The following is a 369,988-nucleotide window of genomic DNA, read 5'->3' as shown; positions in this document are numbered from 1 at the left end:
GTTGAGATGGAGACCGCCCACTACTGTCAACACCCAGCCCAGCAACCCGCTGAGCTGTCACACCCGTAAGTCTCCGGACTCACCGGGGGGATTCACTGCTGCTGGGCCGGCGGACCAGTGAGTGGTTCGCGGACCGGATGACAGCGCGCGATGTAGCGGAAGGCCGCGTGAGCCCCGAGTGGGCGAACAGAGTGCGAAGCCTCCCCAAGTACGTCGTGTCGTCGACTCTGGAAGGTCCTCAATGGAGCAACGTCACCGTCCTGGGCGGCGATGTGGCGCAAGAGGTTTCGGAGCTGAAGCGGAAAGTGGACGGGGAAATCCTGGTCTACGGCAGCTATCAGCTAGTGCGGACGCTGATAGAACAAAACCTGGCCGATGAACTGCGGCTGGTGATTTTCCCGGTCGTACTGGGATCAGGCCTGCGTATCTTCGACGAGCCCGGCCCCAAGAAGCCACTGCACCTGGTCGAAACCCGCAAGTTGGGCAACAGCCTGATGTTCTACAACTACGAATTCGCGCAAGGTTCATAGAAATCCGCACTCGGTCTCGGGAGCACTCGCTCTGGGGCCCTATAGCGAGTCCCGAGTGGCGGTGCGGATTCGGCGTAGCAGGATCCGCACCGCGGAGGTGGGCGCGTGGTTGGGTTCGCCGATCTCTCACCGTCGAGTTCTGTCTGTGTTCACCACGAGAACGGGAAGCTTCGTTTGGTACTTACGTACCGAAATACATCCGGTACGCAGCCGTGTACCACGCGACCGCGTAGTCGGTCCTCGATACCTGTTTCACTCACCGGACCAGCGCAAACACTCGGGTAAACGGCTACGCACGCCTCGGCGGATATACCAGGCGACTGTTATCCATCGAGTCGCCGACCAGGGGGGCTCCTGACGAAGGAGGGAAGTCGTGGCAGATATCGAGGGACTTGGCGCGCTGCAGAAAGCGTTGCTGTCCGCAGTAGATCAGGTGGGGGCGGTAGTTTCGGAAGCCCTGCAAAATAATCCCGGAACGGTGTTTCTGTATCAAAAGCCCGGTCTCACCGTCGATCCGCGGCGATACCTGAATCCGTGGACGCCGGAGGGCGACATCTACGCGCTGATGGACGATTCAGGGCACATCGAAACGGGCACCGGCGCCACCCCCGGCAAACCGGGAACACCGGACCCGAGACTGGCGGCGTCATACGCCGCCGCCGCGGCCACCGCGGAGCTGGTCGATGACCATCTCGCGCTCGGCTCGACCTTCGCGGCGAAATCGCTCGGCAAGGCCTCCGACGCTTGGAAGATCGTGCAGCAGGCCATCACTGGCGATATGCCGACGCCGCCGTCGAAGGAGGTCCAGGACAAGATCAATCAGGCAAAGCAGCTGCTGTACGTGAGCGGCATCTACGGCAAATACACCCCTGGCTATCAGGGCTACCTGAATGCGGTGAGCGCGCTGCGGGCCGCACGCCGGAACAAGGCCGACGCGTTCTATAAAGCCATGGCCGACCCGGCTCTCGGTCAGGCGTGGGCCGTCGACGGCGGCTCCTTCGACGATGCGATCCATCAGGCCGAAACCGATGTCGCCGGTGCGGACCACACAGATGCCGGGATGGCGTATTCGGAGGCGAGCGACTTCCTGTACTCGCAGGGCACAAGCATCATCGACGCCGCGGTCACCGGCGTCAAAGACCGCTGGGCCACCTACGGCGAGCTCTCCCTCCCGATCGGCAAATTCCCGCTGACCGTCCTGGACCCGCCGTCGTGGTGCGACGTGACCGACGACAGTTTCGGCGCACTGGAGATATCGGTCAGCAACGACAGCTACGACAGCGCCTCGGCCAGTGGGTTCACCAACTCCTCGACGTCGTACTACAACGACTCCGGATCCTCCAACGGTGGGGGCGTCGGCTTGGTGTGGGGTCCGTTCAGCGCGACCGGCGGCCTCGACAGCACGAGCGCAAACTACTTCAACTCACAGTCGGCCGCGAGCGCGTCCAGCGACGGGCGCTGGGACCACTCGCAGTCCGCATCGATTACCGGTGAGTACTTCGTGGTGAATGTCCAGCGACCGTGGATGTTCGAGGAGATCTTCCGGATCAAGAGCGGCTGGTCCGTCAAGGACAAGCCGGTGAACTACATCAGCGACGGCACCAACACCGTGGCCAACAACGACAACTGGCTGCCCTCGGTGGTGGTCCAGATGCTGGTGGCCCGCAATCTCGTTGTCTACTGCGACGATTGGGGCGACGCCGGTACCCACTTCGCCAACTATGCGGAGTCGTCGAGCAACAGCAGTCACACGGATTCGACGAGCTTCGGCGGTTCGGTCGGCATCTTCGGCCTCGGCGGCACCTACCACCACAACGACTGGCATGCCGACGGCCAGTTCTTCGCCAACGACGACGGCCATCAGAGCTGGGGTTACCACAAGGACGAAAAGGGCGGCCGCCTCGTCATGCACGGCACCCAGATCATCGGCTGGCTGGTGCGCGTGGTTCCGGCCTCCCCGCCCAAAGCGAGCAGCTGATGGGCCACAGCATCAACGAAATCGGCCAGTTGCTGGTGTCGGATCTGGCCACGGCGTATGGCATCGCCGCGGCACCCGATAAGGCTATGGCTTTCTTCCAGGGCGTTCCGGTGGACGACAAGATCGTCCAGAACGGCAAACTCAACCAGTTACGGTTGGGGTTGTGGTTGGCCGGATTCGATACAACGCTGATCCTGACCCCGGCGACGGCCGCCATCACGCCGCCGCCGGGCGGCGCGAGCGCCACCGGCTGGTATCGGGCGATCGTCGCCGACGCGCAACCGGTCGACGCGAACAGTCTTGCGGGCCAGCAGTTATCGAAAAGGCTGAACAATGATCGCTCACTGCTCGCAGAGGCGAACATCGATCAGCCGCTGACCTGTGAGCCGCCGGACTGGCCGATACCGGATGCGCCCTACTGGCAGAGCTGGAGTTCCGCATCGCACACCGCGTCGACGACAGCGGCACCGAACAAGGCGCTGGTTGCCGGTAACGATTGGGCGATCCACACCGCGGCCGAGTCCACCGCGAGCGGGGGACCGGGCGATAACAGTGCGATGCTCATGTTCCGCCCGATCGACGGCACCCCGATCATCCCGCCCGAGTGGGGCGGTCGAGGCGACGACGAGCGGTGGGATCTTCAGAATGTCGATAGCGGAACCGACACCACCACAACGACATCCACTGATATCACGATCCGGTTCGACTACACGCTGGTCTACCTGACTCGGCGTGCGGCGGGCACCGAGTGGTGGGACGACGTGCTGCTGAACGATCCCGCCTGGTATTTGCCCGGTTATGAGGCAGGCACCTTGCTGGGCCGGGGGTCGGGCGGCGCCGTACCCGTCCTGCCCTATGCCCTGGTGCTCGCCAAGAACGCCGTCGTGACCGGTACCTGGGACAACCAGCAGAACACCACCCGCGTTGGGCCACTGCGGGTCTCGGCCACCGGAGGCGGCGATTCGGTCGCGATCGGCTGGCAGGGCATGCAGGCGATCGCGCTGCTCGCCGACGTGCTACCCGACCTGCCGCCCGAGGACGACCCGGCGGCATAACGAAATCCATTGCTATCCAACAGATAAGGAGGTACTGGTGATGACTGTCGAATTCGGCGACCACGCCTGGTACTGGAACGACATGGTCTCGATGAACAAGAAAATCCCTCGGGCGGAATGGTTTCCGGGCAGCAACCCGAGCGATCCGACCGACTATCAAGACCACGGCAGCGAGATCTACAACTACGTGTTCTACGACAACGATGTAATCCTGCGCGGACAGCCGCACCTGCGTCGTGGTGCGGGCAGCTACGCCTGGCTGAACAACAACCCGGGCAACCTGACCGGGGTGGTGGGCGGCACCGATTACGGTCAGTATCCGGGAAAGTTCAACTGGCACAACTTCTTGATCTTCCCGGACTACGACACTGGATTCCTGGCCATCGGCCTGTTCCTGCAGGGGCCTGCGTACGTGAATCTGTCCATCCAGGCGGCCTTCCGCAAGTACGCCCCCGCCTCGGACGGCAACGACCCGGACACCTATGCCGATGATGTCGCCACGGCGGCGGGCGTCGACGTGTCCACGCCGATCAGCGAGCTCACCGCGGAGCAGATGTCGTTGATGCAGAACAAGATCGCCCAAATCGAGGGCGCGGTACCGGGCGACAGCTTCTCCTACGGCTCAGACGATCTGCCCGACGCGATCAAACAGCTGATCGCCTGAGCGGCACCCGCGCTGTGGCGACTCCCGATTCGCCACAGCGCGGGGACCCGCTCCCCTCCTGCGCGGTCGAAGATTTGATCAGGAATGCGCTGAATGCGCGCCGGTGTGCACTGCGCCACCGTCAGCCTTCGCTACCAGCCCGTACTCGATCGCCGTCGCATCCGGTGTGGCCGAAAAACCCTGCGCCGATGCCGGTTCGGTGGCCCGCGCTTCCATGTGGATCACGCCGTTGTCGGCGGCAGCCGGTCCCGCCGCGATCACGACTCCTGCCGCGATCGCCCCGGCGAACACCGCGCCCGCGATTATTTGTTTCATGGTTTCTCCCGTGGTCGAACACTCCCTCGTAACACGTTCCTGGCATGATCCGGGTTCAATCGACCTGGTATGACCTGGAATTGGGCGGCCCGTTGGTCAGTGCCGCGGGTTAGTGATGTTGAACATCCAGCTGATCCCGAATCGGTCGACCAGCGATCCCGCTTCGTCGCCCCACACTTGCTTTGCCAGGGGCAGCGTTACGGTGCCGCCGACCGACAGCTGCTCGAAGTAGTCGCGGAGTTCGTGGTCGTCACCACCGAGGAAGACCGCGACGTTGTTGCCCGGCCGGTACGCCGGGTGACCCGGCCGGTCATCCGGAAAGTCCCATGCCATCAGCGTGTACCCGGCGGCCGTATCGAGCCGAGCGTGCATGACCTTGTCATCGTCGGCCGAGCCCGGTGCGCCGAAGTCCGCGACAGTTCCCACCTCAAGATCGCCACCGAACACCTCTCGGTAGAACTCCATCGCCTGCCGCGCGTTGCCCTTGAACGTGATGCACGGGTTGGCGTGAGATCCCATCAGAATGCTCCTCTGTTAGCGCGACCATCGGCCTGCCCGATGGTCGCTCCGGTCACCCTTCCAAATAATCACGACACCTTGTGTCGTGATTATCGGGAAGACCTTCTTTATGTCTATGGTGCGCAGAGGGATTCGTGGAGTGCACGGTCTGGTCGTCTGCGCGTAAGGACTTTTGCGCGACTTCGCCGAGCCGTCGAGTCAGAACTCGAGCTCAGGCGAGAAGAGCATCGAGACCGAGCACGACTGACGTCGCGATCGAGAACGCGAGAAAGGCCACGGCTCCCAGCATGTTCCGGTCCCCCGCTGCGGATGTGGGCGACGATCGCGCCGCCCAAGTAGAGCACCAGCCCGATCGCGGCAGCGATCGCGAACGCAGGCGCACGGAGAAGCACTCGTCGACTTCCAAGAATCGACAGCCGCCAACCCGACGCCCTAGATTCCCGACACCCCACACACCCCGCCGCTGTCGGTCGCCGGGTTGAACGGCTGGTCGTTTAGGGTGGCGTTCGGGCCGTCCCCTCCTAGCGGCCCGAACGCCGTGGATCGGCATCGTTGCCGTCCGTCACCACGTCGTTGTGGCGGTGGGCCGGGGAGATGGGGTAGCTGGTCCGCCTCTGGCGAGTCGGTCGGCTACCTCGATGACTGCGGCCGCGCCCTTTCGGGTTGAGCGGTCCGCGGCAATCGCGAAATCTCCTGTGGCACCGATCCGGTCGACCGCGCCCCAGACATTCATTACGAATCTCCATCGGACTGCGGTGTTCAGCCGGTGCGGCCCGATATAAAGCTAGCTGCGGCGACGGCTGTCGAGCGAGCTGCCTGCCGCGCCAGGAGAGCGGAAGACGCTGGTAGAGCGGCCTTTCGAGGTTATCCGGTCCGGCGGCCTGTCACGTTTGATGACGCGGCGCGTGCTCTGCGATGTTGCCTGTTGAGCGCTGTTCTTGTCCGCACCGGACGGCCTGACCGCATATTTCGGCGGGAGCACGGGACAGGGTGCGTTCGTCGGCGCGGAATGGGTGGTTTCGGCTGATCGGGTGTCTGTAGGCCGGTCTGCCTCGCGCCCAAATGTCTTGTGATGCTCGCTCATTGGGAATGCCCATCCCGTCTTCGGAGCCGCCTCGGGCGTTCGCCGCATATCCTGTCCGGTCCGGACGAGAATATGCACTGAACTGGGCCGATACCGAAAACCTCACGGCGAGTAGATAACCGGGCCGAACGGGCGGCCGAACCGTCTCGCGCAACGTTGCCGCCGGACCGGACAACTCACCGCGGCCCCGCTACCAGTGGTTTCGCAGTAGCTCAACGAGCAAGGAACTCGGCTGACCATAGGGCGCCGTCCTACGTTTCTGCCGGGTCGAAAACGTCCCGAGAGACACCGCGGTCGTCAGCGATTCGTTCGACAGCGCGGAGCACGAAAAGTTCGGGAGGAACGTATGAAAATCGTATCGGCACTCGCTACCGCCGTCACCATCGCCGGGATCGGCCTGGCGGCCGCACCGTTTGCCAACGCGGGCCCGATGGCGCCGCACGAGAAGACCTATAACGGCCCGGAAGGGGTCGAATTCACTGTCGGTCATAGTGATGAGGCGTTCAATCCGATCGCGCCGCAGAACGGCATGCCGACCAACCGGGAGGTCTTCGTCGACGACACCTTCTATGGCCGGGTCGACTCGCGCTCGGCGGGCACACTGAAGGCGGGCTACCTCGTCTCCTGCGCGGTCGATGTGACTGCCGGCGTCAAACTCGAGGGTACGGCCGGTCTCGACGCCTCGATCAAGGTAGGGGTCAGCGGTAGCGGCGATTCCAGCTCACCGTCCGCGAGCGCGAGTATCGGGCCGAGCTTCCACGTCGGAGCAAGCGTCACCCTTGCGATCGCACCCGGCGAGATCAAGGACATCCCGGCAGGCACGAAGGACATCGCACCGGGGCACACCGGATATCTGATCAGTCGCGACTTCCATGTCCTTGTCAAGAATTGCGGCGGCCCGCTGACCATCGTGTCCTACTCGATCATCGAGGCGAAATCGGCCGAGGTCACCGGCACCCAAGCGGTTTACGGAGACCCGATTTTCTTGTAGGCCAGCAACATTCGGGCAGCGATGCGGTGCGACACCGCATCGCTGCCCGGATTAACGTTCCAAACTCCTTCGGCACCCGCAGAACGTGGCTTACGGGCGTCGGTGAAGCGCCGGAGTCACTGCGGCGAAAGTTGGTATTGCAGTAAGAAATCGATTGTCTGGCGAGCGGCTCCTGTTGCGTTGCCGATGAGTTCGTGGCCGCCGCCCTCGATGGTGAGCAGCTGCACCTGCGCGGTGCCGAATTGATAGGCCTCGAGAGTGCGCCCATCGGTGAATTCGTTGTCGGGGTCGGCATTCTGGTGCTGGATCGATATCGGGTGGGGTGGTGATGGGGTGTTGTCGAGGGCGAGTTGGTCGGTGCCGAGCCATTGTCCGAGTGCCAATCTGCCGATCAGGGGGGAACTTTTCGGATCGGTGGCGTCTTCGACGAGGAATACCGGCAGCGGGCGGGCGCGCGGGCCCATCTCCTGGAAGGCGGCCTGGCCGGTGAGGTCGGTGCCGAAGCGGTAGGCGCCGCCGCACCATGGGCTGATCGCGGCATAGAGATCGGGGTAGGCCGCCCCCATAGTTGTGGTCATGAGCGCGCCGGCGGAGTGTCCGGCAAGGTAGGTGCGGTGCGGATCCAAGGTGAACTGGGCGCGCACAGCCTCGGTGATCCCGGCGATGATGGCGGGTTCACCGGAGTCGCGGTGCTGATCGGCGTCGTTCATGAAGTTCCAGCAGCCGAGGGGATTCGCCGATGGCGCCTGGATGGGAAACACCATCACCAACTTTTGCTCCCGTGCCAGTGCGATGAGATGGTCATCGGCGGGATCGGGGCGCAGTGCGGCCACCTGCTCTTCGTCGGTGACGCCGTAGCGCATGCAGCCGTGCAGCCACACCAGCAACGGTCGCCCGGCGATATCACCGGGCGGGGTGTAGACGTAGTAGTGGCGGGTGCCCGCGGCGCTGCTGTACTCGGCCTCGGTGACGGTGCCCTGCTCGTCGGCGTGTGCGGGAGTTCCGCCGAGCAGTGTCGCCGCAACGAAGGCGGCGACCGTGGCTGTGCGCACTCGTCGCGTCAGGCGAGCGGCCCGGTTCGGGCCGGGAGTTCGTTGCGCCGCTCCGGGCTGCCGCGCGCCCGGTGTGATCATGCTGCGCGATTCCGCTTGCGGGACAGCGTAATGATCCGATGCTGATCCGTGAGCCACGTGCTGGTAAAGGCGTGGACGACGAGCGCGGCCGCTTTCGGACTGTGCACGCGGACCATCGTGTGGATACGGCTGGTCTGCGTCCGGCAGATGCGGGCGCCGATTTTCTTGTGGCATCAAGTTCCCCTCCGATTACTTCATCAGCTGTCATTCCGAGCACGACAGGGTTGCTTCCAAAGCTGGGAAATTCACATCCCGGCGCGCCCCCGACCTGGATCCAGCAGCGGCACCAGCTCGGGGGCGAACCTGCGGTGTCCGTTGTGGTTTGCTTTTCAATCGTCGGCGGCGATTGGCGTGGTGAACCACCGCCCGCACCACCATCGGGCGTGAAAACGCTTGTCAGGCAAGCGCGCAAACATTCCTGACCGGATGGAAGTCAGGTGTGACGCGTACGTCCTCGTCGTATGAGTGGTGTCGCCGAGCGCGCGACTCGCCCGGATCTGCTGACGCGCAGGGGATTCCAGCCAAGGCAGTGATCATCGGCGCCGGCCGAGGGTATCGTCGAAGTGGTTGTACTGCAGGGGAAGTGGTTGTGCCGCAGCGGAACAAGCCAGGGGAGTGGTGACGTTGATAGCCGGAAATCGCCTATGGTGCAGGCAAAGCCGATGTGCGGCCGATGGTTGAGCCGTCAGGGGATCGGGAAGCCGGTAGTTCACCCCGCAAGGTATTCACCCGGCAGTTCAACAGCCTATGGGAACGCGCGGGAAATCCCGTCCTCGATCGGGTGGCGCGCACGGCCAACCAGCGTGAGGAAGCAGCCAAGGGGCACGCGGGGACGGTCACCGCCCAGCGGCTCAGCGATTGGCGCGCCGGCGCCATCCCGGCCCGGTGGGATGTGCTTCGACCGGCGCTGCTGACGCTGATCGACCTGGCGAAACAGGCCCGAAGGCAGCCTCCCGCAGGACTTCTCACGCTGCGGGATTGGCAACGCCTGTGGTCGGCCGCCAATGGGTGGAAACCCCCGGAGGACGCCGATTGCCCGTATCAAGGCCTGGCACCGTACCTATCCCGTGACGCCGAGCGGTTTTTCGGCCGCGAACGCGCGACCAACGACCTGGCGGCGCTGGTCCGATCGACCGACCGGGACGGTGGCGGGATCGTCGTCGTGTTCGGCGCCTCCGGCGCGGGCAAGTCGTCGCTACTCGCCGCGGGGCTGACCCCCGCTCTCGGACCGGAGTGGACGACCACCACCAGTACTCCGGGCTCGAACCCCGACGTACTCGAGATCCCGTCAGATCAGGGCGGTCGGCGCTTGATGATCATCGACCAGTTCGAGGAGCTGTTCACCGCGGCAATCGATGACGACGCCCGCAGAACGTTCATCGACCAGTTGCCGCGCTGCACGGATCGGGGTGCCACGGTGGTGGTCGCGGTGCGCGCCGACTTTTTCGCGCCCTGCCTGGACTATCCAGTGCTGGCCGACGCCATCACGCAGCGCCCGTTCCTACTGTCCGCGATGAGCAGCGATGAACTGACCGATGCGATCACCCAACCGGCGGCCAGGGCGGAATTCAAGCTGGAACCGAGCCTGGTGGAGCTGATCCTGACCGAATTCAACAGCCTCGGTGGCGTCGCCGATGGTGACAGTTCGGGTGCGCTGCCGCTGCTGTCTCACGTCATGGAGGCAGTGTGGCATCGGCGCAAGGGACGCAAGCTGTCCGTCGCCGGATACCGGGCCGCGGGCGGTGTCGCCGGGTCGGTGGCTCGCACCGCCGACACCGCCTGGCGGAAACTGGATGACGCCCAGCAGGCAGCGGCCAAAGACATGCTGCTACAGATGGTTACCGTCGGCCATGACACCCGCGATACCCGGCGCCGGGTTGCCCGCGCTGATCTGCTCGCACATACCAGCGACCCCGACGCCGCGGCGACGGCGCTGGAAACCCTTGCCAGGGCACGGCTGATCACTCTCGACACCGATACCGCGATCCTCACCCACGAGGTGGTGATCGACGCTTGGCCGGAGTTGCGGAAATGGATCGAGGCCGATCGCGAAGGCCATCTGGTCCGTCAGCGGGTCGCCGCCGACGCCGCGGAATGGACCGCCGCGCAACGCAACCGAGCCCTGCTGTACCGCAGCACCCGACTGGCGCAGGCCCGCGAACATCTACCGAGAATGACCGGGCAGACCGGCGAATTCCTCATCGCGGGCATCCGGCAACACCGCAGGCGCATCGCCGCGCAGGCCGGGCTCGCCGCCGCGGTGGTCGTGCTGCTGATCGCCGCGCTGACCAGCGTTGTCCGCGCCGACGTCACCAGCAGAGAGCGCGACGAGGTCTTCTTCACCACCGTGCTGAGCGAGGCCGACCGCCTGCAGAACAGCGAACCGACGCTGTCCGCCGAGCTCGACCTGCTCGCACAGCGACTGCGCCCCGGCAATCCTGATGTCGCCGCACGACTGATCGCGAGCCAGAACCTGCCCGTCGCACACACTTTCACCGACCACGACGGAGACGTCACCAAACTTCGCTACCTGGACAACGGCCTGCTGGTCACCGCGGGCGACGATCACTCCATCCGTATCTGGAACGTGCGCGACCCGGCCACCACCGCCCTGACGGCAACGATCACCGACCACACCAGCCAACTCAGCGCTCTCCAAGGGCGAGGATCGACGCTGATCACGGGCAGCGCGGACCACACCGCGCGAATCTACGACCTGTCCACCCCCGACCAGCCCCGCTTGCTGAGCGTCGTCGACACCGGGAACCCGATTACCGGCCTGGCGCTTTCGCATAACGGCCGCACTGTCGCCGTCGGCCAGGACGACCAGGTCATGCTGTGGGATATCACCGACCCGCACGCAGCGAAACCACTCTTGCCCGCTATCAGCGTCGGTGAAACCGTCGTCGCGGCGGAATTCGGCGGTAGCGACACCACGCTGGTGACGGCAAGCAACATCGTGCAGGGCTCGTTCGGCAATACGCTCACCGCCCGGATGTGGGACCTCGACTCACCACCGAGCGCCCGTACCGGAACACAAGTCGTGCAAGTCGTCGACGGACCACTGTTCGTGGACCTTTCGGCCAGCACGCCGCTGCTGGCCGCCGCGGGCCGGTGGCCGTCGCAGCCACCCGGCAGCGACGCTGAAATTCAGTTCCTGAACGTTGCGGACCCCCACCATCCGAACCCGGTTGCCGCAGGCTTCTCGGTCCCGTCCGCCTACGACCTGCTCGGCATCTTTCTCAGCCCCGACAGCCGGACCCTCGCGACCGTCACGTCCTTCGGAACCACGCTGTGGAATCTCGCCGACCTCGCTCACCCGTCCCCTTTAGGACCACCGCTGACCGCTGGGGCAACCTGTCGCGGCGCATCGAGCGACCGGCGCTGCTCCAGCATGCCGGCGGCCGCGACCTTCAGCCCCGACGGACGCTACTTCACGATCGCCACCGTCGGCGGCACGGTGCAGCAATGGTCGCTGCCGAGCACTGCGCTGGCGGGGCAAGCCGGACAGATCCAGCCGCCTGCGGTCAGCGCCGACGGTACCCGGATGATCACCACTGCCCACGGCGCCGCCGCTTGCATCTGGGATATCCACGACCCGGCGGCACCGCGACTACTCGGCACCGTCGACGGTGTCACCGCAATTACCGGCGCGTCCGGCACCAGCTATCCCGTCCTGAGTTTCGACGGCCGGTTCGCGGCATTGACGATCAACGGGGTGATCACGCTCCTCGACATCGCCGACCCGGGCAGACCCCGCGCGACACACCGTTTCCCGGAAGCGACCGGCGTCGTGTTCGCCCTCGACCAGCCGGTATTGGTCACCCTCTCCCGAGGGCCGGTCGCGGAGTTGATCGTCTGGGATTATGTCGATCCTGACCGGCCGGTGCAGCGCAGTGCGGCGATCGTCGTGCCGTCATCGGGTCGACTGGTGCGCACGGGATTTCAAGTCGCCGCCAGCCGCGACGGCAAGGTCGGTGCCACGCTCGCCGACAAACTCAACATATGGGACACGCCGGTGTCGCTGGAGCACTCCTCGGGGCCGGTCGGCACCACCGTCGCCGACTGGCTGGGCCGAGGCGGTGGGCTCGCGGTCAGTCCCGATCACCGCACCGTCGTCGCCGGATGGGACGCTGGGACAGTCCGCGTCTTCGACATCACCGACCCGAGAACCATTCGGCCGGTGGGAGATCCGCTCGCGGCCAGCAGAAGCGCGGTCTCCTCGGTGGACATCAGTCCCGATGGCCGCCGCCTGGCCACGGCTGGCACCGACTCCAGCGTCAGGCTTTGGACCTTCACCGACCGCACGCACCCCGGCCCCTACGGCCCGTCGCTCACCCCGCCGGGCTCGGGCCGATGGCATGTCGCCTTTCACCCGAAGGCCGACTACCTCATCGGCACCGGTGGTCAAGGTGCACTACGACTCTGGGATCTCGACCCCGATCACGCCGCACGCCGCATCTGCGGCCTCACCGCCAATACCATCGCCGCCGACCTCGGCGCCTACCTGCCGGGACGGAAGCTGCCGCCGCTATGTCCGTGATCGCTGGTTCCATGCTTGTATCAGCCTCGCGGCACCGGGCCGAGGCGCGGTCAGCGAATGGTTCGCGCCCAGTCCGGCAAGGCCGTCGCGGGCTTGGCCGCGACGGCTTCAGAGCTCTGTGAAAGGTGCAGTCACATGCGACGATTCACCCGGCGAACCGCATTCGGTCTCGCGGTGGCAAGTCTCACCGATACCGTCCTCGGACGGCCCGCACCTGCTGCCGGCCGGCCCGCGCCGCCTGTCGATCTGCCGCAACTGGGTCGCGAATTCCTTTGGGGAGTCGCAGGTTCGGGATTTCAGACCGAAGGTCATACGCCCGACAGCCACCAGCGGCGGCTGTTCACCGAACACACCGCACTCGCCCAATTCCCCGATTGCGTGGACTTCTACACGCGGTACCCAGCTGATATCGCGCTGGCCGCGGATCTCGGGGTCGGGGTGTATGGCATCAGCATCGAGTGGGCGCGGGTGCAGCCCAGGCCCGGCGAATGGGACGAAGCCGGTTTCGGATTCTACGACCGTGTGCTGGATGCTATGGCCGCCAACGGTATTCGCCCGATGCTCACCCTCGACCACTGGGTGTATCCGGTGTGGATCGCCGAGCGTGGCGGCTGGGACGATCCTGGCATCGTCGAGGCGTGGCTGAGCAATGCCCGCACAGTGGTGGACCGCTACGCACCCCGGGACCCGCTGTGGATAACGGTGTCCAACCCCGGCGGATACATAAAGTTCGAGTCGCGAGACACAGTGCCGGCCAACGACATTCCGGCGATGGCAGGGCGGCTGGTCGACGCGCACAACGCCATCTATGACCACATCCACCAGGTCCAACCAGGTGCGCAGGTGACGATGTCGATCAACGTCGCGACAGGCACGATCGAGGATGCCACCGAAAGCCTGATCCTGGATCGGATCATCGACCGCTTGGATTTCGTCGGTCTCGGTACCTACCTCAGCTTCTCGCTGGACACGCTGCCGGAGCTGGCAGAGCACGCGATTATCGCCCCGCAAGATCTGAGCAACCCGCTGACGCACGCGCTTGCGCCGGAGTCGACGTATTACGCGCTGCACTATTGCGCGCACAGATTCCCCGGCAAACCGGTATATGTGGTGGAAAACGGAATGGTGACGCGGAACGGCTGGCGAGAAGACGGATGCAGCCGCGCCGACCACCTGCGCGACACCGTCTACTGGTTGCAGCGCGCCAAGGCCGACGGTCTCAACGTGATCGGCTACACCTATTGGACACTCACCGACAGCTTCGCGTGGGGCAGCTACGCACTGCGTTTCGGCCTCTACACCGTCGATGTCGTCACCGACCCCACCCTCACCCGCCACCCCACCGACGCAGTCGCCGCCTACCGCACCATCACCACGTCCGGCGGACTACCGTCCGACTATCGCCCCACCCGCCCCCCAGCCATCTGCTCATTCGTCGACCTCCCCGACAGCTGCACCGACCCAGTGACCGTGCCGCGCTGATCCCGCCCCAAGTCGGGCCCTGAGATGGGCTGAAATGAGCTCATTTGCGCCGCCCCCAGCGCCGGTGGCCGAATCCTCGACGGCGAGCAGGCGGATTGGCATCGGGATCTTTTGCAGCCGTGCGTGTTTCCTGCCATGAAGTCCGTGAGCTTCGGCGGGACGAAATCCAGCTCCTCCGCACTTCGCTCACTCCGGTGCGAGTCGACTTCAGCCGAAAGGTGTGACCAGCAATGGGATTCGGCGTAGGTCGTCGAGGGTGTGGTGGATGCCTGCGAGTGCGCTGATCGCGCGCAGGGCGATGGCGAAATCCGCCTCGCCCGGGTCGAGGTAGTCGTGGTCGACGGTGCCGGCCGCTTCGCACGCCGCGCGCAGTTCGTCGGGTAGGTCGGCCAGGTCGGTGTCGAGTTCGAGGTCGTCGACGTTGATCCAGGCGATTTCGTTTCCGTCGGCGTAGTAGGTCAGGCTCGCGTCGGCATTGATGGAGAAGTAGCTCGTCGCGGCTACCCGACCGTCAGCCGATAGGGCGGCCGAGTCCTCGGTAGCGCCGAAATCGTCGTAGATGAAGGTCCATTCGCCGATCTGCCCCGCCAGCAGCGTCGCGGCATCGCCTCGCTCGGCGCCGAGCGCCGCCGCGGGCAGGGAGGTCCACTCGTCCGGTTTGTCTGCTGGAAGTTCGCACGGCCGGAACAGGCGTGCCTTGGCTCCCAGTGCTTCGAGTGCCGCAGCGGGTTCGAGTCCGCGGACCACGTGCACGCTGTGATTGGGATCGTCGCTCGCCAGTCCGCTGATCCACAGCGGAAAGCCTTCGGAGTCAAGGGTATTCGGCGGAAACCCGGGTGTAGCCATGCTGTCCTCGCCTAGTCGGTAACTATGTTCTTGTTCATCATCGCCCACGTCACCGCCCGGCGTGCGGGCGGGATTCAGCATCGAGCGGGCGACGATGGGGGAGAAGGATATATCGGCTGCGTAGGAGGACAACGGTAGGAGCACGAGCGCGCGGGGCGGGTTCGGCCGTGCGGAGACGGTAGCTGGCCTGGAGCAGCGACCCCACGTTGACATCGCTGGAGGTGCGCTCATCCGCACCGTGCGATTTCATGGCAGTGATCGGGCGTGGCGAGTCAGGGACTTCCCTGATGTACCAGGGGGTGGGTGTTGGCTAGCGTGGTCATCGCGGGGGCTACTAGAGCATGATCGGATATGGACGGGGGCAGCATCGATGAAACACACCTGGTATCGCGCCGCGGTCGTAGCCGCTGCGGCGCTGGTCGTGCTGGCGGCTCCGGCATTAGCCGGCGGCGGGTTGAACACCGCCGCGCTCGATTCGGCGGTGCAGATCATCGACGGCGACAACGCCGCCGGAGATCTCGCGCTGGTCGCGGGCGACGGGCAGATCTGGCAGGGTGCGGACGGGGACAGGATCACCGGGCAGCCGGTGTCCCGCGACTCGCACTACCGGATCGGCAGTGTCTCAAAGGTTTTCGAGTCGATCGTCGTACTGCAACTGGCCGAGGAAGGGCGTCTCGACCTGCACGCGCGGGTGCGTCAGTACCTGTCCGAGGCGCTGCCCGCCGCGTTCGACACCGTTACCGTCCAGGAACTGCTGAATCACACCAGCGGACTGCCCGCTGAGGACGAGGGCGCGCCCCCGCTGACGCCGGACCAGCTGATCGCGAGTCGATTCGACTACCGGACCTTCGCCCAGGACGTCCACGACACGCTGTTCCCCGACCCTGCCGTCAGGATCGCACCGGGACCGCACTTCGTGGCCGGCACCAAGCAGGAGTACAGCAGTTTCGCCTACCGGGTGGCAGGGCTGCTGATCGAGCAGGTCACCGGGAACTCGTTCGCGAAGGAGGTCGGGGATCGGATCACTGGGCCGCTGGGACTGCGCGAGACCTCGGTTCCCGAACGCGACCCGCGCATCCCGGCGCCCTATCTGCACGGCTACTACACCGGGAGCAGTGGCTCGGTAGTCGATGTGAGCGAGCAGGCCGGACTTCCCTCGACGATCATCTCGACCCCGACCGACATCGACCGCTTCCTCGTCGCCGTGCTCAACGGCGACCTGCTGCCACCGGCCCAGCAGCAGATGCTCTTCACCATTCCAGTGGGCCCCGATGGCGCACCGTTGTGCGATATCTCCACCGGTCCGCGCGTCCAGTGCTTCAGCGATGGCGGGCTGATGAGCACTCGGATGCCCGACGGCACGGTCCTATGGGGCAAGACCGGACACGACATCGGCTACGCGAGCGGTGTATTCGCCACCCGTGACCTGTCGCGGCACGGCGTGTACGCGGTCGCCCGGATCGCCGACGACAATGGCGACGCACCCGCGCTGGCACAGCGGATCGGTGCGGCTGCCTTCGCGAAGCAGGGCGGCTGACGTACTCTGGCCTGCTCGCGCGTGCCGGCGGCCGGTTCGATTCCGTGCCGCAGGTCGTCTACGGCTCGGCGGCCAGAATGCTCCGGTGCGCCGGATTACCTTTGTTCGCATATCTGCTCGAGCCTCGCATACCTGTCAGCAGGCTGAGGGATATGTGAAGCCCAAAGTACCTGTGCGAAGCGGGCATCACTGTGTCAGCCCGCTTGTCGGCGACCACACTCAACAGCTTCGGCCGACGCGAATTTTCAGAACGCTCTGTGTCCGGCCAGCCGAGATAGCCTCCGCCAGTTGATTTTCTGGCAACCATGCTGTCAGCTTCGGACCGTGGGCAGCGGCAATACGGTGGATTCCCCGGATCGACTACCTACCACCACCACTTGTGGCGGATTCACGGGTGCATTGGCCCCTGCGGGTTTCGCGTCGTTTCCGGTCACGGTGCTCTGTTCCTCGAAAATCTGCTGGGCAATCAGTGAATCGTGTTGCGGGGCCGGAGGGTTCGTCGGATGATCAGGTGGTGACAATAGAGGGGGAGGCCGCCGCGCTGGCGGACCTGTCGTGGCTGCGGCGACCGCGCAGCGTGATCTTCGTGGCGCAACTGCTGGTCAGTCTCCCGCTGGTGGTGGTGACGGTACTGCTGCTCGGGTGGCTCGACCGAAAGTTGGGGTGGCCGCAGTGGATCCTTCCGGCGGCCTGGCTGATCTGGTGCGTCACCGTCCGATACCGGCCCGTCCGGGTCCGGCTCGTATCGCGGATGCGCTCACCGACCTCCGACGAAGCCGCGCTGCTCGTTCCGGCATGGGCGGCGGTCGCACGCGCGGCCGGGGTCGACAGCGCGAAGTATCCGTTGGTGGTGCAGGACAAACCGTTGAGAACGGGTCTGATTTTCCGCCCTCGGGCGATGATCGTGGTGAACAGTGCGGGCTGGACCGAAGCGACGCAGCGTGACCTGTCCGCCCAGTGCGCCTGGGGACTCGGCCTGCACCTGATCGGCCCGTCGTACGCCCGTCGGCTGACAGCCCTGTATCGCAGACCCGCCTTGCTCGCGACGGGGATCGCCGCGGCGGTGCTCACGGTGGTGATGATCGTGGGCACCGCCGTGTTCATGACAGCGCGCGGCAAGACCGACTTCAAGGGTGAGATGTCCAACTTCGTCTATGTGGGCGCGCAGATCGTGGCGTACGGGACCACCGCCGGGGTGCTACTGCCGGTGCTCGGTCTGCCGGGTGCCGTGGTGGTCACGGTGGCGTGCGCCCTGGACTCCTACGGAAAGGAGTTTTTGGGGCTGTACAGCGCGACTGTCGCCGATCACGTCGCGGTCTGCCTCGGTTACGGCCGAGAACTACGCGACTACCTGGCCGCGCATCCTGACCGGGACCGCTTCCGGCGGTCCTTGCCGTGGAGCCGCGGACGCCTCTGGTACCTGGAGCGGCGAATATCAACTGGGACAGTCGGATAGCGCATTTGCGTCAGGTGGATGGCCGAAGCTGCTCACTTACCCCGCCCACTCGGCCGATCGCTCCGGCGGTCGACGACCGCCGGAGCGGCGGCATAGCCGGCTTGAATGGTGTGGTGCGGGTTTCATTGGGGGGCAACGGCGATACCCGCGATTCCGCACAGGACGATTACCGCTCCTACGAGGCGGCGCACCGGATTCGGCTCACCGAGGATGCGCCAGGCGACCAGTCCGCCGATCACGATGCTCAATTCGCGGACCGGAGCTACCACGCTCACCGGCGTCGTCTGCATCGCGAACAACACTAAGAGATAGCCCAGCGGTGAGAGCACCGCGACGATCAGTATCTCGCGGCGGTGATCGCGCCACAGGCAAGCGATGTCGCGCCTGTGGGCAAGCGCGTGCGGAGTAAGCATCGCACTCTGCGCCAGGCAACCGGCCGTGAAATACGGAATCGGTGGCATTCCTAAAGCGTTGACCGCGTGGGCGTCCCATAACGTATATCCCGCAATGGCCACACCCGTCAGCAGGCCGTAGGCCACGCTGGCGATTCTGGGCTTGCCATCGACCGCCGGACCGGCGCTGATCACGCCCACACCGACAACCACTGCGACAGCTCCTATCAGCCCGACCGGCCCTGGATGCTCGCCGAACAGCAGGACGGCCACGAGCACTGACAGCAGCGGCCCGGTACCTCTCGCCAACGGATACACCACCGACATGTCGCCCACGGCATAGCCGCGTTGCAGAACAACGCCGTATCCGACATGTAGTACTGCGGTGCCGACCGAGGCAACGGCCCACCACCACTGCGGCCGCACGCTTTCGACCAGTAGATCACCGATTGCGACAGGCACACACAGTACCGCCGAGATCGTGTAGTAGCACCAGACGAATACCGCGCCGCCGGCGCCGACCCGCTTGGCCGCGAAATTCCAGCCAGCATGGACGATAGCGGCGATCACCAGCATCGCAAGCGAGACAGCGTGCACGACAACCTTTCCGGTAACGACTGAGTCCCCTCAGCGTGTCAACCACGCCCAGACAGGTGCCAACAGGGATGCCAGCGGTCCGCAGTCCGTAGAAAGTCAAGTCGGTAGCTCGATCCGACCAGTCGATAGGGCCGGCTCCTGTGATCCAACAACACTTTCCGTTGTCGACGCAGCCTCGAGCGCCGGGGCGATTACGAGCCTCGCCTCACAGACCGAGCCACCGCGCTAGTCGTCGCGGAGGCCCGATCTCGTCTGCACATGACTGCCACGAGCAGTCGACTTGCTCACCTTACGGTCGTCGATATCCCCATGCTGCAATCGCTCTCGCGAATCTGCCCCGAACCCCGCCATGCCCTCAACATCGCCGCCGAGGCCACAGAAGCCCGCAGCCGGTGATCGACCGCCGCGCTCGCGGCCAGCGGGTTCACATTGATCGTGTGCCTGGGGCTCGAACGACGCTATCCTCGACTCGAGATTTGAGTAAGTTCGCTGGTTCGCGCGGGTCGGACGATCGCTCGGGTCCCGTCTGGGAGTGGTTGAGCGTGTGCACAATTGGCAAGCCCGGCGCGTGCGAGCGCGCCTGGCTAGCGACCGGTGCGACATAATGCAGCAAGTTGGAGGAAGTGACGATGTCCGTGGCCAGCCATCAGACGTTGCGGGTGCTCGAGGGTTCTTATGTTCTCGAACGCGCGGCCGACGGCACCGACGGTGTTCCGCGCGCGGACGTCCTCGCCATGGTGTTCGGTCCGGACGGGTCTACCGTGATGCGGCGCAACGACACTGGTGCGGATCGATGGTCGGCACTGTGGAACGGTGACGAGGCGCACGACGTGCAGGCGACTGGGATGTTGAGCGCGATCGTGGCACCGCTGGCGGCCGGTGGCCTGCCGGTCTGGGTGGTTTCGAGCTACGACGGCGACATCGTCCTCGTACCGGCCGATCGCTTGGATGAGGCTTGCGAGGTACTGGAAGCCGCTGGCCACCAGATCCGCCGGTAACCTACTCGGCTTCCAGTCACGAACACCAGGACTGCGACGCCATCACGCACCCGGGCGTGAGGTGCCCTCAACGGACTGATGACCCGAGCATCGAGGTGAGTCGAATGGTGGCTAGTTGATCTCTAACAGCGACCTTTTGACTCACTTCGATTCCGAGGCGAACATTCGGATGGCGGTCAAGTGGTGAGTTCGACCGTAGTGGTGCCCTTCTTGCCGGCCAGCGAACTGCGGCCAGTTCGCTCAGCGGGATCCGCGGCTTGGTTGAGCGGGTACGTGCCTCGGTGCCGACGAATAGCATGGAAGCGTGGACGGGACTTGTTTATGACTGTTCAGCCGGGTGAGGTCCCGCACGGTAATCGGGAGCCGCGCAAGGACCTCGTGGAGCGTTCGGCTCCCTTCCTGCCCGCGGACAGCCAGATCCGGCAGGCGTTCATCTGTCAGGCCGCGCCGAGCTTCCTCTTCTTCGTATTCGCATATCTCACCGGCCTCACCGTGTTCTGGATCGAATACCGCTGCGTAGCAGTCACTTCGGACGCCGTCTACGTGCTGGAGAGCAGCAAACTGTCCGGCGGTGCCAAGCCGCGGCGCTTGCTGGGCACGATGCCCCGCAATACCCGGCTCGGCCCGGTCTCCGGACGGTGGGGGCAATTGAGTCTGCTCGGCGAGCGGCACTGGGTTCACCGACGTTTCTTCGACCAAATCGCGGATGCCGACCATGCGGCGGGCCTCGGTTGATCGAAACCGATCGCATCCGCGCCGCGTAGTTCACGAACACCGCTTCCGGACCTGCGTAGTGCCGAAAGCGTTGTGCTGCAACGATGCTGCCGGTTAGTGGACTTGGCCGACGGGCCGGATAACCACCGAGTTGATCTCGATTCCCGCAGGCTGGCACAGCGCGAATTCGATCGACTCCGCGACATTTTCCGGCGTCAGGATCGGACCGGCGGGGATGCCGTTTTCCCGCGAGTCCCAGAACGAGGTCTCCACCCGTCCGGGCGCGACCAGGGTGACGCCCACTCCTGAGCCGGTGGCCAGGACGCGCGCGTTCTCCGCCAACGCCGACACCGCCCATTTGGAGACGGAATACATATTCCCCGGAGTGTTCTTTACCCCGGCGGTGCTGCCTACCAAGATGATTCGTCCCCGGGTTGCGCTCAGGGCGGGCAGGGCCGCTTTGATGAGGACGGCGGGCCCGAGCACATTGGTCAGCAGCATCTCTCGCCACTGTTCCGGATCGCCGTCAACCAGGTCGTCGTGCGTGGAAAGCCCCGCATTGGCCACGACGTTGTCCAGCCGCCCGAACTCCTCGATCGTTGCCTCGACCGCGGCCCGCACGGATTCGTAGTCGGCGGCATCTCCTACCACCGTCAATAGTTCTGGCCCCGCGCCGGTTTCGGTCGCCACCTGCTCGAGCCGTTCCTTGCGCCGTCCGGTGATCGCCACCCGATGCCCACGCGCCAGCAACCGCCGCGTGGTGGTGGCCCCGATCCCGGTTCCGCCGCCGGTGATCAAGGTGACCGGTGCATCCGTTTTCTCGCTATCCATTTCGTGGACGCTATCCGACGAACACCGGTTCGCCAATCGATCACGGTGTCGAAACCACGGCGCCGATGGATCAGCACGGAGGCCGAGTCGCTGAAAAGCGTTGGGCCCTTTGGCCGGTTTCCGGACAGGATGGCTTGTCATAGATTATTGGGAGGTCTGCCGGTGGAGGTGTTTCTGGAGACAGAACGGCTCATTCTGCGTCGGTTCACCGCCGCCGACGTCGACGATCTGGTCTGGTTGGACAGCGATCCCGCGGTGCTGCGATACCTGACCGGTGCGCCGACACCGCGATGCGAGATCGAGAACGAGGTGCTGCCCAAGATCCTGCACGACTATCAATTGGGTTCGGTCGGGCGGTTTGCCGCCATCGAGCGATCCACCTCAGCGTTCGTGGGCTGGCTGGCCCTGCAGCCACCGCAGGACGGCAGCGCCACCGACGTGGAACTCGGCTACCGGCTCGCCGCGTCGGCCTGGGGCCGCGGATACGCCACCGAGGCGGCGCGGGCGTTGATCCGCAAGGGATTCACTGAACTCGGTGTCGAGCGGGTGTGGGCCGAGACGATGGCGGTCAACATCGCCTCTCGCCGCGTGCTGAAAAAGTCTGGCCTCACCTATGTTCGGACCTTCCACCTGCACTTCGATGACCCGCTCCCCGGCACCGAGCACGGCGAGGTCGAATACGAGCTACACCGAGCCGACTGGATGAAGTCAGAAATATCGGGAGATATGACCTAGGAGAATGCCTCCTGAATCGTGGAGGCGACCGCATCGATGGCGGCGTCGGTGGTGGTCGCGTGCACCGACAGGCGCACTGCGCTGGCGTGAACGGTGGCGGTGACGCCCGCCGCGGCCAGCCGTTTGCCCAGTTGGGCCGGCTGGAGATCGGGCAAGGCGAAAGAGAGGATGCCGGCACGGTCAACGCGGTCGAGTGGGGAGCGGATCATCGGGTCGAGGGGGAGCAGCGCTTCGTGTAGCGCGTCGAGGCGTTCGCCGATTCGGTGCGCGATCCAGCCGGTGCCGACGGATTCGACCAGCTCGAGCGCGGCAGCGAATGCGGCATGATCGACGGGGCTGAGATTAGTGATGGAAAATCGCCCGGCACCATGCGCATGCGGGTGGATCAGCCCGTCATAGTGTGTGGGATCCACTGCGCCGGTCCATCCTGACAACAATGGATCAACTCGTTCCAATGCCCGATCCGAGAGCGCGAGAAATCCGGTACCCCATCCAGCGCGCAACCATTTCTGTCCACCGACCACGAGCATGTCGCACACATCCCACGGCTGGGTTGTCACCCCGAAGCCCTGGATTCCGTCGACGATCAGTAGCCGCTCGCCGATCACGTCCCGAATGCCGGCGAGGTCGGCTCGATAGCCGGTGGCGAAGTCGACGGCGCTGACCGACACCGCCGTGGTGCCGGGGCGCAATTCCTCGGCGATGAATTCCGGCGTCATCCGGCCGCCGGGTGGGGTGAGCACGCGCAGCCGGATCCGGTCGGCCTGGGCGGCGCGTGCCAAGGGGTAGTGGTTGGCCGGAAAGTCGTTGCCGCTCACCAGAACTTCTCCGGGCGGGATGGCGAAGGCGGCCTGGAACAGCCCGGTCGAGGTGTTCGGAATCAGCACCACTGACGATGTCGCGAAGCCGGACAACCGCGCAACGGCACGGATCGCTCGGTCGGTCGCGCCCATCAGATCATCGACCGTTCCCGGGCCTGCCGTCGCACTCGAATGCATCGCCGCGGCACTCGCGGCAACCACGTCCCGCGACGGGGGACCGTACCGCGCGAAATCGAGATAGCCGGTGGTTTCGGAGAATTGGGCCAGGTACGCGGCTTTGATGTCGGACTGCGGCTGGGTCATTGATGAACCCTCGCCAGGAATTGGCGGGTCCGGCTGTGCGTCGGATTGCCGATGACCTGTTCCGGCGGGCCCATCTCGACGACGACGCCGTCGTCTATGAACACCACCTGGTCGGCCACCTCCCGTGCGAAGGACATCTCGTGGGTCACCACGATCATGGTCATGCCCGCGCAGGCGAGTTCGGTCATCACATTGAGCACCTCACCGACAAGTTCTGGATCGAGCGCGCTCGTCGGCTCGTCGAAGAGGATCAGCTTGGGTTGCATGGCCAATGCCCTGGCGATCGCCACCCGCTGCTGCTGTCCACCGGAAAGCCGGCCGGGGTATTCGTCGACTTTGTCGGCGAGTCCCACTCGGTCGAGCAGTTCCTGGCCCTGTTGCCGCGCCTGCGCTATCGGCGTGCCCTTGACCTTGACGGGCCCCTCGATCACGTTCTGTAGCACCGTGCGATTCGGGAACAGGTTGAAACGTTGGAACACCATGGCGATCTGGGCGCGTTGCTTGGCGATCGCGCGCTCGCGTAGTTCGTGCAGCCTGCCGTCGCGTAATCGAAACCCGATCGGGTCGTCGTCGACCCAGATCTCGCCGGAGTCCACCGACTCCAGATGGTTGATGCAGCGCAGAAAGGTGCTCTTGCCCGCCCCGGAAGGGCCCAGCAGCACAACGACCTGACCTCGGCGGACGGTGAGATCGAGGCCTTTGAGCACGTCGATGTTGCCGAACCGCTTGTGCACAGACACTGCTCTGACCAAAACGTCGGGATCCCGCGTGGCCGCGTATGTTGTTCGCTCGCTCATGATTTGGTCCTGACCATCGGAGGAGTGCCGAGGGATCGCCCGATCAGCCGCCACGGTGTTCGGATTCCACCCGTTCGGTCCGAAGCCGAGTACCTGCGTTCGAGGAAGTACTGGCCGACGCTTGCCACGCTGACCACCACCATGTACCAGATCGCGACCGTCAACAGCGTCTCCATCGGATTCAAGCTGTGCGAGGTCAGGTTTTGGGCTGCCTTGATCAGTTCCACGTATCCGATGACCGATGCCATCGAGGTTCCCTTGAGCATGTTGATGAAGTCGTTGCCGGTCGGCGGGATGATCACGCGCATCGCCTGCGGCAGAATCACCCGGCGCAGCACCAAGGTTGGCGGCATACCTATCGACTGGGCCGCCTCGACCTGTCCCTTGTCGACGCTGTTCAGCCCGGCGCGCACGATCTCGGCCATGTACGCGCTTTCGTTCAACCCGAGCCCGAGCAGTGCGGCGACAAATACCGTCATCAGAACATTGGCGGACTGGTCGAGCACGGTGACGTCGATGAACGGGATCATGATCGTGATGCGGGGAAAGATGAAGGCGAGATTGAACCAGAGCAGGATCTGCAACAGCACCGGCAAACCGCGGAACAACCAGATATAGCCGCTGGCAAACCAGCGCGCGACCGGATTGCGCGACGCCCGCATCAGCGCCACAGCCACGCCGAGAACGATCGCCCCGGCCTGCGCGACGACGGCCAAGAGAATCGTATTGACCAGGCCCTCCAGGATGATGGGCTCGGTCAGCAGCGCGGGTATGGACGGGTAGTCGATCTGACCTTGCGACATCGCGTAGCCGAGCGCGCCGAGAAGGACAAGGATCAGCACGCCGGATACCCATCGGCCCCAATGCCGCAGGGGGACTTTGGGTAGCAGGATGACAGCGGGCGCTTCGTCCTGGACCGTGTCAGCCTGCATTGACGGTTACCTGCTGGAGTGCGCCCGAGGTGATCTGCCAGGAGTCGAGGATTTTGGTGTAAGTCCCGTCATCGACGAGGGACTGCAGTGCTTTCTGCAGTGCCTGTGTCAGCGCCCTGTTGTCCTTGGACAGGCCTATCCCATACGGACCGCCGTTGAGCGGCGCCTGATCGACGGTCTCGAAAAACTTTCCGTCACCGGCGGTCCGGGAGATGTACGCCGCGGACGGCAGGTCGTTGAGGATCACCGCGATTCGGCCGGAACGCAATTGCTGCTGGTTCTGTGCATCGCTGCTGGTGTCGGTGATGGCGAGGGCCGGTTTGCCCGCCGCCGTACATTTCGCACTCTGCGACTTGGCGAACTCCTGTTGGCTGGTTCCGGTCACCACCGCGATGGCCTTGCCGCACAAATCATCCACGCTGTGGATCTTCTCGGGATTGCCTTTGGCCACCATCATGGTGATGCCCGAGGTGAAGTAGTCCACGAAGTCGATCTTCTGCTGGCGTTCCTTCGTATCGTTCATGCCCGCGATGGTCGCGTCGATGCGTCCGGTCTGCAGACTGGTGATCAGCGAATCGAAGGACATGTCGCTGTAGGCGACGCCGAGACCGAGCTTCTTCGCGACGGCCGTGATGAGGTCGACCTCGAACCCGACCGCTTTCTTGCCATCCGCGCCGTAGAAGTTGTTCGGTGGCGACTGCACATTCGAGCCGATCGACAACGTGCCCTTGCCCTTGATCGCCGCGGGCACCTCGCCGACCAGTGCCTGATCGCTCAGCACAGCATTCACGATCGCGGCGTTGTCGGGGATCGCCGATCCGTCCCGATCCGATCCCGCGGTGGACTCGCCGCCGCGGCAGCCCGCGACCAGCAGCATGCCTGCGAGCACGACGAGAGTTGAATAGCGGCGCACGCGCGCCGTTGGGTGGGTCACGGGATCTCCTTTGATCTGTGTTCGACGATGAAGGTGCGGTATTCGCCGCTCAGCCGGGCGGTTCATCGCCTGATGTGCCCTGACTCCCTGACGATCAGGCGAGTCGGGACGACAACGTGTCGTGGACTGTCGGTCCGCCCGCCGATGCGGTCGAAGAGCATCTCGGCCGCGCGCGCACCCATGTGCTCGGCGTCCTGGGCGACCGTGGTGACGGCGGGGCTCAGCAGATCGGCAAGGTCGAAATCGTCGAATCCGACATAGGCGACCGACAATTCGGGAGCGCACCGCAGATGACGGATGAGAGCCAGGGTGGCACGGTTGTTTCCGGTGACCACGGCCGTGACCGGGTCGGGCCCGCTGGCCCACCGCCGCCAGATCTCGGCCTGGCTGTCCGGTTTGTGTAAACCCATTCCAACGAGGCCCGTCGCGTCCAAGCCGTGCTTTTGGCTTGCGGCGAGGAAACCGTCTCGACGACGGCCCGCCGTCCAAAAATGCTCGTCGTCGCCGAGGTAGCCGATCCTGCGATGGCCCAGTGCGACCAAATGCGCAACGGCCAGACCCACGCCGCCTTCGTTGTCGCTGACCACCGAATCGAACTTCGCACTCGAACTCGGCCGGTCGACAAAGACACACTTGGTTTCCGGGCCCAGCTCGGATTCGAGCGCCACCTCACCGGCGAGACTGGCCGCGACGATCAGTCCGTCCACTCGGCGGGCGAGGAACGCGCTGGTGAGTTTCGCCGCGCGCGCGGAGTCACCCTGCGCCGACCCGGCCAGCAACAAATAGTCTCGTTCCCGTGCCACCTGCTCGACGGCGGCCATGACGGTGCTGTAGAGGGGCCCGGTCAGGTCCTCCATCACCAGGCCGATGCTCGCGGTAGCGTTGCCCTGCCGCAGAATTCGCGCGCCGTCATTACGACGGAAGCCCAGCTCATCGATGGCCGACCGAACCCGTTGCGCGGTCTCCTCCCGGACCCCGGGCTCGCCGTTCACCACGCGCGACACGGTCATCAGTGAGGCGCCGGAGCGCCGAGCCACATCCGCCATTGTCGGCCACCGACGCCGCTCACCCGGCGGCTCCGGGCTTGGTAACGTTACCATCGACCAAAGGTGACGTGCCGACAGTCCTTTGTCAACCCCTTCGAGCACAATGGAAATCCTCGAACTCTCACGCTGAGCCGCCGAGACGAGAACGATTTCGCTTGCGGCGCGACGGTTTTGAGCTCATCCACGGGAATTGGGGCAGCGGCGAATAAGGCTGGCTCGGTAGCTCTTAAGCGAAGACGACCACTCCGCTGATCAGGACGGCCGACGTGCGATCGGCAGGTGACTACTCGGCTGTCGGCGACGTACGATCGGCGCGGAGTTGCAGGGTCGACGGAATGCAGGTCGACGAATCGAAGGGCTGCGAGAATTGACGGACGCTGCCGGTCGGGGCAAGACGGGTCTGGTTGTCGCCGTTGTCGCCGGAATGGTGGTGGCGTTGGGTGCCGGGGTGGTGATCGGGATCAGCATCGCCGGTGATGACAGCGGCACGCGGTCGGCAGCTGTCGCGGCACCCTCCAGTGCCCTTGCGACGCAATCCACTACTGCGACAACCTCTGCCCGCCCCGAGCCTGCGCCGGGCAGTTATGCGATGAACGGGATCAGCGATGCGTGTGACCTGGTCGATCCGGCCGCAGTGCAGAAGTGGTCGTCCACACCGGACAAGCCGCCTGCTCATTACGAAAATCCGCCGAGCACCTACGATCCCGGCAGCCTGTCCTGCCAATTCAGCTACAAGAGTCCGTCGAGCGATGGCGTGCATTGGAATCAAGCAGCCATAGACCTCAAAGTCGAGTTCACGGCCGCCGGCGCCGCGCCTGCCTATGACGGCTGGAAACGTAAGGACACCACCAGCAGTGCCGGAGCGGATTCCGGCGACGTCACCGGAATCGGCACCCAGGGTTACTGGCATACCGTGGTGTCGGATTCCAGTTACACCACTGGAATGGATTACGTTGTGGGCGTACAGGACAGCAACGTCTCGCTGCGCGTGCGAATCCCTGTCCTGCGCCAGCACGGCGAGCCACCGATCCGCCTGGAGGAGCTCGCCACGATCGCCAGAAACCAAGCCGCGCAGGCGCTGGATCGCCTGCAGAAAAAATAACGGGACCGGCGGGTTGTGGCGTAACCCGAACACACCAGAACGGTGCGCGTCGGTCGATACCCTCCGGGTCGGCCGACGCGCACCGGTTCGAGAACCTACGCGGTGACCATCACATAGAAGCGGGTCGCGCCGTAGACGCTGTTGTTCGACTCCTCCTTGGTGATCATGTCGAATGCGTAGACGTCGCCGGGCTTTTCGCCGTCGTATGGCGCGACGGTCAACGGCACCCGGATCTTCTCGCCCGGCTGCAGGCAGATGCCCAATTCATGGCTCGGGTCACCGTGGTCATCGATCGTCACCCCTTCCATCGGGTCCTTGTGCGGCGGGCAATGGTGGTCGTTCAAGCCCAGACTTGTTGCCAGCCCGGCCAATTGCGGTTCGCCCTGCTGCAGTTCGACAGCCTTGAGCGCGACCTCGCCCTCCAGTGGGCAGCGGTCGCTTGCGGGCACGGCTACCAGCACATTGCGGGTCTCGGTGGCGCCGACCTTCCGCACCACGATGTTGAGATTGCGCTGCCCGTGCCGCCGGTCGCAAAACGGCAGGATGTACGCACCGGACTGGCCGCCGTCTGGTTCCGAGGCAAGCAGCTGCCGCTCACCGCCGCTGTATCCCTCGTCCCACACATTGGCGACCAGGCAGACATGGCCGTTGTTGTATTTCAGCTGACTCTCCCTCGGTCGCCATATCTCCTTACCGACGAGAACGGCCATCTTGCTCGGATCATCAGGATTCGCGGGATCGTACGACGGCACTTCACTATTGCCGTGCAGCAGGTCGAGCGTGAAACTTACCTTCTTCTTGTTGGTGGTACTTTCCGGATCCTGGAGGATCGCGTAATCCATCCCCGGCGCTGAGGCGTTCAGGTCCGAAACACACGCCTCCATCTTGAGGTTGAAGCGCGAGGAGTTGACGTCGGTGTTGCGCACGCGCAGCACGAGTCGATAGTCGGTCAGGGTATCTACCTGCTGGGTAGTCAGATCTTTGTTGTTCCAGTACGAGGCTTTGAGCCACTTGTCCGGGACCTCTTTGCCGGTCGCCGGGTCGATGATCTCGTTCGCCGGGACGAGCCGCATGTTCGGGCTGATCCAGAACGCGTAGGTCAAATTTCCATCGGGGTTCTTCGCGATGGGACGGTCGCCATTGTCGACGGCATCCACATTGAGGCCGATGTGCAAGCCCTTCGAGGTACCGCTACCACCCGCTGGTGTGCATTCCATTGTATTCTTCCTTCTCTCTGGATATTTCAGGCAGCCGCACAGGCGATCTGCAGGGCGTAGATATGGATGACGTCGGTGGTCGTATCGCTTTGCGCGCTGACCTCGAAGAAGTACGACGACGTCGGATCGATGCGGTGACCGTTCGCGCTCTGCGTGACGGTGAACGGCGCGTCGGCTGGCTTACCGGGCACCTTCACAGTGGAAATCTGGCTCTTGACGCCCCGAGTGTCGACGCGATAGAGCGTCACCTGCACAGCACCGGTTCCGACGCAGCGACCGCCGACCGTGAACGAGCTGACCACCCCGGCCGGCGGCATCGGCACCTGTACCCAACCGAGGGCCTTACCGTTCGCCGGTGGTTTGCGCGCCGAACCGACGGTGCTGAGATCCCACGCATCATCGCCGGTCGTCACGAGTACCGGTGATACCGAGATCACCCGGTCCGCCCCGCCACCTGCGGCCACCGTGTTCAGCGCGGCGCTGACCTGAACGAACCGATCGTGCAGCGCATCGAGGTCGGCCTCCAATGCCTTGAATCGAACATTGAATCCGTTTTCCCCGTCGGCGGTGACCCGGTCACGCGAGTCGGTCCAAGGCTGGTGTTTGAAGGTCCTGGTGAAGCTGATGTTGAACGGCATGGTTCAGTCCTTTCGAACAGGGCGTGCGAGGTGCTGACCACGCAGGCGGTAGGTGGGGTAGGTGTAGGCGGGGAACAAGAATTCCAGCTGGCCCGCTTTGAGTTCCGGTACGCGTTTTCGGATCACGCCGGTGTCGAATTCCACGCCGATCGGGTGTAATTCGTTGAGCACATTCATGATTCGCTCGTATTGGTCGCGGCGAATCACCACCGGTCTTGTCGGTTCCCCGTCCAGCAACCGTTGATCGAGGCCGATCTGAACGGTGTAGGGCGGATTTCCCGGCGGATTCCCCGGCACCGAGCCGCGGACCCGGACCTGCACGGCACCGGGGTTGTCGGCGGTCAGTTCGGCGCGTTCGCCGGTGGATCCGTCGAAGTGAGCCGCTGCCGTATCGGCGGCCAGCACCGACCACGCCAGCCGCCTGCCACCCGCCGGAGCTAGCGGCCACAGTGCCGTGACTGTCCACTGCTGCCCGAACGCCAGGGTGGCGATCGCATCGGCGGCCCGAGCGCGTAGCGCACCGGAGAGCACCGCGAAAACCGAAGTGCCGGAGGGAATCATCGCCACCGGCAGACCGGGAGTGGCGACGACGCCTACGACGTCGCCCGCCAGGTTGTAGCGATAGACCGTCCCCAGACCCCACCAGCCGCCGAGGTAGAGGTATCCGGCCGCCTCGTCCAGACTCAGCCTGCCCGGCAAGAAGTCGGTGTTCTCGACCGTTCTCGTTACCGCGCCGGTCACCGCATCGCGCACGGAAAGGCGGCGATCGGCGGTTGTCGCATAGACCTTCGTGCTGCCTGCCGCCAGGGCGAACGGCGTGTCCGTCAGTGCGGGCGCGGCGATCCAAGCGCCGTTGTCGGTGTCGATCCGCACGGCACGCAGCGATTTGTCCTCGCAGGCGACCCAGGCGGTGGTCCCGGATGGGTTGAGCGCCAGCACTTTTCCGCTGGCAGCATCCGGTATGGTCCACTGCTTGACTATCGCCAGTGTTGCGGTGTCGACGGTGACCACCTGAGTCGGTAGCAGTATCACCAGCAGCGGCTTGTTCGGGTGCGCGGCAATGGCTCTCGGCGCCGCGGGTAGCGCCGCGCTGGTAACTATCCCTTTACCGGGCTCCGCGACGGTGAGCGCGGTGATCGTCCGGTCGGCGCCACTGGCGGTGTACACCGTCTTGCGATCCGCGGTGGCAGCGATACCGACCGGTGCCCCGCCGACGGGGACGGTGTCCAGCAAGGCGCCGGTTGTACTGTCCGAGAACATGACCGTCGACCTATCGCGAATGGCCGTGCACAGCACCTTGCCCGCCAGCACCGCGTCGACGGGGTTGTCGTGGCGGGGGATCGAGAACGAGGCAACGCTGCCCGCGTTCATCTCGTCCGGTCCGCCGAGCTCGATGTGCTCACCTGCCCGCTGCATGACCCGCACCACGGTGCCGGTGTTCTCGACATAGTCGAACCCGGACCCGTGTGCCATCGCGGCGAGCTCCGGCAGCGTCAGTGCCGAACCGGTGGCCGGTGCGAGGGAGAGCGCGCGGCCGACACCGTAGAGTCCGGCGCCATTGGCGGTCCAGCCCTCGACCAGCCGGAGCTGCGCCGCCACCGATGAGATGGCATGGGACAGTAGCGCTCCGAGCCGCTCCGCCACGTTCGCCTGCATCCGGTTGGTACCGGGCACGGCCACTTCGAGTGACGGACTGTCAACGGTGACAAGGTATTCCGGCGAGAAGGCGCCATCGGCCGGGGTGCCCGCTACCGATTCGGCGACACCGATGGTGCCGTCCGCCCCGATAGACATGCCAGCGGCAAGCCGCTGCAGCCCGATGGTGAATCGCTGTGTCGCCGAGAAGGTCTTGCCATCGAGGCGGGCCTCCAGCTTCACCGTCACCTCGCCGGCCCGCAGTCCGCGCAGCGTGATCTGATTGCCGGTGGTCGCGCCGACGATCTCGGCTCGCCCCGGCCCAGCCTGCAAGAGCGACCAGCGCAGGATGCTGTCCGTTGGCGGCAGCGGTGCCGCGACGACCGGAATCGTACTGTCGGTTACCAGGTCCTTGCCGGACCAGATCCCGCTCCCGCCAGGTATTTCCACCGACGAGATGTCGGCGATCGAGGCGTACACATCGGCGCTGCCCGCCCGGTATTGCACCCAGGAGAATCCGGCCCGGTGCGCGAGCGCCGCCAGGGTGCCCGGCGCGATCTCCGGATGCCGAAGGACCACAGCACGTCCGACGGCACGCAGGTCGTCGGACGACGGGTCGTACAGCGCCACGTACAGCACTCGATCGTTCGGAATATCTTGTGGCATAACGAGATAGACCAGCGCGTCCAGGCAGCGCCGGATCGACTGGCGGATCCGGTGCTCATCGCCGACGTAGCGGAAGCGAGGTTCGTTGTGGGCGGTCAACCACCGCGGATCGAATTGATCATCCGCGATCGTCCCGCAGACTTCGGCTTCGGTGGTGTCTTTGCGCCCGCGCGCATCGATCGTCTCCCCGGGCCGCAGCTCGACCGGGCGGATCGTCACGGTGCGCGAACCCACCGGCGACCGCACGAAAGCGTCGGAGACCGTGATCGGACGCTCGACATCGTTGATCCGGCCGGCGATGCCGTTCAGCGCGTCGGCGATATTCGCAGGCGTCGGCAGGTTCCACCGCCGGAACAGGCCGAGCCGCTGCCGATAACTCGTGTCGCCCTCGCCGAGCACGGGATCGAACGAGGTCAGCGCGCGCCGAGAGATTCTGACCTCATCCAGGGTGCCGTAGAAGCTGTGGCCGGCCGTGGTGTCATCGAACCCGAGGCGCACCGGCGCGTTGTTCGTGAGCGCACCAAGGTTCTTCCGCTGGCTGGCCTTCAGAACACCGTCGACGAACAGGCCCGCCAGCCCGCGGCCGCGATCGAGCACCGCGGCCAGGTGATGGAAACGGTCGGTGTCGAGCGAGACATCGGCGAACAACTCGATCTTCGTCGCACCGTCGGTGAGCAGCAGTCGGACATTGCGGTCGAGCCCGCGGAAGGGACCGACCTGCAGACCCCAGCCCGGCTTGGTCTCGTCGTTCAGGTCGGCGTGCTTGGATAATGGCGCACCCTGCCAGGTACCGGCGGCCGGCCGCACGAAGCATTCGGCGGTGCAGCTCGCGGTCGCGGGCAGCGCGAAGTCGGTGTGATCCGCGATCTCGACGACGGAGTGGTCCGGCAGGAATCCCATTCCGTACCCGAACCGGCCATCCACGCCCGGCGTGGCATTGCGGCGGACGCCGGGATGACCCGCACCGTTGCTGTACAGCGTCATCGCATCGAATACCGCGGCGGTGTCGGCCTTGTCCTCCAGGTGATAGAGCGCGATAGTGTCGGCGGCGAAGCCATAGGGCCGCGGCGGGAACCGGGGGATACTCAGATCCGAGCCGATCAGATCCAGCGACAGCCCGGTGGCATGCTCGACGGTGTGCTGGAGGCGCACCCGATTGAGCTGGGCGGCAAGCAGATCCCGTTCCCCGCCGAGCACCCACAGCAGCGCGGCGAGGTCGCCGAGCAACACCGTGAATCTGAAGGTGCCGAGTACTCCCGGCCCGGGCTCACCCTGCGGCGGCCGCACGGAGACACTCTTCAGCACGGCGGATCTGGCCTCCGCGCCGAGTGGAATCACCATCGAGGCACCCGCCAGCGTGCCGGCCGGAATGATAAAGCTGCTGGTCTTCGAAATATTCTGGGCCACATAGCGAATCGTCATCGTGATGTCGGTGCGCAGGTCGTCCAGTACGGTGACGAGATATCTGGGCCGCGGCTCGGCGTCGAATCGCGCCCGGTGCTCCACGAAGTCGTAGCTCGCGAAGTCGGCGTCGGGGAGCGGGGTCGTGGTGGCCAGGGTCAGTTCGACGCGGTCCGCGCCGGCCGCGAACGGCGTGGTGAGGGTGCCCGCCATCCGGTCGACGGCGGCTGGATAGTTGGTCATCGGCCGACCACCTGCAGGTCGATGAGGAGACTGTCCTGTCGGAACTGGGCGATCTCGGTCGCGCCGAGCGCCAGGTTCTCGCCGAAGCCGACCTCGATCGGTTCGGACTGGAAAAGCTCTGAGCCGAAGGTGATTCGACCGAACGCGGGCGGGAAGCGACGCAAGCGCAGTTCGCGGACGTCCAGCACGCCGGGTTGGTCCACCAGCAGGCCCATCACCTGGGAGAAGACCACGTCACTGCCGAGCCGTAGCGCGCCGACGCTGCGGGACAGGCGGTCGAGTAGGGCGGCGCGCAGCGAATTGGGTTCCAATCCTGGCTCGATGATCACGGTGGCGCGCAGGCCGATCTCGATGTGGTTGGCCTCGATGATGTTCGGGTAGATGCCGACCGGGCGGACCCGGTCCACCTCGGCCCGCACTTGTTCATAGATGCCGGTGACCGAGCCGGTCGTACGCCACGGCCTCGCGAATTCGTGCGCGACCACGACGTCGAAGAAATAGGGCTCGCCGAACTTCCGTTCGCCGCTGAAAGCCCGCTCGCCGAAGTTGAACTCGTCGAAAATGCTCTTCGTGACGTCGGCGCCGCCGAGCGTGTCCGACAGCAGGGTGTCGACCACGCCGCGGACCCGCAGCACCGCCGCGCGCACGCTCTGCAGCGTCCACATATCGCGGGGAAAACCGAGTTGTCTTGCGCGATAGGCCGTGTCGTCCTCGGTCTGCTCACCGCCGGTGAGCGCGCCGGGGTTGACGGCCTTGATCTGCACCGTTTCCGGAAAATGGAGTTGGGTCAGCAGATAGTCGGGGTCGACCTGTTTCAGTTGCTGCGGGCCGATATTCGATTGCGCGCCTGCTACGAAGGCTCGGACGAGCACGGTCGCGGTCGGCGCATCCTTGGTGAGGGTCAGTGGCGCAGTGAGGAAGTAGGTGTTCGTAGCGGGAGCGGCACGGCCGTCGAGCACCACCGTGCCTTCCGGCAGCACGTAGCTACGGCCGGGTTCGGCACCGGCAATCGTCAGTTCGGCCGGACCCTGCGCAAACAGGTAGTTGCGGTCGACCCCGATGTCCTTGCCGATCAGGTCGAGGTCGATATCCGATGCGGTAGAGGCGAATTGGCTGTAGTAGACGTCTTCCAGCCGTTGCCACAGCATGGCGTCCTCATCGGAGGTCGCCTGCAGCAGTTTCGTCAGCACACTGGTGCCTGCCAGATCGATATCGGGTCCGAAGACCTCGATTGCCCTGCGCTGTGCGGATTTCAGGATTTCGGAGAAACCCTTGAGGACGAATCCGTCCTCGGTTACGCCGTATTGCGTCATGCCGGTGCTCCTACAGTCGTCGTCAGCACCGCCGGGGTGCCGTCGCTGGTGATGATCGACACCGCGACATTCCATACCCGGTGGTGCGCGTCGAGTCCCGGATCGACGATCTCGATGTCGCGGATCTCCGCGACCCGCGGATCGGTGATCAATGTGCGGACAATGTTGAGGCGCAGCAGGTCTCGCATCTCGTGCGCGTTGGCGGGCGCGGTGAAGACGGCGCGGTAGTCCAGTCCGTAGCGGGTGTCGTAGCGGTCCTCGCCGAGCGGTGTCAGCAGTCGGATCTGCAAATCCTGCGCCAGCCCGGGCATGCCGTCGAGCGGCGCGATCCGGCCGCGATCCAGCACGATATCGCCGTGCGCCAACCGAATTCCGGTGGTGTTGTTCCTTGTCATGATTGCTCCCCCTTACTTCGCGTCGAGAATGGTTTGGCCGGGGCTGGTGACTACCAAATCCCCTTTGGGGGCTATCAGCGCCTTGGCCGACGCCAGCATCACCGGTTGCCCGTTGACCTTCAGCACCGTCGACACGCCTGCCGTGAACGCGGCGAACGCGTTGCAGGGTCCGGGCGGTGTCGAATTCGCACAGGCGAACTTCGCGGTGGCGAAATCGCCTTGGAGCAGCACCGGATTACCCGAAACATGCAGCGCGGCACTGGAACTGACGGCGATCTTGCCGTGCCCGCAATTCAGCACCGCATCGGTGGTCAGCACTTGTGCCATCACCCCACCTCCACCGAGGAGGCCGCGAGCTTGATGGTGTCCGCGGTCAGCGTGATCTGGCCGCCGCTGATCGTGATCGACGCCGCGCCGTTGCCGAACGTCACGTCTTTGTTGTCGGTGGTGATATCCACGGAACCGTCCTCGGCGACGGTAATCGTGGTGCCCTTGCCGTGCTTGATGATCAGCGTCTGCCCGGTCGGCGGCTCCGGTCGCTCGCCGACCTCGGGCAGCACCTCGGCGCCGACCTGGATGTCGAGCCCGGCCGCCTGGATGATGCGGTGTCCGCTCGCATCGGTGAGATCGTTGACCCCTTTACCCGCGGGCCGTCCGCCGGCCACCTCGGTCGGCAGGCACAGCCAGTAGTCACCCGGCTCATTCTTCGGCGGTTGATGATTCGCGTGCCGCGACCAGAGGAATCCGGTGCCGATCGCGTCGTTGACCTGGGCGCCGTTGTGTACCAGCACCGCTCGCATGCCCGGGTACACCGGCACCATCAATCCCGTACGGTCCCAAGCGAATACCGAGGACATCGGTTTGTCATGCAGCACCAGACGGTTGTCCACCGGATCGTCCACGCTGGACGCCGATCGCTGGCGGCCGTAATCGAAGGTGGTCCGGTGCCCGCCGTTTTCGCCGTCGCCCGCCTTGTTGTACGAGGCGACATCGCCGATATCGACAGTGGGATGGTCCGCCAGTACCGAGCGGGTCAGCGAATGCAGGTCGTCGGCGACCGCGTGCACTCCGTCCACCGCCTCCGGCCGCTTCGCCGACTGGACGTCGAGCAGCGCGACCTCGCAGGTGTACCCGGCACGCAGGCTGAAGACATGCTCGACCGATTCCACTCGTAAATCGGCCGATCCGCTGTCTTCCAGGTCGACCTTCGCGCCGATCTGCAGTGCCGGATCACCGAGCACCTTCAGCTGGTACCGGGTGGTGGTACCCGGTCCGCCCTGCGGGTCCGGTGATCCGCTGTCGCGGCGACGTCGGCTGACGATGTTGTGCTCGGCCCGGAACCGGATCGGTGGCACGGAGTCACCCGCGGTGCCGAGCACGGCCTGCCCGGCGCGCACGGCCAACGGGACACCGGCGCGACCGGCCAGCTCACCGAGCGCGCTGAGCGCCGTGCCCTTGTCCAGGGTCCGGTCTTGGTCCTCGCCCTGCACACCGATGTGCCGGATCGGCACCGTAGTGTCCGCCTGCACCTTCTTGAAGATCTCGTCGAAAGTCGATCGCCCAGGCTTGTCGTACTGGAAGGGATTGAGCCGCAACTGATAACCGGCCCACTCCATCCCCATGATCTGGGTCAGCAGGGTGCCGTCGTCGGCGACGTCGGTGCGGATCTCGTTGATCGCGCCCAACATGACGGAGGTTCGCTGGGTCGACGGTTGATCGAAATAGCCGAGGGCGATATCGACCAGCAGCGGATTCTTCGTGCCGACCCGGGCGCGCGACTGTTCGGCGAGCCCCTTGGCCTCGTCCAATGGCAAGTCCCACAACGTGATCTCGAACGTCGACGGGTGCGGTCCCAGCGTGGCCTTGGTGGTCACCGCGGTGTCGAGCACCAGCCCGCCCTGCAGCACATCATTGGAGACCCGCAGCAGCGGCGGTGGTTGCCTGCCGGTGCGGAATTCGAGTCGATACCAGATTACGAAGCCCATCGCAGCGCCACCCCTCCCACCACCGACGAGTCGTACGCGCCGGTCCCGTTGAGATTGCGCGGGTGCACCGCCAATTCGGTGAATACCAGCGCCAATTCGTCCGCGAAATACTCCAGATCGGGTACGAGCTTGCGGCGAAACAGTATTCGGGTTCCTTCGGCCTCCTCGGTGGAGACTTCCAGTGCCAGGAACGCTCCCGCGCGCGGCAGTTGCAGCGGATCCGGCTCCCGCAGTAGGGCCTCGTCGGTCACATTGACGTACATCGACAGCACGTAGATGCGCTCGCCGAGAGAGATCCGCACGGCCTGCGGGAAGCCCTGGTCGGCATCGATCGGGAGGCGCAGGTACGGATAATGCAGAGTCGTGGTCATCGAGGTTGCCTCACAGAGTGATTCGTGACTGGATGGCGGCTCACAGCGGCACCGAGGGGACCGCGGGCACCGCCGACGGCGCGGCCGGACCCCCGACGATCGCGGTGCCCGCGGCGAGTGCGAGATCGGCGATCTCGCCGATCAACGCCGTCGTATTGCTGCGCGGCACATGCTCGAGGCTGATCGAGACGTCGAGCGCGTCCCGCTTCTGCACGCTCTGGCTGAAGCGCAGATCGGTGATCTGCATATCCAGGCTGATCGTCAACCCGCACACCACCGGAATACCGGTCACCGCAAGGGTTCTCGCCGCCGTGGCGACCAACAGCCGCGAGGACAGGGCGAGCGCCTCCAGCGACTTCTTCAGCACCAGTCGCTCCGGGCCGAGCAGCGTCGCCTCGACGGCGATCGCCTTGCGGGTCGGCGCGATGGCCTGCGAGAACCGGCTGTCGGAGATCCGCTGGATCTGATAGCCCTCGGTCATCGAAATGCTCTGCACATACAGCAGCGGTACCGGGCCGATCAAAACTGGTTGTGCCGTCATTTCTCCGGCTCCTTCTCCCATGGTCTGTTCGAGTACGGGTGCCTGCGGTCGGCGAGAACGACCGGAATCGACTGGGGCATCGACGAATCGGGGCTCATGGCGGTGGCTCCCGATACGGCGGGTCGTCGAACAACCGGACGTTGGACGTGCCGAGGTGCTTGATCGCCAGATCGAGCACATTCTGGGGCGTATCGCGCGTGAAGAAGGCGACCGCCTCGACACCGCGCTCCGCTGCCGCTCTCTTGAGATCCACGACCCGTTGGATCGTTTTGCCCACGTTCCAGCCCTTCGCCGGGCCACCGACGAGGCCGAGTTCCCCGTTCGGGCCGAGCAAATCGACATCGATCGAACCGGAAGGTCCGCCGGGAGCGCCGTACCGAAGCTTCAGATCCTCCAGCTGGCCCTCCGGGGCGATACGCCCGGAGCGCGCCAGTCGCCAGCCGTCGTTGGTCCGTGCGACGTGGAGTTCGCGTTGATTTCCGCGGTAGTCGGCCACCCTGCCCGGCGGGAGCGGTGGCGGCGGCACCAGTCCCGCGAACGGTGGGATCTCGTCCTTGATCGCGCCGGTCCGGGGTGTGCCGATGCGCGGCGGCCCATACGCGGCGCCCGCGCGGGGGACCACCAGATTGTCCGAGGCACTACCGCGCTGGACACCACCGAGGGCGAGGAACAACCCCCACAGCAGTTCGTTTGCCTGCGCATCGATCTCGGCTTCCCGCCGCGCCCGCAGGCCACGGACAATCCGGTTCGCTTCGCGCTCGGTCACCCCCCACACCATGCCGTTGCCATAATCGATGGCCCAGTCCCGAACCGGGACATCCTGTGGCGCAAGCTGAGTCGAGGTGAAAATGCGGTCGAGCTCGGTGACGTCCTCGGCGGTCAAACCCGCGCCGATCAACCGCTCCTTATCGATTCGGTAACTGAGAGAACGGGTTTCGTCCCGCGAGCCGATGTAGAGACCGGACACCCACTTGGCCGTCGTCAGCAGGGTCGCCGGTTCGGCTTCGCCTTCGGACACGATGCGCTGCAACAGCTCGGCGAACGGCCGCCACCGATACCGCGGATTCAGCACCGTGTCCGGCCCGTTGACGCGACGCTGTTCCTCGTCCAGCCATTGCGCGTGTTTGCCTGCCCCGGCCGGACCGAGCACCGGCGACAGCTTCGGATCGTCGCCGGCAGCCTGCTTCCGGTCGGCCTCATTCGCCTGAACCGTCGCAAGCAACCCGCTCATGTGCTCGGCGCTCGGCGCGGTGATCCTGGCGTCATGGTCGGCCGAGCCTTTCGCCTCGTGCGTGCCTGCCCGTTCCGTTAGGCGCGGAGTCGTCGGATCGGCGAGGCGGCGCTCGATGGTCTGCCCGTGCCAGTCGGCCGGTGCGTCCGCGGCAGCGGCGCCGTAGAGGCGAACCCCCTCGACCGTGGAAACGATGAACGGGTTGTTCACACCATCGGTGACGAAGGTGGCACCACTCGCAGGTGCGCTGGCCGCCTTACCCTGATCATCGCCCGGCTGAGTACTGATCGCCGGTATGAAGCCACCGAAGTCCTTGGCGTGCAGGGGCGTTACGAACGGACGAACCTGCAACCGTCCCGGCGTGCGCGGATCGGCCAGCACGACGAAGCCACGTTCGCCGAACAACGAGGCACCCCATTGCACCGCGCGCACCGGATCATCGGTTTCGATCTCGAACTGCCCACCGGCCTCGACCCGCGCCGAGCTACGCCGACCCAGGTCGAGCACCGCCGTCGTCGGCGTCGGGCCGATACGGAGAATGTCGCCGAGGACCGACAGCTCCTGCCGGTGCGGCACCGGCGCGGGCCGACGCAGATCCGGACGCTGCTCGCGCGCGAATTCCGTTACGGCCTGGTGGATTCCACGCCGAATGGCCTCCTCGACGCTGCGTGGGTTCGCCGGTGTCAGCGATCCGGTGAAGGCCACCGAAATCGACTGTGCGCGAGGCAAGGCCTGCGGCTGTAGTTCGAAACTGTTGGGCGCCATAGGTATCTACGCCCCTCCGGTGGTCAGCATCGAGTCGACGGCGCTGTCGCTGACCGCCGGGTCGATGATCCTGTTGATATCGGGCGGCGTGAATCCACTCGGCGCGTCACCCACGGCCTCGACAACCCAACGGCCATCGGGTGCCTTCTTGTAGGTCACGGAGATATTCAGGGTGCGCGGCAATGCGCTGTTGCGGTCCGGCTTCTGCCAGTTGAAGTCCAGCGTCTCCCCGACCCGCTTGGCGTCGGCCTTTTTTCGGAGGTTCGCCCGGAAGACCGGGACATCAGCCGGTTCCGGGGTAGTCGAGCTCGACTCGAACAGGTCGCCGCGGAAGAAACTGCCCAGCCGGATATACCAAGGTTCCGCGGCGTACGCTGCACCACCGACCGGCGCGTAGCCCTCTTCCTGTTGCTGATCCGCTTGCCGGTTCGCGCGCCCGAGTGCCCCTGCCACGCCGAATCCGACCCCGGTGAGGCCGGTTACCGTGTTCGAGGACAGCTTGGGCCAGTTGAAGCGGACGGTGACGCCTCGCTGCTGAGCGGCCGCCGCGAACTCGGCAAGCTCGGTGAGCTGCGCCGGCGACGGGTCCTCGAATAGTTCGACATGGAGGACTTTTTCATCGGCGTTGCCACTGTGCTCGGCGCGAAACACCTCCGCGCCCCGAGTTTCACTCCGCGAGAGTCCGCGCTCGAACTTGTCGAACTTGTCGAGACCTTTCGTCAACTCGTCAGCGATCGACCCGGGTTCGGTGTACTTACCGGGACCGTTGTCCAGCGTTTTGACTTGAATCAAGCGCCCGCCGTCGGCACGGAAACTTTCGCTGGACAGCGGCAGTTTCCCCGCCTTGACCCGCACGGTTCCGGTCAGCGGCGTCCGCGTCCCGCCTTCGAGAAAGTCCGCCGCCGGAAAATTGCGCGGCAGTTCGGTAGCTTCCGGGTAATACCTACTGCCCACAAGTCTTTCGCCGGTCAAACCGCGAGTCTGCAAACCCGCGGACCAGTCGATCGGCAGGAACTGCGGCTGTGGGATCAGCAACGGTGCGTGCTGCGCGAGCAGTTGGGCGACGGCAAGTTCGCCGACGATCCTGCGTTCATCGTCCGCCAACTCGGTAAGGGCCGCCGGTGAACGGACACCGATGCCAGTCGACTGAGCCTTCCGGTTTTGCTCGAGTTGCGCGGCGAGAAGGGCGGCGAGTTCTGTTGTGAGGCGCTGCTTTTCCGTGTTCAGCTCGGCCAGTGCCGCTGGTGAACGGACGCCGATTCCGGTACCGAGATCGTGCTCGACTCGCGCGAGGTGCTGGCGGATCGCCTGTTCGGCCGGTACCGAGTGCTGCGGACGAATCCGACGGGCGGGCACCGCACCTCGCGCCGCGCGCAGCTGCCTGAGGACCCCGCGTGCCACCGCCTGTGTCAGCTTGTCCAGGTGCGCGCCGGAAGGAGTCCCGGTCAAACGTACATTGACCGGTAATACGATCTTGCCCGCACCGCTGGCGGTCGCCGGCAGCGGATTCTTGGGCCGTGTCTGCGTTGACATACGTTGTCCTCCTTTCGGTTTCGCGGGCCTGGGCAGGCTGCGCCGCGGTCAGCCGCGGGTGCGCAGGGTCGTGTGCAGTTGGTCGAAGACGTAGGTCGCGACCTGGCGCAGATGCTCTTCGCCCAGTTCGCCGACGACTTCGACTTCCACCGGGAAGTGGTAGGTGGGTTGGGGTTCGTCCGCCCATTCGCCGGGCCGGTGGGATTCGGTGGGCACGGCTAGGCCTCGATTCCGGGCTGCAGGCACATGCAGGTGAAGGTCGCCTGGGGGACACCGTCGATGACGACGTTGCTCGGGTTGGCGGAGGTGATCATGCACCTGGCGAACTTGAGCGACTTGAAAGACCAGTCGGTGCCGGCCTTTTCGGCGACGGCGATCTCGAATTCCTTGCCGTTCACGGCAAGCTGGGTCAGCTCGGCGACCACCGCGGCGAATGCCTGGACGGTCATGGTGAAGGTGAAGGTCTGTGGTTGCCGGATGTAGCCGAGGTTTTCGGCTTCGACGCTGTGCACCACCGTGTGCGGCACGTTGAAGGTGGGAGTGAACTGGGAGATCGGGCTGATCACCGTGCTGCCCAGTCGAACTTCGAGTCGGGTGTTCCAGTTGGCCATTGCTCTGTCCTCGGATCCGCGGACCAGCCGCTAGTTGAACTTCAGGTTGATGTGGATGCGGTGCATCGCGCCCGCGTACTCGACGCTGGCCAGCACCTGCGCTACCCGGTCGGTGTGCGCGCGTTTGACCGCCTCGACTTGCGAGTCGGTGAGCGTCGCCGGATCCGCGTCGAGCAGATTCAGCACGGGAACGGTGAGCTGGTAGCCCTCCAGCACCCCGCCCGCGACCAAAGGATTGAGTACCGCCTCCATTTGCAGGATCAAGGCGCGCAATCCCGAACGACTGATCCGCAGATTGCCGATCGAGCCGATGAGGCGGGCCTTGAGCCGGAAGGTGACATCGTCGAGGGTGCGCTGCACGTCGATGAACTTCAGCTTCTGCCGATTGCCGGTGTAGCCCTCACCGAGGTAGACGCCCCCGCCGGGCAGGAGTGCCGGCGATGTCAGCCAGACCACGCCCTGACCTTCGATCGCCGAAGGCACCGTCGGTTCCTCCGACTCTTGACCGTTGATGGTGTCGATCTGCGCATCGGTGAACGAAACGTTCGTGATCGCAACCTGTTTGAGGATCATCGAGGTGGACGGCGGATATCCGGCGATGGTGCCCGCCACCGCGCTCGCGGCGTCGTCATCACTCTGGTGGGCCACGTACACCATCCGATCCGAGACCAGCGTTCCGCTCACCAGGGCCGGGCTGGCGACCCCTTTCGTCAGCATCGCGACGCCCATGCGCTCCTTGCCGTCGCCGGCGGCGGACACGGTGACGACGTGATTGCGCAGCGCCTCGATGGCGCCGCCCGCCGCGCCGGAGGTCGCGGTCAGCGGAGTATTGGCGAGCACGACGAACTGGACATTGAGCGCGGCGGCGGCGGTGAGCGCGCCGGCCGGGTCGGGGACCGGGGTGGGGGACCCGGCGGTCCCCACTTTGATTCCCCAGAGCCGACTCGGGCTCGGGTCCTGCGACATGGCGGTGATCAACGACTTACTCAGCGCGGACGGCGCTGTGGCGCTGGAGCTGAACTTGCTGACCGCCTCGGCCGTCGAGGTCACCTCAACGGCCTCGTTCGCGGTTCCCGCTGTGGCATCACCGATCACGACCATATTTCCGGTCGGCCGGACTGCGGGTGAGAAATTGTCGAAGGCGGGGAACACCCGCACGTAGTGGAGTGACATCAGGATCTTCTCCTAGTAGGGAGTGAATTGAATTCGAGTCGACGCACGCTTGTCACGGCTCGTGGTATTTGGACCGCAGCTTTGCGCGATAGTCCTCGATTTCCGCGCGCGACATGATGTTTGGCGAATCCGGAGCGAGCGGCTGCTGCTCGACCGGTTCGTCGTCCGGGTCCTTGGCCCGAGTTCGGCTCTGTGCCATTTCTGCTCCTTGAATGTGTTCCGACAATCGGCTCAGATGAAAATTGCGAGCGTGCGCTGGCCGGCGAAGAAGGCGGCGATCTGTTCCTGCGTGAATCCACTGCCGGTCACCGCCGAGGCGGGGAATATCACCAAAGGTGCTATATGGGAAGAGATTTCGGCGAAATCCCGGTCTCGGTGCTCGTCGACGACGGGCTCCTGCGCGGCCAGCATCTGCCGTACCTCCCGCAGCGCGGCGGTGAGGTCGATGTCGTCGCGGATCAGCACTCCGATCCGCACCGTCAGCCTGCGACTGGTCGCGGGATCGGCGGGGTCGAACGGCGGCGCGGGCTTCAATTTCGCCTCGGCCAGCAGGTAGTGGAACGCGCCGCGCAAATCCTCGACCGTGGTCAGCCGGTTCGCCCGCATGAACGCTTCCAGATCGAGATAGCGGAACTTCGCACGGAACTCCGCCAGCGTCGCGAAGTCACCGATATCGTTGATACGCAACGAATCCAGTTCACCCGGATCGATCTCGAGCAGCACCGCCGCGGACAGGTCGGCCACCACGTCGATCCACCGCGGTGCGGTGCCGTCGCTGCCGACGATGTCGACATCGGTGCGTATATGCGCGGGCATGGTCTGGGTCCAGTTCCCGGTCCGGCGCACCACCGGGAACAACGGCCGTGCACATTCCACCGACACCACATCTACCGCGGTGACATCGCGGACGATCGCGAACGGCAGTTGATAGACCGCGGAAAGCAGCGTCCGGATGCGGGTGCGCCCGGTATCCGAGGACGGAAAAACAATGTCGTGGACACCAGTCGAGTTGCCGATCTGCAGCAGCACCGTATCGACATGATCGCCCATGTGCACACCTCCCTATTCGCCGCTTCGCATCGCCGAAGTAATTGACGTATCCGCCTATTGAGCCCCCGAGAGCCGGCCCCAGGCCTGCTCGATAGCACCGATCATGCAGGCAGGCTTGATCATTCGGCAGCGCCGAGTTCTGTCAGCGAACCCGCCGGACCGGTGAACGGACCGAGTCAGGGTAAATACGCATGTGGCATGCGAAATGCCCCCGGAATTAGTGGCACGACCACCAGATGCGGAACTTACCGCTGTGCGCTGGGACAGGTTGAGTCAGAATCACAATGGCGGGCTTGTGCCGCGGGCTGAGTGATCCATTACGGAGCGTCGAAACTCCGGTCTGGCATAGGAACAAGACTTGCCGCTGGGCGACAGGAGCGAGGTTTCTCCTGTGCTGGGGTGCGGCCGAGACCGCACCCCACGGGTCAGGCGGTGTACTCGGCTGCGACGTCGACGATCCAGGTGACGCCGAAGCGGTCGGCCAGCATCCCGAAGGCGGGCGCCCACTGGGCGGGGCCGAACGGTTCGATCACGGTCGCGTCCTTGGCGAGGCCCTCCCACATCGGGGCGACCTCCTCGACGCTCCCGCCGCGGACGGAGAGGAAGAACGGTTCCTCGGTGATCGTGCTGCCGTTCTCGCGGCGGGTGGTTGGCGTGGCTGTCCTGGGCGGTGCGTCGGGGCCGGGCACGTCGTAGGCCATCACGCGGAAGCCGTTGTCGGCGACGACCTGGCCGAACACGACGTTCGTCGCGCCGGGCAGTTCGGCGGGCATCCCGAAGTCGGCGTAGGTGGCGATGGTGAGTTGCCCGCTGAACACCGACCGGTAGAACTCGAGGGCTTCGCGGGCCTGGCCGTGGAAGTTCAGGTGAGCAACAGCGTTGAGCGACATGGTGTTCCAGTCCTTCACGAGTGGGTTCGCCGCCGGACTTCCGGCGACAGAACGGACGATGTCACCAGTACCGGACAGGGAATGTCCGCTACTTGTGGCAGTCTGCGGACATGCCACTCGCTTCCTCGGCAACGACCTCCAGCAGGCTCCTGTCGCTGCTGTCCCTGCTCCAGGCCCGGCGCGACTGGCCGGGAGGCCTGCTGGCCCGACGCCTGGGCGTCAGCGACCGGACGGTGCGCCGCGATGTGGACCGGTTGCGCGAGCTCGGTTACCCCGTCCATGCGGTCAAAGGACCCGATGGTGGCTACCGGCTCGAAGCGGGACATCAGTTGCCGCCGTTGCTGTTCGACGAGGACCAAGCGGTCGCGCTCGCGGTGGCGCTGCGGATCGCCGTCGGGACGGGCGCGGGCATCGAGGAGGCGGCCGCGCGGGCACTTGCTACCGTGCGTCAGGTCCTGCCGTCGCGGTTGCGGCAGCGCGTCGACGCGCTGGAGATCAGCGCGGCTGGGCGCGATCCCCAGGTCGACACCGACGTGCTGCTCACGCTGAGCGCCGCCGTCCGCGCCGGCGAGGAGCTACGGTTCGACTACCGTTCGCCGGGACGCCCCGAAGACGCCGAGCCGCGACCGCCCCGCCGGGTGCAGCCACACCACCTCGTGGTCCGGAATGGACGCTGGTACCTGGTCGGCTGGGATCCTGAGCGCGCGGATTGGCGAATCTACCGCGCGGACCGGATGACACCGCGTGTCCCGAACGGACCGCGATTCCCGCCCCGCGAGGTGCCGGGCGGTGACGTGGCCGCTTTCCTATCGACCCAGTTCAAGGGTTCTGCGAGCGCGGACGCCTGGCCCTGCCGCGGTGCGGTGATCCTCGACCTGCCCGCAGCCGAGGTGGCCCCGTTCGCAGGCGACGGCATCGTCGAGGAACTCGGCACCGCCCGGACCAGGCTGACAACGGGGTCCTGGTCCTGGGCCGCGCTCGCCGCGGCATTGGCCCGCTTCGACACGGAGATCGAGGTGATCGGTCCGCCCGAACTGCGTGCGGCCTTCGCCGACCTGTCCCGTCGTGCCGGGCGCGCCGCGGGAACCGAATAGGGCGGACCGATCACTGGATGTGATCGGAGTAACTTTGACGGTTACATAGTTAGGTGCCATATTACATTCATGACGACGGACCCGGCCGCCCCCGAAACCCCCACCCTGGGGCAGGCGCGGACACAGCTGCGCCGCTATGGCCTGGAATCCGAGATCGATCCGCAGGCCGTACTCGTCGCGGTGCGACTGCTGGCCGTTGGGGCGCGGCTCGGGCAGGCGACCGAGACGCACTTCGCGCGATTCGGGCTGTCCACCGGACGGTATCGATTGCTGGCCGATCTCGAGGACGCGGATGGCGAGAAGTCGCCTTCGCAGCTGGCGACGAGTCTCGGGGTTACGCGCGCAACGGTTACCGGGCTGATCGACGGCTTGGCGCAGCAGGGCCTGGTATGCAGGCGCGCTTCGGCTGAGGACGGTCGTGCCGTGGTGGTTGTGCTCACCGCCCGCGGTGCGCAGCAGCTGCGCGATATGGCCGCCGAACATTTCGGACGCTTGCAGTCGATGGTCGGCGGATTGACCCGCGCGGAACGCGCGGTATTCCTCGACCTGCTCGAGCGCGTCGGCAACGGCATGGGCGCACTCACGGCGGACTGACCGCCGATCATCAAACGTCGGGCTCAGCATGTCCATATAGTTAGGGACCTAATTAGACGAATCAAACAGCCGCATCTCCTCGATTCGTATTGTGGCAAGAGGTGCTGTTCGCCTATCTGGCACCCGCGCTGTGTGCGGGCGCAGGGGGATTGGCTACTGGGCAGATGGATCTACTGCGTGCCGCAGTGACGTCGATCGCCGGGACATCCGCGCTGGTCGCCCTTCTGCTGGGAATGTGGCTGCGGTACAGCGGATTCCGCCGCTCTCGGTGGCGACGAGCGGCGCCCGTCGCCGCCGCGGCGGCATTCGGCCTCGGTGCCGCCGCGTTGGCGGCGTTGACTGCCCAAATTTTCACCACCGCAACGTCGTTCCCTGATCGCATTCGCATCGACTTCCCGATCGCCGCCGCAGTGGCCGCCACGATCATCACGTGGCGCTGGTGCGCGGTCCAACGAAAGGCGCACACATGATCGTCGTCATGGGAGCCACCGGCGCGACCGGCAACGCGCTGCTGACCCGCCTGCTCGACCTCGGAGTGCCCTGCCGGGCATTGAGCCGGAATCCAGATCGCCTGCGCGCCATGGAATATCCGCCGGGAGCCGAAATCCGGTACGCCGACGCCACGAACCCTGCCGCACTGCGATCGGCGTTCCACGGCGCAACGCAACTCTTCCTCACCATGACCAACAGCCCCGCCCAGGTCGAACTCGAAACGCGCACAATCGAAACCGCCGCGGCGTGCGGTATCGAACACATCGTCAAACTGTCGGCGCCCGCGGTCGCTTCGAACTCGCCGGTGTCCGTCGCACGCTGGCACTACGCCATCGAGGAGGTGCTACGCGCCACCGGCCTGACCCACACGATCCTGCGCCCCTACGCGTTCATGCAGAAACTGCTTCTCCTCGGCACCCAGGTGGCGACGCAGGGCACCATCTTCGGAATTATGGGCGAGTCCACTTGCAACTTCATCGACTGCCGCGACATCGCCGATGTCGCGGCGGCAGCTCTCACTCAGGCCGAGATCGCCGGTGGCGCATACCTTCTCACCGGCTCACACACCTACAGCTACCCGCGACTGGCAGCCAGGCTGAGTTCCATGCTCGACACTCCGATCCGCTACACCGACCTGTCCTGCACCGACTTCCGCCAACACCTCACCGAACAATCCGGCCTACCAACCTGGCTGGCCGACCACATCATCGAGATCCAGCAGCTGGCCATCGCGCAACCGGAACATCCCACCGATACCGTCGCCCAGATCCTCGGCAAACCCCCGCGCACCCTCGAGTCGTTCCTGACCGAAAACCTCGACACCTTTCGCATAACCCAGCAGCCACATCCGTGAATCAAGGCTAAACGCCTGGCGCGGTATCGATTTGTGGACAATCGATACCGCACTTCATCTGGCCGCGATTTCTACTGCGTCTGGCCTAGGCCGAGGTTGGGGAGCAGCGTGAAGTCGCCGGGCGCGCTCGGTTCGGCGGGCTGGGGGGCCTGCGTCGCGTTGCCGGTGCCGATGACGGTCGTGGTGAAGATCGGTGCTGGGGATGGGTAGCACGACACGGGGACGTTCACCGGGAAAGGACCGGCTTGAGCGTTGACGACCATGGTCAAGCCCGGATCGGCGTAGCTGGTGCCGGCCAGGGTTGTCGTGATCGAGCCGGACTTGCCGGCCGTCACATTCACGGTGAGTGTGGGCAATGTGAATGTCGAACCGCCGGGAAGCCGGTCGGTTACCTTGATTGCGGCTTTGCCGCCGCTGGTGTCTATCGTCGCTTTGACGGTTCCGCCGGACAGGGACGACGACACGTAGGCGGAGTTGGTCGGGAACGGGGCAATCAGTTTCAGGTCACGGACGTAATTAATCTTGTATCCTCCTTGCTCGCTTGGAATCTGGCCCTGGCCCGAAGTCAATGTAATGGCTACCGCGGCACCGGGAGTCGTTGTAGCCGGTGCCGAGCCGGTGACCTGCATGGTCATCGTGGATTCTTGCGGGGCGCCGATCGGCGGCTTGGCCTGACACTTGAAATTGACGGTCACCGGGTCCGCCGAAGCAGGCCCCGCCAATAGCGCGGGCGCGAGTGTCAGTGTGGCAAGAGCCGCGATTGTGGATATGCGAACAAATTTGGCCGAATGCGTTTTCATCGCTGTACCTCGTGAATATTTCGGGCGCACGAACGACCGCAATGTGCCGGACGTGGCAGCGAGCAGTGAATAACAAACCGAACATCCGAAATTTAGATGCTTCTGATTTGGTACAACGATTATGTGCAGACTGCATGGTGCAGAAGAAGTAAGCGGACTGGGGATCTGACTGGGGAATGCGTTGACTCCCAGCTCTTTTCGATCAAAGTGTGCGCAGTCGGCCTCGGGAACCGCGCTACCCGGCCGGAGCGTGCTGATCGCGACGGCGATCGCAGGTGATCCGCGTTTGATCATCGCCGACGAGCCGACCACCGCCCTCGATGTCACTGTGCAGCAACAGATTCTGGAGCTGCTTCGACAGCGCAAGGCCGCCGGTAACGCACTACTGCTGATTAGCCACGATCTCGCGGTGGTCGCCGAGCTGGCCGATCGAGTGCTGGTCATGAAGGACGGCACGGTCGTCGAACAGGGGAGTACCCGCGATGTGCTGACTCGACCGGCGCACGTCTACACGAAACGATTGCTCGCCGCCGTTCCGTCGGCCGACTCACGCGGTACGACGCTGTCGATTCCCGACGATCCGTCGGCCGATATCGACGTCCGCCACCGCCGACCACTGCCGCCTCGCACGGTGGACGAGACCCGAATCGTGTTGTCGGTGCAAGGACTTCGCAAGGTCTACGGCACCGGCCCGGCCGCCCGTACGGTCGTCGACGACGTCGACTTCGACCTGTTCGCCGGTGAGACACTCGGCATCGTCGGCGAGTCGGGCTCCGGGAAGACGACCACGGCGCGGCTCGCGTTGCGCCTCATCGCACCGACCTCCGGCCGCGTCGTCGTCGACGGCGAACCGTGGAGCGAATATTCCGAAAAAGAACTACGCCGCCACCGCGGCACCGCTCAGTTGATCGCCCAAGACCCGCTGAGCTCCTTCGACCCCCGCTACACCGTCGAACGCATCATCGGCGAAAGCCTGGACACGGTAGGTATTCGAGGCCGCGACCGAGCGAACCGCGTACGAGAAGTACTCGACGCCGTCCAACTCGACCGCACTTTCCTCGATCGCCACCCCCGCACCCTCTCCGGCGGACAACGACAACGCGTAGCCATCGCCCGCGCCATCGCCCCCCGCCCGGCCCTGATCGTCGCCGACGAACCGGTATCCGCCCTCGACGTCTCGGTCCAAGCCCAGATCCTCGACCTACTCGCCGTCCTCCAAGCCCAATCCGGCACCGCCCTACTACTCATCTCCCACGACCTCGGCGTAATCCACCACGCCGCAGACCGCGTGGTCGTCATGAAAGACGGCCGCATAGTCGAATCCGGCAGCGCCGACACAGTATTCGACTCCCCCCAACACACCTACACTCGCCGCCTCCTCGCCTCAGTCCCGCAACTCCCCGTGACATGAATCTTGGCACATCGCATCTATTACACCTACCGGGTGACCGCACATAACCATGCGCATCACGCCCCGCCCTGCACCTAGGCGGGGCGGCTCCCGATTCATCTTCGCCATTCCGCTCAAAGTGTCAACGGTGGCTGTGGGTAGGACCGGCTATCGATCGCCCGAGAATTTCGTCGTCAGCTCCGTCAGGAATTGAACGGATTTGCGTTTGTCGTCGTCGGTCAGATGGAGGTCGCCTGCAGCAGTCCGTGTTTCGACGTCCCGGATCTCGAGAATCGCGTTCCAGTCCTTGATGCGGGTCGCGAAACGTACTGTGTTCGAAGGGTTTCCTTCATCTGTTCGCAGGTCGTAAACCCATACTGCCTCGCCCAGTTCCGGCTTCTTCACATATCCACGACGTCCCTGGGTTGGGTCCACATCGCTCGGTGCGTTCCGTACCTGATAACTCCCGACGGGGTTCTGCCCCTGGGCAAGCTCGCATACTCCGCCGACCTTGAGGACTGCGTCTGTCGAGACGTTTGGGACGGCCCGCACTTCGACGGCGTGCAACTCGGTCGTCAGGAAGTTCTTCAGAACGTCGCACAACTCTCCCTGGGTCATCGCCGGACGAGCCTGAGACGACACGGGTGTTTCAGTGGGCTGCGACGATGAGCATCCGGTCATCAAGACCACTGCGGCGGTGGCGACCATGGTTGGGAAGCCAGTCCTCATTGAGGCACCGTCCAATCCGACTTGTCGCCGTCCTTTGTCGATGCGTCGCCGATCGCTTCCCGAATCCCTTCGATGCCGGCCCCATAGGAAGATTTTGCGCCGCTGGGCCATTTATTATCAGGCAGCCCCTTTTGGATGCCGACGATCTGCGATATTTTGTTGCCTTCAATTATATTGGTCTTGGCGGAATCGCCCATGCTCTTGATGATGCCGATGATGAAGGTCCTCGCAGCTTCGACCACCTTTACCAACTCTTGGGCGGCAGAAAGTGCGCCCGTGAACGATATGGAAAGCCAACTCTTGACGGAGTTGAAAAATCCGTCCTCGACCTTCGATATCAACTCTTGTACTTTTATGGCGATCTCGCCATAGAGGGTCAACTCCGCCCCTGCTATGGTCTCCAGGCTGAGTGCAATCTTATCGAATTCCAGCGGCAAGTTGTCCAATGCCGGCTGTTGCCTGGTGGTGCGCATTTCTTCGTACCTGGTAGCGGCATCGCCCGACCATTCGGAGAGCTTGGTGTCAATGAAATCTCCGCTAGCGGCGATGAGATTATTTCTGAGGTTGCGCCAATCGTTTGCGACATCGATGAATTTGACTGGCACATCCAGATCGGCTTCGAGTATCTTGAGCTTTTTCCAGGTTTCACGAATGGCCGCATTTGCCTTGTCGCGTTCAGCCCAAATCTCATCTACGGAATCTTCGACCTGCCCGGTAACCACTGCTACCGGGTTGCTGATCACGCCAGCATACCCATTTGCTCGGACCAGCTCGACAAGGTGCCCACATGCGGAGTCCACCTTCGCCGGCAGATCTCCCACCTCAATTACCTTCGCCCGAAGGTACGCTGACTTTTCGAGCAAGCTTCGCTTGTCATCTGCGACCGTCATATATCTCCCTCGAGCTTTGCCAGCTTTCCTTTGCTGGCGAGATCTTCCGCTTCATATGTATCGGCTGCCGATTTGAGGACTTTTCCGATATCCTCGAAGACGGTGACACCCTCATTCAACCTGTCTCGAAAATAACCAGGAGCTGGTTGGTACTTCGACAGGGCTTCCGCGAAGGTACCTGCTTCCGACGCAGTGATTTCAAGTTTCTTGGTTGTCTCCACCCCGGCCTTCAGGTTGTTGGCAGCTTCGCCCCAGCTGGCGGCAGCCAATCTCATCGCTCGGAGGTTAAGTGTCAGCTTATCTGCCATTGCTCATCCGTTCTTCCAGGAGCCGCAACCGATGGTGGTCCAACTGATATTCCAGGTCATCGTCCGCATAACGTGAGTAATCTCCACGTACGATCCGCTTTGGGCGCATGGAACGGATCTGATCGGCACACCACAGGACTTCGTCCACGATCCGGTCGGGCTGTGTGATTGCTGCCCAATCATTTTGTACTTCGATCGACAGCAGGCGGGAAACATCAGCGGTAAGCCTGACGGAATGTTCTCCGCGAAAAACAACTTGACTCGACGCGTGGAAATTACCGCTGTTGATCATGCTGCTCGACACGGAGCTGTATTCGTCCCAGGTCCGAGTCTCCAGCAAAAGTGTCAGAATTGTTCGGTGATCCGGGATAGCTGCCTCTGAAATTTCTCGGGGAGTCGGCCGGCGGCCAGCTGCGTACAACTGCTCTAGACGCATCTCCATTGCGGCTCTGTACGCCGCCATAAGTTCGTCGCCTACCTCGTGCGGAGCAACATAACGGCTCCACTGCGGACGAATCAGAATGTGGAATGGAAGGCATCCGCCGTCGAGTTCGATTGAGGCGAAGGACGATCCGATACGGGTTGCACTTGGCGCGGTGTCGGCCGCAAAGTGACCCTCGGCCTGCGGCGGCGGGTCGGTGACGACCGCTGATGGTTTCGGCTCGACAGGAGGTGGCACTGAACCAGGCTGGGCGGCGTTGGGCCTTGCCGGCACCAGCGGCTCGTCGTCCCAGTACTCATCGGGGTCGTCGTAGTGGTTGAAGTATCCCCCGCCGGCCATCACATCACCTCATGGCCTTCTGACCACTGCGCGCGACAGTATCCTTTTATGGTTGGAATTGGCATCGAACCCCTCCTGTAGCTGGCCGCGCCTACGGCGCGACTGCCTGCTACCTTCTCGGTCGTCGTCCGGTTTGTCAAGCCGACGATGCTCTTATAACTCGTCGAAACTGTCTGGCCACCAGCAGGATTGCGACAGCACTTCTGTACGCGCCAGATAGCTATCGTTGGCGATGCTGTCGGCAAACGATTCATGACGCAATTCCATTCGGGCATAGTGTGTTCCGTTCGTAGCACGTGAGATCGCGGGCCGTCGGCGAGGTTTTTGCGCTATGACGCCAGATTCGGCTGGAAAGGGCCGCGTGAGCGCGGTGCGACTTGTGCAGAACAGCTCATATATGACTACGCCGCCGTTCGTCGGGCGGGTTATCGGCACGGTGCTGCACTGTCCGGCGACTGGAATGGTTCTCCATGAGATTTTGCCGGATGGCATCCCCTCCGCAGCCCCGACCTTATTTCGTGTGTGGCGAGGCTGGTTGAGCCTGAGTCGCCCCCCGATCGGCAGACCCGAACGCCCGGTCGTCCCTGATCGCACCGCGACGACGTCGATAGCACTGCCCACCGGCGGCGAACAGCAAACCACCCATGAATTAGGGTAGGCAAACCGTATTGATCACGATCGAAGGTTGCCGACACAGATGGATCGCGCCCGCGCCAGGACGCTCCCGCTTGGGATGGGGCTGGTGCTGCTATTGGCAGTGCTTGCGTTCGCGGTGCTGCTGAGCATCGCAGTCGGCTCGCGTGAGTTGACGTTCACTACCGTGATTGATGCCTTGCTCCGGTACAACCCTGCCAATGTCGATCATGCTGTGGTGCGTGATCTGCGGTTGCCGCGCACGCTGATCGGAGTGCTGGTCGGTGTTGCGCTGGGACTGGCGGGATCGATCATTCAGGGCGCGACTCGGAACCCGCTCGCCGATCCCGGGCTGCTCGGTGTCAACGCGGGTGCGGCGCTGTTCGTCGTGCTCGGCATCAGTGTGCTCGGGCTGAGCTCGGTGACCGGTTATGTGTGGTTCGGCTTCGCGGGTGCGGCGGTTGCGGGCGGGGTGGTGTACTTCGTCAGTTCGCTGGGTCGCGACGGGGCCACGCCGATGAAGCTCGCGCTCGCCGGAGCCGCGGTGACCGCCGCACTGCAGTCGGTGACCAGCGGGCTACTGCTCACCGACACCACCACTTTCGACCAGTACCGGTTCTGGCAAGTCGGGTCACTCGCCGAGCGCGACCTGCCGACCGTCGGGCAGGCAGTGCCGTTCCTCGCGGTCGGCATCCTGCTCGCGGTGCTGTCGGCGCGCATGTTGAACGCGCTCGCACTCGGCCCGGACGTGGCCCGCGCACTGGGCCAGAATGTGCCGGTCGCCCGCGGTGTCGCCGCGCTCGCGGTGGTCATCCTGTGCGGCGCGGCAACGGCCATCGCCGGACCCATCGCGTTCGTCGGCCTGATGGTTCCGCACGCGGCCCGGCTGATCACCGGCCCCGACCATCGTTGGCTGCTGCCGTACGCGGCGGTGATCGCCTCGATCCTGCTGCTGGTCGCGGATGTGGTCGGTCGCGTCATCGCGCGACCCGCCGAGGTGCAGGTCGGCGTCTTGACGGCCATTATCGGCGGGCCATTGCTTGTCGTGCTGGTGCGCCGTCGAAAGCTGGTGCAGGCATGAGCGAGCGAACGTCGAACACAGCCGCCCAGGTTGTGGCGGCACCGAGCGCTAGCGGCACAGGCATGACCGGCGCGCTGGCCGCGGTCGTCCACGCCCGCCGCGGTGGCATCTCCCGCGCACGGCTGGTGACGCTCGCATTGTTCCTGACGCTGCTGCTGGTCCTCGCGCTGACGCTCACCGTCGGCTCGTATTCGGTTCCGCTGAGCGAAGTTCCGGGCATCCTGTTCGGTGGCGGCGCCGGGCAGGACGCGTTCGTGGTCAGGCAGCTGCGGTTGCCGCGAGCGGTCGCGGCCATCCTGGTCGGTATCGCGTTCGGCCTCGGCGGCACGCTGTTTCAGCGACTGCTGCGAAACCCGCTGGCCAGTCCGGATGTGATCGGGATTTCCCAGGGCGCGAGCGCGGCCGCCGTCGCCGGGCTGATCGTCTTCGGGCTGTCCGGCACGGCGTTGTCGCTGGCGGCTTTCGTCGGCGCGGTCGCCACGGGCGCGGTGATCTACGGTCTCGCACGGCGCGGCGGGGTCAACGGTTTTCGCCTTGTGCTCGTCGGTGTCGGTGTCGGCGCGGTGCTCACCAGCGTGGTGTCGTACCTGATGACGTGGGCCGATGTCGCCCTTGCCCAGCAGGCGCTGGTCTGGATGATCGGCAATCTCAACGGCCGGAGCTGGCACCACGTGCTGCCGCTGGCGATCGCGCTCGCCGTGCTGGTGCCCGCCGCCGCACTGCTCGCCCCCGCGCTCAACGGACTGCAACTCGGTGACGATGTCGCGGCCGGCCTCGGCCTGCGGGTGGAGTACACGCGGCTGCTGTTGCTGCTGATCGCCACCGCCAGTGTGGCTTTCGCGACGGCGGTGGCCGGTCCGATCGCGTTCGTCGCGTTCGTCGCGAACCCCATCGCCGCCCGGCTGACCGGCGGCGGTCGTACCGCACTGGTACCGGCCGCGCTCACCGGTGCGCTGGTCACACTGATCGCCGATTTCGTCGCACAGCATCTGCTCGGAACCACGCTGCCCGTTGGGGTGGTCACCGGCGCGGTCGGCGCGCCGTATCTGCTGTGGCTGCTCGCCGCGGCCAACCGCGCCGGGCGAGTCTGAGCATGTCTGAAAGGGATAGCGTGACACCAACTCTGCACACCGAGCAGCTGCGGCTCGGCTACGGGCCGGTGACGATCGTCAACGACCTCACCGTGCGCATCCCCGAGGGTCTGGTGACGATGATCGTCGGCACCAACGCGTGCGGGAAATCGACCTTGCTGCGCGGCTTGGCGCGGCTGCTCGCGCCCACGCACGGCGGGGTCTATCTCGGCGGCGAGCCGATCTCCTCGTTGCGTAGCAAGGATGTCGCGCGGGTACTTGGACTGTTGCCGCAGTCCCCGGTCGCGCCCGAGGGCATCACGGTCGCGGATCTGGTCGGTCGCGGTCGCTATCCGCATCAGGGCATGTTTCGCCGATGGACGCCAGAGGACGACGCGGCGGTGGCACGCGCATTGCAGGTCACCGACACCGTCGAACTGGCGTCCCGCTCGGTCGACGAACTCTCCGGCGGCCAGCGGCAGCGGGTGTGGATCGCGATGGCGCTGGCCCAGCACACCCCGATCATGCTGCTGGACGAGCCGACCACCTTCCTCGATATCGCCCATCAGGTGGAGGTGCTCGACCTGCTCGCGGATCTCAACAAGGTCGACGGCACCACGGTGGTGATCGTGATGCACGACCTCAATCTCGCCGCCCGCTACGGCGATCACCTCATCGCCATGAAAAGCGGCGAAATCGCTTGCGAGGGCGCCCCTTCGGACATTCTCACCGCGGCATTGGTCGAGGACGTCTTCGGCATGCAGGCACAGATCATCCCGGATCCCGTGTCCGGCACCCCGATGGTCGTTCCGATCGGACGGCATCGCTCCGGCCGGCCCGTCGCGCCCGCCACTCGATCCTAGAAAGGAATCACACAATGTTTCGATGGACGAAGGCGGTGGTGGCGGTTGCCGCCATCGCGCTGCTCACCGCATGCGCGGCCGATCCCGCCACCACCCCGGCGAGCGCGGGCGATACCGGTCACGGCGATAAGAATGTCGCCACCGGCGGGGCGCAGTTCGCCACCGCCGATACCGAGACCGCCAAACTCAAAGCCGATGTCGGGCCCGGGGTGTTTCCGCGCACGATCACCCAGGCCATGGGCCAGACTCGAATCGAGAAGAAGCCGACGCGGGTAGTCGTTCTCGACTCCGGTGAGCTGGATGACGTTCTCGCGCTGGGCGTTACGCCGGTCGGCATGGCGACCACCGCCGGCCAGCAAGGGGTGCCGTCGTATCTGGCCGACCGGGTGCGCGACATCGCGACGGTCGGTCCGACCAACACCCTGGACCTCGAGAAGATCGCCGCCTTGAAACCGGATCTGATCCTGGGCAGCAAGTTACGCGTCAACGACCTGTATCCCCAGCTGTCGGCCATCGCGCCGACCGTGTTCTCCATCCGGCCCGGCTTCCCGTGGAAAGAGAACTTCCTGCTGGTCGGTGCCGCACTCGGCGCGGAGGAGCAGGCCACCAAGCTGCTCAACGATTATCAAGCCAAGGCGAATCAGGTGAAAGCCAAACTGCCTGGCGCACCAACGATTTCGCTGGTGCGCTTCTTGAGCGGCAACATTCGCCTGTACGGCAACAAATCCTTCATCGGCGTCATCCTCGCCGATGTCGGCCTGCCGAGGCCGGCGAACCAGAACGTCGACGAACTGGCCGTGCAGGTCTCCAAGGAGAACATCGACCAGGCCGCCGGCGACTGGATCTTCTACTCGAGTTACGGCGCGGACGTCTCACCGGACCAGAAGGCGGTGACCGAAGGCCCGATCTGGCGGAACTCGGCCGCGGTCAAGGCCGGGCATGCGATCGCGGTCGACGACGAGGTGTGGTTCCTCGGACTCGGTCCGATCGGCGCGATGCGGGTGCTCGACGACCTCGGCAAGTTCCTCGCCTGAGCGGAGCTCAATCGGCCGGTTGGTAGTCGAGCGGGTCGGCCGCGAAGGTCTTCAGCATCTTTCGCGAGATCCATTCCCCGGCGGTGGTCGCGCCGTAATGCTGCGGCGCGTCCAGGTCGGCGAAGGACCCGATCGGGTCGATGGTCGCATCGTGATTGGGCAGGTAGAAGAACGGAATCGACAGGCGGGACGAGCTGTTGCCGCGTTCGGGGTTGATCACTCGATGCATGGTCGAGACCCATCGACCCCCGGTCCACAGTGACATCAGATCGCCGATATTGACGATGAAACCGCCGGGAATGGTGGGGACATCCCGCCATTCGCCGGCACCGTGGCGGACCTGGAGGCCGCCGATGTCGGTGTCCTGATAGAGGATGGTCAGGCTGCCCCAGTCGGTGTGTTCGCCGCGGCGCAACTGGCCGGGCAGCGGCGTCTCTTGTTGCGGGAAGTAATAGTTGACGGCCACCGAGGAAACGTGATGGTCGAAAATATCGTCGAAGAAGTTCTCGTCGAGTTCCAATGCCAGCGCGAACAGCCGCATCAGGTCGCCCGCCAAACCCGAGAGCGTCGCCATGTATTCGTGCCAGGTGTCCGCGAAGTTCGCGGGCGCGCTCGGCCAGACGTTGGCCAATTTCCATGAGGCCCAATAGTCGCCGAGGGCCGCGCGTTCCGGATCACTGAGATCGCCGGTCACGTGTGCCGAAAAGACTTCGCACAGATCGGGCGGTGTCTTCTTGTCCAGGCTGTGTGCGGTGGATCCCGCCATCCGCCGGAATCCGGAGACGCCGGGCCGATGTGCGACAGCGTCTTTCGCCGCATCGGGCAGGACGAAGAACTCCCGGTTCGTCGCGCACATCCGGTCGATGAGTTCGGTCGGCACGCCATGTCCGACGATGGTGAAGAAGCCCGAACTGGCGCAGGCGGCACCGATCGCCGCGGCGATCGTCCGGCGTCCCGTGGCGCTGTGCCTGGACGACAGGTCGATCACCGGAATGAACCCCTCGACGACGGTCACGTCGTTCTGAGTACTCAATGTTGTTGTCCTCTCACGAAATACGGGTAAGCAGGCATTGAGTATCGGAAGCGTTACGACGAACAGTCGTCCGAAGACCGAGCCGTCGAAAGATTCCGCCATGGCAGGACGTCGACGCGCGCAGAAGCTCTATTTCGGGGCGCGCCGAATACGCAGAACGTGCACGGGGTGGTGAGCGATGCTGAATGCGGCTCGGCATCCCGCGAGCCCTACTCCCGATGAACCGAACGCAGTGCGGGGATCACCGAACGCCCCAGTTCCGCAAGGGCCGCAAGGGGATCGGGACCAAGCGGGGGACCGAACGAAATGTGCCGGGCGCCGAGCGCCTGCAACTGGAGGCAACCCTCGATCACCTCATCGGGTGACCCGACGACAGCCAGGCCCATCATGCGGTTATCGATGAATTCGACGGCCTTGCCGAGATCCCCTGCGCGAGCGTATTTTCCGGCCGCACAGAAGTCCGAAGGTCGCAGACCCGCCGCGGCCAGGTGATCCGGTGAGAAGGACTGTCCGTAATAGGCGATTTTCTCGGCCAGCGCCCGCCGCGCGGCATCGCGCTCCCCGACAGACACCCAGATGCACGCCGGTAGATCGAAGGTTGCGGCCTCGCGCCCGGCCTCGCGCAGTCCGGCGTGCACATCGTCGCTGATCTTGCCGTAGAGGTCCGGACGGGGGAGTAGCGGCAGCGCTCCGTCGGCAACCCGACCGGCCAGCCGCCGCATCTGTGGTCCCGTCGCCCCGACATACACGGGTACCGGCCTGGACAGCGGAAAGCGCAGCGAGCTCGACTCTCCCCACCATTCCGGCAGATCATCCTCGGCAATATCGGAGTGCCCCAGCAGGGCCCGCAGGGCCGTAACCGATTGCCGCACAGTCGTCATCGGCTTGCTCCGCCGCAGACCGGCCCAGGCGAGAAAGTCGGTCGCCCCGGCGCTCACCCCCAGGGCGAACCTGCCGCCGGAGACCTCCTGAGCGGTGGCCGCCACCATCGCGATCTCGGTGGTGTGCGCCGTGTAGGGATTCATGATGCCGATGCCGAGTTGGATGCGTTCGGTACGCGCGGCGAGGGCACCGATCAGCACGGGAGCCGAGCGCAGCAGCAGATCATGCGATATCCAGAGTTGGTCCACGCCTGCCGCTTCGGCGGCCGACGCCAGCCGCAGGAGTTCGTCGTAGGACAGGTCGTTGTTGACACGGATCGAGGTCTTCATTTCTCACCTGTGCTTCCAGAGGTTATGTAAGGCAAAGGGTTCCGGCTTTCTCGCGCACCGCGGGCGCGCCGGACGAGGTATGCGGCTCCGGCACAGCCCAGCGCGGCGATGATCAGCGCACGGAAGAAGCCGGTCGTCGATGGGCCTGCCATCGCGCCGAGCACGGCAACGCCGATCACGCTGCCGATCTGCCGGGCCATGGTCAGCAGCGCCGACGCCGCCCCAGCGCGACCGGCGGCGGCAACACGGAGCATGTCCGCGGTCGCCGACGTGATCGCGATGTCGATACCGAGACCGACGAAGAACGCCGCCCCGACTGTCACCCCGAGCGTCGCATCCGCCGGTGAATGCCGCTCAGGTTGGTGTCGGTCACTGCTGGTAGCGTCCGCTTCGCCACATCGAATTGGACGGGACGCGCGGTAAGCAACGGCGTTCCATCGGGAGGTCTGCGGAGTCCACATGGTCACAGCATTCGAACCGTTCCCGCGCCGATGACCGACGAACTCGACGACAGGCTGCACCGGATCGGCCAGCACCATTTCCGCGCGAAGTTCCGGCTACGCGGACGAGACCGTGCGGTGGTCGACCTGCGCGGCATCGCGACCGTCCGCAAGCACGCAGCGGACCTGATCACCCGCAGGCTGGCCCCGGCCGAACCGTCCAACGACGGCAGGCAAACGCCCTATCGCGGACATCCCGTCTTCGTCGCCCAGCACGCCACCGCCACGTGCTGCCGCACCTGTCTCGCACGCTGGCACGACATTCCCGCCGGGCACCCGCTCAGCGACGCCGAGCGGGCTTACGTCGTGGAAGCGATCTGCCGGTGGATCGAGAAGCAGTACGCCCCTAGCCAGCCACCTCCGTGACGGGCGGCGGAACAGCCCGCTGACCATGCTCTGAAAGCTGTTGCGCGCCTGCGTGTGTCCGGCTGCGGTATTGCCTTGACATCGGTGACAAGGTTTACCGTTGCCGCATCAGTCTCGAGAGGAGGTCACATGCTGATCGGAGAGCTAGCCGACCAGGGAGGGTTCTCGTAATGCGGTTCGCGACCAGCTACAGCACGGCGTTCAGCGGCACCGATCCTGAGCGCCTCGTAGCGTTCGCCCGGCACGCGGAAAACCTCGGATTCGAGGCACTGTATGTCCAGGACCATATCGCGCTATATCCCGGCGCCGACTACGGTGCGGGCGAGCTGCCGCCGACGTTGCCGTATTTCGATCCGCTGGATTGCCTGAGCTTCGTCGCCGCGGCCACCCATCGGATTCTGCTCGGTACCGGCGTGCTGCTGCTGCCATATCGGCATCCGGTGGTCCTGGCCAAGCGACTGGCCACCGTCGACGTGCTGTCCCGAGGCAGGATGCGGCTGCTCACCGTCGGCCTCGGCGCCTTGCCCGGGGAAGCCCACGCGATGGGCGTCGATTTCCGCAGCCGTGGTCGCCGCGCGGACGAGGCCATCGATGTGCTGCGCCTGCTGTGGGCGGGCGGCGCGGACGGCGTCAGCCACCATGGCGAGTTCTTCGCCTTCGACAACCTGTGTAGCTATCCCAAACCGCACGAAACAACCGAGCTACCCATCCATATCGGGGGCTCCAGCGCGGCGGCAGCCCAGCGTGCCGGACGACGCGGTGACGGCTATTTCGCCGGCGGCATGCTGACCGAACCCGAACGTGACCGGCAGATCGAACTGGCCCGCAAAACCGCCGCCGACGCAGGCCGAGATCCTGCCGAAATCGAGTACACCCGCTGGGGGCCGGCCGACATGTCCCTTGAACGCGTCGAGGAACTCGCCGAGCACGGTGTGAACCGGATCGTCGTCGCCTTCGCAGGTGTCGACCCCGCACAGCAACACGACCAGATGTCGGAATTCGCCGAACGATTCGCTCTCTCACCCTGAGATTCCGCGATCGACAACGGCGGGACTGCACCTTTGAAAGTCAGGAGATCGTTATGCCGCTCACCAGAATCACGCTCCGCGAGGACACCCCCCAAGTCACCCAGCGGGCTATCGCGGACGGCATCCACCGCGCCATGGTGACCGCCATCGGCATCCCGCCAGACGATCGATTCCAGATCATCGAACCGCGCCGAGCCGACGAGCTGATCTTCGATAGCGGTTACCTCGGCATCGACCGGCGCAATGTCGTCTACGTGCAGATCGCGATGGTTCGCGGCCGGCCCGCCGAACGCAAACAGGAGCTCTACCGGGAGATCGCCAACGAACTGCGCGCGGTGGGTGTGCGGGCAGCGGACATCGTGATCACGGTGACCGAAAACGACCGCGCGGACTGGTCCATCGGCAACGGGCAAGCACAGTTGCTCGACGCGGAACTGCTGGCGCGTCATGGAATCTCGCCCATCACGCCCGGCACCGAGCCGGTGTAGTAGACGCGACCCACACTGCGACCAGTGGGCAGGCTGATCTCGGAACGGTCCGCCCGATGGTCGGTGTCCAGCCCCTGAGTTTGAGGGCACGGGCAGCGATAACGCTGTCCGGACGCGGGACGACAAACGGGTATGAGTCTGAAACGTGTTTCCCTACAACAGTTTATGTTCCGCACGGGGGTGATCGCCGCGGCGACGGCGGCCGCGTTGAGCGGGTTCGCCGGGACTGCCGGTGCCAACCCCGCCGATCCGGTCGCCCAGTTCAGCCCGACCCTCACTCGGGTGCCGGGTCCCAATTGTGCGGCGATCATCAACGCCGAGACGGTGCCGCAGCCGCAGTCCGGTGCATTCGGTGTTCGGGTGAAGATCACGCAGACCGGGGAGTTCTGCGGGGCCTACTACCTCACCGTGCACTGGCGCAACGTCGACACCGGCCTGAGCAGCGGACAGTCGCAACGCCTGGAAGGAACCGGGGTGGTCGGCCTGCCGGACAACGTGATCACCGGTATAGGCATGGGGCCGGGCGCCGGAAAGGTGGAGGCGTGGATCGACACGTACTCCGAGGTCTATCCGCAGAATGTGGACCTGGAGCACATGGCGGGCCGGACAACGTTCACGCTCGGCTGAGCCCCGCACGGCGGTCCACCGTAGTGGATGGACGTGCCCTCGCCGGAAAACCAACGGCCCGAGATCATCTCGGGCCGTTGGTAAGCGATGGTCAGACGGGAATAGTTTGTTTTATAAGGAGGGTGCCTGATTGCCGAGCCGCCGTCACCGGGCCACCCGTGTACAGCGCCACCGGGGTGCCGGAGCTGTCCACGGCCATAATCGCCGCGGGCGCAACCGTTCCACCGCTGACAACGAGCGTGGGCACTCCGTCCACGTATCGGAGGCTCAGCATGGCCACATTCTCGGGCTTGATCTCGATCTCGGTCGCCGGAATCTCGCTCGATTCGGTGTTCTCAGGGGTGACTTGCTCGTCGGACATGGGGCGTAGCCTCCTCCTGGCCGGGCGGGTGCCGACCGATACACATGGTCCCATGCCCGAGCTCGAAAAGACTCGAGATCGATTGTGTTCCACCATCAACCGCGCTCGAAGAGCAAACATGACGAACAAAATCTATGCACGACGGTACGGGCGAGTCGCCGCGGTGACGGTCAGCACGATCGTCGTGGTGGTGGGACTGTGCGGCAACGCCCAGGCTGCCGCCGGCAACTTCCTGTATACGAGCCCCGACGGCATAGTTCGTGCCCTCGTCGATCCGCCCAGCAGCAAGTGCATCTCGCTGGCGCCCGGCACCCGCGCGGTAACCAACAAAACCGACGCTCCGGCCCACCTGTTCTGCTCCGCAGACTGCGCCAAGCAGGTCGCGGCAATCTTGCCGGGTGAAAGCTCAACGGCCTTAGCCCAAGCCGTAGTTCTCGCCTAGAACCAAAGCGGCCCGAGCGGCTTCCCGAGACGGAACAGGATTCCGAAGCACCTACGCCCCCGGCACCTTTCGGGTGTCGGGGCGCGCTGCTCATCGCTGCTGCCGTGACAGAGATGTCCTAGAAAGAATCAACGTCCGCTGCTGCCGCGACCTGCGCGTCCAGCCCGGCCGGAACCGTTGGGCGGCAGTCGATCTCGCGAACATCCGAATCTGCCTATGCGTTGTCGGCGCACGCGTAGAAGCCGTCGCTGAGCTCGTAGCTGTCGTTTGGATTGCAGCACAGCTCGGGGTCGGGTGAGATCGATCCCGAGCCGTAGCAGCACACCCGGGCGGCAGGGCGGCCAGACCGTGCTGGCTTGCGTGACTGGCATTTCGCGTCGCCGCAGCAATCGGACTTGCTTTTGCAGCTTCGGTCGTTATCTTCTGGATGCTTGCATTTGGCGGCGTGCGCGGGACTGCTTGTGAGAGCGGTGGCGCCGATGCCAGCGAGCAAGCTTCCGCCGAGCAGTCGCAGGAACCGGCGGCGTTCTCGGCCGTCGTGGTCAATGGCGCTGGAGAAATCACGCATGTGCTACCTCCTCGGAATAGGACGGTGATGTGACCGGCGTGCCCCCTGAGCGCGCCGCCTCGGCAAGCGCCCCGAGTTGGTGCACGGCGTTGACGTGCTGGATCGGAGTCGCGACTCGCCGGTGAGCGTCGATCGCTATGGCTGCCGGAGTAGCGAAAACCCCGAATAGTTGGCTGATGCGCTGGTCAGGATCGACCACGACCCGAGCATTCCCGACTTTGTCGGCGAGCTGGCTCGGATCAGGAGTGATTACCACCAGTTCAATGCCCTTCAACAGACTCCACTGATCTGTGAGCCCAGACAGCAGAGTCAGGCAATGGCGACAGCGCGGGCTGACGAACAGCAGAACGCACGGGCCACCGCACAACGTCTCGGAGCTGACTGTGGCCCCTTCGGCGGTGACGGCCACGAATGGCGGGATGTGCTGGCCCACTGCTGGACTCGTCGTTTCCCGATCCGAAGGTAGTTTCGCTTCGACGGCTTCCAGAACCGACCCGATTCGGCGGAGCAAACCCAAAACGATCAGACCGAGAATGATCAACACAATCCCTTGTGCCACAACGAGAACGATCCAAGGCAAGCTCATCTGCTCTCCCGTTGGTTCGTAGGCAAATGCAAGTAAGCGATAAGAGAGCGCAGTTGCAGAGCGCGCCGCACCAGCGCTAGACCCAGCAAGCCGATGCAGGTTATCAGGACCACCGCAACTTCCACGCCACCGACACCGGACGGCACGGCGATCACCATCTGCATCCCCGTAACGTCGGCGCGCAGGGCGTCAGCCACGAGCAACCCAGCCACCACGGCAAGAAGCAGGTTACGTCCGACGAGCAGCCAACTGACCCGAAGGGATGAGCTTGCAGAGCAGCCACATTCGATGCGCCGTCCACGAATCAGATTCAGCGCCATCGCAATCGCGAACGCGATCATGCACACGGCGACGAACAGAGCCCCTGCCGCCGTAGCGATCCCAGCCGCCAACAACGCCGCCGCCGCTATCTCGGCAACCGGCAGCCACCTGCCCAGGATGATCGCCATACCAACTGGCACTACTCGATATTCCATGATGGCCTCGGTAAAACGTAGCCGGTCGCCGATCTTGCTTACTCCGGCGCCACCAATCGTCACCATAAGAAACACTCGGCCGATCAACACAACCATGTCCATGAGCCATCGCCCTTACCTGATGGAGAGCAAGCGTCGTACCGTGACAGCGGAGGATCATAGCTTGTGGGTATCACCGAACGGGAGCCGGTTATCCCGCCAAGCCGACCGGCGTGGCTCACCCTTCGCGTCCGGATCGGTTCGCGCGCGGACGAATTCACCGTGCCCGGCCAACGCGGGCTCATCAGGCATAGACAGTACGTTTGCCTGGTCGAGTTTGGTCGTGGCCAATACCGTTCGCGCGATGTCGGTCGGGGCTGTTTGACCGCCTTCATGGGTTGGTCATGCTGTTCGAGATCGGACAACTGCCTTGTTGGTAGTGACCAGACGCGTCAGTCTCCGAGGCTGAATTCGAGGGGGCCTCGGGTCTGTAGGCCCGCGGCCAACTGGGCACGTACCGCGGCGACGGTTTCCGGGGACTCGAGCAATTCCCTGAACTCCGCGACGTCCTGCAGGAAATCCTCCAGGGCGGGCAGGTATCGGCGGTCGACGGCGGCTTTGGCCAGCTCCGAAGGGGTGGAATCGAATTCGGCGATCCGCGCCGCCAGGGTGTCGACGAAATCGTCGAGTTCGGCGTCGGGGATGGCCCGGTTGATCACGCCGTACCGTTCGGCGGTGGCGGCGTCGATGTCGCGTCCGCTGAGAATCATTTCCAGGGCCCGTGCGCGCCCGATCAACGCAGGTAGCATCTGCATCGCGCCGCCTCCGGGGAACAGGCGCCCTTTGATTTCGGGCTGTCCCATGATCGCGGTTTCGGCGCAAGCGAAGCGCATGTCACACGCCAGGGTGAGCTCGTGTCCGCCGCCACGAGCGCGGCCGCGGATCTTGGCGATGCTCACCAAGCGCGGTGACCGCAGCGCGGCCAAGATCTTCGAATACGCCTGTTGGGCAGCAGCGTTCTGTTCCTGGGTAAGGGCGACGTCGAAGTGCGCCGCGAAGAACTCGGGATCGGCCGATTCCAGCACGACGACCCGCATCTCGGGGTCGGCCTCGAACCGCTCAAGGGCGGCGGCCAGTTCGCCGTACACGCGATCATCGAGCAAATTCACCGGCGGGTTGTCGATCCGCAGCGTGGCCCAACGGCCTCGGTGTTCCGCGATCGTCACGGTTCGGGTTTCGCTGGTGGTCATCGAAGACTCCTTCGGTCAGCGACCGGATCTCTCGCTCTCCGTGTCGGGATCTGTCATTTGCCTTTCTGGACCTACAGGTTCAATATAGGCTAATATTCAGTTATGGCAAGGACGAAAAGTTTCGACACCGATACCGTGGTGCTCCGGGCGATGGACGCTTTCTGGTCCCACGGCTACGCCAATACCTCGCCTGCGCAGCTGGTCGACGCTACCGGGCTGAACAAAAGCAGCCTGTACAACACCTTTGGCAGCAAACGGGAACTGTTCGACCAGGCGTTGGCTCGCTATCGGCAGGCAGTGGTCGAACTCGCCGACAAGTTCCTGCACGGTCCTGGCACCACCGGGGAGTGCATCGGTGCGCTTTTCCGCTACCTCGTCGACAACGATCTGGCGCGGCCGTATCCCCGCGGCTGTCTGATGGTCAACACCATCACCGAATTCGACGGGACCGACGCCGAGATGACCCGCACACTGCACACGATGCAGGAGCACTCGATCGCGATGCTGGCCGAACGGATCGACCAGGGCCGCCGTGACGGTGACGTCCGTGCCGGCATCGATCCGCGAGCCACCGCGGAGTTCCTGGTCAACACCCTCAACGGCCTGCGCGTCACGACCAAGACCCACGACGCCGCGACCCTGCATCGCGTCATCGACACCGCAGTGGCCATGCTCTGACCAATGCGACTGCGCATCAGCGACGGAACCCCCGACCAGGGCGGCGTCGAGCGGTCGCGGTGCTGATCGAACAGGCCACGCGGCTCGCTGGAATATCAACGGGCAGAGATCATCTCGGCCCGTCGAACGTGCGTAATGCCGAGTTGAGTGGGTTCTGCTGACCCCTGACTCATCGAGCCTGCGGTTGTTTCGAAAGCAGCATTATCGCCAAAAGCCCTGCCAGACAAGACAGCATCCCGGTCCACTACTCGGTCGTGATCGGTTTCGGCGCTGCGCGGACGTGTACGCGCTCTCCTTGTCTACCGACGAGGCTGAGGAACTCGACGGGCCCTGAGCTGGTGGCGCCGAACCAGTGCGGTGTGCGGGTGTCGAATTCCGCGGCCTGCCCGGGCGTGAGGGTGAGGTCGTGCTCGCCGAGGACCAGGCGCAGTGTCCCGTTGAGCACGTAGACCCAGTCGTAACCCTCGTGTGTGCGCAGGTCGGGTTCCTTGTCGTCGTTGCCGGTGGGCAGGACGAACTTGTAGGCCTGAATGCCTCCCGGCCTGCGGGTCAGGGGCAGGATCGTCGAGCCATCCTGGCAGGTGAGCGGACGTAGGTTGAGGCGCGGGTCGCCCGTGGATGGCGCGTCGACGAGTTCGTCGAGAGTGACCCCGTAGGCACGCGCGAGGGGTAGGAGCTGTTCGAGCGTCGGGCGGCGCAGGCCCGCCTCGAGTCTGGACAGTGTGCTGGCCGAGATGCCGGTTTGCTCGGCGAGCAAGGTGAGCGTGGTCTCGCGCTGCAGTCGGAGGCGTTTGAGCCTGGGTCCGACGGCGTCGAGTGCTCGATCGATCGTTGCGTCCATCCCAGTATTTTGCCATTCGGCAAGAAGCTTTGCCGATGTGCCTGGTCGTGGGGCACGGTGGCTTCTCGACATGAACGGATCGGAAGGACACTCGTGACCGAGCAGACAGCAATACCGGATCACCCGGGCACCACTACGGTGACGATCGACGACCCGCGCCGACGACGCGCGATCCTGATCGCGGTGTGCGTCGCCCTCATGGCGGTGATCGCCTCGGTCTCGGGGTTGAACGTCGCCCAATCGGAGGTCGCGATCGAGTTCGGCGCATCGCAGGGCACCGTCTTGTGGATCATCAACATCTACACCGTGAGCCTGGCGGCGTTGCTGCTGCCGCTCGGTGCGGTCGGTGATCGGTGGGGTCGCAAACCGGTACTGCTCACCGGCTTGGCCCTTTTCGGGATGGCTAACCTCGCGGCGAGTCTCGCTCCGTCCGCCGAGATCTTGCTGGTGGCACGGCTCGTAAGTGGTGTGGGTGCGGCGATGATCATGCCGGTGACCCTGGCCGTCATTACCTCGACCTTTCCGGATGAGGAACGCTCACGAGCGATCGGCGTGTGGACCGGTGTCGCCGGCGGCGGCGGCATCCTGGGGATGTTCCTGTCCGCGGTGCTGGTCGACCTGGCGAGTTGGCGGTGGCTGTTCGTCCTGCCGATCGTGCTCGTCGTAGTAGCCGTGGTCGTGACAGTGCGGTCGGTGCCCAACTCCCGCGAGCAGTCACCGCACGGTTTCGACGCCGCCGGTTCGCTCTGGTCCATGGTCGCCGTCGTCGGGCTCATCCTGGTCCTCGACGAAGGGCCGGAACGAGGGTGGACCACGCCGTTGACCCTGTTGAGCCTGCTCGCCGGTGTCGTCGGCCTCATCGGTTTCGTCGGATGGGAGTTGCGCCGACGAGCTCCGCTGCTGGACGTCCGCCTCTTTCGCGCGCGCGGCCTGGCCAGCGGAACGGTGACGTTGCTGGTGGTCTTCGGCGTGCAGGCGGGAATTCTCGTGGTCGTTTTCCCCTATTTTCAGGCGGTGCTCGGCTGGTCCGGTCTGCGCGCCACCCTGGCGCTCGTGCCGATGATGGTGCTGATGATGGTCGCGTCCGGTCTCGCCCCGCGGGTGGCCGCCAGCGTCGGAGGCCGCGTCACGATGGCGACAGGGATCGTCCTCGGCGCCGCGGGCCTGGCCCTGATGGCCGGGCTGGTTTCAGTCGAAGGCGGCTACCTCTCGGTACTGCCCGGGATGCTGGCCATGGGACTGGGCATGGGTTTGGCGATGACGCCCGCCACCGAGGCCATCACCAGCTCGCTGCCTCGGGAACGTCAGGGCGTGGCGTCCGCGTTGAACGACGTCACCAGGGAACTGGGCACCGCGCTCGGCGTCGCGTTGCTCGCAGCGGTGCTGGCCGCGGGTTACCGCGGCGCCATCGACTCCCGTCTCGACGGGGTTCCGGCCGATGTCGCGGACACCGCACGCCGGGGCATCGCCAACGCCGTCGGTGCCGCCGGCTCCCGGTCACAGGCCGTTATCCACGCCGCTCAGCAGTCCTTCGTCGACGGCTGGCAGCAGGCGATGTGGGCCGGCACCGGTCTGCTGGCGGCCGCGGTCGTTTATGTCTTCGCGCGAGGTCCCGAACGCACTGCGCCACACGCCATGTCGACGGATTCCAAGGAGTTCTGATGAGTGCAGACCAGGAGAATAACGCCACTGGAAACGACGCCGCCACCGAATACGAATCCTGGCGCAGGCTCAGGTGGGAAGAAATGGCCGGGCCTCGGGGGAAGGCGAAAGTCGTTGCAAAGGGCATGATCTCCGGACCCGAACCCCAGATCGTGGCCGACGTTCCAGGGCGATGGAGCAATACCGAAGCGGGCGGTTTGACAGTGACAGCAACCCTCGCCGACGGAGTATTTGTCGAGGGAAAGGCCGTGGACGGGACAGCGGATGTCGGTCCTGGCAGCCGTCTCCAGTTCCCTTCCGGGCGAACAGGTTCGGTATCGGGGGCGAACGGAACCTACGCCCTCGTCATCATGGACGACTCCGCCGTCGCGCGGTCGGGCCTCAGCGAAATCGTGGCCTACCCATACGATCCGGCGTGGGTTCTCGCAGGCCGGTACCGGGCGGCGCCGCCCGGTCGCGTCATCGAAGTCGAACGACTGACGGTTCCGCGGACCACCGATGCTCTCCCGGCGCCGGTCGATCTCGTGGTCACCATCGGCGGCGAGGAGTACGTGCTCGCCGTGCTGGAAGATCTGCCGGGCCGCCGCCTGCTGATCTTCACCGACGACACCAACGGAAACGGTACGCCGCAGATCGGCCGGTGGTTACTGCTGCCGCCGCGCACACCCGGCAGCACCGTACCGGTCGATTTCAACCGGACAACCCTGTCCCAGCACCACTTCTCGCCGTCGGTATTCACTTGCCCGCTCTCACCCCCGGGCAACCACCTGCCGATCCGCATCGAGGCGGGAGAACGCGCGTTGACCTACGACAAGCAACCAGAAGAAGAGACAACACCGTGAGCCAACCATCGACGCCGAGCCGAGACAACAGAGACAAGACAATCGAGTATCTTCGCAACCTGGAAAACGGGGACTTCGCCAGTGCGCGGTCGATGTGTTCCGCCACCGCGACTGTCTGGCACAACGACGGCAAAGGCGCGCAGACCATCGACGAGAATATGGAAAGCATGCGCAGGCAGATCCACACCATCGAGTCGATGCATTACGAGGTCATCCGTCAGATCTCCGACCAGGATGCCGTCTTTCAGCAGCACGTGGTGCACGTGGCAACCAAGAACGGCATGCGCGGTGAACTGCACGCCGCGGTGTACTTCCGCTTCGACGACGGCCTCATAGCCCGGATCGAGGAATACGCCAACTTCGTGCCGAACGACCAAGCCAGCAGCGGCATCTCACCTGAGGGCAACAAGACCCGGCCGAGCTAGCGGCACATCCGCACATGCCGTCATCGACTATCCGGCGCAGGACGCGGGGCGGCAATCCGGCGAGGTCCGCAATTCTCGATCAGCGGCAAGGCGGCGAATCTCCCTGCTGCTGATCGAGTCCCGGCACACCAAGTTCATCGGCGTGACCTTCTCCGGCGGTACCGGATCCGACTGTCCGTGGCCGCCCGCCGTCAGCTGCGCGGTCGGGCTATGCGCTGTATCGGCACGATCACTCGCGGCTCAACTCCTGCCGGACCACTCCGGCGACTGAACCGGCAGGTGCTGACGGACCGTTCGCCCTGCCTGTCGGACGCTCCGGCCGTCTGACTCGAATTCGGTTGCGCCCGAACGGCGTTCCGACGATCTCGATCGGGCACGATGTTGTCTAGCTGGTCGCCACTAGACCGGCGCCGACGCGGTCCACCATCGTGCGGTTCTGATTCTGAATGTTGCCCGACCACCGTATACCCGGACCGGCCAGCCGTGGATTATGTTCGAGAGGAAACCAATTGCACTGTGGCGGTGGAGTTTTCCGCCGCGCGGTGCCGAGTGCGGGCAAGGACCATGGTCGCCAGCGAGACGACGACGATGCCCGCGCCGAAGAGCTGGATAGTTGGCGCGGCGCCGAGGCTGCGAGCCGTGTATCCGGCGCCGATGGCCGGGAGCGAGATGGCCGCGTAGGCGATGATGTAGAACGCCGCCATCACCTGGGCTCGTCGGTCCGGCGGGGCCGCGGCGCCGATCGTGCGCAAGGAACCGAACATCGCACTGCCCATACCGAATCCGATGACGACGCTGGCGGCGAGGAAACCTACTGCGGTGCCGTCGCCGGTCACCGACGCGGCCAGCCCGAGGATGCCTGCCGACTGGATCGCCATGCCGCGGGCGATCTGGGTCGCCGGTGCCGTCTTCTGGGTGAGCACCGAGGCCAGCGCGCCCGCACAACCCATCGCCAAGATGGAGCCACCGGCGGGCAGGTAACTGCTGGTGTGCAGCAGGGCCGGGACGATCGCCCCGACCAGGCCGAGGAACAGGCCGACGATCGACCACGCGCACGCGACCGCCAGACCCGCCAGCACGAACGGTGCGAGGATCGCCCGCGGCACCCCGGGCGCGGTGATCCGGAATCCGGTGCGCGACACCACGGTTTCCGGCATCAGCACGGTGCCGGCCAGCAGGAGCGTCGCCAATACCGCGAGCAGAACATAAGGCGTCATAAGTGGATTGGCCACGTATTGCACAAGCAGTGACCCCGCCATGCCACCCGATCCGACCCCGAGCGTGCTCGCGACGACGTTGTACAGACCGATTTTGGCGGGATTGTCGTGTCGGTACAGCTCCAGCAACGCCGCGCCGGCCGCGCTGATGGCGACGCCGGTCGACAACCCCTGCACGGCGCGGGCGGCGAAGAGCCAGATCACGTCAGACGCGTAGCCGTACAACACCATCGACGCGAGTAGCCCGGCCAGCCCGGCCGCGATGACCGGACGACGGCCGACGCTGTCGGATATGCGCCCGACCGCCAGCAGGGTCGTCAAGACGCCGAAGCAATAGGTGGCGTAGATCAGCGTCACGGTAGAGGTGTCCAAATGCCAGGTCGCGGCGTAGAGCTTGTAGAGCGGCGAGGGCATGGCGGAGGCCGCCAGGCAGAACCCGATCACCGCCGCGGCCAGGCCGAACGCCGTCTCATGGCGCAGCCGGGGTAGGTGCGAAACATCAGTCGTAGTCACAAGATTCAGCCTCGTCGTGGGAGCGGTCGCCGACGAGTGGCAGAAATGACTAACTTGACGAAAATTCTGCCAGTAGTCTGGTGTCATGGGTAACCCGGGAGTCGTCGCGGTCGCCGTCATCGATGGCATGCCGATGTTCGAGCTGGCCATTGCCACGCAGGTGTTCGGCATCGACCGGCGCGATATCGCCGATCCGTGGTACGAGCTGCGAATGTGCGCCGCCGATCCCGGCAAGACGCGTGTCGCGCACGGCTTCGTCCTGGACACTCCGCACGATCTCGGCGCGCTCGAAAGCGCGGACACGGTGATCGTGCCCGGGCTCGACCCCGCCGACGTATCCGCAGGCATCGTGGATCCGCGATTGACGGCCGCCATCCTGTCCGCGCACGCGCGTGGCGCCCGTGTCGTCTCGTTCTGCACCGGCGCGTTCGCCTTGGCCGCGGCCGGGCTACTGAACGGGCGGCGGGCCACCACGCACTGGCGCTATGCCGAACTCATGCGCACCCGGTATCCGGACGTCCGGCTCGACCCGGCGGTGCTCTATGTCGACGAAGGTGACGTGCTGACCAGCGCGGGCGTCAGCGCCGGTATCGACCTGTGCTTGCATCTCATCCGCACCGATCTCGGCGCGGATGTCGCCAATCAGGTGGCGCGCCGCATGGTGGTCCAAGCCCACCGCGCGGGCGGGCAGGCGCAATACATCGAGAAGCCGATGCCCCGATCCGACGGCGATGGACTCGGACCGGTATTGCAATGGGCCAGCAAGAATCTCGATCAGCAACTCACCGTCACGCAACTGGCCCGCACCGCCGGGCTCAGCACCCGCACCCTGGCCCGCCGCTTCGCCGAAGCCACCGGCACGACGCCGCTGCGCTGGCTGCACACCGAACGCCTGGCCCGAGCCCGCCAACTGCTCGAAACCACGGATCTGCCGGTGGACCGCATCAGCCAACTCTGCGGCATGGGCACCGCAGGCAACCTCCGACACCATTTCACCCGCGAGGTCGGCACTACCCCGATGCTCTACCGGCGGTCGTTCCAGCGCTGACGAGCTTGGTACAAACGGACTCTAGAACGTCCTGACTACCGACGTAACCCGTCAACTGGATGAACGCCCCCGCCGACTGGATGGCGGAGGCAGCCACCGCGCCACGGTGGGCCTGATGCGCTTGCAATGCTGACGAGCGCGCGGTCATGCTCGTTGCAGTACCGTCGATTCGGCGCCCGTACTGCCCGGTGGCGCGCCACGACGGGTAGGCCGCCGTCGTTCCGGTTGATCGTGACAAGAAGGATCGAATCAGATGGCCGACCCGAATGACCTTGACCTGCCTGACAATTGGGGCAGGTGGGGATCCGACGACGAACTCGGAACGCTCAACCTCATCGACGACGAAGTGCGCGCGAGGGCCGCCCCGGAGGTGCGCACCGGCCGGTGGGCCTCGTTGGCGCAACCAATTACGCCCAATCCGATGATCAGCAGTCCGTTCGCACCCACGACGGTAGATGTTTCTCCCGTGCAGCAGATGATGTCCCACACCGGGATTGGCGTGGCGGCCGATCTGATGCTGGTCACGAACCATCACGCCAAATCGACGCACATCGATGCGCTGGCGCACTGGTCGACCGGCAGCGAGGTCTACCCAGGTCGTCCGAGGGATCAGGTCGTGACGGCCGCGGGCATCACCTTCGCCTCGACAACGGCCTTCGCCGCCGGCATCGTGACCCGAGGAGTCCTGCTCGATCTGGCAGTCGGAGAACCGCTTCCATCCGGCCACGCGGTGACGTCGAGCGACCTCGAAGACGCCGAGCAACGGCAAGGCGTCGAGATACAGTCGGGTGACGCGCTGGCGGTGCGGTTCGGCTGGCCGGCAGACCCGCTGATTCCTGGCCGGCCGGCTCCCGGCATCAGTCTCGACGCGGTGCGCTGGATGCACCGTCGCGGGGTCGCCCTCTATACGGGTGACCGGGGCGACGCCTACCCGCCACTGGACGCTGATGGACCGTCCCCACTGCACGGCGTCGCGCTGGGCCGGATGGCGATGCCGCTTATCGACGGCGCACAGCTCGACGACCTTGCGACGCTGTGCGCGGAACTCGAGCGCTACAGCTTCCTGCTCGCGGTCGGCCCGCCGCGCATCCATGGCTTAACCGGCGTCACGGTCAACCCTCTCGCGATTTTCTGATCCCGCGACGTCGTCGATCAGCGCTGAAGGGCGTGGTCTCGTACTTGGGTGAGTGGCCAACCGCTGGATCGGTTGGCCGCCAAGCACTTCCCGTCAGGCCCTAACGTGTTCGCGAAGGAACGCGGTCAGTGGTGTGCGGACCGCTTGGGGGTCGTCGATGAACGGCCAGTGCCCCAAACCATCGAGAAGGTGAACCTCGCTGTCGGGGAAGAAGTTTCGCTGCCGTTCGGCGAAACGCACCGGGTTGTACGGGTCGCCCGCGCCCCAGATCACGCAGACCGGAACATGCGCCGCGGCGCCGAAATCCCTTTCCGGGAACCAGGACAGCGGTTCGGGCGTATCGCGGTAGAGCCGCAACACCGCCCGCTTGTGCGCCCAATCCGCATAGCGGCCAACACGATCGACATAGGCTCGCGGCATCGGCCTGGGATTGACGCGGTCGAGCCCCTTCTTCATGGTCCGCGGGGTACTCGCCAGTTGGAACAGCTCGCCCACGATCGGTGTCTGCCAGATCCTGGCCAACCGGTGCCAGCGGTAGCCGTCGTCGAGCACGCCGGTGCTGATCAGCGTCAGGCTCGCCAGCCGCTGCGGATGCTCGAGCGCCCATCGCAGTCCCCACAGCCCGCCGAAGTCGTGCAGCACCAGATGCGCCCGCTCGATTGCCAGCCGATCCATCAGCAGCCCGAGGAACCGCGCGTAGCCTTTCACGCTGTAGTCGAACGACTTCGGATGTTGCGATCGCCCGTAACCCGGCATATCCATCGCGATGACGCGTGCGAACGCGGCGATCTCGGGCGCCAATTCCGCCCAGTCGTCCATGGGGCCCGGGACACCGTGGACGAACACCACCGCTTCCCCGCGATCGTCCGGAGCGCTGTCGTAGACCGCGCAGCGCACGCCATCGATCAGGTGGTCTGTGGTGTCGAGCATCGAATCGGTGACAGCCATCGCCTGCATCCTCCTCGATCGGGGCACCGGGAAACTCTGTGATAGTAGCTGAAAGTTCGCTCGCTTCTAGTAAAGCAGTCAGCGACGGAGGTGCTGTCGCGCGACGGTTTCCTCGGCGGTCATGACGCGGACTCTCTCATTGGACCCGCGCCCGGACTTCTGCGTCATTCGCTGTTCTGCTCGTCTCATCCGTCGATGATCGGCAGCGAGCAGCCGGACTACCAGGCTCCGCGACTCCTGGTATCGGGGCACCTACCCGCCGGTTCACGAAGCAACCAACTCGGCGGGCGAGCTCCGATCGCGACAAGCGGTCATCGCAACCGTTGGGCAGCAAGCGATTCAGCAATATCCACAACCGCCGCATACCGTTCTGCTGGAGCCTGGGCTGGCCGAATGCACGTGCCTGTGCTCAGGCTGCCGGCGCCAAGTGGGTGCACACGAGTGCTTGGGAGCCGGGCCTGTTCGACAACGATCGTGCCGCCGAATACCCAGACCTGTGGCGCTGCCTGTCGGCTAGTCGTCGGGGGAGGCGCGGCGGTTGCGTTTGGTGACGCCGCGCCGCTTCTTCGCGGAGATGCGACGTTCTTTTGCTCCGCGCGAGGGCTTGGTTGCGCGGCGAACCGGTGGCGGGGCGGCAGCGGCGTCACGCAGTAACGAGGCCAGCCGTTCGCGCGCGGCCGCGCGGTTCTGCAACTGTGCACGTTGCTCCGACGCGGCGATTGTGAGTACCCCGTTGACCAGTCGGGTAGCCAGGCGATCGAGCATCCGGGTACGCAGCCACTCCGGCACCGAGGGTGAGTTGGCGAGGTCGAACGACAGCTCTACCCGACTGTCGGTGGTGTTGACGTGCTGCCCTCCCGGGCCGGACGACCGCGAGAACCGCTCACGCAACTCGGACCCGGGTATCACCAGCCCCCGAGTCACGGTCAGGTCCTCTGCCATGATCCGACGCCGCTCTTTCCGATCCACGAATCGACCAGGCCACGCCGGTCTGGTCGCGACTCAATGGTGACCTTGTCGTTCACGATAGCGACGACCTTGTCGACGTGTAACGAGCAGCCCGTCCGAACACGCCGTGACCCGCGCCGGTCGAGCAGGCCTGGCGAACGTACGCAAATATCCGAATAGCGTGTGTCCCCCAGAGTCGATGCCCGGCGCGCCCTTCGCTTATTTCAGGAGTTCGGTCACGGGCGCGAACGCTTCCATGTCTGGTTCCATCATCGTGAAGTAGGTGTCCCCGCGGTCGCGGCATTCACGCACACGGTCGGCGATCTGCTGCGGCGTACCGACCAAAACACCGGGCGCGGTGCGGATTCCGTCCCAAGTGGCACGCGAGCCGGGCAGAGCCATCGTGACGCAGAAACGGAACTCGCTGATCATGATGTCGAACGTAGCAAGCGGCGACAACCGACGTAATTGGTCGGCTGTCCGCCGATTAACTTGGGGGAGCGGCCAATTGGGGGACTGGATCCTCGAAAGGGTCGTCTCCCCGAATGTCCGGAATCGCCGAGTATTGGGTGCCCATGGCGGCGCCCTGCGATTGCGTGATCAGGCGCGTCGGTCGGCGAGGAAGGGCAGCAGGAGGCTGAGCAGTTCCCGGGGCCGGTCCAACGGGATGATGTGGCCGCAATCCGAAATGACGTGTCCGGTGAGGTTTTCGGCGAACGGGCGTAGCTGCCGTTCCAGCGCGTCGCCGACCGGATGGGCGCCGATCGCCAGAGTGGGTGCGGTGAGCCGACCGGCCGTCACGGCGTGGTTGATCTGGTCGGCACTGGCCGGGAGTGCGCGGTAATAGGAAAAGGCGCAGCGTAGCGCGTCATCTCCGGTGTAGGCGTCGATGAACGCGTCGTGGATATCGGTGCGCACGCCCCGGCCACGGGTGCCAGTGGTGAGAAACCATTCGATATACCGCGCCTCCTGGCCGATCAAGACTGTTTCGGCGAGGCCGGGGACGGCATGGAATCCGAACCACCACGGCGGACCCGCGGCGAGGAAGTCCTCGGCGCCGGGGAGTGTGCCAAGCAGTGCTTCCATGACGACCAGTTGTCGTACCCGGTCGGGGTGCAGCAAGGCGAGCAGGACCGCGACCGGGGTGCCTGCGTCGATCGCGACCACGGCCGCGGTGGGTTCGCCGAGGGCATCGAGGATCCCGGCTACATCGGTGGCCAGCGTGCCTGCGTCGTAGCCGTCCGCCGCACGGCTGGTAGCGCCGAATCCGCGTAGGTCGGTGGCGATGACCCGGTATTGCGCGGACAACGGGCCGATGATCTCGCTCCACACTCGCCAGGTGTGCGGAAAGCCGTGCAGCAGAACGACAGCGGGGCCAGTGCCGGTGATCGCGACATTGGCGCAGATGCCGTTGGTCTCGATCTGGCGCAGCTCGATCGGCTCGGCATGCGGTGGCGTGCAGGACATAGAACCTCCTGGGCAGTTACCATTGGTTACCAGGGAACGTTAGGTAATCTCGGTTGTGCTGCCAAGACGGCACTATGACTACAGGTGGTGAGGTCCAGGTGACTACTCGATCAGCGCACGCGAAGACCGCGGATCGCGGTGATCTGTTCGATTGCCAGTGCCCCACCCGTCAGTTGCTCGATCGCATCGGTACAAAGTGGACGTCGATGGCGGTCAAGGTCCTCGCCCAGGCTGCCCCGGGCGAGGTACGGTTCGCCGAGCTGCGGCGGCGAATGCCGGGTGTGTCTCAGAAAATGCTGTCAGTGACCTTGCAGAACCTGGCCCGGGACGGTCTGGTCACCCGCCGGGTGGAGCCGACAGTGCCTCCACGCGTGCATTATCGGCTCACCGAACTGGGCCTGTCCCTGGAGATCCCTTTGGCGGCATTGCGCACCTGGGCGGAGGACCACATGGCCGAGATCGACCACGCAAACGCCGTCAACAACACCCGAGCCGACCACGCCGTCGTCGAATAACGCTGCTCGGGATCGACGTCGTCAAGATTCCGGTGGCAGGAGACCCGTGGTGATTGCCAGGATTCGGCTGCGCAGACGATCTGTGTCGACCGGAGTGTGCCCCTCGGTCAGTTCGCTGAGGAGCAGCCCTTCCAGCACCGCGATGATGAGTCCGGCCAAGTCGGGGTCGGCTAGTTCGCGAGCCGCCACCGTGTGAAAGCCGGCGGTGATGGCGGTGGCGGATTGTGCGGCCAGCTGGCGGCTTGGCGTGTCGAGCATGAGCAGCAGCCGGGCGCGACTGCGGCCGCGCGCCGGCCCGAGCCAGTGGGCGAGTAGGCCGGTGGTTCTGGTGACTATCTCATCGGCTGGCAGGTCCGTCAGTCGCTGACCCGCTAACGCGGTCTCGATGTCGGTCATTTCCAGCGCGCCGATTCGTTCGAGCACGGCCGATAACAGGGCCTGGCGGGTGGGGAAGTGATAACTGCAGGTGCCGGAGGGGAGTCCGGCCGCGTCGTCGACTGCCCGATGGGTCAGGCCCCGAAGACCTTGATCCGCAATGACTTTGATCGCGCCGTCGGCTAGTAGCTCCTTGCGGCTGGGCTGTATCGCACTCACGGAACAGATGCTACATTTGTAGTAATTGCTACAAGTGTAGTGGCCGTGCGAGTTGGAGGTCTCCGTGTCAACGAATCTTGCTTACCGCATCGGCGCTTGGTGCTGGATAACGACCGGAGCCGTGCACACCGTCCTGGACGTCATCCTGGACATGCTCCCAAAGTCGTTTTCGGAGAACGAAATACAGGACGCGATGCGGTCGCACACGTTCGATCTTCCTGGACTGAAGCGCAGCTACAATGACTTGCTCAACGGCTTCAGTCTCGGCATCGGCATCCTGCTGATCCTGGTCGGCGTGCTGTTCCTGATGCTCGGCCGGGCCGCCGGGCAAGCCCGAGCCGCGGCACTGACCGGCCTGCTCGGCTCGGTGGTACTGCTGATAAACGCGGCCGCACTGCTTCCGCTTCCGCCGATCATCATGTTCTCGGTCGCGAGCGTCGCTTTCGGGATGGCACTTTGGGCGCCTGGCCGAAATCGCGCCCAACCGGCCCACCGACGTGCGTGCCTGAACGAACCGCGCGGAACTGTTCTCGGGGTCGAAGGAGTCAACAGATAACGGTCAGGCCTATTGATCCAGTCGTCGTTCGATCGGGACGGATCGATCACCGCGCAGCCCGCATCGGACGGCGACTAGCTGGCTCGCTGCCGCGCTCTACCGCCTCGTCGCCAAGAACCGGCATCGTCTACCAGGCGGTACGCCCGCCTGTGCCCTCCAGTCGCAGCCAGATCTCCGCTGCGCAACATTGGTCGGATGATCAGGAGGAAACTGTGCTGGCATCGGCCGAGAGGCCAACGACATCAGTTCCCCCTGATCGGTTGTCCAGCAGCATATCTCGGACGCTACCTGCCAGGTGCGGGCAGCGGCACTTACTACCGCGACCCGCGCGGCTCAGCGCTGGCTTAGAACAATCGATCACCCGAAGGCTCCGGCTCAGCCGTTGTCCGCATGTGTACGCGCTCGTCGTCGACGACGTCCTGGATCGCGTCGATCTGATCCTGAACCACCTCGGCGCGCGTCACCAACTCGACCCGGTCTGGTTCGGTGAGGCTCTCGGCACCGAGCTTCTCGAAAACGCACGAGAGCACTGACCGTAGGTCCTCCAGTTTGCTGTCAGACTCCATGAGCCCTCACCCTACGTCCGAACCCAATGAACATCCGCTCATCGGCCCACCGATGTGTGTGCCTGTACGAACCGCGCGGACCTGTTCTCGGGTCGAAGGAGTCGACGGATAGTGGCCAGGCCTATTGATCCAGTCGTCGTTTGATCGGAGCGGGTCGATCGCCGCGCAGCCCGCATCGGACGGCGACTAGCTCGTGCGGGCGGCCGACTGTCCAGGCGTCGCACCATAGTTCGTGCGGGGCACCTGTGCCATAAGCGCGGACGGCGGCGACGGTGGCGTCGGCCATGACTGGGCCGACGGACTTCGTGGGAGGGTAGTTTCGAGTCCGTACCGTCCCATCCACGAGAATGGACGATCCACAGCTGATCGCGGAAAACCAGCCGTGCGCGATGACATCGGAGGCATCCACGCCTACCGCCCAGCCGATTTCGACGATGTTAGGAAGAAGGCGCAGATCGTCGGCGAGCGAGGTGAACAGCAGCGACAGATTGAGGTTGAGCTCTGAAAAACTGTCGGCGCACCACGCGGGCTCTGCCAAATTCCCGATGTAACGCTTTAGTCCGCGCCTCACGTCGAGCTGTAGATGCCACCGCTCAGGCGGCTCCGGGTCGATCCCGCCATCGTATTCCGTCGCATTCACGGACCGATCTTCCAGCCAGTTCTGGGTGGGCTCGGTCGGCGAAAGGCTCAGTTTGATCGCCATCAGGTCCGTCTTGGCACCCCACCACACGTTCCCTCGGTAGCGGCGCGTCAGTCTCGCCGTGACGGCGTCATCGATCCACGTGGTGACCAGTTCGGTACCGCCAGCGATCAGATCCGGAGCGCCTAGCGATGACCGGCATGCCTCGAACGCCGCCCGGTACAAATTGTCGCCCGCGGACCCTGAAGTCGGCAGCTCCAGCTCGAGTTCGCGAACCTCGCCATAGCCGTACGGCTTGTACAGATCGCCCGGATCATCCCTGATATTCAGCGATAAGCCGTCCCCGAGCGAGAGTTCGAGCGCTCGATGGGGCGCGTCGTCGGAGAGTAGTTCGAGCCCGGTTAGCACGGATTCGATCGCGTCACGTGACCATGCGCCGGGGTCGAACCGCACGAGCCCGCCGGCCAGCCGGACGAAGCGAACCTCGTTGTCGGTCAGTTGTTTTCCCGCATTCGCCCACCCATCGGTGTGCCGGTGGCGGCGGTCTGCCCAATTCCGCTGAGTGAGCTGGTTCGTCAGTATCAGATCGATGGTGACGCCGTGTGACACGCCGACCACGAGGTCCTCGATGACCCAACTCGGGCCATTGCGACCACAAATCCACTCTCCAGTCGGGTCGCCCCACGCGTCACAGAACGCTGCGACCGCCTCGGCGAACGTGGCCGCGCCGGGCGCCCCGCTCCCACACCCTTCGGCGGTGATCGGAAGGATGATGGTGTCGAGCCGATCTCCGTGCAGCTGGAACGTCGCGACCGCATCCTCGACAGCGAGCCAGGACCGCGCCCACCACAGCGTGTCGTCGTGCTCGGCTGGAGTTGGCTCGTCCCAGCCCAGATGGGTGCATAAGCCTTCGACATCACCTGCCCGCCAAGTCCAGTCGAAGTCAACCGCAGCGCGCACGACCTCGACCGCACCGGCGAGATCCACCCGAAAATCATCTGACACACAACGACTCTAGCCGCCTGGCGAGGAGCCGCCGCCGGAGCCCACAGTGCGGTGTTGATGGCGAATGTTTGTGCCGCCCATACGGTTATGCTCAGGCGTGACAGACTCCGCCCATCGACAGGGCGTGCTGTGATTCCGCGAGCGATCTCCGAACCTGATGGGCGAGGATATCTATGCCGAACCGGACTCGGCCTTGAATTCGGTCGGGTGGGAACAGGTTGCCGTAGCCGCGGGGAGGGTGCCGGGGGTTAGCCTGGTTCGTCCGGGGGGACGCCTCGGATGCCTGTTGCTGCTTGTTCGGGGAGCCCCATGTCGAATCTTGTACCGGTTTCCGCTCGTTGGACGCGCCTGTCCGATGGGCTCGATGTGTATGCGGCCGTGCCGTCGGAGGGGGCTTCCGCGGCGACCGTGGTGGTCGGCATGGAACTGTTCGGCGTCACTGCCTGGGTGCGGAAGGTGTGCGAGCGGCTTGCGGCAGCCGGCTACGCGGCGATTGCTCCCGATTTCTACTGGCGTACGGCCCGCCACGCCGACCTCGGCTACGACGATGCCGGACGCAAGGAGGGATTCCGACTGCTGGGTCACCTGACGCGTGAGGGAGTTAGTGCCGATACCGAAGCGGCCTTTGCCGCGGGTAAAGAATTGGGGGCCGGGCCCGCTCGCGCGTTCACCGGGTTCTCCCTCGGCGGCCACTTGGGCGTCCTCGCCGCCACCCGCTTGCCGCTCGACACTGTCATCAGCTGCTACGGCGGTTGGACTCTGGACGGTGGCATCCCGCTGGCCGAGCCCGAACCGCCCCTGACGCCCGCGGGCGCGGCGGCTCTTGCCGAGCATGACACGCTGCTGGTCGGGCTCGTTGGCGGACAGGACTTCTTGATCACCGCAGACGAGTGGCAGCGCTTGGGCCAGCGCCTCCAGCAAGGGGGAGTGCGGCATGAACTGACCGTCTATCCCCAGGCCGAGCACGGCTTCCTGTGCGAAGACCGCCCCGCGAGCTACGACGCGAGCGCGTCCGATGACGCCTGGCAGCGGATTCTCGAGGTCCTCGCCCAACTGCCCGGACGAAGCTCGGTCGGTAGACAGGAGCCCGCATCCCCATCGTCACACTGACCTTGGCGCACCGAGCGTCGAATTCGCGCGCCCGGTAGGAAGATTCGCGATAGTCAGCGCACCACCGGCTCGTGGCGGACCGGGAAGTTGACCGAGTTGGCGATGAAACACAACTTGTGCGCCTGCTCGTGCAACGCCATCGCCTGCTCGCGCATACCCGGATCGGCGACCGTCACCTCCGGCCGCAGCACCACCTCGGTGAAGCGGCCCCCGCCACCGAGGTCCTCCCGCATCACGCCGCTGGCCGAGTCGGCGTAGCCGGTGACCAGGACGCCCGCGCGGGAGCACAGGGCGAGATAGGTGAGCATGTGGCACTGCGACAGCGCGGCGACCAGCAGCTCTTCGGGGTTCCACCGGTCCGCGGTGCCCAGGAAAGCCTGGTCGGCAGTGGCTTTCACCGGATCCTTGCCCTCGGCGAGGATGTCGTGATCGCGGCTGTAGTCGCGGTAGCCGGAGGTGCCGGTTCCCGCGTTCCCGGTCCACCGCACTGTCACCTGGTAACTGTGTTCCTTGCTCAACTGGTCGCTCCCTGCTCGGGTTCGGCCACGACGGACATCGTGGCCAAGACGTGGTCGCGGGCTTGTGCGGCAGTCGCGTTCGGGTCGCCCGCGGTGATCGCGGCGATAAGGTGGCGGTGCTGATCGTCCACGCGCGCGGGTCTCGGTGGCGCGTTCAGCGATGTGCGAGTGGACACGATGATCCGATCCCAGATCCGGTCCAGTACCTCCAACGCCAGTGGGATATCGGCGAGTTCGGCGATGTGGCGATGGAAGGCCCGATTGTGCTCGACACCGGCGGCGAGATCGCCCGCGCGGGTTGCCGCGTCAGCCAGATCGGCGTGTTCGGTGAGCTTGCGCAGCGACGCAGGGGACAGCTCACCCGCCCGCTGACGCTGTGCGGCCAGTTCCGCGGTGAGTGCCTCCAAGCTGGCCCGCATCAGGTACGCGTCACGCAGTGCCTTGCGATCCAGGTCGACCACCGTGACACCCCGGCGCGCGGCACGCACCAAACCGTCACTTTCCAAGCGCCGCAACGCTTCCCGCACCGGTGTGCGACTGACACCGAGCCGATCGCACAACTCCTGCTCCCCGACCGCCTGCCCCGCGGCAAACACCCCGACCACGATCAGCTCACGTATGTCCTCGTAAACCACACCACACCCTTCGCATCCGTTGTATACAAAGGATACGGTACCAGCCCAGTCAAGCCGATGGCGTACCAACGGCGGTCCGGTTCGCCGTTGGTGGACCGATAGATACTGCTGAGTGTGGGGCGGCAATCTTTGTGGCGTACCAACTTTCATTGCATCGAGAAACGGGAACACCATGACTGCCAGTCTCACCACCTTCCGTAAAGTGGCCTTCGCCATGGTTACGATCGCGGCGGCGTTCTTCGCCGTCTCCGCGGGCGCCAGCGTTGCCAGTGCCAGCGGCGTCTACACCGAGATCAAGTTCGCGCCGAATACCGACCATGGCACCGTGACCGGCTACATCAACCGCGGCTACACCGACGTCTGGGTGCTCGACGCGCGCGCCGGTCAGCAGATGACCACCGACCTCATCTCGCATTACACCTCCGCGTCCGGCACGGCGCGCTTCGACATCGCGGCACCCGACGGCCAGGTGATCTGCCGGGACAACACCTGGAGCCAGCTCCGGCTCCCGCAGACGGGCAAGTACCACGTGACGCTCACGTCGCCGCAGGACGACGCCTCCTACACGATGAACGTCGAAATCATCTGAGGCACAGTTGATTCGACCACGGTCCGCCCCCTTGTCAGCGGAAGTTCAGGATGAAGTCGAACGTCCCTTCCTCCCCCGCGGGCACGGCGCGGACCGTCATCAGCAACCGACGGTCGAAGATGGAATCGGTGTTGTTGCGGGGCTCACCGGGGAAATAGAGCTGAGTGGTGAGCACCCGCTGGTTGGGTGCCTGCACCTTGACATGGATATGCCGGGTGCGACCCGGGTACAGACCCGGCACGATGGTCGACAGGCTGAATCGGCCACTCGCGTCGGTGTACTGATGTCCACGCCAGTCGAATCCCGAATTGTCATAGGCGCCAGCATCATCGGCCTGCCAGAAGTCGAGCAGCGCCTTGTCCACCGGTCGGCAGGAGCGAGTGAACACGTAGCCGCTGACCGTCAGCCGAGTGCCCGGCGCGCCGGGGATCACCAGATCGCTGCGCAGCGGCGAGTCCGGCTTGAAGTAGGGGCCTTCGGTCTGCGCGACGGTGGCCGCGTCCCCGTCGTGGCAGGCGGGGGTCGGCTGCAGATCGTCCGGCAGGGCCCGCGGGGCTTCGCCGGGGTTACCGCTGCTGGTCGCCGCACCGGCGGTCAGTGCCGCGGCGGCGGGTACCGCCAGTAAACCGAGTTGCAGCAGGCGTTTTCGGGTAATCGCCTGGGGGAGCTCGGCGTCGTTATCCGGAGACTGGTGGATGGTCATGATCTGGATCTCCTCGTGGGAAACAGGGTGAGCCGGGGTGTGCGGGGTTCGCGCCGTGTGCCGGTGGGCAGCGGACGGCGTGCTAGAAAGGCTTCGCCGCAGACGGGCCGCCGACGCTCGGCGTCACGCGACACCGCGTGAAACACAGTGCCAGCGAAGACATTTCGAGCTTTGAAGTAACAAAGACGATAGGCCGCGGTTGGTGACCAGGCAAGGGGCCGGGCCTGCGCGCCCGGCTGGCGCGATGCCAGGTAGGCGGGATCCTTTGTGTCATAAGGAAACTGGCGATGATAGCGCTCCTCGCGGCCTGGCGCCGGTGGCTCCCCAGTTGTCGGGTAGAGCTCGGTAGCCCGCTGAGGCTGGTCCTTATGGAGAATCAATCCTGCGATTCGATGCGAATTTGATATGCGTGACGATTTACTCACTGGACATCATGGAGCCTGAAATCCATTGGAACATCGCGAATTGTGAAATATCTGCGCTAATTATTCGCTCCATCGCCTACGGAATTGCGCCGACGTCTCGACAACGATCGGATAACAGCAGTCACGACACGCCATCGGGTAGCGGGACTATGACGTCGACGTGTGCTTCGCGACCAAATCGCCGATTCTGACTCTTGCAGTGGCCGCCGATCGCGGCTTTCCGCGGTCGGCACATTCCTCGACCCATCCGCGACACTCGCGGCGACGAACTAGGAGGAACACTCGACCACTGCCGTTGCGCCTCACTAGGAAAGGAGCGCAGTGACACGCATCAGTCCGATACGTCCAACTGTCCCACCGTGCCGCTGACGCAACGCTTTCCGAGACTTTCAAGACAACTGACCAGTGCCAGAAGCAGTCGCTTGGTGATGAAGATGCGGACCCTCGCGCCAGAGTTCTGATGTCCGAGTCCTTCTACGGCGTGGGAACTTCGAGCGACGCTCGGTCGATCGGATCTGTGCGAGGATGTGCTGCGCGCGGAGCGTCTCCGCACCCGCAAGGGTGTTTTCCGCAGGCCTGAATGTCGTTCGTCCGGTGTGGCTATTGCTGACTTGGGAGGTCGAAGGTCGATGAGTTACGAACACATATCGCAGCGTCCGTCGACTCTGGCGGACATCTTGGTGCGTCGCGCTATCGAACAACCCACGCGAGTCGGCTATACCTTTCTGGACGGTCGCGGTAATCGCGAAGTCGAGGATTACGCACTTCTATTGGACCGAGTGATCGGCTTGGCGACCAGGTTGCGGGAAGTCAGTGCGCCGGGCGATCGAATCCTGCTGCTCTGCCCGCCGAGTCTCGACATGGTGCACGCGTTTTTCGCCTGCCTGCTGATCCGGCGCGTCGCCGTGCCGCTGTATGTGCCGACCTCGCAACGACATTCCGAGACCGTGGCGGCGATCGCGCGCGACAGTGGCGCCGTTGCCGTCATCGCGCCGCAGTCGGCCACGTCGGTGGCCCGTGACCTGCTCGGTTGGCCCGACGAGAAGATCATCGACAGCGCGGCCACCCCGGGCAATAGCTCCCGGCAACTGCTCGACACGCCGCCGCCCTCGGCAGACGACGTGACGCACCTGCAGTACACCTCGGGTTCCACCGGCAGCCCGAAGGGGGTGGTGGTGCGCCACCGCAACCTCATGCACAACCTCGAGTGCCAACGGCGCGCCTTCGGGCACACCGAGGCCAGCTCGGCCGTGCACTGGCTGCCGCCGTCGCACGACATGGGCATGATTTTGGGCATTCTTTCGCCACTTTTCGCCGGGTACCCCGCGACGCTCATGTCACCGCTGACGTTTCTGCGTAATCCGCTCAGCTGGTTGAATGAGATAGCGGAAAACACGAATACCACTGCGGGCGGGCCGAATCTGGCCTACGGAATCTGCGCCGAGCGAGTATCGCCCACCGAGGCTGAGCAGCTGGATCTGTCGCAGTGGGACGTTGCCTTCGTCGGAGCCGAGCCGGTCAATCCGATCGTGCTGCGAAAGTTCGCCGATAAATTCGCCGTGAGCGGATTTCGCAGGCAGAGTTTCTTCCCCGGCTACGGCCTCGCCGAGGCGACGTTGTATGTGAGCGGTGGACCGGTCGGCTCGGGGCTGCGCACGCGTTCGTTCGCGAGCGACGAACTGGAAAAGGGTGTCGTCGTGGAAAAGCCGAACGGCCGAGAACTGGTCGATCTGGGGCCGGTTGGGGCGGGCACCGTGGCGCTGATCGATCCCGAGACCCTTCGGCGTCCGGAGACGGGGCGGGTCGGCGAAATCTGGCTGTGCGGCGAGAGTGTTACTTCGGGCTACTGGAACAAACCCGAGGAGAGCGAGCAATCATTCTCGGCAGAGATCGCCGATGAGGGCGGAACACCTTATCTGCGTACCGGCGATCTCGGATTCGTGGTCGATGAGCATCTCTTTGTGTGTGGGCGGCTCAAAGAGGTCATGATCATCAACGGACGCAATCTGTTCCCGCAGGATATCGAATGGAGTATCGAATCCACGCATCCGGGACTGCGCCGTGGTGGCTGCGCCGCGTTGTCGACCGAGATAAACGGCGAGGAGCGGCTCATCGTCGTGCAGGAGCTCGATGACGACATCGCGGACGACGGCGTCGCCGCGCTGGAGGCGTCGATCAGATCCGCGGTCAGTCGCGACCACGCCGTAGCGCTGCATCGAGTGATCTTCGTGGACAAGGGCAAGGTGCTGAAAACGACCAGCGGCAAGATCCGCCGAGCGCACTTACGTCACTTGTACGCCAACGAGTCCGAATCGAGGGCCATATGAGCGAGCGCAGCGATACCGCGACGTTTTTCCTGGATTGGGCGAAGCAGCGCCTCGGCCTCGAATCCGTCGACCCCCGGACACCGCTCACCGCGCTTGGCCTGGATTCGGTCAAGGCCGCCGAGCTGTTGACGATCCTCGAGGACCGATTCGGCATCGAGATGTCCGCCGAGGACATCTACGCCGACCTGTGCGTCGCCGATTTGGTCGACGAGGTTGCCAAACACCGTGATCCGAGCGCCGGTGTCGTCGACGCGCCGAGCCGCTCGATCGCGCGGTCCTGCCCGATCGGCTCGGGTGTCGAGTTCGGCCTGTTCTTCTTCGCCAGCGACGCAGAGCGTTCCGGTGCGCAGCGCTACCGGCTGTTGTTCGACAGCGCCCGCTTCGCCGATGCGCACGGCTTCACCTCGATCTGGTTGCCGGAGCGGCATTTCCACAAGTTCGGCGGCCTGTACCCGAATCCGGCCGTCCTCGGCGCGGCACTGGCGGCGATCACCGAGCGGGTGCGGATCAGGGCGGGCAGTGTGGTGCTGCCGCTGCACAACCCGGTGCGGGTCGCCGAGGACTGGTCGGTGGTCGACAATCTGTCGGACGGCCGGGTCGATGTCGCGTTCGCCACCGGCTGGAATCCCGACGATTTCGTGCTGGCGCAACACAATTACCGCGCCAGGGTCGACGTCACACGCGCCGGTATGCGCAGCGTCCAGCAGCTGTGGCGCGGCGAGTCGATCGCGTTGCCGAACGGCGTGGGCGAATCGCGATCGGTGCGCATCTTTCCCACGCCGATCCAGCAGGACCTCGCCGCCTGGGTGACCTGTAGCGGGGGAGTCGAGCGCTTCGAGATGGCGGGTGAACTCGGCGCTAACGTGTTGACCGCCTTGCTCTTTCAAAGCGTCGACGAACTGGCGGACAAGATCACCGCCTATCGCAAGGCGCGAGCCAGGCACGGCCACGACGCCGATGGCGGCAAGGTCACGGTCATGCTGCACACCTTCGTCGGTGACGACGACGCCGCGGTGCGGCAGACGGTGCAGGGACCGTTCAGGAGTTACCTTGCCGATTCTGTCGATTTGTGGCGCCGTGGCGCAGAGGCGCTCGACGCATTGGACGACAGGTCGCGAAACAAGGTGCTGGACTTCGCCTTCGAGCGCTACTACCGAACCAATGGACTGTTCGGCACCCCTGATTCGGCGTTGCCGATGGTCGAAAGCCTGCACCGAGCGGGCGCGAACGAGATCGCCTGCCTCATCGACTTCGGCGTGGCCGAGTCGACCGTGCTCGACGGTCTCGCGTCGCTGGCCACCCTCGCGAACAAAGCACGTTCTCTTTGAGCTTCGGATCTTCAGGAGGCGGGATGCCCGACCAACGTTCACCCCTGCATGCCCGCGACAGCCACCCGCCCTCCTATCCGCTGACCGCGGCACAGCGGGCGATTCGGTTGCTGCAGCAGTTGGCCGGCGCCACGCCGGTGTCGAACGCGTTATACGTCGAGCTCGCCGGTGAGCTCGACACCGCGCTGCTGACCGCGTCGTTCGCGCAGGCGCTCGACGAGTTCGAGGTCAGTCGCGTGCGTGTGGTCGAGGTGGACGGACAGCCGCGGCAAGTGGTGGACGACACCGCCAATAGCGCAGTGCAGCAACTGGATTGCACCTCGGCGCCCGATCCTGTTGCCGCGGCGCTGGACTGGATGCACGGCGACTACCGCGCACCCATCGACCTGCCGCATGGCCCGGTGGTGATGGGCGCGATAGTAAGGGTCGCCGAGCGCCGGTGGTTCTGGTACTTGCGCGCCCATCACATCGTGCTGGACGGAATCGCCGCACTGAACATCCTCACTCGAAGCGCGCTGCTCTACACGGCTGCGCTGGACAACACGGAGCCTGGGGGCCAGGCGATTCGATCGCTCGGCGAGATCGTCGCCGCGGACGCGCAGTATCGTGCCTCGCAACGCTTCGACGACGATCGGGTGTTCTGGTCGAAGTATGTGGCAGAGCTGCCCGAGCCGGTGACCCTCACCGATCGGGTCGCGCTCGCCGACGAGCATCCCCTGTCGGTGAGCGCTGTGCTGTGCGCCGAAACCGACAGCGCGCTCCGTACCGCCGTCACGACCCGATCGGTCGGACCGGCCGTATTCATCCTCGCCGCGTTCGGTTTGTACCTGGCGCGGATGACCGGCTCCGACGATGTGGTGCTGAGCTTGCCGGTGTCCGCGCGGGTGACGGCGGCGATGAGCCGCTCCGGCGGGATGACCGCCAACATCGTGCCGTTCCGGATCACCGTGACCCCCGAACGCACCATCGGCTCGCTCCTCGCGGCGACACAGCGCACGCTGATGGATGTCCTTCGCGCGCAACGCTACCGGCACGAGGACATGCTCGAAGACGCGGAATCGGTGGCCGCCCGCCATCTTCCGCAGGCGGCGGGGCCGATGGTCGACCTGATGATCCTCGATACGAAGATCGTCCTCGGCGACATCACCGGCCGGTTGCGGGTATTGACCCCGGGCCTGGTGCCGGATCTCTCGGTGAATGTCTATCCGGCCGTCGGCGGCGAGAGCACCAGGGTCGATTTCTTCGCCAACCCCAGCGCGTACACATCCGACCAGGTCGCCTACCACCACCGGCGGTTCGCGCGGTTCCTCGACAGCTTCTTGCGCAGCGTGCTCACGGACACCGGGATCTCGGTGCGCTCCGTGGCATTGCTCGAGCCCGACGAGCAGCGGTTGTTGCGGGAGTCGGGTGCCGGTGGTTCGGGTCCCGCGCAAGTCACGTTGCCCGACATGTTGTCTCGGGCCGCGGCGGCGCACGCGGATCGGCTCGCGCTGCGCGACACCGGGCGCGCGTGGACGTACCGAGAGCTGGATGAGTGGTCGAATCGGTGCGCGCGGACATTGATCGACTGCGGTGCGGGGCCGGAAACCGCGGTGGCGGTTGCCATTGCGCGCTCGGCGGCATGGGTGCGTGCGGTATGGGCGATCGCCAAGACCGGGGCCGCGTTCGTGACCGTGGATCCCGCCCATCCGGTCGAACGGAACCGGTTCATCCTCGCCGATTGCCCGGCGGCGATCCTGCTCACCTGCAGCGAAACCAGCTCGGAGACAATCGGATCGGACGGGATCCGAGTCGTCGATATCGACCGGCTCGACCTGGAGGAGTGCAGCGCTGCCCCGATCGTCCAGGCGGATCGACGCGCTGCGGTGCGAATCGGCAACACCGCCTACATCGTGTACACCTCGGGTTCGACGGGCACACCGAAAGGTGTTGCCGTCACCCATACGGGACTGACCGGAGTCTCGGGCACCCTGGGCCGACAGTATCGGCTCGACAGCGACTCTCGGGTATTGGCCGTTGCCGCCCGCACTTTCGACGCGGCGGTGTTCGAGCTGCTGTCGGTGCTATCGGTCGGTGCGGCGCTGATCGTCGCTCCCAGTGATGTTTTCGCCGGAGCGCCGCTGACGGAGTTGATGCGTGCCGAGGGTGCGACACATGCGTGTTTGACTCCGGCCGTCGCGGCCACACTCGATGCGACGCAACTCGATGATTTGCGAGTACTCATGGTGGCAGGCGACGCGTGCCCGCCCGCGCTGGCGCGGCAATGGTCGGGGAGCGACACCGCCGGTATTCGTCTGTTGTACAACCTGTATGGGCCGAGCGAGACCACGATCTGGGTCACCAGTGCGGCGCTGCGTCCAGGCGATGCGGTGTCGCTGGGTGCGCCGATACCGGGAGTCCGGCTTGCGGTGCTGGACGCGTGGCTGCGGCCGACGCCACCCGGTGTGGCGGGGGAGTTGTATGTGGCCGGTCCCGGTGTGGCCCGCGGCTACCTCGGCCGGGTCGGGTTGAGCGCGGCATCGTTCGTAGCCGATCCGGACGGTCCGGCGGGTGCGCGGATGTACCGCACCGGAGACGTGGTGCGCTGGGAGCTGAGCGGTACCGATGGCGCGGCACTGGTTTTCGTCGGCCGCGCGGACGCGCAGATCAAGATTCGCGGCCAGCGCGTCGAACTCGGCGAGATCGAGGTCGCGCTGTCCGGGCTGGACGAGGTGCGGCACGCCATCGTCGCCGCCGTCGGCGGGCAGACCGAAACGGCTTGGGTCGCGGCCTATCTCACCGCCGCGCCGGGACGCGCCATTGATGTGGACACGGTCCGGCAGGCACTGGCGCGACGGCTGCCGCCGTACATGGTCCCCGAGACCATCACGGTTCTCGACGCATTGCCGATGACCTCGAGCGGGAAGGTGGATCGCCGCGCGTTGCCTGCACCGCGGCGACTGGTTGCGACTTACCGCGCGGCATCGTCACCCTTCGAGGAGATTGTCGCCGCCGCGTTCGCCGAAGCGCTCGGGGTAGACCGCGTCGGTGTCGACGACGATTTCTTCGCGCGTGGTGGGCATTCGATCTCGGCGACGCGGGTCGCGGCCCGACTGGCGGAGGTGACCGGCCGTGCGGTCGGTGTGCGAGACATCTTCGACGCGCCAACACCCGCCGCGGTGGCTCGGGTGCTCACCGCACGCGAGACCGGTCCGGTGCGGTCGAAGCTGGTTGCCCGCGCGCGGCCGGCGCGAATTCCGTTGTCGTTCGCGCAGTTACGCATGTGGTTCATCAACCGGTTCGATCCCGCTTCGCCGACCTACAACATCCCGTTGGTATTCCGTCTGATCGGCTCGCTGCATACCGACGCGTTGACGGCGGCGCTCGGTGCGGTGGTCGCGCGCCATGAAGCGCTGCGGACCCGCTATCCCGAGCTGGACGGGGTGCCATGTCAGGAGGTGGTGGCGAGCGCGCCGGTGCTCGAGGTGACCGCGGTGGATCCGGGCGGCCTGGCCGACGCGGTGGCCGAGCGGGTTCGGCGCGGATTCGACCTGCGGGTAGATATGCCCCTGCGGGCCACTGTGTTTCGGTGCGGTGATGCCGAGCACGTCATGGTGTTGGTGGTGCATCACATCGCCGCGGACGGCTTGTCGATGGCGCCGTTGCTGCGGGATCTGTCGATGGCCTATACGGCACGGCGGGCGGGACAGGAGCCGGGATGGAGCCCGCTGCCGGTGCAATACCCGGATTACGCATTGTGGCAACGCGAACTCCTGGATTCGGAGTCCGCCGCGGAGAGTGCGCTCGCGGCTCAATACCGTTACTGGGAAACGGAATTGGCCGACGCGCCCCAACCGGTGTCGCTGCCGACCGATCGGCCGCGCCCGCCGGTGCTGAGCAACCGCGGTGACGTCGTCGAATTCACCGTCGACGCACCGCTGCGCGAGGCGCTGTCCCGGCTCGCTCGTGAGCGCAGGGTCAGCGCGTCGATGGTGTTGCAGGCGGCGCTCGCGGTGCTGTTGTCGCGGCTCGGCGCCGGAGCGGATATCTCGATCGGCGGTCCGGTTGCCGGGCGTACCGAGGAGACGCTGCGGGAGTTGGTCGGGTTCTTCGTCAATACGTGGGTGCTGCGGGTGGATCTGTCCGGTAACCCGCGTTTCGAGGAGGTGCTCGACCAGGTCCGTCGTAAGGCGTTGACCGCCTACGAGAATCAGGACGCGCCTTTCGAGCGGCTGGTGGAACTGCTCAATCCGGCCCGGTCGACGGCCTACAACCCGCTGTTCCAGGTGTCGCTCGAGCTGCAGAACGATGGCCTGCCCGCCCTCGAGCTGCCCGACCTGGTTGCCGAATTCCTCCCTGTCTCCACCGGAAGCGCCAAGGTCGACCTGCATTTCGACCTGCTCGAAATCTCCAGCAGTACAGCGACTCCCGCGGTGCTGATCGGCCGGATCGAATACGCCACCGACCTGTTCGACCGCGCAACGGTGACCGGCATCGCCGACAGCTACCTCAGGGTGCTGCGCGCGGTGAGCGCTGATCCGTCGGAAGCGATTGCCGATATCGATCTCCTGGCCGATGCCGAACGCGAACTGCTGCTGACGCAGTGGAACTCGCGGTCCGAGAGCACGGTGACGGAGACCACGATCGTGGCGGCGTTCCGCGCGCGCGTCGAATCGGCACCGGCCGCGGTCGCACTGCGGTTCGGCGACGAGGCGCTGACCTACGCGGAATTGGCTGTGCGGGTGGATGTTTTGGCGCGGGTGTTGGTGGGCCGGGGTGTGGTTCGGGGTTCGGTGGTGGCGGTGGCGTTGCCGCGGTCGGTGGATTTGGTGACCGCTGTGTTGGCGGTTGTGGTGGCGGGTGGTGCGTATTTGCCGATTGATCCGGAGTATCCGGCTGCCCGTATCGAGTTCATTGTGGGTGATGCTGATCCGTCGCTGGTGTTGACGACGGCCGCTGTGGGTGCGGGCTTGCCGTTGGGTGGGCGGGCGTCGTTGTGCCTGGATGTTGTGGATCTCGAGGATGAGTCGTTCGGATTGCCGGTGTTGTCGCCTGCTGATGCGGCGTACGTGATCTATACGTCGGGTTCGACGGGGCGTCCGAAGGGTGTGGTTGTCGAGCATCGCGGTGTGGTGAATATGGCGGTGTATGGGTGGCCTGGTGGTCCGGGTGAGCGGGTGTTGTTGCATTCGTCGATGGCGTTCGATGCGTCGGCGTATGAGTTGTGGCCCGCGTTGCTGGCGGGGTCCACCCTCGTCATCGCACCGCCTGGCCGATCGGATATCGCCGAGCTGAACCGGGCCATATCCCGGCATCGCGTGACCGCGCTGTACGTGACGACCCCGCTGTTCGAGATAGTGGCGAGCTCAGGTCCGGAACTGACGCTCGACTCGGTAAGCCGAGTGGTCACCGCGGGTGACGCGTTGCGACCCGTCGCGGTCGCGCGCTTCCGTGACAGGTGGCCGGGGATCGATGTGGTCAATGCCTATGGGCCGACCGAGAATACGGTGTGCGTATCGACCTATGAGATCCCCGATTCGCCGGAGTTGGCGAGTGGGGCCAGCGTGCCGATCGGCGCACCCGTGGGGAATATGCGGGTATACGTGCTGGATTCGCGGTTGCGGCCGGCGCCGGTGGGTGTCGCGGGCGAATTGTATGTCGCCGGAGTGCAACTGGCGCGTGGGTATCGGCATCGTCCGGGCCTGACCGCGGAGCGCTTCTCGGCTTGTCCGTTCGGCGTCGGTGAGCGCATGTACCGGACTGGTGACGTGGTCCGGTGGACCCGAGCGGGTGTGCTCGAATTCGTTACTCGTGCCGATGAACAGGTGAAGGTGCGCGGGTACCGGATCGAGCCCGGTGAGATCGAGATGGCGTTGACCGCACACCCTTTGGTGTCGCAGTCGGTGGTGATCGCGCGTGCGATCGATGCCGCGGATTCGGTGAGCGTCATGGACAAGCGGCTGGTCGGGTACGTCGTGCTCGATCGAGCGGACGCGGCGCGGCAAGAAGCCGTTCGCACCGACGATATTCGACGCTTCGTCGCGGATCGGCTGCCGGAGTACATGGTCCCGTCGGCGATCGTCGTACTCGACAGCCTTCCGTTGACGCCTAACGGCAAGGTGGATCGTCGCGCGTTGCCCGCGCCGACCTTCGCCGTCGCGGACCATCGCGCCGCGTCGACGCCGGCCGAGGAGATCGTCGTCACCGTGTTCGCCGAGGTGCTCGGGGTGGACCGCGTCGGGGCCGATGCCGATTTCTTTGCGCTGGGCGGACATTCGTTGTCGGCGATGCGGGTGGCCGCGCGGATGAGCGCGGTGCTCGGTATCGAGGTGGGCGTGCGGGATGTGTTCGAGGCCCCCACCCCCGCTCGGCTGGCGCAGGCGCTTGCCGAACGCAGGGCCGACCTCGACCCGGCACGACCGGCGTTGGTGGTGCGAGAGCGTCCGGAGCGGATGCCGTTGTCGTTCGCCCAATCCCGGCTGTGGTTCATCAATCGATTCGAACTGGACTCACCGGCCTACAACATTCCGATGGTGTTGCGATTGCGCGGGCCGTTCGATCAGGCGGCGTTGGCCGCGGCGTTGACGGATGTGGTGGCGCGGCACGAGAGCCTGCGCACCGTGTTCCCGGATGCGGACGGGGTGCCGTTCCAGCGGATTCTGCCGGTCGAGCTGGCCGCGCCGAGGATCGAGACGAGTACGGTCGAGCCCTGTGAGCTCGAGCCGACCCTGGCCGGCCTGGTGCGGCGCGGATTCGATGTCTCGTCGGCGACACCGTTGCGAGTTACGTTGTTGCGCAACGGGTTCGATGATCACATCGTGGTGTTGGTGCTGCATCACATCGCCGCGGACGGTTGGTCGATCGCGCCGTTCGTGCGGGACCTTTCTGCCGCGTACACCGCGCGTCGACAGGAACAGGCACCGCGGTGGGCGCCACTGCCGGTGCAGTACGCGGACTTCGCGCTGTGGCAGCGGGCGACGCTGGGCGCGGAGTCCGATCCGGGCAGTGTATTGGCGACGCAATTGCGCTATTGGGCAACTGAACTGGCGTACGCCCCGCAGCCGATAACGCTGCCGACGGACCGCCCGCGCCCGCCGATCGCCAGCAACCGCGGCGATGTGATCGAGTTCGCCTTCGAGCCAGCATTGTGCGCGGCGCTGTATCGACTCGCCCACGATCGCCAAGTGACAGTGTCGATGCTGTTGCAGTCGACGCTTGCGGTGTTGTTGTCGCAGGTCGGCGCGGGCGAGGACATCTGTATCGGCGGTCCCGTCGCGGGACGCACCCAAGAGGCGACGCACGACTTGATCGGCTTCTTCGTCAATACGTGGGTGTTGCGGGTTGACCTTTCCGGTAACCCTCGTTTCGAGCAGGTGCTCGACCAGGTCCGCCGAAAGGCCCTGACCGCCTACGAGAATCAGGACGCGCCCTTCGAGCGGCTGGTCGAATTGCTGCAACCAACGCGTTCTCCCGCGTACCACGCACTGTTTCAGGTGTCGTTCGCCTTGCAGAACAACCTGTTGCCCGAGCTGCGGCTGCCGGAGCTGGATGTCGAGATCATTCCGGCGACAACCGGCACCGCGAAATTCGACTTGCACGTCGATGTGGTCGAACGGGTGAATCCCGCTGACAACGCGGCCCCGGCGCTGTCGGGCCGGATCGAATACGCCACCGACCTGTTCGATCGCGATTCCGTGGTGGACCTCGCCGCGCGTTACCTGCGGCTCCTGGGCACTGTCACCGCAGACCCAGGAATCCGCCTCGGTCAGATAGATATTCTCGCGCCCGACGAACGCGGTCGGTTGCTGCGGACCTGGAACGACACCGCGGCGCCGTTGCCGGCGGCGACCTCCGTTGCGCGCCTGTTCGATCGACAGGTAGCGGCCACGCCGGACGCGGTCGCTGTCGCGCATGCCGACGGCCACCTCACGTATCGCGAATTGGCCGGGCGGGTAGATGTTTTGGCGCGGGTGCTGGTAGGCCGGGGTGTGGTCCGGGGTTCGGTGGTGGCGGTGGCGTTGCCGCGGTCGGTGGATTTGGTGACCGCTGTGCTGGCCGTGGTGGTCGCGGGTGGTGCGTATTTGCCGATTGATCCGGAGTATCCGGCCGGTCGTATCGAATTCATTCTCGATGACGCGGATCCGTTGCTTGTGCTGACGACGGTTTCCGCGAAAGCGGAGCTGCCGTTGGGTCGGCGAGCGTCGATGTGTCTGGATGACGTTGATTGTGTTGCGGAGGAATCATCAGGCGGTGGTCTGCCGATGTTGTCGCTTGATGATGCGGCGTATGTGATTTATACGTCGGGTTCGTCGGGGCGTCCGAAGGGTGTGGTTGTCGAGCATCGCGGTGTGGTGAATATGGCGGTGTATGGGTGGCCTGGTGGTCCGGGTGAGCGGGTGTTGTTGCATTCGTCGATGGCGTTCGATGCGTCGGCGTATGAGTTGTGGCCTGCGTTGCTGGCGGGGTCGACCCTCGTCATCGCACCACCCGATCGGCTCGACCTTTCCGCGCTGATGCGCACGGTATCCCGCCATCGCGTCACGACAATGTTCGTGGCGACCGCGCTCTTCGAACTGCTCGCGACCGCGGGTGCCGAGCTCGACGCCGCACCGGTGCGTCAGGTCGTCACCGGTGGCGACGCCCTGAGTTCGGCCGCGGTAGCGCGCTTCCGGGATCGCTGGCCCGGTGTCGATGTCGCCAATGCCTATGGGCCGACCGAGAACACGGTCTGCGTGTCGACCCAGGAGATCCTCGGTTCGCACCAGTGGTCTGCCGATGAACGGATATCGATCGGCACGCCGGTGGCGAATGTGCGGGTGTTCGTGCTGGATTCGCGGTTGCGCCCGGTTTTGGTTGGCGTGGCGGGCGAATTGTACGTAGCCGGAGCGCAATTGGCGCGGGGTTACGCCGGGCGGCTCGGGTTGACCGCGCAGCGGTTCGTGGCGTGCCCCTTCGGCGCGGCCGAGCGGATGTACCGGACCGGCGACGTGGTGCGGTGGACCCGCGGCGGCGTCCTCGAATTCGCGGGCCGGGCCGACGATCAGGTCAAGGTGCGCGGATATCGGATCGAGCCCGGCGAGGTCGAGGCGGCCTTGGTTGCGCATCCGGCGGTGTCGCGCGCGGTGGTCGTCGCCCGCGCTCTCGCCTCCGCCGACACTACCGCTGTGATCGACAAGCAGTTAGTCGCCTACGTTGTTCGCGATCGCGAAACGACGGTCGTCGCCGACAGCGACCGGGCGGCCGAGCTGGTCGGCCATTGGCGACAGGTCTACGACAACCTGTACGCGGGCAAGGAAAGCTACCTCGGCGACGGCCGTGAATTCGCCGAGCCGATGGCGTTGGACGCCGATTTCGGCGGCTGGAACAGTAGTTACACCGGAGAACCGATTCCCGTTGCACAGATGCGGGAGTGGCGGGACGCGGTAGTCGAACGGGTTCTCGGCCTGCGGCCGGTGCGGGTGCTGGAAATCGGTGTCGGATCGGGATTGCTGATGTCGCGACTGGCAGCGCGGTGCGCCGAGTACTGGTGCACCGATTTCTCCGAAGCGACCATCGGAAATCTCCGATCACGGCTGAACGAATCGGCGGTGGACTGGGCCGATCGGGTGCGTCTGCGAGTGCAGTCCGCCGACGACATCTCAGGCCTGCCGCAGGACCGATTCGATGTGGTGGTGCTGAACTCGGTCGCACAGTACTTCCCGAACGCCGCCTACCTGATGGACGTGATCGACAAGGCAGTGGGGCTGTTGCTGCCCGGCGGTGCCATGTTCATCGGCGACGTCCGCAACCTGACCTTGCTGCGGGAGTTCGCCACCGGCACACAGCTGCCCGGCGGCGGGGACGCCGACACCGTGGCGGCGGTGCGGGAGCGCGCGCGGCGCGCGCTGACGGCCGAGCAGGAATTGCTGGTCGCCCCCGAGTTCTTCCTCGCGTTGCGGGACAAGGTCTTCGGCGCAGCCGCGGTGGGTATCGAGTTGAAGTACGCGCCGGTCGACAACGAGTTGACGCGCTACCGCTACGACGTGGTCCTGCACAAGGCCCCCGCGCAGGTTTGTTCGCTTGCCGGACTGCCACAGCGTCCCTGGTCCGAATTCGGTGACCTGCGAGGACTGCGCGCACAGCTGGTCGCCGAGCGGCCCTGCAGCCTGCGAATCACCGGAATACCGCAGACCGGAACGATTCTGGACGTTGCGGCCACCCGAAGCGTCGATACCGCGGCCGAGCACGTGCGGGTGGCCGATCTCGACCTGGGCAGCACCACCACGACGGCGCTGCCGCACGAAATCCGTTCGCTCGGCACGGAATTGGGCTTCACGGTCGCTGTCACCTGGGCGGCGCAGGCAGGCCGGATGGACGCGGTCCTCGTCCGCGACGCGGACGAGGCCGCGGTGTTCGACGACATCTATCTGAGCGCGGGTCCGCTGGATTCGCCGGGCGCCTACGTCAACGATCCCGGTATCGCAGATCTGGTCGCCGAGATCCGGCAGTTCACGGCAGATCGGTTGCCGGAGTTCATGATTCCGGCCGCCATCGTCATCCTCGATGAGCTGCCGCTGATGCCCAACGGTAAGGTAGACCGTCGCGCCCTGCCCGCCCCGCAGTTGATCACCTCGACCTATCGGGCCCCGTCGACACCGTTGGAAGAGATCGTCGTCTCGGTCTTCGCGGACGTACTCGGCGCCGACCGGGTCGGCGCCGACGACAATTTCTTCGAGTTGGGCGGGCATTCCCTGTCGGCGACGCGGGTGGCGTCACGCGTGGCGACGGCCACGGGCATCGCGGTCGAAGTGCGCGACGTGTTCGACGCGCCCACCGCCGCCCGATTGGCCGGAACGTTGGCGGTGCGGGCCGAGACCGCGGCAGAGCCGAGCGTGGTGTTGGCACCGCGCGACCGGCCGGACCGAATCCCGTTGTCGTTCGCGCAGTCTCGGATGTGGTTCATCAACCGGTTCGAGCCGGACTCACCCGCGTACAACATTGCCATGGTGCTGCGTTTGCGCGGGCAACTGGATGCGGCGGCGTTGTCCGCGGCCATAGGTGATGTGGTGGCACGGCACGAGAGCCTGCGCACGGTATTTCCCGACGAGAAGGGGATACCGTGCCAGCGGATCGTGCCGATCGATGGTGCTGCGGCGGTCGCGCTGGATACTGTCGATTCGACCGAGCTCACCCACCGGGTTACCAGTATTGTGCGGCAGGGATTCGACGTGTCCGCGCGGCCGCCGTGGCGAGTCACGTTGCTGTGCAGTGGATCCGATGACCATCTGCTCGTCGTCGTGCTGCATCATATTGTCGCCGACGGATGGTCGATAGCACCGTTGGTGCGTGATCTGTCGCTGGCCTACACCGCCCGTCGGGCGGGGCGGACGCCCCAGTGGGTGCCGTTGCCCGTGCAGTACGCCGACTACACGTTGTGGCAGCGTGAGGTGCTGGGCGCGGAGTCCGATCCGGAAAGTTTGGCCGCGCGCCAGATTACTTATTGGACAGAGCATTTGGCGGGTTTGCCGGATCGATTGGAGTTGCCTGCCGATCGGCCGCGGCCGGTGGTCGCCTCGCAGCGTGGCGGTGCATATTCGTTCACCCTGGATGCCGCGACGGTGGCCGGGTTGGGCGCGGTGGCGCGCACCCATCAGGTGACGGTGTTCATGGTGGTACACGCGGCGGTGGCGGTGCTGCTGTCGCGGTTGTCGGGCAGCGCCGACATCGCGGTGGGTACGCCGATCGCGGGTCGCGGCGCGTCGGCGTTGGACGGGGTGATCGGCATGTTCGTCAACACGCTCGTGTTGCGAACCCGGGTCGACGCGGGCGGTTCGTTCACCGACCTGCTCGACCAGTGCCGCCGGGTGGACTTGGCCGCGTTCGCACACGCCGACATTCCCTTCGAACGAGTCGTCGAGGCCATCGACCCACCCCGTAGCCAGGCGCACCATCCGTTGTTCCAGGTGCTGCTGGCCTTCCAGAATCTCGACCTGGACCCGGCGTTGGCACAGCTGCCCGGACTCGAGGTCGAGCCGCTGCGGAGCCTGGACATCGGGGTCGAACGATTCGATCTCACCATTACCGTCGCCGACATTCCGGACAGCACCACCGCCGACGTGCCGATCACCCTCAGCTTCGCGCTGGACCTGTTCGATCGGTCGACGATCGTCGCGTTCGCTCGCCGCTTGCAGCACCTTATGCGCGCGGTGGTGACAGATCCGGCGATCGGCTTGCGTGCGCTGAATCTGCTCACGCCGGACGAGCGAATGGTGTTGCGCCAGTGGGGCGACGGCGGCGCGGGCCCGCAGCTGCGGCTGTTGCCCGAGCTGCTCGCCAGCGCCGCGGCGGAATTCGCGGCGCGGCCCGCGGTCATGGACGCGGGGCAGCAGTGGACGTATCGGGATGTCGACGAGTGGTCGAATCGGTGTGCGCGGGCGCTGATCGAGCTCATGGTCGGCACGGAAACCGTTGTGGCGATCGCTATTCCCCGGTCAATGGCCTGGATGCGTGCGGTGTGGGCGGTCGCGAAGACCGGGGCCGCATTCGTCTCCATCGATCCGGCGCAGCCGCTGGCGCGCAATCGCGGCATCCTCGCCGATTGCGCGGCTGCCGTGCTGCTCACCGTGGCAGGCGAATGGGAAGTGCCCGGGATTGTCGTGTTCGATCTGGACGGCTTCGACCTGTCCGCATGGAATGCCGCCCCGATCGAGGACAGTGATCGGCTCAGCTCGATCCGGCCGGACAATACCGCGTACGTCGTCTACACCTCGGGGTCCACCGGTACACCGAAAGGCGTGGCACTCACCCATGCCGGGCTCGCCGCGATCGCCACGGCTCAGCACCGAGACCTTCGGTCGACCACCGAGTCGCGCGTATTGGCCGTCGCCGCACGCACTTTCGATGCGGCGATCTTCGAGCTGCTGCTCGCCGTACCCGTCGGCGCCGCGCTGATCGTCGCTCCCAATGATGTTTTCGCCGGTCCACCATTGACGGAGTTGATGCGCGCCGAGGGTGTGACACATGCGTGTTTGACTCCGGCCGTCGCGGCCACGCTCGACGCGCGGCAGCTCGATGATTTGCGAGTGCTCATGACGGTCGGCGAAGCGTGTCCGCCCGCGTTGGTTCAGCAATGGTCGGGCGGCGACGCCCGGACAGTGCACAACCTGTACGGGCCCAGCGAGGCCACGATCTGGGTGACCGGCGCGGAACTGGTTGCCGGAGTACCGGTGTCGATTGGCAAGCCGATTCCCGGTATCCGTTCGCTGGTATTGGATGCCTGGCTGAATGTGGTGCCGCCGGGTGTGGTCGGTGAGCTGTACGTAGCCGGTCCTGGCGTAGCACGCGGATACCTCAACCGCGTCGGCACGACCTCGGCGGCGTTCGTAGCCGATCCGTTCGGGCCCGCCGGGTCCCGCATGTACCGCACCGGAGATCTGGTGCGCTGGCTGCCGGACGGCGCCGGGATGATCGTCGTCGGCCGCGCCGATTCCCAGATCAAGATTCGCGGCCAACGCCTGGAACTCGGCGAAATCGAAACCGTACTGGCCGAACTCGACGAAGTGTTGCGTGCCGTCGTCATCCCCGTCGCCGACGGTGCGACCGCGCGACTGGCCGCCTATCTCACCCCGGCTCCTGGCCAGCGCCCTGATCCGGTCGCCATCCGGGCGGCCGCGGCGCGGCGATTGCCGTCGTACATGGTCCCCGACACCGTCACTGTCCTGGACGAGCTGCCGCTGACCACGAGCGGGAAAGTGGACCGGCGAGCGCTGCCGGAGCCGGAGTGGGCGACCACGACGTACCGGGCCCCCGCCACCGCCACCGAAAAGGTTGTGGCCGAGGTATTCGCACAGGTCCTCGGGCTCGACCAGGTCGGAGCCGACGACGACTTCTTCGCCTTGGGCGGCGACAGCATCGTGTCGATTCAGCTGGTAGCCCGGGCGAAGGACCGCGGTGTGGTGTTCACGCCGCGGCAGGTGTTCGAGGCGCGGACGGTGGCCGGGTTGGCGCGGGTGGCCGAATCGGTGGAGCAGGCAACGGTTTTGGCGGAGCTGCCCGGCGGTGGTGTCGGCGCGCTGCCGCTGACGCCGATCGCTCGGTGGATGGTGGAGCACGGCGGGTTCCGGCGGTTGAATCAGACCCTGGTGCTCACGGCGCCGGTCGGATTGGACTGCGCGGGCTTGACGGCCATCATGACAGCGTTGATCGACCGGCACGACATGCTGCGGGCCCGGCTGTGGCACGACGGCCGAGACTGGCAGCTCGAGACGCGGCCGAGCGGGACGGTAGACGTCGAGTCGCTGGTGCGCCCGATCGTGATCGCGCCGGACGTCGATTCCAAGGGCCGCCGCCAGCTCGTGGCGGCGGAGGTCGATGCCGCGCTGAATAGACTGGCTCCGGCTAATGGCGTTGTGCTGCAGGTGCTTTGGGTTGTTCCCACCGACCCGGCACAGGCCGGTCAGCTCATTGTCCTCGCGCATCACCTTGTGGTGGATGGAGTTTCGTGGCGAATCATGCTGCCCGACCTGATGTCGGCGTGGCAGCAGTATCGCGCAGGCGGCGCGGTGTCGATGCCGCCGACGGGGACGTCGATGCGGCGCTGGGCCCACGGCATGATCGAGGAGGCACGGTCACCGCGTCGGGTGGCGGAACTGCCGCTGTGGCAACGGATCGTCGACGGGCCGGACCCGTTGCTCGGGTCGCGGGCCGTCGACCCCGCTCGCGATGCGGGCGCGATACGCATACGGCGCGTTCAGGTTTCGCCGGAGATCACCGAGGCATTGCTGACTCGGGTGCCTGCGGCTTTCCACGGTGACGTGCAAGACGCGCTGGTAGCCGCGCTGGCGGTGGCCGTGCAGCGCTGGCGGGCCGGTCGCGGCGTGCGGGAGTCGTCGACGCTGTTGCGGTTGGAGGCGCACGGGCGCGAAGAGCAGGTCCTCGCGGGTGCGGACCTGACCGCGACGGTCGGTTGGTTCACGACGGTGTATCCGGTTCGGATCCCGTTGACGGGAATCGATCTCGACGACGCCTACGCCGGTGGACCGGCGATCGAGACGGCGGTCAAGAGCGCGAAAGAGGAGCTGCGCGCGATCCCGGACCACGGCATCGGCTACGGACTGCTGCGCTACCTCAACCCGGAGACGGCGCAGGCCTTGCCCGCCGCGCCGCCCGCGCAGGTCGCCTTCAACTATCTCGGCCAACTGTCTCCGAACCGATCATCGAGCGGCACAACCACTTCCGAGTTCGCTGTCACCGACGAACTCGGCGCACCGATAGCCGACGAGGACCTGCATGTCCTGGTGACGGCGGTCGTCGACATCACGGCGGTGGTCACCGATGGGCGCTTGTCGGCCACCTTCGGCTACCTCGAAGCCGTGCTCGACGAGGCCGAGGTCGATGAGTTGGCCCAGTGGTGGGTCGACGCCCTGGGCGCCATCGTCGGCAGGCTGCGCCATCCGCGTGCAGGCGGACATACTCCCTCCGACTTTCCGCTGGTGCGGGCGACACAATCCGATATCGTGACGTGGGAGGCGCGCTACCCGAGCCTGGCCGACGTATGGCCGTTGTCGCCGTTGCAATCCGGTCTGCTGTTCCACGCCCGACTGGCCGAGTCGATGGTGGACGTATACGCGGTGCAGCTCGCCATCACGCTGTCCGGCGCGGTGGACGCCGACCGGCTGCGGCACGCGGTCGGCGCCCTGCTGCGGCGGTATTCGAATTTGCGGGTGGCGTTCGGTACCACCGCCGAAGGCGACGGCGTGCAGATCGTTGACGATGACGTGGTGTTGCCGTGGCGCGAGGTCGACCTTCGTGCGGAGCCCGAATCCGCGCTGGCGGAGGTGCTGGAGCGGGACAAGGCTGAGCCGTTCGACATCGAGACGGCGCCGCTGATGCGTTGCACGCTGGTCGCGGTGTCCGAGGATCGGTACACGCTGTTGCTCTCGTATCACCACGTGCTGTTCGACGGTTGGTCGATGCCGTCGCTGCTGCAGACGCTGCTTGCGGTGTACGCGGCGCCGAACGGCGCGATCGCCGAGCCGATGGGTTCGTATCGGTCCTACCTCGACTGGCTCAGCCGACAGGATCCAGCGGCCTCCCTTGACGTTTGGCGGCAGGCACTCGAGGGCGCCGAGGCGACGCTGTTGGCGCCGCACGCCGCGGCTGCCGGATCGGCAGCGCGAATGAGCTCTGTCGCAGTGGATTTCGGCCACGAGCTCGCCGACCGGCTGATCGCCGCTGCGTCGTCGGCCGGGGTCACGGTGAACACCATGTTCCAAGTGGCGTGGGCGATGGTCGCGGGGTATCTGACCGGGCGCGACGATGTCGTGTTCGGTGCGACGGTGTCCGGGCGGCCCGCGGAGCTGCCGGGCATCGAGACCGCGGTCGGACTGTTCATCAACACCATCCCGGTGCGGGTCCGCTACCAGCCGGGCGAGCCGATCGCCGCGGTGCTGAACCGAGTACAGGCAGAACAGTCGGGCTTGCTCGGACATCATCACATCGGCCTGGCCGATATCCATGCCGCACTAGATGTTTCGGCGATCTTCGACACCGTCGTGGTGTTCGAGTCCTATCCCGTCGACGAGGCCGCCCTCGCGGCACAGGCCGCGGCGATCGATGGCATGAGCGTCGAAGAACTGCGGTCGAACGATTCCGCGCACTATCCGCTCGCGTTGGTAGTCGTCAAGGGACAGTCGTTCCGGGCGCAATTGCAGTACCAGCCTGAGGTATTCGCTCGTGAGTGGGTTCAGGCCGGTGCCGATCGGCTCGCGCGAGTGCTGGATGCGATGACCATCGATTCGTCGGTCTTGGTGAAGTCGATCGATATGTTGTCCGCGGCCGAGCGGGCTCGGCTGGTGCCGGTCCGTGGCCGCCCGGCGCGGCCGCCACGGCTGCTGGCGGATCTGCTGGTCGCGGGAGCCGCCCTCGACCCGGCCGCACCCGCGGTGATATCGGGTGCGGTGACGCTGAGCTTCGGTGAGCTGGACAGCTATTCGAACCGGTTGGCGCGCTTACTGATCAGCCGCGGCATCGGACCGGGCGACGCGGTAGCGCTGGTGATGCCCCGGGGTATCGAGTTCCTCGCCGGATTGTGGGCGGTGACCAAGGCCGGTGCGGCCTTCGTGCCGATCGACCCGCGCCATCCGCTGGACCGGGTCGTCGGCATGATCGCCGATTCCGAGGTGCGCCTTGCCTTGTCGGTGACGGACACGGTGGCCTCGGTGCCGGGCACGATCGATCGGGTGCTGCTCGACGGGCCGGATCTGCCCGCGCTCGTCGAGGAGTTTTCCGGGGCCGCGGTGATCGACGCGGTCCGGGTTCGCCCGCTCCGGCCGGGACACGCGGCTTACGTGATCTATACCTCCGGCTCGACAGGCACCCCGAAGGGCGTCGTGGTCAGCCATGAGGGCTTGGCGAACTTCACTGCCGAGCAGCGCGAGCGTTACGGCGTGGACGCGGACGCGCGGGTATTGGCGGTATCGGCACCGGGTTTCGATGCGGTGATGATGGAGCTGCTGATGGCGCACCCGAACGGGGCCGCGTTGGTGGTGTCGCCACCGGACATCTTCGGTGGCGCGTCCCTCGCGGAAATCATTCGGCAGCACAGGGTTTCGCATGCCTTCGTGACGACGAGTGTGCTGGCGACCATGTCGCCCGCCGGGTTGGCGTCGCTGCGGGTGCTCGTCACCGGTGGCGAGCGGGTACCCGCGGAGCTGGTGGCGGCTTGGGCGCCGGGGCGGGAGCTGTACGTCGCGTACGGGCCGACCGAGACGGTCATTGTCACCACGATCAGCGATCCGATGGATCCCGCCGCGCCGGTGACCCTCGGCGGGCCGATCCGCGGCATCGAGGCGGTCGTCCTTGACGCGTCGCTGCGCCCGGTGCCGGTCGGTGTGCGCGGCGAGCTGTATCTCGGCGGCATCCAGCAGGCGCGCGGGTACTCGAACCGGCCAGGGCTGACGGCCGCGTCCTTCGTCGCGAATCCGTTCGGTCGCAGCGGCTCCCGGCTGTACCGAACCGGCGACCTGGTCTGCTGGAACGCGCGGGGTGACTTGGAGTTCTTGGGACGCAACGACTTCCAGGTCAAGGTTCGTGGACAGCGGGTCGAGCTCGGTGAGATCGAGGCAGTGCTCGCCGAGCAGCCGGGGGTGCATCGAGCGATCGTGGTGCGGCACGCGACATCCGATCGACTCATCGGCTATCTCGTCGGCGTCGATCTCGACCCGCAGCAGGTGCTGGCCGCTGCCAGGCATCGGCTGCCCGCGCACATGGTGCCCGACGCGTGCATGGTGCTGCCCGAGTTGCCGCTCACCGTGAGCGGCAAAGTGGATCGTGCCGCTTTGCCGGAGCCGGAACAGCTCAGCCTGGCCTACCGCGCGCCGTCGACGCCGGCCGAGCAGCTGGTGGCGGACGCATTCGCGGATGTGCTCGGGCTCGACCGGGTCGGCGCGGACGACGATTTCTTTGCGCTGGGCGGGCATTCGCTGTCGGCGATGCGGTTGACGTCGCGGGTGGCCGCGGTAGCGGGTGTGCGTATCGGCGTGCGCGATGTGTTCGAGGCGCCGACTCCCGCCCGGTTGGCGCGGGTATTGGCGGCCGGTGCCGGTGATTCGGCCGAGCCCGCGTTGGTGGTTCGGGAGCGACCCGAGCGGGTGCCGTTGTCGTTCGCGCAACTGCGCATGTGGTTCATCAACCGATTCCACGGAGCGTCGGGGTCGTACACCATTCCGTTGGTGCTGCGGTTGACCGGTGCGTTGGACACCGATGCCTTGATCGCCGCGATCGGTGACGTGGTGGCGCGGCACGAGAGCCTGCGCACGGTCTTCCCCGACGAGCAAGGGATACCGTTCCAGCGGGTGCTCCCCGCCGACCAGGCCGTGGTCACCGTCGAGGTTCGGTCGGTGGATCCAGCACAGCTCGACGCTGCCGTCACGGCGTCGACTCGGCATGGGTTCGACTTGTCGACTGCGCTTCCGGTGCGAGTTACCCTGCTGGACAGCGGTTCCGGTGAGTACGTGCTGGCGATGGTGATCCATCACATTGCCGCCGACGGGTGGTCGATCGCGCCACTGGCGCGGGACTTGTCGACCGCGTACGTGGCGCGCCGGTCGGGACAGTCCCCGCAATGGGTTCCGTTGCCGGTCCAGTACGCGGACTACACGCTGTGGCAGCGTGCGACTTTGGGTGCGGAGTCCGATCCGGAATCGACCTTGACGCGTCAGCTCGCCTATTGGACAACGCATTTGGCGGGATTGCCGGATCGGCTGGAATTGCCCGCCGATCGTTCGCGGCCGGTGCTCGCCTCGCACGACGGCGCGAGCTATTCGTTCGTGCTGGACGCCGGATTGTTCGCCAGGATCGGCGAGCTGGCGAATGCCCATGGGGTGACGGTCTTCATGGTCGTCCACTCGTCGGTGGCGCTGCTACTGTCGCGGTTGTCCGGTGCCGGGGACATCGCGATCGGCACGCCGATCGCGGGGCGAGGTGCGGCGGCGTTGGACGAATTGGTCGGGATGTTCGTCAACACGTTGGTGTTGCGGACGCGGATCGACGAGGCCGGTTCGTTCACGGACTTGCTCGGTCAGGTTCGACAGGTGGATCTCGATGCCTTTGCCAACGCGGACATTCCGTTCGAGCGCGTGGTGGAAGCCATCGATCTGCCCCGGACCCAGGCGCATCATCCGCTGTTCCAGGTGATGCTGGCCTTCCAGAATCTCGACCTGGATCCTGCCTCCGCACAACTGCCGGGAATTCAGGTCACGCCGATGAATCTCGGTGCGAGTGTCGAACGATTCGATCTGTCCGTCACCGTCGCCGACATACCGAACCCGAACGGCGATATCCCGGTGACCATCGGTTACGCCACAGAACTGTTCGATCGAACGACCGTCGCGCAGATGGCTCGTCGGCTGCAGCGCATCCTGCACGCGGTAGTGACGGATCCCGCTGTCGGATTGCGTGATCTGGATGTTCTCGATTCGGGCGAACGGGAGTTGTTGCGGGAGTGGGGTGACGGCGGTGCCGGACCTGCTGCGAGCACGCTGAACGAGATGCTCTCCCGCGTGGCCGCGCAGTTCCCGGAACAGCTCGCGGTTGTCGACGCGCGGAATCGCCTGACCTATCGGGAACTGGATCGTTGGTCGAATCGATGCGCGCGAATGCTGATCGAGCAGGGCGCCGGTCCGGAAACCGTAGTGGCGATCGCCCTTCCGCGCTCGACGTCCTGGGTGCGGGCGGTATGGGCGGTCGCGAAGACCGGTGCCGCCTTCGTGTCCGTCGATCCGGCGCACCTGTGGGAGCGGAACCGCTTCGTGCTCACCGACGCTGCCGCGACGGTCGTGCTTGCCGAGGCTGGAAGTGCCACCGAGACACCCGGATTGGACACGGCGGAGTTGAACGAGGCCGGGATTCCGGTGATCGATCCGGACCGGCTGGATCTGCTCGGATACAGTGACGCGCCGTTGGTCGAGGCAGAACGACGCGGTGCTGCGCGGTCGAGCAATACCGCTTACGTCGTGTACACCTCAGGGACGACCGGTAGACCGAAGGGTGTCGCCGTCACCAACGCGGGGTTGGCCGCTGTCACGGCGGCGCAGTGCCAGCTGTTCGGCCTCAGCGTCGATTCGCGTGTATTGGTGGTCGCCGCAAGAACTTTCGACGCGGCAGTGTTCGAATTGTTGTCGGTGGTTTCGGTCGGTGCGGCGTTGGTTGTCACTGCCGGTGACGTTTTCGCCGGTGCGCCGTTGGCCGAGTTGATCGATGCCGAGGGTGTCACGCATGCGTGTTTGACTCCGGCTGTGGCGGCCACGTTGGCTGCCGAACAGCTGGACGGTTTGCGGGTGCTCATGGTCGCCGGTGAAGCGTGTCCGCCAGCGCTGGTACGGCAATGGTCGGGTACCGACGCCGCCGGAGTCCGTGAGCTGTTCAACCTGTACGGGCCGAGCGAGTCCACGATTTGGGTCACCGCGGCCGAATTGCGGCCGGACGAACCGGTGTCGTTGGGTGGGCCGATTCCAGGAGTCCGGGTGGCGGTGCTGGACGCGTGGCTGCGTCCGGTACCGGCGGGCGTGGTGGGGGAGTTGTATATCGCGGGTCCCGGTGTGGCGCGCGGATATCTCGATCGGGCGGGGTTGACGGCCGGATCGTTTGTCGCCGATCCCTTCGGGCCCGCCGGGTCGAGGATGTATCGCACGGGCGATCTGGTGCGGTGGACGCCGGCGGGGGAGCGTCGGACGTTGATGTTCGCCGGACGCGCCGACCGTCAGGTCAAGATCCGTGCCCAGCGCCTCGAACTCGGCGAAATCGAAACCGCGTTGGCTCAGCTGGACGAGGTACGGGATGCGGTGGTCAGCACGCACACCGACGAGCCGAGCGGGACAATACGATTGGCCGCCTACGTCACCGCGGCACCCGGTCACCTACTCGACTCTGTCGCGGTCCGGCGGACAGTCGCGCAACGACTGCCGTCGTTCATGGTCCCCGACACCGTCACCGTGCTGGCGGAACTGCCGCTGACCTCGAGTGGCAAGGTGGACCGGCGCGCGTTGCCCGCCCCGGAGCGGGTGCTGGTGACGTATCGGGAGCCTTCGACGCCGTTCGAGGAGATCGTGGTGTCGGTGTTCGCGGAGGTGCTCGGCGTGGACCGGGTCGGGATCGACGATGATTTCTTCGCACTCGGCGGGCATTCGTTGTCGGCCACCCGGGTGGCGTCCCGGGTGGCCGCGACGACAGGCACCGAGGTGGGCGTGCGAGATGTATTCGATGCGCCGACCGCGGCCGGGCTGGCACAGATGCTCACCGAGCGCTCGACCGAAGACCCGGTGTGGTCGGCGTTGGTGGTCCGCGAGCGACCCGAATACCTGCCGCTGTCGTCCGCGCAGTGGCGGATGTGGTTCATCAACCGACTCGAACCGGACTCACCGGCCTACAACATTCCCCTCGTGCTGCGGTTGACCGGTGAGCTGGATATCGAGGCACTGATCGCTGCCATCGGTGATCTGGTGGCGCGCCACGAAACCCTGCGCACGGTGTTCCCGGACCGGGACGGGAGCCCGTACCAGCGGATCCTGCCGGTCGCCGAGGCCGCCGCGGCGGTCGAGGTGCGGGCCGTCGACGCGGCCGAGATCAAGGATGTGGTGCTGCCGCTGATGCGGCGCGGCTTCGATCTGCCGAGCACGCCGCCATTGCGGGTTACCTTGCTGGACAACGGTTCCGGCGAGTATGTACTGGTGCTGGTCATCCATCACATCGCGGCGGATGGTTGGTCCTTGGCGCCGTTGTCGCAGGATCTGTCGCGGGCATATGCGGCGCGTCGGGCGGGGCAGGATCCGGAGTTGGCCCCGTTGGCGGTGCAGTACGCGGACTACACCCTCTGGCAGCGTGCGGTTTTGGGGACGGAGTCCGATCCGGATAGCGTGTCGGCGCGTCAGATCGGGTATTGGACCGGGCAGTTGGCGGGTTTGCCCGATCGGCTGGAGTTGCCTGCCGACCGGCCGCGCCCCGCGGTGGCCTCGCAGCGCGGTGCTACGTATTCGTTTGCGGTGGACGCGGATACGGCGGCCGGGCTGCGACGAGTCGCGCACGCACAGCACGCGACGGTGTTCATGGTGCTGCACGCGGCGTTGGCGGTGGTGCTGTCGCGGTTGTCGGGCAGTGGCGATATCGCGGTCGGTACGCCGATCGCGGGGCGAGGTGCCGCGGCGTTGGATGGGCTGGTCGGCATGTTCGTCAACACGCTGGTGTTGCGGACCCGGGTCGACGAAGCCGCCTCGTTCGGCGACCTGCTCGAGGAGTGCCGCCGGGTCGATCTGGCAGCGTTCGCGCACGCCGATATTCCGTTCGAGCGGGTGGTGGAAGCGGTGGAGCCGCCACGAACCCAGGCGCATCATCCGCTGTTCCAGGTGATGCTGGCCTTCCAGCACCTCGACTTCGATCCGGCGGGCGCGCAACTGCCGGGAATTCGTTGCACGCCAATGGAGCTCGGCATCGGGGTCGAACGATTCGATCTCACCGTCACCATTTCCGATAGTCCTGATACCCATGGTGGCCTGACGGTCGGGGTGAGCTATGCCCTCGACCTTTTCGATCGGGCGACGATTGCCGCATTGACGCGGCGGCTGCGGCGCGTCATCGATGCGGTGGTCGCAGATCCCACGGTGGGTCTGCGTGACATCGACATGCTCGATCCGAGTGAGCGAACGTTGTTGTCGCAGTGGGGTGATGGTGGCGACGGCCCGGAGCGGGTCGCCTTGACCGAAATTCTGGATCGAGCTGCCGTCGAGCACGCGGATCGGCTAGCGGTCATCGAGTCCGGGTGCGAGTCGACCTATCGGGAACTGGATGAGTGGTCGAATCAGTGCGCGCGGCTGCTGATCGAGTCGGGTATCGGACCGGAATCCGTTGTCGCGGTGTCGATTGAGCGATCAGCGGCGTGGGTGCGTGCGATGTGGGCTGTGGTCAAGACCGGCGCCGCGTTCGTATCTATCGATCCCACCCATCCGGCCGAGCGGAATCGGTTCATCCTCACCGATTGTGCTGCCGCCCTTGTGCTTACCAGCGGCGACAACGCAATCGGGTCGGACGCCGCTGGGTCGGACACCGCCGGAATTCGGGTGCTCGACCTGCACCGGCTGGACCTTTCCCGGTGCAGCGCCGCGCCAGTCACCGATATCGACCGAGGCGCGACGGTACGATCGGCCAATACCGCCTATGTCGTCTACACCTCCGGGTCGACCGGTACGCCGAAGGGTGTGGCCGTCACCCATGCGGGATTGGCGGCCGTCGCCGCCGCCCAGTCGACGCGCTATCAGCCGAATGGTGAATCCCGCGTATTAGCTGTCGCCGCAAGAACTTTCGACGCCGCGATGCTGGAGATGCTGTTGGCGGTATCGGCCGGTGCGGCATTGGTGGTCGCTCCGGGCGATGTCTTCGCCGGAGAACCGCTGGCGGAGTTGATGAGCCGCGCGCGCGTCACGCACGCCTTCCTGTCGCCGGCGGTCGGCCTCTCGATCGATCCCAGCGGGCTCGATGATCTGCGGGTGTTACTGACCGGTGCCGAGGCATGTCCGCCGGAGTTGGTGCGGCGGTGGTCGGGCACGGACGCCGCGGGTGTCCGCAGGCTGTACAACCTGTACGGGCCGACCGAATGCACGATCTGGATGACCGGCACCCAGGTGGACGTCGGTGATCCGGTGTCGGTGGGTGGTCCGATTCCGGGAGTTCGGTTGGTGGTGCTTGATTCGTCATTACGGCCGGTACCGCCGGGTGCGGTCGGCGAGCTGTATGTGGCCGGTCCCGGTGTGGCGCGCGGATATCTGCACCGGGCGGGGCTGTCCGCGACGTCGTTCGTGGCCGACCCCTACGGGTCGTCGGGGTCGCGGATGTACCGCACCGGAGATCTGGTGCGGTGGCTGTCCACCGGCGACGACGACGCGGTATTGATGTTCATGGGTCGCGCCGATTTCCAGGTCAAGATTCGCGGCCAACGGCTGGAACTCGGCGAAATCGAAGCCGCGCTGGCCGGTTTGGACGAGGTACAGCAGGCGGTCGTCACCGTCCACACCCCGGGTGTCGGCGGCGCACGACTGGCCGCCTACGTTGCGGCTTCACCCGGGTGCACCCTCGATGCGGCGGCCATCCGGCAGGCGGTGGCGCGACGGTTGCCGTCGTTCATGGTCCCCGACACCGTCACGGTGCTCGACGCGTGGCCGCTGACCGCGCACGGGAAGGTCGATCGGCGTGCGCTGCCCGCGCCGGACTGGGTGGGTGCGACCTATCGGGCGCCCTCGACGCCGCTCGAGGAAATCGTGGCGTCGGTGTTCGCCGAAGTGCTGGGAGTAGAACGGGTTGGCGTCGACGACGACTTCTTCACACTCGGCGGCACCTCGATGGTCGCCATGAAGTTGGTGTCCCACCTTCGTGCCCGCACCGGGACGGCCGTTCCCTATCGGCTGCTCTTCGCCGATTCGACACCGGCGTCCCTCGCGCGGTATTTGGCGCAGCCGCAATCCGAGATGGGTGTATCACTCGGCGTGCTGTCGCCGCTGCGTTCGACAGGCGGCAAACCGCCGTTGTTCTGTGTCCATCCAGGCGGTGGTCTCGCATGGGTGTACGGCGCGCTCGCGGGCCACCTGGACCCGGATCGACCCGTGTACGGCCTGCAAGATCCTTACATCGTCGAAAGCGGTCCCCGCCTCGAATCGGTGGACGCGTACGCCGAGCGTTACGTAGAGGAGATTCTGAAATCCTTCCCCGACACCACCTTTCACCTGCTCGGTTGGTCGCTCGGCGGAAAGATCGCGCACGCCATGGCCGCACGACTGCGGCAGCTCGGCCACCCCGTCGGACTTCTCGCCCTCGTCGACACCGGTATCGCGGAGAATCTCGAACAGCTGCCCGCAACCGAGCCCGACGACGTCCGGGCCCACCGGGCGTTGGTCGAATTCCTCCGCGGCTGGCGCGAATTCCTCGGTATGCCAGACGATCAACAGCTCGACGACCCCGCAGCTCTGCTTCCGCTACTCGCCGAGCGACTCAGCAGCGAAGGCATCCTGACCCCACAACAGGTCGAGCGAGTAACCGAAAGCTTCATGGCGCCGGTATCGCACACACCGGACTGTTACGAAGGCGACGCCGTGCTGTTCGTCGCCACGCGCGAGCCGTACCGAGACCAGATCGCCCGTACCTGGCACGGGCACATCACCGGAGCCATCCACGAGATCCCGATCGACGAATGGCACACCGGCATGATGAACCCGGCGGCCGCCGGAGAAATCGGCCCGATCCTGAACACCCTGCTCCGAGAAAGCGACTCGACTATGTGACAGGCGAGGTCCGACCGGTCAGCGTGCTCGTTTCGGCCTGCTGCGCAGCGGGCGGCGAGTACGCTTGCAGGCATTTAGTTCAAAGCCTGAATTAACTCGAGGATCGATATGGTCGCGCCGACTCCCGCAGACAAGTTCTCATTCGGATTGTGGACAGTGGGGTGGCGAGGGAGAGATCCGTTCGGCGATGCCACGCGGCCGGAACTGGACGCGGTCGAGGCGGTGCGTCGGCTCGCGGAGCTCGGGGCATACGGCCTCAGCTTCCACGATGACGATCTGATCCCGTTCGGCGCGCCCGCCGCCGAACGAGAGCGCCGCATCGAGCGACTGCGGGCCGCGCTGGACGAGACCGGGCTGGTGGTGCCGATGATGACCACCAATCTGTTCACCCATCCGGTGTTCAAAGACGGCGGGTTCACCAGCAACGATCGGGACGTGCGCCGCTTCGCGATGCGCAAGGTGCTGCGGAACGTGGAGCTGGCGGCGGAATTGGGCGCGCGGACCTATGTCCTGTGGGGCGGACGCGAGGGCGCGGAGTACGACAGCGCCAAGGATGTGCGCGCGGCCTTGGACCGCTACCGCGAAAGTCTGGACGTGCTCACCGGATTCGTGCGCGACCGCGGATATGATCTGCGGTTCGCGATCGAGCCCAAGCCCAACGAACCGCGTGGTGACATCCTGTTGCCGACCGTCGGGCATGCGCTGGCGTTCATCACCACCCTCGCGGACTCGGACATGGTCGGGGTCAATCCCGAAGTGGGGCATGAACAGATGGCCGGATTGAACTTCGCGCACGGCATCGCGCAAGCGCTGTGGCACGGCAAACTGTTCCATCTCGACCTCAACGGCCAGCGCGGCATCAAATACGACCAGGACCTGGTCTTCGGACACGGCGACCTGATGAACGCCTTCGCCCTGGTCGACCTGCTGGAGAACGGCGGCCAGGACGGCACGCCCGCCTATGATGGGCCGCGGCATTTCGACTACAAGCCGTCGCGGACCGAAGATATTGCCGGAGTGTGGGATTCGGCCGCCGCTAACATGCGGACCTATCTGCTGTTGCGCGAGCGGGCCCGCGCCTTCCGCGCGGATCCCGAGGTGCGCGCGGCACTGGCGAGCGCAGGTGTCGATGAGCTGGGCACGCCGACACTGGCGGCGGGCGAGACCTACGCCGAACTCCTGTCCGATGCCGAGTCGGCGACCTTCGACGCCGACCGCGCGGGCGAGCGCGGATACGGCTTCGTCCGGCTGAATCAGCTGGCGCTCGAACATCTGCTCGGCGCACGGTGACCGGATGGAGCTGATCGCTGCGCGGTCGCCCGGCCCCGTGCACCTGCGACAGGTTCGGACCGGGAATCTCCAGGCGTTGCTGGTCGCCATGCTGGACGGCCCGGCGTCGCGGACCGAGCTCGCCAAGCGCACCGGCCTCACCAAGGCCACCATCGCCAGCCTCGTGGAACCGCTACTGCGGCAACAAATCCTCGCCGAGGGCGCCGTGCTCAACAGTGGGCGTGGCCGACCCTCCCGGCCACTACACTTTGCCGCTGCCGGGCCCGTTGCGATCGGTGCGGAAGTCAACGTCGGTCATCTGGCCGTTGCGGTGCGGCGGCTGGACGGCTCGACCGAATTCGAACGGCGCATCGAGGTGGACAACCGCGGTGCTGCCGCGGGCGACATCGTGACGAGGCTGGCCGGTCTGGTTCGCGCCGCGACCATCGAATGCGGCAGGGGCACGCTCGGAATCGGGCTCGCGGTGCCTGGCATCGTGCAGGACGGGATGGTCGTGCATGCACCAAATGTGCCAGGCCTCAACGGAATCCGGTTAGGAGATCAGCTCGCTGCCGAGCTCGGGCTACCGGCGTCGGAGGTGGCGGTGGACAACGAAGCCAACCTCGCCGCCCTCGCCCATGTGTGGCCGCACCGGTTGGTCGGCGACGACTTCGTCTATGTCTCCGGCGATGTCGGCATCGGCGCCGGAATCGTGATCGGCGCGGCGATGTTTCGCGGCCGGAGCGGATTCGCCGGCGAACTCGGGCATGTCGCCATCGAGCGCGCCGGTCGCGCCTGCCCCTGCGGCAATCACGGATGCGTCGAGCAATACGCCGGACTCGTCGCCATTCTGCGGGCCGCGGGCGTGCGCGACCTGGACGCGCTCCTGCGCGCACTCGACCACGGGAACGTCCGTGCCCGTACCGCCGTCGAGCGCGCGGGCGCTGCCCTCGGCGCGGCCCTCGCCGCCCTGGTCAACCTCTGCGACGTCCCGGCGGTTGTCCTCGGCGGCAGCTACGCCGCGTTGTACGACAGCATCGCACCCGGTGTGCGTAACGCGCTCGGCATCGGCGTGCTTGCCGCCGCCCGCCGCCCGATCCAGCTCACCGCCTCCGCCCTGGGCAGCGGCGCTGCCATCCATGGTGCGGCCGCCCTCATCACCCGCCGCTGCTGCCTCGATCCGGAACTCTTGCGGTGTCGGTGATCTGAGCGAGTTGGCAGTGGCGTTGTGCTCGTTGCTGCGGAAACCTCAGTCGGATAACGTGTTCGGACTCTTCGGCGTGCTCAGTGCCCGGCGGACTGCGTTGCGGAGCCAGTGGTGGGCGCCGTCGGCGGTGTGCCGGGGGTGCCAGGCCATGCTCATGGTCAACGTTGGTAGTGCCAGGGGGATGTCGAGGAGGTGCAGTCCGAGGGCGGTCGCGTCGTCGGTGAGGGGCGACGGGGCGGCGCCGGGGAGCGCGGCGGGGACGAGGCAGACGAAGTCGCTGCGGGCGGCGAGGGTCATGGCGGCCAGGTGGCTTGGCAGCACGATGCTGACCCGTCGTCGCAGGTTGTGCTCGGCCAGTGCGGTGTCGAGCGGGCCGGTGAACCGGCCACGGCGGCTGACCGCGACGTGCTTGGCGGCCGCGAATCGGGCTGGGGTCAAGGCTTGTTCGGTCAGTGGGTGGCCGCGCCGGACGGCCGCCACCATGCGCAGATCGGCCAGTTCTTCGACTCGGGTTTCCGGATCTACATGGTCGATGGATCCGACCTCTAAATCGATTCGGCCGTCGCGGAGTGCCGATCCGGCCTCCAGCTCTTCAGCGCGCAGCCGGAACGCGACACCCGGCGCCTCCTGCTGGGCCAGTTGCAGCAGTCGAGGGACCAGTGCCGCGCCGACCAGGTCGGCGGCCTCGAGGGTAAAGGTGCTGTTCAGCTCGGCGGGGTCGACGCCGGTGCCGGGACTGAGCAGCGCGCCGAGGCTGCGGACCACCGCGGCCGCTTCGTCGCGCAGCGCCTCGGCGCGCGGCGTGGGCACCATCGTCTGCCCGGCCCGGACCAGCAGCGGGTCTTGCAGGATGCGGCGCAGGCGGGCGAGGGTGCGGCTCATCGCGGCGGGCGAAGTGTGCAGGCGCTCGGCGGCGCGGGTGACGCTGTGCTCGGCCAGCAGGGCGTCCAGCGCGAGGGCGAGATTGGCGTCGATCACCGGTTTCGGGCTGTTCACCAGCATCATTCCATTTCAGTCAATAATTCAGTGCCGAAGTTCCCATTGTGGCAATGCTGGATTCTTCGCAGGATGACGGGTGTACCGATTCACTACGACTGCGAGGCTTTCATGATCGTTATTACTGCTCCGACCGGGAACATCGGCCGTTCCCTGCTCGCCACGCTCCTGGAGTCCGCGGCCGAGGACCTGCGGGTGATCGTGCGTGATCCCGCGCGGCTCCCGGCCGCGGCGCGCGACCGCGTCGACGTGATCACCGGCTCACACGGTGACGCCGACGTCCTCGATCGCGCCTTCGAGGGCGCGGACGCCGTCTTCTGGCTCGTCCCCCCGGACGCCTCCCTGACCCCGCACGCCGGCTACAGCGGTTTCACCGGCCCGGCCGCGAAGGCCTTCGCCGCGCACGGCGTCGGACATGTCGTCGGGGTGTCCGCGCTCGGCCGCGGCACCCCGGTCGCCGACCGGGCCGGCCTGGTCACCGCCACCCTCGCCATGGACGACCTCATCGCCGACACCGGCGTCGCTTACCGGGCGTTGGCCAACCCGTCCTTCTTCGAGAACTTCCTGGAGGACGCCGACTCGATCCGCGACGAAGGCGTGTTCGTCGATGTCGTCGACGCCGACCGTAAAGCGCCGCTCGTCGCTGTCGCCGACATCGCGGCGGTCGCCGCCGGCCTGCTGCTGGACCGGTCGTGGACCGGCTTCGACAGCGTTCCCGTCCTCGGACCGCAAGACCTGTCGCCGAATGACCTGGCGCGCATCATGACCGAACAACTCGGCCGTCCCGTCCGCTATGCACGCCAGCCGTTCGAGGAACTGCGCGCCACCCTCGTCGGCTATGGCCTCAACGAGGAGTTCGCCCAGGCTGTAGTCGACATGAAGCGGGCCAAGGACGACGGCCTCGACGCCGGAGTCGTCCGCACCCCGGACACCGCTTCCCCCACCAGCTTCGAGCAGTGGTGCGCCGAGACCCTCGCGCCCGCTGTTCGCGGCTGAATCCCCAAAACCACCTACACCGTTGGAGGCACTCCTGATGCCCGCTGCAACAACCGAACCGCCGGTCACGGCGTTCATCCTCGTCAAGACCACGCCCGAGTGGCTCGCGCTGACCATCCAAGAACGGGTGGACGCCTTCACCACCCAGGTGCTGCCCGCCATCGAGGCCAAGACCACCGGCGTCCGGTCCCGCTTCTACGACACCGAGTTCTACTCCGCCCGCGTCACCGACGTCTGGGTATGGGAAGCCGACGACCATCAGGCCTACCAGCTCCTTATCGAGGCATTGCGCGAAACCCCGTTCTGGGACCGCTATTTCGAGATCGTCGACCTGCTGGTCGGGACCGAGAACGGTTACGCACGAAACTACGGTCTCGACACCATGGCCACCATCACCACCTGACCGCACGGGCCTGGGCCGATGTCCACCGAGCGGAGGGCATCGGTCGCTGACTCAGGTAGCATCGGCCCTCATCTATGCATCCTCATCAGGTTTTCTGTTTCAGATACTTGCACTCGCATGGTGAGAGTACTAAAACAAATATGTGCCAGTTGGCATAGATTATCTGACTCGATGAAGAATGGAGTGTGTGGAGGTGGCGACCATGCTGATGCGTACCGATCCGTTCCGTGATCTGGACCGTCTCACGCAGCAGGTGTTCGGCACGGCGGCTCGTCCCGCGGTGATGCCGATGGACGCCTGGCGCGAGGGCGATGAGTTCCTGGTGGAGTTCGACCTGCCGGGGATCGACCCGCAATCGCTGGATCTGGACATCGAGCGCAACGTGGTGACCGTGAAAGCGGCACGCCCAGAGCTGGATTCGGGGCGGTCGATGATCGCCGCGGAACGCTCGCGTGGGGTGTTCAGCCGCCAGCTGTTCCTCGGTGAGGGCCTCGATACCGACCATATTCGCGCCGATTACACCGATGGTGTACTGCGCCTTGCCATCCCGGTCGCGGAGAAGGCCAAGCCGCGCAAGATCGAGATCGAACACACCGATCGGCGGCAGGCGATCAACGCCTGATCGGACTCCTGGAAAGCTATCGAAAACCGCAGCGCTCTTCCTCCGGGCGGGCCCGGCAACGGGCCCGCCCATCAGCGCATTCCGGTGGCCTTCAATCTGCGGATGCCCCGGCTCAGTAATGCGTTGTCCCACAGGCTCGGTGGGGCGTGTTCGGGATCCATCAGTTCGTTCTCCGCGAGCGGGCTGTCCTCGTTCTCGACGGTCCCCGGCTCGAACCGCATGAGGGTTCGGCCGTTGCCGCGCAAGGTCTCGACCGTGCGCAGCAATGAGGAGGTCTCGGCGAGGGTGGCGTCGAACGTCGCGGATTCGGCATCGAGATGCTCACAGATCAGCTGGCGCCGGATGTCGAGAATGGTTTCCCGCAGCAGATCACCATTCGCGGTGGCGGGCGTAACCTCCACGGCCAGATCGCATTCGGTGTCGAAGCCCATCGAACGGTTGTTGAGGTTCGACGAGCCGACGCGCAGCAGCCGATCGTCCATCACCAGGACCTTGGCGTGCACGTAGATCGGCGCACCGGCCGCGGTGACGGGATAGTAGACGGCGAACCGGTTCTCGGTGTCGGCCTGCCACAACAGATGCAGTAGGCGACGACGGGCCCCGTCCATCGCCTGTTGCTCGAGCCACCCGTCGGCATGCCGAGGCAGCACCAGCACGATCTCCGGGCCGTTCGGTTCGCGCAGGCGCGCGGCGATCGCCTCGGCGAGGGTGCGCGAGGCCAGATATTGGCTCTCGATATACAACGACCGCTTGGCGCCCGCGATCGCCGCGAGATACAGCGCCTCGACCTCCCGGACTTCGGTGCGGTCGGCGAGTTGGGGGAAGGTCCGCGCGATACCGACGTTTACCGACCGCATCGTCGGTGCCAGCCCCTCTGGCCACGGTGTGTCCCCGGCGATCTCGTCGACCGGGGCCAATTGTTGTCCCGTCGCCGCTTTCCATCGGGCCCTTGCCAATTCGCCGATCGCCTTCGCCGCGTCGCCGTCGACGGCCGTGGTCGCGTCGTGCCACGGTCCGTACCGGTTGCCGTTCGGCTCGGTGCGGTAGTGGTTGTCGTCGCGATGGTCGCTGGTGTCCCAGCGGTCGACGGTCATGTCGATGCCACCGCAGAACGCGAGCGCGTCGTCGATCACCACGATCTTCTGATGGTGCGCCGAACCGAACGGGTGCGCGCCATCCATTTCGAAATGCAACCGTCGATCGGTCAGCCAATTGGCGATGAAGATCGGTGTCATGCCACGGCTGATCGCCGCGAACGCGCCGACATTCCATTTCAACAGGTAGATGTCGAGATCCGGCCGCTGTTTCGGCAGCCAGGACAGGAACTTACCCAGCCGGTTGGGCCCGTCGAGGGTCTTGTCCTGCGGTTCGAACTTGATCCGGGTATCGAAGTCCCAGCCGATCAGCACGATGCGTTTGCGAGCCTGCAACATCGCGGACTTGGCGTGGCGGAAATAGTCCGCCGCGTCCACAATGCACGCCAGCCGGTCGGCGCCGGCGATCTGCCAGCAGGTTTCGCCGGGGGTGAGGATTTGCCGCTCGTCGCTCATGTGTAGTTCAGTTCTCCCGTCCGGCCTGACACCCGTCCCCGCAGGTGAACGAATCCACCTTACTGAAGGTGGTTCGCCGGCCCCGCTTCTCGGCAACCGGTTTGACAGGCCCCGGTGGGACCGCTATTCATAGGCCGGCACCGCCGGTGACATCGATCGTGGCGCCGGTGATCCAGCGGGCGTCCTCGGAGGCCAGGAAGGCCACCGCGTCGGCGATATCGGGGACTTGGCCGATCCGGCCGAGGGCGGTCAGGCCGATAGATTCCCCACTCCCCATGCGCATTCAGTTCAGCATCCAGACCGTTCGCGAGAGCCTCTACATCGCCGGGAACGCCCAACTCGGCACCCACGATGAACGCCCGACCACCGGCCTCGGCGATGGCCGCTGCGGTCTGCCGCGCCGCTGCTTCGTTACTGCCGTAGTGCACCGCGACCAAAGCGCCGTCGCGGGCCAAGCGTTCGGCGATGCCGCGCCCGATGCCGCGGCTGCCGCCGGTGACCAGCGCGACCTTTCCCTCGAGGTTTCCCATGGTCACTTGCCGTCCAGCCAGGCGTGACCCGATTCGAGGATGGTGCGCTCCCGGTCGCTGAAGCGGGTCGGATACGTGCCGGTCACCGGGACCCCGCTGCGTTCGAGCAGGTAGGCCAGTGCCGCGTATTCGCGGGGGTGGCGACGGCTGAGGGCCTCGGCGTCGATGTGCTCCGCGCCGTCGACGCCGAAGGGGTAGGTGAATCCGCCCAGGTCGTAGACGGAGTCGCGATGTGCGATGCGCCAGACGCCGTCGTCGCGGCGCACGCGATCGAGGAAGCGGTTGTGGATCGTCGCGCCGAGACCGGAGTCGAGGTGGTCGGCCAGCAGGATCACGTTGGTCTCGACGAACGCGCGATCGCCCGCGAATTCGATGGCCGGGGAGCCGATGAAGTGCTTATTGCGCAACGGGCCGCCGCTGAGGCGACGGGAGCCGTCGATGAAGTCGCGGGCGCTGCCGGAGAACCACAGGATGGTCAGTGTCGCGTCCTCGTGGAACAGCCCGGCCAGTTCGTCCCACTGCTGCCGGTCGCGATGGATCCAGCCCGACATCAGCTCGCCGATCGCCAGACGGTCGGCGATTCGATTTTCGATCATGTCCGAAACCTCCTTGTGCACAAAGTGATTGAGTTCTGGCCTGTTACGCACTCCGGCGGGTGCGCACGGCGAAAGCAGCGAGCGCGGCCACGACCATGAACGCGGCCAGCGTGAGATAGGAGGCGGTGAAGCCCGCCGGGGTGAGTAGTCCGTCGCGCCGATGGCCCGCGATCAGGGCCGCGGTGACCTGGGTGCCGATCGCGCCGCCGAGCATGCGGACGACGGTGTTCATGCCGGTCGTCTCCGCGACGTTCGCGACGGGAACCGAATGCACGATCACGGTCATGAGGGTGGGGAAGGCGACGCCGAAGCCGAGCCCCATGAGTCCGAGGCTGATCATCATGTCGTAGGGGTGTGCGCTCCACACGGCCATGTAGCCGAATCCCGCCGCGGTGATCAGGGTTCCGATGGTGAGGGCGGTCGTCGCGCCGATCCTGGCGGCCAGCCGCCCGGCGTACGGGCTGACGATGATCGTCGGGATCGACATCGGCAGGCAGTACAGCCCGCACGCCAGAATGCCTGCGTGATAACCGAATCCGGCTACCGGCGGGAGTTGGGCGAAGATCGGGTAGACGGCGAAGGCACCGTACATGCCCGCGCCGAACAGTAGGGCGACGACGTTGGTGGTCCACACCCCGCGCAGCCGCATCAAGCTCATGTTGATCAGTGGCCTGCTGCCGAGCGTCTCGGCGGCGATCCAGATACCGCACACTGCCACACCGCCGATAATGACCCCGAGGGTGCGGCCCGCCGCCCAACCCCAGTGGCCCCCTTCGCTGATCCCCAGCACCACGGCCGTGACACCGATGACCATCAACGCCGCGTTGAGCCAGTTGACCCGCCCGCCAGGGCGCACCGGGGACTCGCGCACCAGTATCAAGGTGCCGACCGCGGCGATCAGCGTGATGAGCATCGGAATCCAGAACAGCCAGTGCCAGTTCAGGTACGGCAGGATGAGGCCGGGCAGGATGATCCCGACCGCGCCGACGCCGATCATCGCGGTCACCGCACCGATACCCGCCGCGACGCGCTCGTGCGGGAATTCGTCGCGAATGATGCCGAACGCCAGCGGGAACAACCCACCCGCGAGTCCCTGCATCGCGCGTCCGGCGATTTCCGGGGCGAGCGAATTCGACACGGCGCAGACGAGTCCGCCCGCGGCCATGACGGCCAGGACGAGTAGCAGCATCCGCCGCTTGCCGAACATATCGCCGAGTCGGCCGATCACCGCGGTCGCCGCGGCGGCGGCGAGGAAGTAGGCCGTCAATAACCAGGTGACGCCGTTCTCGCTGGTGTGCAGGTCTCGCTGCAGCAGGGGGAGCACCGGGACGACGACCGACCCCAGGACGCCATATGCCAACGCGCCCAACATCAGTGGCGCCAGGACCCGGCCCACGTCCACATCGGACTCGGGTGGCCGCGTCCGAGTTCCGGTTACCGCAATCGACATCTCGATCTCCTTGATTAGGTGTCCCTAACCAATGTCGTCCTCGATGGGCGTTGCCTGCTACCGCTATGCGGACAGCGGATTCCGGATTTCCGCCAAGATCAGTGTCACCATGGGTTGTGCCCCAACACCGCCAGATCCCGTGGTTCGGCTACGACGACATCCAGGGCCGCTGGGCGCTGACGCACGGCGAGGGCATCGCACCGCATTCCCATGAGCAGGGTCAGCTGCTGTACGCGGCCAGCGGGGTGCTGGCCACCACCACCGTGGGTGGCACCTGGGTATCGCCTGCGAACCGAATCTCCTGGACCCCGCCGCATTTCGAGCACTATCACCGCGCCTACGGCGACACCGAGATCAGCATCCTCGAGGTGCCAGAAGCATTGTGTGCCGCACTTCCCGCGCATCCGAGCGTGTTCGCGGTGTCCGGGCTGCTGCGCGAGGCGGTGTTGAAGCTCACCGGCGGCAGCACGCTGCGGCCGACCGTCGCAGACCGGCTGCTGCGGGTGATCGTCGACGAGCTGACCGAACTGCCCGAGCAGTCGCTGCATTTGCCCGAACCGGTCGACGACCGACTGCGCGCCGTGACCGACCGGCTGCACGCCGATCCGGCCTCCCCGGCCACGCTCGAGGAACTGGGACGAGCCGTTGGCGCGAGCGAGCGAACCCTCAGCCGCCTCTTCCGGACCGAGCTGGACATGAGCTTCAACCAGTGGCGCACACTACTGCGCGTGCAGCATGCCCTGGTGCATCTCGTGCACGGCCACTCGGTCACCGAGATCGCGGTCCGCTGCGGCTGGTCCAACCCCACCAGCTTCATAGAAGCCTTCACCGCAATCATCGGCCAGACCCCGGGCCGCTATCAGGCCGATCTGCGGCACTCACGGGATATCGGCAGCCAAACGCCCTAGCCGCCTACGAGGCGGGCCGCGGGACGAGAGCTGTAGCGGCGCAGCACATCCGCAACTAGCCGATGTGCGTTGGAGTGGGTGGTGCTGTCCGGTCGGCACCGCGGCAATTCACGCGTCGCGCGGCAGGCATTACCATCGCGGCATTGGTACTCGCCGGAGCGAGCACCGTCGCAATCGACATGATGGGGGCGAGCCCACAGGCATTCGCCGTGGTCCGCAACGACGACGGATCAGTCACGTTGCAGACCAGCGCCGCCCCGCCGGGGTACCTCATGCTGTTGGGCCTCGCGGGGATGCCGGGCGGAAAAGGCATCGGATTGTCGTTCACCGCAGGTGCGGGGCGTCCTCGATTCTGCCTGCCGCGATGAGTTCGCCCACGAACAGCGACTGGATGGCGCGGCGTAGTGCTTTTCGGTCGACCTGCTGGGATTCCTCGCCGACCGCCCTGCGCTGTGCCGGGTGACGGCCTGCGTGCAGCATCGCCTCGATCATGGCCGTGGTCTGCGTGCGGTCCGCGGCTACGGCGTCCGCGAAAAGTGTTGGCATGTCGGTGCTGTCGTGGTCGGTGGCGGTGAGCGCGTCGTTGAGGGCGGTCAGCGCCCGCACCCGTTCGGCGATGAATACCCGCAACGCCTCGGTGGGTGACACCGGCCATGCCCTGCTCGGCCACCACCTCGACGGTGGCCCGGATCAGCGCGTCACGGCGCGCCACGCCCGCGGCGCGATGACGCCGGGGTGCTCGTTTCCGCTGCTTCGGTCATTGCCGTTGCCTTTGCGAAAGCTAAAGCGGCCCAGCCATTTCCGTAGTCATGACCACGGCTCCCTCCTGTGCTGTCGGCAGCGGTCGGGCGCCTCGGGCGTCCATCAACAGGATAGTAGCCGTGTGCAACAGTTGCTATGCGCAATAGTATGCGAGAGTGGCCGCGTGTCCCGCGACGTGCGGACGCGGTCGATTCCGGCGGTCGATGTGACATACGTGTAGCGCCGAACTCGACCACGGTCGTGGAGTAGAGTTTTCGGCGGCGAATTCGCCTTGTTGACCATCCCATAGCCGCGTAGTATTGCCGTAAATCGGCAATGATGATTTTCTCGCACACGTTGAAGGTAGTGATCACGGTGGAGCCGTTCAGTATTCGTATACCAGTCCGTGACTACGAGATCGATGCCCAAGGGCACGTGAGCGCGGTTGTCTATCAGCAGTGGGCACACTATTCGAGTATGGAATGTATTCGGAACGCGGGCGCTCGGGTCGACGAACTCGTCGAGAAAGGTTTCGGGCCCATTGATCTGGAGGTCACCACCCGGTTCCATCGTGAGTTGCGACTGGGCGAAGAGGTGGACGTGACCTGTGAGTTCGAGTGGAATTCAGGCCGGACCTACCGGATCAAACAGGAGGTCCGCAAGGTGGACGGCAGTCTGGCGGCCGAGGTCATCACCCTCGGCGCGGTGCTGGACCTGGCGCGGCGACGGATGGTTCCGCATCCCGCCGAGCAGATCGTTGCCGTGACCGAACACCCGGAACGACTAGGCATTTCGCCGAACGTGTCGGTGGGCGGCGAGCAGTCCTGACGAAGGGGGTGCCGCGCATGTCCGAGCGGTCTGCGGCAATGGACCCGGCGTCGGCGGACCTGAGTCGCCGTCGACGGCACCTGTACGATTCCACGGCCGGGCTGTATACGGCCACCTTTCATCTGATTTGGCGATTCGGCTTTCCCGGCCTGCACACCTGGCTGTCGGATTCCGTCCGCGACCGCGCGGCGGTTCTCGATGCGGGTGCGGCCGCGGGCTATTGGTCGCGATTTATCGCCCGCACCGAGACCCGCCCGCGCGTCGTCGCTATGGACTTCTCTCAGGCCTATGTACTTCGGGCCAAACAATACCTTGCCGAAGAATGCGGTGTTCTTGTCCTGCAAGGGGATATCACCGCGGCACCGTTTCGGAGCGGTTCATTCGACGCCGTGCTGTGTAGCGGAGTGCTCGACACCATGCCCGACCCGGTACCCGCATTGGCCGAACTTCGCAGACTACTGCGTCCTGATGGAAAACTGCTGCTCATTCTTCGCGGTCCTGGTTCGCGATTGTCACCATTGATCGAGCGCGTTTTCCGTGTTTCGATATCCGTCGTCAAATCGGTGACACGGAGTCGCGGCGAAGGCCTCGACCCGGAGCTGTGGAGCAGGACGCCCATCGGCAGCCGGCTCGTGGACCTCGCCACGGCGGCAGGCTTGGCCGTCGAAGATGTGCGCTACGGCCGAATCCTGACCAGGGCAACGCTTGTTGCGTCCGAAACCGACGGTCCCGCAACATAACTGGAGTCTGGTTCAAGATGCCACCGCGAGCCCGAACACCAGGACGTTCATGCAGCTGAACGTGACGATGGCGCCGATATGCAGGAACCGCCCATCTTCCTTGCGATAGCGGGTGTGGATACGACGGACGTGCCGCAGTGCCGCCGCCAGCCAGACGATCAAGACGCCGGTGCCGAGCACGGCCCCGATCACCGGCATGCCGGATACGTAGACGTGCCACAGCCAAGGCGCGAGCGAGAGCGCGAAGGCGAGCCACGCCCAGGTGGTCGCGCGTTCGACACCGAAATGGACGACCGTGGTGATACGCCCGCCCGCAGCGTCGTTGTCGACATCGCGGATGTCTTGACATAGTCCTTCGCCGAGACCCATGAACACGGCCACGAACGTGAGATAGGCCAGACCGTGCTGCCAGCCGCGGAAATCGATGGCCGCCGCACAGTACAGGTACATGAGCACCCAGGTCACCGGCCAGAAGACCGGCGTCGCCAGCGGCCGTCCGGACAGCCCGACGGGTTTGAAGTTGTAGGCGAGCGTCAGCGGCAGCGCGACGAGGAATAACAGCTGGTTGATGGGGGCGAGCAGCACGGAAAGCAGGCCCGCGGCCGCGACAAGCAGCCAACCGCCCACGAGCAGCTCACGCCGGGACAGCGCGCCGCGAACGAAAGCGCGGCGCTGCCGGGACCGCTCGGAGCTCGCCTGATCCACCGCGATATCGGCGACGTCATTGAACAACGTTTGCCCACCGTGGAACAGCACCACCGCCGAGATGGCGAGACACGATGGTGCCCAAGGCAAATCGCGGCCCACCTGCACCGCGATCATCGCCAACGGCGCGAGGATGTCGTACCACACCCGGGTGGTGGGTCGAAGCGAACGCGTGAGCAATCCGAGGTGCGCCGCGACGAGACGCAGGCGCCTGGTGGCGTCCATCGAACTGAGGTCATAGGTATTCATGCCGACACCAAAACGAAGAGGGAGAGTGCGACTACCATGCCTGTCGCGTTGGCGAGTGCGTTGACGACTTCGTTGTCGACCCAGCGAATTCCGGTGGCCTGCGCGGTTTGCACGCCGCAGTGCCTGCGGTCCTCGACCGGCCGGTGACAGGACGGGCAACGGAACCGCCCCTGAACGGTCGCGCCGAGCACCGAGTCCGCCAGTGAACCGGCGATCCCCGCCGCGAGCCCGACGACGATGAGTGCCGGATTTTCCACCAGCGCGCCGACGACGCCGATCGCCGCGCCGCCCAGCGATGTCGCGGCGAAGCCGAGCGTGGACACCGCGCCGGAGGTGCCGGGTGGCACCCGCGTCCGGGTCCGCAGCGACACCGGTGGGCGCGGGGAGAAGCGGCCGATTTCCGACGCCCAGGTGTCGGCATTGGACGCCGCGATCCCGCCGACGTAGACGAAGAACCACACCGGGCTTTTCGTCAGTGCGTAACCGACGACCGGAAGTAGCACGGGGGCAACGCCGTTCACCATGACCTGCGGCAGTCCGCGCATGCTCGCGCCGTGCTCGTCTCGGTGCAACGCGGTGATGATGCTCGACAGCACAAAGAAGGCGGCAACCGGGGCCAGCCAGGTCCACCCGCCCAGGCCGATCGCGGCGGCGGTGACGAGGGCGGCGGCGATGGCTCCCGGCAGATCGAGCCACCGCAGCCGCACCAGCACCGGCGTGGCCGCGTAGGCGATGACGGCCGCGATAAGCCATCGTAATGCGGTGCCGGAGTCCAGGTTTCGGCCGAGGTCCAGCAGCAGCGCGACCCACGGCGTGATCAAGAGATTGTCCGCGGCTGGCGGAACGAGCAGTTCGATCGATGCGGTCGTCACGCCGACGAATACCGCGACGGCAAGGGCGACCGGCAGCGACGCGTGGTATCCGAGCAGCATGAAGGCGAAGGCGATCGGAGCCGCGATCGTCGCGAAGGTCACCGAGCCCTCCAATGAGCGCTGCACCCCGCCCGCGGTGACCCGATGGCGGCCGAATCGGCTACCGACCAGTGCCGCACCGGAATCGGCCAGGCCGAGGGTCAGCGCGCCGCAGGCGATCGCGTGCCGGTCCGGCCAGAACAAGGCGGCCGCGACTACCAGCCCGAGTGCGAAGCCGACGTATCCGTAGTCCCGAATGCGGCTGCCGTCGAGGATGTCCGGAATGAGGTGGCGTTCCACCGCGACAACCAGCACGACCGCCGTGCTCGCCAGCACGGCGATGGCGACGGCCAGGCTGGTCAGCTGATAGGTGGCGACGGCGATGACGACGCCGCAGAGCCCGTGCGCGATCTTTCGCGGTACGTCGCGTGCCGTGCGCATCTTGGCCGAGGCGCGCCCGAACCCGGCAAGCAGCACGGCGACGGCCACCATCGCGCCGACGGCGATCAGCAGGTCATGTCCGATGGAGTTCATCTCGTCAGATATCCGGTCAGCAGAACCACATTGACGACGCAGAACACCAGCGCCGACCCGCGATGCAGCCGTCGTGCCACCGACTTGTCGAAGTGCTGACCGAGCAAGCGGGCGGTGTTGACCGACCAAGCCACCCAGCCCAGCAACAGCACCGCCGCCACCAGCAGCCAGCCCGTGGCGACGCCGGGCGGAGCGCAGGCGGTGAACCACAGCCAGCAACCGGTGGCGACGGCGTAGGCGACGGCGGCGGCCGCGGTGGCCGTGGCCGGCCCGTATTTCACCGCGGTGGTGAGCTTTCCGCCCGCGGCGTCGTTGTCCGCGTCGCGGACGTCCTTGGCGAGCATCTCGCCGATACCGAGGTAGACGACGGTGAACAGCAGGTACGGCCAGGCCTGCGCGCGGGGGGCCGCGCCGACCGCGAGCACGATCGCGGCGACGATACCGGCGAGCCCGATGAGCCCGGCCAGCTGAGAGATGATGGGGCGGCTCTGAGTTCGGATCGGCGGCAACTCGTGCTGTGCGATGAGCACGGCGAGCGCTGCCGCGGCGACCGTCAGTTGCCATCGGGCGAAGACCGTGACCACCACCCCGATCAGCACGCAGATGACGGCCTCGATGAGCGCGTGGCGCGGCGCGATCACGCCGGTGGCGATGGGGCGGGTGCGGCGCAGGATCTCGGTCGAACCACCGTCTGTGTCGCGGTCCTTCACGTCGTTGAGCAGCGTCGCGCCGATATGGATGAAGTTCATCGCCAGCACCGCGACGATGGCGGTGCGCCAAGGTATTTCACCCTCGGTGAGCACCGCGATCACCGCCACCGGCATGATCGTGTCGAGCCAAAGCCGGGTGCTCGGGCGCACGCTTCGGATATGTGCCGCAACAACATCGAGCAGCGTGCCGCTGCCCGTTCCCCAGCAGGCGTACCAGTGTTCGACGATGCCGCCGATAGTCGGCTGCCCCTCGGGCCGTTCGGTTCGCAGCTCGCTCATACCTCGCTCACCTCGATCGCGGGCCGCGGTGTCGCGATGACCGAATCGGTGGTGCGCCAGAGGATCAGCCCGATCGCCCCGAGCCAGACGATGCCCGCCAGCAGGCCGACGACGATGCTGACATCGATCACCGGCACCGACTGGACCGACTCACCGATCATGAAGGCCACGTGCGCGGTGCCGACGACCATCCCGAGCAGCGCCAGCGGCCGGGAGATCCGACCGTCTCTCAGCATCGTGATGTTCGCCGCGATCAGCCACACGCCCACCGCGCCGAAGGCGAACCAGCCGTAATAGTCGAGCGTGAGCCGGGTCGCGCCGATCGCCGCACGGGTCGAGGCGTCGCCGTCGACCCAGGTTTGCGCGCGCAGCTTGTGCAGCACGCCGCCGCGCAGCGAGTCGAGCGACATGATCAGATAGCCGAAGGTGGCGAGGATCGAGGTGTAGCGGATCCACCATTCGGCTGCGTCGCGGCGCGCGAACTCGCTCACCGCCAGCACCACCGCGACGCCGAAGAAGCCGAGCACGCCGGTCTCCCAGTCGAGCAGCAACGCCGCCGTGGGATGGCGCAGCAGACCCGGATAGTAGACGGCCGGATCGCCGGTGCCGACGACCTTGAGATCGTGCGGGAGAAACGCGTAGGTCGCCACGATGACTATGTACAGACCGGCCATCACCATGGCGAAGGAGCCGCCGACTCGGAAGAAGCCGGTAGGGCGGTGCGAGGTGGTCATAGTGACCTCCCATCCAGGAATCCGCTGTTTTCGAAAGCGGTGAAGTAGGTTCCGAGCAGCGTGTCGTCGATCGGTGGGCAGATGCGGCCTGACGAAGCGAGGACGGCAACGGTCCGCGCGCACTCGTGGGCGGCGGTGGTCAGGTGCGCGGGGGAGGCGTGCCGCAGATGGTCCGCGAGGGGGTGCAGTGCGCCGGGCTTCGCCGCGGCGAGCCCGGCCTGCCATTGCGAAAACGGCACGGTGCCGACGTCGTATCCGCGGGCGCGGACCCAGTCGATGAAGGCGGCGAACGGCATCGGTTCCGGGTTGTTGAGGTGGAACACCTGTCCGCTGGTATCGGCCAGCTCCGCGAGGTCGACCAGCGCACCGGCGACATAGTCGACCGGCGCGACGTCGATCACTCCGCCTAGCCGCGGTGCGATGCCGATCTCCAAGCAGCCCTTGATCATTCGTTCGAAATAGGAGTCAGGATTGAACAGGCCGGTGCGGCTGTGCCCGGAGATGAGTGGCGGCCGGTAGATGGCCAACGGCAGCCCGCGCCGGGCGGCCTCGGCGACGACCGCCTCGCCGACCCATTTCGCCTGGGCGTAGCCGCCGAGCAGCCGCCCGCCGTGGTCGAGATCGTGCGTCTCGCTCATCGGTGTGCCGTCGAAAGGGAAGACGGCCAGCGAGGAAACGTAGTGCACCGGTGTGGGGACCTGATGGACGGCCGCCCGCAACACCTCGCGCGTCCCCTCGACCTCGGCGGACTCGAGCTCGGCGTAGGATTTCGTCCAGTTCACCTGTGCCGCACAGTGATAGATGGCGCTCACCGAAGCGGTCAGTTCGTCGTACTGCGCGCGGGTCAGCCCGAGCAGCGGGCGAGAGATATCGCCGGGCAGCGCCACCAGCGTGCATCGGCGCAGATTCCGGCCGATGCCGAGCCGATCGGCGTTGCGCTGCAATCGGTTCAGCGCGGCGTCCGGGTCGGTCGCTCGTACCAGGCAGGTGACGTGTCGCCCGCGAGCCAGCAGCTCGTGCAAGACGAAGCCGCCGAGGAATCCGGTGGCACCGGTGAGCAGCACCTGTGGCGGCTGGGTGCCGGAGCGTATCGGTGGCGGCTCGGCGGGGCGGATGCCTGGGTCGAGTGTTGCTTGTGCCCTGAGTAATTCGACGCTGACCTCGCTTGCCGGTCGGGTGAGGTCGCCGGTGTGGGACGCCTCGGCCGCCCGGTCCGCTGTGCGAGCGATCGAGTCCTCGCCGGGTCGGGCGATGCCCCCGCCGAGCAGCGAGTGCACCAGGACATGCCGGTCATCGAGCGCGAACTGCGATGCGACCCTGGAAAAGTCGAGGTCGCCGATCTGGCAGAGCCCGAGTCCGCAAGTGGTGGCGGCCATTTCCAGCAGCTGGGTCATCAGGCCTGCCTCGACCGTGGCGAAGTGGACGCTGCGATCGCCGTACAGCGGCTCGATCGCGTCGAGCGCCGCGACGAGGTACACGGAGAATGCCGCTCGATCGAACGGTTCTCGGTTCCAGCGCCAGTGCAGCTCGCGGGTGCAGCCTTCGGCGTTGGGACCCAAGCAGATGAGCGCATGCTCGCGGGGATCGTAGTAATAGGTGCCCGCGGGCACGTCGGTGACGCGGTTCGCCTTGATGTGCAGGTAGGTCTGCACCGCATAGCTGCCGCCGCCGGAGCCGTACGCGTAGCGCGGCGCCGACTCCGAGGTACCGGCATCGCGAAGCACGCCGAGCAGTCCGGTGAGCGCCGCCATCGGGATCGGCGCGGGCGAGAACGACCGCTGCGTCGGCCGCCGGAAGACCTCGGGGCGTCGCGAATCATCGACCGGCAGCGCGATGACGGCCCGGCCGGTGCGCAGCTCGCGGCGCAGGCCGTTGCGTTGAGCGCGGAAGGCGAGACGGCTGTCTGGGTCCTCGATCATCGGTCCTTGTGGGGCGGAAACCGCTGCCGGGCCTGGTGTCTCCGCTCCGTAATACCTCGCCAGGGCCTCGACGGTCGACAGCGTGAACAGGCGGTCGATGTCCGGGCGGAACCCGAAGGCATGCTCGAGCTCATTGGCGATGCGCACCATGTCCAGCGAGCCGACACCGATGTCGGCGAGGTCGCGGTCTCGCGGAATCCCCGTGCGCCCGAGCACCTTTTCGACGACGTCGGCGACCGTATCGGCGGTGTCGCCGCCGGACCTTGCTGGCGGCTTCGGTTCCTGCCGTGACCCGTCCATCAGTGCTTGCCGATCCGTTTTACCGTTGGCGGACAACGGGATCGAGTCGACCAAGCGCAGGCGGCCGGGAATCATGTGTGGCGGCAGCTGTTCGCGAAGGTGTGTGTCGAGCGCGGCGGGTGCGTCCGCGCGCTCGACATCCGCGGCCGCCACGACATGGGCGACCAACCGGTTGCGGCCGTGGCCGTGTTCGTCATGGGTGACCGCGCAGGAATGGACCCATGGGTGCCGGGCCAGCACCGTTTCGATCTCGCGAAGTTCGATCCGGCGACCGTCCAGTTGGATCTGGCCGTCGTGCCTGCCGAGCATCTCGATGGTGCCATCCGGCAACCAGCGCCCGAAATCTCCGGTCCGGCACAGCATTTCGCCGGTGGCTGGGTGTTCGACGAACTTGGCCTCGGTGCGCTCGGGATCGTTCAGATAGCCGGGGGAGGTACCCGGCCCTGCGCTGCACAGCTCGCCGGGGACAAAGTCGGGGCGGTCGCGCAGTGCCGCGTCGAGGACGTAGTAGTGCGTATTGGCGATCGGCGTGCCGTAAGGAATGCTCACCCAGTCCGGTGCGATCGCGCCGATGCGGTACCAGATGTTCCACAGCGTTGTTTCGGTCGGCCCGCCGACGCTGACGATATCGGCGGCCGGCGCGCGGTCCCGGATGCGATCGATCAGCTCGAGCGGGATCCAGTCGCCGCCGAGCAAGACCAGCCGCAGGCTTGGGCAGAGCGGCACATCGTTGGCCTCGACGTGTTCGATCAGCATTGTCATGGTGGCGGGCACGGAGTTCCAGAGGGTGACCCGGTGGCGCTCGATGAGTGCCAGCCAGGTAGCGGGATCGCGCCTGCGTTGCGGCGGCACGACCACCACCGCGCCGCCAACGGCCAACGGTCCGAAAAGATCGAACGCCGACATGTCGTGATGCAGGTCGGTGATCGCCAGTGCCCGGTCGGCGGGCCCGATGTCGAATGTTCGATTGGTGTCGAGGATCGCGTTCACCATTCCGCGATGGCATACCTCGACGCCCTTGGGGGTGCCGGTCGATCCCGAGGTATAGAAGACACAGCAGCGATCCGCGGGCGAGGTGCAGGTGGGGGGTGTGAACGCGCTTGCCTCGGTGCTGCCCAGCGCATCGACGGGAACCGCCCGGATCGTGTTCGGCCAGGCGACCTTTCGTTGCAATCTGGTCTGGGTGAGGACGACCGTGGCACCGGCTTGATCCAGAACACCCGCCAATCTGGCCGCGGGCAGATCCGGCGCCAGCGGCAGATACGCGGCCCCGCAGAGCAGTGTCGCCAGCACGGCGACAACCTGCTCCCAGCCCTTCTCAGTGACCACAGCGACGAGGGCCCCGGGACCGATTTCCTGGGCTTGTAGCCATCCCGCCAGGTCGGTCGCCGCGGCGCGCAACTCTTGGTAAGTGAAGGAGCGCGTCGGGCAGAGCAGCGCCGGCGCGTCCGGGGTGCGCTCGCACTGCCGGAGGAACAACTCGTCGAGCCGTACCGCGGGGAAAGGCACCGAAGTCGCGTTGACCCGTGTCCGCCGCTGTCGTTGCGCCTCCGGCAGCAGATCGATGCCGGTTGTCCACGCCGAGGCGCCGGAGGCCAGGTGCTCGAGCAGCCGCGAATAGGCCTCGACCATGTCTTCGGCAACGCCGGGCGGAAAGAGCTGATCGACAGCGTCCCAATGGAATTGGAGGCCGCCATCGCGCAGGAACACTTGATTGTCCAGGTACACCTGTGGAGTCTGCGAGCTCCCGTAGACCTGCTCACCGAGCCAGTCGAACGCCGAGAGGTCGCGAAGGACGGGCGTGAACACCACCGGCATCGCCGCGCGGCTGCGCGGAAGTCCCTGCGCGTGAGCGAGTTCGCGGAGTATCCGCACGCCGCCGATCTCGCGGTGATCGAGATCGTCGAGCAGCCGGTCCCGTAACCGCACCGCCCGCTCGGCGAACGATCCACTCGGCGACCAGTCGATGCCGGTCGGCAGGAAGTCGGCGAACGGACCGACCGTCGGCCCCACGCCGATGGGCCGGTGCCGCATGGTCACGCTGACGGTGAAACGCGGATCCTCACTCCAGTTAGCCAGGACCTCGGCGTAGGCGGCCAGCAATGCCACGGTCGGCGTAAGGCCGAGGTCGGCGGCATGTTTGGTGAGCGACTGCCATTGCCGCGGTGGCAAAGCGCCGGGATGCCGGACGAACCCCGGCCGCACCCGGGTTGCCTCATGCGACCGCAGCGGGAGGCGGGGAGCGGGCGGCAGTGCCGGGACAACCCGCTGCCAATGCGACAGGGACCGGTGGTAACCGTCGGACTCGCGCAGCGCGGCCTGCGCCTCGATGATCGGGCGGTACGTGCCGTCGGAGCTGAGCCGGGTGATGGCGGCGCGATACAGCTCACCCCATTCCCGCACGATGATCATCAACGACGCCGCATCCAAGGTCAGCAGGGCCGCGCTCAGGTGCACGCGCCACCGATCGTCATCGAGCCGCTGTACGCGGATGTCGAACAGCGGCCAGCTGTCGAGCGGGAATCGCTGGTGCGACATCTGCTCGCGTAGGTCTGCCGCGCTCTCGGGTTGCTGCCCGCGCAGGTCGTCCATCGATAGCCGCCACGGCGGGCAGTGCTCGAGCACATGCTGAGTTCCGTTGGCCGAGACCACTGTTCGCAGCGCTTCGTAATGGTCGACAACGTGCAGCCACGCCTGCTCCAAACGTGCGGGGTCGAGGTCGGTGGTTTCGTATTCGCCGTAGACGTGCGCGTCCACGTCGCCGAGTTCGAAATCCGCGCTTCGGCCGGTGCAGTAGGCCTGCTGCAGCTCGTTAAGACCGAATTCCGGCTGCTCCAGGCGTTCCGTTCGCGCGGTGGGGTCGGCGGGCGAACGGCGGTCTACTTGCCTGGTGCCCGCGCTGGCCGAAAGCCGTTCGGCCAGCTGCCGTATGGTCGATTCGCCGAAGAATTCGCGCAGCGCGAGGTCGGCGCCGAGCCGGCTCGCCAGTGCGTCTCTGATGTCGATAGCGCGCAGGGAATCGAGCCCGAGCCGGTTGACCGGCAGGTCGAGGTCGAGGCGGTCCGGCGTTTGGTCGACGGCCGAGGCGACGAGCCGCCGCAGCGTGCCGAGGATCGGTTGCTCGGCGTCCATTTCCGGTGCCCGCGTGGCGATATCGGACGTGGCGGGCGCGTCCGACGACCAGACGATCGGCAGTTCATTCGCCAGATACATGCTCCGGCAGCGGCCGTGCTGAACCTTGCCGCTCGACGTCTTCGGAATGGTGCGTCCTGGAATGAGGACCAGTCGGATCGCGTGGCCGGAATGCGCTGCCACGCCGCGGCATACGGCAGCGCCGACCTCATCCCAGTCTGCGGACCTGGTGTGATCGATCTCGTTGACGAGCACCACCGACACGTCGTCGTCGGCTCCCACCGTGAACGCGGCACCGCACCCTGGTCGTAGCCTACGGTCGGTGGACTGTGCGGCCCATTCGATATCGGTCGGATACAGGTTGCGTCCGTGCACGATGAGCAGGTCTTTGAGGCGGCCGGTTACGTAGAGCTCATCGTGCCGGACGAAGCCGAGGTCTCCGGTGCGCAGAAACGGGCCGGTGCCATCGGAAAGCATTGCCCGGAAGGTGGATTCGGTCTCTTGCTCGCGCCCCCAATAGCCGCTGGTGACGTTCGGCCCGTGCACCCATATCTCGCCGACCTCGCCAGGATCGCGTTCGATGGCGGTGTCCGGGTCGACGATGGCGACTCGCTCCTCCGGCCGCGCGGTCCCGCACGAGACCAGCGGTTCGGCGTCGGCGTCGTCAGCGGTGGTCACCGCACGGCCGCGCTGCAGCTCCGCTCGCGACACGCGCAGAACCGCGGGTGCGGTACGGGCGATCGCCCCGGTGACCATGAGTGTCGTCTCGGCCAGGCCATAGCAGGGGTAAAACGCTTCTTGCCGAAACCCGCACCGCGCGAACGTCTTCGCGAACTGCCGCAGGCCCGTGGCCCGGATCGGCTCCGCCGTCACACACGCCATGTCCCACTCGCGCAGGTCGAGCCCGTCGAGTTCGGCCTCGGTGATTTTCCTGGCGCAGAGCTCATACCCGAACGGGGGAGACCCGGTGGCCGAGGCGTGGTACTTCGAGATCGCCGCCACCCACCGGGACGGTTTGGCCAGAAAGTCGAGCGGCGACATGATCACGCAATCGCCGCCGTTGTAGAGCGTCTGGAACAGGCTGCCGATCAGGCCCATGTCGTGATAGATCGGCAGCCAGCTGACGACAGTCGGCCGCTCGGGAACGGCCATGCCGACTCTGAGCCACTCGAGGTTCGACATGAGGTTGGCATGCGTCACCATCACCCCGCGCGGTTCTCGCGTCGATCCAGAGGTGTACTGCAGCATCGCGATTCGCTGTGGATCGACGGATGTCGCCCGCCAGTCGGCAGGGTCGGCGTCGGTGCCGTCGTCGGTAGCCAGGATCGGCGGCAGGGTCGCGGGCAGCAGCCGCAGCGCGGGCAATTGGGCCGGCGTCTGCACCAGCGCGTCGCGAAACATGGTGGTGGTGAGCACACAGGCGGGTTCCGCGTCGCGCAGCACGCCCGCGAGCCGCGTCGCCGTCGCGGTATCGAGCGGCGGTGCGACCGGGACAGCGATCAATCCGGCGTAAAGGCAGCCGAAAAACGCGACGAGAAAATCGACACCCGGTGGATACACCAGGACCGCCCGATCCAGCGGGTCGGCCACGGTAGTGAGCCGGACCGCGAGCGCACGAGCTTTGCGATCGAGTTGCTCGTAACTCAGCCGGTCCTGCTCGGACTCGCCGTCGGCCAGCACGGTCAGGCAGGTGTTGCCGCCCAGCTGGTCCGCGCGAACTCGCAGCAGTTCGACGAGCGTTGCCACTCGAGATCCGGTGTGGACGACGGTCATCCCGCACTCCCCTGGTTGCCCCAAACGCAGATCGTTGAATTGCGCCTCGCCGGAATCTGGTGCGGCGGAATGGGAACGCATCAACGCTGCAGTGAGCAGTCTTGATCACCAAGAAATGCTTGTCAATACCGTCAGCTACGTCAAGAGGTCTGGATTGCAGTCAATAGGTCCTCGTATTACCTTTGGGCACAGTGTGTTTCAAAAAGTCGTTTGCGTGTTGATATTTGTTGCGTAAGCGCAAGATTAAGATCATTGATTGCGTACTGATAACAATTGCTGTGGATGCAAGATCAATTTCTGGGCCAGATCATGGTGAGCGCCCGGCGCTCGTCCGGCTCGCCCGCGGTCGCGGCGAACAGGTCGAGCGCGGCGGCGACCTGGTCACGCTCGGCGCTGGACAGCTTCTTCAAAATCCGCTCGATCGCGAGCCGCCGGTGGGTGGTGACTCGGTCGACCAGCTCCTCGCCGGCGGGTGTCAGGGTGAGCTCGACATGGCGTCTGTCGGTTGCGGATTCGTGGCGCTGCAGCAGCCGGGCCGCGATCAGTCGATCGCAGGTGCGGCTCGCATTGGAGGGATTTACCTCCAGACCTGCGGCAACGGTGGCGAGGTTGAGTGTCCCGTGGGTGTGGACCATGACGAGCACGCGCAGTTGCGGTACCGAGACGATGGTGTCGACCTCGGCGATGGAAGCGGCCGCGATGCCGACGAGGGCTCGGGATGTGCGTAGCACCGCGTCGACTTGCTTAGCGAGTTTTCCACGGCGAGGATTGCGAATTTGTCCGGCGTTCACGCAGGAATCATGCAGCAGAGCGGTATTCGGGTCCACTCGACGCGCCATGATCGTCTCCGGAAAATATCGCGCAACACCGCAATCATTGCTTAGCGCAATGATTGCGGCCCTGTACAGATCCGCGTCGGCTGCCGTAGACTCTGCTCCCGAGGTCTCGAACCTTTCTCGGCTCCGGTACGTGGGTCGGGCTGCTGCACAGTGAATGCACCTGTGGCACAGAGTTTCTCAAAGGGGCGCGGAATGGAAACAATCACCATCGACGAGATCGCTGCGTTGATCAGGCATGCGATTCGTGGCAAACAGGCCGACAAGATCATTATCGAGGAAACCACTGAACTGCGCGATCTGGGCCTGTCCAGCCTACAGATCGCGGAAGTGGTCTTCACCCTCGAAGAACGCCGAGGCGTCGAGCTCGATCCCGTCCTCGCCTCGGATGCGAAGACGATCGGGGATGTCATCGCGCTCGGCAACGCCGCGCTGGCACAACGAATGGCGTCGTGAGGGGCTGAATCGACATGGACGGACGTGAACACTACGGCTTTATCCTGGCGTCGTCGATCCTGCCGTTGCTCGGTGTGCTCGCGGCGGCGGTGCTGCTGTGGAACCGCCTGGTAGGACCGTCGGACGTGGTGGCCTTCCTGGTCATGTATCTCATCGGCGGGCTCGGCGTTTCGACCGGATACCACCGGTTGCTCGCGCACCGGTCGTTCCAGACCTCGCGGCCACTGAAGATATTCTTCGCGGCCGCGGGTGCGATGGAAGGCCAAGGGCCACCGCTGATCTGGACGGCCCATCATCGCCGCCATCACCGCGTCGCCGACAAGCCGGGCGACCCGCACAGTCCATACCTGGAGCACGGCCCCGGTCTGCGTGGGGCGCTGAGCGGTTTGTGGCACGCGCACCTCGGCTGGCTGTTCGACAGCGAGTTGTCCTCGGATCCCATTCGGTACTGTCCGGATCTCGCGCGGGACAAGGACATTCGCTTCATCTCCCGCTACTTCCTGCTGTTCGTGCTCGCTGGGATCGTGTTGCCAGGGCTGATCGGCTTCGCGCTGACCAGGTCATGGCAGGGCTTCGCGACCGGGGCACTGTGGGGTGGTCTTGTCCGCTTCTTCGTCGGCAATCACGCGACCTACGCGGTGAACTCGATCGGCCACTACTTCGGCCGTCGCCGCTTCGACACTCCCGACGAGTCGCGCAACGTCGCCTGGCTGGCGCTGGTCTCGTTCGGCGAGTCCTGGCACAACAACCATCACGCCTTCCCCAAGTCGGCCTTCCACGGATTGCGCTGGTGGGAATTCGATCTCAGTGCCTTGACGATCCGGGCATTGGAAGCGGTCGGGCTGGTCTGGGATGTAGTGCGCATACCGCAGGACCGGATCGAGCAGCGCGCGGAAGGACTCCGGCGCACCGGTGGCGGCCGCGCCGCACCCGCGCAACCGCCACGGCCGCTGGCCGAGCGCGGGAACGCCGCAGCCGGGGTTTCAGATGTCGAATGAGGCACTGGGACTAGGACTTTGGGATAAGTTTACGCGCTCCGGGCAGTACCGCTCAGCGCTGCACTGCTGGGTCGGTGGCCGGTACGACGCGACGCCGTGGGACCGGGTGCTGCAGGAGTGCGAGCGGACGACGGCGGGGCTGCGCAACCTCGGTGTCGGTCCAGGCACTCGGGTCGCGGCGATCCTGACCAACACGTCCGCGGCAGTACGCGGCCTGGTCGGCGTCTGGTTGGCAGGGGGAGCGGTGGCCTCCCTGCCGGTGCCCGCCCGCGGCATGGACGCGACGGAATACGCCGATCAGCTGCTCGCCATCGGCGCGCAACTCGACCCGGTCGTCTTCCTGCTCGACGAGCCGCTGCTCGCCGTGATTCCGGAGTCACTGCATGCGCGCTTCCGGTTCCGATCGTGGGAATCGGTGGCCGACAGCGGCCGCGTCGCGCCGGACCCGCCCGGCGCGGACAGCTTGGCCTTCATCCAGTACTCGTCGGGCAGCACCCGCGCGCCGAAGGGCTGCATGCTGACCCCCCGCGCCATCGCGGCGCAACTGGACATGATCGCGACCATGATCGATGCGCGGCCCGGCCACGATGTCGGGCTGTCGTGGATGCCGCTGTCGCACGACATGGGCCTGTTCGGCTGCCTGCTCACCACGTGGTTGAACGATATCGAATACTTCATGTCGACCCCCGAACGGTTCATGGTCGCGCCCGGCACCTGGTTCGCCGAGATGGCGGCCTACGGCGGCACGCTCAGCGCGGGCACCAACACCAGCCTGTTCCTCGCGGCCAGAGCGGCCCGACGGTCGACAACCATCGCGGCGGGCGGCCTCGGCCAGGTCCGAAACTGCATCATCGCCGCCGAGCGGGTGGAGTGGTCAACGGTGCGATTCGCGTTGGATGCCCTCGGCCGGTACGGATTTCGGCCACCGGCCCTCATGCCCGCCTACGGGATGGCGGAGGCGACGCTCGCGGTGACCTCGGTGCCCTCGGACGAGGAACCGCGCGGGCTGATCGTCGACTCCACCGCCCTGGCCGACGGCGCGGTCACCGAGACCGCGGCCGACGATCCGACGGGAACGGCCATGGTCAGCGCGGGCAGGCCATGTGCCGGCGTCTCGTTACCCGGGCTGTCCGCCGATCGGCTGACCGAAATCACCGTGCGCTCACCGAGTCTGGCGCTGGGGTACTGGGCAGACGAGGCGGGCACCGAGCGGCAGTTCGCCGATGGCGGCCTGCGATCGGGGGACCTCGGCTTCGTCCGGGACGGCGAGTTGTATCCGGTCGGGCGGATGGATGACGTGGTCTCGGTCGCCGGGCGGAAGGTATACGCGCGGGAGGTCGAGAACGCGGTCGACCGCATCGACGGGGTGCGCCGCGGCTGCTCGACGCTGGTCGCGCGTTCCGAAGGAGCCGCACAGCGCCTGTCGTTGTTCGTCGAATTACGTTCTACCGCAGCCGAATACCGCTACATCGCGGACGCGGCGGCGGCGGTGGCGCTGGCCAAGGCGGGAATCGCACTGGACGAGTGCGTGATTCTCGATCGCGATTGCCTGCCCAAGACACCTAGCGGAAAGATCCAGCGTCATCGCTGCCGATCGCTGTACGAGGCGGGTTCCCTGCAGCCGCTGGCGACCGTCCGCTTCGGCGGCGCCGCTGCCGGTCGCCCGGCCCGATCCGGAGAAGAGTGACTATGACGAAAACGTCGACGTATCAAGGGGCTTCGCCCGAAGCGATCCAACACCACTACGACGTCGGTAACGAATTCTTCGCACTGTGGCTCGATCCGACGCTGTCCTACTCCAGCGCGTTGTGGGCAGGCGCCGCCGATGTTCTTGTCGCGGCGCAGAAACGCAAACTGGACCACATGGCCACCGCGACCAGGGCAGTCGAGGCCCGGCGGGTGCTCGACATCGGATGTGGCTGGGGCTGTATGGTCCATCGCCTCACCGAGATGCACGGCGTCGACCGGGCGGTCGGGCTCACCCTGAGCGAAGCGCAGGCCGACCATATTCGCCGATGCGGAAATCCGCAGGTGGCGGTTCGCGTGGAGAACTGGCTGGACCACCAGCCCGAGAGCGGCTACGACGCGATCGTATCCTTCGGCGCCTTCGAGCATTTCGCCGATATGGGCATGACGCGCGACGAGCGGGTCGCGGCCTATCGGGAGTTCTTCGCGCGGTGTGCACAATGGCTGCCGATCGGCGGCAGGCTGGGACTGGAGACGATCATCAAGGGAAACAACACCAAGATGAGCAGGCGCACCGTGCGCGACCTACTGTTCATCATCGACACCGTCTTTCCGGAGTCGGAGCTGCCCTGGCTCTCCGAGATCATGGAAGCCAGCGAGCGGTTGTTCGACCCACTCGCGGTCGACAATCGGCCCGACGACTACGCCCGCACCTGTCGTGAGTGGCGCGATCGCCTTGTCGCACAGCATGATCGGGCGGTGGCGCTGGCCGGGGCGCCGACGGTGACCGCCTACGAACGCTACCTCGACGCGTCGGTCGATGTTTTCGACAACCGGCACGCCGGTCTCGCACGCGTCATCTTCGAGCGGGTATAAGCGGGGGTCAGGAGATGTCGGAGAACACCTCGACCGCCGCGACCGCCACCGAGCCACTACACGAGATCTATTGGCGGGAAACAGAACCGGTCACCCCCGGGCCGCCGCTGATCGAGGACATCGACTGCGATGTGTGCCTGGTCGGGGGCGGTTACACGGCGTTGTGGACCGCGCACTTCTTGAAGCTGGCCGAACCGGGCCTCGACATTCATATCGTCGAGGCCGATTATGCCGGGGCGGGCGCCTCGGGACACAACGACGGCTTCGTCACGCCGACGATCGGCCACAACCTGTCGACGCTGGTGCGGCGGTTCGGCGTCGACCGGGCCAAGCTCGCCTACACCTTGGTCGGCCGATCGATCCTCGAACTCGCGCACTTCTGCCGTAAATACGAGATCGACGCCGATTTCGAGACGCGCGGTTACTACCAGGTCGCGACCGATCAGGCTCAAATAGCGCTATTGCGAAAGGATCTCGCGATCGCCGAGCGGATAGGCGCGGCGTCCGGGCTTGCGCTGCTCGGCCGCGACCAGATGCGGGAGCGGATCGGCTCGCCGGCGATCCGGGCCGCGGTCAAGGTCGGCGGCGCGACCGTCAATCCGCATCGCCTGGTGCGCGGGCTGGCCGCCGTGGTGCGCGGGCAAGGGGTGCACATTCACGAGCAGACGTCGGCGACCGGCGTCGAGGCGCACGGCGGCGGCTATACGATCAGCACGCCGCGAGCCAGGATCACCGCGCGCAAGCTGGTGCTCGCGACCAACGCCTATCAACATCGGTTCCAGGAATTTCGCCGTGCGGTGATCCCGGTATGGAGTTATGCGGCGGTGACCGAACCGCTATCGGACGAGCGGCTCGCGCAGCTGCACTGGCCAGATCGTGAGGGCTTCGTCGAAGCGGGGAACTTCATCGTTTTCGCTCGGCTCACGGCGCAACATCGACTCCTGGTCGGCGGCGGGCCGGTGCGATACGCCATGGGCCGCGACATGAGCGAGCGGCGCCACATCGACAACCCGGCGGCGACGCGGGTGCTGCGGGAGGTGCTCGCGCGGTATTTTCCCTGCTGGCATGACGTGCCGTTCACCCACTCCTACGGCGGCTGCGTGGCGATCACCAGGGAATTCGTGCCACACGTCGGCGCGGTCGGCGACAACCTGTTCTATGGATACGGCTACTGCGGCAACGGGATCGCCGTCACGCACACCAGCGGCAAGGTACTGCGCGATCTCATCCTCGGCCGCGAATCCTCTTATACCGGCCTGTTATTCGTGAACCGGACCGAACAGCGGTTTCCGCCGGAGCCGTTCACCTTCGTCGCGGCCAAGGCCATGTCGTCGTTGCTGGCACTGCAGGACCGATACCCGAAGGTGGGCAAGAGATGAAATACCGAGTGGTGCAATGGAGTACGGGCAATGTCGGGCGCTGGGCGCTGCGCTCGATCCTGGCCAGGCCCGAGCTCGATCTCGTCGGCGTGTGGGTCTCCAGCGCGGCGAAGTCGGGCAGGGACGCCGGTGAACTCGCCGGTCTGCAGCAGGAGGTCGGCATCGCGGCGACCACCGACGCCGACGCGCTGCTCGCGCTGAAACCGGACTGCATCGTCTACACGGCGATGGCCGACGATCGTCTCATGGAGGCGGTCGCGGATCTGCGTCGTTTCCTGCGCGCGGGCATCAACGTCGTGTCGAGCGGCCCGATCTTCCTGCAGTATCCGCACGGAACCCTGCCTGCCGACGCCGTGGACGAATTGGTCGCGGACGCCATCGCGGGGCGAGCCTCGTTGTGGGTCAATGGGATCGACCCGGGTTGGGCGAACGACTGGTTGCCACTGTTGCTGACAAGCGCCTGCACCCGGGTCGACCGGATCACCTGTTCGGAGGTGATGGACTACTCGACGATCGAGGACTCGAAGATCATCTTCGAGGTGATGGGCTTCGGCGGCGCACTCGACGAACTGCCGATGCTGCTGCAGCCGGGCATCCTGACCCTGGCCTGGGGCCCGGTGGTGCGCCAACTCGCCGACGCGCTCGACGTGCGACTCGATAGCGTGGATCAGCGGTTCGAGCGCATCGCGGCACCGGAGACATTCGACGTCGGCGGGCATACCATCAGAGCAGGAACCGCGGCGGCATTGCGCTTTCAGGTGACGGGCATGCGGGACGGTCGTTCGTTGATCGTCGTCGACCATGTCATGCGATTACGATCCGACCTGGCACCGGACTGGCCGCAGCCGACAGGGAAGGGGTGCTACCGCGTGCAGCTGGAGGGCGTTCCGAACTACACACTCGATCTGGGGCTCGACTGCGACGGCGATCCAGGAGCGGCATTGCTGGCAGGCACCGCCGCCCGGCTGGTCAGCGCGATAGGCGCGGTGGTCGAGGCCGCTCCCGGCCTGCTGACTCCGCTGGACCTGCCGCTGACGACCGGCCGCGGGATCGTCGGATGAGCCGTGCCGCACGGACCGAATCCACGAAATCGCCGGACCCGTCGGGTGATCGCACGCCACCGGCGCTGCGGCTGGCCGGTGTCGGCAAATCCTATGGTGCGGGTGTCGCGCGCGTCGTCGCGCTCCGCGACGTCGAGCTCGAGGTGGCGCAGGGCGAATTCGTGGTGCTGCTCGGCCCGTCCGGGTCGGGCAAGACCACCCTGCTCAACCTCATCGGCGGACTCGACCAGCCCTCCGAGGGGACCATCGAGGTCCTCGGGCACGATGTCGCGGCGCTGCGCGGCAAGCAGCGGACCGAATACCGCCGCGACCGTATCGGTTTCGTCTTCCAGTTCTTCAATCTGGTGCCGACGCTCACCGCGCGCGAGAACGTCGAGGTGCTCGCCGAGCTGACCGGCACCGACGCCGCGACGCGCAGCGGTGAGGCATTGCGCCGCGTCGGCGTCGGCGAAGTGGCCGACCGGTTTCCCGGACAGCTTTCGGGCGGGCAGCAGCAGCGGGTGGCCATCGCGCGCGCGATCGTGAAGCGACCGCCGCTGCTGCTGGCCGACGAGCCGACCGGCAGCCTCGACCTGGACACCGGGCGGCAAGTCCTCGGCGTTCTGCGGGAGCTGGCCCGCACCGGCGACCACACCATCGTTGTCGTGACGCACAATTCGGAGATCGCGCGGATGGCCGACCGCGTACTCCGCCTGCACTCGGGGGCGATCAGCGAGTCGGCGGTGGTCGAGCGGCCGGTCGAGGCGGCGGAGCTGCGATGGTGACCGGTGTCCTCGGCCAGAAATTGCGGCGGGACCTGTGGCAGCAGCGGTGGCGGTTCGGTGCGATCGCCGTCGTGGTCGCCATCGGCGTCGCCGTCTTCGTCGCCGCGACCGACGGGTATCGCAATCTTGAGCAGTCCTTCAGCCATGCCTATGCGGCACAACGATTGCCGGACGCGGTGGTGTCCGGGCCGGGAGCCGCCCGGCTCGCCGACGCTGTCGCGGCACTGCCGGGACAACCGGTGACGCAGCCGCGGCACCAGGCCGACATCGGCATCCGTATCCACGGCCACACCCTGTTCGGACGCGTTGTGGGAGAACCGGATTCGGCGCAGCCCGCGGTCTCCCTGCTCGACGTGCAGTCCGGCACGCTGCCGCACGGCGCACAGGTGACAGTGGAACAGCATCTCGCCGACCACTACGGCCTTCGCCCCGGCGACACGGTCGAGGTGCGCGGTCCGGATGGTTGGCAGTCGCGTACCGTCGCCGGATCGGCGCTGTCCACGGAATACCTCTGGCCGGCCCGGTCGAGCCAGGAGATCCTCACCACCCCTGAACAATTCGGAGTTGTCTTCGCCACCGACGACGAAGTGGGGCGGATGACATCGGCGCCCACCGAACAGCTGGCGGTATACGCGCGCGATCGCGCGCAAGCCGACGAGTTGGTCTCCGCCACAGCCGCTTTGGCGCATCAGGCTGGGTTGACCAGCCTCAGTCGCGAGGACATCGGCTCATACCACACGCTGCGCGACGACGTCGCCCAATTCGGCACCCTCGCCAAGGTGCTGCCCTGGCTGTTCCTCGCGGCGGTCGTGCTCGGCATCTACGTGCTGCTGTCGCGGATCGTCTCCGCGCAGCGGGCCGTCATCGGAACCCTGATCGCCAACGGCTTGTCGCCGAGTGCGGTGCGTGGTCATTACGTCGGCTACGGGGTCGCGTCGGCGCTGCTCGGCATCGTGCCCGGCCTGATCGGCGGATACCTGCTCGGCGGTTGGATCACGACCAAGTACACCGACGCGATCGCGCTGCCGCTGCACGTCGCGTCGGCGCATCCGATCACCTACCTGCTCGCCGCCATGGCGACCTTCGCCGCCGCCCTGGTCGCGGCCTTGGCGCCCGCGGTGGCCGCCGCGCGGATGCAGCCGGTGGAGGCGTTGCGGATCGCACCACCGGCGTATCGAGGCGGCCGCAGCATCATCGAACGGCTGCTTCCGCCGCTGCGCTACCTGCCCGCGCGCTGGCGGATGACGCTGCGGGCCGTGTTCCGCAGCCCGCGCCGCACCGTGTTCACGGCGGTCGGTGTCGGGGTCGCGGTGGTGCTGGTGATGGTGTTCGCGGGCATGCGCGACACGCTTCCCGGCATGGTCGATCGGCAATTCGGCCAGATCGCGCGGCAGGACGGATCGGTAGTCGTCGCGGGATCGGCGGATACCGTGGCGCAGCGGCTTCGCGACGACCCGGACGTGGCCGAGGCCGAAACCTACAGCCTCAACGATGTCACCCTCGCGACCGGCCTGCATCGGTACCAGACGTTGATGATCGGACTGCGGCCACAGACCGATATGCACAGCTTCCGTGCCGCCTCGGGCTCGGACCGGCTCGGCGACGACGGGGTGCTGCTCGGTGTCGGCCTGCGCGATCTGCTGTCGGTGTCGCTGGGGGACACCGTCGATATCTCGCCACCGGGAGCCGCGCATCCGATCACCCAGCAGGTGGTTGGATTCGTCGACGAGCCGTTTTCGCCGGTCGTCTACGTCTCGCTCGATCACCTTCGGGCGCTGACGGGTACGACTCCCAACGGGGTGCTGGTGAAGCTGCACGGCCAGGTGGCCGACGAGCGCGCCGTCGGCGATCGGCTCGCCACGGTTCCCGGCGTCGTCGCCTATCTCTCGACGAGGTCGTTGGCCGATTCGATGCGTGCCGCGTTCAGCCTGTACAACACGCTGGTCGGCATCATGCTCGTGTTCGCCGCGATCATGGCCGCCGCGATGCTGTTCAACGCGATGTCGGCGAACGTATCCGAGCGCCTCACCGAACTCAGCGCGCTACGCGCCGAAGGCATGGACGCCGGGATGCTTGCCCGGCTCATCTCGGCGGAGAACCTGGCCGTTGCCGTTGTCGCGATTCCGTTCGGCGTCGGCTTCGGCGTGCTGCTCGCCGACCGATTACTGTCCACATATCAGACGCTCGGGTATCACCTGCGGCTCGAATTGCGCCCGGGCACAGCGGTGGTGGTGGCGGTAGCGATGCTGGTGGCGGCCGCGGTGATTCAACTTCCCTCGCTGCGCCGGATCTACGACATCGATGTCGCACGGGTGGTGCGGGAGCGGGCGCTGTGATGGTTGCGCTCTATTTATCGGGGTGCGAGGCGGACTGGCTCTGCCGATAGCGTCGTTCGATGGTGTTCCGTAGCGCGGTGTCGGAGCGTTGCACCGCGAGCTGGACGAAGGGTTCAATGGTGCGTCCCAGCACTTTTCCCGCGAACCCGCCTGGCAGTGAATAGTCGATGTCGACGGTCACCTCGGTCTTGTGCTCGCCGAGCGAGCGGAATCGCCAGGTCGATCGCGAAGGGACTGCGGACACCGACGTCACACAGACGTGCGAATTCGGCACCCACTCGGTCACCCGGACCGTCGAACGGGTGGTGATCGGGCCGAGGGTCAGGTTACCGGTGTAAACCGCCCCGACGCCGATCGGCGTGTCACTGGCCAGATCGACCCGGCTGACACCGAACACCCATTCGGCCGCATTGCGCAGATCGGCACCGTATTCGAACGCGAAATCGATGGGTACGGCGATGATTCCGCGGCAATCCAGATGGGCCATCGTGCTCTCCTGTTCCGAAGGCACCGGTGGCGCCCGCGGGCGGCTGTGCTCACCCCATCAACCATGCAATGAGCAACTGTTGCGTATCGCAATTGTATGTGGCGGCCGCGGGCGGCGCACCGATCGAGGAGTTGTCCCGGCTTACCAGGCGATCATTCGACCAGGTCGAGGAATTCCCAGTGCGCGGTGGGTGGTGCGCCGCTGAGCTACGTCAGCTGGGCTGCCAGCCGCTTGGCGTTCATGTAGGCGATCGCCTCGATGGAGATCATCGGGTTGACGCCGGACGCGGTGGGAAAGCAGGAGCCATCGGCGACAACGATATTGGCGACTTCCCAGGTCGCGCCGTCGGGGTTGGTTGCCGAGAGCTGCGGGGAACCGCCCATCCGGGCCGAGCCCATGATGTGCAGGGCGCCCATCGCACAGTGTCCAGGACCGTAGCCCGCAGCGCGGCAGGAGGCGGTGAACTCGGCGTGCGAGCCGCGGCGGCCGGGTTCGTAGTCCACGCCTGCTTGATGGCCGGAGAAGATGCGTTGTGCCCCGGCTGCCTCGAGAATGCTTGCGGCGCCCTCGATTCCGGTGTGCAGGTGGGCCGCGTCGTAGGCGGACAGGCGGTAGTTGACGATCGGCTCGCCGGTTTTGTCGACGGTGACGGTGCCCGAGTCGCGGTCGCGGGTGATGATGCCGATGGGAGTGGTGCGGGCGAAGTCGAGCATGGTCCGGCGGTGCGCGTCCGCACCGCGCCAGCCCATGAAACCGAGGGCCAGGCCTGGATGGACGGGGCCCGTCTCGTAGACGACGCCGTAGCCGTTGCCGTCGAGATCCGCGTGCTCACGGCAGATCCGCCCCTGCAGCGCGCCCTCCCAGCCCCGCAGTTCCTCATCGAAGACGCCGAAAACCGCGGCGGCCGGATGTAGGCGCAGATGGCGTCCGATGTTCTCGTTGCGCAAACCGGAGCGGCGCAGCAGCGCGGGCGTCTGCACCGCACCCGCCGCGACGATGACGGCGCCGGCCCGCACCTCGAGCTGTGCGCCGGATGCGGTTATTGCTGAAATGCCTTCGGCACGGCCATTTTTGATGTGAATGCGGCGGACGTTCGCGTCGACGACCAGCCGGGCACCGGCCGCGGCGGCATCGGCGAGCCACGTCTTGGCCGCGGACTGTTTGGCGCCGACGCGGCAGCCGTAACCGCAGGAGCCGCATTCGATTCCGGCGTCGCAGGCGTCGGTGACGTTGCGCGGCAACGCGCCAACGTCCCATCCCAATGCCTGCGCGCCGCGTTCCAGAACCCCGTCGCGTGCCGAGAGGGTGGAGCGGGTGTCGGTGACGGCGAGGCGGCGTCGCACCGCCGCGATGGCCTCGTCGAACTCGGCCTCGGTGAATTGCGCCGCACCCAGTTCGGCCCATTCCGCGCGAACGGCGTCAGGGGTGGGCAGTGAGGTGGTCCAGTTGACGACGGTTCCGCCGCCGAGGCAGGTGCCGGCGACCAGGGTGATCTGCCCCTCGGCGGAGCTGGCGCCGGGAGCGTAGAGCTGTTCCAGGGCGGCGAGTTCGCCTGCGCCGAAATCCCGGTCGTCGTAGTAGTTTCCGCGCTCCAGCACGATCACGTCGAGGCCTGCGCCTGCCAGCACGGCCGCCGCGGTACCGCCGCCCGCGCCAGATCCGACGATGACCACATCGCAAGTGAGCGAGGTGTTCTCGGTGCACCGCAGCGGCGTCAGCGCGGGTTGCGGGGCGGTACTGAGCGGTCCGGTCGGCCCGGGGTAGCCGATCTCCTTCCACAACGGGTTGGTGCCCGTTGGTCCCGGAGTCACGTTGTAGGCCAACAGCGCTGCCTGTTTGAGCGCCTGGAAGATCGCGCGCACCGGCCCCAACCGCGAATCGCCGAGCCGGAGCAGCGCCCGCTCGCGCTCCTGCTGCGACAGCGTGGAAAACCGACGCGGTCCCGCACCGAGCAGGACTCCGGTCGACCGAGAATCCCACCACCCCAACAGCATTGCCAGCTGCTTGCGGTCGGCCTCGCGGGGACTGCGGCTCAACAGTCGCAGCACGGTGTCGACCGCACCGAGCTCGCTCGCCGGCGGCAAGGTCAACCCGTCCCCGGGAACGAACGTATCGCAGATCATGCTCAGCGCTGCCCGCTGCTCGACCATAAGCTCCATCTGAAACTCCCCTTCGCCTATCTTGGGTCGAGTTAATCACGTCCGCCGCCGATTGGCGTCAAGATCCAGGTAGCGGCGCTGTGGCAGCGGAATGTGCATTCACTTACTTGCTGTCGTCGATGCCCGCCAGCGCTCAGGACCGCGCGGGCAGTTGGACCGTAACGCGCAGTCCGCCGGTGGGGCGGGGGACGAGGGTGAGGGTTCCGGCGTGGGCTCGGGTGATGCTGTTGACGATGGCCAGGCCGAGGCCGACGCCCGCGTGGTGGGTGCGGACCCGTTCGGTGCCGCGCCGAAACGGCTCGACCAGAGTGGAAACCGATGGGGGAGCGAGCGTTTCGCCGGTGTTCTCGACAGTGAGCAGCACACTGTTCGGCGCAAAGCTGGTCGTGACCGCGACGGTGCCTTGCTCCGGCACGTTGTGGACGATCGCATTGTGTACGAGATTCATCGTCAGATGCAGCAGCAGCGCGGGTGACCCGATGGTGGGGGTGATGTCGCCGGACACATAGAGGGTGACGCCGAGCCTTTCCGCCAGGGGGAGAAGGGTTTCGGCGGCTTCTTCGACGAGCAGGGACAGGTCGACGGGTTCGCGGGTGAAGGACCGTTGGTCGGCGCGGCTGAGCACCAGCAATGCTTCGGTGAGGTCGATCGCTCGCGCGTTGACGGCGTGCAGGCGGTCGGCGAGGGCGCCGGGGTCTTGGGTCGGATCGTTGTGGGCCACGTCGAGAAGCGCCTGCGTGATCGCCAGCGGAGTGCGCAGTTCGTGCGAGGCATTGGCGGCGAACCGCTGCTGTTCGCCGACGTGTGCCTCGAGCCGGGTGAGCATCGTGTCGAAGGCGTCGGCGAGCTCGCGGAACTCGTCGGCGCGGCCAGGTAGCCGGATGCGGTGCGCGAGTGACCCGTTCGCGGCCATCCGGGTGGCGGCCGTGATGCGGGTCAACGGTGCGAGCATCCAGCCGGCCAGAAACCAACCGCCTACCAGGCCGAAGGCAAGCAGAAATATCATCACGACGGTCACGAACGGAATGAAGGAGCGCAGCAGGACGGAGCGGTCGACCCACAGGGTGCCGGTGGCGTAGATCGCACCGGTGTCGCCTAGGAATTGCGTATAGAAGACGCATACGGCGACGAACAGCAAGGCACCTACGACCACGATGAAGCAGGCGTAGCTGAGGGTGAGTTTGAGGCGAACACTCAACCCGGCCTGCCTATGCACGGTCTCCATCCTTGTTCGCGGTGTCGATGCGGTATCCGACGCCGGTGACGGTGGCGATGATCCACGGCTCGCCGAGCCGTTTGCGCAAGGCCGACACGGTGATCCGCACCGCGTTGGTGAACGGGTCCGCGTTCTCATCCCACGCCCGTTCCAGGAGTTCTTCGGCGCTGACCACGCCGCCTTCCGCGCCGACCAGGACTTCGAGCACAGCGAACTGTTTCCGGGTGAGCGCGACGTAGCGGCCGTCGCGGTAGACCTCGCGGCGAAACGGATCCAGCCGCAGCCCGCCGATCTCCCGCACCGGTGGTCTGGTGTTGGTGCGTCGTCGGTCGAGTGCCCTGAGCCTGAGCACGAGTTCTCGGAGGTCGAACGGCTTGGTGAGGTAGTCGTCGGCACCGAGCCCGAACCCGGACGCCTTGTCGTCGAGGCGGTCGGCGGCGGTGAGCATCAGGATCGGCATGCCGCTGCCGGTGGCGACGATGTGTTCGGCGATCTCGTCGCCGGAGGGGCCGGGGATGTCGCGGTCCAGGACGGCGATGTCGTAAACGTTGATGCTCAACAGTTCCAGCGCGGTGTCGCCGTCACCGGCTATGTCGGCGGCGATCGCGTCCAGGCGCAGGCCATCGCGGATGGCCTCGGCCAAAAAGGGTTCGTCCTCGACGATCAACACGCGCATAGACCCTCGATTCTCTCAGCCCAGGCATATCGTCGGCGTATCGAAAATCGCATACGTGCTGGCAACGTCGCATTGCCTTGACTGAAGGCATGAATCGCAGTGAACCAGCACTGGCCCGCGTAACGGTCTTCGATGACGGCGTTCCGTCCGTGGCCAACCTCGACCCCGATTTGCTCGATGCCCTGCGCCGAGCTGCCACGGATGCTTCGGATGACGGGCGCGAGTTCGTCCACGGCTGCCCGGCTCGGTATGCCGACCCCACCAAGGATCCGATGATGCAGCAGTGATCGGCACCGTCGAGACCACATCGGTCGACCGGAACACTTTGGCGCAGATAGCGTTCCGATTCTGCTTCGTCTATCTCGGTCTGTTCTGCCTGCTCCTCACCTGCATCCCGTTCGCGCTGCTCGGCATCTTCGGACGCTGGGTCCGCAAATACGTCGGGCCGTGGGATATGTCCCTGACGGACCCCGTCACCGGTTGGGTGGGCCGCACGTTCTTCGGGGTGGACGCGGTGCTGCACGATGACTCCGGAGCGGGCGACCAGGCGGCCGTCTGGGTGCTGGTGCTCTGCCTCCTGGTCGTCGCAGTGGTGGCCACCGCGGTGTGGACGGCCCTCGACCGTCGTACCTCTTATCCGCGGCTGCTGGCCTGGTTCACGCTGTTCCTTCGGCTGTGTCTGGGTGGGATGATGCTGTCGTTCGGGTTCGCCAAACTGTTCCCCACCCAAATGCCCGGCCCCACACTGGCGCAGCTGTTACAACCGTACGGCGATTTCAGCCCGGCCTCGGTGTTGTGGTTGCAGATCGGCAGCTCTTATCCGTACGAGATGACGCTCGGCGCGGTGGAAGTCGTGGCAGGCCTGCTGCTGTTCGTGCCGCGGACGGTGGTACTCGGCGCCGCGGTGAGTTTGCTGAGCATGGCTCAAGTCCTCCTGACGAACATGACGTTCGACATTCCGGAGAAACTGCTCTCCCTGCATCTGCTGCTGATGAGCCTGGTCCTGCTCGCCCCCTACCTGCGGCAACTGGTGAATGTGTTTGTGCGACAACGCGCGTGCGAGCCCCTGGCTCAACCCGCACTGTTCACCGACAACAGAAAGAACCGAATCGCGCTGTGGATTCAGGTGGCCTTCGGCCTTTGGGTCGCGCTGGGTTGCGGCTATGACCGCTGGATCGTCTGGCAAGACCAGTACGGAGCGGGCAGCTCCAAGTCCGAGCTGTACGGCATCTGGGCCGTGCGCGACTTCACCTTCGACGGCCAGCCGATTCCACCGCTGACCACCGACGAAACGCGTTGGCAACGCCTCGTTTTCGACGACCCAGGGGCCGCAACCTACCAACGAATGAATGGCGAACTGGTCCCGGTCCGCGCCGACTTCCTCCCCACCGGACAACTAGAACTCACCACAACAGACACCACCAGCGCCCAACCACCATTCGCAACACTGTCCACCGACCGCCCCACCCCAAACCAGCTGCTACTAAGCGGAAAACTACGTGACCACCCCGTCACCATCACCCTGGACCGCGTAAACCTGAACACCTTCACCCTGCGTAACCGCGGATTCCACTGGGTCCAAAACTACCCATACTTCCGCTAACCAACCCCACCTGACCAATACCGTCACGCGGGGCCTGTGGCAAGGGGCGTCGATCGGTATACAGTTGCTACAAAGTCATTGCGGGGTGGTGGTCCAGGGGCTCTGCCAGTGCGTATCCAGGAAACCAGTGCGCATATCGCGACCACCCCGCAGGAATTGGCGGACCAGCTGCGGCAGGCACTGCCCACCAACGGCAGACGGCTCCGGCAACTCGAAAGGCGCCGCATGACAACAACTGCCGAGAACGAGACGACGACGATCGGGTTTCTGCTAGGTGCGTTCGAAGAGCGCTCGGCACAGGTCGCGCTCACCTTCGCGGGCGGGGAGTGGACCTATGGCCAGCTGCTCGACCGCACGAATCGGATGGCGCGCGTTCTCGCTGGCCAGGGGTTGAAGCGAGGTGACGTGGTTGCGTTGGCGACCGGAGCGGACCCGCACACGTTCGCCCTGAAATTCGCGGCGAACGCACTCGGATGCGCTGTCTGCATCCTCTATGATGACCTCGGGCCGTCGCTGCTCGGCGACATACTGCGGTATATCGAACCGGCCGCGGTGGTAGTCATTCCGGGTCGTGACGATGATCGCGTGATCGCTGCCGCCGAGCAGGTGCCCGGCGCGACCGTGCTGGCATTGGGCAACGCCGTCGCGGTGGATCTCGCTCAGTTGGCAGACGCCGAATCCGGCGCGCCGATCACTGTTCAGGCACGTCCGGCGGATTTGTCCGCGATCCGGCTGACCGGCGGTAGCACCGGGGTGCCCAAGGGGATTCCGCACGACTCGGCACTGCCCGATTACTACTCGCCGACCGCGTTGCGCATGTGGCAGACGACGCAGCTGCTGTGCACCGCGATCGGACATCTCGGCGGATCGCTGGCCGAGGCGGTTCTCGCCGCGGGCGGCCGGGTGGTCTTGCAGGAGGGCAACCAGTTCGATCCCGGCCGCGTCCTGGAAGCCATTGCCCGCGAACAGGTTCGGTTCCTGTGGATGCAGCCCGCCATGCTGCATCAACTGCTCGACCATCCCGGACTCGACACCGCCGATACGTCGAGCCTGCGCTTCATGGCGGTCACCGGCGGGCCGACCACACCGGAGCGAATTGCCCAGGCGGTCCAACGATTCGGGCCGATCATCTCGACCGGCTACGGAACCTACGAGATCGGCCAGATCGCGCTACTCGGTCCGGCCGAGCATCAACGCCCCGAACTGCTCACCACCGTCGGCCGACCGGTGCCGGGCGTGCGAGTGTCCATCCGCGGTACCGACGCCGAGGAACTGAAGCCAGGGGAGACCGGTGAGATCTGGGTTCGCGGGCCAGGATTGACGACCGGCTACTACAAGCTCCCCGAGCTCACCGCCGACGCGATCCGAGACGGCTGGTTCCGCACCGGCGACCTCGGTTTCCTCGACGCCGACGGCTACCTCAGCGTCGTCGGCCGCACCAAGGACGCCATCATCGGCGTCAAGGAGACGGTATACCCCGCTCAGATCGAACAGGTGCTGCACCGGCACCCCGCCATTGCGCACGCCGTCGTTTTCGGCGTCACCGACGGCTTGGTCCGCGACGAAAAGATCGCTGCCGCAGTGGTTCTCAGGCCACCGCTGCGCCTGTCGGAGGCCGAGGTGACCGCCTGGATCCGCACCGAGATGGGCGGCGCCTACGCACCGGAATTGGTGCTGATTCTCGCGGAACTACCGACGACAGGCAGCAACAAACCCGACCGGGCCCAGTTACGCGACCTCGCCGCCGACCGACTGAAGAATGCGGCCACCTAGCCCCGGGGTAGCGATGGCAGAGTGCGGTTGACGTGCGACGGCGATAAAGTTCGCTGAGGTGGACTGCTGTCGCACAGATTTCGGTAGGGGCCTGCTGGGCCCTCAGTCGCGCCCAGGGCCGAGGACGCAGAAGTCGTTGCCTTCGGGGTCGGCGAGGACTGTCCACGAGACGTCGCCCTGGCCGAGGTCTCTGTCGGTGGCGCCCAGCGCACGCAGCCGGGACACTTCCGCCGCTTGATCGTCACGGGCGTAGGGCAGGAGGTCGAGATGGATGCGCGTCCAGACGGTCGCCGGGCCGGGCTTGCGGAGAAATTCCAGATAGGGGCCGACGCCCTTGGCGGAACGCAACGTCGCGTGATCGTCGGTCACCTCGTGCACGGTCCAGTCCGATGCCTCGCCCCAGAATCGGGCCATGGCACGCGGATCGGCGCAGTCGACCACCACCGCGGCGATAGGTCCGGTGTCGCGGTAGATATCCCGGGGCTCCAGCACGCAGAACACATTGCCTTCGGGGTCGGCGAGGACTGTCCAGGGGACGTCACCCTGACCGACGTCGGCGGGGGTCGCACCGAGATCCTGGAGGTGGGCGACCAACTCCGCTTGATGGGCCGGGGAGGTGGTGGCGAGGTCGACGTGTACCCGGTACTTCACGGTTTCGGGGTCAGGGACGGTGACGACGTCGATGTAGAGCGCGGTCGGGTCCGGCCACGTAAGGCCAACGGGCTCAACGTTGGTCACGCCCGGCCCCTCGCTGGAAACGCCCCAGCCGAGCGCGTCCGCCCAGAACTGTCCGAGCGCCGAGTCGTCCCGGGCCTTGATGTTGATCTGCACCAGCCGTGTCCCCATGACGGCGATCCTATGCTGCCACCGATGGGGTCAGGCCCGCTATCGATTGATGGTCCGGGTATGCTCCCGCAACTAGAGGTTGCTCCTCCGTTTACGGGCTTCTATTGATCTTCCATCCCTACCGCGCGGTAGGGGGAGAGAGGACGTCCGGTGGAGCTGTTCGCATGCGTAGCGGGCCGCGAAGGTGCTGTATACGGGCCCTGAACCAGCACTATCCGGTTACCTCCAGGAGAACCTATTCGTGTCCGTATACCTGTATCGGTGGGGCAGATTCGCCTTCCGCCGCAAGTGGATCGTGCTGCCGCTGTGGCTCGTCTTCCTCGGAATGCTCGGCACCGCAGGCAGTTTGCTGAGTAAACCGATGAGCACCGAGTTCAGCATGCCGTCGCTGCCGTCGGAGCGCGCCACCGAAATCCTGGACCGGCAGTTCCCCGGCATGTCCGGTCAGTTCAGTATCGGTGCCGTCAGCGGTGCTTACGTGATCAAGGCGCCCGAGGGCACGAAGCTGACCGACAAGAGCAACAGCGCCGCCATCGACGCGCTGATCGACGACCTGAAGGCGCTCTCGGTCGAGGATGGCAAGCGCCGGCTCGTCACCGAAAAGGCCGCTGCCGCACTCAAGAACCCGGTCGAGGTGACCAAGGCGATGGGCTGCCTGGCCGCCGTCGACCCGGCCGTGTGCTCCGGCGCGCCGCTCAATGTGCTGAGCAAGGACGCCCCGGCCACCGTCGCCGTGCTCTCGGTGCCGTTCGACATCGCCTCGTCGATGGACATCACCGACGAGGAGCGCCGCGCCGCCTACGACGTGGCCGCGCCCGCGCGTGCGCAGGGACTGACCGTCGAGCTCGGCGGGGCCATCGAGCAGAAGATGGAGCAGCCGAGCGGTCACGCCGAAATGATCGGCATGAGCGTGGCATTGGTCGTCATGGTGATCGCCTTCGGCGCCATCGTGGCGGCTTTCGTGCCGATCGTCACCGCCGTCGTCGGCCTCGGTGCCGCGATGATGACAATTTCGCTGAGCACCTCGATCATCGAGATCCCGAGCTTCACGACGTTCCTGGCGTCGATGATCGGCATCGCGCTGTCCATCGACTACGCGCTGTTCATCGTCTCCCGCTACAAGCACGAACTACATGTCGCGGAGAGTCCCGAAGAGGCCGCGGGCATTTCGGTCGGCACCGCAGGATCCGCCGTGGTGTTCGCCGGACTCACCGTCATCGTCGCGCTGAGCGCGCTGAGCATCGTCGGGGTGAACTTCCTGACCTTCATGGGCCTGGGTGGCGCGGTCGCGGCCTTCTTCGCGGTACTCACCGCGATCACGCTGATGCCCGCCCTGCTCGGCGCGTTCGGCCGCTTCCTGTTCAAGCCGAAGCTGCCGCTGGTCGCCCGGCACGATCCGGAGGACGACACCTCCGTCACCAACGGCATGCGGATGGGCCGTCTGATCGGCAAGCGGCCATGGTTCGCGTTGGTGCTCGCCGTTGCGGCACTGGGGGTTCTGGCTACTCCCGCGCTCGATCTGCAGTTGGGTCTGCCTGGGGAGGACAGCTTTCCGACCGATTCGACGGTCCGGCAGGCCTATGACATCCGGACGGCGGGCTTCGGCGAAGGCAGCAACGGCGTCCTGACGGTGGCGGCCGATCTCGCGAACGTGCCGGAAGGCGAGCGCGCCGCCGCGGTCACCGCGCTGCGCGATCGGCTCGCCGCCTTCTCGGAGATGGATTACGTCACCAAGGCGCAGGTCAGTGCGAACGGGCTCGGCGTGATGCTCAATGGTGTCCCGCGATCCGGGCCGAACAATCAGGCCACCAAGGACCTGGTGCGCGACGCCCGCGCTGTCGAAGGTGAACTGACCCAGCGGTTCGGCATCGAATACGGCATCACCGGCACCACCGCCATCTACGCCGATATGGACCACGTCCTGCTCGGCAAGATCGTCCCTTACCTCGCGATCGTGGCCGGTGCGGCCTTCGTGCTGTTGATACTGGTGTTCCGGTCCATCCTGGTTCCGTTCACCGCCGCACTCGGCTTCCTGCTCTCGATGGCGGCGACCTTCGGCGCCACCGTGCTGATCTTCCAGGAAGGCACTTTCGGCCTGATCGCCGATCCGCATCCGATCATCAGCTTCCTGCCGATCATGTTGATCGGCTTGGTATTCGGTCTCGCGATGGACTATCAGGTGTTCCTGGTGACCCGCATGCGCGAGGAATACGTGCACGGCAAGTCGCCGAGGGACGCGATGATCGCCGGCTACCACCACGGTGCCAGGGTGGTCACCTCGGCGGCGATCATCATGATCTCGGTGTTCGGCTCGTTCCTGCTGGAATCCGACGCCACCGCCAAGTCCATGGGCTTCGCGCTGGCCTGCGGCGTCGCCATCGACGCCTTCGTGGTGCGGATGGTGCTGGTACCGGCGCTGCTGGCGATCATGGGTAAGGGGGCGTGGTGGATGCCGAAGTGGCTCGACCGCATCCTGCCGGACATCGATGTCGAAGGCTCGAAGTTGCGACGGCTTCGGCAGTCCGAGCTCGAACTCGTCCTCGCCGAACCGGAGCCGATGTTCGCGGATGATCTCTCGGAGACGAATAGTATTGGGGTGCAACCTATTGCAGAAGAGTCGACCGGGCAGGCCGTAGCCTCGGCGGGTACCCGGACGATCGGCGGCTGGATTCGCCGTGACGACGGACGCCCGGTGCTGGACGCGGTGTTGACGCTGATCGACCAACGCGGACATCAGGTTTCGCGTGCGACCGGCGGCGGCGACGGTTCCTACACCATCGAGCCGCCCGCCGCGGGAAACTATGTCCTGATCGTCTCGGCGAACGGGCATCAACCGGAAGCGGTGAACGTCACCGCCGCGGCCTGCGCGCAGCATGTCGACGTCACGCTGCAGGGCTCCGGCGAATTGTCGGGTGTGGTGCGCTCGGCCGCCCGCGAGCCGGTGGCCGGTGCCACCGTCACCGTGACCGACCTGCGTGGTGAGGTGGTCGGCGCCGCGGTGACGGCGGCGGATGGCGTCTACACCTGCAAGGGTGTGCTGGCGGGAACCTACACGCTGGTGACGGTGGCCGCCCGGATGCGCCCGGCCGCAACGACATTGACCGTGCCGGACAGCGGCCGGTTCCGTTTCGACATCGAGCTGGCGCCGATGGCGATGCTGTGGGGCACCGTGCGCGCCGACGGTCACGCGGTGCACGACGCGCTGGTCACCGTGCTCGACTGGTCCGGCGCGGCCGTCGGCACCGCCCGCACCGACGAGAACGGCCGCTACCTGGTGACCGACCTGCCGGAGGGGGAGTACACCGTCGTCGCTCGCGGCTATCCGCTGGTGACCGGCCAGGTGACCATCACCGGCAGCCAGGTCGATCACGACATCCGGCTCGGCTTCGACGCCGACGAATTCGCCGAGCTGTCATGATCTTTCACTCCGGCAGGAGCTCGACGTATCCGTCCGTGCCGTGCACCCGAATGCGCTGCCCGTCCCGGATCAGCTCGGTGGCATGCTCCACGCCGACGACGGCGGGCAGGCCGTACTCGCGGGCGATCACCGCGCCGTGCGTCATCAGGCCGCCGACTTCGGTCACCAGACCGGTGATCGCGACGAACAGCGGGGTCCAGCTCGGATCGGTGTAGGCGGTGACCAGGATGTCGCCCGCCTCGAGATCGGCCCGCGCGATGTCGGACACGACGCGGGCGCGCCCCTCGATCGTCCCGCCCGACACCGCCATGCCGGGCAGCGCACCCGCAGGCAGGTCCTCGCGTCGATACGCGCCGGTGAGCGCCTCGCCGTCGGAGGTGAGTACCCGCGGCGCGGTGAGTGCCTGATACGTGCGGAACGCGTCCTTGCGTTCGTCGATGAGTTCCGCGCTGGCGCTTTGTGTTCGGACCACCTCGCTGAGCTCGTCGAACCTCAGGTAGAAGATGTCTTCGGGCTCGCGAAGAACGCCCGCCGCCACCAGACGTTCGGCCTCACGCAGCAGTGCCTGCTTGTAGACGAAGTAGCGGCTCACCATGCGGTACTTCGGATACTCCCGATAGCCGGAGAAGGTGCGGACACGGTCGATCATCCGCGCGGTCTCCTCGGCCTTCTGCTCGCCGTCCGGCAGTGCGCGCAAGCGTTGCAGGAGTTGCGCTTTCGTCTGTTCGGCGGCGCGCAGGCCGTCCTCGAAGCGCCGCTCGCCCGCGCCCGGCCCGAAGTTCTTGATATTGCCGAGGATGGTCGGCACCAGCGTGATGGGGCTTTCGCTCCAGCGCGGCCTGGTGATGTCGATTTCGCCCGCGCAGCGCATGCCGTACTTGTCGAGGAAGTCCTCGATCGCGGCCCGTGCCTCGCGGCCGCCGGGATATTCGGCCAGATCGTGTAGGAAGTCGTCGTCCGCCGCCTGCTCGACCTGCTGCAGGTAGGCCACGACCGCCGGGTAGGGGCGGATGGCATCGGCGACGTCAAGCAGTGCCAGGCCCATCTCCGAGGTCACGTTCCCGGGAACGGATTGGGTGAGCGCGTCGGCGGCGTTCTTCTCGCCCAGCCATTCCAACAGTCGATCGTTGAGCCAGAACGAGGCGTCCATTCCGGCGTTGATCACCTGTAAACCCTTAGGGGTGAACAGGACTCGTCGCAGCTCCTCGATATCGGCCCGGATGAAGTCGAGCAGATCCGGTCCGGACTTGGTTCGGATGTCGCGTGTCAAGGCGGCGAAGGAGTCCTCGCTCGCCGCGATCAGCTCGGTGACGATAGCGGGGTCGGTCTCGATCGGCGCGGGCGCGGCGGGCGGTGTGCCGACCGAATCCTGTTCCGGCACTTGGGGAACGAAGCCGCGGTCGAGCACGGCTCGCAGCGCGTCCCCGATCAGGGGGTCGGACTTGCCGAGGGCTTCGACCAGGCCCACGCCGTTTTTCGGCGACGACAGTGCCTTGGTGACATCGACGAACAAGCGGCCGCCCGCGTCGCGCATTGGCGCGCGGCTGGTGAGTTGCCACATCGAGATGCCGAGTGGCTTCATCGCGTCGGTCATCATCTGCTGGTGGCCGACCGACACGTAGACGTGGTTTTCCTCGTCGGCGGCAACGGGAATCGGGAACAGTGTGGTGATCGGCCTGCTCTGCACGATGTGCAGATGATCGCCGTCGAGGCACCATTCGATGTCTTGCGGGCTGCCGAAATGCGCTTCGATGCGGCGGCCGAGCTCGGCGAGCCGGAGCACCTCGGCATCGGCGAGCACCGGCTCGTTGCGCCGCTCCTTGGCGATCTCCCGCACCTCTGTTCCGCCTGCCGGGTTCGGCTCGACGGCGAGTTTCTTGGTGGCGATCGCCCTGCTGGTGATGCTGCCATCGCGAACCTGGTAGACGTCGGCGTTCACGAGACCGGAAACGAGGGCTTCGCCGAGACCGAAGCCCGCGTCGATGGACACCACCGTCCGGTCGGAAGTGAGGGGGTCGGCGGTTACCAGGATGCCGGAGGCGCGCGGGAACACCATCCGCTGTACGACCACCGCCATCTGAATAGCCTTGTGGCCGAACCCGTTTCGCTGCCGGTAGGTGACCGCCCGCTCGGTGAACAGTGAACCCCAGCACCGGCGGACATGTTCGAGGATCGCCGCGGCTCCCACGACGTTCAGATAGGTATCCTGCTGGCCGGCGAAGGACGCGGTCGGCAGATCCTCGGCGGTCGCACTGGATCGCACCGCGTAGGCGCCCGCCACGCCGAGCCGGGCGTGCGCCTCGATGATCTCGACCGCGACCTCATCGGGCATGGCGAATTCTTCTATCGCACTACGGATCTGCGCACTCAGCACGCGGATCGCCGCGCGATCGCCCTGCTCGAGGCGCGACAACTCGTCGAGCCGATCCTCGATCGATGGCGCACCGGCCAAGGTCCGCGCGAACGCATCGGTCGTCACACAGAACCCATCCGGCACCTCGACCCCGTCGACGCGCGACAGCTCACCGAGGTTCGCACCCTTGCCGCCGACGATCGCGACCTGCGTCCGGTCGATCTCCCCGAAGCCGAGCACATAAGCCATCCCGCAACTCCTCACCTGGTGTTTCCACATTTCGGGAGCGATTATGGACCAAAAATCGGCGCATCATGAGGACCTGGAATCGTGTATAAAATAGAACGGGAAGGGAGCAGCACCGCACAGGGTGCCACCCGCCGGCAGGTAAATCTCCAAGGCGCATCCGATTCGCCGAGATAGTCGCCGGTCACCCCTGTCCTGGTCCCTTGTGCACCGCCCGTCGCGCGGGCCGATTCGCGACCGTATCCCAAAGCCGTTGGTGGCGCACAGCCGCAGGCCTTGTGCAGCCACTATTCAGTGTTACTATCTACTAGTAGTTAGTGACATTGAGTAGTGCGAGGAGGTGGTCCATGGGCAAGCAGATAACGGAGATGCTCAAAGGCACGCTGGAGGGCATCGTGCTGGCGATCCTGGCCGCGCGGTCCGCGTATGGCTACGAGATCACCGCGTGGCTGCGTGAGCAGGGGTTCTCCGACATCGCCGAGGGCACCATCTACGCCTTGCTGGTCCGGCTCGAGAAGCGAGACCTGGTCGACGTGGCGAAGGTGCCGTCGGAGAAGGGCCCGCCGCGCAAGGTGTATTCGCTGAACGCGAAGGGGCGGGAATACCTCGACGAGTTCTGGAGCACCTGGAGCTTCCTCGCCGAACGACTCGAACAACTTCATGAGGGAGGCATTTGACCATGTTCATCGAAAAGGTGATCGGCGATCTCGGCGAGAAGCGGCGCTGGTGGCAATACAAGGCGCGCGCGAAACAGCTTCCGGCGCCTTATCGTACGGCGATCGATGCTTTCGAGCGGTACGTGAACTATTTCGGATCGGGAAGTGGCATTTCGCTTTTCGAGGATCTGCTCGATCTTTTCGAGCAGAGCGCGGCGGACGGAACCGCGATCCGTGAGGTCGTCGGGCAGGACCCGGTGGAGTTCATCGAGGCGTTCGCCCGAAATTATCGACAGGATTCGTGGATCGACCGCGAACATCGGCGACTGATCGCCGCCATCGACCGGGCTGCCGCCGAGCAGTAGGTCCCGGCGCGGCTGGGCATCGCGCCGCTGACCAGTAACGCAGTTTGCTCTTGCGTATGCGTATAGCTATACCTATAGTCTATACGTATACATCTACATATACAGACCGACATCGAGTACAAACCCACAGGAAGGGCCGTTCGATGACGACACGGCAACCGTCTCCGATCCGCGTGCAGGGGTTGGAGAAGTCGTACAAGGACCTGCACGTGCTACGCGGCGTGGACTTCGAGGTGGAGCGGGGCAGCATTTTCGCCTTGCTCGGCTCGAACGGCGCGGGCAAGACCACGGTCGTGCGCATTCTGTGCACGCTGCTGAAGGCCGACGCGGGGACGGCCATCGTCAACGGGTTCGATGTCGCGACGGAAGCGCCGGACGTGCGCGAATCCTTCAGCCTCACCGGCCAATTCGCCGCCGTCGACGAAATTCTCAGCGGCCGTGAGAATCTGGTGCTCGTCGCCAAGTTGCGGCACCTGGACAACCCGCGCGCGATCGCGGACGACCTGCTCGCCCGCTTCTCGCTGACCGACGCGGCCACCCGGAAGGTATCGACGTATTCGGGCGGCATGCGCCGTCGCCTCGATATCGCGATGAGCCTCATCGGGAATCCGCTGATCATCTTCCTGGACGAACCGACCACCGGACTCGATCCCCAGGCGCGCCTCGAGGTGTGGCGTGCGGTGAAGGAACTCGCCGGGCACGGCACCACGGTGTTGCTCACGACGCAATATCTGGACGAGGCAGAACAACTCGCCGACCGGATCGCGATCCTGCACCAGGGCCGAATCATCGTGAACGGCACCCTCGCCGAGCTCAAAAAACTGCTACCACCCGCCAAGGTCGAATACGTCGAGAAGCAACCGACACTAGAGGACGTCTTCCTCGCCCTCGTCGGTGCTGACGAGTTGACGAGTAAGGAATGACAATGACAACGCACTTTTTCGGCGACACCGCCACCTTGCTCGGCCGATCGCTGCGCCACATCGCGCGCAGCATGGACACCATCATCACCACCACGATCATGCCGATCGCCTTCATGCTGCTGTTCGTCTATGTGCTCGGCGGCGCGATCAACACGGGATCGCCGTCCTATGTGAGCTACCTGCTGCCCGGGATTTTGATCATCACGGTCGCTTCTGGCATCTCCTACACCGCATTTCGTCTGTTCCTGGATATGAAGAGCGGCATCTTCGAGCGATTCCAGTCCATGCCGATCGCGCGCTCGTCGGTGCTATGGGCGCACGTGCTCACGTCGCTGGTCGCCAATCTGATCTCGATCGTTGTCGTCGTGCTTGTCGCCCTGCTGATGGGCTTCCGGTCGGGCGCGGGCGTGCTGGCGTGGCTGGCGGTCGCGGGCATCCTGATCCTGTTCACCCTCGCGTTGACCTGGATCGCGGTAATCCCTGGACTTTCCGCGAAGACCATCGACGGCGCGAGCGCGTTCTCCTACCCGCTGATCTTCCTGCCGTTCATCAGCTCGGCCTTCGTGCCCACCGACCCGATGCCTGCCCCGGTGCGCGCCTTCGCGGAAAACCAGCCGGTGACCCACGTCGTCAACGTTATTCGCGACCTGTTCACCGAGCAGCCGGTCGGCAGCGACCTCTGGATCGCCCTCGGCTGGTGCGTCGCCATTCTGGTGGTCGCGTACTTCTTCGCCATGATGACGTACCGCCGCAAGATCTCCTGAGGCGGCGATAACGGCTACTGTCGGGGCCGGAATTGGTGTTGCTCGAAAGATGGTGTGCGTGAACAGCGTTATGGGTTCGGGGCGTCGATGAGTGATTTGGGTCGGCGGCGGTTCATGTTCGGGGTATCGGGCGCGGCGGGGGTGCTGGCCGTCGGGCTCGGGGGAGCCGGGTCCGCCGGGTCGCGGTCGCCCGAGCCCGAGCACGGCAGCGTCGAAACACCCAGTACGCCTGATGCTCCCGCCGCCGAGCTGAGTACGTTCTTCGCCACCGCGTCGGTGGGTAACGCGCTCGAGGTCGACAGCGAGAGCGACGGGGACCTGTGGGTGACCTGCTGGGCGGATGACGACAACCTGTACTCGGTCAACGGGGACGGCAGCGGATTCGGGGACGGGCCGCGGCACGACATCGCGGTGAATCGGATCAGCGGGGACCCGAAGGGCGGGTTCACCGGCGAGGTGCTGGCCGTTTCCGGCGCGGTCGGCGCGGTGTGGGGCGATCCCGAGCGGTACAACCGGAAGCCGACCGGGATCGTCTGCGTGGACGGGCGGCTCTATCTCGCGATTCAGGACTTGCGGGCCGGTCCAGGCGATATCGCGTTCAATGATGCGCCCAATGCCAGTGTTTCGTGGTCGGACGATCACGGCCGGACCTGGCACAAGACGCAGCAGCCGATGTTCACCGGGGGAGTCTTCACCACCGTCTTCTTCCTCGACTTCGGCCGGGACTCGGGCGATACCGCGGCGGCGTTGGGGGCGGACGCCGCGCGCTATGTCTATGCCTATGGCCTGGACGGTAATTGGCGCGGATCCTTCACCGCGACGGTGGCCGACCCGTTCGACCTTTACCTGGCCCGGGCGCCGAAAGACGCTGTCGAGCACCGGAACCGCTGGGAGTTCTTCGCCGGACTCGATGGTGATCAGCCGCGCTGGAGCAAACACCTAGAGGAACGGCGGACGGTGCTTCGCGACACCCGGCGCCAGTACACGACGCTGCGTAACTATCGTGAGTGCCCGCACAACCTTTCGGTGATCTCGCAGGGCGGCGTGGTCTACGTCAAAGCGCTGAAGCGGTACCTGTACACGTCGTGGACGGAGTACACGTTCGAGTTCTATGAGGCGCCAACGCCGTGGGGCCCATGGAAACTGTTTCTTACCAAGGACTTCGGCGGCTATCCGTGGTTCGGCCGCGGGTCCGGCTGTCCGGGCCCGAAGAACGGCGGCTATGCCACCACGATCCCGTCCAAGTTCATCTCGCCGGACGGCACCTCGATGTGGGTGCAGTCGAACTGGTGGGTTGGCAGTGCGGGCGGCGACACCGCGTACAGCTTCAACCTGCGAAAACTGGCGCTGCAACCGTTCAGTGCGCAGTCACCGGCGAACCAGCCGGACCCGACGGACAACCTCGCCTACAGCGGCGCCTCGGTTACGCCCATCGAGAAGTCCGCGCACTACGGTCACACCGAGTACTACAACGACGGCGATTTCACCAAGAGCGAGAACAGCTTCGACCAGGAGAACAAGGATCTGGACTACTGGGGCTTCACCTGGGTGAAGCCGTATCTGATGAACCAGGTCGTCTACACCACCGGCGAAATGTTCGACGACGGAGGCTGGTTCGCGGCCGGGTTGCGTGTACAGGTGCGGCAGAATTTCCGGTGGGTCGATGCGCAGAATGCGAAAGTCGAGCCCCGGTATCCGTATACGTCCGCGGCCGGAGCGTTCAAGACCTACACCTTCAACTTCGCCACCTTATCCGGCGATGGGCTGCGCATTGTCGGAAAGCCAGGCGGCAGTTCATATTTCACGTCGATCGCGGAACTCGAGGTCTACTACCGGTAGCGCGCGCGATTACGGCAAGTCCTGCAACGCGGTGCGAATGACATCGAGAAACCATGTCTGCGCGGCGCTGCGCCCAGGGGTGCGGCGAGTGTAGACGGCGATCTCGGCGGGCTCGATGGTCCATGGCAGCGCGAAGGTGCGGACCCGATGCGTCTCGGCCATGGCGTGCGCGATGCGGTTCGGCACGATGGCGACGTGCTGGGTGTCCTGCACGACGTAGGGCAGGGTGGCGAAGCGGGTGACCCGGACCGCGATCTTTGCTTCCAGCCCGTGGGTGCGTAAGGCGTGCCGCGGTGCGGGGTGACCGGTGGTGCCCTCGACGACGATGTGCTGTTCACCGCGGAGTTCGGCGTCGGTGACGGAAGCGCCGCGCAGCCGAGGGTGGTCGGTCGCGACCATCCCGGAGTAGCCCTCGGTGAACAGCGGAATTCGGCTGAGCCGCACCGAATCCAGCACCGGGCTGGCCACGATCGCGTCGACCCGGCCGCGAGTGAGCTGGTCCTCGGCGGTGTCGATGTCGAACGCGTGCACCTGCAGCGTTGCGGTGGGCGCGCGAGCGCAGAGTTCCGCGATCACCAGCGGCAGCGAGTTGACCTCGCCGAGGTCGGTCAGCCCGATCGAGAAGCCGACCGGGCCGGCCGGGTCGAATTGGGTTGCCGCGCCGATGGTTACGTCGAGCTGCTCGATGGCGGTGCGCAGCGCGGGATAGAGCCGCTCGGCCTCGGAGCTGGGGACCAGGCCGCCGGGGCCGCGCACGAAAAGGTCGTCGCCGAGCCGCCTGCGCAGCTTGCCCAACCCGTAGCTGACGGTGGGCTGGGTGACCGCGAGGACGTCGGCCGTCGCCGTCACACTCCTGGTCTCGTAGAGCAGGACGAAGGTCCGGATCAGGTTGAGATCGAACTCCGCGCCCATAGATCACCTCGATATAGCCAGGCACAAACATCTACCGAGTTTGTGACGTTGCCGATCGTAGCCCAGGTCGGCTATCTCCCGGTTTATCGGAGGGTGGCGACGTGGTCGAGGATGGTTGTGCGGGCGGCGTCCCATGCGGGTGAGGTCGCGTCGGCGAACTCGCCGTGACCGACACCGTCGAGGATCCGCAAATCCGCGGTCTCACCTGCCCGTTGGGCAGCGGCAACGTAGCGGCGGCTCTGCTCGGGCGAGACGACATGGTCCCTGCTGCCGTGCAGGGCGCTGATCCGGATCCCGGTGGGCAGGTGGGCGATCGGCGACGCCATCTGATAGCGGTCGGGGACGTCGGCGGGTCGTCCGCCGAGTAGGTTGCGCACGAACGCATCTCGTCCGTTGTTCACCGCGAACACCAGATCGAGCACCCCGGCCAGCAGCGTGACACTCCGGATGCGCACCGCGGTCGCCGTTCGCTTCGCATCGGTGGACCCGGTCTGCCGCCCAGCCACCCACGCCGCGAGCTGCCCGCCCGCCGAGTGCCCGGCCAGATGCACCCGTCGCAGATCGAGTTGGTTGCCGGATCGCAGGCTCACGACGGTGGCGAGGGCCCGCACGGCGTCGTCGACGTCGGTGAGCGTGACCGGCCAGTCACCGGTGCCGTTGACCCGCCGGTACTCGATATTCCACACGGCTACGCCCGCATGGACCAGTGACGCTGCCAGCGGCCCGAAGTGGTCGAGCGTGCGATTCTGGGACCATCCGCCGCCGTGGATCAGCACGACCACGGGGTACGGCCCGGCTCCGGTGGTGGGGAGATACAGGTCGCCGACGGTGTCGGGGGAAGTGCCGTAGTTGATTCGCAGCGGGATGCCCGGCACGGCCGGTGCGGCATCGACGGTGATCGCGGCGGTGAAAGCCCGTTCGGCCGTGGTGTTTCCGACGACGACGGCGACAATCGCGAGTGCCGTTGCCACCGCGAGCATCTGGGTTCGACGAAGGGCGCCTCGAGATTTCACAGCAATGATCCGGGGCCTACCACCAGCCGAGCAAGGGCTGCAATTGACGGCCGAGCTCGTCGGCCAGCGAGCGCGAGTAACTTGCCGTCAGATGATGTTCGTCGTGGTAGACGAGAATATTGCCATTGGCGACCGGGCACACCGCATCATCGCAGAGCGCGTCGGTGAGATCGATCGGATAGACGTTGGGGAACGACCAGGTCGGCGCCAGCTCCGGGTCGATCGGGTCGAGCGCGTCGGTGCGTTTCATCCCACAGCTGACGCGATCGCCGCCCTTGGCCAAGCAGTCGATGGCCTTGTAGCGAACGCCGTTGCCGCGTAGCCACGGGGTGTCTCGGATCGCGATGACATTGAGGCCGCGGTCGCCGAGTGCAGACCAGACGTCGAGGTATTCGGGTGGTGTTTCGTCGCCGGTGTCGTCGCGCGGCCGGGTGCCGGTGGTGAACACCCAATCCGGTCGGTCGGTGCCGAGCCGCTCGATCACCTGCTGGGACCACTCGCGGCAATCGGGGATCAGTTCGCCCTTGTACGTCGCGTCCTCGGCCAGGGTGAGTGGACAGCCCATCTTCAGATAGACCTGGATGCGGAAGGGATGTCGCTGCGCCAGCACCTGCAGCGCCGGGATCCAGTGCTCGGCGTGCGAGCTGCCGACCACGGCGAGGGTGCGCTCGGCGTTCGGGTCGCCGTAGGTGCAGGTGATGAGCTCGGCGTTGTCCCAGTCGGCGATGCATCCGTCGCCGGTGGGCGGCGGCGCGTCGGCGGGCGCTTCGAAAACCGTTGGGCGCATTCGCGCGTGCGGCGTCGGCACGCCGGATATCAGGGCTTCCGCCCCGGGATACAGCGCCGGATTCAACGCGCCGACCGGCTGCGGCGGGCTGACCCCCACCGCGGTCTGCCACAGGGTGGTCGCGGCGAGCATCGGGACGGCCGCCACCGCCACCGCCACGGTGGCGAAGCGCTTACCCGGCACCGAACCGTCCGTGACGGCACCGCGCTGCGAGCGGATTCGCAACGGCTCTTCGACCAATCGATGGGTAGCCCAGGCCAGCACCACCGAGACGGCGATGATGCCGAGGCCATCGAGCAGCCCGGCACTGGGGTGGCCGCGTTCGGCGAGGTAGAAGATGAGGATCGGCCAGTGCCACAGGTACAGGGGATAGGCGATGTCACCGAGCCAGCGGACCCGCGGGGTAGACAAGAGCCGATTGAACAGTGGCCGCTGATCGGCGGCGAGGTTATTGCCCGAGACGATCAGCGCCGCCGCGGCACCGACCGGAAGCAAGGCGTAAGGGCCGGGGAATCGGTTGGCGCCGTCGAGGATCAACCAGCCGCACAGCACGACTCCGGCGAGACCGAGCCCCGCCAAGGCGACCCGAAGCCTGTGCGGCAGTCGCACATAGGGGGACGCGATGGCAAGGCCCGCCCCGACGAGCATCTCCCATGCTCTGGCGAAACTGTCGTAGTAGTTCCAGCCCTGATGGGTAGCCGTTCCGGTCGTCGCGATACCGAACGACACGACAGCCGCCACCACGATCAGCGCGCCGAGCACGGACCGCAGCTGTGTTGTTCGTCCGGTGCGCCGGCACGCCCAGGCGGTCGCGGCGACCACGGCGATCGCGACGAGATAGAACTGGCCCTGCACCGACATCGACCACAGGTGCTGCAAGGGACTCACCGACGGGTCTGCGGCCAGGTAGTCCGACCAGGTCAGCGCGAGTTGCCAGTTCTGGTAGTAGAACAGCGAAGCCAACGTCTGGGCGGCGACATCCGACCATTGGGTATAGGGACGCAGGAGCACCGTCGCGGCCACGATCGCGGCCAGCACGACCACCATGGCCGGAACGAGCCTGCGTGCCGTGCGCCGCAGCGTCGGAACTACGCCCACCGATCCGGTCGACTCGGCCCGGCGCACCAGCAATCCGGTGAAGAAGAAGCCGGACAACACCAGGAAAACGTCCACGCCGCCGGACACCCGGCCGAACCACACGTGGAACACCACGACCAACGCGATCGCCAGCCCGCGGAGTCCATCCAGGTCAGCGCGATAGGCGACGGACACGGACTGGTCCGACGGCTTGCCGCGCGCATCGGCCGGAAGAGTCCGTGGTTGGCGGGGGTTGGACACCGTAGAAAGGGTACTTCGCCGCCGGTCTCGTTGGCTAATCCACCGCTATCTGACTCGTGGCAGGTCAGCCGTTGATGACCTGGGGCGCGGCCACGGATTTGAGGCCTTCGACAACGGAACCGGAGTCGGGAATGAAGCAGCGGCGGCGATAGGTTGACCACCGCTGACAGACACTCCTCTCCGGGAAGAAGGCCATGACGTCCTCGCCGACCACTATGCGCGCCGTCCAGCTCTCCGGTCCCGGCCCCATCGAGAATTTGCGGCTGACCACGCTGCCGCTTCCGCCCGAGCGGGACGGTTGGGTGCGCATCCGCGTCGAAGCGTTCGGCCTCAACCGCTCGGAGCTGAAGCTTCGGCTGGGTGTGAGTATCGGCGTGAGTTTTCCGCGGGTGCCGGGTATCGAGGTGGTCGGCACCGTCGATGCGGCTCCGGTCGGTAGCGGGCTGGCTGTCGGGCAGAAGGTGGTCGCCATGATGGGGGACATGGGGCGCACTTACGACGGTGGGTATGCCGAATACACTTCGGTGCCGTTGGCACAGGTCATCCCCGTCGACACCGACCTGCCGTGGGAGGTGCTCGGTGCGCTGCCGGAGATGGTGCAGACCGCCTACGGCTCGCTCACCGTCGGCCTGGACTTGCGGCCCGGTCAGTCCGTGTTGATCCGCGGCGGCACCTCCTCGGTGGGCCTGGCCGCCGCGGCGCTGGCCAGCTGGCGCGGTGCCACGGTGCTGTCCACCACCAGGCAGGCCGATCGTCTCGCCTCGTTGAAGGCGCACGGCATCGACCATCCGCTGCTCGACACCGGCGAGGTCGCGCCCGCGGTGCGCGCGCTGTACCCCGACGGCGTCGACGCCGCCCTCGATCTCGTCGGCACGCCGACCCTGCCCGACACCTTGCGCGCGGTGCGCGTGCACGGTACGGCCTGCTTCAGCGGCAGCCTGTCGAATCAGTGGACAGTGCGCGACTTCTCACCCAACGAGTACCTGCCCAGGGGTGTGCGTTTGGCGGGCTATTTCGGCGACGCCGCCGACCTGCCGCGGGAAGCCTTCCAGGAGATCCTCGACGCGGTCGCGCGCGGCGAGCTGGTCTTTCCCTTGGATCGCGTCTATGACGGTCTGGCGCAGGTGCCGCAGGCCCACGACGACATGGAGCACAACCGCGCCACCGGCAAACTCGTTGTCCGCGTCCGGCATTAGGGCCGCCTGCACCTGGCCCGCACCGGCACCATCGGCAGCCTCTTCTCCGGCGATTTGTTCCCGGCCTTCAGTACCGCGGGAGATCGCCCCTCCGACACCGGTTTCCCGCGCGCGCCCACCGACGCCGATCTCGTGACCGCCGCCCGGCTGCCGTGAAACCGCATGAATTCCGCCTTGCTGGTCGATTGAATATCGGGTGCATGCTGTATAACGAGAAACAGACTGCGTTCGAAACGGTAGGTTCGCTGGCCAGGAAGGTTTCTACGACAACCTCGACGGGCTGGTGCTTTCGACCGATTGGGAGAGGCGGGGGCTGACCGAAGGGAAGCAGGTTGAACGTTCTCGGCGGCGCGATAATGGTCAATGTCCCTGATCCGGACGCCTCGGCGGATTTTCTGGTGCAGCACGTCGGTTTCACCGACGCGATTTCCGACGATGGTCTTGCCGTGGTTTTCTCGGCCGAATCCGGTTTGCACATAGCGTTTTTGCGCGTGGGCCTGCCGGATTTCCGGCCGGAATCGGTGGCGGGTGCGCTGCACAAGGGGATGATCATCGTGCTGGTCGTCGACGATGTCGAGACCGAGTATGCGCGAGTACAGCAAGCGGGTGTCGAGATCGCGACGCCACTCGCATACTCGAAATGGGGCGGGACTTCGGGCGAGCGGTACTTTCAGATGCGGGATCCGAACGGGCTTATTGTCCGCCTCACCGAGTGGACGTGATCGGCGGGCTCAGCCGAGGACGCAAGGATTCGGCAGGTTTGGTGGCGACGCACAGCATTGGACTGGACCATCGCCACCATCGGCCTGTGGCGACTTCAGATTCGAATAATCGGTGCCGCATCGAGGTCGTCGGCCTCGTCGGCGGCGCCGCGATGTCCACGGCATGCGGCGAGGGGATCGAAATCCGGCCCCCAGGAGGCGATTCGAGTCGGATCGGCGAGCACCGCACCGGCGCGCACCTCGGCGAACAGGTCGCGGTCGAGAATGGCCGATGCCGCCTGCACGCCGCTGAGCATCGCGCCCTCGGTAGCGGGTCCCGACACGGTACTGGTGCCGGCGAGGAACAGCCCGCGGATCGGGGTTCGCGCGCCGGGACGCAGCGGCCCGAGTTGGGTGATGCGCGGTTCCAGGCCGTAGGAGGTGCCGTTGGTGGTGCGGGTGTAGCGTTCCTGCGTGGCGGGGGTGGCTAGCTCGCTCCACTGGACCTTCGCTGCCGCGCCGGGGAAGGCCTGATCCACCCGGTCGAGCAGTCCCGCCGCGATGATCTCCTTGATATCGCGGTACGTGCTGTTGCTCCGATAGCTATGCGTGGCAACCTCATTCGCGCTCAGACCCCACAGCGCGGGATTCCATGGCGCCAAAGTCTGCGCCTCAATGGCGGCGTGGCCGGGCGGGGCGCTGAATCGGTTCGACGGATCGCGGCGGGTCGACGACTGCACGTAGGCAGGCTGACGCAGCGCGAAGTCCTCGGCCCACCGTTGTGGATCGCGTCCCGCGCCACCGCTCAGCAGTCGCGATGTCGTCCGCTGCAGCGATCGCAGCGAATCGGCGGCTTTCCAGGTCGCGGCCGGGATGGTGTAGTAGTTCGTATTGGGCGTCCCGGCGAGGTCGATCTCGACCCCGAAGTAGCTGTTGATCAGGGGGAGGGCCATCTTGTAGTGCTCGTTGCGCATGACCGTCCAGCGCGGCAGATTCTCGTAGCCGACCAAATCGCGATAGGTGCGTTTGAGGTCGGCCGCGGACACGACCACCGGCGCGGCGAGCACCTCGCCGTCGCTCAACCGCACCCCGGTGACACTGCCCGACTCGACGAGGATGCGGTCGACCTCGGTGCGGGTGCGGATCTGGCCGCCGTGGCTACGAATCACCTCGACGAAACCGGCCGCGAGCACCTGGCCGCCGCCACGCGGGAACCAGGCTCCTCTGCCGACGAAGTTCTCCAGGAAAGCCGCGGCGACGGCGACCGGCGCGGTTTGCGGTGGCGTCGCGGCCGCGCCGTCTTGGACCGACAACGCCAAGATGGTCCGCGGCTTCAGCCGACAGGCCGCCAGCAGGGCGGCGTGTGGGACCGGTGCCCAGGCCGCGGCGATACCCGCTTTCATGACGGCGCGCCGCAAGTCGTCGACAGACATCGCCGTGCGATCGAGCGATTGGCCGATGGCGCGCACGATCCCGACGTAGCGTCGCAACCCGCGTTCCTCACCGGGGAACGCCTGAATCAGGCTCTCCAGATAGTTGTCCCAGCCGACCGGGATGCGCAGCTCGAAATCGGGCGCGACGATGGTGTCGAAGCCGTCGGTATCCAGCGGCAGCCACTGCACTCGATCGTCGAGACCGAGGCCGCGCAGCAGCGTGGGCACGTTTCCCTCGGGCCCGCAGTCGCCGATGTAGTGCACCCCGACATCGAACTCCCACTTGCGTTTACGACGGAACACATGCGAGCTGCCACCCAGTACCGAGTACTGCTCGAGAAGTGCGACCCGTAGACCCGTCGCCGACAGATAGGCCGCCGCCGACAGCCCGCCGAGGCCGCCGCCGATCACGATCGCGTCCAAGGAAGAACCGTTCACACCAGACGTCATGTCATCTCCGATCCGAGATCCAGCTGCCCTAGGGGCTCGTCTTCGAGTTTCTATAACTGCCAGTAACGTTTACATACCTTAGTAGTATGATCGGTCTACTTCAAGCAAATGCGGCAAAAATGCCGTTGACCAGCGGGGAGTCGACAGGAGTATGGTCGTTCTACTTTCCGTCGACGGCAGGTTCAGGAGGTTCCGCAGTGACGAGTCGTCCGCGCGAGCGGCTGATCGCAGGCGCTATCGACTTGGTCCGGCGGCGTGGTGTCGCGGGTACCGGGATCACCGAGTTGGTGACGCACAGCAATACCGCGCGCCGATCGGTCTATCAGAACTTTCCGCGCGGCAAACAGGAGCTGATCGAGGAAGCCACCCGTACGGCCGGACAGGTCATGGCCGCGGGCATCGTCGCGACCGAGGGGGCGGGTCCCGCCGCGGCGCGCCTCGCCGCGTTCGTCGGGATGTGGAAGGAGACGCTGACCGCGTCCGAATTCACCGCGGGCTGCCCGATTGTCGCTGCGGCGCTTGCCGGTTCGGAGGTGCCAGCGGCGCCGGCCATCGCCGCCGAGTCGTTCGCCGAATGGGAGGCGTTGATCGCCGCGCAGCTGACCGCCGACGGGATCGCCGCCGACACCGCCGCGTCCATGGCGACCATGGCGGTCGCCGCGATCGAGGGCGCGGTGGTCATGTCGATCGCCGCGCGGTCGGTGACGCCGTTGGATCGCGTCGCCTTTCACCTCGACCAACTACTCGCCCGCCAGCTCGACGAAAGTAGCTAGGCGGCCGCTTCTTTCCGACTCGATGTCACACTTGCCTGCTGCGTTTCGTCATAGATGCGGCAACGAATTAGGCAACATCGAGTGAGGACGCAAGCACATGGGTATCGAGGAACTACGCAGCGCGATCCGCGCCAGCGTGCTGCTGCCGGGCGACGCCGGATTCGAGCAGGCGGCGCGGCCGTGGAATGTGGCTGTGGCGCAATCGGTCGCGGCCGTCGTCGAGGTCGCCGATGCGCAGGACGTCGCTGACGTGCTGCAGTACGCAGGTCGAGCGGGTCGTCAGGTGGTGACGCAGCCGACCGGGCACGGCGCGACCGGCGATATCGACAACGCGATCCTGGTTCGTACCGGCGCACTGAACCACCTCGAGATCGATGCCGAGCGACGAGTGGCGCGAGTCGGCACCGGCGTGCAGTGGGGTGCGGTACAGACCGCGGCGGCCGCGCACGGGTTGACCGGGCTAGCCGGTAGCAATCCGGTGGTCGGCGTGACCGGCTACACCCTCGGCGGCGGATTCGGCTGGTTCGCCCGCAAGTACGGCTGGGCCGCAAACGCGGTGCGCGCCTTCGAGATCGTCGACGCCACCGGACGGCGGGGCCGTGTCACCTCCGATACCGATCCGGAGTTGTTCTGGGCGCTGCGCGGTGGCGGTGGGGACTTCGCGATCGTCACCGAGATCGAGTTCGACCTGTTCCCGCTGCCGCAGCTGTACGGCGGCCGGGTGATGTGGTCCGCCGAACGCACCCGCGAGGCGTTCGACCTGTTCACCGAACTCACCACCGATGCGCCGCCCGAGCTGTCGGTGTGGTTGCAGCGCTACCAGATTCCCGGCCTCGCGCCGACCGTCGCCCTCGACTTCGCCTACCTCGGTGATCCGAGCGAAGGCCGCGAGCTGACCCGTAGTCTCGACACCATCGACGGTGTCCTCGCCGACACCCGAGGCGCGCTGACCCCGGCGGAGATCGGCAAGATCACCGCCGAGCCCACCGACCCGAGCCCGTCGCTCTCGCGTGGCGAACTGCTCAGCGATCTCGGTGACGCGGTGGTGAAGACGCTCATCGACGCACCGACGGCTCCGCTGCTGAACATCCAAATCCGCGGTCTCGGTGGGGCTCTCGCGCAAACCCGACCGGGCGATGGCGCTCGCGGTGCGGTCAGCGAACCGTACGCGCTCTACCTGCTCGGCCTGCCGGACCCGGGCAACGCGGTCCGGGCCCGATTCGGCCAGATCATCGACGCGCTCGGCCCGCACACCACCGGAGCCAAGCCCTACACCTTCCTCGCCCCCGGCGAGTCGGCCGCCGCCGCCTTCGATCCGGAAACCCTTGCGCGGCTAAGGAATATCAAGCAGGACCGGGACCCGCACGGCGTCATCCGCGCCAACTTCCCGGTGCAGGGCTGAGCGATCGGCGGGCCGCTGTGGACACGGCGGCCTGCCGATCACAGCGCCCTGAGCTCGGCGCAGAGACGCCGATAGCAAGTGAGTACCGACGGCGCGTCGGAAACTCCAGTGGGCGAACCGGATTCGATCCATTCGGTGAAGGTGGCGAACAGGACCGTGCTGGCGACGGCGAGCATGAACCGTATCCGTGAGCGTTCCGTGGCGGGAATCGTCGCGAGCAATCCATCGGTTCGTGCGTTGGTCGCGGCGGTCGCCGCCGCCATCAGCTGTGGTGACGACGTGATCGTCTCGTACATGCGCACCGTGGCAACGACATCCGGGTCCTCGTCAACTTTGGCCAGCACGCTGCCGAACGCCTGCTCGACATCGCGCATGCGCACGTCGTGCGGATCCATCCGCGCGAACATCTCTTCGACGGCGTTGGTGAATCCCCACCGGTCGTAGACGAGCGCACTGTCCCGGGTGGCGAAGTATCGGAAGAACGTGCGCGCCGAAACACCGGCACGCGCGGCGATGTCATCGACGGTGACGTGGTCCGCGCCGCGCTCGGCGGCCAGCGTCACCGCGGCCAGATTGATCTCCAGCTCCGTCTGTTGCCGTCGGCGCTCCCGCAGATCCGGGCCGCGGCGCTCCTTGGAAGCGTCTGTGTGCTGCATCACTCCAGCCTAACAAAGTGGCAGAAATTACCAGGATGGCGGACGTTGCCACTATGGCAGAGTCTGCCATTTGTGCTTAGCCTGTGGGTAGCCGACCTCCCCTACCAGTGCTGTTAAGGGCCGGTTTCGGGCTTCTCTACCCACGGTGAAGTCGAAGGAGCCAAGTCATGACGTCATCACAACTGCTGGTTCGCCCGCTCGCGCCGAGTGAGGTGATGCATTTCCGATTCGGGCTCTACGTGGGGTATGCCACGCAGGTTCGCGGCAAGCTCGATTCGGCCGCGCTGGTGCAAGCGTTCGCGATTCTGCGCCAGATCTACCCGATCCTGTCCGCCCGGCTGGTGCTCGATGACACGAGTCAGCCGACCATCGAAGCCGCCCCGGAACTCGCCGCCGTGATCGATGAGGTGTCCGGTGCCACCGACAACCCCTTGTTCGGGCTGCCCGAGTTGGCTGACCGCGCCGCGGCGATTCACACGGTGCGCGGGAGCGACGACACCGCCACGGTCACCCTGCTGACCCATCACTCCATCGCCGATGGTCACCACTCGCTGCACCTGCTCGCCGAACTGTGGGACCTCTATACCGCCTGTGTCGGCGATGTGCCGATCGCGCCGCGCCGCCACGACTACCCGCATTCACTCGAGCACCTGCTCGATCAGCGCGGTATCGGCCCGGGGTCGCACGCGCTGCCGGGCGACGAGTTGTTCGGCGCCTTGGCCGACGTCGAAATCTCGCCGAGCCCGCTGCCGGGCGTTCGAATTCGCCTGTCCGCCAACGATACCGCTGCGCTGCGCGCTACCGGTCGTAGCGAAGGGACGACGATCAACGGGCTGGTCTCCGCCGCGCTGCTGGCCGCCACCGCGCAAAGTCGCGGCGTCGACATCGAGACTTTGCACTACGCGTACCCCGTCGACCTGCGCGCCAGACTCACCCCGCGGGTCGGATACCCGGAGGGGACCAATGTGCTGGGGATGGCCCATTTTGTGGCCGGCCCGCACGCCGAAAACGACCTCCTCGCACTGGCCCGTGCAATCACCGGCCAGCTTCGGGAAGGAATCGCCACCGGTGCGGTGTTCGCCGGGAGTGCCGAGTTCATGCCGACCGCCGATCAAGCAACTGCCGCCACCTTCGAAGCGCTGCTGTCGACGCTGCTGATCTCGACGAACTGGGGAATCATCCCGTCCTTGTCGACCCCCGCCGACCTCGTCATCGAAGACTTCCGTCCGGTCATGCCGAGCAACCCCATGACATCCATTGCCCCCTATGTCATTACGACCTATGACGGCCAGCTCACCATCGACACCTCGGCGCAGTCGTCCGAGGCGAGCCGACTCGTTGCGGACTATCTCCACTCCATGGCGCAGCTCGCGCAGTAAGGATCGGGAAAGGGTCGTCGAGCGCACGTGCTCGGCGACCTATCCATTGACATCGTTGATCGCGATTGAGTTGATCGCAAATCATCGCTTTTTATGATGATGCGGCTGGCCTAGCGTGACATTCATGAACCTTTCCAACGGCGAGCAGCTCGTCAAGATCGACGATGTCGAGCTGTGTGTCGAGACCTTCGGCAATCCCGCGAACCCGGCGATCCTGTTCATCGATGGCGCTACTGCCTCGATGCTGTGGTGGGAAACCGAGCTGTGCGAACAGATCGCGCGCGGCGACCGATTCGTGATCCGCTACGACAACCGGGACACCGGCAGATCCACCAGCTACCCGCCCGGCCGGCCGGGCTATGCCTTGACCGACCTGGCCGGGGACGCGCTCGCCATCCTGGATGCCTTGAATGTCGAACGCGCACATATTGTTTGCCGGTCCATGGCCGGTGGAATCGGGCTTCTCATCGGGGTGGACCATCCCGACCGGGTGGCGTCGCTGACGTTCGTCTCCACCTCCACGGGCGAGGCGGGACTGCCGCCGTCGTCCAGTGAGCTTGCCAGCAGTATCCCCGCCGAACCGGACCTCGCCGACTACGGTGCGGTAGTGGAATACATTGTCGCGTCGGTAAAGGCGTGTTCGGGCGGCTCGCCCTACTTCGATGAAACCGCAACGCGCACACTGGTCGAGCGGGATGTGGCCCGCGCTCGCGATATCGCGGCCACCCTCGGCAACCACTACGCGATGAGCTTCGACGGGGCGGCCCGCGACTTCGCCGCGGTCAAGGCGCCGACACTGGTCGTGCACGGCGACCATGACCCGCTTTTGCCACTCGCACACGGACATTCGGTGCGCGACGCGATTCCCGGCGCGAGGCTACTGATCCTGGAGGGCGCCGGGCATGACCTGCCGAAGCCGCTATGGGACGTGTTCGTCCCGGCGCTGCTCCAGCACACCGCGGGCGGCCGATCATGACCCGGCTACAGTCGGCGCTCTGGCTGCCGATCTTCGACGAGCTCGCCGACCCCGCGCTGGTCGCACGTCTGGCCGCCGAGGCCGAAGCGGCAGGCTGGCACGGCGTTTTCGTCTGGGACCACCTGCGCTGGCGCGCGCCGGTCCGGGAGGTGGCCGACCCGTGGATCACCCTCGCCGCGGTCGCCACCGCCACCGAACGCCTCCGGTTCGGCCCCATGGTCACACCGTTGCCCCGGCGCCGACCTGCCAAGGTGGCCAAGGAAACCGCGACGCTGGACCGGCTCAGCAACGGCCGGCTCACGCTCGGGGTCGGTCTCGGCAGCGATCGTTTCGCCGGCGAGTTGCATGCGACCTGTGAGGAACTCGATGATCGGCGGCGCGGGCAGATGCTCGACGAGTCGCTGGAGATCCTCACTGCCGCGTGGTCCGGTGAGCCGGTGCAGCATCACGGTGAGCACTACACCGTGGACGGAATCTCCTTCCTGCCCAGGCCGATTCAGCGTCCTGGCGTGCCGGTGTGGATCGCGGGGTTTCCCGGCAATGTCAAACCGGTGCGCCGTGCCGCGCGCCATGACGGCTTCGTTCCGGTCAATCTCGATCACCCGGATCAGCTCGCGGAAATCGTCACCACCATTGCTGGTCTGCGCCAGGGGCAGACGGCCCCGTACGACATCGCCGCCACCGGCGCGCCCGGCACCGATCCGGTGCCCTACGTGCAGGCGGGCGCCACCTGGTGGCTTGTGGAGTTCGCACCGGAAACGGTCTCGCTGGATCAGGTCCGGGGTGTCCTGCGCGACGGTCCGGTAGCGCGGTGAGTCTGGTCCTGCCACCGCGTCCGGTGGCAGGCATAACCGCTCGCGTGCCGGAGGAATTGAGGGCATGCGCGGCAGTGTTGCGCAGGAAGTACAACCGTATTCTGTAGCTATACCGGGAGCGAGCACGAGACTCCCAACCGGCCATCGGGGAGGTGGGCCGTGCAGATCACCGAGTTCAGTGTCTTCGGGCTGCGGTCGTCGGTCATCGATCTCCGAGTACGCGGAAACCCGTTGACCTTCCGGCTCTTTCCGATGGTCCACATCGGTCAGCGCCGGTACTACCAGGAGGTGGCCGACCGCCTGCGTGAATGCGACCTGATCGTCTCCGAAGGTACGGACACGCCCAGCTCGACCGGCCTCGCTGTCGTCCTCGCGATGCGACTGACCTTTCAGCGTTCGGCGCGAGACCTGGTGCATCAGGACATCGACCACGCGTCGCTGGGTGTACCGGTCGTGTGGCCGGACGCGCTTTCGCGCCACAATCGCAGAAGGCGGGCGGCGGTGCTGTCGTTGCTCGACGTAATGCTGCTCACCCCGTTCTATGTGGTGGTGATGGCCTTCGGCGGCCGTAACTGGTTGTTGCGCACGCGATTCGAGGTGTACGACAACTCCGAGGTGCGGCTCCGGTTCATGAACAAAACCCTCCTTCGGGACCGGGACAAGGCTTTGGTGTCGGCTCTTGCGGGGATCCACCAGGAGCGTCAGGGCCGTCGCGAGGTGGTGGGGATCGTCTACGGCGCGGCGCATATGCCCGCAGTGATCGAGGCGTTGAGTACCCAATTCGGCTATCGGGCGGTCGGCGCGGACTGGTTGGCGGTTTTCGATGAGGCCTCGCTCTTTCGTCCTATATAGGTGTCGCACAGCGTTGTTCGGTCGTCCGCCGGTGATGGATCAGCAGGGATCTGTCCACTTCGGCGGCCGGACCGGGGCGGGTCGAGAGATTCGTGCTCGGGTTGCTCGGTGACCTGCTCCAGTCCGGCCGGGGTTCGATGCCGGCGACATCAGGCGGGGGACCCGCGATGCGTGGGCGTCAAGCGGAGGCCAAGGCCGCGGCACTCAGGGGAGCGAGCACCGCGGCGAGGGGGCCGAGTGCCGCGCTCCCGGTTCCGGCGATCGAGCTACCACCATCGAGGCCGGCGCTGCCCGAGCCGAGTGCCGCGCTGCCGGGGCCGAGGACCGAACTGCCGGACTCCAATCCCTGTGCCAGTGCCGCGCCCACTTCGAGTGCGTTGCTGATGATTGTCAACACCGAAGTGAGATCAGTTGCTGGAGTAGCCATTTGGACATTGCTGGCGGGTGCGCTCGCGGGACCCGTGGCGTCGGCACCGTCGCCTTCGGTGCTGCTCGGCGCGGCGGATTTGCTCGTCTCGGTGTTGCGGGCGGCGCTGCCGGTCTCCAGGCTTTTGGCGAATGCCGCGCCCGCATTCAGCGCGGTGCTGATGTTGGTCAGGAGCGCGGTGAGATCGACTGGCGGAAGGGCGATTTGGGCACCAGGACGGGCGCTTGCCGGATCGCTCTGATGGTGCGGTCGTGGCGTGTTCGTCCGGCCGGGCACCGGCGTCTTGGGTTCGAACGGCGTGAGCGGCAGGCCGAGTCCGGTGGGACCCACCTTGTCGCCGGACAGCTGATCGAGTGTGTCCGCGTCGATGGATGGACGTATCGGCCACCCGGCTCGGCTGACCGGCCGTTGTGTGTCGGTTGCCGTGCCCGCGGGCTCGGCGACCGGCGCCTGCGGGGGTAGTTCGGTGATGGTGGCCGTCAGAATCGCGGCTTGGTTCTCGGGCGAGGGCCCGTGCTCGGTGGCGATTCCGGTGGCGATCAGTGCGGTCATCGAGAGCATGGCCAACCGCATCGAACCGAGAGGGTTTCGCCTTGCGTTGTGTTTGCCCATCAGTTGTTGTCCTTAGTAACGAATCGACCGATTCAGTTGTGCCCGCACGTCGGTGCCACCGGGGGCGACGGACGTGGCGCTGCGATATTTGCGCACGTCCGCCCATGGGAGAGCATGGGGTGAGGCGAAGATCGAACGCGTCCGGTGTCCTGAGGCGCGGCCATTTTGGATGCCACGCATCGTATCGGACGGTTCGTCATCCCCGCTACGTTATGAAGTCGAATCCGGCACGATTGCCGCTGGGCCGCTAGATGCTAGCCATGGTGCTGCTCGGATCTTGCCGGAGTACCGAGTGAGATGTTACCGTTATTTAAACGTAATACGAACCGTGGAGTCTGAATTATGCGTCTTTCTCCCGCTCTGATCCGTTCCTCGCTTACGTGTCTTGTCATATCAACTTTTTCCGCCTGCCTAGTCGCCTTGGCTCCGTCGGCCCTGGCGGCACCCCAGGCCCAGTCCGTCGCCGCCGACGTCGTCGGTCTCACCAACGCGGAACGCGCGAAGGCCGGATGCCCCGCCCTGACAGCCGAAAGTCACCTAACCCGGGCCGCGCAAGCGCATACCGAAGACATGGCGGCCCGCGGCGTCCTGGCGCACGACTCGGCCAAGGGCAGTCCGGGTGACCGGATCAGGGCGGCGGGCTACCGGGCAAGCAGCTGGGCCGAAAATATCGCCTCGGGGCAATCGGGTGCCGCAGCCGTGGTCGGTGCGTGGATGCGCAGCGCTGGCCACCGCGCCAACATTCTCAATTGCGGCCTTCGTGATATAGGCGTCGGATTTGCCACGGGTCGAAATGGTACTCCTTTTTGGACACAGGACTTCGGTACATCCAGTGCGCAGGGCTCGAATCAATCCGCTGGGCGAGTACTTCGTTGAGATTCCGGGTAACTGACATTGAAGTGATCGGAAATTCGTGCGGGGATGCCGAATTTCCGGAACGATAATTTGGTTTGCCCACAGCTGACAACGCATGGAACTGTAACTCGCTGGTAGCGATAGGTCGCCCGGTTGCCGACCTATCGCTACCAGCGATGTCGCGTCCGAGCGCGCACACCGCACTGTGCGACGGAACGCAAGTAGGCCGGGCCAGCGGGACGAACTCGAGTAGTCCTACGGTGTCGCCATCAAGGTGGGTCACCGACGCTGAATCGGTGCAGAAATATTGGGGATTGTTCTGGGCCGCGACCGCACTGGTGATCGCGGTTGCCGCACTGGCGATGTGGGCCGATCTGGCGGCGTCGACGGTGATCGGTGCCGGGCTGGGATTTGTTGCGTTCTTTTGGTTCGTCGCGGTGTTGACCGTGCCGTAGAATCTGTATTTCGCTGCGAGGCAGGTGGCGCACCGGCTCGAGACGGCGCGCGGGCGCGCGATCGCGCTGCCGGAGGGGCGGGCTCGGGAAGTCGGCACCTTGGCCGAGCGGCTGCTGCTGGTGGCAATCGGGTCGCACGTGGTGTCGGCGATCATCACCGCGGTGGTCGCCGTGTTCACCGGCTACGAGATCGGCTACTACGTGGCCGGGTTCTTCCTCGCGGCGGTGCTGATCCGGCCTGCGGCAGCGTATTTCGCGTACCTGCGGGCACGGATCGCGGTGTTCTCCGAGGAGGCGGCCTATCCGCCGGACGACGTACGGACCCTGCGCGACAGGTGCGATTCCTGACCGAGCGGCTCAACGCCAGCCAATCGACCGCTCTCTCGCGAGCCGACTCCGATGCCCGTCAGATCGATGAGCTACGCGATGAGGTGCGGCGCCTCGATCAGCGCGCCCGTGACGAACAGCGCGGCATGCGCGATGTCGTCGCCCGCGACCACGCCGAGGTTGTCGAGCGGGTCAGCGCCGTCGATCAGCGCGTCACCACGATGGCGGCCCGCTTCGACGCCGCCCGCGACGGCATCACCGATCAGCAGGAGATCCTCGCAGGCCTGCGCGCATTCGCCCGCCTGATGCGCGAAGCGCCCCGGTGAGCGTTTTGCGGCAGACTGTGGCAATGCGGATTCTGTTGCTGGCCAGCCGTTTGTCGGCGGTGTGTGCTCATGAGCGATGACCTCGAGCGGCTCGATGACGAGCGGCGTGCGGCGGGAGAGCTGAGCGACGTCGGCTGCCAACCAGAACCGGTGGAGTCGGTTCTGGTGCGCGTCGGCGCCCCGAGCGACAGCCCGACACGCTCGGCGGACCGCCACATCCGGGTTGTCGCATCCGCGGACGACGATCTGTCCGATGTCGCCGACATCTTGCGCGCGACCGGCCGTCCCGCCGTCGAGCGGGAGATCGAGCAGCTGCGTAAGCAGCTCCTCGACTCCGAGATATCCCTCCACATCGCCTACCTCGGTGACGTCCCGGCCTCCTGCGGTCGCCTGCACTATGGCGCGACATCAGGCTTCGCGGAGCTGGCGGGTGGGCGAAGCCAACCCGAATTTCGTCGTCGTGGTCTCTACACGGATTTGGTGAATTCCCGCCTGGCCGAAGCTTTCTCGGCGTCTCGATCGCACGTCTATGTCGACGCCTTGCCCACGTCCGAGCCGATCCTGCGCCGCCTGAACTTCCGCTTCGTCAGCCGAACCCATCCCTTCAGCTACCCGCCGTCGAACTGAGAACGCGGCACACGGTTACTGTGCGGGCCCGGCACCGAGTCCCTGGGCCCAGCTGCGCTGCTGGCCGCGGCGGGAAATCCGCCAGCCCTTCGCTGTCCGGATGTACTCGTCCAGGTACCACATGCCGAGCTGCGCGATCGGCGGCTCGCCGTTCTGGGCCGGCATAGCAATCGAGTTGAAACACATGATGCGCCCCGTTGCCCGGTCACCGTCGATGCGGATCTCCGAGTTGGCCATCAGATGCTGGAATCCGGGAAACTGCGGCAGAGTCTGCGCGAGCCATTCCTTGATTTCGCCGAGCTTGCCCGCGATACCGCCGAACGCGGTCAAGTCGATCGCGGCATCCTCGACGAAGACCTCGTCCAGGGCATCGAAATCCAGGCTGTCGACCGCCGTCGCGTACGCCACCAGCAAATCCTGAATCTCCAACCGATCCGAAATCTCCTGAATCGTGAGCACCAAACCTCCTAGAACACCGAAACGAAAACCGAACGCTATCGGCCGTGCGGAATCCACCCCAGCCCCCAACCGGCTGATCTTGCCGTCTGATCGGCTGAACCCTGCGGATCCCAGAAGCGCTGTCTCGCAGGAGCATCCGGTGCGCGTCGCGCGACGGCAGGTCAGTCGGCGGGGTCGGGTGGGACCTGGGGGAGACCCTCGCTGGCGCGCAGCTTTTCGGCCATGGCGGTGAGCAGGTTTTGCGACTCTTCGGACAGGTCGAAGGCGCGGCTGGACAGGCGGCGCAGTTTGTAGCCCTGGACCTGGGACAGCAGAGCCAGGTCGTGGTCGATCTTGGCGGCGTAGGCGTCATTGGTGAAGTAGTCGGGTTTCACCTTGAAGAACTTGGCCAGCGCGGCGGCGGTCTCGGCCGAGGGTTTGCTGCGGCGCCCCGAGCGTAGTTGCGACAGATAGGGTTTGGAGAGCGGATGACCGGCAGTCGTCAGCGCCTCGGCGACCTCGGCATTCGTGTGCGGGGGCCGTCCAGGTGGATGCACGGTGGCGAACAGTTTGTTCAAACGCTCCGCGAAATCGGCCACTGAAGTCCCCCTGTCCTTCCGCACGTCATGCCGCCACAGCCGAACTTGCTGGTTCAACGATCCGCGATGTCAGATTAAACGACAACGATCGTTTGCGTTAGCTTTTCGTGATCGATCTACTGTTGGCCGGTTCGCTCTGCTGGCAGCGGAACCTGCCGCGTGCTCGGCCGACCGGCCGCCGCTTACTGGGCGTAGCGGCCGGAACCGCAGTGGCGCAGTGGAACTGGGCTCAGCGGGTGCCGGTCAACCCGTTGATGCCTGCGATCATTTGGGCCGCGGAGGTGCCGTCGCCTAGATGTTCGACCACGATGAGTCCGGGCAGCAAAGTTGTCAACAGGGTGGCGACAGCATCGGTGTCGGCGGTGGCGGCGATATGGCCGTCGGCCCGCCACCGCCGGGCGAGTTCGGCGAAGTTCGCCTGGGTCGCGCGGTAGTAGTCGCGGACCAGGTCGCGTAGGTGCGGGCGGCGCAGGGCTTCGGTCCAGGCCTGCATGGCGAGCTGGGACAGGTCGTAGTCTTCCTGCGCGCCCCGCCGGTGCAGGACGGCGACCAGCGCGGTGACGGTCTGGTCGGGAGTCGGTGTCGGCTCGGCGGCCAGCAACTCGACGAAAAGGCCGCTGATGAGGGCGAGCGCCTCGTCCGCGGTGGCGTCGATCAGTTCGTCTTTGCTGGCGAAATACCGATAGACGGCGCTGGTGGACAGTCCGGTCGCCGCGACGATCTGGTCCATCGAGGTCGCGTGAAAACCGTTGCGCGCGAAACAAGTCCATGCACTGGTCAGCACATGGCGGCGCCGCTGCGCCCGTAGTTCCTCGCTGATCCGCGGCATGGTCGCAGTTTAAACAAGAACGTTCGTTTCACCTAGCGAGTCGTAGCGCGGTGTGAGCCGCGAACGAAGCCTTCGCCGCGCAGGCCGGTCGCCGCAACGGCTACCCTGACCTGGGGTTCGATTCCTTCCGCGCGATGTCACGGTCGTAATGGGCGACGGTTCCGCTCAGCGAACCGATCCTGACAAGGAGCGAGCGCATGGCGAACAAACTGTCGGCACCGAGCCATGAGCGGTTCGCCGCGGAGACCGAGCGCTTCCGGCGAGAGTTGTTCGCGCACTGCTACCGGATGGTCGGCTCGGCGCAGGACGCCGAGGATCTGGTGCAGGAGACATACCTGCGAGCGTGGCGGTCCTACGCCGGATTCGAGGGCCGGGCGTCGATTCGGTCCTGGCTCTACCGGATCGCCACCAACGTCTGCCTGACAGCGCTGCGGCCGCGGCGGATTCGGGTGCTGCCCTCGGGGTTGGCGGGGCCGTACGACGGTCCCGATCGGCCGCCGAGTCTTGTTGCGCGGGGCGATGTTTCGTGGCTGGAACCGCTGCCGGACGCGCTGATCGCCCCGGCCGACGACGATCCGGCGGCGGTGGTGGTCGCCCGTGAGTCGGTGCGGCTGGCGCTCATCGCGAGCCTGCAGCACCTGCCCGCACGGCAGCGCGCGATCCTCATCCTGCGCGAGGTGCTTGCGTTCACCGCGGCCGAGACCGCGGCGATCCTCGGCACCACCACCGCAGCGGTGAAAAGCGGCCTGCAGCGGGCCCGCGCCCGGCTGGACGAACTCGAACCGAACGCCGCGGAACTCCTCGAACCGACCGACGACCGGGCGCGGGCGCTGCTGGATGGGTATATCGCGGCGTTCGAGCGGTCCGATGCCGGTCTGCTGGAACAGGTGCTGCGCACGGACGCCACGTTGGAGGCGACACCGTTCCTCGACTGGCAGGCCGGCCGGACGACGTGCATTCGCATGCTCGACGAGTACGTGCTCGGCGCGCCCGGCGACTGGCGGATGTTCGCCACCACCGCCAACGGTCATCCCGCCGCGGTTGTCTATCGCCGGGGCGCGGATGGCAAGCTCGGGGCGTACGGCGCGGTGGTGCTGGAGCCCACCGTTACCGGTGTGTCCCGCGTGATCGCGTTCCATCATTCGGCGTTGGTCACCACCACTTTCGGCTTCCCGGACTCGCTCGCGGACTGATTGCGGGGTTCGTCGCCCGCGAGCCGGTCACCGACGCACACTCACGGCAGCAGGGCAAGTTTGCCGACGGTCGCTCTGCTCTCCAGTTCCGCGAGTGCTTTTGCGCCGTCGGCCAATTCGTAGGTGGTCGGCTCTCCAGGGGAGAGCACACCGGCGGCGATGAGCGCGAACAGCTCGCCCATGAGCTCGCCGAAGATCCGCGGTGCCGCCTGAATCAGCACCCCGATATTGAGGCCGATGAGGTGGACTTGATGCTCATACACCAACTCCCAGTTGGTAATCGAGGCCTCGCCACCCGCCAGGCCGAAGACGACGACTCGACCGCTGACCCGCTTGGCCGCTGCCACACTCGCACCGAAGGTGGCCCCGCCCACCGACTCCAGCACCACATCGGCACCAGCACCGGCGGTCAGCCACAGTACCTCGGCAGCGAGATCAGCACTGCGAGAGTCCACCACATGATCGGCCCCCAGGGACCGCACAGTCTCATGCTTATCGGGCGAGGCGGTAGCGATGACCGTCGCGCCGTAGTGCTTGGCGATCTGCACGGCGGCCTGGCCCGTCCCGCCCGCCGCCGCATGAATCAGCACGGTCTCCCCGGCGTCTAGCTGCCCGAGTGGCCTGAGCGCGGCCAGCGCGGTCGGCCAGTTCACGACCAGTCCCAGCGCCTGCTGCGCCGTCCAGCCGTCAGGCACTGGCACCGCGGCAACCGCGGACAACACCATGTACTCGGCGAAAGCACCGTAGCCGACGCCGATTACGCGGGCACCGACTTCCAGCCCGGTCACTCCCGCGCCCAACGCGACGATCTCACCGGCGGCTTCGAACCCAGCCAGATATGGAGCCTGCGGACCGTCCGACGATAAACCGCGACTCTGCGAGATATCACGAAAGTTCACACCAGCAGCGGTAACCCGGATCAGGATCTCATCCGCTCCGGGCGCAGGCACCGCCACATCGCTGATCAACCGCATATCGTGCGGACCATCCAAGGACATCTGCCGCAGGGCACGCATAGTGACGGGGAGACTCAAGGCAATCAACTCTCTTCTCGGCTCACGCGTTCGAGGCCGCCTTCCGCTGGCCGCCTCTTCACCAGGTAGACCTGAGTCACGACAGAAAGGAATCGAGCCATAGAGTGGGTGAAATGCGCGAGGCGGTAGACCAATCGGGGCGAGTGGTGTCACCTGCGCTGATGCGCGCTAACACGGCGACGTTGCAGCGATTGGGGCCGAGGCAGTTCAGCCTTACCGCGGTTGCCGAGGCGGCCGGTGTGTCCCGCGGCACCGTGTACAACGCACTGGGTAATCGGGATGCCGCGATCAAAGCGGCGCTGGACTATGCGGCGTCGGTGTTCATCGAAACGCTGGCCACCGAGGTGAGCCGGCACGAGACGCTCGCCGATCAGGTGGCCGCTGCCGCGGTGCTGATCTGTGCGCACCGGCAACGCTCCGATGCGATCGCCGCTGCCTCGATCAACGAATCGGTGCTGCTGTTGCTGCTGCGTAATAGCGGTGATGCCCTGATGACGCGATCGCTCGAGCTGTGGGAACCACTGGTGCGCGCGGCCGAACAGCGCGGCGAGGTCCGCGCGGGCGTGACCGCGGCCGGGGCCGGCGAGTGGATCGTGCGGATGCTACTGAGTTTCGAACTGGTGCCGCCCATGCGGGTGAATCTGGACAACCCCCGCGCGGTCCGTCGATTCGTCGCGGAGCACATTGTCGCGGGCCTCGCCGAGTAATCCGTAGCTGGTCAGTCTGCCCCGCCGCAGAGCTTCTCGGAGACTTCCCACAACGCTGCCGCATGCTCTTCGTCGACGGCGTAAGGCGCAGTGTCGCTGCGGATTCCGCAGTTCGCGAGATACACCGAGCCCACATCGGCGAGCTCAGGACTGACCGCCGCCCACACCTGGGTGGCGGCCCCCTGATCGGGAGTCGCGATCTTCGGGCCCGCGGGTTGGTCGATGCGCTTGGCCCGCCGCGGCAGGTAACCGCGCAGAGTGGTGATGTCCTCGGGGGTCATAATGATGCGCACAGCGGCGATCCACGCACTCGACCCGGCCGCGACCTCGCGACATACCCGGATCGGGAGCCGCTACGGTCGAGAGATGCGACAAGTAGCGGCAGGGAAGTACTGATGGCCGCAGTGGGCCCGTCGACGCAATCCGCGGCCGGAACTCGCCTCAATCGACGGGGCCTGCAGACCCGGCAGCGACTGCTCGACATCGCCATCACCTGTCTTGCGGAGGGATCCGGCGAGCCGCTGTCGGCGAATCGGGTGGCCCGCGCGGCCGGGGTCAGCTGGGGCACGCTGAAGCATCAGTTCGGCGACATCGACGGCCTATGGGCCGCCGTCGTGACCGAGTTGACCGAACGCAGCGGCGCGAACAGTCCCGAGATATGGCCCGAGTTCAGCGGTTCGATCCGTGAGCGGATAGGGGAAATGGTCGACGCCATCTGGACCATCCTCGGCACGCCGGAAGGCCGAGCGGTCGAGACACTGCGCGCCGGACTGCCGAACGATCACGCGGAACGTCTTTCGGTCTTCCCGCGAACCACCGCGGCCATGGCCGGGTACGAAGACGCCTGGCTCCGTGCCTTCGAGTACTCCCTGGCGGACCTGCCGCTCGATCCGGACAAGGTGCACCGGATTCGCTGCCTGATTCCGCCCGCGATCCGCGGCATCAACAGCGAGCGCCGCCTCACGCCCGCCGCCGAGATCGCCAGCGCGCGCCTGGGTTTGGTCGACGCGATCGCGGCCTATCTGCCATAACTCCCATTCATTGAGAACCCTCGTTGACAATTGCGGCGCGGTGGGTCGATGGTTACCCGCAGCTTTCGCCATCGTGTCAGGAGTGACCATGTCTCAACCTCGGGCTGAAAACGACATGCGGCTGCGGCGCAGCAGCCGCGACACCAGCACGCTGATCCCGCGCCTCACCGCATGGCTGGCCACGCAACTGCCGGAGGACGCGGACCCGAGCGTCGCCCTGCGGGCCGGTATCGACAGCAACGGCATGTCCGCGGAGACCCTGGTGCTGAGCGCGACCTGGACCGAGGCGGGAGCGCCTCAGGTCACCGACTTGATCGCCCGGATGGTGCCTGCCCCAGGCGATTTCCCCATCTTGGCGGACTACAACCTGCCGGATCAGTTCGACGCCATGCGCATCGTCGCGGAATCGAGCAGCGTCCCGTCCCACGGGCTCGGTTCATCGAGCCGACCGGCGAGGTGCTCGGCACGCCCTTCCTCCTGATGGACCGCGTCGACGGCTTGGTCCCGCCCGACGTCATGCCCTACACCTTCGGCGACAACTGGCTCTTCGACGCCAGTCCTGAGCAACAAAACCGGTTGCAGCACAGCACCATCGAGGCACTCGCCGCTCTGCACGCCATCCCGGACGCGCCGACTACGTTCGCCTTTCTCGATCCGCGGCAGCCGGGTTCGAGCCCGCTCGAGCGAACACTGAACCGGGCAAGGGCATGGTACGAATTCGCGGCCCGAGATAGCGGTGCGTCGCCGCTGGTGGAGCGAATCCTGGTGTGGCTCACCGCGAATCTGCCCGAGACGTCGGCCGGCGAGACCGTCCTGTCGTGGGGCGACGCGCGCATCGGGAACTGCATGTACCGGGACTTCATCCCGGTGGCGGTACTCGATTGGGAACTGGCGACGATCGGCCCCCGCGAACTCGATGTGGCCTGGCTTGTGTTCGCGCACCGCGTCTTCCAGACGATCGCCGCCACCTTCGGCCGCCCCGGGATGCCGGACTTCTTGCGCATGGCGGACGTGAAGGCGACCTACGCCGAGTGCGCCGGTGTGCAGCTCGGCGATCTCACCTGGTACACGCTGTACGCCGCCCTCAACTACTGCGTCGTCTTCATGCGCGCTGGTGGTCGTCAGGTCCACTTCGGTGAGATGGCGCGTCCCGACGACGTCGAGGTGCTCTTCCACCACAAGTCGCTCGTCGAAGAACTCCTCGCCGAGATCGGCGCCTAGTATCCGTCCATCGATCGAAAACTGCTTGGGGAAAACAACTCTCGTGACCGAACAACTGAACGAACTGGCCTACTACTGCATCACCCGCCACCCCGCCGATGCTCGTGTCCTGCTCCCGGAGGCGCGCACCGCGGAGGAGATCGGCCTCGGCTCGTGCATGATCGGTGAACGCATGACCGTCAAGGACTCCGCGGTACTATCCGGTGGCCTCGCCGGATGCACGACCGAACTGGGGATCGCGGCGGCCGCCACCAACCACCACACCCGCCACCCGATGGTCACCGCGACGATGGGGTCGACGATGCAGGCGCTCACCGAGGGCCGATACGCCATGGCGTTCGGCCGCGGCATGGCGGCGAACTGGAAGGCGATCGGCCTACCCGCGGTCACCGAGGCCCAACTCCGCGACTTCGTCGGCATCCTGCGCCGCCTCTGGGCCGGTGAGACCATCGTCGGTCACGACGGACCCGCCGGTTCATGGCCCGTCCTGTATCACCAGAACGGCCTCGACGATTCGCCGCCGATCGGCTTCGTCGCCGTCGGCCCGAAGACACTCGAGCTCGCCGGTGAGATCGGTGACTTCGTGGTACTGCACACCTTCTTCTCCGACGAGGCCACCGCGAAATCGGTTGCGGCGGTACGCCGTGGTGCCGAACGGGCAGGCAAGGACCCGGACAGCGTGCGCATCTGGTCGTGCCTGGCCACCGCGAGCGACGCGCTATCCGAAGAGGATCAGCTGCGCAGGCGGACCGGCCGCCTGGTGACCTACCTGCAGGCATACGCCGACATCCTGATCGCCGCCAACGGCTGGGACCCCCAGGTCTGGGAGCGGATCCGCGGCACCCAGCTGTTCCTCGATGCCGCGGCGGCCGGACCCATCGATGCGTCCGCCTCCGTCGACGTGCTCGAGCAATTCGACGCGATGATCCCCGGCGAATGGCTCGCCTCGGCCGCGTACGGCACGCCGGAGCAGTGCGTGCGGAAGATCTCGCGCGAGTACGACCTCGGCTGTCACTCGGTGATCATGCACGGCGCGAGCCCACACGAACTGTCCTCGGTGGTCGCCGCCTACCGGGCCGATCGACCCCAGTTGCGTCGGGCGGTGGCCGCCAACCCCGGAAAGTTCTTGTGACGCCATGATGGGGTGATGACGCGAAACGATGATCAGGTGGGTTCGCCAGAGGTCGCCGCCCCGGTGCGGGAGATTCGAGTGCTCGCGTTGAACACGTGGCACAGCGGCAGCAAGGTCTCGGACGGGACGCGGCTGATCGCCGATCTCATCGTCTCGACCCGGGCTTCGATCGTGCTGCTTTCGGAAGCGACCACCGCGACCGCCGCCGTCGCGACCGAATTGGCCGGGCGGGGCCACGAATTCAACACCGTCGCGTCGCACGACACCGGAATTCTCACCGTGTTTCCGGTCGAGGACCACGCGGACCTGCAATGGCTGGTCAAGGCGCGGTTGAACATCGACGGCAAGCTCGTTACCGCGTACTCCGCGCATCTCGAGTTCCGCTGGTACGCCTCCAATTTGCCCCGCGGCTACGGGCCCGGTGTCCCCGCGCCTGGCGAGTTCGCCGAGGACAACTTCGAGAAGTTGCCGGGCGGCCCGGTGACCGACCCCGCCGCGATCCAGCGCGTCAACGCGGCCTCGGGGCGTCCCGAGGTCATGAGCGCCTTCCTCGCCGACGCGAAAACCGAGATCGCCCAGGGATCTTCGGTCATCATGGGTGGCGATCTGAACGAACCATCCGTGCTTGATTGGACTGCCGCCACCGCGGACATGTTCGACCACCACGGTGTGACGGTGCCGTGGGAGTCCACTCGCCGCCTGCACCAGGCCGGTTTCCGCGATGCCTACCGAACGATGTATCCCGATCCGGCCACCCATCCCGGGCTCACCTGGCCCTCGGACAACGTCGAAGTGGATGTCGCCGAACTCGCCTGGGCTCCGGAGGCCGACGAACGCGACCGCGTCGACTACATCTTCGCCAACGGCCTGACGCTGTCCACTGTCGGCATCGTCGGTCCGCGCGGATCCATCGTGCGCGGCACCCGTCAGCAGGAAACCACCGACGACAATTTCGCCGCCACACCGCCCCGGTGGTGTAGCGACCACAAAGGCATCCTCGCGACATACCAACTGACCGGCGCGTCCTGAGCCGTCATCCAGTGTGCTGGAACGTTTCCAGCGCACCGGATTCGGTCCGGTACAGCGGGCTTGTCACATCGAGGCGAGGCTGATCGCGCCGAGCATGGCCAGGCCGAAAGCGGACAGGACGGTAAGTATCAGCGCGCGACCCAGGCTCGGTGCGAGGGCTCGCGCGAGGAGGTAGCCGACGACGGCACCGAGTGCGGCCAGGACGAATCCTTCGCCTTTGATCAGGTAGAACACCGAGGCCATGGCCGCATTGCCGACCTCTTCGACGCCGCGTGCGTCGTCACCGAACGGGATCGGAAACCGGTAGACGATCCCGACCAAGGCTGCCGCGACCGGCGCGGCCAGTACGGCGATGATCAGACCCCACAGTGCCACCGCCACCAGTGCGGGTGTGCTCGTGCGACCGTCCTCGATCTCCATGCATGCCCACTCTCTACTCCGCGTAGTTGAATCGTAGGGTTGCCGATATTTCGCGGGGTGATCGACACGGCGGCTTTATTCGACGCGACCGTCGCGGCGCCGCTGCGACACTGTCGAAAGTGCTCGGGCACAAGTAAAATGGGGGCAATCCACGGGGGCGCAAGGAGGGGTCATGTCACCCGATCCGCGATTTTCGAAGCACGGCCGTCGTCGAGCCGCCCGGGCAGTCCGAGCCGCGACTGTGCTCGCGGTGCTCAGCACTCTCACCTTGATTCCCCCCCAAGCCTCCGCGCAGCCGTATCCGATCTACGGCGCGATCCGGGTCGAATACGACGAGGCCGGTGGGGCGGCCTTCTTCGGCAACGCGCTGAACCCGGAGTCCGATGCCGCTCGCGGCGGTCGCTGGCAAGAGTTCGAGAAGAACAGTTCGATCTATTGGCATCCACTGGTATCCGACGGTCACGCCAATCAGATCGGCGGCGCGATCCGCGCCAAATGGGGCGACCTCGGCTGGGAGAACGGCGCGCTGCGCTACCCGACCAGCAGGGAGATGCCGACCCGGAAGCCGGGTCGCTTCAACCAGTTCGAGGGCGGCACGATCCACTGGTCACCCGCGACCGGCGCGCACAACACCTGGGGCGCGATCCGCGACAAGTGGGCCACCCTCTCCTGGGAGGACGGACCGCTCGGCTTCCCGGCCGTCGACGAGTTCCACGCCAAGAACAACGGGGCCGGACAGCATTTCCAGGGTGGTTCGATCTACTGGTCGGCCGATACCGGGGCGCGCGTGGTATCCGGGGCGATCAGAGACACCTGGGCGAGCCAGAACTGGGAGAACGGCCGCTACGGCTACCCGATCAGCGACGAATACGACTACAACGGCGGCCGCGCCCAGGACTTCCAGGGCGGCCGCATCGAATGGCAGCCGCGCTGACCCGGTTGGCAGGTCGAGGCACTGCGGCCCATATCGACCCATTTATGCAGCTCGTGCATAAGTTTGTGCGGCGAGGGTAGGCGGTCAGGAGCAGTTACTTCGACAAATGGAGGCTCTGATGACCGTCGACGACAACGTTTCCGCGGACCGCGGACCGGCGCTCAGAATTCCGCGCAGTCGGGGAGCCCTCGGCGGGCTCGCGGTGTTCCTGCTGGGAATCTGGGGCGCACTGATCCCGTTTGTTGGGCCATACTTCCATTTCGCGTTCACGCCGGATGACTCCTGGGTGTGGACATCGGCGCGTGGCTGGCTCGAGGTGCTGCCCGGCGCCGTCGCGGTCGTCGGCGGGTGGCTGATGTTGACCAGCCGCAACCGACTGGTGGCCGGCTTCGGTGGTTGGCTGGCAGCGGCGGCGGGCCTGTGGTTCATCATCGGACCATTCCTGGCGGATCTGCTGAACATCGGCGCCGTCGGCGAGCCGGTCGCGGGCTCCGACCTGAAACGCGCTGTCCTGCAACTGACCTTCTTCTACGGTCTCGGCGCACTGATCCTGTTCTTCGCCGCGTCCTCGCTCGGCCGGTTGTCGGTGCGTACCGCACGTGATATCGCCTTCGCGCGACGCGAGGTCGATGCCAGGGCCATTCGGACGGACAAGCGGGACGCGATAGTGGCGGAACCGGTGGACACCACCGCCCGGCCTACCTTCGGCACCCAGCCGCAGTTGCACAAGCCGGGACTGGGCGGCGGGCACGCCTGATCCGCCAGCGTTTGGTCAGCGTTCGAGGTCTCGACTACGGATGCGCTGGCCGAGGAAATGTGCCGCGCGATCCAGAGCTTCGTCGGCTTCGTCGAGGGCGCCGGTGAAGGATTGGTACACGTGCGGCAGATCGGCGGTGATGTCCAGGATGACGTCCACCCCGGCTGCTCGCGCGCGGGCAGCCAAGCGGGTGGCGTCGTCGAGGATCATGTCGTTGGTGCCCGCCTGCAGCAGCATCGGCGGGAAGCCGCTGAGGTCGGCAAGTGTTGCCGGGCTCAGCAGCGGCTGGTGCGGGTCGTGTCCGTCCAGGTACATGGCACCGGTGTGCTCCAGGCTCGCGCGGGTGAACAGTGGGTCGGTGTCCGCTTTGGTGTCCATGCTTTCGCCCGTGCGGGTCATATCCAGGCCGGGGGAGAACGCCACGATCGCGGCGGGCATGGGCAGGCCGGCGTCGCGGGCGGTGAGGCAGGTGGTGACGGTCAGGCCGCCGCCCGCGGAGTCGCCTGCGAACGCGATGGTCGACGGGTGTTCGCCACTGTCGAGTAGGGCTCGGTAAGCGCTGAGTGCGTCGTCGATCGCGGCCGGGAACGGGTGTTCGGGCGCGAGCCGGTAGTCGACCGAGTAGGCGCGAAATCCGGTGCGGGTCACCAGGTTCGCGGTCAGCGGCATGGCCGTCTCGGGTGAACCGTAGACGAAACCGCCGCCGTGGAAATACAGGATCGTTCCGGCGCGGGCGGTGTCCACCGGTTCTACCAGTACGGCTGGACGGTCGCCGAGCGTCGTGGTCCGGGTGCGTATCTCGGACGGCACGTTCATCTGGGCCATCAGCGCTCGGAATCCTGCGCGGATCTCCGCGACCGAACCGTTCCCCGCGGGTCGCGGCTGCCGTAGCAGCGCGTCGATCGTCGCGCGTTGTTGCATGCTCATATGCACCTTCCCTGGCAGTATCTTCCAGTACAGTATATGCCATGGAATATACATCGAAGGGCGATGCTGTCGACCTGCCGGGCTTGTTCGCCGATCTGGTGCGGTGTGAGACGCGGCTGTACAACGCGCTGAACGATCGTCTTCGGGAGCTGCACGGGATCGTCACCTCGCAGTTCGAGTCGCTGCGCTTCCTACGCGATCATCCGGGGGCTCGGGTGGCGGACCTCGCGACCGAGTTCGCCGCGGGCGTCGGCGCGATGAGTAAGGGTGTCGATCGGTTGGAGAAGCAGGGATGGATTGTGCGGCAACCGAATCCGTCGGATCGCCGGTCGTCGCTCCTGGCACTGACCGAGGACGGTGTGCACCTGGTCGAGGCGGCGGAGGAAACCTTCGCCGAGCAGTTGACCCAATTGCTGGGTGCCACGCTCGCCCAGTCTTCGTTGCCTGTTGTCGCGCAGGCCCTTTCGCAACTGCGGGGTGCGCTCGAGCGTGACCAGGTCGGCCTGCCCGCGGGCTGATTCTCCGCTTATATTTAACTGGACTTAAGTGGAACTAACGGCTGTTTCCAGAATCGGACTTCTGTCCGGCACGTCCGTATTGATACTGATACGGTTCGTTCGCCAAGGAAAGGAGATTCGGTGCCCCTTTATTCCATTATGCGGTCGAGCGGTCGTCGGGGTCTGTCGCAAAGCAATCGCGGGGCAGGCAGCATACTGGCCGCGGTGCTGGTCGCCGGATTTATTATGACGAGTCCGGCCGCGATTGCCGCGCCGAATCATTGTGATACGAACGCCTGGGAGTCGATAAACTCGACCATCCCGGAGGCCAGGCTGACCGATCAGATGCGAGAAAAGATCCGCAAGGGCCCGGACGTTCCCTCACCATGGGACCTTACCTCGACTGACGGCCTGCTCATCTGGGCAATGGCACCCAGACTCGGCGGCCCCGCGCTGCTGCCGAAGGAGATTTCCGGGGGTGCCCTGCCGCTGGCGAGTTATGGCTTCGCCACCAGGTATTCGCAGACTCCGGTCGGTCCGTACAACGAAATTTCCGGCCTGCTGACCTACGCCCGCGCGCAGAACCCCGGCATGTTCGCGCATTCCCCGTTCATGGTGGTGGACAGCCCGGAGACCGCGAAGAACGGGCGCAACAATTGGGGCTTCCCCAAATCGCTCGCCGACTTCACGGGTACCCCGCGCATCGGCGAAACGCTCACCGCCACCGGCCCGGGTTGGTCGGTTACCGTGTCGTCGCGTCCATTGCTTTTCGATGTTCCGATGAGCCTGCCTAATTTCCTCGGATATGTGCAAATGCCAGAGCAACTAACCTTCGAACAACCCTCGCCCGAGTGCGGCATCAAGAAAATGCGCAGTTTACGTCTCGGTGGCACATCGGCGACGGTGAAACTCGCCCTCATCACGGTAAAGACAGAAGGCAGCGATGAGCTGCGCGCGATGCTACCCAGTGGCATATTCCCGGGCGGATACATCACGTTCAACAATCTCGGCTTCGACAAGCCGGGCATGAATTAGCGCCCGATGCACCGATCGTCAGTGAACCGTCGCACGGTGCTGGTGCGCGGAGCGGCGCTGGCCGCCGCGGCGTGCAGTGCGCCGCTGTTGCTCCCGGCGCGGGCGCGCGCGGAGACCCGGACGCACCATCAGGCGATCGTGATCGGCAGCGGGTTCGGTGGGGCGATCGCCGCATACCGGCTGGCCGCGGCGGGAGTCGATGTTCGCACCCTCGAGCGTGGTCGTGGATGGAGTCAAACCGACGACGCGATTGTGTTCGACTCCGCGCTGGATTATCGCGACCCCCAATGGCTTTGGGAGCCGACGGTGACCAGGACGCCGGGTCTGGTGCAGCCGTATATCGCTGGCACGGTCGGTGTTGCGACCGCGGCCTGTGTCGGCGGCGGGTCCATCGTTTACGCGGGCGCCACCGTGCCGCCGGTGCGCCGGTATTTCGAGAAGATATTTCCGGCGGCGCTGAGCTACGACGAGCTGAAATCGGTGTATTGGCCGCGGGTCATCGCGCGATTGGCTGCGACACAGGTCCCGGATGACCTCCTTGCCCGCGCACCCTTCGCGCACCTGCGGTTGGCCGATGCCCAGATGGCTCGCGCCGGGATGGCGACCGCGCCGGTGTTGTCCACTTTCGACTGGGACATCGTGCGAAAAGTATTCGACCGCACGGGTGGCGCACCGACCGCTATCGACCCGGCGTTGTCCTGGAATCGGGATACCGCCAAGAAATCCGTTACCCGAAGCTACCTCCGCTGGGCAGCTGGGTTCCCCAACTGGGGACTGTTGCCGTTGCGCGACGTCCAGAATATCGCCAACGAAAACGGCAAATTCGTCATCGACGTCGAAGTGATGAACGAGGCAGGCGGCACCGAAACCTACACCTGCGACCGGCTTTTCCTCGCGGCCGGAGCCATCGGAACTACTCGGCTCCTGCTGCGATCGCGGGCCCGCGGCGGCCTGCCCGACCTCAACGAGCACGTCGGCACCAACGTCGGCGACAACGGCGATCAGATGACCTGGCGATTCGCCGACACCCTGGATATCCCCGGCCCGCAGGCAAGCGCGATCGTCAGCTCGTCCGTTGTCGACGACGAACCCGACTATCCGCCGATCCGGGTCGAAGCCGTGAGCCTGCCGGGACCACCCGGCGAGCCGCCGATCCTTGCCCAATTGTCGACCACCGCGGACTGGGAAAATCGCACTTCCTGGACGGTTGAGGGCACCGAGCCGCGGCTGTCGTTCGCGCAGGCCGGTTGGCGGGATTCGCTGTCGGCCGCGCTTCGGGTACACGAACGGGCAGGCGGATCGGCGAACACACCGGCACGCGGATTTCCCTTCGCCCCGGGAATGTCCTTCACCGCCCATCCACTCGGCGGCGTCCCGATCGGTCTCGCGGCCGACCTCGATGGCCGGGTAATCGGCTACCCGAATTTGTATGTCGTCGACGGCTCACTGATTCCGGGAAACTGCGCGGCCGCCAACCCCTCACTGACTATCGCGGGGATAGCGGAACGAATATTGGATCGTGTAATCGCCGACTAGCCGACGCCATCAGCGGACATTCGCGCAGACCGCTTTGTCGATCGGCGTTGTGCCGGTATCGAGTTCGAGAATCTGCCTGCCGATGCGGGGTTCGTGGAGTAGTTCGGCGAGGGTGGCGGCGACGTCATCGCGGGTGATCTCGCCGTGGAACTCCGCGGGGCCGAGGGAGACGGTGCCTGTTCCTTCGCCGTCGAGAAGCAGTGCGGGACGCAGGATCAGCCAGTTCAGCTCGCTGCGACTGAGCGCGATGTCGGCTTCTTTCTTGACGGTGAAGTAGTACTCGGTATACCTCATGACTGAACAGCTGAGCACGCTCACGCCCCGTCCGCTCGCCCGAGCGGCCGGGCACAGCGCGGGCTGGATAATCGCTACCGAGCTGGCCGAACTCGCGGCGGAACTGATCGGCGGGTTGGTCTATCTCTCTGTCCTCACCCCGCAGCTGAGTCGGGGCACACCCCGACCGGAGGACGCGCGCGTCCGATCGGCCGCCGCGATGATGCGCGAGCGACTCGCCGATCCGATCACCCTGGCCGACATCGCCGCCGAGGTACACCTGAGCGTCTACCACCTCGTCCGGGTGTTCAAAAAGGAGACCGGGGAGACGCCCTACCGGTGCCTCACCCGCCTGCGGATCGAGGAGGCGAAACAGTTGCTGCGCCATACCGGCCTGACCGTCGGCCAGGTAGCGGGCCGGTGCGGTTTCGCCAGCGCGGGCGCGCTGTCGACCGCATTCTTACGGCACACCGGCACCCGTCCGTCGGTTTATCGCAATTCCTCCCAAAGTTCGTACTTTGCGTCCAAATCAGCGGAGTGCGGATATATTCGTTGAACGCGTGCAGCGGCTGATGACTCGAATCCGGTTGTCGTGCTCGATGTGGCATAGGCCGCCACGGTAGAGCCGCCGTTCAGCTGCATGGCGCACGGTGAGAGGACGTCAGATGGGCTCGGGAAACAGGGGCGGTCCGGCGGTTTCGTTCAGCAGGCCGTCTTCGGCGCGGGTGTATGGGTGGATGCTCGGTGGGAAGGATATCTATCCGGCCGACCAGGACATCCTGCTCTATATGCTCGGCCGCTTTCCGGAGTGCGTCGACATCGCTCGGCAGAATCGCCAATTCCTTTATCGCGCAGTTCGATATCTCGTGCAAGAAGCGGGCATCAGCCAGTTTCTCGACATGGGATGCGGGCTGCCGACCGACAACAACGTCCATCAGGTCGCCCAGCGATTCAACCCGGAAGCGCGCGTCGCCTATGTCGATGCCGACCCCATCGTGCTGGCACACGGCCGCGCACTGCTGGCCGACGCCAAGGCGAGCACCACTGTCGTCACCGCCGACATGCGCCTGCCGGAATTGATTCTCGCCGATCCCGATGTCGAGGGCCTGATCGACTTCACTCAGCCGATCGCCGTGCTGTACCTGTCGGTCGGTCATCACCTCAAGGACGTCGACAAGGTCGGTCAGGGTGCGCGGCATGTGTTGCGGCACATTATCGATACTGTCGCGGTGCCGGGCAGCCACCTCGTCTTCTCCCAGGTCGTCAGCGACGACGCCGCGCTCGGGGCGACGTTTGCCTCGAAGATCGACGGTTCCGGAATACCGTGGCAGAGCCGGACTCCCGCGCAGGTGAACGCGCTCTTCGACGGCCTCGAACCGGTCGATCCCGGACTCGTCAATCTCGTCGACTGGCGTCCCGACCCGGCCCAGCCGCCGTTGGAAGCGGTGCCCGAGCCGTTGCTCAAATACGTCGGGGCCACCGAACGTCGCAACAACGTCTACGAATACGGCGGAATTCTGCGTAAACCCTGAACCTCGGGACGCCGCAGGTGTGTTCGTTATCCGGCTGTCTCGCTGCGGGTCTCGCGTAAAGCGTTATTGTCGCCGCGCAGCCGGTCGTTGTCGGTGTGCAGGGTGGCGTTGGCGTCTTCGAGGTCGAGGATGCGGGCGATGCCCGCGAGGTTGACTCCGGTGGCGGCCAGCGTGGCGATGCGTCGCAGGCGGGCGATGTCGTCGCCGCTGTATCGGCGGGTGCCGCCGTCGCTGCGTGCGGGGGTGAGCAGGCCGTGGCGTTCGTAGAGTCGCAGCGTCTGCACGCCGATCCCGGCCAAGTCGGCGGCCACCGAGATCCCGTAGACCGCTTGGCCTGGGTCGGGTAGATGTGATCCGTGCTGGGTCTCCGGTGGCATCGCTCTCCTCATCTATGGGGCACAGCAGGTTTTCTATTCTAGGCACTTGCGCTCACATGTCTAGAATGCTAGAACAAATCTGTTCCAGATGGCATAGGTTATCTGATCTGACGACGGAGATGGTGATGCCGATGGATGCTTGGCCTGCAGAACTCCACGCAACAGGCAGTAAGACCGCTACGGCGGTAACGCGATGAGCGCCGAGTCTCGCGCGCTGCATGTCCACCTCGACGGGGACGGCTCGGCCGCGGTGCTGACCGTCGATGGCGAGGTCGACGCGGCGTCGGCGCCACAGCTGCAATCGGGTATCGAGGACGCGCTCGGCAAAAAACCGGCGCTGCTCGTGGTCGACCTGTCCAGCGTGCGGTTCTTCGGTTCCGCGGGGCTCAGTGTGCTGCTGTCGGCGGCAGAGGCGTCCGCGAAGGGTGGATTCCGGGTGGTCGCCTCGGCACAGGTTCGGCGTCCGATCGAGGTTACCGGGCTCGACAAGGTGCTCGAGGTCTTCGGCAACTTACGCGACGCGCTGACCCCGGGTGATACGCCGAACGTTGCTTGAGTTCGCCACTGCCACAACGCGTTACCGCGCAATTCAGCGCGACCTGTGCACCCGCGTCTCGTCCCAGACCGGTGGGTCGCGCTCGTAGACGGCCCCGTCGGAACCGAACACCAGGAAGCGGTCGAACTCGCGGGCGAACCAGCGGTCGTGGGTGACGGCGATGACCGTGCCCGCGAACTCGGCGACGCCCTGCTCGAGTGCGTCGGCCGAGTGCAGGTCCAGGTTGTCGGTCGGCTCGTCGAGCAGCAGCATGGTGACCCCGGACAGTTCGAGCAGCAGGATCTGCAGCCGAGCCTGCTGACCACCGGAAAGATCGTCGTAGCGCTGTTCGGCGGCGCGGGCGAGCCCGTAGCGGTCCAGCACCCGGCTCGCGGCCTCGCGACCCATCCCGTCCCGGTGTTCGTTGCCGAGATGCAGAATCTCCACCAGCGTTCGGCCGGATAGATCAGGCCGGGAATGGGTCTGCGCGAAATAGCCGGGACGGACCCGGGCGCCGAGCGCGGCGGTGCCGGTATGCGGCACGGGCGCGAGGTCGATGTCCTGCACGGGCCGGTGCTCTTTATCGGGATCGGAGCCGCCGGCCGCAAGCAACCGCAGGAAGTGGGACTTGCCGGATCCGTTGGCGCCCAATACCGCAACGCGATCGCCGTACCAGATCTCGGTGTCGAACGGCCGCATCAATCCGGTGAGCTCGAGTTGGCTGCACACCAGCGATCGCCGTCCGGTCCGGCCGCCACGCAACCGCACGGAAACGTTCTGCCGCAACGGAACCGACTCGGGTGGCCCCGCGGCTTCGAACTTGGCCAACCTGGTCTGCGCGGCGTGATAGCGGGCCGCGATACCGTCGTTGAACTTGGCCTTCTCGCGCAGCCGCAGGACAAGCGCACGCAACTTGGCATGGTCTTCGTCCCAGCGCCTGCGCAGTTCGGCCAGGCGGGAATTGCGGTAGCAGCAACTCGTCCGGTTCCGCGAACAACGCCTCCAGGACCACCCGTTTCTGCTCACCGCCGCTGAGGGTGCGCACGGCGCGCCACTTGGCCCGATCGAACGGGACGCCGAGGGCGGCGATGGTCACCCGGTCCCAGAACGTCTCGGTCTCGTATCCGCCGACATCGACCCAATCCGTGAGCGCGTGCGCATAGGGGCAACTGTCGCCCATCGGGGAGAAAGTAGTCGAGATCCGCGATATCTATGTGCGCCATGGGACTGCCAGCCAACCCCACCGGCGCGGGGCCGCGCGACTCGGTTTCGGTACGTCGGCACGGTCGCGAACTAGATTCCGATGTCGAGGACGGTCAGGTAGGGGCCGATATCGTGCTTGACGGCAGCGCGCAGATCGTCGAATTCGGCAGTCAGGGTCTGCTGCGCCGAGATCTGTCCGCACAGTCTGGACGACTGTCGCAGCATGGATCCCGAGGGGGCGCGGTCGGTCTTCAGGGTCGGTCCGTTCGGCCCGCTGTCGAACAGGTCACCGGCGACCATGCCGAAAACCGTTGCCGGAAGGGCGTCGCTGTGGTCGAGCCACTCGCTCAGGGCGGCATCGATGGGATGTCCAGCGGCGTCGGTGATCTGGTGTCGGATCGCGTTGGCGGCCTGACCGGCCCGGTAGACGGCGGCTGCCACGACGCTGCTGTCTGCAATGCACGCGGCGTACAGGCGGTCGAGATCTATCTGCAACTCGATGGTCAATGATGCTGCGCCGGTGTCGAATTGCTCGATGAGGGTGTTGGTCACCGAGAGTGGCGGCGCTGACGCGTCGCGCAGGCTTCGCACGATCTCCTCGGTCGCCGCCGCGTCGCACGAGACGAGAAAGGTGTTGTGGCCGTGGATTTCGATACTTCCCGCCGCACTGTATTGGGCGGTGAGCGTTATGTCGCGGGAGGATGCTCGGGTGTGTGCGGCCGTGCACGACACGGTATTGCGAGTGATCGGTACTGGGACCACGTCTGGGGTCGGTGCGGTTGGCCGGTAGTTGAACAGGTGCGCGATGCGTGCGGGTGGGTCGGGGTGGTCGTGGCGAATGATCTTGTCGAGGACGTCGGTCGGCACGGACTCGGGCAGGGCGAGGGTGGTGGCGAAAGTGCAGGTGCCGCCGAGGTATTCGACCGCGGGGGCGCCGGGGCGAGGTCGCTTGGCGAGAGCGTTCATCGAGAAGTCGAGCTCGGGTCCGCCGTCGCGATGGGCGAGGAAGACCGTGACGGCCTGGAAGTAGTACCGGGTCGGTTGCTCGGCGGCCGCGAGTTCGGCATTGCGCGCGTCCGGAAAGACGCGGACATCGAAAGTAGGCGCACCGGAGGAGAGTACGAGGGCATCCGGTCCGAAGAGCGGCCCGGCGGGATCTGGCATGGCGGCGTCCTTGGTCAAGCGAGCGTGTTGCCGGTGACGACGAAGATCGGTTCGTCGACGAAATCGTGGCCGCGGCGCACCGCGCGCGTCCCGGCGGTGGTGGTGAGGGTGAACACGACGGTGCAGTCCAGGCCGGTGACGGCGGAGCCGAGCGGAATCAAGACATGGACGAAATCGATCGGATGCGCCGGGCTCAAGCTGAGTGCGGGTATCGCGATCCGAGGATCGTCGTCGACCGAGATCTGAATGTCCATGCGGGTGATGCCGGTGGCGTCGAAGTTCAGTCCCGCCGCGTTGATGGTGAGCGGATGCTGCACCTGCTGGATGACGGTGGTATTGAAGGTGACGTAGTTGCGTAGGGCCGACTTCGGCAGTGGCACTGGAATATCGAGCGTCCGTGACACGACCGCGCCGGTCGCTTGCGAGGCATCACCGGGCAGCGTGCTCGATTGTCCGGCGGGCAGCGCCCGGTCGGCCAGCCCGATGACGGTCGGCTGGGCCTGACCGAGCAGGCCCAATCGGTGCAGCACGAGATCGAGCGGCCCGCGGTTGGTGACCTGGACTACCGGCGAGACGATCGCGGCGGTCAGGTCATCGGAGTCCGCCGTCTGGTGCAGATTGAACGTCGCTTGCGTCCGCACCAGCCCGGCGAACGCATCGTCGAGCCGGACCGCGAGCGCGGCGAACAACGGCGCGGGGCCCCTGGTGGCGAGCTGCTGGAGGAACAGGTTGACAGTGGTGGTGGCCGGAGTGGACCGGTCATCGGTGATGTCGACACCGGCCTGCACCGTGTGCGCCGCCACGCCGTCGGCGAAAACCGCTGTCGCGGCAGGGAAGCCGTCCAGGGTGCCGGGATGGTGTGGATCGAGCCCGACCGGCAGGGTGAGCCGCAACTGACGGCCGGCGGCCTCGGGAATGCTGGGCAGGTCGGCGGCCAACTGCGCGAGCTCGATCGGATCGGCCAGCGGCGCGAGCAGGAAGGTGAAGTGGAAGCGGCAGCCGGTGCGGCTGCCGGGGGAGTCGTCGACGATGGAATCGCAGACCGAGGCAAGGCCTTTGGCGCCCCGGACAATGCCGTAGGCCGCGGGCACCGCGACCACCGTCCCGCTGACCTGGCCGAAGTAGAGTCTGCGCAGCGTCGGGTAGCGGTCGGACACGTTGCCGAGCGAGGTCAGCTCGCGGTATTCCGAACGGACGCCTGCGAATTCGCTGAGATCAGTACTGTCGATGATGGGCCTAGTCGTGCCGTCGGCGGTGATCGTGAACCGGTTCCGGTAGGTATCGGTCGAGAACGTGAGCCCGAGCGCGGCCGATCGGTGGAAAACCGCGGTCACCGGCATGAATCGATACCCTCCCAGAACCGGCTGCTCGGGTTCGCCCACTCCGCTTTCACCGTCGCCGAAGACCTGGAACTGGTAGCCGTCGAAGATCGGCCCGTGTATCGGGAACCCGACGTCGGGGGCACTGACCAGGGCTGTCTTGTAGACGCTGTAAGCCGCGGAGATCTCCAGTACCGCATTGCCACTTCGAGTCAGGTGCGCATAGGCGGCCTCGACCGCGTCGCCGATGAGATCGAAAGTCGCGCTGACGGTTCCGTCCTCGTTCTCGCTCGGGTCGCTGGTCGCGGTGAGCGTCTGCGGATTCCCATCGGAGTCGGTCACCGGTAGGGACAGCGTGAACTGCAGCACGCCGAAATCAGCGACCAATCGTGGGGGCAGGCCCGGGTCTCCGCGGTAGAGCGCGGCGATGTTGTCCGGCATCTGCACGCTTACCGAGAACGTCAGTCGTGCACGGTTGAACGGATCGCCGTGCGGATCGACACCGGACTGGACCGCGGCGAAGTCGAACGTCGGATCGTCGGCGACCACCGCGAAAACGGGCAGATACCAACTCGGCCCCGAGGTACTGTCCAGCAGACCGGGTGTGCCGCTCTCCCAGCGCAAGCACGGAATATCCAAGCCGTTCTGTGGGCATGGCATCGGGTATTGCCAGTTGTCGTCGATGCCGGGGCCGATCCTGGCGAGCAGCCAAGGTGTCGCCCCGGTCGCTATGAATTCGTCGAAGGCATTGTCTATCGAGGGGCCGGGGTCGCTGGGGATGACGGGCTCGATTATGGCGGAGGGCATCATATACTCCGTGGGATCTGTTGTGCCGCAAGAGATCAGGCGCTGGCGACAGCCCTGTTGACGTAGTCCCGGATGGTGGCGACCTTGTCGGGTGGCGCCGCGGGCAGCGGCGCGTCCAGCAGCGGCACATACTTGATACGCCCCAGCGGCAGTGGAACTTTCACCGGTGTAGCGGTGGAGTAGATGATGGTCTCGTCGAGGAAGTCCGCACCGTCGACGACCACCTTCATGGTGTAGCTGAATTCGCTCTCGGCGTCGTACTTGTCGGTGAACACCTCCCACAGCGCGTTGGTCTGGTTCCCCTGGTGCACCGAGATCGGCGGGTAGGTATCCGCGCCGATCGTCGGCGTGATCGACACCGTGATGTTCGGTGGCAATTTCGCCGGATGCAGGTAGAAACGCACGAAGATATAGCCGACGGCGGCGGCCGTGAGAATCTGGCTGTGACTGGTGGTCAGCTCCTCGATCTCGGCGATCGCGGGATCGTGCGGTGCCATCGCGGACGAGAGATTCACCCGGGGGTCGCGACCGTCGAAGACCAGCTTGCGACGCAGCTTGACTTGGTCGGTCGGCCAGCCCGGCACCGGATTGTCCAGGCGCAGAAAGGAAACGTTGACGTAGTCGGCCTCGTTGGCGTCGGTCCAGATGGCAGGCCGCACCGGCCCGCTCGGGGCGAGCTGGCCCGGAATATAGTGCTGGCCCTGCCCCAGCATCCGGAGATTGGGTTGACCGTCTTCGACCGGGCGGGAGTAGTCGGGGTAGCCGACCTCGAGCTGCACGGCCCGCAGCGGATCGCGCATCTCGGATTGCGCGTTGAAATCGACCTGGCAGGCGGCGGCCACCTGAATCTTCTTGAAGAACTCGCCGATGTCGATGATGAACAGGTACTTGTTGAGGTCGGCGCGCACCGCGGGCAGCAGATCGTTGAGATCGCCGCTGACGGTCTGGCTCACCGCGATGGTCTCGTCCAGGATGAGTGTTTGGTTGAAATGGATGGATCGTCGCTCGTACGTCGACTTCAGCGACACCGAGGTGCCCCCGAAGACCTGGCTGAACCAGCCCCGGTTCGCCGCCGCCTTGCTGTCGGTCTTGCTCGGATCCCAGTCGAAGATTTCCTGCTTGACCAGATCCATCGCGGTTTTCTTCATTATGTCGACGTTCTCGGTGACCCATTTCTTGGTCTGCTCGTCGAGGATCGCGCCGTTCTCGGTGATGTGAGTCGTGACCCCGCCCGAGGTGACGCAGGAACTGTAGGCGTATTCCGCCTCGAGATCGGTGATCCCGAACAGCGAACCCGAGGACACCGCGGCCGAGAACGAGTCGTACACCTTGTCCACGTCGATATTCACCACGACCGTTACGCCGTTGATGTAGAACGCTTCCTGCAAGGTGTTGGCGACGGTGAACGGCGGTGAGGTGCCCGCTTTGAGCGCGCTGGCGATCGCGCCGGCCGCGACCAGGTTGCAACTGATCAGGAACGTGGAGATACCGTGCTGCTCGATGCTGCCTTTACCGCTGTACTGGGCCGTCATCGTGAGCAGATGGCCGACCGCGGCGGGGTCGGGCACCGCGCACACCACGGCACTGTCGGTGATCGGGACGATGCCGAGAACAGGGGACGGGTCGTTGTCCTGATAGTTGAAGTACTGCGCGAGGCGCGGGCCTGGCATACCGTGCTCGTGCTGCTTCAGTTTCTGCAGCACGCCCTCGATCACGCTGTCCGGAATCGCGAATGTGGTGGAGAACGTGCAGAATCCGCCGCCGATCTCGGTTACCGCATCGCGCAGTTCCTCCGGGGTGACGCTCGATTCCTCGTCGAGCAGACCCTTGAACAATGTCATCTGGAAGTCGTACTCGTCGGGCGTATCGTGCTTGCGCGCCAAGTACACTCGGGAAGGCTGGAAGTAGTATTGGGTGGGCTGTCCGGCCTGTCGTAATTCGGGATTGTGCGCGTCGGGGTAGACCTGCACATCATATCTTTTCCCGGTCTCGTCGTTCACCGTCACAACGACGAAGTCCGGACCGAAGAGCGGTCCGACTCCGGAGACGAAGTCTGCCATGTCGAAATTCCTGCCGTGGTATTGCGTGTGGTTCCGCACGGCCCCGATGTCCGGTGCGAGATTGTCGAATCAGCGTGGTCCTGATCGGGTGGACTATCGCGAGTAGCGACTACTCGCTTTTCGGGCGAAACGGGCACTGCCAATCCGGGGCCACCGCGCGACCGGAATACTGCCTGGCCTGGGATCCCGATGCGGCATCGAGCAACATGGGGTTCACCGAGCCTTGTACAGCCATGTCACGGGACCGGATGCGGCGTTTGAACGAATCGAGCAGCCCCTGCTCGCGCAGCCGCGCGAATTGGGTGTGCGGATTGAAGACGAGAGTGGGCCAAGGGAATTGGCGGGCCATCCGGGAAGCGAGTGGATGCATGCCGACCACGTAGTAGGCATGCCCGCCGATGCTGAACGAGAACCACGGATCCATCGGATCGGGGCTCGTTTCCGAATCCCAAGGGAAAGAACGGATATCGAAGTCGTGCATGTGCTGCAGGTGCCGCCACAGTAGGTCTTCGAAGTGCGCCTCGGAGGCCACCGGCGGACCGGTGAACGCCGCGACGAACGCGGCGAACCCGGCCTCGGGCAGATCACGTGCGAAATCGGCCAGGTCGCCGCAGCCCGCGCGAGCGCTGTGCACCTCGCCCAGTTCGTCGTAGACGCGAATCCGGCAGAGCCCACGGCGAACCGAGGACCTCGCGCCGACGCACGGAAAGCCTTCGCGCAGTATCGCTTCCCGAAACAGCGCCGAGATCGAGGACTGTCGATCCGCCGTCATGGTCGCGGTCAGAACCGTCCGGCTGGCGCCGCCGCGGGAACGGTCAGGGTGCCGGTCAGTGCCGCCGCCTGATACTGCGGGGCCGCGTCACCGCCCGCCTCCGGGTTGGCTGTCACCACGGCGCCGGTCGCGGCCAATTCCACTGCCGCGGAGCCGGGTTCGGGAGCGTCCGGCAGGAAAACGGTGAGCCGTGCGGTGCGCACGATCGGGCCGCCGCGCCCGACGCTGCGGTGCTCGATGGTGCCGGTGAGCACGATGCCGGTGCCCGGCTCATGGTCGGCCGGTGTGCTTTGCAGCCGGTGGGTGTCGTTGAACGGCGAAAACGAGTCGCCGAGCGTGATCTCCAGGCTGCCGGACTCGGCGGCGTAGGTCAGTTGCAGATCGGTTCCGGTCAGGGTGTAGGTGGCGTTGGTTGTCATAGCGATTCCTTGATTGAACTGGGTTGTTTCCCGGACGCTAGGCCCGAGTCGCGGCCGGTACACGGGTAGCCGGCTACTCGTCCACCTGCTCAGGGCAGTGGACCGTCGATGGCCCGGTCGACCGCGGCTTTGGCGTCGACGATTCCGTTGCCGTATACGGCGTTCGGCCAGGTCCAGCCGGGGTCGGCGACGGTGTGGCTGGCCGTTTGCTCGATGATCTGCTTCACCTGACGCGGGGTGATATTGACATTGCAGGAGTAGAGCAGGCCCGCTATGCCGGACACGAAGGCGGCCGCCGGGGAGGTGCCGGTGGCCTCCGTGTACTGGGGCGAGCCCCAGGTCGAATACAGGTCGAGGGTCTTGATCTTCGAGCCCGGCGCGCTGACACTCATATGATTTCCGGTGTTCGACCCGCTGTTCGGACCGGCGACCCACTGGTATCGGAGTTTGTTGACCGCGCCGACGGCGATGACGCCGTCGTAGGCGGCGGGATAGCGCAGAATATTGGAATTGTCGTTGCCCATGGCGGCGACCACGGTCGTATTCGCTTGCAGCGCATAGTTGACCGCGTTTCTGAGGTGCTTCGTGTCGCCGATCAGGCTGATCAGGCTGACGTTGGCCACCTGCGAGTACTCGCCCGCCCATTGGATCGCCTTCGCCAGCTCGTCGGTATTGCAGCCGCTGCCGACGCCGCCGGTCGAAGTGGCGGTGCGGCAGACGACCCTGGCCGCGAGCAGCCGGCAGCCCCACGTCACCCCGGCGATGCCGATGCCGTTGTCGGTGGCGGCGCCGATGATGCCTGCCATCGATGTGCCGTGCCCGATCTCGTCCTGGGGGTCGTCGTCCGGCGAGGTGAAGTCGCCGACCCGCTGCTGACCGGGGCCGACGGTGGGGTTCTCGCAGAAGTCCCAGCCCTTGCCGCGCGTCGACGTGCCGAGTCGCGGTGCGAGATCCGGGTGATTGCTATCGCAGCCGGAGTCGATGATCGTGATTTTGACTGTGTCCGAACCCTTTTGGCGGTCCCAGGCGAGCGGCGCGTTGATCATGTCCAAGCCCCACTGGTCCCCGTAACTCGGGTCGTTGGGAATGGCCGCGAGGTCACAGAGACCTGCGGGCTCGGCGTAGGAGATCTCGTCCAGCTCGATGAGCGTGTCGATGGTGGCGTCGATGTCGGTGTCCTCGGACAGCCGGATCACGTAGGTGGCGAGCATGCTGCTCAGCAGGTCGGGAACGACCTCGTAGGGCTCCACCTCGGCATAGAGCCGGGTGATCGATTCCACGGGCAGCGAGGCCAGGACGCCGTCGACCGTTTCGATCCCGAAACTGACATAGGCTCCCCCCTCGACGGTGTCGGTAATGAGCTCTGAGACAAGAGCATTCGCATCCGTGCTGAGCTCTACGACCACCTTTCCCGGTGCGTATTCGTCGGACATTTCGATCCACCTATCTGGTCTTGCGATATCGAGAAGCGTGCGATCACGCCTCGGCGAGCCGAGTTCTCGTTCACGACCGTAGGTAGTACGAAGAGCCGGAAATAGCGTAGGCAGGTACTCGATTTTCGCAATCGCATCAGGATTTCTCGAACAACTCGTGGTGGTCGACTCAGGCCTGGAATAACCGGGGGTGGGCGAAAGTGATTGTGCCAGAAGTACTACGAGGCGTAGTATTGGTAGACCTACTGGGGAGAGGTTCGCCATGGAAACGATCACCGTCGAACGCATCATCGCGGCGCCGGCCAAGGACGTCTTCGAGTGGCTCGCCGACGCGAGCAACTACCCACGCGCGACGTGGGTCGTCTTGCGTCAACAACTTGCCGTGCCGGGGGAAGGCGCGCCTTACGGCCGCAACGCGGTGCGTCGGCTGCTCTGGGTGGTTGGCTGGTTCCGGGAGCGAATCACCACCTACGACCCGCCGCATGAGTTCGGCTACCTGGTCGAACGCAGCTTTCCGCCGTCGCGTCACGAAGGCGGGAAGCTGACGTTCACCGAGGTGCCCGGGGGGACGCGGGTGGTGTGGACGACGAGCGCGGAGGTGCGGCTGCCATTCGCGGCGACGCTGAGCCGGGTTCTGGTGAAGCCGGGGGTGGCGTACATCTTCGGGAAGGTGCTCGCCGCCGCGGATGCCGACCTGACGAAGGGTTCGGGGTGAGTACGACCGCGGGCAGCGGCGCGAAATAGTCAGTGGCTGCCCGGCCGAACGGCCGGGTGGCTTTGTCGCGCCCGGTGTGTGACACTTTGTTCAGAACTGGACACTTTGTTAAGGAGTCATCGGGATGGTTGCGGCGCACTTGCTGGTGGCGGCACGGCGGGGCATCTTCGGGGCGGGCGAGAAATGAGCACCGCGGACGCGGTGTTCGGCGCGCTGCGGCCCTTGGTCGATGGCATCGCCGCCACCTTCGGGCGCAGTTGCGAGGTGGTGCTGCACGACTATCGCGACCCGGAACGGTCGGTGGCCGCCGTCGCCGGTTCGGTCACCGGCCGCGAGGTCGGCGATGCTATGAGCGAGATCGGGTTGCGGGTGCTTGCCGCGGGCACGGAGGCGCGCAACGAGGTCGGCTACCTCACCCGCGCCCAGGACGGGCGGCTGCTGAAATGCACCACACTGCCGCTGCACGACGTCGACGGGACGCTGATCGGCGCCTTGTGCATCAACATCGACGTCTCGGCGATCAACCGGGCCACCGGTGTGCTTTCGGATCTGCTCGGGCTGTCCGTGGTCGCCGAAACACCCGTGCCGACAACGGATTTCTCCGGTGAGCTCGACCAAGTGCTCGAGTCGCTGATCGAGCGGGCCGAACGGATCAACGCGGTCCCCGCCTCGGCGCTGGGACGCGACCAACGGCTGGAACTCGTCCGTTCGCTGAACGACGCGGGCGTGTTCGCGCTGCGCGGCGCGCCCGCGCGGGTGGCCAAGCGCCTCGGGATCTCCCGGACCGGCCTCTACAACGACCTGGCCACTGTGAAGAAGGACAGCGAACAGCCATGACCGACACCGTCTTTCGGGCAAACCGCCCACCCGCCGCCGCTCCGGTGTTGCTCACCGAGTCCGAGTCGGCGTCCTTGATCGACGAGGAACTCGCCTTGCTTGCTGCGCGCGAGGCATTCCTGGCAAGCACGACGGGGACGGCGTTTCCCGTGGTGATCGGGCAGGTTTCGGCCAACCGTTTCACCCTGAAATCCGGTACGGCGGGCGACCTGGTCGGCGTCAAGGTCGGGAGCTTCTGGCCCGGCAACGACAAGATCGGGGCACCGCGCCACAACTCGACCATCGTGCTGCTCGACCCAGCGACCGGCCGCCTTGCCGCCGTGGTCGAGGCCGGGACCGCCAACGCTTATCGCACCGCTGCCGCGGACGCGCTCGCCGTCGACACGCTCGCTCGACCCGACGCACGCACCTTGACCGTCGTCGGCACGGGCAACCAGGCGCTGTATGAGGTGCGTGCCGTCACCCGGGTGCGACCGATCGAGCAGGTGTTCGTGGTCGGCCGCCGCGCCGCCGCCGCCCGCGACCTGACCCGAGATATCAACGCCTACACGGGTTTACCCGCCGAACCTGCCGAGACACGCGTCGCGGTCGCCGCCGCCGACATCGTCGTCACCGCGACCACCGCCCGCGGTCCGCTGTTCGACGCCGGGTGGATCGCACCGGGCACGCACATTTCCGCGATGGGTGCCGACGGTCCCGGCAAGCAGGAACTGCCGCCGGAGCTGTACGACCGTGCGCGTTTGTTCTGCGATCTGTCGGACCAGTCCCGCACCATCGGCGAATTCCAGCACGCGGGCCCGGTCGTGCCGACCCCACTGGGCGCCGTGCTCACCGGCGCCGCCGAGGGCCGACGTTTACCCGGCGACATCACGGTGTTCGACAGCTCGGGTTTCGCTCTGCAAGACCTCACCCTCGCCGCCGCATTGCTGCGCAGGCACAACACGCAGGAATTCTTGTGATCACGCTGAATACTCCCGACACCCCCTTCGCCGTCGTCGACACCAACCGACTCGACCGCAATATCCAACGGCTGCATAAACACTTGGACACACTCGGCGTACCGCTGCGCCTCCATGTGAAGACCAGTAAGTCCATCGACGTGGCGCGTCGCGTGCACCTCGCCGGACCAGGGCCGATCACCGTTTCTACGCTGAGCGAGGCCGAGTATTTCGCCGATGGGGGCTACGACGACATCCTTTATGCCGTGGGTATCGACCCGCACAAACTGCCCCGCGTCGCCGCACTCATTCGCCGTGGCGTCGCCCTCACCGTCCTGCTCGACAGCCCGGCCCAAGCGCAGGCCGTCACGGAGTTCGCCAACGAACACGGTATTCGGATTCCCGCCTTGATCGAAATCGATTGCGACGGTCACCGTGGCGGTGTCTTGCCCACCGACACCGCCTTGGTCGAGATCGGCCGGATCCTCGTCGGCAATCTCGCCGGCGTACTCGGTCACGCGGGCGAGTCCTACTTCGCTTATACGCCTGACGCTTTGGCGAAATCCACCGACAACGAACGCGATGCCACGGTCGCCGCCGCGAGCGCTCTGCGCGCCGCCGGACTTTCCTGTCCGATTGTCAGCGTCGGATCGACTCCCACCGCGCACGGCGCCACCGACCTCGCCGGGATAACGGAGGTCCGAGCCGGAAATTACGTCTTCTTCGACCTCGTCATGGCGGGCATCGGCGTCTGCACCCCCGAGGATCTCGCCCTGTCGGTGGTCGTCACCGTGATCGGACATCAACCCGGCAAGGACTGGATCATCACCGACGGCGGCTGGATGGCCACCTCGCGCGACCGCGGCACCCAGCGCCAGCCGATCGACCAGGGCTATGGACTCGTCACCGACCTTGCGGGCCAACAGATTCCGGACCTGCTGATGACCGGAGCCAGCCAGGAACACGGCATCCTGTCCCGCAGCCCCGGCGGCACCGGCGACCTCCCGGACCTCCCGATCGGCACTCGCCTGCGCATCCTGCCCAACCATGCCTGCGCCACCGCTGCCCAGCATCACCTCTATCACGTGATCAACAGCGCGACGAGTACATCCACCCCTCCCGCAATTGACGCAGTGTGGATTCGCCACAACGGTTGGTGAAATCCTCGGTTTATGGGCTTGCACAACAAGGGGTTTCACCAAACGACCACGAGGCCGACGATAGCGGGTAGGTCGGTATTTTTTGTGGCGGATTTGTGGAGATTTCGAGCAGCGCTGGTGTGCATTTCGCGGCGATCCGGCAGGCCCATGAAACAGGGGTATTGAAGGTGTGAAATTGCTGTGCGACAGTTCTGGGTTCCCTCGAATTCGGGGAAATCCGTTGTTGCAGAAGGGGTTTATCGTGCATTATTCGAACAGACCGGTCGCCACCGTCGCGGCGCTCGGTGCACTGGCCGCGGTCGTCGCGTTCGCCGCGCCGCAGGCCGGGGCCACCGTCACGAGCCTCGGGGTCGACACCGGGCAGAGCTTCGGTAGCTCGGCGGGGCCCACGGGCACCAGCTGCTCGTACGCGGTCGTCGCGAAGACGGATCCGGGCCAGGAGGTGGTCTTCCTCGACGAGGTCGACGCGCAGGTATCCCACGGGGTCTTCCGGCCCGCCGTCGTGACCGCGGACGCCGCGGGCGTGGCACGCAGCACGTGGATCCCCAGGCAGAAGGGACAGCACAACATCTGGGTGGTCGAATACCGGTCGGACGACGATTACGACGCCTACTCCCATGATGATCCCATCACGGTCGGTACCGGTATCAACATCGGGCCCGCGTGCGTCGTACTGCCGTAACGGGTTTCGGTCCGCGGGGCGTATGCGCGTACACCTCGAAATGAGTTGTGCACCTGCATGTTCGGACCAGGTGTAAGTCAAACCGCCTGGGCGGCAACGGGCATCGACCCACCGAGCTGCCTGCCGACCGCAAGCACTGGATCGGCAGGCAGTCGGGGAGGGTCAGAGCAGCCCGAGGCGGCGTATTTGCCCACCAGCGCGTCGTCGAGGTGCGAGATCGTGCGGCTCACCGCGGCCGCAACGGAGTAATCAGCCCAGCGGCTTGTGGAAGATGAGGAAGTCGCACGGGGTGGCGAGGAGTGGCACCAGGTGCGGATAGTCCTGCTCCAGTTCACCCTTGCGCTCGAGCACGTAGCCGAGGCGTAGGTACCAGGTGCGCAGGGACTCTTTGACCGGGTGCGCCCACCCGCGTGGAACGAGCAGTTCGAGCTGAACGGTCTCGGCACCCTGTGCGGCGCACCAGTGTTCGGCGTAATCCACCAGCGCCCGGCCGAGTCCGTTACCTCGCTGTGCGGGCGCGCATGCCAGCATGCCGAATTCGCCTACGCCAGCGCCAAGTTGCTGCACTCGCACGGCCCCGGCGATCCGGCCCTCGGTGTCGCGAGCCGCAACGATCTCACCCTTCCGGTGCGGTCTCGGCCGGGTGGCCGCACCCCCCGCCGGAACTTGCCGACGAGCTACGGGACTGATTCGGGGCACCGCGGGTGGCCAACTGCGGTAAGCGGTTCAGGTATCCAGCAGGTCGGGGGCGATGATCTCCTCGACCCTCCAGCGGCGTGCCGACAGCCCCTGCTCATGGTGATAGCCGAGGAAGGTGTCCAGGGCCTGCCAGTTCGCGGACATGCCGTAGGGCCACCAGTCCGCGCCGAACAGCCGGTCGTTCTGCTCGAGCAGCGCGTTGATCCACGGCACCATCAGCGGCGCTTGGTAGAGCCTGCGGAACCGTCGGTAATGCTCGGCGCCAGCCTGTTTCGCTTCGAGGAAGGCGGTGTAGACGGCGCGCGCCAGGCCCGGGTGCTGGTCGAGCAGTTCCCGTCGCGCCACGACGGTGTGCATGATCGGGAAGTTCCCCGTCCGCCGGTAGTAGTCGCGTTCGATCGGCTCGTAGTCGGGAAACAGCCGGACGATGTGCGGTGAGCCGTCCAGGAACGGTTGCGGCACATTGGCGGTGAACAGTGCGTCGATCTCGCCGGAATCGAGCATGCCCGACAGTGTCTTGCCCGCCGGTGTCGCGGTGATGTCGAGGTCGTCGGGGTGCGGGTGGCTGGTGAAGGTGAACGGCGGCGCGGGATGCTCCAGCCCGCCGATCACCCAGCGGTTGCGTTCGGGCCGAAAACCGTACTCGTCGGCGAGAATTCCCTTGATCCACACGCCGGGATCTTGACCGTACACACCGAATTCGCCGATCGTCTTGCCGACCAGGTCGGCGGGCCCGGTGATACCGCTGTCGGCATTGACGAAGACCGCCGAGTGCCGGAACATCCGCACGGGAAAGGCCGGAATGGCCACCAGCGGCACACCCTGGTCGAGCGCTCGTAGCAGGAACGTCAGGCCGAATTCCGACACATCGACCTCGTCGTGCACCACCCGCTGGAATATCTCGGGCAGGGTCGCCGCGGTCGACATCGTGGTGCTGCGGGCGCCCCGCACCGTGACCGATCCGTCGAACAGGGCCGCGGTCGTGTCGTATCGGAAGCACCCGATACTCAGGTCCAGATCCTTCATGTGCTGCTCTTTCCCTTGGCTGACTTGCCCTTTCGATCCTCGTGCCGACCCGAGTGCGCGGCCAGCACCGTTGTGGTTCGCTCGATACCGGATCGGTATGGTGAGGCCGTGGACTTGCGTGGCCTTCGGTACTTCGTCGCCGTCGCCGAGGAACGACACATCGGCAGGGCCGCCGCTCGGCTCCGGATGACCCAGCCACCACTGAGCCGGGCCATGCACCACCTCGAGGCCGACCTCGGCGTTGCCCTGTTCGCCCGCACCCCGACCGGGGTCGAGCTGACCGAAGCGGGCCAGCTCCTCTACACGGACGCGCGGCCGCTGTTGCAGCAGGCCGAGCGCATGGCGGCCCGCGTGCGCGCCACCGCGGGACGCGCCACCCTGACCGTGGGATCCTTGGCCGACACCGCGGAACTCGTGGGCGGACGGATCGCCTCGGCGTTCCGGGAACGCCACCCGACCGTGTCGGTGCGTATCCACGAGGCCGACCTAGGCGATCCAAGCGCCGGCCTGCGGGCCGGGCTGGTCGATGTCGCGCTGACCCGATTGCCGTTCGAGGACAACGGCTTACGCAGTCATGCCCTACACGCGGAACCGATCGGCATCGTCGTCCGCGCCGACGACCCGCTCGCCGGAAAACCCGCGGTGCGCCTGGCCGACCTGCGCGAGCGGCGATGGGTGCAACTGCCGCCCGATACCGATCAGATGTGGCGCGCGTACTGGACCGGCGCACCGGCTGACTCCGGCACCCCGATGCGCACCATCCAGGAGTGCCTCCAGGCGGTGCTGTGGAACGGTATGTCCGCCCTCGCCCCGCTGGATCAGGTGATACCCGCCGGGCTGGTCACCGTTCCCGTGCTGGACCGGCCACCGAGCACCTTGGTGCTCGCGTGGCCGGCCCTGCGCCCAGCTCCGCTGGTCCGCTCGTTCGTGCGGATCGCCGCCGAGGTCTACCGCGGCACGGACAGACGACGCGACTGAGCACGGACGGTCAGCACCGCAACGCAGCCAGACCGTGTTGCGGCGTGCGCCCTGATGCCGGGGGAGCGCCGCGTATTACGGACTGTCCGAAGTGGTTCCGGCAGTGGCCGACTCGGGTGGGCAGCATCCTGGTGCGCAGCACGCACCCGCTGGTTCCGCTGATCCGGTCGAGTCGGGGACGGGCTTGGTAGCTTTGATGATCGCGGAGTGCATCCCTTCCGCGACGGGGTGAGTGGAACTGATCTCGATGTCGGTGAATCCGGCGATGCTGAGGTGGTCTCGGTATTCGGTGAACGACAACGCACCGGCGATGCAGCCGACGTAGTCGCCGCGTTCGGCGCGCTGATCCGAGGTCAGGTCGTCGTCGGCGACGACGTCTGCGATGCCGATGCGGCCACCAGGGCTGAGGACTCGGGCCATTTCCGCGAAAACGGCGGGTTTGTCGACCGACAGATTGATCACGCAATTGGAGATCACGACGTCGATAGTGTTGGCGGGCAACGGGATCGCCTCGATGTTTCCCTTGAGGAACTCGACGTTACGCACGCCGGCCGCTGCGCTGTTCGCCAATGCCAGCGCCAGCATTTCCTCGGTCATATCGAGGCCGTACGCCTTGCCGGTGGGTCCGACGCGGCGCGCGGACAGCAGCACGTCGATCCCGCCACCGGAGCCGAGGTCAAGGACCCGTTCGCCCGCACGTAGTTCGGCGACCGCGGTCGGGTTGCCGCAGCCCAATGATGCCGCGGCGGCTTGGATCGGGAGCTGGTCGCGGTCGTCCGCGCCGTACAGACTGGCGCCGAAAGTTTGATCCACGGCGATGGGGTCGGTCCCGCAACAATCCTCGGCGACCCCGCCCGCGGTCACCGTTCGCGCTGCCTGCGCGTATCGGGTGCGGACGGTTTCGCGGAGTTCGATCTGCTGCTGGTCTGTCATGACATCACGTCCCTGACTTGCTGGAATATCGGACACCCACCGATACGACCTGCTTGTATCGATGAATGTCGATACAGCTTGCGCCATTGGATCGAGGTCTGTCAATATAGATGTGTGTCTAAACAGGATCTGCCGCTGCTCGCCTCGACCGACTGCTGCGACAACACCCTCGCCGCGCCGCTCGGTGTCGAGGCGGCCGTGCAGTTGGCGGGGGCGTTCAAGGCGTTGGCCGATCCCGTGCGGCTGCGGTTGCTGTCGTTGATCGTCTCCCGCCCCGGCGAGCAGATCTGCGTCTGCGAGCTGACCCCGCAGTTCGAGCTGTCCCAGCCCACCATCTCGCATCACCTCAAAGTGCTTCGCGAAGCCGGCCTGATCGACTGCGAGCGCCGCGGCACCTGGGTCTACTACTGGGCGATTCCCACTGCACTACACCGACTTTCCGATGTCCTGACCGTCACGACCGCATCACCGGCATGAGCGAATGAACGGCGGGTTCGACATGCGCATCGGTAGCATTCGGCTGTGACTGATATCGCGGACTTCGCTCGGCTGTGTGCCGGTGATCATGGGCTCTGTGTCGTCTCGACCTCGCGGGCCGATGGCACCGTGCAGTCCTCGCTCGTCAATGCGGGTGTGCTGGCGCACCCAGAGACGGGCGAGGACGTGGTGGGCATGGTGATTCGCGGTGGGACGCGGAAGCTGGACAACCTGCGGATTCGGGGCCGGATGACGGTGGTGGCGCGCGCGGGGTGGGCGTGGGCGGCCGTCGAGGGTTCGGTGTGGATCGTGGGTCCCGACGACGAGGTGCCCGGCATCGACGGCGAACGGATGCGGCTGTTGCTGCGAGAGGTGTTCACCGCGGCTGGTGGCACGCACGACGATTGGGACGAGTACGACCGGGTGATGGCCGCCGATCGGCGTGCGGTCGTTCTCGTTGTCCCGGAACGTATTTACGGCAACGGATAGCTATCCGCTGCCGCCTCGGTAGATGGTCGGCATGGAGCCGAGGTCGGCGAAGCAGAGCGGGTTCTGCCCGTCGGTGCCGAACCAGGCGACATAGGTCATCCCGTTGATGGTCGCGACCGCGGGTGGCCACGGGCTGGTATCGGCGAATTTCCACCGCTGCGACTGGTTTTCGTTCAAATTGTCGATATCGAACAGCAGGTAGATATTGGTGTTCTTGCCGGTGTAGCCCGCCACATAGCGACCGCCGAGGGTGAACAGATTCGGGCCGCCGATGAGCCGGTCGCTGAAGGTGGCTCGACCGGGGGGAACGTTGATTCCGATGTAGCGCGCGTTCAGATTGTTCGCGCTGTCCATACCGGTCCATGCCAGCAGCACACCCTTGGCGGGATGAATGACCAGCCCGGGAGTGTCGATACTGTACTCGGCGGGCTCTGGCGACCTACCGTAGGAACTGAACGGTGGATTCTGCGATTGCACCGCGCTGAGCATCAGGTTGTTCTGCGCGGTGTAGCTCAACCACATCGAGACATTGTCGGACTGCATCGCGGGGCCGCCGATCGGCGGCTGCAGCCATTCCCGTCGATCCTGATAGTCGACGCCGTTGTTCGACCACGCGAGCCACATCTGGCCGTCGGTGCGGGTATAGCCGAGGTAGAGCAGCCCGGTTTGGGCGTGCGAAGCCAATGCCGGGCGCTGCAGACTGAAATCTGACGGCAATGGTTTCGCATTGACAACCCCGTCGGCCTCCATTCCCGATGCGACATACATGGTGCCGTCCTGCGTCGACCACACCAACACCAGCCTGTTGTTGTACACCGTCAATGCGGGCGCGGCGATCGGCTGGTGTGATGGCCAAAATGTACGTCCGGTGAACATAGATTTGCCCCCAATACATTCTCGGAGTTCGAGCCCTATTGGGGAGCGTAGGTAGGGCGGCGCGCGAAGTCAGGAGTTCGTGTCGGCCAGCGGACCGGCGCCGCTCAGACCCGATCCGAGTCGATGGCGCCTAATGCCTGGGGATCGCCGGAGGGTAGCGCGATATCGGTGTCCAGCGATAGCGGCTGGCCGAAAGCCGGGGTGCCGTCGGCATTCCAGGTGAACTTCTGCGCCCGCGTGGTCCGCCCGCCGTAGGTGTACACACTGGTGTCTTTGGCGTGATACACGAGCCAGTCCTCGCTGCCGTCCGGACTCTGGAAGAACCCGTTGGAACCCGGCCCGAAGACGTCGGCCGGGTCGTTGCGGGTGAACACCGCGGCCGGGTGCTGGTACCAGTTGGCGGGCACCAGGGGGTCCGCCCCCGGCGGGAGCGAATGCATCCACAGCTGATAGTCCGGTTTGCCGGTGTCGCAGGTGGAGTAGACCAGGTAGGTGGTGCCGTCGCGCTGGATTATCGCGGGCGCCTCGCGAACCTCGGTACATCCGCCTGCCGACGGCAGGAACACCGCGCGTCCCGATACGGTGACCGGGTCACTCATCGGCGCGATGTGCAGTAGGTTGTTCGGACCGCTCCAGAGCAAGTAGTACTGATCGGCGAGCCGCAGCAGTTCCGGATCGATCGCCCACGCGTCCGGCGCGCCGAGCTGGCCCGCGAAGGTGTACGGGCCCAACGGATCCGAGTCCACCGACCGCAAAACGTAGAGCCTATTCCCGTCTTTGCTACCGTCGCTTGCGGTGTAATAGAAGTACCACTGCTCGTCGATCAGATGAAAAGACGGCGCCCACATATCCTGATTGCGCGCGGGGTCCTGCTCGACCCACACCGTATTCGGTTGCGCGGCAGCCAGATCGGCCAGTGACGACGCTTGCCAGATCCGCAAGCTGTCGTTCTGACTGGTCGAAAGGTAGTAGTTCCCCGCGTAATAGGTCAGGAACGGATCGGGCCCCGAATTCAACGGATTGCGAAACGTGCCCCCGCAGTCGGCTGTCAGGGGGTATCCAATGCGGTGGCGGGGACGCCGTAGGGCAGGAACCGGACACGGCGGCGTTCGTCGGTATTGTCGCGATGCGCACGCAGGGCCTCGAGCTCGCTCGGGAAGACCTGCTCGATCCTGGCCTCGCCCGCGTCGTCGATGCTGTAGATGACCCACACCCCGCTGCCGGTTTCGCCGGTGGTCTCGGCCTCCGGTTTCGGCGGGCGCGTGCGCTGCGGCTGCTGAACGAACTGACCGAGCAGCGAGGCCAGCGTATTCGCGCCGGTGCGGTCGATGTACCCGCTGGCCTTCCCGATGAGGTCACGCAGATCGATCCCCGCATCCCGCAACGCGCGCTCGAAGTCTTCCGGATCGATGCCAAAGGGTCTATCGGCTGCCATCACACTGCTCCTGGGGGACGAGTTCGGCTACGCCTTCAGTGTCCTCGCGTAATCCCGGCTTCGCCACGACCAGCAATGATCACCGCTCGAGGGCGGCGAGTTCAGCCCGCGCGAGCGAACGCGATGACGAGCTCGGCCAGCGGCGGGCGGCGTGGCGGTTTTTGCGGTTGGCGGCTCTTTTCAGGTCACCGCGTTCCCTTTTGGCGGCGCGGCCGTTGGGGCCGGAGCAGCAGGTGGTGCCGAATTGGGGGAGTCCCCACTGGCAGTGGGTGTTCGGGGTCTCACGGGTGAGATGCGGCGGGAGATCGCAGGGGCCGTGACGGTGGTCATGAAGCGGTCGGGGGTGGTGTTCGGCGAAGCGGACCCACAGTGGTTTGGTCTTGTCGGTACGGGACATTTCGTTCCTTGGGAACCCGCCGCCGATTCCCGGGCTCTCCGGGATGGGCGGCTAGATTTGCCAAGTCATGACGGCTCCTTTCCCAAGAGCTGTTCGGTTCGGTCCCATAGTTCGCGGGCCAGGTCCGTGTCGTGCGCCTGTCGGTTCATTCGCCTGGCGGGCCTGCGCGCCTCGTAATAGTTGCCGGATTGCCAGTCGACGCCCGGTTGCCCCTCCGCGAGCCAGACCAGTTGGTCGGCCCCTTTGTCCGGGGTGCTCAGCATGGCACGGGTGACGCGGTTGGTGGTGAGGAATTTATGCACCGGGCTGGCGGAATGGGCGCCGAAGCTGGTCGCGACGTTGCCGGGGTGGAACGCGGCCGCGGCGATGCCCTGCGCGTGGTATCGCGCATGCAATTCCCTGGTGAACAGGATATTTTCGAGTTTGGACGCGTTGTACGTCCGGATCGGACCGAAATTCCGGTCGTGGTCGAGGTCGCCGAGGTCAAGCCGACCGGCCAGGCGGGCGCCCATGCTCGAGGTCTGGATCACCGAGGTCCTGGAGGTGGTCAGCTTGTCGATCAGCAGCCGGGTGAGCAGGAACGGCGCCAAATGGTTGACCTGGAAGGTCTTTTCGAACCCGTCGACCGTCTTGGCGGGATCACCGAAGACACCGCCGGCATTGTTGGCGAGTACGTCGATGCGCGGGTAACCGGTGTTCAATTCGTCCGCGAGCTTACGAACGTCGTCGAGGCGGGCGAAGTCGGCGTGGTAGTGGTCCGCGCCGATCTCACGGGCGAGCGCCCCGGTCTTCTGCGGGGAGCGGCCGACGATGACGACGCGGTGCCCATTGCGGTGCAGCCTGCGGGCCGCCGCCGCGCCTATCCCATCGCTGGCACCGGTGATGACGACGATTTTGGAACGATTCATAAGGATTGCTCCCCCTATCGATGACCCCTGGCCCGATTCCCCCCTCGAACCTAGAATGTCTTTCCCGCCAGGGGAACCGGCCGCTCGGATGAATATTTCCGCCTGCTGGCTGGCCGACGTGGCGACTGGTCGGCTACGGCGGGAATAGCCGATCGGCTGCTATTGAGAAGCTGGTCGGCCCCCGCACACCGGACTTTTGGAGGTCGTGGCGTGCCTCGGTCGTACGTAGCGTCGACACCGTGAATCCATATCGTAAGATTTGGTTGTTCGCCGGTATTGCTTCTTTGGTACTGGCCGGTTGTTCGGCAAAGGCCGAGGACGGAATCGTCGCGGATATTCGTGCCGATAGCAATCGGGATGGTGTCGTCGACGGTAATGATGTCGGATCAGGCATCGAAAAAGGTAGCTGGACAGCCCAATACGGCGCGATTGTGCTACCGAATATCGGGGATGTGGCACGGCGCTGCCCGTCGAGTCGAAGCCAAGTGTCCGACGCCGAGCTCGCCGCCTGCCACGACGCCGCCGACGACGTGGCGCGCGCACCCGAATACCTGGCACCGCTGCTGACCAGGCCGGCCGGGCGGGTCGGCGACGGAGCGACCGGCCGAGTGCAACCGGTTGGGCTCGGCGCCGACAAGATCCGGATATTCGTCAAACGTCAAGATGCCTGGGTGCGGCTGCGGCCGGCGGCGACGCTGACCGAAACCGAGCTGCGCCACGGTGCCACACTGGGCATCGACTCGCGAGATGTCGTGCGCGACAAGGCTATCTGGGATGGCTCCGTTACCGTCCGCTTCACCGTCCACGACGGCAATCGAACGGTGTCCGACGATATCGCCCTCCGAGTGGCTCCCGTGCTGCTGCACAGCCACAACCAGAGCGCGGAGGCGTTGGTGGTTCCCGAGAGCGGCGGCGACCCGGAGTATGAGCGCTTCGTCGGCGACCTGACCTCGGCCGCCCAGGCCAGCGGATTGAACGCACCGCTGATCACGGTGAACACCACCGACACCTGGGCACAGGACTTCGTAGAGTTCGGCTATGTATCGATGCCAGGCCCTGGCGGCCGAAATGTCTCGCTGCGCATCGCGATCCGTTCACCGCAACCCGAACGCGAAGGCGGCCGAGCCGTTTTCGATCTCAAAGGACCCGGTATGGGAGCGATTCAACTCGGCGGTGCCGGTGATCGTCACGTGGACTCGTTCGGAAATGTCGAGACGATACCGCCGTATACCCATAACGGGAAGGAGTTTCCGGCAGGACGGGTAGTCATCGGCACCGGGAATCGGAACGACGCCGCCGTGTCGAGTGTCGAACTGCAGAAATTCTTTGCCGCCCAACGGGTTCAGCCGCCACTGATCCTGGACACCACCTGGCTGGTGGTCGGCCACGTCGATGAATTCATCCAGTTTCTCCCGGCATCCTCCGGGCGAGGGTGGCGCCCTGCCGTGACCGATCCCCGGCGCGGTCTGGAGATCCTGCGCGAGCAGCAACGATCCGGTCATGGCGGCGAACGCGCGTTTTCCCGGCCCGACGCGCCCGACCGGACCATCGACGCCGTCCTCGCAGACCAGAAATTCATCGCCGACAACGAACTCGCGGCACGGAAGATCGACGAGAACGTCGAGCGGATGTTCCAGGAGACCGGGACGAAACCCGAAGAGTTCGTGCGCATCCCAGGCCTCTACGAGCTGTCCGCCGGCATAGACGACGAACCGGACGCGCTGGTCAGCTTCTACCCCGGCGCGATCAACGGAGTCCTGATCAACGCGACGAACTACATCGCACCGCGGCAGTGGGGCCCGATGGTCGGTGGGCGTGACGTCTTCGAGGCCGCGGTGACCGAGGCGTATCGATCGGCCGGAGTCGCGGTGCGCTACGTGGACGAATGGGAAACCCTGCACGTGGCGGGTGGCGAGATACATTGCGGCACCAACGTGCTGCGCCAGACCGGGAACCTCCCGATCGCCGAGACCGAATAGGCGAAAACTACCGATGCGATTAGTCCGTGCCACCGCCAGGCTGGCGGCATGGGAATCGAGGATCGAGCAGTGGCGTGCAGCGTCGACCGAGCCGCCACGCTCAGATGTGCGCCGGTCGATCGGATGACGATCCCCGCCGACCGGCTGGAACTTCCGCGCCGGGCGGCCGGTATCGCCGGTCCCCGCTACCCGCGCGGGGCGGCCTTGATGAGAGTGTGCTCATGATTCGCGTGGCCATAGTGGACGATGAGGCGCTGGTGCGATCGGGTTTCACACTGATTCTCGGCGCCGCGGCGGACATCGAGGTCGTCGTCACCAGCGATGGCATGGGTGCCTTGGCGGCGATCCGCGCTGCGGATCCCGAAGTTGTGTTGCTCGATATCCGCATGCCGAATGTTGACGGCCTGCAGATTCTGTCGAAGTTACTGGAAGCGCCGCAACCGCCGACCGTGGCGATGCTGACGACGTTTGCCGCCGACGAGTACATAGCCGACGCCTTGCGCAGGGGCGCTTCCGGTTTCATCCTCAAGGACACCGAGCCGCAGCACCTCGCCGCCATCGTGCGGGCACTCGCGGGCGGCGCGGTGGTGCTGTCACCCAAGGTGACGAAGGCGGTGGTCGAAGGCTATCTGGATACGGTCGACACCGAGGCGCCCGAGCTGGTGCGGCTACTCACGGATCGAGAACGGGATATCGTCGTCCTCATCGCCGAGGGTCTGTCCAACGCGGACATCGGCGTGCGGCTGCACCTGAGCATGGGGACGGTAAAAGACTCGGTCAGCAGCATCTTCACCAAATTGCGCATCGGCACCCGCGTGCAGGCCGCCTTGATCGCGGAGCGTGCCGGAATCCTCACCGCCGACCTGCCATGAGCGACCGCTACTTTCGACCGGCTGTCGCTGTCGACCTGCTGGTCGCCGTGATCGGCGCGTTCGATGTGTGGTTCACCCGCGATCTGCCGTTCGCGCCGTGGGAGGTCGGTGTCGCGGTGCTCACCGGCGCGGTATTGCTCGTCCGCAGGCACGCACCGATCGTCACCTTCGTGCTCACCTTGCCCGCGGTGCTGGTGATCGGGGCACTGTTGGCGCCGATGGCCGCGCTGTACTCGGTGGCTCGCAGTTCGGCGAAGCGGTGGGTCGTCGTGGTGTTCGCGATCGTGCTCGGGTTGTCCTGCCTGTTCACTTCCCCCGATGACGATTTGGGGCTGGACGACCTCGAATTCTTGCTCCACCAAATAATTTTCGCCATTCTGGCCGGTGCTGGACCGGCCGCCCTCGGCTGGCTGGTGGCCACCCGGCAGCGGCTGGCGGGGCAGATGTCCGAGATCGACCGCGTCTACGCACACGAACGCGAACTACAGGTCGCCGCCGCGCGTGAGCGCGAACGCGCGGAACTCGCCAGCGAAATGCACGACGTGGTTTCGCATCAGGTGAGTCTGATCGCCGTGCAGGCCGGGGCTTTACAGGTGGTGAGTGCCGACCAGGACGCGCGCGCGGCCGCGGCGGTCATTCGCAAGCTCAGTGTCGATACCCTCGATGAGCTGCGGCACATGGTGAAGGTCCTGCGCGCCCCGGCGGCGACCTCCGGGATCAGTCCGCAACCGACCATCGAGCATCTGCCTGCCTTGCTGACGGCAAGCGCGCTACCCGTCGACCTGATCGGCCCCCTGCCTGCGAACCTGGCACCGGCCGGTGAACGCGCGGTCTATCGGACGGTGCAGGAGGCGTTGACCAACGTCCGCAAACACGCGCCGGGCGCGGCCGTGACGATCTCCTCCGCATGCACGGATCGCATTGTGTCAGTGTCGATTACCAACGTCGCCTCGGCGCAACCGCCAATAGCGCTGCCCAGCGCGGGATCCGGCCTCCGTGGCCTCCGGCAACGCGCACAGCTGCTCGGCGGAACCGTGACCGCGCAGGCGCTATCGGACGGCGGCTGGACAGTACGAATCGAGTTGCCCCGCAACTGATCGCGGGAATGGTCTGCCGGTCTCGCAAACCAGGGAGCAGGGGTGAAGGCCCCTGGCGGTGCGGAGCGAGACCGGCAGACCGGGCGATCGACCAGCGAGGCGGGACCGGGAGAGCCCGACGAACCCGTCGGTCCGGCGGCTGGTGGGTCAGACGATCACCGCCTTCGACGGTAGCCGCGCCGGACCGTGCCCGAAGCCCCCACCCAGCTGGGATACACCCGCCACTCGGCTGAATCAGACGGTCATGTCCAGCGCGGGTCGCTGGATCCGCGGGGGACCAGGATTGGGTCGTTCCATTGCGGTGGTGTCTTGCTGAAGGTGACCGGCGGGGCGAGGGTGTGTAGAGCGCCGAGTGGGGTGTCGGCGTCGTATGCGGTCGGCTCCCGAAGTCGGTGCTGCTCATCGCTGTTGGCCTCACCGGGGTCGACTGGGCCCAGTGTTTGGTACCACATGGCGGTGCGGGTGAGGTTGACCGTGACGTGCCAGCTGCCGCCCTCGGTGGCACGCCGCAGCAGCGCGGCGGTGGCCCCGGCGGCGCCCAGGTAGCCGGTGATGAAGTCGTTGATCATGCCGGTCGGTGGCAACTTGGGCTGCTCGGGGGTGCCTTCCAGAGCCATCAAACCTGAAGCGGCGGAACCGTTCATGTCGAATCCGCCGCGGTCGGCCCATCGGCCGGTCGATCCGTAGCAGGTCACCGACACGACGATGATGCCCGGGTATTTTTCGGCGAGCTCGTGCGGGTCGAGGCCGAGCTTGTCGAGTTTGCCGCCGCGATGGTTGTTGACCACGATGTCGGCGTCGGTGAGCAACGACTCCGCGCGCGCCTTGCCGCGTTCGGTGCTCATGTCGAGGTATGCGCTGCGCGACCCGATATTGGCTTCGTCGTAGATGAAGTCGTGCTCGTAGTCGTTGGGGCGGGTCGCGCACAGGACGTCCGCGCCTTGCTCTGCGAGAGTCCTGCCGACGACGGGGCCCGCGATGGCATGGGTGAACGACAGCACTCGCACCCCGCCCAGCGGTCGATCCGACGGGTCGAATCGGCGCGGCGGGCCGTCGCCGATCCTGGTCAAGCCGATCACCGGCTGGTCGGCCAGCAACGCGCCTTGCGGGTGGGCGAGCCATTCCCGCGGCGTGCGTGCCACGCACAACGGGAGTCCGGCGGCGTTCGCGGCTTCCTCCAGGTCGAAGGCGTCCCACTGCTCGATGGCCGCGGCGACTTTGCCGGGATCCGGTGGCACGTCCAGGAATCGGCACCAACGGGCGGCCAAGTGCGGGTAGACGCCCGATGCCATGACCATTCGCCCGTCGCGGGTGCGGTAGGAATCGAGCAGGAACGGGTTGTCGGCCATCAGCGGGTGCGGTGCCATCTCACCGGCCAGGGTCGGGTTCCAGAACGCGTTCGGCGTGATGCCATGCACGGCTTGACGCAAATCGAGGTGTAGATCCTGCGCCTGCCCGGTGCGATGCCGCCACAGTGCCGCCGCGCCGACGGCTCCGGCCATCATTGGGATGCCGATGCAGGCACCGAGCCGGTGGCGCGACGCGACGATCGGATCGCTGCCCGCGAAGCTCACCAGGCCGCCCGCCGCGGCATGCGACAAACCGACGTCGGCCAGCAGCCGGTCGAGGTGATCGAGCGGATCGAACGGTTCGGCGTTGCCCGCGGTCACAACGAATCTCCTTGGGAGTCAAGGGAACCAGGATCGGTCCTGGCGACGGGACGGGTATATTCGCGGAGCAGCAGCGGAACCAGGCGAGCGCGCACGCTCTCGCGGGCCGATCCGGTCGCCGCGATTTCGGTCAGTGTCTGTGCGTCGCCACCCTCGCAGGCCGCCACCACCAACCGAACCAGGTCGCTGACCTCGATCGTTGGCACCCGATCGACGGCCGCCAACGCGTCGGCCAGTAGGTCGGCCAGTGCCGCGCGACTGCGTGTCTCGTGTTGGGCGAGCGCGGCAGCCACCTCGGGATGCCGAATCGCGTGCAACGTGAATTCCATCGAGATCAAGAACCAGCGGCGCCGCTCGACGTGCGGTTCCGGCAGTCGGGGCGGATCCGAACCGACCATCTGCCCCGCCGACTCCGCCAACACCACCCGCACCCGTTCGAGCGTGGCCGCGTTGTGTCGATCGAACAACGCGAGGAACAGCGTCTCCTTATCGGGAAAGTTCGAGTAGAACGCTCCCTTGGTGAGCCCAGCGCGTGCGCAGATATCAGGAACGGACGAAGCCCCGAACCCCTTCTCCGCGAACACTTCCTGCGCGGCGTCCAGTAAGGCCGCGACGGTCAGCGGCCGACGCTTCGTCGGCGACTTGGGCACCGGGCCTCCTGGACATCGGTATCGGATACCGAGTAGTATCCGATACCGAACGGTACTCGTTTATAGGATGTCCGGCAAGGTCGGAGCCCCCGAGTTCTGACGTCTCCCCGGATTCGGAGATGTGCGGAAGTCTTGCTTGGTCACCTCCGGGGTGTCGCATTGCGGTGATCGGCCCATTTGTACGTTCGACCAGATGCGGAGAAACCTGACGATGAGCATGGCCCGAAGCATTATCGGAACCTCGGTCCTGGTGGCCGGTGCCGCCGCGATGGTGTCGGTCGCGTCCGGTTCGGCGGCCGCCGAACCGCGCGACTGCGCCCTCGACCGAGGACCTACCAGCGCGTCGGCGCACTGCGGCGGCGACGGCACCTACATCCTCGAAGTGGATTGCTTCGGGGTGAATCTGGCAGGCGGTAGCCCGGTATTCGGGCCCTACTTCAAGTCGGTCACGGGATACGCCGATGGTGTCTCCCGCCCTGCGCGGGACTGCATGATGCCGCTCACGCTCGGCCAGGTCGGGATCGCGACAGATGCGCGGATCACCCAGGTCCCGACTCGCCCCAGCCTGCCGCCGAACGCGTACGAGTACGACCCCGGCCGCCGGTAGCGACCTCTCCGGTGTTCCGGCGAAACCTGCACGGTGCACGGCTGGCCGTGCCGCGCGAGGAGCTGCGCTGGCGACCGAGCGGACTGCATCTTCGTGGCATGCGCGAGCTTCCGCTGCGGTGCTGATCGCGGCTACTCCTCGAAATCGCCGCCTGCGTAGATGGTGGGGCCATGGACGAAGCAGAGCCGGGTACCGAATGGGTCTTGGGCGTAGAACGATCGCTCGCCCCAGGCCTGTGCCTCGATGGACGCGTCGATGTGCGCGGGTTCGGCGCGACGAACCAACTCCATCGTCTCTTCCAAGTCGTCCACGCCGAGATAGATGATGCGCGGGTCGTCGTCGATGTGAAAATCGCCGGACTCCGGGCCGGGCTCGACGCAGGCGAGGATCACCTCGCCGCACCGGAAGTAATGCCGGTTCACCCACACCCGCTCGCCGGGAGTTTTCAGAATTGCCGAATAGAACTTGGTCGCCGCCTCGATATCGTCGACCGGGATGACGATCCGGAAGATCCAGGGGGCCAGCATGGCGCGAATAGTACTCCCGGCGCCTTGCGGGTGCGGCGGAATCGAGGGACAGCGGGGGCCGGGATCCGCACTCGAAATAGGGCACTAAGCCGGTGCGTCTCCCGAGTGTGGGTGTGGATTCCGCTGTCCGCGTGGGGAGTTGGAGGATGCTCACCAGTTGGGTCGGTGGGTTCAGGATTCGTGTTCGATCTACTCCGGTGCGGTGAGGGCGGCGAGCAGGGTTTGCGCCGGGTCTTCGTCGAAGACGAGGTTTTCGAAGAACTCGGCCGCCTCGGCGGCCATCTTGGTGCTGCGCGCGAACATGGCCAGCTCGTATTCGGTGATCGCGGTTTCGACGTCATCGGGGTGCGCGGCGAGGGCTTTGCCGAGTTCGGCGCCGTCGAGCATGGCCAGGTTGGCGCCTTCGCCGTTCGGCGCGGTGAGGTGGGCGGCGTCGCCTACCAGGGTCACCCCGGGCACACGGTCCCATTGCTGTCCGATCGGCAGCGCGTAGTGCGGCCGCCAGACCGGCGCGGTGTCGGCGTCGGTGATCAGCGCGGTGAGTTCCGGCGCCCAGCCGTCGAATACCTCGGCGACTCGCGCCTTGGTCGCGGCGGCATCGGTGAAATCGATGGCCTCGAACCACTCCATCGGCTTGGGCAGCACCACATAGGTGTGCAGGGTGTCGCCCTTTTCCCGGTGCGCGTGGATCTGCGCGCCTTCCGTCGGCGTCATCAGCGAGCCGCCGCCGACCGTTTTCGCGGCGACCGGGTGGCGGGTGTCGGCGTCGTACAGGTAGGTCTCGACAAACGACTGGCCCGCGTATTCGGGTGTGGCGGTGGACAGCAGCGGCCGGACTCGCGACCACGCGCCATCGGCGCCGACCAGCAGGTTCGTCACGACGGTGCTGCCGTCGGCGAAGCTCACCTCGTAGCGGCCATCGTCGAGGGCGCGAACGCCGGTGGCCTTGTAACCCCACCGGACGGTGCCGGCCGGGAGCGAGGCCAGCAGCAGCTGTCGCAGTTCGGCACGCAACACCTCGGGGCGTCCACCGGTGCCGTCGTCGGCCTTGTCGAGCAGCACTGTCCCGTCGGGGTCGAGCACCCGGATCGCCTGGCGGCCGTCCAGGATGAGGTCACGGAACTCGTCCATCAGGTCGGCCGCCTCGACGGCGAGTTGTCCGTTGTAGTCGTGGATGTCGAGCATCCCGCCCTGCGCACGCGCCGTCGGGGACGGCTCCGCCTCGTAGACCGCGGCAGGAATGCCGTGCACGTGCAGAACGCGAGCCAGGGTGAGTCCGCCGAGTCCGGCGCCGATGATCGTTACTGAAGGGGTCATGCTGACGAGGTTGCTGGCCGGTGATTGCACCGGCCTTGCGTCCGGCTTGCATCGTCATGCGTGGGGCACAAGGCACCCGGGAGCGGTCGCTGCCGATGACGCCGAAATGTCCGGAGCCCGTGGTGCTTCGGGCTCCGGACAAGGGTTCGGTGTGGGCTATTCGGGGTGCGGGAGGGCGCTGGTTCCGGTGTGCGACGACAGGGCGGCGAGCATTTCCGCGAGCTCGGGGACGGAGTCGATGTGGCGCTTTTGCAACTGCGCGACCTTCGACTCGAAGTCGGGGTCGAGGTCGTCGGTGAGATCGTAGGACTCGAAGTTCTCGGCGAGGGGGAGTCCGGCTCGTACCGACGCGGTGTGCGCGGGGTGACTCAGGTACGCCCAGTAGGCGTCGAGGTCCTCGAGGACGAACGTGGCGCCCCAGTCGAAACCGGTGCCGTACTCGCGGCCGACGATGAACGACTTCACCTCGGGGATGCTGCCCTGTTCGTGCATGCTCGCCAGGGCCGCCTTGGCCTGTTCCTCGGTGACGCCCGCGCGGAGCTTTATCCGGTTACCGTGATAGATCATCGACTTCTCCTTCAGTGGTGGAACGGTTTTCAGTGGTGGGTCGCGAGGCGGCGGCGCTCGAGCACGGTGGCGACGGCATAGCCGCCACCGCCGCCGAGGGTGAGCACCCAGAACAGGCCCGGGTTGCCGAGCAGCAGCGCGCCGGTGGAGACCAAAGCGAGCCAGGTGCCGAGGCAGTAGTGCAGGACGTTGCGCCGCGCGGCGCCTTCGCCGAGGTAGAGCAGGCCGACGATGAGGCCTGCGCCGGTGGGCCAGAGCACGGTCTGCAGGTCGGATCGGTCCAGCAGCGAGGTGATTCCGGTGATGGCGAGGAAGAGGGCGGCGAAGGCGCTGGCCCAGGAGATGCCGAGTAGCTTGCCGGACAGGACGTCCGAGCTTTCGGCGCCGCGTTGAGCGCGCAGCGCGGCCACCGTCGCGGCGACGGTGCCGACCGCGAGGCCGATACCGAGCAGCGTCATCGGCAACCAGCCGGGCAGGCTGACCGGCGGATCGTCGCCTTTGGACAGTGCGGCGGCGCCGTGTCCGAAGACGTACGCGAGCGCGAAGCTGAGGTAGGTGGCGCGGTTGTCGACGTCGCCTGCGCGGCGGGTGGAGTGGGGCGGGGCGGAGAGGGCGATGGTGGCCATGGCTGAATTCCTCGGGGTGCGAACATAATTGAACTGACGATGCGGCGGTGCCGATCGGCTACGCGGTGATGACGACCTTGCCCGCGACCGTGCGGGACTCGGCGAGTGCGAGCGCCTGCGCGGCGTCGGCCAGGGGGAACTGCGCGGCGATCTGCGGCGCGAGCACGCCGTCGGCCAGCAGCCGCAGCACCTGGATCAGGTCGTCGTGCAGGCGGCTACGGAAGGTGCTCAGCCTGCGCTTGCCCGCCCAGAAGTTGTAGAAGTGGGCGCTCTTGCCATTGGGCAGGTAGTTCCACAGCGCCAACCGCGCGAACGACTTCAGCACCGGCAGTTGGGAATTGCCGTCCTCGTCCTTCGTCGCCGCGGTGCCGTAGGAGACCAGCGTCCCGCCCTTGCGCAGCAGCGCCCAGGACTGCGCCAAGCCGGCGCCGCCGACATGGTCGAACACCGCGTCGACACCGTCGGGGGCGATTTCCCTGATGCGCTGGTACATGTCCGGGTCGCGGTAGTCGACCGGGATCGCGCCGAGCTCGCGGACCAGCTCGTGATGGCGGGGCGAGGCCGTGCCGATCACCTTGATGCCCGCGTGCCTGGCCAGCTGCACCAGGGTGGAACCGACGCCGCCGTTGGCGCCGAACACCGCGATCGTGGCGCCGCTCGGCACCTTGGCCATCCGGTGCAGCATCTGCCACGCGGTGATTCCGTTGACGACCACGGTTTCCGCGGCGGCCGCGCTGACGCTGTCCGGGATGGGCACCAGGTCGGCGGCGTCGATCAGCAGGTGGCTGGCCCAGCCGCCGACCTTGACGACCGCGGCGTACCGGCGTCCGATCATCGCGGGATCCACCCCGGGGCCGACGGCGGTCACCGTGCCGACCACGTCGTAGCCGGGGACGAACGGGAAGGGCGGCTGGTCGTAGTACTTGCCGCGGCGCATCTGCTGTTCGGCGAAGGAGACGCCGGTCGCGTCCATCCGCAGGGCGACCTGGCCCTTGTTCGGCGCGGCGAGATCGCGGGTGCGGATCAGCAGGCCGTTCGCTTCGACCTTGCCCGGTAGCACGACTTCGGTGGTGACAGTGGTGGTGGTGTTCATGACGTTCTCCGCACTCAGTGGATGATTACACCTGTAACCATACGCACGTTAGCTTCGAAGATTCAAGGGCTTACACCGATAAGGTTTCAGGTGTAAGTTGACGGTATGGCAGACAACATCACCGCGTCTCCTGCTCGCGTGCGCAACCGGCGAGGGGAGGGCGCCCGACTGCGCGACGACATCGTGGCCGCGGCCGTCGAGCTGCTCGACGAAACCGGCGACGAAAAGGCCGTCACCCTGCGGTCCGTCGCGCGCCGCGTCGGGATCGCCGCGCCCTCGATCTACCGCCACTTCCCGGACCAGCCGACCATCATGCTCGCGGTCGTGCAGCAGGCATTCGCTGAGCTCGAACAGCATCTGAGTGCGGCTTTAACCGCGGCGGGTGACGAGCCGCGGGACCGGCTGTTCGCCTTCTGCCGCGGGTATCTGGACTTCGCCGAACTCCATCCCGAGCGCTATCGCACCATGTTCGGCGGGCTCTGGATGCCTGCCCTGGGCGAGACGACGCTGACCGAGGCCGATCTCGCCACCCTCGGCGACGCGACCCTGGGCATGCTCATGGAAATCGTGCGGGAGTGCGTCGGTGCGGGCGAGTCCACCAGCACCGATGTGTCCGTCGATGCCGTGGCGCTGTGGCTCGGGTTGCATGGGCTGGCGCACCAGCGCGCGTCGACGGTCGCCTTCCGGTGGCCGCCGGGTATCGCCGATCGCATGATCACGACGTTGGCCCACCTGAAGAACGCGACTTAGTCGGAGATACGAAATACGCCGAACTTCCTTGTAATGCAAGGAAGTTCGGCGTATTTGAGTTGACAGTCGGGTTAGAAGAGGCCGCCGGTGTTGAATCCGCCGCCGATATCGGCGAGATCGCCGAGTCCGCCGCCACCGCCGAACAGGTCTCCGCCGCTGAACTGGTCGCCTCCGCCTTTGCCGAACCAATCGAATCCGTCGCCGCCGCTGTCGCCGCCGAACAGGCCGCCGCCGCTGTCGTCACCGAACAGGTCGCCGCCGCTGTCGCCACCGAACAGGTCGCCGGTGTCGGAGGCGCTATTGCCGCCGCTGTCGCCGAGCCAATCGAATCCGTTGCCGCCGTCGTCACCGCCGAACAGGTCGCCGTTGTCGCCGCCGAATAGATCGCCGGAGTCGGTAGTGTTGTCGCCGCCGCTGTCGCCGAGCCAATCGAATCCGTCGCCACCGTCGCTGCTGTCGCCGCCGGACATGTCGCCGCCGTCGGACGATTCATCGCCGCCGCTGTCGCCGGGCCAGTCGAATCCGTCGCTGTCGCCGGACGGGTCAGCGCTGTCGCCGCCGTCACCGCTGTCTTCGCCACCGGGCATATCGCCGCCGTCGGACGTGTTGTCACCCTCGCCGTCGCCGGACGAATCGTCGCCGTCGCCGGGCTGGCTTTGCTGGTCATCGCCGGAGTCTTGGTCCGGCTGACCCTGCGGTTTGTTCGGTTTCCCCGGGCGGTCACCCGTCTGAGTGGTGCTATCGGACGGTTTGGTCTGGCCGCCCGGCTTTGTCGGTTTGGACGGGTCGGCCGAGTTACCCGGCTTTCCCTTCTGATACATGCTGTTGAGCTGACCTACCTCGTTTTTGCTCAGCGGAGTCGGGCCACTGTTGCACCGGTTGACCGAGCTGGCCATGATGCTGCAGCCGCTGTCGTTGTGATCGAGGCCGATGGAGTGCAGGAGTTCGTGTCCGGCGACTTCGGTTCGGTCGTTCTTGTCGTAGTTCTGTGTCTTGGGATCGAGTTTGACGAACGGGCCGCCGCCGTCCCACCCGCCCATGCCCGCGACATCTCCCGGGAACCGCTCATTGGTGATTTTGATGGCGCCATTGCCCGTTCCTGGTTTGAAGACGACATTCAGACCAGGTGTCGAGTTCAGGTGTTTGACCGCGTTCTCGATGCCCGCGTCTTTGATCGTATTGTTGTAATGAATGATCGCCCGGCCGTCCGAGTCGTAGCCCTGGATCTTCGCGCGGAAGCCGAAACTCGGTGCCGCCGCTGCCGCGGTGGCGGTGGTGGTCAGGGTGAGTGCGGCGGGCCCGAGCAGCGAGCCGGCGACCAGTGCGGCGAATAGCCGGGGAGAGCCATTCATTGCTGATTTTTTGCTTCGATGTTTTCCGCGATAGTTGCGACTGTTGGCAGCGGACGGCATTGCGCGGAGACCTCCGTGGGACTATGGATGAGATTTATGCCGAACCTGAATAGCGGCTGATGCCGGCGGGCTATCAGTCGAGTTTCATGAAGAGCGAGGTTCGCGCTTGCGGATCGGCACGGTCGACTGTACGTCGGAAACGGTTAATCGGCACAATGTGTAAGTCCGGTCTTAACTGTTGAAAACAAACCTTCAGGCCGGCGTGAATCCGGCGCAATTCCAGAACTTTTAAGTCTGGTTTGCAATTCTTGTTAGTTGTCTTTGCGGAGCGGGTCATCGCCCAGGTGGGTGCTGGTGGCGCACGGGCTGTACGGACGCTCGGCGCGGCTCGATGATGACGTCACCGGCCGCCCCGACTGAGCGCGGCGGGCCGTGGTGACGCGCGGCGGGCCGCGGTGTCTACGCGCACGCGCCGGACGATCGTTCGGACCGGCTCGCGCTTTTCCCCACTCGCCGACTGGGGTTTCACTGAGCCGACACGGCGGCTTAATCTCCGACCATCGGAAATTCATCCGCGAACAACGGCGCCACGCCGTCAAATGCGGTCTCTGAAAGTGGCGCGAGAGACAGGTAAGCCCATGAGCAGTTTCCGCAATATCCTTGCAACCATTTCCGCAGTGGCTGTCGGTGGTTTTTCGACGCTTGTTTTCTGTCCGATGATGGCGAACGCCGCCGATGACACGCCCTACTACTGGAACGTTCCGGTGCCGTCGCAGGCGCAGCGCGACATCATCACCAGTGCCGGGATCGAAATGGTTCCCGCGGGTGACGGCAAGGTGACCATCGCGGTCGACGAGTCGGGTGCCCAAGTGCTGCGGGCTAAGGGCCTGACGCTGCAGAAGGGGGAACCGGTTTATAAGTCGTTACCCTCGGAGCAGCGATCCCTCGGCCCGACTTACTACGGCGGCTACCACACTTCGGCGGACATGATCACCCATGCCAAGGATGTGGCCAACAAGTTTCCCGGCATCGCCCAGGCGCACGATATCGGCAAAACCTGGCTGGCTGGCCGGGGCAGCGGCGGCCACACGATGGATGTCATCTGCTTGACCGGACTCGCTAAGCAGGCGACCGATCAGGAGAAGGTAGCGGCGAAAACGACACTCGCGCCCAGCGGTTGCGCGCTGTCGCCCACCTCGACCAAGCCGCGCTTCCTGCTGACCGCGCAGATCCACGCCCGCGAACTTGCCACCGGCGAAGTAGCCTGGAAATGGATCGATTACCTCGCCAACGGTTACGGCACCGACGCCACCGCGACCAAGATCCTGGACACCACCGAGGTCTGGGTCGTCCCGGTGACCAACCCCGACGGCGTCGACGTGGTGGCCAGCGGCGGAAACCGCCCCAAGATGCAGCGCAAGAACGTCGACAACAGCGGGACCCCCTCGTCCTGCTCCGTCGTCGACGGCTCCGGCAACGGCCCGGGCATCGACCTGAACCGCAACTTCACCGTCCGGTGGGGCGGCGACTCCAGAAACCAGTGCTCCCAAACCTTCCAGGGTCCGCGCGCTGCCTCCGAACCGGAAACCCAGAACATCCAGAAGCTGTACTCGAGCCTGTTCACCAACCAGCGCCCCGCGGGCAGCGCCGACGTCCCGGACACCGCGAAAGGTGTTGTGATCGACCTGCATTCCTACGGCCAATACGGAATCATTCCGACGGCCGCGACCCCGAAGAACCGGGAACAGTTGCGCACCTTGATCACCAATGTCGTACCGAAGGGATTCACCGTCGGCACCGATGAGGAAACCGTCGGCTACTCCACCTGGGGCACCACCGACGACCAGGCCCACGGCGCACTCGGCCTGGCCAGCTTCACCATCGAAATCGGCCCGAACGGCGGCACCTGCGGCGGCTTCATGCCCCGCTACTCCTGCGTCGACAGCACCCTCTGGCCCCAAATGAAGAAGTCCTTCACCACCGCCGCGCTGGCCGCCGGCGCCCCCTACAAGCAGTCCCCGAACAACCCGACCAACTGATCGCCCAATACGGGTGGTGGTGGCTGAATTCCAGCCCCCACCACCCGTTTTGCTGCCCACCGTCACTAACGCATTCTCGCTCGCCAGCGCTGCTGTGCGATCGCTTACTGCTCCTGCTCGAGGTCGGCGATGGTGGCCGCCAGCCAGGCGCGGTCGGCGCGGCTGGTTGCCGCGGCGAGGGTGAGCATGCCTTTGCGGAAGCGGTCGGTCATGTCGGCGGCGCGCAGGGGTTTGCCGTCGGCGTAGAAGTAGCTGGCGGGGCCGTCCATGAAGGCGAGGCGGCGGCGTAGGACGCGGGCTTGGTCGGCTGGGTCGGGTAGGCGGCCGAGGAAGGCGAGCAGGACCAAAAATGAGTTGCGGTCGGTGATTTCGACGTCGGCCGGCTCGCGGAGTCTGCGGAGTAACTCGGCTTGGCCCGCGGGGGTGAGAGAGAGGATTTGGCGTGGGGTGGCGCCGCGGCCGGGTTCTTCCTGTCGGTTCAGGAGCCCGGCTTCCCTTAGCCGGTTGAGCGCGGGGTAGAGGGCGCCGTCGCTGACCGGGCGGACGTGGCCGGACAGGCCGGAGATTCGGGCGCGGAGCTCGTAGGCATGGAGTGGCTCTTCGGCCAGGAATCCCAGCACGCTCAAGGTCAGCACGTCATCATCCTAGCGAGCCTTCGCACTAATAGTGTTGCCTCGATTAGAGTGTCTCTATTAGAGTGTCTGCCATGACGACCTTCATTCTGGTTCCCGGCGGATGGCGCGGCGGGTGGTACTTCCAGCCGATCGCCGAATCTCTACGGAGCCAAGGCCATTCGGCCTTTCCGGTGACACTCACTGGCCTGGGCGATCGGGCCCACTTGCGCACGGCGGCGACCAATCTCGATACCCACATCGAGGATGTGGTGAGCCTGGTCGAGGCCGAGGAGATCCACGATGCGGTGCTGGTCGGGCATAGCTACGCGGGCATGGTCATCGCCGGTGCCGCGTCCCGCCTACCTGACCGCATCCGGCGGCTGGTCTACTGCGACGCTTACGTCCCCGCCGACGGCGAGTCCTGCTTCGACCTCACCACGTCGGGCTTCCGCGAGCTGTTCATCCAGGGCGCCCGAGTCGACGGCCACAGCGTGCTGCCGCCGCCGGGCCCGGAAACCCGAACGACCCCACACCCGCTCGCGTCGTTCTTGCAGCAGATCCAGCTCGACACCCCACCCCAGGCCCAGCGCAAGGACTACATCTACCTGGATGGCTGGTCCGGCACCCCGTTCACCGATGTCTACCAACGACTTTGCCGCGACCCGGACTGGCATGTGCACACTTTGCCGATCGGACACGACGTGGTGGCCGACGCACCCGAGGCGCTCGTGCAGATCCTGCTAGCGGAGTGAACCGCTAATGATCAGGGAGTTCCTGGCGCTCGATGGATCGGGTCGATCCAGTGCACGGTGTCGGGTTTCTCCACCGGTTCGATGTCGAGGTTGACGACGACTGCCTCGCTATCGCTGCGCACCAGCACGCATTCGAGGGGTTCGTCCGTGCTGGCATTGATTTCCTGGTGTGGGACGTAGGGCGGGACGAAGATGAAATCGCCGGGTTCCGCTTCGGCGACGAACTCGAGTCGCTCGCCCCAGCGCATGCGCGCGCGGCCGCGCAGGACGTAGATCACGCTTTCCAGCTCGCCGTGATGGTGCGCGCCGGTCTTGGCGTTCGGGTGGATTGTGACGGTTCCCGCCCAGATCTTCTGGGCACCGACTCGCGCCGCGTTGATCGCGGCCGCGCGGTTCATCCCCGGCGTCTGGGCGGTGTTCGAGTCGAGTTGATCCGACTTGATGACGCGCACCCCGTTGTCCCGCCAAGGGTGATCCGCAGACGAATTCGGCTGTGGTTGATTCGTTGCCACGTGTCGCCCCTTCGGTTGGATCGAGCCCGAATTCTATCGCCGACGCTCTTGAGCCGGTTGTGACAGGCACCAGGCGCGACGAGTTCGAGCGGTCAGCTGTCCCAAGGAATGCGGGATGGGTGGTTCGGGGTGGCGGCCGAGGGTTAGCGTCTGCCCACATCGCAGGAGTCACGAAGGGGCCGGAGGTGCCGCGTGGGCGATCGCATTACCCGTGGTGTGGCGACGGCCGCGCGATTCACGATCGCGGTTGTGGTCGCCACGATGCTGACGGGGACCGCGCGAGCGGAGCCGGCACCCGCGCCGGACGGCTCACACGTGCTCACCTTCGCCGAAGGCAGGGCGGGCATCGACATGACCGTCTATTCCGCGCTGATGGGCCGACCTGTGGTGGTGAAAGTGATTCGCGCACCGGATGATTCGACTCCCGCGCCTACGTTGTATCTGCTCAACGGCGCGGACGGCGGCATCGACCGCAACTGGGCCGACGCCACCGATGTCGCCGAGTTCTTCGCCGACAAGCAGGTCAACATCGTCATTCCGTTCGGCGGTGAGGGCAGCTACTTCACCGATTGGCGCGCCGACGATCCCGCCCTCGGCAAGCAACGCTGGGCGACCTTCCTCACCCGCGAGTTGCCCCCGATCATCGACGCCACACTGAAAACGACCGGCGCCAATGCGATCGCGGGGATCTCGATGGCGGGAACCGCGGTCTTCCAACTGGCGTTGTCCGCGCCCGGGGTGTACCGCGCGATCGGCTCGTACAGCGGCTGCGTGCGCACCAGTGACGCGCGCGGCCAGGCGGTCGTCAACGCCGTGGTCGTCAGTCAGCAGGGCAACCCGGTGAACATGTGGGGCCCGCCGAGCGACCCGGCATGGGCCGCCAACGATCCCTATCTGCACGCCGAAAAGCTGCGCGGCACCGCGATATACGTTGCCAGCGGCAATGGCAGGCCCGGACAGTTCGACACCGTCGACGGAGTGCACGGCGATCTACCGCAGCTGGCCTATCAGCTGCTGTTCGGCGCGCCGCTGGAGGCCATCGCGAGCGTCTGCACGCGGCAGCTGCGGGACCGCTTACGGGACTTGAACATTCCCGCGACAGTCGACCTGCGCGACACCGGCACCCATTCGTGGGGGTACTGGCAGCAGGACCTGCACAACTCCTGGCCGATCTTCAGCGAGGCGCTGAATCGGTGAATGTGGCGGAGCCGGTAGATAAGTTGGGAGCTTTCAGATGACGGAGATCGGTACCCGCCTGCCCGGTGCATCGATGCGGGGCGGGTTCGGTGCGTGGCTCGCGTTCACCGGCTGCCTCATCGCGGTATTCATGCAGATGATCGACGTGACCATCGTGAACACCGCATTGCCGAATCTCACTGCGGACCTGACGGCTTCGTCGTCCCAGCAGCTGCTGGTGGTGTCCGGTTACTCGCTGGCGTTCGCGTGCACGCTGCTCACCGCGGCGAGAATCGGCGCGATCTTCGGCCGCCGCGTCGTGTTCCTGGTCTCGGTGGTCGCGTTCACCGCGATGTCGGTGTGGTGTGGAATATCGACCAGTGCAACGGAACTCGTGATCGCCCGGATCTTCCAGGGGGCCGCTGGCGCGGGAATGGCGGCGCAGACCATCGCCATCCTCATCGCGAGTTTTCCGCCGAGCCGCCATCAGCTGGTGTTCGCGCTGTACGGAGCGACCGCGGGCTTCGCGGGCATGCTCGGCCCGATCGTCGGCGGGGGGCTCGTCACGGCCGATATCGCCGGTCTCGGTTGGCATTCGGTGTTCCTGATGAACCTGCCGATCGGCATCCTCGCGTTCGTCCTCGGTTTCCGATACCTGCGCCTCGGCAAGCCGCCGGAACGCGACGGCCTTGATCTCGGCGGCGTAGCGCTGTCCACCGTGAGCCTGTTCGCGCTGCTCGCCGCGCTCGCGGATATCCAGCAGAACGGCTGGCGGCCAGCGCCTTTCGGTGTGATCGCCGCGGCGCTCGCAGTGGGGGCGGTGTTCATCGGTTACGAGCGCAGACTGGGCAGGCGCGGTGGCAGCCCGCTGGTTCGCCTGGATCTGTTCGCCAATCGTGGATTCGCCTTAGGTGCCGGACTGGTGGCGAGCTTCTTCGGCCTCTTCACCGCGTTCGTCTTCACCGTGTCGATCACGCTGCAGGACGAGCTGCATTTCTCCCCGCTGCGCACCGGCGTGGCGATGACACCGTTCGCACTCGGCGCGGGTGCGGGCGCGATCGCCTCGTTGTTCCTGATAAAGCGTTGGGGGGTAAAAGTACTCGCGTTCGGCATCGCACTGTATGGGGGATTGGTGGCGGTGGGTGCGGTGTATCTGCACCTGACGAACGGGCAGGTGAATCTCGCACTCGCCCTTGGGCCGGTGTTCCTCGCAGGCCTCGGGGTCGGCCTGTTCGGCGTGCAACTGCAACCGCTGATGCTGGCGGGTCTGCGGGAGCGGCAGATGGCCGAGGCCTCGGGCCAGTTGCCCACCATCGAGCAGATCGGCAATGCGGTCGGCCTGGCCCTGTTGAGCGTGGTGTTCTTTCGCGCGCACACCCTGGGCGGCAGCATCGTCATGTTTCTCGCCATCGCGATCTGCGCCATCGCCATGGCGGTCCCGACACTCGCACTGCCCGACCCGGCGAAGCAGCTCAGGTGATCAAATGAGCGCCACCGAGCGCCGACGGCATCGTTTCGCCAGGTGTCGGTCCGATGAGCAGCTGCTTGATGATCTTGCCGGTTTCGCCACGCGGCAGCGAAGCCAGGAAGGTGACGTCGCGCGGCACCGAGAAGCGACTCAACCGATGACGGATGTAGGACCGGATCATGTCCGAATCCAGGCCTGCCCCTTCGCGTTTCACCACGAACGCGGCAAGCCGCTGGCCGAATTCCTGATCCGGCACACCGACCACGGCGACCTCGCTGACCTGCGGCAGGTGCGCGAGCGCCTCTTCCACCGGCCGCGGAAAGACGTTCTCACCCCCGGAAATGATCATCTCGTCGTCCCGCCCCGCGATGAACAGCCGCCCCGCGACGTCGAGATAGCCGAGGTCGCCGGTGTCGAGCATCCCGTCGGCCTCCGCGGGCGGTGCCGAGCTCACATATCCATCGAACAGCATGTGGTTGCCGACGAAAATGTGCCCGGTGACGCCGACCGGCACCGGGCGCTGGTCCGGCCCGAGCACGGCGATTCTGGTGCCGAGCGGCGGCCTGCCCGCGGTGGTCGGCGCGGTCCGCAGGTCGTCGGGCGTGGCGATGGTGGCCCAGGAGACCTCGGTGGAACCGTAGACGTTGTAGAGGATCTCGCCGTAGGTATCCAGGAAGCGCAGCACCGTCGCCCCCGTCAGCGGCGCACCGCAGCTGACCACCGCGCGCAGGCTCGACGTGTCGTAGCGAGCGCGCACCGCGGCGGGCAGATCGAGGATGCGGTTCACCATGGTCGGCACGACGATCATGCTGGCCACCCGATGCTCGGCGACGAGCCGCAGGCACTCCTCGGCGTCGAAACGCTCGGGCAGCACCACGGTCGCGCGCAGCGGCGTGCTGATCTGCAGACCGGCCAGCCCCCAGGTATGGAACAGCGGGGCCGGGATGAGCATCGCCTGCTCCATCGGCAGCGGAATCCGGGAGAGCAGCGCGGCGATGGTGCCGAAGCCCTTGGGTTGCGGTCGGCGCGCGCCCTTCGGTGTGCCGCTGGTGCCGGAGGTCAGCACGATCAGCCTGCCCGGTCGGTTCGGACGCCGAAAGTCGAGCTCTCCCTTCACGATCAGGTCATCGATGGTGACCCGATGCGGCACCGGCGGGCGGCCGTCGGTGGTGAAGCGCGGCAGGTCGGCGTGCAGGTAGTGGACCAGCTGCTCGAGGTCGCCGTCGACGAACAGCGCGGCAAGCCGGTGCCGCTGCACGATGTCCTCGATCTGCCGACCGGACAGCCCCACGTTCAACAGCGCCACATCGACGCCGAGTTTCCCTGCGGCGACCATGCATTCGATCATCCCGGCGTGGTTGCGGGAGAGTAATCCCACCGTGTCGCCGAAGCCGAGGTCGAGCCCGGCCAGCGCGCCGGCCAGCGCGCTTGTCCGAGTGTGCATCTCGGCGAAGGTGCGGGTGCCGGAGTCGTCGATGACGGCGATCCGATCCGGTGCGTACGCGGCCGCCGCCGCATAACCACCGGCCAGGTTGAATCCCCATTTAGCAAGGGAGCGCGCCTGTTTGACGCCGGTCGCGACGTTCGCGGTCCGCCCGACACCGACGGTGACCATCTGTTTGGCCACGCTGACCTGCCGACGCAGCGGCGAATTCTCGGCATTGACCACCGTCGAGGTTCGCGCGCCACGGATAACGTCGACCGCCCGCCGCAGGCCTCGGTTCACCCACGACACCACTGCCGAGTTGGACTGCTCGGCGATCGCCGGATGCAACCGGCCGGGCGCGAACACGGTGACAACGACCCTCGTGCGCTCCTCGTCACCCCGCAGCCGCACCGACACGAAACTGCCGGTCCCTGGGCACTGTAATTCCACGCTCTCGTACCAGCGCTGCACGGTGAGCCGCAGCTGGTGGGTGCGAATGCCGGATGCGGCGGTGCCGATGCGCACATGTGCGATGCGGCTGTCCGGCCCGGCCTCCACGAGCTCACAGCCGCCGATTCCGGCGAACAACCGCGGGTAGGTTTGCGGTTCGAGAAGCAGATCCCACAGCGCTTTACGGGCGACCGGGAAGTCCGCACTCACATCGATGACATCGGTAACCAACTCACGCACTTCTCGTCGGCCGGTTCGAACAGCTCGGGGCCGGCGGGTGCCCCTCGATCCGCGGGTCACCCGTGCGGCCGATGCGTCAGCGAACCGGCAACCTGCTATCGACCCCAGTATGGGGTGCGATGGCCGAGATGCTGACCATTTACCTCGACATTGTGTGCTGTCCAGTTACCGGCTGACCTGGATGTGAGTCCGACCAATTCGCAACGGATTCCGAGCGTTTGTGATCGTCGCGGCCTACGGTCGGCCGAAACCCAGGTCATGCTCGGAGGTGTAGGTGGGCGTCGGGGACAGACAGACGAGTGCCCGGGTGGCCGCGGTGATCGGTGCGGCGGTGCTGGCGTGCTCCGGCGGGGTCGCCTTCGCCGACTCGGACGCCGTGACGCTTGTGTCGCCGGATGGCTCGCGGCTGGTCAGCACGGAGCAAGGACCAGGCAGAGTCCTCGATCTGACCGTGTACTCGGCGGCCATGGGGCGGACAATATCGGTCGAAGTGCTTCCGGCGGCGAATGATTCGCGACCCGCACCGACCCTGTACCTCCTCAACGGGATCAACGGCGGCACCGACACCGGCGACTGGCGCACCGGCGACAACTGGTTCACCAAGACCGACGCCGCGCGCTTCTTCGCCGATCAGCAGGTCACCGTGGTGATGCCGGTCGGCGGTGGCGGCACCCTCTTCGCCGACTGGCGAGACGACGATCCGGTGCTCGGCAGGCAACGGTGGTCCACCTTTCTCACCGCCGAACTCCCCACGATCATCGACTCCGCCTTTCGCGGCACCGGCGCGAATGCCATTGCGGGACCGTCGATGGCGAGCTCCGCGGTATTCCGTCTCGCCCTCGCCGCACCGCGGCGCTATCTCGCGATCGGCTCTTACAGCGGCTGCGCGCGCACCAGCGACCCGGCCGGACAGGCGATGGTCGACGCCATGGTGCTCGGCCAGCGCGGCAATCCGCTGAACCTGTGGGGCCCGCCCACCGACCCTGCGTGGGCGGCCAACGACCCCTATCTGCACGCCGACCGGTTGCGCGGCACCACCATCTACGTCTCCACCGGCACCGGGCAGGCCGGGCCGCTCGACACTCTCGACGGACCGGGCATCAACGCGAATCCGCTGAAACTTCTCGATCAGCTGACCGTCGGGGGAGCGTTGGACGCCATCACCGCGGCCTGCACCGCACAGCTGCGAGAACGATTGCGGGAGTTGAACATTCCCGCGAGCTTCAGCGAACGGAGCGCCGGTACCCATTCCTGGGGATACTGGCAGCAGGACCTGCACAACTCCTGGCCGCTGTTTCGTACCGCGCTCGGAGACTGAGGCGCAACGGATTTCACGCACCGGCCCGCCAGCGCGCCACCTCCCGCCCGACCTCGGTGGCAGGCGGTTCACGGTAGAGCCACTCCCTGGCGATCCGGTGCCAGTTGTTGGTGGTTTCCAGCTGGCCGAGTGCGGCGAAGGTGAACAGGTCGGCCCGGCGGGAGAACACGTGCTCGGCGGGCAGTCGCTGCTTGCGCATGCCGCGGAATTCGGCAGTGCGCGGATCGATGGCGAGAATCAGTGCGCCGGTGGCCAATTCGGGCGTGATGGTGATCTCCTCGTCGCCCAGGTGCCAGCCTGCCGCGGCCCACACGTATTCCAGGCACTCCGCCGCGTCGACGCCGGAATCGGGATCCATGATCTCGTGCCGGACCCACATCTCGTACAGATCGTCGGCGCGGTACTCGCTCGCGGCTTGCAGGCAGGCCCGTTCGAGTTCGACATGTACCGGGTCCATGCTGTGGTACAGCCCGAAATCCACGAAACCGAGCCTTCCGTCGTCGGCGAGCATGATGTTGCCGGGATGCGGGTCACCGCAGAATTCGAAGTCGGTGAACAGGGAACTGATGTAGAAGCGATAGATCAGCTCGCCGATCCGATTGCGATCCGCGCTCGGCAACCCCCGAATCTGTTGATACGGTTGGCCTTCGAGGAACTCGGTGACCAGGACGTGTGGCCCGCACAGCTCTTCGACGCTGTCCGGCACCGTGACGAACGGATGGCCGCGATAGCGCGCGGCAACGCGATGCTGCGTGTGCGCCTCGCGCACGTAGTCGAGTTCGCTGCCGATATTGCGCGCGATCTCGTCGAGCACGTCCGCGTCGGCGGCGCTCGGCAGCATGGACTTCCACAGCCTGCTGAACAACGCCAGGTTCCGCATATCCGCCTCGACGGCGTCGTCCACCCCCGGGTACTTCACCTTGACCGCGACCGCGCGCCCGTCGTGCAGCCTGGCCCGATACACCTGGCCGATCGAGGCCGCGGCGATCGCGGTCTCGTCGAAGTCGGCGAAGACGCGTGCCATCGGCCCGAGGTCGTCCTCCAGCACCGCGCGCATGGCCGGGAAGGCGACGATCGGCGCCTGGTCGCGCAGTTCGGCGAGTTTGACCCGGAACATCTCCCGGTGTTGCTCCGGCAGCAGGTCGACGTCGAGCACCGACAGCATCTGGCCCAGCTTCATCGCCGCGCCCTTGAGTCCGCCGAGCACGGTGACAAGTTGTTGTGCCGCTTGCAAAGTCGACCGCTCGGACAGTCGCTGCCTGGCCTGCTCGGTGCGCCCGATCATCGACAGCCGAGTGCCGACCCCGCGCACTGCCTGCCCCGCGGCCAGACGGCCGATCTTGCTGCCGCGCGCCAGGCGACCCCTGGGTACTCGATCGCCCACTGTCGCACCTCCATTGGCCAATGACGCGGTGGCACCACTCTTGCACACTCGACATTCGGACTGAAGTGAGTAAAGCTCATTTTTGAGCACCAACAGGCAGGAGGACCCGATGCCGCCGAAAGCCGCGGGTGAGCGCCGTCGTCCGACCCAGGAACGGGCCAAGGCGACCCGCGAACACATCCTGGACACCGCCGCGAAGCTGTTCGGCGAACGCGGCATCGCCGACACCTCGACGAACCGGATCGCGACGGCGGCCGGGGTGAGCATCGGCACCGTCTACCGATATTTCACCGACCGCTCGGTCATGGTCGAAGAACTGCTCCGGCGCTTGCTCGAGAACATCGAGCGCCGGTTCTCCCAGCGGGTATTCGGCCTCGGGGAGAAGCCGAGCGAGGAGGTGATCACCGGGATCCTCGAGGTCATCGCCGACGAGCTGGTGGAAAACGCGCTGCTGGTGCGTGCGCTGGTTGCCGGGGTGCAGTTCTACAACAGCGGTATCCCCGAGTTCGAACCGCGGCTGCGGCTGCTGGTGAAGGTGCTGGTGATCCAATTGCTCGGTCCCGGCGACGATCACGAGTACGACGTGATGACCTTCGTGCTGATCAACACCGGCTTCGCGGCGGTGCTGCGTGCCTCGGCGCTGGAGATGGACAGCAGGCAGCGCGCGGAGTCGCTCCGGATGACGGCACGGATGATGGCGGCATGGGTCGACGCCGAACTCGCGGCCGTCAAAAAGTGAGCACCTCGCTATGTACTACCGCGCGAGTCACTACCCGAACCTTGCGCTGATCCCCTGATTTGCCTGGTAACCGGCTGCGAACGCGGCCGTTGGCGGTTGGGCAAAGAGGAGTAGAAGGTGAGCGCTTACTCGGTTTACCGTTACTTCCGATAGCAATAAACCGGTAACAGCGACGTTCTCGGCGCGGCAGCGGCTCAGGTACTTGCCGCCGACGCCGCAGTCGCTGCGGTGTACGGAGACAAGGAGGCCACCGGTGACGATCGAAAGTCTCGATCGACCCGAGCTCGGTGTGCTCGGGCGACAGATTGCCCTGTCGGCGCGCGAGATCGACGCGCTGACCCGCACCGCCATCGACCACGTCGCGGCGGCCAGGCCGTTGTCCGGCGGCGCGCTGCACGGCGAGGTGCGGGTCGTGGTGCGCATCTGCCTCGACTGGCTGATCCAGCGGTTGAACGGCGAGCCGGTCGATGCCCCCACCGCGGGCCTCGAGGCCGCGGCGGCAGGCTGCGCCGGCGCCGGAATCCCGATCGATACGGTGCTGCACGCCGTCAACGAGGGGTTCAAGGTCGGCCTCGACCTGATGGCCTATCCCCGGCCCGCGGACACGCTCGGCGTCGTCACGGGCATCGGCCGGGTGGTCGAGCTGTCGAAGCTGGTCACCGCCGCGGTGAGCAAGGCTTACGTCCGGGAGTACAAGGCCGATGTGGCCGAACATCAAACCGCGACACACAACTTGACCTCGGCGTTGCTCGGCGGCCAGCCCGCCGCGCGGGAATTGCTGTTCGCCGCAGAGTATTTCGTCCTCGCCATCGCGCTGCCCCCGCATCCCGACGAAAGCCGCCCCGGGCTCGATCGGCAGGTCGTCGCCCGGCGCAAACTGCGCCGTCTGCAATCCGCGCTCGCGACGCAGCTCGGCGGCGAGGCGCTGTCGCTGCTCTCCGTCGACGGGGGCACGGTGCTCGTGCCGAGCACCGCGCGGACCGATGCCGAACTCGACGGGCTGGTGCGGGCGTTGGCGGACGCGGCACGCGTACCGATCACGGCCACCGTGGTCACCGCACGGCCCGACGAGGTGCCGGGCGCGGCCCGGCAGGCCCACGAACTCCTAGATACCGCACAACGGATGGGACTCGAGCCCGGTGTGCACCGGTTCGCCGAACTCGCGCTGGTACACCAACTGAGCCGCCCCGGGATCGCCCGTGAGCTACTCGGCAACCATCTCACGCCACTGGACGCGCACCCCGAACTGCGCGAGACTCTGCGGATCTACATCGACACCGATCTCAGCAGGCTGCGCTCAGCCGAACACCTTGGCGTGCACCCGAATACCGTCGACTACCGGCTGCGCCGGATCGGTGAGCTCACCGGCTTCGATCCGGCCAGAGCCAATGGATTGTGGTACCTGCGTTCGGCATTGATCGCACGGATGGGTCTCGTGCGGAATTCGGCGTAGGCAACTATGCCAAGGCGACCGGCCCGATAGCTGTGAGGTGTCCAGTTCCGCGCCGAAGGCGCGTCGACCGCACCGTGTGGCCGCTAGCGTCGAGATCGAACCAGGAATTCGGTCAGCTGGAGGAATTGTGCGCACTGCGTTCCGCGATCCCGTGATCCCCGATGGCGAAAAATCCGTGTACACCGTGGGTGTCGCCGACCAGCCGCAGGCGTTCGAGGTGACCAGCGTGGTGGGCCGTGCGGCATACGACTACCACTCGACGGTGGAACTTCGTGCGAGCGAAGGGAATACGACGATCACGATCGAGCAGCGTTTCAGCCGGGTCGGCGGATGGTTGCGCGCGGCGGACTATCGGGCCGAGACCCGATCGCAGAACGTGCTGGTCTCGCGCGAGGAGGCACATTTCCTCGACACCACCCACCTCCAGTTCGGCAGTGGCGTAGCGCCTTTCCCGTCGAACGTGATGCCGCTCATCGGTGGTCTCACGCTGTTGCGCGGGCTGGATTTCATCGAGGGCGCCGCGACGTCGTTGGACCTGTGGCTGGCCTTCTCGGTGCATTGGCCGGTGACGGCGCGGGTGCACAAGCAGGCGACCATAGAGGTCCCCGCCGGCCTCCTGACCACCTGGCCGGTCCACCTACGTCCTGGCTTCGCGCACGTGAACACCATGCTGGACAAGATGATCGGCGGCTTCATCCCGTCCGCCATCGCCCACTTCGAGACAGACCCGCCACACCGCCTGGCGCGCTTCAGTTTTCCGACCGAGCCCGCCGCGGCCCCACGCGGGCTGATGGAACTGATCGCTTAGCCGCGGTCTGCCGCCACCGCCCGGAACACCGCCTGCATCGCGTGGATGTAGCGGCGCACGGATTCGTGCGCTATCGGGGTGTCGGGGAAGATGACGCTGAGGGTCGTTTCCGACGGCATGCGGTTGATCCAGACCAGGGCTTCCTCGGAGGCGGCGCGGTTGGCGTAGATGCCGCCATTTACCAGGTCGAAGAACTCGTGGCCGTCGAAGTCGCGCGCGTCAACGTAGGAAATCATCGGCGTCGCCCAGCCGGGGCGCACCTTGATGTCGGTGTCGGCGGGCAACAGCTCGAGCACACGATGAAAAGAGGTGGGCGCGAGACGAATACCGTTCTCGTAGGCCCGCTGAGCGATGGTCACGGCGCGGGTGAACGACGTGTCCGCGATCGGGAAGGCCACCGGGACGAGGGCGACATACCAGCCCACCGAGGCGCGTTCGGCCGCGGTGGTGCGGGTGCTGATCGGCGTCATGCCGAAGTAGTAGTCGCCGCCGGTGAGTTCGGCCTCGGCCAGCGCGGCGGCGGCGAAGATGCCGCCGACGAACTCGGCGTCGTTGGCGCGGCAGACCCGTTCGAATCGGCGCGCGTCGGCCTCGCTGAGCAGTGTGATGCGCAGATGCGCGCTGCGGTTGTAGCCATCCCGGCGTTTGCCGAGAGCCAAAGGCAAGCAGGGTAATTCGCCGTCGTTGCCGCGGATCAACTCCAGCCATTTCCGGACACCGGGCGATCCGAGGGTGAGCCGCGCGGTGTGTTCGCGTTCCGCGGTGCAGTATTCGAGATAGCTGGCGGCCGGTGTCAGCGTATCGGGGACATTCCAGGCCTCGCGCGCGTACAAATAGGCCAGGTCCGAGCAGGACAGGTACTGCCCGAGCCCGTCGGTGTGCAGATGGTCTACCGCGAGGTAGACCGTGGTCGAGTCACCGTGCTCGATCGCGCCGAAGGAGAAGCAATCCCATTGGAACGGACCGGGAGTCGTCTTCTGCACGTGCTCCCGGATTGCTTCCGCGTCGTCGAGCTCGCCGTAGTCGATCGGCGCGAAATCGACCACCTCCGCGTCCACCAGGTGCCGCCGGACCGCGCCGCCGACGATGGCGAACCAGGTCCGGAACGTGTCGTGCCGCAACAGGAATGCGTTGATGCTACGGGTCATCGCGTCCCGATCCAGGTCACCGATCGGTATCTCGACGGTGACGAGACAGAGGCCGGAGTAACGGAAGTCGGCCGCCGCGTGCCGATCCGCCAGCCGTAGATACTCCTCCTGTTGATGTGACGGCGGCGCGGGATGGGTGGGCGCCTCGGCGGCTCGCGCCACCGATGCCGCGGTGGCGACCCAGGTCACCATCCGCCCCGGCGCCGGGTTCCATTCATCGATCAGCCCCTGGTCGATCACAGCGCCGCCACCGGCTCGGAAATCGGCTGCGGCCCACCGGGTTCGGCGGCGAGCACCAGTTCGGCGACCTTGGGACCGGCCTGCTCCAGGCTGAACGATCGGCCCATCTGCAATGACATCAGGTCGATACCGAGGGTTTTGGTGACCCGAGCCCCGAGTTCCACGGCCATCAGCGAATCCAGCCCGAGTTCGGGCACCGGCACCGTCATATCGATCGAGTCGACCGGCACACCCATCACGACCGCCAGTTCCGCGGCCATTTTGCGGGCGATGAACGGACCGCGCTTGCTGTCGTCGAGTTCGACCAGTTCGGCGCGCAGCTGGGCCAGCTCGGAGGTGTCCTTCGCGGCGGCCTTGGCCAGCTCGATCGTCCGGCCGGTGCGCGCCAGCTGCGGAAAGGTGCCTGCGAGTTTGGCCCAGTCGGTGGGGATGATCGCGGCCCTGGTGTCGGCCAGGCGCAGCGTTTGCTCCAAATAGGCGGTGGCGTCGGCCATGTCGATCGGTCCGAAGCCGACCAGATCGAGGTATTTGGTGGCCGTCGCGTCGGCGGCCATGCCGCCGGTCGCGCCGGAGAGATGACCCCAGCCGATGCACAGCGCGCGCTCGCCCGCCCTGGCCCACTCCTCGGCCAGCGCCTCGACCGCGACATTGGCCGCGCAGTAGTTGTATTGGCCGTAGATGCCGTACATCGAGCCGCCGGAGGAGTACAGCACGAACATGTCCAGCCGGATGCCCGCCTCGGTGACCGCGCGGTGCAATGCCCGCGCGCCGTGCACCTTCGGCCGGTAGACCTTCGCCAGCTGTTCGTGCGCCATGAGCTCGACGCGATTGTCGGACACCGAGCCCGCCGCGTGGAATACGCCGCGCAGTGGGTGTTCGGCGGTGTGCGCTCTGCTGACCACCGCAGCGACGGCGTCGATGTCGGTCACGTCGACCAGCTCTTCGATCACCTCGATACCGACTGTGCGCCAGGCCTCGAGCTGGCGCCTGGCCGCCTCGGTGGTCGCACCGCCGCGGCCGAGCAGTACCAGTCGGCGCGCGCCGCGCAGCACTAGCCAGCGGCCGGTGGCCATGCCGAAGCCGCCGAAGCCGCCGGTGATGAGATAGCTTGCGTCGCCGCGGATCTCGATATCGGGCAGATAGGGCCGGACCGGTGGCTGCGGTGCGTCGATGCGCAACGCGATTCTGGCCAGTCCGGCGGACCGGATGACCTCCTCGAAAGCGGTTCCCACATCCTGGGTTTCGAACATCTTGTACGGCAGCGGTCGATAGACGCCCGCCACGACCTGTTCGTAGACTCGGTGCAGCAGGTTGGCCAGGCGCTCCGGGCGGACCGCGACCAGCCGGTCAAGATCCATCGAGAAGTAGGCCACGTTCTTGTCGAAATTGGCCAGCTCCAGCAGCCCGCCGGTGTAGATGTCGGCCTTGCCGACCTCGACGATGCGGCCGAATTCGGCTACGGCGTTGAAGTTTTGGCGCAGGATCTCCCCGGGCGCGCTGCTGAGCACGACCTCGGCACCACGACCATCGGTGAGCGCGAGCACGTCGTCGACGAAGTCGAGCGAACGCGAGTGCACCGCGTGGTCCGCGCCGAGCGCCAGGATGTGCTGCCGTCGCTCGTCGGAACTGGCCGTGCCGATGATCCGCGCCCCGCGCGCCTTGGCGACCTGGATGGCGGCCGTGCCGACACCGCCCGCCGCACCGTGGATCAGCACCGTTTCGCCCGGCTCCAGCCGCGCCAACTCCAGGAGCGCGTACTCGGCCGTCGCGAAAGCGATGGCACTGGTGCAGTATCCGGGATCGGTGTCGGCGGGCAGCGGAATCACCAGCTGCCGATCGATGATGGCGTAGCGCCGCATCATGCCCTTGGCCGCCACCGCCACCAAATCGCCGACCGCGATACCGTCGATCCCCGCACCGACCCGCACCACGGTGCCGACGCCCTCCATACCTGGCACGGTGCCGAAATATGTCGGTGCCAGCTCTCGCTCGCCGAGCAGGCCGATGACCTTCAGCGGGTCCTTGTAGTTCAGCCCGATCACCTGCATGCGGACCTCGACCTGGCCTGGGCCGGGCGCTCGACGCGGGCATTCGCGCCAAGCCAGCGCCGAGAGCAGACGAGTGCGGGGTAGTTCGAGCTCGAAATTGGCCTCCGGGTCGGTCAACGGCGCCGCGGTGTCGTGCACCGCCAGGCGCTCGGTGAGGGGCTTGGTCACCACAGGCGCCCAGCGATTACCATCGCGCAGCAGCACCTCATCGGTGTTGTCGTAGGAGAACGCGCCCGGCACCGCCAATTCCGTCACCAGATCGGCGATGTCGGTGCCGGCTTCGACATCGATCAGGCGCCAGCGCAAGGGTGTCTGCTCGTTCAACAGCACCCGCCGGGCCCCGGCCAGCGCGGACTGACGGGAGTCCGGCGCGGATGTGCTGTCCGGCACCGTGAATGCCTGCTCGGTGATCAGGGTGGCATGGACGGAGCCGTCGCCGAAGACCGTCTGCGGAGTCTGTTCCTCCGTCCGAGGGTTGGCGAATTCGTGCATCGCGACGGCGATCCGCTTCAGTGCCCAGAGATCCGCCAGATCGTCGGCACCGGCTCCGGCCACCACGCACACATGGAGCCGGGCTGCCCCCGATGTCCGCGCCTGCCGCAGGTGCTCGACCAGCTCCGCTTCCAGTTCTGGTGCACGCGAGTCGACGAAGTACTGCCGCGCGCCCGGGATCGCGTCCGCCAATTGTGCTGCGCGACGGCTATTTCCGAGCGCAACGACGACCGTGGCGGCCGATCCGGCGTCGGGCAGTGCGGCCGGATCGATGGGGTGGCGCTGTTCCAGCTCCTCGCGGTAATAGAACTCGGCCATCCGATGCAGTGGATCGTCACCGGGTTTCAGCGCGCCGATCTGTAGCCCGGTCAACCGCAGCACGAGGTTCCGCTCGGCGTCGAGCACTTCGACATCGGCGCGCAGCCGCGCCTTCGGATCGCGGCGCGCGACCACCGTTGCCTGTTCCGGAATCGGCGCGAGCAGCCGGACCGCCGCGACGCCGACCGGCACCATGACGCCCTCGCTGATTCGTTCGTCGGCGAAAAGCATTGCCGCGGTCTGCATTGCCGCGTCCACCACCGCCGGATGCGCGAGATGACCGGAGTCCGTGGCGATCGTGCCGTCCACCGTCGCCACCGCGGTGTCCCGGCCGACCCGCACCGAGGTCACCCGCCGGAAGGCTGGACCGTACCGCAGGCCTGCCGCGGCCAGCCCGGCGTAGAACATCTCCGGATCGATATCGACACCGACGTCGATGCTGGGAACCGTCGCCTTCGACGGCAGGTAGCCGCCGGTCAGGGTGCGGCCGAACGCGTGAACGGTCCACGCCGTTCCGGTAGCGTTGCGGGATCTGATCAGGAAGCGTCCACTGGACTCCTCGATGCTCAGCGCCATGAGCGGCACATCCGGCGCGGCCATGATGAGCGGCGCGACGAAGCGAACCTGTTCCAGCGCTACCCGTTTGACGCCGAGCCGGGTCGCCGTCGCGCTGAGCGCCGCGTCCAGGTAGGCGGCACCCGGCATGATCCGGACTCCGTTGACCACGTGATCGGCCAGCCAGGGCAGCAGCTCGGTGCCGACCTGCAGCAGCCAGTCCGCTCTGCCCTCGACATCCGGATCACCGAGCATGGCATAGGTATCGGGGGTGCCGAGCCTGGCCTGTTCGAACAGCGGCAGGGTGGCCTGCAAACGTGTCCGCTGCCACGGGTAACGGGGGAGCGGCACGTGCGCGGTCACCGGGCCACCGGCCGGGAACAGCTGTTCCGGATCGAGTACGCCCGCGCCGTAGAGGCCGATGAGCGTGCGCCGGATGCTCGCGGAGTCGGGCTCCTTGCGGTCGAGGGTCGGCACGGTGGTGCCGTGCACGTCGGCCTCCACCAGCGCCTCGCGGATATTGCCCGACAGCACCGGATGCGGGCCGATCTCCAGGAAGACCCGGCTGCCCGCGCCGATCGCCGTGGTCACGGCGTCGAAGAAGCGCACGGGCTGACGGACATTCGCGCACCAGTACTCGGCGTCCCAGTTGCCCTCCGTGACGAGTTCGCCGGTGACCGTCGAATACAGCGGCACCGTCGGGGATTGCGGGGACAACTCGCCGAGTTCGCCGCGCAGTTCGTCGAGGATCGGATCCATCAGCCGACTGTGATACGGCACCTCCACCCGCAGCCTGCGGGCGAAAGCGCCTTCCTCGGTCAGCGTTTCGGCGATCTCGTCCAACCGGTCCGGATCGCCCGACAACGTGAGGGAGCTGGCGCTGTTGATCGCCGCGATGTCGACTCGCGGGTCGTCCGCGACGAGTTCGCGGGCCCGGTCGACGGATAGTCCGACGGCGAGCATGCCGCCCGATCCGGCGGTGGTCGCTTGCAGCCGGGCTCGGTGGTAGGCGACGCGGACCGCTTCCCGAAGCGACAACATCCCGCTGACGTACGCCGCCGATACCTCGCCCACGCTGTGGCCGACTACCGCGGCAGGCGAAATCCCGTGCTGAGCAAGCTCACTCACCAACGCCACTTGCACGAGGAAGTTGGCTGGCTGCGCCACTTCGGTGCTCGTCATCCGCGACTCAGCCTCGGGCCGCAGCAACGCGTCGATGATCGACCACTGCGCGACCTTGCTGAACTCCGCATCGATCGTCGCCGCGGTTTCGGCGAAGATGCCACCGGCGCATAGCAATTCGCGGGCCATGCCCCACCACTGCGGCCCCATCCCGGAGAAGACGAAGACCGGCTCGTCGTTGCGGGACGCGACCGTGCGCACCGCGTCCCGACCCGCACCTGTCGCGAACTGACGCAGCTCGTGGCACACTTCGTCGGTTTCGCCGAGCAGGACGCCGGTGCGGAATTGATGATGGGCCAACCGCGTCCACGCGGCCTCGGCCAGCCGGTCCGGACTGGTCCCCGCGTCGATCAGGTCGGCGAAGCGACCGGCCATGGCACGCGCGGCACCGGTGCTGCGCGCCGAGATGGGCAAGATGCCGAGGTGCCGCGCCGGTTCGGTGGTCGGCGCCGGGTGGGCGCGGTACTCCTGCAGGATCGCGTGCGCGTTGGTGCCGCCGTAGCCGAAGCCGTTGACCGCGATCGTCATCGGGTCAGCGTGCGGGGGCAGCGGTTCGGCGTCCACCTGGATCCGCAGGCCCAGCTCATCAAGGGGGATATCGGGATTGGGCTTGTCGAGCCACCCCTGCGGCGGGATCACGCGATGCCGAATCGCCATGGCCGCCTTGATCACGCTGGCGATTCCGGCCGCGGCCTCGGTGTGCCCGATCGTCGCCTTGACCGAGCCGACGCCGAGCGGTCGCGTCCGGCCGGCGGGTGCGCCGAAAGCCCGTCCGAGCGCGCGCAATTCGACCGGGTCGCCGACCAGTGTCCCGGTGCCGTGCGCCTCCACATAGGTGATCTCGTCCGGTGTCAGCCCGGCCCGGGCGCACACCGTGCGGGCCAGCGCCTCTTGCGATTCCGCGCTCGGCACGGTGATCGCCGTGGTGCGCCCGTCCTGATTGGCGCCCGTGGCCTTGACCACGGCATAGATGCGGTCACCGTCACGCACCGCGTCGTCGAGCTTCTTCAGCACCACCATGCCAGCGCCCTCGCCACGGCCGTACCCGTCGGCGGCGGCATCGAAGGATTTGCACCGGCCATCGGCGGCGAGGAAGCTGCCCTTGCACATCAGCACGAAGGTCTCCGGCTGCAGCATCACGTTCACCCCGCCCGCCACCGCGACCCGGCAGTCGTCGTTGTCGAGTGCCTGGCAGGCCAGATGGAACGCGACCAGTGACGACGAGCACGCCGTGTCGACGGTGAGCGCCGGTCCGGTCAGGTTGAGCGCGTAGGCGATTCGGTTGGACAGCATGGTGTACGACGCGCTGGCGGGCGTATGCATGTCGGTGTGGAACAGCGCGGGGCCGACCACGCCGATCACTGACTGGTCAACCACGAATCCGCCGACGTACACGCCGACCGGCGCACCGGAGGCGCGGCCCGCGATGCCCGCGTCGTCGAGTGCCTCCCAGGTCACCTCGAGCAGCAGGCGCTGCTGCGGATCGAGCACGGTCGCCTCGCGCGCGGAGATGCCGAAGAAGTCCGGATCGAACTCCCAGGGATCGATCGTCATGAACGCGCCGCGCTTGGTGTAGCTGCGGCCGGGGGTGCGCGGTTCCGGATCGTAGTAGCGGCGGTAGTCCCACCGATCCGGCGGAATCTCGACGACGCCGTCCCGCTTGTCGAGGATGAATTCCCAGAAGGTGTCGGGCGAATCGATGCCGCCCGCATATCGACAACCGATACCAACGATAGCGATATCCGACATGTAGGTCCTCCAGAACACGGCTGTTCGTCTTCACCGCGCGAATCCGCGATAAATATGACAATGCCCAACACAATAGAAACCGGGCTTGATCATATCGACGCGGGCAGGTGGTCAAGGAAATTTTGGAGATCGCTGTAGCGAGGAGCCGTATCGACTGTGAGATAACCTAATTCAGGGTTCTTAACATCGCACTCAGCTGTCACACGGCGGTCTACGCAAGGGGATTGGTACAGCTCACAGCCCGGCCGCCACTCGACTTGTGCGTTGTCGGAACCGGCGAACGCCGTCGTTCGCACCATGGTATCGATTGGTAAGTTCCCGGCGCCGTTCGCGCAATTCACGCACGTATAAGGGAGGCGACGGTTTGTTCGCCGATTTCACGCAGTGGGCAGATATCGTCGTCCGGCGGCGATTCGCGGTGATCGGTGTGATCGTGTTCGCCATGCTCGCGCTCGGCGCGTATGGACTCGGGCTCGGCGACGAATTGAGTTCGCGAGGATGGGACGATCCGACTTCGGAATCGGCGCAGGCGGCCCGATTACGCGACGAGGTATTCGGGTTCGACCACAGCGGTGACGTGATCCTGCTGTTCACCGCGCCGCCGGGAAAAACGATCGATGATCCGGCGTTCGCCGGTGTGGTCGTGGACGGCCTGAACAACCTGCCGAGGCGCTTCCCGAACGAGATCGCGAAGATCAACGGCAGCTACTGGGAGACCGAGACCGGGCTGACGCTGCCGGCTCTTTTCGGCGCCGCGGACCACCGGCACGCGTTCGCGTCCGTCGCCGTGCGAGGTGGCAACGAGACCGCGCTGATGCGCAATTTCGGCAAAGTCGCGGGCCGCATCGACATTCCGGGCATCGACATGCAGGTCGCCGGCGGGCAGGCGGTCGCGGGCGCGCTCAACGACACCATGGTGCGCGATCAGCGGCGGCTGGAGCTGATCGCCGTCCCGGTCGTCGCGGTGCTGCTGTTCTTTCTCTTCGGTGGCGTTGTCGCGGCGGCACTCCCGCTGATCGTCGGTGGTTTGACCGTGCTCGCCGCGTGGGGTGCCATCCGGGCCATCACCCTCGTCACCGAGGTGAATTCGTTTGTTTCCCCGGTTGTTTCGATGATCGGCCTGGGGTTGGCCATCGACTACGGGCTGTTCATCGTGAGCCGATTCCGCGACGAACTGGCCGACGGCCACGAGGTGCCGATGGCGGTGCGGCGCGCGGTGACGACCGCCGGTCGGACGGTGGTGTTCTCGGCGACCATCGTGGTCGCCGCCGCGGGCGCCATTCTGCTGTTCCCGCAAGGCTTCCTGAAGTCGTTCGCCTACGGCGCGATGGTCACCGTCGCGCTGGCCGCGCTGACCTCGATCACGCTGCTGCCCGCGCTGCTCGCGGTGCTCGGCCGCCGGGTGGACGCGCTTGGCTTCGACTGGTTCCGCAAGACCCGATCCGCCGACGATGTGCGGCACAATATTTGGGGACGTATCGCTGATGCGGTGATGAAAAGGCCACTGGCCGTGGCGATCCCGGTGTGTGCGGTATTGCTGCTACTCATCGCGCCGATACAGAACGTGGTATTCGGCGGTATCACCGAGCGCTTCCTACCGCCGGACGACCCGACTCGATTGGCGCAGCAGCACTTCGACGAAATCTTCCCGCTGCGCCGCATCGACCCGATCCAGCTGGTGATGACCACCTATCGCAGCTCGGACATCGATACGGTGGTGGCCCGCGCGAATCAGGCTCCCGGCCTGGCGGCGCCGTTCCCCGCACCGATCCAAGGCCCCGCCGAACCCTTCGTCTACACCACCGACACCGTGCTCACCGGCTCGGACCAGGCCGACGCGGCCATCGACTACTTGCGGTCCATGCCGCTGCCCAGCGGGACGACACTGCTGGTCGGCGGTGAACTCGCCGCACAGCGCGACAGCATCGACGCGCTACTCGACCGGCTGCCGCTGATGCTCACGGTGGTGTTCCTCGCCACGAGCGCGCTGCTTTTCCTCACCTTCGGCTCGCTGATCTTGCCGCTCAAAGCGGCGGCATTGAACCTGCTCGGACTCGGCGCCACCGTCGGCGTACTGACCTGGATATTCGTCGAAGGGCACGGGGCGTCGCTGCTCGGGTGTACACCCCAGCCGATCATGCCGTTGATCCTGATGCTCATCGTCTCGGTGATCTACGGCCTGTCCACCGACTATGAGGTGTTCCTGCTCGCCCGCATCGTCGAGGCGCGCCGGGCGGGCGCGTCCACCGACGCGGCGGTCCGCACCGGTGTCGCCCGCACCGGCCGCATCATCACCGCCGCCGCCGCGATCCTGATCGTGGTGACCGGCGTGTTCGCCCTCTCCGATCTGGTGATGATGCAATACATCGCCCTCGGCATGGTCACCGCACTGTTCATCGACGCGACGATACTGCGGCTACTCCTCGTCCCCGCCACGATGAAACTGCTCGGCGACCTGTGCTGGTGGGCGCCCGGCTGGATGCTGCGCGCACACCGGAAAACCGTTGCCCGCGAGCCTGTTACCGAGGAGCCGCAAGTTCTCCCGGGGAGGACCGAGCACGCGGAGGCAGTCGAACGGTGATTACGCCGTCCTTATCGCGACACGTTGCGAGACGTCCCGCGGGCGGGGGAGCATGGCCTCGATCCCCGGACCTCGTCGCGGCGGAGACGGCCTCGCCGACATCGTCGCCGCAGGCGGCCTACACAACTATCAGCTGCGACTGCACGCCGAGTACGGCCCCGTGGTCCCGTTTCCGCTGCCCGGCGCGGAGACGGCGGTGTCGGTCGCGGACCCGGTGCTGCTCGAGGCCACCGCGAAGATCGATGAGCGGCCGGACAAGTTGTTCGAATTCCTTGCGCCGCTGCAGGAGTCGGGCAATCTCCAGACCATTCCGGCCGACGAGCACGCGCCGTGGCGGCGGATACTGTTGTCGGTGCTCGCCGGACGCCGCTCGCACGAGGCGCATTTCGGGCAGTTCGTGACGCTGGCCCGCGGGCTCGCCGATCGCTGGGCAGACGCGGCAGCGCAGGGCCCAATTCCCTTGCAGCAGGACCTCAGTGCGCTGTCGCTGCGGATGATGTGCGAGTACGCGCTCGGCAGCGGCCTGGCCGCCCCGGAACAGGCCGATCGGGTCGTGTCGGCGTTCGAGGACGTGCTCACCGAGCAGCTGGCTCGGCTGTATCAGGTCGACATGCCGGGCACCGACGAGGAACGCGGCGTCCGCGCGCGGCAGGCCCTGGCGTATCTGCGGTCTGTCGTGGACGACGTGCTCGCGGCGCACCAGGCCGGGGACGCACAGCACAGCGAGAGCGACCTGATCGCCGCGCTGGCCGTCGCGGGCCAGTCCCCGGCGCGGATCCGGGACACCGTGCTGATGACGATGATGGCCGCGCACCACACCACCGGCGTCGCCGTCTCCTGGACGCTGTATCTACTTGCGCAACACCCGCATACAGCCGAACGCGTAGCCGACGAACTCGCGCGTGTACTCGGCGACCGCGCCGCTCCCGACTACGCGGATCTGAAGAAGCTGACGTACCTGACCATGGTGCTGAAGGAATCGATGCGGCTGTACCCGCCGGGGCCCTACGGCGCTCGCGAAGCTACCGAAGACCTCCGCATCTGGATGACTCTGACGGCGCGCCGATGACGTAGGGCCCACGGTGGCCCGCCCGGTGCGGCGGGCCGCCGGCCGTCAGTCGATTACACGCAACGCCAGGAGAAGACGTCGTGCGGCGCGATCGTATGTGCGTGCGTACCGGCGAAATGGCGTCCGCAATAACGCTCGAGATTGACGCCCCACGGGCTGACCCAATCGTGAATTCCCAGTTGCATGTTCGTCACGTTCAGGCGCTCACCCTGGCACCGCCACGCGCCGGCGTCCTTGGTGCGATTCCCGTCGACGTAGGCGCGGATATTGACGATCCCTGGGCTGGGCGCCTGCTCGATACACGCGTCGGCGACGCTGATCCCCTGGACGGCTGCCTGGGCGGCCGGCGCGTGCGCGAAGCCGGTAACGGCGACTGCCGCGGTAATTCCGGAACAGGCGGCAAAAGACATGGCTATGCGACAAAGATTCATGAAAGTATTCCCTCGAGCATTGCGGTCGGCTGCATGCCGGATCGCGAATTCGCCTCGGCGCCGCCGAGATACGGATTTCGACTAACCTTATGGAATGGTAGGGAAAGGTTTTACGAGTCGAAAGTTTACGGCTCGACTCGCCGGTGCTGCCATCCATCGTTCGACGGACAAGTCAGTATCAGTCGGTTGATCGTCTGATGAAAACGGTTGGAACGCAGGGGGTTACGGCGCCATTCCGTGCGGTAACCGCCTCCGTCCGTGCTACCCCAGCTGTGTTGCCTTGGCCTGCCCGGAAACAACGTTGTCGTCCCGGTCGACCAGCGCTACCCGAATCTGCACCGCCTGTCCCGCCGACAACGGCGCATCCAGGTTGACCACAGTGGACTGGCCGGTCCCGTCGCAGGTGACCGCATTTTGTGAACCGGTAGCCGACGGACGGTCGGCATAGGGATCGCCCACCATCGCTTTGATGCCGACCACCCCGGCCGAGGGCTCACAGCTGTAATCGACCCCCACATTCGCCGGACTGATATCGCGGATATCGATGGCATTGTCGGCGTGCGCCGGTGCGGCGGCCAGCCCCATCGCGCCGAAGACGGCAAGCACGAGGGCGGAGCGTCGGTAGTTCCGAATAGTCACCATGGATCTTTGTCCTCCTGCATAGGGGAAGTAGATCGCGGACCACAATCAGAAAACACCGCGGCGTTCACACTGCCGCACTTCCATACTTCCGCACTGTCGCCTATTTTTTGGCATCTTCCGCATTCCGAGGCGTCCGGCGATGGGGGGTTGACAAGGCAGTTCGGTAAGTGTTCACTTACGGTTCGTAGGCACTTACCAAGCAGGAGACGAATGGGGTGCGCTCGCGGATCGGATGCGGCGCACCATCCTGGAGCGCCTGGCCGAGCGGCCGCAGGCGGTCGGTGAGCTCGCGAGCGCGTTGCCGATCAGCAGGCCTGCGGTTTCGCAGCATCTGAAGGTGCTCAAGGACGCGGGGCTGGTGCTGGATCGAGCCGTCGGAACACGCCGGATCTACCAGCTGAACCCGGACGGGATGGGCGCGCTGCGTGCCCAGCTCGATCGGTTCTGGGGCCGCGCCCTCGCCACGTATCAGCAAGTGGTCGAACAACACTCAGGAGAAGTCATGACCAACACCCAAACCGAACCGGTGCGGCAGCAGATCGTCGTCAACGCGCCACTGGAACGCGCCTTCACGCTGTTCATCGAGCGCTTCGATGCGATCAAACCGCGCGAACACAACCTGCTGGCCGTCCCGATCGCCGAGACGGTGTTCGAACCGAGGGTCGGCGGACACATCTACGACCGGGGTGAAGACGGCAGCGTATGTCAGTGGGCCCGGGTGCTGGCCTACGAGCCGCCGAACCGGGTGGTGTTCAGCTGGGATATCAACGGGCGCTGGGAGATCGAGACCGACCCCGGCAAGACCAGCGAGGTCGAGGTCCGCTTCACCGCGGACGGTCCGGATCGCACCCGCGTCGACCTCGAACACCGCCACCTCGACCGGCACGGTGATGGCTGGGAAGCGGTCAAGGCGGGCGTCGGCAACGAAAGCGGTTGGCCGCACTACCTGCAGCGCTACCTCGATGTCGTCGCGCAGGAGGCCTGAACCGGCCGCCACAGTCGGACTGCTTGGGCGAAAGTCGTTGTCCGCGAGCCGGTTACCAGGAGCCTAGTGACTGCGTTGCGAGGCGGCGGCGCCCGCGTCGAGGTCGGACAGCGAGAGGGGATGGGTCGGCGGCCGGGTCAAGATTACGGTCCGCTCGATGCGCAAACCGGCATCGACATGCAGTAGTTCGCCGGGGGCAAGGGCGCGCCAGCGCGGGTCGTCGTCCATCCGTTCGCTGGCCACGATCACGGTCGGGGCGTCGGTGAGATCGGCGGACCGCACCCGTACCGTTCCGCTGGATCCCGCATGCTCGAGATGGTGGCCCGCGGGGCGTTCGAGCACGAACAGCTCGTGTGCGGCCGGGTAGCGCAAGGCCCACAGTTCGGTGGCGGTGGTCAGGATCAGGTTGATCGCGAATATCGGCAACTGGTCGGCGACCCAGCGCACCGCGCTGATGAGTCCGGCCGTGACATCGCCGTTGTGCGCGTCGATCTGTTTGGTGATCAAGGCGAAGAAGCGTTCGGAGTCCGTGTCGCCGGTGACCAAATCCCGGTAGGAGCCCAGTTGTTCGTCGATTCGCGGCAAGTTCTCGATGACACCGTTGTGCGCGAAAATACGCCCGTCCTGGGTGAACGGGTGGGTGTTCGGCACGGTCCGCGCGCCGGTGGACGCGTGGCGCACATGCGCGAGAAACGTCGTCGATTCGCGGTGCTTGGCTTCCGCGGCGAACGGGCGATCCTCGAATACGGCCAGCGGCTGCTTCTCCACCCGCGGCGACCCGTCGCGAGCGAAAGTGCCCAGCCCGGTGCCGTCAGGATTCGTCACGCTCTGCCGTTCGAGGCTGTCGGCCGCGTCGAGCAGCCAGAACGTCGCCTTCACCCGCCGCGGGGCCGCCGTCATCCCGAAGAGTCGACACATAGTTCTGATCGTTGCTGATGGACGGCTCGGTCGTTCAGCCGGGGGCGGGCTTGGTGAGGGCGGCCTCGACCAGGACCTGCACAACTCCTGGCCACTGTTCGAAGCCGCGCTAATCGCGGGACCGGCGGAAGGCGTCGCGCAGCTCGCTGACCAGCACGTCCGGTTGTTCCCAACCCGGGAAATGGCCGCCGTACTCCTTCTCGTTCCAGCTGATCAGGTTGTGGTAGCGGTGCTCGGCCCAACGCTTGGCGACGGGGAACGGTTCGGCCGGAAACAGCGTGCAGGCGGTGGGCACGGTCACCGTCTGCGCGTTCTGTGCCTCCGGGCCGCGCGGCGTCCACCGCAGCGCCTCCCAGTACCAGCGAGCGGTGGAGGCGCCGGTGCCGGTGAACCAGTACAGGGCGATGTCGTCCACCTGCTGTGCCACGGTGACGCCTGCACCTGCCTCAGGTCGCGTGTCCGAAAAAGCAACCAACGCCTGGCTCAGCCACGCCGCGAGCCCGGCCGGCGAGTCCAGCAAGGAGTAGCCGAGCGTCTGCGGGAGCATGCCCTGGGCAATCACATGGGTAGGGCCGGTCATCATGAACCTGTCCCGTTTGGCGAGCATGGCTTTTTCCGCGTCGTCGGCCGTCGCCACGTCCTCGGGGAGGGGCGACGCGATCGGCATGGTCAAATGCAAGGCGGCAACTCGCTCCGGTGCCAGGCAAGCCAGCTCGGTGCTGACGAACGCGCCCCAGTCGCCGCCGTGCGCCCCGAAGCGTTCGTACCCCAGCCTGGTCATCAGCTCTGCCCAGGCTCGTGCGGTCCGGCCGGGGTTCCAGCCGGGTTCCTGGGGCCGTTCGCTGAACCCGAAACCGGGCAGGGCCGGTACGACCACGTCGAAGGCGTCCGCGGCGGAACCGCCGTGCGCGACCGGGTCGGTCAGCGGCCCGATCATGCTCTCGAACTCCAGCACCGAGCCAGGCCAGCCGTGCGTCAGCACCAGCGGAAAGGCGTCGGGCTCGGGCGAGCGTACATGCCAGAACGCGATGTTCAGGCCATCCAGCCGGGTGCGGAAGTGCGGCAGTGCGTTCCAGCGCTCCTCGACGGACCGCCAATCGTGTTCGCGCCAGGCGTCCAGCAGACTCCGCAGCCGGTCAACGCCGACACCCTGCGTACCGTCCTGAACCGTCTCCGCTTCGGGCAGCCGGACGTGGTCGAGACGCGCCCGCAGGTCGTCCAGGTCGTCCTCGGGAATGCGCACCGGGAATGGTTCGATCTCAGTCATGTCCGCGACCCTAGGGCAACGACGTTGCCCCCTCAATACACAGAATTGCGCAGTACGCCGTGTTCAGTTCGACCATCAGACAGGTCGCGTTCGATAGGTGTCGCGGGCGGACGCGACGGTGCGGTTGATGTAGTTGCCGTCTATCGGTCGAATATTGTGGTCCACCGGCATGCCTTCTTCGAAGGCGAGGCGCCGGCAGCTGCCTAAGCTCGCGGTATGGCTGATACCTCGTCCACTGACAACGCGGGTCCCTTGAAGGCCGCGTGCCTGGGCGCTGTCGCCGCGATCGTGCTCGCACCTCCGGCAGCGGCCATCGTCGCGATCGTCTACCGGTTCCCGGTCCCGATGGGGGAGTACGCCCGTGGCGTCGGTGGTGCGGGCACCGCCGCGCTGGCCAGCCTGTTCTATCTGTTGTTCGGGGGCGTCCTGGTTGTCGGGATCCTCGGCGCCGCAGGCGGTTTCGTCGCGGCGCGCGGCGCAGGGCGCGACACCCGTCGCGCCCTGCGCCGCACTCTCGGCGTGGCGGCGGTCGTCGCCCTGCTCGGTGCGACCGCGTTGTCCGTGCTCGAATTCTTTATCGGCGCTTGGTAGGGACTACGCCGGGCTCGTCGCCGGATGGCGGTGCAGACCCTTGCGGTCGTAGACGGTGGTCGCTATGTAGCCGAGGGCGATCGCCATGGTGAAGCCGACGCCGAGCATGATCCACGCTCGATAGAGTCCGGCGTCGCCGCGGGCGTCGAAGTAGAGGATGGAGCGGATGCCGTCGACCAGCTGACGCATCGGCTCGAAAGAGCTGATGCGGTGGTAGAAGGTGGGCACGGTTTCCAGGGGGATGGTGCCGCCGGAGGAGGGGACGGCCAAAGCGATGAAGACGAAGGTCGACACGAACATGCCCGGGGTGCCGAAGGTGGCCAGGATGGACAGGCAACTCAGGCCGACGGCGACGATGGCGCAGTAGGAGAAGATCCACAGCATCGGCAGGTGACCGGCGTCCATGCCGAGGACTGTCACGCACGCGAGCATCACCAGGGAAGCCATCGGTATCGCGAGCCCGGCGATCAAACCCCAACCGGTGAACAAGGTGTGGCGGCGGTCGATGGGTGCTTTCGGTCGGTGGCTGTGAAAGGGGCCGAAATCGCTTGGTGCGAAACCTAATCCGGACTCGACCAGGCCGTGTATGACATTGGCGCCGATGAATCCGCACATGATGAGCAGCAGTACGTAGAAAAAGGCGGTCATGCCCATGCCGCTGTTCGCGCCGAGGGTGAATCCGGTATCGGTCCGAACCGAGACTGGGTCGGCGAGGAGTAGTTGCTGGGCGGTGTTCGACGGTATTTGTTGCTGGGTCGCCTGTTTCGTCAGTTGATTGCCCAATTGGGCGGAGGCCGCGTGCGCGGCCTGTTGGGCAATGCCGGCCGACATCGACGAGGCGAGGCTTCCGGCTGCCGGGTTGGTCAGCACGGTCATGGCGGGACGTTGCCCGCCCTGGTCCGCCGGATTGCCGAGGGCCAGTACCGAACTCGTGAAATTCTCGGGAATGACCAACGCCGCGTACAGCTTTCCGGTGGCCATCTGGTCGCGGGCTTGCGCCTCGGTGAGCTGCTGCCAGGACACCTTGCCATCGGTGGAACCGGCGAGCACGCCCGCGGTGATCTGCTGACCCAGGTTCGCGGTCGGCGCGCCTTTATCCATGTCGACCAGCCCGATGGGCATGTCGTGCATGGCCTCGCGTGGGTTGACGATCGCGCCCATGTAAGCGAGCGATATGAGGAAGGAGAACAGGGCGAGTATGACGCCCGCCGGTATCCACATCTTGCGGGAACGCAGGATCTGACCTGCGGTGACGCGCTGTGCGCCCGCCGGTGGCATTGCTGACATCGCTACACTCCTGATGATGTTGGATACCGATACTATCCAATGTAGGATAGTGACAGTATCCAACTGTTGTCCACGCGGGCCCCTGTGATTCGGCACGCAGTCGGTGGAGGTGAGGGCGCGGGTGAAGCTGTCGGAGCTCAGTGCGCGGTCGGATGTCCCGATCGCGAGCATCAAGTTCTATCGGCGGGAGGGCCTGCTGCCACCGGGGCGCGCGGTGGGTGCGACGACCGCCGAGTACGACGAGGACCACCTGCGCAGGCTCAAACTGATCCGGGCGCTGATTCGTTTTGGTGGACTGTCGGTCTCCGCCGTGCGCGATGTCCTTGCGGCACTGGAGGAACCGCGCAACCCCGCCCAAGTGCGCGGTGTGGTGGATTACGCGCTGCCGACGGATCTTCCCCAGACCGACTCCCGCACCGGCGATGACGACGGCAGCGTGTGGGCGGCCGAGGTGATCGAGCGCATGGGATGGGACATCTCGGAGATGTCGCCGCACCGCCAGGCGCTCGACGAGCGGATGCGAGTGCTGCGTCGCCTCGACATGGATTTCCAGGTCGAGGAATTGCTGCCGTATGCCCGGCTCGCTGAATCGGTCGCCGAACTCGACGACGCCCACCTGGATAGTCCCGGTGACAGCGTGACCGTCGCCGAACGGGTGGCGGTGTTCAGCGCGCTCTTCGGCCCCGTGCTACCGCTACTGCGCCGTCTGGCACACGAAAATCGGGCGCGCAGAACGAGTTCCGCGTGACCATGCGATTTGGTGACCGGACTTCGACAGGTCGGTAGGGTGGATGCGTGCACCAGGATGACCGGCACCTGCTCAGTTCGTCGTTCGGCGCCGCGGCGGCCGCATACGCCGAACATCGCCCGGACTACGCACAGACCGCGGTGCGGTGGGCCCTCGAACACGCGCCCGGCCCGCGCGTGCTCGACCTAGGCGCCGGAACGGGCAAACTGACCGCCACGCTGCTCGCACTGGGTGCCGAAGTCATTGCGGTCGAGCCCGATCCGGCGATGCTCGCTGAACTGCGCCGCACCCTGCCTGCTGTTCGTGCGCTACCCGGTAGCGCCGAGGCGATCCCGCTGGCCGACGCGTCCGTCGATGCCGTGCTGGCAGGCAACGCCATGCACTGGTTCGACATGGACGTCGCGGGACCCGAGATGGCCAGAGTCCTCGCACCCGCAGGCGTGCTCGCCGGTCTGTGGAACGTCATGGACGATCAGGTCGACTGGGTTGCCGGGCTCGCGAGCGTCAGCGGCAGCGCGGCCATCGGCCCCCGCGACACACCCGTCAGTTGGCGCGCCGAGACGGCCGACATGCATCGTCCGAAATCCGGTGCGGCCGCCCAATTCCGCACGCCGGAGCAGGGCGAATTCCCGCACGGTCAACGCCGCACCGCCGACTCGCTCGTCGCGACCCTCGCGACGCGGGCGGGAATGCTGGTCATGCCGGCGCAGGAACAACAGGCTGCGCAGCGCCGAATCCGCGCCTATCTCGCTGATCGACCGGAAACCGCAAGCGGCGAGTTCACCCTCCCGATGCGCACCTGCGTGCTGCGCGTCCGCCGACCGAAACCCTCATCGACGGCACCCCCTGATGAGCAGACTCGGGCCGAAACCAGTTTTGGTCGCGTGCCGAGTGGTACACCAATAGTGTGACGAGAGAGGGTGCATCACCCGGAATTTCCAGCACGCCTGCCCCCGCCCCGCCCGCTACCGTGGATCCATTGGGCCCCGACTTTCTCTGGGGTGTGGCTACGTCGGGTTTTCAGTCCGAAGGGCACGCGCCGGATAGCAATTGGCTGCGCTACATCGATCAGTCGAACTTCGAGCCGTACGGCGATTCGGTCGATTTCTACAACCGGCACTCCTCCGATATTCCGCTGGCGGGGGCGTTGGGGCTGAAGGTGTTCCGGATCAGCGTTGAGTGGGCGCGGGTGCAGCCGAGGGCGGGGGAATGGGACGAAGGCGCCTTTTGCTTCTACGATGCGGTGATCGACGCGATCGTGGCGGCGGGAATGCGGCCGATGATCACCCTGGACCACTGGGTTTACCCGGGGTGGAAGGCCGAGCAGGGTGGCTGGAACGACCCTGGCATGGTCGAGGATTGGCTAGCCAATATGCGCACGGTGGTCGATCGGTATGCGGCGCGAAATCCGTTGTGGGTCACCGTCAATGAGCCGGTCGCCTACATCGTGTACGAAGAACGGTTCACCGGAGTCGATGCCACGACCATCGAGGAACGGATCGCGGCCGTACACAACGCGAGCTATGACTACATCCATCAGGTGCAGCCCGATGCGATGGTCACCAGCAATATCGGCTACGTCTCCGGTCACGAGACGGAGGTCAATCAGCCGATGGTCGACCGCATCTCGGCCAAACTCGACTACATCGGCGTCGACTATTACTTCGGCGCAAATGATCCCGGCGAGCCAGACCCCGGTCCGCAACAGCTGTGGGAACTTCCGTTGCAGTCCGAGGGCGTCTATTACGCCCTGCGTCACTACGCCCGCCTGTTCCCCGGCAAGGCGCTCTATGTCGTGGAGAACGGCATGGCCACCGAGAACGGCCAACTGCGACCCGACGGCTACGACCGCGCCGACTATTTGCGCGATCTCGTCTACTGGCTGCAACGCGCCCGCATGGACGGCATGAACGTCATCGGCTACGGCTACTGGAGCCTCACCGACAACTATGAGTGGGGTTCTTACACACCGCGTTTCGGACTCTATACCGTTGATGTCCGCACCGACCCCACCCTCGCTCGCACGCCAACCGCCGCCGTCGACGCCTACCGCGCCATCGTGGGGGCAGGCGGGGTACCCGCCACTTACCGCCCGACCCGGCCTCCGCTGGCGTGCTCCTATGTCGATCCACCCAGTAGCTGCACCGATCCCGTCACCATTCCCGAGGGAGCCGCCGATGATCGACTATGACGTGCCGGTTCGTGCTTGAATCATCAACAGAACGTGATAGCGGATAGGCCGGATATTGCGACGGAAGCACAGGCGGCGCATTATTCGCTCGTCACAATGGCGGAAGCCTGAAAAACGGTGTGCGCCATGCGGAACCCGGCACCATCCCAGGGGTCGGTAGAGCTTCAGCGGAGGCAGCAATGGTCGATTCACTGTTCGCGGATGTATCCGAATACCAGGTGCCGGTGGACGACTCCTACCCGTACCAGATTTTCTCGCTCCGATCGAACGACGGCACCTACCAGGACCACAACTTCTACGAGAATTACGCGTGGGCCGCCGATGCCGCCGACGCGGGGCGGATCTCGTGCTTCATCGTCTACCTCTATTGGCGGCCGAACTGGCTCGACACCGTCGACACCCATCGGGCCATGGTTGGCCAAGCCGGTGGCCCGCACCCGAAGATGATCTCCATGGTCGATGTGGAATCCGGCGGCAATCCCGGCGGGGACCAGTCCGACGGGATCAATCGCGCCTACTGGCGGCTGGTGGACTGGCTCGGTTCGACCGAGCGGGTGATCGGCTACGCGAACCGGTCCGATTTCTACAGCATGTGGCCGGTCCGCCCGGACGGGCTGCGGGTGATCGGGGCAGGCTACGGCAGCAATCCCAACCTGCCCGGCCAGATCGCCCATCAGTACACCGACGGACGCGGTTACGGTGGCGGCCTGCCCGAAGGCGCGCCGCCGTTCGGCAACTGCGACATGAACTCGGCCGACGGGTACTCGCCCGAGGAGTTCGCCGATGCCTGCGGTGTCGGGACCGTCGCGCCGGATCCGGTCGCCGACATCTGGATCGATTTCATGGGCCTCGGCGGCAACGGCTGGCCGCAGCTGGCGGGCCACACCCTCGTCGACGGCGTTGCTTCGGTCGGCCACAAGCTCGGCATTCCGGGGTTCTCGGTCCCGCCGGGCCCGACCCAGGTGCCGTTGCCACGCGACACCGAGGCCCGTGTTCGCGCGCAGTGGATCCAGCTGCGCGGTGCCCGAGGCGCAGGCTTGCCGCAATTCGGTGGCCTGTCCTTCGTGGACGCGATCGCGGCAATCGGCCAGAAACTCGGCATCGACGGCTTCGAACCGCCCTGCCGATAGCCCACCGATCGGAGCGACCCGCATGACCACCATCCCTTGCGCGAACGGCCACTTTTACGTGGTCACCGACTGCGTATCTCGAGACGAGGCGGCCGCCAGCGCCGAGGCCGCAGGCGGCACCCTCGCGCACCTGACCTCCAGCAATCTCGCCGAGCTCAGCTTCCCGGCCGGCGCGCTGGACGACATACCTCTTTGTGAGTCGCCACAATTCGGGCCGATCGCGTGGTTCGCCACCTACAACGGCGGGGTCCCCGAAGGTACCGTCTACCTCATGGCCCTCGCCACCGGGCAGGTCATGAACGTCTCGGCCCATCGCGCGTCCGCCTGGACCGGACTCGTCCTCTCCGAGCCTCGATAGGCGGTTAGGTAGCGTTTCCGCTATGGCGGCACCTGAGCACACCGGTCCCACTGCGGGAATTCGGCGGCTGGCGGCGGCGTGCCGGGCCGAGATCCCGGTGCTGGCCCGGCGGCTGATGTCGGCGATCTTCACCGATATCCCGGAGTGGACGGACTACTCGCCGGTCAGCCGGGAAGACCTGCGCAACGGGTGCCGCAGCTACCTGACCCGGGTGCTGGATCTGCTGGCCGGGGACGTCAGCGTGCCGGATCGCGACGACGTCGCCGCGGCCATCGGCCGTAATCGAGCGGCGCAGGGTGTCCCATTGGAAGTGATGCTGCGGACCTTCCGGCTCGGCGGCCAGATCGTGTGGGAGGCGCTGCTCGATCGGGCAGACGATCTCGCGCCCGGCGAGTTCCGGGAGATCGGCGTGGCCACCTGGTCGGTCATCGACGGCATGTCCTCGGCCCTGGTCACCTCCTACCGCAACACCGAACTGGAGCAGGTGCGCCGCGATGAGCGCCGCAGGCACGGGCTGATCGAGGACCTGCTGGCCGGGCGCGCGCACGACGCGACCTTCGCGGCGCGGGCGGCGCGCGAGCTGAATCTGCCCGCGCACGGCGCCTACCTGGTGGTCGCGGTGCGCGGCCCCCGCCCGGTGATCCGGCTCGGCACCGAAACGGCGTTGGCGGCCTTGGGGATTCGCTCGGTCTGGCACGACCGGGTGGATTCCACCGTCGGGCTGGTCTCGCTGGAAACGCGGGACAGTTCCGCTGTGCTGCACCAGATCCGGTCTCGCATCCTGGGTCAGGCGGCGGCATCGCCGTCGGTGCCGGGACTGGCCCAGATCGACACCGCGCACGCGCTGGCCATGCTCGCGCTGGAGACATTACCAACGGCGACACAGGGTTTGGTGCTGTTAGCGGAGCGCTACCCCGAGGCGCTGCTGCTGCGTTCGCCCGATCTGACCGAGTTGATGGTGACCAGCACGCTCGGGCCGGTGCTTGCGTTGCCCGGCAAGGAGCGCGACGTCCTGCTGCGCACGCTTGGCACCTGGCTTGCCGAAAACTGTTCGGCCGCCAATGCCGCGCCGCGGCTGCACTGTCACCGCAACACGGTGATCAATCGACTGCAGCGGATCTCGACATTGCTCGGCCGCCCGTTGGAGGGTCAACGCTCCCACCTGGAGCTTTCCTTGGCGCTGGCCGCGCTGGAGCTCGGCGTGCCCGCCTCGGACTGAGCGATCCGGGCCGCCTCCCATTGGGCGTTGCGCCCATTTTCGCGCCTCGATTTCTGGGCTTCCGGCAGATTGTTTGTGCAATTCCGGCCAGCAAGACTCATCAGAACGACCCACGCCACAACCGGGGACGGGTCGCAATCGTCGAGATGAGGAGCACCACGAGTGCCGGAATTCGATCTACTGGTGATCGGCGGCGGACCGGGCGGCTATGTGGCCGCCATTCGGGCCGCGCAACGCGGTCTGCTGGTCGGCTTGGTGGAGAAGGAACGTCCGGGTGGGGTCTGCCTGAACTGGGGTTGCATCCCGACCAAGGCGATGCTGCGCTCTGCGGAGGTCTTCCACACCCTCACCGCCGCAGCCGAATTCGGTGTTTACGCCGACAATGTGCGCTACGACTTCGCCGCGGTGCGGCAGCGTAAGGACGGCATCGTCAAGGAGCTCACCGACGGTGTGGCAGGCCTGTTGAAGGCCAATGGGGTCACGGTGATCGAGGGGCATGCCCGGTTCACCGGGCCGACCACGGTCGAGGTGCACGAGACCGGCGCGTCGCCGATCTTCGAGGGCGGCCCACGCTATGCCGCCGCGCCGGGGGCCGCAGTGCGCCAGGTGAGCGCCCGGGACGTGATCGTCGCGACCGGCTCGGTGCCCGCGGTGCTGCCGATTCCGGGCGCGGAACTGCCCGGTGTGGTCACCTCCGACGGCGCGTTCGGGCTGACCGAGGTGCCCAAGCGGCTCGTCGTCATCGGCGGCAGCGCGGTCGGAGCCGAATGGGCCAGTCTGTTCGCCACCTTCGGTAGCCAGGTCACCGTCGTGGAAATGCAGGATCGCCTGGTTCCATTGGAGGACAAGGAGATCGGCGCGGCATTGGGGCGGTCGTTCCGAAAGCGCGGCATCGAGGTGCTGACCGGTGCCACCGTCACCGCCATCGCGCAGGGTGACGCGTTGCGCGTGTCGGTGGGTGGTCCGAAGGAGCGCGAGCTCGACGCCGATGTGGTGCTTGTCGGCGTCGGCCGACGGCCGAACACCGCCGACCTCGGCCTGGACGTCGCTGGAATCGGCACGGACGCACGCGGTTTCATCGAGGTCGACGACCAGCTGCGGACCGGCGTCGAGCACGTGTACGCCATCGGCGACGTGACCGGGCGGGCGCTGCTGGCCCATGTCGCCTCGCATCAGGGCATCACCGCGGCCGAGGTGATCGCCGGGCACGACGCGCATATCGACTACGCCGTCATCCCCGCCGCGACCTTCACCCACCCGGAGATCGCGAGCGTCGGCCTGACCGAAGAGGCCGCCCGCGCGGCGGGCCACGAGGTGGTCACCGCCAAGTTCCCGTTCGCCGCGCTGGGCCGGGCCAAGACCTTCGGCGAGACCGAGGGCATCATGAAGATCGTTGCCGGGCAACAGCACCGGGAGGTGCTCGGCGTGCACATCATCGGCCCGTCGGCCAGCGATCTGATTACCGAAGGCGCGCTGGCGATCTCGCTGGAGGCGACGCTCGACGAGCTGGCCGACACCATTCACGCCCACCCCACCCTCGGCGAGATCGGCATGGAGACGGCGCTGGCCGGGCTCGGGCTGCCGGTTCACATCGCGCCGCGCAAGCGTTGAGGAGTCCGCACATGACCACGACCACCGCACCGCGCAAGAGCGCCCGCAAGCCCGCGAAACCTGTCGAATCGCCAGCCGAATCCGCCTACGCGACTGCGGATCCCGATGCACTGCGCGGCTTCTACCGCGACATGCTGTTCGTGCGGCGCTTCGAGGAGCGCACCGCGCAGAGCTACCAGCAGGCCAAGATCGGCGGCTACTGCCACCTGAACCTCGGTGAGGAAGCCACCGTGGTCGGCCTCGGCGCGGCGATGCGCCCCACCGACTATCTGTTCACCAACTACCGCGAACACGGTTACGCGCTGGCCAAGGGCATCGCGCCGGGCCGGGTGATGGCCGAGCTCTACGGCCGCTCCACCGGCACCTCGAAGGGCTGGGGCGGGTCTATGCACATGTACGACACCGCGACTCGCCTGCTCGGCGGCTACGCCATTGTGGGCGGCCAGGTTCCGCTCGCGGTCGGCGCGGCGCTGGCCATCGACTACCGCGGCGGGGACGAGGTGGTGGTGTGCCAGATGGGGGAGGGCACCACGAACATCGGCGCGTTCCACGAGTCGCTCAATATCGCGGCGCTGTGGCGGCTGCCGGTGGTATTCCTGGTGATCAACAACCAGACCGGCATGGGTACCACCGTCGAAAAGTCCTCGGCCGAACCGGATCTGTGGAAGCGCGCCGCCGCCTACCGGATGCGCGGTGAGCGGGTGGACGGCACCGACGTGCTCGCGGTGCGCGATATGGCCAGCGAGCTCATCGAAGGCGCTCGGCGCGAAGGGAAACCGGCGCTGCTGGAGGCGGTGAGCTATCGGCTCAAGGGACATTCGGTGGTGGACCCGGCCAAGTACCGCAGCAACGACGCGGTATCCACGGCGCGGGAGCACGATCCGATCGCGCTGTGGCAGAACAGGTTGCTGGCCGCCGGTGTGCTGACCGAAGCGTCGGTGGCCGAGGTCGAGCGCGAGGTGTCCGAGAGTGTTGCCGCCGCGGTCGAATTCGCCGACTCGAGCCCGCACCCGGACCCGTCGAGCCTGTTCGACTACAACTACGCCACCCCGGTGCCCGGCGATTCCCGCCGCCTGCCCGCCGACCCGCTCTTCACCTCCTGAGGATTCCAACTGTGTCTGTCATGACCTACCGCGAAGCGCTGCGCGAAACTCTGCGCGAGGAGATGCGGCGCGACGACGACGTCTTCCTGATCGGGGAGGAGATCGGCGTCTTCGAAGGCTCCTACAAGATCACCGCGGGCCTGCTCGCCGAGTTCGGCGAGAAGCGGGTGCGCGACACCCCAATCGCCGAGGAAGGTTTCGTCGGCGCGGCCATCGGTGCCGCCATGCTCGGCCTCCGGCCGGTCGTGGAGATCATGACGATCAACTTCTCGCTGCTCGCGCTGGATCAGATCGTCAATCACGCGGCCAAGATCTACGGCATGTTCGGCGGGCAGACCAGCGTGCCCATGGTCATCCGGATGCCCGGTGGCGGCGGCCAGCAGCTCGGTGCGACGCATTCGCAGAACATCGAGCTGTACTACGCGTTCGTGCCCGGTTTGAAGGTGGTGGCGCCGAGCACGCCCGCCGACGCGCGTGCGCTGTTGAAGGCCGCGATCGAGGACGACGATCCGGTGATATTCCTGGAGAATCTGTCGCTCTACAACACCAAGGGCGAAGTGCCCGAGGATCTTCCGCCCGCCGACATCGGCAAGGCGGCGGTCACCCGGGAAGGTACCGACATCACGTTGATCAGTTACTCCCGGATGGCCACGGTTGCCACTCAAGTAGCCGAACGCCTTGCTGGCGAGGGAATTTCGGCCGAGGTGATCGACCTGCGCAGCCTGCGCCCGCTGGATCGCGACACGCTGGTGGCCTCGGTGCGCAAGACCGGGTGCGCTGTCATCGGCGAGGACGACTGGCTGACCTATGGCATCGGCGCGGAGGTCGCGGCGTCCATCTCCGACGGGGCGTTCGACTACCTCGACGCGCCGGTTCGCCGCGTCGCCATGGCGGAGGTTCCGCTGCCCTACGCCAAACCGCTGGAGCGGCTCGCACTGCCGTCCGCCGAATCGCTCTACACCGCCGCGGTGGAAACGCTTGCGGCCGTTGGCCGTCGGCGCTGAGAACCGGGAACAGAGGACATAATGCCTGAAATCACGATGCCCCGGCTCTCCGACACCATGGAGGACGGGGTGGTCTCCGCCTGGTTGAAGCAGGTCGGTGACCAGATCACCCGCGGTGAGGTCGTCGCCGAGATCGAGACCGACAAGGCGCTGATGGAACTCGAGGCGTACGAGGACGGCGTGCTCGAACAGATCCTCGCTCAGCCGGGGACGCGCGTTCCGATCGGGGAACCGATCGCGATTGTCGGGGACGGTAGTGGATCAAGCGCGGCAGGGACAGCGTCCGCGAGTGCTGTGGTGCAAGCGAACCCGTCCAGCTCTGATTCGACCGCTACCGAGGTGGCGCGACCCGTGTCCGCAAACTCCGTCTCAGTGGCGGGAGCAGCAGAGCCGCAAGCGGATACGCAGCAGGGCGAGCGGAAGAAGTCATCGCCGCTGGCGCGCAAGATCGCGCGTGAGTTGGGCGTCGATTTCGCGAATGTCGTCGGCACCGGGCCTGGCGGCCGGATCACGCGACAGGACGTGGAGCAGGCCCACCGCAACGGTGCCCCTGCGCCTGCCGCACCACTGGACGCTGCACCCGCGACCTCGGCGCCCGTGACTTCCGGCTCTGCTCCGGCCGCAAGTGTCGCTGCCGCGCAGAGCATTCCGGCGTCGGACGACTACGAGGAGATCCCGCTCACCAACATCCAGCGAGTGTCCGCGACCCGCCTCACCGAGAGCAAGCAGCAGGCCCCGCACATCTACCTGACCAGTGCGATCGACGTCACCGACCTGCTCGCCTTCCGCGCGCAGATCAACGAGACCTTGGCGGCGGCGGGCGCGGGCAAGGTCAGCGTGAACGATCTGCTCGTCAAGGCGGTCGCGACCACCCTGCGCAAGGAACCCTCGGTCAATGTCAGTTTCGCGGGTGACAAGCTGCTGCGCCACAAGGGAATCCACCTCGGCATGGCGGTCGCGACTCCGGCGGGCCTGCTCGTCCCGGTGATTCGCGACGCCGACCGCAAGAGCGTCTCCGAGATTGCGGCGGACAGCCGCGACAAGGCGACCCGCGCCCGCGACCGCAAACTTCGCGGCGATGAGATGTCCGGCGGCACCTTCACCATCTCCAACCTCGGCATGTTCGGCATCGAACACTTCACCGCCGTCATCAACCCACCCGAGTCCGCCATCCTCGCGGTCGGCGCCGCCACCGACGAACTGCGCCTCGACAACGGCGAGGTGATCACCCGGAAGATCCTGCGCGTCACCCTGTCCGCCGACCATCGCGCGATTGACGGCGCAGTCGCCGCCCAGTTCCTCGCCCACCTGAAGGACCTGCTCGAACACCCCCTGCGCATCGTCGCCTGACGAGCCGCCCGTTTACGCGTCCAGGCGGATGCCGCGGAGATAGATGGTGACCAGGCGGCGGCAGGTGGTGTCCCAGTCGGGGTCGGTTGGGCGCGGCTGGGTGACCAGGGCACCGAAGGCGATGATGTCGTCATGCGTGGTGTCTGGACGCAGTGTCTTATCGGCGATGCCTTGGTCGATGATCCGTTGCACGCGTTGGTGGATCTGGTCGCGAAGGTCGGCGGTCTCGGGGTCGGTGACCGGTGGTCCGCCGTGTAGCGGCAGGACAAGTTCGTTGCGTTGACGGATGGCGGCGTCGATGAAGAGCGCGATGCGTTCGGCCGGGGTCGCCCCTTCGCGTTCTGCCGCTTCGACATTGGCGAGCACCTGCTCGAAGGAGCGGTGGGTGAGGTGACTCAGTAGCTCCTCGCGGGTGGCGAAGTGCCGGTAGAGGGTACCGATGCCGACACCGGCATCGGCGGCGATGGTCGCCATCGGGACGCGCAGACCCTCGCGATGGAACGCGTGTGTCGCGGCGCGGAGCAGTTCTTGCTGGTTGTGCAGCGCATCACGGCGCAGGTCGCGAGCGGTCATAGTGCTATTGAACTCGCTCGTGCGAACGGCTACGCCATGTTGAGCAGAACGCGAACAGGAGGGCGGGTCGAATTCCATCGCGGCGCAGTGGCCGGCCTGGACGCCTGGCTGGCGGATCTGCGGGCCGCTGCCGAAGGGTGACGATCGACCACGCTCAGGGCGGGTCGCGCTGGCAACAGCGCGACCCGCTGACGCGCGGCCGTCCGTGCCCGCGATTGTGTTGCGCCGGTGTGCAATTACCGTGATGCTCAGCGGCGGGTGCGGCGCCACTTGAACGAACGGCTGCCGGTGCCGACACCGGCCAGGTGCAGGGCCACGAGTAGCAGCCCGAGGGTGGTAAGAGTGCCCGCAGTGACGGTGTCGCCGAGGGTGGACTTGGTCAGATCGAACAGCAAAGCGAGCCCGAATGAGACTGCGGCAGCTATCGCCAACATGGTGAAACCTCCTGATAGTGCCCAGGAGGTACCCACAGATCGTGAAAGCAACCGCGTCAGTTCAGGTCCAGATCGGGCGTTGCGCGGCGAAGGGGTCGGATTCGATACGGCTCTCGTTCGACCAGATCATGGTCTGTCGCGTGTCCGGGGTGTAGCGGGGCCAATTCGCGCCGGGGACAGTGTCTTTGACGAAACTCACCCAGGCCGCGTGCATGGCGTCGGCCAGCGCTTGCGGCGGCGCGGTGCCCTCGGCCTCGGTGACGCCGGGAGCACGCAGCAGATCGAAGGCGAATGGCAGGTCGAGACAGTGCGCCGCCATCCCGTTGAAGCCGGCAGCCGTCGAGGTCCAGACGAATTCATAGAGCCAGGTGGGCTGACCCAGCCGCGCGCGAGCCTCGGCGACCCGGTAGGAGGGCCCGCGAATGATGGTGTCGCTGATGGCCTGTCCGGCGAGTTCGGTCGCGTCCGCGCCGGGATAGGCGGCGCGGTAGGCAGCCATGTCGGCGCCCTGCCCGGCTTGCGCGATCGGGCTGGCGGCGGCCGCGCCTGGGTTCTGCGCCAGCATGGTTGCCGCCATGTTGAACTCGTGCCTGGTGAAACCGAGCAGCAGCGGAATATCGCCGCCCGCACCATTTTTCAACAGCGCGGGCGTCGCCTCGGGAATCAGCGTGCCGTCGGCGAACGGCGCCAACCCGAGCATCGGCACGGTCTCGCTGCCCGGCCCGGGTGCTTGCAGCGCGTCCTGCATTTCGAGCACGGTGTGCTCGGGTAGGGCGCGCAACGCGGCGGCGGTCGCGGGTACGCCGGTGCGCCGGGTGAACAGGTCGGCCACGGCGAGCCCCGCGGCCCGATCGTTCGGCTGAGTCACCGCACCGGACGCACAGATTCCGGCGCGGAACAGCCCGCGCGCGGACGGAGCGGCCATCAGCGCCCAGACCGCGCCGCCACCCGCGGATTGGCCCGCGACGGTGACTTTGCCGGGATCTCCGCCGAATGCCGCGATATTGTCGCGGACCCACTGCAGGGCAGCGATCCAGTCCAGCACGGCCCGGTTGTCCGGAGCGCCTTCCATACGCAGAAAGCCATCGATCCCGAGCCGGTAGCCGACCGAAACCAGCACCACCCCATCGCGATTGAATGAGGCACCGTCATACCACGGGCTGGCCGGACTGCCCGCGATGAAGCCGCCACCGTGGATCCATACCAGCACCGGCAGGCCGCGCGCGGACGGGTCGGGGGTGAAGACGTTCACGCTGAGGATGGCGTCGCCCGGGATGCTCGGCTCCGGGATGGTCGTCACCTCGCCCATCGGCTTGCGCTGTGCGGTGGGTCCATACGCGGTGCAGTCCAAGGTTTCGGTCCACGGCGCGGGCGGTGCGGGCGCGGCGAATCGCAGCTCACCGACCGGCGGCCGGGCGAACGGCACCCCGAGGAAGGCGATGCCGGTATCGCGGCGCTTGCCGCGGACCGGGCCGTAGGTCGTTTGGACGGTGTCGGCGGCGGATCGCTCCGTCGAGCAGGCGGCCGCCAAGGTGATGGCGCCTGCTCCGAACAGGACCGTCCGGCGGTTGATGTGCGCGGCTGGCATCGCGACCTCGATTCGATTCGTGCGATCACCGGTATGTTCGCGATTCGGCGCTGAATAAGTCAAGGGTTGAAAAAATTCTTGACCTGCATAGTCTCGGTGGTGTGGAGAGAAAGCAGGCACACGATTCGGTGGCCGTCCGGCGCCGCAACCTCGGGCTGGTGTTGCGTCACGTGGCCGAACGCGGACCCTGTGCGCGCACCGAGATCGCCGCGGCCACCGGGCTGTCGCACGCTTCGGTCACCACGATGGTCGCCGATCTCACGGCGCGCGGATTGGTGTCCGAGGACGGCATCCTGAATCGCGGTGGACGGGGTCGACCGCGACAACTGTTGCGAATGATCCCGCAGCGCGCGTCGACCATCGGGGTGCAGATCAGTTCCGACCAATTGCGGGTTGCTGTCGCGGATCTCGCGGGCACGATCGTATGGCGCGACGCGACAGCGCATTACGGTGCTGCCGGGATCCCCGCGGCGATGGCCGACGCGATCGCCGCCGCGGTACGGCGAGCCATTACCGCAGCACCGCCAGACGCGGAATTGGTGCGTGTCGCGGTAGCGATGGCCGGACCTGTTAGCGACGACGATGCGCAAACCGTGCTCGCCGCACCGGATTTCGGCTGGCTGCGACCCGTCCGGCTGCGCGCGCTGATCGCCGCAAGGCTGCCGGAGGTGGCCTGTCCGATCGACGTGATCAACGACGCGAACGCCGCTACCCTCGCGGAATACCACGCGCATCCGCGACGTCCGCGCGGCGTGGTCTACATCGCGGCGGGGACCGGCATCGGCGGCGGGGTGGTGCTGGACGGGCGAATCCACACCGGGAGCCGTGGCATCGCCGGCGAGCCCGGCCATATGCCTGTCGCCATCGACGGACCGGCCTGCGTCTGCGGGGCACGTGGTTGCCTGGTGTGTTACGCGGGCCCGGAGGCGGTGCTGACCGCCGCTGGTCTCGGTGATGCACTGCGGTGCAACGGAATCGGATCGGCCGTCGATGAACTCATCGAGGCTCTCGAACGGCGCGACGAGCACGCGCTCGCGGCAATGGACAGCGCGGGGCGAGCGCTGGGCACGGCGATACTGTCGATCACCGCACTGCTCGACCTCGACGAGGTGATCCTGGGAGGGGCGCTGGCGCAATGGTTTCCATGGCTGGACCCGGTGATCCGACACCAGTTGTCCGGCAGGCGCGCGCTCGTGCCCACTGCGGAACCGGACGTAACCCGCGCACTCCTCGGCGCCGACGCGGCCCTGCTCGGCGTCATCGAATTCGCCCGCCGCGCGGCACTCTCCGACCCCGCCACCGTTCCCCGCCGACACGCTCCCGCGAAGTCCTGATGAGCAACCTCCCGTGCGGACTATGCGGGGGTCAGGCCGGCGAAGTCGCGGAGGGTGGTGTGGTTGCGGTCGGTGCAGGTGCCGAGGGAGTGGTCGGGGTGCAGGCCGAGGTATTGGCGGCGGGTGCGGGTGCTCCAGGTGCGGGCGGCGTCGGAGCGGGTTTTGTAGAAGTTGGCGGTGTAGCCGCCTTCGTAGAGGCGTAGGAGTAGGTAGCCGCCTGGGTATTCTTTGACGGCGGCTACCTCGAGGAATTCGACGTTGATGCCGATGTTGGGGCGGCTCACGCGGTTTCGGTGGGTGTGGCCACTGTGATGCAGGAAGACCCCGGGGGCGTTTCGGTACAGGGTGTGCAGTGCGGCGGCGTTGGATGGGTCGAGGACGAAGCCTGGGCCGCCCGGATTGCTCACTGCCGCATGGGATGTCACGGGGTGGTGGCCGAATATCAGGGTGGGGCGGTCGGGGTCCGCGGCGAGGATCTCGCGCAGCCGATCTCGTTGTGGCGCGACGATGGTGCCGCCGGAGCCGGTGAGCCGGGTGGTGTCCAGGCCGATCAGACGTAGTCCGCCGAGGTCGTGTTCGACGAGTCGCTGACGGCTGTGGAAGACGGCACCCCAATGGTCTTGGGTCTGCCCGTGTCGTCGCTGTGGTTTGTCATGATTGCCACGACAGACGAAATAATCGCGGCCGAGTTCGCCCCAGGAGTCCAATCGTGTTCGTACCGCACGTGATTGGTCGAGGGTGCCGGAGTCGGTGAGATCGCCCGCGAGGATGAGGTGATCGGCGGCGCGATCGGGACTGCGCACATCGTCCAGGAGGGCGTCGAGCATGAATTCCGGATAGTGCTCGGTGTCGTGGCGCACGCCGGTGGGTATGCCGCTGACGACGAGTCCGCTGGTGTGTTCGCCGTAGTGCACGTCGTTGGCGAGCGCGATGGTGCGCAGCAGGCGGCCCGGTGGCGGGGTCGCGGTGGTGAATACGCCGGTGGATTCAGGGGTTCCGGATCGCCGGGTCACCAGGGTGCGGGCGGGTGCGGCGCGGTGGCCGTTCGAGTAGGCCTCGAACCGGTAGGCGCGGCCGGGCTCGAGCCCATCGATCTCCGCGTAGTGATAGGCGGTGACTCGGGAGTCGAGATAGCGGGTGCGCGCCGCGCCGGAGCCGTCGGCGTGCGCGATCCGGACCTCGGTATCCGCGGGCACCGGGCGCAAGCGTCCGGCGCGATCGCGCGCCCGGGTCGTCCAGGTCAGTATCGCGGACCGATCGGTCACGGTGACCAACTCGAGGTCCGAGGCGGTCATCGAATCATGCTGCGCCCGAGTCGAATCGACGCGGAATAGGCTCGGTGCCGGATAGAACGGCCGCCGCACGGTCACTGCCGCCGCGCCTGCCGCTACGTTCGCCAACCATGCGGTTCTGAGTCGTGGATCGAGCATGGGATCTCCGTCCGCCGCTACCCCTGCGACAGTACGGTCAGCAGTTGAACGCGCCGTGTGCTCGCGCCGTCGATGAAATGTCGTTATCGCGACTAAGGGCGTGTCTCCCAAATCCAGGCGGCGCCTCCGGGATTTGGGAGACACACCCTAGGTCTGGCGCAGCACCAGCGGCAGATACACCTCGTCGACGATCTCGCGGATGACCTCGTCGTCGACCGGCGTGCCGAACAGCAGGAAGTGATTGCGCAGCAGATCGGTGGCCACGGTGGCCCGCCGCGAGTCCACGACGGCCCGGTCCACCTCGCCGCGTTCGACGGCGCGCTCGAGCACGGAGCGGATCGACGTCGGTCCGGCCTTGTGTACCCGTTCCCGGATGAGCCTGCCGAGTTCGGGATCGCGGGTCATCTCGGCGAGCAGGCCGCGCATGATGCCGCCGAACGGACTGTCCATCGTGTCGGACATCTGGCGCAGCAGGGCGATCACGTCCGTGCGCAGCGAACCGGTATCGGGGACATCGATATTCGACATTCCGCCCACCTTGCACGCGTCCATGACCAGTTCCGCGCGCCCGGCCCAGCGGCGATAGAGCACGGTCTTGCTGGTGCGCGCCCGGTTGGCCACGCGCTCCATGGTGAGTCCCGAGTAGCCAACGGCGGCAAGTTCTTCCAGCGTCGCCGAGAGGATGGCGCGCTCCAGTTCCTCGCCGCGCCGACGCGTGCCTTTGCGGTAGTCGTCCGCCGTGTCGACGGATTGCTGGACCTTCACTGGAAATCGGGCTCCTGAAAAACGTTGCGTCACTTGCGAAGACACTTTAACCTGAAAATAGAGTACCAAGAGTATCTTACGATCTCGAGGGGAACCGATGACTGACACTGTTACGCCACCCCGTACCGACAACGCTCCCACCTTTCCGAGCGACCGCACCTGCCCCTATCACCTACCCGAGCAGTACTCCCGGCTCAGAGACGAAGGCGCCTCGCTGCGGCGGGTCACTCTCTTCGACGGCCACCCGGCCTGGGTGGTCACCAAGCACGAGACCGCCCGCGCCCTGCTCGCCGACCCCCGGCTTTCGTCGGACCGGACGCACGCCGACTTCCCGGCCACCTCGCCACGCTTCCGTTCCTTCCAGAAAACCCCGCCCGCCTTCATCAGCCTCGATCCGCCAGAACACGGCGCCAAGCGCCGGATGCTGATCAGCGAGTTCACCTTGAAGCGCGTCAAGGGCATGCGCGCCGACATCGAGCAGATCGTGCACGGTTTCATCGACGACCTGCTCGCCGCGGGCCCGCCTGCCGACCTGGTCAGCCAGTTCGCGCTGCCGGTGCCGTCGATGGTGATCTGCCGCCTGCTCGGCGTGCCGTACGAGGACCACGAGATATTCCAGGACGCGAGCAAGCGGCTGGTGCAATCGACGACCGCCGAGGCCGCGATCGGCGCGCGCGACGAACTGGCCGCCTACCTGGACGGACTGATCACCAGGTCGCAGGCCGCGCCGGGCCACGGCCTGCTGAACGCCCTGGTCGCCGATCAATTGGCACACGGCGAGATCGACCGCGAGGAACTGGTGTCGACCGCGATCCTGCTGCTCGTCGCGGGCCACGAGACCACGGCGTCGATGACCTCACTGTCGGTGATCACCCTGCTGCAGCATCCGGATCAGCACGCCGCCCTACGCGCCGACCCCACCTTGATCCCGGGCGCGGTAGAGGAACTGCTGCGTTACCTCGCCATCGCCGACCTCGCGGGCGGCCGGTTCGCGAAGGCCGACATCGAGATCGACGGACAGCTGATCAAGGCGGGCGAGGGCGTGATCGTCAGCAACGCCATCGCCAACCGCGACGGGGCGGTGTTCGACGACCCGGACACCTTCGACGTGCACCGCTCGGCCCGTCATCACATCGCGTTCGGCTACGGCGTACACCAGTGCCTCGGCCAGAACCTGGCCCGCCTAGAACTCGAGATCATCCTCGGTTCATTGTTCGAGCGCATCCCGAACCTGCGGCTGGCCGTTCCGATGGAACAACTGAAACTGCGGCCCGGCAGCACCATTCAGGGCGTCAACGAACTCCCGGTGACCTGGTGACCGCCCCGAGTACGAAAGGAACCCACATGCGAGTAACCGCCGACCGATCCGTCTGCATCGGCGCCGGCCTCTGCGCGCTGACCGCACCCGCCGTCTTCGACCAAGACGACGACAGCGGCCTGGTCAAGGTCCTCGACGCCGAGCCGGACGCGACCAGCGCGGCCGCGGTCCGCGAGGCGGCCGACATCTGCCCGTCCGGAGCCGTAGCGTTCACCGAGTAGGCCGATCGTCAGCGTTGGATTGCGACGTACAAAGCTTCGGTGACTCGGTGCTGGGTCAATGGCCCACGGTCGCTGCCGAATTGAACGGTCCAGCCGTCGGGTTGTTGGGTGATGGCGGGGCCATCTGGTGGTCCCCAGATCGCTTGGAATCCGGTGCCTCGGCAGGAGTAGTAGCCGATGTAGTCGGGGTTGGCCTCTTGTCTCGACCATGAACCGCCGTTGCGGAGGCGGCAGGTGGTGCCGTCATCGAGGACGAGGCCGATCGGCGTGGGGGCTTGCGGAGCATGGACGCCAGTGGTGCGAACGGTGCTGGTGGCGTACCGGGTCAGGCGGGTGCTGAACGGATCGATCAAGCACAGTGCCGCGGGTTTGTTCGCCACGGCCACACAGCTGTCCGCTGCCGCGGCGCTCGGTGAGCAGGCGAGGATGTTGTCAGTGGTCGCGCTGGGGGAGGCTTCGTCGTAGGAGCAATCGATCGGTCCGGATCCGACCTTGTCGTCGACCTCCCATCCCGCGGTCGGCGCGCCCTGTGCGTCGAAGGGGGTGCGGGTGGTGATCTTGGGTGTGCCGGAGGGCGTGTTGACTTGCTTCTGTAATGGGTCCACTGCGCTGGTAGTTGTAGCGATAGGCGATGAGTCGTCGCTGTGCGGCGAGAGCACGATCACGCCGGCTGCCAGCACGACGACAACCGCGCCGATGCCAAGCACCCACCGGACTGTCCGAGTCATCCGGGTCTCCTCGATAGCCGACGTCGGAAACAGGCTTCCAGTGTGAACCCCTGAGCGGGAGTTTCGGGCCGGATAGCCGGACAGCGCTGGAACCTGTGTCGATCGGTCGCGGCTGGGTATCGCCTAGGCGTGACTTTTGACCTGACACCGACCGCCGCGCAGCACGACCTGGCTAAACGGGCGCACGAGTTCGCCGAAGACTGCATCCGGCCGGTGGCGGCCCAGTACGACCGGGCGCAGGAATTTCCCTGGCCGGTGCTGGAGGAGGCCGCCGAGCGTGGGTTCTACAGTCCGCTGTTCTATCGCGATCTGATCGGTGATCCGACGGGGTTGTCGTTGCCGATGTTCATGGAGGAGTTGTTCTGGGGGTGCGCCGGAATCGGATTGGCGATCGTGATGCCCGCGCTGGCACTGTCGGCGATCGGGCAGGCCGCGACGCCGGAGCAGATGTTGCGGTGGGCGCCTGAGTGTTTCGGCACGCCGGGGGATTTGAAGCTTGCGGCGCTTGCTATTTCGGAACCCGAGGGTGGCAGCGATGTACGCAACCTGCGTACCAGGGCGGTCCGGGACGGGGACGACTGGATCATCGATGGTCACAAGATGTGGATCGGCAATGGTGGCATCGCGAATGTGCACGTGGTGAACGCGGTGGTGGACGAGGAGTTGGGGCATCGCGGGCAGGCGTTGTTCGTCGTGCCGGGCGGCACGCCGGGGTTGGAGTTGGTGCGCAAGCTCGACAAGATGGGCTGTCGCGCATCGCATACCGCGGAGTTGAAGTTCGACCGTGTTCGCGTGCCTGCGGAGAATTTGCTCGGGGGCGTGGCGAAGCTCGAGCACTCGCTCGCCAAGCGGCGGGAGGCGGCGCGTAGCGGTGGCCGGTCAGGGTCGGTGACGTTGGGGACGTTCGAGCAGACTCGGCCGATGGTCGCCGCACAGGCGCTCGGGATCGCCAGGGCCGCTATGGAATACATGACCACTTACGCGAACCATCGCGAGGCGTTCGGCGCGCCGATCATCGACAATCAAGGCATCGCGTTCCCGATCGCCGATCTGGCCACCCAGATCGATGGGGCGCGGCTGCTGACCTGGCGGGCGTCCTGGATGGCCGCCAACGGCGTCCCGTTCGAGCGCGGTGAGGGGTCGATGGCGAAGCTGGCGGCCAGCGAGGTGGCGGTGAAAGCCACCGAACGCGCCATTCAGACGATGGGCGGCTGGGGCTACATCAGCGACCATCCGGTGGAGAAGTGGTATCGAGACGCGAAGCTGTACACCATTTTCGAAGGAACCAGTGAGATCCAGCGGATCGTCATCTCGCACGCGCTGGGTGCGGCCGAGGGCAGGCCGCCGCTGCATGTCGATCTCGAGCCGTCGGGCGGTCCGTTGAACAAGATGTTCGGCCGCGGCACCGAGGTGCGCGGCAAAGCCGCGGCGGCGGCGCTGGATATGCGCGATCGCGTGCCGGGACCGATCATGAAGGCCGCGTTGAAGTTTCTGCGCCCGCCGCGCTGACCGCAGATCGACGCGGGGTGCGGATCGCGTCACCCGATGCGGACTGGCAACGCATGCATCAGTGCAGGAAGTGCCAAAATCTGAACGAGATTCGCTGACCTTGTCCCGCGTGTGGGGGGTTTCCGGTGATTGTCTCCGCGATCGTCGTCGTAAGGCGAGATGATCGGGTGGATTCGATCGAATGAGGGCACCATGGACTCTGCGCTGGTTTCTATCGGGCTGCCAATAGTTCTGGTAGTGATCATGTTCGGGCTCGGTCTCTCGCTCACGGTTGCCGACTTCACTCGAATCGCGAAGAGCCCCAAGGCGGTCGCCATCGCGCTGGTATGTCAGCTGGTTGTGCTGCCGTCGGCCGCGTTCGGCCTGGTGCTGCTGTTCGATCCGTCGCCGCTACTCGCGATCGGGGTGCTGCTGCTCGCCGCGTCGCCGGGTGGGACGGCGGCGAATCTGTTCAGTCATCTGTTCCACGGCGACGTCGCGCTCAATGTGTCACTCACCGCGGTCAATTCGGTCATCGCGGTGGGCACGGTTCCGGTGATCACCAATCTGGCCATCGACTACTTCGACCCAGGCGGCGCGGCCACGGTGGGGTTGCAGTTCGGCAAGGTCGTTCAGGTGTTCTCGATCGTCTTGATTCCGGTCGCGCTCGGCATGCTGGTGCGCCGGTTGTCGCCGGACTTTGCGGATCGGATGGACCGGCCGGTGCGCATCGGTTCCGCGCTCACGCTGACACTGGTGATCACCGCGACGATGGTCGACCAACGCGCCGACATCATGCCCAACATCCGGGCGATCGGTCTCGCGATGATCCTGTTCTGCCTGATCAGTTTGACCGTGGGCTACCTGGTGCCCCGGGTGCTCGGTGTCGAGGGCCGCCAGGCGATCGCGTGCTCGATGGAGGTCGGTATCCACAACGGCGTCATCGCCATCACGATCGCCATCAGTGTGCTCGATAGTATCGAAATGGCTATTCCCGCAGCAGTTTACGGCGTCGCGATCTTCCCGCTGGCGGCAGGCTTCGGTTGGCTCGTCACCCGCCGCCGAGCGCGGGAAGAGGGCAAGGGGTCAGCGGCGCCGCACACCGGTGAGCGTAACGACCAGCGCGCCGGTCCATAGCGCGGCGGCGATCAACGCCAGCAGGTGGATTCCGTCCACGAAATGATCCGACGCCGGGGAACCGGCGATCGCACCGAACAGGGCGACGCCGGTGGCGGTGCCGACCTGCCGTGCCGTGTTGGAAACGCCGGTGGCGAGCCCGGATCGGTCCGGTGGGGTCGCGCGGACGACGGCGGCGACGGACGAGGCGGTGACCAGCCCCGCGCCACAGCCGAGCAGGGTGAATCCGGCCAGCAGCCACGCGATTCCGTGGCCCGAGCCCAGTTGCGTGAACAGCGGCATACCGGCCAGGGCAAGCAGGCAACCGGCCGCGATGGCCGTGCGTGGTCCTCGGCGACCGGTGATCCGGCCCGAAACCGGCGCGAGCGCGATGAGCGGAACGGCCAACGGCAGCACCGCGATACCGGCGGCCAGCGGCGAATAGTGTTGCACATCTTGGAGATAGAGCATCCCTGCGAACAGCATCCCGTTGACGACGAGGTTCATCGTCAACGCGACCACATTGGGGCTGAGGAACTCTCGGCGACCGAGCAGATCCAACGGCAAGATGGGATGCGTACTGCGCCGCGCGGATATCAGCACCGTCGCCAGCCCGGCGATCGTGACGGCGATCGATACGGAAAGGATCGGCCAGCCCACGTGATGGCCCGCCGAGATCAGCGTGCACACCAGTCCGCCGAGTCCGGCCACGAAGCCGACCAGCCCGGGGATGTCCAGCCGCCCGTCGCGGGGGAGTCGGGGCCGTGCGGGCACCACCGCGAGCGTCGCGACAATCGCCGCTATGGTCAGCGGCACGTTGATCCAGAACACCGGCCGCCAGCCGAGCCAGCCGATCAACAGCCCACCGAGCAGCGGCCCGGCCGGCAGCGCCAGGGAAGAGATGGCGGCCCAGCTGCCGAGCGCCTTGGCCTGCTCGCCGCGATCCGGGAAGACATCGACGATCACCGCCATCGTGCTCGGTAGCAGCAGCGCACCGCCCACACCCTGCACGATCCGCGCGCCGATCAACACGCCGACGGTCGGGGCGAGCGCACAGGCCAACGACGCCGCACCGAAGATCGCGAACCCGGCCAGCAGCACCTGCCGATGACCGATTCGATCGCCGATCGCACCGCCGGCCAGCAGCAGACCGGCGATCGCCACCACATACCCGTCCACCACCCACTGCTGCATCGCGGAGTCGGTACGCAGGTTGTGTCCGATGCTCGGCAGCGCCACATTGACGATGGTGACGTCCAGCAGCACCAGGAACATTCCGGCGCACATCACCCCAAGCACGCGGCGGGTGTTCGCCGTGCCGGGCGAGTTCAAGGTTCGCAGGCTCATGATCGCAGTCTCGCCCGATAATCCTTCGGTCCGGGCCGAAGCGTGCTCGTCGCACACTGGAGGCATGAGCACTTCCGGTTTCGCCGATGTCGCCGCCGTCGCCGCGCTGCTCGCGGACCCGACCAGGGCACGGGTGTTGCTCGCCCTGGCCGACGGACGCCAGTTGCCCGCCTCGGTGCTGGCCGCCGAGGCGGGTGTCGCGGCCTCCACCGCGAGCGAACATCTGTCCCGGCTGGTCGACGGTGGGCTGCTGAGCGTGCGCCGATCGGGTAGGCACCGATACTTCCGGTTGGCCGATCCGGAGGTGGCCACGGCGCTGGAAGCCCTCGCGGCCCTCGCCCCGCACCGCCCTGTGCGTTCGCTACGCGAGTCGACCCGCGCGGCCGCGATGCGCAGCGCCCGCAGCTGCTACGACCATCTCGCGGGCCGGCTCGGTGTCGCGGTCACCGAGGCACTGATCGACAAGCGCGCGCTGACCCGCACCGACGGCGGCATGGGAACCGAACGCGCACAAGATGATCCGCTATCGGCCCCGCTGCGAACGCACTCCTACGCGCTCGGCCCGAATGCCACCCGGACCTTCGCCGCACTCGGCGTCGACCTCGACGATCTGCGCACCCGGCGCCGCCCCGTGCTGCGCTTCTGCGTCGATTGGAGCGAGCAACGCCACCATTTGGGCGGGGCACTCGGCGCGGCCCTGCTCACGAGAATGGGCGAGGCCGATTGGATCCGGCGGCACGAATCCCGCCGGGCCATCGATCTCACCGAGTTGGGCGCACAAGCCCTCGATCGCATCCTCGGCGTGCGGTGACCAGCTCAGCCGTTGCTGGGGTGGAGGTCGGGTTGGAACGAATCAGCTTGTGCCGCTGCCCAATCCGTGGCCCAGGTCTCGGGGGGCTGGTTGATCAACTGGTGTGGGGACAGCCATTCGTAGAGGTGGGCGTAGGAGTGCTGGTCGGTGGGTGAGATCTTTTTGCGAAGCATGTGGGTGTTGAGCTGAGCGGGATCGGAGACGCCGAGCGACGCCATGATCTGCGCGGCTTGGCGGACGGTTGCCTCGTGATAGCGCCGTACCCGTTCGCTCTTGTCGGCGACGTTCAGCGCGCGGGCCCGGCGCGGGTCCTGGGTCGCGACGCCGACCGGGCATTCGTTGGTGTGGCAGAGCTGCGCCTGGATGCAGCCGATCGCCATCATCATGGCGCGGGCGGAATTGGTGTAGTCGGCGCCCTGGATGAGTCGCTTGACGATGTCATTGCCGACGGCGACCTTGCCGCTGGCCCCGATTTTGATCCGCTCGCGCAGCCCGGTTCCGACGAGCGCGTTGTGCACGATCATCAGTCCGTCGGTCAGCGGCAGACCCACGTGGTCCTCGTATTCCAAAGGGGCAGCGGCCGTTCCGCCCTCGGCGCCGTCGACGATGATGAAGTCGGGTGTGCTGCCCTCGTCGAGCATGGCCTTGCAGATGGCCAGCACCTCGATGCGCGAGCCGACGCACAGCTTGAAACCAACCGGCTTGCCGTCGGCCAGTTCCCGCAACCGGGCGACGAACTGGATCAGTTCCCGCGGGGTGTGGAAAGCGGAATGGGCCGAGGGGCTCACGCACTTCTCGTTGGCGGGCACGCCGCGATAGCGGGCGATCTCCGCGCTGACCTTCGCGGCGGGCAGCACGCCGCCGAGCCCGGGTTTCGCGCCCTGGCTGAGCTTGATCGACACCGCCTTGATCTGTGGGTGGGCGGCCTGGTCGGCGAACTTGGCGGGATCGAAGTGGCCGTCGGCGGTGCGGGTGCCGAAGTATCCGGAGCCGATCTCCCACACCAGATCGCCGCCGCCTTCGAGGTGATAGGGCGTCAATCCGCCCTCGCCGGTGTCGTGCGCGAATCCGCCGAGCGCGGCCCCCTTGTTCAACGCCCGCAGGGCATTGGCGGATAGGGCGCCGAAACTCATCGACGAGACATTGAGCAGCGACATCGAGTACGGCTTGGTGCAGTCCGGGCCGCCGATCAGCACGCGCGGCGGCTCCTCGGGCTCCGGGACCGGGGCGATGGAGTGGACGAGGTATTCGTAACCGACCTCTTCGATGTCGCGTTCGGTGCCGAACGAGAGTTCGCCATGGATGCCTTTCGCGCGCTCGTAGATCATCGAGCGGATGTCCCGGTCGAAGGGCCGTCCGTCGAAGTTGCGTTCGACGAAGTACTGCTGAATCTCGGGCCGCAAACTTTCGAGCAGGTAGCGCATGTGCCCGAGCAACGGATAGTTCCGCAATACCGAATGCCGCGTTTGCACCAGGTCGTAGACGCCGACCGCGAGCAGGACCACCAGGCCAGCGAGCAGCACCCACCACGCCCACGACCCGATCGACGCGGCGACCCCGACCGCGATGGTGGCCACCGCGAGGAAACCGACTAGGAAGAATCTGAGCATATGCGGTCGTTACCCACCGACGGCGAGACCATTCGTCGTCGGCGGGGTTTGCCGGACGCTTACCGCCCCGAGAGCTCGAAGGCCGCCGCTTTGGGGTGACGAGTCGCGCGCCAGTAACTCGTGCCCGTGCCCGGCCAGGACTGCCGGTTGCGGCCGGTGTGATCGAGAAACCAGCTGTGGCAGCCGCCGGTCACCCAGACGGATCTGCTGAGTTTGCGCTGCACCCACCGGTTGAATTCGCGCTGCACGCCGTCGTTCACCTCGAACCGGGTCGAACCTCGCTCGCCCATCATGCGCAGGCACCGCGCGATGTAGCGGACTTGGGCTTCGATCATGAAGAGGATCGAGACCGCGCCGCCGCCGGAGTTCGGGCCCATGATCATGAAGAAGTTCGGGAAACCCGCCACCGTCATGCCGAGGTAGGCCTCGGTGCCGTCGCGCCACGCCTCCTGGATGGTGATGCCGTCCCGGCCGACGATGTGCTCGGTGGCGCACCGGTTGTCGGTGGCGAATCCGGTGCCGAGAATGACAACGTCCGCCTCGTGCAGTTCGCCGTCCGCCGTGCGGATGCCGGACTCGGTGAACTCGGCGATGTCGTCGGTCACCAGGCTGACATCGTGGCGCTGCAGGGCAGGATAGAAATCACTGGAGAACAGGATTCGTTTGCAGCCGAAAGCGTAAGTGGGGGTGAGCTTCGCGCGCAATTCCGGGTCGGGCACCTGCTTGCGCAGATGGTGCAGCGAGAGGCGCTCGAGCAGGAAGTTCAACGGCGGGTGGAAGTAGCCGAAGACCGGTGCCTCGTGCATCAGGAACGAGCCGCCGCGGTAGATCCGCATCAGCCGGGGGAAGGCCTTGAACAGTCGTTGCTCGATAGTGCTCACCGGGCGGTCCATTTTCGGCAGCACCCAGTGTGGGTTGCGCTGGAACACCGCGACATGTGCTGCGGTACCGGCGATTTGGGGCGCGAGCTGCATGCCGCTCGCGCCGGTGCCGATCACCGCGACCCGTTTGCCGGTGAGATCCACCGAGTGATCCCACTGGGCGGAGTGGAACACCGAGCCGGTGTAGCTGTCGAGTCCCTCGAAGTCGGGAATGTTCGGCTTGTGCAGTGCGCCGTGCGCGGCAACCACTGTGCGCGGGCGGTATTCGTCGCCGTCCGCGGTGCGCACCACCCAGCGGTCGTCGGCGGCATCGAATTCGTAGGACACCGCCTCGGAGCGGAATCGGATATACGGTTCGAGCTCGTAGTCCTTCACCACGCGCCGGATGTAATCGAGTATCTCCGGCTGGCCGGCGTACAGCCGAGTCCAGTCGGTGTTCGGCGCGAACGAATACGAATACATCATCGACATGACGTCGCAACCGCATCCCGGATAGGTGTTTTCCCGCCAGACACCCCCGACGCCGTCGGCCTTTTCGAGAACCACGAAATCGCGTTCGCCCGCGTTCAACAGCTCGATGGCCATCCCGATACCGGCTAATCCGGTGCCGACGATGAGAACGTTCGGATGCGCCGGGCTCACCGGATCGATGGAAGCCATTGTTCCCCTTCACTGCACGTGCTGCCGACCCCGGCAACGGCGTCGACGCCGGAGGCGGATTCTGCTGGCTCAGCGGATCGCGGACGTATGTGCGGTCGATGCCCATTCGAGCATCACGAACGCTGAGCGGCAAATAATCAGCGAATGATCTGTTCGGTCGATAGAACCGACACGATTACACCACAGGAGAACGTCGACGTACAGAAAAATGTTCATGCAGCGGAGCTATGCGTAGGCAGGCGTATCTTGTGCAGCGTGCGCTGACCGCGCCGTCAGCCTGTCCGGCGCGGGCGCCGATCGGGTCGTGGCGGGCGTGCGGCGCGAATTACTGTGCGCCGATAGGTGTTCGGCGTGCCGTGGTGGCCGTGGCCGTGTGCAGCAGCGACTTCGCGGGCTGCCACAACCGGAGCAGCGTCTGCTCGTCGGGCAGGTCGGCCGCGCGTGCGGCGGGTTCGCCGGTCGGTTCGCCACCGCCCGCGGTGAGCCGTTGCGCCGCCAGGACCAGCTCGGCGACCATGCGCAGGTGTTCTTGATCGTCCTCGTCGACGCTTGTCTCGATCAGTTCGTCGACGGCGGTGGGCAGGGGCAGCACGTATCTGGCCACGATCTCGGCCGCGTCGTGGATCTCCATCCGCCTGCGGTGCAGCCGCTCCTGCGGTGACACGTTCCAGCTGTCCGCCCGTTTCAGCTGGAACACGACCTGCGGCGCGGCGTCCGTCAAATCCCGCCAGATCGGATAAATCCGTCGCGCGGAACGTGATTCGTCATCCAGCCGGAGCAGCTGCACGACCGCCTGTGCCGAGGACGGCACGAACACCATGACCAGCGCGACGAAGATGATCAGCCCCGGCTCACCCGAGGCGAAACCGTTGGACACCAGGTCGTAGGTGCTGCGCGTGAACGCGTTGCCCGCGCCCGCGAAGTCAAGGATCGCGGAGACCGCCATCAAGCAGACGGGCAGCGAGCTGGCGATGCCGAAACCGACCAGGGTGGCCACCGTGATCCGCTCCCACAGGGTGGTGGTCCGCCACACCGTGCCCCTGACCTTCAGTACGTAGTAATAACACGAAACCAGCACGGGCAGAGCCGAATACAACGCGATATAGATGCCGTAACGCCACCCGCCGTACTCGGCGATGGACGCCAGCCCGTGCGCCCGCGCCGGCGCGCTCAACGCGAGGAAGGCCAGGCCGATGGCGCCCGAGAGCCCGAGCACGATCCGGAACTGGATGCGGTACCGCACCGGGCCGTTTTCGTGCAGCAATGCCATCCCGAGCCCGAATGCCCACGCGGTAACGGTGAGCCAGTGCCAGGTGTCGAACACGGTGGGCAGGCCGCCGGGGATGACCCTGGCCACGTGGCGCGCGAACACCGGTTCCCGCAGGAAGGCGGCGGCCGCGTCGAAGCCGAGCAGCGTATTGATCAGCCGCCCGAAAATGGAGGTGTGCAGGGTCAAGGCCAGCCGGATCAACGTGATGGCAATGATGAGCACCGTCGCGGAGATGGTGACCCCGGCCGGCAGGTGGTCGTGCGGCCACATGCGCGCTACAGCTCTTTCAACATCGGGTCGCGGCGCGGTCCGACCGTCCTGGCACGGAAGCCGATCAGCGTCGCAAGCAGTTCGGCTTCGTACTCTTCGATCGATGCGTAGCTGGACGCACCGCGGGCGGCGCGCACCGTGGACAGGTCGATCTCGTGGTTCAGCGGCACGCCATTCGTGAGTGTCGACCATTCCACCGCCGAAAGCGAGGTGTCTTGGCCGTGATTGAGCAGCATGTGGCTGACCTCGTGCAATGCCACGTGCAGTTCGACGGCGGGGTCGGTGGACTGCCGCAGGAAGATCACGTCGTAGCCCTTGCACGCCAGCCACAGTCCGCACAGCCCGACCGGAGCGGTGGGCGGCAGCAGCAATCGCACGATCCGCCGCCCGCGCATGCGCTCGACCGAGGCGATGAACTCCTCGATGGTCCAGTCGGCGGGCAGTTCGAGACGATCGACCACGGCTTGCAGGCGGGCACGCGTGGAGAGCTTGCCTCGGGCCGGGTGCCGCACGAGGGCGGAGACCTTGCGCCGGAACAGTCTCAACATGTCACTTGCCTCCTCGTCCGAGTGAGGCGATCCGCGCCGATAGTGTCCGGTTCGCCGGCATAACCGCTGGTGCGAGCTGCAGCGTCGAGGACGGCGGAATGCGGATCGGATGCGTTCACGATTTCCTCCCCCGAGCACCTGGAGATCTTCACCTTGTTATCGCGCACAACAGCGGCATCGTTGCCGCCGGCGCAATGTTTTCGTCGAAGACGTCCGTTACTCACGGGAAGCGCGACCTTCTCCATTGTTCTAGATGTCTTCAGGTGACCGGCATGTCGACACACGTCGAGTCACCATCATCGACTTGCCGGGCTGGGTTATAGCCTACCTGTCACCCGCGCTTCGCGTACTTGTAATTGTGCGGTCAAGGGGAATTGATTGTGCCGTTGACCTGGTCTGATACGGATGAACGGCGGTGCCGGAACGGGCTGCGGCCCAGGGGCGGTGGCAGATCGAGTGCCGGTAGTACGCCGAAACATCCTGGCGCCGAAGGATTTTCGACCGATCCGGGGCTCTGTCGACGACGGCTTTCGCGCACCGTGCGCGCCACCGATCCAGCGCGGCGGCACCGCGCATCGCGGTGGCAGCGCCCTCGGGTTCCGTTGTGTCTCAGTCGGTGTGGGAGTGCGCCGGGCCCGGCGGAACCTCGTTGCCTGCTAACGCGGCAGCCCGCGCGATCGGTCCCGATCCGCTGTGTCCCAGGCATATCCAGTCCGCGGGATCGCTGCGCCGACTACGTCTGCTTGGTGTCGTCCCGACCGGCTTCGTGCCCAGGATCTCCTGGGTCGGCGGTATTTTGCAGCGCCTGAAGTAGTCGGTCGATCGCCGTTTTGGGGAAAATGAGCTGATAGCCCTCGGTGTGGCTGCGCGCCCGCTTCAACTCGATGCCGAGCCGGTCGAGCTCGGTCACCAGATCCACCACGGATCGGTGTTTACGAGTCAGGTTCTGCAGCGCGCTTACGCCGCTCTCGACATCGTCGTCGTCCACCAGCGTTGCCGCGGTAGGTCGTTCGTCAGCGGGCGGGACCAGCATGCCGCCGTGGTACAGCGCCGAGGTCGCGCTCCCGGCCGGCAGGCCGAGGGCCTCCAGCGCCCGGTTGTACTTTGCCTCGGTGGTGGCGCTGATCGTGTCGACCTGCCCGCTTTCGATGCGGGACTGGACATTCCGAGTAGGACCGCCCAGGTCGTGGATGTGCTGGTGAGTTACCAGGTCATCGGGAAGATTTCGCTGCCGGAACGCCTTCAGCTGCCGTCCGAACCGCTGTCCAGCCGACTCGACTTTATTACGCTTCACGGTCTCGCTGGCGCCCAATTCGTCGCCCATGGGATGCATCGTACCACTTGACTGCTCATGTACGTGCATTCCAGCTCATCTCCTGACATGGCAGGGCGCAATAGCAAGATCATGCCCTTACGGCTTTGTTATGCGCGCGATACCCTCCTCGAGGATGCGCATCGATGAGGCGTCGATGCACACCAATGCACACCGATGTGTTGACATGAGTGATTGCGGTCGTTAAATTCGGTTTCATGAGTGCGGATCTGAGCACTAGGCGTGAGGTGGGCACCGATCATGTGGAAGTTCAGCACGACTCCCGATGACATGACGGCTGCCTGCGCCGACCGCTCCACCCTGCTCATTGCCGATGATTCATCGCCTGCTCGGCGTTCGAACGGCTCGGTGCGACCGCCGAGTTTCCGTTCGCAGGGCGCCGACAGCGGTGTCGGCAACGGCTTGGCATTCGATTCAGCCCTGCCGTCGTCCGAAAGTCATTCGGTTGGCGATCATCTCGTATCGGCAGTCATGTTCCTCGAGGGGGGAACATGACCGCCGACTTAAAAAGACAGCCTGCTCGATATCGCCTCGCCTAGGGGATCGATGCCGCGACCGCGCGCATCGGCACGCCACGCGCGAATGGTCGATACGGATCCTGGTCGGCTCGACGGCAACAACTGGGACGTTGTCCGGCGTGGTCGATAGATGTGTGTTTACAAAACGAAGGTAATGCGATGGATTCTGTGCACAGCTCCTCGATCGAGGCCGAGTCGACCGCCAACGAGGGCATTGCCGTCGTAGGGATCGGTTGCCGGTTTCCGGGACGAGTTTCCGATGTAGGCGATTTCTGGCAACTCCTGCTCGACGAGCGGGATGCCGTACGTGAGGTCCCGGAGGACCGTTGGTCGGGCGCCGCCTTCTACGATCGCGACGCGGCCCGGCCCGGCCACCTGCGCACACGGCAGGGCGGATACCTCGATGACGTGTCGTCATTCGACGCCGCCTTCTTCGGCATCACCCCGCACGAGGCCGCGCGGATCGACCCGCAGCAGCGCCTCTTCCTCGAGACGACGTGGGAAGCGTTGCAGGACGCGGGAATTGTGCCAGAAGACCTGGCAGGCACGAAGACCGCGGTCTACGCAGGAGTCTCCGGTCACGACTACGGCATCATCCAGCTCAATCCGGAGAACCGTTACCTCATCGGTGGCCACACGATGACCGGTATCACCAATTGCATTGTGGCCAACCGGGTTTCGTACCTCCTCGACCTACGCGGCCCCAGCATGATCGTGGATACCGCCTGCTCGTCCTCGTTGATCGCGATCCATCTCGCGTGTCGCAGCATCCGTTCCGGTGAGGCGTCGATGGCCCTCGTCGGCGGCGTCAGCACGCTGCTCATCCCCGAGGCGACCATCGGCTTCAGCCAGGGCACATTCTTGTCGCCGGAAGGCCGCTCGAAGTCGTTCAGCGACAACGGTGATGGTTACATCCGCAGTGAGGGCTCGGGCACGATCGTGCTCAAGAAGCTGTCCGCCGCCGTCGCCGATGGCGACCGCATCTACTCGGTGATCCGGGGCAGCGCGACCAACCAGGACGGTCACACCAACGGCATGACCGTGCCGAGCGAGGACTCGCAGGCGCAGATGATCATCGACGCCTGCCGTGACGCCGGCGTCCGGCCGTCGGATATCGGCTTCGTCGAAGCGCACGGCACCGGAACGGCGGTCGGTGACCCGATCGAGGCACGCGCGCTCGGCAAGGCGCTCGGCGTCGGCCGAAATGGCAACGGGCCGTGCATCGTCGGCGCGGTGAAGTCGAACCTCGGTCACCTCGAGTCGGCCGCGGGCATTGCCGGCGTCATCAAGGCCTGCCTGGTGCTGCGCAACGGCGAGATCCCGGCGAACCTGCACGCCGAGGTGCCGAACAAGGAAATCCCGTTCGAGGAATTGGGCCTGCGGCTCGCCCAGACTCGCCAGCCGTGGCCGGGTGCTGGGCCTCGCCTCGCGGGTGTGAACTCCTTCGGGTTCGGTGGGTCCAATGCCCACGTGATCCTGGAAGGTCCGCCTGCCGGAACGCGGACCGCGGACGAGGCAAATGCCAACGCGGACACCGTGAATACGCAACCCGAGACGGTATCGGCGCCGGTGCTGTTCACACTCAGCGCGAAGACCAAGGACGCGCTGCACGCCTACGCCGACAGCTACGCCGAATTCCTGGACGAGCCGACGGCGGCCCTGCCCGTCATCGCCGCCACCCAGGCCCAGACGCGTGCGCACTACGACCACCGCCTCGCCATGGTGTGCTCGTCCACCGACGAACTCCGCGACGCCTTGCGCGATGTCGCGAAAGCCACTGCGCCGGAGACGATTCGCAGCGGTGTAAAGGCGGCCGCCGCGCCGAGCGTCGCCTTCGTGTTCTCCGGCCAGGGCCCGCAGTGGTGGGGCATGGCGCGCGAACTGCTCACGCAGAACGAGGTATTCCGGCAGACCGTCGAGCGGGTCGACGGCGAGCTGGCCAAGCACGCCGACTGGAGCGTGCTCGAGGAACTCGGTCGCGACGAAGCCGACAGTCGCATCGGCGAGACCTTCATCGCCCAGCCCGCGGTCTTCGCGGTGCAGGTCGGACTCGCGGCGCTGTGGCAGAGTTGGGGCATCGTGCCCGCGGCCGTGGTCGGGCACAGCATCGGCGAGGTTGCCGCGGCGTATGTTTCGGGGGCGTTGTCCTTCGAGGACGCGGTCCGGGTGATCTTCCACCGCAGCCGGGTGCAGCAGCAGGCCTCCGGTAAGGGCAAGATGCTCGCGGTCGGCCTGCCGCTCGGCGAGGTCGAGCAGCGGGTCGCCGGGTACGCGGGACGGGTATCCATCGCGGCGCTCAACGGCCCGGAATCCATTGCCCTGGCCGGTGATCCGGATGCCCTCGAAGAGATCGAGCGCGAGCTCGGCGCGGAAAAGATCTTCGCACGCATGCTTCAGGTCAGCGTCGCCTTCCACAGCCACCACATGGATCCGCTGCGGGACGAACTGATTTCGTCGCTGTCCGGCCTCACGTCGGGTCCGGCGACGGTGCCGATGTACTCCACGGTCACCGCGGACATCGTGCCGACCGGCGGGCTGGATGCCGAGTACTGGTGGCACAACGTGCGCGAGCCGGTGAAGTTCGCGCCCACCGTCGATCGTCTCATCGAGGATCAGCACCTGGCGTTCATCGAGCTCGGCCCGCACCCGATTCACGGGACGGCCATCGGGGAGCTGCTCGACCAGCGGCACGCCGATGGCGTTGCCGTCGCGTCGCTGCATCGTAAGCAGAGCGATCGCGAGACCCTGCTGTCCTCGCTCGCCACACTGTATGTGGCCGGGTTCGAGCCGTCCTGGGATGCCCTGTTCGCCGGGGTCGGCCAGCGCGTGCAGGTGCCGTTCTATCCGTGGCAGCGCGAAACCTATTGGCTGGAAACGCCGTTGGCGCACGACCGGCGCTTCCCGTCACTGGCCCATCCGCTGGTCGGCGAGCAGGGCCGGGTCGCGGACGAGCCGGGCAAGCACGTGTGGGAACTGGTGCTCGACCCGAAGCGTTTCCCGTGGCTCGACGACCACCGGGTGCAGGGCCCGATCGTCTTCCCGGGCGCGGCGTACCTGGACATGGTGCTCGGCTGCGCGGAGAGCGCGTTCGGCCCGGGCCTGTACTCGCTCGAGGATGTCGAGTTCCGCCGCGCGCTATTCGTCTTCGACGACCGGCCCGCCCCCGTCGTTCAGGTGGTGCTGACCGAGTCGCTGCACTACTCGGTGTACAGCCGTCAGGACGGCGACAAGGACTGGACCCAGCATTCGGTCGGCACGCTGCGCCGCGGCGCCCCCGCCACCGAGCTGCCGGTGCCGTTCGCCGAGCTCGACGCGGAATGCCCCGAAGAGATCGAACCGGGCAAGGTCTTCGCGAAGCTGCGCAACAACGGCCTGCTCCTCGGCCCGACGTTCAAGGCGATCACCAAGCTCAATTACGCCGACCTGAAGTCGCTCGGGCGGATCGATACCCCGGCCGCGCTCGCGGATGAAGCACCAAGGCACGCAATCCATCCGGCGGTCCTTGACTCCTGCTTCCAGTCGCTGTCCATCTCGATGGGCAACGACCCGAACAACGAGGACAAGACGCTCTACCTGCCGGTCGAGGTCAAGCGGCTCAGCTTCTACGCCAAGGCAACCGGCCGGGTGTACTGCTACGGGCGCGCGCAGGTCACCGACGACATCGCCTACTGCTACGGCGATCTGTGGATCGTCAACGAAGACGGCACGCTGGTGGCCGAGCTCGAAGGCTTCAAGGGCAAGTCCATCACCCAGAGCACCGAGGACGGCGACGCGCTGCTGCAGTGGCTCTACGAGTTCCGCTGGCACGAGTCGCCGGTGCGCACGAAGACGCGTATCCCGGCCGACACCTTCCCCTCGGTGGCCGCCCTCGACGCGGCCGTCGAACCGCTGGTCGACGAGCTGCGGCACTGGCCGGTCAACCGCGAATACCACGCGGTGACCGAAGCGGAGATGAACGAGCTCTGCGTCGCGTACATGACCGAGGCCTTTTACAAGCTCGGCATGCGGTTCGCGGTCGGCCGACGCTTTGCCGTCGACGAGATCGCGGCCGAGATGGGGGTGGCCGACAAGCACCTCCGCTACCTGGCTCGGGTACTGGAACTGCTTTCGCAGCACGGGATTACCGAGCAGGACGGTGACGCGTGGCGGCTGCTGGTGGTGCCGGAGCGGGTCGATACGGTCGCGGCTCTCGCCGAGCTGCGGGGGCGGCGACCCGACGAATGCGTGCCCGAGCTCGCTGTGCTGGAACGGTGCGGCACGGAACTGGACGCGGTGCTTCGCGATGATGTCAATCCCATCGAGCTGATCTTCCCCGAGGACGAATTCCAGTCGGTCGCAGACCTTTACGGTCCGTCGTTCTCGTTCGGCAAAGCCAATCGCCTCGTCAGCAAGGTCGTCGCCGAGTGCGTGCGCGAGCTGCCCGCCGATCGACCGGTGCGGGTGCTAGAGATCGGTGCCGGCACGGGCGGCACGACGCCCTACGTCCTGTCCGAATTACCTGCTGGCCGTGCGGAATACGTGTACTCCGACATCACGCAGCTGTTCCTCGGCAAGGCGCGTCATCGCTTCAGCGAATACGACTTCATCGATTACCGCGTCCTCGACATAGAGCACGACATCGAGGCCCAGGGCTTCGATCCGCACTACTACGACATCGTGGTGGCCTCGAATGTGGTGCACGCCACCGCAAGTCTGAGCCACACCCTCGGCAACGTGCAGCGCCTGCTCACCTCGCAAGGGCTGCTGCTGGTCGTCGAGGCGACGGTGCCACCGCACTGGGTCGACCTGACCTTCGGCATGACCGAGGGCTGGTGGGCGTTCAGCGACCATGAGCTGCGGCCCGACTATCCGCTGATGCGGGAGGCGACCTGGCGCGAGTTCCTGCCCACCGTCGGCTTCGAGGGCGTGCAGATCTTCTCCGACATGGCGACACCGGAGGAGACCGGCAACTCGGTGATCCTGGCGCGGACCAAGGCCATCGACCTCGCGCCGTATCAGCCGCGCGTCGAGGCCGCGCCCTGGGTGGTGCTCGCGGATGTCGACGGTGTCGGCGAACGCTACGTCACGCTGTTGGACGAGGCCGGTGCGTCCGGCGTGATCGTCACGCGCGGTGCAGAATTCGAGCAGATCGGCGACCGCGCCTTCCGGGCGCGCGCCAACAGCAGCGCGGATTTGCAGCGCGTGCTCGAGCAGGTGCGTGCGAACGTCGGCGAGGTGGCCGGTGTGCTGCATCTGTGGAATCTGGACTTCGCAGGGACCGAGCTGACCACCGAGGCGCTGCCCGCGGTGGAAAGCCAGGGGGCTTACAGCGTGATCGCACTGGCCCAGGCGGTCGAGGAGCTGGACTGGGCGCAGGCGCCTCGGCTGTGGATCGCCACCGCGGGGGCGCATGTCCTCGATCGGGCGGAACGCGTTGCGCTGAGCCAGGTTCCGAGCTGGGGCATCCTGCGGGTGCTGCTGAGCGAGCACAGCAGCCTGCGGGCGAAGATCTTCGACTTCGACCCGGCCGCGCGCACCGAACAACGCGCGACGCAGCTGTTCGACGAACTGCTGCACGTGGACACGGCCGACGAAGAGGTCGCCTTCCGCGCGGACACTCGTTTCATCGACCGTCTCGAGCATGTTTCGCTCAGCGAGTTCGAGGACTCGGTCGCGATCCCGGCCCGGGTATCGGAGGAAACCCCGTTCGCGTTGGCGGTGCCCGCCGAGTCGGGCGTCGAGCAGCTGCGCTACGAACGGCAGGAGCTGCCCGTGCTTGGCAGTGGTCAGGTCGCCATTCGGCCCCTCGCCACCGGCCTGAACTTCCGCGACATCATGCTGACGCTCGGATTGCTCTCGGAGGGCGCGACTTTCGGCGGGTTCTACGAAAGCAACCTCGGCGTGGAGTGTGCGGGCATCATCACCGAGGTCGGACCCGACGTGGACGGTCTGGCGCCCGGCGATCGGGTCGTCGCGTTCGCCCGCGGGTGCTTCGGCAACCTGGTGGTCGCCGATGCCAGGCGGGTCTACGCCACGCCGTCGAACCTGTCGGACGTCGAGGCCGCCACGCTGCCGATGGCCTATCTGACCGCGTGGTACGCGCTGGTGGAAGTGGGCAGGCTGCGCCCGAGCGACCGGGTGCTTGTGCATGCGGCGGCCGGCGGCGTCGGGCTGGCCGCGGTGCACATCGCGCACTCGTTCGGTGCGACGGTGATCGCCACCGCGGGTAGCGACGAGAAGCGGGACTACCTGCGCTCGCTGGGCATCGCCGACGTCTTCGACTCTCGCTCGCTCGACTTCGCCCAGGCGATCAGGGCGCGCTACGACGGCGTCGACATCGTGCTCAATTCCCTGCAGGGCGAGACGATTCCGAAGAGCCTCGAGCTGCTTCGCCCCCGTGGGCGCTTCCTCGAGATCGGCAAGAAGGACATCTACGACAACTACAAACTGGGTCTGAAGCCGTTCGGCAACAACCTCAGCTACTCCGCGATCGACATCGACCGGATGCTGAAGGAAGACCCGGCGCTGTGCCGCGAGTCGATGACCAAGGTGCTCGACGCGGTCGCCGCCGGCACGCTGCCCGCGTTGCCGCACACCGATTTCGATGCCACCGAGGTGGCCTCGGCGTTCCGGTACATGGTCACCGCCAAGCAGATCGGCAAGATCGTCGTCGAGTACCGGCCCGACACCGAGCTGCTGGTGCACCCGACCTCGAGTGGTGACGAGGCCGTCGACGCCGACGGCACCTACCTGATCACGGGTGGGTACACCGGTTTCGGTCTGCGCACCGCCGAGTGGCTGGTCGAGAAGGGTGCCCGCACCGTGGTGCTGGTCGGGCGCCGCGCCCAGATCGACGAGGAGAACGAGGAGCCCATCGAGGCGATGCGGACCCTCGGCGTGAACGTGGTGCTCGAACGGGCCGACGTGTCCATCGAGGCCGAGGTGGTCGGCCTACTGGAACGGATCGCGGAGCTGCCACCACTGCGTGGGATCTACCACGCCGCAATGGTTTTGACCGATGGTCCGCTGACGGGCATGACCGAGGCGGATTTCCTGCGCACCGTACAGCCCAAGGTCGACGGTGCCTGGCACCTGCACAACCACACGCGGGACCTCGAGCTGGACGCGTTCGTCATGTTCTCGTCGATGAGCTGGAACGTCGGCACCCCGGGCCAAGCCAATTACGCTGCGGCCAACGGGTTCCTGGAAGCTCTCGCGACCCATCGCCATGAACTCGGGCTGACCGCGCTGACCATCAACTGGGGTGCCATGGCCGAAGTCGGCTTCGTGGCACGCAACAAGCTCGACACCCTCGCTCGACTGGGCTGGACGCCGATCTCGCCCGACCACGCACTCGACTTCATCGGCCGATGCCTGGCCCAAGGTGTCGCCAGCACCAGCGTTTTCGGTGTCAACTGGGCGAAGATGAACCAGGTCATGCCGATCATCCGCAGTTCGCCACGGCTGGCTCATCTGGCTTTGGCCGACAGCGTCGGGTCCGCCAGCACCGGCGGCACCGAGGGGCTGCGTGCCGAACTCCTCGATCTCGACGAGGGTTTGCGGCAGCCCCGGCTGGTAGAGGCTCTGTCGCAACAGATCTCGCGGATCTTCGACATGCCGATCGACCGGCTGGCACACGACGTCGCATTGACCGATCTCGGCATGGACTCGCTGATGGCCGGTCAGATCCGTAACTCGCTGGCCAAGCATCTCGACATCGACTTCCCGACCATGGGTCTGATGCGCGGGCCGACGCTGGTCGAACTCGCCACCGAGGTGCTCGCTCAGGTCTTCGGCGAGGCGAACGGTGTGCTGCCCGCCTCGGCGGAAAACGCAGGGCCGCAACGCTGGATCCATACCGTCAAGGGCCGGTCGAGTACGGCGTCGCTGCGCGTGTTCGCGATGCCTTTCGTCGGTGGCGGCGCGTCGGTCTTCACGCCGTGGCCGAACTACCTGCCGGACACGGTCGAGGTGGTCGGCATCCAGTACCCGGGCCGGGAGGACCGCGTCAACGAGGTGCCGATCGACTCGATGCCGGAGTTCATCGCGGAACTGGCCGACGCGATGCTGCCGCACCTGGACCGGACCTTCGCGATCTACGGGCACAGCATGGGCAGCCTGCTCGCCTACGAGCTCACCAAGTACCTCGAGCAGAACTACGCGGAAATTCCGCTCAAGCTGATCATCGGCGGCTGGCCCTCGCCCGCGCTGGTCGAGAGCTACGTGCGCAACCTGAAGCACATTCGTGACGGGTTCGACATGGACCGGGAATCGGACAGCCGGGTGCTCGAGGTCCTGCGGGACAACGAGCTGCTCACGATCCCGGTCGAGGACGAGGCGTCGGTCAAGCCGATGATGCCCGCGGTGCGCGCGGACCTGAAGATGTTGGGCGACTACCGATTCGAACACGGCGTCGTCTTGCGGGCGCCGATCACGGTGCTGCGCGGCGCCGAGGACCCGCTGTTCGAGGTCGACCAGCTGCAGGGCTGGGAGAAGCTCACCAGCGGCCGGTTCGAGCTCACCACCGTTCCCGGTGGCCACCTGTTCATCCAGAACCCGAGTGCACAGGTGATGCGGACAATCGCCGACGAGCTGTCCGCCGAAGACCAGTTCCCCAGCTTCACCAGCCTGATGGATGGGCACTGAGCAGTAGCTCGAACGGAGAAAAATGATGAAACCGATCGAACGTTACGACGTGGTGGTCTGCGGCGGCGGCCTGGCGGGGCTGACCCTGTCGCGGCAGCTCAAGCGGAGCATGCCGGACCTCACGGTGCTGGTGCTGGAGCGGACCGGCGGTGATATCCCGGACGGCGCCTACAAGGTGGGGGAGGCGACGGTCGAAGGCGGCGCGCACTACTTCACCGAGCAGCTCGGCCTCACCGGATATTTCAACAAGCAGCACCTGCACAAGCTCGGGCTCCGCCTCTTCTTCGGCGATCAGCACGGCCCGTTCGAGGCGCGGCCCGAGATCGGAGCGCGCCGGTTCGCCCGGGTGCCGTCGTACCAGATCGACCGCGGCATCTTCGAGCGCGATCTGCGCCACGGCGCCAAGGATCTCGGCATCGACCTGATCGAGCAGGCCAAGGTCATCGATATCGACCTGGCCGAGGGCGATGACGATCATGTGGTCACCTATGAGATCGCCGGTGTCGGCGAGCGCAGTGTCCGAACGCGTTTCGTCGCCGACGCCTCGGGCCGTGGCAAGCTGATCCAGCGCAAGCTCGGCCTCGGCACCCCGAGTCCGCACAAGATCAACGCGGCTTGGTGGCGCCTCAAGGGTGAGTACGACGTGGAGAAGATGGCCGCGCCGACCAGCCCCACCTGGATGCCGAAGACCCAAGAGCGCCGGTGGTTTTCGACCAATCACCTGATGGGTACCGGGTACTGGGTGTGGATGATTCCGCTGTCGTCCGGGAACACGAGCATCGGCATCGTGACCGACGAGCGGATCCATCCGTTCAGGACGTACTCGACGGAAACCAAAGCGCGGCAGTGGATCGCCGAGTACGAGCCGACGCTGGCGAAGTTCACCGAGAACGCCGAGTTGCTCGACTTCTTGGCGCTGCGCAACGCGAGCTACGGCTCTACCCAAGCCTTTTCGCACAATCGGTGGGCGTGCGTCGGTGAGGCGGCGGTCTTCCTGGACGCCTTCTACAGCCCGGGTTCGGACTACATCGCGTACACGAACACCATGACGACGCGGATGATCGAGCTCGACCGCAAGGGCAGGCTGACCGAGGACGTCGCGCAGTCCTACAACCGGCTGCTGCTCGAGGACCTGTGGCCGAACTACCTGCAGATGTACCACGACAACTACCAGATCTTCGGGCACGCTCCGGCGATGTTCACCAAGGTCATGTGGGATACCTCGTTCTACTGGGCACTGCCGTCGCAGATGCTGTTCCGCGGCTTGCTCACCAGCCCGGACGCGGCCGCCGAGTTCCATCCCATCGCGTCGAGGTTCTTCGGCATCCAGTCGCGGATGCAGGCGAACCTGCGTGCCTTCGCGGCGCAGGCCCCGCAGCCGGACAAGTATCTGTTCGTCGAGTACAGCAAGGTGCCGATCTGCGCGCAGCTGCACTTGGATCTGCTCACCGACAAGACCGCCGCGCAGACCTTCCGCGACATGCGGCGCAATGTCGACCGCTTGGCATCCTGGGCGGACTCGTTCGAGCAGGAGATCGCCGCACGGATCGACCTGCCGCAGCGCGAGCCCGCCGAGGCGGCCCTGCAGGCGTAGGACCGACAGCACAAGGAGGAGCGCTTAGCGTGTCGCTGATCCACCGAATCCAGTCGTACGGAACCCTCGCCCGCGGCCTGCTCGAAGGCACCGGGTCGAACCGGACACTGGCCGTCGAGCTCGAGCGCAGAAGCGTGCGGCAGGCCGAGCATCCCTTCCTGCTCTACGAGGATCAGCAATTCGACTACGCGCAGGCCAATCGCATCGTCAACCGGATCGCGCACGCGTATCGGGCCGCGGGTGTGCGCAAAGGCGACGTGCTCGCCCTGCTCATGGAGAACCGGCCCGAGTTCGTCTGGCATTATCTGGCGGCCGGAAAGCTCGGCGTGGTAACGGCTTTGGTGAATACGCGGGCCCGCGGCGACGGGCTCGCGCACGCCATCTCGGTCTGCGGGGCGAACCAGATGACCGTCGGTTCGGAGTGCCTGCCCGCGTTCCTCGCCGTCCGCGACCGCGTGGCGGACGAACTGCTCGTCCGCTGCCGGGTGGACGAGGACCGCAAGGTGCCCGCCGGGGACGCCGGGGGTCTGCTGCGGTTCGTGCAGAGCCCGACGTCCACCGATCCACCCGAGACCGCCGAGTACACCCTCGGCGACACGGGCGCCTACATTTTCACCAGCGGAACGACCGGGCTGCCCAAGGCCGCGGTGATGAGCTACCAGCGGTTGACCTCCGTCGGCCGGGTCACCGGCGCGCTGGCCTGGCGTCTGGAACCCTCGGATGTCATCTACAACTGCCTTCCGCTGTTCCACACCAACGCGCTGGTGATCGCGCTGTCGAGCGTGCTCGCGCACGGTGCCACCTTGGCGCTCGGCCGCCGGTTCTCCGCGGGCACGTTCTGGCACGACATGCACCGTTTCGAGGCGACGGGCTGCAACTACATCGGCGAGATGTGCCGGTACCTGGTCAACACCCCGGCCGACGATCGCGATCGCGGGCATCGGGTCCGGGTGATGGTCGGCCAGGGGCTGCAGGCCGATGTGTGGACGACCATGCAAGAGCGATTCGCGATACCCCGGATCGTCGAGATGTACGCGTCCACCGAGGGCAATATCGCCACCATCAACCTGTCCGGCGAGGTCGGGTCGGTCGGCAAGCTGCGCCTCGGCGGCAAACTCGCGAAATGGGACTTCGAGCGCGACGATTTCGTGCGCGACAACGGTCGTCTGGTGCCGAGCGGGCCAGGCGAAGTCGGGGTGCTGCTCGGGCCGATTCGGAAGAAGACACCGTTCGGCGGCTATCGGGACGAACAGGCCACCCGCGCGAAGGTCATCACCGATGCCTTCCGCGACGGCGACGCGCTGTACAACACGGGCGACGTATTCCGCGTTGACGCCAAGAAGAATCTGTTCTTCGTGGATCGTTTGGGCGACACCTTTCGCTATAAGGGCGAGAATGTGTCCACCACAGAGGTGCAGGAGCAGCTCGTGCGGTGGCCAGGTATCGCATCGGCCAGCGTGTACGGCGTGCCGGTGCCGGGACGCGAAGGCCGAGCCGGCATGGCGGCCGTCGTGCTCGCCGACGGTGCCCGATTCGATGGCGAGGCGCTCGCCGCGTATCTGGACGCGGCGTTACCGCCTTACGCACGACCGGTTTTCATTCGGGTCCGGCCCTCGCTGGAAACAACGGCGACACTGAAACTGTCCAAGCTGGCACTGCGGCGCGAGGGGTTCGCGCCACGGGAAGGGGAGCCGATCTATGTGCGCGACGCAGGGGACCGCACCTACCAGGAGCTGACGCCGGAGCGTTACGAAGCCATCGTTCGGGCCGAGGAGAGAGCAATGACTCTGGAAGGAACCGAGAGGCTATGACTTTAGAAGAAACGGCGCCGCTGACCATTCAGAAGTCGGGTACCGGGCCGCCCGTCGTGCTGGTGCACGGCGGGATGCCCGCCCCGATGACCTGGGCCGCGCAGCGGGATCTGGCGGCCAACTGGTCGCTGATCGTGCCGAATCGCCGGGGCTTTTCGCCGAGCCCGGCCGCGCCGTGGCAGGACTTCCTCGCCGACGCCGACGATTTGTCGGCGATCATCGAGGAAATACCGGGCGGCGTGCATCTCATCGGCTTCTCCTACGGCGGGCTCGGCGCGATCATCGCGGCCGAGCGACTGCCGCACCTGGTTCGGTCCCTGACGCTGATCGAGGCGCCGCTGTGGAACGCCGCCGAAGAGGACGAAGTCGTGCGCGAGCTTGCGGAGCTGTCCGATCGATTCGCCGAGAGCGCCGACGACGCGGAGGCCGAGCGGGAATTCTTCGCGGTGGCAGGCGTCGACCCGGCGATGCTCGCCGACGTGAGCGACGACGTGCGTGAGGCGATGGACATGGGCCGCAAGCTCCGTTCGCCGCGCGAGGCCAAGCCCCGGTTCGAGACGATCACCGAGGCGGGCGTGCCGACGCTGGTCTTCTCGGGAGATCACCACCCCGCGCTCGAGCGGGTGTGCGATGCCATCGCCGCGCGCCTGGACGCGCAGCGGGCCCATTTGCCCGGAGCGGGGCATGCCGTCCAGCATGCGCCGGGGTTCAACACGATGTTGGAAACATTTCTGACAGCCGCGGAACAGAGTCGCAGCAATGGAGGAGCCACCAAATGAGCGATGAAGCAACGATTCACGGACACGACAAGGTCCTCGAATACACCATCGAGCTCTTTCGCAGTTTTACCCCGCCCGGCGTGACCCTCCAGTTGCCGCCGCCGTCGGCGAAGGACATGGACATGCAGTTCGAAGAGTATGTCCCTGGAAAGTCGCTGACCGCGACGGCGGCGGCACCGCCGTCCTACGCGAATGCCGTCGGCCTGGTGCAGGGCGGATTCATTTCAGCGATGTTCGACAACCTCATCGGCCCGCTCAGCTATCTCACGGCGCGCGGTCCGGCGACAACGCTGGAGCTGACCACGCATTTCATGCGGCAGACCTTTCCTGGGCAGCGGGTCAGACTGATCGCCACCGTGCGCAAGGCGGGCCGGACGGCGATCTACATCGACGCCGACGCCTACACCGAGGACAACAAGCTGGTAGCGACAGCGAGGTCCACTGTGCAGGTGCTACCGATGCCGACCCCGTAAGCCGTTTGTCCACCTTCGCTCCGGCGAAGGTGGACACATCTTTTGACATCAGAGGTTTTCGATGCCCTCATTACTCGAAGTCGCAACGCATTTCTTTTTGCAGGTCGCGTTCATTCTCGTGACTTGTCGCCTGCTGTGGCCGGTGTTCCGGCGGCTGGGGCAGGTTCAGGTGGTGGCGATCATGGCCGCCGGCTTCGTCTTGGGGCCATCGGTGTTGGGTGCGGTGTGGCCTGCGGGGCAGGAATGGCTGTTCCCGACGACGCTGAAGGTGGGCTCGGCGACGATCACCCATCCGAATCTGACCACCATTTATGTGGTGGGCCAGCTCGGCCTGGTGCTCTACATGTTCCTGGTGGGTGCCTCGTTCAAGCTCGAGATTCTGCGGTCGCATCTCGGCAAGGCCGGCGCCACCTCGTTCGCCGGTATCGGAGTCCCGTTGGTGCTGGGTGGGCTGGTCGGCTGGTGGATGGTCGGCCAAGGTGACTACTTCACCGACAAAGTCGGCAGTGTGCAGGGTGGGTTGTTCGTCGCCTCGGCGGTCGCCATCACCGCGTTTCCGATGCTGGCCTGGATCATTCACGCCTCGGGGTTGTTGAACACCCGGCTCGGCACCATGTCGCTGTCCTGTGCGGCTTTTGACGACGCCTGCGCCTGGGTGCTGCTGGCCACCGTCGTGGCCACCACCAAAGACAGCATGTCCGGTGCCTTCCTCGCGATCGGCGGCGGACTGGCCTATCTGGTCTTCATGACCGTCCTCGCGCGGCGCTTCCTGGTGCGACTGAACACCTGGAAACCACGCAACGGAGATAACGAGCGCACCGGTGGTCTGCCGGTCACGCCGTTGGTGATCGTGCTGCTCGTGGTGTTGCTCGGCAGCTGGTTCACCGACTACGTCGGCATCTACTCGGTGTTCGGGGCGTTCGTGGCCGGGTGCGTGATGCCGCGCGGGCAGTTCCTCGACACCATCCGCGATCGTTTCGAACCCTTGGTCGCCTACCTGCTGCTGCCCGGGTTCTTCATCTACTCCGGACTCAACACCAAGCTCAGCCTGATCTTCGAGCCGAAGGTCCTGGCGGTCGCGGCCGTCGTGATGGTGGTGTCCTTCGCGGGCAAGTTCGGTGCGATCGGGCTCGCGGCGCGTTGGCAGGGGATGAGCTGGCGCGAGGCCGGCGCGATGGGCTCACTTGCCAACGCCCGCGGATTGATGGAGCTGATTCTGCTCAACATCGGCCTCACCGCGGGGCTGATCACGGGCCAGCTCTACACGATCCTGGCGCTGATGGCGATCGTGACCACCTTCGTAGCCACACCAGTGATGCGGCTGTTCGAACGCAGCGGCTGGAAAAACGGCATCGTCTTCGGACCCTCTGGTGAGGAACGCCGGGCACCCGAGATCGAAGAACTGTCCGGGGACGAGGAACACCGCACAGCGCAGGTGCTCGGCAAGTCCCGCGTCGATGTGGCCGATGGTCCGCCATGACAGTCGGGTTCGGATCGGATCAGGTGAACCAGCTCCACAACGGCCGTCGCCGTCGAGTCGGGTTACGCAGTGTCGGTGTGGTCCAGCCGCGGACCCTGCTGGTGGCCTCCGACTTGCCTTTCGCCCGAACGAATTTCGAGGATGCGGTGGCGGCCTCGAACAGTTTCGCTCTCGCGGGTACCTGTGCCTGGCGCGAGGTGGTGGATCGGACTATGCGCTGGCATCCCGACGTGGTGGTCCTCGACGCCTCGGTGGCGCGGCTGGCCGGCCTGGCCGAGACCGTGGCCCGGCTGCGCGCGGTGGAGCACGCGCCGATGATCACGCTCCTGGTGGAAGACGGTGCCGCCAAGGCGGATATCGATCGGGTCGACGCGGTGGTGGCGATGGACCGCGGGGTGGTCGCGGTGCTGGAGGTGCTCGAGGTGCTCGCCTCGGGCGCGGTGTTGGCGATGGCGCCACGAGCGGGCCGGGTGCACGCCGGGGTAACGATGGATTACGAAGTGCGGCAGCGGCTTTCGACGCTGACCAAACGGGAGCGGGAGATTCTGCGGCTGGTCGTCGACGGGCTGTCCAACCGGGAGGTCGGCTCCCGGTTGTTCATCAGCCCGGAGACGGTGAAGGAATACGTCAGCCGCATTCTCGCGAAACTGAAGGTGACCAGCCGGATCGAGGCCGCGGTTGCCGCCGTCCGCGCGGAGTTCGACGATGGCGACTGGTAGCCGATCGATGCGATCGCTACCGGGGCGCCGCCGCGACCGAGCGGATGGCCTCGGTCACCGTCGCGAGCGCCATCAGCCGCACCAGGTCGACGTCGGCGTCGACGGAACCCGTTGCCGCGGTAATGAATCCGTCGCCGTCGAAGCGGCCGTGCGGTGGGGTGAGCGCGCGCGACAAGCCGTCGTGCGCACCCTGCGCGACGATGTGGCAGCCGACCTTGTCCAGCCGGGCGTTGGTGATCACCGTGCCGATCGTGGTGTGCATCCGCGCCGAGGTATTGACCAGGTCGAGCTGGGTGACCGAGTCGAGCAGGATCTCCGAGGTGCCGTCGTCGATGTCGCCGAACGCGTTGACCACGCACAGCGCACCGACGATGAGCTCATGCCAGCGGCGTTCGACGTAGGCCAGGCCACCGGGCCTGCGCGCGGCCGGTCCGCGCCAGTGCCCGGTGTACGCGCCGGTGCCTGCCCCGATGCGTCCGGCGAGCAGCTGCTCGCCGTCGGTGGCGCGGGCCGCGGCATAGCCGCGGTCGGCGGTCGGGCGGGCTTTCGGGTCCCCCGCGCTGAGATCGAACAGGGCCAGCGCGGGCACGATCGGCACGTTGCCGCCCGGGGTCGGCACGCCGCGACCGGTCTCCTCGAGGTAGCGCATGACGCCGTCGGCGGCGGCGAGGCCGAACGCCGAACCGCCGGTGAGCAGGACCGCGTCGATGCAGGGCACGGTCTTATCCGGTGCAAGCGCGTCCAATTCGCGGCTGGCCGGCGCACCGCCGCGCACCTCGCAGGACGCGGTCGTCCCCGCGGGGAAGATGACGACGGTGCAGCCGGTTTCGCCGAGCGGATCGGTCCAATGGCCGACCCGTACCCCCGGAACGCCTATCGTCATACCGACCACCTCAGCTCAGGAATTCTCGTTCGCGATCACGACGAAGAAGTCGTCCGGTGTCGTCGGGAAGCCCATGTGACGCACATCGGTCGGCAGTGGTTGATAATCGAACAATTGCCGCTCGTTGTACGCGAACAACTCCGCCCCCGTCCTTCCGGCAGAATATATCGAGACGCTCTTCGTCCAGGCCGCCTGGCTCGGATCGGTCACTGGAAAAAGTGCGACATTCTTGAATCTGTCCGCGTCCGGTGTGTCCCGGTAGGGCGGCCGGACAGCGGAATAGGCGTTGGCGAGCCAGCTCTCGTCCGAGTAATCAGGGGCGTCGGTGTCGGCGCTGGTGTACACCGAGAGCCACGGTGCCCACGAGCTCAATTTCTCGGTGGGCGCAGGTGCCTGCTCCGCCTGCTCTTGGATGCGCTTGCCGAATTCATCGTCGGCGTCGGTCAGTACGTGCGTGCGGCCGTCGGACAAGGAGGTGGTCGTCATGGAATCGTGGCCGTCGAACGTGACAACGAACGCGTCGTCCGGATCGGCGATCAACAGGTTGAATCCGGGCATCTTCGCGACATCGCCGAGCGCGGGCAGCAAGCGCGTCTCGAGCAGCTCGACGGCGTCGCGCGCGGATTCGGCGGTCGCGCAATCTATCGGCAGTCCGTATGGCGAGATGAATTCGGCCGGAGTGGGCTCCGCAACGAAAATTCTGCTGTAAACGCCGGTGTCGCGGTGGAATGCGAGCCACGTTCCGCCGTCGATATCGAGTCCGCCGACGACATCGGCCAGCGCGGGGTTGGTCGTGGCCTGGATGGTCCAGACTCGGTCACCGAGTTCCGGATTGTCGAGCCATTGTGTTCCGTACGAGAAACGATGCGCAAGGCCGAGCTTCCGGGCGGCCTCGTAACCGTGCGGGCGATAGCTGGATTGGTCGCGGGACTCGACGACGACGAATCGTCGGTTCGGTTTGTCGAGGAGAAACATACAGGTGCACATGGTGTTTCCGTTTCACGTTATGTCAAGGTCAACGATAGGTTGTCGATGAGCCGGGTGCGGCCGACATATGCCGCGATCAAGAGTCGGGCTCGGCCCGACGCGGGCGCGGGGCCGAGGTCGGGGTCGCGCAATTCCAGATATTCGACCCGGATTTCCTCGTGGGAATCGAGGACCGCACGCGCGGCGCGCAGTACCGCCTCGGCGCCTGCCTCGCCCGACCGGGCGCCGGCCCGCAATGCGGTCGGTATCGCGATGGCCGATATCCGCTCGTCCGGCGTCAGGAATCGGTTTCGTGAGGACAGTGCAAGCCCGTCCGGTTCGCGCACGGTCGGCACCCCGACGATCCGGATGCCGAAGTTCAGGTCCCGCACCATCTGCTCGATCAAAACCAGCTGCTGATAGTCCTTTTCGCCGAAGAACGCGATGGTCGGCTTGGTGATCTGGAAGAGCTTCGCCACCACGGTGAGCATTCCGCCGAACAGCACCGGCCGGGTCGCGCCGCAGAGTTCGGTACCGAGCGGACCCGGCACCACGGTTGTCCGCGGTCCGACCGGATACATGCCGGCGGGCGAGGGGGCGAACACCGAATCCACACCGACTTCGCGCAGCATCTCGAGATCGGCATCCAGCGTTCGCGGATAGCGGTCGAGATCCTCACCCGCCCCGAATTGTAATGGGTTGACAAAAATAGAAACAATCACTTCGGATTCGGTTTTCTTGGCCTGCTCGACCAAAGCCAGATGGCCGTCGTGTAAAGCTCCCATTGTCGGGACGAGCGCCACCATCCGGCCACTCGTTCGCAGCTTCTGCGATACGCTGGACATGGCTTCCGGATCGTGCTGAACAGGCATTGCTCGATTCTCCCTCCTGATTTCCGTGAATGCGCTCGGGCGATTGGTTTGGGGTTGTACGTGAACCACTTCGACCGTACCCGAACGGCGTCGGCGACGCAGCCGTTGAGCGAATTATGAATAGTTTGTTGATGAATCATCATTCGGCCACTCGGACAACTCGAAAACTGTTGCAGGACATGCGCCGAGCGTGCTACTGTTCTTGACGGAACATAAACTTTCGGCGGCCCAGAGGAGGGCCCTGGCGGCCCGGCAGTCTCCTCGTGGGAATTGGACGGGTATTCATGGTCACACCAGCGGAAACAAACTCCAGTAGCGCGATCGGTGACATTTCGGCCGATCCGAGCCCGGCCGAAATAGAATTTCAGCAATGGCGGGCATTGAGTGCCGGCTCGGGTGCGGAATTCTACGACGACGTGCTCGCCGATGACGCGGTCTTGGCGGTGCCGTCTCCGCATGCCTCGCTGTCCAAGCAGATCGCGCTGAACGCGGTCGCCGGAGCGCCGCCGATCGAAACATATCAAATACTCGAATTCCACGAACGCGCATTAGGCCCGGACGCGCATATCGTCTTCTACGAGATGTATCAAAAGCGCGTGGGATTAGACGGGATCTACGCGGCAATTTCGACGGTGTATACTCGACGCGGCAATCGCTGGCTCATGCAATATCACCAGCAGACCCCGCTGCGCCGTGGCTCGGCCGAGGGGGAGTAGTGGTGGGCGATAAATTCGATGTACTGATATTGGGATCCGGGCTATCCGGCAGTTCGCTCGCGCTGTGCCTACAGGCCTCCGGATTGAAAACCTGCATGGTCGACCCGAAGAAGCATCCACGCTTCGCCATCGGTGAATCGACCATTCCGAACACGTCCAAGCTCTACAAACTGATGAGCATCAAATACGGTGCCCCGGAATTGGCTGTGCTCTCGTCGTTCGACAACCTCATCGGACCGGTCGGCACCTGCGGGATGAAGGACAACTTCGGTTTCGTCTATCACGAGCCCGGCGGCATCGCCGACCGCGCACACCAGTTCCCACTGTCCGAAATCGTGGAAACCGAGTCGCACCTGTTCCGGGCCGACGTCGATCAGTGGCTCGCGCTGCGCGCCCGCGACAACGGCTCGGTCCTGCTGGAAGGGGTCGGCACCCGCCGCCTCGACATCACCGAACAGGGTGTGCTCTTCGAAGGCGATGAGGGAACACAGATCTTGGCCGAATACGTCGTCGATGCGGGCGGGCGCGGTTCGCCCGTCGCCGCGACGCTCGGCCTGCGGACCACCGAGGGTCTGCGCACCATGTCGAAGTCCATCTTCACCCACATGACCGGCGTAATCCCGTTCGACGACATCACCGGCATCAAGGCGCCACGAAACTGGCACACCGGCACGCTGCATCACGTCTTCGACGGCGGCTGGATGTGGGTCATCCCCTTCGACAACAATGCCAAATCGTCGAACCCGCTGTGCAGCGTAGGCATCACCTGGCGGATCGACGACGGCGACGAGACGCCGAAGCAAGACCCTGAGCAGGCCTTCGCCGACTTCCTGGCGACCTACCCGGAAATCGGCAGGCAGTTCGAGCACGCCGAAAACGCGCGCGAATGGGTGAGCGCGGGCAGGCTGCAATACACCGCCACCAAGACGGTGGGCGATCGCTGGTGCCTGACCTCGAATGCCGCCGGATTCATCGATCCGCTGTTCTCCCGGGGCATGCAGAACACGGCCGTCGTGGTCGACCGCCTGGCCGAGCGGCTGATCGATCAGTTCCGCGGTGGCTTCACGCCCGAGACCTTCGACGATATCGAGCAGATGCAGGCCAGCCTGATCCAGGAAAACGATTTCATCGTCGGAAACGCCTTCCGCTCGTTCACCGACTACGAGCTCTGGAACGCGTGGTTCCGGGTGTGGCAGGTGAATCAGGTGACCGGCACCATGCGCACCGAAAGCAGGCTGCGCCGGATCACCGAACTCGCCGCGGCTCAGGGCAATACGAACGCCCCGCTACCGCGGATCGATGTGGCGCCCGGCGCCGGGCTCGACGGATTCATCGACGCGTTCTACCAGAAGTCCGATCAGATCATGGACTCCTACTGGGACAAACGCATCAGCCGGGACGCCGCGGTGTCGGAATTCCGCAAGCTGTTCGCGGACGTCGACTTCGTGCCGCCGTCGTTCGGGCTGACGGACATGTCGCAGCCCTACTTCGACATCGACATGGATAAGGTGGCCAGCGCCATAGCGTGGGCACGCAACGCGCGGCCCGGTATTCGCGAACTCTATCTCGGTGGGCTGCCCGCCTCGGAAGGTCAGGTGTAGATGAACGCGATAGCCACGTCGTACAGCGACCGAGTGACGGCGGCCGTGTCCGGATCCGTGAACGGGCTGCTCAGATTCGACCGTTCCATGGTGACTTCGCTGGACGGACTGGATCGTGACGAGTCCGATCGACCCATTGTCGTCATCCTCCGCGCCTACCTGTATCTGCTCGGCGGCGTCCGCCCGCCCGCGGAGGTGGTCGAGGCCCTGCGGCATATCGATCCCGCCGCGATATCGGTGCTGGAATCCGCGCATCTCGACGCGATCCGGCACCTGCTACACGGCGCCTACGGTGCGGCGGGCGACACGCTGCTGGCGATCTCCAAGCAGTTCCCGACGGACGAACTCGCCTTGGCCGCAGGGCATCAGGTGGATTTCCTGACCGGCGCGACGGAAACCCTGCTGTCGCGACTGTCCGGCAGCCCGCTGCTGACCGAGGGCGCCACCGAGAACTACCCCTACCTGTTGGCGATGCTCGCCTTCGCCTACGGCGAGAACAACGAATTCGCCAAGGCGTACACCGCGGGCAGCCGAGCACTGACCCTGGCCCCGGACGACAACCCATGGGCGGTGCACGCCTGCGCACACGCACTCTTCGAGACCCGCGACAACAGCGCGGTCGCGGAGCTGCTTTCCTCGACGCGCGGCCGGTGGAACTCCGAAAGTTGCCTGCTGCGTACGCATCTGAGCTGGCACCACGCCCTCAATTCGATGGCCGAAGCCGACAACGACGCGCTCACCGAGCTCACCGCCGAGGTCACCATGGTGCTCGAAACCGAGTGCTCGGCAATGCAATTCAGTGACGCGGTGTCGCTGCTGTGGCGACTTCGGCTGGCGGGCATCGCGGGCCCGGACGAGTTCACCGCCGTCGCCGACAAGGCACTGGAGATCCGCGACGCGTCGAACTCGGCCTTCGTCGATCTGCACGTCCTGCTGGCGATCATCGGCGCCGACCGACTCGAACTCGCCAAACAGATCGCGAAGGAAATAGGCGCCGACGCAACCGATCTGGCGGCACACCTCACCGGCACCCGCCGCACCGCGGTCGGCGTCGCCGAGAGCTTTCTGTACTACTGCCAATCGAACCCGGAACAAGCAGTGCGGCAATTGGTTTCTGTACTGCCCGCCGTGGTCGGCATGGGCGGCAGCATGGTGCAACGCGACCTCGCGCTGGAACTGCTGGTCACCTGCGCCCATGGCCGCGAGTCGGACCTCACAATTCCGGCCGGTATCGATAGGCGCCCCTTGGTAACGTACCTACGCTCGCGATAGGAATGACCGAACGAAATGGTTAACGCATCGTCGCCCATCTGCACCCGAACAATCACCGGCCCCGCCGCTTGGCGGAGTAGCGATTTCACCGACCCCGCCCAGTGGACGACCCCGCTGACCCCGGACGATATCGGCGAGCTGTTCACGGCATTGCGGCACAGTCGGCAGACGGGCAAGGAACTCGGCGACATCACCCGCGAAGACTTTCCACTCGATAACCTCGCCACGAAACTCGAATCCGTCTCCCGCGCCCTCGTCGACGGGCGCGGTTTCGCGGTGCTCAGCGGCTTCCCCATCGCCGCCGACATTTCGCGCTCCGATATCGAACTCATGTACTGGGGCCTGTGCGCCCACCTCGGTCCGGCGGTCACCCAGAACGGTCGCGGCGAGATCATGGTTCCGGTCAAGAACTATGGCAACGGCGGCCTGCTGAACGCGACCACCCGCGGCTACCAGACCAACGAGGCGCTCCCTTTTCACACCGACAGTTCGGACATCGTCGGCCTGCTGTGCCTGCGTTCGGCGGGCGAGGGCGGCTACAGCAGCCTCGCCAGCTCGGTGACCATCCACAACGAGCTGCTCCGCGAGCATCGCGAGTTGCTCGGCCTGTACTACGCCGGTTTCTATTACGACCGACGCGACGAACAGCTCGACGGTGAGCGGCCGTACTACCGGAATTCCGTGTACGCGTGGCACGAGGGCAGACTCACCTGCCGTTATTACGTCCGGCACTTCATCGAGTCGGCGAGCGAACGATTCGACCTCGACATCTCCGAGGTCGAACGCCTCGCGCTGAAAACCTTCGAGGCGATCGCCGCCCGGCCGGAGAACAAGGTCACCATGCGGATCAATCCCGGTGACATCCAATTCCTCAACAACAACGTCATCGTGCACGCCCGCACGGCGTTCGTCGATGCCGATCAGGTCGCCCGCGAGCTGTTGCGCGTCTGGCTGAACCCGTTCGGTGCGCCGACCCCGCCACCGGGACACGCGGCGTTCCGTGAGGGTATGCCGCAGAAGCAGATTCGCTGAACGACGGCATCGTAGGATGTACGTCTCGATCGTTCAGCCTCTCACCGAGGTCAGGAGAACCAAATTGCAGGCTCGTAGAATCGTTCGCACCGTCGGGAGCGAAGCGTGAGGCGCGGTCGTCCGATTGCTGTGCTGGCGCTGGCCCTCGCGGTCTGCCTGTGGAGTGCGGCGTGCGGTACCGGCGGTGACGTCGGATCGGACGCGAGCAAGGCGACCCAGTCCGAGACGCCACCGGACGATCAGCTGAACTTGAACGCCACCGCGAACGTCCGATTCGCGCTGGAACCCGTCAGCCTGAACACCTTCACCACCGCCGGCGTCGCGCTCGACCAGGCGCTGCTCGACAACGTCTACCAGGGCATGGTCACGGTCGACGGCAACGCCAAGGACAAGGTGGTGCCTGCCCTGGCGACGTCATGGGATCAGACCCCCGACGGCCTGACCTACACCTTCCACCTGGTGTCGAACGCGAAGTTCCACGACGGCGCCCCGCTGACGTCGGCGGATGTCGTGTGGTCGCTGCAACAGGTGATCGCGCCCGGCTCGAAGTCGTTGCGCGCGCAGGACTTCACCTCCGTGGCCGACGTCGCGGCGTCGGATCCGACCACGGTGACGATCAAGCTGAAGCAACGCGACACCAACCTGCTCTGGAACCTGACCCAGCGCGGCGGCATCGTCTACCAGACCGGCACCGACTTCGCCGCCCTCGACGGCGCGGACAACGGATCGGGGCCGTTCCGGGTGACGCAGTGGAACCGCGGCTCCACCCTCACGCTGTCCCGCGTGGACGGCTACTGGGGTCCCGCGCCCAAGGTGGCAAAGGTGGTGTTCCACTACATCATCGAGCCGAACACCGCGAACAACGCCGAACTGACCGGACAGACCGATATCCAGACCGCGACCGATCCGACACTGCTGCAAGCGTTCACCGGCAATGACAAGTTCGACATCCTGCGCGGCAACAGCACCGACGAATACACTCTCGCGTTCAACGAAGCCAACCCCATATTCGCGAATCCGGATGTGCGCCATGCTATTCGGCAAGCGCTCGACAAGAAGGCGATCATCAAGGCGATCGGCGCAGGCATCCAGATCGGCGGCCCCGTCCCGCCGCAGGATCCCTGGTATGAGGACCTGACGTCGATCGATCAGTACAACCCGGACAACGCGAAGAAGCTGCTCGCCGCCGCGGGCTACGGCAACGGCCTGCAGCTGACGCTGGAGTTCCCGAACCACTACGTCACCGCGCTCAGCGATATCCTCGTCTCCAACCTCAAGGACGTCGGCATCACGCTCAACGTGCACGCGGTCGAATTCCAGACCTGGCTGTCGAAGGTGTACAAGAACCACGATTACGAGCTCAGCGTGGTCAATCACGCGGAAGCGCACGACGTGAACAACTACGCCCGTGCCGACTACTACTTCGGCTACGACAACAAACAGGTCCAGCAGTGGTATCGGGACGCGCTCACCGCAGACACCGAGCAGGCTCGCAACGACCTGCTGAAGAAGATGACCCGGCAGGTCGCCGAGGACGCACCGTGTGACTGGTTGTTCCTCGTCGAACTGAATACGGTGGTGCGCAAGGGTATGTACGGCGTACCACAGCACGAGACCAACAACCGGTTCCCGGCGACCACGCTCGCGGTCGCAAAGTGACGGAGGTGTCTTGCTCTGGTATTTGATGCGGCGCGCCGGGCTGCTCCTGCTGTCGCTCACGGTGGCGAGCGTGCTCATCTTCGGGATGCTGCGGTTGCTGCCCGGCGATGTCGCGGCCACCGTCGCGGGCCTGCAGGCGACACCGGAGCAGATCGCCGCGATCCGCACCGACCTCGGCCTGGATCGGTCGTTGCCCGCGCAGTACCTGTCCTGGATCGGCGGTGTCTTCAACGGCGATTTCGGCCATTCCCAGCTGAACGGCACGTCGGTGGGTGCCGAACTGGAGCAGAAGCTGGCGGTCACCGGGCCGCTGATCATCGGAGCACTGCTGATCGCCTTGGGTTTGGCGATACCGCTGGGCACCTGGGCCGCCGTGCGGCATCGCAGCCGGACCGGGGAGGCCGCCAACGCGGTCTCCCAGCTCGGCATCGCCATTCCGGGCCTATGGTTGGCCATGCTGCTGATCCTGGTATTCGCGGTCGAACTGAAAGTCCTGCCCGCACAGGGCTTTCCGGCTGATCGCTGGGCGGATCCCGGTGTCGCGATACGCAGCCTCATCCTGCCCTGCGTGACGCTGGGTATCTCCGAGGGCGCGGTGCTGTTCCGCTTCGTGCGCTCGGCCATCCTCGGTGTGCTGTATTCGGAGTATTTGCGCACCGCGCGGGCCAAGGGCTTGACCCGCACACAGGCGTTGGTGCGGCACGGTTTTCGCAATGCCGCGCCCTCGGTGGTCTCGATCCTGGGGCTGCAATTCGCGGTGCTGATCGTCGGGGCCGTGGTGATCGAGCGGGTGTTCACGCTGCCCGGCGTCGGCAGCATGCTGCTGTCCGATGTGGCGAACCGGGATCTGGTGAAGGTCCAGGGGGAGGTGTTGCTGATCGTCAGCGCGGTGCTCGCGATCGGCTTCGCCGTCGATATCGTGCACCGGCTCATCGACCCCCGGCTGGAGGCCACGCTGTGATTCACGCCGTCAACAGGCCCACCTGGTTGCGCAGGCGCCGCGCGGTGCAGGTCGCGCTCGCCGCGCTGATCCGGCGGCCCAGTGGGGTTTTCGGGCTGGCCGTGGTCGGCACGCTCGTGCTCGCCAGCCTGGTGTCGCTCTGGTGGACGCCCTACGATCCGCAGGCCACCAACCCGAGTAAGGCGTGGCTGCTGCCGTTCAGCGCGGGCCATCTGCTCGGCACCGACCGGGTCGGGCACGACGTCTTCAGCCAGTTGCTGGCAGGGGCGTGGCAGACGCTGGCCGTTGCGTTGGTGGTCGCGGCCATCGCGGGCACGCTCGGCCTGATCCTGGCCTTGGCCGCGCAGCTGACGCCGCACGCGGTCGGCTCGGTGGTGGTGCAACTGATCGACATCATGATCGCCTTCCCCGCGCTGCTGCTGGCGATGGTGCTCGCGGCGGTTTACGGCGGATCGATGCTGACGGTGGCGGTCGCCATCGGCATCAGCTCGGGCGTCGCCGTGGCGCGAGTGGCGCGCGGCGAGGTAGCGCGGGTGCTCACCAGCGACTTCGTCCTCGCGGCGCGGGCGGCAGGCGCGTCCACCGCGCGGATCGTGCGCAAACACCTGCTGCCCGCCATCGCGCCGACGCTGATCGTGCAGCTGTCCTGGGTGATGGCCCTTGCGGTGCTGGCCGAGGCCGCGCTGACCTACCTCGGTTACGGCAGTTCGCCGTCGGCGCCGTCCTGGGGCGGCATCCTGCGCGCGCAACAGGACTACATCAAGGTCCGCCCGCTGCTGGTGGTGTGGCCGGGGTTGGCGGTGGCACTCACGGTGCTCGGCTTCAATCTGCTCGGTGACGCACTGCGCAGCGTCACTGATCCGCGGCTGCGCAAAGGGGTGCCGACGCGATGACGCTGCTGCGGGTGACCGACCTGACGGTAGAGATCGGTGACCAGGTCCTGCTGGACAAGGTGGACTTCAGCATCGACGCGGGTGCGCGACTCGGCCTGATCGGCGTGTCCGGATCCGGCAAATCCCTACTCGCCCTGGCGATTATGGGCCTGTTGCCGGAGGAGGCGAGGGTGCGCGGCAGCATCCTGCTCGACGGCGTCGAGCTGATCGGCCGTAGCGACCGCGCGCTGTCGAAGATTCGGGGCAGCCGGATGGCCATGGTGTTTCAGGAACCGCTTTCGGCGTTGAATCCGCTGATGCGGGTCGGCAAGCAGATCGCGGAACCGCTGCGGCTGCATCAGGAAATGGGCAGGCGGCAGGCGTTTGCCGCGGCGACCGAGCTGGCGGCCCGGGTTGGGCTGCCGGATCCGGCGAACATCGTGCGCGCTTTTCCTCATCAACTTTCCGGTGGGCAGCGACAGCGGGTCGGCATCGCGATGGCCCTCGCCGCGCGGCCCGCCTTGCTGATCGCGGACGAGCCGACGACGGCCCTAGATGTCACGGTGCAGGCCGAAATCTTGGCGCTGCTCGAGGATTTGGTGGACGAGGAGGGTTCCGCGCTGCTGTTCGTCACGCATGATCTCGCGGTGCTCGCGCAGGTAACGCGACGCGTGCTGGTGCTGGGGAAGGGGCGGGTTTTGGAGGACGGTGAATTGGCGGAGATCTTGCACGGTTCGAAGGATCCGTATCTGCGCACTCTGCTGGAGCTGGCGCGGGCTACCTCGTTCCGGCGGCCGTACCGGCTCGGCGTCGACAGCGGTTCGGCGGAGGTAGTGTCGTGATCCTGCTCGAGGCAACGGATTTGAGCCGGTCGTTCCGGTTGCCGCGGACCAGCCTGCGGCATCGCCCGCCGCAGCGGCATGCGGTGCGTGCGGTCAGTCTGTCGCTCGACGAGGGCAGCCATCTCGGCATCGTCGGCGAATCCGGTTCCGGGAAGTCGACTTTGCTGCGGTTGCTGCTCGCCCTCGACCGACCCGACCAGGGCGAGGTCCACTATCAGGGCAGACCCGTGACGGGTCGCGACCTCGCCTGGTTCCGCAGGGAAGTCCAAGTGGTGCTGCAGGATCCGCTGAGTTCGCTGGATCCGCGGATGATCGTCGGTGATTCGATCGCCGAACCACTGGAGTGCCTGCGTATTCCGGGCGACCACGATTACCGGGTGTCCGAACTGCTGGTCGCGGTCGGCCTGGAACCCGATGCGGCGGTGCGGTATCCGCACGAATTCTCCGGTGGGCAGCGCCAGCGCATCGCGATCGCCCGTGCGCTGGCGCCCAATCCGAAGGTGCTGGTCGGCGACGAACCGTTCTCCGCCTTGGACGCGTCCACCCGGGCCCAGATCATCGAGCTGCTGCGCGATCTGGTGCAGCGGTTCGGGCTGTCGCTGATCCTGGTGTCGCATGACGTCGGCGTCGTCCAGCAGCTGTGTGATCAGCTGCTGGTGATGAAGGACGGGGCGATCGTCGAACGTGGCGCCGCCGAGGCGGTGCTCGAGCATCCCGAGCACCCGTACACCCAGGCCCTGCTCGACGCGGTTCCCGTGCTGCCGTTCTGACGTCGAAAAGCGTTCTTCGACAAGGTCTTCAGTTCAGCGCGGTGATCACGATCCGCGCACCGCGCGCGGGAACGTTGGTGATATTGCGCACCCGTCCACGCTCCGGAGCTCCCGGCAGCGCGAGCTGGTAGCGCGTCAGCACCGCTCGCAGCACAACGGCGCCCTCCATCAGCGAGAAGCCCGCCCCGATGCAGCGCCGGACGCCGCCGCCGAACGGCAGCCAGGTATTCGGCGCGACGCCGCCGTCGAGGAAGCGGTCGGGCCGGAACTGTTCCGGCGCCGGGTGATTGGCCGGATTCTGGTGCGCGAGCACGATCGACGTCGACACCCTGGTGCCGCGCCGCAGCGGTATGCCGCCGATGGTCAGGTCCCTGGTGAGCTGGCGCTGGACCCGTCCGATCACCATGCGGTGCCGCAGTGCCTCTTTCACCACCGCTTCGAGGTATTTGTCGTCCCCGTCGCGGGCCGCCTGCCTGGCCCGATCCTGAATATCGGGTGCCGAGGCCAATTCGTGCAGCGCCCAGGACAGTGCCGACGCGGTGGTCTCGTGTCCGGCGAGCAGCAGCGTGACGAGTTGATCGCGCAGCTCCGCGTCGCTGAGCGGTTCGGTGCCGGGGTCGTCGCCCGCGCCGACCGCGAGCAGCCGGGACAGCACATCGGCCTGCTGATCGATCTCCGGATGGTCACGGCGCCTGGCGATTTCGGCGTAGAGCAGCTCGTCGATGTCGGAGCGGGTCTTGCTGAACCGCTGCCACGGCCCGAATTGCCGCAGCCACGGCCATTTCCAGCCGAGCAGCACCACCGGGCTGATATCGGTGACGCGACGCAGCTGCGGAGTCAGCGCGGTCCTGCGGCGCTCGTCGGCGACCCCGAAGACCACCTGGGTGATCACGTCGAGCGTCAGATCTTCCATCCGGCTCAGCACGCGTTCCGTCGAACCGGCATGCCAGCGCTCGACGTGGGTCTTGGCGATGTCCTCGACCAGCGCGCGATAGCCGTTGAGGGCCGCCCCGGCGAAGGCGGGCATCAACAGCCTGCGCGCGCGGGCATGCTGGCTGCCGTCGGTCAGCAGCACCGAATGCTCACCCATGATCATCGCGAGCTCCCGATAGGCCTCGCCCGCATGCAGATCCGCCGGATCCGCGGTGAAGATCTCCTTGATGTGGTCGGGCCGGGAGAACACCACGATCCGATCCGGATACGGTGGCAGCAGCCGCACCGTGAACACGTCGCCGAAGCGGCGCGCCTGCGCGCCGAGGAACTGAGCATGCCGCTTGGTGTGCAGCACCGTTTGTAGCAGTCGAGGTAGTCGGGAAGCCGGTGGATATATGCCGGTCATCATGTGTTCCTTTCTGCTGGGTCGTGCCGGAGTCGCTCCGCTGCCGCCGCGCCGCGCCCGAGAACCTCGATGACGACGAGGGCGACCGCGCTGAGCGCCGCGGCGGCGATCGGAAGGGCGAAGGGACTGAACAACGCCAGGGTCACGCCGCCGGCGATGCTGCCGAGGGTGACCCCGAGATAGGTCGACGACGAGTTGAGCGCCAGCACCTGCGTCGCCGAATCGGGTGCGGCGTCGAGCAGCATCGTCTGCATGGCGGGTGCGTTCCAGTACAGGGACAACGACCACACGAGGGTCAGCGCCACCAGCACCGCCAACGGAATCGGCGCGAACATCGTCAGGATCGCGAAGACGACCATGGTGCCGAGAAACAAGCCGAAGCCGATGCGCAGCGCGGCTGACGCGCCCTTCTTGTCCACGTAGATGCCACCGGCCACCGAGCCGATCAGACCCGCTATCCCGGCCACCGCGAACAACAGACCACGTTGCCGCAGCGACGAATTCGAGAAGTCGGCCGCGAAAGGACCGAAGTAGGTGAACATCATCAGCGCGCCACCGAGCAGGATGGTGTTGCCGAGCAGCACGGTGATCACCGGCCTGCTGGACAGGGCCGTGAGATGTGTTCGAGCCGAGACCAATTCGCCCGGCTTACGCAGGTATCCGCGCACCCCGAACAGCAGCACCATCGAAAGCACGCTGAGACCGGCGAAGACGACGAAATTGCCACGCCAGCTGAAAATGCTGGCCCAGAGCGTGCCGAACGGAACGCCGATCGCCAGCGCGCCGACAATGCCGGAGGACACGATGCCGATATAGGAGCTGCGCTTCTCCGGCGGCGCCAGCGTGGGGGCGAGCGCGAACATCGCGGGCAGGCAGGCGGCGGCGGCACCCGCGGCCAGCACCCGCAGCACCATCAGCTGCCAGAACGAATCGACCACGGCGGCCAGCAGATTCGCCAGGGTGAAGACGATCGAGGCGCCGACGAAGACGCCGAGCCTGGTGCGGCGCGCCGAGGCGAACGCGATCAGCGGTGCGCCGATGACGAGCACCAGCGAGTAGGCCGTAACGAGCTGTCCCGCAGTGGATTCCGAGACGCCGAGATCGGCGGCCAGTTCGGGGAGCACGCCCGCGATCATGTAATCGTCGGTGTAGAAGACGAATACGGAGAAGGTGATCGCTATCAACCAGAACGGCATCGGGCCTCCAGTGGCACGGGTGGTCAAGGAATCAGGTAGTCCGTGGCGATCGTGCGCGGGTCGATGCGCAGGGACGGCTCCCTCATTGTCGACCGATCAAGGGTCCCGGTGGCGTGGATTGCCGCCCAGTCGCGGTGATACAGCGGATCGCCATCCCACGGCCGCCATGCGGTGTGCGGCGTCAGCGTGACCCGTCCCTTATCGATCCACGGCCGCAACTGCTCTGCCCGTTCGTCGGTTTCGACATCGCTGGTGAGCCTGCCGGTGCCCGCGGCGAGCCAGTGCAGCAGGGCGTCACCGTCGACGGGGTAGCAGCGAGCGGGATTGATCAGATGCCCGTCGAGCCGCAGACAGCGAAACAGCGCGTCATCGATGAAGTTCGACACCTCGGGCAGACCGGGCAGTGCGACGACCATCAGGTGCGCGAATCGATGTGGCAGACGATCTAGCGGCGTCGCCTCCCCGCTGCCGAACGGATGGGCAGTGCGCGAGCGCGGCCGCACCACGGTCACCCGTGTGCCGAGTCCGGCCAGTGTTTCGGCGACGGTGTGACCGAAGGCCCCGTACCCGACCACCAGGGCTTCGCGACGGTTGAAGGGTTTCGGCATGTCGCCGGCGCAGTGCAGAACGTGCTGGGTGATCACGTACTCCGACAGCGACGGGGCATAGGCCCGCGCGCTTCTGGTCACCAAATTGTTCCGCGCGAGCGCCGGAATATGCGGATAGCTGGGACCGGACGAGACCAGGTGAACCCAGGAATCCGTTGTCGCGGCGGCAGTTTCGGCCAGTTCGGCGGTGGTGAGGTCGTGCGCGGCGAGCGCGATCATCTTGTGCGCGAGCGCGGTACCCGGCGCCACCGGCTCGACGCACACCCCAAGCGCACCGGCGACGACGGCCGGATCGGCCGACGCCCCCAGGCAGTAGAGCGTCGCCGGATCCACCGTGACGGCGCGCATCAGCGCGCGCTGGTCAACGCCAGCGGAGCTCGGATATGTCCGTGCAGGACAATCGAATCCCGCCATTGCCGACCCGGTAGCAGCCGGGCATTCGGGAACGCGCTGAGGAAGCTACCTACCGCCACCTGCCCCTGCACCTTCGCCAAGGACGCGCCGAGGCAGCGGTGCACGCCGGTGGAGAAGCTCATACTCGTTCGCGCCGTGACGTTCTCGACATCGAGCCGGCCCGGATTCGGGTAGGCGCGGGTGTCGTAGTTGACCGCGCCGACCCAGATCAACGCCCCGGTGCCCGGCGCGACGACCCGGTCACCGATCTTGGTCTCCACCCGGGCGGTGCGGTGGGTCAGCTGGATGGGGGAGTCGTAGCGCAGCAGTTCCTCGAACCATGGATCGGTCAGGCGGCCCTCGTCGAGCACCTCGGCACCGAGGCCGTGTTCGAGCAGCGTCACGAGGGAATTCGCGATGAAGCTGACGGTGGTCTCGAATCCCGCCGCGAAGACGAAACCGACCAGCGTCAACAGCTCCGCGAAGGTGAGTTCGCCTGCGGCGTGCATGCGGACGCAATCCTTCAGGAATCCCTCGTGCAGAATTCCCGGATCCTTCGTGCAGTCCACCACGAAGTCGGTGAACTTGCGTGCCTCGGTCATGCCGCGCCGGTATTCCGGAAAGGTGATGCCGACGTCGAGCAGTTTGGCGCCGTGCCCGCCGAGCGAGTCGAGCATGTCGTCGCCGAGATCGGGAATGCCGAGGAAGTCGGAGATGACCCGGATGGGAATCTTGCGCGCGAAATCGGCGACGAGGTCGATGTTTTCCCGGCCGTCGAGCTCGGCGAGCACCGCCTCGGTGTGTTTGGTGATGATATCGATCGAACTCGTCACCGCGCGATGGGTGAACATCGGGAAGACCAGTTTCCGCAGCCTGGTGTGCTCGGGCGGGTCCATGAAGACCAGGGCGGGGGCGTCCAGGGCGATGGGTACCGAACGCCTGGTCAGCCAGCGGTAGACCCCGGCCGCCGGGGGGATCGCCACGGGCTGGTCCGCCGACCAGTCGTTGCTGCGCAGGATTTCCTCGCTCTCCGCGTACCCGGTGACGACGATGCCCGCGGCGCTGTCGTGCACGCCCGCCGTCGCGCCGATCTTCGTCAGGACCGCCCGGTAAGGAGCACCCTTTTCCGGCGGCCGGAGAAACAGCCTGCCGACATCGTTTTCGTCGCCGAGCATCGAATCGGGCAACAATCGGAGCGGACCGTGTAGTAGGAACCAGCGAATAGGATCAGTGACCACCGAGCTCGCGGAGGACAATGTCGACACCCCCTTGTCGTTTCATTGCGGCATAGAAGTTTTCGCGCTCGAAGCGGAACAGCGCGGCCTGTTTGTGCGGTAGATCCACCTCCCCGAGTTCCTGGCCGTCCACGGCCTTGCAGACACTGCGGTCGAGCGTGCGCACCAGTTGATTCGAGGCGGTCGGGTCCGAGATCACGCCGGTGCAGTCCGGGTAGGTCTCGAAGACGCCGGCGATGAGCGCGACCCAGAACGGCAAGGCGTACCCGAAGTAGTCGGGTTCGCCGATGCAGCCGTGCATGCCCATGTCGTTGTCCGGTGTGTCGTAGTAGTCGGCGACCGCGTCCAGTGCGACGCGATACAGCTCGACGTAGCCGCCCCGCTGCCCGTCCTGTCCGACGAGAAAGGGGCGAGTCTTGTTGTCGGAGAACTGGAAATCGATCTCGTCCTGCCAGCCCGCGCGATCCCAGTCCTTGTGCATCGCGATCTGTACGTGCGGTTGCGCCATCCAGTGCGCGACCTGGTCGATCTCGGCCGCAGTGGATGGGGTGACCGGGGTGAGTTCCCACGGTGGCGGCAGCACCGGCACCCGCCATTCCTGAAAGGCGAAGTCGGTCAGCGGTTTCCCGCGCCGCCGGGACCGATCTATGGGTCGTCGCTCACTCGTCACTCACGGCACCTCGTTCGCGGCTGCCAGCAGTTCGAGCGCGGCGAGGACGGCCTCGGTGCGGCCGGTGATCCTGGCCCGGCCGCCGAGGCGGATTCGATCGAACGACGGGTCGACGGGCAGGTGGTCGATGCGGTCGGCCCCGGCGATCGGCTGGCCGACGCGCCACATCCAGCCGCCCGAGGCGTCGGGATCGATGGTCGGCACCGCCCAGTCGAGCCCGGCCTGGATCCGCAGGTTGAGCAGCTCGAGATCGATGCCCGCGATGGCTCTGGACTGAAACGGGACCTCGCCGCCGGAGGCACGCGCGCACACTTCGCTGACTACGACATCGGCGAAAGTGTCACCGCTGGAGAGGTATTCGACGTGCGCGGTGAACGTGCCGTCGAGGCCGAGGGCGGTACACGTCCGGATGGCGAGCTCGGCGAGCTCGGCTTCCAGCGCGGGGGTGGTCCGGGCCGACCCGGACCCGCCGCCCTTGGTCAGGTCGAGCAGGGAACGAATGTACAGTCCCGAAAACAGAGGTGTCACAGTGCCGTTCGAGACCAGCACCTCGGAATGATATTGCGGGCCTTCGAGTAACCGTTCGACCAGGCCGTCGCCCAGCGCGCCGAGATCGACGGTGCCGAACTTCTCGGTCCGGATCCCGCGCAGGTTCGCCTCGGCGGCCGGTTTGACGATGACGAGCTCGTCATCGGCGAACCCCGTACAGCCGCCTGTCTTTTCGACGCCGCCCTCGGTCACTATCAGTGTCTCCGGCACGGGGATGCCCGCGGCTTCCAGCGCCCGGCGCATGACACCCTTGTGCCGGTAGTTCTCCAAGGAGCCCGCGGGGATAGGTGTCGGCAAGCCCAAGTCGCCGCACAGTTGCGCGGCAAGGCCGAGCAGGTACTCGTCATTGGTGATGATCGCGGTCGTCCCGGCGGGAATCAGCGACGGCCATTCGTCGATGTCGGCGACCTGTTGCGCGCCGATCCCGGCCAGCTCGTCGTCGCCCTCGCGGACCAGCGGAACCTCGCCCGTGCGCAGGATCCGTAGCTCGGCGCCCGCGGCCACGATGGCCGCCCCGAACTCGGTCAACCCGGCGGTGCCCAGCGACTGTTTCGCCTGGAGCAGGACCACCGTTGCGCGATCACCTGATGACAACACGCCTCCACGCCTCTAGGTGCTGGTCGACGCGCTGGCAGCCGAGGACGACGGCTTCCGGATCGCGCGCCAGCGAGATACGGATCAGATCGGTGCCGAGTTTTGGCTGCGCCCAGTAGAACAGCTCGCCGGGCAGCACATGCACACCAGCCTCGCCGAGTTCAGTGTAGAGCGCGCTGGCCTCGACACCCTCCGGGAGCCGGAACGTATCGACCGAGATTCTGGACTCCGGATAGGCCGGTGCCAGGTTGATATGGTCGCGCGCCAGCGTCCGGTTGCTCTGGATGCCGCCGCGCAGCCGGTCGTAGCCACCGTGCCTGCCGTCCTCGGCGAACAACTCGACGATCCGCAGAATGAACGGCGACGCCGACAGCATGTGATCGGAGTACATCCTGGCCAGCGGCAGCGGATTGCCGACATTCCAATTCAGGAACCCTGCCTTCAATTCCTGTAGCGGCCAAAGCTTTCCGGTGTCCTCGATGATCACCCAGTCGAGCTCGTAGCGGCCGAGCACGGCATACATGTCGTATTGCGCCCGCAGGTCCTGGGCACGGAAGCACGAATCGATGACCAGGACGGTGTCGCGGTCGGCGCAGGCGGCGGCGATCTCGTGTAGCCGTTCCGCGTCGAGCACGGTGCCCGTCGGATTGTTCGGCGAAACGGTGAACAGCACGCCGTGCGCGGGGATTACGTCGTCGAGCGGGCCGGTCGCCAAGTCGGTTTCGGCGACCGAATGGATGCTGAGTCCGTGGCCCGCGAGCAGGTCGTGCAGATTGTCGAAGGTCGGCTCGACCATGGCCACCCGGCGGTCGGCGAGGCGAATCGCCTTGCCGATCATGTCGATAGCGGTCGAGGAGGAGTAGCAGCTGCGAAAGGTGACCTCCTCGGCCAGCGCGCCGTGCTGACCGATCGAGGACAAGAACGAGTTGCGCGCGCTGCGCTCGACCACGTCGACCGGCAGCTTCCTGGTCTGCGCGAAGACCTCCGGAAAGGCGGCGACAATGTCGGATTGGGTGGTGGACAACGACATTCGCGGATGCCCATCGGACAGGTTCACACCGTCGACCAGCGCCCTGACTTCGAGGTCGGTGATGTTATCGGGCATGCAAACGACCATCCTGTTGCGTCTTGGCCCGCCGTGCGGCAGCGGCAAGGGTCATGATTTCGAAGATCACCGCGACACCGAGATGCGCGGTGATATCGGCGGTGTCGTACGGCGGCGAGATCTCCACCAGCGACACGGTGCGAATATCCGGCAGCTGGAGTTCGCGCAGCAGTCGGAGCGCGAACGCCGAGGAGGGCCCGCCCACCTCGGGAGTGCCGGTGCCGGGAGCGCACGAGGGATCGACGAAATCGATATCGAAGGTCAGCGCAACGGGATTGGCGCCGACCCGGTCTCGGACGATCCGGCCGAGTTCGGCACAGCCGAGCGCCATCGCCTCCTCGCACTGGATCACGGTGAAACCGAGGCCGTCGTCGACCAGATCCTCGCGCGGCACGCTGCCGCGCATGCCGATCTGGATGCTGGTCGTCGGATCGATCAGGCCTTCTTCGGCGGCGCGGCGATACACCGTGCCGTGAAAGTGCTTCATCCCGAAGTAGTTGTCGAGTACGTCGCGGTGCGCGTCCAGCTGGACCAGCGACAGCGGGCCGTGTTGCTGTGCGGCCGCGCGCAATTCGGCGATGGCCAGGCTGTGGTCGCCGCCGACCAGGATCGGCAGCGCGCCGATGTCGTGCACGGCCTTGACGCTGTGCTCGATCAGCTCGAGGGTCTGCAGGTGGTAGCCGGGCACGATGTGCACGTCGCCGCCGTCGACGACGGTGAGCAGATCAGTGATGACCAGGTCGCGTTCCCGGCTGCCCAACCGGCCGAGCGTGCTCGCCGACCGGACCGCCTCGGGCCCGAAGCGGGCGCCGCTGCGGTAGCCGGTCGCACCGTCGATCGGCACCCCGAGGATCACCGCGTCCACCCCGTCGGCGGCGGTCAGCTCCCGGATCGGCCGATAGGGGAGCCGGAAGAAGGTGCGCGGCCCGGAACTCAGCCGGGAGACGGCTTGGCTGTCGGTGTAGTCAGTCATCGTGGGTTTCCTTGGACCGCAACAGCATTGCCGTCACGATGCCGGTCTCGTCGAGGCCGGGCGTGTCGACGTCGTCCACCACGATCTCGAGTCCCTCGCTGGCGTACAGGTCCGTCCAGTACTGCTTGGGGGCCAGGCGCTGGTCGGTGAACGGGTGCAGCAGGAAGTAATGGTTGTAATAGTTCGTGCGGTGCGGGTCGCGCATCTTCTCCTGGTCGTCCCAGCAATAGTCGATATCGATGACCAGGAGTTCGATGCCGGGGTTGGTGTCGAACAGCGACCGAAGGAACTTGCGGACGCCGGCTTCGCCCTCCTGGCCGAGGATTTCGTGGATGACGAAGCTGATGATGCCGAAGTCGTAGCGGGATTCGGTCTGCTCGAGATGGCCGATCGCGTCCGCGTTGACGATGTCGATCCGGTCGGCGTGCTGCGATCCGGACACGAATTCCACTGCGGCGGCGGCACCTTCGGGGCTCGGCTCGATCCCGGTGAGTCGCATGTCCGGATACTTCTCGGCCAGCGTTGTCAGGAAAATGCCGCTGCCGCAACCGAGGTCGATGCCGCTGGTGTAGTTCTTGCCGCGCTGTTCGAGCACGCGATACATCAGCGGGATGGCGTCGTGCACGCTGATCTCGCAGCTGCCGATGCCGACCATCCGGCCGTCCCTCGGCACCGCGGCGGGGTCGGTGAATCCGCTGCCGATGTCGAGGAAGGTGCGGCCGTATCCGCCGATCATCATCTGATACCAGCCGCGTGCTTCCCAGATCCGCGCGAGTTTGTCGGTGGCCCGGTCGTTGTCGATATATCCTGCGGTCTGCAGGAAGAGTTGCAGCGCGTCGACCCGCTCCGGTGTCGTGATGCCCGATGCCAGCGCCTTGCGTGCGGAAATTCCGTTCACCACGATTTGTTCCAGAATTCCGTGCTCGATCAGGTTGTACAACACTGCCGACTGCACGTACCCGCTGAACGGCTCCAGCGCTTCGATCAGGCGTTTCCGGTTGAGCATGTCGTTCATACCTCTCTTTCGGTGCTTTTCGCCCCGGTCAGCCAGCGGCGAGCCGATCGGGATCACCGACGAATGCCAGCTCGTATTTGTTCTGTCGATATCCGTACGCCCCTGACGAGAGATTGGTGAACAATGTCCAATCGGAGAGCTGTGGTGCGGCGGAGATCAAGCCGTGCTGCGTCGTTCTGCCCGGCTTCGGGCAAATGAGGTCCAATCCGGCGATCTGCGAAAGCAGCGTCGAAGTGCCCTCGATGCGTTCGGTGAAATTACCGATGCCTTGCAGGAGCATGGCGCGATCGGCAGCCCAGAAACCGTAGCGCTCGTCGAATGTCGCGGAGTCGAGCGCGGCGGTGAAGTCTCGCTGGGTGCTCGCGGCGAATCGGCGGAGCTTCGCCAGGATTACCGCGGGTTCCTTGACGGAGGTCTGACCGCCGTCCAGTACTCGTTGCGCCAATGTGTAATACATCTGAGCCTTCGCGGACATCCGGGCCAGCGCCTGAATCCAGGCCGGATGGGTCATCCCGGTGTGCGCCCGCAATGTATTGCACTGTTCGATGGAGCCGTCGATGAAGACGCGAGAGTTAGGCACGAACGCGTGATCCAGTTCGATGATCGCGTCTTGTTCATCGAGCACATCGATGGATTGGTCCGGCAGTTCGTGCGCGCCGCGGAAGCCCGCCCTGGAGTGCACCGTCACGCCGCTGCTGTCGGGTTCGATCGCCACGCACAGCGCGGTGCACTCCTCCGCCTGCGTCAGCATGCGGTAGGGGTAGATCAGCAGCACGTCGGCGTAGAGCGCCAGCGTGGCCAGCTGTTTGTAGCCGCTGAGGTAGATGCCGTCGGCGTCGCGCGCGACGACTTTCAGCAGGTGGTCCTCGGAGATTCGCCCGCGTTCGGAGATGTCGGAGATGGCGTGGGTGAGTATCGCGTTGCCTGCGCGGCATTCGCGGTGGAACTCCCGGATCGGCCCGGCGCCGTCGCCGAAATGGTCGGCGTTGGCGGCCCAGGCGGAGACGATGCCCGCGAGGAAATCGGGGCTCCGGCCGAGCAGTCCGCCGCTGTGCGCGGCGAACCGGCGCAGCTGCCCGGCGTACTCCAAGAATTGCTCTTGTGTTTCCGGTGGTGTCCAGATGCAGTCCCAGAACAATTTGAGATCGGGATTGGTCCGCAGGCCGTCCAGGGTTTTTGCGAAAGGGGTGTTGGTTCTTTCCGCAAAAGTAGCCGAAATAGTTTCGGTTGAGCAGCTGAGATGCTGAGTTTCCAATGGATATCCTTAGCCCGCCGACCCGGAAGTCTTAAATGCAATATTAATTAATAGAACCTGATCCCGTAACACCCCGACTCTGTGTACGGTCAACCCGTAGCCTGCACCGCTTTCAAGATAGCCGACCTAACGAAGTGTAACCATTCCGGCATCTGTGACCCTCATCACATTGTATCATTTCGTGATCGCGCATTGAACTGCGCGTTTACAACTATCTGGAAAGCATTGGAAAGACGGTTTGTAAACCCCCCGATCGGGGGGATCGTATTCGTCTGCAAGCCCCCTTACCGGGGGGTTGCGGATTTCCTGGAAATGGCGAAAATGCGGCCGCAGTAGAGCGTGAAGCTTAGTCCGCTACAGCGACTTCTATTCAAATTCGCACCGGCATGAAGTATGCTGAAGCAGCGTTGCGAGGTGGGTGTGTCGGTGCTAGATTCGGGGCCACCAGGGGCTGAGCTCGCCCTGATCGGGTGTATGGCAAAAGCTCTGTATGAATTCGAGCATTAAAGCCGCGACCCCGATGTCTGAAGGGTGGTATTGGTGGAGACAAATCGGGTGGGGTCCGGTGCCTTCGATCGGTCGGCGATCGAGGAATGGATGGCAGAAAAGATAAGCCGGATCATCGGAATGGATCCGGCGGCGATCGATCGGACCGCCACCTTCGCCGCCTACGGGCTGACGTCGTCCGATGCGGTCGGCCTGTCCGGCGAGCTGGAGGAGTGGCTCGGACGCGACCTCCCCGAAACGCTGCTGTACGAGCATCCGACGGTAGCGCAGTTGAGCGCGGCCCTTGTCGATACACCCGCCGATTGCACGAGCCCCGCAACGGATTTCACGGCCGCGACCGGATCGGGCCAGGAGGTTGCGGCCGACACGATGTGCATCGTCGGCATGGCCTGCCGATTCCCCGGCGGGGCGAACTCACCACAGCTGTTCTGGCGCAACCTGGCAGACGGCATCGACACGGCGACCGACGTGCCGCCGCAACGTTGGGACGCGCGGCAATTCTTCGATCCTGATCCCTACGCGCCGGAAACGACCTACACCACGAAGGGCGCTTTCGTCGACGACATCGCCGGCTTCGACGCCCAGTTCTTCGGCATCTCGCCCCGCGAGGCGATGCGGATGGACCCGCAACAGCGGATGCTGCTCGAGGCGACCTGGGCGGCGCTCGAGGATGCCGCCATCCCCGCCGACCAGACCCGGGGCAGCCGGACCGGAGTGTTCGTCGGGATGATGGCGGACGGTCGTTACGCGAACGTCTTGGTCGACCACGGCGGCCGCGCGGAATTGGACGATCCGTACCTCGGGCTCGGCAGCGCGACCAGCGTTGCGGCGGGGCGGGTTTCGTATCTGCTCGACCTGCGCGGGCCGAGCCTGGTCGTCGACACCGCCTGCTCGTCCTCGCTGGTCGCCTTGCATCTGGCGATGAACAGCATTCGTAACGGCGAATGTGATCGGGCCGTCGTCGCCGGAGTCAGCGCGATCGTGCATCCCGATACCTACCTGCAGGCGTGCAAGATGCGGATGCTCGCTGTGGACGGTCGCTGCAAGACCTTCGACGCGGCCGCGGACGGATTCCTGCTCGGCGAGGGATGCGGCGCGGTCGTCGTGGAACGGCTCACCGAGGCGAAAGACCGGCGGCACCAGGTGCTCGCGGTGGTGCGTGGGTCGGCGGTGAATCAGGACGGCACGAGCAACGGCCTGACCGCGCCGAACCGGGCCGCGCAGGTCGCGGTCATTCGCGAGGCCCAGCAGCGGGCGGGCGTCAGTGCCGACAGTATCGATTACGTCGAGGCGCACGGTTCGGGGACGCAGCTCGGCGACGCGATCGAGATCGCCGCGCTGACCGAGGTTTTCGGCGGACCGAGGCCGCTGTACGTGGGTGCGGTGAAGACGAATATCGGCCATCTCACCGGCGCGGCCGGGATGGCCGGATTGGTCAAAACCGTGCTGGCACTGAACCGCAGGACGATTCCGCGAAACCTGCATCTGCGCCAACCGAATCCGGCGGTCGACTGGTCCGCCACGCCGGTTCGCCTGCCGCACGAGAACATTCCGTGGCCGTGCGAGGACGAGCGCACCCCTACGGCGGGTGTCAGTTCGTTCGGATGGTCGGGCACCAACGCCCACGTCATCGTGTCCGCGCCGCCGGTCGAGGTGACCGAACACGATCCCGAAGATCGACAGCGCTGGCACATTCTGCCGCTGTCCGGGCGCTCGCCCGAGGCGTTGACCGGTGCCGCGCATGCGATCTCGGAGTACCTGCGCAGCAACCCGCGACTCGCCCCGACTGCGGTGGCTGCCACCTTGCAGACGGGGCGAACTTGCATGCCGTGCCGAACGGCGGTGTCTTTCCGGACACTCCCGGAGGCGGCTGAGGCACTCGATGAGGTCGGGCGCAGAGTTGCGGTGGCGTCCGTGCCGCGGGGGCCGCGCCCGATCGTGCGATTCGTGTTGCCGGGCACCGGCGATCAGTTCCCCGGGATGGGGCGCGACCTTTACCGATCGCATCCGGCATTCCGTGCGGCGATCGATCGGTGTGCCGAAATCGCGGCCGATCCGCTGGGCATGGATCTGCGCGCTGCCCTGTACCCGGATGCGGCACCGGTGATTTCAGACCCGTTCGCGTCGTTGCGTGGCGACGCGACCGCCACCGCCGGAGAGCTGATCACTCGAATCGACCTGGCGCACGCGGTGATCTTCGCGTTGAACTACGCCGCGGCACGACTGTGGCACAGCTATGGCATCGAGCCGCGAGGCCTGGTCGGTTACAGCCTCGGTGAATATTCCGCTGCCTGCCTGGCCGGTGTGTTCGATGTCGAGGTGGCGCTGCCGCTGGTGATTCGGCGCGCACAGCTCGTCGCGGCCGCCGAACCCGGCGCCATGCTCACCGTCGCGGCCGCCGTGGACCGCGTCGCCGATTACCTCGGCCCCGAACTGTCCTGCGCGGCGGTCAACAGTCCGAACACGGTCGTCGTCGCCGGAACCGATGCCGCGATCAGCGCGCTCGAACAACGCCTCGCCGCCGACGAGATCGCCGCGCGGCGGGTGCCGACCACCCGCGCGATGCATTCGCACCTGCTGAATCCGCTGCGCGAGCGGATGGTCGAACTGTTCGACGGGATCGAGCTGCGCGCGCCCCGAATTCCGTTCGTGTCCAACCTGACCGGCAAATGGATCACCGACGATCAAGCGCGCGACCCGCACTACTGGGCCGAGCACATGTGCGCGACAGTCTCGTTCGCCGACGGCGTGCACACACTCGCCGACGCGGAGCCGTGCGTTGTGCTCGACCTCGGTGCCGGTCAGCTGGCCAGCCTGGTCAGCCAGGCGCTGGTGCACACCGGCGGTGCCACCGCGTTGCCGACGCTGCGTGGCTCGTCGACGCGCGATCCGGACGAGATGGTCGTGTCCCGCACCCTCGGTCGTTTGTGGGCCGGCGGGGTGGACGTGGATTGGTCGCGTATCGGATCGGCCGGGCATTCACTCTCGCTGCCGTCGTATTCGTTTCAGCACCAGCAGTTCTGGCCCGTTACCGAGAAGGCTCGTTGCATCGACCGGATCGGGTCGCTTGCCGCGCCGGACACGGCGGCCACGGAGCTCTTCGAGCCACAGTGGGTCGCGGTGCCCGCGGCCGATTCGACGGACCGGTACGCGCCCTATCTCGTCTTCGCCGATCCCGGCACCCGCAGTGCCGATCTCGCCGGTCATGTGGCCAAGGCGCTGGACGGTACCGACCTGGTGACCGTGGTCCCCGGTACCGAATTCGGGCAGGCCACCGCGGGCGGCTACCGTGTGCGGCCCGGCGAGCCCGACGACTATGCCCGGCTGATCGATGCGCTCGACGAGCGGAACCTGCTGCCACGCACCATAGTTCACCTGTGGTCCGTGCACGGTACGACGGACGATCCCGGCACCGTAGACAGTGTGACGGTGCATCGACGTTTCGGGTTCGACAGTCTGTTGGCCCTGGCGGGCCAGTGGGGTCGCCGCTGCGTCGACGGGTGCCGGATACTGGTCGTCACCGATCACGCGCAGTTCGTCGATCCCGAGGACGTCCTCTATCCCGGTAAGACCGTCGTGGCGGGTCCCGCGCTGACGGCCGGGCAGGAATATCCGGGGCTGGCGGTGCGCACGCTGGATGTCGTGACGCCGGTCGATGACGAGCACGGTTCGTGGGACGAGCTCACCGAAGCCGTTGTCGCCGAGCTGCATTGGCCGGGCACCGATACCGTGATCGCGCGTCGTGGGCGGCGCAGATTGGTGAAACGCTTCCGGCCGCTCACCCTGGACGCACCCGCGCCCTACGTGCGCGACGGCGGCGTCTATGTGATCACCGGTGGGACAGGAAGTATCGGCCTGCAGGCGGCAGCACATCTGGCCGCCGCCGCGTCCGATGTCAAACTCGTCCTGCTGGCCAGGACGCCGCTGCCGGATCTCTACGACGCGGAATCGGTCGCGCGGGCCGGTGCGACGGCGCGCGCCAAGGCGGCCGCGGTACGCGACCTGACGCGTGCCGGAGCCCAGGTGCTGGTGCTGACCTGTGACATCGGCGATCGCGCCGCCACCGCCGCCGCGATCGCCAACGCCCGCAACAGCTTCGGCCCGATCGACGGCGTGATTCATGCCGCGGGGGTGCTGTCGCCGGACGCGTTCACCACGATCGAAGCGACGACGCCGGAGATCAGCGCCGCACATTTCCGGGCAAAGATCGACGGCACGATCGCGCTCGCCGCCGCACTGCGCGGCGAACGTCCCGACTTCGTCGTCCTGCTGTCCTCGATGTCGGCGGTCCTCGGTGGCATCGGGTTCGCGTCCTACGCGGCCGCCAACGCGTTTCAGGACCAGTTCGTCACGATGCCCGGCCTGCCCGGGGGCTCCGCGTGGCGCTCGGCGTGCTGGGACACCTGGCAGTCGACCCTCCGGCACGGCGAAAACTCTGGTGTAGCTGACTCTTTGGACAAGTACTCGTTCGCCGCCGCGGCTGCGCTCGCGGTGCTGGACCGGCTCATCGCGAGCGGCCCGCGTCGCGCGGTGGTCTCCGCCGGTCAGCTGCACGACCGCATCGAAACGTGGGTTGGCGGCGACGATCCGTTCGGCGCGGCCCCCTCGTCGACACCGGACCAACCGGCGGCCGCGCCGCCCGGCCGAACCGTCGAGGAGTATCAGCGCAGGCTCGCGGAGTTGTGGCAGCAGGCACTCGGCGTCGAGCGGGTCGGCCCGCACGACAACTTCTTCGAGTCCGGCGGCAATTCGCTGGTCGGCCTGCAACTGATCAACTCGATCAAGAAACAGTTCCGCGCGATCGTGCCGACCGTGGCGTTGTTCGAGGCGCCGACGATCGCCGACATGGCCGACTACCTCCTCGCGGCCACCGCAGACGAAAGGAAGTCACCGACATGAAACTTCTCGGCGTCATCGGTGCCGGTGTGATGGGCACCGGTCTAGCGCAAGCCCTTGCCGCGCATGGCATTTCGGTCGTCCTGGTGGATAGCTCCCGCGAACAGCTCGAGCGTGCGGAAAGCGAGGTGGTCCGGTACGCGCGCACCGGACGCCTGTTCGGCCACGACACCGAGAAGTACGGCGATCTCACCAAGCGGGTCAGCTACACCACCGATATCGGCGATGTCGGGGCCGCGGAATTCGTCATCGAGAACATCACCGAGAACTGGGCGCGCAAGGCCGAGATATATCCGGAGCTGGATCGAATCTGCGCGCCCGACACGGTCTTCGCGGCGAACACCTCGTGCATTCCGATCACCAAGATAGCCGGGGTCACCCAGCGCCCGGATCGGGTGATCGGCATGCACTTCATGAACCCTGTTCCGATGAAATCCACCGTCGAGGTGATCCGCGGCTGGCACACCTCCGAAACCACCATCGCCATCGCGCTGCAACTGCTCGCCGACCTCGGCAAGCGCGGCATCATCGTCAACGACATGCCGGGCTTCGTCTCCAATCGGGTGTTGATGCTGATGGTCAACGAGGCGATCTTTCTGCTGCAGGACGGCGTCGCGGCGGCGGCCGAGGTCGACGACATCTTCCGGTCCTGCTTCGGGCACGCGTCGGGCCCGCTGGAGACCGCGGACCTCATCGGGCTCGACACCATCCTGTACAGCATCGAGGGACTCCAGGAGTTCTACGGAGACAGCAAGTATCGGCCGTGCCCCTTGCTGAAAAAGATGGTGGACGCCGGACTATACGGCCGTAAATCCGGTCAGGGCTTCTTCTCGTACTCATGACCGAACCATTACCCCGTTACCGACAGGACGGTAGTTATGTTCTCCGATGCCCGTTCCGAAATCCGGGATTTCGTCGCCAAGAGGTTTCCAGAAGGGCGGCTCCAGGACAATCACGACATCTTCGAAAGCGGCTTCGTCAATTCCCTGTTCGCGATGGAACTGGTCATGTTCATCGAGCAGAACATCGGCGACCGGATTCCCAACGACGAGCTGATGCTGGACAACTTCCGGACCGTTGACGTGATGACCGACCTGGTCGCCAGGCTCGGCGGACGCAACGGTCATGGCGCGGCCACCGAGGTGGCGTGATGGCGGTGCGGGCGGAACCCGGTTTAGGCCAAGCGTTTTCGCGGGCCGAGATCGGTGCGTTCGTCGACGAGGTGGTGGCGCCGCGGGCCGCCGAATTCGATCGCGCGGGGCGGATCGATCTGAGCATGGTGACCGAGTTCGCCGCGCGTGGCCTGTGGGGCGCGGTGCTGCCGACCACGGAAGGCGGTACCGGCGCCGGAATGACCGCGCTCGCGCTGGTGCACGAGGAGGTGGGGCGCGGCTGTTCGGCCATGCGCAGCCTGCTGACCGTGCACTCGATGGCGTTGTACGCGCTGGACCGGTGGGGGACCGAGGCCGCGAAGAGCCGGTGGAAGGCCGACCTGGTCTCCGGTGCCGCGCTCGGTGCGTTCTGCCTGACCGAGGCCGAGGCGGGCAGTGACTTCACCGCGGTGCGGGCGACGGCCCGGCACGAGGGCGACGAGTGGATTCTCGACGGTCACAAGCTGTGGGTGACCGGCGGTCAGCTCGCCGATGTGCTGCTTGTGTTCGCCCGCACCGCGAATGGACCCGCGGTGTTCCTGGTGGACGCGGCAAGTCCGGGCATCCGGCGGATTCCGGTTTCGGGCATCACCGGGACGCGCGGCAGTCAGGTCGCCGAGATCGTCTTCGAGAACTGCCGCATCGGGTCCGACGCGATCATTGGGCCGGCGGGTATGGGATTGGCCATTGCCACCGGAGTGCTCGACATCGGGCGGTTCAGCGTCGCCGCAGGCTGCGTCGGCATCCTGCAAGCCTGTCTGCGGGCCAGCGTGGACTATGCCAACACTCGTCACCAGGGCGGGGCGTTGCTGCGCGAACACCAACTCGTGCAACAGATGATCGCCACCATCGCCACCAACACCCGGGCGGCCAGGCTGCTGGTCCGGCAGGCCGCGCAGCTCAAAGACGCGGGCAGTCCCGACACCCTCATGGCGACGTGCATCGCCAAGCAGTTCGCGGCGACCTCGGCGGTAGCCGCGGCCAATGACGCGGTGCAACTGCACGGCGCGCGCGGCTGTAGCGACGAATATCCGGTCGGCCGGTACCTGCGCGACGCCAAGGTCATGGAAATCATCGAGGGCAGCACGCAGATGCAACACGTACTGATCGCCACCGACGCGTGCCGGAATCAGGCGCGCGTCGTCGACGTCGAATGATTCGCAGAGATCAGGGAATTCGATGAACGCAGATGTCCGTAACCGCCCCCGCTACATCAAGTGCGTGGTCTGGGATCTCGACCACACCCTCTGGGACGGAATCCTTTTGGAGAACGCCGCGGTCACCGATCTCAAGCCGGGGATCAGGGAGACCATCGCCACGCTCGACGAACGCGGCATTCTGCATTCGATCGCCAGTCGCAACGATCCGGACATCGCGCTCGCCAAGCTCGAGGAGCTCGGGATCGCGGAGTACTTTCTGCACCCGCAGATCAGCTGGGACAACAAATCCGCGGCGGTCGCGACGATCGCCGAGCGGCTCGATATCGGGATCGACACGCTCGCCTTCGTCGACGACCAGGAACTGGAACGGGACGAGGTCGGCTTCGCCCATCCCGAGGTGCTCTGCATCGACGCCGAGCAGGCCGCGACGCTGCCGGACCGGCCGGAATTCCAGCCGAAGCACGTCACCGCGGATTCGCGGGCGCGGCGGCACATGTACCAGGCGAGCATCGAACGCTCGACCGCCGAGGAACGATTTTCCGGCACCAACGAGGAATTCCTGGCCACCCTCGGGATGCGTTTCCGGATCAGTCCGGCGGGCGCCGCCGATATCGGTCGCGCCGAGGAGCTCGTGGTGCGGACCAATCAGCTGAATTCGACCGGGGTCATGTACTCGGCCGAACAGCTTGCCGCCCATGCCGAATCCGATGATCACCTGTTGCTGATGGCCGAGCTGGAAGACAAGTACGGGACCTACGGGCAGGTCGGCTTAGCGCTGGTGCAGCGCGGTGTGCACCAGTGGCGGCTGAAGTTGCTGTTGATGTCGTGCCGGGTGATATCGCGCGGAGTGGGCACGGTGCTGCTGAATCATGTGGTCCGGCTTGCCCATTCGGCGGGGGCGCGGTTGGTCGCCGAATATGTTCCCACCGAACGGAATCGGATCATGTACATCACCTATCGATTCGCCAATTTCGCGGAGCTCGGCGAGGAGGACGGCGTCACGCTGCTCGCGGCCTCCTCGATGCCGCCCGCGCCGCCACCGTCCTATCTCACGGTCGAGACGGTCGCCGTGGAGCATCGACGATGAACGCGCCCGCGATCGACGCCGGCAAATGGATGCCGTACTCGTCGGCGGGCGGCGCGCCGATGACGCTGTACTGCCTGCCGCATGCCGGGGCGGGCGCGTCGACGTATCTGCCGTGGCGCAAGGAGCTACAGCCCGACGTCGACGTGGTACCGCTGCAGCCGCCCGGTCGCGAAATGCGGATGCGGGACGAGCCTTTCGAGCATCTCACGCCACTGTTGGATGACCTGCTCGCGGCCATGGACGGTGCCTGGCGCGAGCCGTTCGCGCTGTTCGGCCACAGCCTGGGTGCGCTCGTCGCCTTCGAGCTGGCCCGTCGGCTCAGCGCGGGCGATGGGCCGCGTCCCGCGCACCTGATCGTGTCCGGACGCCGTGCGCCGCAACATCCTTCGCGGCTGCCGTGGATCCGGATGGCGGACGATCCGATGCTGCTGGAGATCGTGCGCGGGCTCGGCGGCACCCCGGAGGAGATCCTCGACGACGAGCGCATGCGGCAGCTGGTGCTCCGGCTGATGCGCGCGGATCTCGGTGTCGACCAAACCTATCGGTACCGGCCGGACCCACCGCTCGACGTGCCGATGACCGTGCTCAGCGGCAGTGCCGACAGTCATGTGACGATGGCCGAGCTAGAGCCGTGGGCCGAGTGTGGCTCGGCCGGGGTGGATATCCGGCTCGTGCCGGGCGGACACTTCTTCGTGGTGACCCACCGCGATGCCGTGCTGTGCCGGGTCCGCCAATGCCTGGTGGGTTCGCCGTGACGGTCGGCATCGCGGCGCGGCGGGCGATCGCCCCGGACGACGTCGAATTGTGGTGGCTGCGGTTGACCGGGGAGTGCGCCTCCGGCGATTGCCGGGTGCTGGCTCCCGAGGAGCTGGCCCGCAGCGTCCGCTTCGACACGGTCGAGTTCGCCGGTGATTTCATTCGCATCAGGGCCACGCTGCGGCGGGTGCTCTCGGCCTATGCCGGATGTCCGCCCGAGGAACTCGTTTTCACCATCGGACCGCACGGCAAGCCGGAATTGCCTTGCTATGCACCGGCATTCAATCTCACGCACACCCGGGGGCTGGCCGTTGTCGCCGTCGCGGGCTCGGCATCGGTCGGGGTGGACGTCGAGCGGGTAGACGCCGACTTCGACCTGGCGAGTTTGGCCTCGCGAGTGCTCACCGCACGTGAAGCGGACTGGGTTGGCACGGACCGGCGGCGCTTTCTGCACCATTGGGTCGCCAAGGAGAGCTATCTGAAATGGTTGGGTAGCGGGCTGACGATCTCGCCCGACACCATCGAGTTGCGCACCGACCGCGATGGTCGCGCCGTGCTCACCGCGGTCGCCGGCGCCGATCTGCCCACCGGGTACGTCCATCATTTCGGCCTGAACTCCCACTACGTCGGGGCCTTCGTCGGCGGGCGGCCGCCGCCCCGTTTCACGTTGCGCCCGGCCGAATCGGCCTGCGCCGACTCGAATCTCCGCCGCCGTACTTCAGGAGTGCAAGCATGACAACGTATTTCGCGGTCGAACCCACCACCTTGGCGCAGATGCTGACCGCCCGCGCCGCAGCCACTCCGGACAAGGTGAATTTCCACCACCTCGGTGACGGTGACGAGCCCACCGCGACAATGACTTTCCCGGAACTCGCGCGCGCCGCGCGGGCGGTGGCCGCCCATCTGGCGCGGATCACCCGGCCGGGGGAGCGGGCGCTGCTGCTCTATGCCCCCGGCCTGGAGTTCGTTGTCGCCTATTACGGCTGCCTCTACGCGGGCGTGATCGCGGTCCCCGTCGCGCCGCCGCAGCCGAGCAAACTGGCGGACGGGCTGGCGCGGCTGGCGTCCATTACCGCCAATTCCGGTGCGCGGCTGCTGTTCACGAGCGCCGATATCGAGCCACTGCTCGGCCCGGTGCTCGCCGATGCCGACGGCTTCGCTGGGCTGCGCACGGTGGTCACCGACCGCATCGATCCGTCGGAATCCGATCGGTACACCGACCCCGGCGTTACCAGTGACACCATCGCCCACCTGCAGTACTCGTCCGGCTCGACCGGGGAGCCGAAGGGCGTCGCGCTCACCCACGGCAACGTGCTCGCCAACCTCCGGCTGGTCACCGCGAAGATCGGCGCGGGTGTCGGGGTGGCCTGGTTGCCGACCTTCCACGACATGGGTCTGCTGAGCATGGTCACCTACCCGGTGTACAGCGACTCGACCGTTATCAGTATGTCCCCCTTGGCTTTTGTGCAACGTCCCGCACGCTGGATATCGGCGATGTCGCGGTACCAGGCCACGCACACCGTCGCCCCCAACTTCTCCTTCGCGCTCGCGGTGCGACGGGTGCCCGCCGATCAGGTCGCGCGATACGACCTGTCCAACTTGCGGGTGGCGCTCTGCGGTGCGGAACCCGTCCGGGTGGACACGATGGTCGCCTTCGCCGAGCACTTCGGTGCCGCGGGCTTCGACGTGCACAGCCTGTTCCCCTGCTACGGCCTCGCCGAGGCAACACTTTTGGTGACCGGCGGCCCGGCCGGTAGCGGACTCACCACCGTCGAGGTGGACCCGACCGCACTGGCCAAGGGGCGCGTCGAACCGGTGTCGACCGGTGGTCGCCGCCTGGTGGCCAGCGGCGAACTCAACGACGCCTACGAACTCGTCCTCACCGACCCGGACACGCACACCCCACTGCCGGAAGGTCAGGTCGGCGAAATCTGCCTGCGCGGCGAGAGTATCGGCCTCGGCTACTGGGACGCCCCCGAGGCATCGGCCGAAACCTTCACCGCGACCGTCACCGGCCGCGCCGGCCACTTCCTGCGCACCGGCGACCTCGGCTTCATCCACGAGGGCCAGCTCTACGTCACCGGCCGCCGAAAAGACCTCATCATCGTCGACGGCTACAACCATTACCCGTCCGACATAGAAGCTTCCGCAATGGACAGTCACCCGGCCCTGCGCCCTGACCGTTGCGCCGCATTCCAGGTCCTCGATGGCGACCAGCCCACCCTCGTTTTGGTCGCCGAACTGAACCGAGACCCAGCCGCCGAGCAAGCCGACCGAACCGAAATCGTCACCGCCGTCCGCCGAGCTGTCGGCGAACACAACGGATTACGCCTCGATGACGTGGTCTTAGTAACCGCTGGCTCGGTACCCCTGACGTCCAGCGGAAAGGTTCGCCGCTACGTGGTCCGCGAGCAGTACCGCGACGGAGCCCTCACCCCGCTGCCCTGACCTGGACGATATGACCGAACCGCTTGCGGGAGCGCCTATTTCGCCGGTGGTCCGGGCGGGGTGGCAAGGACGCGGTCGACGAGAGCGTCGATGTCGCTGGAAGACACTGTGCCCATGCCGAATAGGGTGCGGAGGTAAATCGGGGCGAGGATGTGATCGAGCACGTCGAGGGCTTGGGGTGGGTGTTCGCCGCGGGCGTTGGCACGGTCGAGCATGTGCTGGAGCTGGCTGCGGCGTTCGGTGAGGAATTGGTCTCGGGCCCGCGCGCCGGCCTCGCCGGATTGGGAGAGGGCGATGATCAGTCGTAGTACGGCGAGTCCGTCGGGGCCGCTGACGTCGCGGGCGACGCCGGTCGCGTAAGCGCGCAGGTCGGTGTCGAGCGAGCCGGTGTCGGGGATCGGCGAGTTGGTGGTGAGCCAGGTGAGGGCGACGTCCGTGGTCAGCGCCTCGAGGGTGCCCCAGCGGCGATAGATGCTCGAATCGGCGACGCCGGCTCGGGTGGCGACCTCGCCGACGGTGAAGTTGCCGTACCCGGTCTCGGCGACCAGCTCGGTGACCGCCCGATGGACCGATGCCCGGACGCGGGCGCTGCGGCCGCCTGGTCGGCTCGATGTGCCTTGCTCCGTCATCATTTCAGCTTAACGCAGTTGTCGCTTGCGTTTGTGGCGCCTAGAGGCCTACAGTCACTAACGCAGCCAGAAACTGCGTTAGGAGTGGAAAGTGAACATCGCAGCCCCCACCGTCATCGATCGGATCGACATCGCCCTGGCGATGACCGGCACCATCGTCAAGGACGTCACCCAGACCCAGCTCGCCCAGCCCTCCCTCTGCGCAGGCTGGGACCTGCGCACCGAACTGAACCACCTCGTCGGCGGCATGCGAATCTTCGCCGCCGAACTGACCGCCACCGACCCCGGCGGCGAGCATCACGACGACTGGCTCGGATCCGACCACCGCACCGCGTTCACGACCGCCGCCGACCTCGACCACGCGGCGTGGCATCGGCCCGATGCCCTCGACACCACCATCCGTCTCGGCTTCGGCGCGGTCCCCGGCCCACTGGGCGCCGTGATCCACCTCGCCGAGGTCTTGGTGCACGGCATCGACATCGCTGTCGTCACTGATCAACAGCACCGCATCGATCAGGACGCCTGCGAACATCTGCTGAACACCGTGCGGGCCATGGACTTCGACGTTTTCCGCGGTCCCGGCCTGTTCGACCCGCAGCAGCCCGCGCCCACCGACGCAGCCGCCCATCTGCGGTTATTGGCCTTCCTCGGCCGACCGCTCTGACGCCTATCGGCGAGCGGGGTCGAGCTGCCGCTGCCGACGACACGCCTCACTGTGCACGGGGCGATAGTTTGCTCTACCTGCGGATAGAGTCGGTGGTACTTCGAAAAGGACGGGGAAGCTGACATGTGGGCAGTCGTCGAGAAGTGGTATGCCGGTGCGTATGAGGGCTTCGGTGTCCTGATCACCGAGGACTGCGAAGAGGTCATCGCGCGAGACGCGGTGGTGGAGAACGACATCCGGTTGAAGGCGGGCGACCGTGTCTTCATCGACTACATCGCCGACGGGGCCCTCAAGCTCGTGAAGGTTCAGTAAGGCGTCCTAGGCTGGTGTGGTGTTCGACTCGCTCCAGTTCGACCTGACCCCGTACACGGGATTCGACATGGCGGCCTACGTGCGGCGCACCTACTGCAGTTGGCACGACTCGGGCTGGCAATCGCTGCTCGTGCAGCGCTTCGACCACGCGCCGCGGGCCGAATACCTGCCGATGCCCGCGGTGGCCGACGTGCATCTCGTGCTCTGTGTGGCCGGCGACGCCGTCATGCGCACGCACGCCGACGGGAACTCGACCCGCAGGCGCTGGGTTCCCGGCCATCTGGACTTGGTGGTTCCAGGCCGGAAAATAGTGCGCGAGTACCGTGCGACCTCGGCCTTGCGCACCATCCAGGTGCACATCCCCGCCGCCACCGTCGATCGTGCCGCGGCTCAACTCGGCGGTGCGGGACCGGACTTCGAAGCTCTGTCGGACGCGCTGAACGCGGGCGACCCGCTCGTCGAACAGGTCATCCGTGCCATGCCCGCGGCCGCTTCCACCGACGACACCTACGCCGAATCCGCAGCGGCATTCCTCGCGACGCACCTGCTGGCCAAGGGCAAGCACCAACCCCTGCCCGGTCCGGAACACGCGGCGGTCCGCGCGGGCATCGCCATCATGCGCGACCGGCTGGCCGAGCCGCTGATGCTGGCCGACATCGCCGCCGAGGTGCATCTGAGCGTCTACCACTTCATCCGCGTCTTCCGGGCCGAGACCGGTGAGACACCGCACCGATACCTCTCCCGGCTGCGGATCGAGCGGGCGCGGCGGCTGCTATCCAGCAGCGCACTCACCATCGAACAGATCGCCGAGCGTTGCGGCTTCGCCAGTCCTGGAGCGCTGTCGTCGGCTTTCGTCGGTCAGGTCGGTGTCCGCCCATCGGTGTACCGCAAGATATGACCGAAAGGTCGGCAATTCAGCGCATGGCCGGTGATCGGCCGCGTCGCATAGTTTCGAGCTGGCGCAACAACTCTCGCGTGCGTGCCGAGCCCGCGCCACGGGGATGAACGAAAGGACCTCCGCCATGCAGAGTTACGACGCGACCGCGACCACGACGGCATCGCCATCCGACATCTGGCCCCTCCTCGTCGACGCACGCACCTGGCCGGTCTGGTCGATCGTCGACGCTCTGGTCACCATACGTTCCAGCGGGCTCGACCCCGATGGCAACGACCCCGTTGGCGCGGTCCGCGCATTCCGCACCGGACGCGTGGTGACCGGCGAGCGGATCACCGGACTCGACGTCGGCAACCGGTTGACCTACGAGGACGCCTTCAGCCCGGTGCTCCGCAACTACAGCGCGGTCATCGATCTGGTGCCTGCGCCCGACGGTCGCACCACCATCCACTGGTACGGAACCTACAACGCTCGTTGGGGATTGGGCTGGCTGATGCAACGCACCATGAAGCGGGCGATGCAGCAGATGGCCGACGGCCTCGCCGCCTACGCGGCGGTGCAGTCGTCCAGTGGCAAGACCGTGTAGTCCGTTACGACTGCGCGAACGCCAGCAGATCCGCGTTGAGCCGCGCGCGGTGCGACAGATGCACCATGTGCGACGCGTTCTGATAGACAACGAGCTTGCTGTCCGGGATCAGATCGGCCGAACGCCGTCCGCAGGTGTCGAGCGGGGCGAAGGCGTCGTGGTCGCCGTGCAGCACCAGCGTGGGGAGTGCGATTGTCCGTGCTTCGGCGCGGAAGTCGGCGGCCACGTTGGCCCGGGTGCATTCCACCGCCGCGTGCAGGGAGACCCGCATCCAGTCCCGGATCGTCGCGTCCTGTTCGAGTTGCGGGATGTCGCAGCCGGGCAGGTCGTTGCCGAAGGAGCGGGCGGCGTTGTCGGCCACCCAGCTGCCGTAGCCGGTGCGCAGCTGGTCTAGCAACGCGGCGGCGATTTGTGGATCGACCGCTAGGTGCGGCGCTGTCGCGCCGACCAGCGCGATGCGGGAAATGCGCTGCGCGCCATGGCGAGTGAGATAGCGGATCACCTCGCCGCCGCCCATGGAGTGTCCGACGAGGGTGACATCGGTGAGGTCGAGCCGGTCCAGCAGCGCGGCCAGATCGTCGGCGAGAGTGTCGAAGTCGTAGCCGCGGCCCGGGTCGTCGGATCGACCGTGGCCGCGGCGGTCGTAGGCGACCGCCCGATGGCCGTGCTCGGCGAGGTGCAACATCTGGTGCTGCCACATGTCGCTGCTCATCAGCATGCTGTGCACGAAGACGACGGGTCGGCCGTTTCCGTAGTCACGGAAGAACAGTGTGGTCCCGTCCGAGGCGGTCAGGGAGGTCATGGTGCGTTCCTTCGTTGTCGAGATGTTTGCGGCCCAGGCGTTCTCGTCCTGCCGCTGTCATCACCCTCGACGGTGCGGCGGCCGGACAGTCAATCCCGTCGCCGGGCCGAACTCTCCCGCAGGGGGAGACCGCACAATGGCGGTTATGACCGCGTACCTGTCCATCGGCGACTTCTCCCGTGCCACCCATCTGACCGTCAAGACGTTGCGGCACTATCACCAGATCGGACTGCTCGCGCCCGCCGAGGTCGACCCGCACACCGGCTATCGCCGCTACACCACCGACCAACTGTCCGTCGCGCAGGTAATTCGGCGGTTCCGCGACCTGGACATGCCGTTGGAGGAGATTCAGGCAATTCTGTCGACTCCCGATCTCGGTCTGCGCAACGAGCGGATCGTCGCGCACCTGGCTCGACTGCAGGAACAACTCGGTCGCACGCAGCGCGCGGTCGACGACCTGCGCAACCTGCTGACCCACCCGGCGCCCGACGCGACCGGCGTCGAGTTGCGAGCTGTCCCCGCGGTAGCGGCCGCGGCGATCACCGACGTCATCGACGCCGCAGACGGGCCGATCTGGATGCAGGGCGCTCTCGGCGAACTACACGCCACCCTGACCGCGCAGGGTCTCGCGCCGAGCGGCCAGCCCGGTGGCATCTACGCCGACGAGGTATTCACCGACGCCCGAGGCGAATCCACCATCTTCGTCCCCTGCCCCGGCCCCGTTCGCCCACTGGGCCGGGTGCGTCCGACCGTCATCCCCGCCGCCGAACTAGCGATCATCACCTATCGCGGCGAATCGACCGCCGTCGACCGCGCCTACGCCACCCTCGCCACCTACGTAACTCACCACGCCCTCGGCGTCCCCGGCCCCATCCGCGAGTACTACCCCGTCGGTCTACGCGAAACCCCCGATACCGCCATGTGGCGCACCGAAATCGGCTGGCCCGTCTTCCACACCAGCACCCCACCCCGGAAAACAGACCAGCTAACCGCAGACTAGGCACATCCCGCCGGCGATCCCCTACCTCCGCATACGCGTTGACGTGAGTCGAATGGCTGCCATCGAAGATCGTTAAGCGACCCTATGACTCACCTCAACGCAGTACCGGCAAGGCCCATCGCTGTTTTCGAATCAGCGGACATCGGTGACAGTTCTCGGTAATGCGAAGACGTCGACAGGGCGGAGGCAGTCCCGGCGAGGTTCGCGATGCAGCGGCCACGGCTCATCGATGACGATCTGTGCTCGCCAGCCGCCGAGTTCGAGGCCATCGGAAGTGCGAGCGGCAAGGCGATCATCGATCCGATCACCAAGGAGCCCAGCATGTTCCAGGATCGTGAAGATCGCGTCGGAAGCGCACGTGACGTGCTCTTGCGCCGCACTTGGCGTGCTATCGGGGTGCAGCTCACGGTATGCCGTCCGGGCCGCCGCGAGGAGGCGTGCCGCGTCCGCGACGTGGAAGTCGCGCCGGTACCGCAGCGAAATGTTCGTGCCATCGGCCAGCGGCTGGTCACCGACGATGCCGTTGTCATCGTTCACACAACCACGATAGAGCCATCGAAGTGACATCCGTTAGAGCGTGTTTCACGCCGCCGTTCGCTCGGCTTCGGCGAGCCTCCTATAGGAGGCCAACGTGGCGGCGAGGATGAGAAGCCGCGATACGCCAAGGCAAGATGGGACCAAGGGAAGCAAAAGCGTTGGGCGTCAACGGGAGCCGCCTACCTCACCAGCGACCAGCACGAGGTCGAGCAGCTAGCCACACACCACGAAATGGAGCACCGGGAATCATGGAGCCACCGAATGCATCGGAGCAACACCCTGGAACACGTAGTTCCAGCACGGTCGTCGGCAGGCAGACCGGGACCATCGATTCCAACGCCTACATAGACAGAGTCCAAGCCGAGAACGCCGCCGGTCAATGTTTCATCTGCGACCTCGCCGACGAGCAGACAACTCGCACCCGCGAAACCGTCGCCTACCGTGACGAACACTGCATCGTGTTCTTTCCGCCCTGGCCTCGCCTCTACGCCTACTGCCTGCTCGCACCCCGACGGCACGCGACGAATGTCGTCTCGGACTTCACCGAAGACGACTACCTCGCACTCCAGCTGCGCGTCCATCGCCTTGGTCGGGTCCTCACTGAGATCACGCCCACCGAACGCCTCTACGTGTTCAGCTTCGGCAGCATGCAAGGCGTCGCCCACGTGCACTGGCACCTCGCGCCGCTCCCGCCCGGGACGCCCTTCCGCGAACAACAGTTCGCCGCAGTCGACAAACTCGACTACCTCATCATCGAAAAGGCGGAACTCGACGAACTGGCACAACGGGTCGGAGCTGGCATGGCCGCCCTGGCCCAACCAACCAGCGGCCCACCGAGCTGAAGAAGACGCAAACCAAGGAGGCTTCGACCGTGTTGCGCAGGTATCCGGTACCGGAGGTACCCTTGCGGGGTCAAAAGATCGGGCCCCGGCAGCGTGGTAAGGACCCTTATGCCATCGAATTTCGCTCTCAAGACGATGAACACTGCGCATCGGGCGCTGTTGAAGGTCAGTTGCGGCAAGTTGGGGAATGATTTCGGCGGGATGCCGTCGGTGGAGCTCGTGACCACCGGACGTAAGTCGGGGCGGGAGCACGCGGTGATGTTGACCGCGCCGATCGTCGACGGGAATACCTACGTTGTGGTCGCCTCGCGGGGCGGCGACCCGACGCATCCGGCGTGGTATCACAATGTGCGGGACAACCCGAACGTCCTGGTGTCGGTGCGCAGCGGACCGCGCGTGCCGATGATCGCCAAGGTCGCCGACGCTGCCGAGCGAGCCGCGTTGTGGCCGCGGGTGACCGCCGCGCAGAAGGTGTACGCCGGTTATCAGAAGAAGACCACTCGGGAAATCCCGCTGGTGCTGCTGAGTCCGGCCGCGGATCCCGCGTCGAACTGATCAGGTCGGCGGTTGCCGTAGCACTCTGCCGGGACGCCGGCAGAGGACAACGGCACCGATCACGTTGGCCGCCAACGTCAGCACGCCCTGCTCGCCGAGCCACAGCCAGGCCTGGGACCCCGAGGTGTGCGGATCGAACACGGACTGGATGACGCTGTTCCAGGACGCGTGCAGCAGCACGGCAGGCCAGATGCTCCCGGTATCGAGCCGGAGCCGGGCAAAGACGTACGAAACCACGGTCACCTGCACGACGAACAGCACGGCGATCACCGGCATGGACCCACCATTGCCGGTGACATAGCTGCCGCCGATGATCAACGGCAAATGCCAAGCCGCCCAAACCAATCCACTCACCATGATCGGCCGAGGAACACCGGCGTCGATGAGCCGGGTGAGCAGATAGCCGCGCCACCCGAGCTCCTCGCCGAGCGCGAACACGAGCCCGACCGCCGTACCGAGCACCGTGCCGACGATCAGTTCCCCAGCGAACGCGCCCCATCCGCTGGAAGTGCCTGCGGGGGAAGTGAAGTGGGCGAGCCCGCTCGCCCACCCCACGCCATAGGCGGCGGTCGCGATGCCGACTGGATAGCCGAGCGCGATCAGCAGCACCCACCCACTGCGCCGGCCCAGCCGCAACGAGATATCACCGAACCCCTCCCGCAGCATCAACCGGGCGACCAAGGCCGCCAGGCCCGGTGCCCACATGAGCACGAGGATCCCGACGTCATTGCGCGCGACGACGGCGAAAATCATAGCGGGCGCGGACAATACGACCAACGCGACGAGAAACACGCCGATGCCGCGTCGTGCCTCTCGACGCCGGTCCGGCGCCACCTTCGACGACCCCGCCTGCTGATCCTCGCGTCGCCCAGGTGCCATGTAGGCACAGTAGGCAGCGTCAACCAGCCGGGTCGTCACCCCGGAGAACGGTATTCCCCTCCGGGACAACCCTGATCCCTAGGCGACCAGCTTCTCCTTCTTCAGCCAGTCGTAGGCGACATCGGCGGGATCCTCCCCGTCGATATCGACGCGACCGTTGAGCTCCTGCATCAGCTGATCGGTGAGATGTTTGGAAATGGTCCCGATCAGCTCCCGCAACTCCGGATGCCGATCGAGGACGGCCGCACGCACGACCGCCGTACCGCTATAGGGCAGAAAGAACTTCTTATCATCATCCAGCACAACAAGATTCAGATTCTTGACCCGCCCATCGGTGGTATAGACCATCCCGAAATTGCAGGGCGCACCCTTCGCGGTCGCCGTGTAGACGACCCCGGCGTCCATCCGGGTGACGTTGCCGGACGGCACACCATTCGGATCGTTGTACGGTATCCCATACTTCTGCAGCATCGGAATGAAACCATCCGAGCGACTGAAGAATTCATCGTCGACACAGAACGTTCGATCCGGAACCGCCATCCCAGCCACCTCGGAAAGCGACTTCACATGCAGCCGTTTGGCATTCGGCGTCGACGCGGCGAATGCGTAGGTGTCGTTGAAGTTCGCGGGCGGCAACCATTCCAGGTTGTTTTCGCGCTTCTCGATCTCGTGCACCCGCTGCCAGAGCTCGTGCGGGTCCGCGATCGTCTCGGTCTCGTTGTGGTAGTTGACCCACCCGGTGCCGGTGTACTCCCAGAGAATATCGGCGTCCCCGTTGAGCTGAGCCTGCCGTGACGACGCGGAACCCGGTGCGCCGGTAAGGTCTTTGACGTCGGCACCCGCCGCGGCCAGATAGGTCGCGGTGATCTTGCCGAGCAACACCCCCTCGGTGAAGCTCTTCGACGTGACGACCAACTTCGCGCCATCCAGCGGCTGCCGACCGTCCGGCAGGTGCGCCTCATGGAACGTCCCTGATGAACTCACCAGACCGCACCCGGCGAGCAGCGCGACGACGAGCGCGGAAATCAGCGTAACCCGGTGGACCCGTGTCGGTTTCATGAGATCCCTCGCGGCGTCGCGGCCAGCTCGACGAGCCGCCCGAGCCAGTCGATGATCAACGCGAGCAGCCCGACGAGAATCGCGCCGGAGATGAGCAGCTTGGGCAGGAACAGTGTGACCCCGGTGGTGATCAGCGTGCCGAGGCTGGTCGCCCCGATGAACGTGCTCAGTGTCGCGGTCCCGACCAGAATGACCAGCGCCGTGCGCACTCCGTTCAGGATTACCGGCACCGCGAGCGGCAACTCGACCTGGAACAACGTCCGCGTCCCCGAGTATCCGATCCCGCGCGACGCCTCGATGGTCCGGTGATCCACCTGCCGCAGCCCGACGATCGTGTTCTGCAGAATCGGCAGAATCGCGTACACCACCAAACCGACTATCGCCGTACGGAATCCGGTGCCCAGCCAGAACGTGAACAGCACGAGCAGCCCGACCGCGGGCGCCGCCTGACCGATATTCGCGACATTCACCGCGATCGGTTCCAGCCGCTTCAGCGCGGGCCGAGTCAACGCGATACCCAACGGAATAGCGACCACCACCACGATCAGCGTCGCCACCACGGTCAGCTTGATGTGCGCGAGGATGGTGGTCTGCAGGTTGTCCCACCCCAGCGATGCCTTTTCCGTCGGGGTGAATGAGGTCGACCGATACCAGAGGAAGTACCCGATACCGATCACACCGATGATGATCGGCTCGAACCACACGTCGATCGGCACGCGGCGACTCATGACGGCTCCGCCGATCCGGGTTCCTCGTCGGCCGCCACCACCGGGGTAGGGGCCGGATCGGTACCGTCGACGTAGGTTTCGTAGGAGAGCTCGGCCTCCGCCGAGCGCACCTCGGCAAGCTTGGCCTGGATCGTCTCGGTCACCGAATCGATGCTGAGCGACCCGACCACCGTGCCGCGGCCATCGGTGACCAGCGCCGCACCCTGGCTGGCCGCCAGCATCGCATCGAGCGCGTCGTTGAGCGTCGAGGAGCGCGCGACCACCGGCAACCGCCGATCCAGGAAGTCGGACACCTCCGGCTTCGTCGCCACCTCCGCGAGCGACGGCCACGACCGCGGCCGCCCGGCCTCGTCGACCACCACCACCCAGGTGTGCCCGGCCGCCTTCGCGCGCCCGATCACCGCTTGCGCCGGCTCGCCGACCCGCGCGGTGATCACCTTGTCGTACTCCACATCTCGCACCCGCGACACGGTCAGATACGCCAACTTCGCGCCGGACCCGACGAACTCCTCCACGAACGGTGTCGCCGGATCGGTGAGAATCTCCTCCGGCCGCGCGTACTGCTCGATGTGCCCACCTTCGGACAGGATGAGCACCTTGTCGCCGAGCTTGGTTGCCTCCTCGAAGTCGTGGGTGACCACCACGATCGTCTTGCCGAGTTCGTGCTGAATCGCAATCAGGCTGTCCTGCAAGCGAACCCGGGTAATCGGATCGACCGCACCGAACGGCTCGTCCATCAGCAGCACCGGCGGATCCGCCGCGAGTGCCCGCGCCACCCCGACCCGCTGCTGCTGACCGCCGGACATGTCCTTGGGCAGCCGGTCGGCGAAGACGCCCGGATCGAGCCCGACCAGATCGAGCAGATACTCGGTGCGCTCGGCGATCCGCTTCTTGTCCCAGCCCAGCACCCGGGGGATAGCACCCACATTCTTGGCCACCGTCCAATGCGGGAACAGCCCACCGGACTGAATGACATACCCGATCGACTGCCGCAGCTTGTCCGGATCCTCCCGCGTGACATCGCGCCCGCCGATGAAGATCCGCCCCTCGGACGGCTCGATCAGCCGGTTGATCATCTTCAGCGTGGTCGTCTTGCCACACCCGGACGGCCCGACGAACGCGACGATCTCGCCCGCGTCGATCTCGAGGTCCAACCGCTCGACGGCTGGATTGTCCTGGCCCTTGTACCGCTTGACCACCCCGTCCAGCGTGATGGCCGCACCGGTCACGTTGCGTTCCGCGCCTGGAGTCGGCCGACTAGTCACATCCGTCATGAAAGTCCCTTTGCGATCGTGAGGCGTCCGAGCAGGACGAGGAGTGCGTCGAACACCAACGCGATGAGGACGATGAGAATGGTGCCGGTCAACGCCATTTCGATGGCGTTCGCGCCACCGAGCCGGGACAGCCCGTTGAAGATCAGTGACCCGAGACCCGGGCCGAGGACGTAGGCGACGATGGCGGCGACGCCGACGATCATCTGGGTGGACACCCTGATACCGGTGAGGATCACCGGCCAGGCGATCGGCAATTCGACGGTGAGCAGAATGCGCCCGCGCGAAAAGCCGATACCGCGCGCGGATTCGATGACCGATTCGGGCACCGCCCGCAGGCCGACGATCGCGTTGCCGATCACCGGCAGCGCGGCGAAGAACGCCAGCATGATGAACGACGGAACAACGCCGAGTCCGAACGGGACCAATAGCAGCGCGAGCAGCGCGAGGGAGGGAATTGTCAGCGCGACTCGGCTAGAGGTCAGGGTGAGTGCGGACGCCAGCGGCAGCCGATATACCGCGACCGCGATGAGGACCGCGACGACCGTCCCGACCAGGACCGTCTGAAACGCCAGGGAGGCATGCTGATAGGTGAGGAACGTCAGAAATTCGCCTCGTCCCCGGACATAGTTCCATAAATTCACGCGTTTCCCATCGTCAGGCGAAGTCGGTTACCTGTTGTGCGTAGTGACCGGGCGCGAGCCGTCAAAGAGTAATCGACGCCGCGCGTTCGGCTCTGGACGACGCGCGGCGCGTTGAAACGCCGGATCGGCGATCACGCGCTTGTTTTCCCCTCGCGCCCGGCCGCCAAACAATGCTGCGCGCATTTCACACCGCGCGAATCCACGGTGGTGACAAATACATTCGCAGGTTAAGCCGCACCCTGCAGCGGCGCTATGGCCGAGTAGTACTCCGCATTGCCCGCGATCACGGTGCTCGACGTGCCGTCGACGCCGACCGGGACGGTGCCTGCCAGCGTGATGCGGGTCAGCCTGCGGTGTTCGCTGCCGTCGTAGTCGTCGATGGCGTAGTGCTGGGTGGCGTGGTTGTCCCAGATCGCGACGTCACCGAGGGACCAGTCCCAGCGCACGGTGTTTTCCAAACGCGTCACCCGGTCTTGGAAGAGCCGGAACAGCGCCTGCGACTCGCTACTGGACAACCCGACGATCTGCTTCACGAAGCAGCCGAGCAGCACGGCACGTTCACCGGTCTCCGGGTGCACATGCACCACCGGGTGCTCGGTCTCGAAGTAGGTGGACTCGAACTCGCGACGGTAAGCCTTGGCACCGTCATCCAGGCGTTCCTCGGTGTCCGCGGCGTAGTCGTACTGATTGGTGTGCCGCGCGCGCAGGCCCTCGGCCAGCCGCTTGAGCGGCTCCGGGAGCGAGTTGTACGCGGCGACGCTCGAGGCCCAAGTGGTCGAGCCGCCATAACTGGGCAGCGTGACCGCGCGCAGGATCGATGCTCGCGGGACGCGATCGACGAAGGTGACGTCGGTATGCCACACGTTGGATCGGCCGTGCTTCGAGTCGATGGCCAGGGTTTTCGCACCCGCCGACGTGAGCGTCGGGTGCGGGGTGGTCGGGCTGCCGAGCAATTCGGCGAACTCGTACTGCCCGTCCTCGGTCAGGTGCCGCTGCCCGCGGAAGAAAATCACCCGGTGCTCGTTGAGCGCCGCGCGGATCGTCGCCACGGTCGCCGCGTCCAGGTCACCGCCGAGCCGGACGCCTTCGATTCGCGCGCCGAGGTGGGCACCGAGCTTGACCACCTGCACGGCGGTGTCGGTCTCCGCTGGATAATCGACGGACATACCAAGGCCTTTCGCTCATCCGCATGGTCCAGACAGACGAAACCACCTCCGGCTCAGCGTGACCAGCATTACGGTCACCGAGATCGGAACCGGGACAACTCAGCTCGACGCTCGACGGGCGCGGAACGCCGCGGTCTTGGCGCGGTTCTGGCACGCGGTACTGCAGAACCGCTTGGTGCCGTTGCGCGAGGTGTCCAGATAGACGCGGTCGCAGTTGTCGGCCGAGCAGACGCCGATCCGATCGGCGTGTTCGCTGCCGAGCACGTAGGCGAGGCCGACGGCGCAGGCCGCGGCGATCCCGGGGACGAGCGCGGCATCCGCGGCATGGAAATGCAGGTGCCACGGCCGCGAGCCGTGCCGGATAAGTGTCGGCCTGGCACCGTATTCGGTGATCAGCGCATTGACCTGCGCGGCGGCGGCATCCATATCGTTGTCGGCGACCGCGCCGAAAACCTGGCGCAGCTGCCCGGCGGCCCGTGCCAGCTCCGCGGCGTCCTCGGGCTCGACGTGATAGCCGTAGGCCGTCGAGACCATCTCGTCCAATCGCCCGTGCAGCTCGGCATTGTCGGCCGCCGGTGGATACGGCCGTCCCCGGCGTTCGCCGGGGACGGCCGCGTTCACCAGCGCGACCCCGTCTTCGACCACACCCAACGTGTGACTGTCTAAACGCACTTGATCGGTCACCGCACTCTCGCTACAGTCGTTACTGTCGTTGAAGATTATGACAGTAACGGAGTAGCTCATGTCGCTCACACCCACCCGCGCCAGGACCTGGATCGACCGCTGGGATCGTCAGCAAGAGGGATATCTGCCCGACCGCGAGATCATGTTCGCGGTGATCGCGGACGCCGTCGCCGCCAACACCGATCGCCCGGACCCGCTGGTACTCGACGTGGCGTGCGGGCCGGGCTCACTCGGTGCCCGCATTCGCGAACGGTTGCCGCGGGCGCGCGTCATCGGCATCGACGCCGACCCGGTGCTGCTCGAATTGGCCCGCACGGCATACGGATTCGACCTTGTCGACCGCAACCTCGCCGACCCGGCGTGGACGGCCGACCTGCCCGCCGAGCCGATCGACGCGATCGTCAGCACCACCGCGCTGCACTGGCTCGGCGCCGACCAGCTCGCCGCGCTCTACGCGCAGTCCGCCGAGCTGCTCCGCCCCGGCGGCATTTTCCTCAACGGCGACGACATGGTCACGGCGACAACGGATATCGACCAACTCCACGCGGCGATGGGTGCCCGCCAGCTCGAACGCGAAGGTGTCGGCGATCGCGAGGGCTGGGTCGAGTGGTGGTCGGCGATCACCGCCGAGCCGGAATTGGCCACCGCCGTCGCCGAACGAGACAACCGGCGCTGGGAGCATCCAGACGACCACGGCGTGACCTACGAGCAGCATCTGAAGTTCTTGCGCGCGGCCGGTTTCCGGACGGCGGAACCGATCTGGCAATACGGTCGTCGTCGAATCATCGCCGCCGTCAACTGATTACCCGCCCGCGGCTCGGCGACGCCTCGGTGCGTCGTCCGGGCCGACGGCTAATTCCTGGCCGTGCGTTTACGCACGGTCTGGCGATGGGACTTATTGTGCGCGCCGCAGTTGGCCATGCTGCACCATCGACGTGAGTTGTTCTTGGACGTGTCGTAGAAAAGCCAGCCGCAGGAACCGGCATGCCCTGGGCATTGTCGAATGCGATCGAATGACCCTCGGCGCAGCAGGTCTACCGCGGACAGCACGATCGGTCCCAGCGCCGCCGTCGCGCTGATGCCGGGCCAGGTCAGTGCCGCACGATCGGCATTTACGCGCAGGACGGCGTCACTCAGCAAAGCCGTGTGACTTGCCATGATGGCCGAAACATCGCTCGGATGTGGCTCGCGCGTCGCGGCGATGGCGGCGAAGGTGCGATAGATCGCTTCGCGAACATCGAGGCAGTAGGAATACGTGACGAGCCCGGTGGATGTCGCGGCACGCTCGAGCGCGGCGACGCTGTCGGTAGCGATGACGCCCACCTCCGCGCACCAGCGCAGAAAGTCGCCGAGGGACTCGAGGGCGTCTTCGGATTCCTTGTCCGGGCGCGAATATCGCGGACCCACGGTATTCGCGAAGTCCAAACACAACTCGCCCCCCACCCGCTGCCATTCCATGGGAACACTCCTGCCGGATTCGTTCATGGTGTCGACACCCGCCGACCGAGTGAGCCGACAT

At 66.1% G+C, this 369,988-nt stretch carries 320 protein-coding genes and 6 pseudogenes (1 of these 326 cut by a window edge); 167 read left to right on the top strand and 159 right to left on the bottom strand.

The window, feature by feature from the left end:
• Positions 1-89 precede the first annotated feature (89 nt).
• The 4 genes and pseudogenes from ACIA8C_RS09685 to ACIA8C_RS09670 all read left to right on the top strand — a co-directional run.
• Positions 90-530, top strand: a pseudogene (locus ACIA8C_RS09685) (dihydrofolate reductase family protein); the annotation flags it as partial.
• Between the two features lie 373 nt (positions 531-903).
• Positions 904-2,508 carry a hypothetical protein gene (locus ACIA8C_RS09680; RefSeq protein WP_397132805.1) on the top strand — a complete coding sequence of 535 codons (1,605 nt, stop codon included), beginning with the start codon at positions 904-906 and terminating at the stop codon, positions 2,506-2,508.
• Positions 2,508-3,563 carry a hypothetical protein gene (locus ACIA8C_RS09675; protein WP_397132803.1) on the top strand — a complete coding sequence of 352 codons (1,056 nt, stop codon included), beginning with the start codon at positions 2,508-2,510 and terminating at the stop codon, positions 3,561-3,563. Before ACIA8C_RS09680 ends, ACIA8C_RS09675 begins: the two co-directional genes overlap by 1 nt.
• A gap of 37 nt (positions 3,564-3,600) precedes the next feature.
• Positions 3,601-4,227, top strand: a complete 627-nt coding sequence (locus ACIA8C_RS09670; RefSeq protein ID WP_397132801.1) for a hypothetical protein — start codon at positions 3,601-3,603, stop codon at positions 4,225-4,227.
• Between the two features lie 78 nt (positions 4,228-4,305).
• Here ACIA8C_RS09670 and ACIA8C_RS09665 read toward each other — a convergent pair whose 3' ends face one another.
• The 3 genes from ACIA8C_RS09665 to ACIA8C_RS09655 form a co-directional block, all read right to left on the bottom strand.
• Positions 4,306-4,542 (bottom strand): hypothetical protein, encoded by a 237-nt coding sequence (locus ACIA8C_RS09665; protein WP_397132799.1) that lies wholly within the window; start codon positions 4,540-4,542, stop codon positions 4,306-4,308.
• Positions 4,543-4,638: 96 nt separating this feature from the next.
• Positions 4,639-5,061, bottom strand: coding sequence for a VOC family protein (locus ACIA8C_RS09660; protein ID WP_397132797.1), 423 nt, complete (start codon positions 5,059-5,061; stop codon positions 4,639-4,641).
• Positions 5,062-5,174: 113 nt separating this feature from the next.
• Complete coding sequence (locus ACIA8C_RS09655; protein WP_397132795.1) at positions 5,175-5,453, bottom strand: DoxX family protein; 279 nt, start codon at positions 5,451-5,453, stop codon at positions 5,175-5,177.
• Positions 5,454-6,491: 1,038 nt separating this feature from the next.
• On the opposite strand from ACIA8C_RS09655, the gene ACIA8C_RS09650 reads away from it, so the two are divergent.
• Complete coding sequence (locus tag ACIA8C_RS09650; RefSeq protein ID WP_397132793.1) at positions 6,492-7,136, top strand: MspA family porin; 645 nt, start codon at positions 6,492-6,494, stop codon at positions 7,134-7,136.
• 116 nt (positions 7,137-7,252) lie between these two features.
• Here ACIA8C_RS09650 and ACIA8C_RS09645 read toward each other — a convergent pair whose 3' ends face one another.
• Entirely contained in the window at positions 7,253-8,269 is a 1,017-nt protein-coding gene (locus tag ACIA8C_RS09645) for an alpha/beta hydrolase family esterase (RefSeq protein WP_397132791.1), read from the bottom strand.
• A gap of 673 nt (positions 8,270-8,942) precedes the next feature.
• On the opposite strand from ACIA8C_RS09645, the gene ACIA8C_RS09640 reads away from it, so the two are divergent.
• Both ACIA8C_RS09640 and ACIA8C_RS09635 read left to right on the top strand, forming a co-directional pair.
• Positions 8,943-12,812: an AAA family ATPase gene (locus tag ACIA8C_RS09640; RefSeq protein WP_397132789.1), complete on the top strand. Its 3,870-nt coding sequence runs from the start codon at positions 8,943-8,945 to the stop codon at positions 12,810-12,812.
• A gap of 135 nt (positions 12,813-12,947) precedes the next feature.
• Positions 12,948-14,294, top strand: coding sequence for a family 1 glycosylhydrolase (locus ACIA8C_RS09635; RefSeq protein ID WP_397132787.1), 1,347 nt, complete (start codon positions 12,948-12,950; stop codon positions 14,292-14,294).
• A 207-nt stretch (positions 14,295-14,501) separates the two neighbouring features.
• On the opposite strand, the gene ACIA8C_RS09630 is transcribed toward ACIA8C_RS09635, so the two are convergent.
• Complete coding sequence (locus ACIA8C_RS09630; protein ID WP_397132784.1) at positions 14,502-15,140, bottom strand: DUF6461 domain-containing protein; 639 nt, start codon at positions 15,138-15,140, stop codon at positions 14,502-14,504.
• A gap of 370 nt (positions 15,141-15,510) precedes the next feature.
• Here ACIA8C_RS09630 and ACIA8C_RS09625 point away from each other — a divergent pair, with 370 nt between their 5' ends.
• Complete coding sequence (locus ACIA8C_RS09625) at positions 15,511-16,677, top strand: serine hydrolase domain-containing protein (RefSeq protein ID WP_397132782.1); 1,167 nt, start codon at positions 15,511-15,513, stop codon at positions 16,675-16,677.
• A 514-nt stretch (positions 16,678-17,191) separates the two neighbouring features.
• The gene (locus ACIA8C_RS09620) at positions 17,192-18,133 is read left to right on the top strand and encodes a hypothetical protein (RefSeq protein WP_397132780.1); all 942 of its coding nucleotides are present in this window, start codon (positions 17,192-17,194) and stop codon (positions 18,131-18,133) included.
• 122 nt (positions 18,134-18,255) lie between these two features.
• Here ACIA8C_RS09620 and ACIA8C_RS09615 read toward each other — a convergent pair whose 3' ends face one another.
• A complete protein-coding gene (locus tag ACIA8C_RS09615) occupies positions 18,256-19,101 on the bottom strand; it encodes an EamA family transporter (protein ID WP_397132778.1) in 846 nt (281 codons plus the stop codon).
• A gap of 650 nt (positions 19,102-19,751) precedes the next feature.
• Between ACIA8C_RS09615 and ACIA8C_RS09610 the strand changes: the two genes are divergently transcribed.
• Together ACIA8C_RS09610 and ACIA8C_RS09605 are read left to right on the top strand one after the other, a co-directional pair.
• Entirely contained in the window at positions 19,752-20,120 is a 369-nt protein-coding gene (locus ACIA8C_RS09610; RefSeq protein WP_397132776.1) for an ACT domain-containing protein, read from the top strand.
• A gap of 321 nt (positions 20,121-20,441) precedes the next feature.
• The gene (locus ACIA8C_RS09605; protein ID WP_397132774.1) at positions 20,442-20,855 is read left to right on the top strand and encodes a hypothetical protein; all 414 of its coding nucleotides are present in this window, start codon (positions 20,442-20,444) and stop codon (positions 20,853-20,855) included.
• A 93-nt stretch (positions 20,856-20,948) separates the two neighbouring features.
• Here ACIA8C_RS09605 and ACIA8C_RS09600 read toward each other — a convergent pair whose 3' ends face one another.
• On the bottom strand, positions 20,949-21,665 hold the full coding sequence (locus ACIA8C_RS09600) for an SDR family oxidoreductase (protein ID WP_397132772.1): 717 nt from the start codon (positions 21,663-21,665) through the stop codon (positions 20,949-20,951).
• A gap of 162 nt (positions 21,666-21,827) precedes the next feature.
• Here ACIA8C_RS09600 and ACIA8C_RS09595 point away from each other — a divergent pair, with 162 nt between their 5' ends.
• Positions 21,828-22,400 carry a GNAT family N-acetyltransferase gene (locus ACIA8C_RS09595; protein ID WP_397132770.1) on the top strand — a complete coding sequence of 191 codons (573 nt, stop codon included), beginning with the start codon at positions 21,828-21,830 and terminating at the stop codon, positions 22,398-22,400.
• Here the strand turns inward: ACIA8C_RS09595 and ACIA8C_RS09590 are convergent.
• The 5 genes from ACIA8C_RS09590 to ACIA8C_RS09570 form a co-directional block, all read right to left on the bottom strand.
• Positions 22,397-23,524, bottom strand: coding sequence for an aminotransferase class V-fold PLP-dependent enzyme (locus ACIA8C_RS09590; RefSeq protein ID WP_397132768.1), 1,128 nt, complete (start codon positions 23,522-23,524; stop codon positions 22,397-22,399). The genes ACIA8C_RS09595 and ACIA8C_RS09590 overlap by 4 nt on opposite strands.
• Positions 23,521-24,321 (bottom strand): amino acid ABC transporter ATP-binding protein, encoded by an 801-nt coding sequence (locus ACIA8C_RS09585; RefSeq protein WP_397132766.1) that lies wholly within the window; start codon positions 24,319-24,321, stop codon positions 23,521-23,523. The genes ACIA8C_RS09590 and ACIA8C_RS09585 overlap by 4 nt, the downstream gene beginning before the upstream one ends.
• Positions 24,318-25,253: an amino acid ABC transporter permease gene (locus ACIA8C_RS09580; RefSeq protein ID WP_397132764.1), complete on the bottom strand. Its 936-nt coding sequence runs from the start codon at positions 25,251-25,253 to the stop codon at positions 24,318-24,320. The genes ACIA8C_RS09585 and ACIA8C_RS09580 overlap by 4 nt, the downstream gene beginning before the upstream one ends.
• The gene (locus ACIA8C_RS09575; RefSeq protein WP_397132762.1) at positions 25,243-26,187 is read right to left on the bottom strand and encodes an ABC transporter substrate-binding protein; all 945 of its coding nucleotides are present in this window, start codon (positions 26,185-26,187) and stop codon (positions 25,243-25,245) included. Before ACIA8C_RS09575 ends, ACIA8C_RS09580 begins: the two co-directional genes overlap by 11 nt.
• Positions 26,188-26,249: 62 nt before the next feature.
• The gene (locus ACIA8C_RS09570) at positions 26,250-27,233 is read right to left on the bottom strand and encodes a LacI family DNA-binding transcriptional regulator (protein ID WP_397132760.1); all 984 of its coding nucleotides are present in this window, start codon (positions 27,231-27,233) and stop codon (positions 26,250-26,252) included.
• A gap of 367 nt (positions 27,234-27,600) precedes the next feature.
• Between ACIA8C_RS09570 and ACIA8C_RS09565 the strand changes: the two genes are divergently transcribed.
• Positions 27,601-28,335 carry a hypothetical protein gene (locus tag ACIA8C_RS09565; RefSeq protein WP_397132758.1) on the top strand — a complete coding sequence of 245 codons (735 nt, stop codon included), beginning with the start codon at positions 27,601-27,603 and terminating at the stop codon, positions 28,333-28,335.
• A gap of 95 nt (positions 28,336-28,430) precedes the next feature.
• Here ACIA8C_RS09565 and ACIA8C_RS09560 read toward each other — a convergent pair whose 3' ends face one another.
• The 17 genes from ACIA8C_RS09560 to ACIA8C_RS09480 form a co-directional block, all read right to left on the bottom strand.
• A complete protein-coding gene (locus tag ACIA8C_RS09560; protein WP_397132756.1) occupies positions 28,431-29,552 on the bottom strand; it encodes a hypothetical protein in 1,122 nt (373 codons plus the stop codon).
• A 26-nt stretch (positions 29,553-29,578) separates the two neighbouring features.
• Positions 29,579-30,190 (bottom strand): hypothetical protein, encoded by a 612-nt coding sequence (locus ACIA8C_RS09555; protein ID WP_397132754.1) that lies wholly within the window; start codon positions 30,188-30,190, stop codon positions 29,579-29,581.
• A gap of 3 nt (positions 30,191-30,193) precedes the next feature.
• Positions 30,194-34,135 (bottom strand): LamG-like jellyroll fold domain-containing protein, encoded by a 3,942-nt coding sequence (locus ACIA8C_RS09550; protein ID WP_397132752.1) that lies wholly within the window; start codon positions 34,133-34,135, stop codon positions 30,194-30,196.
• On the bottom strand, positions 34,132-35,448 hold the full coding sequence (locus ACIA8C_RS09545) for a baseplate J/gp47 family protein (protein WP_397132750.1): 1,317 nt from the start codon (positions 35,446-35,448) through the stop codon (positions 34,132-34,134). Before ACIA8C_RS09545 ends, ACIA8C_RS09550 begins: the two co-directional genes overlap by 4 nt.
• Positions 35,445-35,843: a hypothetical protein gene (locus ACIA8C_RS09540; protein ID WP_397132748.1), complete on the bottom strand. Its 399-nt coding sequence runs from the start codon at positions 35,841-35,843 to the stop codon at positions 35,445-35,447. The genes ACIA8C_RS09545 and ACIA8C_RS09540 overlap by 4 nt, the downstream gene beginning before the upstream one ends.
• A 12-nt stretch (positions 35,844-35,855) precedes the next feature.
• Positions 35,856-36,170: a hypothetical protein gene (locus ACIA8C_RS09535; protein ID WP_397132746.1), complete on the bottom strand. Its 315-nt coding sequence runs from the start codon at positions 36,168-36,170 to the stop codon at positions 35,856-35,858.
• Positions 36,170-37,828, bottom strand: a complete 1,659-nt coding sequence (locus ACIA8C_RS09530; protein ID WP_397132744.1) for a hypothetical protein — start codon at positions 37,826-37,828, stop codon at positions 36,170-36,172. Before ACIA8C_RS09530 ends, ACIA8C_RS09535 begins: the two co-directional genes overlap by 1 nt.
• Positions 37,816-38,199: a hypothetical protein gene (locus ACIA8C_RS09525; RefSeq protein ID WP_397132742.1), complete on the bottom strand. Its 384-nt coding sequence runs from the start codon at positions 38,197-38,199 to the stop codon at positions 37,816-37,818. The genes ACIA8C_RS09530 and ACIA8C_RS09525 overlap by 13 nt, the downstream gene beginning before the upstream one ends.
• A 40-nt stretch (positions 38,200-38,239) precedes the next feature.
• Entirely contained in the window at positions 38,240-38,740 is a 501-nt protein-coding gene (locus ACIA8C_RS09520) for a hypothetical protein (protein WP_397132740.1), read from the bottom strand.
• Positions 38,741-38,834: 94 nt separating this feature from the next.
• Entirely contained in the window at positions 38,835-40,736 is a 1,902-nt protein-coding gene (locus ACIA8C_RS09515) for a hypothetical protein (protein ID WP_397132738.1), read from the bottom strand.
• 6 nt (positions 40,737-40,742) lie between these two features.
• Positions 40,743-42,269 (bottom strand): hypothetical protein, encoded by a 1,527-nt coding sequence (locus tag ACIA8C_RS09510; protein WP_397132736.1) that lies wholly within the window; start codon positions 42,267-42,269, stop codon positions 40,743-40,745.
• Between the two features lie 48 nt (positions 42,270-42,317).
• Positions 42,318-42,485: a hypothetical protein gene (locus tag ACIA8C_RS09505; RefSeq protein WP_397132734.1), complete on the bottom strand. Its 168-nt coding sequence runs from the start codon at positions 42,483-42,485 to the stop codon at positions 42,318-42,320.
• Positions 42,486-42,487: 2 nt separating this feature from the next.
• Positions 42,488-42,880 (bottom strand): hypothetical protein, encoded by a 393-nt coding sequence (locus ACIA8C_RS09500; RefSeq protein ID WP_396990404.1) that lies wholly within the window; start codon positions 42,878-42,880, stop codon positions 42,488-42,490.
• Between the two features lie 30 nt (positions 42,881-42,910).
• The gene (locus ACIA8C_RS09495) at positions 42,911-44,053 is read right to left on the bottom strand and encodes a hypothetical protein (RefSeq protein ID WP_397132732.1); all 1,143 of its coding nucleotides are present in this window, start codon (positions 44,051-44,053) and stop codon (positions 42,911-42,913) included.
• Between the two features lie 52 nt (positions 44,054-44,105).
• Positions 44,106-44,252, bottom strand: coding sequence for a hypothetical protein (locus tag ACIA8C_RS09490; RefSeq protein WP_397132730.1), 147 nt, complete (start codon positions 44,250-44,252; stop codon positions 44,106-44,108).
• 32 nt (positions 44,253-44,284) lie between these two features.
• Positions 44,285-45,103 (bottom strand): hypothetical protein, encoded by an 819-nt coding sequence (locus ACIA8C_RS09485; protein ID WP_397132728.1) that lies wholly within the window; start codon positions 45,101-45,103, stop codon positions 44,285-44,287.
• Positions 45,104-45,528: 425 nt separating this feature from the next.
• The gene (locus ACIA8C_RS09480; RefSeq protein WP_397132726.1) at positions 45,529-45,993 is read right to left on the bottom strand and encodes a VOC family protein; all 465 of its coding nucleotides are present in this window, start codon (positions 45,991-45,993) and stop codon (positions 45,529-45,531) included.
• A gap of 110 nt (positions 45,994-46,103) precedes the next feature.
• On the opposite strand from ACIA8C_RS09480, the gene ACIA8C_RS09475 reads away from it, so the two are divergent.
• The 4 genes from ACIA8C_RS09475 (at position 46,104) to ACIA8C_RS09460 (ending at position 49,026) form a co-directional block, all read left to right on the top strand.
• The gene (locus ACIA8C_RS09475; RefSeq protein ID WP_397132724.1) at positions 46,104-47,087 is read left to right on the top strand and encodes a helix-turn-helix transcriptional regulator; all 984 of its coding nucleotides are present in this window, start codon (positions 46,104-46,106) and stop codon (positions 47,085-47,087) included.
• Between the two features lie 69 nt (positions 47,088-47,156).
• Positions 47,157-47,681, top strand: a complete 525-nt coding sequence (locus ACIA8C_RS09470) for a MarR family winged helix-turn-helix transcriptional regulator (RefSeq protein ID WP_397132722.1) — start codon at positions 47,157-47,159, stop codon at positions 47,679-47,681.
• A 101-nt stretch (positions 47,682-47,782) separates the two neighbouring features.
• Entirely contained in the window at positions 47,783-48,151 is a 369-nt protein-coding gene (locus ACIA8C_RS09465) for a hypothetical protein (RefSeq protein WP_397132720.1), read from the top strand.
• The gene (locus tag ACIA8C_RS09460; protein WP_397132718.1) at positions 48,148-49,026 is read left to right on the top strand and encodes an NAD(P)H-binding protein; all 879 of its coding nucleotides are present in this window, start codon (positions 48,148-48,150) and stop codon (positions 49,024-49,026) included. The genes ACIA8C_RS09465 and ACIA8C_RS09460 overlap by 4 nt, the downstream gene beginning before the upstream one ends.
• A gap of 71 nt (positions 49,027-49,097) precedes the next feature.
• Here the strand turns inward: ACIA8C_RS09460 and ACIA8C_RS09455 are convergent, their stop codons facing one another.
• Entirely contained in the window at positions 49,098-49,826 is a 729-nt protein-coding gene (locus tag ACIA8C_RS09455) for a hypothetical protein (protein WP_397132716.1), read from the bottom strand.
• 250 nt (positions 49,827-50,076) lie between these two features.
• Here ACIA8C_RS09455 and ACIA8C_RS09450 point away from each other — a divergent pair, with 250 nt between their 5' ends.
• A complete protein-coding gene (locus tag ACIA8C_RS09450) occupies positions 50,077-51,237 on the top strand; it encodes an ATP-binding cassette domain-containing protein (protein WP_397132714.1) in 1,161 nt (386 codons plus the stop codon).
• A gap of 147 nt (positions 51,238-51,384) precedes the next feature.
• Here ACIA8C_RS09450 and ACIA8C_RS09445 read toward each other — a convergent pair whose 3' ends face one another.
• The 4 genes from ACIA8C_RS09445 to ACIA8C_RS09430 are packed head-to-tail and all read right to left on the bottom strand — an operon-like array spanning position 51,385 to position 53,924.
• A complete protein-coding gene (locus ACIA8C_RS09445) occupies positions 51,385-51,924 on the bottom strand; it encodes a hypothetical protein (RefSeq protein ID WP_397132712.1) in 540 nt (179 codons plus the stop codon).
• Between the two features lie 17 nt (positions 51,925-51,941).
• On the bottom strand, positions 51,942-52,835 hold the full coding sequence (locus ACIA8C_RS09440; RefSeq protein ID WP_397132710.1) for a hypothetical protein: 894 nt from the start codon (positions 52,833-52,835) through the stop codon (positions 51,942-51,944).
• On the bottom strand, positions 52,832-53,143 hold the full coding sequence (locus tag ACIA8C_RS09435) for a type VII secretion target (RefSeq protein ID WP_397132708.1): 312 nt from the start codon (positions 53,141-53,143) through the stop codon (positions 52,832-52,834). Before ACIA8C_RS09435 ends, ACIA8C_RS09440 begins: the two co-directional genes overlap by 4 nt.
• Positions 53,133-53,924: a hypothetical protein gene (locus tag ACIA8C_RS09430; protein ID WP_397132706.1), complete on the bottom strand. Its 792-nt coding sequence runs from the start codon at positions 53,922-53,924 to the stop codon at positions 53,133-53,135. Before ACIA8C_RS09430 ends, ACIA8C_RS09435 begins: the two co-directional genes overlap by 11 nt.
• Positions 53,925-54,609: 685 nt before the next feature.
• On the opposite strand from ACIA8C_RS09430, the gene ACIA8C_RS09425 reads away from it, so the two are divergent.
• Genes ACIA8C_RS09425 through ACIA8C_RS09410 form a run of 4 tightly spaced genes read left to right on the top strand, consistent with a single transcriptional unit; the run spans position 54,610 to position 58,605 of the window.
• On the top strand, positions 54,610-55,638 hold the full coding sequence (locus tag ACIA8C_RS09425) for a FecCD family ABC transporter permease (protein WP_397132704.1): 1,029 nt from the start codon (positions 54,610-54,612) through the stop codon (positions 55,636-55,638).
• Positions 55,635-56,729: a FecCD family ABC transporter permease gene (locus tag ACIA8C_RS09420; RefSeq protein ID WP_397132702.1), complete on the top strand. Its 1,095-nt coding sequence runs from the start codon at positions 55,635-55,637 to the stop codon at positions 56,727-56,729. Before ACIA8C_RS09425 ends, ACIA8C_RS09420 begins: the two co-directional genes overlap by 4 nt.
• 2 nt (positions 56,730-56,731) lie before the next feature.
• Positions 56,732-57,571, top strand: a complete 840-nt coding sequence (locus tag ACIA8C_RS09415; RefSeq protein WP_397132700.1) for an ABC transporter ATP-binding protein — start codon at positions 56,732-56,734, stop codon at positions 57,569-57,571.
• A gap of 14 nt (positions 57,572-57,585) precedes the next feature.
• Positions 57,586-58,605, top strand: coding sequence for an ABC transporter substrate-binding protein (locus ACIA8C_RS09410; RefSeq protein ID WP_397132698.1), 1,020 nt, complete (start codon positions 57,586-57,588; stop codon positions 58,603-58,605).
• 7 nt (positions 58,606-58,612) lie between these two features.
• On the opposite strand, the gene ACIA8C_RS09405 is transcribed toward ACIA8C_RS09410, so the two are convergent.
• The 3 genes from ACIA8C_RS09405 to ACIA8C_RS09395 form a co-directional block, all read right to left on the bottom strand.
• Positions 58,613-59,638 carry an isopenicillin N synthase family dioxygenase gene (locus ACIA8C_RS09405; RefSeq protein WP_397132696.1) on the bottom strand — a complete coding sequence of 342 codons (1,026 nt, stop codon included), beginning with the start codon at positions 59,636-59,638 and terminating at the stop codon, positions 58,613-58,615.
• A 209-nt stretch (positions 59,639-59,847) separates the two neighbouring features.
• Entirely contained in the window at positions 59,848-60,849 is a 1,002-nt protein-coding gene (locus ACIA8C_RS09400; RefSeq protein ID WP_397132694.1) for an LLM class flavin-dependent oxidoreductase, read from the bottom strand.
• Entirely contained in the window at positions 60,846-61,172 is a 327-nt protein-coding gene (locus ACIA8C_RS09395; RefSeq protein WP_397132692.1) for a hypothetical protein, read from the bottom strand. The genes ACIA8C_RS09400 and ACIA8C_RS09395 overlap by 4 nt, the downstream gene beginning before the upstream one ends.
• A gap of 168 nt (positions 61,173-61,340) precedes the next feature.
• On the opposite strand from ACIA8C_RS09395, the gene ACIA8C_RS09390 reads away from it, so the two are divergent.
• The 4 genes from ACIA8C_RS09390 (at position 61,341) to ACIA8C_RS09375 (ending at position 63,858) form a co-directional block, all read left to right on the top strand.
• Entirely contained in the window at positions 61,341-61,715 is a 375-nt protein-coding gene (locus ACIA8C_RS09390; protein ID WP_397132691.1) for a DUF4186 domain-containing protein, read from the top strand.
• Positions 61,716-61,885: 170 nt separating this feature from the next.
• Positions 61,886-62,743 (top strand): TIGR03619 family F420-dependent LLM class oxidoreductase, encoded by an 858-nt coding sequence (locus ACIA8C_RS09385; RefSeq protein ID WP_397132689.1) that lies wholly within the window; start codon positions 61,886-61,888, stop codon positions 62,741-62,743.
• A 53-nt stretch (positions 62,744-62,796) separates the two neighbouring features.
• Positions 62,797-63,231 (top strand): tautomerase family protein, encoded by a 435-nt coding sequence (locus tag ACIA8C_RS09380; protein WP_397132687.1) that lies wholly within the window; start codon positions 62,797-62,799, stop codon positions 63,229-63,231.
• A 165-nt stretch (positions 63,232-63,396) separates the two neighbouring features.
• On the top strand, positions 63,397-63,858 hold the full coding sequence (locus ACIA8C_RS09375) for a hypothetical protein (RefSeq protein WP_397132685.1): 462 nt from the start codon (positions 63,397-63,399) through the stop codon (positions 63,856-63,858).
• Positions 63,859-63,949: 91 nt separating this feature from the next.
• Here the strand turns inward: ACIA8C_RS09375 and ACIA8C_RS09370 are convergent, their stop codons facing one another.
• Positions 63,950-64,219: a hypothetical protein gene (locus ACIA8C_RS09370; protein ID WP_397132683.1), complete on the bottom strand. Its 270-nt coding sequence runs from the start codon at positions 64,217-64,219 to the stop codon at positions 63,950-63,952.
• A gap of 52 nt (positions 64,220-64,271) precedes the next feature.
• On the opposite strand from ACIA8C_RS09370, the gene ACIA8C_RS09365 reads away from it, so the two are divergent.
• Positions 64,272-64,661, top strand: coding sequence for a hypothetical protein (locus ACIA8C_RS09365; protein ID WP_397132681.1), 390 nt, complete (start codon positions 64,272-64,274; stop codon positions 64,659-64,661).
• A gap of 214 nt (positions 64,662-64,875) precedes the next feature.
• On the opposite strand, the gene ACIA8C_RS09360 is transcribed toward ACIA8C_RS09365, so the two are convergent.
• The 4 genes from ACIA8C_RS09360 to ACIA8C_RS09345 all read right to left on the bottom strand — a co-directional run bounded on the left by ACIA8C_RS09360 (position 64,876) and on the right by ACIA8C_RS09345 (position 67,520).
• Positions 64,876-65,229 (bottom strand): hypothetical protein, encoded by a 354-nt coding sequence (locus tag ACIA8C_RS09360; RefSeq protein ID WP_397132679.1) that lies wholly within the window; start codon positions 65,227-65,229, stop codon positions 64,876-64,878.
• A complete protein-coding gene (locus ACIA8C_RS09355) occupies positions 65,222-65,815 on the bottom strand; it encodes a peroxiredoxin family protein (RefSeq protein ID WP_397132677.1) in 594 nt (197 codons plus the stop codon). Before ACIA8C_RS09355 ends, ACIA8C_RS09360 begins: the two co-directional genes overlap by 8 nt.
• Entirely contained in the window at positions 65,812-66,393 is a 582-nt protein-coding gene (locus ACIA8C_RS09350; RefSeq protein ID WP_397132675.1) for a MauE/DoxX family redox-associated membrane protein, read from the bottom strand. The genes ACIA8C_RS09355 and ACIA8C_RS09350 overlap by 4 nt, the downstream gene beginning before the upstream one ends.
• A 329-nt stretch (positions 66,394-66,722) precedes the next feature.
• Entirely contained in the window at positions 66,723-67,520 is a 798-nt protein-coding gene (locus ACIA8C_RS09345) for an enoyl-CoA hydratase/isomerase family protein (RefSeq protein ID WP_397132673.1), read from the bottom strand.
• A gap of 102 nt (positions 67,521-67,622) precedes the next feature.
• Between ACIA8C_RS09345 and ACIA8C_RS09340 the strand changes: the two genes are divergently transcribed.
• A complete protein-coding gene (locus ACIA8C_RS09340; RefSeq protein ID WP_397132671.1) occupies positions 67,623-68,198 on the top strand; it encodes a TetR/AcrR family transcriptional regulator in 576 nt (191 codons plus the stop codon).
• Positions 68,199-68,442: 244 nt separating this feature from the next.
• Here ACIA8C_RS09340 and ACIA8C_RS09335 read toward each other — a convergent pair whose 3' ends face one another.
• Positions 68,443-69,039 (bottom strand): helix-turn-helix domain-containing protein, encoded by a 597-nt coding sequence (locus ACIA8C_RS09335; RefSeq protein WP_397132669.1) that lies wholly within the window; start codon positions 69,037-69,039, stop codon positions 68,443-68,445.
• Positions 69,040-69,132: 93 nt separating this feature from the next.
• Between ACIA8C_RS09335 and ACIA8C_RS09330 the strand changes: the two genes are divergently transcribed.
• From ACIA8C_RS09330 to ACIA8C_RS09320, 3 genes are read left to right on the top strand one after another with little or no spacing between them, the layout of a single operon-like run.
• A complete protein-coding gene (locus ACIA8C_RS09330; protein ID WP_397132667.1) occupies positions 69,133-70,701 on the top strand; it encodes an MFS transporter in 1,569 nt (522 codons plus the stop codon).
• Positions 70,701-71,543 (top strand): DUF1684 domain-containing protein, encoded by an 843-nt coding sequence (locus ACIA8C_RS09325; RefSeq protein WP_397132666.1) that lies wholly within the window; start codon positions 70,701-70,703, stop codon positions 71,541-71,543. Before ACIA8C_RS09330 ends, ACIA8C_RS09325 begins: the two co-directional genes overlap by 1 nt.
• Positions 71,540-71,968, top strand: coding sequence for a nuclear transport factor 2 family protein (locus tag ACIA8C_RS09320; RefSeq protein WP_397132664.1), 429 nt, complete (start codon positions 71,540-71,542; stop codon positions 71,966-71,968). The genes ACIA8C_RS09325 and ACIA8C_RS09320 overlap by 4 nt, the downstream gene beginning before the upstream one ends.
• A gap of 488 nt (positions 71,969-72,456) precedes the next feature.
• On the opposite strand, the gene ACIA8C_RS09315 is transcribed toward ACIA8C_RS09320, so the two are convergent.
• Positions 72,457-73,698, bottom strand: coding sequence for an MFS transporter (locus tag ACIA8C_RS09315; RefSeq protein ID WP_397132662.1), 1,242 nt, complete (start codon positions 73,696-73,698; stop codon positions 72,457-72,459).
• 85 nt (positions 73,699-73,783) lie between these two features.
• On the opposite strand from ACIA8C_RS09315, the gene ACIA8C_RS09310 reads away from it, so the two are divergent.
• A complete protein-coding gene (locus ACIA8C_RS09310) occupies positions 73,784-74,746 on the top strand; it encodes a helix-turn-helix domain-containing protein (RefSeq protein WP_397132660.1) in 963 nt (320 codons plus the stop codon).
• Between the two features lie 253 nt (positions 74,747-74,999).
• Entirely contained in the window at positions 75,000-75,881 is an 882-nt protein-coding gene (locus tag ACIA8C_RS09305; RefSeq protein ID WP_397132658.1) for a cyclase family protein, read from the top strand.
• A 93-nt stretch (positions 75,882-75,974) separates the two neighbouring features.
• On the opposite strand, the gene ACIA8C_RS09300 is transcribed toward ACIA8C_RS09305, so the two are convergent.
• The 4 genes from ACIA8C_RS09300 to ACIA8C_RS09285 all read right to left on the bottom strand — a co-directional run bounded on the left by ACIA8C_RS09300 (position 75,975) and on the right by ACIA8C_RS09285 (position 79,244).
• The gene (locus tag ACIA8C_RS09300; RefSeq protein WP_397132656.1) at positions 75,975-76,829 is read right to left on the bottom strand and encodes an alpha/beta fold hydrolase; all 855 of its coding nucleotides are present in this window, start codon (positions 76,827-76,829) and stop codon (positions 75,975-75,977) included.
• Positions 76,830-77,342: 513 nt separating this feature from the next.
• Positions 77,343-77,771, bottom strand: a complete 429-nt coding sequence (gene arfB / locus ACIA8C_RS09295; protein WP_397132654.1) for an alternative ribosome rescue aminoacyl-tRNA hydrolase ArfB — start codon at positions 77,769-77,771, stop codon at positions 77,343-77,345.
• A 225-nt stretch (positions 77,772-77,996) separates the two neighbouring features.
• A complete protein-coding gene (locus ACIA8C_RS09290) occupies positions 77,997-78,209 on the bottom strand; it encodes a hypothetical protein (protein ID WP_397132652.1) in 213 nt (70 codons plus the stop codon).
• Between the two features lie 168 nt (positions 78,210-78,377).
• Entirely contained in the window at positions 78,378-79,244 is an 867-nt protein-coding gene (locus ACIA8C_RS09285) for an alpha/beta fold hydrolase (protein ID WP_397132650.1), read from the bottom strand.
• Positions 79,245-79,342: 98 nt separating this feature from the next.
• On the opposite strand from ACIA8C_RS09285, the gene ACIA8C_RS09280 reads away from it, so the two are divergent.
• On the top strand, positions 79,343-79,759 hold the full coding sequence (locus tag ACIA8C_RS09280) for a winged helix-turn-helix transcriptional regulator (protein WP_397132648.1): 417 nt from the start codon (positions 79,343-79,345) through the stop codon (positions 79,757-79,759).
• Positions 79,760-79,780: 21 nt separating this feature from the next.
• Here ACIA8C_RS09280 and ACIA8C_RS09275 read toward each other — a convergent pair whose 3' ends face one another.
• On the bottom strand, positions 79,781-80,353 hold the full coding sequence (locus ACIA8C_RS09275; RefSeq protein WP_397132646.1) for a TetR/AcrR family transcriptional regulator: 573 nt from the start codon (positions 80,351-80,353) through the stop codon (positions 79,781-79,783).
• 64 nt (positions 80,354-80,417) lie between these two features.
• Between ACIA8C_RS09275 and ACIA8C_RS09270 the strand changes: the two genes are divergently transcribed.
• The gene (locus tag ACIA8C_RS09270; RefSeq protein ID WP_397132644.1) at positions 80,418-80,909 is read left to right on the top strand and encodes a hypothetical protein; all 492 of its coding nucleotides are present in this window, start codon (positions 80,418-80,420) and stop codon (positions 80,907-80,909) included.
• A gap of 344 nt (positions 80,910-81,253) precedes the next feature.
• Here ACIA8C_RS09270 and ACIA8C_RS09265 read toward each other — a convergent pair whose 3' ends face one another.
• Together ACIA8C_RS09265 and ACIA8C_RS09260 are read right to left on the bottom strand one after the other, a co-directional pair.
• Complete coding sequence (locus ACIA8C_RS09265; protein WP_397132642.1) at positions 81,254-81,475, bottom strand: hypothetical protein; 222 nt, start codon at positions 81,473-81,475, stop codon at positions 81,254-81,256.
• A gap of 121 nt (positions 81,476-81,596) precedes the next feature.
• Positions 81,597-83,102: a DUF6301 family protein gene (locus ACIA8C_RS09260; protein WP_397132640.1), complete on the bottom strand. Its 1,506-nt coding sequence runs from the start codon at positions 83,100-83,102 to the stop codon at positions 81,597-81,599.
• A gap of 327 nt (positions 83,103-83,429) precedes the next feature.
• Here ACIA8C_RS09260 and ACIA8C_RS09255 point away from each other — a divergent pair, with 327 nt between their 5' ends.
• Positions 83,430-84,230, top strand: a complete 801-nt coding sequence (locus ACIA8C_RS09255; protein WP_397132638.1) for a dienelactone hydrolase family protein — start codon at positions 83,430-83,432, stop codon at positions 84,228-84,230.
• Between the two features lie 53 nt (positions 84,231-84,283).
• On the opposite strand, the gene ACIA8C_RS09250 is transcribed toward ACIA8C_RS09255, so the two are convergent.
• Positions 84,284-84,748 carry an OsmC family protein gene (locus ACIA8C_RS09250; protein ID WP_397132636.1) on the bottom strand — a complete coding sequence of 155 codons (465 nt, stop codon included), beginning with the start codon at positions 84,746-84,748 and terminating at the stop codon, positions 84,284-84,286.
• Positions 84,745-85,383 carry a GntR family transcriptional regulator gene (locus ACIA8C_RS09245; protein WP_397132634.1) on the bottom strand — a complete coding sequence of 213 codons (639 nt, stop codon included), beginning with the start codon at positions 85,381-85,383 and terminating at the stop codon, positions 84,745-84,747. The genes ACIA8C_RS09250 and ACIA8C_RS09245 overlap by 4 nt, the downstream gene beginning before the upstream one ends.
• 172 nt (positions 85,384-85,555) lie before the next feature.
• Between ACIA8C_RS09245 and ACIA8C_RS09240 the strand changes: the two genes are divergently transcribed.
• Positions 85,556-85,972 carry a hypothetical protein gene (locus ACIA8C_RS09240; RefSeq protein ID WP_397132632.1) on the top strand — a complete coding sequence of 139 codons (417 nt, stop codon included), beginning with the start codon at positions 85,556-85,558 and terminating at the stop codon, positions 85,970-85,972.
• 34 nt (positions 85,973-86,006) lie between these two features.
• On the opposite strand, the gene ACIA8C_RS09235 is transcribed toward ACIA8C_RS09240, so the two are convergent.
• A complete protein-coding gene (locus tag ACIA8C_RS09235) occupies positions 86,007-86,675 on the bottom strand; it encodes a dioxygenase (RefSeq protein ID WP_397132630.1) in 669 nt (222 codons plus the stop codon).
• A 1,054-nt stretch (positions 86,676-87,729) separates the two neighbouring features.
• Between ACIA8C_RS09235 and ACIA8C_RS09230 the strand changes: the two genes are divergently transcribed.
• From ACIA8C_RS09230 to ACIA8C_RS09210, 5 genes are all read left to right on the top strand, one after another.
• Positions 87,730-89,427: a fatty acyl-AMP ligase gene (locus ACIA8C_RS09230; protein WP_397132628.1), complete on the top strand. Its 1,698-nt coding sequence runs from the start codon at positions 87,730-87,732 to the stop codon at positions 89,425-89,427.
• On the top strand, positions 89,424-90,755 hold the full coding sequence (locus ACIA8C_RS09225) for a MupA/Atu3671 family FMN-dependent luciferase-like monooxygenase (RefSeq protein ID WP_397132626.1): 1,332 nt from the start codon (positions 89,424-89,426) through the stop codon (positions 90,753-90,755). The genes ACIA8C_RS09230 and ACIA8C_RS09225 overlap by 4 nt, the downstream gene beginning before the upstream one ends.
• A gap of 23 nt (positions 90,756-90,778) precedes the next feature.
• Positions 90,779-116,533, top strand: a complete 25,755-nt coding sequence (locus tag ACIA8C_RS09220; protein ID WP_397132624.1) for a non-ribosomal peptide synthase/polyketide synthase — start codon at positions 90,779-90,781, stop codon at positions 116,531-116,533.
• Positions 116,534-116,641: 108 nt separating this feature from the next.
• Positions 116,642-117,823, top strand: a complete 1,182-nt coding sequence (gene xylA / locus ACIA8C_RS09215; RefSeq protein ID WP_397132622.1) for a xylose isomerase — start codon at positions 116,642-116,644, stop codon at positions 117,821-117,823.
• Positions 117,824-117,827: 4 nt separating this feature from the next.
• Positions 117,828-119,006 (top strand): ROK family protein, encoded by a 1,179-nt coding sequence (locus ACIA8C_RS09210; protein ID WP_397132620.1) that lies wholly within the window; start codon positions 117,828-117,830, stop codon positions 119,004-119,006.
• Between the two features lie 45 nt (positions 119,007-119,051).
• Here ACIA8C_RS09210 and ACIA8C_RS09205 read toward each other — a convergent pair whose 3' ends face one another.
• Entirely contained in the window at positions 119,052-120,005 is a 954-nt protein-coding gene (locus tag ACIA8C_RS09205) for a LysR family transcriptional regulator (protein WP_397132618.1), read from the bottom strand.
• A 72-nt stretch (positions 120,006-120,077) separates the two neighbouring features.
• On the opposite strand from ACIA8C_RS09205, the gene ACIA8C_RS09200 reads away from it, so the two are divergent.
• From ACIA8C_RS09200 to ACIA8C_RS09190, 3 genes are all read left to right on the top strand, one after another.
• Positions 120,078-121,001 carry an NAD(P)H-binding protein gene (locus ACIA8C_RS09200; protein ID WP_397132616.1) on the top strand — a complete coding sequence of 308 codons (924 nt, stop codon included), beginning with the start codon at positions 120,078-120,080 and terminating at the stop codon, positions 120,999-121,001.
• Between the two features lie 37 nt (positions 121,002-121,038).
• Entirely contained in the window at positions 121,039-121,404 is a 366-nt protein-coding gene (locus tag ACIA8C_RS09195; protein ID WP_397132614.1) for a darcynin family protein, read from the top strand.
• A 202-nt stretch (positions 121,405-121,606) separates the two neighbouring features.
• A complete protein-coding gene (locus tag ACIA8C_RS09190) occupies positions 121,607-122,026 on the top strand; it encodes an Hsp20/alpha crystallin family protein (protein WP_397132612.1) in 420 nt (139 codons plus the stop codon).
• A gap of 71 nt (positions 122,027-122,097) precedes the next feature.
• On the opposite strand, the gene ACIA8C_RS09185 is transcribed toward ACIA8C_RS09190, so the two are convergent.
• From ACIA8C_RS09185 to ACIA8C_RS09165, 5 genes and pseudogenes are all read right to left on the bottom strand, one after another.
• The gene (locus tag ACIA8C_RS09185; protein ID WP_397132610.1) at positions 122,098-123,576 is read right to left on the bottom strand and encodes a phospholipase D-like domain-containing protein; all 1,479 of its coding nucleotides are present in this window, start codon (positions 123,574-123,576) and stop codon (positions 122,098-122,100) included.
• Positions 123,577-123,703: 127 nt separating this feature from the next.
• Complete coding sequence (locus tag ACIA8C_RS09180; protein WP_397132608.1) at positions 123,704-123,859, bottom strand: SDR family oxidoreductase; 156 nt, start codon at positions 123,857-123,859, stop codon at positions 123,704-123,706.
• 61 nt (positions 123,860-123,920) lie between these two features.
• Positions 123,921-124,106, bottom strand: a pseudogene (locus ACIA8C_RS09175) (SDR family NAD(P)-dependent oxidoreductase); the annotation flags it as partial.
• Positions 124,107-124,108: 2 nt separating this feature from the next.
• The gene (locus tag ACIA8C_RS09170; protein ID WP_397132606.1) at positions 124,109-124,702 is read right to left on the bottom strand and encodes a nuclear transport factor 2 family protein; all 594 of its coding nucleotides are present in this window, start codon (positions 124,700-124,702) and stop codon (positions 124,109-124,111) included.
• A 43-nt stretch (positions 124,703-124,745) separates the two neighbouring features.
• Positions 124,746-126,152: an MFS transporter gene (locus ACIA8C_RS09165; protein WP_397132604.1), complete on the bottom strand. Its 1,407-nt coding sequence runs from the start codon at positions 126,150-126,152 to the stop codon at positions 124,746-124,748.
• A gap of 116 nt (positions 126,153-126,268) precedes the next feature.
• On the opposite strand from ACIA8C_RS09165, the gene ACIA8C_RS09160 reads away from it, so the two are divergent.
• Positions 126,269-127,060: a helix-turn-helix domain-containing protein gene (locus ACIA8C_RS09160; protein ID WP_397132602.1), complete on the top strand. Its 792-nt coding sequence runs from the start codon at positions 126,269-126,271 to the stop codon at positions 127,058-127,060.
• A 324-nt stretch (positions 127,061-127,384) separates the two neighbouring features.
• Here ACIA8C_RS09160 and ACIA8C_RS09155 read toward each other — a convergent pair whose 3' ends face one another.
• Positions 127,385-127,708 (bottom strand): hypothetical protein, encoded by a 324-nt coding sequence (locus tag ACIA8C_RS09155; RefSeq protein WP_397132600.1) that lies wholly within the window; start codon positions 127,706-127,708, stop codon positions 127,385-127,387.
• A gap of 429 nt (positions 127,709-128,137) precedes the next feature.
• Here ACIA8C_RS09155 and ACIA8C_RS09150 point away from each other — a divergent pair, with 429 nt between their 5' ends.
• Positions 128,138-128,629 carry an acyl-CoA thioesterase gene (locus tag ACIA8C_RS09150; RefSeq protein ID WP_397132598.1) on the top strand — a complete coding sequence of 164 codons (492 nt, stop codon included), beginning with the start codon at positions 128,138-128,140 and terminating at the stop codon, positions 128,627-128,629.
• A 17-nt stretch (positions 128,630-128,646) separates the two neighbouring features.
• Entirely contained in the window at positions 128,647-129,369 is a 723-nt protein-coding gene (locus ACIA8C_RS09145; protein ID WP_397132596.1) for a class I SAM-dependent methyltransferase, read from the top strand.
• A 12-nt stretch (positions 129,370-129,381) separates the two neighbouring features.
• Here the strand turns inward: ACIA8C_RS09145 and ACIA8C_RS09140 are convergent, their stop codons facing one another.
• From ACIA8C_RS09140 to ACIA8C_RS09115, 6 genes are all read right to left on the bottom strand, one after another.
• Positions 129,382-130,323 (bottom strand): prenyltransferase, encoded by a 942-nt coding sequence (locus tag ACIA8C_RS09140; RefSeq protein ID WP_397132594.1) that lies wholly within the window; start codon positions 130,321-130,323, stop codon positions 129,382-129,384.
• Positions 130,320-131,768 (bottom strand): DUF92 domain-containing protein, encoded by a 1,449-nt coding sequence (locus ACIA8C_RS09135; protein WP_397132592.1) that lies wholly within the window; start codon positions 131,766-131,768, stop codon positions 130,320-130,322. Before ACIA8C_RS09135 ends, ACIA8C_RS09140 begins: the two co-directional genes overlap by 4 nt.
• A complete protein-coding gene (locus ACIA8C_RS09130; protein ID WP_397132590.1) occupies positions 131,765-132,757 on the bottom strand; it encodes a UbiA family prenyltransferase in 993 nt (330 codons plus the stop codon). Before ACIA8C_RS09130 ends, ACIA8C_RS09135 begins: the two co-directional genes overlap by 4 nt.
• The gene (locus tag ACIA8C_RS09125) at positions 132,754-133,491 is read right to left on the bottom strand and encodes a hypothetical protein (RefSeq protein WP_397132588.1); all 738 of its coding nucleotides are present in this window, start codon (positions 133,489-133,491) and stop codon (positions 132,754-132,756) included. The genes ACIA8C_RS09130 and ACIA8C_RS09125 overlap by 4 nt, the downstream gene beginning before the upstream one ends.
• Positions 133,488-140,615 carry an amino acid adenylation domain-containing protein gene (locus tag ACIA8C_RS09120; RefSeq protein ID WP_397132586.1) on the bottom strand — a complete coding sequence of 2,376 codons (7,128 nt, stop codon included), beginning with the start codon at positions 140,613-140,615 and terminating at the stop codon, positions 133,488-133,490. Before ACIA8C_RS09120 ends, ACIA8C_RS09125 begins: the two co-directional genes overlap by 4 nt.
• Positions 140,616-140,905: 290 nt before the next feature.
• Positions 140,906-141,406, bottom strand: coding sequence for a MarR family winged helix-turn-helix transcriptional regulator (locus tag ACIA8C_RS09115; RefSeq protein ID WP_397132584.1), 501 nt, complete (start codon positions 141,404-141,406; stop codon positions 140,906-140,908).
• Positions 141,407-141,646: 240 nt separating this feature from the next.
• Here ACIA8C_RS09115 and ACIA8C_RS09110 point away from each other — a divergent pair, with 240 nt between their 5' ends.
• The 8 genes from ACIA8C_RS09110 to ACIA8C_RS09075 are packed head-to-tail and all read left to right on the top strand — an operon-like array spanning position 141,647 to position 151,007.
• The gene (locus tag ACIA8C_RS09110) at positions 141,647-141,907 is read left to right on the top strand and encodes an acyl carrier protein (protein WP_397132582.1); all 261 of its coding nucleotides are present in this window, start codon (positions 141,647-141,649) and stop codon (positions 141,905-141,907) included.
• 14 nt (positions 141,908-141,921) lie between these two features.
• Positions 141,922-142,905: an acyl-CoA desaturase gene (locus ACIA8C_RS09105; RefSeq protein ID WP_397132580.1), complete on the top strand. Its 984-nt coding sequence runs from the start codon at positions 141,922-141,924 to the stop codon at positions 142,903-142,905.
• On the top strand, positions 142,895-144,592 hold the full coding sequence (locus tag ACIA8C_RS09100; protein ID WP_397132578.1) for an AMP-binding protein: 1,698 nt from the start codon (positions 142,895-142,897) through the stop codon (positions 144,590-144,592). Before ACIA8C_RS09105 ends, ACIA8C_RS09100 begins: the two co-directional genes overlap by 11 nt.
• A 2-nt stretch (positions 144,593-144,594) precedes the next feature.
• Positions 144,595-145,467 (top strand): class I SAM-dependent methyltransferase, encoded by an 873-nt coding sequence (locus tag ACIA8C_RS09095; RefSeq protein WP_397132576.1) that lies wholly within the window; start codon positions 144,595-144,597, stop codon positions 145,465-145,467.
• A 14-nt stretch (positions 145,468-145,481) separates the two neighbouring features.
• Positions 145,482-146,846: an NAD(P)/FAD-dependent oxidoreductase gene (locus tag ACIA8C_RS09090; protein ID WP_397132574.1), complete on the top strand. Its 1,365-nt coding sequence runs from the start codon at positions 145,482-145,484 to the stop codon at positions 146,844-146,846.
• Positions 146,843-147,907: a diacylglycerol kinase gene (locus tag ACIA8C_RS09085; protein WP_397132572.1), complete on the top strand. Its 1,065-nt coding sequence runs from the start codon at positions 146,843-146,845 to the stop codon at positions 147,905-147,907. Before ACIA8C_RS09090 ends, ACIA8C_RS09085 begins: the two co-directional genes overlap by 4 nt.
• On the top strand, positions 147,904-148,671 hold the full coding sequence (locus ACIA8C_RS09080; RefSeq protein WP_397132570.1) for an ABC transporter ATP-binding protein: 768 nt from the start codon (positions 147,904-147,906) through the stop codon (positions 148,669-148,671). The genes ACIA8C_RS09085 and ACIA8C_RS09080 overlap by 4 nt, the downstream gene beginning before the upstream one ends.
• Positions 148,665-151,007 carry an FtsX-like permease family protein gene (locus ACIA8C_RS09075; RefSeq protein ID WP_397132568.1) on the top strand — a complete coding sequence of 781 codons (2,343 nt, stop codon included), beginning with the start codon at positions 148,665-148,667 and terminating at the stop codon, positions 151,005-151,007. Before ACIA8C_RS09080 ends, ACIA8C_RS09075 begins: the two co-directional genes overlap by 7 nt.
• A gap of 10 nt (positions 151,008-151,017) precedes the next feature.
• Here the strand turns inward: ACIA8C_RS09075 and ACIA8C_RS09070 are convergent, their stop codons facing one another.
• The 4 genes from ACIA8C_RS09070 to ACIA8C_RS09055 all read right to left on the bottom strand — a co-directional run bounded on the left by ACIA8C_RS09070 (position 151,018) and on the right by ACIA8C_RS09055 (position 155,545).
• Positions 151,018-151,494 (bottom strand): SRPBCC family protein, encoded by a 477-nt coding sequence (locus ACIA8C_RS09070; protein WP_397132566.1) that lies wholly within the window; start codon positions 151,492-151,494, stop codon positions 151,018-151,020.
• Between the two features lie 206 nt (positions 151,495-151,700).
• A complete protein-coding gene (locus ACIA8C_RS09065; RefSeq protein WP_397132564.1) occupies positions 151,701-153,653 on the bottom strand; it encodes a GMC family oxidoreductase N-terminal domain-containing protein in 1,953 nt (650 codons plus the stop codon).
• A 133-nt stretch (positions 153,654-153,786) separates the two neighbouring features.
• A complete protein-coding gene (locus ACIA8C_RS09060; protein WP_397132562.1) occupies positions 153,787-154,869 on the bottom strand; it encodes a sensor histidine kinase in 1,083 nt (360 codons plus the stop codon).
• Positions 154,862-155,545 carry a response regulator transcription factor gene (locus ACIA8C_RS09055; RefSeq protein ID WP_397132560.1) on the bottom strand — a complete coding sequence of 228 codons (684 nt, stop codon included), beginning with the start codon at positions 155,543-155,545 and terminating at the stop codon, positions 154,862-154,864. Before ACIA8C_RS09055 ends, ACIA8C_RS09060 begins: the two co-directional genes overlap by 8 nt.
• An 89-nt stretch (positions 155,546-155,634) precedes the next feature.
• On the opposite strand from ACIA8C_RS09055, the gene ACIA8C_RS09050 reads away from it, so the two are divergent.
• From ACIA8C_RS09050 to ACIA8C_RS09040, 3 genes are all read left to right on the top strand, one after another.
• Entirely contained in the window at positions 155,635-155,832 is a 198-nt protein-coding gene (locus ACIA8C_RS09050; RefSeq protein ID WP_397132559.1) for a hypothetical protein, read from the top strand.
• On the top strand, positions 155,832-157,148 hold the full coding sequence (locus ACIA8C_RS09045; protein WP_397132829.1) for a DoxX family protein: 1,317 nt from the start codon (positions 155,832-155,834) through the stop codon (positions 157,146-157,148). Before ACIA8C_RS09050 ends, ACIA8C_RS09045 begins: the two co-directional genes overlap by 1 nt.
• Before the next feature lie 108 nt (positions 157,149-157,256).
• The gene (locus ACIA8C_RS09040) at positions 157,257-158,921 is read left to right on the top strand and encodes a class I adenylate-forming enzyme family protein (RefSeq protein ID WP_397132557.1); all 1,665 of its coding nucleotides are present in this window, start codon (positions 157,257-157,259) and stop codon (positions 158,919-158,921) included.
• A gap of 102 nt (positions 158,922-159,023) precedes the next feature.
• On the opposite strand, the gene ACIA8C_RS09035 is transcribed toward ACIA8C_RS09040, so the two are convergent.
• Positions 159,024-159,767, bottom strand: a complete 744-nt coding sequence (locus tag ACIA8C_RS09035) for a VOC family protein (RefSeq protein WP_397132555.1) — start codon at positions 159,765-159,767, stop codon at positions 159,024-159,026.
• Between the two features lie 241 nt (positions 159,768-160,008).
• On the opposite strand from ACIA8C_RS09035, the pseudogene ACIA8C_RS09030 reads away from it, so the two are divergent.
• Together ACIA8C_RS09030 and ACIA8C_RS09025 are read left to right on the top strand one after the other, a co-directional pair.
• Positions 160,009-162,300: pseudogene (locus tag ACIA8C_RS09030) on the top strand (MMPL family transporter); the annotation flags it as partial.
• Positions 162,301-162,324: 24 nt separating this feature from the next.
• Positions 162,325-163,185 (top strand): collagen binding domain-containing protein, encoded by an 861-nt coding sequence (locus ACIA8C_RS09025; RefSeq protein ID WP_397132827.1) that lies wholly within the window; start codon positions 162,325-162,327, stop codon positions 163,183-163,185.
• A gap of 4 nt (positions 163,186-163,189) precedes the next feature.
• Here the strand turns inward: ACIA8C_RS09025 and rph are convergent, their stop codons facing one another.
• A complete protein-coding gene (rph, locus tag ACIA8C_RS09020) occupies positions 163,190-165,787 on the bottom strand; it encodes a rifamycin-inactivating phosphotransferase (protein WP_397132553.1) in 2,598 nt (865 codons plus the stop codon).
• Positions 165,788-166,131: 344 nt separating this feature from the next.
• Between rph and ACIA8C_RS09015 the strand changes: the two genes are divergently transcribed.
• The 5 genes from ACIA8C_RS09015 to ACIA8C_RS08995 all read left to right on the top strand — a co-directional run bounded on the left by ACIA8C_RS09015 (position 166,132) and on the right by ACIA8C_RS08995 (position 170,331).
• Positions 166,132-166,461 (top strand): PadR family transcriptional regulator, encoded by a 330-nt coding sequence (locus ACIA8C_RS09015; RefSeq protein WP_397132551.1) that lies wholly within the window; start codon positions 166,132-166,134, stop codon positions 166,459-166,461.
• A gap of 2 nt (positions 166,462-166,463) precedes the next feature.
• Positions 166,464-166,805, top strand: a complete 342-nt coding sequence (locus ACIA8C_RS09010) for a DUF1048 domain-containing protein (RefSeq protein WP_397132549.1) — start codon at positions 166,464-166,466, stop codon at positions 166,803-166,805.
• A gap of 143 nt (positions 166,806-166,948) precedes the next feature.
• The gene (locus ACIA8C_RS09005) at positions 166,949-167,728 is read left to right on the top strand and encodes an ABC transporter ATP-binding protein (RefSeq protein WP_397132547.1); all 780 of its coding nucleotides are present in this window, start codon (positions 166,949-166,951) and stop codon (positions 167,726-167,728) included.
• Between the two features lie 2 nt (positions 167,729-167,730).
• On the top strand, positions 167,731-168,492 hold the full coding sequence (locus ACIA8C_RS09000) for an ABC transporter permease (RefSeq protein WP_397132545.1): 762 nt from the start codon (positions 167,731-167,733) through the stop codon (positions 168,490-168,492).
• Positions 168,493-168,579: 87 nt separating this feature from the next.
• Positions 168,580-170,331: a hypothetical protein gene (locus tag ACIA8C_RS08995; RefSeq protein WP_397132543.1), complete on the top strand. Its 1,752-nt coding sequence runs from the start codon at positions 168,580-168,582 to the stop codon at positions 170,329-170,331.
• A 9-nt stretch (positions 170,332-170,340) separates the two neighbouring features.
• Here the strand turns inward: ACIA8C_RS08995 and ACIA8C_RS08990 are convergent, their stop codons facing one another.
• The 3 genes from ACIA8C_RS08990 to ACIA8C_RS08980 all read right to left on the bottom strand — a co-directional run bounded on the left by ACIA8C_RS08990 (position 170,341) and on the right by ACIA8C_RS08980 (position 174,381).
• Complete coding sequence (locus ACIA8C_RS08990; protein ID WP_397132541.1) at positions 170,341-171,243, bottom strand: LysR family transcriptional regulator; 903 nt, start codon at positions 171,241-171,243, stop codon at positions 170,341-170,343.
• A gap of 83 nt (positions 171,244-171,326) precedes the next feature.
• The gene (locus ACIA8C_RS08985; protein ID WP_397132825.1) at positions 171,327-172,223 is read right to left on the bottom strand and encodes an alpha/beta hydrolase family protein; all 897 of its coding nucleotides are present in this window, start codon (positions 172,221-172,223) and stop codon (positions 171,327-171,329) included.
• A gap of 49 nt (positions 172,224-172,272) precedes the next feature.
• Positions 172,273-174,381, bottom strand: coding sequence for an acyltransferase family protein (locus tag ACIA8C_RS08980; protein ID WP_397132539.1), 2,109 nt, complete (start codon positions 174,379-174,381; stop codon positions 172,273-172,275).
• A gap of 194 nt (positions 174,382-174,575) precedes the next feature.
• Here ACIA8C_RS08980 and ACIA8C_RS08975 point away from each other — a divergent pair, with 194 nt between their 5' ends.
• Both ACIA8C_RS08975 and ACIA8C_RS08970 read left to right on the top strand, forming a co-directional pair.
• Entirely contained in the window at positions 174,576-175,577 is a 1,002-nt protein-coding gene (locus tag ACIA8C_RS08975) for a zinc-binding dehydrogenase (protein WP_397132537.1), read from the top strand.
• A gap of 332 nt (positions 175,578-175,909) precedes the next feature.
• Complete coding sequence (locus tag ACIA8C_RS08970) at positions 175,910-176,299, top strand: VOC family protein (RefSeq protein WP_397132535.1); 390 nt, start codon at positions 175,910-175,912, stop codon at positions 176,297-176,299.
• Between the two features lie 95 nt (positions 176,300-176,394).
• Here ACIA8C_RS08970 and ACIA8C_RS08965 read toward each other — a convergent pair whose 3' ends face one another.
• On the bottom strand, positions 176,395-178,161 hold the full coding sequence (locus ACIA8C_RS08965; protein WP_397132533.1) for a phytoene desaturase family protein: 1,767 nt from the start codon (positions 178,159-178,161) through the stop codon (positions 176,395-176,397).
• A 197-nt stretch (positions 178,162-178,358) separates the two neighbouring features.
• Here ACIA8C_RS08965 and ACIA8C_RS08960 point away from each other — a divergent pair, with 197 nt between their 5' ends.
• Positions 178,359-178,934: a TetR/AcrR family transcriptional regulator gene (locus ACIA8C_RS08960; RefSeq protein ID WP_397132531.1), complete on the top strand. Its 576-nt coding sequence runs from the start codon at positions 178,359-178,361 to the stop codon at positions 178,932-178,934.
• Positions 178,935-179,031: 97 nt separating this feature from the next.
• Positions 179,032-180,336 (top strand): FAD-binding oxidoreductase, encoded by a 1,305-nt coding sequence (locus ACIA8C_RS08955; RefSeq protein ID WP_397132529.1) that lies wholly within the window; start codon positions 179,032-179,034, stop codon positions 180,334-180,336.
• Between the two features lie 38 nt (positions 180,337-180,374).
• Here the strand turns inward: ACIA8C_RS08955 and ACIA8C_RS08950 are convergent, their stop codons facing one another.
• The gene (locus tag ACIA8C_RS08950) at positions 180,375-180,992 is read right to left on the bottom strand and encodes a TetR family transcriptional regulator (RefSeq protein ID WP_397132527.1); all 618 of its coding nucleotides are present in this window, start codon (positions 180,990-180,992) and stop codon (positions 180,375-180,377) included.
• A gap of 167 nt (positions 180,993-181,159) precedes the next feature.
• Here ACIA8C_RS08950 and ACIA8C_RS08945 point away from each other — a divergent pair, with 167 nt between their 5' ends.
• From ACIA8C_RS08945 to ACIA8C_RS08930, 4 genes are all read left to right on the top strand, one after another.
• A complete protein-coding gene (locus ACIA8C_RS08945; protein ID WP_397132525.1) occupies positions 181,160-182,371 on the top strand; it encodes a hypothetical protein in 1,212 nt (403 codons plus the stop codon).
• A gap of 124 nt (positions 182,372-182,495) precedes the next feature.
• Positions 182,496-183,347, top strand: a complete 852-nt coding sequence (locus ACIA8C_RS08940; protein ID WP_397132523.1) for an alpha/beta fold hydrolase — start codon at positions 182,496-182,498, stop codon at positions 183,345-183,347.
• Entirely contained in the window at positions 183,344-184,162 is an 819-nt protein-coding gene (locus ACIA8C_RS08935; RefSeq protein WP_397132521.1) for an LLM class flavin-dependent oxidoreductase, read from the top strand. Before ACIA8C_RS08940 ends, ACIA8C_RS08935 begins: the two co-directional genes overlap by 4 nt.
• Before the next feature lie 159 nt (positions 184,163-184,321).
• The gene (locus ACIA8C_RS08930; RefSeq protein ID WP_397132519.1) at positions 184,322-185,014 is read left to right on the top strand and encodes a hypothetical protein; all 693 of its coding nucleotides are present in this window, start codon (positions 184,322-184,324) and stop codon (positions 185,012-185,014) included.
• A gap of 178 nt (positions 185,015-185,192) precedes the next feature.
• On the opposite strand, the gene ACIA8C_RS08925 is transcribed toward ACIA8C_RS08930, so the two are convergent.
• The gene (locus ACIA8C_RS08925; RefSeq protein WP_397132517.1) at positions 185,193-186,053 is read right to left on the bottom strand and encodes a hypothetical protein; all 861 of its coding nucleotides are present in this window, start codon (positions 186,051-186,053) and stop codon (positions 185,193-185,195) included.
• Between the two features lie 342 nt (positions 186,054-186,395).
• On the opposite strand from ACIA8C_RS08925, the gene ACIA8C_RS08920 reads away from it, so the two are divergent.
• The 5 genes from ACIA8C_RS08920 (at position 186,396) to ACIA8C_RS08900 (ending at position 188,643) form a co-directional block, all read left to right on the top strand.
• Positions 186,396-186,929: a CAP domain-containing protein gene (locus tag ACIA8C_RS08920; RefSeq protein ID WP_397132515.1), complete on the top strand. Its 534-nt coding sequence runs from the start codon at positions 186,396-186,398 to the stop codon at positions 186,927-186,929.
• A gap of 275 nt (positions 186,930-187,204) precedes the next feature.
• Complete coding sequence (locus ACIA8C_RS08915; protein ID WP_397132513.1) at positions 187,205-187,363, top strand: hypothetical protein; 159 nt, start codon at positions 187,205-187,207, stop codon at positions 187,361-187,363.
• A gap of 24 nt (positions 187,364-187,387) precedes the next feature.
• Positions 187,388-187,711: a hypothetical protein gene (locus ACIA8C_RS08910; protein WP_397132511.1), complete on the top strand. Its 324-nt coding sequence runs from the start codon at positions 187,388-187,390 to the stop codon at positions 187,709-187,711.
• On the top strand, positions 187,699-188,016 hold the full coding sequence (locus ACIA8C_RS08905; protein WP_397132509.1) for a hypothetical protein: 318 nt from the start codon (positions 187,699-187,701) through the stop codon (positions 188,014-188,016). The genes ACIA8C_RS08910 and ACIA8C_RS08905 overlap by 13 nt, the downstream gene beginning before the upstream one ends.
• A gap of 69 nt (positions 188,017-188,085) precedes the next feature.
• Positions 188,086-188,643 (top strand): hypothetical protein, encoded by a 558-nt coding sequence (locus ACIA8C_RS08900; protein WP_397132507.1) that lies wholly within the window; start codon positions 188,086-188,088, stop codon positions 188,641-188,643.
• A gap of 15 nt (positions 188,644-188,658) precedes the next feature.
• On the opposite strand, the gene ACIA8C_RS08895 is transcribed toward ACIA8C_RS08900, so the two are convergent.
• From ACIA8C_RS08895 to ACIA8C_RS08885, 3 genes are all read right to left on the bottom strand, one after another.
• Entirely contained in the window at positions 188,659-189,102 is a 444-nt protein-coding gene (locus tag ACIA8C_RS08895) for a nuclear transport factor 2 family protein (RefSeq protein ID WP_397132505.1), read from the bottom strand.
• A 161-nt stretch (positions 189,103-189,263) separates the two neighbouring features.
• Positions 189,264-189,680, bottom strand: a complete 417-nt coding sequence (locus ACIA8C_RS08890; RefSeq protein ID WP_397132503.1) for a helix-turn-helix domain-containing protein — start codon at positions 189,678-189,680, stop codon at positions 189,264-189,266.
• 229 nt (positions 189,681-189,909) lie between these two features.
• Positions 189,910-190,509, bottom strand: coding sequence for a TetR/AcrR family transcriptional regulator (locus ACIA8C_RS08885; protein WP_397132501.1), 600 nt, complete (start codon positions 190,507-190,509; stop codon positions 189,910-189,912).
• Positions 190,510-190,706: 197 nt separating this feature from the next.
• Between ACIA8C_RS08885 and ACIA8C_RS08880 the strand changes: the two genes are divergently transcribed.
• On the top strand, positions 190,707-191,702 hold the full coding sequence (locus ACIA8C_RS08880) for an RNA polymerase subunit sigma-70 (RefSeq protein WP_397132499.1): 996 nt from the start codon (positions 190,707-190,709) through the stop codon (positions 191,700-191,702).
• Between the two features lie 41 nt (positions 191,703-191,743).
• Here ACIA8C_RS08880 and ACIA8C_RS08875 read toward each other — a convergent pair whose 3' ends face one another.
• On the bottom strand, positions 191,744-192,700 hold the full coding sequence (locus ACIA8C_RS08875) for a zinc-binding dehydrogenase (RefSeq protein WP_397132497.1): 957 nt from the start codon (positions 192,698-192,700) through the stop codon (positions 191,744-191,746).
• A gap of 197 nt (positions 192,701-192,897) precedes the next feature.
• Here ACIA8C_RS08875 and ACIA8C_RS08870 point away from each other — a divergent pair, with 197 nt between their 5' ends.
• Positions 192,898-193,443, top strand: coding sequence for a TetR/AcrR family transcriptional regulator (locus tag ACIA8C_RS08870; protein WP_397132495.1), 546 nt, complete (start codon positions 192,898-192,900; stop codon positions 193,441-193,443).
• An 11-nt stretch (positions 193,444-193,454) separates the two neighbouring features.
• Here ACIA8C_RS08870 and ACIA8C_RS08865 read toward each other — a convergent pair whose 3' ends face one another.
• Positions 193,455-193,736 carry a hypothetical protein gene (locus tag ACIA8C_RS08865; protein ID WP_397132493.1) on the bottom strand — a complete coding sequence of 94 codons (282 nt, stop codon included), beginning with the start codon at positions 193,734-193,736 and terminating at the stop codon, positions 193,455-193,457.
• A gap of 102 nt (positions 193,737-193,838) precedes the next feature.
• Between ACIA8C_RS08865 and ACIA8C_RS08860 the strand changes: the two genes are divergently transcribed.
• The 4 genes and pseudogenes from ACIA8C_RS08860 to ACIA8C_RS08845 all read left to right on the top strand — a co-directional run bounded on the left by ACIA8C_RS08860 (position 193,839) and on the right by ACIA8C_RS08845 (position 197,856).
• Complete coding sequence (locus tag ACIA8C_RS08860) at positions 193,839-194,474, top strand: TetR/AcrR family transcriptional regulator (RefSeq protein WP_397132491.1); 636 nt, start codon at positions 193,839-193,841, stop codon at positions 194,472-194,474.
• Positions 194,475-194,589: 115 nt separating this feature from the next.
• Positions 194,590-195,695: pseudogene (locus ACIA8C_RS08855) on the top strand (phosphotransferase family protein).
• Positions 195,696-195,738: 43 nt separating this feature from the next.
• Entirely contained in the window at positions 195,739-196,827 is a 1,089-nt protein-coding gene (locus tag ACIA8C_RS08850; RefSeq protein WP_397132489.1) for a TIGR03857 family LLM class F420-dependent oxidoreductase, read from the top strand.
• Between the two features lie 15 nt (positions 196,828-196,842).
• Positions 196,843-197,856: an endonuclease/exonuclease/phosphatase family protein gene (locus ACIA8C_RS08845; protein ID WP_397132487.1), complete on the top strand. Its 1,014-nt coding sequence runs from the start codon at positions 196,843-196,845 to the stop codon at positions 197,854-197,856.
• A gap of 63 nt (positions 197,857-197,919) precedes the next feature.
• Here ACIA8C_RS08845 and ACIA8C_RS08840 read toward each other — a convergent pair whose 3' ends face one another.
• The gene (locus ACIA8C_RS08840; protein ID WP_397132485.1) at positions 197,920-198,276 is read right to left on the bottom strand and encodes a hypothetical protein; all 357 of its coding nucleotides are present in this window, start codon (positions 198,274-198,276) and stop codon (positions 197,920-197,922) included.
• A gap of 172 nt (positions 198,277-198,448) precedes the next feature.
• Between ACIA8C_RS08840 and ACIA8C_RS08835 the strand changes: the two genes are divergently transcribed.
• Both ACIA8C_RS08835 and ACIA8C_RS08830 read left to right on the top strand, forming a co-directional pair.
• Positions 198,449-199,210, top strand: coding sequence for an LGFP repeat-containing protein (locus ACIA8C_RS08835; RefSeq protein ID WP_397132483.1), 762 nt, complete (start codon positions 198,449-198,451; stop codon positions 199,208-199,210).
• A gap of 118 nt (positions 199,211-199,328) precedes the next feature.
• Positions 199,329-199,967, top strand: coding sequence for a hypothetical protein (locus ACIA8C_RS08830; protein ID WP_397132481.1), 639 nt, complete (start codon positions 199,329-199,331; stop codon positions 199,965-199,967).
• 15 nt (positions 199,968-199,982) lie between these two features.
• On the opposite strand, the gene ACIA8C_RS08825 is transcribed toward ACIA8C_RS08830, so the two are convergent.
• Entirely contained in the window at positions 199,983-200,894 is a 912-nt protein-coding gene (locus ACIA8C_RS08825; protein WP_397132479.1) for an alpha/beta hydrolase, read from the bottom strand.
• A gap of 41 nt (positions 200,895-200,935) precedes the next feature.
• Here ACIA8C_RS08825 and ACIA8C_RS08820 point away from each other — a divergent pair, with 41 nt between their 5' ends.
• The 3 genes from ACIA8C_RS08820 (at position 200,936) to ACIA8C_RS08810 (ending at position 203,962) form a co-directional block, all read left to right on the top strand.
• A complete protein-coding gene (locus tag ACIA8C_RS08820) occupies positions 200,936-201,412 on the top strand; it encodes a MarR family winged helix-turn-helix transcriptional regulator (protein WP_397132477.1) in 477 nt (158 codons plus the stop codon).
• Positions 201,413-201,532: 120 nt separating this feature from the next.
• Positions 201,533-202,426, top strand: a complete 894-nt coding sequence (locus ACIA8C_RS08815; RefSeq protein WP_397132475.1) for an acetoacetate decarboxylase family protein — start codon at positions 201,533-201,535, stop codon at positions 202,424-202,426.
• Positions 202,427-202,447: 21 nt separating this feature from the next.
• The gene (locus tag ACIA8C_RS08810; RefSeq protein WP_397132473.1) at positions 202,448-203,962 is read left to right on the top strand and encodes a GMC oxidoreductase; all 1,515 of its coding nucleotides are present in this window, start codon (positions 202,448-202,450) and stop codon (positions 203,960-203,962) included.
• Positions 203,963-203,971: 9 nt separating this feature from the next.
• Here the strand turns inward: ACIA8C_RS08810 and ACIA8C_RS08805 are convergent, their stop codons facing one another.
• Positions 203,972-204,256: an NAD(P)H-binding protein gene (locus tag ACIA8C_RS08805; RefSeq protein ID WP_397132471.1), complete on the bottom strand. Its 285-nt coding sequence runs from the start codon at positions 204,254-204,256 to the stop codon at positions 203,972-203,974.
• On the opposite strand from ACIA8C_RS08805, the gene ACIA8C_RS08800 reads away from it, so the two are divergent.
• Together ACIA8C_RS08800 and ACIA8C_RS08795 are read left to right on the top strand one after the other, a co-directional pair.
• The gene (locus ACIA8C_RS08800) at positions 204,255-204,791 is read left to right on the top strand and encodes a helix-turn-helix domain-containing protein (RefSeq protein WP_397132469.1); all 537 of its coding nucleotides are present in this window, start codon (positions 204,255-204,257) and stop codon (positions 204,789-204,791) included. The genes ACIA8C_RS08805 and ACIA8C_RS08800 overlap by 2 nt on opposite strands.
• 109 nt (positions 204,792-204,900) lie before the next feature.
• Positions 204,901-205,767, top strand: a complete 867-nt coding sequence (locus tag ACIA8C_RS08795; protein WP_397132468.1) for an SAM-dependent methyltransferase — start codon at positions 204,901-204,903, stop codon at positions 205,765-205,767.
• A 26-nt stretch (positions 205,768-205,793) separates the two neighbouring features.
• Here the strand turns inward: ACIA8C_RS08795 and ACIA8C_RS08790 are convergent, their stop codons facing one another.
• Entirely contained in the window at positions 205,794-206,144 is a 351-nt protein-coding gene (locus ACIA8C_RS08790) for a helix-turn-helix transcriptional regulator (protein WP_397132466.1), read from the bottom strand.
• 193 nt (positions 206,145-206,337) lie between these two features.
• On the opposite strand from ACIA8C_RS08790, the gene ACIA8C_RS08785 reads away from it, so the two are divergent.
• Positions 206,338-206,700: an STAS domain-containing protein gene (locus ACIA8C_RS08785; protein WP_397132464.1), complete on the top strand. Its 363-nt coding sequence runs from the start codon at positions 206,338-206,340 to the stop codon at positions 206,698-206,700.
• 33 nt (positions 206,701-206,733) lie between these two features.
• On the opposite strand, the pseudogene ACIA8C_RS08780 reads toward ACIA8C_RS08785, so the two are convergent.
• The 7 genes and pseudogenes from ACIA8C_RS08780 to ACIA8C_RS08750 form a co-directional block, all read right to left on the bottom strand.
• Positions 206,734-207,853, bottom strand: a pseudogene (locus ACIA8C_RS08780) (ATP-binding cassette domain-containing protein); the annotation flags it as partial.
• 119 nt (positions 207,854-207,972) lie between these two features.
• Positions 207,973-209,046, bottom strand: a complete 1,074-nt coding sequence (locus ACIA8C_RS08775; RefSeq protein WP_397132462.1) for a hypothetical protein — start codon at positions 209,044-209,046, stop codon at positions 207,973-207,975.
• Between the two features lie 14 nt (positions 209,047-209,060).
• A complete protein-coding gene (locus tag ACIA8C_RS08770; protein WP_397132460.1) occupies positions 209,061-211,172 on the bottom strand; it encodes a hypothetical protein in 2,112 nt (703 codons plus the stop codon).
• A 35-nt stretch (positions 211,173-211,207) separates the two neighbouring features.
• The gene (locus ACIA8C_RS08765; RefSeq protein WP_397132458.1) at positions 211,208-213,232 is read right to left on the bottom strand and encodes a hypothetical protein; all 2,025 of its coding nucleotides are present in this window, start codon (positions 213,230-213,232) and stop codon (positions 211,208-211,210) included.
• Between the two features lie 109 nt (positions 213,233-213,341).
• Positions 213,342-214,004, bottom strand: a complete 663-nt coding sequence (gntA, locus tag ACIA8C_RS08760) for a guanitoxin biosynthesis heme-dependent pre-guanitoxin N-hydroxylase GntA (protein ID WP_397132456.1) — start codon at positions 214,002-214,004, stop codon at positions 213,342-213,344.
• Between the two features lie 8 nt (positions 214,005-214,012).
• On the bottom strand, positions 214,013-214,423 hold the full coding sequence (locus ACIA8C_RS08755) for a hypothetical protein (protein WP_397132454.1): 411 nt from the start codon (positions 214,421-214,423) through the stop codon (positions 214,013-214,015).
• A gap of 89 nt (positions 214,424-214,512) precedes the next feature.
• Positions 214,513-215,856 carry a S8 family serine peptidase gene (locus ACIA8C_RS08750; RefSeq protein ID WP_397132453.1) on the bottom strand — a complete coding sequence of 448 codons (1,344 nt, stop codon included), beginning with the start codon at positions 215,854-215,856 and terminating at the stop codon, positions 214,513-214,515.
• Between the two features lie 262 nt (positions 215,857-216,118).
• On the opposite strand from ACIA8C_RS08750, the gene ACIA8C_RS08745 reads away from it, so the two are divergent.
• From ACIA8C_RS08745 to ACIA8C_RS08725, 5 genes are all read left to right on the top strand, one after another.
• Positions 216,119-216,571 (top strand): SRPBCC family protein, encoded by a 453-nt coding sequence (locus ACIA8C_RS08745; RefSeq protein WP_397132451.1) that lies wholly within the window; start codon positions 216,119-216,121, stop codon positions 216,569-216,571.
• A 183-nt stretch (positions 216,572-216,754) separates the two neighbouring features.
• Positions 216,755-217,408 carry a transcriptional regulator gene (locus tag ACIA8C_RS08740; RefSeq protein WP_397132449.1) on the top strand — a complete coding sequence of 218 codons (654 nt, stop codon included), beginning with the start codon at positions 216,755-216,757 and terminating at the stop codon, positions 217,406-217,408.
• Entirely contained in the window at positions 217,405-218,367 is a 963-nt protein-coding gene (locus ACIA8C_RS08735; RefSeq protein WP_397132447.1) for an ornithine cyclodeaminase family protein, read from the top strand. The genes ACIA8C_RS08740 and ACIA8C_RS08735 overlap by 4 nt, the downstream gene beginning before the upstream one ends.
• On the top strand, positions 218,364-219,506 hold the full coding sequence (locus tag ACIA8C_RS08730; RefSeq protein ID WP_397132445.1) for a DSD1 family PLP-dependent enzyme: 1,143 nt from the start codon (positions 218,364-218,366) through the stop codon (positions 219,504-219,506). The genes ACIA8C_RS08735 and ACIA8C_RS08730 overlap by 4 nt, the downstream gene beginning before the upstream one ends.
• Before the next feature lie 241 nt (positions 219,507-219,747).
• Entirely contained in the window at positions 219,748-220,188 is a 441-nt protein-coding gene (locus ACIA8C_RS08725) for a hypothetical protein (protein ID WP_397132443.1), read from the top strand.
• Positions 220,189-220,437: 249 nt separating this feature from the next.
• On the opposite strand, the gene ACIA8C_RS08720 is transcribed toward ACIA8C_RS08725, so the two are convergent.
• Both ACIA8C_RS08720 and ACIA8C_RS08715 read right to left on the bottom strand, forming a co-directional pair.
• A complete protein-coding gene (locus ACIA8C_RS08720) occupies positions 220,438-220,887 on the bottom strand; it encodes a GNAT family N-acetyltransferase (RefSeq protein WP_397132441.1) in 450 nt (149 codons plus the stop codon).
• A gap of 27 nt (positions 220,888-220,914) precedes the next feature.
• Entirely contained in the window at positions 220,915-221,913 is a 999-nt protein-coding gene (locus tag ACIA8C_RS08715) for an ABC transporter substrate-binding protein (protein WP_397132439.1), read from the bottom strand.
• Between the two features lie 108 nt (positions 221,914-222,021).
• Between ACIA8C_RS08715 and ACIA8C_RS08710 the strand changes: the two genes are divergently transcribed.
• On the top strand, positions 222,022-222,891 hold the full coding sequence (locus tag ACIA8C_RS08710; protein WP_397132437.1) for a LysR substrate-binding domain-containing protein: 870 nt from the start codon (positions 222,022-222,024) through the stop codon (positions 222,889-222,891).
• Between the two features lie 75 nt (positions 222,892-222,966).
• On the opposite strand, the gene arsM is transcribed toward ACIA8C_RS08710, so the two are convergent.
• Positions 222,967-223,824 carry an arsenite methyltransferase gene (gene arsM, locus ACIA8C_RS08705; RefSeq protein WP_397132435.1) on the bottom strand — a complete coding sequence of 286 codons (858 nt, stop codon included), beginning with the start codon at positions 223,822-223,824 and terminating at the stop codon, positions 222,967-222,969.
• A 114-nt stretch (positions 223,825-223,938) separates the two neighbouring features.
• Here arsM and ACIA8C_RS08700 point away from each other — a divergent pair, with 114 nt between their 5' ends.
• Positions 223,939-224,301 carry an ArsR/SmtB family transcription factor gene (locus ACIA8C_RS08700; protein WP_397132433.1) on the top strand — a complete coding sequence of 121 codons (363 nt, stop codon included), beginning with the start codon at positions 223,939-223,941 and terminating at the stop codon, positions 224,299-224,301.
• A gap of 45 nt (positions 224,302-224,346) precedes the next feature.
• Positions 224,347-224,790, top strand: a complete 444-nt coding sequence (locus ACIA8C_RS08695; RefSeq protein WP_397132431.1) for a pyridoxamine 5'-phosphate oxidase — start codon at positions 224,347-224,349, stop codon at positions 224,788-224,790.
• Here the strand turns inward: ACIA8C_RS08695 and ACIA8C_RS08690 are convergent, their stop codons facing one another.
• The 5 genes from ACIA8C_RS08690 to ACIA8C_RS08670 all read right to left on the bottom strand — a co-directional run bounded on the left by ACIA8C_RS08690 (position 224,791) and on the right by ACIA8C_RS08670 (position 228,406).
• Positions 224,791-225,666, bottom strand: a complete 876-nt coding sequence (locus tag ACIA8C_RS08690) for a hypothetical protein (protein WP_397132429.1) — start codon at positions 225,664-225,666, stop codon at positions 224,791-224,793.
• Between the two features lie 104 nt (positions 225,667-225,770).
• The gene (locus tag ACIA8C_RS08685) at positions 225,771-226,682 is read right to left on the bottom strand and encodes a family 43 glycosylhydrolase (RefSeq protein WP_397132427.1); all 912 of its coding nucleotides are present in this window, start codon (positions 226,680-226,682) and stop codon (positions 225,771-225,773) included.
• Between the two features lie 32 nt (positions 226,683-226,714).
• Complete coding sequence (locus ACIA8C_RS08680) at positions 226,715-227,101, bottom strand: hypothetical protein (RefSeq protein ID WP_397132425.1); 387 nt, start codon at positions 227,099-227,101, stop codon at positions 226,715-226,717.
• 79 nt (positions 227,102-227,180) lie between these two features.
• Positions 227,181-227,498 (bottom strand): hypothetical protein, encoded by a 318-nt coding sequence (locus ACIA8C_RS08675; RefSeq protein ID WP_397132423.1) that lies wholly within the window; start codon positions 227,496-227,498, stop codon positions 227,181-227,183.
• Between the two features lie 65 nt (positions 227,499-227,563).
• A complete protein-coding gene (locus tag ACIA8C_RS08670; protein WP_397132421.1) occupies positions 227,564-228,406 on the bottom strand; it encodes an SDR family NAD(P)-dependent oxidoreductase in 843 nt (280 codons plus the stop codon).
• A gap of 239 nt (positions 228,407-228,645) precedes the next feature.
• Here ACIA8C_RS08670 and ACIA8C_RS08665 point away from each other — a divergent pair, with 239 nt between their 5' ends.
• The 3 genes from ACIA8C_RS08665 to ACIA8C_RS08655 all read left to right on the top strand — a co-directional run bounded on the left by ACIA8C_RS08665 (position 228,646) and on the right by ACIA8C_RS08655 (position 232,354).
• The gene (locus ACIA8C_RS08665) at positions 228,646-230,385 is read left to right on the top strand and encodes a protein-arginine deiminase domain-containing protein (protein WP_397132419.1); all 1,740 of its coding nucleotides are present in this window, start codon (positions 228,646-228,648) and stop codon (positions 230,383-230,385) included.
• Between the two features lie 221 nt (positions 230,386-230,606).
• Positions 230,607-231,257, top strand: coding sequence for a response regulator (locus tag ACIA8C_RS08660; RefSeq protein WP_397132417.1), 651 nt, complete (start codon positions 230,607-230,609; stop codon positions 231,255-231,257).
• Positions 231,254-232,354 carry a sensor histidine kinase gene (locus tag ACIA8C_RS08655; protein WP_397132415.1) on the top strand — a complete coding sequence of 367 codons (1,101 nt, stop codon included), beginning with the start codon at positions 231,254-231,256 and terminating at the stop codon, positions 232,352-232,354. Before ACIA8C_RS08660 ends, ACIA8C_RS08655 begins: the two co-directional genes overlap by 4 nt.
• Before the next feature lie 242 nt (positions 232,355-232,596).
• Here ACIA8C_RS08655 and ACIA8C_RS08650 read toward each other — a convergent pair whose 3' ends face one another.
• Positions 232,597-234,024, bottom strand: coding sequence for a CoA transferase (locus ACIA8C_RS08650; RefSeq protein ID WP_397132413.1), 1,428 nt, complete (start codon positions 234,022-234,024; stop codon positions 232,597-232,599).
• The gene (locus tag ACIA8C_RS08645) at positions 234,021-234,674 is read right to left on the bottom strand and encodes a TetR/AcrR family transcriptional regulator (protein ID WP_397132412.1); all 654 of its coding nucleotides are present in this window, start codon (positions 234,672-234,674) and stop codon (positions 234,021-234,023) included. Before ACIA8C_RS08645 ends, ACIA8C_RS08650 begins: the two co-directional genes overlap by 4 nt.
• A gap of 193 nt (positions 234,675-234,867) precedes the next feature.
• Between ACIA8C_RS08645 and ACIA8C_RS08640 the strand changes: the two genes are divergently transcribed.
• The gene (locus ACIA8C_RS08640; protein ID WP_397132410.1) at positions 234,868-235,281 is read left to right on the top strand and encodes a hypothetical protein; all 414 of its coding nucleotides are present in this window, start codon (positions 234,868-234,870) and stop codon (positions 235,279-235,281) included.
• A 131-nt stretch (positions 235,282-235,412) separates the two neighbouring features.
• Here the strand turns inward: ACIA8C_RS08640 and ACIA8C_RS08635 are convergent, their stop codons facing one another.
• From ACIA8C_RS08635 to ACIA8C_RS08615, 5 genes are all read right to left on the bottom strand, one after another.
• Entirely contained in the window at positions 235,413-235,808 is a 396-nt protein-coding gene (locus ACIA8C_RS08635) for a VOC family protein (protein WP_397132408.1), read from the bottom strand.
• A gap of 189 nt (positions 235,809-235,997) precedes the next feature.
• Positions 235,998-237,125, bottom strand: coding sequence for an FAD-dependent oxidoreductase (locus ACIA8C_RS08630; protein ID WP_397132406.1), 1,128 nt, complete (start codon positions 237,123-237,125; stop codon positions 235,998-236,000).
• Positions 237,126-237,281: 156 nt separating this feature from the next.
• On the bottom strand, positions 237,282-237,692 hold the full coding sequence (locus ACIA8C_RS08625) for a Dabb family protein (protein ID WP_397132404.1): 411 nt from the start codon (positions 237,690-237,692) through the stop codon (positions 237,282-237,284).
• A gap of 29 nt (positions 237,693-237,721) precedes the next feature.
• The gene (locus tag ACIA8C_RS08620; protein WP_397132402.1) at positions 237,722-238,318 is read right to left on the bottom strand and encodes an ABC transporter permease; all 597 of its coding nucleotides are present in this window, start codon (positions 238,316-238,318) and stop codon (positions 237,722-237,724) included.
• A gap of 58 nt (positions 238,319-238,376) precedes the next feature.
• Positions 238,377-239,411: a medium chain dehydrogenase/reductase family protein gene (locus tag ACIA8C_RS08615; protein ID WP_397132400.1), complete on the bottom strand. Its 1,035-nt coding sequence runs from the start codon at positions 239,409-239,411 to the stop codon at positions 238,377-238,379.
• A gap of 105 nt (positions 239,412-239,516) precedes the next feature.
• On the opposite strand from ACIA8C_RS08615, the gene ACIA8C_RS08610 reads away from it, so the two are divergent.
• Positions 239,517-240,161: a TetR/AcrR family transcriptional regulator gene (locus tag ACIA8C_RS08610; RefSeq protein ID WP_397132398.1), complete on the top strand. Its 645-nt coding sequence runs from the start codon at positions 239,517-239,519 to the stop codon at positions 240,159-240,161.
• Positions 240,162-240,232: 71 nt separating this feature from the next.
• Here the strand turns inward: ACIA8C_RS08610 and ACIA8C_RS08605 are convergent, their stop codons facing one another.
• Positions 240,233-241,513: a matrixin family metalloprotease gene (locus ACIA8C_RS08605; RefSeq protein ID WP_397132396.1), complete on the bottom strand. Its 1,281-nt coding sequence runs from the start codon at positions 241,511-241,513 to the stop codon at positions 240,233-240,235.
• Between the two features lie 716 nt (positions 241,514-242,229).
• Here ACIA8C_RS08605 and ACIA8C_RS08600 point away from each other — a divergent pair.
• Positions 242,230-243,552, top strand: a complete 1,323-nt coding sequence (locus ACIA8C_RS08600) for a M14 family zinc carboxypeptidase (RefSeq protein WP_397132394.1) — start codon at positions 242,230-242,232, stop codon at positions 243,550-243,552.
• Positions 243,553-243,656: 104 nt separating this feature from the next.
• Here ACIA8C_RS08600 and ACIA8C_RS08595 read toward each other — a convergent pair whose 3' ends face one another.
• Positions 243,657-244,187 carry a PadR family transcriptional regulator gene (locus ACIA8C_RS08595; protein WP_397132393.1) on the bottom strand — a complete coding sequence of 177 codons (531 nt, stop codon included), beginning with the start codon at positions 244,185-244,187 and terminating at the stop codon, positions 243,657-243,659.
• Positions 244,188-244,258: 71 nt separating this feature from the next.
• Here ACIA8C_RS08595 and ACIA8C_RS08590 point away from each other — a divergent pair, with 71 nt between their 5' ends.
• On the top strand, positions 244,259-244,918 hold the full coding sequence (locus ACIA8C_RS08590; protein WP_397132392.1) for an alpha/beta fold hydrolase: 660 nt from the start codon (positions 244,259-244,261) through the stop codon (positions 244,916-244,918).
• Positions 244,919-244,929: 11 nt separating this feature from the next.
• On the opposite strand, the gene ACIA8C_RS08585 is transcribed toward ACIA8C_RS08590, so the two are convergent.
• Positions 244,930-245,430 (bottom strand): cupin domain-containing protein, encoded by a 501-nt coding sequence (locus ACIA8C_RS08585; RefSeq protein WP_397132391.1) that lies wholly within the window; start codon positions 245,428-245,430, stop codon positions 244,930-244,932.
• Positions 245,431-245,622: 192 nt separating this feature from the next.
• Here ACIA8C_RS08585 and ACIA8C_RS08580 point away from each other — a divergent pair, with 192 nt between their 5' ends.
• On the top strand, positions 245,623-246,627 hold the full coding sequence (locus tag ACIA8C_RS08580) for an alpha/beta hydrolase (RefSeq protein WP_397132389.1): 1,005 nt from the start codon (positions 245,623-245,625) through the stop codon (positions 246,625-246,627).
• Positions 246,628-246,664: 37 nt separating this feature from the next.
• Positions 246,665-248,086, top strand: a complete 1,422-nt coding sequence (locus tag ACIA8C_RS08575) for an MFS transporter (RefSeq protein WP_397132387.1) — start codon at positions 246,665-246,667, stop codon at positions 248,084-248,086.
• Here the strand turns inward: ACIA8C_RS08575 and ACIA8C_RS08570 are convergent.
• Positions 248,079-250,181: an AMP-binding protein gene (locus tag ACIA8C_RS08570; protein WP_397132823.1), complete on the bottom strand. Its 2,103-nt coding sequence runs from the start codon at positions 250,179-250,181 to the stop codon at positions 248,079-248,081. The two genes, ACIA8C_RS08575 and ACIA8C_RS08570, sit on opposite strands and share 8 nt — an antisense overlap.
• A 283-nt stretch (positions 250,182-250,464) precedes the next feature.
• Between ACIA8C_RS08570 and ACIA8C_RS08565 the strand changes: the two genes are divergently transcribed.
• Positions 250,465-251,508 (top strand): alpha/beta hydrolase, encoded by a 1,044-nt coding sequence (locus ACIA8C_RS08565; protein ID WP_397132385.1) that lies wholly within the window; start codon positions 250,465-250,467, stop codon positions 251,506-251,508.
• Positions 251,509-251,521: 13 nt separating this feature from the next.
• Here ACIA8C_RS08565 and ACIA8C_RS08560 read toward each other — a convergent pair whose 3' ends face one another.
• Positions 251,522-252,892: an ABC1 kinase family protein gene (locus ACIA8C_RS08560; RefSeq protein ID WP_397132383.1), complete on the bottom strand. Its 1,371-nt coding sequence runs from the start codon at positions 252,890-252,892 to the stop codon at positions 251,522-251,524.
• A 109-nt stretch (positions 252,893-253,001) separates the two neighbouring features.
• Here ACIA8C_RS08560 and ACIA8C_RS08555 point away from each other — a divergent pair, with 109 nt between their 5' ends.
• The 3 genes from ACIA8C_RS08555 to ACIA8C_RS08545 all read left to right on the top strand — a co-directional run bounded on the left by ACIA8C_RS08555 (position 253,002) and on the right by ACIA8C_RS08545 (position 255,892).
• On the top strand, positions 253,002-253,631 hold the full coding sequence (locus ACIA8C_RS08555) for a TetR/AcrR family transcriptional regulator (RefSeq protein ID WP_397132381.1): 630 nt from the start codon (positions 253,002-253,004) through the stop codon (positions 253,629-253,631).
• 253 nt (positions 253,632-253,884) lie between these two features.
• A complete protein-coding gene (locus ACIA8C_RS08550) occupies positions 253,885-255,084 on the top strand; it encodes a PucR family transcriptional regulator (protein WP_397132379.1) in 1,200 nt (399 codons plus the stop codon).
• Positions 255,085-255,211: 127 nt separating this feature from the next.
• Positions 255,212-255,892 carry a hypothetical protein gene (locus ACIA8C_RS08545; protein WP_397132377.1) on the top strand — a complete coding sequence of 227 codons (681 nt, stop codon included), beginning with the start codon at positions 255,212-255,214 and terminating at the stop codon, positions 255,890-255,892.
• Here ACIA8C_RS08545 and ACIA8C_RS08540 read toward each other — a convergent pair.
• Entirely contained in the window at positions 255,889-257,280 is a 1,392-nt protein-coding gene (locus ACIA8C_RS08540) for a condensation domain-containing protein (protein WP_397132375.1), read from the bottom strand. The two genes, ACIA8C_RS08545 and ACIA8C_RS08540, sit on opposite strands and share 4 nt — an antisense overlap.
• Complete coding sequence (locus ACIA8C_RS08535) at positions 257,277-263,624, bottom strand: type I polyketide synthase (RefSeq protein ID WP_397132373.1); 6,348 nt, start codon at positions 263,622-263,624, stop codon at positions 257,277-257,279. Before ACIA8C_RS08535 ends, ACIA8C_RS08540 begins: the two co-directional genes overlap by 4 nt.
• A gap of 364 nt (positions 263,625-263,988) precedes the next feature.
• On the opposite strand from ACIA8C_RS08535, the gene ACIA8C_RS08530 reads away from it, so the two are divergent.
• Positions 263,989-266,205 carry an MMPL family transporter gene (locus ACIA8C_RS08530; protein WP_397132371.1) on the top strand — a complete coding sequence of 739 codons (2,217 nt, stop codon included), beginning with the start codon at positions 263,989-263,991 and terminating at the stop codon, positions 266,203-266,205.
• A gap of 52 nt (positions 266,206-266,257) precedes the next feature.
• On the top strand, positions 266,258-267,274 hold the full coding sequence (locus tag ACIA8C_RS08525; protein ID WP_397132369.1) for a cytochrome P450: 1,017 nt from the start codon (positions 266,258-266,260) through the stop codon (positions 267,272-267,274).
• 53 nt (positions 267,275-267,327) lie between these two features.
• Here the strand turns inward: ACIA8C_RS08525 and ACIA8C_RS08520 are convergent, their stop codons facing one another.
• Together ACIA8C_RS08520 and ACIA8C_RS08515 are read right to left on the bottom strand one after the other, a co-directional pair.
• Entirely contained in the window at positions 267,328-267,684 is a 357-nt protein-coding gene (locus tag ACIA8C_RS08520; protein ID WP_397132367.1) for a hypothetical protein, read from the bottom strand.
• Positions 267,685-267,966: 282 nt separating this feature from the next.
• Positions 267,967-268,347, bottom strand: a complete 381-nt coding sequence (locus ACIA8C_RS08515; RefSeq protein WP_397132365.1) for a hypothetical protein — start codon at positions 268,345-268,347, stop codon at positions 267,967-267,969.
• Positions 268,348-268,531: 184 nt separating this feature from the next.
• Between ACIA8C_RS08515 and ACIA8C_RS08510 the strand changes: the two are divergent.
• Together ACIA8C_RS08510 and ACIA8C_RS08505 are read left to right on the top strand one after the other, a co-directional pair.
• Positions 268,532-268,846: pseudogene (locus ACIA8C_RS08510) on the top strand (ArsR/SmtB family transcription factor); the annotation flags it as partial.
• Between the two features lie 3 nt (positions 268,847-268,849).
• Positions 268,850-269,332: an SRPBCC family protein gene (locus ACIA8C_RS08505; protein WP_397132821.1), complete on the top strand. Its 483-nt coding sequence runs from the start codon at positions 268,850-268,852 to the stop codon at positions 269,330-269,332.
• Between the two features lie 63 nt (positions 269,333-269,395).
• Here the strand turns inward: ACIA8C_RS08505 and ACIA8C_RS08500 are convergent, their stop codons facing one another.
• Both ACIA8C_RS08500 and ACIA8C_RS08495 read right to left on the bottom strand, forming a co-directional pair.
• Positions 269,396-270,250, bottom strand: coding sequence for a class II glutamine amidotransferase (locus ACIA8C_RS08500; RefSeq protein WP_397132363.1), 855 nt, complete (start codon positions 270,248-270,250; stop codon positions 269,396-269,398).
• Between the two features lie 109 nt (positions 270,251-270,359).
• Positions 270,360-271,517: an epoxide hydrolase family protein gene (locus ACIA8C_RS08495; RefSeq protein WP_397132361.1), complete on the bottom strand. Its 1,158-nt coding sequence runs from the start codon at positions 271,515-271,517 to the stop codon at positions 270,360-270,362.
• A gap of 216 nt (positions 271,518-271,733) precedes the next feature.
• On the opposite strand from ACIA8C_RS08495, the gene ACIA8C_RS08490 reads away from it, so the two are divergent.
• Positions 271,734-272,108 carry a hypothetical protein gene (locus ACIA8C_RS08490; RefSeq protein WP_397132359.1) on the top strand — a complete coding sequence of 125 codons (375 nt, stop codon included), beginning with the start codon at positions 271,734-271,736 and terminating at the stop codon, positions 272,106-272,108.
• Positions 272,109-272,111: 3 nt separating this feature from the next.
• Here the strand turns inward: ACIA8C_RS08490 and ACIA8C_RS08485 are convergent, their stop codons facing one another.
• A complete protein-coding gene (locus tag ACIA8C_RS08485; RefSeq protein ID WP_397132357.1) occupies positions 272,112-273,395 on the bottom strand; it encodes a YhgE/Pip domain-containing protein in 1,284 nt (427 codons plus the stop codon).
• Positions 273,396-273,516: 121 nt separating this feature from the next.
• Here ACIA8C_RS08485 and ACIA8C_RS08480 point away from each other — a divergent pair, with 121 nt between their 5' ends.
• The 10 genes from ACIA8C_RS08480 (at position 273,517) to ACIA8C_RS08435 (ending at position 284,109) form a co-directional block, all read left to right on the top strand.
• Positions 273,517-274,143 carry a MerR family transcriptional regulator gene (locus tag ACIA8C_RS08480; protein ID WP_397132355.1) on the top strand — a complete coding sequence of 209 codons (627 nt, stop codon included), beginning with the start codon at positions 273,517-273,519 and terminating at the stop codon, positions 274,141-274,143.
• A gap of 47 nt (positions 274,144-274,190) precedes the next feature.
• Positions 274,191-275,054, top strand: coding sequence for a class I SAM-dependent methyltransferase (locus ACIA8C_RS08475; RefSeq protein ID WP_397132353.1), 864 nt, complete (start codon positions 274,191-274,193; stop codon positions 275,052-275,054).
• A gap of 59 nt (positions 275,055-275,113) precedes the next feature.
• Positions 275,114-276,334: a family 1 glycosylhydrolase gene (locus tag ACIA8C_RS08470; RefSeq protein WP_397132819.1), complete on the top strand. Its 1,221-nt coding sequence runs from the start codon at positions 275,114-275,116 to the stop codon at positions 276,332-276,334.
• Positions 276,335-276,513: 179 nt separating this feature from the next.
• Entirely contained in the window at positions 276,514-277,464 is a 951-nt protein-coding gene (locus tag ACIA8C_RS08465; protein ID WP_397132351.1) for a hypothetical protein, read from the top strand.
• 22 nt (positions 277,465-277,486) lie between these two features.
• Positions 277,487-277,822, top strand: a complete 336-nt coding sequence (locus tag ACIA8C_RS08460) for a hypothetical protein (RefSeq protein WP_397132349.1) — start codon at positions 277,487-277,489, stop codon at positions 277,820-277,822.
• A 22-nt stretch (positions 277,823-277,844) separates the two neighbouring features.
• Positions 277,845-279,041 carry a PucR family transcriptional regulator gene (locus tag ACIA8C_RS08455; protein WP_397132347.1) on the top strand — a complete coding sequence of 399 codons (1,197 nt, stop codon included), beginning with the start codon at positions 277,845-277,847 and terminating at the stop codon, positions 279,039-279,041.
• Between the two features lie 162 nt (positions 279,042-279,203).
• Positions 279,204-280,652 carry a dihydrolipoyl dehydrogenase gene (gene lpdA, locus ACIA8C_RS08450; protein ID WP_397132345.1) on the top strand — a complete coding sequence of 483 codons (1,449 nt, stop codon included), beginning with the start codon at positions 279,204-279,206 and terminating at the stop codon, positions 280,650-280,652.
• Positions 280,653-280,663: 11 nt separating this feature from the next.
• Positions 280,664-281,755, top strand: a complete 1,092-nt coding sequence (pdhA, locus tag ACIA8C_RS08445; protein ID WP_397132343.1) for a pyruvate dehydrogenase (acetyl-transferring) E1 component subunit alpha — start codon at positions 280,664-280,666, stop codon at positions 281,753-281,755.
• Positions 281,756-281,775: 20 nt separating this feature from the next.
• Positions 281,776-282,759 (top strand): alpha-ketoacid dehydrogenase subunit beta, encoded by a 984-nt coding sequence (locus ACIA8C_RS08440; protein WP_397132341.1) that lies wholly within the window; start codon positions 281,776-281,778, stop codon positions 282,757-282,759.
• Positions 282,760-282,780: 21 nt separating this feature from the next.
• A complete protein-coding gene (locus tag ACIA8C_RS08435) occupies positions 282,781-284,109 on the top strand; it encodes a dihydrolipoamide acetyltransferase family protein (protein ID WP_397132339.1) in 1,329 nt (442 codons plus the stop codon).
• Between the two features lie 12 nt (positions 284,110-284,121).
• On the opposite strand, the gene ACIA8C_RS08430 is transcribed toward ACIA8C_RS08435, so the two are convergent.
• From ACIA8C_RS08430 to ACIA8C_RS08420, 3 genes are all read right to left on the bottom strand, one after another.
• The gene (locus ACIA8C_RS08430; RefSeq protein ID WP_397132337.1) at positions 284,122-284,682 is read right to left on the bottom strand and encodes a TetR/AcrR family transcriptional regulator; all 561 of its coding nucleotides are present in this window, start codon (positions 284,680-284,682) and stop codon (positions 284,122-284,124) included.
• A 248-nt stretch (positions 284,683-284,930) separates the two neighbouring features.
• Positions 284,931-285,116, bottom strand: coding sequence for a hypothetical protein (locus tag ACIA8C_RS08425; protein ID WP_397132335.1), 186 nt, complete (start codon positions 285,114-285,116; stop codon positions 284,931-284,933).
• A gap of 61 nt (positions 285,117-285,177) precedes the next feature.
• The gene (locus ACIA8C_RS08420) at positions 285,178-286,704 is read right to left on the bottom strand and encodes a carboxylesterase/lipase family protein (protein ID WP_397132333.1); all 1,527 of its coding nucleotides are present in this window, start codon (positions 286,702-286,704) and stop codon (positions 285,178-285,180) included.
• A 101-nt stretch (positions 286,705-286,805) separates the two neighbouring features.
• Here ACIA8C_RS08420 and ACIA8C_RS08415 point away from each other — a divergent pair, with 101 nt between their 5' ends.
• Positions 286,806-288,038 carry an ROK family protein gene (locus ACIA8C_RS08415; RefSeq protein WP_397132331.1) on the top strand — a complete coding sequence of 411 codons (1,233 nt, stop codon included), beginning with the start codon at positions 286,806-286,808 and terminating at the stop codon, positions 288,036-288,038.
• A gap of 20 nt (positions 288,039-288,058) precedes the next feature.
• Here ACIA8C_RS08415 and ACIA8C_RS08410 read toward each other — a convergent pair whose 3' ends face one another.
• Positions 288,059-289,333: a metallophosphoesterase family protein gene (locus tag ACIA8C_RS08410; protein ID WP_397132329.1), complete on the bottom strand. Its 1,275-nt coding sequence runs from the start codon at positions 289,331-289,333 to the stop codon at positions 288,059-288,061.
• A gap of 282 nt (positions 289,334-289,615) precedes the next feature.
• Positions 289,616-290,233, bottom strand: coding sequence for a TetR/AcrR family transcriptional regulator (locus tag ACIA8C_RS08405; RefSeq protein WP_397132327.1), 618 nt, complete (start codon positions 290,231-290,233; stop codon positions 289,616-289,618).
• A gap of 97 nt (positions 290,234-290,330) precedes the next feature.
• Here ACIA8C_RS08405 and ACIA8C_RS08400 point away from each other — a divergent pair, with 97 nt between their 5' ends.
• Together ACIA8C_RS08400 and ACIA8C_RS08395 are read left to right on the top strand one after the other, a co-directional pair.
• Entirely contained in the window at positions 290,331-291,551 is a 1,221-nt protein-coding gene (locus ACIA8C_RS08400; protein WP_397132324.1) for a cytochrome P450, read from the top strand.
• A 26-nt stretch (positions 291,552-291,577) separates the two neighbouring features.
• Positions 291,578-291,772 (top strand): ferredoxin, encoded by a 195-nt coding sequence (locus ACIA8C_RS08395; RefSeq protein ID WP_397132322.1) that lies wholly within the window; start codon positions 291,578-291,580, stop codon positions 291,770-291,772.
• Positions 291,773-291,780: 8 nt separating this feature from the next.
• Here ACIA8C_RS08395 and ACIA8C_RS08390 read toward each other — a convergent pair whose 3' ends face one another.
• A complete protein-coding gene (locus ACIA8C_RS08390) occupies positions 291,781-292,500 on the bottom strand; it encodes a hypothetical protein (protein WP_397132320.1) in 720 nt (239 codons plus the stop codon).
• Positions 292,501-292,629: 129 nt separating this feature from the next.
• Between ACIA8C_RS08390 and ACIA8C_RS08385 the strand changes: the two genes are divergently transcribed.
• Complete coding sequence (locus ACIA8C_RS08385; RefSeq protein ID WP_397132318.1) at positions 292,630-294,009, top strand: acyl-CoA dehydrogenase family protein; 1,380 nt, start codon at positions 292,630-292,632, stop codon at positions 294,007-294,009.
• A 192-nt stretch (positions 294,010-294,201) separates the two neighbouring features.
• Positions 294,202-295,125: a bile acid:sodium symporter family protein gene (locus ACIA8C_RS08380; protein WP_397132316.1), complete on the top strand. Its 924-nt coding sequence runs from the start codon at positions 294,202-294,204 to the stop codon at positions 295,123-295,125.
• Here ACIA8C_RS08380 and ACIA8C_RS08375 read toward each other — a convergent pair.
• Entirely contained in the window at positions 295,075-296,451 is a 1,377-nt protein-coding gene (locus tag ACIA8C_RS08375; protein ID WP_397132314.1) for an MFS transporter, read from the bottom strand. The genes ACIA8C_RS08380 and ACIA8C_RS08375 overlap by 51 nt on opposite strands.
• A 64-nt stretch (positions 296,452-296,515) precedes the next feature.
• On the opposite strand from ACIA8C_RS08375, the gene ACIA8C_RS08370 reads away from it, so the two are divergent.
• Positions 296,516-297,262 (top strand): ArsR/SmtB family transcription factor, encoded by a 747-nt coding sequence (locus ACIA8C_RS08370; protein ID WP_397132312.1) that lies wholly within the window; start codon positions 296,516-296,518, stop codon positions 297,260-297,262.
• Between the two features lie 5 nt (positions 297,263-297,267).
• On the opposite strand, the gene ACIA8C_RS08365 is transcribed toward ACIA8C_RS08370, so the two are convergent.
• The 5 genes from ACIA8C_RS08365 to ACIA8C_RS08345 all read right to left on the bottom strand — a co-directional run bounded on the left by ACIA8C_RS08365 (position 297,268) and on the right by ACIA8C_RS08345 (position 303,825).
• Positions 297,268-298,872 (bottom strand): FMN-binding glutamate synthase family protein, encoded by a 1,605-nt coding sequence (locus tag ACIA8C_RS08365; protein WP_397132310.1) that lies wholly within the window; start codon positions 298,870-298,872, stop codon positions 297,268-297,270.
• 59 nt (positions 298,873-298,931) lie between these two features.
• Positions 298,932-300,413 carry a flavin-containing monooxygenase gene (locus ACIA8C_RS08360; protein ID WP_397132308.1) on the bottom strand — a complete coding sequence of 494 codons (1,482 nt, stop codon included), beginning with the start codon at positions 300,411-300,413 and terminating at the stop codon, positions 298,932-298,934.
• 325 nt (positions 300,414-300,738) lie between these two features.
• A complete protein-coding gene (locus ACIA8C_RS08355; RefSeq protein WP_397132306.1) occupies positions 300,739-301,953 on the bottom strand; it encodes a DUF6545 domain-containing protein in 1,215 nt (404 codons plus the stop codon).
• A 5-nt stretch (positions 301,954-301,958) separates the two neighbouring features.
• Entirely contained in the window at positions 301,959-302,501 is a 543-nt protein-coding gene (locus ACIA8C_RS08350) for a hypothetical protein (protein ID WP_397132304.1), read from the bottom strand.
• A 733-nt stretch (positions 302,502-303,234) separates the two neighbouring features.
• Positions 303,235-303,825 (bottom strand): hypothetical protein, encoded by a 591-nt coding sequence (locus ACIA8C_RS08345; protein WP_397132302.1) that lies wholly within the window; start codon positions 303,823-303,825, stop codon positions 303,235-303,237.
• Between the two features lie 686 nt (positions 303,826-304,511).
• Between ACIA8C_RS08345 and ACIA8C_RS08340 the strand changes: the two genes are divergently transcribed.
• The 7 genes from ACIA8C_RS08340 to ACIA8C_RS08310 all read left to right on the top strand — a co-directional run bounded on the left by ACIA8C_RS08340 (position 304,512) and on the right by ACIA8C_RS08310 (position 319,833).
• Positions 304,512-312,977 carry an SDR family NAD(P)-dependent oxidoreductase gene (locus tag ACIA8C_RS08340; RefSeq protein WP_397132300.1) on the top strand — a complete coding sequence of 2,822 codons (8,466 nt, stop codon included), beginning with the start codon at positions 304,512-304,514 and terminating at the stop codon, positions 312,975-312,977.
• 25 nt (positions 312,978-313,002) lie between these two features.
• A complete protein-coding gene (locus tag ACIA8C_RS08335) occupies positions 313,003-314,571 on the top strand; it encodes an NAD(P)/FAD-dependent oxidoreductase (RefSeq protein WP_397132298.1) in 1,569 nt (522 codons plus the stop codon).
• A 29-nt stretch (positions 314,572-314,600) separates the two neighbouring features.
• On the top strand, positions 314,601-316,382 hold the full coding sequence (locus tag ACIA8C_RS08330; RefSeq protein WP_397132296.1) for a long-chain-acyl-CoA synthetase: 1,782 nt from the start codon (positions 314,601-314,603) through the stop codon (positions 316,380-316,382).
• Positions 316,379-317,161 carry an alpha/beta fold hydrolase gene (locus tag ACIA8C_RS08325; RefSeq protein ID WP_397132294.1) on the top strand — a complete coding sequence of 261 codons (783 nt, stop codon included), beginning with the start codon at positions 316,379-316,381 and terminating at the stop codon, positions 317,159-317,161. The genes ACIA8C_RS08330 and ACIA8C_RS08325 overlap by 4 nt, the downstream gene beginning before the upstream one ends.
• Positions 317,158-317,634: a PaaI family thioesterase gene (locus ACIA8C_RS08320; RefSeq protein WP_397132292.1), complete on the top strand. Its 477-nt coding sequence runs from the start codon at positions 317,158-317,160 to the stop codon at positions 317,632-317,634. The genes ACIA8C_RS08325 and ACIA8C_RS08320 overlap by 4 nt, the downstream gene beginning before the upstream one ends.
• Before the next feature lie 61 nt (positions 317,635-317,695).
• Positions 317,696-319,114 (top strand): cation:proton antiporter, encoded by a 1,419-nt coding sequence (locus ACIA8C_RS08315; RefSeq protein WP_397132290.1) that lies wholly within the window; start codon positions 317,696-317,698, stop codon positions 319,112-319,114.
• Positions 319,111-319,833, top strand: a complete 723-nt coding sequence (locus ACIA8C_RS08310; protein ID WP_397132288.1) for a LuxR C-terminal-related transcriptional regulator — start codon at positions 319,111-319,113, stop codon at positions 319,831-319,833. Before ACIA8C_RS08315 ends, ACIA8C_RS08310 begins: the two co-directional genes overlap by 4 nt.
• A 16-nt stretch (positions 319,834-319,849) precedes the next feature.
• On the opposite strand, the gene ACIA8C_RS08305 is transcribed toward ACIA8C_RS08310, so the two are convergent.
• Genes ACIA8C_RS08305 through panC form a run of 3 tightly spaced genes read right to left on the bottom strand, consistent with a single transcriptional unit; the run spans position 319,850 to position 322,554 of the window.
• Positions 319,850-320,716, bottom strand: a complete 867-nt coding sequence (locus ACIA8C_RS08305; protein ID WP_397132286.1) for a P1 family peptidase — start codon at positions 320,714-320,716, stop codon at positions 319,850-319,852.
• 15 nt (positions 320,717-320,731) lie between these two features.
• Positions 320,732-321,691 (bottom strand): hypothetical protein, encoded by a 960-nt coding sequence (locus tag ACIA8C_RS08300; protein WP_397132284.1) that lies wholly within the window; start codon positions 321,689-321,691, stop codon positions 320,732-320,734.
• Between the two features lie 29 nt (positions 321,692-321,720).
• Positions 321,721-322,554, bottom strand: a complete 834-nt coding sequence (gene panC / locus ACIA8C_RS08295) for a pantoate--beta-alanine ligase (protein ID WP_397132282.1) — start codon at positions 322,552-322,554, stop codon at positions 321,721-321,723.
• Positions 322,555-322,838: 284 nt separating this feature from the next.
• Between panC and ACIA8C_RS08290 the strand changes: the two genes are divergently transcribed.
• From ACIA8C_RS08290 to ACIA8C_RS08250, 9 genes are all read left to right on the top strand, one after another.
• The gene (locus ACIA8C_RS08290; RefSeq protein ID WP_397132279.1) at positions 322,839-323,270 is read left to right on the top strand and encodes a DUF4440 domain-containing protein; all 432 of its coding nucleotides are present in this window, start codon (positions 322,839-322,841) and stop codon (positions 323,268-323,270) included.
• A 2-nt stretch (positions 323,271-323,272) separates the two neighbouring features.
• The gene (locus ACIA8C_RS08285) at positions 323,273-324,871 is read left to right on the top strand and encodes an NAD(P)/FAD-dependent oxidoreductase (protein ID WP_397132277.1); all 1,599 of its coding nucleotides are present in this window, start codon (positions 323,273-323,275) and stop codon (positions 324,869-324,871) included.
• Positions 324,872-326,143, top strand: coding sequence for a hypothetical protein (locus ACIA8C_RS08280; RefSeq protein WP_397132275.1), 1,272 nt, complete (start codon positions 324,872-324,874; stop codon positions 326,141-326,143). It abuts the gene before it with no gap.
• A gap of 15 nt (positions 326,144-326,158) precedes the next feature.
• Entirely contained in the window at positions 326,159-327,175 is a 1,017-nt protein-coding gene (locus ACIA8C_RS08275; protein ID WP_397132273.1) for a TauD/TfdA family dioxygenase, read from the top strand.
• Between the two features lie 105 nt (positions 327,176-327,280).
• Positions 327,281-328,834: an ABC transporter substrate-binding protein gene (locus ACIA8C_RS08270; RefSeq protein WP_397132271.1), complete on the top strand. Its 1,554-nt coding sequence runs from the start codon at positions 327,281-327,283 to the stop codon at positions 328,832-328,834.
• A 10-nt stretch (positions 328,835-328,844) separates the two neighbouring features.
• The gene (locus ACIA8C_RS08265; protein ID WP_397132269.1) at positions 328,845-329,795 is read left to right on the top strand and encodes an ABC transporter permease; all 951 of its coding nucleotides are present in this window, start codon (positions 328,845-328,847) and stop codon (positions 329,793-329,795) included.
• On the top strand, positions 329,792-330,688 hold the full coding sequence (locus tag ACIA8C_RS08260; protein WP_397132267.1) for an ABC transporter permease: 897 nt from the start codon (positions 329,792-329,794) through the stop codon (positions 330,686-330,688). Before ACIA8C_RS08265 ends, ACIA8C_RS08260 begins: the two co-directional genes overlap by 4 nt.
• Positions 330,685-331,509 (top strand): ABC transporter ATP-binding protein, encoded by an 825-nt coding sequence (locus ACIA8C_RS08255; RefSeq protein WP_397132265.1) that lies wholly within the window; start codon positions 330,685-330,687, stop codon positions 331,507-331,509. The genes ACIA8C_RS08260 and ACIA8C_RS08255 overlap by 4 nt, the downstream gene beginning before the upstream one ends.
• On the top strand, positions 331,506-332,279 hold the full coding sequence (locus ACIA8C_RS08250) for an ATP-binding cassette domain-containing protein (RefSeq protein ID WP_397132263.1): 774 nt from the start codon (positions 331,506-331,508) through the stop codon (positions 332,277-332,279). Before ACIA8C_RS08255 ends, ACIA8C_RS08250 begins: the two co-directional genes overlap by 4 nt.
• A gap of 28 nt (positions 332,280-332,307) precedes the next feature.
• Here the strand turns inward: ACIA8C_RS08250 and ACIA8C_RS08245 are convergent, their stop codons facing one another.
• Genes ACIA8C_RS08245 through ACIA8C_RS08200 form a run of 10 tightly spaced genes read right to left on the bottom strand, consistent with a single transcriptional unit; the run spans position 332,308 to position 343,094 of the window.
• Positions 332,308-333,618, bottom strand: coding sequence for a cytochrome P450 (locus ACIA8C_RS08245; protein ID WP_397132261.1), 1,311 nt, complete (start codon positions 333,616-333,618; stop codon positions 332,308-332,310).
• Positions 333,618-334,814 (bottom strand): MFS transporter, encoded by a 1,197-nt coding sequence (locus tag ACIA8C_RS08240; RefSeq protein WP_397132259.1) that lies wholly within the window; start codon positions 334,812-334,814, stop codon positions 333,618-333,620. The genes ACIA8C_RS08245 and ACIA8C_RS08240 overlap by 1 nt, the downstream gene beginning before the upstream one ends.
• 23 nt (positions 334,815-334,837) lie before the next feature.
• Positions 334,838-335,770: an NAD(P)-dependent oxidoreductase gene (locus tag ACIA8C_RS08235; protein ID WP_397132257.1), complete on the bottom strand. Its 933-nt coding sequence runs from the start codon at positions 335,768-335,770 to the stop codon at positions 334,838-334,840.
• The gene (locus ACIA8C_RS08230) at positions 335,770-337,002 is read right to left on the bottom strand and encodes a cytochrome P450 (protein WP_397132255.1); all 1,233 of its coding nucleotides are present in this window, start codon (positions 337,000-337,002) and stop codon (positions 335,770-335,772) included. Before ACIA8C_RS08230 ends, ACIA8C_RS08235 begins: the two co-directional genes overlap by 1 nt.
• 40 nt (positions 337,003-337,042) lie before the next feature.
• Positions 337,043-337,720, bottom strand: a complete 678-nt coding sequence (locus ACIA8C_RS08225; RefSeq protein ID WP_397132253.1) for a GNAT family N-acetyltransferase — start codon at positions 337,718-337,720, stop codon at positions 337,043-337,045.
• A complete protein-coding gene (locus ACIA8C_RS08220) occupies positions 337,721-338,866 on the bottom strand; it encodes an acetyl-CoA carboxylase biotin carboxylase subunit family protein (protein ID WP_397132251.1) in 1,146 nt (381 codons plus the stop codon).
• The gene (locus ACIA8C_RS08215; RefSeq protein WP_397132249.1) at positions 338,850-339,968 is read right to left on the bottom strand and encodes a pyridoxal phosphate-dependent aminotransferase; all 1,119 of its coding nucleotides are present in this window, start codon (positions 339,966-339,968) and stop codon (positions 338,850-338,852) included. Before ACIA8C_RS08215 ends, ACIA8C_RS08220 begins: the two co-directional genes overlap by 17 nt.
• Positions 339,958-340,941, bottom strand: a complete 984-nt coding sequence (locus ACIA8C_RS08210; RefSeq protein ID WP_397132247.1) for an arginase family protein — start codon at positions 340,939-340,941, stop codon at positions 339,958-339,960. The genes ACIA8C_RS08215 and ACIA8C_RS08210 overlap by 11 nt, the downstream gene beginning before the upstream one ends.
• Entirely contained in the window at positions 340,934-341,956 is a 1,023-nt protein-coding gene (locus tag ACIA8C_RS08205; RefSeq protein WP_397132245.1) for a methyltransferase domain-containing protein, read from the bottom strand. Before ACIA8C_RS08205 ends, ACIA8C_RS08210 begins: the two co-directional genes overlap by 8 nt.
• Before the next feature lie 28 nt (positions 341,957-341,984).
• A complete protein-coding gene (locus ACIA8C_RS08200) occupies positions 341,985-343,094 on the bottom strand; it encodes a 4-hydroxyphenylacetate 3-hydroxylase N-terminal domain-containing protein (protein ID WP_397132817.1) in 1,110 nt (369 codons plus the stop codon).
• A gap of 714 nt (positions 343,095-343,808) precedes the next feature.
• Here ACIA8C_RS08200 and ACIA8C_RS08195 point away from each other — a divergent pair.
• Genes ACIA8C_RS08195 through ACIA8C_RS08160 form a run of 8 tightly spaced genes read left to right on the top strand, consistent with a single transcriptional unit; the run spans position 343,809 to position 355,216 of the window.
• The gene (locus tag ACIA8C_RS08195) at positions 343,809-348,617 is read left to right on the top strand and encodes an SDR family NAD(P)-dependent oxidoreductase (RefSeq protein ID WP_397132243.1); all 4,809 of its coding nucleotides are present in this window, start codon (positions 343,809-343,811) and stop codon (positions 348,615-348,617) included.
• The gene (locus tag ACIA8C_RS08190; protein WP_397132241.1) at positions 348,614-349,456 is read left to right on the top strand and encodes a 3-hydroxyacyl-CoA dehydrogenase family protein; all 843 of its coding nucleotides are present in this window, start codon (positions 348,614-348,616) and stop codon (positions 349,454-349,456) included. The genes ACIA8C_RS08195 and ACIA8C_RS08190 overlap by 4 nt, the downstream gene beginning before the upstream one ends.
• A gap of 36 nt (positions 349,457-349,492) precedes the next feature.
• A complete protein-coding gene (locus ACIA8C_RS08185; RefSeq protein ID WP_397132239.1) occupies positions 349,493-349,765 on the top strand; it encodes an acyl carrier protein in 273 nt (90 codons plus the stop codon).
• On the top strand, positions 349,765-350,922 hold the full coding sequence (locus ACIA8C_RS08180) for an acyl-CoA dehydrogenase family protein (protein WP_397132237.1): 1,158 nt from the start codon (positions 349,765-349,767) through the stop codon (positions 350,920-350,922). Before ACIA8C_RS08185 ends, ACIA8C_RS08180 begins: the two co-directional genes overlap by 1 nt.
• A gap of 22 nt (positions 350,923-350,944) precedes the next feature.
• A complete protein-coding gene (locus ACIA8C_RS08175; RefSeq protein ID WP_397132235.1) occupies positions 350,945-352,012 on the top strand; it encodes an HAD-IIIC family phosphatase in 1,068 nt (355 codons plus the stop codon).
• Positions 352,009-352,767 (top strand): thioesterase II family protein, encoded by a 759-nt coding sequence (locus ACIA8C_RS08170; protein ID WP_397132233.1) that lies wholly within the window; start codon positions 352,009-352,011, stop codon positions 352,765-352,767. Before ACIA8C_RS08175 ends, ACIA8C_RS08170 begins: the two co-directional genes overlap by 4 nt.
• Positions 352,764-353,504 (top strand): 4'-phosphopantetheinyl transferase family protein, encoded by a 741-nt coding sequence (locus ACIA8C_RS08165; RefSeq protein WP_397132231.1) that lies wholly within the window; start codon positions 352,764-352,766, stop codon positions 353,502-353,504. Before ACIA8C_RS08170 ends, ACIA8C_RS08165 begins: the two co-directional genes overlap by 4 nt.
• Positions 353,501-355,216: a fatty acyl-AMP ligase gene (locus tag ACIA8C_RS08160; RefSeq protein WP_397132229.1), complete on the top strand. Its 1,716-nt coding sequence runs from the start codon at positions 353,501-353,503 to the stop codon at positions 355,214-355,216. Before ACIA8C_RS08165 ends, ACIA8C_RS08160 begins: the two co-directional genes overlap by 4 nt.
• Positions 355,217-355,251: 35 nt before the next feature.
• On the opposite strand, the gene ACIA8C_RS08155 is transcribed toward ACIA8C_RS08160, so the two are convergent.
• On the bottom strand, positions 355,252-355,845 hold the full coding sequence (locus tag ACIA8C_RS08155) for a TetR/AcrR family transcriptional regulator (protein ID WP_397132227.1): 594 nt from the start codon (positions 355,843-355,845) through the stop codon (positions 355,252-355,254).
• 91 nt (positions 355,846-355,936) lie between these two features.
• On the opposite strand from ACIA8C_RS08155, the gene ACIA8C_RS08150 reads away from it, so the two are divergent.
• The 4 genes from ACIA8C_RS08150 (at position 355,937) to ACIA8C_RS08135 (ending at position 358,302) form a co-directional block, all read left to right on the top strand.
• Positions 355,937-356,509, top strand: a complete 573-nt coding sequence (locus ACIA8C_RS08150; RefSeq protein ID WP_397132225.1) for a TIGR03086 family metal-binding protein — start codon at positions 355,937-355,939, stop codon at positions 356,507-356,509.
• 123 nt (positions 356,510-356,632) lie between these two features.
• Positions 356,633-356,821: a hypothetical protein gene (locus ACIA8C_RS08145; protein WP_397132223.1), complete on the top strand. Its 189-nt coding sequence runs from the start codon at positions 356,633-356,635 to the stop codon at positions 356,819-356,821.
• A gap of 19 nt (positions 356,822-356,840) precedes the next feature.
• The gene (locus ACIA8C_RS08140; protein ID WP_397132221.1) at positions 356,841-357,719 is read left to right on the top strand and encodes a helix-turn-helix domain-containing protein; all 879 of its coding nucleotides are present in this window, start codon (positions 356,841-356,843) and stop codon (positions 357,717-357,719) included.
• Positions 357,720-357,843: 124 nt separating this feature from the next.
• The gene (locus tag ACIA8C_RS08135; RefSeq protein WP_397132219.1) at positions 357,844-358,302 is read left to right on the top strand and encodes an SRPBCC family protein; all 459 of its coding nucleotides are present in this window, start codon (positions 357,844-357,846) and stop codon (positions 358,300-358,302) included.
• Between the two features lie 4 nt (positions 358,303-358,306).
• Here ACIA8C_RS08135 and ACIA8C_RS08130 read toward each other — a convergent pair whose 3' ends face one another.
• Positions 358,307-359,104: an alpha/beta fold hydrolase gene (locus ACIA8C_RS08130; protein ID WP_397132217.1), complete on the bottom strand. Its 798-nt coding sequence runs from the start codon at positions 359,102-359,104 to the stop codon at positions 358,307-358,309.
• 145 nt (positions 359,105-359,249) lie between these two features.
• Here ACIA8C_RS08130 and ACIA8C_RS08125 point away from each other — a divergent pair, with 145 nt between their 5' ends.
• A complete protein-coding gene (locus ACIA8C_RS08125; RefSeq protein WP_397132215.1) occupies positions 359,250-360,104 on the top strand; it encodes a MerR family transcriptional regulator in 855 nt (284 codons plus the stop codon).
• Between the two features lie 132 nt (positions 360,105-360,236).
• Here the strand turns inward: ACIA8C_RS08125 and ACIA8C_RS08120 are convergent, their stop codons facing one another.
• Entirely contained in the window at positions 360,237-360,641 is a 405-nt protein-coding gene (locus tag ACIA8C_RS08120) for a hypothetical protein (protein WP_397132213.1), read from the bottom strand.
• Positions 360,642-360,889: 248 nt separating this feature from the next.
• Here ACIA8C_RS08120 and ACIA8C_RS08115 point away from each other — a divergent pair, with 248 nt between their 5' ends.
• On the top strand, positions 360,890-361,483 hold the full coding sequence (locus tag ACIA8C_RS08115) for an HIT family protein (protein ID WP_397132211.1): 594 nt from the start codon (positions 360,890-360,892) through the stop codon (positions 361,481-361,483).
• A 108-nt stretch (positions 361,484-361,591) separates the two neighbouring features.
• Positions 361,592-362,038: a nitroreductase/quinone reductase family protein gene (locus ACIA8C_RS08110; RefSeq protein WP_397132209.1), complete on the top strand. Its 447-nt coding sequence runs from the start codon at positions 361,592-361,594 to the stop codon at positions 362,036-362,038.
• Here ACIA8C_RS08110 and ACIA8C_RS08105 read toward each other — a convergent pair whose 3' ends face one another.
• The 7 genes from ACIA8C_RS08105 to ACIA8C_RS08075 all read right to left on the bottom strand — a co-directional run bounded on the left by ACIA8C_RS08105 (position 362,039) and on the right by ACIA8C_RS08075 (position 368,469).
• Positions 362,039-362,917 (bottom strand): type II CAAX prenyl endopeptidase Rce1 family protein, encoded by an 879-nt coding sequence (locus tag ACIA8C_RS08105; RefSeq protein WP_397132206.1) that lies wholly within the window; start codon positions 362,915-362,917, stop codon positions 362,039-362,041.
• A gap of 78 nt (positions 362,918-362,995) precedes the next feature.
• Positions 362,996-363,976 carry a glycine betaine ABC transporter substrate-binding protein gene (locus ACIA8C_RS08100; RefSeq protein WP_397132204.1) on the bottom strand — a complete coding sequence of 327 codons (981 nt, stop codon included), beginning with the start codon at positions 363,974-363,976 and terminating at the stop codon, positions 362,996-362,998.
• Positions 363,973-364,704, bottom strand: coding sequence for an ABC transporter permease (locus tag ACIA8C_RS08095; RefSeq protein WP_397132202.1), 732 nt, complete (start codon positions 364,702-364,704; stop codon positions 363,973-363,975). The genes ACIA8C_RS08100 and ACIA8C_RS08095 overlap by 4 nt, the downstream gene beginning before the upstream one ends.
• Entirely contained in the window at positions 364,701-365,978 is a 1,278-nt protein-coding gene (locus tag ACIA8C_RS08090) for an ATP-binding cassette domain-containing protein (protein WP_397132200.1), read from the bottom strand. Before ACIA8C_RS08090 ends, ACIA8C_RS08095 begins: the two co-directional genes overlap by 4 nt.
• Positions 365,975-366,619: an ABC transporter permease gene (locus ACIA8C_RS08085; RefSeq protein ID WP_397132198.1), complete on the bottom strand. Its 645-nt coding sequence runs from the start codon at positions 366,617-366,619 to the stop codon at positions 365,975-365,977. The genes ACIA8C_RS08090 and ACIA8C_RS08085 overlap by 4 nt, the downstream gene beginning before the upstream one ends.
• Before the next feature lie 227 nt (positions 366,620-366,846).
• On the bottom strand, positions 366,847-367,785 hold the full coding sequence (locus ACIA8C_RS08080) for a TauD/TfdA dioxygenase family protein (RefSeq protein WP_397132196.1): 939 nt from the start codon (positions 367,783-367,785) through the stop codon (positions 366,847-366,849).
• Positions 367,786-367,884: 99 nt separating this feature from the next.
• Positions 367,885-368,469 carry a CGNR zinc finger domain-containing protein gene (locus tag ACIA8C_RS08075; protein ID WP_397132194.1) on the bottom strand — a complete coding sequence of 195 codons (585 nt, stop codon included), beginning with the start codon at positions 368,467-368,469 and terminating at the stop codon, positions 367,885-367,887.
• A gap of 58 nt (positions 368,470-368,527) precedes the next feature.
• Here ACIA8C_RS08075 and ACIA8C_RS08070 point away from each other — a divergent pair, with 58 nt between their 5' ends.
• Positions 368,528-369,271 carry a class I SAM-dependent methyltransferase gene (locus ACIA8C_RS08070; RefSeq protein WP_397132192.1) on the top strand — a complete coding sequence of 248 codons (744 nt, stop codon included), beginning with the start codon at positions 368,528-368,530 and terminating at the stop codon, positions 369,269-369,271.
• A gap of 50 nt (positions 369,272-369,321) precedes the next feature.
• Here ACIA8C_RS08070 and ACIA8C_RS08065 read toward each other — a convergent pair whose 3' ends face one another.
• Positions 369,322-369,927 (bottom strand): CGNR zinc finger domain-containing protein, encoded by a 606-nt coding sequence (locus ACIA8C_RS08065; protein ID WP_397132190.1) that lies wholly within the window; start codon positions 369,925-369,927, stop codon positions 369,322-369,324.
• A gap of 23 nt (positions 369,928-369,950) precedes the next feature.
• Positions 369,951-369,988, bottom strand: partial view of an MFS transporter gene (locus ACIA8C_RS08060; protein ID WP_397132188.1) — the end only. It continues 1,201 nt past the right edge of the window; only the last 38 of its 1,239 coding nucleotides appear in the window; its start codon lies off the right edge, out of view; it ends in the stop codon at positions 369,951-369,953.

This window comes from Nocardia sp. NPDC051321 (genome assembly GCF_044455225.1).
Taxonomy (GTDB): domain Bacteria; phylum Actinomycetota; class Actinomycetes; order Mycobacteriales; family Mycobacteriaceae; genus Nocardia.
Note: the sequence above shows the minus strand (reverse complement) of the source record. Positions and strands in the feature narration are given on the sequence as shown.

What these genes read in the sequence shown, in the direction of transcription:
- ACIA8C_RS09675 (WP_397132803.1), top strand. Translation starts at nt 2,508, where the DNA reads ATGGGCCACAGCATCAACGAAATCGGCCAGTTGCTGGTGTCGGATCTG.
- ACIA8C_RS09665 (WP_397132799.1), bottom strand. Translation starts at nt 4,542, where the DNA reads ATGAAACAAATAATCGCGGGCGCGGTGTTCGCCGGGGCGATCGCGGCA.
- ACIA8C_RS09660 (WP_397132797.1), bottom strand. Translation starts at nt 5,061, where the DNA reads ATGGGATCTCACGCCAACCCGTGCATCACGTTCAAGGGCAACGCGCGG.
- ACIA8C_RS09650 (WP_397132793.1), top strand. Translation starts at nt 6,492, where the DNA reads ATGAAAATCGTATCGGCACTCGCTACCGCCGTCACCATCGCCGGGATC.
- ACIA8C_RS09645 (WP_397132791.1), bottom strand. Translation starts at nt 8,269, where the DNA reads ATGATCACACCGGGCGCGCGGCAGCCCGGAGCGGCGCAACGAACTCCC.
- ACIA8C_RS09640 (WP_397132789.1), top strand. Translation starts at nt 8,943, where the DNA reads ATGGTTGAGCCGTCAGGGGATCGGGAAGCCGGTAGTTCACCCCGCAAG.
- ACIA8C_RS09635 (WP_397132787.1), top strand. Translation starts at nt 12,948, where the DNA reads ATGCGACGATTCACCCGGCGAACCGCATTCGGTCTCGCGGTGGCAAGT.
- ACIA8C_RS09630 (WP_397132784.1), bottom strand. Translation starts at nt 15,140, where the DNA reads ATGGCTACACCCGGGTTTCCGCCGAATACCCTTGACTCCGAAGGCTTT.
- ACIA8C_RS09625 (WP_397132782.1), top strand. Translation starts at nt 15,511, where the DNA reads ATGAAACACACCTGGTATCGCGCCGCGGTCGTAGCCGCTGCGGCGCTG.
- ACIA8C_RS09615 (WP_397132778.1), bottom strand. Translation starts at nt 19,101, where the DNA reads ATGCTGGTGATCGCCGCTATCGTCCATGCTGGCTGGAATTTCGCGGCC.
- ACIA8C_RS09610 (WP_397132776.1), top strand. Translation starts at nt 19,752, where the DNA reads ATGTCCGTGGCCAGCCATCAGACGTTGCGGGTGCTCGAGGGTTCTTAT.
- ACIA8C_RS09605 (WP_397132774.1), top strand. Translation starts at nt 20,442, where the DNA reads ATGACTGTTCAGCCGGGTGAGGTCCCGCACGGTAATCGGGAGCCGCGC.
- ACIA8C_RS09600 (WP_397132772.1), bottom strand. Translation starts at nt 21,665, where the DNA reads ATGGATAGCGAGAAAACGGATGCACCGGTCACCTTGATCACCGGCGGC.
- ACIA8C_RS09590 (WP_397132768.1), bottom strand. Translation starts at nt 23,524, where the DNA reads ATGACCCAGCCGCAGTCCGACATCAAAGCCGCGTACCTGGCCCAATTC.
- ACIA8C_RS09585 (WP_397132766.1), bottom strand. Translation starts at nt 24,321, where the DNA reads ATGAGCGAGCGAACAACATACGCGGCCACGCGGGATCCCGACGTTTTG.
- ACIA8C_RS09580 (WP_397132764.1), bottom strand. Translation starts at nt 25,253, where the DNA reads ATGCAGGCTGACACGGTCCAGGACGAAGCGCCCGCTGTCATCCTGCTA.
- ACIA8C_RS09570 (WP_397132760.1), bottom strand. Translation starts at nt 27,233, where the DNA reads ATGGCGGATGTGGCTCGGCGCTCCGGCGCCTCACTGATGACCGTGTCG.
- ACIA8C_RS09560 (WP_397132756.1), bottom strand. Translation starts at nt 29,552, where the DNA reads ATGGAATGCACACCAGCGGGTGGTAGCGGTACCTCGAAGGGCTTGCAC.
- ACIA8C_RS09555 (WP_397132754.1), bottom strand. Translation starts at nt 30,190, where the DNA reads ATGCCGTTCAACATCAGCTTCACCAGGACCTTCAAACACCAGCCTTGG.
- ACIA8C_RS09550 (WP_397132752.1), bottom strand. Translation starts at nt 34,135, where the DNA reads ATGACCAACTATCCAGCCGCCGTCGACCGGATGGCGGGCACCCTCACC.
- ACIA8C_RS09545 (WP_397132750.1), bottom strand. Translation starts at nt 35,448, where the DNA reads ATGACGCAATACGGCGTAACCGAGGACGGATTCGTCCTCAAGGGTTTC.
- ACIA8C_RS09540 (WP_397132748.1), bottom strand. Translation starts at nt 35,843, where the DNA reads ATGACAAGGAACAACACCACCGGAATTCGGTTGGCGCACGGCGATATC.
- ACIA8C_RS09535 (WP_397132746.1), bottom strand. Translation starts at nt 36,170, where the DNA reads ATGGCACAAGTGCTGACCACCGATGCGGTGCTGAATTGCGGGCACGGC.
- ACIA8C_RS09530 (WP_397132744.1), bottom strand. Translation starts at nt 37,828, where the DNA reads ATGGGCTTCGTAATCTGGTATCGACTCGAATTCCGCACCGGCAGGCAA.
- ACIA8C_RS09525 (WP_397132742.1), bottom strand. Translation starts at nt 38,199, where the DNA reads ATGACCACGACTCTGCATTATCCGTACCTGCGCCTCCCGATCGATGCC.
- ACIA8C_RS09520 (WP_397132740.1), bottom strand. Translation starts at nt 38,740, where the DNA reads ATGACGGCACAACCAGTTTTGATCGGCCCGGTACCGCTGCTGTATGTG.
- ACIA8C_RS09515 (WP_397132738.1), bottom strand. Translation starts at nt 40,736, where the DNA reads ATGGCGCCCAACAGTTTCGAACTACAGCCGCAGGCCTTGCCTCGCGCA.
- ACIA8C_RS09510 (WP_397132736.1), bottom strand. Translation starts at nt 42,269, where the DNA reads ATGTCAACGCAGACACGGCCCAAGAATCCGCTGCCGGCGACCGCCAGC.
- ACIA8C_RS09500 (WP_396990404.1), bottom strand. Translation starts at nt 42,880, where the DNA reads ATGGCCAACTGGAACACCCGACTCGAAGTTCGACTGGGCAGCACGGTG.
- ACIA8C_RS09495 (WP_397132732.1), bottom strand. Translation starts at nt 44,053, where the DNA reads ATGTCACTCCACTACGTGCGGGTGTTCCCCGCCTTCGACAATTTCTCA.
- ACIA8C_RS09490 (WP_397132730.1), bottom strand. Translation starts at nt 44,252, where the DNA reads ATGGCACAGAGCCGAACTCGGGCCAAGGACCCGGACGACGAACCGGTC.
- ACIA8C_RS09485 (WP_397132728.1), bottom strand. Translation starts at nt 45,103, where the DNA reads ATGGGCGATCATGTCGATACGGTGCTGCTGCAGATCGGCAACTCGACT.
- ACIA8C_RS09480 (WP_397132726.1), bottom strand. Translation starts at nt 45,993, where the DNA reads ATGTCGCTCAACGCTGTTGCTCACCTGAACTTCCACGGCCAGGCCCGC.
- ACIA8C_RS09475 (WP_397132724.1), top strand. Translation starts at nt 46,104, where the DNA reads ATGCCACTCGCTTCCTCGGCAACGACCTCCAGCAGGCTCCTGTCGCTG.
- ACIA8C_RS09470 (WP_397132722.1), top strand. Translation starts at nt 47,157, where the DNA reads ATGACGACGGACCCGGCCGCCCCCGAAACCCCCACCCTGGGGCAGGCG.
- ACIA8C_RS09460 (WP_397132718.1), top strand. Translation starts at nt 48,148, where the DNA reads ATGATCGTCGTCATGGGAGCCACCGGCGCGACCGGCAACGCGCTGCTG.
- ACIA8C_RS09455 (WP_397132716.1), bottom strand. Translation starts at nt 49,826, where the DNA reads ATGAAAACGCATTCGGCCAAATTTGTTCGCATATCCACAATCGCGGCT.
- ACIA8C_RS09445 (WP_397132712.1), bottom strand. Translation starts at nt 51,924, where the DNA reads ATGGTCGCCACCGCCGCAGTGGTCTTGATGACCGGATGCTCATCGTCG.
- ACIA8C_RS09440 (WP_397132710.1), bottom strand. Translation starts at nt 52,835, where the DNA reads ATGACGGTCGCAGATGACAAGCGAAGCTTGCTCGAAAAGTCAGCGTAC.
- ACIA8C_RS09435 (WP_397132708.1), bottom strand. Translation starts at nt 53,143, where the DNA reads ATGGCAGATAAGCTGACACTTAACCTCCGAGCGATGAGATTGGCTGCC.
- ACIA8C_RS09430 (WP_397132706.1), bottom strand. Translation starts at nt 53,924, where the DNA reads ATGGCCGGCGGGGGATACTTCAACCACTACGACGACCCCGATGAGTAC.
- ACIA8C_RS09420 (WP_397132702.1), top strand. Translation starts at nt 55,635, where the DNA reads ATGAGCGAGCGAACGTCGAACACAGCCGCCCAGGTTGTGGCGGCACCG.
- ACIA8C_RS09415 (WP_397132700.1), top strand. Translation starts at nt 56,732, where the DNA reads ATGTCTGAAAGGGATAGCGTGACACCAACTCTGCACACCGAGCAGCTG.
- ACIA8C_RS09410 (WP_397132698.1), top strand. Translation starts at nt 57,586, where the DNA reads ATGTTTCGATGGACGAAGGCGGTGGTGGCGGTTGCCGCCATCGCGCTG.
- ACIA8C_RS09400 (WP_397132694.1), bottom strand. Translation starts at nt 60,849, where the DNA reads ATGAAGACCTCGATCCGTGTCAACAACGACCTGTCCTACGACGAACTC.
- ACIA8C_RS09390 (WP_397132691.1), top strand. Translation starts at nt 61,341, where the DNA reads ATGACCGACGAACTCGACGACAGGCTGCACCGGATCGGCCAGCACCAT.
- ACIA8C_RS09385 (WP_397132689.1), top strand. Translation starts at nt 61,886, where the DNA reads ATGCGGTTCGCGACCAGCTACAGCACGGCGTTCAGCGGCACCGATCCT.
- ACIA8C_RS09380 (WP_397132687.1), top strand. Translation starts at nt 62,797, where the DNA reads ATGCCGCTCACCAGAATCACGCTCCGCGAGGACACCCCCCAAGTCACC.
- ACIA8C_RS09375 (WP_397132685.1), top strand. Translation starts at nt 63,397, where the DNA reads ATGTTCCGCACGGGGGTGATCGCCGCGGCGACGGCGGCCGCGTTGAGC.
- ACIA8C_RS09370 (WP_397132683.1), bottom strand. Translation starts at nt 64,219, where the DNA reads ATGTCCGACGAGCAAGTCACCCCTGAGAACACCGAATCGAGCGAGATT.
- ACIA8C_RS09365 (WP_397132681.1), top strand. Translation starts at nt 64,272, where the DNA reads ATGCCCGAGCTCGAAAAGACTCGAGATCGATTGTGTTCCACCATCAAC.
- ACIA8C_RS09360 (WP_397132679.1), bottom strand. Translation starts at nt 65,229, where the DNA reads ATGCGTGATTTCTCCAGCGCCATTGACCACGACGGCCGAGAACGCCGC.
- ACIA8C_RS09355 (WP_397132677.1), bottom strand. Translation starts at nt 65,815, where the DNA reads ATGAGCTTGCCTTGGATCGTTCTCGTTGTGGCACAAGGGATTGTGTTG.
- ACIA8C_RS09350 (WP_397132675.1), bottom strand. Translation starts at nt 66,393, where the DNA reads ATGGACATGGTTGTGTTGATCGGCCGAGTGTTTCTTATGGTGACGATT.
- ACIA8C_RS09345 (WP_397132673.1), bottom strand. Translation starts at nt 67,520, where the DNA reads ATGACCACCAGCGAAACCCGAACCGTGACGATCGCGGAACACCGAGGC.
- ACIA8C_RS09340 (WP_397132671.1), top strand. Translation starts at nt 67,623, where the DNA reads ATGGCAAGGACGAAAAGTTTCGACACCGATACCGTGGTGCTCCGGGCG.
- ACIA8C_RS09335 (WP_397132669.1), bottom strand. Translation starts at nt 69,039, where the DNA reads ATGGACGCAACGATCGATCGAGCACTCGACGCCGTCGGACCCAGGCTC.
- ACIA8C_RS09325 (WP_397132666.1), top strand. Translation starts at nt 70,701, where the DNA reads ATGAGTGCAGACCAGGAGAATAACGCCACTGGAAACGACGCCGCCACC.
- ACIA8C_RS09310 (WP_397132660.1), top strand. Translation starts at nt 73,784, where the DNA reads ATGGGTAACCCGGGAGTCGTCGCGGTCGCCGTCATCGATGGCATGCCG.
- ACIA8C_RS09305 (WP_397132658.1), top strand. Translation starts at nt 75,000, where the DNA reads ATGGCCGACCCGAATGACCTTGACCTGCCTGACAATTGGGGCAGGTGG.
- ACIA8C_RS09300 (WP_397132656.1), bottom strand. Translation starts at nt 76,829, where the DNA reads ATGGCTGTCACCGATTCGATGCTCGACACCACAGACCACCTGATCGAT.
- arfB (WP_397132654.1), bottom strand. Translation starts at nt 77,771, where the DNA reads ATGGCAGAGGACCTGACCGTGACTCGGGGGCTGGTGATACCCGGGTCC.
- ACIA8C_RS09290 (WP_397132652.1), bottom strand. Translation starts at nt 78,209, where the DNA reads ATGATCAGCGAGTTCCGTTTCTGCGTCACGATGGCTCTGCCCGGCTCG.
- ACIA8C_RS09285 (WP_397132650.1), bottom strand. Translation starts at nt 79,244, where the DNA reads ATGTCCTGCACGCCACCGCATGCCGAGCCGATCGAGCTGCGCCAGATC.
- ACIA8C_RS09265 (WP_397132642.1), bottom strand. Translation starts at nt 81,475, where the DNA reads ATGGAGTCTGACAGCAAACTGGAGGACCTACGGTCAGTGCTCTCGTGC.
- ACIA8C_RS09255 (WP_397132638.1), top strand. Translation starts at nt 83,430, where the DNA reads ATGTCGAATCTTGTACCGGTTTCCGCTCGTTGGACGCGCCTGTCCGAT.
- ACIA8C_RS09240 (WP_397132632.1), top strand. Translation starts at nt 85,556, where the DNA reads ATGACTGCCAGTCTCACCACCTTCCGTAAAGTGGCCTTCGCCATGGTT.
- ACIA8C_RS09235 (WP_397132630.1), bottom strand. Translation starts at nt 86,675, where the DNA reads ATGACCATCCACCAGTCTCCGGATAACGACGCCGAGCTCCCCCAGGCG.
- ACIA8C_RS09230 (WP_397132628.1), top strand. Translation starts at nt 87,730, where the DNA reads ATGAGTTACGAACACATATCGCAGCGTCCGTCGACTCTGGCGGACATC.
- ACIA8C_RS09225 (WP_397132626.1), top strand. Translation starts at nt 89,424, where the DNA reads ATGAGCGAGCGCAGCGATACCGCGACGTTTTTCCTGGATTGGGCGAAG.
- ACIA8C_RS09220 (WP_397132624.1), top strand. Translation starts at nt 90,779, where the DNA reads ATGCCCGACCAACGTTCACCCCTGCATGCCCGCGACAGCCACCCGCCC.
- xylA (WP_397132622.1), top strand. Translation starts at nt 116,642, where the DNA reads ATGGTCGCGCCGACTCCCGCAGACAAGTTCTCATTCGGATTGTGGACA.
- ACIA8C_RS09210 (WP_397132620.1), top strand. Translation starts at nt 117,828, where the DNA reads ATGGAGCTGATCGCTGCGCGGTCGCCCGGCCCCGTGCACCTGCGACAG.
- ACIA8C_RS09200 (WP_397132616.1), top strand. Translation starts at nt 120,078, where the DNA reads ATGACGGGTGTACCGATTCACTACGACTGCGAGGCTTTCATGATCGTT.
- ACIA8C_RS09195 (WP_397132614.1), top strand. Translation starts at nt 121,039, where the DNA reads ATGCCCGCTGCAACAACCGAACCGCCGGTCACGGCGTTCATCCTCGTC.
- ACIA8C_RS09190 (WP_397132612.1), top strand. Translation starts at nt 121,607, where the DNA reads ATGCTGATGCGTACCGATCCGTTCCGTGATCTGGACCGTCTCACGCAG.
- ACIA8C_RS09185 (WP_397132610.1), bottom strand. Translation starts at nt 123,576, where the DNA reads ATGAGCGACGAGCGGCAAATCCTCACCCCCGGCGAAACCTGCTGGCAG.
- ACIA8C_RS09180 (WP_397132608.1), bottom strand. Translation starts at nt 123,859, where the DNA reads ATGCGCATGGGGAGTGGGGAATCTATCGGCCTGACCGCCCTCGGCCGG.
- ACIA8C_RS09170 (WP_397132606.1), bottom strand. Translation starts at nt 124,702, where the DNA reads ATGATCGAAAATCGAATCGCCGACCGTCTGGCGATCGGCGAGCTGATG.
- ACIA8C_RS09165 (WP_397132604.1), bottom strand. Translation starts at nt 126,152, where the DNA reads ATGTCGATTGCGGTAACCGGAACTCGGACGCGGCCACCCGAGTCCGAT.
- ACIA8C_RS09150 (WP_397132598.1), top strand. Translation starts at nt 128,138, where the DNA reads ATGATGATTTTCTCGCACACGTTGAAGGTAGTGATCACGGTGGAGCCG.
- ACIA8C_RS09145 (WP_397132596.1), top strand. Translation starts at nt 128,647, where the DNA reads ATGTCCGAGCGGTCTGCGGCAATGGACCCGGCGTCGGCGGACCTGAGT.
- ACIA8C_RS09140 (WP_397132594.1), bottom strand. Translation starts at nt 130,323, where the DNA reads ATGAATACCTATGACCTCAGTTCGATGGACGCCACCAGGCGCCTGCGT.
- ACIA8C_RS09135 (WP_397132592.1), bottom strand. Translation starts at nt 131,768, where the DNA reads ATGAACTCCATCGGACATGACCTGCTGATCGCCGTCGGCGCGATGGTG.
- ACIA8C_RS09130 (WP_397132590.1), bottom strand. Translation starts at nt 132,757, where the DNA reads ATGAGCGAGCTGCGAACCGAACGGCCCGAGGGGCAGCCGACTATCGGC.
- ACIA8C_RS09125 (WP_397132588.1), bottom strand. Translation starts at nt 133,491, where the DNA reads ATGACCACCTCGCACCGCCCTACCGGCTTCTTCCGAGTCGGCGGCTCC.
- ACIA8C_RS09120 (WP_397132586.1), bottom strand. Translation starts at nt 140,615, where the DNA reads ATGACCGTCGTCCACACCGGATCTCGAGTGGCAACGCTCGTCGAACTG.
- ACIA8C_RS09110 (WP_397132582.1), top strand. Translation starts at nt 141,647, where the DNA reads ATGGAAACAATCACCATCGACGAGATCGCTGCGTTGATCAGGCATGCG.
- ACIA8C_RS09105 (WP_397132580.1), top strand. Translation starts at nt 141,922, where the DNA reads ATGGACGGACGTGAACACTACGGCTTTATCCTGGCGTCGTCGATCCTG.
- ACIA8C_RS09100 (WP_397132578.1), top strand. Translation starts at nt 142,895, where the DNA reads ATGTCGAATGAGGCACTGGGACTAGGACTTTGGGATAAGTTTACGCGC.
- ACIA8C_RS09095 (WP_397132576.1), top strand. Translation starts at nt 144,595, where the DNA reads ATGACGAAAACGTCGACGTATCAAGGGGCTTCGCCCGAAGCGATCCAA.
- ACIA8C_RS09090 (WP_397132574.1), top strand. Translation starts at nt 145,482, where the DNA reads ATGTCGGAGAACACCTCGACCGCCGCGACCGCCACCGAGCCACTACAC.
- ACIA8C_RS09085 (WP_397132572.1), top strand. Translation starts at nt 146,843, where the DNA reads ATGAAATACCGAGTGGTGCAATGGAGTACGGGCAATGTCGGGCGCTGG.
- ACIA8C_RS09080 (WP_397132570.1), top strand. Translation starts at nt 147,904, where the DNA reads ATGAGCCGTGCCGCACGGACCGAATCCACGAAATCGCCGGACCCGTCG.
- ACIA8C_RS09075 (WP_397132568.1), top strand. Translation starts at nt 148,665, where the DNA reads ATGGTGACCGGTGTCCTCGGCCAGAAATTGCGGCGGGACCTGTGGCAG.
- ACIA8C_RS09070 (WP_397132566.1), bottom strand. Translation starts at nt 151,494, where the DNA reads ATGGCCCATCTGGATTGCCGCGGAATCATCGCCGTACCCATCGATTTC.
- ACIA8C_RS09065 (WP_397132564.1), bottom strand. Translation starts at nt 153,653, where the DNA reads ATGGAGCTTATGGTCGAGCAGCGGGCAGCGCTGAGCATGATCTGCGAT.
- ACIA8C_RS09055 (WP_397132560.1), bottom strand. Translation starts at nt 155,545, where the DNA reads ATGCGCGTGTTGATCGTCGAGGACGAACCCTTTTTGGCCGAGGCCATC.
- ACIA8C_RS09050 (WP_397132559.1), top strand. Translation starts at nt 155,635, where the DNA reads ATGAATCGCAGTGAACCAGCACTGGCCCGCGTAACGGTCTTCGATGAC.
- ACIA8C_RS09035 (WP_397132555.1), bottom strand. Translation starts at nt 159,767, where the DNA reads ATGGGGACACGGCTGGTGCAGATCAACATCAAGGCCCGGGACGACTCG.
- ACIA8C_RS09025 (WP_397132827.1), top strand. Translation starts at nt 162,325, where the DNA reads ATGTTCGCGGATGATCTCTCGGAGACGAATAGTATTGGGGTGCAACCT.
- rph (WP_397132553.1), bottom strand. Translation starts at nt 165,787, where the DNA reads ATGGCTTATGTGCTCGGCTTCGGGGAGATCGACCGGACGCAGGTCGCG.
- ACIA8C_RS09015 (WP_397132551.1), top strand. Translation starts at nt 166,132, where the DNA reads ATGGGCAAGCAGATAACGGAGATGCTCAAAGGCACGCTGGAGGGCATC.
- ACIA8C_RS09010 (WP_397132549.1), top strand. Translation starts at nt 166,464, where the DNA reads ATGTTCATCGAAAAGGTGATCGGCGATCTCGGCGAGAAGCGGCGCTGG.
- ACIA8C_RS09005 (WP_397132547.1), top strand. Translation starts at nt 166,949, where the DNA reads ATGACGACACGGCAACCGTCTCCGATCCGCGTGCAGGGGTTGGAGAAG.
- ACIA8C_RS09000 (WP_397132545.1), top strand. Translation starts at nt 167,731, where the DNA reads ATGACAACGCACTTTTTCGGCGACACCGCCACCTTGCTCGGCCGATCG.
- ACIA8C_RS08995 (WP_397132543.1), top strand. Translation starts at nt 168,580, where the DNA reads ATGAGTGATTTGGGTCGGCGGCGGTTCATGTTCGGGGTATCGGGCGCG.
- ACIA8C_RS08990 (WP_397132541.1), bottom strand. Translation starts at nt 171,243, where the DNA reads ATGGGCGCGGAGTTCGATCTCAACCTGATCCGGACCTTCGTCCTGCTC.
- ACIA8C_RS08985 (WP_397132825.1), bottom strand. Translation starts at nt 172,223, where the DNA reads ATGCTCGCGGTGGCAACGGCACTCGCGATTGTCGCCGTCGTCGTCGGA.
- ACIA8C_RS08975 (WP_397132537.1), top strand. Translation starts at nt 174,576, where the DNA reads ATGACGTCCTCGCCGACCACTATGCGCGCCGTCCAGCTCTCCGGTCCC.
- ACIA8C_RS08965 (WP_397132533.1), bottom strand. Translation starts at nt 178,161, where the DNA reads ATGACGTCTGGTGTGAACGGTTCTTCCTTGGACGCGATCGTGATCGGC.
- ACIA8C_RS08955 (WP_397132529.1), top strand. Translation starts at nt 179,032, where the DNA reads ATGGGTATCGAGGAACTACGCAGCGCGATCCGCGCCAGCGTGCTGCTG.
- ACIA8C_RS08950 (WP_397132527.1), bottom strand. Translation starts at nt 180,992, where the DNA reads ATGCAGCACACAGACGCTTCCAAGGAGCGCCGCGGCCCGGATCTGCGG.
- ACIA8C_RS08945 (WP_397132525.1), top strand. Translation starts at nt 181,160, where the DNA reads ATGACGTCATCACAACTGCTGGTTCGCCCGCTCGCGCCGAGTGAGGTG.
- ACIA8C_RS08940 (WP_397132523.1), top strand. Translation starts at nt 182,496, where the DNA reads ATGAACCTTTCCAACGGCGAGCAGCTCGTCAAGATCGACGATGTCGAG.
- ACIA8C_RS08935 (WP_397132521.1), top strand. Translation starts at nt 183,344, where the DNA reads ATGACCCGGCTACAGTCGGCGCTCTGGCTGCCGATCTTCGACGAGCTC.
- ACIA8C_RS08925 (WP_397132517.1), bottom strand. Translation starts at nt 186,053, where the DNA reads ATGGGCAAACACAACGCAAGGCGAAACCCTCTCGGTTCGATGCGGTTG.
- ACIA8C_RS08920 (WP_397132515.1), top strand. Translation starts at nt 186,396, where the DNA reads ATGCGTCTTTCTCCCGCTCTGATCCGTTCCTCGCTTACGTGTCTTGTC.
- ACIA8C_RS08900 (WP_397132507.1), top strand. Translation starts at nt 188,086, where the DNA reads ATGAGCGATGACCTCGAGCGGCTCGATGACGAGCGGCGTGCGGCGGGA.
- ACIA8C_RS08885 (WP_397132501.1), bottom strand. Translation starts at nt 190,509, where the DNA reads ATGCCGCGGATCAGCGAGGAACTACGGGCGCAGCGGCGCCGCCATGTG.
- ACIA8C_RS08880 (WP_397132499.1), top strand. Translation starts at nt 190,707, where the DNA reads ATGGCGAACAAACTGTCGGCACCGAGCCATGAGCGGTTCGCCGCGGAG.
- ACIA8C_RS08875 (WP_397132497.1), bottom strand. Translation starts at nt 192,700, where the DNA reads ATGTCCTTGGATGGTCCGCACGATATGCGGTTGATCAGCGATGTGGCG.
- ACIA8C_RS08870 (WP_397132495.1), top strand. Translation starts at nt 192,898, where the DNA reads ATGCGCGCTAACACGGCGACGTTGCAGCGATTGGGGCCGAGGCAGTTC.
- ACIA8C_RS08860 (WP_397132491.1), top strand. Translation starts at nt 193,839, where the DNA reads ATGGCCGCAGTGGGCCCGTCGACGCAATCCGCGGCCGGAACTCGCCTC.
- ACIA8C_RS08845 (WP_397132487.1), top strand. Translation starts at nt 196,843, where the DNA reads ATGACGCGAAACGATGATCAGGTGGGTTCGCCAGAGGTCGCCGCCCCG.
- ACIA8C_RS08840 (WP_397132485.1), bottom strand. Translation starts at nt 198,276, where the DNA reads ATGGAGATCGAGGACGGTCGCACGAGCACACCCGCACTGGTGGCGGTG.
- ACIA8C_RS08835 (WP_397132483.1), top strand. Translation starts at nt 198,449, where the DNA reads ATGTCACCCGATCCGCGATTTTCGAAGCACGGCCGTCGTCGAGCCGCC.
- ACIA8C_RS08830 (WP_397132481.1), top strand. Translation starts at nt 199,329, where the DNA reads ATGACCGTCGACGACAACGTTTCCGCGGACCGCGGACCGGCGCTCAGA.
- ACIA8C_RS08825 (WP_397132479.1), bottom strand. Translation starts at nt 200,894, where the DNA reads ATGAGCATGCAACAACGCGCGACGATCGACGCGCTGCTACGGCAGCCG.
- ACIA8C_RS08820 (WP_397132477.1), top strand. Translation starts at nt 200,936, where the DNA reads ATGGAATATACATCGAAGGGCGATGCTGTCGACCTGCCGGGCTTGTTC.
- ACIA8C_RS08800 (WP_397132469.1), top strand. Translation starts at nt 204,255, where the DNA reads ATGACTGAACAGCTGAGCACGCTCACGCCCCGTCCGCTCGCCCGAGCG.
- ACIA8C_RS08805 (WP_397132471.1), bottom strand. Translation starts at nt 204,256, where the DNA reads ATGAGGTATACCGAGTACTACTTCACCGTCAAGAAAGAAGCCGACATC.
- ACIA8C_RS08795 (WP_397132468.1), top strand. Translation starts at nt 204,901, where the DNA reads ATGGGCTCGGGAAACAGGGGCGGTCCGGCGGTTTCGTTCAGCAGGCCG.
- ACIA8C_RS08790 (WP_397132466.1), bottom strand. Translation starts at nt 206,144, where the DNA reads ATGCCACCGGAGACCCAGCACGGATCACATCTACCCGACCCAGGCCAA.
- ACIA8C_RS08785 (WP_397132464.1), top strand. Translation starts at nt 206,338, where the DNA reads ATGAGCGCCGAGTCTCGCGCGCTGCATGTCCACCTCGACGGGGACGGC.
- ACIA8C_RS08775 (WP_397132462.1), bottom strand. Translation starts at nt 209,046, where the DNA reads ATGCCAGATCCCGCCGGGCCGCTCTTCGGACCGGATGCCCTCGTACTC.
- ACIA8C_RS08770 (WP_397132460.1), bottom strand. Translation starts at nt 211,172, where the DNA reads ATGCCCTCCGCCATAATCGAGCCCGTCATCCCCAGCGACCCCGGCCCC.
- ACIA8C_RS08765 (WP_397132458.1), bottom strand. Translation starts at nt 213,232, where the DNA reads ATGGCAGACTTCGTCTCCGGAGTCGGACCGCTCTTCGGTCCGGACTTC.
- gntA (WP_397132456.1), bottom strand. Translation starts at nt 214,004, where the DNA reads ATGACGGCGGATCGACAGTCCTCGATCTCGGCGCTGTTTCGGGAAGCG.
- ACIA8C_RS08755 (WP_397132454.1), bottom strand. Translation starts at nt 214,423, where the DNA reads ATGACAACCAACGCCACCTACACCCTGACCGGAACCGATCTGCAACTG.
- ACIA8C_RS08750 (WP_397132453.1), bottom strand. Translation starts at nt 215,856, where the DNA reads ATGTCCGACGAATACGCACCGGGAAAGGTGGTCGTAGAGCTCAGCACG.
- ACIA8C_RS08745 (WP_397132451.1), top strand. Translation starts at nt 216,119, where the DNA reads ATGGAAACGATCACCGTCGAACGCATCATCGCGGCGCCGGCCAAGGAC.
- ACIA8C_RS08740 (WP_397132449.1), top strand. Translation starts at nt 216,755, where the DNA reads ATGAGCACCGCGGACGCGGTGTTCGGCGCGCTGCGGCCCTTGGTCGAT.
- ACIA8C_RS08735 (WP_397132447.1), top strand. Translation starts at nt 217,405, where the DNA reads ATGACCGACACCGTCTTTCGGGCAAACCGCCCACCCGCCGCCGCTCCG.
- ACIA8C_RS08715 (WP_397132439.1), bottom strand. Translation starts at nt 221,913, where the DNA reads ATGAAGGATCTGGACCTGAGTATCGGGTGCTTCCGATACGACACGACC.
- arsM (WP_397132435.1), bottom strand. Translation starts at nt 223,824, where the DNA reads ATGACAGACCAGCAGCAGATCGAACTCCGCGAAACCGTCCGCACCCGA.
- ACIA8C_RS08690 (WP_397132429.1), bottom strand. Translation starts at nt 225,666, where the DNA reads ATGTTCACCGGACGTACATTTTGGCCATCACACCAGCCGATCGCCGCG.
- ACIA8C_RS08680 (WP_397132425.1), bottom strand. Translation starts at nt 227,101, where the DNA reads ATGGCAGCCGATAGACCCTTTGGCATCGATCCGGAAGACTTCGAGCGC.
- ACIA8C_RS08675 (WP_397132423.1), bottom strand. Translation starts at nt 227,498, where the DNA reads ATGTCCCGTACCGACAAGACCAAACCACTGTGGGTCCGCTTCGCCGAA.
- ACIA8C_RS08670 (WP_397132421.1), bottom strand. Translation starts at nt 228,406, where the DNA reads ATGAATCGTTCCAAAATCGTCGTCATCACCGGTGCCAGCGATGGGATA.
- ACIA8C_RS08660 (WP_397132417.1), top strand. Translation starts at nt 230,607, where the DNA reads ATGATTCGCGTGGCCATAGTGGACGATGAGGCGCTGGTGCGATCGGGT.
- ACIA8C_RS08655 (WP_397132415.1), top strand. Translation starts at nt 231,254, where the DNA reads ATGAGCGACCGCTACTTTCGACCGGCTGTCGCTGTCGACCTGCTGGTC.
- ACIA8C_RS08640 (WP_397132410.1), top strand. Translation starts at nt 234,868, where the DNA reads ATGCGGAGAAACCTGACGATGAGCATGGCCCGAAGCATTATCGGAACC.
- ACIA8C_RS08635 (WP_397132408.1), bottom strand. Translation starts at nt 235,808, where the DNA reads ATGCTGGCCCCCTGGATCTTCCGGATCGTCATCCCGGTCGACGATATC.
- ACIA8C_RS08630 (WP_397132406.1), bottom strand. Translation starts at nt 237,125, where the DNA reads ATGACCCCTTCAGTAACGATCATCGGCGCCGGACTCGGCGGACTCACC.
- ACIA8C_RS08625 (WP_397132404.1), bottom strand. Translation starts at nt 237,692, where the DNA reads ATGATCTATCACGGTAACCGGATAAAGCTCCGCGCGGGCGTCACCGAG.
- ACIA8C_RS08620 (WP_397132402.1), bottom strand. Translation starts at nt 238,318, where the DNA reads ATGGCCACCATCGCCCTCTCCGCCCCGCCCCACTCCACCCGCCGCGCA.
- ACIA8C_RS08615 (WP_397132400.1), bottom strand. Translation starts at nt 239,411, where the DNA reads ATGAACACCACCACCACTGTCACCACCGAAGTCGTGCTACCGGGCAAG.
- ACIA8C_RS08610 (WP_397132398.1), top strand. Translation starts at nt 239,517, where the DNA reads ATGGCAGACAACATCACCGCGTCTCCTGCTCGCGTGCGCAACCGGCGA.
- ACIA8C_RS08605 (WP_397132396.1), bottom strand. Translation starts at nt 241,513, where the DNA reads ATGAATGGCTCTCCCCGGCTATTCGCCGCACTGGTCGCCGGCTCGCTG.
- ACIA8C_RS08600 (WP_397132394.1), top strand. Translation starts at nt 242,230, where the DNA reads ATGATGGCGAACGCCGCCGATGACACGCCCTACTACTGGAACGTTCCG.
- ACIA8C_RS08590 (WP_397132392.1), top strand. Translation starts at nt 244,259, where the DNA reads ATGACGACCTTCATTCTGGTTCCCGGCGGATGGCGCGGCGGGTGGTAC.
- ACIA8C_RS08575 (WP_397132387.1), top strand. Translation starts at nt 246,665, where the DNA reads ATGACGGAGATCGGTACCCGCCTGCCCGGTGCATCGATGCGGGGCGGG.
- ACIA8C_RS08555 (WP_397132381.1), top strand. Translation starts at nt 253,002, where the DNA reads ATGCCGCCGAAAGCCGCGGGTGAGCGCCGTCGTCCGACCCAGGAACGG.
- ACIA8C_RS08535 (WP_397132373.1), bottom strand. Translation starts at nt 263,624, where the DNA reads ATGTCGGATATCGCTATCGTTGGTATCGGTTGTCGATATGCGGGCGGC.
- ACIA8C_RS08525 (WP_397132369.1), top strand. Translation starts at nt 266,258, where the DNA reads ATGGCCTCGATCCCCGGACCTCGTCGCGGCGGAGACGGCCTCGCCGAC.
- ACIA8C_RS08520 (WP_397132367.1), bottom strand. Translation starts at nt 267,684, where the DNA reads ATGTCTTTTGCCGCCTGTTCCGGAATTACCGCGGCAGTCGCCGTTACC.
- ACIA8C_RS08515 (WP_397132365.1), bottom strand. Translation starts at nt 268,347, where the DNA reads ATGGTGACTATTCGGAACTACCGACGCTCCGCCCTCGTGCTTGCCGTC.
- ACIA8C_RS08505 (WP_397132821.1), top strand. Translation starts at nt 268,850, where the DNA reads ATGACCAACACCCAAACCGAACCGGTGCGGCAGCAGATCGTCGTCAAC.
- ACIA8C_RS08500 (WP_397132363.1), bottom strand. Translation starts at nt 270,250, where the DNA reads ATGTGTCGACTCTTCGGGATGACGGCGGCCCCGCGGCGGGTGAAGGCG.
- ACIA8C_RS08495 (WP_397132361.1), bottom strand. Translation starts at nt 271,517, where the DNA reads ATGACTGAGATCGAACCATTCCCGGTGCGCATTCCCGAGGACGACCTG.
- ACIA8C_RS08490 (WP_397132359.1), top strand. Translation starts at nt 271,734, where the DNA reads ATGGCTGATACCTCGTCCACTGACAACGCGGGTCCCTTGAAGGCCGCG.
- ACIA8C_RS08485 (WP_397132357.1), bottom strand. Translation starts at nt 273,395, where the DNA reads ATGTCAGCAATGCCACCGGCGGGCGCACAGCGCGTCACCGCAGGTCAG.
- ACIA8C_RS08465 (WP_397132351.1), top strand. Translation starts at nt 276,514, where the DNA reads ATGGTCGATTCACTGTTCGCGGATGTATCCGAATACCAGGTGCCGGTG.
- ACIA8C_RS08460 (WP_397132349.1), top strand. Translation starts at nt 277,487, where the DNA reads ATGACCACCATCCCTTGCGCGAACGGCCACTTTTACGTGGTCACCGAC.
- ACIA8C_RS08455 (WP_397132347.1), top strand. Translation starts at nt 277,845, where the DNA reads ATGGCGGCACCTGAGCACACCGGTCCCACTGCGGGAATTCGGCGGCTG.
- pdhA (WP_397132343.1), top strand. Translation starts at nt 280,664, where the DNA reads ATGACCACGACCACCGCACCGCGCAAGAGCGCCCGCAAGCCCGCGAAA.
- ACIA8C_RS08440 (WP_397132341.1), top strand. Translation starts at nt 281,776, where the DNA reads ATGACCTACCGCGAAGCGCTGCGCGAAACTCTGCGCGAGGAGATGCGG.
- ACIA8C_RS08435 (WP_397132339.1), top strand. Translation starts at nt 282,781, where the DNA reads ATGCCTGAAATCACGATGCCCCGGCTCTCCGACACCATGGAGGACGGG.
- ACIA8C_RS08430 (WP_397132337.1), bottom strand. Translation starts at nt 284,682, where the DNA reads ATGACCGCTCGCGACCTGCGCCGTGATGCGCTGCACAACCAGCAAGAA.
- ACIA8C_RS08425 (WP_397132335.1), bottom strand. Translation starts at nt 285,116, where the DNA reads ATGTTGGCGATAGCTGCCGCAGTCTCATTCGGGCTCGCTTTGCTGTTC.
- ACIA8C_RS08420 (WP_397132333.1), bottom strand. Translation starts at nt 286,704, where the DNA reads ATGCCAGCCGCGCACATCAACCGCCGGACGGTCCTGTTCGGAGCAGGC.
- ACIA8C_RS08410 (WP_397132329.1), bottom strand. Translation starts at nt 289,333, where the DNA reads ATGACCGCCTCGGACCTCGAGTTGGTCACCGTGACCGATCGGTCCGCG.
- ACIA8C_RS08400 (WP_397132324.1), top strand. Translation starts at nt 290,331, where the DNA reads ATGACTGACACTGTTACGCCACCCCGTACCGACAACGCTCCCACCTTT.
- ACIA8C_RS08395 (WP_397132322.1), top strand. Translation starts at nt 291,578, where the DNA reads ATGCGAGTAACCGCCGACCGATCCGTCTGCATCGGCGCCGGCCTCTGC.
- ACIA8C_RS08390 (WP_397132320.1), bottom strand. Translation starts at nt 292,500, where the DNA reads ATGACTCGGACAGTCCGGTGGGTGCTTGGCATCGGCGCGGTTGTCGTC.
- ACIA8C_RS08380 (WP_397132316.1), top strand. Translation starts at nt 294,202, where the DNA reads ATGGACTCTGCGCTGGTTTCTATCGGGCTGCCAATAGTTCTGGTAGTG.
- ACIA8C_RS08375 (WP_397132314.1), bottom strand. Translation starts at nt 296,451, where the DNA reads ATGAGCCTGCGAACCTTGAACTCGCCCGGCACGGCGAACACCCGCCGC.
- ACIA8C_RS08370 (WP_397132312.1), top strand. Translation starts at nt 296,516, where the DNA reads ATGAGCACTTCCGGTTTCGCCGATGTCGCCGCCGTCGCCGCGCTGCTC.
- ACIA8C_RS08365 (WP_397132310.1), bottom strand. Translation starts at nt 298,872, where the DNA reads ATGCTCAGATTCTTCCTAGTCGGTTTCCTCGCGGTGGCCACCATCGCG.
- ACIA8C_RS08360 (WP_397132308.1), bottom strand. Translation starts at nt 300,413, where the DNA reads ATGGCTTCCATCGATCCGGTGAGCCCGGCGCATCCGAACGTTCTCATC.
- ACIA8C_RS08355 (WP_397132306.1), bottom strand. Translation starts at nt 301,953, where the DNA reads ATGTGGCCGCACGACCACCTGCCGGCCGGGGTCACCATCTCCGCGACG.
- ACIA8C_RS08350 (WP_397132304.1), bottom strand. Translation starts at nt 302,501, where the DNA reads ATGTTGAGACTGTTCCGGCGCAAGGTCTCCGCCCTCGTGCGGCACCCG.
- ACIA8C_RS08345 (WP_397132302.1), bottom strand. Translation starts at nt 303,825, where the DNA reads ATGGGCGACGAATTGGGCGCCAGCGAGACCGTGAAGCGTAATAAAGTC.
- ACIA8C_RS08340 (WP_397132300.1), top strand. Translation starts at nt 304,512, where the DNA reads ATGGATTCTGTGCACAGCTCCTCGATCGAGGCCGAGTCGACCGCCAAC.
- ACIA8C_RS08335 (WP_397132298.1), top strand. Translation starts at nt 313,003, where the DNA reads ATGAAACCGATCGAACGTTACGACGTGGTGGTCTGCGGCGGCGGCCTG.
- ACIA8C_RS08325 (WP_397132294.1), top strand. Translation starts at nt 316,379, where the DNA reads ATGACTTTAGAAGAAACGGCGCCGCTGACCATTCAGAAGTCGGGTACC.
- ACIA8C_RS08320 (WP_397132292.1), top strand. Translation starts at nt 317,158, where the DNA reads ATGAGCGATGAAGCAACGATTCACGGACACGACAAGGTCCTCGAATAC.
- ACIA8C_RS08315 (WP_397132290.1), top strand. Translation starts at nt 317,696, where the DNA reads ATGCCCTCATTACTCGAAGTCGCAACGCATTTCTTTTTGCAGGTCGCG.
- ACIA8C_RS08310 (WP_397132288.1), top strand. Translation starts at nt 319,111, where the DNA reads ATGACAGTCGGGTTCGGATCGGATCAGGTGAACCAGCTCCACAACGGC.
- ACIA8C_RS08305 (WP_397132286.1), bottom strand. Translation starts at nt 320,716, where the DNA reads ATGACGATAGGCGTTCCGGGGGTACGGGTCGGCCATTGGACCGATCCG.
- ACIA8C_RS08300 (WP_397132284.1), bottom strand. Translation starts at nt 321,691, where the DNA reads ATGTTTCTCCTCGACAAACCGAACCGACGATTCGTCGTCGTCGAGTCC.
- panC (WP_397132282.1), bottom strand. Translation starts at nt 322,554, where the DNA reads ATGCCTGTTCAGCACGATCCGGAAGCCATGTCCAGCGTATCGCAGAAG.
- ACIA8C_RS08290 (WP_397132279.1), top strand. Translation starts at nt 322,839, where the DNA reads ATGGTCACACCAGCGGAAACAAACTCCAGTAGCGCGATCGGTGACATT.
- ACIA8C_RS08280 (WP_397132275.1), top strand. Translation starts at nt 324,872, where the DNA reads ATGAACGCGATAGCCACGTCGTACAGCGACCGAGTGACGGCGGCCGTG.
- ACIA8C_RS08275 (WP_397132273.1), top strand. Translation starts at nt 326,159, where the DNA reads ATGGTTAACGCATCGTCGCCCATCTGCACCCGAACAATCACCGGCCCC.
- ACIA8C_RS08255 (WP_397132265.1), top strand. Translation starts at nt 330,685, where the DNA reads ATGACGCTGCTGCGGGTGACCGACCTGACGGTAGAGATCGGTGACCAG.
- ACIA8C_RS08245 (WP_397132261.1), bottom strand. Translation starts at nt 333,618, where the DNA reads ATGACCGGCATATATCCACCGGCTTCCCGACTACCTCGACTGCTACAA.
- ACIA8C_RS08240 (WP_397132259.1), bottom strand. Translation starts at nt 334,814, where the DNA reads ATGCCGTTCTGGTTGATAGCGATCACCTTCTCCGTATTCGTCTTCTAC.
- ACIA8C_RS08235 (WP_397132257.1), bottom strand. Translation starts at nt 335,770, where the DNA reads ATGCGCGCCGTCACGGTGGATCCGGCGACGCTCTACTGCCTGGGGGCG.
- ACIA8C_RS08215 (WP_397132249.1), bottom strand. Translation starts at nt 339,968, where the DNA reads ATGCCCGATAACATCACCGACCTCGAAGTCAGGGCGCTGGTCGACGGT.
- ACIA8C_RS08210 (WP_397132247.1), bottom strand. Translation starts at nt 340,941, where the DNA reads ATGACTGACTACACCGACAGCCAAGCCGTCTCCCGGCTGAGTTCCGGG.
- ACIA8C_RS08205 (WP_397132245.1), bottom strand. Translation starts at nt 341,956, where the DNA reads ATGAACGACATGCTCAACCGGAAACGCCTGATCGAAGCGCTGGAGCCG.
- ACIA8C_RS08195 (WP_397132243.1), top strand. Translation starts at nt 343,809, where the DNA reads ATGGCAGAAAAGATAAGCCGGATCATCGGAATGGATCCGGCGGCGATC.
- ACIA8C_RS08190 (WP_397132241.1), top strand. Translation starts at nt 348,614, where the DNA reads ATGAAACTTCTCGGCGTCATCGGTGCCGGTGTGATGGGCACCGGTCTA.
- ACIA8C_RS08185 (WP_397132239.1), top strand. Translation starts at nt 349,493, where the DNA reads ATGTTCTCCGATGCCCGTTCCGAAATCCGGGATTTCGTCGCCAAGAGG.
- ACIA8C_RS08180 (WP_397132237.1), top strand. Translation starts at nt 349,765, where the DNA reads ATGGCGGTGCGGGCGGAACCCGGTTTAGGCCAAGCGTTTTCGCGGGCC.
- ACIA8C_RS08175 (WP_397132235.1), top strand. Translation starts at nt 350,945, where the DNA reads ATGAACGCAGATGTCCGTAACCGCCCCCGCTACATCAAGTGCGTGGTC.
- ACIA8C_RS08170 (WP_397132233.1), top strand. Translation starts at nt 352,009, where the DNA reads ATGAACGCGCCCGCGATCGACGCCGGCAAATGGATGCCGTACTCGTCG.
- ACIA8C_RS08160 (WP_397132229.1), top strand. Translation starts at nt 353,501, where the DNA reads ATGACAACGTATTTCGCGGTCGAACCCACCACCTTGGCGCAGATGCTG.
- ACIA8C_RS08155 (WP_397132227.1), bottom strand. Translation starts at nt 355,845, where the DNA reads ATGACGGAGCAAGGCACATCGAGCCGACCAGGCGGCCGCAGCGCCCGC.
- ACIA8C_RS08145 (WP_397132223.1), top strand. Translation starts at nt 356,633, where the DNA reads ATGTGGGCAGTCGTCGAGAAGTGGTATGCCGGTGCGTATGAGGGCTTC.
- ACIA8C_RS08135 (WP_397132219.1), top strand. Translation starts at nt 357,844, where the DNA reads ATGCAGAGTTACGACGCGACCGCGACCACGACGGCATCGCCATCCGAC.
- ACIA8C_RS08130 (WP_397132217.1), bottom strand. Translation starts at nt 359,104, where the DNA reads ATGACCTCCCTGACCGCCTCGGACGGGACCACACTGTTCTTCCGTGAC.
- ACIA8C_RS08125 (WP_397132215.1), top strand. Translation starts at nt 359,250, where the DNA reads ATGACCGCGTACCTGTCCATCGGCGACTTCTCCCGTGCCACCCATCTG.
- ACIA8C_RS08115 (WP_397132211.1), top strand. Translation starts at nt 360,890, where the DNA reads ATGGAGCCACCGAATGCATCGGAGCAACACCCTGGAACACGTAGTTCC.
- ACIA8C_RS08110 (WP_397132209.1), top strand. Translation starts at nt 361,592, where the DNA reads ATGCCATCGAATTTCGCTCTCAAGACGATGAACACTGCGCATCGGGCG.
- ACIA8C_RS08105 (WP_397132206.1), bottom strand. Translation starts at nt 362,917, where the DNA reads ATGGCACCTGGGCGACGCGAGGATCAGCAGGCGGGGTCGTCGAAGGTG.
- ACIA8C_RS08100 (WP_397132204.1), bottom strand. Translation starts at nt 363,976, where the DNA reads ATGAAACCGACACGGGTCCACCGGGTTACGCTGATTTCCGCGCTCGTC.
- ACIA8C_RS08095 (WP_397132202.1), bottom strand. Translation starts at nt 364,704, where the DNA reads ATGAGTCGCCGCGTGCCGATCGACGTGTGGTTCGAGCCGATCATCATC.
- ACIA8C_RS08090 (WP_397132200.1), bottom strand. Translation starts at nt 365,978, where the DNA reads ATGACGGATGTGACTAGTCGGCCGACTCCAGGCGCGGAACGCAACGTG.
- ACIA8C_RS08080 (WP_397132196.1), bottom strand. Translation starts at nt 367,785, where the DNA reads ATGTCCGTCGATTATCCAGCGGAGACCGACACCGCCGTGCAGGTGGTC.
- ACIA8C_RS08070 (WP_397132192.1), top strand. Translation starts at nt 368,528, where the DNA reads ATGTCGCTCACACCCACCCGCGCCAGGACCTGGATCGACCGCTGGGAT.
- ACIA8C_RS08065 (WP_397132190.1), bottom strand. Translation starts at nt 369,927, where the DNA reads ATGGAATGGCAGCGGGTGGGGGGCGAGTTGTGTTTGGACTTCGCGAAT.